The organism is Ensifer sp. GW101-20A05, from assembly GCF_059424735.1.
The window spans coordinates 497,658-948,599 of sequence record NZ_JBWKZT010000001.1 but is presented as its reverse complement, the minus strand read 5'-3'; the positions used below and the strand labels follow the sequence as shown (position 1 = coordinate 948,599).

Here is a 450,942-nt window from a genome sequence, read left to right as displayed (position 1 = left end):
GTTTGACCGGAAGGCAGCCTACGGCCGGCGTCTGGATATTCCCGCGGGCACCGCGGTGCGTTTCGAGCCCGGCCAGACGCGTCAGGTGACGCTGATCCCTCTTTCCGGCAAGCGCGAAGTCTATGGCTTCCGCCAGCAGGTGATGGGCAAGCTATGAAGCGCCTCGCTATACTTGCCATCGCTCTCGTTTTGCCGTTTGCACCGGCTCTGGCGCAGGAGGACAAGGTCGACTGCCAGAACGCGGTGACGCAGATGGACATGAACATCTGCGCCAACAAAGACTACGAGGCGGCCGACACGGAACTGAACAAGGTCTACAAGCTGGCACTGGCAGCGACAAAGCAGCAGGACAAGGAACTCGCCGAGATCGATGCGAACTACGTTGGTGCGGAAGAGGCACTGAAGAAGGCGCAGCGCGCCTGGATCGGTTACCGTGACGGCCAGTGCGAGCTTTCGGGCTTCGAAGCCCGCGGTGGCTCGATGGAGCCGATGCTCGTCTCCGGTTGCCTCACCGAATTGACCAGGGCCCGGACGAAGGAACTCCAGGCCATTGTCGAGCCTGACGGAAACTAGACCTTGAGCGGCGGCCGCATCATCATGATCGTGGGCAATGGCGAAGTGCCTGACGGAGCTGGCACGGTGATCGATGCCGCCGATATCGTCGTGCGTTTCAACGATTGCCGTTCCGTCGGCCCCGGTGGCCACAAGACCGATATCGTCGCCGTCTGCAACACCGGGCGCCCCGGTCTCTCCATGCTCGGCGGCGGTCGCTGGAAGACGAGTTCGGCGGTGCGGCAGGCGCGCGAAATCTGGTGCGTGCGGACAGGCGCGAAGTTCGCCGCGATGCGGGCCGGGCTCGCCGAAACACATCCGGATCTCGACGATTTCTGTGACGACTACACCGTCGGTTTCGAGAGTTTCAGCCGCTCGACCAACCGCGGTTTTCGCGTCGTTCCGGTGGCGGTGCATGACCAGCTGGATCACGATCTCGCCGGTTTCTCACCTGATCCGTACGTCGTCCCATCCAGCGGCCTGATCGTCATTGCCGATATCCTGTCCAATATCGCGAGAGCCGGTGACGACGTCGTTGTTGCCGGCTTCGGCCATGTCGGGTGGCAATGGCATCCCTTTGCCGCCGAGCGCCGCTATGTCGACGCGCTGGCGGCGAGCGATCGCCTCCGCCGCCTCCATCCACTTTCTTCTTCGTCCCAAGGAGCCTGAACCATGCCCTACAAGATGTCGCGCGCGGCCTATGCCAACATGTTCGGCCCGACGGTCGGCGACAAGGTGCGGCTCGCGGATACGGAACTCTTCATCGAGGTGGAGAAGGACTTCACCACCTATGGCGAGGAGGTGAAGTTCGGGGGTGGCAAGGTCATTCGCGACGGCATGGGGCAGAGCCAGGCAACGCGCGCCGAGGGCGCCGTCGATACGGTCATCACCAATGCGCTGATCGTCGACCACTGGGGTATCGTGAAAGCGGACATAGGCCTCAAGGACGGGCGGATTGCGGGGATCGGTAAGGCCGGCAATCCGGATACGCAGCCGGGTGTCACCATCGTCGTCGGTCCCGGGACCGAGGTGATCGCGGCTGAGGGCAAGATCGTCACCGCCGGCGGCATGGACAGCCACATCCACTTCATATGCCCGCAGCAGATCGAGGAAGCGCTGGTGAGCGGCCTCACCTGCATGCTGGGTGGCGGCGCCGGGCCGGGACATGGCACGCTTGCCACCACCTGCACCTCCGGCCCGTGGCATCTCGCCCGTATGATCGAGGCGGCCGACGGCTTCCCGATGAACATCGCTTTCGCCGGCAAGGGCAATGCCTCGCGCCCGGGCGCACTGGTCGAGATGGTGCTGGCCGGTGCCACGTCGCTCAAGTTGCACGAGGACTGGGGCTCGACGCCGGCGGCGATCGATTGCTGCCTCGGGGTCGCCGACGAATACGACGTGCAGGTGATGATCCACACCGATACGCTGAACGAGAGCGGATTCGTCGAAGATACGATCGCGGCGATCAAGGGCCGCACGATCCATGCCTTCCACACCGAAGGCGCCGGGGGCGGCCACGCGCCCGACATCATCAAGATCTGCGGCCAGCCGAACGTCATTCCGTCCTCGACCAATCCGACGCGGCCCTACACCAAGAATACGCTCGCCGAACACTTGGATATGCTGATGGTCTGCCATCACCTGTCGCCGTCGATGCCCGAAGATATCGCCTTTGCCGAAAGCCGGATCCGCAAGGAAACGATCGCCGCCGAAGACATCCTGCACGACATCGGCGCCTTCTCGATCATCTCCTCCGACAGCCAGGCCATGGGCCGCGTCGGTGAGGTGGCGATCCGCACCTGGCAGACCGCCGACAAGATGAAGCGCCAGCGTGGGCCCTTGCCGCAGGAAACCGGTGACAACGACAATTTCCGGGTGAAGCGCTACATCGCCAAATACACGATTAACCCGGCGATCGCCCATGGTCTCAGCCACGAGATCGGTTCGCTGGAGGTTGGCAAGCGCGCCGATCTCGTCATCTGGAATCCGGCCTTCTTTGGCGTGAAGCCGGACTTCGTGCTGCTCGGCGGCTCGATCGCCATGGCGCCGATGGGCGATCCGAATGCCTCCATCCCGACGCCGCAGCCGGTACATTACCGGCCGATGTTTACCGCCTACGGCAAGAACCGCACGAGTTCGTCAGTCACCTTCGTGTCGCAGGCCTCGCTCGATGCGGGTCTTGCCGCCAAGCTCGGCGTTGCAAAGCAGCTGGTGGCCGTCAGGAACACCCGCGGCGGTATCGGCAAGGCGTCGATGATCCACAACAGCCTGACGCCGCATATCGAGGTTGATCCGGAGACTTATGAGGTACGCGCCGACGGCGAGTTGCTGACCTGCGAGCCAGCGACGATCGTGCCGATGGCGCAGCGCTATTTCCTGTTTTGAGCAAGTAGAGACGGAGGATGAAGCGCGGCCTGAAATGGGCCTTCTTCGGCCTGCTGGCTGCGGTCCTGGCGGTCGTTCTCGGAACGCTGCTGCCGCGGCCGCTCTTGCCGGTTTCCGCCGCTGCGGCGGGGGCGGGCGCGACGCGCATCCTGGTGCTCTCGGGCCCCATCCACACCGATATCGCCGTGCCCTTGACGGAAGAAACGAGGGCGCGGTTCGGCTTCATCGAAGCGGCCGGCGTGCCGCTCAATCATCCGCAGGCACAATGGCTGATCTTCGGCTGGGGCGGGCGCTCCTTCTATCTGGAAACGCCGACCTGGTCGGAGCTGAAGGCCATGCCGGCATTCAGGGCGCTGACGCTCGACCGCTCGGTCATGCATGTGGATATCGCCGGCCGGATCGTCGAGCCGCAAGCCTCCGTTGCCAGCTTCGAACTGGACGCGGCCGGATATGAACGACTGCTTGGCTTCATTGCCGAGAGTTTCATAAGCGACGCCGGGACTGTCGTTCCGGTCGACGGCTTCTCCTACAATGGCAATGACCGCTTCTTCGAAGCCGAGGGCAGGTTCAACGCGCTCTTCGGCTGCAACACATGGACAGCGCGGGCGCTGCGTGAGGCGGGCTTGAGAACCGGCCTATGGAACCCGGTTCCGCCGAGCCTCGGACTATCCTTGCGCATCCACAATTGAGGTGTCACGCAGCCATGCGATCATCGCATGGCTGCCATGCCCGCATGTGAATCGAGGCCTTTCGTGCTGCGCCGCAGCGCAATATCCGATAGGAAAGCGGCTGATCGTTCTCGGTTGTCAGAAATCCTCCCAAGACCTGCCGACCGAGAGCCGAACGAGAGCGGGATGCGGAAACGTGTTTGCGGTTTTCCGCCGGCATCCCGCTCTAACTTGATGGATGTGATCACGTTCATGGTTTTGGGTCGAGCCGGTCCAAGTTCATCGTGATCCAAAGGAGATGACGATGCTTGGCAGAAAAGTACCCGCTGTAACGTTCCGCACCCGCGTTCGCGACGAGGCCGTTGGCGGCCCGAATCCGTTCCGCTGGGAGGACGTGTCCTCCGACAATTACTTCGCCGGCAAGCGCGTCGTGTTGTTCTCGCTGCCGGGCGCATTCACGCCGACCTGCTCGACCTACCAGTTGCCTGATTTCGAAAAGCTGACGGCCGACTTCCGCGCCGAAGGCATTGACGAAATCTACTGCATCTCGGTCAACGACGCCTTCGTCATGAATGCCTGGGGCAAGTCGCAGGGCCTCGAAAACGTCAAGCTGATCCCGGACGGTTCGGGCGAGTTCACCCGCAAGATGGGCATGCTCGTTGCCAAGGACAATCTCGGCTTCGGCATGCGCTCCTGGCGCTACGCCGCCGTCGTCAACAACGGCGTCGTGGAGCAGTGGTTCGAGGAAGAAGGCTACTCCGACAATTGCGACAGCGACCCATACGGCGTTTCCTCGCCGCAGAACATTCTGGAGACGCTGAAGTCTCAGAAGCTTGCTGCCTGATGCGGCCAGAACGCTTCTTTTTCTGAATTGAAAAAGCCCGAAGATCGGATCCGGTCTTCGGGCTTTTTGTTGTTCGGGAGCTGCATGCCAAATGGTTGAAAACCGGCTCTGCGACTGGCGCAGAAGCGAATTCTTGATACACTGGCAGGCACAAAAGATATCGAGGGTTCAATGGTTTACATTATCGCCTACCTGACCGCGCACAAGGGCAAGGGAGATGACGTCGTGTCGCTGGCAGCACCGCTGATCGAGGCCACGCGCCGCGAGGCCGGCTGCATCAGCTACGACCTCTACCGCAAGCCTGCCGATCCGGACGCGCTGGTGTTCGTCGAGACCTGGAAGGACAAGGCGGCTGTCGATGCGCATTTCGAAGAGCCGCATCTGAAAGCCTTCCAGGCAGCCATGGCCGATCTGCTCATCGAGGCGCGCATCGAGCTTGTGTCGCCGGAAAAGGTCGAGGTGCTCTGAAGATGCCGTACCGCTCCACCCAGGTGCTTTCGCCGGGCCCAGCCGGCACGACTCCGCTTCACAGCGTGACGCTTGCGCACGACGCCCGTCATCTTCGCCGCAAGTTGCTGCACCTCGAAAACGACGATGTGGTGATGCTCGACCTCAAGGAAGCGGTGATGCTCGCCGATGGCGACCTTCTGGTGCTCGAAGGCGGCGGCTATATCCGGATCGTTGCCGCACCAGAAATGCTCTTCGATATCCGTCCGCGTGATCCGCTGCATCTCATCGAACTCGCCTGGCATCTCGGCAATCGCCATCTGCCTGCGCAGATCGAGCCGAACCGCATTCTGATTGCCCGCGATCCGGTCATCCGCCAGATGCTCGAAGGCTTGGGCGCGCAGGTGAGCGAGGTTTCGGAACCCTTCCAGCCGCTGCGCGGCGCCTACCACGCCGGCGGTCACAACCATGGCGACAGCCATCACCATCATGGCTGAGCGGCTCGATACGCAAGCTCTGCTTCGCCTGGTCACCTGGATGTCGCCGGCCTTCCCGGTCGGTGCCTTCTCCTATTCCAGCGGACTTGAACAGGCGGTTCATGATCGCTTGGTCACGGACGCGATGGAGCTTCGCTCCTGGTTGGAGACAGTCCTCTGCCACGGCTCCGGCTGGAACGATGCGCTGCTTTTTGCCGAGAGCTATCGTGCCGTGAATGACAGCGTCCGGCTGGCCGCGGTCGCAGACCTTGCCGAAGCTCTGGCGGGAAGCCGCGAGCGGCATACGGAAACCATGCTGCAGGGCCAGGCGTTTCTGGCGGCCGCACGGTCGTGGCCGCACCCGGTTCTTGATGTGCTCCCGGAGACTGTCGCCTATCCGGTGGCCGCCGGTGCCGTTGCCGGCGCCCATGAGACCGGTCTTGAGCCGGCACTTGCCGCCTTCCTCAACGCCGCCGTTTCGAACGCCGTTTCGGTGGCGATCCGCTGCGGCGTCATCGGCCAGCGGGATGGCGTCGGCGTGATCGCGGCGCTCGAACCGATCATCGCGGCGACGGCAGGGAAAGCGGCCAACGCCTCGCTCGACGATCTGGGCTCGGCCACGATCATGGCGGATATTTCGGCTTTGAAGCACGAAACCCTGCATTCTCGGCTCTTCCGATCCTAGGAAGAGACCCCTTGAAAGGACATCCAGATGGCATCGAAGAACGGTCCCCTTCGCATCGGCATCGGCGGGCCGGTGGGCTCGGGCAAAACGGCGCTGACCGACAAGCTCTGCAAGGCGATGCGGGAGAAGTATTCCGTCGCCGTCGTCACCAACGACATCTATACCAAGGAAGATGCCGAAGCATTGGTGCGCATGCAGGCCCTGCCGTCCGATCGCATCGTCGGGGTGGAGACCGGCGGCTGCCCGCATACGGCGATCCGCGAGGACGCCACGATCAATCTGCAGGCAATCGCCGACCTTAACCGGCGTATCCCTGATCTCGACGTCGTCTTCATCGAATCCGGCGGCGACAATCTCGCGGCGACCTTTTCGCCCGACCTTGCCGATCTGACGATCTATGTCATTTCCGTCTGCCAGGGCGAGGAGATCCCGCGCAAGGGCGGGCCGGGCATCACCAAGTCCGATCTGCTTGTCATCAACAAGAAGGATCTTGCTCCCTATGTCGGGGCTGATCTCGACGTGATGCAGCGGGATGCGACGCGGATGCGGGCGGAAAAGCCCTTCGTGTTCACGGACATGAAACGCGGCGACGGCATCAACCGGATCGTCGATTTCCTGACGCTGCACGGCGGGCTGTGACGCTGCAGGCTTCTGACAGCCGAATCCTGGTCGGCGCGTCAGAAGCGTTCGAGCGCCTGCCGGTCGTGGATCTCGATCACGCGGCCCTTGACCGTGACGCCCGAGCGGCGAAGTGCCGAGAAAGCGCGCGAGAGTGCTTCCGGCGCCAGGCCGAGCTTGCCGGCCAGTACATTCTTCTGGAAGGGCAGGCGGAAGGAAAAGTTCGTGATGCCGTCCGGACAGTTCCCGAGAATATAGCTCGCGACCCGCTGCGGGGCCGTCAGCAGCCGGTCTTCCGCCAGGCAATCTTCCGCCATTTGCGCGTGCCGGCACAGTAGCTGCATCAACGCGTCGGCGACTTCAGGCGTTTGCTCGGCGAGTTTGCGCAGCTTGCGGCTGTCGATGCGGGCGAGCATCGTCGTCTCGATCGTCTGGGCGTTGGCCGTGGCGCGGTTGCCGAGGAACATGGCGCTTTCACCGAAAAGCTCACCTCGCGGAAAAACGGCGATATCCGCCTCGCGTCCGTCCTTGCCCAGCCGGTAGAGACGCACCAGGCCGGAAAGAACGAAGAAGACGTGATCGAGCGGCTCGCCCTGGCCAAAGAGGATGTCGTGCTCCTCGTGGGTTGAAACGACCACATCCTCCAGAATTGCGTTCGTTGCCGCCATCGGCAGCTTCCCGAAGAAGCAAGAACCGAGCAGCACCGCCCTATCGTTCGAGTTCAATCGCAACGTCTTCATCACACCCGTCCTGAGTAAGATCCAAGTGCAAGGTAATAAAGCTTGGCGGAAGGTGGTTTGACCTCGATCAAATAAGAATGACAAAAAGCCCGCGCTTGCAGGGCGCGGGCTCCTTCCTGGATCGTGACAGTTCCGGGCGAAGCGCCACTTCGGACCTGGCCTATTCGGCGGCGAGCGCCGGATGGTTGATGACCTTGCCGCCGGGTCGTCCCTTGCTCTGGTCCGATTCCAGCGTCTTCAGCCGGTCTTCCAGGCCTTCGATCGTCTTGCTCTGCTCATGCACCAGACCCGTCAGGGCTTCGCGGTCGAGCGGAAGGTTCTCTTCGTCCTTCTGGCCGACGAACCGCCCGAAGAGGCGGGCGAGCAGCCGCGAGAGGTCGTCCATGATCAGGAAGAACGACGGCACGATCACCAGGCTCAGCACCGTCGAAACGATGATGCCACCGATCACGGCGGTCGCCATCGGCGCGCGGAACGAGCCGCCTTCGCCGACGCCAAGCGCGGAGGGCAGCATGCCCGCCGACATGGCGATCGAGGTCATGATGATCGGACGGGCGCGTTTGCGGCCGGCCTCGATCATGGCCATCTGGCGGTCCATGCCGTGGTGCATCATCTCAATGCCGAAATCGACGAGCAGGATCGCGTTCTTGGTGACGATACCCATCAGCATCAGGATGCCGATCAGAACCGGCATCGACAGCGCGTTCTGCGTCAGGATCAGCGCCGCAGCAACGCCGCCGATCGCGAGTGGCAGCGAGAACAGGATGGTGAACGGCTGGATCACATCCTTGAACAGCAGGATCAGCACCACGAGCACCAGCATGAGGCCAAGCAGCATGGCGTTGCCGAAGCTCTGCTGCATCTCCGCCTGAACCTCAGCGTCACCGCTTTCGAGGAACTCGACGGACTTCGGCAAACCGGCCTGGCCGGCGATCTCTTTGAAGCGGTCCGAGGCGGTATTCAGTGCGACGCCGACCGGCAGGTCCGCACCAAGCGTCACGACGCGGTTGCGATCGTACCGCTTGATCGAGCTCGGACCTTCCGAATAGTTGATGTCGGCAACGCTCGACAACGGTACCGTTGCACCTGACGCCATAGTGATCTTCAGGTTGCGGATCGCGGCGATATCCGTGCGGAAGTCGCGGTTGATCTGCACGCGGATCGGGATCAGGCGGCCGTCGAGCGCGATCTTCGTCAGCGCCGCGTCGATATCGCCGATCGTAGCGACACGGATGACCTCGGAGATCTGCGCCGTGGTGATGCCGAGGCGCGACATCTGCTCGTCACGCGGACGGATCTGTAGCTCCGGGCGAGGCAGCGCACCGTCCGGGCTGACATTGGCCAGCAACGGATCGCTTCGCAGCTTGCCTTCGAGCGTCGCAACCGCCTGGTCGAGATCGGCCTCGTTGTTGGAGAGCAGGTTGAACGCGAGGTCGCGCTCGCCGCGGTCGTTGAGCTTGATGACCCGTACATCCGGTATGTCGCGGACGCGGGCAAAGATTTCCTTCTCGATCTGCGACTGCGGGATGATGCGACCAGCGGGGGCCATCTTCGGTAGGTAGGGGCCGATCAGTGGCGTGCGGCCGATGACGTCGTTGACGATCTTGTTTACGAGCGAATGGTCGAGCTTTTTCAGAAGTACCGTCACGGTCGCGCGGCGCAATTCCAGGTCGCCCTTCGGCGAAGCGCCGCCAAGGACGAATATGTTATCAACCCCTTCGATATTCTTGACCCGGTTGTAGATCTCCGTGGTCGTGCGGTCGGTGTCCTCGAGCATGGCGTCCGGCGGCAGCTCGATCGACAGGCTGACGCGCGAGGCGTCTTCCGGCGGCAGGAAACTGCCGGGCACATAGAGGATCAGCGCGAATACCGACCCAACGGAGAAGGCGATCGCGGCAAGCAGCGTCAGGTAGCGCGTGTACCAGTAGTGCGTCGTGGCGCGCACGAGACGCGTGTAGTTGCGCATCATGAAGCCGTCTTCGTCGTGGTGACCGCTGCCTGCGTCCGCGGGGCGCATCAGGTAGGCCGCCATGACCGGCGTGATCAGGCGGGCGACGAGCAGCGAGAAGAACACCGCAACGGCAACCGTCAGACCGAACTGGATGAAGTACTGGCCCGGAATGCCCGGCATGAAGGACACAGGCACGAAGACCGCGATGATCGTGAAGGTCGTCGCGATAACCGCCAGACCGATCTCATCCGCCGCCTCGATCGCGGCGCGATAGGGCGATTTGCCCATGTGGATGTGCCGCTCGATGTTCTCGATCTCGACGATCGCGTCGTCGACGAGGATACCGGTTGCGAGCGTCATCGCGAGGAAGCTGACGAGGTTCAGCGAGAAGCCGAGCAGGTCCATGATCCAGAAGGTCGGGATCGCCGAGAGCGGCAGCGCCACGGCCGAGATCAGCGTGGCGCGCCAATTGCGCAGGAACAGCATGACGACGATGACGGCGAGCAGTGCGCCCTCCATCAGCGTGTGCAGCGCTGCCTCGTAGTTGCCGTAGGTGAAGTAGACGGAATCGTCGACCATCTCGATGGTGACATCGGGATTGGCAGCACGGATCTTTTCGAGCGATTTGGCGACGGTCTCCGCGACGCTCACTTCGCTGGCACCCTTGGCGCGGAAGACCGCAAAGGTCACGCCGGGATTGCCGTTGAAGCGCGAGAAGGAGCGTGGCTCCTCATAGGTGTCGGTGACTGTGCCGAGATCAGAGAGGCGCACGAAGCGACCGCTCGGCACCGAGATCATCGTGTTGGCGAGCTGGTCGACGTTGCGGGTGTCGCCGAGGGTACGGATAGCCTGCTCGCTGCCGCCGACCTGGCCGCGGCCGGAGCCGAGGTCCATGTTCATGCGGCGGAGCTGGCCGTTGACGTCGGCGGCGGTGATGCCGAGCGAATTCAGCTTGTCTTCGTTGAGCTCGACGCGAACCTCGCGGTCGGCGCCACCATAGCGGTCGACGCGGCCGATGCCCTTCTTGCCCTGGATCTCGCGCTTGATGACGTCATCCACGAACCAGGAGAGTTCTTCCAGCGACATGCCGGGGGCGGAGACGGAGAAGGTCTGGATCGCCTGGCCCTCGACGTCGACCTTGGAGACGATCGGCTCCTCGATCGAGGTGGGGAGATCGCTGCGGATGCGGTCGATCGCGTCCTTGACGTCCTGCACCGCCTGGGTCGTCGGCACTTCCATGCGGAAGATGACGGCGGTCGTCGACGTGCCGTCATTGATCGTCGACTGGATATGGTCGACGCCGGTGACGCTCGCGACCGCGTCCTCGATTTCCTTGGTGACCTGCGTTTCAAGCTCGGCCGGCGATGCGCCGCTCTGCGTCACGTTGATCGAGACGATCGGCACATCGATGTTGGGGAAACGGGTGATCGGCAGCGATACGAAGGACTGATAGCCGAGCACCATCAGAACGACGAAGGCAAGGATCGGTGCGATCGGATTGCGTATGGACCAGGCTGAGAAGTTCATGGTCACGGTTCCTGTCAGTTGGTCGCTGGTTCAGCGGACTTGACGGGGTTGATGCGGTCGCCGTCGCGGACATAGGCTCCGGCCCTCGCCACCACTTCCTCGCCAGCCTTCAAGCCTTCGAGGACTTCGATGAACTTGCCGTCGGAAATCCCTGTCTTGACTGGCAGGATGCGGATGACGCCGTTTTCGACCTTGCGGACGATCGTGCGGCCATTCTCATTGGTAACGGCCGTTTGCGGCAGGACCACTGTCTGCTTCTGTTGGGCGGTGATCAGCGCGCTTGCATACATGCCGGCGCGTGCCTTCTCGGTATCCGCCAGGTTGATGAAGACGGTTCCGAGGCGGCTGACGGGATCGACGGTCGGGGCGATCAGGCGGATGGTGCCCTCGACCTTGGTGTTGCCGCCGGCGAGCGTCACGGTTGCCGGCTGGCCCACGGCGAGCTTGATGATGTCGGCTTCGGCAACATCTGCCTTCATCTCGATCGCGCCATCGCGGATCATGGCGAAGAGCGGTTCGCTATTGCCGGTGGCGATCGCGCCGACCTTGGCGTTCTTGGCGGAGATGACGCCGGCGACGGGCGCCTTTACCTCGGTACGAGCGAGGCGAAGGTCGATGTCGTCGATCTGCGCTTCGGCCACCTTGATGTCGGCATTGGCGACGGCGACGGCCTGCTCCGCCGAAAGGACGCGTGCCTGCGTCGCAATCGCGAGCGCCCGCACCCGGTCGGCCTCAGCCGTCGAAACCGTGCCGTTCTTCGAAAGTCCCGCAGCGCGGTCGCTGACGCGTTTGGCCTCGTCAGCGTTCGCCCTGGTTTCGCTGAGCTGTGCGTTCAGTTGAGCAAGCCCGGCCTCCGCCTTGGCAAGCGACGCTTGGAGTTCGCTTTTTTGCAGGCGAAGGGCGTCGTCGTTCAGGACCACGAGCACGCTGCCGGCTTCGACCTTGTCGCCGACATCGACATTGAGTGTCCGGATGGAAAGGCCCTCGACCATGGGGGCGACGTAGACCTGCTCGACCGCCTGGATGGTGCCGGTCGCAACGACGCGGTCGCTGATCGATTGGTCGACCGCTGTGGTGACAACGATGGAGGGGAGGTTTTGCGTCGGCTTCGGTTGCGTCGCTTCCTCCGCCCAGACGGACGAAAGCGAACCAAAGGTCATCGCAGCGCACACGCTGAGAACGGGCAGTACTTTTAGAGCCATCGGCTTCACAGTCCCGGCAATGGAAACAACATCGAGCGGATCACCGCTCGATGCAGGATCCACGGGCAATCAGGCGATTTTATCACGCCGACATCTCGCCCCGGCGGATTGCGCGGGGACAGGAGACTGCGCTTTCCTCATTTCGCGCTCCGCGTGCACGGTATCAGACCGTAGACGCGGGCGGAACTGGGACCGGTTACCGCAGGCAAAACATCGGGAAAAGGGTGCCCTCCACCATGCCTGCCTCCAACAAACATCGGGGCCTATGTAATCTCGGCCTTCGACGCTTACAAGTGCGCATGAAGCGATGGTGCCTCAATATTCGACCTGTTCTGCGGTTATGGTTGCGATCTTGACACGATCTTGACAATGGCAAGCAAGGGTAGCGCCGTTGCTTCCAGGGTTACCACCCCCACGCCTCGTACCCGGCAGCAATTTGGCGGATGCGAACGGCCGCCGAGAAAACGGAAGAGGGCCGCACGATCGTGCGACCCTCTTCTGACGATTTGGCGATGTCTACTTCAGTGCGGCATCGGTGATCTCGTGCGTCCAGGCGCCTTCCGGCTCCTTGGAGATCACGGGATCGGAGCCGCCCGCGAGCAGCGATTGCACCGTGCGCTTGTAGTCGGCCTCATCCAGCGCGCCGTTCGAGCCGGCCGTGAGCTTGGCCACTTCGCCCATCATGCGCTTCTGGTGTTTTTCCGTCTGGGCGCCGGTGGAGTCGTTTTCGAGCACGATGCCTGCGGCTTCATCCGGGTTCTCTTCCGCGAATTTCCAGCCTTTCATCGAGGCGCGCACGAACTTGACCATCTTTTCCTTGAAGGCGGCGTCCTTGAGCTTGTCTTCAAGCACGTAGAGGCCGTCTTCGAGCGTCGCCACGCCCTGGTCCTCGTATTTGAAGGTAACGAGGTCGTCCGGCTTGATGCCGGCGTCGATGACCTGCCAGTATTCGTTATAGGTCATGGTCGAGATGCAGGCGGCCTGCTTCTGGATCAGCGGGTCGACGTTGAAGCCCTGTTTCAGGACCGTGACGCCGTTCGGGCCGCCATCCGTCGGGATCTTCAGATGCGCCATCCAGGAGAGGAACGGATACTCGTTGCCGAAGAACCAGACGCCGAGGGTCTGGCCCTTGAACTTGTCGGGGCTGGTGACGCCGGTTTCCTTGAGGCAGGTCAGCATCATGCCCGATTTCTTGAAGGGCTGGGCGATGTTGACGAGCGCGACACCCTTTTCGCGGGTGGCAAGGGCAGAGGGCATCCAGTCGACGATCACATCGGCGCCGCCGCCGGCGATCACCTGTGCCGGTGCGATATCAGGACCGCCGGGCTTGATGTCGACGTCGAGACCTTCCTCCTCGTAATAGCCCTTGTCCTTGGCGACGTAGTAGCCGGCAAATTGCGCCTGGGTCACCCATTTCAGCTGCAGTGTCACCTTCTCGGCGGCCTCAGCCTGGAACGCTGCCAGCGAAAAGACGCCTGCGGCGAGAAGCGATGCAAGTCTTTTGTTCATGTCAGTTCCCTCTTGTTTTTGTTTCATTTTCTTTCAACTGCGCAATTCCGGACCGAAAACCGTTTCACACTTTTTCTGGAATTGCTCAGGCAGTATGCGTCAGGCGCGCCCTCCGCGGATGGAAGGATGCCAGAAGGTGACAGCGCGCTCGATGAGCGCGACCACCCCGTAGAAGGCGGAGCCTGCGACCGCCGCGACGGCGATCTCGGCCCAGACCATGTCGACATTCATGCGTCCCACTTCCGTGGAAATCCGGAACCCCATGCCGACGATGGGGGTTCCGAAGAACTCGGCGACGATGGCGCCGATCAGCGCCAGTGTCGAATTGATCTTCAGCGCGGTGAAGATGAACGGCCAGGCGGCCGGCAGGCGCAGCTTGACGAGCGTCTGCCACCAGGACGCCGCATAGGTGCGCATCAGGTCGCGCTCCATGTGGCTGGCGGCGGCAAGGCCGGCGACCGTGTTCACCAGCATCGGGAAGAAGGTCATGATGACGACGACCGCGACCTTCGACTGCCAGTCGAAGCCGAACCACATGACCATGATCGGCGCGACGCCGATGACGGGGAGGGCCGAGACGAAGTTGCCGAGCGGCAAGAGGCCCTTCTGCAGGAACGGCGAGCGGTCGATGAGGATCGCGACGGCAAAGCCGAGGCCGCAGCCGAGCGCGTAGCCAATCAGCACCGCCTTCAGGAAGGTCTGGCGGAAGTCGGCGCCAAGCGTCGGCAGCGAATTGATCAGCTTCTGCCAGATCATGGAGGGTGCCGGCAGTAGCACGGACGGCACGGAGAAGCCGCGAACGATGCCTTCCCAGAGAACCAGGATGGTGATGCCGAAGAGCAAGGGCACGGCAAATCGTGCGGCGCTGTTGGCGACGTCGCTTTGGAATTTTTGGCGCACCAGCCACTCGTTGAAGGCCCAGGCGGCGAGCCAGAAGATGATCGCTGCTGCAAGGACTGGCAGGTTCATGGCTTGGCTCCCATGCGCTTCAGGACGGCGGTGTGGGCAAAGCCGACGATCATGACGAGGACAGCGGCGAGTGCTGCCGCCATGAAGAGGGCCGCCCAGATCTGCACCGTCTGGCCGTAATAGGAACCGGCGAGCAGGCGGGCGCCGAGGCCGGCGACAGCACCGGTCGGCAGCTCGCCAACGATCGCGCCGACCAGCGAGATGGCAACGGCAACCTTCAGCGAGGTGAAGAGATAGGGCATGGACGACGGCCAGCGCAGCTTCCAGAAGGTCTGTGCCGATGAGGCGTAATAAGTGTGCATCAGATCGAGCTGGATCGTTTCCGGACTACGTAGCCCCTTCACCATGCCGACGACGACGGGGAAGAAGGAAAGGTAAGTGGAAATCAGCGCCTTCGGCAGCAGGCCCGAGATGCCGATGGCGTTCAAGACGACGATGATCATCGGCGCGATGGCGAGGATCGGGATCGTCTGGCTGGCGATCACCCACGGCATCAGCGAACGATCCATGGCGCGGTTGTGCACGATGCCGACCGCGAGCAGGATACCGAGTGCTGCACCGATGCCGAAGCCGAGCAGGGTCGCCGAAAGCGTGATCCAGGCGTGGTAGACGAGGCTGCGTTTCGACGTGATTGCCTTGTTGAATGTCGTGTCCCAGATCTCGGCGATCACCTGGTGCGGCGCCGGCAGCACCGGGCGTTCCTGCGCCATGGTGTTGCGCATGATCTCGGAGAAGGTGATTTCGGTGCCGGCACGCGCGGCCGTGTCGCGCTCGAAGGGCGCGTTCAGGAAGACGACTGCGACGTACCAGAGCGCGATCAGCAGCACGATGACGGTGCCGACCGGCAGCAACTTGTCCCTGAGGAAGCTTGGTTCCTGCATTGTCACGCCTTTCCGCTTGCGGGCAACAACATCAGACCCATGGCGACGATGCCGAGAAGGACACCGGCGGCCTGTGTGAGGCTCAACCGTTCACCAAAGACCGCAAAGGCGATGATGTTGACGAGCACGAGCTGTACGATCGCCGAAAGCGAAATTGCGAGGCCGAGGCCACCTTCGCGCATCAGCTTCACCATGATGATGTTGCCGATGACGTAGAGCCCAAGCGCGAGGACGAGCATACCGAGGTGATTATTCGAAACATAGGCGCGCGAGGCGGTCGCGCCGCCGAGAAAGATCGTCGTTGCCAAGAGCATCCAGAGGCCAAAGGCGAGGTTCATGCCTGCATCTCCTTGGCCTGCCAGCGATAGTGGATATCCGGCAGCTTCTCTTCGTTGTCGCCGTCCGTGCGCCGCACGACTTCGAAGCCCTGGTGCTGGTAGAAGCGCTGGGCGTCACGATTGTGTTCGAAGGTCCAGAGATTGAGTTCTTCCGGAGACAAGTCCTTGGCGGCCTGCACGAGCTGCGAGCCGATGCCGGTGCCGCGGTGAGGCGCGTCGATGTAGAGCGCCGTGACGTAGCGGTCGTCGGAAAGCGCAAGGAAGCCGGCGACGTCGTTCTTCCGCTCCGCCACGATCACCCTGCGTTCGGCAAACACCGTGTCGGCGTAGTAGCGCTCGACGTCGGCATGATCGTGCACGCGCGGCATCCACGGTGTTGCGTCGATCCAGCGGTTGAGGATGCCGGCGCAGGCGGCCATGTCGGTCCGTTCGGCCGGGCGGATCACGGCACTATTCGTCATAGCTGTGTCCCGCGCGCAGGCCCTCGCGAACGCGATGGGCAATCTCCAAGAATTCCGGCGTCTCGCGAATGCCGAGCGGGCGTTCGCGCGGCAGCGTCGATTCGATGACGTCGGTGACGCGGCCGGGACGCGGGCTCATCACCACGATCTTGGTTGAGAGGTAGACGGCCTCGGGGATCGAGTGGGTAACGAAACAGATCGTCTTGTTGGTGCGGGCCCAGAGCTTCAACAGCTGTTCGTTGAGGTGATCGCGGACGATCTCGTCGAGTGCGCCGAAGGGTTCGTCCATCAAAAGCAGATCGGCATCGAAGGCGAGTGCACGGGCGATCGAGGCGCGCTGCTGCATGCCGCCAGAGAGCTGCCAGGGATATTTCTTGCCGAAGCCCGTGAGGTTGACGAGGTCGAGCGTGCGCTCGATGCGCGCCTTCTTCTCTTCCCTCGAATAGCCCATGATCTCCAGCGGCAGGGCGATGTTGTTCTCGATCGTGCGCCAGGGATAAAGCGCTGCCGCCTGGAACACGTAGCCATAGGCGCGCTGCTTGCGCGCTTCCTCGGGCGTCATGCCGTTGACGCTGATCTTGCCGGAGCTCGCCTTTTCGAGATCGGCGATCACTCTGAGAAACGTCGTTTTGCCGCAGCCGGACGGGCCGATGAAGGAAACGAAGTCACCCTTGGCGACGTCCAGATTGACGCCGGTCAGCGCATGGACCGGTCCATCGGCGGTTTCGAAAGTCAGGCAGAGGTCCCGGGCCGAAACCACGGATGCGGTATTGGACGTCATCGGCGAATACTCATTCTGGCTGGTCTGTGTCAGACTGCTATCCGGACCGGCAACATGCAATCGCGGATTTGGGTGCGGAGCCGTTTGTTGCTGGTTTTTCAGGGAATTCTGGAGAACAGTCATGTCTCGATCATCCAATCCGGGCTGTCGCGTGGTTCGTCCTGAAGGCGTGCAGGCCGGCCAGCAGGGGCTCAACTATTTCGAGGGCATTGCGGCGGAGACCGTAGGTGCGACTGGCCTCAGCATGCATATCGTCACGATCCCGCCCGGCGCGCGCGCCAAGGCGCATCTGCACGAGAGCCACGAGACGGCGATCTATGTGCTTTCGGGCGAGGCCTGGACCTGGTTTGGCGAGAAGCTGGAGGAACACGTCGTCGCCCGGGCCGGTGACATGGTCTATATCCCCGCCGGCATGCCACACCTGCCGGAGAACCGTTCGAATGAGCCCTGTTCGGCCGTCATTGCGCGCACGGACCCGAAGCAATTGGAAAGCGTCATGCTTCTGCCCGAGCTCGACGCGCTCGTGCCTGCCTGACGCCACCCGCGCCGAAGTGCCCCGCCGATCTGGCAGGGCATGTCCGGTGGGACAGAGCGGCGCGAAGACGTGCAAGCCGCGAAACATGAGGCCTCAGACGCCGGTCGCCGGAATGCCGGTGCGCTGGACGGCGCGCGGTGCCGTGACTTCCTTCCAGGTAGAAAGAGCGGAGCTGACGGCCGGGAACGGATCGCGGCGGACGAATTCGCCGTGGCCTTCGCGGGTCTTGATCGTGCTTTCCTCGATCGCGACGACGCCGCGGGTCAGCGTGTAGCGTGGCAGGCCCTTCACCTCCTTGCCCTCGAAGACGTTGTAGTCGATCGCCGACTGCTGGTTCTTGGCCGAGATGGTCTTGGTGCGCTTCGGGTCCCAGACGATCAGGTCGGCATCGGCGCCGACGAGGATCGCGCCCTTCTTCGGGTAGATGTTGAGGATCTTGGCGATGTTGGTCGAGGTGACCGCCACGAACTCGTTCATGGTGATGCGGCCGGTGTTGACGCCATGGGTCCAGAGCATCGGCATGCGGTCTTCGAGACCGCCGGTGCCGTTGGGGATCTTGGTGAAGTCGCCGAGGCCGGAGCGTTTCTGTTCGCTTGTAAAGGCGCAATGGTCGGTCGCGACCACCTGCAGCGAGCCCGAGGCGAGACCGGCCCAGAGTGAGTCCTGATGCAGCTTGTTGCGGAAGGGTGGCGACATCACGCGGCGGGCCGCATGGTCCCAGTCCTTGTTGAAATATTCGGTTTCATCCAGCGTCAGATGCTGGATCAGCGGCTCGCCGAAGACGCGCATGCCCTTGGCGCGGGCCCGGCGGATCGCCTCATGCGCCTGCTCGCAGGAGGTGTGCACGATATAGACCGGGCAGCCGGCCATGTCGGCGATCATGATCGCGCGGTTGGTTGCTTCGCCCTCGACTTCGGCCGGCCGCGAATAGGCGTGTGCCTCCGGACCGTTGTTGCCTTCGGCAAGCAGCTTCGCCTGGAGCTGGGCGACGACATCGCCGTTTTCCGCGTGCACGAGCGGCAGCGCGCCGAGGGCTGCGCAGCGCTGGAAGGACGAGAACATCTCGTCGTCGTCGACCATCAGCGCGCCCTTATAGGCCATGAAGTGCTTGAAGGTGTTGATGCCCTTGTCCTTAACGATGGTCTCCATCTCGTTGAAGACCTGCTCGCTCCACCAGGTGATCGCCATGTGGAAGGAATAGTCGCAGTTGGCGCGGGTAGACTTGTTGTCCCACATGGTGAGCGCTTCGAGCAGCGACTGGTTGGGGGAGGGCAGCGCGAAATCGACCACCATGGTCGTGCCGCCGGCAAGTGCCGCACGCGTGCCGCTTTCGAAATCGTCCGAGGAATAGGTGCCCATGAAGGGCATTTCGAGATGGGTGTGCGGGTCGATGCCGCCCGGCATGATGAAACAGCCGCTCGCATCCAGCGTCTCGTCACCGGAAAGATTGGGGCCGATCTCGACGATCCTGCCGCCCTCGATCTTGACGTCCGCCTTGTAGGTCAGGTCGGCCGTGACGATGGTTCCACCCTTGATGACAGTGCTCATGGTACTTGATCCTCGCGATTGCGCTTCCGGCGCCCACACGGCCGCCACGAAAAAGGGCGGAACTTTCGTCCCGCCCGCAAACTCATTCGACGATTTCAGCCGTTTCGACGACGGCGTGGAAGAGGACGTCGGCGCCGGCGCTGGCCCACTCCTTGGAGATATCCTCCGCCTCGTTGTGGCTGAGGCCACCGACGCAAGGGCACATGATCATCGTCGTCGGCGCCACCTTGGCGGCCCAGCAGGCGTCGTGGCCGGCGCCCGAGATGATGTTCATGTGGCTGTAGCCGAGCCGTTCGGCGGCATCGCGCACGGCGGTAACCAGTTTCGGGTCGAAGGTCACCGGTTCGAAGTGGCCGATCGCCTCGATGGAACAGCCGACGCCGAGCGGCTCGGTGATCTTTGGCGCTTCGGCCTCGATCCTGGCGCGCATGCGATCGAGCTTCTCCTTGTCGGGCGAGCGGATATCAACGGTGAAGACCACCTTGCCCGGCAGAACGTTGCGGGAATTGGGGGAGAAGACCACCTGGCCGACGCCACCGACGGCACCCGGCTGGTTCACCATGGCAACACTCTGGACCATTTCCATGATGCGGGCCATGGCGAGGCCGGCATTGACGCGCATGTTCATCGGCGTCGAGCCGGTATGGGCTTCGCGTCCCGTCAGCGTGAACTCCAGCCACCAGAGGCCCTGACAGTGGGTGACGACGCCGATGTCCTTCCCCTCGGCTTCGAGGATCGGGCCCTGCTCGATATGATATTCGAAATAGGCATGCATCCTGCGGGCGCCTACCTCTTCGTCGCCGACCCAGCCGATGCGTTTCAATTCATCGCCGAAGGTCTTTCCTTCCGGATCCTTGCGGCCATAGGCGAAGTCCTGGCTGTGCACGCCGGCAAAGACGCCGGAGGCGAGCATGGCCGGCGCGAAGCGTGCGCCTTCCTCGTTCGTCCAGTTGGTAACGACGACCGGGTGCTTGGTCTTGATGCCGAGGTCGTTCATCGAGCGAATGACTTCGAGGCCGGAGAGCACGCCCAACACACCGTCGAACTTGCCGCCGGTCGGCTGGGTGTCGAGATGCGAACCGACATAGACGGGCAGAGCGTCCGGGTCGGTGCCGGCGCGTGTGAAGAACATGTTGCCCATACTATCGACGCCCATGGTGAGGCCGGCCGTCTCGCACCAGGACTCGAACAACCGGCGCCCTTCGGCGTCCGCGTCGGTCAATGTCTGCCGGTTATTGCCGCCAGCAACGCCAGGGCCGATCTTGGCCATTTCCATAAGTGAATCCCACAGGCGGTCGGCATTGACACGCATGTTCTCGCCAGGTGCAGCCACGGCGGTCTCCTCATCTTTTCAGGGCCTTGCCTCAATCGGCGCGCCCTTATGTTCCCTTGGTCAAATCCAGGCTTGGTTTTTTCTGGTGCCCTTCGATCAGCCGTTGCCTTTGGCGGTGAACTGGCTGATAATTTGACCGGTTGGTAAACATTACAACTTCCATTGCGGCACTCAAGCCGGAAAAGCAAAAAAACGAAGTTGTTGCCCAAGAAGATGGCGAGGCCGGAAATTGGGCAGATCGGTTCTTGCGCGGCGAGGCGCGCGGGGATCGCCAGGGGGACAGATGGTACTACCGAGAGCGGCCAGGACCCAGAGGCGGACACGCATCCAGGAAGAGAAAGAAGAGCGCATTCTGGAAGCGGCGCTTGAAGTCTTCTCCGCCAATGGTTTCCGCGGCGCGACCGTCGACCAGATCGCCGAAGTGGCGGGCATGTCGAAGCCCAATTTGCTTTATTATTTCCGCACGAAGGAAGCGATGCACCGGGCGCTGATCGACCGGGTGCTCGATACCTGGCTCGATCCCCTGCGCGAGTTCAATGCCGAGGGAAATCCGGTCGCCGAGATCCGCAGCTACATCCGGCGCAAGCTCGAAATGGCCCGCGACTATCCGCGCGAAAGCCGGCTCTTCGCCAACGAGGTGCTGCAGGGTGCTCCGCATATCGAGGACGAGCTCAAGGGGCCGTTGAAGGCGCTGGTCGACGAGAAGGCGGAGGTGATCCGCGCCTGGGCGAAAGCCGGCAAGATCGCCAAATGCGACCCCTACCACCTGATCTTTGCGATCTGGTCAACGACCCAGCATTATGCCGACTTCGACGTGCAGGTACGCGCCGTGCTTGGCCAGGGCAATGCCGGGGAGGGACGGTTCGAAGACGCAGCGCGCTTTTTGGAGCGGCTCTTTGTCGACGGGCTGCAGGTCAGCGAGCAGCCGGCGGCCTGAGCCGCCCGCACATCTTCAATCGGGCAGCAGCGCCATCAGGAGCAGGCCGCAGGCCGTGGTCAGCGCGCCGGCAAGAACCGGCAGGCTGGTCCAGCCGTGGCCGAGCAGCCCTTCGAGCAGAATGATGAAGCTCGGCGTCAAATAGCCATAGCCGAGCACCTTGGATGCCGGCAGCCGCATCGAAGCATATTGCAGCAGCAGGAAGGTGATGGCGGTGGTGACGACGGCGAGATAGAGGACGGCGACCCAGACGATCGCGGGAAGCGCTGTAAAGTCCGTGGTGATGAGACCGATGCCACCGGGCACCAGCAGCCAGGGCACGGTGAAGACCGCGACCCAGAAGCCGAAGGCGAAGGGGTTTTCCTGTCGGCCGAACTTGCGGATCAGCGGCACATAGATCGCGTGGCAGACGACGCCGACGAAGAAGATTAGCTCGCCCTGGCCGATATCGAAGGCAAGGATCGCCTGGATATTGGCGCGGAAGATCACCCAGACGGCGCCGAGGGCTGCGATGATGAGGCCCGCGAGCACGCCCGGGCGCGTGCGCTGGCCGAGCAGCAGATAGGCGAAACCGGCGCTGAGCAACGGCATCAGGGTGAAGACCGCGCCGGTGGAAACCGGGTTGGTGAATTCCAGCGCCTTGAACATCGTCAGCATGTAGACGGCGATCAGGCCGCCGAGGATCACGAAGCGCCACGATTGCTTGGGGAAGTGAAAAGGCACGCGCGCATAGCCGAAGGTCATCAGCCCCAGCACGATGACAGTCAGCAGATAGCGCCAGAGCGTCAGCGGTCCGGCGCCCATGTGCTGGGTTGCAAGACCACCGAAAGAGAAGGAACCGGCGATCAAAATGGCAAAGCTCATCATCGCCAGATGTGCCCTCAGCTTCTCGATGCCTTTGGCGTGAACCTGATGGGGCGTTTTCGGGGATACGTCCTGCTTCATTCACGATTCCGGGGAGTATGAGGGCGGGGATACCAACCTAAGCGTTTGACGGCGTTGGTTGCAAGGCCGCGGAGATTCGCGCGGCATCCTCGACGATCCAGGTTTCGAGTGTCGCCTGCCGGCCGCGCAGGCCGATGTCCAGCCGCTCGTGTCCTTCGATCACGAGACCCGCCCGATTGACGAGTTCGGCGGAGACGGCGAGCTGCACGTCGTGCTCTTTGGCGAGGCCCTCCAAGCGGCTGGCGGTGTTGATCGTGTCGCCGACCGCCGTCAGCGACGTCGCCTGGCCATAGCCGATCTCACCGATGATGGCGGGGCCGGAGTGCAGCCCCATCGCGATGCGCAGCGGTTCGTCGAGTTCGCCGCGGAAGGTCTGGTTGAGCGTCTCGATGCCCTTGGAGATCCGCACGGCGGCGGCGAGCGACTGCCGGCAGGCCTCGGTGTAGGAACTCTTGAGGCCGAAGATCGCGAGTGCGCCATCGCCGATGAACTTGTCGATGACGCCGCCGGAATCCTCGACCGCTTCGCCGACCATCTCGAAGTAGCGGTTGAGCAGGAAGACGGTGTCGAAGGGCAGCTTGTGTTCGGCAATGCTGGTAAAACCGCGCATGTCGCAGAAGAGCACGGCAATCCGTCGCTCCCGGCCTTCGCCGCCCTCGCGTCCGATCTGTTTCTTGATGCCGAGGCTGTCGCTGTCGAGGATCGGCACGACCGTCACGTTGTGCACAGGGCGGAACTGGCAGGCGAGACGGACATTGTCGGGCGCGCCGATACGGGTCAGCGTCGCAAGCTCGGCGTCCTCAGGGGCAGGCTGGTCTTCCAAGCCCTGGATGACGCGGACGCGGCAGGTCGAGCAACGCCCGCGGCCGCCGCAGACCGAGACATGCGGGATACCGGCGGCGCGGCTTGCTTCCAGAACGCTGAAGCCGAGATTGACGGTCGCGGTCCGGCCATCGGGATAACGGACGCGAATGCGGCCACCCTTCGGCATGGCCCGCAGCAGGAAGGTGCCACCGATCAGCCCACCGAAACCGAGATAGAGGCCGAGGCGGATGTCCTCGAGAAGCGTGAGATCGACCGCCGGCTTGGTGTAGGCCCTGTCGCCGTAGCCACCGTGTTCTTCATAATTGCTCTCGATCGAGCGGGCGCCGCTGACGAAGCCGAGCAACGCGAAGATCGGCAAGAGGATTGCGACTGTGTAAAGCAGGATTTCATAGCGCGGAAACCAGGCGCGGCCGCGCATCCAGAACCAGGCGCCAAGGCAACCATGGCCCCAGACGAGCAAGAGGGCGACCGATTGCCTGATGGCGTTGACCGAGTTCGACCAGAGTATCCGGAGCATGTCCGGGTAATCCGTATCGACGCCTGTGAAGAGCGGTTCGACGCGCGCGGCGGTGACATGGCCGATCAGCAAAAACGGCAGGCTGAGACCGAAGATGATCTTCAGCGCTTCGCGCGCCGGCATTCTGAGCGTCTGCCGGCGGTAGATGCTTTCGAGCGCCATGGCGAAATGCACCAGCAGGGCGCCGTAGAGCAGCACCGTGCCGGGGACGCTATGCCAGATGAGATTGAAGGCCTTACGGGCGGTTTCCATCGCTTCGATGGAAATGAGACCGAGCGAATGGTTGAAGAAATGGGCCAGCACGAACGAACCGAGTATCGCCCCGGAGACGAGGTGCATTCGCTTGCGTCGGTTGGCCGAAATGATCGTCAAGCAAAAGTCCGGCTCTGCCGGAGCTTTGTCCGGCCGTAGTTTCAAAACCGTCGGAAGATGCGTCGCCGATCCCTGATCGAACGTCACGCACCCCGTGTGAGTTCTCCCTTATTATCCAGATCGCGCGGGCCGACAACTTACCATTTTTACACAATCTGTTTCGTTTTCGTGTCCTGTTCGTTATCGGCGGGGAACGCTATTCAGCGGGGTTCGGTGCCAGAGTTCGATCGGGTTGGCCTGCATGTCGAACTCCCCATGCTTTTGGCTTGTGATGGCAGCACCGGAAACAGCGGCTACCGCTTGCTTCATTCCATCATGGCCGGCAGGCGCGCCGCAAGGGTATCGATGAGCAGGCGCAACTTTGGCGGCATGTATTGGGTTTTCGGCCAGACGACGTAGGTGCCATAGGAGAGCGCCGGCGCATCGGCGAGAATCCGCACGAGCGAGCCTGAGGCGATGCGATTGCCCCCGAGCCAGCATGGCAGCCAGGCGATGCCGAAGCCGTCGGCTGCCGCGTCGGCGATTGAGGTCAGATCGTCGAGCCGCAGCCGCGCCGGCGGCGTGATGGTTCGCACCTGACCCGTCTTTACTGGAAAGGACCAGGCGAGCGGCTGTCCGCTGCGCCGATAGAGGATCGCCTGATGTGACATCAGGTCATCGATCGTTTCAGGCGTGCCGTTTGTTTCAAGATAGGCCGGTGAGGCGCACACGGTCATCCGCTGGTCGGCGATCTTTCGCGTCATCAACTCGGGTTCGCTGCGCAGTGGTCCGGTGCGGATGGCAAGATCGAAGCCGTCCTCGACCAGGTCGACGTTGCGGTCGCTGAAGTTGAGATCGAATTCCAGGTGCGGATGCAGCCGCAGCAGTTCCGACAGCAGCGGCATGATGCATTGGCGGCCGAAATGCACCGGCATCGACAGGCGAAGACGGCCCTGGATCTCCTGTTTCCCTGACTCCAGCAGCGCCTCGCCGGCCCTGATTTCGCTGAGCCCCCTCAGGCAGTTTTCGTAGAACAGCTGGCCTTCGTCGGTCAGGCTCTGGGTGCGGGTAGTGCGATGGAAGAGGCGAACGCCCAGCCTCTGTTCCAGCTTGGCGACCGTTTTGCCGACTGCCGAGCGCGATAGGTTGAGCCTTTCGGCCGCTGCAGAAAAGCCGCCGGCGTCGGCCGCTTCCACGAACACCGAAACTCCGTTCAGGTAGCTCATATTTGTATCCTTGGTGGAACCAATATGGCGAAATCATATCGCAACTGGAGAGATAAATTCAACGCTATGGTTTCTTCATCAGCTCAAACCGATGAAAGGAAAGACCATGGCAAGACTGATGAAGGAATGGACGATCGATACGTTCGGCGCCTCGAACCTGAAGGTCACGGAGCGGCGTGTTCCTGAGCCGGGTGCGGGCGAGGTGCTCGTTCGCACGACCGCCGTGTCGCTCAATTTCCGCGACAAGCTGGTGCTGGAAAACGGCATGGGTATGCCGCTTGCCTTCCCTTTCGTGCCGGGTTCCGACATGGCCGGCGTGGTCGAAGCGGTCGGCCGCGGCGTCACGCGGTTTAAGCCGGGCGATCGTGTGATTTCCGTCTTCGATCCGACCTGGATTGATGGTCAGAAGCCGGGGACCGCCCGTCATCCGACGTCGTTTGCGCTTGGGGGCCTCAACCCGGGTGTTGCCTCCGAATATGTCGCCTTCCCAGAAGGCTGGTTCGTGAAGGCACCTGAGAGCCTCGACGATGGCGAGGCGAGTACCTTGCCCTGCGCCGGTCTGACCGCCTGGTTCGCTCTGGTCGAGAGGGGACATCCGAAAGCCGGCGACCGCGTCGTCGTGCAGGGGACCGGCGGTGTTTCACTGTTCGGGCTGCAGATCGCCAAGGCGCACGGGGCCGAAGTGATCGTGACATCAGCCAGTCAGGAAAAGCTCGAACGTGCGCGCGCGCTTGGAGCCGATCATGGCGTAAACCGGCTGTCGGAAGACTGGGCGGAGCGTGTTCTCGAGATTACCGGCGATGATGGCGCTGACCATATCCTCGAGCTCGCCGGTGGCGCCAATCTCGGCAAGTCGTTGCAAGCGGTGGCCGTGCAGGGGCGGATCTCTATCATCGGCGTGCTCGAAGGCGGCGAGATCTCGGCGCCGGCGCCGTTTGTCCTGTTGAAGTCGCCGGTCATCCAGGGCATCGGCGTCGGCCATCGCCGGGCGCTGGAAGATCTGGTCGGCGCCATCGATCGGACCGGGATCAGGCCGGTCATCGATGCCCGCTACCGGTTCGCAGAGTTGCCCGAGGCGCTGGCGCATCTCGATCGCGGGCCGTTCGGCAAAGTCGTCGTCGAATTCCAGGGTTGAAAGACAAAGCCGCCGGATGGGTTTTCCGGCGGCTTTGCGCGATGCGATCGCGGGCGAACCCGCTTGGCCGCCCTTACTCCGCGGCCTCGCGGGCCATCGGATTGTTCGGGTGCGTCGTCCAGTTGGCGTAGTTCGGGTCGACCGGCTTGCCGGTGCGCTGGTCGATCGTGCCGGCCGGCAGTTCTTCCATGGTGATGCAGTTCTCGACCGGACAGACGCTGACGCAGAGGTTGCAGCCGACGCACTCGTCTTCCATTACCTCGAAGTGGCGCACGCCGTTGACGAACTGGGTGATCGCCTGGTGCGAGGTGTCCTCGCAGACGATGTGACAGCGGCCGCACTTGATGCAGGAATCCTGATCGATCTTGGCCTTGGCGATATAGTTGAGGTTGAGGTACTGCCAGTCAGTGACATTCGGCACGGCGCGGCCGGTGATGTCGTCGAGGTCGCGGTGACCCTTGGCATCCATCCAGTCGGAAAGGCCGGAGATCATTTCCTGGACAATCTTGAAGCCGTAGGTCATCGCCGCGGTGCAGACCTGCACGTTGCCGGCGCCAAGCACCAGGAATTCGGCCGCGTCGCGCCAGGTGGTTATGCCACCGATGCCGGAGATCGGCAGGCCATAGGTTTCGGGATCGCGGGCGATTTCGGCGACCATGTTGAGTGCGATCGGCTTGACCGCCGGGCCGCAATAGCCGCCATGAGTGCCCTTGCCGCCGACCGTCGGGTTCGGGGCGAAGTTGTCGAGATCGACTGACACGATCGAGTTGATCGTGTTGATCAGCGACACGGCGTCGGTGCCGCCGGCCTTGGCGGCGCGGGCAGGCTTGCGGATGTCGGTGATATTCGGCGTCAGCTTGGTGATGACAGGCATGCGCGTGTACTGCTTGCACCAGCGCACGACCATCTCGATATATTCCGGCACCTGGCCGACCGCAGCGCCCATACCGCGCTCGGACATGCCGTGCGGACAGCCGAAGTTGAGCTCGATGCCGTCGGCGCCGGTTTCTTCCACCAACGGCAGGATCGCCTTCCACGCCTCTTCCTCGCAGGGCACCATGATCGAGGCGATCAGGGCCCGGTCCGGCCAGTTCATCTTGACCTGCTTCATTTCGCGCAGGTTCACATAAAGGTCGCGGTCGGTGATGAGCTCGATATTGTTGAAGCCCAGCAGCCGGCGGTCGGCACCCCAGATCGCGCCGTAGCGCGGTCCGTTGACGTTGACGACCGGCGGTCCTTCTTCGCCGAGCGTTTTCCAGACGACGCCGCCCCAGCCCGCCTTGAAGGCGCGCTCGACGTTATAGGCCTTGTCCGTCGGCGGGGCGGATGCCAGCCAGAACGGGTTCGGGGATTTGATGCCGACGAAGTTATTGCGAAGATCAGCCATTGGTTTCTCCTCCCGATCCTTTAGGCAACTGCGCTCGCATGCGGCGCTGCCGCGGCGAGGGCCTGGTTGATCGATTCAGCCGCATCGCGGCCCATGGCGACGGCCGAGACGGTGAGGTCTTCGCCGCCGAGCACGCAGTCGCCACCGGCCCAGACGTTGTCGATCGAGGTTCGCCCTTCGGCATCGGTGACGATACGGCCGCCTTCAAGCTGCAGGGCGCCAAGGCCGCTTCCGAGGAAGCTCTGGCCGATTGCCTTGAAGATCTGATCGGCGGCAATGATACCCGTTTCGCCGGTCGCCGTCAGCTTTCCGTCTTCAAGCGTGGTGTATTCCAGCTCGATGCCTGCGACCTTGCCGTCCTTTTCGGCAATGCGCTTCGGCTGCAGCCAATGGCGGATGGTGACGCCCTTGGAGGTGGCGAGATCCTGCTCGAACTCGGAGGCGTTCATGTGCTCTTTGCCGCGGCGATAACAGATCGTTACCTCTTCGGCGCCGAGCAGCTTTGCCTGGACGGCGGCGTCGATCGCGGTCATGCCGCCGCCGAGGACGACGACACGGCGCCCGACGGGGATGTCGGCCTTCGTCTTCGACTGACGCAGCGCTGCGATGAAGTCGACGGCATCTTCGACGCCCTCGGCGTTCTCGCCTTCCATGCGCAGGGCATTGACGCCGACGAGGCCGAGACCGAGGAAGACGGCGTCATACTGCTCGGAAAGCTCGGCAAGGCTGAACTCCCGCCCGAGTGCCTGGCCGTTGCGAACCTCGATGCCGCCGATCGACAGCACGTAGTCGACTTCCTTTTGGGCGAAGTCGTCGACCGACTTGTAGGCGGCAATGCCGTATTCGTTGAGGCCGCCCGACTTCGGACGGGCGTCGTAGATCACGACGTCGTGGCCCTTGACGGCGAGCCGATGGGCCGCCGCCAGTCCCGCCGGTCCGGCGCCGACGACGGCGACCTTACGGCCGGAGCTTTCTGCGCGGGTGTAGAACTGCTTGTTTTCCATCATCGCCACGTCGGTCGCATAGCGCTGCAGGCGGCCGATCTCGACGGGCCGTTCCTCGGCGGTGTTGCGAACGCAGGCCTGTTCGCAGAGCGTTTCGGTGGGACAGACGCGGGCACACATGCCGCCCAGGATGTTCTGGTCGAAGATCGTCTTGGCCGATCCGATCGGGTTTCCAGTCGATATCTGCCGAATGAACAGCGGGATATCGATGGAGGTGGGACAGGCTGTCATGCACGGCGCGTCATGACAGAAATAACAGCGGTCGGAAGCGACGAGGGCCTCGTGCTTGTCGAGCGGCGGATGGAGGTCGGAGAAATTGCTCTCGTACTCCCCGAGCGGCAGGCGGCCGCCGAGGATCCCAGATTGTGTCGTTCCCATTTTTGGCTCCCAATGTTTTCTCAGGATGATGGAACGGTAACACGCTTTATTTTTTTATCAAACGGTAAAAGTTTGCGGTCGAAATCACCGGAAAGCCTTGTGATCCCGGGCTTTTCTGCCGGCGCGCCAAGCCATTGTTCTTGGCCGATGTTTGACAGGACAGGACAAATAGTGGCAGCAAATTAGAGCGGGATGAGGAATGGTGTTTGCGGTTTTTCGGCCGCTCCCCGCTCTAACTTAAGAGAATCGATCACGATGTCTTTGGGGAGTTCGACCCAAAATCATCGTCATTCGGGGGAACGGAGAACAGGCATGGCGCGCAGGGGCGAGGCGAACAACAGGCTTGATGATGCCGCCCGGGCGGGCTGGCTATACTATGTCGCCGGCCGCACCCAGGACGAGATCGCGACCGTCATGGGGATTTCGCGCCAATCGGCGCAGCGGCTCGTTTCTCTCGCCATGTCCGAGCGGCTGATCAAGGTTCGGCTCGACCATCCGATCGCCGCATGTCTGGAGGCGGCGGCGGGCCTGCGCGACAGATACGGGCTGAAGCATGTGGAGGTCGTGCCGAGCGATCCGGGGTCGACCTCGACGACCGTCGGCATTGCCGAGGCGGGTGCTGCCGAAATCGAGCGCTGGCTGAAGTTGCCGGAGCCGCAGGTGTTGGCGATCGGTACCGGACGCACGCTGAAGGCGGCGGTCGACCAGCTGCCGCCGATGGAATGTCCGCAGCACCGCATCGTTTCGCTCACCGGCAATATCGGCCTCGACGGCTCGGCCGCCTATTACAACGTCATCTTCAGCATGGCCGATGCGGTCAAGGCGCGGCATTTTCCGATGCCGCTGCCCGTGCTCGCCGCCTCGCCGGAGGAGAGGGAAGTGCTGCACAGCCAGAGCCTGGTTCAGGTGGCCCTGAAGCTCGGCGCAGAAGCCAATGTCGCCTTCGTCGGCGTCGGCGAGCTCGGCCCGGACGCGCCGCTTTGCCAGGACGGGTTCCTGGCGCAGGACGAGATGGCCGGTCTTACCAGAGCTGGCGCGGCCGGCGAAATCTGCGGCTGGATGTTCGACCATGACGGCGTATTGCTCTCCGGCAGCTTCAACGAACGCGTCGCTTCGGTGCCGCTTCCCTCGCGGGACAAGGCGTCGGTGATCGGCCTTGCCAAGGGGCGGCGCAAGTACGAAGCGCTGTGGGCGGCCGTGAAGGGTGGAATCATCAACGGTCTTATCACCGATGAGGCGACGGCGCGCTATCTGCTCAACGCCTGATCGCAAAGAGCGCGTCCGTTAAAAGGCCGGCCCAGCGCCGGCCTTTCGCATTTGCGTAAAGAAAAAATCGGCAATCAAAACAATCTTCTAATGTTTCTGTGTGCGGCGCAGCAACGATTGCGCATTGACAATTTGTCATGAGAAGTGAGTAATTGCTCATGAGCGAGGCAAATGCTCAATTCTTCTGGGAGGAAGTCGATGAACTTGAGAACTTTCCTGCTGGGCACGTGCTCGGCAGTCGCGCTGTCGGGTCTGGCCCAAGCAGAAACCCTGACGATCGCGACCGTGAACAACGGCGACATGATCCGGATGCAGAAGCTGGCGGATGAATTCACGTCCAAGAATCCGGACATTACGCTCGAGTGGGTGACGCTCGAGGAAAACGTGCTGCGCCAGCGTGTGACGACGGATATCGCCACCAAGGGCGGCCAGTACGACATCATGACGATCGGCACCTATGAAGTGCCGATCTGGGCGAAGCAGGGCTGGCTGATGCCGCTCGACAATCTCGGCGCCGACTACGACGTCGACGACCTCCTGCCGGCGATCCGCTCGGGCCTCACCATCGACGACAAGCTCTATGCTGCGCCGTTCTACGGCGAGAGCTCGATGGTGATGTACCGCAAGGACCTGTTCGAGAAGGCGGGGCTCACCATGCCCGACGCGCCGACCTGGGACTTCATTGCCGACGCGGCGCGCAAGATCACCGACAAGAACAACGAAATCTATGGCATCTGCCTGCGCGGCAAGGCCGGCTGGGGCGAGAACATGGCCTTCCTGACGGCAACCGCGAACGCCTTCGGCGCTCGCTGGTTCGACGAGAACTGGAAGCCGCAGTTCGATCAGCCGGAATGGAAGAACGCGCTCGACTTCTACGTCAAGCTGATGAACGACGCCGGACCGCCCGGCGCTTCCTCGAACGGCTTCAACGAAAACCTGTCTCTGTTCCAGACCGGCAAGTGCGGCATGTGGATCGATGCGACGGTTGCGGCCTCCTTCGTCACCAACCCGAAGGAATCGACCGTTGCCGACAAGGTCGGCTTCGCGCTCGCTCCGGACACCGGCCTCGGCAAGCGCGGCAACTGGCTCTGGGCCTGGAACCTCGCGATCCCCGCCGGCTCGCAGAAGGTCGCTTCGGCCGAGAAGTTCATCGCCTGGGCAACCGGCAAGGACTATCTGAAGCTCGTGGCTGACAAGGAAGGCTGGGCGAACGTACCTCCGGGCACGCGAACCTCGCTCTACGCCAACCCCGAGTACCAGAAGGCGGCGCCGTTCGCGAAGATGACGCTCGACTCGATCAACGCGGCCGATCCGAAGAACCCGGCCGTCAAGCCGGTGCCCTATGTCGGCGTGCAGTTCGTGGCGATCCCTGAATTCCAGGGTCTCGGCACGGCGGTCGGCCAGCAGTTCTCGGCGGCCCTTGCCGGTCAGATGAGCGTCGACGATGCGCTTGCCAGCGCCCAGAAGCTGACCGAACGCGAAATGACCAAGGCCGGTTACATCAAATAGCGCTCCCAAGGGCCCGGGGTGCCGGCCGCAAATGGCTGGCGCCCCGGTAATTCCCGGAGGCGGCCACTGGGCTCGTGCGGACAAACGCGCCGGCCCGGCCCGATCTCGAAACAGCATTGAATTCCTTCATTGGGGGGACGCCATGGCGACCTTGCACACCCGCTCCGCCGCGCGGCTGATGATCGCGCCTTCGGTGCTTCTGCTTCTGGCCTGGATGATCGTTCCGCTGGCCATGACCATCTACTTCTCGTTCCTGCGCTACAATCTGTTGATGCCGGGGATGGAGGAGTTCGCCGGCTTTTCGAACTACAGCTACTTCCTCACCGATCCCGCCTTCTTCCAGGCGATCTTCAACACGCTCGCGATCGTGCTCGGTGTGCTGTTCATCACCGTCGTCGGCGGCATCGCACTGGCGCTGTTGCTCGACCAGCCGATGTTCGGGCAGGGGATCGTGCGCATCTTGGTGATCGCGCCGTTCCTGATCATGCCGACGGTCGCCGCACTCGTCTGGAAGAACATGTTCATGAACCCGGTCAACGGGCTCTTCGCCTGGGTGGCCAAGCTCTTCGGGCTGCAGCCCTTCGACTTTCTCGCCAATGCACCGTTGATGTCGGTGATTCTGATCGTCGCCTGGCAGTGGCTGCCCTTTGCGACGCTCATCCTGCTGACGGCGCTGCAGTCGCTCGATGAAGAGCAGAAGGAAGCCGCGCAGATGGACGGCGCCGGCGCCTGGAGCCGCTTCATCTATCTGGTGCTGCCGCATCTCTCGCGCGCCATCACCGTGGTGATCCTGATCCAGACGATCTTCCTGCTCTCGGTCTTCGCCGAGATCCTGGTGACGACCAATGGCGGGCCGGGTACGCAGAGCACGAACCTGACCTTCCTCGTCTATGCGCAGGCACTGCTGCAATTCGACGTGGGCGGCGCATCCGCCGGCGGCATCATCGCGGTCATCCTCGCCAACATCGTCGCATTCTTCCTGATGCGCATGATCGGCAAGACGCTGGAGGCTTGAGAACCATGGCGCGCAACGTCTCCACCCAAAGAAAGATCGTCGTTACCGTCGTCGCCTGGACGATCGGCATCCTGATCTTCTTCCCGATCCTCTGGACGTTCCTGACGAGCTTCAAGACCGAGGCAGAGGCGATCGCCTCGCCGCCGTCGCTGTTGTTCTTCGACTGGACGACGGAGAACTATCATGAAGTCCAGAGCCGATCGAACTATTTCCTGCACTTCATGAACTCGGTCGTCATCTCCTTCGGCTCGACGCTGATCGGCCTGATCATCGCCATTCCGTCCGCCTGGGCGATGGCGTTCTCGCCGACCAAGCGCACCAAGGACGTCCTGATGTGGATGCTCTCCACCAAGATGATGCCGTCGGTCGGCGTGCTGGTGCCGATGTATCTGATGTTCCGCAACACCGGCCTGCTCGACACCCGTACCGGCCTCGTGATCGTGCTGACGCTGATCAACCTGCCGATCATCATCTGGATGCTCTACACCTACTTCAAGGAGATCCCCGGCGAAATCCTGGAGGCCGCCCGCATGGACGGCGCCTCGCTCTCCAAGGAGATCATCTATGTGCTGACGCCGATGGCGATCCCCGGCATCGCCTCGACGCTTCTGCTCAACATCATCCTCGCCTGGAACGAGGCGTTCTGGACGCTGAACCTCAGTGCCGCGAAAGCCGCGCCGCTGACTGCCTTCATCGCCTCATATTCGAGCCCCGAAGGCCTGTTCTACGCCAAGCTCTCGGCCGCCTCGACCATGGCGATCGCCCCCATCCTCATACTCGGCTGGTTCTCGCAGAAACAGCTCGTACGCGGCCTCACCTTCGGCGCGGTCAAATAAGGGATACGACAATGGGAAGCATTACACTCAGCAAGGTTTCGAAGGTCTTCGGCGCCCATGCCGTCATCCCCTCGATCGACCTCGACATCAACAATGGCGAGTTCGTCGTCTTCGTCGGCCCGTCCGGTTGCGGAAAGTCGACGCTGCTCAGGCTGATCGCCGGCCTGGAAGATGTCAGCGACGGCGACATCGTCATCGATGGCAAGAACGCCACCGAACTGCCGCCGGCACAGCGCGGCCTGTCGATGGTGTTCCAGTCCTACGCGCTCTATCCGCACATGAGCGTGCGCTCGAACATCGCCTTTCCGCTGAAGATGGCGGGCGAGGACAAGGCCGTCATCGACAAGAAGGTGTCGGATGCGGCCCGCGTGCTGAACCTTACCGATTATCTCGACCGCAAGCCGCGGCAGCTTTCCGGCGGTCAGCGCCAGCGCGTCGCGATCGGCCGGGCGATCGTGCGCCAGCCGAAGGCCTTCCTGTTCGACGAGCCGCTGTCGAACCTCGATGCGGCGCTGCGCGTCAACATGCGGCTGGAGATCAGCCAGCTGCACCAGGACCTGAAGACGACGATGATTTACGTCACCCACGATCAGGTGGAGGCCATGACCATGGCCGACAAGATCGTGGTGCTCAATCGCGGGCGCATCGAGCAGGTCGGCTCGCCGCTCGACCTCTACCACAAGCCGGACAATCTGTTCGTCGCGGGCTTCATCGGTTCGCCGCGCATGAATATCGTCACTGGTCCTGCGGCTTCTGCCTATCAGGCGCATACGATGGGCATCCGCCCCGAGCATCTGGCGCTCTCCAAAGATAGTGGCAGCTGGCGGGGCACGGTCGGCGTCGCCGAACACCTCGGCTCCGACACCTTCCTGCACGTCAATGTCGACGACGGCATCGGCACGGTGACGGCGCGCGTCAGCGGCGACTTTGCCGTCACCCACGGCGATCGCGTGTTCCTGACGCCGGACCCACAGCGCGTCCACAGGTTCGACGACAAGGGGTTGGCAGTGCGATGAGAAGGCTCGAAGGTAAAAGCGCGCTGATCACCGGGTCTGCGCGGGGGATCGGCCGTGCCTTCGCAGAGGCTTATATCCGCGAAGGCGCCACGGTCGCGATCGCCGACATCAATATCGAACGGGCACGGCAGACGGCCTCCGAGATCGGTGCCGGCGCCTACGCGGTCGAGATGGACGTGACGCAGCAGGCATCGATCGATGCTGCGATCGCAGCGGTCGTCAGGCAAGCGGGCGGCCTCGATATCCTCGTCAACAATGCAGCACTCTTCGACCTTGCGCCGATCGTCGAAATCACCCGCGAAAGCTATGACCGGCTGTTTTCGATCAATGTTGCCGGCACGCTGTTCGCGCTGCAGGCGGCCGCAAAGCAGATGATCGCCCAGGGCAGGGGCGGCAAGATCATCAACATGGCGAGCCAGGCGGGCCGCCGCGGCGAAGCGTTGGTCGCGATCTATTGCGCCACCAAGGCGGCGGTCATCAGCCTTACCCAGTCGGCCGGCCTCAACCTCATCAAGCACGGCATCAACGTCAACGCGATCGCGCCCGGTGTGGTCGACGGCGAGCACTGGGACGGCGTCGACGCGCTGTTTGCCAAATACGAAAACCGCCCGCTCGGCGAAAAGAAGAAGCTGGTTGGCGCGGAGGTGCCCTATGGGCGCATGGGAACGGCCGAAGACCTGACCGGAATGGCGATCTTCCTCGCCTCAGCCGAGAGCGACTACGTCGTCTCGCAGACCTACAACGTCGACGGCGGCAACTGGATGAGCTGAGCCTGCGCAGCCGGTGAAGCCTCGAAAGGATACGGGATCATGACGACCAAACTCTCACTTGCCGCCCTCGACACGATCAAGGCCAAGGCCGGCGTGCCGAACTACGACCGGTCGCAATTGACGGCGGGGATCGTGCATTTTGGCGTCGGCAACTTCCATAGGGCGCACCAGGCCGTCTATCTCGACGATCTCTTCAATGCCGGCCACGACCGGGATTGGGCCATCATCGGTGCCGGCGTACTTGCCTCCGATGCAACGATGCGGGCGAAACTCGCGGCGCAGGATTTCCTGACGACGGTCGTCGAGCAGGACAACAACCGCACCGGCGCCCATATCACCGGCGCGATGATCGACTATCTGGAACCAGGCGACATCCCGGCGATCATCGCGAGGCTGACCGATCCGGCGATCCGCATCGTGTCGCTGACGATCACCGAAGGCGGTTATTTCATCGATCCGGCGTCGGGTGTATTCAACCCGACCCATCCGGCAATCGTCGCCGACGCGCAGAACCCGGCTGCTCCGAAGACCGTGTTCGGACTGATCGTCGCCGGCCTGAAAGCGCGCCGCGACAAGAACGTTCCGCCCTTCACCGTGATGTCCTGCGACAACATTCCCGGCAATGGCGAGGTCACGCATGCCGCTGTTTCCGGCCTTGCTCGGCTCGTCGATGCTGATTTCGCTGACTGGATCGATGCCAATGTCGCTTTCCCGAACGGCATGGTGGACCGGATCACGCCGGCAACCGGCACACGTGAAATCGGCATTGTCGCCGACGATTACGGCATAGAGGACGCCTGGCCGGTTTTCTGCGAGGAATTCAAGCAATGGGTGCTTGAAGACCATTTCCCGCTCGGCCGTCCGGCGCTGGAGAAGGTCGGCGTCCAGTTCGTGCCCGACGTCGCGCCGTACGAACACATGAAGATCCGCATCCTCAACGGCGGCCATGCGGCGATCGCCTATCCGGCGGCTCTGCTCGACATTCATTTCGTGCATGAGGCGATGGAAGAGCCGCTGATCCGTGCCTTTCTTGCCAAGCTTGAACATGACGAGATCATTCCGGTCATTCCGCCCGTGCCGAACACCGATCTCGGCGATTACTACAAGCTGATCGAGACGCGCTTTGCCAATCCGAAGATCGGCGACACGATCCCGCGTCTGGCGCAGGACGGTTCCAACCGCCAGCCGAAATTCATCCTGCCGTCGACGGCCGATCGCCTAGCGCGCGGCGAAGATGTCGTCGGTCTGTCGCTGGTTTCGGCACTGTGGTGCCGCTACTTCGCCGGCACGTCCGACAGCGGCAAGGCGATCGTCTTCAACGACCAGAGCGCCGACCGGCTGAACAAGGCGGCGCTTGCTGCCAAGAACGATCCGGTGGCCTTCCTGGAGCTCGGCGATATCTTCGGCGATGTCGCGCGCTCCGATCTCTTCCGCCGCCGTTTCAGCCATGCATTGAAAACCCTCTGGGAAAGGGGTACGCGCGCTACGCTCCAGCTTTATCTGGACGACAAGCTCACCGCATAATTCCCTGGATCACATCGAACCAGGGACGAGATTATGCGCCAATTCAAAGCGTTACAGCGACCTTGGCGCCTTCTATCGCGCGTAGCTGTAAGGGGTAGGGTGCGATGGCGGACACAGCGTCCAGGCTGGTGATTTTCGATTGCGACGGCGTGCTTGTCGATAGCGAGCCGATCTCGCTGGAAGTGCTGGTGGACGTGCTCTCGGCCGCCGGCGTTCCGATGACCGCCGAAGAAGCGACGGAACGATTTCTCGGGCGCAGCCTGAAAAGCATGTCGGCGATCCTCCACGACGAATATGGCCTTGCCACCGACGATGCCTTCCTCGAGGGCATGCGCCTTCGTCTGTATCAGCGCTTCCGCACCGAATTGCAGCCGATTGCAGGTATCCGCGAAGCGGTCGAAGGGCTCGAGGGTGCGTGTTGCGTCGCCTCGTCCAGCCAGCCGGAACGCATCCGCCTGTCGCTGACCGTCACCGGGCTCATCGACCTCTTCGAGCCCAATATCTTCTCCGCCACCATGGTGAAACACGGCAAGCCGGCGCCTGATCTCTTCCTGCATGCGAGCCGCGAAATGGGTTTCGCGCCCAGGGATTGCGTCGTCGTCGAGGACAGTCCGGCGGGTATCGAAGCGGCGAAGGCGGCGGGCATGCGGGTCTTCGCCTTTGCCGGCGGCAGCCATGCCCGATCCGACCGGCACCGCCAAAGTCTCGCGAATCTCGGTCCCGACGTGCTGTTTGACGACATGGGCGAATTGTTACAGTTTGTCCGCCGATAGCAGGGACAAGAGGGGCGGGACTTTCATTGATGCGTGAATTCGTCGTTGCGGTCGATGTCGGCACCGGCAGTGCGCGCGCCGGTATCTTTGACCGGAAGGGCACGCTGCTCGCGCGTGCCGACCTGCCGATTGCCATGAACCGGCCGGAAGAAAACCACGCGGAACATGATTCCGAAGATATCTGGCGCGCCGTCTGTGGCGCGGTCCAGGCGGCCAAGAACAAGGCCGGGATCGCCGCTGAAAGCGTTGCCGCGATCGGCTTCGACGCCACCTGCTCGTTGGTGGTGCGCGACCGCGAAGGCGAGCCGCTATCCGTCAACCGCAAGGGCGAGGCGCGCTGGGACACGATCGTCTGGCTCGACCATCGGGCGCTCGCCGAGGCAGATTTCTGCACGGCGACCGGCCATCCGGTGCTCGACTTCTCCGGCCGCGTGATGTCGCCGGAAATGGAAATGCCGAAGCTGATGTGGCTGAAGCGCAATCTGCCGCAACAATGGCAGAAGGCGGGTTTCTTCTTCGATCTGGCCGACTATCTTTCCTGGCGGGCGACGGGCAGCGCTGCGCGTTCGCGCTGCACGCTGACGGCGAAGTGGAATTATCTGGCGCATGAGAAGCGCGGCTGGCAGCCGGACTATCTCGAAAAGATCGGGCTTGAAGATCTCATCGAACGCGGCGGGCTGCCGGAAGAAACACTGCCGATCGGAAGCTCGGTCGGTCATTTGAGCGCTGCGGCCGCCGCAGAGCTTGGGCTCGACGAAGCCTGCCAGGTGGCGCCGGGTCTGATCGACGCCTATGCCGGTGCGCTCGGCGTCGTCGGCGAGTTTATCGGGAAGCCGGAGAAGCTCGAAAAACAACTCGCGTTGATCGCCGGTACATCGAGCTGCATTGTCGCCTTTTCCAAGGATATGAAGCCGGGCTTCGGCATGTGGGGCCCCTATTACGAAGCGGTTCTTCCGGGCGCCTGGCTGATCGAGGGCGGGCAATCGGCGACAGGTGCGCTGCTCGACCATATCGTGCGGCTGCATGGCGGCGGCATTGAACCGACGGCAGAGACCCACGGCCGGATCATCGCCCGGGTGCAGGAACTGCGCGCCGAGCAGGGCGCCGCTTTTGCCGATCGCCTGCATGTGCTTCCCGATTTCCACGGCAACCGCTCTCCGCTCGCCGATCCGCATGGGCTCGGGGTTATCAGCGGCCTGCCCCTCGATTCCTCCTTCGATGCGCTCTGCCGTCTCTATTGGCGCAGCTGCGTTGCGATCGCGCTCGGCATCCGTCACATCCTGGAGATGATGCGCGAGGTCGGCTACCAGCTCGACACCCTGCACGTCACCGGCGGCCACGTGCGCAACACGCTTCTGATGGAGCTCTACTGCGATGTGACCGGCTGCCGTGTGGTTGCCCCGCAGGCACCGGACGCGGTGCTGCTCGGTACGGCGATGGCGGCTGCGGTTGCCGGCGGCATCCACCGGGATCTCGCCGCCGCAGGGGCGGAAATGGCGTCGGAGGGGCACGAGCGCCTGCCGAATACAAGTGCTCGCGGCACCTATGACCGCGATTACCGCCGCTTCCTGGCGCTCTACCGCCATCGTGACGAACTCGACAAGATGCAGTGAAGCGGTAGGCCGAAACGGTCAGGGCGGGTGCTTGGAACCTTTTGCCCCGTCGCGCATTCTGTTTGCGACCGGACGGTGGCGCGCATAGCCCCCAATGCCGCGCCGGAGGCAGACCGCCGGCCTACAACTCACACTCCCCGAGTGAGTTGCACATACCAGCCAGTGCCTTCCCTCGGCACTGGCTGTCGTGTTTCCGGGGTAAGCCAAAGAGATGCTGCGGGAAATGTGAAACGGCGGGGTGAGGCCGGCTGACATGAAGTCGCGCCGGCGAGTGTGCCTCCGCGCGAATATCGGGAAGTGGCGCAAATATCAGGAACGGCTGATTTCGGGAAAACCGGCCATTATTTCGCCGCTTCGACGAAACGGTAGAATGGACTACGGCGTCGCGGCCCTTTGTGACGCGCGACGCTGTAGCCCTTTGAATGACCTCCATGTTCTTGCCTTTGACCGTCTGCGATCAAAGGAAACATGCAGGTTGCACTCAGGCCGCCGCCTTGGTCGATTCGTTGAAGAACAACGCCTGGCTGATCAGTGCCTTGACCATATCCGGGTTGAACGGCTTGGTGACCAGGAAGGTCGGTTCCGGCCGCTCGCCGGTCAGGAGCCGTTCCGGGAAAGCGGTGATGAAGATCACCGGAATGGCGCTCGTCTTCAGGATGTCGTTGACCGCGTCGATGCCCGAGCTGCCGTCGGCGAGCTGGATATCGGCCAGCACCATGCTTGGCCGCGTCCTCTTGTAGAGGGCGATCGCTTCGTCGCGCGTCCGGGCGATGCCGGTGACCCGATGGCCGAGGCTCTCGACCATCTGTTCGATATCGATGGCGATCAGCGGTTCGTCCTCGATGATCATGATATCGGTCGCGACCTGGCGCGAGATTTCCTGCGAGGCGCGGTCGAGCAGGCTGCCGACCTTATCGGTGGACACGTCGAGAACCTCGGCGGCCTCCTCGGGACGGAAACCTTCGACCGAGACCAGCAGGAAGGCCTGGCGGGCAAGGGGCGAAACGGTTGCGAGATTGATCGATGCGCGCTGTTCCCAGGCAAAAGGCGAGATCGGTTCTGGCACAAGCACGGACGAGGAACCGAAAAGTGAGGTGAAGAGCCGGAACAGGCCAACGCGATCATTGCTCGCTTCCGGGAAAATCGACGTGTCGGCGATCAGCGCTTCGAGAACGGCAGCGACATAGGCGTCGCCTGATGTCTGCGAGCCGGTCAGCGCGCGCGAATAGCGGCGCAGATACGGCAGAAGCGGTGCTATCCGCGTGGACAATGTCATAGGGGAACTCCCTCGGGTATCTTTCTACGGTGACGTTGCGAGAACGCCGGACGTAAAAAAAGGTTCCGCGAGGGAACATTTCAATTTTCTGCTGCGTTATGGCGGCTATGGACACTCGAAGGCGACAGTTTGACAATGAAATATAAAACAGGGGCAGGGCGGACTACCGGCACGACCTTATGGACAGAAGACCCAAATGCGCAGATCGCAGCAAAGCTGAAAGCGCTTTATCAGTCCGTGCAGGAAGAGGCGATACCCGCGCGTTTTCTCGATCTTCTGGAAAAGCTCGACGCAGCCGAGCAGCAATCGGCGCTGCAGGGCAGGGAGTAAGTGCCAGAATGTCGTCCGAAAAAAATGATTTCAAGCGAGAGATGCTTGCCGCCTTGCCGAGCCTGCGTGCCTTCGCCATGTCGTTGATCGGTCGCCACGACCGTGCCGACGATCTGGTGCAGGACACGATCATGAAGGCCTGGGCGAAGCAGGACCATTTCGAGATGGGCACCAATATGAAGGCCTGGCTCTTCACGATCCTGCGCAACGAGCTCTACAGCCAGATGCGCAAGCGCGGGCGCGAGGTGCAGGACACCGACGGTCACTTCACCGAGTCGCTGGCCCATCATCCCGAGCAATACGGCTCGCTCGACCTGCAGGATTTCCGGCGCGCGCTCGAGATGCTGCCGCCGGACCAGCGCGAAGCGATCATCCTGGTCGGAGCTTCCGGCTTCTCCTACGAGGAGGCGGCGACGATCTGCGGCTGTGCCCTTGGCACGATCAAGAGCCGGGTCAACCGCGCGCGTCAGCGGCTGCAGGATATCCTGCAGGTGAAGGGTGAAAACGACTACGGGCCGGATGAAACCTCGGCTCCGATCACGTCGCGGGCCTTCATCTCCTGAGGGAAGAATTTCGGGCAGGACACCGTTGCAAAAGTGGCGGTGTCCTGCTTTCACTGGCGGCTTGAGCCCAAGGGGGACACGCCGTGACGGCTGGCATCGACTGACGAATGCGCAGTGATGACGATTTTGGGGCGAGACGCTCCAGAATCGAGCGGGATGCGGGTGGATCGCCAGGGCTTCCTCATCTCGTTCAGATTGAGAATTGAGACCGTATGCACGTGAGGACAGAGAAAACGGACCCGCCCGTGACGAAGCTGCTCGACGCGCCCGAGCGTCTTGGCGTTCTGCATGCGACCGTGCCCGACATGGCCATCCCGGATCGGGATTTCGACGGGATCGTCGAAATTGCTGCCGGGCTTTTCGACGCTCAGATCGCACTGGTGACGCTGATCGACCGCGAATGGCAGTGGTTCAAGGCGGCTGTCGGCACCGATGAGACCCGTGCCCCATCCGAAGACGCGTTTTGCCCGCATGTGACCGCTGCGGCCGACTCCAGCCTCGTCGTGCTCGACGCTTCGACCGATCCGCGGTTCGCGCGTCACCGACAGGTCAAGGGGCCGCCATTTCTGCGCTTCTATGCCGGTGCGCCGATCGTGCTCGACGGGCAGGCAGTGGGCACGGTTTGTGTGTTCGACGACAAGCCGCGCGCTGAGGTGTCGCAACCGCTCATCCACCAATTATGCCGGCTTGCCGCGCTCGCAGCCTCGCTCTTCAAGGTCAAGGACGAAGCCCGTCGGCGCGCTCTAAAGGAGGCGGCGTTGTCGCGCGAGGAGCAGCGGCACGCGATGGCGCTCGAAGCGGCCAACATCGGCAGCTGGCTTTGGGATATCCGCTCAGGTGCGATCGCCGGCAACAGCGCATTGAAACGCATGTTCGGACTTTCGGCCGAGCGTTCGGTTGGCGTCCGGGACATCTTCGGCGCGATCCACGTCGACGACCGCGGCGCGACTTTCGCCAAGCTTCGCCAGGCGATGAAGGCTGACGACGAATATGACGGCATGTTCCGCATTGGCGATACCGGTCGCTGGCTGCTTGGCCGCGGCCGCGTGCACGACCGGGACGGCAAGGGCAATCCGCTTACCTTCATCGGCGTGACGATCGATGTCACCGACCAGCAGGCTTCGGCGCAGCGCACTCGGCTCCTGCTCAAGGAGCTCAATCATCGGGTCAAGAACACACTGGCCATGCTGCAATCGCTTGCGCGCCAGACGCTTCGCCAGACGAGCGACCCGGCCGAATTCATGACCGCGTTTGCCGGCCGCTTGCAGGCGATCTCCGAGGCGCATGGTCTGCTCTCTGATCACGAGTGGGGCACCATCCGGCTTGCCGACCTGATCGCCAAGCAACTGCTGCCGCATGTGAGCGCCTATGCGGACCAGATCGAACTGCACAAGGACGAAGTGTCGCTTGGTCCCGACCAGGCCGTCGGCCTCGGGCTGGTCCTGCACGAGCTTGCAACCAACGCCGTGAAATACGGATCGCTGTCGGTGCCGAAAGGCAAGGTGGTATTGACGGCGCGAAACGTCGTCGAAGACGGCGACACCGTTCTTCATCTCACCTGGACCGAGGTCGGCGGGCCGCCGGTGCGCGAGCCAAAGCGGCGCGGCTTCGGCTCCATCCTCATCGAGCGCAGCCTCGACAAGGTGCTGGGCAGTTCGGTGAAGGTGGAGTACCTCCCCGCCGGGGTCACGGCGCTGATCCGGTTGCCGCTCTAACCGGACCTCACCCGCCATTGAGACGACTGGCATCAGTCGTTGTGTTTGCGTCGGCGTCGCTTGCCGGTGCCGAGAAGCGCGCCGATCGCAACAGCCGTCGCGACGGCGAGAAGCGGCTGTTTACGCAGGATGCCGGCGGCAGCGAGCAGGGTCAGATTGGTCTGCATTTGCGTGCGACGGCGGCGTTCTTCCTGGCGTCGTCGGTCACGGTTCTGCAGAGAGACGAGGACGCCCGTCAGCACCAGCGCGGTGACGACCAGAGCGCCGGCGATTGCAGCCGCGGCCGCGACCGGGGAATAGCGCGCGCTGAGATAAAGAAAGGCTGCGGCTAGCGCGAAGACATAGGCGGTGACGAGCAACAGCCCTATGACGCTCCATAGGGCTGCGTTGCGCTTCACACGAGAGGCGGCGGCGCTGATATCGGCGGCCAAGAGGCTGGCCAGGGCGGCCGTCAATGGTCCCATGCGTTACTCCCCGTCGTGATAGGGCCTCTTAGGCTAGGTCGGGATACGGGCGGAAAACCTAGATGCTTTTTCTCATCTCGTTCGAAACCGCGAGCCGTTGCCCGCGGGTCCGGTTCGACCGACTGCAAGTCAGCGCCGAAGCAGCGCCGCCACCGCGAGCCCAATCAGGGCGGCGGCGCCGAGCGTGGCGAGGGGATGCTCGCGAACTGCGTGGCGAACCTGTTTTTCCGTGCCGGCATAACGGTCGCGAAGTTCGGCCAACAGGTCTTCGCCGCTTGCCAGCAATTCGCTGATGCCGGCTTCGGCTTGTTCACGGGCGTCCTGCGCCTTGCCGCGTGCCTGCTTTGAGGCGGCCGCTCCACGATCGGCGAGCAATGCGACGAGCGTTGCCACATCACTACGCAACTCGCCGAGTTGTTCCTCGATGGAAATATCGGCGAGCTTGCCGTTGCTTTTTTTCGATCGCGAACTCGAGCCGGAGAAGAGGCTAGGCGTCATGATGGGTACTCCCTTTCACGCATGCGCCGGCCGCGAACGGTCGGCGCTGTCTGATGGAACCGGCGAGCACAACTAGAGGCCCTTGCCGGCGCTTCGGGAGAACAACGCACAAGTGCGGAAATTGTTTCGATAAATCTTGGTGTTGAGGCTTGAGAAATCCGGACGCCCCAACAGGCATCTACCGGATCCGCGGGCGTGGCGTCAGAGCGATGCTGTCTGCGGCAGGACGAACGGAACGTGCGGCGCCGGTGCGACACCCACCTGCATGCGGCAGCCGAAGACGGCTTCCATCGTCTCGTCGGTCAGGACCTCGCGGGGTGCACCGCTGGCGCGGACCTTGCCGGCCTTCATCATCACCATTCGGTCAGCGAACATGGCCGTCAGGTTGAGGTCGTGCATCACCGCGACGACCCCGCCGCCGCGCTCGCAGAACTTGCGGGCGAGCTGCATGATCCCGAGCTGGTGGCGGATATCGAGGCTCGACACCGGTTCGTCGAGCAGCAGGTAGCGCGGCTCGCCGTCGATGACCGGATCGGTGATCTGGCAGAGGACGCGGGCAAGCTGCACGCGCTGCTGCTCGCCGCCCGACAGTTCCTGGTAGAAGCGTCCGGCAAAGCCGGCCAGGTCCACCGCTTCCAACGCCCCGGCCGTGACCCGGTCGTGCACGGCGGGATCCGCATTGGCACCGGCGGCAAGACCCAGTCTCACGACCTCGCGCACGGTGAAGGGGAAGGAGATGACCGTCGACTGGGGCAGCACGCCGCGCATCAGCGCGAGCTCCCATGGCTTCAGCCCGCGCAGGTCGCGGCCATTGATGCGGATCGTTCCGCTCGACGGCGAAAGCTCCCCGGAGATCGCCTTCAGCGTCGTGGTCTTGCCGGAGCCGTTCGGGCCGACGATGGCGGTCAGTGCGCCGGGCAGCGCCTCGAGCGAGACGCCGTGGATGACGGGTCGCCCGCCAAGGCGGACGGAGAGATTGGAAACGTTGATCATGGCTTCGCTCAGAGTCCCATGTTCGAACGGCCGCGCAGCAGGATCCAGAGGAAGAACGGCGCGCCGATAAAGGCGGTAACGATGCCGATCGGCAGTTCCGCCGGAGAGACGATGGTGCGGGCGATCATGTCGGCGAGGATCAACAGCGTGCCGCCGAGCAACGCCGAGGCGGGCAGCAGATAGCGATGATCGGGGCCGATGACGAGCCGCAGCAGGTGCGGGACGACGATGCCGACGAAGCCGATGCCGCCGCTGACGGCGACGGACGCGCCGGTCGCCGCCGCGACGCTGACGATTGCGATGTTCTTCAGCCGCTGGACGGGAATGCCCATATGGAAGGCGGCCGCTTCGCCGAGCGTGATGGCATTCAGCCCGCGCGCCAGGAAAGGGGTAACGGCGAGCGAAGTGAGAATGATCGGCGAAGCGGCCAGGATCTTCGTCCAGTTGGCCCCCGCCAGCGAGCCGAGCCCCCAGAAGGTCAGGTCGCGCAATTGCTTGTCGTCGGCCCTGAAGACGAGAACGCCGGTGACCGCACCGGTCAGCGCGCCGAGCGCAATGCCGGCGAGCAGCAGCGTGGCAATCGACGTCTGGCCGCCGCGGGTGGCGATACGGTAGAGCAGCAGCGTCGTGACGAGGCCGCCGACGAAGGCTGCCACCGGCAACGCATAGAAGCCGAACAGCGCGAAGAGCGGCCCGAAGGCGGCGGTTCCGAGCACGATCAGCAGCACGGCGCCTAGGCTCGCGCCTGAGGACACGCCGACGAGGCCGGGATCGGCCAAGGGATTGCGGAAAAGGCCCTGCATGACGACGCCGGAAACCGCGAGCGAAGCGCCGACGAGCATGCCGAGCACGGCGCGCGGCAAGCGGATATCGAGAATGATGATGCGGTCGCGGATGCTCAGGGCCTGGTCGGCCTCACCCATCAGCCAGCGCCAGACGTTGGCGAGCGACGCGTCGGCGGCACCGGTCATGATCGAGCCGATGAAGGTCGCAACCGCAAGCGCGATGAGGGCGGCGATGACGAGACGCGCCAGCCGCGAGCGGTTGCCCGAGCGCCATTCGTTGCGGATATCGCCGGCAAAAGCGGTCAGGCGCATGCCGCGGGCCAATGCCTCACTGCGAGGCATTGGCCTTCTTCCCGTAGATTGCGGCATTCAGTTCGCGGATGGCGCTTGCGGTGCGCGGGCCGAAGCCGAGCAGATGCAGGCCGTCCATGCGGATCAGTGCCTTGTTCTTGGCGGCAGGCGTAAGGCTCAGCGCCGGCAGGGCGAAGAGTTCGGCCGCCTTGGCGGAATGCTCGCCGCCGCGGTCCATCATCAGGACGACATCGGGCTTGGCCTCGATGATCGCCTCGTCGGTCAGCGCCTTGTAGCCGGGGAAGGTGTCGACCGCATTGATGGCGCCTGATAGCTCGATGATGCCGTTGGCGGCGGTTCCCTGACCCGATGCCATGACCTTTCCGCCCTGCGTGCTCAGGATGAAGAGCACACGCTTGCGTTCGGCTTCCGGACGGGCGGCAATCTCGGAGACTGCCGCATCGAGATCGGCCTCGACGCTCTTTGCCAGGGTTTCGGCCTTTTCCTCGACACCGAGGAAGGTGCCGACGGCGCGGATCTTGGCGGGGATGCCGGCCTTGTCAAAGGCCTCGGGCACGCTGGTAAAGGCGATGTTCGCTTCCTTCAGCACCGCCAACGCCTCCGGCGGACCGCTGCCTTCGACGGCGATGATCGCGCTCGGGTTGGCGGCGATGATGCCTTCCGGTGCGAGCTGGCGCATGTAGCCGACATCCGGCAGCGCCTTTGCCGCCTCCGGATAGGTGCTGGTGGAATCGCGACCGACGAGGCGACCTTCCTCGCCGAGCGCATAGATGATCTCGGTGATCGCTCCGCCGACCGAAACGACGCGCGAGACGTCGACCTTCTGCATGTCCTCGGCCATCGCCGGCCGGATGAAGGAGGGGGCACTGGGTGCCACCGCCGGCAACAGGAAGGGAGCCGAAAGGGCGAAGGCGGCAAGCGCCAGTTCCCAGCGGCGAAGGCGTCGGAAGTCGAGACCCTTGATCATCTGAGTGTCCTATCCTGTCCTCAGGCGGCGACAGTCGTGTCGAGACGCGGCAGGTCTTCGACGATGGAGCGCCATTCCGGCCGTTCCGCGAGACCCTCTTTCCGCTTGCCGAAGAACTGGATGATCATCTCGCCCTTGGCGTCGAGCGCCTCGATCGAAGTGACATGGCCGTCGGCCGTCGGCTTGCGCACGGCCCAGAGTTCGGCGATGTGGTCGGTGCGCAGATGCAGATGGAAAGTCGGGTCCATGACGTTCAGCCAAGGGCCCATCGGCGCGATCTTGGCAATCGGACCGGAATGGATCTGGATCATGCCGCGGTTGCCGACAAAGCACATGATCGGCAGTTCGACTTCGGCGCTCTCGCGCATCATGGCTTCGATGCTGGAGGGGTCGAGCTGCCAGGCGAAATCCTCGCCGATGTTGCTGAGCGCCTGGCGCCGGCCGATCTTCAGCTTGCGCAGCATGCCGTGGAACTGGTGCGTGTCCGTCATCTTCGTCCAGCGGTCGCGCAGTTCGACGACATCGACCACGGTTTCCGGCTTGTCGTCGGCTGCCGGCACGCTCACGTCGGCGCTGAAGTCCTGCGCCTGGTCGGCAAGGCGGAAGTCCGCGACGATCTTGTCATAGGCGGCAACATTCGATTCCGGGCGCAGATGCACCTTGTGCACGGCGTTGCCCCACTTGTCGAAGAACTGCAGGCTCTTGCGGGCTTCACCCTGGTCGTCTGTCTTCGTCACGGCGAAAGCGTGTGCCCAGGCGCTCGGGAAGACCCGGAGGTCGATCTGCTCGCCGAGCACGATGCTCGCCATCTCGCCGGTGGTGATCTTCTCGTAAACGCCGATCTTCTCGTGGACCGCGCTTTCGTTGCGGGTCAGCGCCATGACTTCGCCCAGTTCCTCGACGCGCGAGAGGAAGCGGTTGGCGTCGGCATCGATGCGCACGGCGGTCAGCCCACATTCGGCAGCAACGAGAGCGGCTTCGGAAACACCGAGCTGGGCTGCGATATCACGCTCGCGCATCTTCGGGTTCTCGGCGCGGTAGGCGCGGATTTCGGAAGCAGTGGGGCGGAGGCTCTCGGTCATTTTCATCTGCCTATTTGTTCAGGATCAGTTTGCCTTGGCGGGTGATCTTCATGCGGTAGATCGCGCCGTCGTGGGAAATGAGGATCTCGTTTTCGCTGCCGAAAAGTTCGCGACTTTCGATAATCCGCTGCGCGCGCCCGGCCTGGATCGGCGGCTCGGAGGGGCGTGCAAGGTCACTGTCGTTGGTCACTGCGTTTGGCCGTTTCGAGAGGGCAGGCCGCGCTGTTGTTCCAGCATTTCCTGCCGTGCAATTCGTTTACTATCTTGACTTCATTACTCATATTTATTTATGGACGCAATACCGGACTTATGCACTCAAGTTAGTTGTTGCCGGCTTGTGGACAAGGGCGTGCGGGTCTCGTTCGGTGGTTCGCTGCAACCTTTGGGGTGATGTCGATATGAAGTTTTCCAGCCTTCCAATTGTTTCCGTTGCGCTTGCGGCCTTCATTGCTGCGGGCAGTGTCAACGCTCAGGAGGCTGTGCCCGCCCTCGGGCTGACGATCGAGTTGAACGACGTCGCGCCGTCGCAGAAGGGCTGCAAGCTCACCTTTGTCGCCGGCAACGCGCTTGCGCAGTCGCTGAGCAAGGTTTCCTTCGAGTTCGTGATCTTCGACCAGAAGGGCCTCGTCGAGCGCATGGCCGTGCTCGACTTCCGCGATCTGCCCGCCGGCAAGACCAAGGTTCGCCAGTTTGATCTCCCCGGCACCAACTGCGATGCGGTGAAGAGCCTGTTGATCAATGATGCGACGGCCTGCGTCGGCAACGGCGTGCAGCCCGGCGCCTGCATGAGCGGTATCAAGACCGGCTCGAAATCGGCGGTGGAACTCAAGGGCTAAGTGAGGCCGCTCCTTCGGAGCGTGAAGTTTGCGCCGCCCGGTGCGGCGAAGGTAAGGCTGTAATGAAGCGTATCGTCATCTGGGCTGGGGCCGCCATCATCTCGCTTGCAACGCATGGCGTCGTGCTTGCTACCTTGTTTGGCCCAAGGCCGCCGGAAAAAGAGCATGCCCTCATGCTCGGCGGAGAGGCGACCGAGGTCGCGATCCTTGGCGATGCCTTTGAAGAGACACTACAATCCGGCGATCCTGCGGAGATCGTCGAGCCGACCGAGGACGTTCCGGATGAGGTCAAGCCGGAGGAGATATCGCCCGTCGAAGATCTCACGTCGACAACTCAGGAAATCGTTGCCGAACAGCCGCATGATCTGGCCGCGACCGAGGCTGACGTGATTTTGCCGGCTGAAGAGATGCCGACCCTTCAGGTCGCCGAGGCCGTGGTGACGGCGAGTGTTGCGCCGGTCGAAACCGTGATGCCTGAAGAAAAACCCGAGATCGAAGAGCCCAAGAAGGAGAAGGTTGAAAAGCCGGAACCGAAGAAGGAGCCGGTCAAGAAAAAGAAAGTGACCCGCAAGAAGACGGGTGACAAGGGCGAGCAGGCGCAGAACCAAGTCAAGGGCAAGCAGGACGGCCAGGAAAGCGGCAGTGCCGCAGCCGCGACCGGCAACAGCCGCGCATCCGAGGTCGGCAATGCCAATATGGAAAATTATGACGGCAAGGTCCGCAGGAAGATCATGCGGAGATTCAAGGTGCCGTCTTCGGCAAGGCGCGAAGGCGTTTCCGGCACGGCGACCGTCCGCTTCACATTGACCGCCAACGGTGAGCTGACCCGGGTAAACGTCGCCGGCAGCTCAGGTTCTCCCGCCATCGACGACGCAGCCGTCGATGCCGTGCGCAATGCGGCGCCGTTCCCGGCCTTTCCTGCCGGGGGGCCGAGCTCCAAATCCTTCATCGTTCCGATGGTTGCCAGCGTCCGCTGAGGCGGGCGCCGTTCCGTATGCTCATTTGTGCGGGCCGGGATTTGGTTGAAAAAATATGATGAAAAAACTCATGTTTATACTTTACTCCGTTGATCAAGTTTAATAGGTTGCGCTCGTCACGCAGCCTAAGGGTGTGTGTCGAGATGATGTCCCGATGCGACCGGCTGCCCCTTGAAGGCCCTTGTCGCACGATCAGGCGGAGAGGATTGCATGCGCGGCAAGCGTCACCAGAATGCGGCGAAGAATGGCAAGGGTCGTTCGGGTTCAGAACCGACCGAAGCCCGCCAGGAGGCCGGCAAGGCAACGCTCGAAGGGCGCAGTTTTCTCTATGTCGGCGGCCGCGATTGTCAGGTGGCGCACTTACGCGAAATCGCCAGCTCGTTTGGCGCCGAGCTGCTTCACCATGATGGCGGCCTGCGCGAAGCCGTTTCCCGTATCGACCGGGTGCTGCCGTCGGTCGACTGCGTCTTCTGCCCGATCGACTGCATCAGCCATGACGCGTGTCTTCGCGTGAAGACCGGCTGCAAGAAGTGGGGCAAGGCCTTCGTGCCGCTGCGCAACGGCTCGAAATCGAGCCTGGAGCGGGCACTTCAGGACCTCACCGCCAGCCGCGACGAGCGGTAACCCTCCCAAGACAAGACGAGAGTTTGCAATGAACGAAGAACGTCCTGACCTGTGCATGATGATCGGTCTGCACAAGCTGGCGGCGCAGCATGGCGATGGCCTGGTGCCTGAACTCTACGAGATCCTGACGCGCCGCGCGCGCATGCTGGACGACGCCAACGTCGCCGAGTTTCCAACCTGGCAGACGCGCCCGCCGGTTCGCGACCCTCTCGGTCTTGCAGAGCCGAAGGAAGGAACTATTCTCGCCTTTCCGCGGGCTGCAAACGATGCCGCCCGCAAGAAGGAAAGCGCATAAGAGCAATTCCAGGAAAAGTGCGAAGCGGTTTTCCGTCCGGAGTTGCGCCTTTTAGTAAGAGAGCAATTCCAGGAAAAGTGCGAAGCGGTTTTCCGTCCGGAGTTGCGCCTTTCAGTAAGAGAGCAATTCCAGGAAAAGTGCGAAGCGGTTTTCCGTTCGGAATTATGCAGTAGTTCAAGGTCGCGGTAGGAGACCAAGATGTACGTTGCCATGAACCGTTTCCGTATCGCCATCGGCCATGAAGAGGCCTTCGAGGCCGTGTGGAAAGGGCGCGATTCCAGTCTTTCGGAAATGCCCGGCTTCGTTTCCTTCCACCTGCTGCGCGGCGACAGCGTGCCGGAGGAGGGCTATACGCTCTTCGTTTCGAATTCAGTCTGGAAGGACAGGGATTCGTTTTCAGCCTGGACGAAGTCTGAGAATTTTCGTGCGGCGCACAGGAATGCCGGGGACAATAAGGCGATGTATCTCGGTCCGCCGAAGTTCGAAGGTTTTTCGGCCGTCGAAGGCGCCTGATCAGGCGGCCCCGCGCACGATCGGCCGCGTAAATTTTTGATTTTATATGCCATTCACCTCCCAAATGGGTCCATTCGGGAGGTGATTTTTTTCTCAGGCTGTCTTTCGCGGCAGGAAGGCGCCGAGGGAAACGGCAAGCCAGCCCGCCATGATCGTCGTGCCGCCGAGCGGAGCGGACATCGGGAACAGGCCGTGACCCGAGATGTGGCGCATGGCGAGATCCGCCGAGAACAGCGCCGTTCCAACTGCAATCAGCAAGGCCGCAGCGGCCGCCGTGCGAAAGCTCGGCCAGGCTGCGTAGAGCGCGACCAAGGCCGGGGCATGCGCCAGGCACATCGCGGAAATGCCGGCGAGCAATCTTGGATTGTCGCCGTGCGAAGCGGCGGCCGCGCTGACAACGCCGGTCAGGCCCATCAAACCGGCAACAAAAAGCGTCGTTGCGCGAAATCCGCTGTGCGACATCACCGCTATTCCTTGTTCTGCATATGAAGGGCGAGGCGGGTGATCGGGTCGAGAATGATCTGCCTCAGCTTCGGATGGGCGATCGCTTCTTCAAGCGCTCGGGTAAAGCAGAGCAGCCATTCGTCACGCTCCTCGGGGCCGATCTCGGCGACGAAATGGCGGCGGCGCAGCATCGGATGGCCGCGCTTCTCGACATAAATAGGCGGTCCACCAAGCCAGCCGGTCAGGTACTCGTAGAATTTCTCTTCACTGCCCGAAAGGTCGGGCGGATGCACGGCGCGGCATCGTGCCGCTTCCGGCAGCGTGTCCATCAGCTCGTAGAAGCGGCGGGTCAGCGCGCGAACCGTCGGGTCGCCGCCGATCGCTTCGTAGAGGGTCGTGGTTTCCGTTTCCGCCATGCTCGCGTCCTTCATTCCCTGCGGTCCTAGCGTGCGGCGACGAGGCGGACAACGATTTTCAGAGTACCGGTTTGCGGCGTTTCATCGCGGTCGATCAAGGTCCCTCTTGACAAACCGTCCAGACGGTATCTTTATGAGGCATGACCGAAGCTCATCGCCGTAAGAAACAACCGGAACAGGTGCGCCAGCAATTGCTGGAGGTTGCTGCACGCCTTTCGCATGAGCAGGGGGTGGCAGGCATCACCCTCGATGCCGTGTCGCAGGCGGCGGGCGTCAGCAAGGGTGGGCTGCTGCACCACTTCCCGAACAAGCTCGCTTTGCTCGACGGCCTGTTCGACGACCTGGTGACGCGGTTCGATCGTGAGATCGAGGCGGCGATGGCGCACGATCCGGTGGCGAAGGGGCGCTTTACCCGTGCCTATATCGACGTCTGCTTCGCGCTCGACCCGGCGACCGACGTACCGGGCTGGCGCATGCTGACGATCGCCCTCATTGCCGAGCCGCATCTGAAGAGCCGCTGGCGCGACTGGGTCCGCCGGCGATCAACGGAGTTCGCAGAAACGGACGCCTCGACCGGCTGCGTGCTTGCCCGCTTTGCCTGCGACGGCGTCTGGCTGGCGGATCTGATGCAGAGCCACGATCTCGATGCGGCGGCGCGGGTCGGCCTTGTTGAAAACCTCAAAGCGCTTTCGGCGCAGTAACCCGGATGGAGTCCGTCATGAACCCCGCCATGCTCTACACCGTCCTGGTTGCAGCGATCGTCTTTGAAGTGCTCGGCACCTCGGCGATGCAGGCGGCCCAGCACTTCACCCGGCTGGGGCCGACGGTGATCATGGTCGTCTGCTACGCGATCGCCTTTTTCTTCCTGTCCTATACGCTGCGCTTCATCCCTGTTGGCATCGCCTATGCGGTCTGGAGCGGGCTCGGCATCGTCTTGATTTCGCTCGTCGGTTACTTCGCCTTTGGGCAGAAACTCGACCTGGCGGCGATCCTGGGGCTGGGCCTCATCATATCCGGCGTGGTTGTGCTCAACCTGTTCTCCAAGTCCACCTTCCATTGAGGCGGTCGGCGGCCAGTCCTCAGGCGCCCTCTGGCGGGGGTGCGGTCGATTCCCGCAGGATCAGTTCCACCGGCCAGAGTTCGTGAACCTCTTCGGTCGGCCTGCCTGAGAGAAGCTGCAGCACGAGATCGGCCGAGCGTGCGCCGGCCGCGCGCATCGAAGAGCGCGTCGCCGAGAGCGACGGCACCATGTTTTCCGCCGTCAGGTAGGGGAACACGTCATCATGGGCGATGACCGAGACTTCGCGACCGATTTCCAGGCCTATGGACCGCGCCGCCCGATAGATGCCGAGGGCCGTCATCATCGAGCCTGCGACGAAGGCCGTCGGCCGCGGCGTTTGTTCCAGGAAGGAGCGTGCGAAGCGGAAGCCGAGTTCGTCGGTGAAGTTGCCGTGGGCAACGAGGCGCGGATCGAACGGGAGCCCGCGCGCCTGGAGCGCGTCGCGGTAGCCCTTGTCGCGGTGAAGCGAGAAGGTGCGTCCTTGCCTGCCGTTGATCATGGCGATGCGGCGATGGCCGAGATCGATGAGATGCGAGGTCGCGCGGCGGATGGCGCCCTCATTGTCGATATCGAGCCACGCATGCGGCACGTCGATATCGGATCGACCGTGGACGAGAAAGGGCATGCCGAGCTTGTGCAGGAGTGCGATGCGTTCGTCGTTCGGCTCGGGAGAATGCACGATCACGGCGTCGACGCGGCCGCTGACGGCGAGCCGGCTGTAAAGCTGGATTTCGCCCGTAGGGTTCTTGTCATCCATCGGGCTGACGAGGATGTCGATGTCCTCGGTGCCGAGCCGCTCGGCCAGGCCGCCCATGAATTCGGAGAAATGGAATTCGCCGGAGCGCCCCATGACGACGCCGATCGCACCGGCGCGACCGGTAGCGAGCCTCACGGCATTGATGTTCGGACGATAGCCAAGGCGAGTTGCCTCTTCGGCCACGCGCTTGCGCGTCTTTTCGCTGACCTCGGGATAGCCGCTCAGCGCTCGGCTGACGGTGGTCGGCGAAAGGCCCAGTTGTTGTGCGAACTCCCTCAGTTTCATTCGGTATGCGTTTCCTCAGCCTAGCCCGGTCCCAGAAGTATACACCTTCGTTGCCGGTAACAATCGGTTTGTCGCGTGCATGCAGCGCCTCGAACCACGATGGAATTTTACCAAACCGTTTTAAATTAATGCAGTTCCCCTTTGATTTTATGGGGTTGTTGTTAGGTGCGGGTGAAATTTCTCCTCATCCGTTATAATATTGAAATAAAATAATTATTTTAAATGATTCACGGCCGAACGACTTTTTCTGATGTATGGATTGACAGTTTTTCCGTCTTCTGCCAACTTTTTTCAATCCAAACCGCTTTCGAATTTGCTGAGGAGCTTTCGTGCGGTGGAGGGGGAACAGGAGGAGTCGACCCAATGACAACCATGCTCAATGCCCTGAGTTTTTGTGCCGCAGTCGTTGCAGCCGGAACGGCCAGCGCCGCCGAGCTCTCGCTCGCCGCCAACACGACCGGCAAGAACGTCAATTTCATCCGCGAGCAGCTCGCCATCTTCGAGAAGCAGACGGGGCACAAGGTGAGCCTGGTCACCATGCCGCCGTCGAGCAGCGAGCAGTTCAGCCAGTACCGTCTATGGCTCGCCGCCGGAAACAAGGATGTGGACGTCTACCAGACCGACGTCGTCTGGGCGCCGCAGCTTGCCGACCAGTTCGTCGACTTGACGGAGGCGGCGAAGGATGTCGCCGGACAGCACTTCCCGTCGATCATCGCCTCGCAGACGGTCAACGGCCGTCTCGTGGCCCTGCCTGCTTTCACCGATGCGCCGGCGCTCTTCTATCGCAAAGACCTCTTGGAAAAGTACGGCAAGGCGCCGCCGAAGACCTGGGATGAACTGGCGACGACCGCCAAGGAAATCCAGGAGAAGGAACGCGCCGGCGGCCAGGCCGACCTCTGGGGCTACGTCTTCCAGGGCAACGCCTATGAAGGGCTGACCTGCAATGCGCTCGAATGGATCAAATCGTCCGGCGGCGGCCAGATCGTCGAGCCTGATGGCACGATCTCGATCAACAACGAGAAGGCGGCCGCAGCGATCGACCGCATCAAGGGGTGGGTCGGCACGATTTCGCCGCAGGGCGTGCTCGCCTATCAGGAAGAGGAATCACGCGGCGTCTGGCAGACGGGCAATGCCGTCTTCATGCGCAATTGGCCCTATGCCTATGCGCTCGGCAATGGCGACGACAGCGCGGTGAAAGGCAAGTTTGCCGTGACGCCGCTGCCGACGGCGACCGATGGCGATCAGCCGTCCTCGACGCTCGGCGGCTGGAACGTCGCCGTCTCCAAATATTCCGACGACCAGGAAGCAGCGATCGCGCTTGCCAAATTCCTCTCCTCGGCAGAGGTGCAGAAGCGCAGGGCGATCGAGCTCTCCAATCTGCCGACGATTGCCGCACTCTACGACGACGCGGAGGTCGCCAAGGCCCAGCCGTTCATGCCGGCATGGAAGCCGATCTTCGAGAGCGCCGTGCCGCGCCCGTCGGCGGTCACCAAGGTCAAGTACAACGAGGTTTCGGCCAAGTTCTGGAATGCGGTCCATAACTCGCTCTCCGGCAACGGCACGGCTGCGGAAAACCTGGAACTGCTCGAAGTCGAGCTCACCGAGATGAAGGGCGATAGCTGGTAATCCTCCCGGGGGCGAGGGGAGCGCCTCCGGGCCTTCCCTCGCTCCACCGAGCAATCGCCGACGACGCCCAGCGCTCTGAACAAGTGCTTTGAAAGCAAGCAATTCTGGATGGGAAAACGCTTCACACTTTCCTGGAATTGCCTGGTGGCGTCGTTCCTCTCGGGCCAACCGCTCGGCCGCGCGCCGAATGGCAAGAGTGAGCCAAGACAATGACCGATCTTTCACTCGCAGATCCCCCTTCCGTCCTCGGACAACAGGCAGGGATCCGTTCCGACCTCAACGCCAGCCGCATTCGCTCCGCATGGATCTTTCTCGCGCCGACCTTGCTGGTGCTCGCGCTCGTCGCCGGGTGGCCGCTCATACGCACCGTCTATTTCAGCTTCACCAACGCGTCGCTGACCAATCTCGAAGGTGCCGAGTTCGTCGGCTTCAAGAATTATCTGAGCTGGATCACGCTGAAGAGCGGGCGAACGGTCTATAACGGGCTGCTTGCCGATCCGGCCTGGTGGAATGCCGTCTGGAACACGCTGAAGTTTTCCGCCGTCTCCGTCACCATCGAGACGGTGCTCGGCCTGATCGTTGCTCTGGTGCTGAACGCCCATTTCCCGGGCCGCGGGCTGGTGCGCGCCGCGATCCTCATTCCCTGGGCAATCCCGACCATCGTTTCCGCCAAGATGTGGGCCTGGATGCTCAACGACCAGTTCGGCATTCTCAACGATCTTTTGCTCGGCCTCGGCCTGATCAGCCAGAAGATCGCCTGGACGGCCAATCCGGAGACCGCGATGGTCGCGGTGCTGATCGTCGACGTCTGGAAGACGACGCCGTTTATGGCGCTGCTCATCCTTGCCGGCCTGCAGATGGTGCCAACGGATATTTACGAGGCGGCCAAGATCGACGGCGTGCATCCGCTGAAGGTCTTCTGGCGGCTGACGCTGCCGTTGATCCGGCCAGCGCTGATGGTCGCCGTGATCTTCCGCATGCTTGATGCGCTGCGCATCTTCGATCTCATTTACGTGCTGACGCCCAACAACGCCCAGACCAAGACGATGTCGGTGCTGGCGCGCGAGAACCTGTTCGACTTCGACAAGTTCGCCTATGGCGCCACCGCCTCGACGATGCTGTTTCTGATCATTGCGGCGATCACCGTCGCCTACATGTGGTTCGGCCGCGTCAATCTTGAGGGAGAGCGCTGATGGTTGCCACCCTTGCCAAGCGCACGGCGTTCTACGCCCTTGTCGCTGCCATCATCATCATGGCCGTGTTCCCGTTCTACTACGCGGTGCTGACGAGCTTCAAATCCGGAACGGCATTGTTCCGGGTCGATTACTGGCCGACGGAAATATCCTTCGACAACTATGCAGGTATCGTCACGAGCAGCGGCTTCCTGCGCAACCTTGCCAATTCGCTGATGGTTGCGACTGTTGTCGTCGCGGTGTCGCTGCTGCTTGCGGTTACAGCCGCCTATGCCTTGGCGCGGGTGCGGTTCCGCGGCCGCGGATTGCTGCTTCTGACGATCCTGTCGGTGTCGATGTTTCCGCAGATTGCGGTGCTTGCCGGCCTGTTCGAGTTGATCCGCGCCGTCGGCATCTTCAACACCCCCCTGGCGCTGATTTTTTCCTACATGATCTTTACGCTGCCCTTCACGGTGTGGGTGCTAACCACCTTCATGCGCGACCTGCCGGTCGAGATCGAGGAAGCGGCGATCGTCGATGGTGCGACGCCCTGGGTGATCATCACGCGCGTGTTCATGCCGCTGATGTGGCCGGCACTGGTGACGACGGGGCTACTCGCCTTCATCGCCGCTTGGAACGAGTTCCTGTTCGCGCTGACCTTCACGTCATCAGACAGCCAGCGGACGGTACCGGTCGCGATCGCGCTGTTGTCCGGCAGCAGTGAGTACGAAGTCCCTTGGGGCAACATCATGGCCGCATCGATCATCGTCACCGTGCCACTGGTTATCCTCGTGCTGATCTTTCAGCGGCGGATCATATCCGGGCTCACGGCCGGCGGCGTCAAAGGATAAGGGGAAAAAACATGGCAGAGCTTCAATTGCGCAACATCCGCAAGTCCTTCGGTGCCTTCGAGGTGATCAAGGGCGTCAGCATGGATATCCGGGCCGGCGAATTCATGGTCTTCGTGGCCCTCCGGCTGCGGCAAGTCCACGCTGCTGCGCCTGATCGCCGGGCTTGAAGACATCTCTTCGGGTACGCTTTCCTTCGACGGACAGGTGGTCAACCAGCTGACTCCGTCGAAACGCGGAATCGCGATGGTGTTCCAGTCCTATGCGCTTTACCCGCATATGACCGTCTTCGAGAACATGTCCTTCGGCATGCAGCTCGCCGGCAAGGATAAGGAGCAGTGCAGGAAACGCGTCGAGGCGGCAGCGGAGATGCTGCAACTGACCCCCTATCTCCAGCGGCTGCCGCGGCAGCTCTCGGGTGGCCAGCGCCAGCGCGTCGCCATCGGTCGTGCGATCGTACGCGATCCCAAGGTCTTTCTCTTCGACGAGCCGCTCTCCAATCTCGATGCAGCGCTTAGGGTTGCGACCCGGATCGAGATCGCGAAACTGCATCGCAGCATGCACAACACGACGATGATCTATGTCACCCACGACCAGGTCGAGGCGATGACACTGGCTGATCGCATTTGCGTGCTACGAGATGGCCGGGTCGAACAGATTGGCACGCCGCTCGAACTCTACGAGAGCCCGAACTCGGTCTTCGTCGCCGGCTTCATCGGTTCGCCGAAGATGAACTTTCTGACCGGCGCGCTCGCCGCGCCCTATGATGCCCATACGATCGGCATCCGAGCCGAACATCTGGAGATCAGGGCAGGCGACGGCCGATGGTCGGGAACGGTGGTGCATTCCGAAATGCTCGGTTCCGACAGTTACATCTATCTCGACATCGGCGCCGCGGAACCGGTCATCGTGCGGGAGGGCGGCACCTCGCTTCACCGGCCGGGCGAGACAGTGCAGATTTCGCCGGTCGGCGACAATATCCACCGCTTCGATGCAGCGGGGCTTGCTCTGGGCCGGACGCCCTTGAAGGGGGCGGCCTGACACATCCTGACGAACACCGAAACGGTCTTCAAGCTTCGGGGTCGCCAATTTGTGGCGACCCCATCAATCGTAAGTCGACATGCCCGCAACGGGCGAACATGTAAGGAGAATGACCGTGCCTATCAGAACAGTCGTTTGGGGCGAGAATATCCACGAGCAGACCAATGAGGTGGTCCGCAGCATCTATCCGAACGGGATGCACAACACGATCGCGGCGGCGCTGAACACCGAAAGCGCGATCGAGGCGACGACGGCGACGCTGCAGGAGCCGGAGCATGGTTTGAGCGTCGAGCGCCTTGCCAATACCGACGTGCTTCTGTGGTGGGGACACAAGGACCATGGCGCCGTCAGCGACGAGATCGTCGAGCGGGTCGCCAAGCGCGTCTGGGAGGGCATGGGCCTGATCGTGCTGCATTCCGGCCACTTCTCCAAAATCTTCAAGCGCCTGATGGGAACGCCCTGCGCACTGAAGTGGCGCGAGGCCGGCGAACGCGAGCGCGTCTGGGCGATCAACCCGCGGCACCCGATCGCCGAAGGGCTCGACGAGAACTTCGTGCTTGAAAATGAGGAGATGTATGGCGAGCAGTTCTCGGTTCCCGAGCCGCTCGAAACCGTGTTCATCTCCTGGTTTGCCGGCGGCGAAGTGTTCCGTTCGGGGCTTACCTGGCGCCGTGGCGCCGGCAACATCTTCTATTTCCGCCCCGGTCATGAGACCTACCCGACCTATCACGACGCCAATGTCCAGAAGGTGCTGCGCAATTCGGTGAAGTGGGCCTACAACGCCGACAACCGCTACACGGCGATCCACGATGCGCCGAACGTGCCGGTCGAAAAGGCGCTGGAGCCGATCGTCGAGCGTGGCCCCCGGCTGCACCAGGCCGGCGAAGCAGGATACAGGTGAGCATCATGCATCTTCTTGTAGTTGGAACCGGCGGCATGGCGAACAGCCATGCCCAGGCCTTTGCCAAAATCGAAGGCGTCGAGATGGTCGGCGCGGTCGATGTCGACCCCAAGCGTGCGCGTGCCTTTGCCGACAAGAACGGCATTGCCGAGACCTTCTCCTCGCTCGACGAGGCGATCGCCTGGGGCAAGTTCGACGCGGCGACGAACGTGACGCCGGACAAGGCGCACCACCCGACGACGCTGGCATTGCTTGCCGCCGGCAAGCACGTGTTGTGCGAAAAGCCGCTCGCGGAAAATTACGCCAAGGCGGCGGAGATGGCCGACGCCGCCGAGCGCTCCGGCCTGGTGACGATGGTGAACCTCACCTATCGCAATGTCGCGCCGCTGCAGAAGGCACGGGCGATGGTGCTCGCCGGTGATGTCGGCCAGTTGCGCCATCTGGAGGCGTCGTACCTGCAGAGCTGGCTCGTCTCCAAGGCCTGGGGCGACTGGGCAACGGAATCGCAATGGCTGTGGCGACTTTCGACCAAGCACGGCTCGAACGGCGTTCTTGGCGATGTCGGCATCCACATTCTCGACTTCGCCGGCTACGGCGCCGGCACCGACGCGTCGCGGGTTTTCGCCCGACTGAAGACGTTTGACAAGGCGCCTGATAACCGCATCGGCGAGTATGATCTCGATGCCAATGACAGCTTCGTCATGACCGCGGAGTTCGGCAACGGCGCCATGGGCGTCGTCCATGCCAGTCGCTGGGCGACCGGGCACTTGAATGAACTACGGCTCCGGTTGCACGGTGACAAGGGCGCGCTCGAAGTGGTGCACACGCCCGATGGCTCGACACTCCGGGCCTGCCTCGGCGCCGATGTCGAGACCGCAACCTGGCGGGATGTCGACGCGGGCACCGTCCCGACGAACTATGAGCGCTTTGTCGCGGCAGTCCGCGAGGGCAAGACCGAAGAGCCCGGGTTCCGCCATGCGGCGAACCTTCAGAAGGTCCTGGACCTCGCGATGGCGACGGAAGCCGAGCGGCGCGAGCTGCCCGTCTAACGAGAGTGGCGGTCGGGAGAGCTGCTTTTAGCAGCTCCCCCGCTTTCCGGCGGTACCCAAGGGGTCACCGCCGAGCCGACGGTGTTTTCCATCGATTGACCCAGACGGCGCAGCTGCGCGTCGTAGTTCTTGCGGGTGTTGGGATCGAAGATCATGATCGGCGTCGAGACCGCGAGACTTGCGGCACTGCCGACGGTCTGCGTTGCGCCGAGCGTGACGGCGCCCAGACGTTCGCCGAGCCCGACATCGGAATCGGTCACGGTCTGGCCGGCGATCAGCCGGTTGCCAAGCAGGCGCACGACTTCCGGGCTTTCGGCGAACTTGCCATGGTTCAGCTTGTCGCCGCCCTTCAGCGCCGTCAGATCGATGACGCTGATACCTGCCTGTTCGAGTTGTGTGCGATAGGGCTCGGCGGTCGGATCGATCTGGCCAAGACGGTCGACATTGCCGGAAATGCGCCTGGAGAGCGTCAGCGCCCGGTCGTCGCGCGACACGAACAGCGTGAATTTTGGGCGCTTGTCGCCCATGGCGCGGATCTGCTGGCCGAAGACGTCGACGTCGAGATCGGGCGAGGCCAGGATGACGTCGGTGATCTTGGGCGCGATGCGTCCGTCGCGGATCGCCATCTGGCGCAGAGCTTCGACCGTCACCCATGAGCCCATCGAATGGGCCATGACGGTGATTTCGCCGACCTGAGGATTGCTCGACGCACGCCGAAGCAGTTCCTCCAGCGCGTCACGCGAATAGTTGGTGCTTTCCTTGTCGTAATTGTAGTCGAAGATGCTGGCCCGCGAGGGCCAGGTGAAGATGACGGGGGCGACGTCCGTGCCGCTATCGTGGACGATCTGGGCAAAGCGGTAGACCGCGTCCTCGTAGCGGTTGTTGAAACCGTGAACGAAGATCAGCACGCGCCGGCTCTTCGGCAGGTTACCCTTCAGCCAGCTTTGGACGTCGTTGCCCTCACGCAATGGCGTGACGCTGACCGTGGAGAAGTCGCGCTCCGGATTGGCCGGAAGCTTCTTCGGCCATTGCACCTGGCCGACTTGCCGGTTTTTCTCCGGCGGAATTGAAACGACGATTTCCGTCAGGGAAAGCTGGTCCGACCGTTCGCCGCTGAAAAGCACGCCCGGTTCCGCCGTGGGCGCGCGCGTTGTCGCGACCATCAGGTCGACCTGGGAGGCGCCACCCGTCGTGCCCGAAGGAACGAGCACGCCGACCGGCCGGCCGGCACAGGCCGCAAGGGTTACGGCGAGGAGGAGCGTGGCGGCGATGCGGCTCCAATGCCCTTGCGAACCTGCGAGTGAAAACGGACGCAGCAACCAAACCCCCAGTACCGCATCATGCGGTGCGACATCCCTGCGAGCGGGACCGAGCCAATTCCTTGCATTAGAAACGCCAGATTTTCATCCCTTGATCGGCATTGCACACCTGTCGCCGCTGTGTTTGACGGCGAGATTGCGACAATCATGCAACATTTCGCTACAGGCAGCCCTGGGTAAAACCCCCTGATATTCATTGAAAAGGCTTTGGCCTTTCACTAGCATCGCCACAACCTTTCCCCGGACGCGGCCGTAGGTGCTCCGTTCGATCTCCCTGAAATGATGAAGGAATTCAGGAATGCAGGCGGTTTTCGATGGCCATAACGACGTGCTTCTGCGCCTGTGGCAGAACGCCCGAAAGGGGGCTGACCCGGTCCGCGAATTCGTCGACGGTATCGGCGAGGGCCACATCGACGCGCCGCGCGCCAAAGCGGGCGGCCTCATCGGCGGCATTTCGGCGATCTACGTGCCCTCGGGCGATCTGGTCCTGCAGCCGCCGGATGAAAACGGCCATTACGAAACGCCGCTCTCCGCGCCCCTCGAACACTTGCCGTCGCTGGCGATCGCCATCGAGCTCGCCGACATCGCCGTTCGCCTCGACCGGGCAGGGGCCTGGAAGCTTTGCCGCTCGACCGCCGAAATCCGCGGAGCGGTCGAGAAAGGTGTCTTCGCCTCGGTGCTCCACATGGAAGGCTGCGAGGCGATTGGTGCGGATCTGTCGGCGCTCGAAACCTTCTATGCCGCCGGCCTGCGCTCGCTTGGGCCGGTCTGGAGCCGCCACAACGTCTTCGGCCATGGCGTGCCGTTCTCCTATCCGAAGTCGCCGGACACAGCGCCGGGGCTGACGGATGCGGGTTTCGAACTCGTGCGTGCCTGCAACCGGCTGGGCATCCTGATCGACCTCGCCCACATCACAGAGCAGGGCTTCTGGGACGTCGCGAAAACCACGGACCAGCCGCTGGTTGCCAGCCATTCGAACGCGCATGCGCTGACGCCGGTTGCGCGCAACCTGACGGACAAGCAGCTGGACGCCATCCGCGAAAGCAAGGGGCTCGTCGGGCTCAACTATGCGACAACGATGCTGCGCGCCGACGGCCAGGAAAATGCCGCGACGCCGCTTTCCGACATGGTTCGCCATGTCGACTACATGGTCGAGCGCATGGGCATCGAATGCGTGGCGCTCGGATCGGATTTCGATGGCGCAACGATCCCCGTGGGGATCGCTGACGCAGCCGGTAACCATGCGCTCGTTACTGCGTTGAGAGGCGCCGGATATGGTGACGCCGAACTGGCAAAGATATGCCGGGAGAACTGGTGGAGAGTTCTGGGGCAGGCTTGGCACGAGGCCGCCTGAACCCATGAAGAAGGGCCCAAAAGGGCGCAAACGAGGGAACTGCAAAAAATGATGCACAAGCTCAATGGACGTCTTCGTCTTCTGACCGCTTCTGCGGCGCTTGCCATGGTGATGGCCGCGACCGCACCGGCCTTTGCCGAAACGCCGAAGGACACGCTGGTCGAAGCCTTTGCGATCGACGACGTCATCTCCATGGATCCGGGCGAAGCCTTCGAGCTGACCGCGGCCGAAATCACCGGCAACACCTACAGCATGCTGGTGCGCCTCGACATCAACGACACAACCAAGGTCGTCGGCGACCTCGCCGACAGCTGGACCGTGTCCGATGACGGCCTGACCTATACGTTCAAGCTGAAGTCCGGCCTTAAGTTCGCCTCCGGCAACCCGGTAACCGCCGAGGACGTCGCCTGGTCGTTCGAGCGCGCCGTCAAGCTCGACAAGAGCCCCGCCTTTATCCTCACCCAGTTTGGCCTCAACGGCGACAACGTGACGGAAAAGGCCAAGGCTACCGACGAGACGACCTTCGTCTTTACCGTCGACCAGCCCTATGCTCCGAGCTTTGTTCTGAATTGCCTGACGGCGACCGTGGGCGCAGTCCTCGACAAGAAACTCGTTCTCGAACACGTCAAAGCGGTCACGCCGAGCGACGACTTCAAGTACGACAACGACTTCGGCAACGAATGGCTGAAGACCGGCTACGCCGGCTCCGGTCCGTTCAAGCTGCGCGAGTGGCGCGCCAACGAGGTTATCGTGCTCGAGCGCAACGACAACTACTATGGCGAACAGGCGAAGCTCGCCCGCGTCATCTATCGCCACATGAAGGAAAGCTCGGGCCAGCGCCTGGCGCTCGAAGCGGGCGATATCGACGTCGCACGCAACCTCGAGCCGGGCGATTACGACGCCGTTTCGAAGAACGCCGACCTCGCCACGACGAATGCGCCGAAGGGCACGGTCTACTACATCAGCCTCAACCAGAAGAACGCCAACCTCGCCAAGCCTGAAGTGCGTGAAGCCTTCAAGTATCTGGTCGACTATGATGCGATCGGCTCGACGCTCATCAAGGGCATCGGCGAGATCCACCAGAGCTTCCTGCCGAAGGGCGTTCTGGGTGCCCTCGACGAGAACCCCTACAAGCTCGACGTCGCCAAGGCGAAGGAACTGCTGACGAAGGCCGGCCTTGCCGACGGCTTCACCGTCACCATGGACGTTCGCAACGGCCAGCCGGTCACCGGTATTGCCGAATCCTTCCAGCAGACGCTAGGCCAGGCCGGGGTGAAGCTCGAAATCATCCCGGGCGACGGGAAGCAGACGCTGACGAAGTATCGTGCTCGTAACCACGACATGTATATCGGCCAGTGGGGCATGGACTATTTCGATCCGAACTCCAACGCTGAAACCTTCACCAGCAACCCTGACAATTCCGACGAAGGCAAGAACAAGACGCTTGCCTGGCGCAATGCCTGGGACGTTCCGGAGCTGACGAAGAAGACCAAGGACGCCCTGCTTGAGCGCGACAGCGCCAAGCGTGCCGAGACCTACAAGGAACTGCAGAAGACCGTTCTGGGCGAAAGCCCGTTCGTCATCATCTTCCAGCAGACCGAAGTCGCCGGCTACCGCGGCAACGTCAAGGGCCTGAAGCTCGGTCCGAGCTTCGACACCAACTTCGTCGCCGGCATCACCAAAGAATAAGCCGTCTCGAAGGAATAAACCGAAAGGATCGTTCCCTTGAGCATGAGCGCAACAGGGACAGTGGGCGGGCGCAAACGCGCCCGTCCCGGTAAGATCGTGGCAGCGGTGCTGCGCTTTCTTGTCGTTGTCGTCACCACCTATCTCGGCCTTCTGGCCGTCACCTTCTTCATCGGCCGGGTGATCCCGATCGACCCGGTTCTGGCCGTTCTCGGCGACCGGGCGCCGACGCACGTCGTCGAAAGGACGCGCGAGGCGATGGGGCTGAACCTGCCCCTCTACCAACAATTCTTCATCTATGTCCGCCAGGCGCTGACCGGCGATTTCGGCGTTTCGGTGCTGACCACGAACCCCGTCATGACCGACATCCGCCGCGTCTTCCCGGCGACGATGGAGCTTGCGACGCTCGGCACCCTGATCGGCGCCATCTTCGGCGTGCCACTCGGCGTTCTCGCCGCCGTCAAGCGGGGCAGCATCGCCGACCAGATCGTCCGCGTCATCGGCCTCGTCGGCTATTCCGTGCCGATCTTCTGGCTGGCGCTGCTGTCGCTGCTGGTCTTTTACGCGCGGCTGAAATGGGTCGCCTATCCCGGCCGTATCGATATCGTCTTCGAATATACGTTCACGCCGATCACCGGCTTCTACCTGTTCGACGCGCTCTGGCAGCGGCAGTGGGACGTGCTGTGGGACGTTTTCCGCCACATCATCCTGCCGGCGTCGCTGCTCGGTTACTTTTCGCTCGCCTATATCAGCCGCATGACGCGCAGCTTCATGCTCAATGAGCTGCAGCAGGAATATATCGTCGCCGCGCGCGCCAAGGGCCTTTCCGAGACCCGTATCATCTGGGGTCATGCGCTGCGAAACGCGGCGGTGCCGCTCGTGACCGTGATTGCGCTTTCCTATGCCGGCCTGCTCGAAGGCTCTGTGCTGACAGAAACCGTGTTCGCCTGGCCGGGCCTCGGCCTCTACATCACCAACTCGCTGCAGAATGCCGACATGAACGCCGTCCTTGGTGGCACCATCGTCATCGGTTCGGTCTTCATCGGCATCAATCTTTTGTCCGACCTTCTCTACCGGACGCTCGACCCGAGGACGCGCCAGCGATGAGCACCGTTACCGAAACACGTCCCCCGACACGCCCGATGACGCGGCGCGAATGGCTGCTGTCCGATCGCCCGCAGTCGCGCACCCAGGCCCGTCTCGGCCGCGCCTACATGACCTGGCAGCGCTTTGCCGCCAACAAGCTCGCCGTTCTCGGCCTCATCATCCTGTTGGCGCTGGTCTTCGTTGCGGCCTTCGCCGATGTCCTGGCGCCGCACTCGCCCTATATCGGCGATCTTGCCAACGCCCGGCTGCAGCCACCAGGAAGCCCCGGCTACCTGCTCGGCACCGACGATCTCGGTCGCGACATCCTTTCGCGGCTGATCCATGGTTCGCGGCTGACGCTTGCCGTCGTGCTGCTGGTCGCTGTTATCGCCGCGCCGATCGGCCTGATCGTCGGCGCGGTCGCCGGCTATGCCGGTGGCTGGGTCGATGCGGTGCTGATGCGCATCACCGATATCTTCCTTGCCTTCCCGAAGCTGGTGCTGGCGCTCGCCTTCGTCGCGGCGCTCGGACCGGGGATCGAAAACGCTGTCATCGCGATCGCGATCACCTCCTGGCCGCCCTATGCACGCATTGCTCGCGCCGAGACGCTGACGGTTCGCAACTCGGACTATATCTCGGCGGTGCAGCTCATGGGCGCGTCGCCGATCCGCATCGTCTTCCGGCACGTGATGCCGATGTGCATGTCGTCGCTGATCGTGCGCGTCACGCTCGACATGGCCGGCATCATTCTGACGGCCGCTGGCCTCGGCTTCCTCGGCCTCGGCGCCCAGCCGCCCTTGCCGGAATGGGGTGCGATGATCGCCTCGGGCCGCCGCTTCATCCTTGATCAGTGGTGGGTTGCAACGATGCCCGGCATTGCGATCCTGATCGTCAGCCTCGGCTTCAATCTGCTCGGCGACGGCCTGCGCGACGCGCTCGATCCCCGGGAGAGCGGCCAATGAGTACGCTGCTGACGGTAGAAGACCTCAAGGTCTCGTTCCCGACCCGTACCGGCCTCATCGAGGCGGTACGTGGCGTCTCCTTCACGCTCGGCCGCGAACGCCTCGGCATCGTCGGCGAAAGCGGCTCCGGCAAGTCGCAGACGGGCCGGGCGATCATGGGGTTGACGCCGGGCCATGCGCAGGTGACGGCCAAGCAACTGTCCTTCGACGGTATCGATTTGCTCTCGGCATCGCCAAAGGTCCGTCGGGACCTCCGGGGCAAGCGCATCGCGATGATCCTGCAGGACCCGAAATATTCGCTGAACCCGGTCATGAGCATCGGCCGGCAGATCGTCGAGACGCTCAGGCAGCATGAGAGTGTCAGCCGCGGCGAAGCCCGGGAGCGGGCGCTCGACATGCTCGCGGCCGTGCAGATCCGCGATCCGAAGCGTGTCTACGATCTCTACCCGCACGAGGTTTCGGGCGGTATGGGCCAGCGCGCGATGATCGCGATGATGCTGGTTGCCGGACCGGAACTGCTGATCGCCGACGAACCGACCTCGGCGCTTGACGTCACCGTGCAGCTCGAAGTGCTTGGTATCCTCGACAAGCTGGTTGCCGAGCGCGGCATGGGCCTGATTTTCGTCTCGCACGATCTCAGGCTCGTCTCGTCCTTCTGCGACCGGGTGATTGTCATGTATGCCGGCAGGATCGTCGAGGAACTGGCTGCGTCCGAACTCGCCAACGCCAAGCATCCCTATACGCAAGGTTTGCTGAACTGCATGCCGGCGATCGGATCCGATCGCCATCCCCTGCCGGTTCTCGACCGCAAGCCGGAGTGGGCTCAATGACATCAGCCGTTTCCGTTTCGAATCTCTCCGTCACCTATGACGAATTCAAGGCGCTGAACGACGTTAGCGTCGAGATTGCGCCGGGCGAATCCTTTGGTCTCGTCGGCGAGTCCGGATCGGGCAAGTCGACCTTGCTCCGGGCAATCGCCGGTCTTGCGCCTGTTACGGGCGGTACCATCCGCGTCCATGATCGGGTGCTCAAGGGTGCCAAGCGCGACAAGGCCTTCTATCGCGCCGTGCAGATGGTGTTCCAGGATCCCTACGGCTCGCTGCACCCGCGCCAGACGATCGACCGGCAACTGCTTGAGCCTTTGGCTATCCACGGCGTGGCGGACGGCGAACGCCGCATCCTCAAGGCGCTCGACGAAGTCGGTCTCGGGTCGGGGTTCCGCTTCCGCTATCCGCATCAGCTTTCTGGTGGGCAGCGCCAGCGTATCGCCATTGCCCGGGCGCTGATCCTCGAGCCCTCGACCCTGCTTCTCGACGAACCGACGTCGGCGCTCGACGCTTCGGTGCAGGCAGAGGTCCTGAACCTACTGGAGCAGGTCAGGCGCGACCGCAAGCTCACCTTCATCATGGTCAGCCATGACCTCGGCGTCGTCACCCATATGTGCGACCGGCTGGCGGTCATGCAGGGCGGGCGCGTCGTCGAGTACCTGTCTTCCGGCGATCTCGTCGCCGGGCGGATCGGCGAGGACTATACGCGCAGCCTGATGGTGGCGAGCAAGGGGTTCCAGCGCAAGGACGCTGCCGCGACCGCGTGACGGTACCAGCGCAAGCGGGACGAGCATCCCGCTTGCGTAACCCTTGTTGGGGGGAACCGCGCCCTACAGCGCCGCGCGTCTTATCAGACGCGCAAAGGTCGCTGTAGCACTTTGAAGTGCTGCATGTTTTTGTCCTTTAATCGGGTACGATTGAAGGAAACATGCAGTAGAGCCGGCACGTTTACGCGCTTTGCCGCCAGATCGAGGCCGAGTCGGTGATCACCTTCCGGATGCGGCGCTGTTCGCGCCATTCCCGTCCGATGTCCTTGATGACCGGGCGGGCCTCAGGCGAGAAGATGTAGTTCCGGCACCGGGCGACGTAGGTTTCCATTGCCGGATTTACGCCGGAATAGAACTGCTTCTCGGGGTCACGAGAAAAATCCATCAGCCCGGCGCAATGGCGCGCAAAGCCGCCGCGAAGGATGGAGGGAGACGTTGTGAATTTCGGGAAGGTGCGAAACAGCGGGATCTTGATCCCGAGGAAACGCGCATACTCGTTTCGCCGGTGGAAGTGACCCTTGCGGCGGATATCCCAGTTCTGGTCCGCCGTATGGAATGACACCTGGGTGATCGCCGGATCGGCAAAGGGTGCCAGCAATTCCTCTCCCATGTCCCTCAGGGCAATCCAGTCGTCTTCCAGATGGAAGACCCAGTCGGCGCTGGTCGACGACCAGAGTCTCGCGACAGCCGCGCAGAAGCCGGGGTTCTCCGGTTGGAAGACGGTGCCGTCGGGGAAGTGGCTGCGGAAGATCTCCACGCAAGTGCTGTGATCCTCGGGCGATCCGAAGATCGGATCAAGGTTGAGATAGGCGCCGCGCAGCTCGAGCCTGAGAAAGATCCTGTCCCGGAAGCTGGCCAGCGTCTGGGCAAGCAGGTCCGGTCGCCGGGTGGCGACAAGGCATAGGTCAATAGTGGACATTGCACCTCCTTAGGGTGCTAATTTGCAACTGTTGGAACCCACGCCATCGCCGAATTTCAATCTGAACACGTCAAATTTGGGGCAGACCAACCCCAGGCGATATACATTATGGATTTTCGCTGCTTGGTGTGGGGTCCGGGCGGAAGTATGTCCACATTTTCTCCGCCCGGCGCCGGGAATCAGAAGATTTTCAGCTCCGGAATTGCAACGACGAACTGTCCGTCCCAGTCGCGGATTGCGGCATTGTCCGCAACGATTTCCGTGGTCAGGTTCCACGGCAGGATGACGAGATAATCGGGCTTCGCAACCTGCAGGTGGGCCGGTGCGTGCACCGGGATATGGGTGCCCGGCAACAGCTTGCCCTGCTTCAGATCGTTGCGGTCGACCGCGAAGGCAATGTCGCCCGGCTTTACGCCGCAGACATTGAGGAAAGTGTTTCCCTTGGCGGCGGCGCCATAGGCGGCCACCGTCTTGCCTTTGGCCTTGGCACGCGCCAGGAACTCTTGAAATCCTTTGCAGACGGCGGCGATCCGGTCGTCGAAGGCAGCGTAGGTTTCCATCCGCATCAGGCCGGCTGCGGCTTCCTTCTCGCGGACAGCTGCTAGCCTTTCGGTCGCTTCGCGCGCACCGGAGGCCAGTTGAGCAAAGACCCGCAGCGAACCGCCGTGGGTCGCGAGTTCCTCGACGTCGAAGACCTTCAGGCCGGCGTTTGCGAAGATCCGTTCGACGGCGGCCAGCGACAGGTAGGAATAGTGTTCGTGGTAGATCGTGTCGAACTGCACGCCTTCCATGAGACGCAACAGATGCGGAAACTCGAACGTCGCCACGCCATCGGGTTTCAGCAGGATGGCGAAGCCGCCGACGAAATCCGCGATATCGGGCACATGGGCCAGCACGTTGTTGGCGGCGGTCAGGTCGGCGCGGATGCCGCGATTGACGAGCGCCGTCGCGGTTTCGCGGCCGAAGAAGGCCACCTCGGTCGGAACGTTGCGGTCTTCGGCGATCCGTGCCGCATTGGCGGCGGGCTCGACGCCGAGCACGGGCACGCCCTTGGCGACGAAATATTGCAGCAGGTAGCCGTCATTCGAGGCGATCTCAACCACCTGTGACGCGTTGCCGAGTCCGAAGCGCTCGGTCATGGTCTCGGCGTAACGGCGGGCGTGCTCCAGCCAACTGGTCGAGAACGACGAGAGATAGGCGTAACCGTCGGTGAAGATCTCGTCGGCCGGCACGGTCTCCGTTGTCTGCACCAGCAGGCATTCGGAGCAGACCATGGCCTTCAGAGGAAACGAGCGTTCGCGCGCGATTGCTTCCTCTGTCGGCTCCAGGAACGAATTCGACCAGGGCGTCGATCCCAGGTCGGCGACGACGGTCGTGAGCGGCGTCGAACAGAAACGGCAGTTGTGGGGCATCGAAGTCGTTAGCCTCTCATGAAAGCGTCGATTTGGCCGAGCGTCAGGTCGCGGGCGGAGCCGCCGCGACGCCAGCCGTCATACCAGTGCGCGGTCCAGGCGATCGCCTGATCCTGCGAGAGCCGCGCGGTCCAGGACAAGGCCTTCAGCGCAAGGGCCGGATCGAGGCCGAGCGTCTGCATTTCGCGGGGCCGATCCTCAGACGAACTGTCGCGCCATCCTGTCTGCAGACCCATGGCGATCTGGATTGCGCCGGCGACATCGCGCACGGGGATCTGCCGTTCTGCGGGGGAGGGGCCGAAATTCAGTGCTGCAACATCGGTTTGGCCCTCGTGCAGCGCTTCGGCATAGACGAAGTAACCGTTGAGGCAATCGAGCACGTGCTGCCAGGGCCGGGTCGCCATGGGGCTGCGGATATCGAGCATCTCGCCCGATAGTGCAGCTCGGACGATATCGGGGACCAATCGGTCGACGGAGAAGTCGCCACCGCCCAGCACATTGCCGCCGCGGGCGGTCGCGACCCGGATGCCGCGCTCGCGCAGGAACGAATCCCGCCAGGTCGAAACGACCAGTTCGCAGGCAGCCTTCGAGCCGGAGTAGGGGTCATGGCCGCCGAGTGCGGCCTCTTCCGGAAAATGCCGGCCGCTTTCGTCGTTGCGGTAGACCTTGTCGGTGGTCACGACGACGATCGTTCTGAGCGCGGGCGCCGTGCAGGCCGCCTCCAGCAGGCGCACCGTGCCCATGACGTTGACATCGAAGGTCTCGGCCGGTGTCCGGTAGCTTTCGCGCACCAGCGGCTGGGCCGCCATGTGCAGGATGATTTCCGGGTCGAACTGGCGGATGGCCGTCGCAAGCGTATCGCCGTCGCGGATATCGCTCAGATGTTCGCCTGCGGTTTCGCCTGGCCCGAGCAGGGCGTGCAGAGACGGCTCAGCGGCAGGCGGCAAGGCGTAGCCGGCAACGCGGGCGCCCATCTGCGCCAGCCAGAGCCGCGCCCAGCTTCCCTTGAAGCCGGTATGGCCCGTCAGAAGCACGCGTTTGCCGGCCCAGAAGGCGGGGTTGGCAAGCCGGCTCATGACCAGACTTTCCAGGGCGCCGAACCGTGTTGCCAGAGTTCTTCGAGCTGGTTCTTGTCGCGTAACGTGTCCATCGGTCGCCAGAAACCGTCATGCGGGAAGGCCATCAACTGGCCATCGCTGGCCAGGCCTTCGAGCGGCGTGGTTTCGAACGAGGTGTGGTCGCCCTCGATGCGGTCGAGCACGGAGCGGTTGAGGACGAAAAAGCCGCCATTGATGCGGTTGTTGTCGCCGGCGGGCTTCTCGATGAAACTCTGAACCCGCCCGTCGCTGACGGCAAGCGCGCCGTAACGCCCTGGCGGAACGACGCTGGTCACGGTCGCTTCGCGGCCGTGGCTGCGATGGAAATCGGTCAGGGCCTTGATGTTCACGTCGGCAACGCCATCACCGTAGGTGAGGCAGAAGGTATCGCCCAGGTGATCGGCGACGCGCTTCAGGCGCCCGCCGGTCATGGAGTCCGTGCCGGTGTCGACGAGCGTCACGCGCCACGGCTCGGCCTTGTTGGAATGGAACAGCGTCTCGCCGGTCGCCATGTCATAGGTGACGTCGGAAGAGTGCAGGATGTAGTTGGAGAAGTATTCCTTGATCATGTAGCCGCGGTAGCCGAGGCAGATCACGAAATCCGAAAAGCCATAGTGGCTGTAGATCTTCATGATGTGCCAGAGGATCGGCCGCCCGCCGATTTCGATCATCGGCTTGGGTCTCAGATGGCTCTCTTCCGAGATGCGCGTGCCGTAACCACCGGCGAGTATGACGACTTTCATGCAGCTACCTCACAGTGACGCGCGTACAGCGCGCGACGCATTCCTCCCGTTGAGATAACCCATGCTACCTTGCGCGTGGATCGCTCGTGCGATGTTGACAATCCAGGCGATCGAATTATCACAGCCGGAAACGCGACTTTCGGGGCGGACGCGCACGGTTCATTGCACGATTTGCCGGCTCAATCAATTGCCGGGTAGGACACGGAAATGGCGCGGGTGGGTATCGGGCTGCCAACGTATAACGGCGCGGATTTCATCGCCGAGTGCCTCGCCTGCCTTCGAGACCAAACGTTCGAGGATTTTGAGGTCTTCATCTCGGACAACGGATCGACCGACGGCACCTCCGATATCTGCGCCGATTTCGTGAAGACCGACCCACGCTTTCGGCATGTGTTCTACCGGGAGACGGTTTCGGCGACTGAGAACTTCCACAGAGCGCACGCTATGAGCAGCGCTCCTTATTTCTGCTGGCGTGCCGACGATGACCTTGCCGACCCGAACCACATTGCCGGCCTGGTCGCGGCGTTGGACCGGGAGCCGCATGCCTCGCTTGCCGTTTCGCCGGTGTTGAGGATAGTGGAGCTGCCGGAGCGGATCGAGCGACTTTACGGCCTGCCGTCTCAGCTATCGGGGGAGCGAGCGCTGCGCATTCGCGACATTCTTCTCGGCTGCCACCCGAGCTGGTTCTACGGCCTATGGCGCCGAGAGGCCACAGGCGTGGCGCTGCGGCGTCTTCCCGACTACGGGTTCGCGTGGGCTGCGGACCATCTTGCGCTGCTGCCTGCGATTTTCGACAATGCGGTCGCCCTGTCACCGGAAGGGCGGTTCATTCAGCGCATCAAGCGCCAGGCCGACTACCACCTGCCGCCGCTAGACTTGCTGGAAGCGCGCAGGCGCTACAAACGAATTGCACTTGAGATGATTGCAGAACGACAATGGTCGGCCGCCGAGCTGAAGGCGATGAAGCGCGCGCTTGAGCTGCACATGGACCGCCGGGTCGCCCCCTGGTTCAAGACGCACAAACGGGCGCTCAGGCAGAAGTTCCGATCTGCCTTATCGCTTCGCTGAGTTCGGCCATCAATGTGCTGCGCAGTCGCGCAGGACCTGCACGACCCGGCCGATCTCGTCAGACGTCATGTCGTGATAGCTCGGCAAATTGATCGCCCGGCCGGGAAGGTCATAGGCAACGGTGTTTGCCGACACACCTTCGAAGGGCGGCAGCGAGCTCAGCGGCCAGAAGAAGACGCGGGCGTCGATGTTTTCGGCGGCGAAAGCACCCTGAAGCTTCTCGCGCGTGACGTCGGTTTCCGGCGCGAAGACGACCGTCGGCATCCAGAAGCCGTTCTTCGTGTCTTCCGGTTCCGGATTCATGGAGATGGAGTTCACGCCCGCGAGCTGTTCCCTGTAGGCGTAGAAGATCTCGCGCTTGCGCTCGACCAGTTCGTTAACGCGTTCGATCTGCGCCAGGCCGACGGCCGCCTGAAGGTTCGACATCTTGTACTTGAACCCGACTTCGTCCGGCCAGAACTGTTTCTTTTGTCCGCGTGCCCGGCCGTGATTGGAAAGGGTCAGCACCTTTTCATAGAGCTTGCTGTCGCTGGTGACGAACATGCCGCCTTCGCCCGTCGTCATGGTCTTGGTGCCGTGGAAGGAAAATGCGCCGAAGGCGCCGAGCGAACCGGCCTTGCGTCCGCGCCATTCCGATCCGAGTGCTTCGGCTGCGTCTTCGACAACGGGGATGTTGTGCCGCGTGCCGATTTCGAGCAGGCGGTCCATGTCGCAGAGATTGCCGTAGATATGCACGGCCATGATCGCCTTGGTCTTCGGCGTGATGGCCGCTTCGGCCTTGTCAGGGTCGATGCACCAGCTGTCGGCGAGCACATCGACGAAGACCGGTTTTGCTCCGAGGTGGACGATCGGGGCGGCGGATGCGGTCCAGTTCGTGTCAGCCAGGATGACTTCATCACCCGGCCCGACGCCGAGAGCGGCAAGGCCCATGTGCAGCGCGCCGGTGCAGCTCGATGTCGAAATCGCATGGGTGACATCGAGATGTGCGGCAAAGGCAGACTCGAAGCGATTGATGTAATCGTAGCAGCGCTCGCCCCAGCCGTTCGCCGCTGCATCGGTGGCATAGGCGACTTCGCGTTCGGTGATTGAGGGCTTGGTGTAGAGAATGCGAGGTTTCGTCATGTGGGTCGCCTGTGCTCAAGCCGATCGGTCGTTGGTTGCGTCTGCGGCAACGATCTTGTCAATCCGGCCGCCGATCTGCGCGCCGAGATAGAGGTTTTCGTAAAAGCGCTCCGGGAAGCCCGCCTGCCGCATGTGGTGGGCCGTCCTGTCGATGTCGTAGGCGACACGGTGGAGTTCGATGCCTGCCGGCGAGAGCGTCGCAAAGGCGGCGCGCGGGTCGCCGTCGCGCGGTTGCCCGACCGAGCCGGGATTGCAGAAGACCTTGCCGCCGATCTCCAGGCGCACCTGCACATGGGTGTGTCCGGCAAAAAGCCGTTCGCAGCCGTCGGGAAACTGCGCCTCCGAAACCTTGTAGAGATATTCGTCGATCGGATCCTGCCAGCTGCCGTGAACGAAATAGGTCGATCCATCGACGACGTAGGTTTGCGATCCGGCGAGCCAGGCGCGTTGATCGGCCGAAATGATGCCTCTCTGGTACTCGATGATGTCATTGACCATCTTCGATCGCGGGCAGCCTTCTCCGCTGACGATGTAATAATCGTGATTGCCCAGGATGTTTGCGATGCCGCGTGCTTTCAGCACGTCTACGCACTCGCCCGGCTGAGCGTAGTATCCGACGACGTCACCCAGCGACAGGATCGAGCTGCAGCCGAGTTCGTCGATGCGTGCGAGCACCGCCTCGAGTGCGGGAAGGTTGCCATGAATATCGGAAATGATGGCGATCATAGAACCACCAGGTCCTCGGAGTAGCGCCAGGCCCGGCCCGTCTTGATCTCCGGTGCTTCGGGTTTTCTCCCGTAAACGTAGTAGTCGAGCGCCATCGCCGCCTCGTTGTAGCCGAAGGCGGCACGCAGTGAGGTACTGCTCGAGAAGCGAGGATTGATTTCGAGCAGGTAGGGGATCGTGCCTTCCAGCCGGAACTGATAGTTCGTCGGTCCGAGCGGCTTGAAGTGTTGCGATAGCCTGCGCACGGCCTCGGTCAGGAGCGGCTCGTCGACGACTTCGGCATATTGGGTGTTGCCGGCGACGGACAGCTTGCGCTTGAAGACGATCGGCGGCAGCGTCGTGCCATCACCAAATCCGAACGCGCCGACCGTGTATTCCTGGTCGTTGCTGCCCACAAATTTCTGGATGAGGAAATCGTCCGCGCTCTTCAGGGTCCAATAATCGAAATCGGCCGCGTCCCGCAGGAGTGCTATTCCCCGGGAGCCGTTGCCGCGAAGGGGCTTCAGCAGCAGCGGCAAGGGGCCGAGCTCGCGGGTGCAAGCTTCCAGGCTGCGGCTAAGCGTGCTCGGAATGGCCGGAAGGTCCGCTTGCAGCAGTGCCTCGCCCATGTCCCATTTGTCCTGCGCCAGCGCGATCAGCGGCGAGCTGTTCAAGACGACGCGCGTCTCGGTCGCCTCGAAGCGTGCACGGTTGTCATTGAAGAACAGGACATCGAGTTCCAGGCCGGGTAGCACCAGTGCGACGTTTTCTCGCCGAAGCAGTTCCAGCCAGAACTCCAGATATACGGGAGAGGTCTCATCGCATGATGGCTTGGCGACGAAGTCGTCGCAGAAGTGTCGACCGATGCCATTGGCATCACGATCGATGCCGATGATACGGATCGGTGCTTCCAATCGGCGGAGCGACGCGACGATACCCTGGCCGATGATTGCGCCTACCGCAGTCACCACGACCGTAATCGGCTGTTTCGATTGCTTTGTGTCGTCGTGCATTACTTGACGTCCATCGGGCCGAATGCTTCGGCGGTTCCGGCTGATTTGATCATGGCAATCCCGTCTCGCATCGTGATCAGAGGCGGCATGCCCAACTCGGCCAGTGTTTCCGCACCATCAGGAAAATTCACCTTCCGAAAGGGAGCCTTCTCCGCCGCGATCACGACATTGCCCCCGAGCCCGAAGGTTTCATAGGCGATTTCAGCGATCCTGTCGCAGGTCATCGCCTCCGTGTGAACCGCATTGCAAACACCGGATATGCCCGTTTCGGCCGCGCGGATCATCATATCTGCCGCGTCCTGCACGTGCAGGAAGTTGCGCACACCATGGGAAGCAGGCATGCGAAGGTCGAGCCCACGGGACGCGTAGGCGATGATACGCCCCATCCACGGCTGGTGGGCGCAGCAGCGGCCCTCCACGTCATAAAGCTGCGAGAAGCGAAGGCTGCAGAAGCGAAAGCCCAGTTTCTGCGAGCTCCATTCCAGCATTTGCTCTGCCAGTTGCTTGGTGAGTCCGTAGGATGTCAGGGGTGCCGCATCCAGCGTCGCGTCCGAGGAAAGCGATCCGGCGTATATGACCGCCCTGGTCTGCAGCCGTTTGGCGAGCTCGGCGACGTGAAGCGCGCTTGCGGCATTTGCCGCAAAGTTTTGCTGTATCCCCGATGGACCGTCGTCGGCGAAGCTCGCTGCACAATGGAACAGCACGTCCGCGGTCAGGCCATCCGGTGCCTTTGCCGAGCCGCCTTCGATGTCGAAGACGATGTCATCTGTCTTCGCCCGGCCGACACTGATGGTCTCGACGCCCATGTTCCGCAGGCGCGCGACAAGCTGGCCCCCCAACATCGAGCGCGTGCCGATGATGGCGGCGGTCTTCATGCCAATTCTGCTTCCATCAACAGGCCGACGCAAAGATCGGGGAACTCAATGCCGACCTTGAGCATGGCATGCAGATTGGCCTCGAAATCGGGCAGCGTCTGCAACACGGGCAATGGCAAAGGCTTCAGATAGATGCCTTCCTCGTGCACCACGCGGAAGCCATGATTTTCGAGTTCGGCGCGGAAAGTGTCCCGGCAATATTGGCGCTTGTGGCCGAGCGCCAGATCGTTGGCGTTCAGGCTGTAGATGTCGTCGATCTTGCCGAGTTCCACGCCCAGTCGTCTGTTCAACGACTTGGCATTCGGCACCGCGGCGAACAGACGGCCATTGGGTTTCAGGAAGCGCCGGAACCGGTCGAGGACGAGGCCCGGATCGTCGACATGCTCGAGAACGAAACCCATGATGATGACGTCGAAGCGCTCATCCGTTTCGAAGTCTTCGAAATAGGAGAAGACGATCTCGCCGGAAAAGTCCGGGCTGTTCTTCTTGAAAAGATCAATGACGAACTGCGAGCCTTCCACGATTACGTGGCGGTCGCAGACCTTGTTGAAAAGGTGAGGGGTGTAGCCGTGGCCAATTCCAAGATCGAGCAGCGATTGGCATTTGCCAAAGCGTTCGACCATGCGCTGCGGATACCAGTTGAGAATGAGATTGTTCTCGATCGATGTGACTGCGTTTGGAAGATATTCCGACGCCACGTTATCCAGGTTCTCGGATTTCACTTGGTAAACTCCCTCCAATCGACAGTTCCGGAATGCACGACACTTGCGCCCTTGGTACCGCAATTGGCGACGAGGTCCAATGCCGTCACATAAGGGGTGAACTCTCCGTGCATCTGCGGGTAGGGTGTACGTTCGTAGTTCATGTACTGAACCGATATTCCGTTGCGATTGAAGAGATCGTGATCGAGATAGTTCCGTGCGCCGTGGCCGGTGATGTAAACCGTCCCTTCGAGATGCGCAGTGATGTCGTATACTCTCTCGCTGCTCGCACCGCCAATGGTCAGCGTGTCCGACGAGACGAACTTCGGTCTGTCCAGATTGAAGTAGGCAGCAAGCGCGAGCATGGAATTGCGTGCAACATCCGCAATCGTCGATGCGTCCTTTGCGAACACATCGTCGACCAGTTCCAGCATATCCTTGGCGAAGGGGGCCTTCATATAGGCCTGCCGGAGGATATCGCGGTGGCGGGCCCGCCAGTCGTCTCGATTGTCGATCAGCACTTCATCGATCCGCTGCCCCATGCGAAGGTCTTTCAAGGGCACGGTCAGCCAGCGGACGCCGTTCTGGGTCTTGATCTGTACGCGGTTTGTGAAGCTGCCGCGCGAGAACTGCACATCGTCGTAGTGGACGAACACGTCCGCCAGTTTGATCTGCTCCAGCATCCCAACCCAAGGAAAGTACATGGATTGTGAGATGACAATATTCCGAGTCATCCGGTACTTGCCTAGTGTTCGTGTTTTCGCGATCGAGAGTTGGCGAGCGGCACGAAGGCCTGGTCGAGCCGCTCTTTTCGTGCCCCTACTTTTCGATGCAGCGAAGATAGCCGCGCGGCGAACTTGAAAGGACAAGCTTGCCGTTCAGGGCCTCATCGGTCTCGAAGCGGGTCGATTCTTCCATATACGCCTTGAGCGCCGCATAGGGCTCGTCGCCGGCGCGCCAGATTTTCGAGCGTTTGGTGGGTGTTTGCGATGAATCGGCCCATCCAAGGACCGTATCCGCCACCACCATGTACTGGCCTTCGGTGACCAGCGGGCCATAGGTGCGCAGTTCATCCAGCACGTGGTCGCGGCTGTGGTCGCTGTCGAGCACGACCATGACCGAGGCGCCCTCAGGAATTTCCGCCTTCACCTTCGCCAGCGTCTCGGCCGCCGTCGAGGGGCCTTCGATCAGTGTGATGCGCGACGACATCGGATGCTTTTCGATCGAATCCCGATTGTGCGCACGGATGTCGATATCGACGCCGATGACCTTGCCCTTGCCGATCAGTTGCAGCATCGCGGCCATGAAGATCACCGAACCGCCGCGGGCGACGCCCGTTTCGATGATGACGTCCGGCTTGCTGTTCCAGATCACTTCCTGGGTTGCCATGACATCGGCCGGCATCTGGATGATCGGCACGCCCATGAACGACCAGAGATAGGCATAGTCGTATTTGTCGAGCGTCACCAATGTCTCGAGCGACTGGCGAAAGGCGTCCTCGTCCTTGCCGAGCGCGAGCGACATTTCCTTCTTGTGAGCCTCGAATGCGAGACGATCGTCTGCTGCTGCCATAACTGCTACCCTTTATTCGGATACGCCGCAGGTCACGATTCGCGATCTTGCAGCCTCGTCGATTCGTAACGCTTTCCTGTGAACGCTTTCATGTCGACAATTGCAAATACGGTCAAGGCCGGTTTCTTAAGGGGGGAAAGCGGGGGCGCCTCGCTCACTCGTGGAAGTTTCAATGTCGCGTTTTGACCGTATTCCTACACCCCTGTCGGGTCTCGTTGTTGTCGAACGCCAGCGCTTTGGCGACGATCGCGGCTTCTTTTCACGTTTCTTCTGCCGCGAGGAACTCGCCGATTTTGGCGCCGGCGGCTCTATTGCCCAGATCAATCATACGCTTACGCGGGTGGCAGGCACGGTTCGCGGCATGCATTTCCAGCGCGCGCCGCATGACGAGACGAAATTTGTCTCCTGTCTCGCGGGCACAATCTTCGATGTCGCCGTCGACATGCGGCCGGACTCCCTGACCTATCTTCAGTGGCATGGCGAGGTCCTGAGCGCTGAAAACGGCCGGTCGATGATGATCCCCGGCGGTTTCGCGCACGGGTTCCAGACGCTTTCCGCTGATTGTGAGCTGATTTATTTGCACGACAAGCCCCATGCGCCCGATGCCGAGGGCGGGCTCAATGCCCTGGATCCGAGGCTCGCGATCGCCTGGCCGTTGCCGGTGGCCCAGATGTCGGCGCGTGACCAGGCCTTCGCGATGCTGAAGGACGAGCGCTGATCGTCGGTCCCGTCCGTCGTTGACTTCGTGGTGGATGGGAGGACAATAACCTTTCCGCGCCACCACGGAAGAAGGGGTGTCGACGATGACGATCGCCAGAAAACTACAAGACTATATCGATGGTGCGGGTGTCGCCTATGACACCGTCGCCCATCACCGCACAGCCACCACCAGCCAGACGGCGAGAGCGGCACATGTGCCCGGCAGCAGGCTTGCCAAGTCCGTGGTCGTTCACCACGAGATGGGGTACGTGCTTGCCGTTGTGCCGAGCACGCACCGGGTTGAGCTCTCCACCTTGCAGGACGTGATGGACCGGCGCCTCGGTCTCGCTTCGGAAGAGGAAGTCTGCAACCTCTTCGCCGATTGCGATATCGGCGCGGTGCCGCCGATCGGCTCGGCCTATGACGTGCCGGTGTTACTCGACGAAAGTCTGGGCGACGTAAACGACGTCTACTTCGAGGGCGGCGACCACAGGACGCTGGTGCACATGAGCGGATCGAACTTCCGCAACCTGATGAAGGGTGCGCAGATCGCCCGCTTCAGCCACCCGGCCTGACGGCCGCTCAGAGAATATGCCAAGCCGGCGGTTCGCCGGCGGCCGCCTTCGCGCGCCGTTCTCTTGGGTCGGAGATGACAGCCCACCTGCGGTCGAACATTGCCGAGTTCGAATGCAGCCTGTCGGGCTTGTCAAAGCGGGGGCTTGGCGTCACCATCCTTTTCGACGGACACCTTATCTATACCGGGTTGGGGGGATCGATGGTGCGCATACGCTCTACGAATATGTCCAAGTCTCTGACACTGCTGCTGGTTGCGGCCAGCGCTCCAGCTTTCGGATCCGTTGCCCTCGCGGAGGGCAATCTGTTCGATCAGTTTCCGTTCGCTGTCGCCTGCGAATACAAGGGCACGCAGCATGCCTTTTACCTGTCGAAGGTAACGGCCGATGGCACGGCGACCTACTTGGCCTCGGACAACTTCGCCGGGACGATTACCCTGGGCGGAGGGGCAAAGGCCGTGGGCACCGAACAGGGCGGAAGCTGCCTCGGCAAGACGGTCGAAGAGCTGAGAGAATCGGGCCAGGCGCGGGACATCAGGGCCAACTAAAGCGCGTCGCGATCTTTCAGATTCGCTCCTTGCGCTTTAAGTTTTTGATATTTCGCGTGTCGTTATCGCAAAACCGCTGCGCACTTTTGCGCGACAGGCTTTAGGACCGCGCTCGCCAACGAGCCTGTTGCAGGTGACCTGATCGACAACCGCTGCCTTGGTTCCCAAGATGCCGCGAGGGTATGTTCGCCCAATTGTCGTCACCCAATGTTGTGAAATTCGACAATAACCAATGTGCCATTGTTGCGACTACTGAGAAGAGCCAATCGATTATGGCGCTTCGCAAGCGTCACTTGCCGGTGTTGCTCACGGGGACGATCGATCCGGCGATAGACCCTATCCCCTAGACCTGCAGAGCAGGCAAAATCGCGTGATAGTCTGCAACTATCGGCGAAACGCTTCTTGCAAAACAGTCATTGAAAGAATCGGTGCCTGATAATTTTCCGTTGTGGCAAATGAAAAATCTGATTTACTGCGGCTCGCTGCTTGGCTTTTCGGGGGATATTGCCGATGGAATGCACCCGCAGGGATATTATGCTTGGTGGTTTGGCGCTGCTTAGCGCAGGCGCAGCCCAGAAACCGGCCTTCGCTGCCGCGGCGTCCTATTTTTCCGACCCCGCAGTCGATAATGGCGTGACCTACCGAAGCACGAATTTCGCCAAGATCGACAGGAAATGGCAGCGTCAGGTCGTCAAGTATTTCAGCACCGAGCCGATCGGCACGGTCGTCGTCGATACCCGGCACCATTTTCTCTACCTGATCATGGAGAACAAGACAGCTATCCGCTATGGCGTCGGCGTCGGGCGCGAGGGCTTCAAATGGTATGGCCGCGCTACGATCGACCGCAAATCGCTCTGGCCGCGCTGGACGCCGCCGCCGGAAATGCGCGAGCGTCACCCCGAACTGCCTGAGTTCGTCGAGGGAGGCTCGCCGAAGAACCCGCTTGGCCCGCGCGCCATGTACCTGCTTCGTGATGGCGTCGATACCGGCTATCGCTTCCACGGTACGCTGGAGCCGGGCAGCATCGGCAAGGATGCTTCCAGCGGCTGCATCCGCATGTTCAACGAGGACGCGATCGATCTTTATCAGCGGTGCCCCATCGGCACCGCCGTGCAAGTCCTGCCGCACATTGCCGACAAGGCCCCCGAGGTCAGCCAAGCAACCCCGGTCGCAACCCAGGTCGAATGAGGAATACCACCCCGATGCCCGCTACGCCCGGATATACGAGGCTGCTTTCTGCTGCGGCCATTCTGCTGACGCTGACCGCCTGCAACACCACCGAGATTGCCGCGGTCGAAGAACCGACCGTGGTGCCGATGACCGGAAAAACCGACGATCCGGCGCCCGGCTTCGAGACTGTCTCGGCCGGCAGCGAAGAGGATTTCATCCTCAATGTCGGCCGCCGGACCTATTTCACCCAGGACTCGGCCACGCTCGATCCCGTCGCCAAGGCAACCTTGGACAAGCAGGCCATCTGGCTCAACAGCAACCCGCGCTGGCTCGTCAAGCTGCAGGGCTTTTCCGACGACAGCGGCTCCGCATCGAAGATGGCGACGTTGTCGCAGCAGCGCGCCGATGCAGCGATGGCCTATCTCGCCTCGAAGGGCGTGGACCCCAACCGCATGTGGGCCAAGGGGTATGGAAACGACCGCGAGGTGCGCGACTGCACGGAGCGCTCCTGCAAGGTACAGAACCGCCGCGTCGTCTCCAATCTGCGCACGGAACGCGACGCAATTTGATTGCACGTCGCCAACAGCGCCGTCATTCGACGGCGCCCGCTTGACTGGTCCAGAGCGTATCAATCGAACGGAACGGCAGGCAGACATTATCCGGCCGATTGCTGCACCCTGTCGGCGGCCTCGCGGATCACCTCGTAGACGCGGCGGGGTTGAGACAGCATCGGGACGTGGCTAGAGGCCAGTTCCGTCACCTTTGCATTCATGCGCTTGGCGAGGAAGCGTTGCAGGTCGGGCTGAACTGTCCGGTCTTCGGTACCGACGATGTAGTATGTCGGCTTTGTTTTCCACGCCGCACCCGGAACGGGTTGATCGAACAGGTCTGCCAGTGGCCCCATCTGCGTGGCCCAGACGAGCCTCTGTTCTGCTTCAGGCAGATCGCCGGCGAATTCCGGGATCCCCGAAGGACGAAGAAACAGCCGGCCGTCCGCCACCTCGATATGCTGGAAGACGGGGGCCTGGGGGAATTTTGTCTGGTCGGCCGCCGTCGTTTCACCGTTCTCCGGCGCCAGCGCGCAGATATAGACGAGCGCCTTGACGCGATCATCGGTGCCCGAAGCGGTGATGACGGTACCTCCATAGGAATGTCCGACCAGAACAACCGGACCGCGCACACGGCCCAGCGACGTGCGAACTGCCGCGGCGTCGTCGGCGACGGTATTCAAGTGGTTTTGCGTCGCGATCACTTCGTAGCCGTCGGCAACCAGCAGTTCGATGACCTTGCTGAAACAGGATCCGTCGGCCCAGAGGCCATGTGCGAAGACAATGCTGGGTTTGTTGGGCATGCCACACCTCCAGGGGAAGCAACTTTCCCGAACGACATCCGTATGTTCGGCCGGCGGGTCAGGAAAGGGCGGACGAACTTCCTGCTGGAAGCTCGGTCGCCGAGTTTAAGCCGCTGCCGGTGTTTTTCAAACTTGCTATGTCGGGCGAAGCGCGTCTTTCGCCTGCGGCGGGCCCTACAGCGCCACGCGTCTTACTGACGCGCAAAGGTCGCTGTAGCACCTGTTCTATTCAAGGGCCTACTGCATGTTTCCTTTAATCGTAGCCGATTGAAGGACAAAAACATGCAGCAATTCAAAGTCGCTCAGGAAGAGCAGAGTAACGCCCTTCGCCGCCGAACATCGCCTTTCATGCGACAACGAATTTTGTCAGATGGCCTGCGCGTAGCCGATCGCGAGAAGTCGTAAATTCGGCAAAAATGGCGCACCCGACAGGATTCGAACCTGTGACCTTTGGAATCGGAATCCAACACTCTATCCAGCTGAGCTACGGGTGCATCCGTTGGCGGCAGGGCCGCCGAAGTAGGCTGTGAGCGGTTCATAGCTTAGCTTGCGCGCCGCATCAATGGTGAAAAGGCGGAGTTCGCAGGGGAATTTGCGGTTGTTGCTGAAAATGCAACTGCTTGCCCTGCTTCCGCCGGTCGACGAAAAGTGCTCGGCGGCGGGCGTGAGGCGCGCCGCCGAGTATTGGTTCACGCTACCTGCATGGCGCCGGGGCCGGGGATCGCCTTTGGCGGCACCTTGCCCATGATGATCATGCCGAGCACCTCGTCCTTGGTCACGTCCTCGGTGCGGGCCTGGCCGACGACCTGGCCATTCTTCATCACCGATACACGGTCGGCGAGGTCGAAGACGTCGTGGATGTCGTGGCTGATCAGGAAGATGCCGATTCCTTCGCGCTTCAGTTGCTTGATGAGGTCACCGACCTGGGCGGTTTCCTGTGGCCCGAGCGCTGCCGTCGGCTCGTCCATGATCAGGATGCGGGCATCGAAGAGGATCGCCCGCGCGATCGCCACCGATTGCCGCTGGCCGCCCGAGAGCGCCTTCACTGGTTCCTTGAAGCGCTGGAAGTTGGGGTTGAGACGCCCCATGACCTCGCGGGCCTTGGCCTCCATCGCCACGTCGTCGAGCGTGCCCCAAGGGGTGCGCAGCTCGCGGCCGAGATAGAGATTGGCGGCGGCATCGACATTGTCGGCAACGGCGAGCGTCTGGTAGATCGTCTCGATACCGTATTTCTTGGCGTCGCGCGGGTTGTTGATGTCCGCAGCCTCGCCATTGATCAGGATCTCGCCGGCATCGCGCTTGTAGGCGCCGGAGAGGATCTTGATCAGCGTCGACTTGCCGGCGCCGTTGTGGCCGAGCAGCGCCACGACCTCGCCGGGGTAGAGATCGACGGAGGCGTTGTCCACCGCGTGGATGCCGCCGAAGGAGATGGAAATGTTCTTCATTTCCACGAGCGGAGTGCGTTGGTCTTTCATGGATCGTACTCCTTACTTGGCGCGGGCGCGGTAGATGGTGTCGAGCCAGACGGCGACGACGAGAACCACGCCGACGACGATGCGCTGGAACGGACTGTCGATCCCCAGGAGCACCATGCCCGACTGTAGTGATTGCATGACGAGCGCGCCGATCATGGCGCCGGCGATCGTGCCGACGCCGCCGGCAAGCGAGGTGCCGCCGATGACCGCGGCGGCGATCGTGTAGAGCTCGTCGAGTTCCCCTTGCGCATTGGTCGCCGCATTGAGGCGGGCGGTCGAGATTGCCGCGGCAATGGCGCACAGAATGCCCATCAGCGTGAAGATCTTGACGGTGATCCAGCGCGTCTTGATGCCGGCAAGTTCGGCTGCTTCCGGGTTGCCGCCGAGCGCGAAGACGTAGCGGCCGAAGCGCAGCCGCGTGGCGATGAAGGTCATGACGATGCCGACGGCGATGGCGACGAGAACCGGAATGGCGATGCCGTGCGAGATCTGCAGTCCGCCGTCCGGCCAGGCAATGCCGTTGGCGTCGGCATATTTGCGGGCGATGTTGGTCGGCCAATAGTAGCTGTTGGCGACGGTGATTGCGCCCAGCACCAGGATACAGCCGAGGATCGCCAGGAAGTACTCCGCCCAGACCGGGCGCAGCGGGAAGCGGAAGCGCTTGCGCTGCTTTCGCGAATTGAGGATGGCAGCGACGATGGCAATGCAGGCGAGGATGCCGACGATCCAGCTTGCCGTTGCGCCGATCGAGCCTTCCGTGCCGCCGCCCATCAGGCGGAAGGTGGCGTTCATCGGCGCAACCGTCTGGCCGCTGGTCACGAACCAGGTGGCGCCGCGCCAGACGAGCAGGCCGCCGAGCGTGACGATGAAGGCGGGCACGTTGAGGAAGGCGACGATCGAGCCCTGGAGCGCGCCGATGGCAGCACCGACGGCGATGCCGCTCAACAGCGTGATGATCCAGATGGCCGGATGTTCGAGGCCGAGATACTGCGGCAGGAATTTTACCTGCATGACGCCCATGACCATACCGCAGAAGCCCAGCACGGAGCCGACGGAGAGGTCGATGTTGCGGGTGACGATGATCAGCACCATGCCGGTCGCCATCACGGCGACGGAAGACGTCTGAACCGTCAGGTTCCACAGGTTGCGCGGCGTCAGGAACAGGCCGCCGGTCATGATCTGAAAGCCGATCCAGATGATGACGAGCGCGCCGACCATGCCGAGCAGCCGGGTGTCGATTTCGGTGGCGCGGAAGAAGCGCTTCACCGGGTTTTCGTCCGCTGTGCGGGCGCGGTTTGCTTGTGCGCCCTGCGTATTGCCTTGTGTGATGTCGGCCATGGACGTGCCTTCCCCCACTTTTTGTGTTGATGTCGTCGCGTCAGGTGGCACCAAGAGCCGGGATCGACGCGACAAGTCCGGTGCGACGGCAGAGATCGAGCGTTTTCGTTGAGCTGCGCTGGTTGTGCATCTGGCATTGTCCGCCCGGCACGCACCTTGCGCAAGCGCCGCAACGGGTTGCGTTGCGGCGCTTGTCTGAAGTCAGCGCTCAGTTCTGCTGATGCGGTTTATTTGCAAGCTGCGACGTCGCCCTTGACGCCCTGGCAGGCTTCTTCCTTGGAGATCCAGCCTGCGTCGATCACGACGTTCAGGTTGTCCTTGGTGATCGGCAGCGGTGCGAGGAAGACCGACTGCATGGCCACACCCTTCGGTCCGCCGTTGAAGGTGGTGACGCCGGCGACTTCTTCCATCTTCTTGCCGCCGGCAAGTTCGACGGCGACTTCTGCGGCGCGCTTGCCGAGTTCACGGCTATCCTTCCAGACCGAAACGGTCTGCGTGCCCAAGGCAACGCGGTTCAGCGCCGCCTTGTCGGCGTCCTGGCCGGAGACCGGAACCGAGCCTGCGAGGCCCTGCGCATCGAGGGCTGCGATGGCGCCGCCGGCGGTGCCGTCGTTGGAGGCGACGACCGCATCGACCTTGTTGTCGTTGGCGGTCAGGAACTGCTCCATGTTCTTCTGGGCGTTTTCAGGCTTCCAGCCATCCGTGTAGGCTTCGCCGACATTCTTGATCTTGCCGGCATCGACGGCTTCCTTCAGCACTTCCATCTGTCCGGAGAAGAGGAAGTCGGCGTTCGGGTCAGCCGAAGAACCCTTGATGAAGACGTAGTTGCCTTCCGGCTTCACCTTGAACACTTCGCGGGCCTGCATGCGGCCGACTTCCTTGTTGTCGAAGGTGATGTAGAAGGCGGCCGGGTTTTCGATCAGGCGGTCGTAGCCGACGACCGGGATGCCTTCGGCAGCGGCCTTTTCGATTGCCGGGCCGATGGCGTCGCTGTCCTGGGCAAGCACGATCAGTGCATTGGCGCCCTGGGCGATCAGCGACTCGATGTCGGTCAGCTGCTTGGCGGCCGACGACTGTGCGTCAGCGGAGATGTACTTGTCGCCGGAGGCTTCGAGTGCGGCCTTGATCGCGGCTTCGTCGGTTTTCCAGCGCTCTTCCTGGAAGTTGGACCAGGAAACGCCGACGACCAGGTCTTTTGCCTGGGCCACGGAATGCAGGGAAACGATGACGGCAACACCTGCCATCAGCTTCAAAACGGATTTCATTTCATCCTCCCGAGTGAGGGCCAGCCGAGCGTGCGAACCTCCCGCACCATCCTCCGCCAGCCTTGGAACGCTGTCGTAGATCGTGCCGCTACACCGTGCGGAATTATTTTCTCGACAGTCGAGAAAATGAATGTCATGGATTTTTGAGGCTGTCAACACGGCGTGAATGCGGTGGTTGCGGCATCAACAAGGTGCTTAGCGAGCGGTCGCGTCCGTTGTTTCTCGGCCGCCGATAAAATCCGTGCCACAAGGCTGTCGACAAGGCGTCCGGCGCCTTGTCTTGCCGTTCAACAGATGCTTTGGGAGGGGCATGTGTTCGAAGGATCCGCCACTGACAGGGACGTCTCATGCTGACCAAGTCCAGCACTGAGCTCGTGCGTCAGCAAAACAGCGCGCTGGTCCTTGCGGCGCTCAGGCGCGCCGGCAATCTCTCCCATACGGAAATTTCTGCTGATACGGGGCTTGCCTCGGCGACCGTTTCCGCGATCACGGCGGAGTTGGAAAAGGCGGGGGTGCTCGCCAAGGCCGAGCACCAGGTGCAGGGTGGGCGAGGGCGGCCGCGTGTCCTCTTCACGCCGCGGCGCGACTACGGCCATCTCGTGGTCGTCAGGATCTCCTCCGACATCGTGCAATATTCGCTGATCGATTACGGCGGCACGCTTCTCGACCGCTTCGACGAATCGCGAAACCACGACGAGCGCGGCACGATCCCTTTCGCTCGCGCATTCGTGGACGCGCTCGAACGTCTGCTGCAGCGCTCAAGGCTGGAGCGGGATCGCGTGCTCGCCGTTTCGATCAGCAGCAAGGGGCTGGTCGACAGCGACACGGCGCGGCTTTTGTGGTCGCCGGTCTTCGGTCGGGAAGAGCTGGATTTCGCTGCACTGCTTGCGCCGCAATGGCGCGCGAAAGTCATGCTCAGCAATGAGACTCTGCTGGTCGCGCAGGCGCTTGCAGCACAAGCCGAACGCAAACCGGAAGGTGGGTTCAGGGCGCTTGCGGCGATCTCTCTCGGCCACAGCATCGGCCTTGGCGTTGCCCGCAAGAGCCAGAGCGGCGAGATGGATGTCAGCGCGCCGAATTTCGGCCACATGCTGCACGCGCCGTCAGCGGGCCTCTGCCGTTGCGGCGCCTATGGCTGCATCGAGGCGGCAGCCGGTTTCTATGGGATTCTGCGTGCCGCCTTCGAGGTGCCGGCGGATACCATCCCCGCCAAGTTCGTTCCCGTCGCCGAGCTCGACAAGATCGCGGCCAGCGCGCGGCAGGGACATCGCATGGCCGGCTACGCGTTCCGCCAGGCGGGCATTGCGCTCGGCAACGGCATCTCGCGCATGCTGAGCCTCTACGAGCGCATGCCTGTCCACGTCACCGGGCCCGGCATCCGATACTTCGATCTCATGCTGCCGGGGATCGAAGAAGGACTTGCCCAGTCCATGCAGGTCCGCCTTCAGGGCGCTCCCGAAATATCGGTCGCGCCCGACGAGCAACGCCTCGTCTTCGAGGGACATCTGGAGCGGGCGCTGGGCGCGATCGACGCCGATATTACCGCCACCGGCGTTTCCTGATGCACGGTTGAAGTGCATCGCCTGACGCAACCTTTTTTGGGGTTGTATCGAAGGTGAGCACCTCTAGTAATGCAATTTACAGTTATTTAGCGACTCCTTGTCAATGTGGCTGTGACGCGGGAGACACTCATGTTTTCAGTGATTGCATGCATACGTGATGACCATGACTGGCGCCTTATCGTGGCCGCCGCGATCGTCTGCCTGGCGGGCAGTGTCGCAACGATGTTGCTGCTGCTGCGCGCCCGGCGAAGCGAAGGTAGCCAGCGCAGCCTCTGGATCGCGGCCAGCGGTTTTGCCTGCGGTGTCGGTGTCTGGTCGACGCATTTCATCGCCATGCTGGCCTATGATGGTGGTGTGCCGGTTGCTTACGGCCTCTGGGGCACCGCTCTGTCGGTGGTCGTCGCCATAGCCGCGTCGTGGGTCGCCTTTGCAATCGGCCTCGGTGGTGGTTCACGTCTCTCGATGTCCTGCGGTGGCTTCGTGCTTGGCGCCGGCGTCGCGGCGATGCATTTCACCGGCATGCAGGCGATCGAGATCCACGGGCACATAAGCTACGATCCGCAAGCGACTGTTTCGGCGCTCGTCGTGGGAACGCTGCTGGCGGGTGCCGCGCTTCATGCTTTTCATGCCTTGCGCAGCATGCGGCGGCTGGTCGTCTCCTCCTTGCTGCTGGTGCTGGCAATCTGCACCATGCACTTCACGTCGATGAGCGGCGTGACGCTCATGCCGGAGGCCACTGTGGCTGTCGCCGGCACCATTCATCCCGCCTGGCTCGCCGGCGGGGTCATCGCAGCCTCCACGACATTGATCGTGCTCGCCTTCGGCGCCCTCTTCGTCGATCGGCAGCTGACCGATCTCAGAGGGCTCGCCAACGCCTCGCTCGAAGGCATGGCGATCGTTTTCGATGGCGTCATCGTCGAAGCCAACGAGCGCTTCTCCGGCCTCACCGGTCGGACGTTTTCCGATCTGTCCGGGCGCCGCCCGTCGGAGATCTTCGTCTTCGGCGAGGAAGGGCTCGAGGGACACAGGCGCGGGGATGGTCCCGGCGAGATCGATCTTCTCAACGCCGATGGGCGCACCATTCCGGTGGAATTCATGTGCCGGACGATCGAGTATCGTGGCCGCGAATGCGAAGTGATCTTCGTGCGCGACTTGAGGGCACGGAAGGAAGCCGAGCGCACGATCGAGCATCTGGCCAATCATGATGCGCTCACCGATTTGCCGAACCGCGCCTTCTTCGACCGCAGGCTGGCCCAGACGCTGGCGGCGGCCTCTGCGCGGGGCGAAGAGTTGGCAATCCTCTGCCTCGACCTCGACCGCTTCAAGGCAGTCAACGATATCTTCGGCCACGGCGAAGGCGACCGCATCCTGAAGAAGGTTGCCGATATCCTGCGCCAGGCTGCCGGAGAGCACGACACGGTCGCCCGGCTCGGCGGTGACGAGTTCGCAATCATCCACGTGGGCGGCAAGCGGCCGGCGGCGGCGCGCCAATTGACGGACCGCATCCTGGCGCTGTTTGCCGCGGAAATGGATACCAATCGCGATCCGACCGCCGTCGGCGTCAGCATTGGTGCTGCGCTCTATCCGGTCGACGGGCAGACGGCAGATCAGTTGCGCAACAATGCCGACACGGCACTCTACCGCGCCAAGCAGAGCGGCAAGGGCATCGCCTGCTTCTTCGACCGGGGAATGGATGAGGCGGTTCGCACCCGCCGGCAGATCGAGAACGACCTGCGCCATGCGGTGCTTCGCCGCCAGTTCTTTCTAGAATACCAGCCGCTGGTCGAAGTCCAGAGCGACAGGATCATCGGCTACGAGGCATTGCTGCGCTGGAACCATCCGCAGCGCGGGCTGATCGGCCCTGACGTGTTCATCCCGATCGCGGAGGAAAGCGGCTCGATCATCCAGATCGGCGAGTGGGTGCTGGAACAGGCCTGCACGGAAGCGGCAAAATGGAACGAGCCGCTGCCGATTTCCGTCAATATCTCGCCGGTCCAGTTCCTTCTGCCCAATCTCTTCGATCAGGTCGCGAGCATATTGCGTCGGACTGGCCTTGATCCCTGGCGGCTGGAGCTCGAAATCACCGAGGCGGCGCTGATGCACAATCGCGAGGATGTGCTGGCGGTGCTGGTTCGCCTGCGCGTCCTCGGCGTCCGGATCGTCATGGACGACTTCGGCACCGGACATTCTTCGCTGAGCAACCTGCAGACTTTCCCCTTCGACAAGCTGAAGATTGATTGCAGCTTCACCGCTGCCCTCGAAAAGGACCCTTCCGCACAGGCGATCGTCCGCGCCATCATCGCGCTCGGCCACAGCCTCAGGCTCGCGGTCGTGACCGAAGGCGTCGAAACCGAACGGCAGAGGCAGATCCTGGCGGAGGAGGGCTGCCTGCAGATCCAAGGCTATCTCTCCGGCCGACCGGGCGCTGCGCCCAGCACCGGCCGGGAAGCGCCGCGATGGGAGAAGATGCCGGTGTGCGCCGAGGGCTGAGGCACCTGCGCGGATGCCGGTTTGCCAGAGTGGTGGCATGAAAAAAGCCGGGCGTGTGGCGCCCGGCCTTTCCATTTGATGTGTTACCGGCGGCCGTAGCCTTAGGCGACGCTGATCTGACGCTTCTCGACAACCGACTTCACGGCGGCGTCGGCGAGCGCCAGTGCGGCGAGACCATCCTTGCCCGACGGCGTGATTTCCGCACCCTTTTCGATCGCGGCGATGAAGCTCTCGATCTCGTTGGCATAGGCTTCAGTGTAGCGGGTCATGAAGAAGTCGTGCAGCGGCGGGCGGGTGTAGCCTTCGCCATTGGCGATCTCGATCGAGACCGGACGCTGGTTTTCAGCCGAGACGACGCCCTTCGAGCCGTGCACCTCGATGCGCTGGTCGTAGCCATAGGTGGCGCGGCGGGAGTTGGAGATGATCGCCTGCTTGCCGGAAGCCGTCTGCAGGATGACCGAGACGCTGTCATAGTCGCCGGCTTCGCCGATCGCCTTGTCGACGAGAACGGCGGCGGTTGCCGTCACGGAGACCGGCTCCTCGCCGAGCAGGAAGCGGGCCATGTCGAAGTCATGGATCGTCATGTCGCGGAAGATACCGCCCGAACGCTTGATGTAATCGACCGGCGGGGCGCCCGGATCGCGCGAGGTGATGGTCACCATTTCCACGTCGCCGATCTTGCCGGCGTCGATCGCCTTTTTGACGGCCATGAAATGCGGGTCGAAGCGGCGGTTGAAGCCGACCATCAGCTTGGCCTTGGTCTCGTTGACAACCTTGAGGCAGGCCTTGACGCGCTCGGCATCCAGATCGACAGGCTTTTCGCAGAAGATCGCCTTGCCGGCGCGCGCGAAACGCTCGATCAGGTCGGCGTGGGTGTCGGTCGGGGTGCAGATGACGACGGCGTCGATGTCGTCAGCCTTTTCGATCGCCTCGATGGTGCGCACATCGCAGCCATATTGCTTGGCGATGGTTTCGGCGGCGGCAGGGAAGGCGTCGGCAACGGCGACGAGCACGGCATCCGGATTGCCGCTGACGGCTTTCGCGTGAACCTTGCCGATGCGTCCGGCGCCCAGAAGACCAAATCTGACTGTCATCTCAGTTTCTCTCGAATTCCGGCTCGCGACCGGGAAGGGGCGTGATGATCGGCGCTCATCGCGCAAAGGCGCCGCGGAACATTGATTCCGCGAATCGATCGGAGAATTGCCACGAAAAATCGCGTGTTGGAACGCTGCGCCGGCGCCTCTCCCTTGGTACCTCCGCACCCAGTCGGCCCGTCCATTCATTTGGAATGAAGTAGCCGACGCGGGTCATTTCGGAATTTTTATTCCATTTTAGTTGCGTCCGTCAAGGGGCGTGAGGACCGCTGGACTTGCTGTCTTCAATGAACATCCCGTAAATGGGGCGCACATGATAAGGCCACCAGAGGACAGAATGCTCAAGTTCATCGACCCGGACCACCCCTTTTACCGCCCGCTATGGGTCCGCCTGCTGATCGTGGCCTTCTGCGCCGTCTGGACGGTGGTCGAGTTCCTGGGCGAACAGGCGATGTGGGGCATGATCTTCCTGGCCATGACGGCCTATGCCTCGGCAGCGCTGCTGGTCTTCTATAAGCCGAGCGAGAAGAGCGTGGATAAAGCCGCGGACGAAGAGCAGGGCAAGAGCGACGGGGATGGCGCCGCGGGCTGACGATCACGCCGCCGGGTTGATTGCGCGTATCTGCTGCGAGGCTTCGTCGATCAGCATGTTGGCGAGTTTCATGCGCACGGTCGCATTGGCGCGGAAGGCGGCCGGCAGGCGGTCCGGATGGTTCAGGGCGGCGAAGGCACGCCGCTTTGCCGCGAGCGTCATTTGTGTTTCGCCGTCGGCAAGCGCCAGCTCCGCAGCAACCTCGGCAAGGCTGGTGCGATCGAGATAGTCGGGCATGACGGGCGGGGCAGGCGGCTCGACGAAAGCCGCATCGAGATAGGCGCGTTCGACCGCGCCAAAAGACGCCAGGCCAGCGCTTTCGACAGCGAACGCGCCGGCGAAGATCGGCGCGCGCGGCGTCGCCAGTCTGGCCTCGACCTCTTCATCGAACTCGCTTTCCTCTTCCGTTTTCAGCCGTTCGAGCACCGACTGAAACACCGACATTCCGAACATGACGCCTCCAATTGGAAGGAAACCATGACAGCCGGAGGTTATCCCGGGCTGATCACTTGATCATGCCGGGCTGATCACGCACGGCCCTGCTTCAGGATGAGATCGTAGAGCAGCTTGGCACTCGGCGGCAGTGCGCGTCCCTCGGCGGTGATCAGCCCATAGGGCTTGATGCGGATCGGGATCTCGGTCTTGAGGATGCGGATCTCACCGGCCGGTGTGCCGTTGCCGGCAATCAGGTTGGCGACGTCGAGCGCCACCGGCGCGATCGCATTGGTGTGGCGCACGATCGACAGCGTCAGAATGATCGAAGAGGTGTTGATGACGGTCGCCGGCAATCTCACGCCGGCCGCCACGAAACTATCCTCGACGGCGCGCCTTAGCAGCGTGCCCGGCGGCTGGAACACCCAGTCATAGGAGGGCAGGTCCTCGGCGCCGACCACGGGTTTGTCGAGCAGCGGATGGCCGTCGCGCACGATCAGGCAGACTTCTTCAAACCCGATCTCCACCATGTTGAAGAGCCGCGGCGGCTGGTCGTCGGGGATGCGCCCGATGATGAAATCGTGGCGCGCGGCAAGCAACTCCCTTGCCAGCACGTTGCTGTTTTCGATCTGGACGTTGATCTCGATGCCGGGATAGGCGGTGATCACCTGGCGAATGGCGGGGACGGCGAGATTGAGCGCCGGGCCCGTGACGGAACCCAGAGAGACCGAGCCGCCGCTGCCCGTCTTGAGCTCGTTGATCTCGCGCGAGGCTTCTCGAAGCTCCAGAAAGATCGTGCGCGCCCGCCGTGCCAGCGCTTCGCCGTAAGGCGTCAGTTCGACGCCACGGGCAATGCGTTCGCAGACCGGCGCCTTCAGCATCGTCTCGATTTCCGACAGCATACGCGAGGCTGCCGGCTGCGAAATCCCGAGGGCTTCCGCGGCGGCGCTGATGCGCCTGTGGTCGTCAATTGCAAGAATCAGCCGGAGGTGGCTGATCTTCAAGCCGGAGCGAAAGAGTGCTGAATCGAAGAGTTCGCCGGCCGTCCCGGTGGCGCTTGCCTTCTGGTCGCGCATTTCCAACCCCTGTGGTTTTTTTGGTTTTCAAATATTTTCAAAAATCACACTGTTCGCACGTGCTATAACAATTTTGGTATGCGTTCAAAGTAATATTGTATTTGACAGTTATATGTTTTGATTCCAGTTTTTGCTCATGTGCCAGCGCATGTAGGAGCATGCGAGGCGGGGAGGCCTCTCCTTCACCTTGATCCGCGGCCGGAGACGAGATCCCGGTCCGCGGATTGCTGCGCATAGACGGAAAGGCTCTGCCTGCCGGCTTCAACTTTTTTGGGAGAGAACTGATGAAATTGATGACTTCGCTTCTCGCAGCCGCTGCGATTTCGATCGCGTCCTTCGCTGCGCCCGTATTTGCGCAGGACAAGGGCACGGTCGGCATTTCCATGCCGACGAAGACGTCGACCCGCTGGATTTCCGACGGCGAGACGATGGAGAAGCTGTTCAAGGAAGCCGGCTACACCCCGGACCTGCAGTTCGCTGACGACGACATCCCGAACCAGCTCGCCCAGATCGAGAACATGGTGACCAAGGGTGCCAAGGTTCTGGTCATCGGCGCCATCGACGGCACGACGCTCTCCGACATCCTGCAGAAGGCCCATGACGCCGGCGTCAAGGTTATCGCCTATGACCGTCTGATCCGTGACTCTGGCAATGTCGACTACTACGCCACCTTCGACAACTTCCAGGTTGGCGTGCAGCAGGCGACGTCGCTGGTGCAGGGCCTCAAGCTCGATGGCGCAACCGAGCCCAAGAACATCGAGCTCTTCGGTGGTTCGCCTGACGACAACAACGCCTTCTTCTTCTACGACGGCGCGATGTCGGTTCTGCAGCCGCTGATCGACAGCGGCAAGATCGTCGTCAAGTCCGGCCAGAAGGGCATGGACCAGGTCGGCACGCTGCGTTGGGACGGTGCTGTCGCTCAGGCCCGCATGGAAAACCTGCTGTCGTCGAACTACACCGACGCCAAGGTCGATGGCGTGCTTTCGCCCTATGACGGCCTCTCGATCGGTATCATCTCGGCGCTGAAGGGCGTCGGCTACGGCTCGGGCGACATGCCGATGCCGGTTGTCACCGGCCAGGACGCCGAGCTGCCGTCGGTCAAGTCGATCCTTGCCGGCGAACAGTATTCGTCGATCTTCAAGGACACGCGCGAACTCGCCAAGGTAACGGTCGGCATGGTCAACGCGATCATGGAAGGCAAGGAGCCTGAGGTGAACGACACCAAGACCTATGAAAATGGCGTCAAGGTCGTTCCGTCCTACCTGCTGAAGCCGGTTGCCGTCGACAAGTCCAACGTCAAGGACGTGCTCGTCAGCTCGGGCTACTACACCGAAGACCAGATCAACAACTGATCTTTTTCAACGGGAAGGGCCCGTGCAGCCGCGCGGGCCCTTTTATCCAGAAGACGGAGCCGGTACTCTCTCGAAGACTGCCGCTGGAATGACTGAACATGGACAATATCATTCTTGAAATGCGGGGCATCACCAAGACGTTCCCGGGCGTCAAGGCGCTGGACAATGTCAGCTTCAAGGTTCGCGAAGGCGAGATCCACGCGCTCGTCGGCGAAAACGGCGCCGGCAAGTCGACGCTGATGAAGGTGTTGAGCGGCGTCTATCCCGCCGGCACCTATGAAGGCGAGATCCACTACGGTGGCGAAGCGCGTCGCTTCTCGACGATCTCCGACAGCGAAGACCTTGGCATCATCATCATCCACCAGGAACTGGCGCTGGTGCCGCTGCTGTCGATCGCCGAGAACATCTTCCTCGGCAACGAGATCGCCAGCAACGGCGTGATCCACTGGCCGCAGACCTTTGCCCGCACCCAGGAGCTCCTGAAGAAGGTGGGCCTCAGCGAGAGCCCGGCAACGCTCATCACCGACATCGGCGTCGGCAAGCAGCAACTGGTCGAGATCGCCAAGGCGCTTTCGAAGAAGGTGCGGCTCTTGATCCTCGACGAGCCGACCGCCTCGCTCAACGAAACCGATTCCGATGCGCTTTTGAAGCTCCTGATGGAGTTTCGCACGCAGGGCATGACCTCGATCATCATCTCGCACAAGCTGAACGAGATCCGCAAAGTCGCCGACCAGATCACCATCCTGCGCGATGGCGGAACCGTCGAAACGCTCGACTGTCAGACCGAAGATGTCGGCGAGGACCGGATTATCAAAGGCATGGTCGGCCGCGCCATGGAAGACCGCTACCCGCCGCGCGAGCCCAAGATCGGCGAGACGCTGCTGGAGGTGAAAAACTGGAATGTCTTTCACCAGCACCACCGCGACCGGCAGTTCCTGCACGACGTCAATTTCACCGTGCGCGCCGGCGAAGTGGTCGGCATTGCCGGGCTGATGGGGGCAGGGCGCACCGAGACGGCGATGAGCATCTTCGGCAAGTCCTGGGGCCACAAGATCACCGGCGACGTGACGATGCGCGGCAAGCCCGTCGATGTCAGCACGATTCCGCGGGCGATCGATGCGGGTCTCGCTTACGTCACCGAAGACCGCAAGCAGCTCGGCCTCGTGCTGATCAACAACATCAAGGAGAACACGACACTCTCCAACCTGAAGGCGGTTGCCGCGAACGGCGTCATCGACGACCGCAAGGAAGCGAAGGTCGCCTCCGACTATCGCTCGAAGCTGCGCATCCGTTCGCACTCGATCTATCAGGAAACGGTCAACCTCTCGGGCGGCAACCAGCAGAAGGTCGTGCTGTCCAAATGGCTGTTCACCAATCCGGAAGTTCTCATTCTCGACGAGCCGACACGCGGCATCGATATCGGCGCGAAGTATGAGATCTACACCATCATCAACCAGCTTGCCGCCGAGGGTAAAGGCATCCTGATGATCTCATCGGAAATGCCGGAGCTGCTTGGAACCTGCGATCGCATCTACGTCATGAACGAGGGCCGCATCGTCGCCGAGCTCTCGAAGGCGGAAGCGAGCCAGGAATCCATCATGCGTGCCATCATGCGTTCAGGGGAGAAACACTAATGGTCGCCGATACGAGCACCCAAAACAACAAGCCCTCGATCGGGGACTATCTCAAGAACAACATCCGCGAATACGGCCTGCTCGTCGCGCTCGTGGTGATCATGCTGTTCTTCCAGTTCGTGACCAACGGCGTGCTGTTCAAGCCGGTCAACATCACCAACCTGGTGCTGCAGAACTCGTTCATCGTCATCATGGCGCTCGGCATGCTCCTGATCATCGTCGCCGGCCATATCGACCTATCGGTCGGCTCGATCGTCGCCTTCATCGGCGCGATCTCGGCGATCATGCTGGTCAAATGGGGGCTGCCCGCCTTTGTCGTTATCCCGGCCTGTCTGATCGTCGGCGGCATCATGGGGGCGGCCCAGGGCTATTGGGTTGCGTACCAGAAGATTCCGTCCTTCATCGTCACGCTTGCCGGCATGCTGGTGTTCCGCGGGCTCACCTATGTGGTGCTCGGCGGACGTCCGATCGGCCCGTTCCCGAAGGAGTTCCAGCTGCTTTCGACGGGCTTCGTTCCGGATTTCCTCTATTTCCTCAACCCGGCGCCCGAGACCATTCAGAACATGGTGGCGCTCGTCGCCGTCATCGCTCTGGTCGGCTACGCGATCTATGCGGGCATTCGCGACCGCAAGATCAACGAACAGCACGGCACGGAGAACGAGCCGTTCGTCTTCTTCGCCGTACAGATGGCGGTCATTGCCGTCGTTGCGTTGTTCATCGGCTTCCAGCTCGCGACCTATCGCGGCCTGCCGAACGTGCTGATCGCCATGGCCGTGCTGATCGCGCTCTATACCTTCATCACAACGCGCTCGACCATCGGTCGCCGCATCTACGCCATGGGCGGCAACGTCAAGGCGACCAAGCTCTCGGGCATCAACACCGAACGGCTCACCTTCTACACTTTCGTCAATATGGGCGTGCTTGCGGCACTCGCCGGCATGATCATCACCGCCCGCCTCAATTCGGCAACGCCGAAGGCCGGCGTCGGCTTCGAACTCGACGTGATTGCGGCCTGCTTCATCGGCGGCGCCTCGGCGTCCGGTGGCGTCGGCAAGATCATCGGCGCGGTGATCGGGGCCTTCATCATGGGCGTGATGAACAACGGCATGTCGATCATGGGCATCGGCATCGATTACCAACAGCTGATCAAGGGCCTCGTGCTCCTCGCAGCCGTGTTCTTCGATGTCTACAACAAGAACAAGGGTTGAGCTGAAAGCCATAAGACCCGACGCGAACCAGTAACATTCACCGGCAGCCGCGGCTGCCAGGATCGGCGGATTGGCCCGCTGGAATTGGATGGCGAAAGCCAGCCACGGGAACGCTTTTGCCTTGAAAAGGCGAGGACCGCGACCCGAACGACGACAGGAAGGACAGGATCGTGCTGATTTCGCAGATCAGGAACGAAGACGGATCGATAACGGTTGCGGTGCGTTTGCCCGGTGAAACCGCGCATGCGGTCAATGGTGCTGCAAGCGTCTACGCTCTGGCGATGGAAGCGGCCAATGCCGGGCGCAGCCTGAAGGAGACGATCGAGACCAAGGGTCTTGGCGCCGCCGTCGACCTCGACAAGGCCTATGCGGAGGGACGTTTCCTGCCGCCGATTACCCATCCGGATCCGGCGCACCTGCACCTGACCGGCACGGGTCTCACCCATCTCGGTTCGGCCGCAACCCGCGACGCCATGCACAAGAAGACGAGCGAGGCGGCCGAGGAGACCCTGACGGACTCGATGAAGATGTTCCGCATGGGGCTCGAAGGCGGCAAGCCGAAGGCCGGCGAAACCGGTGTGCAGCCGGAGTGGTTCTACAAGGGCAACGGCACGTCAGCCGTGGCGCCAGGTGCGGCACTCGTTTCGCCAGCCTTTGCCGAGGATGGCGGCGAGGAGCCGGAAATGGCCGGCATCTACGTCATCTCCGACACGGGCGTTCCGTTCCGTATTGGTTTCGCCGTCGCCAACGAGTTCTCCGACCACAAGACCGAGCGGGTCAATTATCTCTGGCTGGCCCATTCGAAACTGCGTCAGGCGAGCTTCGGTCCGGAAATCCGTATCGGTGTTGCGCCCGAGGATATCCGCGGCATGTCGCGCATCCTGCGCGGCGGCAAGGTGCTGTGGGAGAAGCCGTTCCTGTCGGGTGAGGCCAACATGTCGCACAGCTTCGCCAATCTCGAGCATCACCATTTCAAGTACGGCCTGTTCCGCCAGCCGGGCGATGTCCACGTGCACATGTTCGGCACGGCGACGCTGTCCTTCGGCGACGGCATTCGCACAGAAGAAGGCGACGTGTTCGAGATCGAGGCTAATGGTTTCGGCCTTCCGCTCCGCAACACGCTAGCGATCGCTGCGGAAGAACAGGTCGCCATTCGCCAGCTCTGACACATCTCCTAAGCGCACCGTTCACGAGGGACGGTCATGCGCGTTTATGAAGGAGGCTCGAAGCCTATGACATTGCACCAGAACCTGATTGCCGGCGAATGGGTCGGCGGAGACGGGGTTGCCAACATCAATCCCTCGAACACCAACGACGTGGTGGGCGAATATGCCCGTGCGTCTGCCGACGATGCCCGCGCTGCGATCGCTGCTGCCAAGGCGGCGTTCCCGGCCTGGTCGCGCTCCGGCATCCTCGAGCGCCACGCGATCCTGCGCAAGACCGCCGACGAGATCCTCGCCCGCAAGGACGAGCTCGGAAAGTTGTTGTCGCGGGAGGAAGGCAAGACGCTCGCCGAAGGCATCGGCGAAACGGTGCGTGCCGGCCAGATCTTCGACTTCTTCGCCGGCGAGTGCCTGCGACTGGCCGGCGAGGTGCTGCCGTCGGCCCGGCCCAACATCGGCGTCGAGATCACCCGCGAGCCGGTCGGCGTCGTCGGCATCATCACACCCTGGAACTTCCCGATCGCCATTCCCGCCTGGAAGATCGCGCCGGCGCTCTGTTACGGCAACACCGTCGTCTTCAAGCCGGCCGAACTGGTGCCCGGCAGCTCCTGGGCCATCGTCGACATCCTGCATCGCGCCGGCCTGCCGAAGGGTGTCCTGAACCTCGTCATGGGCAAGGGCTCGGTCGTCGGCCAGGCGATGCTCGACAGCCCCGATGTGCACGCCATCACCTTCACCGGCTCGACCGGCACGGGAAAACGCGTCGCGTTGGCCTCCGTCGAGCACAATCGCAAATACCAGCTGGAGATGGGCGGCAAGAACCCCTTCGTCGTGCTCGACGATGCCGATCTGTCGGTGGCGGTCGAGGCGGCGGTCAATTCCGCCTTCTTCTCCACCGGCCAGCGCTGCACCGCCTCCTCGCGCATCATCGTCACCGAGGGCATCCACGATCGCTTCGTGGCCGCGATGGGCGAACGGATGAAGGGGCTGACGATCGACGACGCCTTGAAGGCCGGCACCCATATCGGTCCGGTGGTCGATCAAAGCCAGCTCAACCAGGACACCGACTACATCGCCATCGGCAAACAGGAGGGCGCCAAGCTCGCCTTCGGCGGCGAACTCCTGAAGCGCGACACGCCCGGCTTCTACCTGCAGCCAGCGCTGTTCACCGAGGCGACGAACGCGATGCGCATTTCTCGGGAAGAAATCTTCGGCCCGGTCGCATCCGTCATCCGCGTCAGGGATTACGATGAGGCACTCGCTGTGGCCAACGACACCCCCTTCGGCCTGTCATCGGGTATCGCCACCACCAGCCTCAAGCACGCGACCCATTTCAAGCGCAATGCCGAGGCCGGCATGGTGATGGTCAACCTGCCGACGGCCGGCGTCGATTTCCACGTGCCGTTCGGCGGCCGCAAGGGCTCGTCCCATGGCTCGCGCGAGCAGGGCCGCTACGCCGCCGAGTTCTACACAACCGTCAAGACGGCCTACACGCTCGCTTAACGGGCGCCGTCACAGGCCCGCGTGACTGCGCGGGCCGCCTAAGGAAGGATAAGATGAAGAAGAAAGCTGAATGGCCGCGCAAGCTGCGTTCGCAGGATTGGTTCGGCGGCACCGGCAAAAATGCCATCATGCACCGCTCCTGGATGAAGAACCAGGGCCTGCCGGCGGACACGTTCGATGGTCGACCGATCATCGGCATCTGTAACACCTGGTCGGAACTGACGCCGTGCAACGCGCATCTGCGCGACCTTGCCGAGCGGGTGAAGCGCGGTGTGTACGAGGCCGGCGGCTTCCCGGTCGAATTCCCGGTGTTCTCCGTTGGCGAAAGCACGCTTCGTCCGACGGCAATGATGTTCCGCAACCTTGCAGCGATGGACGTCGAAGAGGCGATCCGCGGCAACCCGGTCGATGGCGTCGTTCTGCTCGGCGGCTGCGACAAGACCACGCCGAGCCTGCTGATGGGGGCCGCCAGCGTCGATATCCCGGTCATCCTCGTCTCCGGCGGTCCGATGCTGAACGGCAAATGGCGCGGCAAGGATGTCGGCTCGGGCACGGCGATCTGGCAGTTCTCCGAGATGGTGAAGTCCGGCGAGATGTCGCTGGCGGAATTCATGGATGCGGAGCAGGGCATGGCCCGTTCGGCCGGAAGCTGCATGACCATGGGCACGGCTTCCACCATGGCCTCGATGGCCGAAGCGCTCGGCATGACGCTGCCCGGTAATGCCGCGATCCCCGCGGTCGACGCACGCCGGCGAGTGATCTCGCAGCTCTCCGGCCGCCGCATCGTCGACATGGTCAAGGAAGATCTGAAGCCGTCCGACATCCTGACGAAGCAGGCCTTCGAGAATGCCATCCGCGTCAACGGCGCCGTCGGCGGCTCGACCAATGCGGTGCTGCACCTCTTGGCGCTCGCCGGCCGCATCGGCGTCGATCTCAGCCTCGACGACTGGGATCGCCTCGGCCGTGACGTCCCGACGATCGTCAATCTGCAGCCGTCGGGCAAATACCTGATGGAGGAGTTCTACTACGCCGGCGGTCTCCCGGTCGTGATCAAGGCGGTCGGCGAAATGGGTCTCCTGCACAAGGATGCCTTGACCGTCACCGGCGACACGATCTGGAACGACGTCAAGGACGTCACCAACTACAATGACGACGTCATCGTGCCGCGCGAAAAGGCCTTGACGCAGTCGGGCGGCATCGCCGTGCTGCGCGGCAATCTGGCGCCCAAGGGCTGCGTGTTGAAGCCATCGGCCGCCTCGCCGCATCTGATGCAGCACAAGGGCCGCGCCGTGGTCTTCGAGAGCATCGAGGACTATCACGCCCGCATCAACCGCGACGATCTCGACATCGACGAGACCTGCGTGATGGTGCTGAAATATTGTGGCCCGAAGGGTTATCCGGGCATGGCCGAGGTCGGCAATATGGGCCTGCCGCCGAAGGTGCTGAAGAAGGGCATCACCGACATGATCCGCATTTCGGACGCGCGTATGTCCGGCACGGCCTATGGCACGGTCATCCTGCACACGGCACCGGAAGCGGCCGATGGTGGCCCGCTGGCGCTGGTCGAGAACGGCGACATGATCGCCGTCGACGTGCCGGCCCGCACCATTCACCTCGACATTTCGGACGAGGAACTCGCCCGTCGTCGTGCGGCCTGGGTGTCGCCGGTCAAGCCGCTTGCCGGCGGCTATGGCGGTCTCTACGTCAAGACGGTCATGCAGGCCGATACGGGGGCGGATCTCGACTTCCTCGTCGGCCCGCGCGGCTCGGAAATCCCGATGAACCGCGACAGCCACTGACTTTTCTGTTTGCTGGCGTGCAATGCCGCACCGCTCGTCGGTGCGGCATTTCCATTCGCGCTCCGGCCAATCGTTTCAAAAAGAAGCGCAATCTTTGCACGTCTTCGGTTTGTATTATCTACAACCTCCGAAACGTTTGGCTTCCGGTAGAGTCAGCGCAACCAGACTTGATCTTCCGACGTCTCCTCTAGCCTGGGTCATTCCGGCCCTAAGCTTGAGAAGGAGGACGATCATGCGGAAGAATGTGCTTGCGTTGTCGCTGGGTCTTCTTGCGACGGTGGCGTTATCCGCGCCGGCATTTGGCCAAAGCGCGGAGCGCGATGGTCTCGGTGTCGGGCTGTCCGTCGGCGCAGCGAACGGGCTGAACACCAGTGTGGGGCTCAGAGGATCGGACGGCGTGAATGCCGACGTCGATGCGTCGCTGGGCGGTGCCAACGGCGTCAACGCCGACGCCAATGCCACGGTCGGCGGTTCGCGCGGCGTCAACGCCGATGCGCAGGCGAGCGTCGGTGGCAGCAATGGCATCAACGCGGATGCCGATATCGGTCTCGGCGGTGACAACGGGCTCAACTCTTCCGTTGACGCCAGTGTTGGTGGCCGACGTGGCCTGACTGCCGGCCTCGACGTCAATACCGGCGGTGGCGGTGCAGGTGTTGGTTCCGGTGGCGCAGTTTCTCCAGGCGCCCCGCTCACAGCGTTCAACAAGCTGTCGAGCGCCGAACGGGTCAAGCTCATCAAGCGTTGCCGCGACGTGGTCAGTGGCGGCTATGACGGCGGACTGGTTTCGCTCTGCCGCATCCTGCAGGCGAGCGCCTCGCGCTAGAAATACAAACGACCGGGCGGGTGTCTGCGGCTTTCATGCCGGGAGATCCAGCTTTCGATAGGGCGTCGATGGCGCCCCATCGAAGAGGTTACTGGCGCAGAGGCTACTGGCTTTGTGACTGGCTCTGACTCTGGCTTTGCTGCTTTTGCTCGACGGTGACCGAAACTTTCAGCGTCTCCTTGGCCTCGCCATGGATCAGGCCGGAGATCGGCGCGGCGTCGCGGTAGCAAAGGCCGGAAGCAATGCGAACGTAGCGATCGTCGGGGCAGATCTTGTTGGCGGCGTCGAAGCCGACCCAGCCGAGCCCGTTCAGATGCACTTCGGCCCAGGCGTGGCTCGCCGTCTGATCCGGCTGGCCTTCCATCATCAGATAGCCCGAGATGTAGCGCGCCGGCAGGTCGAGCGAGCGCGACGCTGCGATCAGGATGTGGGCGTGGTCCTGGCAGACGCCGCTGCCGCTTTCGAGCGCATCCTCGGCCGTCGTCTCCGCGTGGGTTTCGCCGGGTTTGTATTCCACCGCCTTGTGGATTGTCTCCATCAGCGCATGCATGCGCGCAAGGTCGGTGTCGCCTTCGGCGGATTTTGCGAGTTCGCGGATCAGCTTGCCGGCCTTGGTCAAAGGCGTTTCGCGGGCATAGAGCCAGAGCGGCACGTAGGACTGGTGCGGCCCGAAGACGCCGGCGCGGTCCTCCGTATGGACCTCGCCGGAGGCGGTGATGCGGATCGCGTCGCGGTCGCCGTCGACGCTGACGAGATGAACCCGGTTGCCGAAGTGGTCGTCGTAGCTCACTTCGATTGCCGCGCCATCGACAAGGGTATCCCAGCCGAGAACGGTCTGGCCGGCCTGGGTCAATGGCGTCAACCGCAGGCGCTGCAGCGCGTATTGCACGGGTTCGTCATAGTGGTATTCGGTCGTGTGGCTGATCTTCAGGTGCATGCCATCCTCCCGAACTCAGTTGAACCGGTAACCGTCGGAGATTTCCTGTCCCAGACGGTTGTTGTGGCTGATGAAGTCTTCGAGATATTCGTGCAGGCCCACATCCATGATGTCCTTGATCGACTGGCTGCGCAGCGACGCGAGCGTGCGGTCGGCCGTGTCGTGGGCGGCGTGGCGCTCGCCATATTCTCGTTCGAGGTAACCGAGATTACTGGCGATCTTCTCGTAGCAATAGGCAAGCGAGCGGGGCATGCGGCCGTTGGAAATCAGGAAGTCGGCGATGTTGGCCGGGCGGAGCTCGGCATCATAGACCCAGCCATAGGCGCGGTGGGCCGAGACCGAGCGCAGGATCGATTCCCACTGCACATTGTCCATCGACGAGCCGACGGCGGCGACTGCCGGCAGGAGCACGTAGTATTTCACGTCGAGGATGCGGGCGGTGTTGTCGGCCCTTTCGATGAAGGTGCCGATGCGCGAGAAGTTGAAGATCTCGTTCCGGAGCATCGTGCCGTGGAAGGCACCACGGATGAGGCCGGCGCGACGCTTGATCGTATCGATGATCTCGGGCATGTCGGTCGGACGGGCCTTCCTGGAGAGGATCGTCTTCATTTCGAGGTAGCATTCGTTCGTCGCTTCCCAGGTCTCGCGCGTCAGCGCCGTGCGGACCATGCGCGCATTGTGGCGTCCCGCCTCGATGCACGACATCACGCTCGACGGATTGGCGCGGTCGCGCAAAAGGAAATCGATCGCGTCGATGCTCGTCAGCGTCTCGTGCACCTCGTCGTAGAGTTCGCGCACGCCCGCACTTTGCAGCACGCCGTCCCAGTCGCCCTCCGTCGCTTCGCTGCGGGTCAGCGCCATGCGCAGACCGGCATCGATCAGTCGGGCGCTGTTTTCGGCGCGTTCGATGTAGCGGAACATCCAGTAGAGACCGTTTGCAGTTCTTCCCAACATGGTCTCAGTCCTCCAGTACCCAGGTGTCCTTGGTCCCGCCACCCTGGCTGGAGTTCACGACGAGCGAACCCGCCTTGAGTGCCACGCGCGTCAGGCCGCCGGGAATGATCTGCACCTTGTCGGAGACGAGGACATAGGGGCGAAGGTCGACGTGCCGGGGCGCGATACCCTTGTTGACGAGGATCGGCACGGTGGAAAGCGAAAGCGTCGGCTGGGCGATGTAGTTGGTCGGGCGGCTCTTCAGCTTTTCGGCAAAGAAGGCGCGCTCCTTCTTGCTGGCGGTCGGGCCGACCAGCATGCCGTAACCGCCGGATCCGTGCACCTCCTTGACCACCAGCTCTTCCAGATGTTCGAGCACGTATTTCAGGCTCTGTGGCTCGGAACAGCGCCAGGTCGGCACGTTTTCAAGCAGTGGCTTGCGGCCGGTATAGAACTCGACGATCTCGGGCATATAGGAATAGATCGCCTTGTCGTCGGAAATCCCGGTGCCGGGCGCATTGGCAATTGTGATGTTGCCGGCGCGGTAGACATCCATGATGCCGGGAATGCCAAGCGCCGAATCCGGACGGAAGGTGAGCGGATCGAGGAAGTCGTCGTCGACGCGGCGGTAAAGCACGTCGATCGCCTCGTAGCCGCGGGTGGTGCGCATCTTCACCTTGCCGTCGATGACGCGCAGATCCGAACCCTCGACCAGTTCGACGCCCATCATGTCGGCGAGGAAGGCATGTTCATAGTAGGCGGAGTTGTAGATACCGGGCGTGAGCACGGCGACGCGCGGCTTGCCGCTGCAGCCGGGGGGTGCCAGCGACGCCAGGCTCTGGCGCAAGAGATTCGGGTAGTTCTCCACCGGGCGCACGCGGTTCTGATGGAAGAGTTCGGGGAACATCTGCATCATCGTCTCCCGGTTTTCCAGCATGTAGCTGACACCGGATGGCGTGCGCGCATTGTCCTCGAGCACGTAGAACTGATCTTCACCTGTTCTCACGATGTCGGTGCCGACGATATGGGTGTAGACGCCGCCCGGCGGCCTGAAGCCGATCATCTGCGGCAGGAAGGCGACGTTCTTCTCGATCAGCTCTCGCGGCACGCGTCCGGCGCGGATGATTTCCTGCTTGTGGTAGATGTCGTCGAGAAAGGCGTTGAGCGCGATGACCCGCTGTTCGATGCCTTGGGCGAGCTTGCGCCATTCGCGGCCGGAAATGATGCGGGGGATGAGGTCGAAGGGGATGAGCTTTTCGGATGAGTCTGCGTGTCCGTAGACCGCGAAGGTGATGCCGGTTTTCCGGAAGATGTTCTCGGCTTCCCTGGATTTGGCTATGAGCCGATTTTTGTCCTGGCTGGCATACCATTCATGATAGGTCGAATATGGCTGGCGCGGACTGCTGTCCGCATTCATCATTTCGTCAAATGCCAAAGGCGTGGTCCCCTTATTTTTGACCATTTGAGTACAACGCTGGTTGCAATGCAAGAAGCGTGCTCAGTCGCCGGAAAAGAAAATTGGCATCGATCCTCTCGCCCATTCACGGGGAAAACTGCCCAACAACCCGGCAGCGGGATCCGACCGCCGAAAGGTGTGGCGGCCGAGCGGCTGCAAAATATGCATATGCTCTAAATTTGGGCGCCGGTTTTCGGTGCTAGCCGAGGCCAAGGCAAGCGATCGCGAGCGCCGACAGGATGCAGAGCACGAGAAGCGAGAGCAGGGCAGCGGCACTGGCGCGCGGGCCGGCATTGGCGAGCGTGCGGATGTCGACCTCGAGGCCGAGAGCAACCATGGCGATGACGGTCAGCCAGGTGGAGACCTTCACGGCGCCTGTCGCGACCGGGTCGGGGACTACGCCGCTGTTGCGGGCAATGGCGACGGCCAGGAAACCGAGGATGAACCAGGGGACGAAGTGGGCGACAGCGGCGAGGCGCGATCCCACTGTGCGGCGTTCGCCCGGTGCGAGTTCAGGTTCAGCATCGCGGCCGCCGATCAGCGAGAAACAGAAGACGACGGGGCCGAGCATCAGCACGCGCACGAGCTTGACGAGCGTGCCGACCTGAACCGAGAGCGAACTGAAAGGGCTGGCAGCGGCGAGAACCTGCGGCACGGCATAGACGGTCATGCCGGCAAAGACACCGTAGCCCTGTGGCGTCATGCCGAGCCAGCCGCCGACGAAGGGCAGAGACAGGACGACGGCGATGCCGAGAATGGCGGTAAAGGAGATGGCGGCGGCAACCTCTTCGCCGCGGGCGCCGATTGCCGGAGCGACGGCGGCAATCGCCGAGTTGCCGCAGATGGCGTTGCCGCAGGCGATCAAGGTCGCGAGCCGCTTCGGCAGGCCGAGCAGTCGTGCGATCAGGTAACCGGTGGCGATCGACATGACAACGGTGGCGACGATGGTGACAAGCAGGGTCGGCCCGCTTTCGGCGATCGCGTCGAAGCTCAGCATGGCGCCGATCAGGACGATTGCGGTCTCCAGCAGAACCTTGGCGGAGAAGTGGATGCCGGAGAGGAAGCGGGCGCTGGGCGTCCAGATCGTGCGGACGATGGCGCCAAGCAGAATGGCAAGAACGAGGGCCTCCAGCCATGCGCGACCTGTCCAGCGCCACTCAATCCATTCAAGGCCGATGGCCGCGAGCGCGACGAGGCAGCAGAGGAAAAGGCCCGGAAGAATGCACGTCAGGCGGGAGGAGGCGGAGGAAAATGCGGAGCGAAATGTGGGATGCGATCTGGACATGGCGCGCAACCTACGCCGATCCATGAATCAGTCTAACGGATTATTCTTGTCATTCTGATCGATTTTTGCGATTGATTTGCCATGACACTCGATCAGCTTAGAATCTTCGTCGCGGTCGCCGAGCGGCTGCACATGACGAAAGCCGCCGAGGCGATGAACGTCACCCAGTCGGCCGCGAGTGCCGCGATCGCCGCGCTTGAAACCCAGCACGACGTGCGGTTGTTCGATCGTGTCGGCCGCGGTCTTACGCTGACCGATGCCGGCAAGGTCTTCCTGCCGGAGGCAAAAGCGGTTCTCGCCCGGGCGGCCGCGGCCACCGCCTGCCTCAACGATCTATCCCAGCTTCGCCGCGGCGAACTGTCGATCGCCGCCAGCCAGACGGTTGCGAGCTACTGGCTGCCGGCGCGTTTGGCGCGCTTCACCCACGACTATCCGCAGGTCGACGTGAAACTCACCGTGCGCAACACCGCCGTCGTTGCCGAGGCGGTAGAGGAGGGGACGGTGCAGCTCGGCTTCGTTGAAGGGCGGGTCGATGGTGCCAAGCTCGACCACCGCCGCGTCGCGGTCGATCGCATCGCGGTCTATGCTTCGCCCGCGCATCCGCTTGTCGGCGCCCCGGTCAATCTGGAGATGCTGCTTGCCGCGCGCTGGGTGCTGCGTGAAGAGGGCTCCGGCACGCGGGCAATGTTCCTGCAATCGATGGGGGATTATGGAGCGGAGCTTGACGGGTTGAAGATCGAGCTCGAGCTGCCTTCGAACGAAGCGGTACTGACGGCCGTCGAAAGCGGTCCTTTCGTCACGGCCGTGTCCCGGCTCGCCGCCCAGCCCTTCGTTGATAGCGGCCGGCTGGTCGAGTTGCCGTTTGAACTGGCGGAGCGCAATTTCGAACTCTTGACCCATCGCGAGAGGCAGTTTAGCCACGCGGCCCGCGCCTTCGTGGAACTGCTTTGAGGCAAATTCCGTTCTACTCCTGCGATTGGCCTTCGTGTGACAGGCCAAAAATTGCAGGACCTTCGTTTGATGAGGTGGTCATGGCGTTCGAAATCGTTGAAAGACCGGCCCAGCGCATAGCCGGCTCGTTTTGGGAAGGTACCTTTGGCGAGGCGGCCGAAGGGGCCGTGCGCCGACTGATCGCCGAGATGCAGGGGCACCACCAACACCTTCATCCCGGGGACCATGCAGCTCTCGTCGGTATTTCCTGGAACGATCGCCCTGACGGCTTCCGCTATCTTGTCGGTTATGTCGCCGACAAGGCCGAGACCTCGGTTCACCCTGGACACGTCGACCTGCCGGCCATGCGTTTCGTCACCGCCTTGCATCATCCGGAAAGCGGCGACGCCTTTGCTCATTACCAGAAAATGTTCGATTGGATGGCGGCCGAAGGACATGCGGCCGATACCGCCTTGCTGCACTATCGCGAGGAGTACGAGCCCGGCTTCGTTTCGCTGTCGCTTTCCTCGCTCCGGCTGATGGTTCCGATTGGCTGATGCTTGCCATCAGAAAAATTGCTTTGACCATCAGTGTGGTCGCGTCTACTTGCCTCAATGCCTAAATCGCAATGATTAGGCTCGAAATCATCCGGTAGATCAGAGTATTCAGCGACTTGAGGCCGCCTTCCGTTGAGCGGGCTGTACGCCGCCGCTCTGCCGCCGTTATCCGATAGGCCCATCATGCTCGCCCGCCTGGCTCCCGCCATCTTCGTTCTGCTCTGGTCGACCGGCTGGGTCGTCGCGAAATATGCGGCTGCCTACGCGGATCCGCTGACCTTTCTGGTTTTGCGTTACACGCTGGCGATCGCGCTCTTCATCCTGTTTTGCATCGTCACCGGCGCCCGGTGGCCAAAGTCCTGGTCGGTGGCCGGCCATGCCGTGGTGTCAGGCATGTTTTTGCACGGGCTCTATCTCGGCGCCGTCTGGTGGGCGATCGGTGAGGGTGTTCCCGCCGGTATCTCCGGCATCATTGCCGGCCTGCAGCCGTTGATGACTGCCGTCGCGGCGGCCTTCGTGATCGACGAAAAGCTGACGACCCAACAGAAGCTCGGACTGGTGCTCGGTTTCTTCGGCATTGCGCTAGCCGTGCTGCCGAAGGTGCTGGCGATAGATACCGGCGCGACGCCGATCCACCTCCTGCCTGTCATCGTCAACGTGCTCGGCATGGCCGCCGTCACCTATGGCACGCTCTATCAGAAGCGCCATCTCCAGAGCGGCGACATCCGCAGCATCGCAGCACTGCAATATCTCGGCGCGCTGATCGTGACGATCCCGCTGGCGCTGCTGCTGGAAGATCTGCACGTCACCTGGAACCTCCAGGTCGTGCTCGCACTCGCCTGGTCGGTCCTAGGGCTTTCGATGGGGGCGATTGCGCTGCTGCTCTATCTCATCCGCCGCGGCCAGGTGTCCCGCGCGGCGTCGCTGATCTATCTGGTTCCGCCGCTTGCCGCAGTGCAGGCGTGGCTCTTCTTCGGCGAAGCGCTGACGCTGCCGATGGTCATCGGAACGGTGATCGCCGTCGCGGGCGTTTATCTTACCAACCGCAAGCAGCGGGCATAAAAAAACGGCGGGTCGCTTAGGCCCGCCGTTCATTTCAGCGATTTTTAGAAATCAGCCCTGGTGGCCGCGGTTGCCGCCGTTGCCACGACGCTGGCCCTGGCCGCCTTCGCGACGCTCGCCACCACCACGGTTTTCGGTGCGGCCGCCATGGTTGCGGTCGCGACGGTCGCCCTGCTTCTGGCCGGGACGTCCGTGGTGCTTCTTGCCTTCGTGATTGCGGTTGCCTTCGCCACGGCCGTCGTTTTGCGGATGGCCATGATCGCGGCGCTCCTGACGCTGCGGACGGCGCTCGTCGCGCAGCAGGTCGTCACCGGTAAAGCCGCTGGTGGCGGCAACCGGCTCTCCGGCCGGACGCTCACGGCGTGGAGGACGGCCGCCGTTCTGGTGCTGGCCGCCGCCATTGCCCTTGCGGTGGCCGGCGCCGTTATTGCCGCGGCCGCTGCGGCTCTTGGAGGGGCGGGCCTGGTCGGCCGGCGCTTCGCCGCTGGCAACAGCAATGTTGATGCCCATCAGCTTCTCGATGTCGCGAAGCAGGCGGATTTCGTCCGGAGCGCAGAAGGCAATCGCGATGCCGTCGCGGCCGGCGCGCGCGGTGCGGCCGATGCGGTGAACATAGGCATCAGGCACTTCCGGCAGGTCGTAGTTGTAGACGTGGGTGACGCCGGGGATGTCGATGCCGCGGGCGGCGACGTCGGTGGCGACAAGCACGCGGATCTCGCCGTCACGGAAGGCCTTCAGTGCCCGCTCGCGCTGGCCCTGGCTCTTGTTGCCGTGGATCGAGGCGGCCTTGAAGCCCACGTGGTCGAGGTGCTTCATCAGCTTCTCGGCACCATGCTTGGTGCGGCTGAAGATCAGCGACAGGCCGTCCGGATTGTCGGTCAGCGTCTTCTTGAGGATGGTCGTCTTCAGGTCCTTGCCGGGAACGAAGTGAACATACTGTTCGACCTTGTCGGCGGCCTTGCCCGGAGGTGTGACTTCAACCTTGATCGGGTTGGTCAGGTACTCGCCGGCAAGCTCGGCAATCTGCTTCGGCATGGTGGCCGAGAACAGCAGCGTCTGGCGGTTCTTCGGCACGAGCTTGGAGATCTTGCGCAGGTCGTGGATGAAGCCGAGGTCGAGCATCTGGTCGGCTTCGTCGAGCACGAGGTAGCGCCCTTGCGTCAGCGTCACGGCCTTGCGGTTGACGAGATCGAGCAGGCGGCCCGGCGTTGCGACCAGGATGTCGACGCCGCGGGCGAGCTGTTCGGTCTGCTTGTTGATCGAGACGCCACCGACGACAACGCCGATCTTCAGCGGAGACTTCTTGACGAAGAGCTTGAGGTTGGCAGCGATCTGGTTGACCAGTTCGCGAGTCGGGGCCAGTACGAGGGCGCGGATGTTGCGCGGATCGGGGCGCTTGCCTTCGGCAACGAGCTTTTCGATCATCGGCAGGCCGAAGGCGGCCGTCTTGCCGGTGCCGGTCTGGGCGAGACCGATGAGATCGTTGCCCTTCAGCACCTGAGGAATTGCCTGCGCCTGGATCGGCGTCGGTTTTTCGAAGCCGTTGGCGGACAGGGTCTCCAGAATGTGCTCGGAGAGGCCGAGATCTTTAAAGGTGGACAAATGCATATACCTTTTGGGGGCGCCAAACGCATTCGCCGGAACCGCATCCTTGCTGTTCCGGTGTCGTTTGGCGTCAAGAACCCCGCGTGAATTGGGAACTTGTGGGTTAAGAAAAAAGTCGTCAAGCGCCTGTGCTGTCGCCGCTTACGGCGTATGGGTGCGCTTTTCCTTCTTCACGGCTTTCTGTGTTGCCGAGGGCGCGCTCACGCGGCGGCCTGAAGGTGACGCTGGGCACCATGTCGTCGTTTTGGGCGAAAAAGTCAAGGTGCATCTTTTCGCAGATGCGAAATGAGATCTACTCCAGCGCGAGATCAAAGCCGGCTTCAGCCGCTTCCTGGCCGTTGACGAGAATGACGACGCGGTGCGCGCCCGGATAGTAACGCCGGGTGGTGATCGGTCGGATCGCATGCCGTTTTTCGATCTCGATCGAGCCGCCGGGCTCAAGCGTCGCCGAGGTCCATTTGAACACTTTCGGCGATGTCGCGCCGTTCGCCTTGCGGTGATGCACGGCGTAATCGATCATCACCTTCTGGCTCGTCTCGGCGTCATGACTGACGGCCAGGCGCAGGCCGACGCTTTCGCCGAGCACGATCTCGGAGCGGTCGAGCGTGAACCTGGCATTGATGCCAGCCGGGGGCGCGAAGCCGAAATTGCCAAGCGCGTCCGGGTGGCCCTGCTTCAGGAGCGTGCGCGAGGCATGGCGCAGCAACTGGCGGCGCTCCGGTGATGCGTCGCCGATATGCCCCGCGACGAAAGCCACCACCAGATCCGCATGGTCCTTGGCGATGTCGTTGAGGCTGTTGGCAACCGAGCGGCGCACATAGTCCTCGGGGTCATCGATCAGGGCCGTCAGCATCGGCAGGATTGGCTTCGGATCGCGGATGAGTTTCGGCAGCCGCATGGCCCAGGGTAGGCGCGGGCGCGTGCCTTCGCTCGCCAGCCGGCGGACGTGATGGTTGGCGTCTTGGGTCCAGGAGCGGATCGTCGCAAGAGCGCGCTCCTGATCGCGATCGATGAAGACGCGAATGCCGAACTCGGCGGTGAAATGCGGCGTCAGTGCACGCAGCAGCGACAGCGACAGGTCGAACTCCCCAAGGCCACGCAAGGCAACGTACTGGCTGAGGGGGAGCAATGCCCAGCCGCTGAGACCGGGCGCATCGTCTCGGGGCAGGCAGGCCGCAAGAATGGCGGCCGCTTCAGGGAACGGCTGCGGCAGTGTTTCGACCAGCGCATCACGGATCTTGAGCGAACGCTGCATCAGTTCCAGCGTTTCGAGGCCGTCGCTTGCGAGCCGCAGGAATTTCTCCCGATCGAAGGCGCTGGTGCTGCGGGCGATCCGGTCGGCGATATCGGTGACGACGCCGGGGTGCAGCAGGTTCTTCAGTGGTTCGGCCATCGCTAGGCAGTCCTTCGCTCGTTTCTCTGGCCGCTCAGATCTTCTGGCCGTCGGTAAAATGCTGCACCAGCATTACCGCGCTGATCGTCGCCGCGTAAGGCGCAAACTCCGGATCGACCCGAACGCGCTCACCGGCCGATTGGGCGGCCTCAAGCGTCTCCCATTCGACCAGGTCCGCAAACATGCCCGAGGTCTCGCAGGAATCGACGGCGCGCCAGGAGACGAACCCGGGATAGCGGGAAACGGCCTGCATCGCCCGGCGGCGCGTGGCTGTCGCCGCGGGTTTGTCGAGAACGATGCAAACGGCAAGCTCAAGGATGTGGTCGCTGGTCATGTTCATGCTCCATGTCTGTTGGAGCTTGATTTAGCATAGGGCAACTGACAGCCTTATGGCCATAGTCGACACCGGCATGCTTGTGCCTGCCGGACGGTCGCTATAGCCCTTTCAAACGTGGGAGAGAATGGCGAAGGGAGACCACGGATGAGACCCGCCGACCGGCTGTTTCGCATTATCCAGCTCCTGCGCGCGACCGGCCGGGCGATGACGGCGCGGGAGATCGCCGAGAAGATGGAGGTCGCGCAGCGGACGATCTATCGCGACATGGAGCATCTGATCGCTTCCGGTGCGCCAATCGATGGCGAGCGTGGTGTCGGCTATCTGCTGCGCGGGGCCTTCGATGCGCCGCCGCTCGCCTTCACCTTCGAGCAGCTCGAAGCGCTCGCCTTCGGTGCCAGGGCCGTGCAGATGCTGGGCGACGGGCGACTTGCTCGATCGGCGCGCGAGGCGATGGAGAAGATCGCCCACGGCTTGCCTCCCGAACACCGGCAGCGGCTGATGGCGGCGCCACTTCGCGCCTTCCGCTCGGCGCTCCAGCCGGAACCGCCGGCACTGCTGGGCGATCTGCGCCAGGCGATCGCGGAGCGGCGCAAGCTTCGCCTCAGCTATGACAGCCTCAAGAACGAGCACTCCGAGCGGATCATCTGGCCGCTCGGTCTCAGCGTCTTCGGCCACTTCTGGCTGCTGACGGGCTGGTGCGAGCTGAGGTCGGATTTCCGCGATTTTCGCGTCGACAGGATCAGCTCCGTTCACGTCGAGCGCGAGCGTTACGAGGTGACAGCGGAGCGCAGCTTCGAGGCCTATGTCGCGCGGATGTAACCGCCGTTACAGGCCGAAACAATTGCTGCTGAGCGGCGTTTTGATGGAACCGAACCGAGCCTCGCGCGTTTCCTTCCAGGGCCTTTTCGGCCCGCCACGATCAACACCTTTCACTGGGAGACAATCGTGCAGAACCGGACATGGATACTGGTCGCGGACGGCAACACCGCGCGCATCGTCAAGGGCGTGAACCTGTTGAAGGAGGAACGCCAGCGGCCGGACGAGGAAACCTTTCACACCGAACCGAAACGCGTTCAGGACATCATGGCGGATAAGCCGGGCAGAGCGCACTCGTCCGACGGGCACGGCCGCTCCGCCATGGAATACAAGAGCGATCCCGTTCGCGAGGAGCAGCAGCGCTTCGTCGCCGACGTTGCTGAAAGGCTGGAAAGTTACGCGGCCGACCACGCTTTCGACAGCCTGGTGATCTGCGCCGCCCCAAGGACGCTCGGCGATTTCAGAAAACAGCTCTCCGCGCATGTGAGGGAGCGGACGGTCGCTGAGATTGACCGCAATTGTGTCGCTGCAACGACGGAGCAATTGATCGCCACGGCGCGGGCTGCCGTCTTTCCCTGAGCCCGGCTTGTAGGGCTCGCCTCCATACTAGCGGCTGCTCGTGCAATCAGCCAACGCGGCGCTCCGTCAGAAGTCCGTCGGGACGCCGCCCTCTGCCTTGCGTCTGGCGACAAAGGCATCAAGTTCCTCTTCGATCGCCGGATCGAGCGGCGGGCGCTCATATTCGTTGAGCTTCTGCTTGAAGATCCGGTTGGCATGATCGTAGGTGGTCGGCCGTCCGGCTTCTGTCCAGGTCTCGAAGTTGCGCCAGTCGGACAGGATAGGCGAATAGAAGGCGGTCTCGTAGCGCTGCAGCGTGTGCAGCGTCCCGAAGTAATGGCCGCCGGGGCCGACGCCGCGCACGGCGTCGAGGCCGAGGGCATCCTCGCTGACATCGAGCGGCGTCAAATATTCCGCCACCATCTGCAGCATGTCGACGTCGAGAATGAACTTCTCGAAGGAGGCCGTGAGCCCGCCCTCGGTCCAGCCGGCCGCGTGCATGACGAAGTTGCCGCCGCCCTGCGTCAGCGCCCAGAGCGACATGGCGGACTCGTAGGCGGCTTGCGCGTCGAGCGTGTTGGCGGCATTGGTGTTCGAGGTGCGGTAGGGGATGTTGTAGCGGCGGGCGAGCTGGCCGCCGGCGACCACCGCCTTCATGTATTCCGGCGTGCCGAAGGCGGGTGCGCCGGTCTTCATGTCGACGTTCGAGGTGAAACCGCCATACATGACGGGTGCGCCGCGCCTGACCATCTGGGTGAAGGCGATGCCGCACAGTGCCTCGGCGTTCTGCTGAACCAGTGCGCCGGCGATCGTCACCGGTGCCATCGCGCCGGCCAATGTAAAGGGCGTGACCACCACCACCTGATTGCGCGAGGACATCTCGATGATGCCCTGCAGCATCGGTCCGTCGAGGCGGAGCGGAGAGGAGGTGTTGATGATGGTGAACAGCGAAGGCTCGCGTTCCATCTGCTCCATGGAGATGCCGCGGCCGATGCGGGCGATCTCGATGCCGTCGGTGTTGCGCTGCTGCCCAAGCGAATAGGCGTGGAACACCTTGTCGGTGAGCTTTACCATATCGGAGAGGCAGTCGAGGTGGCGGACTGAGGCATGCAGATCGACCGGCTCGACCGGATAGCCGCCGGTCGTGTGCACGATGTCGTAGGACTGTGCGAGTTTCACCAGCTTGCGGAAGTCTTCGTGGTTGCCGGTGCGGCGACCGCCGTCACGATCGGCGACGAAGGGCGCGCTGGCGATCTGGACGAAGACGAGATTGTTGCCGCCGATCGCGACGTTGCGCGCGGGGTTGCGGGCATGCATCGTGAAGGCCGGAGGCACGGAGGCGATCATGTCCATGATCAGCCCGCGGTCGAAGCGCACCCGGTCGGTGCCGGGCGTCACATCGGCGCCTGCGGCCTTCATCCGGTCGCGTGCTTCCGGCAGGATGATGTCCATGCCGATCTCTTCGAGGATGGTCAGCGACGCGTCATGGATCGCTTCGAGCGCATCTTCCGAAAGCACCGTGGACTTCGCCAGCGTATTGACAAGATTGAGGTATTTTCCGCCCGCGGACTTGCGGGACCGCTCGGCGCCGCGGCCGCCTGGCCTGCGTCGCCGCTCCAGCGGGGTCGAGGCCGCATCACCGGTTGCTGCATCGGGAAACTGATCGTCGTTCATGAAGGACCCACCGTGTTGCCGATGGGGTTGTGTCGCAGATCCGCAGGCGCGATGGCCCGCCATTTGCGACAGTTCAGTTCTCTTGTGGAGTAAATCGTTCCCGCTGACGCATTTTCGCAGTGCGATGGCGCAACCGTTCAAGACACGTTGAAATCGGGGGGAGCGCCTACAGCGCCGCGCGTCTTATCAGACGCGCAAAGGTCGCTGTAGCACTTTGATTTTCTGCATGTCTTTGTCTCCTTAAATCGAGGCCGATTTAAGGAGACATGCAGTAGGGGCGGTCGCCCCGCAGCATCTCGCGCTTACCGGCGAAACCCTTGCGTTTTTCGACGACGAAGCCGGCGGCCTGAAGATTGCGGCGGACGAAACCGGCGGCCGCATAGGTCGCGAAGCTACCGCTGGGCGCGGTTTTTTCGAAGACGTGCCGCATCAGCTCTTCCGACCACATGTCGGGATTGCGCGAGGGGGCGAAACCGTCGAGATACCAGGCGTCGAACGGATGTTCGGTGCGGGCGACACCTTCGAGCGCTGGACCGCAGACGACCGTGAGGGTGACGCCGTCGCCAAAGTCGATGCGGACGTCACCGTCGGGGTCTGCCGGCCAGCGGGAGACCAGGACCAGCCGTTCCGCATCGATTTCCGGCCAGTGGCTGAGCGCACGGGAAATCTCGTCGGCGGCCATGGGAAACCGCTCGAACGAGACGAACTGCAGGCGGTCGCCGGCTCCAGCGGTTGCCTTCCACTGGCACCATGTCTCGCAGAAATTGAGCCCAGTGCCGAAGCCCAGTTCGCCGATGCGGAAGGTGCCCGTACCGACCCAGCGATCCGGCAGGCCGTTGCCCGAAAGGAAGACGTGACCGCATTCCAGCCGCCCATCGGTGCGGCAATAAAAGTGATCGCCAAACTCCCGGGAATAGGGCATATCGCCCTCGTGCCAATCAAGGTTTTGGTGCGCTGGCGGGTCGATCGGGTCTGCTGGTCCTGTCATGGCAAAGGCGATAATCCGCCGGCCGGAGAAGGTCAATCGATGAGCGAGCTTTTGGTCGTCGGCGGCGGCATCATGGGGCTGTGGGCCGCCCTTTCCGCCGCGCGCAAGGGCATGATTGTGCGGCTCGTCGAGCAACAGGCCATCGGTGCCGGCGCGAGCGGCGGCCTGCTGGGCGCGCTCATGCCGCATATGCCCGACCGCTGGAACGCCAAGAAACAATTCCAGTTCGAAGCGCTGGTGTCGCTCGAACAGGAGATCGCGCAACTCGAAGCCGAGGCGGGGGTGTCGACCGGCTATCGCCGCACCGGGCGGCTGATGCCGCTCGCCAAGCCGCACTTACGCGACATTGCGCTCCGGCATGAGCAGGACGCGCGACAGCAATGGCGCGCGGGCGACCGGCAATTCTTCTGGCATGTCCAGGAGGGCGGCCCGGAGGGTTGGCCAGGCACGGAGGCAACGGCGCACGGCGTCGTTTTCGATACGCTGGCCGCGCGGGTGTCGCCGCGCCGCACGCTGTCAGCCCTGCGTGCCGCCTTGTTGCAGTGCCAGAATGTTCAGATCGATGAAGTCTCGGGCGTGCGCGCCATCCTTCCGGCGCACGGCAGGGCCGAGCGTGACGATGGCAACCGCCTCAGCTTCGACCATTGCATCATCGCTGCCGGCATCGGCAGTTTCCCGCTGATCGATGCCGTGTCGGGGCCGCTGAAAGCGACGAGCGGCACTGCGGTCAAGGGCCAGGCCGCGCTCTTGAAGGCGGATGTCGATCCGGACCTGCCGGTTATTTTCACCGATGGCGTCTACATCATCGCTCATGACGATGGCCATGTGGCGATCGGCAGTACCAGCGAGAACAGCTTTACCGATCCACTGTCCACGGATGAACAGCTTGACGATCTCCTTCGGCGCGCCACGTTGCTGGCGCCGTGTCTGGCGGATGCGGAGGTGGTCGAGCGCTGGGCCGGGCTCAGGCCAAAGTCGGCGGGGCGCGAACCCATGGTCGGGCGGTACCCTGATCATTCGAACATTTCCGTGCTGACCGGCGGCTTCAAGGTGAGCTTCGGGATTGCGCATCGGTTGGCGCGCTTCGTTGTCGACGAGATCGCCGGTCTCCCGACGCTCGATCTGCCGGATTCCTTCCTGTGCCGGAACCACATCGCGGCGCTTCGCGAGAAGCATCTCTAGGCTTGGGCATGGGAAGGGCCCCGCCGCAGGCGGAGCCTCACATATTCGGACATTCGAAAGTTCGACCTTACATCCAGTAGGGTGGCACGCCGTAGTAGTCGTAGACGCGACGGCCGTTTTCCTCGTTCCAGTCGTATTCCTCGTTGCCGCGATATTTCGGCGCGCGCTCGACCTGATCGCGCGTAACGTCGGTGCGATAGCCGCCGAGGTTTTCGTCATAGGTCAACTTCGCCCAGGGCAGCGGATAGTGGTCTTCGCCAAGGCCAAGGAAGCCGCCGAAACCGAGCACGGCGTAGGCAACGCGACCGCTGCGTTTTTCGATGATCACGCGCTCGATCGAGCCGATGTGCTTGTTGTCGGAGCCATAGACCTTCGTGCCTTCAACCTTGTCGCTCGCGATCAGGTCATGGGTTTCCTTGATCCGGGCATCCTGCAGGTTTGCGTTGTGATAGCTCACGCTTCTTCTCCATCCTTGATTGTTACCTTGAGTGAACGGCCGTTGGGCCGGATGGTTCCGAAAATCTGGTGCGCAAACCGGTGGGATCGCGTGGTTTTGCACGATCCACTTCGTCAATCTGTCACGCAAATCACCTAAGACGCGGCCAATAGATCACGAAGATCCCGGGTCGGATCGATACTCATAAGCGTGATCGATCTCATTGGAGCGGGGCGGAAAACCGCAGGCACTTTTCCTCGTCCCGCTCGACACGGATAACCGGAGCCAGACATGCGCTACGCCATTTGTTTTACGCCGCCGATGGCCGACCCGCTTTCCGCGGTCGCCGCAAGCTGGCTTGGGCGCAACGTCTATTCCGGCGAACCGACGGAACTGCCTTCGGTTGCGGGCCTGAGTTCTGCCGACATCGCCTACCATACGGCCGTACCGCGCCGCTTCGGTTTCCATGCGGTGATGATGTCGCCGTTTCGTCTGCATCCGGATATGACGGAATCACAACTCCTGAAGGCGCTCATGCATTTTGCCGGCGCGCAGACACCGTTCGAAATCGATCGCCTGGAGGTCGCCCGCATCGGCCGGTGCTTCGGTCTGATGCCGCAGGTCCCGAGCACCGCGATGCATCTGCTGGCAGCCAATATCGTTCAGGAGTTCGATGCTTTTCGTGCGCCGCTCAGCGAAGACGAGATCGAGCGCTCCGATCCGGATCGGCTGACCGCACCGCAGTTTTCCAATTTGCACCGCTGGGGCGATCCTCATGTGATGGACGAGTACCGCTTCCACATGATGTTGACTGGCCCGCTCGCGTCGGACGCGATACGCCAGGTCGAGGCGCCGCTTCGCGAGCTGTTCGAGCCGTACCTGGCGACGCCGCTTGCCATCGGCAGTCTTGCCCTCTTCGTCGAGCAGGAGACCGGCGCGCCCCTGCGTGTGCATTCGCAGCACCCGCTCGGCAAGATCTCTACGAATGCGCGCGCCGAACGCGCCAAACGCGTTGCCGCCGATCCCTCTGTTGGTTCGGGATCGATCCGGCCCTTGCCGCTCATCGTCGCGGCATTGATGGCGCATCGCTAACGAGAGCGCAGAATTCAGCCTTCGTCTCATTCCGAGCTTGCCGCCCAGCGACCCTTCGCGGGCAGATTTCGGTATCGACAATCCGGTCGGCGGTGATACCGTTCTGGAAAAATCGAAGGGTGATTTGATGTCTGAGACTAAGTATCCGCGCGACCTCGTTGGCTACGGCCGCAATCCGCCGAAGGCAAACTGGCCGGGCGATGCGCGCATTGCCGTGCAGTTCGTGCTGAACTACGAGGAGGGCGGCGAGAGCTGCATTCTCGATGGCGACGCGGCGTCCGAATGTCTGCTGTCCGAGATCGTCGGCGCGCAGCCCTGGCAGGGTCAGCGCAATCTCAACATGGAATCGATCTACGAATATGGCGCGCGCTCCGGTTTCTGGCGGCTGTGGCGCATGTTCACGAGCCGTAACGTTCCGCTGACGGTCTACGGCGTGACGCTCGCCATGGCGCGCAATCCGGAAGCGGTTGCGGCCATGAAGGAAGCCGGATGGGAAATAGCCAGCCACGGGTTGCGCTGGCTGGAATACAAGGACTTCCCGGAGGAGGTCGAGCGCGAGCATATCCGCGAAGTCGTCCGTCTGCATACGGAGCTGACCGGCGAGCGCCCGCTCGGCATCTACCAGGGCAAGCCTTCGGCCAACACGCTGAAGCTGGTGCTGGAGGAGGGCGGCTTCCTCTATTCCTGCGACAGCTACGCCGACGAACTGCCCTATTGGGTGCCGGGGCTGCCGGCCGACAAGCCGCATCTCATCATCCCCTATACGCTCGATGCCAACGACATGCGTTTTGCCACCAACCAGGGCTTCAACTCCGGCGACCAGTTCTTCACCTATCTCAAGGACAGCTTCGACGTGCTCTATGAGGAAGGCCGCCAGGGCGATGCCAAGATGATGAATATCGGCCTGCACTGCCGGCTTGTCGGCCGCCCTGGCCGCGCCGCAGCCCTTGCCCGGTTCATCGATTACGTGATGTCGCACGATAAGGTCTGGGTGCCCAGGCGCATCGACATCGCCAACCACTGGTACCAGCACCACAAGCCGGAAGGGGCGCACTGATGTCCGACCGCGACGCCTTCGTCGCCCGTTTCGGCGGCGTGTTCGAGCATTCGCCCTGGGTGGCCGAACGCGCCTTCGATCGCGCCGCGGCGGCGGGTCTGATGGCGGGCAACGTGCATTCGGCACTCTGCCAGGCTTTTCGTGCGGCATTGCCGCGCGAAAAGCTGCAAGTGCTGCGCGCCCATCCCGATCTTGCCGGCAAGCTGGCGATTGCGGGCAAGCTCACGGCAGACTCGACCGCCGAGCAGGCGTCTGCCGGCCTCGATCGGTTGACGCCCGATGAGCATCAACGCTTCACGGCGCTGAACGATGCCTACACGAAGAAATTCGGCTTCCCCTTCATCATCGCCGTGAAGGGGCTCACCAAGGGCCAGATTCGCGCCTCCTTCGAAAGCCGCATTGACAATTCGCCCGAAGAGGAATTTGAAACCGCTTGCGCGCAGGTGGAAAAAATCGCCCGCCTGCGGCTGCAGTCGATGCTTCCTGGAGACGAAAATGCCTGACAAAACCGTTCGATACGCGTCCTCGCACAGGGGGGAGGCCATCGAACCGGACTTCGCAAGCGTACCGATGCATGGGGTCCACGCCTGATGTCGCGCCTGCTTAAGATCGAACCGCTGACGCGCGACGCCTTTGCACCCTTCGGAACCATCATCGAAGCCGATCCGGCGACGATGCGCTACATCAACGGCGGCAACACGGAACGTTTCCACGGACTGGCGCGTGCCGATGTGGTCGGCGACGGCGCCAATGTCATCATCAACATCTTCCGCGGTCAGCCGCGCGCGTTTCCCTATGCGGTGACGATGATGGAGCGCCACCCTCTCGGCAGCCAGAGCTTTTCACCGCTCGACGATCGCCCCTGGCTCGTCGTCGTTGCCGAAGACCGGGATGGCCGGCCGGGCACGCCTCGGGTATTCCAGGCGAGCGGCAAGCAAGGGGTCAATTACGGCCGCAACGTCTGGCATCACCCGTTGATGTCGATCGGCGCCGTCAGCGATTTCCTGATCGTCGATCGCGATGGGCCGGGCAACAACCTCGAAGAGTATTTCTACGACGAGTCCTTCGTCATTTCGAGCCCGGTCTAGCGGCATGATGAGAAGTGCGTGCGGTTCGCCGCGCGCATGTCGCCCTACAGCGCCGCGCGTCTTATCAGACGCGCAAAGGTCGCTGTAGCACTTTGATTCACTGCATGTTTTTGTCCTTTAATCGGCTACGATTAAAGGAAACATGCAGTAGCAGAAAAGAGGATACCATGAGCAGCACCGGCCGCCTGACGACCCATGTACTCGACACCGCGCTCGGCAAGCCGGCCGAAGGCCTGCGCATCGATCTCTATTGGCTGGAGGGCGAAGAGCGACAGCTGATCCGGACCGTCCACACCAACAGCGACGGCCGTGTCGACGGGCCGATGGTCGAAGGCGTCGGCTTCATGGCCGGCAATTACGAGCTGGTCTTCCACGCCGGCGACTACCTGCGCCGGTCAGGCACGACGCTGCCGGAACCGGCCTTCCTCGACCGAATCCCCTTGCGCTTCGGCATTGCCGATCCGGCGAGCCACTATCACGTGCCGCTGCTGCTTTCGCCCTATGGGTATTCGACCTATCGGGGGAGCTGAGCGCGCAGGGGTCTTGCGCTCGCTTCGCGTTTTGCCGGAAGGGCCACTCCAAGCTCCCTCATCCTCGCCCTTGTGGCGGGGATCCAGCGACCCGAAGTCTGTCGGGTCAAAAGACCTTTCAGCCCAAGGACTTGGGCTGGTCCCGCAGTTCCATCGGAACTGCTAGAGATTCCTGTGACAAGCACAGGAATGAGGGCGGGAGTGGCTGATGCCGTGGCCTATTCCGCCAGGATGCTGCGGTCGACGTCGTTGATGTTGCGTTTGCCGCAGAGCGCCATGGTGATGTCCATCTCCTTGCGGATGATTTCCAACGCCTTGGTCACCCCGTCCTTGCCCATGGCGCCGAGGCCATAGAGGAAGGGGCGGCCGATATAGGTGCCCTTGGCGCCCATGGCGACGGCCTTCAGCACATCCTGGCCGGAGCGGATGCCGCCGTCGAGATGCACTTCGATCTGGTGGCCAACCGCATCGACGATGCGCGGCAGCATGCTGATGGAGGAGTGGGCGCCGTCGAGCTGGCGGCCGCCATGGTTGGAGACGATAATCGCATCGGCACCGGTCGCCGCCGCCATCTTGGCGTCTTCGGGATCAAGAATGCCCTTGAGGATCAGCGGTCCGCCCCAACGCTCCTTGATCCACTCGACGTCCTTCCACGAAAGCTGCGGGTCGAACTGTTCCGCCGTCCAGGCGCCGAGCGAAGAAAGATCGGTAACGCTCTTTGCGTGGCCGACGATGTTGCGGAAGGTGCGGCGCTTGGTGCCGAGCATCTTCATGCACCAGCCGGGGCGCGTCGCCATCTGCCAGAGATGCTTCGGCGTCATCTTCGGCGGCGCGGAGAGGCCGTTGCGCAGGTCCTTGTGACGCTGGCCGAGGATCTGCAGGTCGAGCGTCAGCACCAGCGCCGAGCACTTCGCCGCCTTGGCGCGGTCGATAAGGTTCAGCACGAATTCGCGCTCGCGCATGACGTAAAGCTGGAACCAGAAGGGCTTGGTAGTGACCGAGGCGACGTCCTCGATCGAGCAGATGCTCATGGTCGAGAGCGTGAAGGGGACACCAAAGGCTTCGGCGGCCTGGGCCGCCAGCATCTCGCCGTCGGCGTGCTGCATGCCGGTGAGGCCGGTCGGGGCGAGCGCCACCGGCATCGACACCTTCTGGCCGATCATCGTCGTTTCCAGCGAGCGATCGGTCATGTCGACCAGCACCCGCTGGCGCAGCTTGACCTTGGCGAAATCCTCCTCGTTGGCGCGATAGGTGCCTTCGGTCCAGGCGCCGCTGTCGGCGTAGTCGAAGAAGAGCTTCGGCACGCGACGTTTGGCGAGCGCCTTGAGATCGCTGATTTCGAGGATTTGCGTCATGAAAACGGCCTTCGTCCAACGGAGATTGAACGAGCCATTACCATGTTTGCCGGAGGCTTGTTAATAGCCAGAACGCAGAGAGGTCAATTTTCTTGACCTCTCTGGATTTGCGCGGTCACGCGGCGGCGAGTGCCGATTTCGCCGGCTTGCCGGCGACATAGGTTTCGACGATCGCGCGGTCGTCGCCCATGGTCTGCAGCAGGAAAAGCTCGTCGGCGAGCGAATTGACCACTTCGGCCCGAAGCGCCATCGCCGGCGTCGCCGCCATGTCGAGCACGATGAAGTCGGCATCGGTTCCGGCTTCGAGCGTGCCGATCCTGTCGACGAGCGACAGCGCCTCGGCATTGCCGCGCGTCATCATGAAGAAGCTGTCGAAGGGGTTCAGCCGCTCGCCCTGCAGTTGCAGGATCTTGTAGGCCTCGTCGAGCGTTTTCAGCATCGAGTAGCTGGTGCCGCCGCCGATGTCGGAGGCGACCGAAGTGCGCACCGGCTTGTCGCGGCGGGTAAGCGCGCGCAGCGGAAAGAGACCGGAGCCGAGGAAGAGGTTGGAGGTCGGGCAGAAGACGGCGACCGAGCCGGTCTCGCTCATCGCATCCGCCTCGCGATCCGAAAGATGGATGCAGTGACCGAAGAGGCTTTTCGGTCCAAGCAACCCGTAGCGGGCGTAGACGTCGGTATAGTCCTTGGCTTCCGGATAGAGCTCGCAGGTAAAGGCGATCTCGTCGCGGTTTTCCGAAAGATGTGTCTGCACGTGTAAATCGGGGAACTCGTGCACCAGCGATTTGGCGACGTCCATCTGTTCCGGCGTCGAGGTGATGGCGAAGCGCGGGGTAATGGCCACATGGTTGCGGCCCTTGCCGTGCCAGTCGCGGATGACGGCGCGGGTTTCGTCATAGCCCATCTGCGGCGTGTCGAGCAGGCCTTGAGGGGCGTTGCGGTCCATCATCACCTTGCCGGCGACCATGCGCATGTCACGGCGCAGCGCTTCGGCGAAGAAAGCGTCGGCGGACGCCTTGTGCACCGAGCAATAGGCCGTCGCCGTCGTCGTGCCATGGCGGACCATCTCGTCGAAGAAGCGCTTCGCGATCCGCTCGGCATGGGCGGTTTCGACGAAGCGGCATTCCTCGGGGAAAGTGTAGGTGTTCAGCCATTCCAAGAGATTGGCGGCATAGGAGGCCATCACCTGCATCTGCGGGAAATGCAGGTGCGTGTCGATGAAGCCGGGCACGATCAGGTGCGGGCGATGATCGACTTCCGCGACATCTTCAGGCGCGCTTGTCTTCACCGCGGCGTAAGCGCCACTCGCAAGGATCTGGCCACCCTCGACCAGAAGCGCGCCATCGCTCTCGTAGCTATAGGCGGCGCTGTCGTCGATCGACGTGGGCGCGCGGTTATAGCTCAGCAGTCGGCCGCGGATGAGGGTGGTGGTCATTGTGTCTTGCCTTCCTCGACGGCGCTTTCGAACCAGGCTGTCAGCAACTGGCGCTCGTCCGTCGTCATGTCCGTTACATTTCCGGGCGGCATCGCATGGCTGCGCCCGGCCTGGATATAGATTTCGCGGGCATGTGCGGCAATCTCCGCGTCGCTTTCCAGCACAACGCCCTTCGGCGCCTGGGTGATGCCCTCATAAACCGGCTCGGCCGCATGGCACATGGAACAACGGGTCGAGACCGTGTCCTTGACGGCGGGGAAGTGCGCGTTCGCGGCGAAGCGCGAAAAGACCGGTGCGACCTCGGCCTTCTCGCCGCCGGTCAGCACCTTCGGCACGGTCGAAAGCCACATGATCAGGATGAAGAGAAGCGCAGTCACAAGCCAGGTCCAGGTTGGCTTGCCCTTGCGGGCATGGGTGGTGTTGAACCAGTGGCGAATAGTGACGCCCATCAGGAAGACGAGTGCGGCGATGATCCAGTTGAACGCCGTCGCGAAGGCCAGCGGATAGTGGTTCGATAGCATGAAGAAGATGACCGGCAGGGTCAGGTAGTTGTTGTGGAGCGAGCGCTGTTTCGCCTGGGCGCCGAGCTTCGGGTCCGGCGTGCGCCCGGCTATGAGGTCAGCGACGACGATCTTCTGGTTCGGAATGATGATAAAGAAGACGTTGGCCGACATGATCGTCGCGGTAAACGCGCCAAGATGCAGGAAGGCGGCGCGGCCGGTGAAGACCTGCGTGTAGCCCCAGGCCATGACGACCAGCGCCACATAGAGCAGCGCCATCAGCCCCCAGGTGTTGCCGCCGATCGGCGACTTGCAGAGCAGATCGTAGAAGATCCAGCCGATACCGAGCGAGGCGAGTGAGATCAGGATCGCTGTGGTTGCGGAGATATCGAGCACATGGCGGTCGATCAGGAAAAGATCGGCGCCGCCGTAATAGACGAGACAGAGCATGGCGAAGCCCGAGAGCCACGTCATGTAGGATTCCCATTTGAACCAGGTGAGATGCTCAGGCATCGAGGCCGGCGCCACCAGGTACTTCTGGATGTGATAGAAGCCGCCGCCATGCACCTGCCACTCCTCGCCATAGGCGCCGACCGGCAGGTGGTCGCGCTTCGTGAGGCCGAGGTCGAGGGCGATGAAATAGAAGGATGAGCCGATCCAGGCGATGGCCGTGATCACGTGCAGCCAGCGCACGGCAAAGGCCAGCCATTCCCAGGCAATGGCGAACTCGTACATTCAGATCCCCTTTTGTCTCTATCGCTGCACCTTGCGCAAAAACGACGGAGGGGAAAAGGGGCTTGTGAGTTCCTCAAGCCCTATTTGCTTGCAGGAACACCGGCGGGCAGAGTTCGCCGAGAATCCAGTCGCGGAAAATCCGGATCTTGGGCGTGTTGCGGCGTGCGTGCGGATAGGCAAGCCAGTAGTCGCAACCGTCGCTGCAGCGCAGATCGAACGGCTGGTAGAGCCGGCCGAGCGCCACGTCGTCGGGGTAAAATTCCGGCGTCAGAATGGCGACGCCCTGGCCGGCGACGGCGGCGCGCGCCTCGAAGGTCTGTGCGCCAAGCCGGCTGTGTGGCCGCCCTTCGAGATCGGGATCATCGACCCCGGCGGCCTTGAACCACATCGGCCACCAGGGATCGCCGGCATCGATGATGCGAAGCTTCAAGAGGTCGCGTGGTTCGTGTACGCCGCCGATGGTCTCGGCGAGCGCCGGGCTCAGCATCGGGCTGAACTCGACGCGCATCAGCGGATGGGTGTCGAGGCCGGGCCAGACGCCCCCGCCGGAGCGGATCGCGAGGTCAGCGGGCTCGCGGCTAAAATCGGTGAGCGAGTCGCTCGTCGTCAGCCGCACGGCAATGTTCGGATGGGCAAGCTGGAAGCTGCCGATGTTGCGGGCGAGCCATTGCGAGGCGAAGGTCGGGGTCGAACTGATGAGGAGCGCGCTGTCGATATCGCCGCGGGCATTGGAGACAGCTTCCTGCAGCATCTCGAAGGCTTCCGTCACACGCGGCGCCATGCGGTGGCCGACTTCCGTCAGCGAGATCTGGCGCGGCCGGCGCAGGAACAGTGGCTCGCCGACATTCTCCTCGATCAACTTCACCTGGTAGCTGACGGCTGTCTGGGTCATGCCCAGTTCTTCACCGGCCTTTGTAAAGCTGCCAAGCCTGGCGACCGCTTCGAAGACCCGCAGCGCATTCAGCGGAAACTGCTTCGACATCTTCATGGATAAGTTCTCTTGATGCATGCAGACGGATGTTCGATTGGATTTCGATCCTCCTCCACGGCATTCTCCAAGTCAACTTCCCAAGACGAACAGGTGCTGAAATGAGTTGCGACACATTCGAACGTACTGAAAGAAAACCATTTCTTTCAATCGAGCCGGTCATACGGCTCACGGCTGCCCTGTTCGGCGGCCTCGTTGCCCCCAAGCCGATGCTGGATGTCAACGCTCTCTCCGACCACATGAAGAGAGATATGGGTTTCATGGATGTCCATAGCCCGCATAGCGACGACGAGGAGGCGATGGCCAACGCCCGTCGCCTGCTCAGCATCAATGAGTTGCCGCGGATTTGAGGCAAATCTTGATGGCCGTCAGCGATCTCGCAGACGCTCGACGGCCATCAGCACACGCTCCGGTGTTGCCGGGGCATCGAGCCGCGGGCACTCGCGATAATCCGCGACACTGGCGACCGCCATGGAAAGCGCCTCCAGAACCGAGATCGGCAGCATGAAGGGCGGCTCTCCTACCGCCTTGGAGCGGCCGATGGTCTTCTCGGTATTGCTCGACCATTCGGCGAGCTTCACATTGAAGATCTTCGGCCGGTCGGAAGCGAGCGGGATCTTGTAGGTGGAGGGGGCGTGGGTGCGAAGCCGGCCCTTGTCGTCCCACCACAGTTCCTCCGTCGTTAGCCAGCCCATCCCTTGCACGAAGCCGCCCTCGATCTGGCCGATGTCGATCGCCGGGTTCAACGAACGGCCGACATCGTGCAGCACGTCGACACAGTCGACCATGTATTCGCCGGTCAGCGTATCGACAGACACTTCCGAAACCGAAGCGCCATAGGCGAAATAGTAGAAGGGTGTGCCGCGGCCGCTGGCACGGTCCCAGTGGATCTTCGGCGTCTTGTAATAGCCGGCCGCCGACAGCTGGATGCGGCCCATATAGGCCTGCTTGATGAATTCGGGGAAAGGCACCAGCTCTTCACCGATCTTCACGTGGTTGGGCACGAAGCTGACATGATCAGGCGTCGTCTGCCAGCGCTCGCAGGCGAAGGCGACCAGCCGTTCCTTGATCTGGCGCGCGGCGTCATGAGCCGCCATGCCGTTCAAGTCAGAGCCTGAGGAGGCGGCGGTCGCAGAGGTGTTCGGCACCTTGCCGGTGGTCGTCGCGGTGATGCGCACCCGGTCGAGGTCGACCTGGAAACTGTCGGCAATCACCTGCGCAACCTTGATGTAAAGGCCCTGGCCCATCTCGGTGCCGCCATGGTTCAGGTGGATCGAGCCGTCCTGGTAGATGTGCACCAGAGCACCCGCCTGGTTGAAGGCGGTCATGGTGAAGGAGATGCCGAATTTCACCGGCGTCAGCGCGATGCCCTTGCGGATGATGCGGCTCGTTTTGTTGAAGTCGAGGATCGCCTGGCGACGCGCCTGATAGTCGGCGCTCTCCTCAAGCTCGGCGACGATGCGGGCAATGATGTTGTCTTCGACCTTCTGGTGGTAGGGCGTGAGGTCCCGGCCCGAGCCGTTCTCGCCATAGAAGTTCAGCTTGCGGATCTCGAGCGGATCCTTGCCGAGCTGGTAGGCGATCTCCTCGATGATGCGCTCGCCGCCGACCATGCCCTGTGGACCGCCGAAGCCGCGATAGGCGGTGTTGGATACCGTGTTGGTCTTCAGCGGCTGCGAGGTCAGCTTCACATGTGGGTAGAAATAGGAGCTGTCGGCATGGAAGAGTGCCCGGTCGGTCACCGGGCCGGAGAGATCCGACGAAAAGCCGCAGCGCGCCGCATAGTTGGCGTGGACCGCGTGGATGCGGCCCTCGTCGTCGTAGCCGACGTCGTAGTCGACGAGGAAGTCATGGCGCTTGCCGGTTGCCGTCATATCCTCGTCCCGGTCGGGGCGGAATTTGACGGCGCGGTTGAGCTTCTTTGCCGCAACCGCGGCAAGGGCGGCGAACTGGTTGCCCTGCGTTTCCTTGCCGCCGAAGCCGCCGCCCATGCGGCGGACGTTCACCGTCACCGCATTGGAGGGCACGCCGAGCACATGCGAGACCATGTGCTGGATCTCGCTCGGATGCTGGGTCGAGGACCAGACGGTGACCTCGTCGTCCTCGCCGGGAATGGCGAGCGCGATATGGCCTTCGAGGTAGAAGTGCTCCTGGCCGCCGATGCGCATTTGCCCTTTGAGCCGGCGTGGGGCCTTTTCCAGCTCCGCCTCGGCGTCGCCGCGCTGCAGGGTCAGCGGCTGGGTGACCAGCTCGCCGCCATGGGCGACCGAGTCGAGGATGTCGGTGAAATGCGGAAGGTCGCGATAGGTGATATTCGCCAGCCGTGCGGCCCGGCGGGCGATGTCGCGGGTCTCGGCGATCACCGCAAAGGCGGGTTGCCCATGAAACTGCACGAGACCATCGGCAAGCACTGGCTCGTCATGCAGGTGGCTCGGGCTGATGTCGTTGGAATGCGGCATGTCCCTGGCGGTGAGCACGCAGACGACTCCGGGTACGGCGGCGACGGCCGAGAGGTCCATCGCGGTGATCTCCGCATGCGCCCGGTCCGTCATGCCAAGTGCGCCATGCAACGTGCCCACGGGTTCCGGCATGTCGTCGATATAGTCGGCGGTGCCGGCGACATGCTTGTGGGCGCTGTCGTGGCGCTGCGCCGCGTGCATCTCGCCCCGGATTGCCTTGCGTTCCTCGAAGGTGGACTTGTCCATGATCATCTGTCTCCCGCGGCGTAGCGCACCAGTTGCGCGGGCTCGCCACCGCTTTCCAGGAAGAAACGCATCAAGAGGTTTTTCGCCGCTAGCATGCGGTAGTCGCTTGTCGCCCGCCAGTCGGTGAGCGGCTGGTAGTCGGTCTCGAAGGCGACTTGTGCTGCGCGAACCGTCTCCTCGGTCCAGGGCTTGCCGATCAGCGCCGTTTCCACATTCGTGGCGCGCTTCGGCGTGCCGGCCATGCCGCCGAAGGCGATGCGGGCGGAGCGGACCACTCCGCCGTCTACCGACAGGCGGAAGGCGCCGAGCAGGGCGGAAATGTCCTCGTCGCGGCGTTTTGAGATCTTGTAGGCGGCAAAGAGATCGCCGGCCGGAAGACTTGGCACGAAGATGCTTTCGACGAATTCGCCCGGCTTACGGTCCTGTTTGCCATAGGCGATGAAGAATTCTTCGAGCGGCAGCGTCCGGCGACCCTCCGTCGAGCGCAGCGTCACGGTGGCGTCGAGCACGATCAAGGGCGGCGGGCTGTCGCCGATCGGCGAGCCGTTGGCGATGTTGCCGCCGATCGTGCCCATGTTGCGCACCTGCTCGCCGCCGATCCGGTCGATCAGCGGGCCGAGGCCGGGAAAGGCTTTGCCGAGCGCGGCATAGGCCATCGTGTAGCTAACGCCGGCACCGATCGTCAGACCCGGCTCCGTCTCCTCGATGCGCTGCAGCTCGGCAATGCCGTTGATGAAGATGGCCGGGTTGATCGGCCGCATCTGCTTGGTCACCCAGAGGCCGACATCGGTGGAACCGCCAACCACGGTCGCCCCCGGATTGTCGGCAAGCGCTGTCGCCAGGCCGTCGCCGTCCGCAGGCACGATCAGACAGGTGTCGCCCTGGCGAATGGTGATCGTCTCGGTCGGTGCCAGCGCCTTCAGCCGGGCGGTGATCGTTTCGCGTTCTCGCGTGATCGGGTCGAAGATTTCGGAGGGGCGCGCCTTTGCCGCCGCTTCCGCGGCGCGCACGATCGGCTCATAGCCGGTGCAACGACAGAGGTTGCCTTGCAGCGCCTTTTCGATATCGGCGCGGCTGGGATCGTCATTTGCTAGCCACAGACCATAAAGCGACATGACGAAGCCGGGCGTGCAGAAGCCGCATTGCGAGCCGTGGAAATCGACCATCGCCTGCTGCACCGGATGCAGCGTCCCGTCCTGGCCGGCAAGATGCTCGACGGTGACGACATGGGTTGCCTGCAGCGAGCCGAGGAAACGGATGCACGCGTTGACGGCTTCATAGACGAGCCTGTCGCCGGCAAGCCTTCCGACGAGCACGGTGCAAGCGCCGCAGTCGCCCTCAGCACAGCCTTCCTTGGTGCCGGTCAGCCGACGCTCCAACCTCAGGTAATCGAGCAGGGTCGCGGCCGGTGCGACGTCGGAAAGCGCGACCTCGCGATCGTTGAGGATGAAGCTGATGCTTCCGTTCGGCTGGGGCATGCCACTCGTTCCCTGCTGCTGCATATTACCTGAAATCACTTTGATCTTAGGTGGTTATGCAGAAAAGCAAAGGGCCGTGGAAATTTTTGGCTGTGTCCGTGCGTGTGGCTACTGTGCCGTCCAGCCGCCGTCCATCGACACATGCGTGCCGGTGATCTGGGCGGCATCGTCGCCGGCGAGATAGATGGCGAGCGAAGCCACCTGTTCGACGGTGATGAACTTCTTGGTCGGCTGGCCCTTCAGCATCACGTCGTTGATGACCTGCTGTTCGGTGATGCCGCGGGTGCGTGCCTGATCGGGGATCTGCTTTTCGACGAGCGGCGTCAGCACGTAGCCTGGGCAGATCGAGTTCGCGGTGATGCCGTTTTCGGCGACTTCGAGAGCGACGGTCTTGGTCAGGCCGAGGACGCCGTGCTTGGCGGCGACATAGGCCGCCTTGAATGGCGAAGCGACGAGGCCATGGGCGGAAGCGATGTTGATGATGCGGCCCCAGCCTTTCGCCTTCATGCCGGGAATGGCGGCGCGGATCGTGTGGAAGGAGGAGGAAAGGTTGATCGCGATAATACGATCCCATTGCTCGATCGGAAAATCCTCGACCTTCTCGACATATTGGATGCCGGCATTGTTGACGAGGATATCGACGCTGCCGAAGTGCTCGGTTGCTGTCGCGATCAGATCAGCGATCTCGGCGGGCTTCGTCATGTCGGCGCCGTGATAAAGCACCGTTCCGCTCGTCAGCGCGCTGACGTCGTCCGTCGCTTGTCTGATCTCATCCGGGCTGCCGAAGCCGTTCAGCACGATGTTGGCACCGCCCTTGGCGAAAGCCTTGGCGATCGCAAGCCCGATTCCGCTCGTCGAACCGGTGATGACCGCTGTTTTCGTCATTGTTGCTCTCTCCCTTCGTGGCGCTACGGGCTGCTTTGTTGCGGCGCAACAGCGCCAGCCTACGCGTAAAACGGGCGCACTGACAATTGTGTTTTTGAGATCCGAGCCGCAGAGTTGCTGCGGGGGCCAGCGAAGCCGATCGGTTGCGTTTTGTTTTCGTTTGACATTCGTTTTGCCATCGTATTGAAGTTTTCGAAATGAGATCCCGCCCTTGAGGACGGGTGAATAAACATGCGTGTGGCCGGGGAGGGGCATATGGGCGGATACATTCTCGCGATCGATCAGGGTACGACCTCAAGCCGGGCGATCGTCTTCGACGGTCAGCAGCAGATCGCCGGCGCCGGCCAGAAGGAATTCAAGCAGCACTTCCCCAAATCCGGCTGGGTCGAGCACGATCCCGAGGAAATCTGGCAGACGGTCCTTTCGACGGTCCAGGAAGCGATCGCCAAGGCGGGCATCACCGCCGGCGACCTTGACGGCATAGGCATCACCAATCAGCGCGAGACGGTCGTCGTATGGGATCGCGAAACCGGCAATCCGATCCACAATGCCATCGTCTGGCAGGACCGCCGCACCGCGTCCTATTGCGACAGGCTGAAGAAGCAGGGGCTGGAAAAGACCTTCACCAGGAAGACCGGCCTGCTGCTCGATCCCTATTTCTCCGGCACCAAGCTCAACTGGCTGCTCACCAACGTCGACAGGGCCCAGGCGCGCGCTTCCAAGGGTGAGCTCTGCTTCGGCACGATCGACACCTTTCTCATCTGGCGGCTGACCGGCGGCAAGTCCTTCGTGACCGATGCCACCAACGCCTCGCGCACGCTCCTCTACAACATCTCGGAGAATGCCTGGGACGACGAACTGCTGAAGATCCTGAAAGTGCCGCGCGCCATGCTGCCGGAGGTCAAGGACTGCGCCGCCGATTTCGGCGTCACCGACCCGGCAATCTTCGGCGCCGCCATCCCGATCCTTGGCGTTGCCGGCGACCAGCAGGCGGCGACGATCGGCCAGGCCTGCTTCAAGCCGGGCATGCTGAAATCCACCTATGGCACCGGCTGCTTCGCGCTGCTCAACACGGGGAAGGACATGGTGCGGTCGAAGAACCGGCTGCTCACCACCATTGCCTATAGGCTCGACGGCGAAACGACCTATGCGCTCGAAGGTTCGATCTTCGTTGCCGGTGCTGCCGTGCAATGGCTGCGCGACGGCCTGAAGGTGATCAAGGCGGCACCCGATACCGGGACGCTCGCCGAGAGCGCCGATCCGACGCAGGAAGTCTACCTGGTGCCGGCCTTCACAGGGCTTGGCGCGCCGCACTGGGATCCGGATGCGCGCGGCGCGATCTTCGGCATGACCCGCAACACCGGCCCGGCCGAGTTTGCCCGCGCCGCGCTCGAAGCCGTCTGCTACCAGACGCGCGACCTGCTCGAGGCGATGCACAAGGACTGGCGCAACAACGGCAAGGAAACGGTGCTGCGCGTCGATGGCGGCATGGTCGCCTCCGACTGGACGATGCAGCGGCTGTCCGATCTGCTCGACGCGCCGGTCGACCGGCCCGTCATTCTCGAGACCACCGCGCTCGGCGTCGCCTGGCTTGCCGGCAGCCGTGCTGGCGTCTGGCCGAAGCAGGAGGCGTTCGCCCAGTCCTGGGCGCGTGACCATCGCTTCGAGCCGGCCATGGACGAGAAGACGCGCAAGGCCAAGCTCAGGGGCTGGCGCAACGCCGTCAAGCGCACGCTGAGCTGAGAACCAGGACGGGGCGGTTTTCGCCCGCATCATCCGGTTCCTGCCAATTATCCGACACAGGCTCCATTCATGCTCATCCGGGAAACACAGCGTTTCCCGGATGAGCATTTGCTGCCCACGCGCGCGGCAACTATCTGTTGTCACAACAGAAATAGGACGGGCATCATGGAACTCGGGCTTTATACATTTGCGGATGTCGATCCGAATGCGGCAGACAAGGGCAAAGAGGGGCAGCGGCGCCTCAAGAACCTTCTCGAAGAGATCGAGCTTGCCGATCAGGTCGGCCTCGACGTTTTCGGTCTTGGCGAACATCACCGCCCTGACTATGCGGCCTCGGTACCCTCGGTCATTCTGGCCGCTGCCGCCGCCAAGACGAAAACCATCCGGCTGACCAGCGCCGTGACGGTGCTGAGCTCGGACGATCCGGTGCGCGTCTTCCAGCAGTTTTCGACGCTGGATCTGATCTCCAATGGCCGCGCCGAGATCATGGCCGGTCGCGGCTCCTTCATCGAATCCTTCCCGCTCTTCGGTCAGTCTCTCGACGATTACGACCAGCTCTTTGCCGAGAAGCTCGATCTGCTGATGGCGCTGCGCGACAGCGAGAAGGTCACCTGGTCGGGCGAGATGCGGCCGGCGATCCATGATCGCGGCGTCTATCCGCGGCCGCTGCAGGGGGTGCTGCCGCTCTGGATCGCCGTTGGCGGCACGCCGCAATCGGTGGCGCGGGCAGGAGCGCTCGGCCTGCCGGTGGCGCTCGCCATCATCGGCGGCGAGCCGCGCCGGTTTGCGCCGCTGTTCGATCTCTACCGCGAGGCCGCGCGCCGGGCCGGCCAGGATGCGGCCAAGCTCAAGACCAGCATCAACGTGCACGGCTTCATCGCCGACTCGACCGATATCGCCGCCGACCAGTTTTACGGGCCGCAGGCCGAGGTGATGAACCGGATCGGCCGCGAGCGCGGCTGGGGGCCGACGAACCGGGCGCATTTCGACCAGGCACGCAGCCCGAACGGGAACCTCTTCCTTGGCGACCCGGAGACGGTGGCGGAAAAGATCGTCGAGAACTGGAAGCTGTTCCGCAACGATCGTTTCCTGCTGCAGATGGCGATCGGGCCGATGCCGCATGACCAGATCATGCGCGGCATCGAGCTCTACGGCACCAGGGTGGCGCCGCTGGTGCGCACGGCGCTGGCGGAAGAGAAGGCGGCGGCGCGGGCCGCCGTCTGACCTCAAACGCCGGGTTCAGTGTTCGATTGCCGACCGTCCCGTTCGGTGCTGGCATAACGTATAGCGACACGCTACATGTGAGCGCGAAAGCGAGACACGGATGACCCTCAACAACGAAGAAGATCTGCTGCGGCTGAAGGAAATCGGCCGCATCTGCGCCAACGCGCTGCAGGCGATGGGCGAGGCGCTGGAGCCCGGCATCACCACGGCGGAACTGGACTCGATCGGTCGCAAGGTGCTGGAAGAGGCCGGCGCGCGCTCGGCGCCCGAGCTCTGCTACAAGTTTCCCGGCGCCACCTGCATCAGCGTCAACGAGGAAATCGCCCACGGCATTCCCGGCAGCCGGGTGATCCAGGCGGGCGACCTCGTCAACATCGACGTCTCGGCCGAGAAGGACGGCATCTTCGCCGATACCGGCGCCTCCTTCCCGGTGCCGCCGGTCACGGCCGCGATCGACCGGCTTTGCCGCGACGGCAAGCGGGCGATGTGGGTGGGCCTCAAGCAGGTGCGTCCCGACCAGCCACTGGCGGCCATCGGCAACGCGATCGGCGACTTCGCCCGCAAGAACCGCTATTCGCTCGTCACCAATCTCGCCAGCCACGGCATCGGCCGTTCGCTGCACGAGGAGCCGACCGAGATCGCCACCTGGCCTGATCCACGCGAACGGCGCCGGATGACGGACGGCATGGTCTTCACCGTCGAACCCTTCCTGTCGATGGGCGCGCAATGGGCCGAAGGCGGCAACGACGATTGGACGCTCTACAGCGATCCAAGGGCGCCAACGGTGCAATACGAGCACACCGTCGTCGTCACGCGCGGCGGGCCGTTGGTCGTGACGCTGCCCGGCTAGATCAGGGATGCGATTGCGGGCCGCGGCCGTCATCGCTCCTCTAACCCATTGAAATCGGCGATCGTTCGATTTCTTCAATAGGTCCTTCAATTATTGTCGTTTGTGGCGCGTCGTGTTGCGGTGCAATAAACTGACATGACCACGCTCGACAGACCGCTTCAGGCCAATATCTCCGCCACGGCAACCGCCGGCGCCATTGCCATGGCCGTCGCCATGGGGTTCGGCCGATTCTCGTACACGCCGATCCTGCCGGCGATGATGGCCGATCTGGGCTTGTCGCCCGGCGATGCCGGCCTCATCGCCTCGGCAAATTTCGTCGGATATCTCGCAGGCGCGATCCTTGCAGCCTATGGCTGGGCGCACGGACATGAACGGCGTATCGGCCTTATGGCGCTCGTCGCCACGACGGTGCTGCTTGCGGCCATGGGGCTCTCGTCCTCTGTCGCCGCGCTGGCGCTCATCCGGTTCCTGGCCGGCCTTGCCAGCGCCTTTGCGATGATCTTCATCTCCGGCATCGTGCTTGGCCATGGCCTGCTTGCACGATCGGAGCATGTGCCGGCCGTCCATTTCGGCGGCGTCGGCCTCGGCATCGCATTTTCGTCGCTCTGCGTCTGGGCAAACCCGCTTGCGGGCCATGCCGGCCTGACGACCTCCATGGGCGACTGGTTCACCGGGGCTCTGGTTGGATTGATCGGGACCATTGTCGTCGCCGCACTTCTGCCAGGCGTTCCGTCGACCGGTGCGGGCACGGTGCGCGAGAAGCCGCTTCGCTGGACGCGACCGCTGACGGTGGTGACGTTCACCTACGCACTCTTCGGTTTCGGTTACGTGATCACGGCCACCTTCCTCGTCGCCATGGCGCGTGACCCGACCGGCGGCCACGGCATCGAGTTTCTCGCCTGGTTGCTGACAGGTCTTGCCGCCGCACTGTCCGTCTATCTCTGGCGCTTTGCCGTGCCGCGCTTCGGCCTTGCCGGCGTCTACGCAATCGGCCTTCTGGTCGAGGCGGTCGGCCTGGTTCTGACGGTCAGCCTGCCCTTGCCCTATGCGCCGCTTGCCGGCGGGCTGATGCTTGGGGCTACCTTCATGATGATCACGGCTTACGGCCTGCAGATCGGCCGGCAACTTGCGCCGGACAGTCCGCGCAAGGCGCTGGCGCTGATGACCGCCGCCTTCGGCATCGGTCAGATTATCGGTCCTCTGGTCGCCGGTTGGCTGGCGGACCGCACCGGCAGCTTCTCCGCGCCAACCTTGATTGCGGCAGCCGTGCTCTTCCTCTGCGGCGGCGTTATCCTCGTCGAGTTGAAGCGGATTTCGGCAGCGTTGAGGGCGTGACAGGCACCGGACGGGTTCCTTCGGTGCCGTCCTCCGCCCGGATGAAATAACAGTAACGTTTACATTACCCGATTGTTGATAGCGGCGCTTTGCCCTAGTTTCGGCGCTTCGGGGGGCGTATCTCGCGTCATCCAAAGAGAGTCGAACGTGACGGTCTTCAAGAAACGTCACGATCAATAAAACGAAAGCGCCGCACCTTGCTCGAATCGTTCTTTCCCAAGCCGAAGCTGTTTTTCCTTTCCGTCGCTCTCTGGTCGCTCGTCGTCGTCGCCTTTTGGTATGCTACCGGCGAACAGCTCGGTGCGGCCCTCGGCCTGCCGCCCGTGGGCGAAGCGCCCATCGGCCTCGGGCATTTTGCAACGACGGCGTCGATCTGGTTCTACATCTATTTCATCCTCAGCATGGTGCTGTTCTGCCTGTTCTGGCAGCTTTACGCGGTCGATTGCCCGTGGCGGAAATGGTCCGTCTGGGGGTCGGCGTTCATCGTATTCACCGTTTATTTTTCTGTCGACATCAGCGTTGCGCTTAACAATTGGCGCCGCCCTACGTTCGATAGGATCGTTGAGGCGCTGAAGGCACCGAACACCGTCCAGGCCTCGGAAATATACGGGTACGCCCTGATATTCTTCGAACTGGCGTCGGTTTACATCGTTTCGGCCGTTCTCATCAGCTTCTTCACCAGCCACTATCTGTTCCGCTGGCGAAACGCGATGAACGACTACTACTATGCGAAGTGGTCGAAGGTCCGTCACATCGAGGGTGCCTCCCAGCGTATCCAGGAAGACACCATGCGGTTTGCAACGACGGTGGAAGGATTGGGGGTCCGCCTAATCGATTCGCTGATGACGCTGATCGCCTTCCTGCCGGTGTTGCACGCACTTTCAGCCAACGTGAAAGAACTGCCGATCGTCGGATCGATACCCTATCCGTTGGTCCTGGCGGCGATTTTCTGGTCGCTTTTCGGTACGGTGCTACTTGCTGTCGTCGGCGTGAAGCTGCCGGGCCTCGAATTCCGTAACCAGCGCGTCGAGGCGGCATACCGCAAGGAACTCGTCTATGGCGAGGACCACGCCGACCGTGCTTTGCCCCCGACCGTTACGGAGCTGTTCAGCAATGTGCGCAAGAACTATTTCCGCCTGTACTTCCACTACATGTATTTCAATGTTGCCCGGTACTTTTACCTGCAAACGGATAACATCTTCGCCCTTTTCCTGATGGTTCCGTCGATCGTCGGGGCAACGATCACCTACGGGCTCTTCCAGCAGATCCAGGGCGCGTTCTCGCAGGTGACGAGTTCGTTCCAGTATCTGGTTAATTCCTGGCCGACGGTGATCGAGCTCATTTCCATCTACAAGCGCCTGCGTGCGTTCGAAGCGGCAATCGAAGAGCAACCATTGCCGAACATCGATCAGCAGTTCATCGAAGCGGGCGGAAGGGAAGAGTTGGCGCTATGATAGAGCTTGCCACGCGTCGCGCACATCTGCTGCGCGACGCGCCAGGAAATGATCTAACTCTCTGAAATGACGCAATTCCGCACGGAAGACCCTTTCACGCTTTTCTAGGAATGCGCTACCCGTCCTGGGCTGTGGACGGTTGAATTCAGAAGGCGGAGCGACCCGCCTTCTTTTTTGCCTGCTCGATGACAGGCAAGGCCTGGGCATAGCTGACACAGGCAACGTCGGGTTTTCCGCAGACTTCCGAGAGCAGTCGATCGAGCGCACGCCAGTAGGCGCCGCCGTTCATTTCGACGAAGTGGAAGCCGAGCTGCAGGGGAATGCGGTCGCCGCCATATTCGCGGTCGAAGGCTTTCCGGTAGGCCTCGTAGGTGCGCTCCTCGAAGCGGGCGCTGTCCTTCTTGTTCTCGACACCCATCGAGTGGCGGACGAAGAGATTGTAGTCCATGCCGATGACAGGGCGCTGCGACGGTCCCTCGGGGATCAACGGCAAGCCGAAGCGCGGCAGACCGTCCTTCGTCGTCGGCCAGCCCGGTCCTTTGGTGACCAGGCTTGCGTCATAGGTGAAGTTGTCCGCCTTCAGCGCCGGCAGCAGGCCGTCGCTCAGCGATAGATAGGGGGCACGGAAGCCTTTGACGCCGGTCTTGGCGAACTCAGCCCAGCCCTGGGGCTCCGCTTCTGGCTTGCCCGCCTTCTTCCAGGCGTCGGCGAGCGCGGTATTGAAGGTCGAGAATTCGCTCTGCCAGTCGGCCTTGCTCCAGCCCTTGCCGTCGAAATGACCGCAGGCGTGGCTGGCGATGTCGTGACCATCAAGATGGGCCTGCCAGATATGGCCGGCACGTGCTGCAATCTCCTCGCGGCTCTGGGCGAAGCCGACATTGGAGCGGCCGGGCTTCTGGCCCGGCGGCCTGTAGATCTCCTTGCCGTCGGCCCTGGTCATCAGGAAGGTGCAGGACAGGAAATAGGTGAAATGCGCGCCGGTGCGCTTGGCCATCGCCAGGCTCTTTTCCCAAAGCGCGTTGTCATGCGCACCGTCGAAGGAGACGATGACCAGCTGCCGGTCAGCGGCGGGGACGGTGGCCGGCGTCGCCGGTTCGGCCAGCGCAAGCGCCGGAACCAGGGCAAGGGAAAAGGCGAGAAATGTTCGGATCATGATCAACTGCAGCGATGAATTTTTGTCGCAAATGGTTCGAAATTGCGGCAATCCTTTGATCGGGCTGGAAAAAAGACGCCATCAAGGCTACTCCATAGCAACCTGGACTGGAATCAGTCCAAGGGCGAATGGCATAGAAAATCAAAGAGCTACAGCGACTCAAGCGCGCCAGATTCGGCACGCGACGCTATCTCCGATATCTCGAACAAAGCGGTGGCCCCATGGCGATACTCGTTCTCGGCATCATCATCTTTCTCGGCATGCATCTCATCCGCGTGGTTGCGCCCGGCTTTCGCGCCGGCATCATCGAGAGTCGCGGTAAGGGCACCTGGATGGGGATCTATGCGATCCTCAGCCTCATCGGCCTCTGTCTGATCATCTATGGTTTCGGCCAGGCGCGCGGCGAAACGGGCATGCTCTACAATCCGCCGGTGTTCCTGCGCCACATAGCGCTGCTCCTGATGCTCTTCGCCTTCGTCTTCCTTGCTGCAGGCTTCCTGCCGGCGGGCCGCATTGCGGTGGCGGTCAAGCATCCGCAGATCCTGTCGATCAAGACCTGGGCTTTGGCGCACCTGCTGGCGAACGGCGAGACATCCTCGGTCCTGCTTTTCGGATCGTTTCTCGCCTGGGCGGTGATCCTGCGCATCTCGCTGAAGCGTCGCGAGCGGGCAGGGGAGCGCGTGCTGCCGGTGTTCAAGTCATCGACGAACGACGTGCTGGCCATCGTCATCGGTCTCGTCGCCTACGGGCTCTTCGTCTGGAAGCTTCACGAGTGGTTGATCGGGGTTGCCCCGGTGGTGATGGGCTAAGGCAATTCCAGCAAAAGTGCGCAGCGGTTTTGCGTCCCGACTTGCGTGTAACAAAAAATTTAGAGCGACGGAGGTGACTTCGTGTCGACCCTAGGCGCTCTAAATAACGTCGGCCCCCTTACAAGCGCCGCAAAATCGGGTAGAAGGCGCAAAATCCATGAGAGCGCGATGCGTGCGCTAGAACGCGTCGTGCATGCTCGAACAGTTTGAGATTGTGCGCTGTTCCCGTCGATGACGGTCGGAATGGCGTACCAGTGGGCAGGCAAGGCCGGGGCAGTAGATGGCGAACCAAGACGACAGCTTTATCCGCGAGGTCAATGAGGAACTGCGTTCCGACCAGATGAAGAGCATCTGGGCTCGTTTCGGCGGTCTCATCGCGGCGATCGCCGTGCTTATCGTTCTCGGCACTATCGGCAAGGTCGGGTTCGAGTACTGGCAGGAGGGGGCCTCCTCGAAGTCGGGCGACGCCTTCCTGCAGGCGCTCAATCTGGCGAAGGAAAACAAGACGGACGAGGCGCTCGCTGCCTTGAACGCGCTTGAGAAAGACGGCTACGGCGCCTATCCGGTGCTGGCTCGTCTGCGCGCGGCGACGCTTCAGGCCCAGAAGGGCGACACCGATGCGGCGGTGAAGGCATTCTCCGCCATCGGCAAGGACGGCAGCGTTCCGGCTGCCATTCAGGAAGCGGCGCGACTGCGTGCGGCCTATCTGCTCGTCGATACCGGCAGCTACGATCAGGTTTCGGCTGAAGTCGAGCAGCTTGCGACGCCGCAGAACAACATGCGCCACTCGGCGCGCGAAGCGCTTGGTCTCTCGGCCTACAAGGCCGGCGACTACGCCAAGGCGAAGACCTGGTTCCAGCAGATCGTCGACGACACGCAGAGCCCGCGCAACATCACCGGTCGCGCCCAGATGCTGCTCGACGTGATCACGGCCAGCGGCAAGGCCTAAGGTTTCCACCCATTCCACGTGGATGGGCACAGGGTGCACGACCCTTTCGAATCAGCGCATGATCCCAAAATCGATCTCGATCTTGGGGTTGTGCGCTAAAGCATTTAAAGCAGTTCCAGCAAAAGTGCGTAGCGGTTTTGCGTCCGGGACTGCGAAAGACAGACAGGCAGTTCCAGCAAAAGTGCGCAGCGGTTTTGCGTTCGGGGACAGCGTGAACAAGAGCAGTTCCCCAGAGGAAACGCTCGCGAGCCGCCTGAATGCGGCAGAGAACGAAATTACGAGCGCGGCCCGCCCATCGGCTGCCGCGCTCCAAGCGGAAACGGATAGATCCATGAGCTTCACCGTCGCCATCGTCGGGCGTCCCAATGTCGGCAAGTCCACCTTGTTCAATCGTCTGGTCGGCAAGAAGCTGGCACTCGTCGACGATACGCCGGGTGTCACCCGCGACCGTCGTCCGGGCGATGCCAAGCTCATCGACCTGCGCTTCCGCATCATCGACACGGCCGGCCTCGAGCAATCGGGTCCGGACACACTGCAAGGCCGCATGTGGGCGCAGACGGAGGCCGCGATCGACGAGGCGGATCTTTCGCTGTTCCTGGTCGACGCCAAGGGCGGCCTGACGCCGGCCGACGAGACCTTGGCCGAAATGCTGCGCCGTCGCGGCAAGCCGGTGGTGCTGGTCGCCAACAAGTCCGAGGCGCGCGGCTCCGACGGCGGCTTCTACGATGCCTTCACGCTCGGCCTCGGCGAACCTTGCCCGATCTCGGCCGAACACGGCCAGGGCATGCTGGACCTGCGCGACGCGATCGTCGCTGCGATCGGCGAAGAGCGGGCCTATCCGCCGGAAGACGACGTGGCCGAGACCGATATCGATCTGCGCCCGACGTTCAAAGACGAAGAGGGCGAAGAGGAAGAGGCGGAGACAGCCTATGACGAGACCAAGCCATTGCGCGTGGCGATCGTCGGCCGCCCGAACGCCGGCAAGTCGACGCTGATCAACCGCTTCCTCGGCGAAGATCGCCTGCTGACCGGCCCGGAAGCCGGCATCACCCGCGATTCCATCTCGGTCGAATGGGACTGGCGCGGCCGTACCATCAAGATGTTCGACACCGCCGGCATGCGCCGCAAGGCGAAGGTGCAGGAGAAGCTGGAAAAGCTCTCGGTCGCCGACGCGCTGCGCGCCATTCGCTTTGCCGAAACGGTTGTCATCGTCTTCGACGCGACCATTCCGTTCGAGAAGCAGGACCTGCAGATCGTCGATCTCGTCTTGCGTGAGGGCCGCGCGGCGGTGCTCGCCTTCAACAAGTGGGATCTGGTCGAAGACTGGCAGGCGGTGCTCGCCGACCTCCGCGAAAAGACCGAGCGGCTCCTGCCGCAGGCCCGCGGCATCCGCGCCGTGCCGATTTCCGGCCACACCGGCTACGGCCTCGATCGGCTGATGCAGGCGATCATCGAAACGGACAAGACCTGGAACCGCCGCATCTCGACCGCGCGGCTCAACCGCTGGCTGGAATCGCAGACGGTGCAGCATCCGCCACCGGCCGTGTCCGGTCGCCGCCTGAAGCTCAAGTACATGACGCAGGTGAAGGCTCGCCCGCCGGGCTTCATGATCTCCTGCACGCGTCCCGACGCGCTGCCGGAATCCTACGTGCGCTACCTGATCAACGGCCTGCGCAACGATTTCGACCTGCCGGGCGTGCCGATCCGCATGCATTTCCGCGCGGGCGATAATCCCTACGAGTCCAAGGCGAAGAAGCGCCGCTAGGCGCTTCCCAGACTGCTACAAACCTTGAAGATGGTTTTCTGGCGATAGCGCGACCCCAATCTCCCCTCATCCTCGCCCCCCGTGGCGGGGATCCAGCGACCCGACGTTCGTCGGCTCAGAGATCCTTCAGCCCAAGGACTTGGGATGGTCCCGCAGTTCCAGCGGAACCGCTAGAGGTTCCTGTGACAAGCACAGGAATGACGGAGATTTTGGCTGGCGCAAAGGTTTTTCCGGCAAGCTTACAACTATCAGAAATATCTTAATCAGCAGCCTGAGAAGCGTCGTTAGGCCCTTTCTTCTGCCACCTACGCCGCAGGTAGCCTCTCCCTGGCGACCAGCGCACCGTGATGGCCGATGACGCCGGCAGCGACGCTTGCCGCAAAGGCTGCGGCCTTAGCCGGTTGATCACCGGCGACAAGGCGGGCGACGAAAGCGCCATTGAAGCTGTCGCCGGCGCTGGTGGTGTCGACGACGCGTTCGACTGGTGTTGCCGGTACGTGCTCAATCGGCGCATCGCCGAAGGCGAGCGTCACGCCCTTCTCGCCATCTTTGACGACGACATTGGTGGCGCCAAGGCCCCTGTAACGCGCGATCGTCGCCTCGATGGAGGCGTCGCCGAAATGCGTGACCTCGTCGTCGAAGCTCGGCATGACGAGGGTTGCGGCGCGGGCGCCATCGGTCAGCGTCCGGCGCATGCGCTCGGCGTCGTCCCAAAGGCGCGGGCGGATGTTCGGGTCGAAGACCACTTGGCTGCCGGCTGCTTTCGCGCGGCGCAGTTCCGACAGCAGCGTTTCGACCGCGACGGGTGCAAGGATCGCCAGCGTGATGCCGGAATAGAGGATCAGGTCGGAGCCCTCGATCGCGCGCCTGAGATGATCGGCATCGTCGGCGAGCAGCTTGGCTGCCGAGTGCGAGCGCCAGTAGGAGAAGCTGCGCTCGCCGTCCTTCAAATGGATCATGTAGAGCCCGGCCGAGCGGCTCTCTATCCGGCGCACGGCTGACGTGTCGATCGCTTTTTCCGTCATGAAGGCCAGCATCTCGTCGGAGACCGTGTCTGTGCCGACCGCGGAGCAATAGCCGACGGTCCAGTCATCAGGCATGAACAGCCGCGCGTAGTAGGCGGCGTTGAAGGTGTCGCCGGCATAGCCCTTGCGCAGCAGTCCGCCTTCCGCCTGCATGAGCTCGACCATGCACTCCCCGATCGCAAGCATCTTCCCGGCCAACGACTTTCCTCCTCACAAGATTTCGCCTGAGACGGGATAAGGGGCTCAGCCGATCTCGGCAAGAGATTGTTTCTGGTGAAGGGCTTGCGGTGGACCGAGAGGAAGGAACGGCGTTTACTCCCGCGCCGGGCAGCGATACACCTTGGCTCCTCATCATCCCGCTCTGGCGTGGAGCATCGTCTTCAAGGGGCATTTCATGACGTCTCGGCAGGTATCGAGTGACGATTGGTGGCGCGGCGCGGTGATCTACCAGGTCTATCCGCGCTCCTTCCAGGACACCGACGGCGACGGCATCGGCGATCTCAAGGGCGTTACCCGGCGGCTGTCGCATATCGCCTCGCTTGGCGTCGACGCGATCTGGCTGTCGCCGTTCTTCACCTCGCCGCAGGCCGACATGGGCTATGACGTATCGGACTATTGCGACGTCGACCCGATGTTCGGCACGCTCGCGGATTTCGACGAGATGCTTGGTGAGGCCCACCGTCTCGGCCTCAAGGTGATCATCGACCAGGTGATTTCGCACACGTCGGATCGCCATCCCTGGTTCGCCGAGAGCCGCTCAAGCCGGACGAACGGGAAGGCCGACTGGTATGTCTGGGCCGATCCGAAGCCGGATGGCACTGCGCCCAACAACTGGCTGTCGATCTTCGGCGGCCCCGCCTGGGAGTGGGACGGGGTGCGCAAGCAGTACTACATGCACAATTTCCTCGGCTCGCAGCCGGACCTCAACTTCCACAATCCGGCGGTACAGGACGCGGTGCTCGATGCCGCCCGCTTCTGGCTCGATCGCGGCGTCGACGGGTTCCGCCTCGACACGGTGAACTTCTATTTTCACGACCGGTATCTGCGCGACAACCCGCCGCTCGTTCCCGATCCGGACGCCACCAGCAACGACGCTCCCGACGTCAACCCCTATGGCATGCAGGACCATCTCTACGACAAGAGCCAGCCGGAAAACATCGCTTTCCTGAGGCGGTTCCGGGCGCTGCTCGACCGCTACGAGGGCCGCATGACGGTCGGCGAGGTGGGCGACGGCGCCCGCTCGTTGAAGACCGTGGCTACCTATACCGGCGGCGGCGACAAGCTCAACATGTGCTACACCTTCGACCTGCTCGGTCCGGACTTCACCGCGGCCCATATCCGCCGCTGCGTCGAGAATTTCCAGAAGGCCGTCACCGACGGCTGGGTCTGCTGGGCTTTCTCCAACCACGACGTGACGCGCCACGTCAGCCGCTTCGCTCGGAACGAAGTAGAGCGGGAGAGGGTGGCGCGGCTCGCCATCACGCTGCTTTCGAGCCTACGCGGGTCGATCTGTCTCTATCAGGGCGAGGAGCTAGGACTTCCGGAGGCGGAACTCGCCTTCGAGGACCTGCGCGACCCCTATGGCATCCGCTTCTGGCCCTCGTTCAAGGGGCGGGACGGTTGCCGGACGCCGATGGTCTGGGAAGAGGCGGCGGCCAATGCCGGCTTTACCGGCGGCAAGCCTTGGCTGCCGGTGCCGGCTGAACACCGCCGCCTGGCCGTGGATGCCATGGCCGAAGGCGCGGGGACGGTGCTTGACCACTATCGGGCGACGCTCGCCTTCCGCAATGCGCAACCGGTATTGCGCGATGGCGCGATGCGTTTCCTCGACAGCAACAGCGACCTCCTGGCCTTTGTTCGCGAAAAGGATGGCGAGCGCTTGCTCTTCGTCTTCAATCTCACCCGCGAACCGCAGGCGTTTCTGGCCCCCGCTCTCGTCGAGCCCCTGGATTTGCCCGGATATCCGGCGCGCCTTGAAGCGGGTAGCATCCAGGTTGACGGATTGTCGGCCTTCTGCGGGAAGCTTTGATGCGCGTATTGTTGATGAATGGCGAAACCATCGGCCGCTGGGTCGAGATGCGTCTGGCGCTCTGGCCGGATACGCCGGAAGCGGAGCATCGCGCCGAGGTCGAAACCTCTCTTGCCGAGACTGATCGCTATGCGTCGTTCCTCTGCGAGGACGAGGCTGGTGTTGCCGCTGGTTTTGCCGAGGCGTCGATCCGCCGCGACTATGTCAACGGCTGCGAAACCTCGCCCGTGGCCTTTCTCGAAGGGATTTATGTGTTGCCCGGATATCGTCGTCGCGGCGTCGCGCGTGCGCTGATCACGGCGGTGGAACGCTGGGCAACATCGCAAGGATGCCAGGAACTCGCCTCCGACACGGCGACCGACAATCTCAGGAGCCAGAGCCTGCACATGGCGCTTGGTTTCGAGGAGACGGAGCGCGTCGTCTATTTCCGCAAGGAACTGTCGCCGGCCGTGGCAGACAATTGAGGATCCCGCGGGCAGGGATGGAACTCACCCGATCAGCATGAACTTGTCGACATCGACCAGTCCGCGGTCGGAGATTTTCAGGTGCGGGATGACCGGCAGCGGCAGGAAGGCGAGTTGCAGGAAGGGTTCCTCCAGCGTCGAGCCAAGGGCGAAAGCGGCGTGGCGCAGGTGATGCAGCGTATCGCGGACGGACTCGTAAGGTTCGAGGCTCATCAGACCCGCGACCGGAAGCGCGATCTCTCCGGTCACCTTGCCGTCCTCGACCACCACGAAGCCGCCCTTGATCTCGCCGAGCCGGTTGGCGGCGATCGCCATGTCCTCGTCATTGACGCCGACGACGCAGATGTTGTGGCTGTCATGACCGACGGTCGAGGCGATCGCGCCCTTCTTCAGCCCAAAACCCTGGACGAAACCGTTGGCGTGGTTGCCGTTGACGCCGTGGCGCTCGATCACCGCGACCTTGATGATATCGCGGCCGAGGTCGAGGCCGGTCTGGTTGCCGACGGCCGGCAGGCGGTAGCGGCGGTGTTCGGTGATGATCTTGCCGGGGAGCACGCCGATGACCGACGTATCGCCATCCGAGACGGGGATGCCGAAGGCACTGGCATGGACATGGCCGGCTTTGACGCTGTCGAGGCCGACGGGCTCAACCGGGTTTCGGGTCGCAAACAGCGCATCGGTCACCCGGCGGCCGCCGGAAAACACCGTCTCGGCCTTGCAGTTCTTCAATGTGTCGATCACCACGAGGTCGGCGCGCCAGCCGGGCGCGACCAGCCCGCGGTCGCGCAGCCCGAAAGCGCGGGCGGCCGAGATCGAGGCGGCGCGGTAGATCGCCAACGGCTCGACGCCGGCGGCGATCGCCGTGCGGATCATGTGGTCGAGATGGCCCTGTTCGGCGATATCAAGGGGATTGCGGTCGTCGGTGCAGAGCGCCAGATAGGGCGACAGGCGCTCGGTGATGATGGGCATGAGCGCATGCAGGTCCTTCGAGACCGAGCCTTCGCGCACCAGAATATGCATGCCCTTACGGATCTTCTCCATTGCCTCTTCGGCGCTCGTGCATTCGTGATCGGTGCGGATGCCGGCGGCGAGGTAGCCGTTCAGGTCCTTGCCTGACAGCAGCGGCGCGTGGCCGTCGATATGCGCGCCCTGAAAGGCGTCGAGCTTGGCGAGGCAGACCGGGTCCTTGTGCACGACGCCGGGGAAATTCATGAACTCGGCGAGGCCGATGACCTTCGGATGATGGCGGAAAGGCAGAAGCCTTTCGATCGGCAGATCGGCGCCCGACGTCTCCAGATGCGTCGCCGGCACGCAGGACGAGAGCTGGACGCGGATGTCCATGATCGTTTCGAGCGCCGAATCCAGGAAGAACTGGATGCCTTCGGTACCGAGCACGTTGGCGATCTCGTGTGGGTCGCAGACGACGGTCGTGATGCCGAGCGGCAGGACGCAGCGGTCGAATTCATGCGGTGTCACGAGCGAAGATTCGATGTGCAGATGTGTGTCGATGAAGCCGGGCACGACGATGCGGCCGGAAATGTCGACTTCCTCGCGTCCCTCGTAGTCGCCGAAGGTGCCGACGATGCGGTCGCCCGAGATCGCGATGTCGGAGGCGACGAGTTCGCCGGTCACGAGGTCGAAGAAGCGCCCGCCCTTCAACACGATGTCGGCGGGTTCGCGTCCGACGCCCTGATCGATGTAACGTTCCAGCGCTTCGGACATGAGGCAACTCCAGTTTTCTTTGGCACCCGGTGCGGTCGGTGTGATTGCGCCCAGGTTCGATGTGGCAGATAAGAGTAACCCTTCCCCCGTCGCCGGGGAAAGGGTCAAGATCGTTGGCGGTTGGCCTGCTCAGATGTTGCTGTTGAGAACGGCGCGCAGCTTGCCGAAGAGTTCGTCGATCTGCGCCTTGGTGATGATCAGCGGCGGCGACAGCGCGATGATGTCGCCGGTGGTGCGGATCAAGAGGCCGCTTTCATAGGCCTTGAGGAAAGCCGAGAAGGCGCGCTTGGTCGGTTCGCCGGCGATCGGCTGCAGTTCGATCGCGCCGATCAGGCCGAGATTGCGAATGTCGATGACATTCGGGCAGTCCTTCAGAGAGTGCAGGCCCTCTTCCCAGTACGGGGCGAGTTCGGCGGCGCGGGTGAGCAGGCCTTCTTCCTTGTAGGTGTCGAGCGTGCCAAGCGCGGCGGCGCAGGCGATCGGGTTGCCGGAGTAGGTGTAGCCGTGGAAGAACTCGATCATGTGCTCCGGGCCATTCATGAAGGCATCATGGATCTCGGAGGTGACGAAGACGGCGCCCATCGGGATGACGCCGTTGGTGAGGCCCTTGGCCGTGGTGATGATGTCGGGCTTGACGTCGAAATACTGCGCGGCAAACGGCGTGCCGAGGCGGCCGAACCCGGTGATGACTTCATCGAAGATCAACAGGATGCCGTGTTTGGTGCAGATGTCGCGGAGTTTCTGCAGGTAGCCCTTCGGCGGGATCAGCACGCCGGTGGAGCCGGCCACCGGTTCGACGATGACGGCGGCGATGGTCGAGGCGTCGTGCAGCGTGACGATGCGTTCGAGCTCGGTCGCGAGATCGCCGCCATGTTCCGGTTCGCCGCGGGTAAAGGCGTTCTGCGCCGGCAGGTGCGTGTGCGGCATGTGGTCGACGCCGGTCAGAAGCGTGCCGAACATCTTGCGGTTGGAGACGATGCCGCCGACCGAGATGCCGCCGAAGTTGACGCCGTGATAGCCGCGCTCGCGGCCGATCAGGCGGAAGCGCGAGCCGTCGCCCTTGGCGCGGTGGTAGGCGAGCGCGACCTTCAGCGCCGTATCGACCGATTCCGAACCGGAGTTGGTATAGAGAACATGGTTCATGCCTTCGGGCGCGATATCCACCAGGCGGTTTGCGAGCTCGAAGGCCTTGGGGTGGCCGAGCTGGAAGGCCGGCGCATAGTCGAGCTCGCCCGCCTGCTCGCGGATCGCCTCGGTGATCTTCGGGCGACAATGGCCGGCGTTGACGCACCACAGACCTGCCGTTCCGTCCAGAACTGTCCGACCGTCATGTGTCGTGTAGTACATGTCCTTGGCGCCGACGAACAGGCGCGGTTCCTTCTTGAACTGCCGGTTGGCGGTGAACGGCATCCAGAAGGCGCGCAGATCATTCGGAGTGTTGAGACGGTTCGACATTGCAGTTCTCCTCGGTCAGTTCTTCGTCAGGCGCTCGCCGCCCGCATTTTTTACCCTTTGGTCAAACTATCAGCGCCCCGGGACGCGTCAAGCCTCGGAAGCCCCGCACAGGGAGCCTGTGGGGTGGCGAATTTTTGTCTTCTGACTCGAAATTTTCTCTAGCTTAACTTGTTTGCGGCAACGCTGCGTTGCCATGCCTTGCCGGGTCCATGGCCGCCTGTGAATGGGCACCCGCGCCCCGCGGCCCGGCCTGACCAATCGGGAGCTGGGACGTGTCGAGGTTCGGGATAGTACACGCGGCAATTGCTGCGCTCTTCCTGCCAGGTCCGGCAGTCGCTACCGAACTGATCGCCGACGGTCGCTTTGAAAAGGGGCAGGACACGTTCTGGGCGAGCGACGGGCTGACCCTCGAGCGGGAAAACGGGCGGCTCTGCGTGGAGGTCCACGGCGGTGGAGAAGTCTGGAGCCAGATCGTCGGCGTCAATGGTTTGACGCTGGTGCCCGGGCGCATCTATCGCCTGTCGCTGAGGATTGCCGCCAAGCCGGCGCGCTCGATCGCTGTCAGGGTGCAGCGGGCCGCAGATCCCTGGACCGCCATTGCCGAGTTTACGACGGTGGGGTCGCCGGGCGGCAGTCCGTTCTCCGTGGAGTTTGAGGCAACCGAACCGGATGAGGCGCAACTGGTGCTGCCGCTCGGGGGTGCGGAGGCCGGTCGCATCTGTCTTGACGATGTATCGCTGGTCGCGACCGGTGCGGTGTCGCAGGCGGCGAAGCGGGCCACCGAGGGGCCCGTCATTCGAGCAAACCAGCTCGGCTACTTCACCGACGGTCCGAAGCGCGCGACCTTCATTGCCGATGTGAAGCGCCCCATCGATTTCCAGCTGCTCGACGCCAAGGACAAGGTCGTCGGCAAGGGCAAGACGCAACCAAGCGGTTTCGATCCGACGGCGGGCGTCGAAACGCAGGTCGCGGATTTCTCATCCTTCGCGACGGCCGGCGATGGCTATCGCCTTGTGTCCGTCGATTGGGCGAGTGACCGCTTCTCGATCGGCGACAATCTCTATGACCGTCTGCGTGTCGATGCGCTTTCCTGGTTCTATCCCCAGCGCAGCGGCATCGAGATCAAGGCAGCGATCGCCGGCAAGGCCTACGCCCGGTCCGCAGGCCATGTCGGCGTGGCGCCGAACCAGGGCGATACGGCAGTCCCATGCCTCGACAGCAAGCAGGCCGTGGCGCTTTACGGTGGCTGGTCCTGTTCCTATCGACTGGACGTTTCCGGCGGCTGGTACGACGCAGGCGACCACGGCAAATACGCGGTGACCGGCGCCCTGTCCGCCGCGCAACTGCTTGCCGCCTACGAACGCGGGCGTGTCTACGCCGCGGGTTCGCCGGTGACGCGCGACGGTCTCTCTCGCATTCCCGAAAACGGCAACGGCATGCCCGACATTCTCGACGAGGCGCGGTGGGAGCTCGAGTTCCTGTTGCGCATGATGGTTCCGGATGGCGAGCCGCTCGCCGGCATGGTGCACCACAAGGTCCACGACACCACCTGGACCGCGCCGCCGATGCTGCCGAGCGACGATCCGCAGCCGCGGGCGCTTTACCGTCCGTCGACTGCCGCAACGCTCGATGTCGCAGCCGTCGCGGCTCAAGGCGCCCGGCTTTTCGCCGATCAGAATCCGACGTTCTCGGCACGTCTGCTCGCGGCTGCGCGCAAGGCCTGGATGGCCGCCAATGCCAATCCCGCACTCCTTGCGCCGAAGTCGGACGGACTTGGCGGTGGTGGCGACTACGACGACGACAGCATTTCGGACGAACTCTTCTGGGCGGCGACCGAGCTCTATCTGACGACCGGTGACGAGGCCTATCTCGACGTGCTGCGGGCGTCGCCGCTCTGGGCGGCGGATACGCTGTCTCCCGCCGGCGCCTTCGATTGGCGCAACGTCGCAGGCTTCGCGCGGCTGCAACTGGCCCTTTATGGTACGGGCTTGCCGGACGACGAGCGTGAACTGATCCGAAACGCGGTGCTTGCGGCAGCGCGGCATTTCCTGTCGGTGCAGCAAACAGAGCCCTTCGGGCTCGTCTACCGACCCGAGGGCAGACGCTACGACTGGGGATCGAACCAGCTGATGCTGCAGAACATCATCGTGTTGTCGGCCGCTTTCGATCTCTCCGGCGAGAAGAGCTTTCTCGATGGTGCGCGCGAGGGCATGGATTACATTCTCGGCCGCAATGCCATGGCGCTGTCCTATGTCACCGGCTATGGCACCCGCGCGCCCAAGAACCAGCACAGTCGCTGGTATGCGCACCAGCGGGACCCGCAACTGCCGAACCCGCCGGTTGGCTCTCTTGCCGGCGGTCCGAATTCCACCTTCGTCGACGACGTCGCACGGCAACACCTGAAGGGATGTGCGCCGCAGACGTGTTATGCCGACGACATCGAAGCCTATGGATCCAATGAAATCGCCATCAACTGGAATGCGCCGCTCGTCTATGTCGCCTCGTTCCTTGCCGATGCGCGCTAGAGTATTTCACTGTTTGAAATTACGCGATTCCGGACGGAAAACCGTTTCACACTTTTCCTGGAATTGCGCTAGGAGACTGAAAGCGTGACCGGAATAGCCTTTGTCGGAACCGGCTTCGTCGCCGACTATTACATGACGACGCTTGCCAACCATCCGCAGCTCCGGCTCGCCGGCGTCTGGGATCGCGACGCGGAGCGTCTCGACGCCTTTGCGCGCTACTGGAAGGTTTCGCCCTATGCCTCGCTGGATGCGGTGCTCGCCGATCCTACCGTCTCGATCGTCGTCAATCTGACGACGCCGGAAAGCCATTACGCGGTCAACCGCGCCGCTCTCACCGTCGGCAAGCACGTCTATTGCGAGAAGCCGCTGGCGATGACGGTGGAGGAGGCGAGCGAACTGGTGGCGCTTGCCCGCGAGCGTGCTCTGGTGCTTGCCGGCGCGCCGGCCAATGGCCTTAGCGATGCGCAGGCGCTTTGTGCGAGCCTGCTTGCGGCTGGGACTATCGGCACGCCACGTCTGGTTTATGCCGAGATGGAGGATGGCCCGGTCTTCAAGGCGAACTGGCGCGCCTGGCGCAGCCGCTCGGGCGCCCGCTGGCCGGGCGTGCACGAGTTCGAGGTTGGCTGCACGCTCGAGCACGCGGGCTATGCCGCAAGCTGGCTCGTCTCGCTCTTCGGGCCGGTCGCCGAGGTCAGCGCCATTTCAGCCTTGACCTTTCCGGACAAGGGCCCGGGAACCGAGACGCTAACGCTCGGCCCTGATTTCTCGGTGGGTTGCCTGACGTTCCGCTCGGGCGTGACGGCGCGCGTCACCTGTGGTCTGGCCGCGCCGCGCGACCGGTCGCTGACTGTTATCGGCGACAGAGGAACGATCGTCGTTCGCGATCTCTGGGACAATCGCTCGCCCATTCATGTCGAAGCGTTCGGCGCCAAGCGATCGTTGACACATCGCGGTCTCGACTGGCTGGAATGGAAGATGGGGCGCAAGCTGCCCATCCGGCTCTATCCCGGAACGAAGGCACGTTATCCCAAGGTCTCGTCCGGGCCTGCCCTTCCGGCCTTTCCGTCGCAGATCGATTTCGTGCGTGGCATTGCCATTCAGGCCGATGCGATCAACCGCGGCGAAACGCCATTCTTCTCCGGCGCGACGGCGCGGCATCTGACCGAGATCGTGCTCGCGCTCAACAGTGGCTGGCGAGACTATCGTCCGCTTGATCTCTAGGAGTTTCCGAAGGCGCTGCCCGCGTAGGGGCAGGCGTTCAGGCCACTGGTGCCTTGGCGCGGATCGCCTCGATAATTTCCAGAGCTTCGATGCTGCGCGACAGCGGCATCAGCGCATGCTCGCGCCGGCCGTCCAGGATGGCCGCGCTGGCGGCCTCGATCTCGAATTGCAGGCCGTTGCCGGGAAACGCATGGTCGAAGCGTTTGAGACCGGGCAGGGGGATCCGCCGCGCAGCCCTGAAAAACGCTTCCCCCGTCGATGTCAGCAGGTTGCGTGCCGGGGCGCTGGTGGCGACGAACAGGCGGCTTGCCTTCAGGAACGGCGCGTCGATGACGAGCGTACCGCGATCGCCGTCGATGACGAAGCGATTGTGGCCGTTTCGATCGAAACCGCACCTCAGGTCAGCATCAAAGCCGTCATAGGCCAGCCTGGCGTCTGCCGAGACATCGACGCCGGTGGGGGCGCTTCTCCAAGTGCCGCCAATGGACTTCGGCTGGCCGAAGAGGTTCAGGCAAAGTGCGATCGGATAGATGCCGAGATCGAGCAGGGAACCGCCGCCCAGGGCCGGATCGAAGAAGCGGCTGTTCGCGTCGAACGGTTTCTCATAGGCAAGTTCCGCCCGGACATGGCGGATGGTTCCGAGCCTCCCTGCACGCAGGAGTGCGCGAACCTCGGCGATTGCCGGCAGGAAGCAGGTCCACAGCGCTTCCATCGCGAAGGTGCCGCTGATGGCGGCTGCGTCTTCAAGGGCGCGCGCGTCGGCGACCGATGTCGTCAGCGGCTTCTCGACCAGCACCGCCTTGCCGGCCGCGAGGAAGAGGGCGGCATGGTCGCGATGGAGCGCATTGGGCGAGGCGATGTAGACCGCGTCGATGTCGGGGGCGGCGGCGAGCGCGCCGATATCGTGAGAGCTGCGGATTCCGCCGAAGCGTGTGGCGAAAGCAGCGGCGTTCGAAGCGCTGCGGGATGAGACCGCGACAAGCGTCGCATTACCCGCGAAGCGGAAATCCGATGCAAAACTGTTTGCGATTGTGCCGGTTCCGGCAATACCCCAACGGACCTTGTCACGCATTCCCTTGTGTCCGTTGCTCCGGCCGACCCTGCTGCGGCGCATGGTGCCGCCGAAGTCTCAAGGCCCGGTAAACGGCCGAGGCGCGGCTGACGCCTTTGCTTGTTGCCGATGCCCCGGAAAAGAATAAGCCCCGCGCGATTTCTCGTGTGGGGCTGTTCGAACGGGTCCGCAGAGCGAACCGAATATCAGGCCGACTTGCGGACCGGAGTCTTTTCTGCGGTGACGATCTGTTCGTCGCCGTAGATTTGGTTGAGCGTGCCTAGAATCCGCATGACTGCGTCGGATGAGCTCGAATAATAGATCGTCTGCGCATCGCGGCGGGTGCTGACGAGATTCTGGGCACGGAGCTTCGAAAGATGCTGGGAGAGAGCCGACTGGCTCAGCCCAACCTTGTTGGCCAATGCGCCGACTGCCATCTCTTCCTTGACGAGGGAATCGAGGATGAGAAGGCGCTTAGGGTTTGCCATGGCCGAGAGGAAACCGGCTGCTACCTCGGCTTCATCGTGTTTTTCAGGCGAAAGTGGCTGCATTGCGTGCTCCATGCGAAAAGTACATCACACGTAGTTATGGTTGACGAAGCACGATAATTAGTCGTGATGCATAAAAGGGCAACCACCCACTGCAAGAAATGGGGGTAGCTATCCCGCGATTAACCGTAAAGTTCACGCAAAATTGCCCGTAAATTGGAACTGTCTTCGATAGGTGCCGGGAATTCAAGGCGCTTCAGCCGATCGCCATCTGCAAGATCGAGGCCGGCGGCGTCGATCCCGACGATCTTCCAATTGCCTTCCGGCGCATTGCAAAGCTTGACCGCATAGTGCTGCACGGCGTCCGAATGATCCGCGTTCATGTGCTCGATTGCGCTGGCTTCCGTGGCGGCGAGCGAAGCGATGGCGGGCGTGTCGATCAGGAGATCTTCCGCGGTCAAGACATAGGCGCGACCGAAACCGCCGTTGAGGCTGGCGCGCAAGGGCTTCAGCCGGAAGAAGCCGAAATCGGGGAAATCGACGTAGAGTTTCGACTTGGGGTGACGGCGAACGAATCGCTCGCGGATGCGCACATGGGTTTCACTGTCGCGAGCGACCTGTTCGGCGGTGCATTGCACCGTGAGGCGGGGATGGGCGAGCGGATCGCCCTTGCCGGGCTCGCCGGTCAGCAACGAGGCCCTGACATCGGCAAGCAGCGCCTGGGTGTGAGTCGAGAGCCTGGAGATCAGGATAACAGGCACGCCGTCGACATCCATGCCGACGAGGACGCGGCTGACGAAGGGAAAGCCGCCACTGTCAGGCTCGATCGCGGCGAGCGAGCCGCTGCGCGCGCCGCGCAGCAGCGTGCGGGCTAGCGTGCGGGCTTCGTCATCGGTGTCGCGCAATACGCTCGGCTTGTCGCTCATGTCTTTGAACCTTTCCTGCCATGCCATCAATGCCTACAGCGCCGCGTCTTATCAGACGCGCAAAGGTCGCCGTAGCACTTTGAATGGCTGCATGTTTTTATCCTGAAATCGGCTACGTTTTAAGGAAACATGCTGTGACGAAAAAAGCCCGGAACGACGCTCCGGGCTTTTATTGGCTTGATGAGCGGCTTCGTCAACTTTTGTTGCGGTGCCGCGTCAATCCCTGAACGATGTCCTGGGCGTCGATGGTGCCGACGACGGAGCCGTTGTCGACGACCCCGATGCTGCCCGGCTGGCGAGACATGGCGTCGAGAATGTCGACGAGCGGTGTCGTCGGCTTGGCCGTGGCGGTAACGCCGGCAACGGTCGCGCCGCGCTGCACGCCGGTCTGCATCACGTCCTTCGCCATCAGCATGGTGATCGGGTTCATGTGCTGAACGAAATCCGCGACATACTGGTTGGCTGGATTCTTGACGATATCCTGCGGCGTGCCGCACTGGATGATGCGTCCGCCTTCCATGATGGCAATGCGGTTGCCGATGCGGAACGCCTCGTCGAGGTCGTGGCTGACGAAGATGATGGTCTTCTTCAGTCGCCGCTGGAACTCGAGCAGTTCGTCCTGCAGTCGCGTGCGGATCAGCGGGTCGAGCGCCGAGAACGGCTCGTCCATCAACAGGATCGGTGCGCCGGTGGCAAAGGCGCGGGCGAGGCCGACGCGCTGTTGCATGCCGCCCGAAAGCTCATTGACCTTGCGCCCCGCCCATTTCGTCAGGTTGACGAGGTCGAGCTGTTCGCCGACACGCGCCTTGCGCTCGGCGTCCGGCATGCCGGCAAGCTCGAGGCCGAAGCCGACATTGTCGGCAACGGTGCGCCAGGGAAGGAGCGCAAACTGCTGGAACACCATCGAGACCGTGTGCATGCGGAAGTCGCGCAGCGATTTCGCATTGGTCCGGTAGGGATTGAGCGGCCCGTTCGAGGTCTTCACCTCGACGTCGCCGCGCACCACCGGCGCAAGGCCGTTGACGGCGCGAAGCAAGGTCGACTTGCCGGAGCCCGAAAGCCCCATCAGCACCAGGATCTCGCCCTCGGTGATTTCGAGCGAGGCGCCTGCGACGCCGAGCACGAGGCCGGTTTCGGCACCGATCTCGTCGCGGGTCTTGCCCTGGTCGACCATCTGCAGCGCGATCTGCGGGTTGTTGCCGAAGATGATATCGACGTTCTTGAATACGACGGCGGTGGTCATGCGCCTTCTCCTTCGTCGGACGAGCGGAAAAGGCGGTCGAGGATGATCGCCAGGATGACGATGCAGAGGCCGGCTTCGAAGCCCTTGGCGACATTCACCGAGTTCAGGGCTCGCAAGACCGGAACGCCAAGGCCGTTGGCGCCGACGAGGGCGGCAATCACCACCATCGACAGCGACAGCATGATCGTCTGGGTCAGGCCGGCCATGATCTGAGGCATGGCGAAGGGCAGTTCCACCTTGCGCAGCACCTGGCCGGGCGTTGCGCCGAAGGCCTGGGCGGCCTCGACCAGCGACGGCGGCGTCGAGATGATGCCGAGGCGGGTCAGGCGGATCGGCGCAGGGATCGCGAAGATCACGGTGGCGATAAGGCCGGGAACCATGCCGAGACCGAAGAGGATCAGCGCAGGGATCAGATAAACGAAGGTCGGGATCGTCTGCATCAGGTCGAGGATCGGCCGCATGATGGCATAGATCCAGGCGCGACGGGCGGCGGCAATGCCGAGCGGAACGCCGACGGCCATGCTGACGAAGCTGGCGGCGAGCACCAGAGCCAACGTTTCCGTCGTTTCCTTCCAGTAGCCCTGGTTGATGATCAGCAGCAGGCCAAGGCCGGTGAACAGCGTTACGCCGATCGAGCGACGGAACCACCAGGCAGCCGCCGTGATCACGGCAACGACGATCAGCGGGTGCGGGGTCTGGAGAATCCAGAGCAGCACGGCGACAACGCCGGAGAGGAAGCGAGCGAGCTGGTCGAAGAACAGCTCGAAATTCGTCGTCAGCCAGTCGACGAATGCCTTGGCCCAGCCGCCAATGGGGATGCGGTTATCGGTCAGATATTCCACGAAGGTAAATCCGTCTCGTCAGGTCAAAAGGAGCGCATGACGCGGTGAAAAAAGGCGGGGTTTTTCCCCGCCTCGATGCCGATCAGAGGCCAAGAGCGGCCTTGACCGCGGCCAGGCCATCGCCGCCGTCCTTGGCGGTCACACCGGCAAGCCACGGATCGACGACCGTCGGATTGGCCTTCAGCCATTCCTCGGCAGCCTTGTCAGGCTCCTGCCCGTCGTTCAGGATCTTGCCCATGATCTCGTTTTCCATCTGGAGCGAGAACTTGAGGTTGGTGAGCAGCTTGCCGACGTTCGGGCACTCGGTAGTGTAGCCGGCGCGCACGTTGGTGAAGACTTCCGCGCCGCCAAAGTTGGCGCCGAAGATGTCGTCGCCGCCCGAAAGATAGGTCAGCTTGAAGTTGGCGTTCATCGGATGCGGTTCCCATCCGAGGAAGACGATCGGCGCGCCATCCTTTTCGGCGCGGGACACCTGCGCCAGCATGCCCTGTTCGGAGGATTCGACCACCTCGAAGCCCTTGAGGCCGAAGGTGTCCTTGTCGACCATGTCGATGATCAGGCGGTTGCCGTCATTGCCGGGCTCGATGCCGTAGATCTTGCCTTCAAGCGCGTCCTTCTTGGTGGCGATATCCTTGAAATCCTTGATGCCGAGCTCAGCGCCCTTGGCGTTGGTCGCCAGCGTGTACTTGGCGCCGACCAGGTTCGGCCCGAAGGATTCGACCGACTTGTCGTCGAGATAGGGGCGAACGTCGTTTTCCTGGGTCGGCATCCAGTTGCCGAGGAAGACGTCGATGTCCTTGTTCTTGAGCGAGGTGTAGGTGACCGGAACCGAGAGAACCTTGATGTCGGTCTGGTAGCCGAGGCCCTTGAGGACGGTGGAAACGGTCGCGGTGGTTGCAGTGATGTCCGTCCAACCGACGTCGGAGAAACGGACGGTACCACAGCTTTCCGGCTCGGCAGCTGCAGCCTGTCCAGCGGCGAGGGCGACGACCGAAACGGCGCCCGCCAGCATCAGTTTGAGAGAGAGTCGTTTTTTCATCGTTGTCGTTCCCCTGCCTCTATTATTGTTTTAGCCAAACACCATTGGATAGCGAATTCAAGCGCTTTGATGTCGAAGGAAGTGTATTGCGTCAATATGCTGAGGGGGTGCACGATGCGACGCTGAATGTCGCATTGTCCACGAAATGGTCTAGTCCGGCGAAAAACTGTGGGTGCCGCAAACACGCTCTGGCCTTCCGGGACAAGGCTCGTCATTACCCGGGAGACGGAAACCGGACGCGGTGAAGATGGCCAAACTCTATTTCAGCTATGCGACGATGAACGCGGGCAAGAGCACGATGCTGTTGCAGGCCTCCTACAACTACCAGGAGCGCGGCATGCGTGTGGTGATGCTGATCGCTGCGCATGACGACCGGGCAGGGGTAGGCCGCATCTCCTCGCGCATCGGTCTTGCCTCCGACGCCATTCCGTTCCATGGCGATGACGACATCTATACGCTGATCGAAACGCTTCATTCCGATGGTGCCGGCGAGATCGCCTGCGTCTTCGTCGACGAGGCGCAGTTCCTCAACGAGGCGCAGGTCTGGCAACTCGCGCGCGTCGCCGACCGGATCGGCATTCCGGTCATGGCCTATGGCCTACGTACGGATTTTCAGGGCAAGTTGTTTCCGGGCTCGATGGCGCTGCTGGCGCTCGCCGACGAGTTGCGCGAGGTGCGCACCATCTGCCATTGCGGCCGCAAGGCGACGATGGTCGTGCGTCTCGATGGTACGGGCAAGGTGGTGCGCGAGGGTGCCCAGGTCGATGTCGGCGGCAACGAGAAATACGTCTCCTATTGCCGGCGCCATTGGGACGACCTGATGCGTTGCGAGTGAGTGCGACCGACTGGCCGCTTGCGGCCGCCTTGGTCGCGGTGCCATTCTCGTCGGGTCCTGTCAGCAAGAGGTTTTCGATGCGGCGCCTGCTTTCCAGTCTTTTCCTCTGTCTTGGTGTCGCAGCTCCGGCTGCCCACGCCGGCGGCGACGCGACGGCGGGTGCCGCGGTGTTCCGCAAGTGCGCGGCCTGTCACACCACCAGCGAGCCGGTCAATCGCGTCGGCCCGAGCCTGATGGGCGTGGTCGGCCGGCCGGTGGCGTCGGTTGCCGACTACAACTATTCCGAGGCGATGAAGACCTTCGGCGCCGAGGGGCACGTTTGGGACGAGGCGACGCTGAGCGAATATCTCTTGAGCCCCAAGGCGATGGTCGGCGGCACCAAGATGACTTTTCCCGGTCTCAAGAAACCTCAGGACATTGCCGACGTGATCGCCTATCTCAAGGCGCCGCCGGCCGCCAAATAGGCAATGCCTTCGATATCTCAAGCACTTCGCTGCAACGCTTGATCGAAAAAAGCCGCTGCGGCAGGCTTGTTCTCTTTCCATAAACACCCTTTATATAACTGCAATCGAAGGCTGAATAATTCGGCTGGGCTGGCGGATCGCGCCACGGTGGATCGAGGGGCAGGACATGGCGACTCTTCAGAATTTTGACGCGGAGATCGAGAAGACCAAAGGCGTCGTCGAACAGATGCGCGGCAAGCTCGAGCAATCCGGTGTGGTGCTGGAGCAATTCGCCAAGGCCGAGACCAAGCTCGGCGACGTCAACTTCGACATCGAGAACGCCCGCATCCAGGACGTGATCAACCAGCAGAAAGTGATGGAAGCCAACATTGCCGACCTGATCATCGGCCTCGAGGATGCGACCAATGTCTTCGGCTCCGAATTCGAGAGCATGAAGAACTATACCGGCTATGAGAAGTTCATCGGCATCTTCTCCAAGCAGAAGATGCAGCGCATGCGCACCGACCGCGTGCGCAACATGTCGCTTGCCGGCAACCTGCAGGAGCTGCTGTCGAAGTCCGACATGATCGTCGGCATCCTCAAGGAGCAGAAGTCGGTCCTCGACCAGCGCTACAAGACCTCGGAGCAGAGCCTGATCCAGGTGATCGAGCGCCGCAAGGGTACGATGGCGAACCTCGAAGAGGTGCAGAAGCGCATCGAGGAACTGAACCCCCTGCTGCTCGACATCGAAAACCGCATTGCCGCCTCCACGGAGCAGAAGGTCCGCACCGAGCTCGAAGGCGAACGCTCGGCGCTTGCCACCGAATACAACGAGAAGCAGGCCAAGGAACAGGAGCTGCTCGCCGAGAGCCAGACGCTCGAACGCTACACCGCGATGTTCCAGACCTTCGTCGATTCGCTCAACAACCAGATCGCCGCGCAGAACACGCTGATCAACAAGCTGACGATCGATACCGAACAGCGCATCGTGCTCTACAAGGCGCTGGAAGACTCCTTGAAGACGGCTGCCCAGCAGGATGTCGCCCACAAGATCAACACGCTCGGCAGCCAGGTCGACACCGCCGCCGAAGAGACGATGGCCGGCATCGGTGCCGCTGCGCAGCGCCATATCGGCGATCTCCTCGAAATGCATGAAAAGAACATGCTTTCGACGCAGGATATCCAGCGCCGCAAGAAGCTGGCGGACGACGCCTTTGCCCGTCGCTTCCAGGCTGTCATGGACAAGCACAACACTGCCAACTACGTGAAGCAGTGATCGGCAGGCGAATGATCGGAACCGAGTTTGCCGTCTGGCACGCGCCACGGGGATTTGCATGAAAGTCGCGGCTTCATCCGCTGTCGCACAATATTTCGCGTCGATCCACGCCGCACTCGCCGGGCTCGAACTCTTTCTCGGCGACCGCAACTCGCCGCTCTATCGCAACACCGTCGTCGGCGAAGTGATCGTCCCCTATCTCGGCCGGTTGAAGGCGTCGATCGACTGCTGGGAGAACCGCATCGGCTTCGTCGATCAGTTCCGGATCTCGCGCGCCGAAAGCGGTTTTCCGGTGTTCCAGAACGTGCTGGAACTGGAGAACGATCGCCAGACGGCGGCAAAGCGCCTCGCCGACATTCCCACGGCCGATGCGCTGAGGGACGAGATGGTCGATTTCATCCTCCGTCAGAAGGCCTTTCCCGAGGCGTTGCAGACGCGCATGGCCGAGCGGCTCTATCTGGAGCAGATCGGCAAGGGTGAGATCTTCTCGCCCTTTATCTTGCCGGAGACCATCCGCGTCGCCGTCAATTCCAAGACGATGCGTCCCTATTACATCGTGAGCTGGGGCGCCTTCGACGGCGCCAATACCCTGCCGATGGTCTACATGGCGACGATCGAGGATTCCTCCGAGAAGATCGTCGAGATGCTGGTGACCGAGGACGGCAAGCTCAATCCGCAGGTCGAGATCCCGTTGCCGGTTGGTGGTCTGCTCAATCCGGAGCTCGCCAGCCGCTTCGACGATTTCGCCTCCAAGAACAGCAGCTATTCGCTGACCCCGGTGACGATCGCCACCAATCTCGACAAGGATTTTGACGAGCTGCACCCGAAGCAGCTGCGCCGCATCGTGCTCGGCCCGTTCTATTCTGCAGGGATCACCGAGAACAATGCGCGCATCAACGACATCCTCTCCAAGGTGCGAAAGACCGAGAATGCCTGGCTTCTGACTTGGACCGTGCAGGAGGTCTTCTCCAAGGCCGAAAGGCCCGCCAAACGCGGCTTCTGGTCATCGACGCCGGCGCAGGAGGAGTTCCACATCGATACCGCCAATCTGGAGGCGGCGCGCATGGGTGTCTCCTCCTACGAGAAGCACGCGCTGGTGCCGCACGACGCCTATCAGGCACTCTATGCCGCCGGCGAGGCCGAACAGGTGTTCGGCGACTACAAGGTCCACGTCATTTCCGGCAACCAGGTCGTGAGCGAGGTTTGACGATGACACTCAATACGGGGCTGACGACGCTGCACGAGGACGACATCGCCAAGCATCAGGCGGTGGCGCAGGGGCTGGTGACGAAGCTCATCATTCTGGAGCGCGAGGATGCATCCGCCGGGACGACGCTTGCCGGCACCGGCCGCCGCTTCGTCTCGACGGTTTCGACCGGTGGCCAGCGGCGCACACGCGAAGTCGAGCTGACCAAGACCATTCAGTCAGTGCGCCAAGGCGATCCGATGTTGTCGCCGGCCCAGCACGCCGTGCTTTATCGCACACGCCGCGGTATTCAGGTGGCGCTCGCCGTGGCCGACGTCTTTGCGCGGCAGACAAACCTCGAGCAACTGCAGGCGAAAAACGCCACATCGCCGCTCGGAGGAGATGAGGCCAACCAGTTCAAGGCGCTGCTTTCGGCGTCTGCCTATGTCGCCGCGTTTACGCTTGCCGCCTATCTCGGCTCGACGCTTTCAGGTGAGGGCGAGCCGGTGGACGATGCGGTCGAGCCCGACTTTCTGTTCGACACGCCGCAGGACGCATTGAAGAGCCTCATCTCGGCGCTCGACCGCGGCATTGCCGGGGCGCCTGACGATCTGGCGCTGACCGCCCGGGCGCGCGCCTTTTCGCGCGTGGCAGTCGAGGGGTTGATCGCGCGCAAGGCGCGGTTCACTGGACTGCAGAGCTTCGAGACCGTGCATATCCGGCTCGACCAGGACGATTTCACGCTGAACGGCTTCGATGTCGCACCGGGCCAGAAGCGCAAGCCGCTGGTGATGACCTTCAAGAAGCCCGAGGAGATCATCGGCAACCACATTGCCAAGTACCAGGCGTTGAAGCTTGCCAAGATGCTGATGGCCTATGACTTCGACCGGCAGATGAACCCCTTCGTCGAGCTTGGCGGCTTCCTCTTCACCTTCATCGGCGACGGCATGCCGGGCACCGGCAAGACGATCCTGATCCAGATGCTCGCCGGCATGCTCAACGAATATTGCGAGATTGCCGGCTACGCCTTCCATTACGAGAATTTCGGCGTTGACCAGATCTCCTCCTATCAGGGCAAATCGGGCCAGAACTGCAAGGAGTTCGTCAACAACGTCATCAACCCGCGCGCGATCGGCTTCGGCACGATCGACGATGTCGACCAGGTGGCGGCGAAGCGCTCCGATGATCGCGCTTCCGCCGGCCAGCATGAGGTGACGGCGGTGCTGATGGAGAGCTTCGCCGGAGCTTCGACGGTGGTGCGCGGCAACTGCACCTTCGGCATGTTCTCCAACTATCCCGAGAATGTCGACGATGCGCTGCGCCAGCGCGCCGGCGCCCGTTGGCTGGTCGACGGGCCGCAGACGGAAGACGACTATGTCGACATCTTCGCGCTGCTCGTTGGCAAGAACCACAAGATCCCGCTCGGCGAACACCAATTGTTCGAGGGGCAGGAGATCAAGCGGGCCGTGTCGCAATCCTATGCCGAGCACGCGCGGCCGAAGGAGGATGGCCTCATCGCCGTCTGGGAGCGTTACCAGAAGGAACGGGGCGCGCTCGCCTCGCTCGCCGATGTCGGCGCCTATCTGCACATGATCAAGGAGGCCGAGCCGCGCTTTACCGGCCGCGCGATCAAGAACATCACCGACGCGATCAAGCTGCGCGCCATGGATGTCGAGCTGCCGGATGACTGGTTCAGGGATGCCGGCTCGTTCATGCACAAGAGCTACGACGAGAAGAAAGCGATGATCGAGGCGCTACGCGGCCCGATCACCATCGACATGGTGCTGCAGGAGATCAACCGCTACGCCGACAGCGAATTCCGCTACACCGACAAATCCGACGATGCCGCCGTCACCGACATCATCCGCCGCGAGCGCCAGCGCGAAAAGGCGATCCGCGAGATCGAGGCGATGAAGCGCGACGGCCGGTGGCAGGGGTTATGATGGGAAGAGCTGACCGATGAAACGCTTGCTCGAAGCCGAGCTCATCTATGGACGGCTGCTCGATGTCTCCGAGCCGCACCTGATCGCGCGTTACAACAAGGCACTCGAAGGCTTCGGCCTGCGCCCGACGGCGTTGACGGCGTTCAGCATCGACATGACCGGGTTTTCGCCCGAAATCGCTGACGAACTGGGTGACCGTGATTATCTCGATCCGAACCGGGTCAACCGCCGGTTCATCATCATGACACCGGATCAGGCGGAGCTGCCGGTCGTGCATACGAGCTTCTCCAATACGGCGGCGCTGATGCACGAATTCTTCAACGCCAACGGCCGCGCGATCAATGCGATCACGATCAAGGACGCGCTCTACGGCGAGATCGAGGATTCGGTTTCGGTCGTCGACGACATCGACGACCTGCTGTCGATCAACGAGGTGCGTTTCCGGGTGCTGTCGGCCGAGGACATGCTCGGCAAGGCCGCCGAACTCAGGGGCCTCGTCGACCGGCTGAAGAAAGTGCCGACGGCCTGGGCCGACGACGAGATGCTGAACCGCATGGTCGAGCTTGCCAAGCTCACCGGCGATATCCGCCAGAATGCGCTGGTGCCGGACCAGCTCGTCTTCCGCCACGAAGCCTTCTGGGCCAATCATTTCGGGGGCGTCTATGTCTTTCTCGACGACAAGACGACGACCGTGATCTGCGACCCCTCGGTCCCCGGCTTCCGCCGCTCGCGGCCATGGCAGGTCAGCTATATCGCCATCAACGATCATGCCCGGATCTACGACTTCCTCGCCTCGACCAAGCGGCTGCAATTGCCACAGGCGTCCTGGGTGGAGGAGTCGGGGCTCTATCAGCACCGGGCCGACATGATCGTGCGCGGGCTGATCGACGAAATTGACCCGACGGCCGATCTCGCCAATGCCGACCGGATCTGGCTGCAGACCTGGATGCACCGCAATGCGGCTGTCGTCGCGAGGGACGGGGCCTATCCGTTCCTGCAGGAGATGATCCGCATGGTTGCCGCGACCGGCACGATCAAGATGCAGGACGTTGCGCCGGCGAACCGCTTCATGCTGGTGCGCGCAGCACCCACCCATCCCGACCAGTGGCTGGTCAACCGACTGATTTCCCAGCTCGTGCCCCGCGATTTCGTCTCGCGCTTCGTCTTCGACAAGCAGGGTTTCTACGACGCCTACGAGCGCTATGGCGAAAGCTTCAAGGCCTATGTTGTGGCGACGCTGACGGGTTCATATCTCAAGGACAAGGCGGCCTTCCGCCACAAGCTTTACGGCCTCAGAGAGGAATAGGACATGTTCGATCCGATCGTAGCGTTTTTCCAGCGGGTCTTTACCGCGATCGGCCGCGGCATAGGTCTCGCCGTTGCCTGGCTGCTCTGGCCGTTCGTCGCGGCCGGTAACTGGTATCGGCAGCGGAGCTGGATCATCAAAGGACCAATCGGCATCGTTCTGCTCGGCCTCATCTTCCTCTACGGCTATTTCATCTGGCAGACGCAGGCCTGGACGAACTTCGATCCTGACTATGTCGAGCGTTACAAGCTGGCCGAGCACAAGGTGCCGGCGGGCTCGCCGAAGAGCGGCCCGGGCGCGACGACCGGCCAATCGACGACCGGTGCGGCGGCAACCAACCTTGCGGCGGCGGCTGCACCGCAGACCGAATCGACACCGGAGGCGCTGGCGGTGGTGCAATTGCCTGCCGGTACCGTGTGCCAGACCTCGGCAATCGTCGATGTCGCCGCCGACCTTATCGATTACAATGTCAACGAGAATGCGTGGATATCGTCGATGCTGCTCTACAAGCTCGGTTTCTTCGGGCTTGACTGGGACGACACGCCCTGGCTCGACAACAAGGCGTCGTTCCAGCGCGGCATCAACCAGGCGGTGCGCCGCACCTCGGTCGAACTGGTCGATTCGCTTGGTCGCGTGCGCGGCACGTCCGGCATCAACAGCGACCTGCAGAGTGCGCGCGGCAATATCCAGTTCGATGAGGAGACCTGGTATTTCGGCCTGAACCCGTTTGGCCCGAAGACGCCGACGCCGAGCTTCTACCGGGCGGCGATGAAGGACCTCAGGGCCTTCAACATCTCGCTCGGCAAATGCGAAGCGATCTTCGACGGCCGCTCCGACAACCTCGTCGAATTCCTCGACCGTGTTGCCAACGATCTCGGCAACACCTCGGCGATCATTCGCGAACGGTCGGAAAACCACAATGGCGGCTGGTTCGACACGCGCGCCGACGACCGCTTCTGGTTCGCCTATGGCCAGCTCTACGGTTATTACGGCATTCTGTCGGCCGCCGGCGCCGACTTCGACAACGTCGTTGCCCAGCGCGGCCTGACGCCGATCTGGACGGAAACGATCAAGCAACTGCGCGCCGCATTGCGCATCCAGCCGCTGATCATCTCCAACGGCGAGGAGGCCGGCTGGATCATGCCGACGCATCTGGCGACGATGGGCTTCTATACGCTGAGGGTACGCTCGAACATCGTCGAAATGCGCGATATCCTCGCCCGATAGGGCGGAACGGCAAGGTGGCGCCTGAACTTCCGGGCGCTGCCGCAGACCTTACTTGAGTTAAAGCGGGATGCGGGCCGAAAGCCGCAGACACGTTTCCTCATTCCGCTCCGGCATCGCGAACTGCGCCTTGAAAGGCGTGGATGAAAACGAGACCCTGGGGAGGGGACATGTCATGACCGAGGTTAAGTCCGATATCGAGATTGCGCGTGCGGCGAAGAAAAAGCCGATCCAGGAGATCGGGGCGGCACTCGGCATTCCAGCGGAAGATCTGCTGCCCTACGGCCACGACAAGGCGAAGATCGGTGCCGATTTCATCGCCCGGCAGCGCGAAAAGAAGAACGGCCACCTGATCCTGGTGACGGCGATCAATCCGACGCCGGCCGGCGAAGGCAAGACGACGACGACGGTCGGCCTCGGCGACGGGCTCAACCGCATCGGCAAGAAGGCGATCGTCTGCATCCGCGAAGCGTCGCTCGGCCCCTGCTTCGGTATCAAGGGCGGAGCCGCCGGCGGCGGTTACGCACAGGTGGTGCCCATGGAGGACATGAACCTCCATTTCACCGGCGATTTCCACGCCATTACTTCAGCGCACAATCTGCTCGCGGCGCTGCTCGACAATCACATCTACTGGGGCAACGAGCAGAACGTCGACATCCGCCGCATCGCCTGGCGTCGCGTTATGGACATGAACGACCGGGCACTGCGCAGCATAGTCGGGCCGCTCGGTGGTGTCGCGAATGGTTATCCGCGCGAGACCGGTTTCGACATCACCGTTGCCTCCGAGGTCATGGCCATCCTCTGCCTGGCAACCGATCTGAAGGATCTCGAGAAGCGCCTCGGCAATATCATCGTCGGCAACCGACGCGACAAGAGCCCGGTGTTTGCGCGCGACATCAAGGCCGATGGCGCGATGGCGGTGCTGCTCAAGGACGCGATGCAGCCGAACCTGGTGCAGACATTGGAAAACAATCCGGCCTTCGTGCATGGCGGTCCCTTCGCCAATATCGCCCATGGCTGCAATTCGGTGATCGCGACGACGACGGCGCTGAAGCTCGCCGACTATGTCGTGACGGAAGCCGGCTTCGGCGCCGATCTCGGTGCAGAAAAATTCTTCGACATCAAGTGCCGCAAGGCGGGGCTGAAGCCCGATGCCGCGGTGATCGTCGCCACCGTCCGAGCGATCAAGATGAATGGCGGCGTGAAGAAGGACGATCTCGGCAAGGAAAACCTGGAGGCCCTGCGCAAGGGCTGTGCCAACCTCGGGCGCCATGTGCAGAACGTTAAGAAGTTCGGCGTTCCCGCGATCGTCGCGATCAACCACTTCACCTCCGACACCGAGGCCGAGATTCAGGCGATCAAGGACTATGTGGCGACACTCGGTGCCGACGCCGTGCTCTGCCGGCATTGGGCCGAGGGGTCGGCGGGAATCGAAGAACTGGCGCGCAAGGTGGCGGATCTGGCCGAGGGCGGCCATTCGCAGTTCTCGCCGCTCTATCCGGATGACATGCCGCTCTTCCACAAGATCGAGACAATCGCCAAGGACATCTATCATGCGAGCGAAGTGATCGCCGACAAGTCGGTGCGCGATCAACTGCACACCTGGGAGAACCAGGGCTATGGCCACCTGCCGATCTGCATGGCCAAGACACAATATTCCTTCTCGACCGACCCGAACCTGCGCGGCGCGCCGAGCGGCCATGCGGTGCCGATCCGCGAGGTGCGACTTGCGGCCGGCGCCGGTTTTATCGTGGTCATCACCGGCGAGATCATGACCATGCCCGGCCTTCCCAAAGTGCCGTCGTCGGAGAAGATCTTCCTGAACGAGCGGGGTTACATCGAGGGGCTGTTCTAGAGCGACCGACTGGCCTGATCGAAACAACGCCGCGCGTCCTTCGGGATGCGCGGCGTTGTCGTGTTTTGCATTCCTTTATCTTCGCTTCCAGAATGGAAGTTAGGCAGTGAGGCTGAGGAAGTCGGCCTTGCCGATCGAGACGCCCTTGTGACGCAGGATGTCGTAGGCCGTCGTCAGGTGGAAATAGAAGTTTGGCAGAACGAATCTCAGCAGATACTCTTCGCCCGTGAGCGTCACTTTCAGGGTCGGGAAGTTGAGGACGACCTCGCGGCTGCCGCTATCCTCCAGGTCGACGGGGCGCACAATTTCAAGAAAAGCAACCGTGTTGGCGATGCGCTGACGCAGTTCGTCCAGGGTCTTTTCCTCGTCCGGAAAACGGGGAACCTCGATCGAAGTCAGGCGCCCGACCAGACCCTTGCTCGTGTCGCTCACTCGCTGCACCTGGCCGGCAAGCGTCAGCATGTCCGGCGTCAGCCGGGCAATGACGAGATCATCAGGGGAGATGCCGTTGTCGCGCGCATGAGCCTCGGCCTTGTCGAGCAGTTTGGTGAGCACACCAAGACCGCGAATGAATGCGGGAATGGAGAGCTGGTAGATCGTCAATGCCATGACACATTTCCTTGAGACTGGGCGCAAAACGGGTGGATTTTCCTCATGCCTGTATTTGGGAGCCGGGGTGCGGTCCTGCAAGGCGCGCCGACCGGTATCTTTGTGGTTATGAGGCTGGCGAGAGGCGACTGAACGCGGGCCTGCGGCACTGGCCAGGACATGGGGTCTCGTGCATTGATCGGGGGCGACCTTGCGCGACACGCAAGGCGTACGCCGCTGTAGCAGACACATGGACACCGCAATGACGCCCCAGGATTTGCAGACCTATCTTCACGCCCATATCCCGCTTTCGGCGGCGATGCAGGTTCAGGTAGAGGACATAGCGGAAGATCATGTCCTGCTTTCCGCGCCTCTGGCACCCAACATCAATCATCGCGAGACGGTGTTCGGCGGCAGCGCCTCGGCGCTATCGATCCTGTCGGCCTGGTCGCTCCTGCATGTGCGGTTGCGCAAAAGCGGCGTGGCTGCGCGCCTGGTGATCCAGAGCAACCGCATGGACTATCTAAAGCCGGTGGCCGGCGCCTTTTCGGCTCGCTCGTCGTTCGCGAATGCCGGGCAGTGGCCGAGCTTTCTGCGATTGCTCGAACGGCGGGGCAGGGCGCGGGCCGTGGTCGTTGCCGACCTGCTTGACGGCGACGCGGTGGCCGGGCGTTTCGAGGGCGAGTTTGTCGCCCTCGGCTATAGCAATGACTGAGTTGCGGCGACCGGGCCAGGTGATCCCCGCCTAGCGGCAATAGCGATAGTCATTGCGCCGATCGATCACGTCGAGATGCAGGTGGGTTTCGTGGGCGGCGTCGCTGCCGGGATCGAGCACAGTCTTGAAATACAGGCAGGCGGAGGCGGTGACCGCGCGCTGGAAGGCGCCGTCTATCGTGCCGTCCTCGTCGCGCGGCTGGATGGCGATCGTCGTTCCGTCGCTCAAGCGGAAGGACGCGATGTCGACGGCGTTGCCGTGGGCATGTTCGGAGATCTTGCCTGACGTTGCATTGTTGCGCAGGCGGCAGATATAGGTCGACGCCTGGTTCAGCGCCTTGATCTTGATGTTCTTGTCGAAGGCGACCTCGGCAGCCGGCTGGGCGGCTTCCTTTGTCCAGCGTGCCAGCGCCAGCGCCGTTTCGCACCGCATCACTCCCTTGGGCGCGAGCGTAACGTCGGGCAGAATGCTGGTGACCTCCAGTGGCTTGTCGATGCCGCAGCCCTTGCCGTCGTCGATGCGCTTGGCTTCGACAAACGTCGCGCCAACCGCTTTCAGGTCGGTAAGGCACTTGGCATATTCGGCAGCATTCTCCGTCTCGACCGGTGGATAGACGATTGGCGCCGGCGCTGGCTCGGCATCCTTCTTCTCGTCCGCGCGCTGGTCCTTTTCGTCCGCCGGCGGCTTCTTGTCCTTTGTCGATTGCTCGTCTCCATCCGCCTGCTTCGGCTGCGGAACGGGCTGTTCGCCGTTGGCTGCCGTCGGCCCTTTCTCCGTCGCGCCCTTGCCGTCGTCCGCCGGTGCCGCCGGCTTCTTGTCGGGTGTGGGAACAGCCTCTTCCGCTCCTGCATCCGTCGGCGGCTTTTCTATCGGGATGGGGCCGTGTTTCGGCAGGCTGGCGCCCGTCAGGATCAGGAGTGACAGCAGGATCAAGGGGAAAGAGCGACGCATCCAGTACCTTTCTCACTGCCCGCGCGGCGGGCTTTGAGCGGAGGGAACGCGCAGAACCGGATCTGGTTTCATGAGATCGCGATGTTTTGGTTGGAATCGACCAAATCATAAACGTGACCGATTCCAATAAATTAGAGCGGGATGCGGGCGGAAGGCCGCATGCACTTTTCCTCGTCCGCTCCAACTCTCCGGCAAAAGCGTTGCAGTTCGGCAACGCCTCGAATTGGCACGACCCCACAAATTGTGGGGAGTATCTTTATATGTTGACAAATAGACTCATGTTTTTTATGCGGCATAAATGAGGCGACGACATGTCGCAACGCCCAGAACGCGCCCAGCCAGCCCCTTGAGTTTGCCGCTCAACAGCAAGCCCGGCCTCGAACCTCAAAGGATTGGTCCATGCTCACCCGGCATCGTCGCCAGGCCCTGTTGGCTTGCACGACAACTCTTGCAATTTCAGTCGCCACCGTCGCATTCGCCCAGAGCCCGACAACCCAGGCAAAGCCGGAAGAGAAAAAGGCTGAGGAGACCAAGAAGGGCGAAACCTATCTGTCGCCGATCGTTGCCAAGGGCTCGCGCACCGCTGACCCCTATGCCAAGGCCGGCCCGGTCAGCGTCGTCACGTCCGACCAGATCGACCTGCAATCCGGTCTCGAGACCGACGACCTGCTGCGCGGCGTTCCCGGCACGTCGACCGCCAACAACCCGCAGAACCCGGGCGTCGCTGTCAACATCCGCGGCTTCGAGGGTTCCGGCCGCGTCAACATGATGATCGACGGTGTGCGCCAGAACTTCCGCTTCACCGGCCATGAAGCCCAGGGCTTTGCCTATTTCGATCCGGCATTCCTGTCCGAGATCGATGTCACCCGCGGTGCCGTCACCGGTGTCGGCGGCGGCGCGCTGGCCGGTTCGGTCAACTTCAAGACCTACGACGTCGAAGACCTGATCCAGGACGGCAAGAACTACGGCGGCATCGCTTCTGCCACCTACGGCAGCAACGAGGCCGGCTGGTCGGAATCTTTGATCGGTGCCTATCGTTTCAACGACGTCTTCTCGGTGCTCGGCGGCATCAGCAAGGCTGATCCCGGCAACTACGACAACGGCAACGGCGTAACGGTGCCTTACACCGAGGAAGACCTGCTTTCCGGCCTGTTGAAGTTCGAGGTGACTCCGGATCAGGACCACACCTTCAAGCTCACCGGCATCACCTATGACAACGACTTCTTCGCGAACTCCTACTTCCAGAACGTGAAGAACCAGACCGTTTCGGCCAGCTATTCCTATACGCCGGACAACGAACTCATCGATTTCCGGGCGAACGCCTATTGGAACCGGCTGAAGATGAAGTATGACACCGATATTCGCGGTGGCGGCACGGCGGCCGGTCGTCGCATCACCGACACGGGCAAGGGCTTCGATATCTCGAACACCTCGCTGTTCGATCTCGGTGAGGTTGCCGTCCGGGCGAACTACGGCGTCGAATACTTCCGCGACGACTATGACGTCATCAACAGCACGGCGCGCCCGTCTGGCGGCGTCAACGGCAGCGGCACTAATGCCACGACCGGCGTCTTCAGCAACACGACCTTCACCTATGGCATCGTCGACCTGACGGCCGGCCTGCGGTGGGATCACTTCAGCCTCGATGGCTCCGGCGCCGTGGTGCGAGGCAACCCGATCGGCCTGCCGGCGGGTCCCTACACGGTCGACAAGTCCGACGGCCGTCTCAATCCGAGCGTCACGGTCGCGCTCAACCCGACGGACTGGATCCAGCCCTACGTGACCTACGCCGAGACCTCGCGCTCGCCGACTGTCAACGAAACCTTTGCAGGTGGCACGCACCCCGGTACGAGCGGCCAGTCGTTCTTCCCCAATCCGTTCCTCGAGCCTGAAATCTCGAAGGGCTGGGAAATCGGTGCGAACTTCACCTTCGACGGGCTGCTCGATCCCAGCGACAGCCTGCGTGTGAAGGCGAACTACTTTCACAACCGCATCGACAACTACATCACCGCAGCGCTGCTGGGTGGCGGTCGCCAGATCTTCTTCGTCAACAATCCCGGCACGTCGACGGTGCAGGGCTTCGAACTCCAGGCGGCCTATGATGCCGGCTATGTCTTCGGTGATCTCGCCTACACCTACACCGACAGCAATTTGCCTTCGCAGGTCAATGGATTCGGTGTCCAGAGCTATCTGCCCGACAACATCATCAGCGCAACGCTCGGTGCGCGCTTCCTCGAAGACCAGCGCCTGACGGTCGGCACGCGGCTCTATGCCGTGTCGAACGCATTCGTCGGCGAGATCAACCGCACGCCGCCGAACGTTCCGGGCTATGGCCTCGTCGACCTCTTCGCGAACTACAAGTTCGAGAACGGCTTCGAGGTGACGGCGACGGTGACGAACCTGTTCGACAAGACCTACACGCCGTCGTCGAGCACGATTGCAGGCAGCACGATCGATACGGGCCGCGGTCGCACCTTCCTGGTTACGGCGAAGGCGAAGTTCTGATAGGATCAGATCAACTCCAGTCGGGCGGCTCGCAAGAGCCGCCTCTTTTTTTGATCGATCCGTGATATCCGGCGCGGCTTTCCCGCTTGCGCAAGGCATCAACCCACGCTAACACTTTCGCCCATGGAAAATGCACGCAACATTTCGACCTGGTGGTGGGCTCGCTGAAGCGGCCTTGACCAGTCATGCGTGATTGAGAGATGAAGCCGCCCGGAGATTTCGAGGCGGCTTTTTTCATGTTGGGCCGCTCAAGGACCGGGCTTTTACGGAGCGAGGCGAATGGCAACGGTAATTCTCGAGGGCGGAGCGGAGAGCTACACCACCAAAGGCGGCATCGTGGTGACGCGCAGGCGACGCGAAGCCTCCTATACGCAGGCGATCGCGAGCTATGTGGACAAGCTCGATGAACGCCGCGGCGCGGTGTTTTCCTCCAACTATGAATATCCCGGCCGCTACACCCGTTGGGACACGGCCGTCGTCGATCCGCCGCTCGGCATTTCCTCGTTCGGCCGCGCGCTCTGGATCGAAGCCTATAACGACCGTGGCGAAGTGCTGCTGTCGATCATCGCCGAGCACCTGAAGACAGTAGCGGACATCACCCTCGGCGCCTCGACCAGCCGCCGCCTCGATCTGACGATCAATCAGCCTGACCGCGTCTTCACCGAGGAAGAGCGCTCGAAGATGCCGACGGTGTTCAGCGTGCTGCGCGCCGTCACCAATCTCTTCCATTCGGCCGAGGACGCGAGCCTCGGCCTTTATGGCGCCTTCGGCTACGATCTCGCCTTCCAGTTCGACGCGATCGACCTGAAGCTCAAGCGTCCCGACGACCAGCGCGACATGGTGCTGTTCCTGCCGGACGAGATCCTCGTCGTCGACCACTATGCCGCCAAGGCCTGGATCGACCGCTACGATTTCGCCAAGGATGGCAAGACGACCGAAGGCAAGGCGGACGAGATCGCGAGCGAACCATTCCAGACAGTCGACAGCATCCCGCCGCATGGCGACCATCGCCCCGGCGAATATGCCGAGCTCGTCGTCAAGGCGAAGGAGAGCTTCCGCCGTGGCGATCTGTTCGAAGTGGTGCCCGGCCAGAAGTTCTTCGAGCGCTGCGAGAGCAAGCCTTCGGAAATCTCCAATCGGCTGAAGGCGATCAATCCGTCGCCCTATTCCTTCTTCATCAATCTCGGAAACCAGGAATATCTCGTCGGCGCTTCGCCGGAAATGTTCGTTCGCGTTTCCGGCCGCCGCATCGAGACCTGCCCGATCTCGGGTACGATCAAGCGCGGCGACGACCCGATCGCCGACAGCGAGCAGATTCTGAAGCTCTTGAATTCCAAGAAGGACGAATCCGAGCTCACCATGTGCTCGGACGTCGACCGCAACGACAAGAGCCGCGTCTGCGTGCCCGGCTCGGTCAAGGTCATCGGCCGCCGCCAGATCGAGATGTATTCGCGGCTGATCCACACGGTCGACCATATCGAAGGACGCCTGCGCGACGACATGGATGCCTTCGACGGCTTCCTGAGCCATGCCTGGGCGGTGACGGTCACCGGTGCGCCGAAGCTCTGGGCCATGCGCTTCATCGAAAGCCATGAGAAGAGCCCGCGCGCATGGTATGGTGGCGCGATCGGCATGGTCGGCTTCAACGGCGACATGAACACGGGCCTGACGCTGCGCACGATCCGCATCAAGGACGGCATCGCCGAGGTCAGGGCAGGGGCGACGCTGCTCTACGATTCAAACCCGGAAGAAGAAGAAGCCGAAACCGAACTGAAGGCCTCCGCCATGATCGCTGCCATTCGCGACGCGAAATCCGCCAACGCCGGCAAGGCAAGCCGCGACGTTGCGGCGGTCGGCGCCGGCGTCAACATCCTGCTCGTCGATCACGAAGACAGCTTCGTTCATACGCTGGCGAACTATTTCCGCCAGACGGGGGCAACCGTCACGACGGTGCGCACGCCGGTGGCGGAAGAGATCTTCGATCGCGTCAGGCCGGATCTCGTCGTGCTTTCACCCGGGCCTGGCAATCCGAAAGATTTCGACTGCAGGGCAACGATCAAGAAGGCGCGGGCCCGCGACCTGCCGATCTTCGGCGTCTGCCTTGGCCTGCAGGCGCTTGCCGAAGCCTATGGCGGGGACCTGCGCCAACTCGCGATCCCGATGCACGGCAAGCCGTCGCGCATCCGCGTGCTGGAACCGGGCATCGTCTTCTCCGGTCTCGGCAAGGAAGTGACCGTCGGGCGCTACCACTCGATCTTCGCCGATCCGTCGAGCTTGCCTAACGACTTCATGATTACAGCTGAAAGCGAAGACGGCACGATCATGGGTATCGAGCACACCAAGGAACCGGTGGCTGCAGTGCAGTTCCATCCGGAATCGATCATGACGCTTGGCGGCGACGCCGGCATGCGTATGATCGAGAACGTCGTGGCGCATCTTGCCAAGCGCGCCAAGATCAAGGCCGCCTGAGCATTCCCGCATTCGGGCGATGCTGACGTTGGGAAGATCTTGACGATATTGAAGAACCAAGGGGCCGCTTCCGTCATGGAGGTGGCCCTTTTTATTCCTACCGTGTCGCCTGAATGGCTGGCGCGCGCTCGCAGCGATCGGCAAAAAGCCGTTCGCTCAGGAAATCGACGAACACACGCACCTTTGGCGATAGATGGCGGTTTGACGGCCAGAGGAGGTGAAACTGTCCGGGAGCGTCAAGATAAGCGTCAAGCACCGTGCGGAGCCGGCCGTCACTGAGCGGCTGGCGCGCGAGGAAATCCGGCAGGCAGCCGACGCCAAGCCCGCTGAGGACGGCGCCGCTGAGCGCCTCCATGTTGTTGCTGTAGAGCACGGTCTTGATTTGCGGTCCGGGTCCGTCTGAGGGCATGGCGATCGGCCATTCCTGCAGCTTCCGGCTGTTGGGAAAACGGAAGCGGATCGCATGGTGCCCGTCGAGGTCACGCGGGCATTCGGGTGTGCCGTGCCGATCGAGATAGGCGGGGGCGGCGCAGAGCAGAAGCTGGAACGGTCGCAGCGCCCGGGTCATCAGCCGGGAATCCGGCAGGACGCCGCTGCGGATGGCGACGTCGACTTCCTCGTCGATCAGATCGACGATGCGGTCGTTGAAGTCGAGGTCGAGCTCGATTTCGGGATGGCGCCGCACGAACTCCGGCAGCACCGGTAACAGCAGATGGTAGCTGACGATCGGCACGCTGACACGCAGCCGTCCGCGCGGAACGGCCACCGCCTCGGCCAATGAGGCTTCTGCATCGTCGAGGTCGTCGAGAATGCGGCGGCAGCGCTCGTGAAAGAGGCGTCCCTCCTCGGTCAGCCGGATACTACGGGTCGAGCGCTGCAGCAGGCGCACTCCGAGCTGCTTTTCGAGAGCAGTGACTGCCTTGCCGACCGCGGAGGCGGACAGGCCGAGCACGCGCCCGGCGGCGACGAAGCTGCCGAGATCGGCGGTGCGCACGAAGGCGGTCAATCCACTCAGGCGATCCATTGCTGACTTCCTATTCGAGCGTTCTGTTCCGGTATGCCTGTCCTCTCGGCGCAATACTCAACAGATTATGGCGAAACTATCCTGCATTCGTCAATCGATACCCAAGCGGCGGACGTCCAGCTGCAGGTTTCCAGGAAGTCTGTGTGGGTATCTCCTTTGCTCCAACGGATGGACGATATGAGAGAAAAGTTCAAAGACGGGCGCGGACGCCGGTTCGTGCTCCTCGCGGTTTGCTGCGCGGCGGCCGCGATGCCGCTCACCTTCACGGGACCAGCCGTGGCGTTGCCTTCGATCAGCCGCAGCCTCGGCGCCGATCCGATCGCGCTCAATTGGGTCACCAATGCCTTCATGCTGACCTTCGGCAGCTCGCTGATGGCGGCAGGGGCCGTTGCCGACAGTTTCGGTCGCAAGCGCGTCTTCCTCGGCGGTCTTGCTGCCTTCCTGCTGTTCTCGGCTGCTCTGGCATTCGCCGGCAACATCGTCTGGTTCGACGTGTTGCGAGCGCTTCAAGGGATCGGGGCAGCCGCCGCCTTCTCCGGCGGCATGGCCTCGCTCGCCCAGGAATTCGAAGGAAACGAGCGGCTGAGAGCCTTCAGTCTCGTTGGCGCCAGCTTCGGCGTCGGCCTCGCCTTCGGGCCAATCGCCTCCGGCCTCATGGTCGAGGCCTTCGGGTGGCCCGCGATCTTCCTGCTCGTCGTTGCTCTCGCTGGCCTGGCGCTGGCGCTCGGAGCGGTTTTCATGCGGGAGACGCGGGATCCGGATGCCACGGGCCTCGACTGGAAGGGAGCTGCGAGTTTCACCGCGGCGCTGACTGCGCTCACCTTCGGCATTTTGCAGGCACCGGAAAGCGGCTGGAGCCACCCGCTCGTGGTCGCCATGTTCGCGGCCTCCGTACTTTTCTTTCTGGCCTTCTGGCGGATCGAGCGGTCGGTCGCGCGGCCCATGCTCGATCTGACGCTTTTTCGCTATCCACGCTTCGTCGGCGTGCAATTGCTTGCGGCAGCTCCCGCCTATGGCTTCGTCGTCCTACTCATCCTGCTTCCCGTGCGTTTCATCGGTATCGAGGGCATGAGCGCGGTCTCAGGTGGCCAGATGATGATCGCGATGTCTGCGCCGCTTCTGATCCTGCCAATTGCCGCAGGCCCGTTGACGCGCTGGTTCACGCCGGCAGCGATCTGTGGAGCGGGCTTGCTGTTCTCGGCGGCAGGGCTCTTCTGGCTAAGCAGGTTTCCGGTGGGTTCCGAGCCGACCGTGCTGCTCGCACCTCTGCTGTTGATAGGACTTGGCATCAGCCTGCCCTGGGGGCTGATGGACGGGCTTGCCGTCAGCGTCGTGCCGAAGGAGCGCGCGGGCATGGCGACGGGGATCTTCAGCACCACGCGTGTTGCAGGCGAGGGGGTGGCGCTCGCAATCGTGACCGCAGTTCTCTCGGCGCTCACCGCCTCGAAGCTGGGGCCGGTGGCCGGCGCAAATGCGGCCGCGATGGCGCAGCGCATCGTGACTGGCAACCTCGCGGAAGCAGCGTTGCTCGCACCGGGGACACCTCAGGCCACGCTGCTGCAGGCCTATGGCGATGCGTTCAATGCCCTGCTTTGGCTGCTGACTGGCATCACGGTTGCGACCGCAGCCGTCGTGTTCTTCTTCATTGGCCGGGGTAGCAAGGTTGCCGACGGCGACGAAATCGAAGCCAAGCTGTTGGCCCTCGAGGTCATTGCCTGCGGAGAAACCGGAGCCAGCCGAACCAAGCTTTGACAAGCGGGGCCCAATCGCTCATATGCTTAGCGATAGACCGCCTGCGCGAAATTCGCGCGGGCGGTTTTGCGTTTCAATGGGCTTGCGTTTGCAACTCGTTTGCATCTGCATAGGGAATGATAAAAATGTCTGCGTCCGACAACAGAACCGTCCTGCGGCTTGCCTTTTGGGGCATTCCGCTGTCTCTGGCCGTGCTGGGGCTGAAGCTTCTTGCCTGGTGGCTCACCGGCTCGGTGGCCCTTTTGTCCGATGGTCTCGAATCCACGGTCAACGTGATCGCTGCAGTGATCGCCTATCTGATGATCGGTTATGCTTCCAAGCCGGCGGATGCCGGCCATCCCTTTGGCCACCATAAGGCGGAGTATTTTTCAGCCGTCATCGAAGGCGTGCTGATCGTCGTTGCAGCTCTTTTGATCGTCTGGGAAGCGGTGCCGGCGATCATGGCGCCGGTGGTGATGGAAGCGCCGGCTCTGGGCCTGGCGATCAACTTCGCCGCGGGTGTCGTCAACGCCATCTGGGCCTATGTGCTGATCACAGCCGGCCGCAACCATCGCTCACCGGCGCTGAGTGCCGATGGTCACCATATCCTGTCGGATGTCGTCACCTCGATCGGCGTTCTCGTCGGCCTCGTGCTTGCCATCGCGACCGGCTACGCGATCCTCGACCCCCTGCTCGCCGTCGTCGTCGCCTGCAACATCCTCTTCCAGGGCTGGATGGTGATCTCGCGTTCGATCGATGGATTGATGGACCGGGCGGTTTCGGGGGAAGAGGAAGAGGCGATCAAGCAGGCGATCGCCGCCAATGCCGCGGGGTCGCTCGGCGTGCACGATCTCAAGACCCGTCAGGCCGGTCCGGCCATCTTTGTGGACTTCCACATGGTCGTGCCGGAAGCGATGCCGGTCGGCGAGGCGCACGATATCTGCGACCGGATCGAGGATGCGATCCGTGTGGTGCATCCGGGCGCCAGGATAGCGATCCATGTGGAGCCGGAGGGCGAGAAGGCGCACGGCGTGCGCGTCAAGACGACGTCAGCGCGCCATTGAAAACACAAACGGCCGATATCGCTTGAACTGCGAGAAGATTTCCTTCTTAAGGCAGTTCTGATTTAAGGGCCGCAAACGGGGCGGGTCGGCGAGGGCGCAAGCCGGTATCGACCGAACCCACGCGCGGATGTTCTCACGGAGCAACAGGCAAATGAGCAAGACTGACGTATCTGGCCTCTCGCAATTGGGCGCGAAGGTCGACCTGCCGCAAAGCCCGGAAGAGGCGGTGCTGGAGCGGGTGCCGAGCGGCAACAAGGGCAAGGACTATCTGGTGCGCTTCACCGCGCCGGAGTTCACCTCGCTCTGCCCGATGACCGGGCAGCCGGATTTCGCCCATATCGTCATCGACTATGTGCCGGATGAGTGGCTGGTGGAATCGAAGTCGCTGAAACTGTTCCTGCATTCCTTCCGCAACCACGGCGCCTTCCACGAGGATTGCACGATCGAGATCGCCCAGCGGCTCGTCTCGCTGCTTTCGCCGCGCTGGTTGCGTATCGGCGCCTATTGGTACCCGCGTGGCGGCATCCCGATCGATGTCTTCTGGCAGACCGGCAAGCCGCCGGAGGGTCTGTGGCTGCCCGATCAGGGCGTGCCGACCTATCGCGGTCGCGGGTAAGGGAAAAAGCGGGGTCTCCGCTACGGCTTGAAAGCCCGGCGTTGGCGCCAGGCATCAGCGATGCGCGCGGCAACCTGATCGGTTGGTTCGTGCGTATCCACTTCGAGGTCGTAGTTGCAGTGGGCATGCGTCTTGAGGTGAAAACGGGCTTCACCGATCGTGCGATCGCCGCGCTCGCGACGCTCAAGGTCTTCGATAGGCGCATGAACGCCGATCCAGAAGACGCCCAGATGTGCTGTCAGTTTTCTGATCTCGTCGGACCAGCTTTTCTCCTCGACGATATGCTCGACGATCAGATCGTTGCCGGCCTCGGCGAAAGCCGCAATCGAGCGGTGAAATCCGTCGAAGAACCTGTTGCGTTCGCCGCGCATCCCATGGTGCATGCCACGCTTGAGCACCCCAAAGCCGGCGTCGGCAAGCTGATCTGACGCATAGTAGCAGAAGGGCTCCGGGAGGATTTCCCGGAGCGCCTTTGCCAGCGTGGATTTTCCGGAACTGGACGTGCCGTTCAGAAAGATAATACGTCCGTGCTGCACGTTTCCTGATCTCAGCCGAAGATCAGGGCTGCACCCGCAACTGCCGTCAGCCCGCCGAGGATACGTGCCAGCACGTTGCCGCCGGAAAGGCGCTGAAGGGCGATGCCGAGACCGATGCCGGCTACATGAAGCGCTGCGGTCGCGCCAATGAAGCCGACCGAGAAGGCGAGCGCCCCGGCGCTGCCAAGCTCACCGCCATGGGCGTGGCCGTGGAAGAGGGCAAAGACGCCGACGATGGCCGCCGATGCAGCGGTGTCGAGGCGCACCGCCATGGCGACGAGCAGGCCGAGTGCGACCACAGAGGCCAAGATCGCCGGCTCGACGAAGGGCAGTCCGACGCCGGCCGTGGCGAGCGCGAAGCCCGCCGCCATCATGGAGACGAAGGCCGTCGGCACGATCCACAGTGCCCGGCCGCCAATCTGGGCGGCCCAGAGGCCGACGGCAACCATGACGAGGATATGGTCGAGGCCGAAGAGCGGATGCGAGAAGCCGGCCGCAAACGAGCCGTTTTCTTCCGGGTTGAGGTGGGCGAAGGCCGGGGCGGCGGAAGCGATCAGTGCCGCGGCAGCAATCAGGATGCGTCTGTTCATGCGTGTCCCCATGGATCGGCGAGGCCTGGGAGGATGGCCCCGTTCTGAATGTTTGGCGCGGTTGATTTTATTGGCCTTTGTCCACCTGTCTATACGGCATTTGGCGGTAGGTGTTTTTACCATAAGCGAAGTGCGCCTTGCCGCTTTGTCGCCGCTTCGGTTTGTTGCATTGTCTTCGGCGTCGAGTCGCATTATCTGACTTTGACTGAAGACTTCATGAGACGCCGGAGAAACACGGATGTACGACAACGACGACGAGGACGACAAGAAGACCGAATTGCCGCTCGGCAAGGAAACGGAGGCGAACCTTTTCAAGTCGCGTTCGATTTTCATCTACGGCACGATCACCCAGGAACTGGCGCAGAAAGTGTGCTCGCAGCTCGTGGCGCTTGCGTCGGCCAGCGATGAGGACATCCGTCTCTTCGTCAGTTCGCCGGGCGGCCACGTTGAATCCGGCGACAGCATTCACGACATGATCAAGTTCGTGAAGCCGAAGGTCTGGACGATCGGCACCGGCTGGGTCGCATCCGCCGGCGCGCTGATTTATGTCGGCGTTCCCAAGGAGCGTCGCCTTTGCCTGCCGAACACCCGCTTCCTGCTTCACCAACCGTCGGGCGGCACCCGCGGCATGGCTTCGGACATCGAGATCCAGGCACGCGAAATCATCAAGATGAACGAGCGCCTCAACAAGATCTTCTCCGAAGCGACCGGCCAGACGGTCGAAAAGATCGCCAAGGACACCGAGCGCGATTACTGGCTGTCGGCTGAAGAGGCCAAGAGCTATGGTCTCGTGTCGCGCATCATCACCTCGGCTGCGGACATCTGAGTTCGCTTCAGCCGAACGGATATGAAGGGCACCGGCATCGCGGCGGTGCCCTTTTCTTTTGCAGCGACCTGCGCGCATTGTGCCGCTTGCTCCGGTTCGGCAAGCCGTGTATAGGCTTTGACCATGACCAAGGCTGACGCATATCGGATCGCCTCGATCCCCGCCGGACACGATGACAATCGTGCGCCGTCGCGCGCCTTCGCATCGCTTCTTCTTCTCGGCCTTACTCGCGGTTGCCGGGTTCGCTGAGGAGCGCCCGGCGGCCGAAAAGCCACGCCGGCGGATGCTCCTCGACCCCCATAGAGTTTTAGGACAAAGGCGCGCCCGCCGCGGCATTTGCCATCGCAATCCGGTCCCCGATCGGTTATGGCAATGCTGCCAGAGCGCTCAGTGATGAAGAGAAGCTGCAATGATCCAGAAGTCCCATTCCATCAAGAACGGCATGCCGGAAGCGTCGGTGAAGTATCAGCCTTACCCGCAGATCGCACTCACCGACCGCACCTGGCCGTCGAAGACGATCACCAAGGCGCCGATCTGGTGCTCGGTTGACCTGCGCGACGGTAACCAGTCGCTGATCGACCCGATGGGTCACGATCGCAAGGCCCGCATGTTCCAGCTGCTGCTCGACATGGGCTTCAAGGAAATCGAGATCGGCTTCCCCTCGGCCTCGCAGACCGACTTCGACTTTGCCCGCTGGTGCATCGAGGAGGGCAACGTCGCCAAGGACGTGTCGCTGCAGGTGCTGGTGCAGTGCCGGCCCGAGTTGATCACCCGCACCTTCGAAGCGCTCGAGGGCGCCCACCAGCCGATCGTGCATTTCTACAATTCCACCAGTGAATTGCAGCGCCGCGTGGTGTTTGCCAAGGATGTCGCCGGCATCAAGCAGATTGCCACCGACGCTGCCAAGATGATCACCGACATGGCGGCCAAGGCCGGTGGCGGCTACCGCTTCGAGTATTCGCCCGAGAGCTTTACCGGCACCGAACTCGAAGTGGCGCTGGAGATCTGCAATGCGGTCACCGAAATCGTCAAGCCGACTCCCGAAAACAAGCTGATCCTGAACCTGCCCTCGACCGTCGAGATGGCGACGCCGAACATCTATGCCGACCAGATCGAATGGATGTGCCGCAACCTCGACAACCGCGAAAACCTGATCATCTCGCTGCACCCGCACAACGACCGCGGCACCGGCATTGCCGCCACCGAGCTCGGCCTGATGGCTGGCGCCGACCGCGTCGAAGGCACGCTGTTCGGCAATGGCGAGCGCACCGGCAACGTCGACGTCGTCACCCTGGCGCTGAACATGTTCACGCAAGGCGTCGACCCGCAGCTCGACTGCTCGGACATCGAGCGGATCAAGGAAGTCTACGAATACTCCAACCAGATGGTCATTCCGGAGCGCCATCCATACGTCGGCGAGCTGGTCTATACGGCCTTCTCTGGTTCGCACCAGGACGCGATCAACAAAGGCATGAAGGCGATCAAGACGGCCAACAAGCCGCTCTGGGAAGTGCCGTATCTGCCAATTGATCCGCGCGACGTCGGCCGTTCCTACGAGGCGATCATCCGCATCAACTCGCAGTCGGGCAAGGGCGGCATCGCCTACATCCTGCAGGAGGATTACGGCATCAACCTGCCGCGCAACCTCCAGGTCGAGTTCCGCGAAGACATCCAGCGCATTACCGACGAGGAAGGCAAGGAGGTGCCCTCCAGGCGCATCCACGAGCGCTTCATCGAGCGCTATGTCGAGCAGCCGGGCGCGCGCATCAAGTTCGTCGATCACCACACCTATCCGGTCGGCGAGCACAAGGGCGTGCGCGTGGTGGCCGCCGAGATCACCGACAATGGCGAGGTGAAGCGCATCGAAGGCAAGGGCACCGGCCCGATCGACGGCTTCATCAACGCGCTGTCGATCTACCTCGGCATCGATCTTTCGGTCGCTGACTATTCCGAGCACTCACTGCAGCACGGCTCCAACGCGGCGGCCATTGCCTATGTCGAGATGGAGCATCCGGGCGGAAAACTGTTCGGTGCCGGTATCAACACCAATATCGTGGCCGCTTCGCTCGAAGCGATCGTTTCGGCTGCCAACCGCGTTCTGGAAATGAAGCGCGGCTGATCATAAAAAAACGCCGCGCGCCCTCAACGGACGCGCGGCGTTTTCGATCAATCTTTGAGGCAGCGCCCAGTTGCAGCCTGGCATGGCGGCGCCATGCCGGCGCGCTGGCCGTAAGTTGCCTTTATGCCTGTCGCGCCTTGCGGTTGGCGTAGCGCCGGTCGCGTTCGGCCTTGCGCGCAGCCTCGTCCTCGATCACGCGCGAAATGCGGTTCTTCTCAGCGGCCTCGCGTGCTTCGATTTCGGCTCTGGCAGCGGCTGTAACTGCGGCCTCGCGCTCTGCCGCCTCGGCTTCCAAACGCTCGCGCTCCTCGGCCTTCGCCCGTTCGCGACCAGCGCGCCGTTCCTCGCGGGCGGCAGCGACTGCCTGACGCTCGGCCTGGCGGGCGAGCTGGGTCGGTTCTGCGGCTTCCTTTGCCGCGCGGTAGGCTTCAAGAAGCGCTTTCTTCGCATCGGCAGCGGCGCTGCGACGGTCGGTGAGTTCACTGTTTCTGATGTTTCTCAAGTCTCTCTTCCAGTTGAGGTGTCACCCTGACTGAAGGTCAGGTTTTTCTGACGCGTTTCGAAATGGGGGCGGCAGCACCCGCCAGACGATCTTGCAATTCCTTCGCCAGGCGTGCTTCGCGCAGGCGCGAGGTCTTCTCTTCGCGTGCCTGGACGATGGCGTCGAGTTCCTCGACTGCGCTGCCTCGAGCAAAGAATTGCGATTGCTCCTTGGCAAAGGCAATCTCGGCCCGCTGGCGCGATTTGGTGTGGGTCTCTGTCATGGGGGATCCCGATCTTACAGGCGCGTCGACGGCAGTCACGTCATTCCCGATGTGCAACGCAGTCGCGGGAACGTGCATTCGATGCGCGGAAATAAAAAAGGCCAGGCATATTGCCTGACCTTGATGGGTATCATGCTCTCGGCAGTGCCAGTACATCCGTGGTCAAGGGAGAGCCGATACCGATTCAGGCCGCCTGAAGATTGCAGGCCGACATCTTGCCCGACTTGTTGTCGCGCTCCATGTCGTAGGAGACCTTCTGGCCTTCGACGATTTCGCGCATGCCAGCGCGTTCGACGGCGGAGATGTGGACGAAGGCGTCCGGGCCGCCGTTGTCAGGCTGAATGAAGCCGAAGCCCTTGGTGGAATTAAACCATTTAACTGTGCCGGTGGTCATGATGAACCCTCTCATAGCATATTGAACGACCGCGACGCGGGAGCGCTGCGGATGGTGATAGCGATTTTTGAAAGGAAGGTTCGTTCAGGGCGCAGTTGCTAGATGCGCGGTAACCAAAGCTTAGCAAGCAAATATCGATTTGCCAGAGATAGAGGTAAAGTATTGCAATGTCAACCTTTGGTTTTTTCTTGCTGATTTTTGCCAATTTTGCGGGAGCTGTGACGCTGCAATTCGGACTCAATATTTGGCCATCGCGGTAGTGTATTTTGCGACGTGGTCGCAGGTGTAACCGTTTGGTTGCCTACACAAATTTCTGCTTGCTCCAAATATGGGCGCAGGAATTATGCTTTCTGCCGACCGCGGCCGATGTCTGCTTTTCATGGCAGCGAAATCCCCCTTGGCAACTGGTGTTGCCAAGGGGGCGGCTCCAGAATTTTCGTGTTGGTTGCGGCAAAGCCAAGCTTTGAAGGCGTGAACTCAGATCGTCGCGGCGGCGGCCTCGGCGATATCCTGCATCCCGACATGGGCGGAAGGGCCGACGAGCACGAAGGAGGCGCCACCTCTCTGCCAGGAGACCATGCCGAGATCATCGCGGATGCTCTCGTCAAAATCGTTCGACTGCGGGCCGGTGGTATTCTTGAGGAAGCAGATCGCGAAGATCTCGCCCTCAGTGCTGCGGTAAACGAGCTGTGCCACGGGTTTGCCGTTCGCCACCAGCAGGCGGGCGCCTGCGAAGGTCAGGCCCTTGCCGCCAAGCTGCGGAATCTTGAAGGGAACGCCGACGCTGGACGCAAGCCAGGTCTCGATCTTGGGAGCCTCGGAGGCGGGAACCTCGACGAGATGCTCTTTCTGGCGCGAATAGATGCGGTGGTAGTCGGCGATATCGTCCAGCCAGCCGCGCGCCGCTGCCACTTCGGCCGGTTCGCCCACATTGTTTGCCGTGCCGATGACGAAGCCGGCCGAACCGCCGAGCAGCATCAGTGCAACCGATGCGGCAAGCACGCGCGGCCAGATGCGCACGTTTCTGACGTTGGCGGCTGTCGCCGTCACGCGTTCGGTTTTGGGGCTGACACCGGGACCCTGCTTGATCTGTCGCACCAGGGCCAGCGGCACGGGATCGTGCAGAAAATCCTCAAAAGCCGTATCGCCGAAGCTGCTGCCGGCTTTCAGCTTTTCGAACAAAGCCTTGGCGTCGTCGTCGCGGGCGAGAAGCGCGTCGAGTTCATTTCGTTCCGCTTCGCCGATCTCGCCGTCGATATAGGCGGATAGGCGAACTTCGAGTGCGTGACCCTTTGTCTGTTGCAACGGTCAGGCCCTCCTTTCGGTATTCTCGGAGATCATGGCGGCAAGCCTGAGGCGCGCCGTCGACAGCCTGCTCATGACAGTGCCGATCGGAATGCCGAGGATGTCGGCCGTCTCGCGGTAGCTATGGCCTTCGACGTTGACCAGCAGGAACACGCTCGCCAGGCCTTCGGGCATCGACAGGATCATCTTCTGCAATTGGTTGGCGTAGACGGCCTTTTCGGCCGAAGCCTCGATGCTGAGCTCGTCCTGGCCGAGCGCATCGACCGTGCCGCTGCCGGCGCGGACCTTGCGCTTGCGAATCTCGTCGACCCAGAGGTTGCGCGTCATCGCATAGACCCAGCTTTCCAGCCGGCCTTCTCCGTTCCACAGGTGGCTGCGCGTGATCGCGCGCTCGCAGGCTTCCTGGACCAGGTCGTCGGCATCATTGGCGTTGCGCGTCAGCGTCATCGCGAACCGACGCAATTTGGGCAGGAGACTGACCAAGTCGCGTCTGAAGTCCTTCGTTTCTGCCGCTGGACGCATTGCTCTTCCAAATGAAACGTGCCGGATCGTGCATTTATTCGCGGTGCGAGGCACGAGCCGGATGATATGAAACATTTGCCCCTTAGTCTGCAAGGGAAGTGCCGGAACGGGAAGCAAATTCTGCTGCTTCATAGCGTCTTTTCCCAAAAAGCTTTTGCTTGCTGGCGGCCGTTAACCGAGGACTTCGTTACCGTAAACTGCACCCGTGCCCCGAGATCGCGTCAAAGTTCGGCCCGAATCTGGCCGGACCTCATCGCACAACTGCAAGTCGATGTCGGGGACACGCCAATGAACACACAGCATCGTAGCAAGAGAATGAATGCCGCCCGGATCGGGGGCGGCCGATGGGGCCGAGCCCAGCTTCGACGAGGAGCCATGGCTATGCGCATTGGTGCGGTGGTTCCGCTGCTTGCGGGGCTTGCCGCATGCCAGAGCGCTCAGGTCATGGAAACCGGATCGCTATCGTCCTACAAGGATTTCGTCGCCAGCGACGGGATGGTGACCAAGACGAAGTATCGGGTGGATGCCGCCTCGACCAAGAACGTGAAGACGGTGCACGTGATCCCGACGACCTTCGCTTCCAATGCCGATCTCGACAAGCTTGGAGATCCGCAGAAGAAACTGGTGGCGACGGCGATCGACCGGTCGCTCTGCGAAGCACTGAGTGCGCAATTCGATATCGTGCCGATATCGAAGCCGGCGGATATGGCCGTGCGCTCCGTGATCAGCAAGGTCAAATCGACAAATGCCGTTGTTGCGGGCGTGTCGACCGTCACCTCGGCGGTCGCTCCCGTTCCGGTTCCGCGCATTCCGATCGGTCTCGGAAGTCTCGCAGTCGAGGCGGAGGCTTTCGACGCGCGGGGCAAGCAGATCGCCGGGCTGACATGGGCGCGCGGTGCCAACATCCTCACCAATGGTTCCCGCGCATCGACGGCTGCCGACGCCTTTGAGCTTGCCGGAGATTTTTCAGGCGATTTCAGTGCGTTGCTGGAAAAATCGGGTGACCCGATGAAATCCGACTTCGAACTGCCTTCGATGAAGAACGTCAAGAACAGCGTCGCCTATGCGGTGACCGGCAAACCCTCCGATCCCGATTGTGCTGTTTTCGGCAAAGGATCCGGTCTCGGCGGCATCGCTGGCGGCGCGCTCGGTCTGCCGCCGGAATGGTCGGAGAAGAAGAACGAGAGCGCGCCCATTGCAAGCGGCAGCAGCGGGGGCGCAAAGAAGGGCTAGATGCTGGCGCGTCTCTTGCGCGCTCGGCGCTCTGTCGTTTGGCGCTGCGATCGAGGCGGCGCCGGGCGCCGTCCGTGCTCCCGTCGGGTCAGTACTGGCGGACGCCGCCAAGCGACTGCAACAGTGCGCGGTAGGCCCAGGTGTTTTCGCCGCCGCGATCGCGGATCTCGACGAGCTGCACGCGTGCTTCCTCGACGTGTCCCTGTTCGATCAGCGCCTGGCCCATGTAGGAGCGCGCGAGAATGTAGTTCTCGTCGGCCTGGAGCGCGCGCTTGTAGTACTGCATGCCGAGTTCCATGCGGCCGGCCTTGCGGTTGGCATAGCCGAGATAGTTGAGAACGCGGGCGCTCTTCTGGTCCTTGACCGCGCCCAGCACCTTGATGGAATTTTCATACTGGCCGGCATAGGCGAGCTCGCGGGCAGCCTGGAACAGGATATCGTCGCTGAGGTCGCTTTTCTTGGCGTTGACGCAGGCATTCTTCTTTGCGTCCCACACCTTGCCATCCGTGCATTCGCTGGTCGTCTTGGTCTTCTTGGGCGGTTCGCTGGTGTCTTCGCCGGCTGCCATCACGGCCTGCGCCATGAAGCTGGTTGCGCCGGCCACAATCAGGGCGCCAAGCAGGCTCTTCCGGTACATCATGCCATCTCCCGTTCCTTGCGCATGCCCTCGAAAGCCCGCGCGTCGTTTCAAAATGATCGCGTGTCCTTGACGCTCCGAAAGGAGGTGAGCCGCCGTCGGGCGGCTTCAGCGGCGAAGCATGCCAGAAGACAGTGCACACCACCAGCAGGCGGCGCACGACTGGGGTATGACGCATGAATGCGGGAAATTATTCGCCGGGCGATGAATATTCTGCGAAGTGGGCCCGCCTGACGACTTCAGAAACGCGTCGTTTCGGCGAGTGTCACCGTCGTTGCGTCACCGTTCAGCGCATAGCGTTCGCGCGTCAGCTGCCAATTGCCCGGCTCGCCGGTGATGGTGAAGAGGTTATACGCTGCTGGCGGCTTGTGGCCGCCCGGGCCTTGCGAGGCCGAGGCGATGCCAACGACCGGGACCGGTGCATTCTGGCCCTTCAGCCAGTAGACGGTGTTGAGATGGGTGTGGCCATGGATCACGAGCTCCGCACCGCCCGAGGAAATCGTCGCGGCGAAACGGCGGATGCCGATCATGCGCTTGTGCATCGAGGCCGCGCCGCGGATCGGCGGGTGGTGGATCATGACGATGCGAAAGAGGCCCGCTTCGCCGGCGGCCCGCAGCATGTTGACGGTCGCGCGTGCCTGCCGCTGGCCGAAATAGCCGCTTGCGGCAAAGGGGGGCGTTGCGACAGCGGTCGAGCAGCCGATCAGCGCGACCGGTCCGCGCACCCGCATATAGGGAAAGCAACGGTGCCGGTCGTGCCAATGAGCCGGCGCATCGTCGCCCCGCATGTAGGGATACCAGGCACGGGTGGTCTTTTCGTAGGCGCCCGGCACATAGGCGTCATGGTTGCCCGGAACGATGGAAATGTTCTCCGGCTTGCCGGCATCCGTCAGCCATTCGGTCACTGCCTTGATCTCAAGCGAAGACGCGAGGTTCACGAGATCGCCTGTCATCGCCAGATGGTCAGGATCCTTCTTCTCGATATCCGCCAGCAGGGTGTCGAGCGTGCCGGTAAAGAGATGCCGGCTGCGGTTGCGGTGCCAGTTGACGAAACCGGTGATGCGCTTCGACGCGAGCTCCCTTAAGGACAATTCGGGCAGGGGCCCGAGATGGACATCGGAGATATGGGCAAGTTTGAACATCGCCCCCGTCTAGCGCATATTCCGGCCGAGGGGAATCAGGTCGCCCGATGAATCGCGTGCGGCCGAAAACATGGGAAGGACGGGACGACTGAACGAGCAACGGCCACCGGAGATGCGGCGCTGGTATCTCCGGCTCCTGATGTGGCTCGCGCATGGCTATTACGCCCTTGCGCGCGGCATGACGATCGGCGTGCGCGCTGCCTGTTTCGATGACGAGGGCCGGGTTTTTCTCGTGCGCCATTCCTATCTGCCGGGCTGGCACCTGCCGGGTGGGGGGCTCGATCGCGACGAAGCCTCGATCAACGGGTTGCTCAGGGAGCTGCGCGAAGAGGGAAACCTGGAGGCAACGGCGCCGCCGGTGCTCATCCAGGTCTACTACAACAGGCGCACGAGCCGCCGCGACCATGTCGTCTTCTACCGCTGCGACGGTGTCAGGCAGACCGCGCCGAAGACGCCGGATCTGGAGATCGCCGCAAGCGGCTTCTTCGCGCTCGATGCGCTGCCGGAGGATACCACGCCGGCGACGCGTCGCCGGCTTGCGGAACTCGCCGGCAGCGCTGCCTTCGACATTCACTGGTAGAGGCGGTCCAGCCGCTCGAACAATCGGTCTACAGCCTCTCGCGTCCGTGCGGGGAGGTGAGGTCGAGCACCGGACCCACTGGCACGACGCCGGTCGGGTTGATGGTCGTGTGGCTGCGGTAGTAGTGCTCCTTGATGTGGCGCATATCGACGGTCTCGGCCACGCCCGGGACCTGGTAAAGCTCCCGGAGGTAACCTTGCAGGTTCGGATAGTCGGCGATCCGGCGGATGTTGCACTTGAAGTGGCCGACATAGACCGGATCGAAACGCACCAGCGTGGTGAACAGGCGCCAGTCGGCCTCGGTGAGGCGGCTGCCGGTCAGATAGCGATGCGACACGAGGCGTTCTTCCAGCTTGTCGAGCCGGGAAAAGAGCGCGGTGACGCTCTCCTCGTAGGCGGCCTGCGTGGTGGCAAAGCCCGCCTTGTAAACCCCGTTGTTGACGTCGTTGTAGACGTCGGCATTCAACCCATCGATTTCGGCGCGCAGTTCTTCCGGGTAGAAGTCGGTCGTCGAGCCGGTCAGCCCGTCGAAGGCGGAATTGAACATGCGGATGATCTCGGAGGATTCGTTCGAGACGATGGTGTTTTGCTGCTTGTCCCAGAGGACGGGCACGGTCACGCGGCCGGAATAGTGGGCATCGGCGCGGGTGTAGATCTGCCACAGCGCCTTCGATCCGAAGAGATGGTCGCCGGTACCGATGCCGCCATCCTTGAACTCCCAGCCCTGGGCAAGCATCAGCGGATCGACGACTGAAACCGAGATGAGGTCCTCCAGCTTCTTCAGCTTGCGGAAGATCAGCGTGCGGTGCGCCCAGGGGCAGGCGAGCGAGACATAGAGATGATAGCGGCCGGCCTCCGCCTTGAAGCCGCCGTCGCCGCTCGGGCCCGCGGACCCGTCTGCCGTCACCCAGTTGCGAAACTGCGAAGCGCTGCGCTTGAAATGGCCGTTCGTTGCCACGGTATCGTACCAGACGTCCTGCCAGACGCCGTCCACCAACCTGCCCATATTGAAATCTCCTTCGTGATCCTTGCGCTCATAGATAGCGCTTCCAGCGGCGTCCGATAGATGGCGAAATCCGAACAGTGCGTTTTAGACTTTGACAGCGGGCATTTTTCTGATATCGGCGATCTCACAACTTTTTTCGTGTTGGAAGAAACCGCACTGATGATGTTCTCGGGAAACCTGCGACGACGCTGATGCTGCCAACGCCCGGTTTGGGCGAAGCCATCCCTATGTCTGTTCGCATGCCTGGTTTCTCGATCCCATGAAAAAGCACGATCTCGTCTACCTGACCGAAGACGCGTCCCATGACGCAGCCATCGAAATCATCAATGAAGAAGCCTTCGGCCCCGGCCGGTTTGCCCGGGCGGCCGCGCGCATCCGCGAGCAAGGGCCGCATGATCGGTCGCTGTCCTTCATCTGTGCCGACAACGGCGAGACCATCGCTTCGGTCAGGATGACGCCTGTGTTTGCGGGCACTGTCAGAGGCCATCTGCTCGGGCCGCTCGCTGTCCGGCCGTCGCACAAGAACATGGGTATCGGCCGGGAGCTGGTGCGCATCGCGGTCGAGGCGGCGCGGCGGCAGGGTTCGGAGGCGGTGATCCTCGTCGGTGACCCGCCCTATTATCAGCCGCTCGGTTTCGAGAAGGTGCGCTACGGTGCGCTCGAATTTCCGGGACCGGTCGATCCCGCCCGGGTGCTCGTCGTGCCGATGGCCGAGGGCGTGCATGCCGGCCTTGCCGGTATCATCGGCTGGCGGGACGATGCGGCGGCGTCCGCCGTGCCGCTCGAGCTGCAGCTCGCGGTCTGAGGCTAGAGCGTCCTTTGTGCGTTCAATTGAACGCACCGCGCTCTAGCCGGAGACGAGCGATTTCTTCAGGAAGACCCGGGTGCGGCCGATCGGGAAATCCGGCAATTCGCCGAAGGCCCGGTAACCCTGGCGTTCGTAGGCGCGCCGGGCCTGCGGGTTGAAGGTGTCGATCCAGGCACTGTGGCAGCCGCGGCGTCGCGCTTCGTCTTCCGCCGCCTGAAGCAGCTTGCCGGCAAGGCCCCGCCCACGAAGATCCTCCGGCAGCCACAGCCATTGCACGAAGAGCCAGCCCCAGCCGGTGTAGCCGTTCAAGCCGCCGCGTTGCCCCTTCGCCTCGGGACCGCCGACGAGCACGGCGAGCGGTCGCCGCTCCGACGGGCCGACATCGGCAGCATTGAAGGCTGTGAGGCCATTGCCGATCGCTTCCAGCGCCTCGGTCGGAGGCGCGTCCGTTACCTCGAACATCGAAAACCTTTCAGGTGCGGCGCATGCTGAAGACGTCGAGGCGATCCTCGCCCACGTCCTGTTCATCGAGCCGCCAGCCGAGGCGCTCGTAGAAGGCGCGCTTGCCAGGAAGGGCGCAGAGATGCACGGCCTCCGCGCCGGAATCGAGCGCCGCACGGGCGGCCTTCAGCACGATGTCGCCGCCGATGCCGGTGCCGCGGAACGGCGGGTCGACCCAGACGGCCGCCACCCAGGGGGTGAGATCCGGTCGCTCCTCGAGGTCCGAAGCAATTACCGAGGCGGTGCCGACGAAGCGATCCCCGTCATGCGCCACCAGGCAAAGGGATTCTGCGTCTTCGGCGAGGCTCGCCTGGAGCAGGCCGGTAATATGGCTCAGAGGAAACCCCTGCTGTTCCCACCAGGCGCGCCAGATGCGATCGGCCACGGCATCGAAGAAATGCGGTGTGTCGCGAAGGTTGCTGACGACGACGGTCCGTTCGGTCATCGTCCCTCGCGATACCAGGTGGCGGAGATCAGGAAGAGCAGTGCCGCAAGCCCGAGGAGGCCCGTAAACAGCGGCAGCGAGTTGATGCCCTTCAGCACGGTTTCGTCGGTCATGCGGATCGAGAGGCGCTGGTCGTCGGCCGAACGTATCGAGCCCCTGACCGGCAGGACCGTGGGCAGATCGAGCGGCCCGTCGGCGCTTGCGAGACGCCGCACCAGTCCCTTGGTCTTCTCCGCCCACGGGCGCAACTTGTCCTCGGTCGAGATCGCCGCCTTGAACTCGGGCGCATTGGGATCGCCGACATGGGCAAGGGCCGTGAGTTCACCATTGGCCATCTCGAACAGACCGGTCTCGGTCGTGGCGAGTTCTGCCGAATAGAGACCCGGCTGGCGCTCCGTCAACTTCACGTCCTGCTTTTGACCCGAGGGTGAGACGAGCGAAACGGGACCCGGGTCGCCGTCGATCGTCTGACGGGTGATTTCCAGCGTGCGGCCCCGGGCGCGTGCCGTCAGCGCCTCTTCCTCGAGCGAGGGCTCCTGCATCAACCAATGGGCGGTGCGGCGATAGAGCGAGACATGCGGACCGCCGCCTTCAAAGCCGCGGGCCCAAAGCCAACCCTGGTCGGAGAGCAGCATGGCGACGCGGCCCTTGCCGACGCGGTTGAGCACGAGCAGCGGCTTGCCGTCGGCCGCTTCCATCACCGTATTGCCCTCAGGCCTGTCGACATCGACCGTGCGGAACCAACGGCCCCAGTGCGGCGGCTCGCTGTCGGAGCCTTCGAGGCCGCGGGTTACCGGATGTTTCTTCCCTTCCTCCGACAGGCGGGGGAAGAAGGCCTTCTCGTTCATCACACCCGTGGGTGCGGCCGGCAGCACGGCCGAGAGCGGCGTTGCGGCGATCGAATCGTCGCCGGCGTGTTCCGGCCCGGCGGCAATCAGAAGCGCGCCGCCGTTCTCCACATATTGCGCGATGTTGTCGTAGTAGAGGATCGGCAGCAGGCCACGATGCTGGTAGCGATCGAGGATGATCAGGTCGAACTCGTTGATCTTGTCGACGAACAGTTCACGCGTCGGGAACGCGATCAGCGACAGTTCGTTGATCGGCGTACCATCCTGCTTTTCCTGCGGGCGCAGAATGGTGAAGTGCACGAGATCGACCGCGGCGTCGGATTTCAGGAGATTACGCCAGGCACGCTCACCGGCATGAGGCTCGCCGGACACAAGCAGCACGCGCAGATTTTCGCGAATGCCGTCGAGCACGTGAACCGCACGGTTGTTGGTCGTGGTCACTTCGCCCGGAACCGCATCCACCGCAAATTCGAGCACGTTGTTGCCGCCGCGCGTAACCTTGAAGCTGAAGGGAACGTCGGTGCCCGGCTCGGCCCGTTCCCGGGCGATTTCGTTGCCGTTGAGGCGGATGCTGACTTCCGCGGTCCCGCCGGGCGCGGCGCCGTCGTCGACAACCCGGAACGAGAGCTTCTGCTCTTCGCCGACGATGCCGAAACGCGGCGGGTTGATGAGCTCGACGCGCCGGTCGAACTCATCAGGCTTGCCGGTGATCAGGCCATGAACCGGGGCGTCGAAACCCAGTTTGCGGCTGACGTCGGGCACGTCGTGGATCTGGCCATCGGTCACAAAGATGGCGCCGCCGATGCGCGCTGGCGGAACATCGGAGAGCGCTGTCGTAAGTGTGGTGAAGAGGTTGGTCGCCGGCGAGACGCTCGCCGGATCGGACCTGGCCTCGACGATGCGCGGCTCGATGAGCGGTATCGCCGCCAGCCGCGCCTTCAGGCCCTCGACCGCACGATCGGTCTGCTCGGTGCGGTCGCCATTCTGCTGGCTCTGGCTGCGGTCAACCACGATCGCGACGATCGTCGAGAGCGGGTCACGCAGTTCGACGAAGATGGAAGGATTGGCGATCGCCAGGGCGAGTGCGGCCAAGGCGAGGGCGCGCAGCCAGGCGCCGCGTATCTTTCGCCATAGGCCGTAGCCGATGAACAGCGCCGCGACGACCAGAAGCGGCACGAAGAACATCAGTGGAAGCAGCGGAGCAAAACCATAAGTCATCGATCAGCCCTCACTGCCCAAGCCTCTGGAGGAGGTCCGGCACATGAACCTGATCGGACTTGTAGTTGCCGGTCAGCATGTACATCATGATGTTGACGCCCGCCCGATAGGCATATTCGCGCTGCATTTCGTCCGGCGGTACCGTCGGCAGAAGCGGCGCGCCGTTGGCGTCGACAGCCCAGGCGCCGGCAAAGTCGTTGCCGGTGATCATGATCGGCGTGACGCCATCGCCGCCGCGCACCGGTCGGTTGCTCTGCTCCTCGGCGTCATGGGGGGCGGCTTCCACCCACAACTGGCTCTCGGTGTAACGCCCGGGAAAATTCGAAAGCAGGTAGAAGGCCTTTGTGAGCACGTGGTCGGAGGGCACCGGTTCCAGCGGCGGAATGTCGAGGCCGTTCAGCATCTCCTGCAGGCGCTGCACATTGGGGCTGTCGCCCGCCGCCGAAGGCGTGAGCGAGGAGAACTGGTCGCGCGTGTCGAAGAGCACGGTCCCGCCATTGCGCATATAGGCGTCGATCCGGCTCATCACTCTGCTGCTCGGCATCGGCGCCGTGGCGGATACCGGCCAATAGATGATCGGGTAGAACGCCAGCTCGTCCTGTTCCAGATCGACGCCAACGGGGGCGCCCGGTTCCAGAGCCGTGCGATAGGTCAGGTAGTTGCTGAGGCCGAGCAGGCCCTGTTCCGACAATCGATCGACCTCGGCCTCGCCGGTGATGACATAGGCGAGGTGGGTCGTGTCGAGGCGTTGCAGTGTCTGCGCGTCGCTTGGCTGGCTATCTTGCGCGTGAACAATCGTGGGTGCCAGGGCAGCAAGACCAAGGGTGGCAAGGCCAAGGGTTGCAAGCACGGCTGCCGTGGCGGCGCCACCGGCAGCGCGGCGGCGCAATCCTGAGAGGCCGCCCACCATATAAAGCACGATCAACGTGTCGATCAGGAAAAGCATCAGCGCGAGCCCGAAGAGATAGGGCCGGATCGAGAATGGGCGCACGCCTTCCAGCCCTTCCGCGCGTTCGCTGACGAGGTTGCCTCTGATCGGAGCGATGCTGCCGCCGTCGGGGAGAAGATTGTTGGCAACGAAACCCTCTTCCGAGCCGTAGAGGCCGGGCGGTGTGTCTGCGGAAACAATCGGCGCAACTCCGGGGGCGATCTCAAGCGGCCGGGCGCTGCCCGTCTCGGTGGTCAGTTCGCCCCTAGCGTTTACCAGGCGATAGGGCGGCAGGGTCTGCGCCTTGCTTGTCTGGTCACCGGCAATGCCGCCGGCACGTGAAAGCTGGATGGACCGGCGCAGCATGTCGACGAAGGAGCCTGAAATCGGCAGGTTCGACCAGCCTGGGTCGGCGCTCACGTGGAAGAGCACGATGCGTCCACGTCCGCGTTCGGCTGTGGTGACCAGCGGCGTGCCATCGGCGAGGTTGGCCCAGGTCCGTTCGGCAAGGTCCGGTGTCGGCTGCGCCAGAACCTGGCGTTTGACAAGGACATCGCGCGGATGCTCGAGACCGGCAAAGGGGCTGGAAGATGGGTAGTCGGCAAGCGGCTGCGGCTCTGACCAGGAGAGCGCGCCGTCGAGGGACCGTTCGCCCTGCCTGAGCATGACGGGGACGAGCGGGTCGTCGGCAGGCGCACCGGCCAGCCTCGGGCCGGCAAAGCGAACGAGCATGCCGCCATTCTCCAGCCAGCGCGTCACCAGTGGATAGCTTTCGTCCGGCAGCCGGCCGACGTCGGCCATGACCAGGATCGACGGATTTTGAGCGAGAAGTTCGGCAATCGCCTTGCCGATCGCTTCCTCTCGCGGCTCGATCAGGTCGGCGTGCGGTTCGAGCGCCCGCTTGATGTAATAGAGCGGTGAAAGCAGCGGCTGCGACTGATGCACCTCGCCGCTCAGCAAGGCCACGCGACGACGGCGATTGCCATCGTCGAGCAGGTGGATGCCGCCGGCTGTCGCCTGGCCCTCGATCGTCAGACGTGCGAAATCGTTGCGCAGCTCGAAGGGGGCCCTCAACAGGGCATTCGCTGCCGTGGCGCCAGAAGCGAAGCGGAGTTCTCCTTCGGCAATGGCGGTGCCGCGCGCGTCGCGGGCAAAGACGTAATAGGCGCGTGGCTCGCCAAGCGGCAGCCGCGATGCCGTGACCCGCATGCCTTCGTTTTCGTTGGTCGCGGACGTCAACGCGATGGCGCTTTCCGCATTGCCTTCGATCCGGCGGACGTTGGCCGCGCCGATCTCCGCGACTTGGCGCATCGTCTGACCGTCCCCAGCCTCGATCCCGTCACTGAGGAACGCAAGCGTGCCAGGCGGCGAGTTCGCGAGGGCGGCTTTCATGGCGGCAAGCGCCCGATCGCGCGCGGCCGGCAGCGGTTGCGGCTGCGCCGCGGCCAGCCGGTCTCGCGCGGTGGTGGCGGAAGCCGGGGTCGCATCGTGCTGTCGATCGGTCGTGAAGACGATCGAAACCGGCAGATCCTTCGCCTCCGCATCGTCGATGAGCGCATTGGCGGCCTCGACCCGCCGATCCCAATCGGAGACCGTCGCCCAGCTGTTGTCGATGACGAGCGCCAGCGGGCCAGCGGAGGAAAGCGTGTTCTGCCGCGGGTTGAACACCGGATCGGCGATCGCCAGGATCACCGCCGCGGCCATCAGCATGCGCAGCAGCGTCAGCCACCAGGGGCTTTGCGCCGGGGTTTCCTCGCGCTTCATCACGGACGCCAGGATGCGCAGCGGCGGGAAGACTTCGGCCGCGGGCCTTGGCGGCGTCATGCGCAGCAGCCACCAGATGACGGGCAGGGCAACGAGGGCGGCGAGGATGGCGGGATTGGTGAACAGGAAGGGCAAGCTGCTCATAGCTGGCCCCCGTGCGTCGCGCGTCCCGGCATGCCGGAGAGATAGGTATGCACGGCGACGAGCGCCTCCGAGGCGGGCCGGTCGGTTCTGTGCGGGGTGAAGGTCCAGCCGAGGTGGCGGAGCGTCACGCCCAGGCTGTCGCGGCGGCCGACATAGGCGCGCTGATAGTCCTCGCGCAGCACTTCGGCGCGGCCGGCCGTCAACTTCTCGCCGGTCTCCGGGTCGGTGAATTCGGTGCGGCCGCTATAGGGAAACACCTCTTCCGCAGGGTCGGCGATCTCGACCACATGGCCGCGCAAACCCCGGCGTGCCAGCGGGCCGAGGCGGTCCATGATCTTTTCCGCCGGATCGAGAAAATCGCCGATCAGCACGAGATCGCTGGCGCTGCGGATCATCCCGGTATTGGGGAGGCCTTCCGCAAGCGGGCTCAGCATGATTGCGGTCGCCAGCCGTTCGGCGGCATTGCGGGCCGAGATCGGCTCCATGATGCCGGGGCAGCCGATGCGTTCGCCAGAGCGCGCGAGGATCTCGGCGAGCGCCAGCATCAGCACGAGCGCGCGGCTCTCCTTGGAGACGGCGCCGAGCCTCGACTTGTACATCATCGACGGGGAAAGATCCGCCCACAGCCAGATGGTGTGCGCGGCCTCCCATTCGCGGTCGCGGACATAGGTGTGGTCGTCGCGCGCCGAGCGGCGCCAGTCGATGCGCGACAGGCTCTCGCCGTCGCTGTAGGGCCGGAACTGCCAGAAATTCTCGCCAATGCCGCGCTTGCGCCGGCCATGCCAGCCGGAAATCACGGTATTGGCGATCCGCCGTGCTTCGACCAGGCAATCGGGAACGAGCATGGCGCGCTGTTGCGCGCGGGAAAGTACTTCACCAGCAGGAGTACGCGAGACTATGTGCCCGACGGTGGCCATTCGTCAGCCTCTGGCCTGTTTCACCAGATCGGCGATGACGTCGCGCACGGTCATGCCTTCGGCGCGGGCAGCGAAAGTGAGCGCCATGCGGTGCTGAAGCACGGGCTCGGCAAGCGCCAGGATGTCGTCGATCGACGGCGCCAGGCGCCCGTCGTAAAGCGCGCGGGCGCGGGCGCAGAGCATCAGCGCCTGGCCGGCACGGGGCCCGGGACCCCAAGCAACGTTCTTGTCGGTCGCGGCATTGCCGTTGCCCGGACGGGCGGAGCGCACGAGCGACAGGATCGCGTCGACCACCTTTTCCCCGATCGGCATCTGTCGGATCAGGGCCTGGATCTGCTGCAGCCGCGCTGCATCGATGACCGGGTGAGCGGTTGCTTCGCTGACACCTGTGGTCTCGAGCAGAATCTGCCGCTCGGCCGCAAGGTCGGGATAGCCGACATCGACCTGCATCAGAAAGCGGTCGAGCTGCGCCTCGGGCAGGGGATAGGTGCCCTCCTGCTCCAGCGGGTTCTGGGTGGCAAGCACGTGGAAGGGCGCCGGCAGGTCCTTGCGGGCGCCGGCCACGGTGATGTGATACTCCTGCATCGCCTGCAGCAGCGCCGATTGCGTGCGCGGCGAGGCGCGGTTGATTTCGTCGGCCATCAGCAATTGCGTGAAGATCGGGCCGGGAATGAAGCGGAACGAGCGATGGCCGGCCGCATCCTGGTCCATGACTTCCGAGCCGAGGATGTCGGAGGGCATCAGGTCGGGCGTGAACTGCACGCGGCTGGAATCAAGGCCGAGGACCGTGCCGAGCGTGGCGACGAGCTTCGTCTTGGCAAGACCGGGAACGCCGACGAGCAGGGCATGGCCGCCGGAGAGAACGGCGAGCAGGGTCTGCTCGACAACGCTTTCCTGGCCGAAAATAACCTTGCCGACTTCCGCACGCACCCGGGCGATTTCGCCGAGTGCGCTTTCGGCCGCGGCGACAATCGTCTTCTCGTCGATCGCGTCGGCCGCGCCCTTCATGACAGTCATGGTCGTACTCCCCGGTCGCCCGTTGTTAAACCGAATCGCCCTATACCGGGATTTCAGTTGCCAAATTCCAATTTAGACCCTGCCGGACGGCTGACAAGTCGGCGCCGACGCACTATCTCGTGACATATCAAAGGTCTCGATCTGAAAATCGGGGTCAAACGGGACGGAACAATGGCAGAAGCCGAAATTCAGCAAACCGGCGATGCCGCCGGACTGGCGGCACTGATTGCGCGTGCTGCGGGGCAGACCGGCGAAAAGGCGCGCGGCCTGCCGCCGGTGGACCGCTGGAATCCGCCGTTCTGCGGCGACATCGACATGGAGATCCGCGCCGACGGCACCTGGTTCTATCTCGGCACACCGATCGGCCGGCAGCCCTTGGTCAGGCTGTTTTCCACCGTTTTGCGCAAGGACGAGGATGGGCGCACCTATCTCGTGACCCCTGTGGAAAAGGTCGGCATCCGCATCGTCGATGCGCCGTTCGTGGCCGTCGAAATGAGCATGACCGAGGGAGAACAGGGCCAGGTCCTGACCTTCCGCACCAATGTCGGCGATGTGGTCGAAGCCGGGCCGGAGCATCCGCTGCGCTTCGTCATCCACGGCGAGAACCGGGAGCTGAAACCATATCTGCATGTGCGCGGGCGCCTGGAGGCGCTGGTCTCCCGGCCCGTCATGTACGACATCGTCGAACTCGGTGAGACGCAGCAAGTCGATGGCACCGAGATGTTCTGCGTGCGCTCGGGCGGCGCCGTCTTCCCGATCATGCCGGCGGCAGAGCTGGAAGCGCTGTCGCGATGAACCGGCATCTCTTCTCCGCTGACGAATTCCGTCGACGTGCGCTGACCCAGATGGGCGGACCGGTGGAAACCTCCTGGCGCGACCATGGCGATTTCCTGCTCAATCCGGGCATCGTGCCCTATCTGGAGACGCTGCATCTGAAGGATGCCGCAGTCCTCGTGCCCGTCGTCGACGATGGCGACGATGCCAGCGTCATCCTGACCCAGCGTACGGCGAGCCTGCGCAAGCATTCCGGCCAGGTCGCCTTTCCCGGTGGGGCCGTCGATCCCGAGGACCGGTCCGTCGAAGTGGCGGCACTGCGCGAAGCGCAGGAGGAGATCGGTCTCGATCCGCGCTTCGTCGAGACCATCGGCCGGCTGCCGCATTACATGGCCATGTCCGGTTTTCGCATCACCCCGGTGCTGGCGGTGGTGAAGCCCGGCTTCGAGCTGATCGCCAATCCGGACGAGGTCGAAAGCGTCTTCGAGGTGCCGCTGTCCTTCCTGATGAACCCCAGCAATCACACCCGCGGTCGCGGGCATTGGCAGGGTGAGGAACGGCATTTCTATCGAATGCCCTATGGCGACCACAACATCTGGGGTATCACCGCCGGCATCCTCCGCATGCTTTATGAAAGGCTTTACGCATGACTTCCGTTGCCGGCGAAGGCTGGTTTTCATCGCCCTCTCTCCGCCGTGTTTTCGAGGTCCTGAACGTCGAGGGCGGCGAGGTCCGGGTCGTCGGCGGCGCGGTGCGCAACAGCCTGATGGGTCTGCCGGCCGGCGACATCGACATGGCGACCACCTGGCGTCCGGACGAAGTGTCCGAGCGGGCGAAGGCGGCAGGCATCAAGGTGGTGCCGACAGGCATCGATCATGGCACCGTAACGCTCGTCATCGACGGAACGCCCTATGAAGTCACGACGCTCCGGCGTGACGTTTCGACCGATGGCCGCCGCGCGGAAGTCGCTTTCGGCACCGACTGGAAGGCGGATGCCGAACGGCGGGATTTCACCATCAACGCACTTTACGCGAACGACCGCGGCGACGTGTTCGACGATGTCGGCGGGCTCTCGGACATCGAGACGCGCACGCTGCGTTTCATCGGCGATGCTTCAGAGCGGGTTGCCGAGGACTATCTGCGCATTCTGCGTTTCTTCCGCTTCTTCGCCCACTACGGCAGCGGCAGGCCGGATGCCGAGGGCCTGCGCGCCTGTGCCAGGGCGCGCTCGAAGCTTGCAACGCTTTCGGCCGAGCGGGTCTGGGCCGAAACAAAGAAGTTGCTTTCCGCCGCCGATCCCGGCCGCGCGCTGCTGTGGATGCGCCAAGCCGGTGTGCTCACCGAAATTCTGCCGGAAACGGAAAAATGGGGCATCGACGCGATCCCGGATATCGTTGCCGCCGAGCGCGCCTTTGGCTGGGCACCGGATCCGCTTCTGCGCCTGGCCGCGATCGTACCGCCGGACGAAGAGCGCCTGGAGGCAATGGCGGAGCGTCTGCGTCTGTCGAAAGCGGAAGCTGCCTATTTCAACCGCTGGGCCAAGGCGCCGGCGGTCCCCGCGACCACCGTCGATACGGCCTTCGATCGGTTGCTCTATCGTCATGGCGTGGAGGGGATTGTCATAGGGCTGCGGCTGGCGCTGGCGACGGCACGGCGCAAGTCGGAAGGCGACCCGGCGCTTTTGTCCGAGACCGCGTCACTGCGCCGGCTGCTGGCACGCGCCGAGGCCTGGAAGCGGCCGAGCTTCCCGCTGAATGGCGGCGACGTGCTGAAGGCCGGCGTTGCGGCCGGCCCGCGCGTGGGCGAAATCCTCGGGGAGCTCGAAAATCTCTGGATCGAGCGCAACTTCAGTCTCGACCGGGCAAACCTCATCGCCCGGCTCGAAGCCATGGTGAAGCCGGACTAATCGGACGGCTAGCGCCGCCTTGAGGACGGCTACCCCGCCTTGGCCGGACGGCTTTACGCCGCCTTGGCCGGACGGCTACGCCGCCTTGGATTCGTCGGTGATCCGGGCCTTGATGTTGTCGATCATGTTTTCGCGAATAACCGTCTCGCCGTGCGTTTCGCGCATGTGCTCGACGGCGCGGCGCACGATTTCGGCATCGTTGTCGGCGCGCGTGTGCCATTCGCAACCCGGGACGAGGGAACCGCATTCAAACAGGCGCATGGTGCTTCCTTCCCTGTCTAAAGTTTGATGCGAGAGCGCGGCGCGCCGGTCGGGCGACCGCACGATTAGAGTAGCATCAACCCCCAAGGGCGGCCAATTGTTCCCGCCGACGACGCGAGAAGAAACCGTTATAGACAAAGAGGCCGATGGTGTTATGGGTTTGCGGTAACAAGAGACGCAAAGGCCCTTTTGCCCATGACCACCGTTCAATCGGAACTGATCTCCGCCATCCGGAACATTCCTGATTATCCGAAGCCGGGCGTGATGTTTCGCGATATCACCACGCTGCTCGGCAATCCGCGCGCATTCCGCCGCGCGATCGATGAACTGGTTCATCCCTACGCCGGTACCAAGATCGACAAGATCGCCGGCATCGAAGCGCGCGGTTTCATCCTCGGTGGCGCGATTGCACACCAGCTTTCTTCCGGCTTCGTGCCGATCCGCAAGAAGGGCAAGTTGCCGCACGACACCGTGCGCATCGCCTACAGCCTGGAATACGGCGTCGACGAAATGGAAATGCACAAGGACGCGATCAAGCCGGGCGAGAAGGTGATCCTCGTCGACGATCTGATTGCGACCGGCGGGACGGCGGAAGCGGCCACCAAGCTTCTGAAGCAGATGGGCGCCGATATCGTCGCCGCCTGCTTCGTCATCGATCTCCCCGATCTCGGTGGGCGCAAGAAGCTCGAAGCGCTTGGCGTCAATGTCCGCACGCTGATCGAATTCGAAGGTCACTGATCCTGATGGGCGATAGCGGATCGCGGATCGAAATCCGCGCTGCCGTTCCGCACCGGATCATTTTCGATCGCTTCAGAGGCGATTGATCGTCCGCAACATCAGCTGAACTTCACGCTGTGTGGCGGGTGGCAGTGTCTCTACTTCCTTTTGCCAAAACTGTTCGGCTTCCGGAGGCTCGTCTTCCCAACTTCTGACGGATGTCTCGTTATCGTCGATCACGACACGGCGATGGCCGCCAAGACGCAGATAGGCGTCCGCAAGTTCACAGACATGGGTTTTTTCCATGGCCAACACTCCCGTTTCCTTGATGCAAGGCGGGCATCCCGCACGGGGTAAGTGACAGGCGGCACCGCGCTTTGTCTGGTGCTGATTTTACGCGCAAACCGCGCTGGAATTAAGATGTCTCTGGAGGTGCGTCGCCCGAAGGCGGCGCTCGTTGTTACACGAACTCGATCACCTTGCTCTCGAAGCGGATCACCGCCTCGCCGTGCTGGTTGTCGCCTTCGCACAGGATCGTGTTGATCCGCCAGCCGGGTTTCGAGGTGAGCGAGCGGCTTTCGAGGAAGGTCACGAAATAGGTGACCGTGTCTCCGGCATAGACCGGCTTCAACCATTTGAGATCGCGAAAGCCGGGCGAGGGGCCGAGGTTCGGCGCACGCAGACCCTCTGCGGCAAGCCGGCGCTGCTCGTTTCTCCAGAAGCGGACGAAGCATTGCATCCATCCGGCGCTGGTATGCCAGCCCGATGCGCAAAGCCCGCCGAACAGCGAATGCCGCGCCGCTTCCTCATCGAGATGAAAAGGCTGCGGGTCGAAGTCGCGGGCGAAGCGGATGATGTCTTCGGCCGTGAAGGTCAGGCTGCCGATGGTGGTCCTGGCCCTGGCGGCGTAAAATTCTTCCATCGTCATCATCAGGCTTGCCCCTTCTCGCGGCAGCGAAAGAGAACGGTGCATTCGGAGACCGCCACGGGCTCACCCGCCTGGTTGGTGATTTCGTTGCGGAATTTGACGATGCCGAGATCGGGCTTCGAATTCGACCGCCGCGCCTCGAGCACGAGGCTGAAGCCGTTGAGGATATCGCCGGCAATGACCGGCTTCCTCCAGTCCATGAAGTCGATGCCGGGCGAGCCTTGAGACGTCGAATTGCCCATGAAGGCGTCGAGCATCATGCGCATGCCGACGGCGCTGGTGTGCCAACCGGACGCGGCAAGGCCGCCAAGAATGCTGCGTTTTCCCGCTTCCTCATCGAGATGCATCGGCTGCTGGTCGAACTCACTGGCGAAGGCGATCATCTCCGCCGGCTTCATCTCGACCGGCGTGTAGTCGAAACGGCGCCCTTCGGAAAAATCCTCGAAATACAGCATGCTTGAGTTGTCCCGTCTGATTTGCTGCCGTCTACCTACTGCATAATTTATCGAAGCGGAATCCATTTGAGCGGATCTGTTGCGAGGCAGCGCGGGCTGATTTTCCAGGTTGCGCATGCCGGACGTTCATGCAACCACCTGTCTGGCTGCCGCATCCGCCGGCGCTTGATCGAGGAGCATTCGTGACCGAACTGAACAGAGCGCTCGCAGGCGCTGCCGAAAAAGGGATCATCTCAGCAAACCAGGTGAGAGATCTGGAAGCCTATCTTGCCGACCGCGGCATGATCTTCGGGCCGACGGCGCCGGATGCCGCCGCGGAGCGACATGACGCTGCGCTTGATGCGCGTGCAGCCGAAGACAGCGAGCAGCCGCGGTTCGTGCGGGGATTTCACGATATCCTGATCACTATCGGCGTCATTGTCGTGCTGATCGGCCTTTGGGGTCTGGGTGGTCCGTTCGCAACGCTGCCGGTCATTCTCATCCTTGCCGAAATCCTGGTGCGGCGCCAGCGGCTGGCACTGCCGTCGGTGGCGCTGACGGTCGCGCTCGTGCACTGGGTCGGGACGACGTCACTGTTGTTCGTGAGCGAGCATGACGATGCCTGGAAGCCGCTTGTCTTTGCACTCGCCTACCTATCGGCGTTCCCGATCCCGCTGGGCCTGTTCTACTGGCGCTATCGTGTACCACTGGCGCTGGCCGGGTTGATGGTATCGATCGCACTCATCTGCGTGGTCGCGATCCTTCTTGCCCTCGAGAAGATCTTGGGGATCGACCTTGCCAGCGAAGACCATTTCATGCTTCTCGCGCTCACCGTTCTTGTTGGAGCCCTGGGCCTTTTTGCGGCCGCTATGCGCTACGACGTTTCCGATCCACAGCGTGAGACCGCGCGCTCGGATACGGCATTCTGGCTGCACCTGGCCGCAGCACCTGCATTGCTCTACGCACTGATGGGCCTGGTTTTTCTGTCGAACGGTGGCAGCACCTGGTGGGACGGTCAGGCCGGCTTCGGCCAGGCGGTTGCCGCGATCCTGATCGTCGCCCTGTTCATGCTGGTCGGGCTCATTATCGACCGCCGCGCCTTCGTCACATCCGGGCTGGTGTCGCTGGGTGGCGCGATCTGGACGATGCTGAGCCAGACCGGCGCTTCGCTCGACAGCTACGTCTTCGTCGCCTTCGCGGTTGTCGGCGTGACCGTGCTCTTCATCGGCATCTTCTGGCAGCGGTTGCGCCGCATGGTCATGGACCTGCTACCGCAAACGATAACGGCGCGGTTGCATACCGCGCCGTGATACCGAGTTCTCTGCGTGCGCTGCACCGTTGCAGCACGCCTTGTCTCTTTGATCTTGCGCCTGCCACGCAAGATTGCCGCGCCACGTCTTACGTGTTGAAGCGGAAGTGGATGACGTCGCCGTCCTGGACGACGTATTCCTTGCCTTCGTCGCGCGCCTTGCCGGCTTCCTTGGCGCCCACTTCGCCGCCGAGCGTGATGTAATCCTCGTAGGCGATCGTGTTGGCGCGGATGAAGCCGCGCTCGAAGTCGGTGTGGATGACGCCGGCGGCCTGCGGCGCCTTGGTGCCGCGCTGGATCGTCCAGGCGCGGGTTTCCTTGGGGCCGACGGTGAAGTAGGTGATGAGGTCGAGCAGCTTGTAGCCGGCGCGGATCAGACGGTCGAGACCGGCTTCTTCGAGGCCGAGCGCGCTCAGGAACTCCTTGGATTCTTCTTCCGGCAGCTGTGCCACTTCGGATTCGATCGCCGCCGAGATCACGACGCTTTCGGCCCCCTGCGCCTTGGCCATTTCGGCAACCGCGCGGGTGTGTTCGTTGCCGTCGACCGCATCGCTTTCCGCGACGTTGCAGACGTAGAGCACCGGATGGGCGGTCAGGAGGTTGAGGCTCTGCAGAATGCGCAGTTCTTCGGCATCGAGCTTGGCAAGCAGCGTGCGTACCGGCTTGCCGTCCTGCAGCAGCTTCAGCGAGGCTTCCATGATCGGAAGCTGCGCCATGGAGTCCTTGTCCTTGCCGCCGGCGCGCTTGCGGGTCTGCTCGGTGCGGCGCTCAAGGCTGTCGAGGTCGGCGAGCATCAGCTCGGTCTCGATCGTCTCGGCATCTGCGACCGGGTGGATGCGGCCTTCGACGTGGGTGATGTCATCATCCTCGAAGCAGCGCAGCACATGCACGACCGCATCCACTTCGCGGATGTTGGCGAGGAACTGATTGCCGAGGCCTTCGCCCTTCGACGCGCCACGCACGAGGCCGGCGATGTCGACGAAGGAGATGCGCGTCGGGATGATTTCCTTCGACTTGGCAATGTCGGCAAGCTTGCGCATGCGCGGGTCCGGCACCGCCACTTCGCCGGTGTTCGGCTCGATGGTGCAGAAGGGATAGTTGGCCGCCTGGGCGGCCGCCGTCTTGGTGAGTGCGTTGAAGAGCGTGGACTTGCCGACGTTCGGCAGCCCGACAATACCGCATTTGAAGCCCATGGGGTCTCGTCCGTATCCTTAAATTCCGTTGGCGTGGCTATGCGGGAAGGGCGCTTGCTGGTCAAGGGTGGACACCCCGTTCACGGTAAATAAGGGGCCTGCGCCGTTGAACGCGCGGTATTTGGGCCGCATATGCCCTCAGAAATCCGCCGGTCCCGTCGCGGCGAAAAATCTGAGGAGCCCACATTGATCGATCAGAAATTCATGTTCCCGCGCGTGCCGGTGGCCGTCGTCGATATCGGCGACACGCTCGAAGCCCTGCTGATCCGTTCCATGCTGGAGAGCCTTGGCGCCGTCGTCACGCTGCATCTGCCGGGACACCCGGGGACTTCCTGACCTTGATCGCCGGCGGCGAGTTCGTGCATCAGCATCTGGTCATCTGCGGTCACGGCGACAAAAATGGTTTCGTCTTCGGCGAGTATTGCGAAGGCATCGACACATCGAGGCTGGTCGACGGTAGCCTGCCGCCTTCAGTTGTTGCCGAGCATGCCAGGCTCGACGGCAAGATCGTTCTCAGCACCTGCTGCGAGACCGGCGGAAAGGCATATGGCGATGCCTTTGTCGGGACGGGTGGCGCAGCCCTCTACGTCGCCCCAGATGGTTCGCCCGAAGGGGCCGATGCGCCGCTCTTCGTACATTGCTTCTATCACGCGCTTCTTGCTAGGCAGCAGCCGCCCGAGGCGGCACTGGAGCACGCCCGCTCCTACGACGAGGCGGCGTCGATGTTCGTCGGCCACTGGCCGGCCAGCTGACCGACGGTGACCGCCGCCCCTGCTTTTGCTTGATCGGTGCGCCCGCCCGTAGGATAGTGCGTGCGCATACGGCGCCGCACGTCTCTTGAGACGCACTAAGGTCGCTGTAACATTTAGATCTGTTTCACGATTTTGTCCCTAAATCGGTTCTGGTTTAAGGAATTTCCGTTCTTTCTGTCATCAACGGGGTGGTTCCGATGAGTGACAACGAGGTTGCCAGAAAAGTCAAAGTGAAGGTCAGGCCGAAGCTCGAACGGCCGAAGCTTTACAAGGTCATGTTGCTCAATGACGATTACACGCCGCGCGAGTTCGTCGTCGGCGTGCTCAAGGCCGTGTTCCATATGAGCGAGGAGGCCGGCTACCGCGTGATGATGACGGCGCACAAGATGGGCACTTCGGTGGTCGTCGTCTGTGTGCGCGACATTGCGGAAACCAAGGCCAAAGCGGCGACCGATCTTGCCAAGGAAGCGGGTTTTCCGCTGCTCTTCACCACCGAACCCGAGGAATAGCGGTCGGCACGAAGGATGGCGGGGGTCGCCGGTTCGCTTTATGCTTTCTTATGTAGACGAAGCGGCTTGCTTGCTTCCCGCTTGATCGTACCCTTGGCTTCGAGATCGAGCTGAACCGCCTTCAGCCACCAGCCGGCCTTTGCACCCTCGGGGAAAAGGTCCTGCGGCAACAACGGCAATAGCCGCTCCTTCGCTTCCGCGACGGTCAGCCCCGGTGCGGCCGGCGGAAGGACCGCGAGCAGGGCTTCGCGCATTGCCTCGTATTTTACCCGGTCGACACGGTATTTATGGCCGGGAGAGACGATGTTTTCGATCTCGATCTTCTCAGCCTGAGATGCCATTGGCCTCACCTTTCACATAGTCGATCCTGGGCGCCTTGAATCCCATGGCCGCCCAGGCGGTCAAAAGCCGCCACATGAAGCGGCCCGAATGCGTCTTGTAGCTCGGCAGTGTGTCGTTGAACTCGACGCCTGCCTTGCGATCTTTCGTCATGGTCCGCATTTCGAGCGGCGGCTGTTCGTCCGGGGCGAAACGCTGATTGTAGACGCTCAGCCAGTGGCCGCCTTTGAATTCGAGGAACATGGCGGCGTTGCAGCAACTCGCAATCACCCTTCGCGTCGGCGCCTCGGGCGTCAACCGATGCTCGCGCAAAAGCTCGCTGCCCCGGATGCAGCGGATCCTGTCCTTCCGGTAGAGCGCGAAGCGCGTCGAGCCGTCGGCTTCCAGCACAGGCGACGCTTCGGGCAGGGCCTCGAAGCGCTCGCCGGCGGTGCGGCAACTGGTGCAATAGCAGGCGGCGCCGACAATCGGCTCGCCGACGGCTTCAAAGGCAACCTGACCGCAGCGACAGGCGGCAATCCGAATTCTTGCTTGTGGTTTCACCATGGCCCTCTCCCGATATCGTCTCACTAACTAGACTGTACCGTCCAGTTTGATTTGTCAATCCGACTGGCCTATTGTGTGGGGCAGATGATTTGTGACGTGCAGCAAGGCGGAGGGGCAGAATTGAGCAACGGCGCAAAGACGCGCATGGAGCGTACCCGCAAGGGGATCGTGGCGGCGGCAAGCGATCTCTTCCTGAAACACGGCTTTCTCGGCACGAACATGGATGAGATCGCGGCGACCGCGGAAGTATCGAAGCAAACCGTCTATTCCCATTTCCAGAGCAAGGAGGCGTTGTTTCTGGAGGTCGTGCGCAGCATGACGGGCGGCGCCGGCGATGAGTTCCAGGAGCAGGTCGCCGACCCGGATGGCGATGAGCCGATCGAAGAATTTCTGCTCGACTATGCCACCCAGCTGCTGGCGATCGTGATGACGCCGCGGCTGATGCAGGTGCGGCGCCTGGTGATTGCCGAGGTCGAGCGCTTTCCGCAGCTTGGCGAAGCCCTGCACGAGCGCGGGCCGATGCGCTCGATCAGGCGGCTTGCCGTCGCCTTCAAGCGCTATAGCGAGAAGGGCGACATCCGGGTGAGGGATGTGCAGGTCGCTGGCGGCTTCTTCAACTGGCTCGTCATGGGTGGACCGGTAAATGATGCCATGCTGCTCGGCGACGGCGCCATTCCGGCGCCGGAGGTTCTGCAGGCCCATGCGGCCGAGGCGGTGCGGATTTTTCTGGCAGCGCATAGGGCCGCCTAGGCGTTCGGGTCTCTTTCTGGTTCGCGGCTATCCGTTTGATGCGGAAGACGTCGGTGCGCCTTGCTCACCGGTGAGGACGCATTCCACCATTTGAGCACGCGCATCGCCTTGAGTGTCACCCACCGCGACGGTACGTCGGCTCCGTCGTCGACATCGAACCACACCCGTCCGGCGGGGCTCCAGTCGAGCGGCCAGGTGCCGTTGTCCAGGCGTCGCGCAGAAAGGTGATCGATCGCTTCGCCGAGGCGCGGGTCGGGCGCGGCGGCGGTCCGGAGCACCGATTGCCGGAAATAGTCGAGTGCGCGCAGGATGTCGTAGTGCCAGCGGTTCGGGTGGCAGAGGCAAAGAAACCGATTGCTCGCCGGTTCGCCGGTGCTCAGGCGGCGGAAGAGGTGGCGCTTGAGGAGATAGTCCTCACCACCCTCCCGCGCCGCCTTGGACTGCGGTGTGCCGCCGGTCGCCCTTTCGAACTCCAGCAATCCTTCGAGCACATTGATGGTGCTTGCAAAGGAAGAGCAAACTGAACCGTTCGCCCGCTCGCAGTTCCAGCCACCATCGGGCTGCCGTTCGCCAACGAGCCTTTCGACGATGGGTGCGATGTCGACGCCGAAATAGGCGCCGTCAGCCACGGTTCGCCCGTTGATGCACTCCTCGACCTCGCCTTGCCAATAGGGCTGGCCGCCTTCGTCCCAGCGGGCGTTGGCGCCGATCAGTTCAACGGTTCGCCTGGCCCGATCCGATGATGGGTCGAGGCCGAATTCCCGGAGCTGCGACAGCGAAAAGCACGTGGCCGTCCAGGGCTGACCGCGCTCGGACCACTCGCGCGCGTCAAAACCAGCCGGAATAAAGGCGCCGCCCGCCCATTGGCCGTCGTCGTCCTGATGCGAAAGCAGTCTGGCGCCCCAGCCTTCGGTCTCCACCTTGGCTCGCTCGGCCCTCCACACAGGTTCCGGGGCATCCAGCAGGTCACGCATCACTTGCCAGCGGATCGAAGGATCCGAAGCGAGAAGCCAGTCAATCACCCGGTGGCTCATAGGGCGTGCTCCAGGCCGGTCTTCAAAGCCGACCTGAGCGAAAACTAGCGCTCGCTCCGGAAACGGGAAGCTAGTCGCCCTTCGAACCGAACATCTTCTTCAGCATGTCGGCCATCGGGCCGGTTGCCGGCAGCTTCTTTGGCTGGGCGGAATTGCGCGCCTGGTGGATGTGCGATTGCGCGCCCTGCTTCTTTGGGGTTTCGGGCTTGTCCGCTTCCGGCTTGCCGCCGGTCGCGAGCGCGATCTTGTTCAGAAGCTGGGAATCCTCGCCGCGCACCAGCATGTCGGCATTGTCGGCGATGGCGTCGAGCAGCGGTATCAGCCAGGCTTGGTCGGCCTTGGCGAAATCGCCGAGAACGTGGGCGTGAACGAGGTCCTTGACGCCGGGATGGCCGATGCCCAGGCGCAGGCGGCGATACTCCTTGCCGCAATGGGCATCGATCGACTTGATGCCGTTGTGGCCGCCATGGCCGCCGCCGACCTTGAGCCGCGCCTTGGCGGCCGGCAGGTCGAGTTCGTCATAGATGACGGTGATGTCCTTTGGCTGCAGCTTGTAGAAGCGCATGGCCTCGCCGACCGCTTCGCCTGAGAGGTTCATGAAGGTCTGCGGCTTCATCAGGAGCACGCGTTCGCCGGCAATCTCGCCTTCGGCGATCTCGGCCTTGAACTTCTTCGACCAGGAAGAAAAGCCGTGCCGGCGGTGAATGACGTCGACCGCCATGAAGCCGATATTGTGCCGGTTGGTGGCGTATTTCGAACCTGGATTGCCAAGCCCTACGATGATCAGCATGTCGTCACGCGTCGATGATTTCGGGGTGGGGCCATCCAAAATCATCGTGCCCGGGGGAAGTCAACGCTTATTTCTCGGCGCGCAGGCTGGCATTCGGCGTGAGGCCGTAGTGCTTGAAGATTTCGTCCTGGGTGCCGTTGCCGACCAACCGGTCCAGTTCGCGCTGCATCGCGGCGACGGTTGCCCGCGATACATCGCGGTGGCAGGCGACGCCGTAGAGCTTGCCTTCAAGCACCAGCGCCGCCTCGACCGGTTTGCCCTCGGCCCGCATGCTCTGGAAGGTTTTCTCTGACGTCATCAGCAGATCGACGCGTCCGGCGATCAGCTTCTTCACGCTCGAATCGAGGTTTGCGGCATAGTCGATCTTCGGAAAGTCGTGGTCCCTGAGATAGGTTGCGGAAAAATCCTCGCGCTGGGTGCCTACGGTGTACTGACGTGCTGCTTCCAGCGAAGCCGGTGCTATGTTTGAGCCGGCGTGGCGAACCATAACCATATGATCGACCAGCAGAGGTTCGACCCATAGAAACTTCTTGTCGCGTTCGGCGTCGTGGCCGGTGGTGAAAACGCAATAGGCAGGATCGGTTTCGGCCAGCATGAAGGCCCGCGCCCAGGGCAGAACCTCCATCGTGTAAGGCTGTTTCAGCCGCTCCATGATCCGCTTGACCTGGTCTACCGCAGCACCGCTCGGACCGTTCTCGGTCGAAAAATTGTAAGGGGGGTACTCCTCGGTGACGAACTTGATCGTCTGTGCCTCAGCGGTCGTGAAGAGACCGAGGAAAAATATTGGAACCAGCGCCTTCACGTGCTTTCCTCCTTTTGCTGCATGCCTTGCGGTATCCGTGCGGTGCTGCCGCGTCCCGAACCTCCATGGGAGAGCGCGACCGCTGGCAGCGAACATCATGCCCGCCTGTCTGCCACCGCCGCCGTCTTTGCCTCCGAGTCGCTTTCCAGCATCTTCAGCATGCTGTCGATCTGCATCGGCCGGCTGAAGAGATAGCCCTGGCCGCAATCGACACCCAGCTTGCGCAGCAGCTGCCACTGCTCCTTCGTCTCGATGCCTTCGGCAACGACGGTGCAGCCCATCTGGTGCGAGATCGTGCGGATGCCCTTGATCAGCATGCGGCTCTTGCGCCGGATGTCGGCGGTGCCGGAACTCAGCGAACGGGTGAAGGACTGGTCGACCTTGACGATATCGACCGGGAAACGGTTGAGGTAGCTCAGCGATGAATAGCCGGTGCCGAAATCGTCGAGCGCGATGCGGCAGCCGAATTCGTTGAGTTGCTTCAGCACCGCGTGCACTTCCGGATTGTCGAGCATGAGGACGGCTTCGGTGATCTCGACGACGATCCGGCTTGGCGAAATATGGTGCTTCAGGAGCAGGGCGGCGAGCTTGTGCGGTAGCGTCAGCTCGAATTGCAGCGGCGAGAAATTGACGGCCAGATAGGTGTTCTGCGTGCCGTCCAGCTCGGAGATCGCAGCCAGATGGCGGATCGCCTTTTCGAGGATGTGGTCGCCGATGCGGGCGATCGTGCCGGTTTCCTCGGCAATGCCGATGATCTTGCCGGGCGGCATCAGGCCCTTTTCCGGGTGGTTGAGGCGCATCAGCGCCTCGAAGCCGGCGATCTGCCCGTCGGCAAGGCTGACGATCGGCTGCAGCCAGGCCTCGAAGTGGTCGTCCTTCAGCCCAGCCTCGATGCACTGTTCGATCTCATGGCGCTCGCGGGAAGCGTCGAGCATGCTGGCATCAAAGAGCTGCAGGCCGTTCTTGCCATCGTGCTTGCGCGCATACATGGCCATATCCGCCTTGAGCAAGAGGTCGGAGGCGTTTTCCGCATGGGCCGGGTAGACCGAGATGCCGACACTGGCACTGACGAGGAGTTCGTTGCCGGCAATCGGCATCGGCTCGCGCAGGGCCGAAACGATGCGTTCGCCGATCTCGCTTGCGAGCGCAGCCGCATCCCGGTCGGAAATCAGGATGGCGAATTCGTCGCCGCCGAGGCGGGCCATGATGTCGCCGGGGCGCAGCGCGTCATGGATGAGCTCGACCGTGTGGCGCAATACTTCGTCGCCGGCCGCGTGGCCGAAATTGTCGTTGATCCACTTGAAGCGGTCGAGATCGATGAACAGGCAGCCAAGCTGCATGCCGCATTCGTCGGCCTGCCGGATCGCGTCATCGAGTGCCCCTTCGAACCCCTGGCGGTTGAGCAGGCCGGTGAGGTGGTCGGTGATCGCCTGGGTGTGGTTGCGGCTTTCCGCCTGCTTCAGCGCCGTGACATCGGTCATGACGGAGAGCGACAGGCTGCCTTCACCGGTCGCCTTCGTCTCCTGGATCAGCACCGTCATCAGCTCGCTATCCGTCTTGCGGAAAGGAACGGTGACCTCCCGGATCTCATGGTCGCCGACCGCGATCGTTTTGGCATGGCTGCGATAGGTTTCGTGCCAGTGCTGATCGATGAAATCGACGAAGTCGCGGCCGATGACGTCGTCCCGATCGTAACCGGTCGCCAGCAGCCAGTAGTCGCTGACGGCGAGCAGGCGTCCGTCGACGTCGAGCGAGAACAGCATCGCGGGCGTCAGGTTGTAGATATCGGTGACGCGTTCGTGCGCATTCTTCAGTTCGGTCTCTTCGCGCTCGAGCCGGTCCTGCATCTCGTTGAAATTGGCGGCAAGCGCGCCCATTTCGTCGTCGGAGGTCCAGTCGACCCGGTGGCGTGAGCCGAGCCGGCGCGTCGCCTCGATCGCCGCTGTCAGGCGCATCAGCGGGCGCATCACCGTGAAGCGATTGCCGACGAGGGCTGCGGCGAAGACGATTGCGACGGCGAAGAGCAGGATGGCGAGGATCGCCAGCTCGTCCTTGCTGAATTGCGACAGAAGGCCGGGCGTCGGCACTCTCACCTCGATGCGACCGATCTCCTTCATCCCATCCATGGACTGATAGGAAATGGGCAGGCTGAGGATCCGGTCCTTGGTGCCGGGCACAGCGCCGCCGAGCGGCATCTGGGCGAGGATCGAGCCGGTCTGGTCGCGGACGGTGACAGAGAGGATATCGGTGCCGTTTATCAGCGATCGGGCGATGTGCTTTATGCCGTCGCTGTCGAAGTCCCAGATGGGTTTGCCCAGCGCCTCGGCGCTTGCGGCCATCAGCAGTTCGATGTTGTGAATCCGCTCGCGTGCGATGCGGTCGCTGGATATACTCAGGAAGAGAACGAGCAGAGGGGCAATGAAAACGAGCATTGCGCCACAGACAATCGCAATAAATCGGTTCTCCACGGAATGCATCATCGGATGCACGCCTTGGAAGGTGCTGCCACGCATTTCATTTCGGATTCTCTTCAGTCTGAGCCCCAGTTTCCCCGACAGAAGAACATCATCAAAACCTTAAATGTTGCTGAAATCGCTTCGTGATAAATGATGAGACGCGATGCCGGCGCTGTGTGGCGAGAGGCCTGTGGACCAATGCAAAAAGCCCGCCCCAAACGAATGGGACGGGCTCTCGATGAAGTGCAGCGGGACTGGCTTTTCGCCAGTCACCCAAAAGCCAATCAGGCTTCTGCTTCGCCTTCGGCTTCTTCCTTCACGCCACCGGCCGGAGCAACGATCGTTGCAATGGTGAAGTCGCGGTCGGTGATAACCGGGGTCGCGCCCTTCGGCAGCTTGATGTTGGAAATGTGAACGGCGTCGCCGACCTTGAGGCCGGAGAGATCGACGCTCAGGAATTCCGGAATGTCGTTGGCCGAAACGTTGAGTTCGACTTCGTGGCGAACGATGTTCAGAACGCCGCCAGCCTTCAGGCCCGGGGACTTCTCTTCGTTTTCGAAGTGAACCGGAACTTCAACGGTAACCTGGCTGTCCTTGGAGACGCGCAGGAAGTCGACATGCATGGTGAAGTCACGGACCGGATCCAGCTGGTAGTCCTTCGGCAGGACGCGGATCTTTTCGCCGTTGACGTCGATGACCGCGACGGTGGTCATGAAACCGCCGGCGTGGATCTTCATCGTCACTTCCTTGGTGGAGAGTGCGATGGAAACGGGGGCCTGCTTGTCACCGTAGATGACAGCCGGGATAAGACCGTTGCGACGAAGTTCACGGGAGGACCCCTTACCAACCCGTTCGCGCGTCTCGGCCTTGAGCTCGTAAGTTGCGTGGCTCATGGGTAGACCTTTCTATGTCTAAATCTGGAGAGCTCATCCGACATGGCGGATGAACCGAAGCCACATGGGCTTCATCCGCGTTGCCTCCAAGGGTGTCTACGCGGACGGGGCGGTGCATAGACGAGATCGGCTTGAAATGCAAGCTTTGCCGCGGGTTCAGGCCTTTTTCTGGGTAAGACGCGCAAGCGCCAGCATCAGCCCACCGGCAATCAGACCCCAGAAGGCCCCGGAAACACCGGCGAAACTGACGCCCGATGCCGTCACCAGAAAGGTGATGGCGGCCGCCTCGCGTGTCTTTGCCTCGGTGAAGGCGGCCATGGCGGAACTGGCGAAGGCGCCGACGAGCGCGAGGCCGGCCACCGCCTCGATCAGGATGGAAGGCGCAAGGCTGACGAAGGTGGTGACGGCGCCGGCAAGCAGCCCGAAGAGAATGTAGAAGGCGCCGGCATTGATCGCCGACCAGTAGCGTCGGTTGCGATCGGGATGAGAATCGCTGCCGGCGCACATGGCGGCGGTGATCGCCGCCAGATTGACCGCGTGGCCGCCGAACGGCGCGCTCAGCATGGAAAAGAGGCCGGTGGTCGCAAACAGCGGCCCGGGGGCGGGGTGATAGTCGTTGACCTTCAACACCGCGATGCCGGGGATGTTCTGCGAGGCCATGGTGACGATGAAGAGCGGCAGCGCAATGCTGACCATGGCTGCGACATTGAACTGTGGGGTCACGAACTCGACGGTCGGCACCAGCGCCGAGGACAGGGTAGAGAAGGCGCCCGCCGGGACTTCGACGCCGAAGGCGATGACGAGTACGAAAGCGACGAGCGCGGCCGGCACCGCATAGAGCTTGTTGACGCTGCCGACGACCGCCCAGGCGATGAGGATCGGCAAGCCGAGAAGCGGATTGAAGGCGATCGCCTTGACCGGCGCGAAGCAGAGGCTGAGCAACACCCCCGCGAGCATGGCATTGGCGAGCGGGGCAGGAATGCCCGAAACCAGGCGGCCGAGCGGTTTCCAGAGGCCGGCGACGACGACGAGCAGCCCACAGACGAGGAAGGCGCCGACGGCAGCGTTGAAGCCGCCTTCGACGACGCCGGCGCTCGCGAGCAGTGCGGCACCCGGCGTCGACCAGGCGATGCTGACCGGCAGCCGCGTAATGGCGCTGATGACAATCGCGCAGACGCCCATGGAGATCGACAACGCCATCAGCCCGGAGGCAGCCTGTGCTTCGCTGGCGCCGACTCCGGTCAGGCCGTGCAACACGACGGCGAAGGAACTGGCGAAGCCGACGAAGGCGATCAGCAGGCCCATGAAGAGGCTCTGGGGCGAGAAGTCACGAAACATGGCGGCAACCGGCTGTTGTGGGGGTGAGTCGCGGCGATCTGATCCTTTCGCGTATCACATTCGGGCGCGCTGTCGATATCGGCCGCGTGATGCACCGATCAAACTCGCTGAGGGGGGCTGACCCTCGAACCTTCGTCTGGCTGGACCTTTGCGGAGATCGTTGGCTATAGTGCCGCCCAAGCAGGTGCGCCGTTTGGGAGATCGGTCGCATCCGCCTTCCGCCGGTCGACGCTTTCAGGGAGGAAGCCGATGCCTGCCGTCAGGGATCATTCGGAACTTGTCTATCGGGTCGCGCACCAGTCTTCGGCGGCGGCGAGCTCATCGGTGGCCGCGTCGTGGCGGCGCTGCATGACCCTGCATAAGCTTGCTCCGGAGGAAGCCCGTACGCCGCTTCGGCTGTCGGACAGCGAGTTTCGCTCCGTCCGCGAGCGCTCCGGTGAGCTGCTGGCGGAGGCCGGCATCGAACTCGACCGGTTGTTTGCGACCGTCGGCAGGGCTGGCTGCTGCCTGCTCCTCACCGACAATGACGGCGTGGCGCTCGAGCGGCGCGGAGCGGTCGGCGACGACGCTGAATTTCGCGGCGTCGGGCTCTGGTCGGGAACGGTCTGGAGCGAGGCGAATGTGGGCACCAACGGCATCGGCACGGCGATCGCCGATGAGCGCGCCGTCGTCATCCAGCGCGATCAGCATTTCCTGAGCAGCAATATCGGCTTGAGCTGCGCGACCGCGCCGATCCGCGATCATCGCGGGCGATTGGCGGCGGCCATCGACATTTCAACCTGCCGTGACGATGCCTCCGAGATCACCATGTCGATCCTGTCGCAGGCGGTTCGTGACGCCGCCGCGCGCATCGAGGCCGGCCTCTTCCGTCGTGCCTTCGCCGGTGCGCGCATCGTGCTGGTGCCAGTGGATCGAGCCGGGCCGGCGCTCCTTGCTGTCGACCGCGACGACCTCGTGCTCGGCGCGACGCGTGCCGCACGGCAATGGCTCGACCTCGACGACCGGCGCATCGCCGCCGGGGTTCCGGCCTCCGACCTTCTTGGAGAGGACACGTCAGGCGATGCCGCCGAGCTTCCCGATGCGGAGCGCGCGGCGCTCCGGCGTGTTCTTTCCCGTGCCAGCGGCAACGTCTCCATGGCGGCCGAGCTGCTCGGCATCAGCCGCGCCACCCTTTACCGCAAGATGAAGCGGCTCCAGGTCAACTGATCTTTCATAGGGAAAGATGCCCCGCGGGCGGGGAGAGGGGACGTGGCCCCGCGCGGTCGTTACGATTGTAGTGGCCCTGATCCTTGGGGAAGGGGGAGCATACCGCTTGCTTCCTTCTCCCCGTTATTACGGGGAGAAGGTCCCGGCAGGGGGATGAGGGGCAGACACTGATGCCTACTTTCTTTTGATTGCTGCGTTGCAGCACGATGACCCGAGCCAAGCTGTCTCAAATGTGAAACAGATCACCTTGCAGGCGATCTCGCCTCACTATCGAAGACGCACATTCAGTCGCACCTTCCTTCTCACAGCCCCGTTGCTGGTTCTCAGGGAGGAAAGACCATGTTGCATCAGAAGATCGTCGAAAGCCCGTTCAAGCAGAAATACGGCAACTTCATCGGCGGCGAATGGCGCGAGCCGGTGGCCGGACGCTATTTCGACAATACGACGCCGGTGACCGGGGGCGTGCTTTGCCAGGTGGCGCGCTCGGACGCCGCCGATATCGAACTGGCGCTCGACGCCGCCCACGCCGTCCGAGAGAAATGGGGCCGGACGTCTGCCGCCGAGCGCTCCAACATCCTGATGAAGATCGCGGGCCGCATGGAGGACAATCTCGAACTGCTCGCGCGCGCCGAGACCTTCGACAACGGCAAGCCGATCCGCGAGACCATGGCGGCCGACATTCCGCTTGCCATCGACCATTTCCGCTACTTCGCCGCCTGCATTCGTGCCCAGGAAGGCACGATCGGCGAGATCGACCACGACACGGTCGCCTATCATTTCCATGAGCCGCTCGGCGTCGTCGGGCAGATCATTCCCTGGAATTTCCCGATCCTGATGGCCGCGTGGAAACTGGCACCGGCGCTGGCCGCCGGCAATTGCGTCGTCCTCAAGCCGGCCGAACAGACGCCGGCCTCGATCCTCGTCTGGGCGGAGCTGATCGGCGATCTTCTGCCGGCGGGCGTGCTCAACATCGTCAACGGCTTCGGTCTTGAAGCCGGCAAGCCGCTCGCCACCAGCCCGCGCATCGCCAAGATCGCCTTTACCGGCGAAACGACGACCGGCCGGCTGATCATGCAATATGCCAGCCAGAACCTCATTCCGGTGACGCTGGAACTCGGCGGCAAGTCGCCGAACATCTTCTTTGCCGACGTTTTGGCCGAGGATGACGATTACTTCGACAAGGCGCTCGAAGGCTTTGCCATGTTCGCGCTGAACCAGGGCGAGGTCTGCACCTGCCCGAGCCGTGCGCTGGTTCAGGAGAGCATCTATGACCGCTTCATGGAGCGGGCGGTGAAACGTGTCGAGGCGATCCGGCAGGGCAACCCGCTCGACAGCGCCACGATGATCGGCGCACAGGCTTCGAGCGAGCAGCTCGAGAAGATCCTCTCCTATATCGATATCGGCAAACAGGAAGGCGCGGAGGTCTTGACAGGCGGCGGCCGCAACGTGCTCGAAGGTGAGCTCTCGGAAGGCTTCTACGTCAAGCCGACGGTTTTCCGCGGGCACAACAAGATGCGGGTCTTCCAGGAGGAGATCTTCGGGCCCGTGGTTTCGGTCACCACCTTCAAGACCGAGGCGGAAGCGCTGGAGATCGCCAACGATACGCTCTATGGCCTCGGTGCCGGCGTCTGGAGCCGTGATGCCAACCGTTGCTATCGCTTTGGCCGCGAGATCCAGGCCGGTCGCGTCTGGACCAATTGCTATCACGCCTATCCGGCGCATGCGGCCTTCGGCGGCTACAAGCAGTCCGGCATCGGCCGCGAGACGCACAAGATGATGCTCGATCATTATCAGCAGACGAAGAACATGCTGGTGAGCTACAGCCCGAAGGCGCTCGGTTTCTTCTGATCGGAACCTGCCTTCCCGCCGCCGGGGAAGGCAACAGGAGCCGGAGGGAAGGCAATCTCCACCTTTCCTCTGGCTTGTGCGGCGGCTGAGGTGTGCTCTCCACCCACGCCTCAGCCGACCAATGCCCGTTGGAGCAGGGAGGCTCGTGATGTCCATTGAAATGACCGGGACCACCGAAACCAACGAACCGCGCGTGCTTGCGACGGACGCAGCGCTCGATTTCATTGCCGAAATCCGGCGCGACCATCCGGATATCCTGTTTCACCAGTCCGGCGGCTGCTGCGATGGCTCGTCGCCGATGTGCTACCCGGCGGATGATTACATCGTCGGCGACAACGACGTGAAGCTCGGCGAGATCGGCGGCGTGCCCGTCTATATCAGCGCCAGCCAGTTTGAGGTCTGGAAGCACACGCAACTGATCATCGACGTGGTGCCGGGGCGGGGCGGCATGTTCTCGCTCGATAACGGGCGGGAAAAGCGATTTCTCACGCGGTCACGGCTGTTCAGCGGCGGCGAGGCTTGCGTCGTGGTCTTTCGCGGGCGCTGACGCGACCTACTTCCGCTCCCGCACGATCTTTGCCGCCAGATCGAGAAGCGCCCGCAATTTCGGCTGGGTCTGGGCCTTGGCGGGGAAATAGATGAAGAGGCCCGGCGACCTCGGCAGGTAGGCTTCGAGTACCCGTTCAAGGCGCCCGGTTGCGACAGCGTCGCGCACCGAAAGGTCCGGCAGGTAGGCGAGCCCGGTGCCGGCTTCCGCCATCTCCACGAGCATCTGGAAGTCGTTGACGGTCAGCCCGCCGGGTACGTCGACGGAGAAGTCGCGTCCCTCCCGCTCGAACTCCCAGCGGTAGATCGTGCCGGATGCCGGGTAGCGATAGCGGATCGCCTCGTCCGTGTCAGCTCTTCGGGCGTTTGCGGCCGCCCTCGTTTCACGAAGTAGGACGGCGAGCCGACCACCGTCCAGGTGATGTCTGGCGTCAGCCGGACCGCAATCATATCCCGTTCGACCGCTTCGCCGATGCGAATGCCGGCATCGAAGCCGCGCTCGGTGATATCGACGGCGGCATCGTCGATCGAGATTTCCACCGAAACGTCCGGATAGGCCTGGCGGAAGCGCGGCAAAAGCGGCGTCAGCACCAGCGGGATCGCCATGCGCGGCACGGTCAGCCGCAGGTTGCCCATGGGCCGGTCGCGAAAGTCTCCGAGCAGCTCATAGGCATCGGCGATCTCGGAGGCGGCGGGGCGCACGCGCTTCAGGAAGGCGCTACCGGCCTCGGTCAGAGCGACGCGCCGCGTGGTGCGGACGAAGAGCTGGAGGCCGAGACGGGCTTCGAGCGCCCTGATCGTCTGGCTGACGGCATTGGGCGTAACGCCGAGCGTCGCTGACGCCGCGGTGAAGCTGCTGCTCTCGGCAACCGCCAGGAATTCTCTTAGCCCGTTGAATGGATCGCGTGTCATCGCCATTATGAAGTTCTGCTTCCGAAGCCTTAAAGATAACAGCTATTTTTCATCGCAATCAACTTTGGCATGGTCTCCTCACACCACTTCCTTCGAGCAATGGAGAACGACATGCAATACACGACGCTTGGAAACACCGGTCTCGTGGTCTCGCGCCTTGCCTTCGGCGCGATGACCTTCACCGCCGGCGATCGCAGCCTCGGCGCCGTCTACAAGACCGATGCCGAAGCGGCCGATGCCCTTGTGGGACAGGCGCTGGATGCCGGCATCAACTTCTTCGATACGGCCGACGCTTATGCCTCCGGGCAGTCGGAACGGATCCTCGGCGAAACCTTACGCGCCCGCCGTGATGAAGTCGTGATCGCCACGAAAGTGGGCTTTCGCACCGGAGCGCCACTGAGCCAGGCCGGCCTTTCGCGCCGCCACATCCTCTGGTCGGTTGATCAGAGCCTGAAGCGTCTCGGCACCGACTGGATCGACGCCTACATCGTTCACAAGGAAGATCCGCACACGCCGCTCGAGGAAACGCTTCTCGCGCTCGATGCGGTCGTTCGCTCCGGCAAGGTGCGCTACATTGGCTTTTCCAACTGGTCGGCCTGGAAGGTGGCGGCCGCGCTTGAGATCCAGAAGGCCAACGGACTAGCGCCTTTCACCCATGGCCAGATGCATTATTCCTTGCTCGGCCGCGACGTGGAGCGTGACGTCATCCCGATGATGCAGCGCTACGGGCTGGGGCTGACTGTCTGGAGCCCCCTCGCGTCGGGCTTTCTTTCGGGCAAGTACACGCGCGAAAATCTTGGCGACCCCGACAACCGCTATTCCGGTTTCGACATCCTGCCCTTCGACAAGGAACAGGGCTTCAAGCTGGTCGAGCGCATGCGCGGGATCGCCGATCATCACGGGGCGAGCGTGGCGCAGGTGGCGATCGCCTGGCTGCTTTCGAAGAAGGCGGTGACGAGCGTGCTGCTCGGAGCCTCCAAGCCGCACCAGCTCAAGGACAATCTCGGTTCAGCCAATCTCGTTCTGACGCAGGCGGAAATCTCAGCGCTCGATGCCGAGACGGTGCCGGCGCCGGTTTATCCGAACTGGTTCATCGACAATCTCGTTGACGAGCCGATGACGCAGGCTCTCGGGAAATAGCTGTGTCTCCGCAACGAAAAACGCCGGCGCTTCGGCGCCGGCGTTGTTTTCAGAAATTCGCGTGCTCGCAACGATCTCAGTCGAAGAGGCTCGAAACCGATTCTTCCTGGCTGGTGCGGCTGATGGCTTCGCCAAGCAGGCCAGCGGTGGTGATCACGCGGATGTTGTGGGCGGACTGGACGGCCGTGGTCGGCTGGATCGAGTCGGTGATGACCAGTTCCTTCAGCATCGACGAAGTGACGCGGGCGACCGCGCCGCCGGAGAGAACGCCGTGGGTGATGTAGGCCGTGACGCTGGTTGCGCCGTTCTTTAGGAGCGCTTCGGCCGCGTTGCAGAGCGTGCCACCCGAGTCGACGATGTCGTCGATCAGCAGGCAGTCCTTGCCCTTCACGTCGCCGATGACGTTCATGACTTCGGATTCACCCGGACGGTCGCGGCGCTTGTCGACGATTGCCAGCAGACAGTCGAGACGCTTAGCAAGCGCGCGGGCGCGCACCACGCCGCCGACGTCGGGCGAAACGACCATGACGTTCTTGAGGTCGTAGTTTTCCTTGACGTCGCGCGCCAGGATCGGGATCGCATAAAGGTTATCGGTCGGGATGTCGAAGAAGCCCTGGATCTGCCCGGCGTGAAGATCAAGCGTCAGCACGCGGTCGGCGCCGGCTTCGGTGATGAGGTTGGCGACGAGTTTGGCAGAGATCGGCGTGCGCGGACCGGCTTTGCGATCCTGGCGGGCATAGCCGAAATAGGGAAGCACTGCGGTGATGCGGCGAGCGGAAGAGCGGCGCACCGCGTCGATCATGATGAGCAGTTCCATCAGGTGATCGTTGGTGGGGAAAGAGGTCGACTGGATGATGAACACATCCTCGCCGCGCACGTTTTCGCCGATCTCGACGAAGATTTCCTGATCGGCGAACCGGCGTACCGCCGCTTTGCCGAGAGGCAGGTTGAGATAGTTGCAGATCGCTTCGGCCAGCAGCCGGTTCGAATTGCCTGCGAAAACCTTCATTGACGGACCGCCTTGAGCTGGCGCGGTCACCGTCCGGTACTTTTCCGGGAGCGGTGTGTTCCGCGCAGATTCCGAGAGCCATTCCAATCGCGGACATTCTTTGCGGATGGCCGCCGTTCAGAGCTGATCGGCCGCTTTTTAGCGAGACTGAACTTGAATGCAAGGGGAATGCTGCGCCGCGAAGGCCAATATCCTAAAAACTTTGCATCAACCGGCCTGAGATTGCCGCCATTCGAGGTAGGCGTTGATGGTTTTGGTCGCGATTCCCTGCATGGTTGCCGCCGGCACGCCGCTCCACAAGTCGGCGCCGCCGCCGGGAACCGAGTCCTGTCCCTGGATGCGGTGCAGGCGGTTGCCGCTGCCATCGAGTACATCCCAGACATAGACGACGGTGGTCTTGTCGCCGTCCTTCAGCGTCGAGAAGTAGCCCTTGAGGATATGTTCGCTGCTGGCATCGCCAGAGCCCTTGATCGTCAGGCCGTGTGCGCGCGCTTCGGCTCCAAGCTGCTTGGAGAGCGGCGTGACCGCCTGGACCGGCGCGCCGATGATCGGCAGGAAGCGGATCGTGCCGCTGGCGGCGGCACTTGCCTTCGGCAGCGAAGCGACGCTCGGCTGGTCCTGGATCTCTTCGGCAGCGGCCGCCGTCTGTTGCACCGGCGTCTGTTGTACCGGGGCCGGCTGGTTCTGGATCGTGTTCTGGACGGGTGCGGAACCGGCGGCAAGCCGGCTTGCCTGGGCCTCGAACGTGCCGGCCGGATCGGTATAGGTCGCATCGCCGCTGGCATAGGCCGTCGGCGTGTTCGAAGCGACGGGCTGAGGAGAGTAGGCGGTGGTCTGGCTGACGGGTTCGCGCTGCACCGGGGCGACTGCGGTCTGGTTCGACATGGCGTCGAGGTCGGATTGCGTCACCGGCGGCGAGCGAAAGGTTCCGGCGCCGACGTCGACCTGCGGCGTCAGCATGTCGGTGCTGTTGCAGCCGGCCAGGGCGACGAGGAGTCCGAGGCCAACGATAGGCGTGGTGAGCTTTCGCATGTTCAAACCGTCCGTTTTCTTCGCGGCAGTTTTTGAAACGTCTCCTGTCGTCTGCCAGTTCAAAGCAATTCTAGGCGGATTTCCCTAAGCAGAAATGAAGTCCAGGCCATAGCGCGACAGCGGGCGCGGAGTATCCGTGGTGGTGAGGTAGGTCTGGCCGAGGGTCATGGCGGTGCCGCTGTCGGAATCCATGATGATCATGTGCACGAACAGCGACATGTTCGGCTCGATCTCCTGCGGGTTGCCGAGATGGAACATCTGGTGCTCCATCCAGGAGGGCGAGAAGCGGGCGCCGAGCGAATAGCCGCAGGCGTTGAGGCGGTGACGGGCGAGGCCGCGCTCGTCCATGATCTTGGCATGCATGTCGAAGACGGTGCCGAAGGTGTTGCCGGGACGAAGGACCATCTCGATCGCCTGGATGGTTTCGCGGCAGGCGCTGTAGAGTTCGCGGTGACGGTTGGTCGGTTCGCCGATGACGACGGTGCGCATCATCGCCGCATGATAGTGGGCGCTGACGCCGGCCCATTCGAGGGTGAGCTGGTCCTGGCTGTCAAGCACGCGGCGCCCGGACTTGTAGCGGCAGAGCAGCGCGTCGGCGCCGGAGCCGATGATGAATTCGTTGGCCGGATAGTCGCCGCCGCCGGCCAGAATCTTGCCCTGCATCGCGGCGAGGATGTCGGCTTCGTTGCCGCCGGGACGGATCAGCGGCAGCGCGGCATCGAGCGCATCGTCGGCCAGGCTTGCCGCCTTCTCGACATAGGCGATCTCGGCGTCGCTCTTGATAAGCCGCAGACGGCTGACGAGGTACGAGGCGTCGATTATCTCGCCGAAGGTCTGGATCTGGCGGTCGAGCAGGCGGGCGACGCGGCCGGTCATGCCGTGCGTATCGTATTCGACGCCGATGCGGCAGCCGAGCAGGTCGAGTTCGCTCAAGAGGTTCTTGAGATCCAGGGTCGGATCGGCATTGGCCCGGTCCACCCAGATCTCGATGCGTTCGATATTGGAGGTGTGGCGTGCCTGGCGCAGGTCGGCCGAGCGCGTCAGCAAGACCATCGAGCCGTCTTTCTTCACAACCAGCGTCTGGAAGAAGCAGTAGCCGAAGGTGTCGTAGCCCGTCAGCCAGTACATGCTCTCCTGGGCGAAGAGCAGCACGGCATCGAGCTTCTCCTCGCGCATCTTCTCCGTCAGCCGATCGAGGCGGCTTGCATATTCTTCCTGGGCAAATTGAAGCGCCATGTCAGGTCCCCCGTATGCAAATGGCGGAAATCTGCCGGCCGTAGTCCGGTTCCTGCCTGTGTGTCGTCCGACGGTAGGAGAAGAAGCGCTCCTCGTCGGCATAGGTGCAGATATCGAGATTTTCGGCTGCTACGCCTGCTTCGGTCAACCGCTTGATCGTGAGACCCGGCAGGTCGAACATTGCGTGGCCGTCGCGGTCTGACGGCCTGAAATAGGTTGCGTAGCTGTCGTTCGCCGAGACGAAGCGCTCGACGAATTCGGCACCGACTTCGTAGTTGCGATGGCTGATCGACGGGCCGAGGCAGGCGACGATGCGATCGCGCCGGGCGCCGAGCGAGACCATCGCGTCGATGGTGCTCTCGAGCACGCCGCCAAGCGCGCCCTTCCAGCCGGCATGGGCGGCGCCGATGATATTGGTTTCTGCGTCGGCAAAGAGGATCGGGCCGCAATCGGCCGATAGCACGCCGAGCACGATACCGGGCGTCGCCGTCACCAGCGCATCAGCCTCAGGGCGGCTACCGTCATAGCTTTCGTCGACCACGATGGCGTTGGGGGAATGGACCTGATGAACCGTCGCCAGCCGTTCCAGCGGCGCGCCGAACCAGCCCGCGACGCGGGTGCGGTTCTCGTTGACATGGGCTCTTTCGTCCTTCGAACCGAGGCCGACATTGAGGCCGCGATAGAGCCCTTCGGAAACGCCGCCCTGGCGGGTGAAATAACCGTGGGCGATTGCCGGCCCGGCCTTCTCGCCGAAAAGCGAGCTCTGCACGGGAGAAAGCGCGGCGTCATGCTGCATCGGTATATTTGCCTTTGCTTTATGAATAAATTCAATGGGTTTGGGGGCGCGCTCCGGCCCGGCGACTGGCGGCTGATTTGCCGGCGCGATGTTGACCCGCGATGGCTGGGCTGTCAATTCCCGAACGATAGGGGGAGCCAGCGGCCTGTGATTTCGAGGGGCAGTCATCGCTCGGCCACCGCCGCTACGCGCTGACGAAAACGCCTTCCTTCGACGCCCGCATCTGCACGAGGCCCGTGGAAAAACAAGAGGTCGGGATGGCGCCTTACCTGCAGGCTTTTGAGCGACGCTGCGTGCAATCTTTGCGTGGGGCTCTGCATAAGAGTATTATCTAATATAGCAAGAAATGCTTGTGCCTTCGGGAGGAGCATATGAAGCGAAGAACCCATATCGAGGGACGGATTTCGCGTCGCAAATTCCTGGGCGGTGCGGCAATAGCGGGGGTCGCAACGGTCGCCGCGCCTAGCGTTGTCAAGGCGCAGGGGCCGATCAGCATGCGCTGGCAAAGCACCTGGCCATCCAAGGACATCTTTCACGAATTCGCGCTCGACTTCGCCAGGAAGGTCAATGATATGACCGGTGGCGATTTGAAGATAGAAGTGCTGCCCGCTGGTGCCGTGGTGCCGGCCTTCGGCCTGCTCGACGCCGTATCGCAAGGAACGTTGGACGGCGGTCACGGCGTCCTCGTCTACCATTACGGCAAGCAGGCGGCGCTCGCGCTATGGGGCTCTGGCCCGGGTTTCGCCATGGATGCCAACATGCTGCTCGCCTGGCACAAATACGGCGGCGGCAAGGAACTACTCGCAAAACTGTATGAATCCATTGGCGCCAACGTGGTCTCGTTCCCCTATGGGCCGATGCCGACCCAGCCGCTTGGCTGGTTCAAGAAGCCAGTCGCAAAGCCCGAGGATCTTCAGGGCCTGAAGTTCCGTACCGTGGGCATCTCGATCGATGTCTTCACCGGCCTCGGCGCGGCGGTCAACGCGCTGCCGGCCGGCGAAATCGTTGCGGCGCTCGATCGAGGCCTGATCGACGCGGCCGAGTTCAACAACGCCTCGTCCGACCGGGTGCTCGGTTTCCCGGATGTATCGAAGATTTGCATGCTGCAGAGCTACCACCAGAATGGCGAGCAGTTCGAAGTGATGTTCAACAAGCCGAAGTACGACGGTCTACCTGATCAGATGAAGGCGATCATCACCAACGCCGTCGAGGCGGCATCTCAGGATATGGCCTGGAAGGCGATCGATCGCTATTCCACGGACTACCGGGAGATGCAGACCGTCGACAAGGTCAAGTTCTACAGGACCCCGGAGGCAATTCTCAAGAAGCAACTGGAGGTCTACGACGAGGTGGTGAAGAAGAAGGCAGCGGAAAACCCGCTGTTCAAGGAAGTGCTCCAGTCCCAGCTCGTTTTTGCCGAGCGGGCCACGCGCTGGGAACAGGACACCGTCGTCAGTCGGCGGCTGGCATTCGACCACTACTTCGGACAGGAAGGCGTGGCGAAGGATCTCTAAGGCACGGCCGCTTCGCGTCAATCAGACGGGATTCAGGCGGAAGACCGGCTCATCTCATTTCGCACATCGGAGACAGTCGAAGGATCACACTATTCGATAAATCAAAGCGTTACAGCGAACTCTGTGCGTTCTTGAAAGGCGCGCCGCTGTAGCGCCCCTCTTGCAGCGGGGGGCATGCGTGAACGTTCAGCATTTTCTGCTCAGGGTCGATGCGACCAGCGTGTGGATCGGCAAAGCCGCAGCCTGGCTGATTATCGGGCTGATGACGATGGTCTGCGTAGAGGTCGTCAAACGCTACATCCTGAACATGCCGACGGCCTGGATATTCGATGCCAGCAACATGTTCTATGGCTCGCTGTTCATGCTCGCGGGGGCATACGCCTTGGCGCAGAATGCTCATGTACGCGGCGACTTCCTCTACAGCTCCATGAGGCCGCGCACGCAAGCCGCCCTCGATCTGGTCCTCTACGTCCTCTTCTTCCTGCCCGGCGTCGCCGCGCTCGTTTACGCCGGCTACGATTATGCAGCACTTTCCTGGCGGATCGGCGAGCATTCGACCGTGACGGCGGAGGGGCCGCCTATCTACTATTTCAAAACCGTCATTCCGGTCGCTGGCGGCTTCGTCCTGCTTCAGGGGCTGGCCGAGATCACGCGCTGCATCGTTTGCCTGCGGACCGGCGAATGGCCAAGTCGGCTCAAGGATGTGGAGGAGCTCGACGTCGTCGCCGAGCAACTCGAGCACAGCGAGCATGTCGACGCGGAAACGCGCGAGGCTGCGATCGAGCGTGCGCAGGCGATCGACAGGGCGGCGCGGCAACGGGGAATGGGGGGAGACGGCGAGACGTGAGCGATCCACTCCTCGGACTGACGATGCTGATGCTCATCGTGGTGGTCATCATGATGGGGTTTCCGACGGCGTTTACCCTGATGGGGCTTGGCATGCTCTTCGGCTTCTACGCCTTCTACAATCCGGCCGAGCACTGGATCGACAATCGCGTCTTCGACCTGATGGTGCAGCGTACCTATGGGGCGATGACCAATGACGTTCTCATCTCGATCCCGTTGTTCGTGCTCATGGGCTACGTGATGGAGCGGGGTGCGCTGGTCGACAAAATGTTCTACAGCATTCAGCTCGCATTCAAGCGGGTGCCTGCGTCGCTCGCCGTCGCTACCCTCATCGTCTGTACCTTCTGGGGCATCGCCAGCGGCCTCGTCGGTGCGGTGGTCGTGCTGATGGGCGTGATTGCGTTCAATCCGATGTTACGCGCCGGCTATGACGTGAAGCTTGCCTCGGGTGTGATCACGGCGGGCGGTACCCTCGGCATTCTGATCCCGCCCTCGGTGATGATCATCGTCTATGCCGCAGTCGCGGGACAATCCGTTGTCAAGCTCTACGCCGCTGCCATGTTCCCCGGGTTTTTCCTCGCGCTGCTCTACCTCGCCTATATTCTCGGCTGGGCGCTCATCAGCCCCAAGATCGCTCCGCCGCTGCCTGCGGAGCAGACCAAAGTGCCCGTCAGCGCGTGGATGCGGGGCCTGCAAGCGTCGTACTCGCACAACATGCTGGCCGGGCTCTCTCGCGCACTAGTCTCACCGGCAAGGGCGCTGGCTCTCGAAACCGAGGAGGGGTCTCTCACCTATTGGGCTCTCGTCAAGAATTTCTGCGCTGCCTTGGTCCCGCTAGCACTGACGGCTTTTACGATGGCGCTCGTATGGTGGTATGTCGTCATCCATCCGCAGGCATCGGCGGAGGCGGAGGCGCCGGAAGGGCTGGAACAGCTCGGGGCACCGGCGGCGGATGCCGCGCCGACCGCGATCAACGGGCCGGCGACAAGCTTCTACGTGTCCTTCTGGTTGATTGCCACGATCGCTGCGGTGGTGCTCGTCCGCTACTACCGCAATATGAGTGCGGAGCGGCTGCAGGTGGTGAAGCTTTTGATCTCCTCCGTCATGCCGCTCGCCATCCTCACCATAGTCGTGCTCGGCGTAATCCTCTTCGGGATCACCACGGCGACCGAGTCTGCGGCCGTCGGCGCGGCGGGGGCTTTCCTGCTCGCATTCCAGGCCCGGACGCTCAACTGGAAGCGCACAAAGGAAGCGGTGTTCCTGACGGCGAAGACAACGGCCATGGTGTGCTGGCTCTTCGTGGGCTCGGCCTTGTTTTCTGCCGTCTTCGCCATACTTGGCGGCCAGGCGCTGATCGAGCAATGGGTGCTATCGCTCGATCTGACGCCGGTACAATTCATGATTCTTTCGCAGGCGATCATCTTCCTGCTCGGCTGGCCGCTCGAGTGGACCGAGATCATCATCATCTTTGTGCCGATTTTTCTGCCGCTGCTAAAGCACTTCGACATCGATCCGGTGATTTGGGGCGTTCTCGTCTTCGTCAACCTGCAGGCGGCATTTCTGTCGCCCCCAGTCGCGATGTCAGCTTTTTATCTGAAGGGTGTCGCGCCGCCGCATGTGACGATCAACCAGATCTTCGCCGGCATGATGCCCTATATGCTGATCGTCGTGCTCTGCATGGTCATCATGTATCTCTGGCCCGGGATAACTCTCTGGCTCCCGAACTATCTTTACGGCTGAACCGTGCGCTACTGCATATTTCCTTAAATCCTAGCCGATTTAAGGATAAAAACATGCAACAACTCAAAGTGCTACAGCGACCTTTGCGCGTCCGATAAGACGCGCGGCGCTGTAGGCTGTGCGCTCAGGGCTTCGGCTTGCGGAAGGGCGACAGCGGCACCGGAGGGCTGCTCACGGCGAGAACCTTGAACAATTCCCCCATTTTTCCGACACCGGCGCCGGCGAGCCTTTCCACGTCCTGGCGAATGCCCTCTTGGGTGAGCGCATCCTTGTCGCGACCGAGTGCCGCGGCGCGGTCCAGCAGACCGAGACCGACCAGGAAATCGCCCTGGTGCGCAAGGCCGTTGATCTGCACGTCGTCGGTCTCGGCGCGGCGGGCGAGCTGCTCGAAATCGACATGGCTGGTGAGATCGGCCCGGCCCGGATTGGCGAGTGGCGGATCATATTCGTGATCGCGAACGGCCTGCAGCGTATCGCCATAGCCGGTGGCAAGATGGCCGTAATCGATGATCACGGCGGTGCCGCCGCTGATCTTCAGCCGCTCGCAAAGGGCGGACATGACAGCATCGCGGGCAGGGGCGATCTCGAAGATCGTGCCTTCGGCCAAACCCTGCGCCGGCGTCGGCAAGAGGCCCGGATCGATGCCGGCGACGCCGGCAGCAAAGGTCAGTTGGTCATCGGCATCAAGCCCGACCATGCGCTCGCGGAACCCTTGCGCGGTGCGCACGAATTGCCGGATCGGAATGGCATCGAACAGCTCGTTGGCGGCAAGCAGCAGGAAGCCATCGGGCAAAGTCTCGAAGCTTGCATGCCACTCGACCTTGTTGCCATGGGCGACCAGGGTTTCGGACTGGATCTTGCGCAGGCGCTCGCTGGTCTCGACGAGATGCACGCTGGCGGAGGCATAGAGCTCGGGTGCGAGGCGACGCACCACGCGCAGCATGTCGGCCATCATCGTGCCGCGGCCGGGGCCGATCTCGGCGATCACCGCGCCTTCGGGCTTGCCGTGTTGCTGCCAGGCGTGGACGAGAAAGACGCCGATCATCTCTCCGAAGAGCTGGCTGATCTCCGGCGCCGTGGTGAAATCGCCCTCTTTGCCGAAGGGTTCATGAACCCGGTAGTAGCCGTGTTCAGGATCCGCGAGGCAAAGCGAGAAGTAATCGGTGACGCTGATCGGCCCGTGAGCCTTGATCAGCGCCTTGATCTTGTCCGCAAGTGGTGTCGTCATGCCTTCGTCCAGTTAGCGGGAGGCGGCCGGAAGCCGCACGCCCTTGCCTTATCCGCTCTCAGGCGGCTGCGCGCCGCGCCCGGGTTATCGCCCAGATGCCGGCGAGCGCCATCGGCAGCGAAAGCACCATGCCCATCGTCAGCCAGCCACCGACAAGATAGCCGATCTGCGCGTCCGGTTCGCGGAAGAATTCGACGAAAATGCGGCTCAAGGCATAGCCAAGCACGAAGATGCCGGTGACGAGGCCCGGGGATTTCAACGCCTGGCGACGGTAGATGAACCAGGAAAGCAGGCCGAGCAGCACGAGGCCCTCGAGGGCTGCTTCATAAAGCTGGCTCGGGTGACGGGCAAAGGGCCCGCCGGTCGGGAAGACGATTGCCCAGGGCATCGAAGAGAGACGGCCCCAGAGTTCGCCATTGATGAAATTGGCAATGCGGCCGAAAAACAGGCCGATCGGGACGACGGCCGCGACGATGTCGAACAGGCTCCAGAGAACGATGCCGTTGCGCCGCGCGAAGATGATCATGGCGAGCGTCGTGCCGAGAAAGCCGCCATGGAACGACATACCGCCGTTCCAGATCTCAATGGCGCGGATCGGATTGGCGAGAACGGAGCCGAGGTCGTAGAAGAGGATGTAGCCGATGCGGCCGCCGAGCACGATACCGCCGGCGGCCCAGAGCAGGAAGTCGTCGAGTTGCTGCAGCGTGACCGCCGGCGTCTCGTTGCGCCAGAGCGCGTTGTTCATCGCCAGGCGGCGCGCATAGAACCAGCCGATCAGGATGCCCGCGACATAGGCGAGCCCGTACCAGTGGACGGCGAGAGGCCCGATCTGGAAGATGACGGGGTCGATTTCGGGGAAGGGAAGGATGGCGAGACGGGTCGCTAGAGTTTCCAAGATATGTTCTCGTGCCTATTTCTCGTGCAGGGGCCGGTCGTTTCGGCGGAACATGGCGAGCGATTTCCGCCGGGTCAAGGCGCCGATGGGGGCGCTTCGGACACAGCGGCGTGATTTGGCACGTGATTTTCCTTGCATCCGCTCGCCGCTGACCCTACCTGAAATTCATGACCGCATCGCAATGCGAGGCGATGGCTGAAATGGAGATCGCGACGATGAGCACAGGCGCTAACCGCATTCTGGATGACTTTGCCAAGATCATGACCGATGCCGCAGGTGCCGCCCAGGGCGTGCGCCGCGAGGTCGAGACCGCCTTCCGCGCACAGGCCGAACGCGCACTGAACTCGCTCGACGTGGTCAAGCGCGAGGAGTTCGAGATGGTCAAGGAAATGGCGATCAAGGCGCGCGAGGAAAACGATGCGCTGCTCGCCCGCATTGAGGCTTTGGAAGCGCGTCTCGCCGAGGCCGGCAAGTAACGCGATTCCGCCGAAATAACGGTATTTTGGCGTTTTTACTTCGCCCGCGAACTGGTTTCGCGGGCGTTTTGCTGTCGTTAATCCTGAATCGATTGAAACGGCGTTAAGGCTGGTTAATAAAACCTGAAAAGTTTTCCACCTGTGGACACTGCCAAAAAACCCTTATGGCAGAGTCAGTTAAGCTCTCGCGCTTCATCCAAATGACAACGTGGACGCGATTCATCCCGGCTATTTTTCGGCCCGGGGGCTGGCAGCCTGACTCCGCCATTATACACTGATTTTAAATGATGATTCGAAACGAACCACGCAAGCTCCGGGCAGGGTAAGTCAGCCAGGATGGATGTGAGTTCAGCAATCATAGTGTGTTTGTAATCGGTGTTGGGTTTGCAGCGTTGCGTCTTGTGAGCGTGATGATGCACGTCTGCGCCACACCTATACAGGGTGATGCATGAGCCTTTTGGAAATGGAAGTCGAGCGCCAATCCAACCCGGTCGATATGATCGAGTTCGTGGCCGCAAATAACGACTGGTCGTTCGAGCGATCCGGCGAAGACGAAATCGCCATGACGGTCGAAGGCAAGTGGGCAGACTACCACGTTTCCTTCTCCTGGATGGAGGAGTTCGAGGCTCTGCACCTTGCCTGCGCCTTCGACATCAAGGTTCCGGAAAGCCGGGTCAACGAAGTCATCCGCCTGCTCTCCCATATCAACGGGCAGGTGCTGATGGGCCACTTCGACCTGTGGCGCCAGGAGGAAGTGGTGATCTTCCGCCAGTCGCTGCTGCTTGCCGGCGGTGCCGAGCCGACCAATCAACAGGTCGAAGTTCTGCTTTCGAGCGCACTCGACGCTTGCGAATCCTATTATCAGGCGTTTCAATTCGTCGTCTGGTCCGGCATGGACGCGCAGCGCGCCGTCGATGCGGTCCTGTTCGAAACGGTTGGAGAGGCTTGATCATGGCGAATGCCGCTTCCGGTCCCATCGTCCTCGTCGGCGCCGGCAATATGGGCGGCGCCATGCTTTCCGGCTGGTTGAAGAGCGGCGTTAGGGGTGCCGACGTGCTCGTCGTCGATCCCGGCCCGCCACCGGCCATGGCCAAACTCATTGCCGACAACGGCGTGACACATGCGACCTCGGCGCCATCCGGTGTTCAGGCCGGCGTGATCTTCCTCGCGGTCAAGCCGCAGGTGATGGACCCCGTGCTGCCGCCGTTGAAGCCGCTCGTCGGTGCGGATACCGTCATTGTCTCGGTTGCCGCCGGCAAGACGCTCGCCTTCATCGAGACGCACCTGGGTGCTGCCGCCACGGTTCGCGCCATGCCGAACACGCCGGCGATGATCGGCCGCGGCGTTACCGGTGCTTTTGCCAATGCGCGCGTCAGCGAGGCGCAGCGCAGCCAGGTTCACGATCTGCTGAAGGTCAGCGGGCCCGTCGAATGGGTCCGGACCGAAGCCGAAATCGATGCGGTAACCGCGGTTTCGGGCAGCGGTCCGGCCTACGTCTTCTACCTCGTCGAGTGCATGGCGGAGGCGGGCCGCAAGGCCGGCCTCGAGGCGGACCTCGCCATGCGGCTCGCGCGGGAAACCGTCGCGGGGGCTGGCGAATTGTTGCATCAGTCCCCCGACGAGGCGGCACGGCTGCGCCAGAACGTGACCTCGCCCGGCGGTACGACAGCGGCAGCGCTCTCCGTGCTGATGGCCGACGACGGCATGCAGCCGCTTTTCGACAAGGCGATCGCCGCAGCACGCAAACGGGCGGAAGAGCTGGCGGGCTGAGCTCACGAAACGCTGGTGCCGTAATGGCGCCGGCGTGAGGGTTGCTCTACGGCGCGCGGGGGGCAGCGCCTGCGCCTTGTCCAGGGCCTGTACGCCGGTCGAACAGGCACCTCCAGATCGCGCCCATTGCCCGGCGACACATGTCGCGGATCGCGGCGTTGCGCTGACGTCGCGCCCAGGAATGTAGCTGGTAGCTCGCCGGCATATCCTTTCGCTGCTCATCCATTTCCGTCACCCCGCGGGCTCCGCTGTCTGAGTTCCAGGTCCAAGCTACAGCCTATCGTCGGCCGCGATAATCCATGTTAAGTTCCGTTCATCTGTGACGAAATGGAATAGATGCAATGGACCGGCAGGGAGCCATGGCGGTGTTTCTCGCCGTCGTCGAGGAGGGGGATTTCTCGGCGGCGGCGCGGCGGCTGCGCATGACACCATCGGCCGTCAGCAAGATCATCGGCCGACTGGAGGCGCGCCTCGGCGTGCGGCTGCTGCAGCGATCGACGCGCAGCATCAGCCTCACCAGCGAAGGCAGCGCCTATGCGGAGTCGGCCCGTCGCATCCTCGGCGATATCGAGGATGCTGAGTTTGCGATCCAGCCGGGCGCCGAGCCGCGCGGCCGCCTGCGGGTCAGCCTGCCGAGCGCCTTCGGTCATCGCCTGATCGTGCCCATGCTGCCGGCCTTCATCGAGCGGTTCCCGGCGATCGATCTGGAGCTCGATTTCAGCGACGCGATCGTCGATCTCATGAACGGTGACGCGGATGTCGCCATACGGGTTGCGGCGCAAAGCGACAGTACGCTGGTGACGCGGCGCCTGGCATCGAACCGTCGTGTCATCTGTGCGGCGCCGGGATACCTCGAAAGGCACGGTGTTCCCAAGACGCCTGATGACCTGCAACGGCACGTCTGCCTTGCCATTACCGCCCATGGCCGCCTCAACGTCTGGGAGTTCCAGGATGGCAACGGCCGGCATGCGATCCGTGTTCGTGGTTCCGTCGAAGCCAACAGCACGGAAGCGCTGAGGCACCTCGCGCTCGCCGGCATCGGGATCGTGCGGCTCTCCGAAATTCTTGTCGGTGGAGATATCCGGGCGGGCTTGCTGGTGCCGCTTCTGACCGATTGCAATTACGCCGAGGCGGAACCGATCACCGTGGTCTACCCGCACCGGCGTTTCCTGCCGCCGCGTGTGCGCGTCTTCGTCGATTTCCTTGCCGAGCAGTTCGCGCGCCGCCCCTGGGAAGAGGCAAGATTTCACGGGGAGCCTGCCGATACCGGTGCGCTTCCGGAATCTCGCCCGATGCTTTAAGCCCGGCGACTGAGTACTTTTCACAAAGGGAATTGCCGTGACTGAAACGATTGAATTTGCTGATTTCGAGCGTGTCGACATTCGCGTGGGCACGATCGTCGAAGCCGAACCCTTTCCGGAAGCGCGCAAGCCGGCCTTCAAGCTGAAAATCGATTTCGGGCCAGAGATCGGCATTAAAAAGTCATCGGCGCAAATCACGGTGCATTATCGTCCGGAAGATCTCGTCGGGCGGCAGGTGCTGGGCGTGGTCAATTTTCCGCCGCGCCAGATCGGGCCGGTTCGCTCCGAAGTGCTGACGCTGGGTTTTGCCGATGAGGCCGGCGCGATCGTGCTGGCTGCCACCGAACGGCCGGTTCCCAACGGCAAAAAATTGATGTGATCCCAATGACCATTGCCTTCGAAGTGATCCCCGAGCGCGTCAAGGTATCCTGCCTGTGGCGCGCTGCCGATGCCGCGCGCGACTGGCGCGCAAGCCATGTGCTGTCGTTGCTCGACCCGGAACTGCCCGACGCCAACGTGCCCGTCATTGCCGATGCGAACCACCGGGTGGTGCGCATGCGCGACCAGGAAAACCCGACCGCCACGCAGCACTTCCCGGATCTGGTCCTCGAGGTGTTCGAGGCGATGCGGCCGGCGGCGGAGGATGCTTCGAGCCGCATTCTCGTGCATTGCCACGCCGGCGTCAGCCGCTCCACGGCTTTTGCCTATGGGCTGATTGCCCATCAACTTGGCGCGGGCCGCGAGGATGAAGCCTTCCGGGCGCTACTGACGATCACGCGCAAGCCCTGGCCGATCCGGCGGATCATCGAGATCCTCGACAAAGCCCTCGGTCGTAAGGGCCGACTGCTCGCGCCGCTCGATGTCATGCGCGCCCGCCATCCGCGCCGCATCGACGCCTGGCATCGCTTCAACGAACGCCGTGGCCTGACGTCGATCTATCAGCGCTAGCGCTTACGCGTCTGCCAGCAACGCGTCAGCGTAGCGTTTGAGCGACCGGTTGTAGCGGGGGAGGTGGCGCGAGAGGCTGCCAAGCGCAAGCGCTGCTGCTTCTTTCGCATGCCCCGCGTCGACCAGACACAGGGCCAGGAATGCGGCGACCGCATCGTCGAGCTCGTCTGACGGCTTGGTCTGCTCCGCGGTGAGCAGGGCGACGCCTTCGCCAGCGCGGCCGAGATTGCGGAGCGTGCTGGCGAGCTGGATGGTGGCGCGGCGCCGGCGAATTCCCGTGAGACCGTTTTCCAATGCCTGCCGATAGAGAGGTTCGGCTTCCGTCTCATGGCCGGTCGAATCCTGCGCTGACGCTTGTTCGAACAGGCCTATGGCGTGTCCCGCCGGCAATTCGGCTGCAAGCGCCTCGATACGCGCGATGAAGGTTTTGGCGTCCACGGTGTCGAAGGCAGCCCATAGTTCGGCCAGCCGTCGTTCCCAGTCGTTCCAATCGACAACGTTCGACACAGCTCTCTCCCTCGGTCCCAATTCCCGGGCGAGCAGTGGCCCGTCAATACGTGAAGGTCAAGCCGGTACGCGCACCGTTGCCCTCAGGCCGCCGAGCGGGCTGTCGCCAAGGGTGACGTTGCCGCCGTGGCTGCGGGCGATGTCGCGGGCGATCGCAAGGCCAAGGCCGGTGCCGGAGCTGTCGAGATTGCGCGCCTCGTCGAGACGGAAGAACGGCTTGAACACGTCCTCGCGCGATCGCTCAGGGATGCCCGGACCGTCATCGTCGACGGTGATGGTGACCCATTTGGCGCTGTGGCGCGCATCGATGTTGACCGTGTTGGCGTAGCGATAGGCGTTCGAAGCGAGATTGGCGACGAGGCGGGTAAAGGCGTTTGGCCTGACCCGAACCTCATCTTCGCCCTCGACCGAGGTGGTCAGTGTCTTCCCGAGCAGTTCGGCCTCCGCCGCAAGCCGAGTCATCAGGTCGCTGAGTTTCAGCTGGCCGACATCTTCCTCGGCTTCGCTGCGGGCGAAGGCGAGGTAGCCCTCCAGCATGTTCTGCATGTCCTCGACATCCTGGTTCAGGCTTTCGAGATCCGGATTGTTGCCGGCGAGCGCCAGCTGCAGCTTGAAGCGGGTGAGGATGGTTCTGAGGTCGTGGCTGACACCGGTCAGCATCGCGGTGCGCTGTTCGATCTGGCGCTCGATGCGTTCGCGCATCAGGATGAAGGCAAGGCCGGCGCGGCGGATCTCGTCGGCCCCGCGCGGCGCGAAGTCGTCGATCTTCTGGCCCTTGCCGAAGCTTTCGGCCGCCTTGGTCAGCGCCAGGATCGGCCGGATCTGGCCGCGCAGGAACAGGATTGCGATCGCCAGCAGCACCAGCGATGCGGCCACCATCCAGACGAGGAAGATGTGGGTGTTGGAGGCATAGGCCTGGTTTCGCCGAGCATAGACCCGCAGGATGCGGCCGTCATCGAGCTTGATGCGGATCTCGACGAGCTTGGAGTTGCCGACCGTATCGATCCAGAAGGGGCGGCGGACCTGGTTGGAAATCTCCTCGCCGAGGATCTGGTCGAGGATTTCGAAGAAGGGACTAGGCCTGGGTGGTGGCAGCTCGCCGGGCGGGTCGACGGAGATGCTGAGATCAAGCTGATCCCGCGCGATGCGGATGATCTCGCTGATGTCGCGGTCAGCGGGGAAGGTGTCGATGAGGTCGACGATTGCGGCGATATCGCTGGTGACGGCGGCTGACAGGCGCTGCGTCACCAGCTGCCAGTGGCGCTCCATGAAGATGAAGGCGACGACCGACTGCAAGAGCACCATCGGAATGATGACGATCAGCAGCGAACGGGCGTATAGCCCCATCGGCAGGCGGCGGCGCAACCAACGGGTAAAGCGCCTCCAGGCGTTGTCGCTCGATCCGGTTGCCCCGTGCTCTATGCCGTCAAAGCTTGCCATGGTTTGCCGCGCTCATCGGAAGGCCCGCCATTTCAGTCCACGCTCAACCGGTAGCCGATGCCGCGCACCGTCTGCAGCCAGACCGGATTGGACGGATCATCCTCGATCTTGCGCCGGAGGCGATTGATCTGCACGTCGATCGTGCGCTCGCCGACCTCTGCATCGTCGCCGATCAGTTCGTGGCGCGGGATGGTCTCGCCGGCGCGCTGCGAAAACAGCGTCATGATCTCCTGCTCGCGATCGGTGAGCCGGATGTGATCGGCGCCGCGCCTCAGTTCCTTGCGCACCACCGAGAAGGTGTAGGGGCCGAAGATCACCTGGTCGACCTTGGGCGCTTGGGCCGGCTGGTTGCGGCGCAGGATATTGTTGATGCGCAGCACCAGTTCGCGCGGTTCGAAGGGCTTCGACAGATAGTCGTCGGCGCCGGCCTCGAGGCCCTCGATGCGGGAGTTCGATTCCGCCAGCGCCGTCAGCATCAGGATCGGCACGGTCTTGATCTGGCGCAGGCTATTCGTCAGCGAGATGCCGCTTTCGCCCGGCATCATCACATCGACGATCAGAAGATCGAAGTCGAGGCCGACCAGCTTGCGCCGTGCTTCGTCCGCGTCGGACGCGGTCGTCACGCGAAATCCCTGCTCGACCAGATAGCGGTTGAGGAGATCGCGGATGCGCCGGTCGTCGTCGACGACCAGAAGGTGAGCCGCATCGTCCGAGACAGTCGCTTTTGTCGTCATTCCACGCTTCCCTGGTTCCAGGCTCCCGAGCCGTCTGCCGGCGGCGAGCCTCGTGTCAGTCTGCGGCGTTCTTCATTCCGGCGAGAAAGCGTTTGACCGTCTCCCGCGCGCCCGGACCCGTCCTTGCCAATGCATCGGCTATGCGGCGGGACTGTGGCTCGGCCAGCGCACGCGCCAGCGCCTTGCCTTCCTCTGTCGTATAGAGCATGCGCTGGCGTCGGTCTTCAGGGCCGGTCTCCTGGCGGATATAGCCGGAATCGATCAGTTGCTTGAGCACGCGGGCGAGGCTCTGCTTGGTGATCTTCAGCGTGTCCAAGAGGTCGGCGACGGTCATGCCGGGCTCGCGGTCGACGAAGTGGACGACCCGGTGATGCGCCCGCCCGAAGCCGCTCTTCTCGAGGATCGCATCCGGGTCGGAGGTGAAGTCGCGATAGGCAAAGAAGAGCAACTCGATGATCTCGAAATCGATCGTGTCATCATCGGCGGCGGCATCGGTGAGATACCGGGTGTTCTCTTTGGATTGGCCGGCCACGCGGTCATTTCCTTTCAGCCAGATTGCAACTTGCGAAACATTCGGAAAAATACGTCAGCTTTATTGACATATTTTTACCGCATCGTTAGCGTCCTTGCTCGGTAAGCGAGACATTTGGCGTTGGCAACACCTCGCTGCATGTTCCCTTAAATCGTAGCCGATTTAAGGGAACATGCAGCAATTCAAAGTGCTACAGCGACCTTTGCGCGTCTCGTAAGACGCGCGGCGCTGTAGGAGGATATGCCGCGCCGTTCCGATCGCAAATCCAAAATCACGAAATTGAATTTTCCCTCAATCAGTTTGCCGATAAACTGAAAGCAGGACGATAATCAACTAAGAATGGCGCATATGCGCCGGAGGATGACACCATGGCAGCGGTTCCTTTTGATCAGTTGGACGGAGAGATCTGGTTCAACGGCGAATTCGTCGCATGGAAGGACGCCAAGGTACATGTGCTGACCCACGGCCTGCACTATGCCAGCGCGGTCTTCGAGGGCGAGCGCGCCTATGGCGGACGTATCTTCAAGCTGAGCGAGCACAACCAGCGCCTTCATAACTCGGCTGACATTCTTGGCTTCAAGATTCCCTATTCGGTGGAAGAGCTGGACGCCGCAAGCGTGGAGCTTCTGAAGCGCCAAGGCTTCTCCGAGGCCTATGTGCGGCCGATCGCCTGGCGCGGCAGCGAAAGCATGGGCGTTTCGGCCCAGAACAACCGCATCAACGTCGCCATCGCCATCTGGCAGTGGGGCAGCTACTTCAACCCGGCGGAGAAACTGAAGGGCATTCGCCTCGACATCGCCGAGTATCGCCGCCCGGATCCACAGACGGCACCTTCCAAGTCCAAGGCGGCCGGTCTCTATATGATCTGCACCATCTCCAAGCATGCGGCGGAAGCCAAGGGCTATGCGGATGCGATGATGCTCGACTATCGCGGCCGGGTGGCCGAAGCGACGGGCGCCAACATCTTTTTCGTCAAGGACGGTGTCATCCACACGCCGGTGCCGGATTGCTTCCTCGACGGCATCACCCGCCGCACGGTCATCGAGCTTGCCAAGCGCCGCGGCTACGAGGTCGTCGAGCGGGCGATCATGCCGGAGGAACTGTCCAGCTTCAGCGAGTGCTTCCTCACGGGGTCCGCTGCCGAAGTGACGCCGGTTTCCGAAATCGGTCCCCATCGCTTCACGCCGGCGACGATCTGCGAAACGCTGATGAACGACTACATGAAGGAAGTCTACCCGGTTGCCGCGGCCGCCGAGTAACGGCATCCGCAATCGGTTCGAATGCAGAAAAGGCGGCCATTGGCCGCCTTTTGTCTTACTACGGAGATAATCGCAGTTCAGGCCGTCTTGCCGGGGAATTGCCCGACTATACCACTGAGCACGCCGCCGCCGACGAGGCCGCCGATGGCCTGCATGGCAAGGCCTGTCGCGGCTGCTTCGCCGCCGAGCATCTGAATGAGGAAACCTCCGCCCAGGCCGCCGATCGCGCCGACGATGGTCCGTGCGACGACACCGAATGCCTGCTGCTTCAACACTGCGCTGGCCGCGTTGCCGCCGGCCGCCCCCGCGATCAATTGGGTAATGATAGGCATTAATGCTTCCATTGATCCCTCCGTGTCGTGGCTCGTCGTGGACGGGCCACTAAAGCCGATGATCCGGCACCGATAGGTTGAAGCCGAATCTGGATTATTGTCAATTTGAATGAAATGACCGCCCCGGTGGCCGGATCCTAGCCCATTGAAATGGTTTGATTTCAGCTGGAAGCGGCGTTTCGTGGCGCCAGACAGAGAAGCTTGCGCCGGCGTCGAGAAGGATCGGTTTCAGTCTTCGCACAATGAAGCGGATGATTCGTGCATGCGCCGTAGGCTCCGGCGACCGCTCGGTCGCCGGAGAAACAAATGCCTATCGATAGACGTAGACGATGCGTCGCGTCGCCGGCTCGACCAGCACGGGCTGGCCGTTGATGCTGACATAGTCGTAGTTATAGTCAGGCACGCGGCGGACCGCGACGGTCTGCGGCAGCGCGGCGCCGACCACGACTTCGCCGTCGAGATAGACGGTCTCGCCAGGGTTCGCCGTGACGTAGGTGCGTACGGTGTCCGGTGGCACGATCGGATCGATCTCTTCGACCGGGCCGATCAACTCATCGCCGCTGCTGACGATCACCGGATCGTTCGGCTGCGCCTCATAGGTGACGGCGGGAATGGCGAGGTCGGCGCGACGTTCCTGAACCACGACGGCCGAACCGCCAAAGTCAGTCGTCAGATATTGCGCATAGACCCAGCCGCGCACGCCATTGATGTCGATGCGGCACCATTTGCTGCCTTCGATGCAGCCGTCGATGACCGCGGTGCTACCGCGGGCCGCAAGCCCGACTGTCGGATACTGAGGGCCCGGACCCGTGCGGATGTTGAGGTCCGTGACTGTCGTTGCTGTCATGGCGGCAAAGGCGGCCGGTATGCCGAGCGTCAGCACAAAACCCGCGGCCGCAGTGGCTCGCAGCAGGGGGCGGGTAAGTTTCAACATTATCTTTCTCCTTTAGTGGTGAGGGCGAAACGCCTCCGCGCGCGCGGATGTTCCCCCGGGAACGTCACGAAATGTGACGCCGTGACATTCTTCCTCTGCGGCCCAAGGCCCGAAGAAACAAGCAGCGGGAGAGGCGACGAAGATGCAGGACATTCAGCCGGATCAGAACAATTTCACTGCCCGCAGCCTCAAGCCGGTGGTCAGGATCGTCGTCGCCGCGGAACTGGCAATTTCGGCGCTGCTGATGACCACAGTGCAATGGCCCGCACCGCAACCGGCCACCAGCCAGGTCGCCGTTCTGCGCTGATTGGCGCTGTCACCGGCGCCAATTGCCGCTATAGGAGAGTTACGACAGCGTCGCGCGTCCTGCCGGGCGCGCTAAGATCGCTGTAGAACTTTGAAGTGCTGCATGGGTTGTCCCTCAATCGGCGACGATGCAAGGAAACATGCAGCAGATCCCATAGAGGCAGGCGCACATGTTACAGGCGGGCATCATTCCGGTTACCCATTTCGAGCAGAATTGTACGGTGCTGTTCGACAGCGAGACCAAGGAAGGCGTGATCGTCGATCCCGGTGGCGATGTCGACCTCATCCTGCAGACGGTCCGCGAGAACGGCATCACGCTGAAGGCGATCTGGATCACCCATGGCCATATCGACCACGCCGGCGGCGCCAAGGAATTGAAGGATGCGCTCGGGCTTGAAATCATCGGCCCGCACAAGGACGATCTGCCGCTGCTCGAAAGGCTCGAGAGCCAGGCCGAGCGTTTTGGGCTGGCGATGAAGGTCCAGAACGTCATTCCGGATCGTTGGCTCGAAGAGGGCGATACCGTTTCGTTCGGCGACCATGTTTTCGAGGTCCTGCATTGCCCCGGCCACGCACCCGGCCATGTCGTCTATTTCAACCGGGCACAGAACTTCGCCCATGTCGGCGACGTCCTCTTCCACGGTTCGATCGGGCGCACCGACCTGCCGGGCGGCAATCACCAGCAATTGCTCGATTCCATCCGCGACAAGATTCTGCCGCTCGGTGACACTGTCGGCTTCATCTGCGGCCACGGTCCAGGCGGGCAGATCGGCGAGGAGCGCCGCACCAATCCCTATCTGCGCGGGCTCTGAAGAAGGACGGCTTGCCGTTGTAATCACGAAAAAAGCCCATGCCTTGATCGAGGCATGGGCTTTTTGATTCCGTATGCTCTGCGCCGATCAGCCGGCGGTGCAGAAGTAGCTGCGGCCGTCGTAACCGCGGAAGGTGCCGTTGTCCGGGTTGAACGAACGGTAGCGCTGCGAGCAGTAACGGTACCAGGACGGCGTCCAGGGCTCGAGCGAGCGGTAACCGCCGCCATAGCTGCCGCCGCCGTAGTTATCGACGACAACGGGACGGGCCTGATAGACGGGGCGAGGGCGATAGACCGGGCGCGGCTCGTAGTAATCGTATTCCGGTTCCGGATCGATATAGACGCGCTCGCCGTAGCCGCTGTTGTAACGCGGCTGCGAGGCGATCGCGCCGCCGATCAGCGCGCCAGCGGCGAGGCCCGCTGCGCCTGCCACCCATGCATCGTCATTGTTGTGGTGATGGCGATGGTCTGCCAGCGCGGCGCCGGAGGTCGGGACGATCATGGCGATTGCGGCGACCGAAAGAACGGCGGCTTTGATGAACGTGTTCATGGGCTTCAAATCCTATCGCATGGACCGGATCAATCCGGATTTCATGAGAGGACGTTAATGCCGCCACTGTGAACCGAGCCTGAACAAAAAAAACCCGGCAAGCCTGCCGGGCTTCAACTTTGAATCTGTCAGCGGATGTCGGCGTTAGCCGGCGATCTGCAGGTTGACCGCCTTCGGGCCTTTGCCGCGGCGATCCGGTTCGGTGTCGAAGCTCACCTTCTGGTTTTCCGTCAGACCGTTCAGGCCGGAGGCCTGGACTGCGGAAATGTGTACGAAGATATCTGCACCACCGTTGTCAGGCTTGATGAAACCAAAGCCCTTGTCGGTGTTGAAGAATTTTACAGTGCCAGTTTCGGCCATGCGTCAGGTCCTTTTCTCTCCACCCGTTTGACGGACGGGCAGCATTGCAGTTTTGCCCGAATGGGCGTTGGCAGGCAGTTCTCGACGTTTGAGGAAAGGGTCCTGTTACCGCAGCCAGCCATTGGAGAAGTTGCATTTTCATGCGTCTTCCCGGTCTGGCCGCCCGGAGTTTTGCGTCTCCGGCCCGCTTTTATTTCAAGATCTTCCCGTGTTCGCAGATTGCCCGAACAGAGTAAGAGTGATGGGTTTATTTTGAATTGGCAAGCAAAACTTTTCGAGCGTGGTATTGCGTCTTGTCATTGCTCAAAAATCGGTCATTTCCGCAGCTGTTGCCCCTTCTTCAAGATATATCGCAAGCTGTTGAAATCACAGCTTTTTGAAAATGAACGCCGCAAAATTGAGTGGGTTTTTGCTGTTTTTCGATGCAGCCGCAAGGAGGCCAGTCGAATGCCGGCGCCGTCCGGTATTCGCAACTCTCTGATATGTTTGATGCTTCTCGCGTCGTACGTTTCTTACGTACGATTCTTGCAGAAAACCTACAGGTATTGAATTGGACCGGTCGATTGCGCCCGCTTCGCGCCTGGCGGCGAAGCAACGATTTGATGGCCCGGTACAATAGCAAGTAAAGCGCCAGTCCGGCGTTTGGACCGGTCGCTGATATAGTTCATGGCGCAGTGTCGGTTGCGCTCGCAGAGGCCAGTTCAGGCCGCAGCTTCCGCGCGCCGATTTTTGGTCAGTTCGGGAATGATCTCGACGGCAAGCATTGCCGCGAAGATGATCGCGCAGCCGGCATAGCCGATCGGGGTGATGATCTCGCCGAGCAACAGGACACCGAAGAGGGCAGCAAAGAGCGCCTCGCTCGACAGGAAGATGGCGGCCTGCGGCGCCGTGGTATAGCGCTGGCCCACCACCTGCAGGATGAAGGCGAGGCCGCTCGAGAAGATGCCGGCATAGAGGATTTCGAAGAGAGCGCCTTCGACAGCCGCAAAGCTCAGCGGCTCCATCTTCACTGCGAAAAGCAAGCCGAGCACTGCGCAGACGGCGAACTGCGTCATCGACAGCAACATCGGCCGGCCGCTGCTGGGCGCGAAAAGGCCAACGAGCAGCATTTGCACCGCCCAGAACAGGGCGCACAGGATCGTCAGGTAGTCACCGCCGGTCAGCGCCGACAAGGTGCCGCCGCTCAAAAGGAAGATGCCGAAGAGAGCCATCAGCGCACCGGGCCAGATGACCCAATGCGGCTTGCGGCGCAGGAAGATGACCGTCAGCACGGGCACGAAGACGACATAGAGCCCGGTGAGGAAGCCGGAATTGGTGACGCTGGTGTCGAGCAGGCCGAACTGCTGGGTCGCTGCGCCGGCAAAGAGTGCCAGGCCGATGAAGATGAAATTACGCACGGTCGTCAGCTTGAGCGGTTCGGCCGCCCGCTTCGTTTCCATGATGGCCAAGGGCATGGCAACCAGCGTCGCGATCGCAAATCTGAGCGTGATGAACCACAGCGGGCTGATCGCATCCATGGCCGTCGACTGTGCAACGAAGCCGGCGCCCCAGATCGCGCCTGAAATCAACAGCAGCAGATTGGCCTGAATGCGGGGCATGTCGGTTCTCCTCGGACAGGCGCCGTCTAGCAGTTGCGTTCTGGGCGGGCAAGGCTCATCGTCAGCGTCTCGGCGCTCGGAGATGGTGATGAATGACAGCGGATATTCCGGCACGCCGCTTGCCCGCAAGCTGGGTTTGAAGGACGGGCAGGCGGCGCTGCTTCTCGGCGTTCCGCCCAGCCTCAGCGAAATCACGGACTTTTCCGGCTTCTCGACTTGCGAAATCGTGCTCGGTCCGGCCGGCGGGCGCAGCTACGACTATGTCCATGTGTTCGAGACGCAGAGGTCCGTATTGGACGGGCTCGCGCCGGAGGTTGCCGCCCGGCTCAGGCCTGACGGCATGCTCTGGATTTCCTGGCCGAAGAAGGCGTCGAAGGTGGCGACGACGCTGAGCGAGGACGTGCTGCGCGATATCTTCCTGCCGCTTGGCCTCGTCGACGTGAAGGTTTGCGCCGTCGATGCCGTCTGGTCGGGACTGAAGTTCATGTTCCGCAAGGAGTTCCGCGGCCAGCTGTCGTGAGGCGGCAGCGACGGGCTCAATTGCTATTGCGTCGCGCCCTTGGAGACGCGGAGAACGGCGCCGTTTTCCTCGTCGGTCACCATCAGCAATGCGCCATCTGGCGCGACGACGACGTCGCGGATGCGGCCGAACTCGCCATCGAACAGCCGTTCTTCGGCGCCGATGGCACCGTTGTCGTCACGCTCCAACCGCGCGAGAAGCTGGTACTTCAACGCGGCGACCAGCAGGTCTCCGTCCCACTCGGGAAACATCTTGCCGCGATAGATGGCGAGCGCGCCGGGGGCGATCGACGGATCCCAATAGAAGAGGGGCTGATCGAGGCCGTCCTTTGCCGTGCCTTCGCCGATCTCGGCGCCGGAATAGTCCTTGCCGTAGGTGATGACCGGCCAACCGTAGTTGTGGCCGGCCTGCGGATTGTTGACCTCGTCGCCGCCGCGCGCGCCGTGCTCGACCGTCAAAAGCGTGCCGTCCTTCGGGTCGAAGGCGATCCCTTGCGGATTGCGGTGACCCTTCGACCAGATCTCCGCCAGGCCGCCGGTGCCGCCGCGATAGGGGTTCGATCCGGGAGCGCTGCCATCGGCGTTGATGTGCAGGATGGCGCCGGCATGATCGCGCGGGTCCTGGGCCCGATCGCGTTCACCGCGGTCGCCGATGCCGAAGAACAGGCTGCCGTCGGGCGCGATCGCAATGCGCGAACCGAAATGCTGTCCCTTGCCGGTGAACTTGCTCATCCGGAAGAGTTCCTTGACCTCGGCAAGACCGCTCTCGTTTTCGGCAAGTTTCGCGCGCACGACGGCGGTGCCGTAGCCGCCTTTGCCATTGGCGGCCAATGTCAGATAGAGCGTCCTGTTCTTTGCGAAACCAGGGTCAAGTGCGATGTCGAGCAGGCCGCCCTGGCCACGTTCAGCGACCTTGGGCACCCCCTTCAGCGGCTTCGACACCTTGCCGTCGCGCACGATCCTCAGCCGGCCGGGACGTTCACTGACGATCAGCCCTCCATCGGGTAGCGCTTCGACGGACCAGGGGTGTTCGAGGCCGGCCGCCAGGGTTTCGACGCGCAGGGTGCCGTGCTGGCTCGGGAATTCGCGCGTCTCTTCGGCGTGAGCGCCCAAGGGGGCGGCCATCGTGGCCAAAGCGACGAGCACCGCGAGCGATCGGGTGTGCCGCCGCGTGCCTACCTGTTTCGACACTGCTGCATCCGCTCGCGGCATTGCGCTTCTCCGGCCGATTCGTTCAACTGGCAAGCTGGAGCGGGAGACGGAGCGGTTCAAGTCACATCCGATCAAAAGCGGTTTATTTCGAGATCGATCCTGTCGTCAGCGGCACTGGCCGTTGTTCGCCGATGAGTTCGGCATTGACGATATAGCGCATCGGCCCCTGTTCGATCGCATCGAAGGGCCAGCAGGTGGCAAGCGCCAGATGGTGGCCGGTGGCCGATGCGTTGATGCCGCTTTCGTCCCAGCGGGCGACGCGGCTTTCGCCGGCCCGGAACAGGAAGCGGCGACCGTCCTTGCGCGTCAGCACCAGGAGGTCGCCGGGATTGACGTCCTTCAGCCAACGGAAATGCGTGTCGCGGTGCGCGGCGATGACGGAGGTGCCTTCGTCGCCGGGCAAGGGCGTCGTCGTCAGCCAGGCGGGGCCGAAGGCGAGCGCTTCGCCGCTCGCGCCTTCGAGCACGACCGCAGAGCGATTGATCCGGGGCGCCGAGATTTCTGCCGCCGTCTGGAAGTCAGCCCAGGGCCAGGGCCTGCCATCCGGGTTGCCGTGCAATTGCGCCTCGAAAGTGCGTTTCAGAAGCACCTGCGAGACCTCGGCCTTGGCCTTCATGTAGAAACCCTTGCCAATCAGCAGGAGACCGGCAAGGGCAATGAGCGCGATGATCGCGAGCACGATCGTCTCGACCGCCGAGAGGCGGGCGAGAAAGCCCGGGCCTGGCTCGGGCCTTTCGTTGTCAGCGGCCACGGCGGCGCACTCCCGCAAGCACGACGGCGGCGATCGGCGCGCGCCAGAAGACGAAGGTCGTGCCTGCGAGCAGGGCGAAGGCGAGGAGCATCAGGCCGACCAGGATCTGCTTGTCCGCTTCCGTTGCCGTCTGCGGCAGGGTCACTTGGTTGTTGGCCTCGGCGATCATGCCTGCCGCCCGTGCGGTTGGTGCCGCCAGCATGCGGTCCGCCGTCACCATGGCAAGCTTGGTCCGGCTCTCGACCGCAGCGTCGCGTTCGTCGACCTTCCCGGGGGCGCTCTCAGCGGGCGTTTCACCAAAGACCTTGCCGAAGTCCCAGCCGGCCGGAAGGTTGAGCGGCAGCTTCGTTTCGGCCTGTGGCTCGCCGGCCGGACGCGACGGCGTCGCGTCGACGGCGACGAGGCTGGTGACGCGGGAGACGAGGTGATGGGCGAGCGCCACGGTCTCGATCCGCTTGTCGAGCGTGGCGGGATCGGCAATTGCAGCGGCACTTGCCTCGAGATCATCGATCTTGCGCCGCGCCCAGAGCTTGGCGATACCCTGGCCGGTGGAGGCCTTGGCGATGTCCATCTCGACCCGCCAGGGCTGGTCGCCGGCTTTGCCGAGGATCTGCAGCTTGCCTTTGGGTGCGGTGCCATCGAGTTCGGCGGTCAGCACCACCGGCTCGCCGCGATAGAGATCGGGCATGGGGTTTGGGGTGATGTCGCTTGCCGATGCGGCCTCGAAGCTCGCGGAGATATCGGTCATCGCGGGGCTTTCGAGCTTGGTGAAGAGCTCGCCCATGCGTGTCGCCACCTGGCTCTCGGAGCCGATCAGCGTGAAGGTGCCGCGGCCGTATTCGGCAGCCTTGGTCATGAAATGGCTGTTGGGGGCGGAGCCGATGCCGACGGTGAAGACGCGGGCGTCGCCGCGGTTTTTCTGGATCTCGTCGAAGAGCTGCGCCTCATTGCCGATCGCGCCATCGGTCAGGAAGACCACCTGGCGAAGCGCGCCGGCCTGAACTGGACCCTGCGTGCGCAATGCAGCTTCCAGCGCGGGCAGCATTTCCGTGCCGCCATCGGCCGTCAGGCCGCGGACATAGGCGATCGCATCCTCGCGCTTGTCCGGCGTTGCCTCGACGAGATCAGGAAAATGCACCGACATGGTGTCGTCGAAGCGGATGACGTTGAAGCGGTCTTCGGGCTTCAGCCTGGAGATCGCCAGCGCCAGGCTCTCCTTCGCCTGTTCCATCGAGGGGCCGGCCATGGAACCGGAATTGTCGATGACAAAGACGATCTCGCGTCTGACCGGCTTGGCATCGGTCTCGCTTGCGGCAGCCGGTGGCGTGACGAAGGAGAGCAGGTAGGTCTTGTTCCCGACTGTCTCCCGGAAGAGGCCGGCATAGGGGCTCTTCCCCTCGATCGCGTTCCAGGTGAGCTCGAAGTCGCGGTCGGCCGGCACGCTGTCGCCCTTCAGCGTCACGCGGCGGCTGAGATCGTCGAGGTTGGCGATATCGACGTCATGGTAGCCGGATTTCACCTCGCCGAGCGGGAAGCCTGCCTTCAGGTTCACCGTCAGCGTGACGGGGTTGACCTTAGCGTTTTGCTTGGGGTCGAGAATCGGCGCTTCGACTTTTTCACGGTCGGGAACCGGATCGTTGACGGCATAGCCGGTGCGGCTGTCGAGGTCGACGGTCTGAACGATCGGCTGCGGATTATAGCGGGGCGCGACCACCATCGGGAAACGGAGAGAATAAAGGCCGTTCGATTGGCGGACCGCGCTCTGATACTCGATCTGTATGACGACCGTTTCGCCGGGGCCGATATTGGCGACCTGGTTGGTGAAGATGTTCGGGCGCTGTTGCTCGAGCAGTGCCGCCTTCTTGCCCTCGGCCTTCGCCTGCTCGTAGATCTCCTTGGCTTCCTGGCGCGGCTTTATCTGGCCCTCGATGAAGCGGTCGCCGATCTGCATCTTCAGCGTATCGACCGCCGAATCCTCGGGCAGGGGGAAGACATAGGTGCCTTCGACCCAGCCCTTGCTGGGGTTCTCGAAACGCTGGGTCACGCGGGTGCGCATGATCGGGCCGTTGACGTCGATCGTTACGTCCGTCGCCAGCCGCGGCGCCTCGACGAAATAGCCGGGTTCCTTCGACGGGAAGAGCAGGGCGCCCGCGCCGATATCGTTGGGGCGAACATAACCTGCCATCTGCTGAGGCTTGGCGGCCACCGTTTCGGCGGCAGCCTGGGTCATCAGGCCGATGATCATCAGGATGCAGGCGGCGAGCGCTGCGATCGCCAGATACATGCCCCAGCGCGCTTCGTTCTGCCCGGTTTTCAATGAGGCGATTTCGTCGTCGAGAAACATTGCATAACCCCCGTAATGCGAATGTGTTCGGATGATCGAAGAAAAGGCCCGGAAACCGGCTGTTGCAGGACGGAATTGCGGCGGACCGCGACAGTTGTGATGGCCAAATTATGGCATTTCAAAAAATGCCGAACGCCGCTGATTTTTTTGAATAAATCGCGATCAAGAACCGTTTCCGACTGATACGTTTCGTGGCCGTTCAAACGACCGCCATAATTCCTTTTTTCGGCGCTGGACTTGTGGGCGAGGATCGCCTCGGGATCGCGACTGGCGATCGACAACGCTGATCGCACTCATGAAACTTTGTCATGGTGACGCTTTTTGCCCGCGTTTCCGGCGTTTTTGCCGTTCCGGCGCTTGCAAGACCGGGCGTCTTTCGACATAGACCTAACCGCTATGGAGCCTGGCTTTTTACGTTCCGTAGCGATCACCTCGTCTCGAAACGATCAGGACCTTCACCCATGGCCTTCCTTGCCGATGCCCTCTCCCGTGTAAAGCCTTCCGCCACTATCGCCGTTTCGCAGAAAGCCCGTGAGCTGAAAGCGAAAGGTCGTGATGTGATCGGCCTCGGCGCCGGGGAGCCGGACTTCGATACGCCCGACAATATCAAGAAGGCGGCGATCGACGCCATCAACCGCGGCGAGACGAAGTACACGCCGGTCTCCGGCATTCCGGAACTGCGCGAAGCGATCGCCAAGAAGTTCAAGCGCGAGAACAACCTTGATTACACCGCCGCCCAGACGATCGTCGGCACCGGCGGAAAGCAGATTCTTTTCAACGCGTTCATGGCGACCCTGAACGCGGGCGATGAAGTCGTCATCCCGGCGCCCTACTGGGTCTCCTATCCGGAAATGGTGGCGCTGTGCGGCGGCACGCCGGTATTCGTCTCGGCCACGCAGGAAAACAACTTCAAGCTTACCGCCGAAGACCTGGACAAGGCGATCACGCCGAAGACCAAGTGGTTCGTCTTCAACTCGCCGTCCAACCCGTCGGGCGCTGCCTATAGCCATGCCGAACTGAAGGCGCTGACGGACGTGCTGATGAAGCATCCGCATGTCTGGGTGCTGACCGACGACATGTACGAGCACCTGACCTATGGCGACTTCAAGTTCGCGACCCCGGTCGAAGTCGAGCCCGGCCTTTATGACCGCACGCTGACGATGAACGGCGTCTCCAAGGCCTATGCCATGACCGGCTGGCGCATCGGCTACGCTGCCGGTCCGCTGCAACTCATCAAGGCCATGGACATGATCCAGGGTCAGCAGACCTCGGGCGCCACCTCGATCGCGCAGTGGGCTGCCGTCGAGGCGCTGAACGGCACGCAGGACTTCATCCCCGAGAACAAGAAGATCTTCGAAGGCCGCCGCGATCTGGTGGTGTCGATGCTGAACCAGGCCAAGGGCATTGCGTGCCCGACGCCGGAAGGCGCCTTCTACGTCTATCCGTCCTGCGCCGGCCTGATCGGCAAGACCGCGCCATCGGGCAAGGTCATCGAGACGGACGAAGACTTCGTGTCCGAGCTGCTCGAAACCGAAGGCGTTGCCGTCGTGCACGGTTCGGCCTTCGGTCTCGGCCCGAACTTCCGCATTTCTTACGCAACCTCGGAGGCTCAGCTTGAAGAGGCTTGCCGCCGCATCCAGCGTTTCTGCGCCGCCTGCAAGTAAGCGCTGGCAATCGCATCACAAAAAGCCCGCCGGCAACGGCGGGCTTTTTTGTTCGCAGATCGATTCAAGCAGGGGCCAATCTTATTCAGGCAGATCGGCCAAGGCGTTGAAATATTGTCAGAAATTCACGCGCCGGGAACCTCGTCGTCGCCGACGACGCCACCCTCGCTTTCCAGGATCGAGAGGCGCCGAGCCTCGGAGCGCGTGAACTTCAGCTGCACGCCGATGCCGCGTTCGCCTTCCGGCAGAAACACCGCGCCGGCATTTTCGAGCGCGTGCTTCAGCGACAGGATCACCTCGTCGCCGGGCGTCTCGAGCTTGCGTTCGAACCTGAGGATCGTGTCTTCGTCGACACCTGAAAAGGTTGCCAGCATCTCGCGCGAGATTTCGATCAGCGCCCGGGCGGCGCGGCACTGTGGACCTGTAATCATCGTCACCTCCAGTTGCAGGGGAGGATGCGCGAAGCCCGGCGAAGGGTCAACCGCAAGTCACGTCCGTGACCTCATCCGTGCCGGCAGCGGGTCAGGATTGCGAAGGGGGCTCGGCCTCTCCCTGGATGTTCGGTTTCAATGCGGGGAGATGAATTTGTGGACGGTCTTTTGAAAATTGGCCAAATACGGACATGTCATCCATAGGCGTGGACATCGGGAGCCGCGATGCGCAATCTCAACGACTTCATCATCTTCGCCCATGTGGTCGACCATAGGGGGTTTGCGCCGGCCGCGCGCGTGCTCAACGTGCCGAAATCGACGCTCAGCAAGCGCGTGGCGGAGCTTGAGAAGACGCTTGGCGTCCGGCTCATCAATCGGACGTCCCGCCGCTTCATGGTGACCGAGATCGGCGAGGACTTCTATCGCCATGCGGCCGCGATGCTGATCGAGGCGGAAGCCGCGGAGGCGGTGGTCATGGGCAGGCTCGCAGAGCCGAGCGGAACCGTGCGCATCACCGCTTCGGTGCCGACGGCGCAGATGACGCTTTCGGGGCTGCTGCCTCAACTGGCGCTAGCCTATCCGAAGATGCGGGTGGTGCTGCATGCGACCGACCGCTTCGTCGATCTGATCCAGGAAGGCTTCGATATCGCCGTGCGCGATCATTTCGCGCCCTTGCCCGATTCCGGTCTCGTCCAGCGGCGGGTCGCCTCCGAAGTGATCTGGCTGGTGGCAGCACCCGGCTACCTCGCGCGGCGCGGCACGCCTGCCGAGCCGGATGAACTCAAGGACCACGATGGCCTGCTCACGTCGCTCGCAAGCGATGGCTGGACGCTTCGCCGGGAGGACGACGTTCCGGTCTCTGTGCGCCCCGAGCCGCGCTTTGTCGCGGACGAGTCCCGCGTTCTCCTCGAGGCGGCGCTTTCCGGGCTCGGCATCACCGCGCTGCCGCGCAAGCTCTGCCATGCCGAGATCGACAATGGCAGCCTCGTGCGGGTGCTGCCCGACTGGCAGGCGGGGTTGGTCACGACGACGCTTTTGATGCCGCATCGCCGCGGCCAGCTCCCGTCGGTCCGGGCGGTTGTCGACTTCATCGCCGAGCGTCTCGCCATCGGCTGACAGACAAAAACGACGAGCTGTACTCCCACTTGGGCGGGCAAGTCGGCGCTAGCGGCCGATGCCCTGTCGCCAAAGAAAAGGCCCGCGCGAGGCGGGCCTTTTGTCCGAATGTTTGTTGCGCTTAGCGCTCGGCCAATGCCGGCTCGCCCTTCTTCTCGCGCACCAGGTTCATGAAGCGGCGGAAGAGGTAGTGGCTGTCCTGCGGGCCGGGCGAGGCTTCCGGGTGGTGCTGGACCGAGAACACCGGCTTGCCGGCGACGCGCAGGCCGCAGTTCGTGCCGTCGAAGAGCGAAATGTGAGTCTCTTCAACGCCTTCCGGCAGCGACTTCGAATCGACCGCGAAGCCGTGGTTCATCGAGACGATCTCGACCTTGCCTGTCGTGTGATCCTTGACCGGGTGGTTGGCGCCGTGGTGGCCCTGGTGCATCTTCTCGGTCTTGCCGCCGAGGGCAAGCGCCAGCATCTGGTGGCCGAGGCAGATGCCGAAGACCGGGATATCGCTCTTCAGCAGGTTCTGGATGACCGGCACGGCATATTCGCCGGTTGCCGCCGGGTCGCCCGGGCCGTTGGACAGGAAGATGCCATCCGGCTTCTGCGCCAGAACTTCGTCGGCGCTGGTCGAAGCCGGCATGATGGTGACGCGGGCGTTGAGGCCGGCGAAGAGGCGCAGAATGTTGCGCTTCACGCCATAGTCGAGCGCGACGATATGGTAGGCGGCATCGGTTTCGCCGAGCGTCGAATAGCCCTCGTCCCAGACCCAGGGCTTCTCGTCCCAGCGCGAGGACTGGCCCGAGGTCGCGACCTTGGCGAGGTCGAGGCCTTCAAGCCCGCTCCAGGCCTTGGCTTCGGCCTTCAGCGTGTCGATGTCGAAGACGCCCTGGGGGTCATGGGCGATGACGGCGTTCGGCATGCCGTTCTCACGGATCCAGGCGGTGAGCGCGCGGGTGTCGATGCCGCAGAGGCCGATGATGCCGCGGGCCTTCAGCCAGGCGTCGAGGTGCTTGACGGCGCGGTAGTTCGACGGCTCGGTGATGTCGGCCTTGAAGATGACGCCGACCGCGCCGTGGCGTGCTGCCGGCGTCAGGTCTTCGATGTCTTCGTCATTGGCGCCGATATTGCCGATGTGCGGGAAGGTGAAGGTGACGATCTGGCCGAGATAGGAGGGGTCCGTCAGGATTTCCTGATAGCCCGTCAGCGCCGTGTTGAAGCAGACTTCCGCCTGCACCTTGCCGGTCGCGCCGATGCCCTTGCCTTCGATCACGGTGCCGTCGGCCAGAACGAGCAGTGCGGTTGGTTTTTCAGTGGTCCATGCGGGTGTCGCGGTCATCGTTCCTATCCCGTTGCGGCGTGAAGCGGGGCTTGAAAGCCCGGCGGTCGATCGCCATTTCATGTGCTCAGGCATGGACGCGCGGAATCCCCGCGGAAAGTGCTCTCATGCCGATGTCGTGCAGGTGCGGGAAAATAGCCAAAGCGCTGATCCGGGTCAACCGGCCGCTGCGAATTGTCAGGAAATAAAATTCCTTTTAATTCAAGCGGTTGCGTATTCCGTTTGATTGCGCCTGTCACACTGGTTTAAGACGACGACAACAATGATGGTTTCGAGCCGGTTCCGGGCAGAGCACCGCGGGCCGGTTTCGACATGGAGTATGGACATGCGCGACCAGTTCGCTGACGCACTGAAGGAAGCCCTGAAAGCCAAGGACACACGGCGTACCTCGACCGTGCGGCTGATCCAGGCGGCGATCAAGGACCGGGACATCGCCAATCGCGGCCTGGGCAAGGACCCGGTCAGCGACGACGACATCCTGCAGATCCTCGCCAAGATGATCAAGCAGCGCGAAGAGTCGGCCCGCATCTATGACGAGGGCGGCCGGCCGGAGCTTGCCGAGCAGGAGCGCCAGGAAATCGTGATCATCAACCAGTTCCTTCCGGCCCAGCTTCCGGAAGAGACGGTGCGTGAACTCTGCGCCTCGGTGATCCAGGAAACCGGCGCGCAAGGCTTGCGCGACATGGGCAAGTGCATGAACGTGCTCAAGGAGCGCTATCCGGGCCAGATGGACTTCGCCAAGGCGTCCGGTCTCGTGAAGGAACTGCTCAAGTAAGAGCTCGTTCAAGTAACTGCGCACGCCCGGCCATAGGTGACGGGCGTCGCCTCCTCGGCGTTCGCAAGGATTTCGTTTTCGAACGCGCGATCGATCCGCGGTGTTGCGGCTGGCGATATCGTTGGCGACGACATAGTTGATGAAACGACCGCTATAGAGGCCGCTCGACAGATCTTGGGGATCGCGGTCGTGATGGAGGGCAGGGCCGGATTGGGCCATCAGCCAGCGTTGCTGCGAGGCAAAGATCGAAGCGAGGCGCGGGTTGTCCCCATACATGGAGACCATGCCGCGGGCGTAATCCAGCACGGTGCTGAAGAAGACGGGACTGGACGCGAGCGCTTCGACGGCGATGGCCATGATGGGTGTTCCAGTTCGGGACGCCGAATTGATGCCATTCACCTTCGGCGAGTCAAGCTCTACTTTTGGTCCTTGGAAGATCTCAATTGCGTCTTTTGGTTGTGGAAGCGGGCGTGAATCCCGTTTCCGTCCTGTGAATAGCGGGCAAGCCGGATCACTGTTGTGGCGTCCAGCGGCCTTGCCGCCTATATGGAAGATCGACCAGAGGTTTTCATGCGCTTTTCACCATCCTTTCTCGACGAGATACGCGATCGCGTGCCGATTTCGGACGTGATCGCCAAACGCGTCACCTGGGATCGGCGCAAGACCAATGTCTCGCGCGGCGACTATTGGGCCTGCTGCCCCTTCCATGGGGAGAAGTCGCCGAGCTTCCACTGCGAGGATCGCAAGGGCCGGTACCATTGTTTCGGCTGCGGCGTCTCCGGCGACCATTTTCGCTTCCTGACCGATCTCGAAGGCTTGAGCTTCCCGGAGGCCGTGCAGCAGATCGCCGACATGGCGGGCGTTGCCATGCCGCAGCCCGACCCGCAGGCCGAGCGGCGCGAGAAAGAGCGCACCAGCCTTCTCGACGTCATGGAGCTGGCGACCGCGTTTTTTGAGGATCAGCTCCAGACCGCGGGCGGCGCCAAGGCCCGCGCCTATCTGCGCGAACGCGGCCTGACAGGCCGCACGATCGAGACCTTCCGCCTAGGCTTTGCGCCCGACAGCCGCAACGCGCTCAAGGAATTTCTCGCTGGCAAGGGTATCGGCAAGGAGCAGATCGAAGCCTGCGGTCTCGTCGTGCACGGGCCCGATGTGCCGGTTTCCTACGACCGTTTCCGCGACCGCATCATGTTCCCGATCCTGTCGTCACGCGAAAAGGTCATCGCCTTCGGCGGTCGCGCGATGTCTCCGGATGCGCCGGCGAAATATCTGAACTCCAACGAGACCGAGCTCTTCCACAAGGGCAACGTGCTCTACAATTTCGCCCGCGCCCGCCGGGCCTCGCAAGGGGCCGCCCGCCTGGGTGACGCCGGGCCGGACGATGCCGCCGGAACGATCATCGCCGTCGAAGGCTACATGGACGTGATCGCGCTGCACCAGGCGGGCGTCGAGAACGCGGTTGCGCCGCTCGGCACGGCATTGACCGAAAACCAGCTCGACCTTCTCTGGAAGATGACGTCGCAGCCGGTGCTCTGCTTCGACGGCGATGGCGCCGGCATCCGTGCCGCCAATCGTGGCGTCGACCTGGCGTTGCCGCACCTGAAGCCTGGCCGCTCGGTGCGTTTCGCGATGCTGCCTGACGGCAAGGATCCGGACGATCTGGTGCGCCACGAGGGTCGCGCGCCCTTCGACAAGGTGCTCGCCAATGCGCGATCCCTTGCCGACATGGTCTGGCAGCGCGAGATCCAGGGTGGATCGTTCGACACGCCTGAGAAACGCGCCGAGCTCGAAGCGCGGCTGAAGCAGGTCACTTCCGTCATCGCCGACGAAAGCGTGCGCCGCCACTACGGCCAGGACATGCGCGACCGGCTGAACGCCTTCCTGCAATCGTCGGGATCGGGGCGGGGGGGCGAGCGTCGCCCATTCGAGCGTGGCGGCGGCCGCGTAGGGGGCAAACGGTCGATGCAGCCCGCGGACGCGTTGAAGGGCGCTATTGTCGAGGCGGGGACTGCTGCCAGTTCGAAGCTTAATCAGTTGTTGAAAGCTGACCGCTCAACGAGGCCGCCAGAGTTACGCGAAAGCGTGCTGGCGTTCACCATCGTCAACCACCCGCAGCTGCTGTTCGACGAGTATGACGAAATCTCGACGATCGAGTTCGACCATCGCGACCTGCAGCGCTGCTGGGCGGCGGTGCTGAATGCTGCTGCCGCGCAGGGGCCGCGCCTGACGCGCGAAGGCCTGATCGAGCAACTGGATGGGGAAGGCTTCGGCGCACTGCTCGCCGCGATCGACCAGCAGATCCGCTATGCGCGGCTCTGGACCGCGACGACGGCTGCAGCCCCCGAGGATGCGCGCGAAGGTTATCTGCAGGCTCTGGCTTTGCACCAGCGGTCCAAGGCGCTGCACTGGCAGCGGCGTGAACTCGAGCGCGAGCTTGCGCATGCGACGGAGGAAGGCGACCTCGAAGCGGTGCCGCATCTGCTGCGCACGCTTCAGGAAGTGCAGCTCGAAGTGACTCGTCTTGAGAACCAGGAGGCGATCATCGAGGGTTTCGGGGTGCTTTCCGGTCGCGTGAAGGGGCCGGCGGCGCGTTAATCTAAAAACTTACGCTGCCACGCTGAAATCCTGCCCGATCTTAACAGAACGCCGACTATTCGCGCCAATGTTCGGCCACCCATGGAGCAGGGCGGATATAGTGGCGCAGGTAGCGGAACGGGTTCTTCTCACGGCGGTCGCCGTTGAACAGGCGTCGAATATGTCCAAGCGGCGTGTCGACGCGTCCGCGATAGCCATATTGCCCGTCGATCGCATGTTGCGGCAGCAGGCTGCGCGGGAAAAGCACCACACGCGCATCGGCCGGCAGGCGCGGTGTGAAGAAATAGTTGAGCGGGAAGGTCCAATGGCAGTCCTGCCGGTAATGTAGGACCCAGCGCCTTGGGAAGAGCTTCACGCCACCGGGCGCATTGCGCGTGACGAAACGCTGCTCGAAACGGTATTCATCCGCGATCGCCTGAGGATTGGCGCCAAATTTTTGCTGCAGGGGCACGAGCTTGCCCACCGGGAAGCGGAACAGCGAGGTCTGGCCGAGGCGCTCGAAGGGCGTTGTCTGATTTCTGGCGAGGATCACGTCGTCGGGTTCGCCGACCTCGAAGAAGGAATCGAGCGACCCGACGATGACGATGTCGAGGTCGAGAAAGAGGACCGGGCCCTGGAGATTAGCGAGCTTCGGTCCCCAGAGCCGCGACTTCTGCCAGATGCCCGGCGTGTTCGTGGGCATGTCCGCGATGTTGAGCGGCGGCAGGTCCTCGCAGAGAATTTCCGGACGCAGTCCTTCGAAATTGTCGGTGAAGCAGGTGAAGGTGAAGGGCGGGGTGATGTTGCGCGCCACCATGGCATAAAGCCGGTTGATGAACGGAGCGCCGTACTTCGTACCCCAGTTGATGCAGATGATCTGCTTGACGCCGCCGCTCGCCGCTAAAATGTTCGCCATGATGACTTCCTGATTTTTGGGAGCCACTAAAGTACTGCTGCGTTGGCAAGGTCAAGCTGGCAAAAGCTCAATCCCCGACCTTGAAAAGCCTGCTGATCACGCGGGATTATCTCTGCGTTCTCTTCATTTGCCCTGACGGCTATGGCATTGCGGTCGCATCTTGCGATGATTGCAGGCAGTGATTCCCGTGAAGGAGACGTGATGGAGTTTGTCGAAAGGGCGAAGCGCGGCGCAAGCGCTGCCAGCCATCTCTTCGACGACGCCGGCCCGGCGCCGCTCGATGTGCTGAAGCGCGTCTATGGCTATTCCGCCTTTCGCGGCAGACAACAGGAAGTGGTCGAGCACGTGACCGGTGGCGGCGATGCCGTCGTTCTCTTTCCGACCGGCGCCGGGAAATCGCTCTGCTTCCAGATCCCGGCGCTCTGCCGTCCCGGGCTTGGCGTGGTCGTGTCGCCTCTGATTGCGCTGATGCGCGACCAGGTGGAGGCGTTGAAGCAGCTCGGCGTCAATGCCGCGGCCCTCAACTCGTCGCTGACCCGCGAGGAAGCGATCGCCGTGCGGCGACAGATCTATGACGGCACGCTCGACCTTCTCTATGTGACGCCGGAGCGGATCGTCACGGATGGTTTCGCCGATCTCCTCGGCGATGCCCGCATCGCGCTCTTCGCCATCGACGAGGCGCATTGCGTTTCGCAATGGGGCCATGATTTTCGCCCGGAGTACCGCGCGCTCGGGTTGCTGGCGGAGCGTTATCCAGGCGTGCCGCGCATCGCGCTGACAGCCACTGCCGATCCGCATACACGCGACGATATCGTCGAGCGGCTGGCGCTGACCAATGCCAAGGTCTTCACGACCAGCTTCGATAGGCCGAACATCGCCTATGAAATCGTCGAGCGCGACCAGCCGCGCCAGCAATTGCTGCGCTTCCTTTCGCGCTTCAAGGGTTCGTCCGGTATCGTCTATTGCCTGTCGCGTGCGAAGGTCGAGGATACGGCCGAATGGCTGAACGCGCAGGGGATCCGGGCGCTGCCCTATCACGCGGGCATGGACCGGACGCTCAGAGACAAGCATCAGGACGCGTTTCTTAAGGAAGAGAGCCTCTGCCTTGTCGCGACCGTCGCCTTCGGCATGGGCATCGACAAGCCCGACGTGCGCTACGTCGCCCATCTCGATCTGCCGGGATCGGTGGAGGCCTATTACCAGGAAACCGGGCGTGCCGGCCGTGACGGCCAACCGTCGGAGGTCTGGATGGCCTATGGCATGGCCGACGTGCTGCAGCGCCGCCGGATGATCGACGAGGGCGGGGCGGCGGACGACATCAAGCGCATCGAGCGCGGCAAGCTCAACGCGCTCTTGGCGATCTGCGAGACCGCCGGCTGCCGCCGCCAGGCGATCCTCGCGCATTTCGGCGAAGTCCATCCCGGGCGCTGCGGCCATTGCGACACCTGCCTGAAACCGGTCGAAACCTGGGATGGCACGGAAGCGGCGATCAAGGCGCTTGCCGCCGTTTATCGCACCGGCGAGCGCTTCGGCACCGGCCATGTGGTCGATGTGCTGATGGGGACGGTCAACGAAAAGACCGAGCGTTTCGGCCATGTCGAGATGCCCGTCTTCGGCGCCGGCAAGGATCTTCCTGCCCGTACCTGGCAATCGGTGTTTCGGCAGTTGCTGGCGGCGGGGCTGATCAGCGTCGATCATGCTGCCTTCGGGGCGATGAAGCTGGAGCCGGACGCGCGCGCCGTCTTCAAGCGCGAACGCCAGGTGTTCTTCCGCAAGGATCGTCCGACGTCGGGCAAGGCCGCGCGCGGCGCAAAGTCGGGCTCGCAGCGCGAGCGCGCCGATCTCGCCGGCTCGGACCTCGAACTGTTCGAGCTCTTGCGCGCAGAGCGTTTCTCGATCGCCAAGGACCTGAACGTCCCGCCCTATGTCGTCTTCCCCGACGCGACCCTGATCGCGCTCGCCAAGGAGCGCCCGCGGGACTTCGACAAACTGCTCGACATCCCCGGCATCGGAGAAAGCAAACGCGAGCGCTACGGCGAAGCGTTCCTGGCGGTGATTGATGGATATGTGGAAGGGTGAGTTCGCGCACGGCGGGTGCTGACGCGGCGAAGGAATATGTCCGTGAGCGCGCCTGCGGCGACACAATATATCCCTCACGCCATCTCGCCGTGAAATGCCCTGTCGTTTTTGCGCCGGCCTCCTCGGCGCGCTGGAATTTGCTGCAAGTCGAAAGCCGTCATGATACTCGTCAGGAACGCGATGTTTTCTGTGAGCGAGAGCGCCATGACTTCAGCCTTTCTGTCCCATCTTCGTTCTGAACTCGAGGGCCTGAAGACGGCCGGGCTGTACAAGTCGGAGCGTGTCATCACCTCGAAGCAGGCGGGCGCGATCGAGGTCGCCTCGGGCGACCGCGTGCTCAACTTCTGCGCCAACAACTATCTCGGCCTTGCCGACAACGAAGAACTGGCCGAGGCCGGCAAGCAGGCGCTCGACCGCTACGGCTACGGCATGGCCTCGGTGCGCTTCATCTGCGGCACGCAGGAGGAGCACAAGGCCCTCGAGGCGCGCATCTCGTCGTTCCTCGGCCTGGAAGACACCATCCTCTATTCCTCCTGCTTCGATGCCAATGGCGGCCTGTTCGAAACGCTGCTTGGCGAAGAGGACGCGATCATCTCCGACGCGCTCAACCACGCCTCGATCATCGACGGCGTGCGCCTCTCCAAGGCCAAGCGCTTCCGCTACGCCAACAACGACATGGCGGCGCTGGAGGAGGAACTGAAGAAGGCCGAGGGCAGCCGCTTCAAGCTGATCGCCACCGACGGCGTGTTCTCGATGGACGGCATCATCGCCAACCTGCAAGGCGTCTGCGACCTCGCCGACAAATACGGCGCCATGGTGATGGTCGACGACAGCCATGCGGTCGGCTTCGTCGGCAAGAATGGCCGCGGTTCGGCCGAACATTGCGGCGTCGAGGGCCGCATCGACATCATCACCGGCACGCTCGGCAAGGCGCTCGGCGGCGCCTCCGGCGGTTACACCTCGGCCAAGGCCGAGGTCGTCGAGTGGCTGCGCCAGCGCTCGCGGCCCTATCTGTTTTCCAACACGCTGGCGCCGGTCATTGCCGCCGCCTCGCTCACGGTCTTCGACCTGATCGAGAACGGCGATGCGCTGCGCGAACGGCTCTATGCCAACGCCGCACTTTTCCGCACCGAGATGTCGAAGCTCGGCTTCACGCTTGCCGGCGAGGGCCACCCGATCATCCCGGTGATGCTCGGCGATGCGGCGCTCGCGCAGGAGATGGCGGCGCGCATGCTGCAGAAGGGCGTCTATGTCATCGGCTTCTCGTTCCCGGTGGTGCCGAAGGGCCAGGCGCGCATCCGCACGCAGATGTCGGCAGCCCACAGCGAGAACGACGTACGCCGGGCGATCGCCGCCTTCGAAACGGTCGGCCGCGAGCTTGGCGTGATCTGAGGGAGAGACTGATGACGAACATGATGAAGGCGCTGGTGAAATCGAAGCCGGAAGAAGGCCTCTGGATGGAGCGCGTGCCGGTGCCGGAGATCGGCCCGAACGACGTGCTGATCAAGGTGAAGAAATCGGCGATCTGCGGCACCGACGTGCACATCTGGAACTGGGACCAGTGGGCCCAAAAGACCATCCCGGTGCCGATGGTCGTCGGCCATGAGTTCATGGGCGAGATCGCCGAGGTCGGCTCGGCCGTCACCAAGTACCATGTCGGCGAACGGGTGTCGGGCGAGGGCCATATCGTCTGCGGCAAGTGCCGCAATTGCCGCGCCGGCCGCGGGCATTTGTGCCGCAACACGCTCGGCGTCGGCGTCAACCGCCCGGGTTCCTTCGGCGAGTTCGTCTGCCTGCCGGAATATAACGTCGTGCCGATCCCGCACGACGTGCCCGACGAGGTCGCGGCGATCTTCGACCCGTTCGGCAATGCCGTGCACACCGCCCTTTCCTTCGATCTCGTCGGCGAGGACGTGCTCGTCACCGGCGCCGGGCCGATCGGCATCATGGGCGCGCTGGTTGCCAAGCGCTCGGGCGCCCGCAAGGTGGTGATCACCGACATCAACCCGACGCGGCTGGCGCTCGCCAAGAGCGTCGGCATCGATTACGTCGTCGACGCCTCGAAGGAGAACCTTGCCGACGTGATGAAGGCGATCGGCATGACCGAGGGCTTTGATGTCGGGCTGGAGATGTCGGGGGCGGCACCGGCCTTCCGCGACATGATCGACAAGATGAACAATGGCGGCAAGATCGCTATCCTCGGCATTGCGCCGGCCGGCTTTGAGATCGACTGGAACAAGGTGATCTTCAAGATGCTCAACCTCAAGGGCATCTATGGCCGCGAGATGTTCGAGACCTGGTACAAGATGATCGCCTTCGTGCAAGGCGGCCTCGATCTTTCTCCCGTCATCACCCACCGCATCAGGATCGACGAATTCCGCGACGGCTTCGAGGCCATGCGCTCCGGCAACTCCGGCAAGGTCGTGATGGACTGGTAAAGCGCTGGGGCGGCTCAGTTGGCGAGGCCGAACTGGATCTCGATCTCGTGGTAGCGGGCGCCTTGGCCCGCCCAGCGATGATAGATTTCGCGGCTCTCGCCGGAGAAATTGTGCCTGCTCATCTTGATCTGCCCGACGAGCGGTGCGTAGCCCTCGGTAAAGAGGCTGCGCATCGGCCCCTGATGCCGGGCGGACGCCACCATGATCGGTTCCAGATCGATCAGCTCAAGGTCGCCGTGATAATCCTCGCCGCCGGTGACCCGGCGGCAGATGCGCCAGTCGAACAGGGTCTTGGCATTTTTCGGCAGGTTCTGCGCGATGAAGATCCAGGGCCCCGCGGGCGCCAGGCGAGAGCGTTCCATCTCCGCCTCGATGACAGGCGCCAGCGCGGCGCTTTCACTTTTGACGTCGGGAATGGTGAGGCGCTGCGCGATCGATAGCACGCGCATGGCGTCGGTTTCCTTGATGAGCATTTGAGCCTCCATGAGATCGGCGGCGAAGGTCGTCCGCGATCGGGTCGGGCGCAAGCGAGAAACCGGAATAATCTTGCGAATTTCCGTCTGAAATGGGCGTTTCGGGGAATGGCTTTGCGCGGATATCACCGCTCGCAAACCCGCTTGCTTGGACGCGCCGTCGCTATATCTTGGCCGGAGACCGAAGGGGTTGTTGGCGGAAAAGGGGAGATCGGTGCATGCGTTATGAGGGAAGCTGCCATTGCGGCAAGATCGCCTTCGAGGTGGAAGGGGACTTCGCCGAGGCGGTCGATTGCAATTGTTCGCTATGCCGCCGCCGCGGCGGGCTGCTCGCCTTCGTGGCCCGAGACAGGCTGACGATGAAGACGCCGGAAACGGACCTCTCGACCTATCTCTTCAACAATCATGTCATCCAGCATCATTTTTGCGATACCTGTGGCATCGCCCCTTTCGGCGAAGGTGATGGGCCGCATGGGAAGATGGCGGCGATCAACCTGCGCTGCCTGCCGGAGTTCGATCTGGAGGCGGTCAGGATCGTCAAATACGACGGTCGTTCGGTTTAGGAGCAGGGAAAAGATGAAGCCCTGGTTGCGATGCGGATATGGCACAACGGGACCTTGCCGATTAAATCGGGGGCACCCTTGTCTTTTGGCGGGCAGCGCCTACATCTTCAGCGGAAGCTGATAAACCCCAAAAAGCGATAGGAACGGTGATTTTTGCCGAATCAGCCGGTTTTTCAGCGGAAATGCTTGACGGGATCGAAAATTCTGGGAATCACCATTTCCGAATAAGAAATGGCGAAATGACACGGCGGTTAGGGAATCATGCCAGAGGCGTTTCAGTGGCAGGACTGTCGAAGCTTGCCCGCTTTGCCACGATCGCATTCGTGGTTAAACAGGAATTAAACATCATCCCGTTACGTCAGGGGAAATGATTCGGTGGCGGGTACGCGGCGTGCCCGAACCTTCGAGCGGCATTTGCACCGGGCTCACGCCGGTTGCGACAAGGAAAGCGACGAACTAAATGGCAACCAAAGTCAAAGAAAACGAAGAAGCTGACGTAGAACGCGAAGGTGCTCCGGACGGTCCGCTTCTCGATCTTTCCGACGACGCTGTCAAGAAGATGATCAAGGCCGCCAAGAAGCGCGGCTACGTGACGATGGACGAGCTCAACTCCGTCCTTCCGTCCGAGGAAGTCACCTCCGAACAGATCGAAGACACGATGGCGATGCTGTCCGACATGGGCATCAACGTGATCGAGGACGAGGAAGCCGAAGAGGCTGCCGGCGGCGGTGACGACGAGGCGAGCGACGACGACGGCGAGAGCGAAGGCGGCGAACTCGCCCCTTCCAGCGGCACGGCGCTTGCGACCAGCAAGAAGAAGGAACCGACCGATCGTACCGACGATCCGGTCCGCATGTACCTGCGCGAGATGGGCTCGGTCGAGCTCCTGTCCCGCGAAGGCGAAATCGCGATTGCCAAGCGCATCGAGGCTGGCCGCGAGACGATGATCGCCGGTCTCTGTGAGAGCCCGCTGACCTTCCAGGCGCTGATCATCTGGCGCGACGAACTGAACGAAGGCCAGACGCTGCTGCGCGAGATCATCGATCTCGAAACCACCTATTCCGGTCCTGAGGCCAAGGCTGCTCCGCAGTTCCAGAGCCCGGAAAAGATCGAGGCTGACCGCAAGGCTGCCGAGGAGAAGGAAAAGACCCGCAAGGTGCGCACGGCCGCCAACGACGACGACATCACCAATGTCGGCGGCGATGTCATGCCGACCGAGGAGGAAGAGGAAGACGACGACGAGTCGAACCTCTCGCTCGCCGCCATGGAAGCGGAACTGCGCCCGCAGGTCATGGAAACCCTCGACATCATCGCCGAGACCTACAAGAAGCTGCGCAAGCTGCAGGACCAGCAGGTGGAAGCCCGTCTTGCCGCCACCGGCACGCTGTCGCCCGCCCAGGAGCGCCGCTACAAGGAGCTCAAGGACGAGCTGATCAAGGCGGTCAAGTCGCTGTCGCTCAACCAGAACCGCGTCGACAGCCTGGTCGAACAGCTCTACGACATTTCCAAGCGGCTGATGCAGAACGAAGGCCGCCTGCTGCGGCTTGCCGAATCCTACGGCGTCAAGCGCGACTCGTTCCTCGAGCAGTATTCGGGCGCCGAACTCGACCCGAACTGGATGAAGTCGATCAGCAATCTGGCCGGCAAGGGCTGGAAGGAATTCGCCAAGAGCGAAAACCAGACGATCCGCGACATCCGCCAGGAGATCCAGAATCTCGCCACCGAAACCGGTATCTCGATCGCCGAGTTCCGCCGCATCGTCTCCATGGTGCAAAAGGGCGAGCGCGAAGCGCGCATCGCCAAGAAGGAGATGGTCGAAGCGAACCTGCGCCTCGTCATCTCCATCGCCAAGAAATACACCAACCGCGGCCTGCAGTTCCTCGATCTGATCCAGGAAGGCAATATCGGCCTGATGAAGGCGGTCGACAAGTTCGAGTACCGCCGCGGTTACAAGTTCTCGACCTACGCCACCTGGTGGATCCGTCAGGCGATCACCCGGTCGATCGCCGACCAGGCCCGCACGATCCGTATTCCGGTGCACATGATCGAGACGATCAACAAGATCGTCCGTACCTCGCGCCAGATGCTGCACGAGATCGGCCGCGAGCCGACGCCGGAAGAACTGGCCGAAAAGCTCGCCATGCCGCTCGAAAAGGTGCGCAAGGTCCTGAAGATCGCCAAGGAGCCGATCTCGCTCGAAACGCCTGTCGGTGACGAAGAAGACTCGCACCTCGGCGACTTCATCGAGGACAAGAACGCGCTGCTGCCGATCGACGCCGCCATCCAGGCGAACCTGCGCGAGACGACCACCCGCGTTCTCGCCTCGCTGACGCCGCGCGAAGAGCGCGTGCTGCGCATGCGCTTCGGCATCGGCATGAACACCGACCACACGCTCGAAGAAGTCGGCCAGCAGTTCTCGGTCACCCGCGAACGTATCCGCCAGATCGAGGCGAAGGCGCTCCGGAAGCTGAAGCATCCGAGCCGCTCCAGGAAGCTGAGAAGCTTCCTGGACAGCTAAGCAATCCGCAAGCTGCGCTCGTTCCTCGACAGCTAAAGTCGGGTACATCGAAAATGAGAAGAGCCGGGCAGATCGCCCGGCTTTTTCGTTTCTGCCTCACCCAAGCGATTTATTGTGAGGCTCTGCGCCCAGGAGTATAGTCGCGCTTTCGCAGCAATCTGGGGCACCCCGTCTAAGACGCGGAAGCAATCGCACCGCGGGCGTGAAGCGTGCCCCCGTGGAGGTGTAGGATGACCACTTATGTCATGCTCCTCAACTGGACCGAGCAGGGCGTCAAGAATGTGCGCGAGTCTCCGAAACGGCTCGACGCGGCAAGGCAAGTGCTCGGCGAGATGGGCGGCTCCTTCAAGCATTTCTTCCTGACTATGGGCGACTACGACATGGTGGCCGTCGTCGAGGCACCCGATGACGCGATCGCCGCACGCTTCGCCCTCACGCTCGGCATGGCCGGCAATGTGCGCTCGACCACGCTCAAGGCATTTCCAGAGGCCGCCTATCGCGAACTGATTGCCTCGCTCGGATAGGCTGAACGGCCAGCGATACTGGATCTGCTCAGGGCGACCCGTTTCCGGAGAGGATGCGGGCCGCTCCGCGTAGCGCATTGCGGAAAGCGTCGTCGAAGCTGACGCCGCTGACCTGCCATTCATAGCTTTTACCGGCGGACAGCATCCGCCAATTGGCGATCCAGCCGCGCGCTTGATCGGACCAGACCAGTGTGCCCGCAAGCGTCACGTCCCCCTCGCTCGGCATTGCGAGCCTGGCGAAGCTCTCCGGGCTCGCTTGGGATATCGTGGCAAAGTCCAGCTTTCCACCGGCGACGGTCGCCCTGTCCGGCAGGGTGACCGAGAGCGCCAGCGGTGTCGCGGCCGCGCGGAGCGAGTCGGCCATATAGGGGCTTTCGTCGCCGTCGCGCGCCAGCACGAAACGGCGCCTCTGATCCTCGACCGCCAGCAGTACGGCGATCACCGGGCGGGGCGCAAGCCATGGCTTTCGACCGAGCTTTGCAAGCAGCGGGTCAATCGTCGCCGGCGCGTAGCGGCAGGTGAGATCGTGCGGCCGATCGTGAGTGCCCTGTTCGTCGTGGATCGGGATACCTTCGAGCCGGTCGCGGTAGGAAAACGACGAGGCGAAGCTGCCGGCCTCGGCCCCGAGCGCGGCGAAGCCGGGCGCGTCGAGGATCGTCGGATCGCCCGACAGTTTGACCAAAACTTCACCGAGGCATTCGCGAAAGCCGATCTGCCGGTTGATCTCGCCGGTGCCGGTGACGATCGCGTCGCTCTGATAAAGCCGGCCGATGTCGCCGGCGTTTGCGGGACCGCCAAGGCCCGCGGCGAAGAGAAGCGGCAGCAGCATTCGTGACATCGCCATGCCGTTCTCCCGATCGTTCGCCTTTGAATCAAAAGAGATCCTTAACGTTTACACTTTATCAATCTCTCGGAAACCCGAGGTTCTGCGATGCGTTGCGTATTTGTCGTCGTCCTCCTGTTGCTGGCCGGCTGCGGAACGGTGCCGAGAGACACCCGGAATGCCTGTGCGGTTTTCGAGCAGCGAGATGGCCTGTTCCACAATTGGCGCCGTGCCGCCTATGGCGCCGAGCGCGAATACGGCGTGCCCGTGCCGATCCTGTTGGCGACTGTTTATACCGAGTCCGGCTTCCGCCATAATGCGCGGCCGCCGCGCACCAAGCTCTTCGGCTTCATCCCCTGGACGCGCGTTTCGACCGCCTACGGCTATTCCCAGGCGCTCGACGGCACCTGGGCGCGCTACCAGAGCGAGACCGGCCGCTGGGCGGCGCGGCGCTCGGACTTCGGCGACGCCATCCGCTTCATTGCCTGGTATCACCGCGAGAGCGCACAGCAGAACGGCATCGCGCTCAACGACGCCTACCGGCTCTACGTCGCCTATTACCACGGCCACGCCGGCTATGCGCGGGGCAACTGGAGCGATACGGCCAAGACCGGCGCCAAGCGGGCGGCCGGCATGGCTTCGATCTACAATCGGCAATTGCGCGGCTGCGGCAGCTAGAGAAACGGGCCCGCGGAAACTCTCCAGCTGTTTTTTACGCAATTCCGGACGCAAAACCGTTTCACACTTTAGCTGGAATTGCTCGAGCGCCGTGCGTTCAGAGAACGCACCAAGGTCGCTCTAGTACTTTGATTCTAGAGCATCTTTCCGCCTTCAAGTGATTCCACTTGAAAGCGGGATGCTCTAGCCGGCCGCCGCGCGCTCGAGTTCGGCGACCTCGATCTTGATCATGCCCATCATCGCCTGCTGGGCGCGGGCGGCGCGGGCCGGATCGGGATCGCTGAGGTGTCGCATCAGCGCGTCGGGAATGATCTGCCAGGCAAGGCCGAACTTGTCCTTCAGCCAGCCGCAATGCTGCGGCGTGCCGCCTTCGAGCAACCGGTCCCAATAGTAGTCGACCTCCGCCTGGTCGGCGCAGCGCACGAAAAACGATACCGCCTCGTTGAACTTGAAATGCGGGCCGCCGTTCAGCCCCATGAAGTGTTGCCCCTCGAGTTCGAAGCTCGCGGTGAAGGCTCTGCCATCGGGTCCCCTATTGATGTCGGTAACGCGGGCGTTGCGGAAGATGGAGGTGTAGAAGCCGATGGCTTCCTCCAGTTGATCGTCGAACCAGAGAAAAGGCGTGATCTTCTGCATGGATATGTCTCCCGTGGTGATTGGTACCAACTAAGGACGAACGGGTGATGCCCGCTCCGACAGGCGCCGCTCGAAAAAAATTGGAACTGGTGTCGGAACCTTTATGCCCCGAGCGTCCTATGCTGGTCGAAAGAACCAAGGAGGATTTCTCAATGAACTATGTGGATGGTTTTGTCGTTGCCGTGCCGAAGGCGAATATCGAGGCGTACAAGGCGATGGCCAAGGCGGCCGGCGATGTCTGGATGGAGTATGGCGCGCTCTCCTACAACGAATGCCTGGCAGATGACGTGCCCTATGGCGAGGTGACGTCCTTCCCCCGCTCGGTGCAGGCCAAGGACGACGAGACCGTGGTCTTCTCGTGGATCGCCTACAAGTCCCGCGCCGACCGCGACACGATCGTTGCCAAGGTGATGGCCGATCCGCGGCTGCAGGGCGATGCCTGGAAGGAAGTCTTCGACGGCAAGCGCATGATCTATGGCGGCTTCCAGACGTTCCTCGAGATGTAGCGGCGCGTTGCCTTTCCTGCGGTCACTGCCTTGGACCGGGAACGGTCCAGGGGTAGAAGCGTTGGGCACATCAACGCGTTGCACCTGCCTTGCAGCCGGTGCAATTGCCGGCTGGAGATCGACATGCCGCAGACGAGCATCACCATTTCCACCCGCGGCCAGGGGCTCTACGAGTTCACGGTCGAGGCGGCCGCCTTCGTGCGGGCCAATACGGACGGCGAGGGGCTTTTGACCGTCTTCGTCCGGCACACGTCCTGCTCGCTTCTCATCCAGGAAAACGCCGACCCGGATGTGAGGCGCGACCTCGACGCCTTTTTCCGTCGCCTGGTGCCGCCATCTTCCGATCCCTCGATGAGCTGGGTCGTGCACACCCAGGAAGGACCGGATGATATGCCGGCGCATATCAAGGCGGCGCTGACGCCGGTTTCGCTCGGCATTCCCGTTGCCGGTGGTCGTATGCTGCTTGGCACCTGGCAGGGGATCTACCTCTTCGAACATCGCGACCGGCCGCACCGCCGCGAGATCGTGCTGCACCTTGGCGCTTGATCGCCGCCCGATCGATGCGACAGGGCGCAATTGACCGGCACGGGATCCGTTCTAGTTAGAGCATGGAGACCAAAGGGCTACAGCGCGGCGCGGGAGAGGAACAGGATGACGGATGCACAGACCATTGCCAATCGCTTCATCGAAGCGCTGAACCAGCGTGATTTCGAGGCGCTGGCTCGGCTCGTCCATGAGGATGTCGAGCTCGATTCGCTGACCGGCCAGCGCACCGTCGGCGTTGGCCCCTTGCGCGCCTGGCTGATGAATTATCTGCGCCGTTTCGACGAACAGTTCGGCGATGTGGTGTTGATGCGCGATGCCTTCGGCCAGCGGGTGGCGGCGGACCTGACGGCGCGCGGCACCTATCGCGAAACGATGGAGGGCTTCCCCGCCGCGTCCGGCCAGAGCTATTCCATTCCAAGCGTGCTGATCTTCGAGATCGAAGACGGCGCCATCACCCGCCTCAGCCACTATCGCAACATCCGCGTTTTCGAACGGGCGCTCGCCGGCTGACGAGAGCTCGGATTGACAGAAACGCGCGATGGCGGAAATTTACGATGGCAGGCGCGCGCGGGCCGCCTATCCTAGGGCACCGGTTGCCGACCGGATTGTTGTTTTGCGTTGACCGGGAGAAGATCCATGAAAGCCATGTTTCGTAATTCGGTTCTGGCGGTTGCGCTCGCCGTGACGAGCTTCGCGAGCCTGCCGGCCGAGGCTGCGGCCCCGATGCCGCTGCCGACGATGGAGCGTGGCGACGTCGATCTCGTTCGCCATCGCGGCTACTGCTCGCCGCGCGAAGCACTGGGCAGGGCCTGGCGCCGGGGCTTCCATCGCGCCCGGGTCGAGCGGGTCACCCATTCCCGTGTCGTCGTGGTCGGTTGGCGCCGCGGATATTTGAGCCGGGTCGTCTTCGCCAATGCCTATGGCTGCCCGCGAATCGGCTGACCACCACCTTCGACGGCAGAAAATGCCTCAGCGTTCCTTGGGCGCGGCCGTCCCGGCGACGCCTGATTTGCCTTTGCTGCGATGATCGAGCGGCCGATTTGCTCCTTGCGTTCCGAGCCGCTTCGTTGCGCGTCTTGATCGCAAGAAGTCATTTTGGATCAGTAGCTTATCATTCACAAGCGCTCCGTGTGACCGCCTTCCTTGCAAGGCGAATCTCGCGCCAAAGAGGGGCGGATCGCGCTCCGGCATTCTGAACCTCCCATGAACACCAGGTTCCGCTGTCGTTCAGCTTGGGAAACCTATCCTTTGCTCAATCGCTTGGGACGGTGATTGCCCCATTGAACCCTTCAAGCCTGGAGAGATGTCATGAAGAACCGCTTTTTTAACGCCGCAGCCGCAGCCGTCATTGGATTGACTGGCCTGCTTGGTGCAGCCTCCACCGCTTCGGCGGACTCGATCGAGTTCGGCTTCGGCCCGGGCGTCGACGTGCAGTACCGCGACGACGTGCAGTACCGCGACTATAACGGCGGCTACGGTGACGAAGGCGACTGGGGTCGCGGTCGCGGCCGTGACCGCCACTGGGATCGTGATCGCCGCGGCCGCTGCGCACCGTGGATGGCCGTCGACAAGGCCCGCGATCGCGGCCTGCGCCGCGCTTATGTCGCCGACGTCACGCCGCGCCGCGTCGTCGTCGAAGGCCGCCGCCACGGCTACCGCCAGACGATCGTCTTCGCAAACGCCCGCGGCTGCCCGACGATCGGTCGCTGGTAACAAATCTTCCCGCCTTGTCTCCCCCGGCCGGCGGAAGAATGGCCCCTCATGCTTCGGCATGGGGGGCCTTTTTCGTTTTTGCCAACGGGTGGTCATGCCCAGGCACGCGCTCCGAGGCGGCCCCTCTGCCAGCTATTTTGGGAAAACGCCTCTCCTCGAGCACCATCCTCGAGCCTGACCCGCGCCGACGCGCACATCGATGACGGTCTTGATCCTCGCCTCAAGGGCGAGGATGACCGTGCGTGGGGCGAGCCGGTTTCGACCCAAAGGCTTCCTTTGGCGGTCGGACTGTCGGTAGCCGCAACCGCGGCAATACCTGCTTCGCACCTCCACACACATCCGCAGGCGCACACTCGGCGTGCCGCCCAAAAACACTTCGCCCCCGGCGCCGATCTCCGGCACCAGGGGCGAGGATTAGGTGAAAGCCCACGCGGTTGCGGCGGGCCTTGCAAGCTTACTGCTTGATTTCGAAGGTCACGTTGACCGTGACGTTGTAGCTGTTCTCGCCGGTTGCGACCGGCACGGCATCGGCGGCATATTCCTTGGCCATGCCGGCGCGCATCATCGGGACCGGCTCGGGACGGAAGCCCTGTTCTGAGATGTTGAGGATCTTGCCGATCGAGACGCCTGCAGCTTCGGCGAGAACCTTCGCCTTGACGATGGCGTCGGCGACCGCCGCCTTGCGCGCCTCGGTGATGACCCCTTCCGGCTTGTCGTTGGTGAATTGCACGCCGCCGCCCTGGTTCACGCCGAGCGTCACCGACTTGTCGACGATTTCGCCGAGCTTGGCGAGGTCACGCACGCGGACGCTGACGCCGTTTACCACCTGGTAGCCGATCAGCTCCGGCGGGCGATTGCCGCCGTCGGTATTGGTCGGATAGTTGTATTGCGGGTTCACCGAAAAGCCGCTCGTCTGCAGGTCGCGATCGGCAATGCCGTCGGCCCTCAACGCCTTTAGCACTTCGGCCATGGCCTTGTTGTTGGCGTCCAGCGCTTCGCGGGCGGTCTTGGCGTCCTTGACGACGCTGAGCTGCAGGACCGCCATGTCGGGCGCGACCGTCGCGCGGCCTTCGCCGGCAACGACGATGGTTGCCTTGTCCTTGTCGGTCTCCTGCGCCTGAGCGGCGGCTACACCGGCAAAAGCGGCGGCAAAAGCGGCGATCGAAAGCGTGCGGGCAGTGCGTGTGGAAATCATGGTCTATGTCTCTCCGGTTGTTCCGTCCCTGGCGTCTTCATGCTCGGCGATTGTGTGAGCATTGCGGCAATGGCTTGTCGGCAAAAAGGTTTTCGGCTAGAGCCATTGCCACCGCGAACTGCCATTGGTTCGCGCACCTGGATCACTACGGTGCCACGCGTTTTTATCAGAGGCGCAAAGGTTGCTGTAGTACTTAGAGTTGCTGCATGTCTTATCCTCGAATCGGTACGTTTTGAGGACGCCTGCAGATCCAGCGTGGGCCTGTAGCTCAATGGTTAGAGCCGGCGGCTCATAACCGCTTGGTTGGGGGTTCGAGTCCCTCCGGGCCCACCATTCATCTCTCTCCAAATCGGCTGCCTGAAATGTGGAGAACGAAACATGTTGGGGTTGTTGCGCCAGGTTATCGGCAGCCAGTAATTGTGCCTGTTCCAGAAGCCACATTACGGTTGAAGGTTGAAGGCCGGATGGCGAGCATCGCGCCGGCTCTCTTTGAGCCCTGACCGGTACAGCAAAAAAAATGCCCGCAGGACGCGGGCAGTTTTGGAGTGGGCGCATACGCTCAAACATGTTGCGCCTGGCACCAAAGTGGCTGCCAGAGGTCAACGAACTGTAAATGCGCGGTGGCTAAAAATGAGGAATGGGGCGCTGTTTTCGTTCCATGGCGTGCCACTTGACCGATAAGCGTGGCGTTTGCGGCGTCTTTGCCGCCAATTTTCCGCTGTCGTGCGAGATTTTTCCTTGCGAACCATCCGGCGTTACCGTTGCCGCATCTACCACCGGGCGTGGTGGCCAGTGGAGTGGGTAGTGTCGCCGGTGGTGGGCGCGTTCGCCTTCGCGTCTCCTGTCGGGCAAGCATCTGGTTTTCCTGCTTTGTCTTCCCGATCCTGATGTCGCCTTCCGAGTCCAGTGTGCGATCGATCTGCGGCCGCGTTGGCGCATGGGCCAGTGCCTTCAGCTGCAACCGCTGGAAGAAAAGCCTAAGAAAGAATTTGTTAATTTAAGCAATTTATAATGGAAAGGGGGTTGAACAATGCCGCCATATCCCCCAAAGGAGGCACCGGGCGGCCATAGCCGCCAATTCGAAAGGATGCTTATGCGAGATAAGACCGCATGTGCCGGCGAGAGCCGAACCACCATTTCGGGTTTCAAGTATCTCGTACCGACCGCTTCCATTCTTGGCCTTCTGCTCCTGTCCGCCGGCTGCTCGTCGACGGTCATCGGTGAAACGCCGCTGTTTTCGTCGAGCCATTCCAGCGCCTATGCAAGTCCTTCGGTCAAGATCCGCAAGGAAGAGAAGCAGTTGCGGGTCGCCGAGGCTGATGAGGATGTGGCCGCGCCGCAGCCGATGAAAAAGAGCGCAACCAGCTATCTGGGCCGCGCGCCCTATATCTGTTCGCCGAGCGGCTTCGGCCGCACGTCGCACTGCTTCCTGAGAGCTTCGCTCTAACGGGACTGTCTCTGTTCGAGTTTGCTCTGTTCGAGTTTGCGTAACTCCGGTGCGGTGAAGCCGCCTCGGATCGTTGGGGATCGGGGCGATCCCCTCTTTGGCGGTGACCTTCTGACCGCCGCACGCGTGATGTGTCCGGTTTCATTCGCGGCGTCGAGAGACGATCCGCCGGAGAATGTTCGTTGTCTGCCAGACTTTTGAGAGCAGCCCTTGCCGCGGGAACACTGGCGCTTTTTGCCGTCACCGGAACACCGGCGGCGCGCGCGGATGATCCGGCCGATGGCATCGACCGGGCGCTGACGACTGCGGCGATCGCGCCGCCGGCAAAGGGCGCGACGGAGCGGGCGGTCGCCATCGGCGTCTACGATCCGCATGATGCCGTTGCCGACAGCGATGCGCTCGAGCTCGAACATGTCTTCGTCTACTGGCAGAAGCCGGACCGGGCGCTGTTGAAGCGCAAGATCGCGATCGCGGCGCGGCAGGGGCGGGCGCTGATGCTCTCGGTCGAGCCCTATACCCATGCCGCCGACTGGCGCGCCGGCGGCGAAAGGCTGTTCGCCGATATCGGCAAAGGCCGCTTCGATCGCGAGATTGGCGACGTTTGTGCCCGTTCGGCCGCTTTCCACGGTCCGGTCTATGTGCGCTGGGGCCACGAGATGGAGGACCCCGACGGCCGCTATCCCTGGGCGCGCCGCGACAAGGAAGGCTACAAGAAGGCGTTTCGTTATTTCGTCGGCAAATGCCGGGAGCTGGCGCCGGAAGCGCGGTTCGTTTGGTCGCCGAAGGGCCATCGCAATCTCGCCGGTTACTATCCGGGTGACGATGTCGTCGACGTCGTCGGGATCCCCGTCTGGGGCCTGCAGAAGATGGATGTCGACTACTGGGGCCGTGAGCGCCGCTTCGGCGAGGCGCTGAACGAAAAATACCAGCGCGTCGCGGGCTTCGGCAAACCGGTCATGATCGCCGAACTCGGCGTTTCGGGCTCGGCGGACTACAGGCGCGCCTGGTACAAGGAAATCCTCGACCAACAGACCTATCGCCGGGCCTTTCCGCTCCTGACCACCGTCGTGTTCTTCAACGACAAGGAGCCTTACAAATGGCCGCTTGGCTATGGCTCGCCGGACTGGCGTCTCGACAAGGAAGCACTGAAGGCGCTTGCCGACCGTCAGACGAAGGAAGCGGCCGAACTCGCCGACTGATCGTCTCTTTCGTCAAAGGTGAAGCCGCGCTTGTTCCGCGCGCCCTTGGGGGGGCGATGCGCCGATCGTCCTTCGGCGCATCGTGAGAGACCCGATCTACGGACCTTGGGGACTTCCACGTCAGGCCAGAAGCAGGCCCGATTCGCGGGCAGCGGCAGCAAAGCAGCGGCTGGCCCGGTCCGTACTCGTCAATCCATCCAGCGCGTCCAGGCAGCGCCTGAGAGCCGCGCGGTACTCCCGTCCGCGACGCCCCGGCCATTGCCGCAGCAACTCGACGGCTTCGAAGACCGTTCTGACGACGGTCTGCCGTTTTGCAGATAACCGGAGGGGGATGGGAGTGGCGAAGAACTTCTCGCTCATTTGCTTTCCTCGTTCTCAGTCTTTTTCGAGCGCGAGGCCAACGCTGTGGCGCGGGAATGGTTCCGCCGGATCAGCGACTTTTTTCGGCCCGTGAACTTTTCGTGATTCCTGAAGTCTGAGGGCGGGCCCTAAAGCTCGAGTGCTGCCTTGAGGTCGGTCGATTTGTGGACGCGCAGGTCGAGATCGGCTTCGATATGGTCGATATGGTGGACCATCAGTTTGGCTGCGGTATCGACGTCGCCGCGTTCCAGCGCGTTGACGATCTCGTCGTGTTCGTTGTGGCCGCAGCTCGAAACGGTCGACTGGCCGTAAAGCGCGATCACCAGCGAGGAGCGGGCAATGAGTTCGTCCATGAAGCGGCGAAGAATGGCGTTGCGGCTGAGATCGGCGAGCGCCAGGTGAAAATCGCCTGATGCCTTGATCTCGGCGCGGCGGGCCGAGTGGCCGCGCTGTTCGGTGAGCTGCCGTTCGGCCGCCAGCATGCGCCGGAGCTCGGCGAGCTCGGCCTTGCCGATATGGGGCGCCGCGGCACGAACGACGCCGGGTTCGATCAGCCGGCGGGTCGCGAAGATCTGGCGGGCTTCGTCGATCGAGGGATGGGCGACAAAGGCGCCGCGGTTCTTCTCGACGCTGACGAGCCCTTCATAGGAGAGCGCCTGCAGGGCGGCGCGCACCAGCGTGCGGCTGACATTGAAGAGTTCGCCGACATCGCTTTCGGAAAGCTTGGTGCCGGGGGCGAGTCGCCGCTCGACGATCGCATCGCGCAACGTGTCGCGGATATGCTGACTGCCAGTGTCGGCGGCGGTGTCTGTGGCCATGTCGGCCAGTGGAGGCGTGGTGGTCAAGGACATGAATCGATCCGCGAAATAACGGCTCATCTTATCGCCGGGCGAAGCGAAGGGAAACGACAATCTGACGCGCATGGGTTGCGCGCCGACAACTGCATGTTTCCTTAAATCGTACCCGATTTAAGGACGAAACATGCAGCGCTTCAAAGTGCTAGGGCGACCATTGCGCGTCTGATAAGACGCGCGGCGCTGTAGGGGCGGCGAGGGGCTATTTGTCGAGTTCGGGATAGACGCGGTCGAGGAAGCCGGGCCTGAGCTTCTCGCCGATCAGGCAGTCGGATGCCGGAAGGGCATCGGCCAGGCGGACGGTGGGCGGCGGCGGCAGGCCGCTGACCTCGAGCACCAGCTTCTGGCGAATTGCGATCGAAAAATCCTCCGGCTCGTGCACCGGCAGCACGAAGGACCCGGGACCGCCGATGACGCATTCGGCGTAATACTGGTCGAGCGGGCCGGTCGAGACCGAGGGGCGGATGAGGATCGCAAGCCCGTTGATGGTGATGCCGCGGGCGACTGCCGTCTCGCGGGCGGGAATGACCGGCGGGCCGATATTGTTCGGGCCGTCGCCGGAAACGTCGATGACCCGGCGTATGCCGTTGAAGGCGTTCGAATCGATCAGCACCGTACCGTAGGTGATCGCGTTCGAGATCGACGTGCCGCGGCGGGTGCCGACCGGTCGCGCCTCGATCAGCTTGGCAAAGGCATCGGCGTCGGCGGCGGTGGAGATCACTTGCCAGGCGACGACGGAGGATTCGTTAACCGTTCCGGCCCATTCGAAATAGCCGATGGCGATCTTGCCCAGTTGCCCGCTTGCGACCGCATCGAGGAAATCGCGGTGCCGGAGCGCCTCCACGTAACCGGCGCGCTGGATGCGCGCCTCGTCCAGATCCATCGAGCCGGACATGTCGACGGCCAGGATCAGTTCGACATCGACATCCGTCGACGCGGCGGTCGATGGGCTCGGGCCACCACTCAATGAGAGGATCAACGCCAACACGCTCAACATCGCTTCAACCAGTCATTGCGCGCGGTCAGATTAGAAGAATGTAACACAGGATTGGATTTCGGCGACCATTTGGGTGTAGCTGGCCTTCAACAAAGAGTGATTTGCCGGCGTTAGCCCAGAAGTACTGATGACTGGGGCCAGGGTCCGGAAGGGCTGAATGCTGAAACAGACGGAAAATGCCGAGCTATTTCAAACCGATGGCCTGCAGAAGGCGGCGTTCGGATACTTCCTCGATCACGCCGATCCGGCTACCGGATTGATCGCGGACACGTCGCTGCCGGGCGCGCCGTCGAGTATTGCGGCGACCGGTTTCGGCCTTTCCTGTTATCCCATCGGCGTCGAGCGCGGGTGGATTTCGCGCCGCGAGGCGATCGGGCGGGTGTTGACCACGCTACGCTTCCTGGCCGAGAGCCCGCAGTCGCGCGACCAGCGGGCGAGCGGCTATCGCGGCTTCTACTATCACTTTCTCGATATGCGGACCGGCGAGCGCACCTGGAGCAGCGAGCTCTCGACCGTCGATACGGCGCTGCTGATCGCCGGATGCCTGACCACCTCCGCTTATTTCTCCGGCGAGGACACGGGGGAATGCGAGATCCGCACGCTCGCCGAAAGGCTCTATGCTCGCGTGGATTGGCGCTGGGCGTTGAACCGCAGTGACACACTGACGATGGGCTGGCGCCCGCCCGGCCGGTTCCTGAAGCATCGCTGGCGTGGGTACAGCGAGGCGCTGCTGCTCTATGTGCTGGCGCTCGGGGCGCCCGATCATGCGATCGAGCCGGAGCACTACGCCGCCTTTACGGAGGGTTACGACTGGATCGCGGCTGACGGCGGGCCCCATCTCCATGCGGCGCCGCTGTTCATCCACCTGTTCCCGCAGGCCTGGCTTGACCTTCGCGGTCTCGGCGATCGGCCGATGCGCGAAAGGGGGACGGATTACTTCGAGAATACCCGGCGCGCCATCGCGCTGCAGCGCGACCATGCGTGGCGAAATCCCGGTGGCTTCGCCGGCTATGGCGAACGCCTCTGGGGGATCAGTGCCTGCCATGCGCCACGCGGCCGGCTGCGCCTCAAGGACGGACGCTGGCAGCGGCTTTTGGGCTACGTCAACCGCGGCGCACCCTTCGGTCCGGATGACGGCACGCTCGTGCCCTGGGCTGCAGCGGCCTGTCTGCCTTTCGATCCGGATGCGTCCCTATCGGCCCTCGGCCATGTCGCGGCCGGCTATCCCGGGCTGCTGAGAGAGGGGCGCTTTCCGGGCGGCTTCAATCCGAGCCTTCCAGGCCAGGGGCCCGCGGGTTGGATCGACGAGCGTGTCGTCGGCCTTGACCAGGGGCTCGTCGTGATGATGATCGAGAATTGGCGGAGCGGCTTCGTCTGGGAGCTGACACGCAGCCTGCCGGCGATCCGGCGCGGTCTTGAGCGCGCGGGATATGAGGGCGGCTGGCTGGCGACGGAGACGGCATGAATTCGAGAGATCACCAGCGGATGGCGCAGACGGTCGAGGGATATTCACCGCAGGCGCAGGCGGTGGTCGAGCGGTTGCACGCCCAGTTCCCCGACGCCGGTGTCTCGCTCGGGCCGGCGGACAGTGCCTTCAGCGCACCGGCCGCCTTCTGGGCCGCTGGCGGGGCCGGGATCGAGGAGAGCCTTGCCTATCAGGACTTTTTCGCAATCGGCATGACGGACCGGATCCGGGCGGCACATCTGATCGCCTTCTACAGCCGCCAGCTGAGCGTGGTTCTCGGCGCGCTCTATCTTGGCGCAGGTCTTCAGGCGCAGATCGCCGGCATTCGCTTCGAAGACTGGACCCGCCTCCACCAAGACCGGGAAGTTGCCGGCAAGCGTTATCATTTCCGCCTCGGTCTGGCGGAAGGGCCGCAGCATGCCGAAGGCATCAGCGCTTTCGAGCGCGGCTTCACGGCCCATCTGGCGCCGGTCATCGCGGTCCTGAAAAAGCGCACCGGGCTTTCTTCCGGGGCGCAGTGGCGGCTGGCAGCGGATTCCCTTGCCGGAGCGTTCCTGGAGATCGGTCGCGCGATCGGTGACGAGGCGCGCGGCATGGCCGAGGCGCTTGCGATCGTCAAGCGGCGGGGCTCGCGGTTGTTCTCGGAAGAGCTCTGCTACGAGGAGATCTCCGCGGTCGATCCGGCAAGCGGCGCGCAACTGTCGCGCCAGTATCGGATCCGTTGCGGCTGTTGTCTTTATTTCCGAACGGAGGGTGGCAGCTTCTGCGATACTTGCGTCCTGCTCGAGCCGGACGATCGCCGCGCGCGGCTGGCCGCGCATCTCATGCAAAACGGCGGGGCCTGAACCCCGCCGTCGTTTGTTCAGGTGCCCACGGGGGGGGCGTGATCGGCCGGATCAGTTTGCTCTCGCGAAACGCTCGTTGATGAAGCCGGAGACGACGCCGAGCACGATCCAGAAGGCGAGCGTGGTGGCGAGTGCGGCAACCGCAAACTCGGCGCCGAGCACGGCCGGGACGTTGCTGGAAATGTCTAATGGCTGCGGCGCGCCGTAGACGTGCGGCGCGGCGATCAACGCGAGGCCGACGACCTTGGACACGATTTCTTCGCGCAGCACCACCAGATAGAGGCCGACGGCCGAAAGGGCGACGGTTGCCAGCCACCAGGTCTGGCGGTCGCCAAGTTCGGCGGCCGGGAAACCCGGCAGTTCCGGCGGCAGGCCGATCGCCGGCAGCATGTGCACGGCAAGCCAGCCGCAGGCGCCCCAGAGCGCGCCGTTCCTGAGCGTGATCGGATAGCCGATCACCAGGCTGACACCGGCCAAGAGCAGGCCGAAGCCGGAGCCGGTGACGAGATTGGCGATGAGCGTGCCGGAGAACCGGCTCATGCCGAACATGATGCCGCCTTCCTCGTGTTCGCCCTCATGCGCATAGGCCGGCGTGATCGGCGAAAGCGTGTCGAGCAGGGCGCCAAGCGGCGAGACCGCCTTCAGCGACGAATGCTGGTCGTGACCCTCGGCGGCGGGTTGCGTCGTTCCAGGCTGTGCAGCGGGCTGTTCGGTTGCGGCCGGAGCCTCGCCTTCGAATTCCTCCGCATGCAGGATCAGCGGGGTTACCCTAAGTTCCTGGGCGCCGGTCATGAAGACACCGGCAATCAGTCCGGCCACGATCGCGGCCAGAAGCGTTCTGACAATCATCTTGAATTCCCTCGATAACGGCAAAACCCACGCGCTGCGGCGTGGTTTGCAAGCCTTCCCGTTCTGTCATGCGGACGGCCGTTGCGCGCCGGACGAACCGGCATGCACAAACACCGACATCCGGCACAGGCCGGATGCGTTCATGTCCGCAGACACTTCGATGCGGAACGTGAGTTACGTTCCGGAACATCGTCTTAGTGGCAGGGGAAGCCGTAGGAGTGGCGGGTGTCGTGCGCGGTGTCGTGCAGCACTGCCGAGTTGGCAAGGCCGGCGCCGAAGACGAGGAATGCGCCGATGAAGAGCGCGATGACGCCAGCGGTCAGACGATCGCTGAGGGAGAGCGGAATGCTCGAAACAGTAGACGTAGCCATGACAACCTCCGTGATGGCATCGGGAAATTCCCGGTGTGGGCCCTATGCCCGTATCGAGTGGCAGGTTTCCTGGCTCACGGCGCTGGGCGGGAAGCCCTGGATCAGCCTCGCCTTCCCAGATCGACCACCCTCTCGTGGTCTCTTCCAGTGGCTTCTTCCGGATCGCTCCGGAATGGCAGATCGACGTCGCTCTACAGTCGCGGGGTCGGCCGTGATGTGAATGCCCAGCATGGGTCCATCCGTCACGTTCCCGTTTACTCCCGAAACACGTTCGTGTCCCGGGAACCAATCGATCTCTGATGATTAGGATCGCACCCCTAATATGTCAATTGGACTTGCGCCGCCGCCCGGTCCATCCGCGACAAAATCGCGGATGATCATGCGTTTATAGGCCTCGACGATGCGGTCGCCCTCGGCGCGATCGACCGACACCGCAAGCCGCATGGTGCAATCGCCGAGATGCATGATCAGGAAAGCGGCACTGTCGATGGTTTCGCGCGGGGTTTCGGGCACAAGCCGGGCCCAGACATCGGCAAGCAGTTTTCCGCCGGCGCGGCTTTGCAGAAGATCGATCTCGCGCAGCGCCTTGTCGGCCTGCATTGCCGACCAGATGTCGCGCATGACGGGCTCGGCCAGAAACATGTCGTAGTAGATGTCGAACAGCACCGAGAAAGCGTCGCGCAGTTCTGCGAGCGATGTGACCTTGGCAAGCTCGGCCGCGATGCACTCGTTGCACACGGCATTGTAGCGCTCGGCCAGCGTGCGCACGATCGCCGCCTTGTCGGGGAAGTACTGGTAGAGCGATCCGATCGAAATTCCAGCCTTTTCAGCAACTTCGCTCATGCGCATGGCGTCGCTGCCCTTTTCCTGAATGAGCGCCGTCGCGCAGGCTAGGATCTGTTCGACGCGCTCGCGGCTGCGTTTCTGGCTGGGTGTCCGGCGCAGGGCGGTTTCGTCTTCGGCGGGAACCGCGGATGGGCTTGTTTCTGTAATCATGAGTGATGCTCACATTTTGGCTTGACTCTTAAAATACGAGGATTTATCACATTTGCAAATGTGAGAGATGCTCATGTTTGTTGATGAACCTTAGGAGGAAACGATGTCTCAGAAAGTCACACTGGTTTTGGGCGGTACCGGCAAGACGGGGCGGCGGGTGGCTGAGCGCCTTCAAGAGCGGGGTGTTGCGGTGCGCATCGGCGCACGCTCGGCATCACCGTCCTTTGACTGGACGGACGAGGCGACCTGGGCGAATGTGCTCGAAAATGTCGATCGCATCTATGTCTGCTACCAGCCCGATCTGGCGGTGCCCGGCTCTGTTGAGACCATCCGCAAGTTCGCAAGCCTTGCCGTGGGCGCCGGCATCAGGCGGCTGGTGCTCTTGTCGGGGCGCGGCGAGGACGAGGCGGAAGCGGCCGAGCGCGAATTGCAGGCCTCCGGCGCTGACTGGACGATCGTTCGGGGGAGCTGGTTCTTCGAAAACTTCAACGAAGGCTTCCTGGCCGAGGGGGTCTCAAGCGGTTCGGTCTTCCTGCCCGTGGATACAGTCACCGAGCCTTTCGTCAGCTGCGACGACATCGCTGACGTCGCGGTTGAAGCGCTTCTCGACGATGATCATGTCGGCAAGGTCTATTCTCTGACCGGCCCGCGGCTGATGACCTTTGCTGAAGCCGTGGCCGAGATCGCTGCCGCGGCCAAACGCCCGATCTCCTATCAGGCCGTGCCGGTTGGCGACTTCGCCGCGCAATTGCAGGCTGACGGTGTGCCTGATGACTATGTCGAACTCATCCGCTATCTCTTCACCTCGGTGCTCGACGGGCGCAATTCGAGTGTGACGTCTGACGTCGAGCGCGTGCTTGGGCGGCGGCCGCGCGACTTTGCAACCTACGCCCGCGAGACCGCAGCAACTGGTGTCTGGAGTATTGCCGCATGATCCCGCTGATCCCCGCTCTGGCGTTTGCCGCCGCGATCGGTTCCGGCCTGATGGCCGGGTTGTTCTTCATCTTTTCGGTCTGCATCATGCAAGCCTTGTCGCGGCTGCCGCCGGAGCAGGGGATCGCCGCGATGAACGCCATCAACGTCGTCATCCAGAACCCGATCTTCCTCAGCGCCTTCATGGGCACGGCGCTGCTTGGCCTGGCGCTGATTGTCGTCGCGTTCATTTCGGGCGGCGAGGGCCGATGGCTGCTGGCCGCGGGCGGCCTGGTCTATGTCGTCGGCGTGCTTCTGGTGACGATCGTCTTCAACGTGCCGATGAACGACGCGCTTGCGGCCGCTGCACCCGGGCAGGCCGCGACCGATCTGTGGCTTGGGCGCTATCTCACCGATTGGGTCTGGTGGAACCACGTGCGCACCTTCGCCTCGATCGGTTCGCTGGCGCTCTTCATCCTCGGTTTCGCCCGCACGTGACAAAAAGCACCGGCAAGGCGGTCAATCCTTGCCGGTGCACCCTTCTGAGGTCTCGTCACCTCGGGCGGTCAGCGCTTGGGGATGCGCGCGTCGTACTGCTGTTCAAGCTCAGCAAACTTGCTCCAGAAGGCTGCAGGCTGCTCTCCTTCCAAAAGGTCGCGCAACAGGTCGAGATGCACGTGCCAGCCGGCGGAGAAGCTCGTCATGATGCCGCGGTTGGCGATCCGGGTATGGGTGACGATCAGCAGCACCTTGTCGCCGCGCGGGCTGAGTTCGAAGCGGACCTCGGAGGGCGTATCCGTGCCTTCGTCCCAGCTATAGGCGAGCAGGCGCGGTGGCTCCCAGGCGAGCACATGCCCGTGCTTGCGAACCTCGCCGGCGTGATCGGCCTATTTTTTCGGCGGTCGATCATCCTCTGTCGTCAGTCCCGAATGGCGGAAGACGTGTTCGACCGCTGCACCCTCGGAAGAGCCGATCGTTCCCGATGCCATCCAGAGCCGGCGCTTGTTTTCCTCTGTCAGATAGGACCAGACCCGCTCGATCGGGCCGGGAAGCAGGCGTTCGATGCGCACCGCATCGGGGGCGATGACGCGGCCGTAGTCGGCGCTGGCAAAGGCTGTGGCAGGCGATGTCATGGCTTTTCCTCCGTATCGTTTTGAACAGTTGCGTCGTCGGCGAGCAGCAGCGCCTCAAGTGCGTCAATGCGCGTTCGCCAGAAGGCTTCGTAGTGGCGCATCCACTCCATACCTGCATGCATCGGCGCTGCATCGAGGCGGCATACATGCGTGCGACCTTTCACTTCGCGGCGCACGAGACCTGCTCCTTCCAGCACCTTGATGTGCTTCGATGCCGCGGCCAGCGAGATCGAGAAGGGGGCCGCAAGCTCGCCGACCAGTCTCTCGCCTTGCGAAAGGTTCTGGAGCATGGCGCGGCGCGTCGGATCCGAAAGCGCGTGGAACACGGCATCGAGATGTTCGTTCTGATATTCAACCATGTTATTGAATATCACTTCGATTGCGAAGATTGTCAACCGTTTGGTTGAATTTAGTAGTGGCGCGAGAAGGAACCGTCGCGCGGCGGGTCGTCGTGGACGTGCCGTCGCTTCCAGGCGGCGAGCGCATCGGAGAGATCGTCGGTCGGCACCATCTGGGCGAACTGTTCGCTTTCCACCAGCAGCCCCTCTGCGATCGACATGTTGAGGCCGCGGGTGACGGCGGTGATGATCGAGCGGACGGCAAGCGGGGAATAGCCCATGATGCGGCTGGCCAGGTCGCGGGCGGCGGGCATCAGCTCCTCATGGGCGACGACGTGATTGACGAGCCCGATATCCCTAGCGCGTTCCGGCGAAAAATCCTCACCCGTCAACAGCAATTCGAGTGCGCGCTTGCGGCCGGCAAGCCGCGGCAGGCGCTGGGTGCCGCCGAAGGTCGGCGGCATGCCGAGCTTGATCTCCGGCTTGGCGAAGCGCGCCCGGTCACTGGCGATCGCCAGATGCACAGCCTCGGTGATCTCGCAGCCGCCGCCCAAGGCGATGCCGTTGACCGCGGCGATGACCGGCTTCGGAAAGGCTTCGAGCCGCGCCGTCAGAAGCTGGCCGCGGCGGACGAAATCGCGCACAGCCGGGTTTACGCCCGCAGCCACGCTTTCGGAGAACTCGTTGATATCGCCGCCGGCGGAGAAGGCGCGGTCGCCGGCGCCGGTGATGATCACCGCGCCGACAGCGTCGTTCACTTCGATCGTGTCGAGAAGGACCATGAGCCAGTCGATCAGCTCATAGTTCAGCGCGTTGAGTTTCTCCGGGCGGTTGAGGGTGAAGAGGGCGATCCCCTCGGAAATCTGCATCAGTACGGTCTTGGACATGGTCGCTCTCCGGCTAGGGTTGACGGGGAGAGGCTAGGTGAGTGAAGATGCCATGTATATTCACTAGTCGGTATACTTGAGCGATGGCGAAGGCAGAGAAATCGACCCGGGATGTGATCGTCGAAGCGGCGGAAAAGCTCTTCTATGCGGAGGGTATCCGCGCCGTCAGCGTCGATGCCGTGGCCGAAGCGGCGGGCGTGACCAAACGCACCCTTTACTACCACTTCGAAAGCAAGGACGAGCTGATCGCCGCCTATCTCGAAGGCCGCGACCAGCCCAATCTCAAGCTTTTCCGGAAGTGGTTCGACACGGCCGAAGGGGAACTGGCCGCTAAGGTCGAGGCGATCTTCGTCAACCTGGCGCGGGCGGCACGTCACCCGAAGTGGAAGGGCTGCGGTTTCCTGCGCACTTCGGCGGAACTGGCCAACATGCCGGGCCATCCGGCAATCCGCATCGGTGCAGCCCACAAGAAGAAGTTTGAGGCGTGGATGGCCGAGACCTTTATCGAAGCCGGCATTGCCGAGCCGATCATGCTGGCGAAGCAGATCCTGCTTCTGCTCGACGGCAGCTTCGCCGTGGTGCTGCTGCACCGGGATGCCAGCTATATGGAAACGGCAGGCAAGGCGGCGGCGACACTGGTGCGCGTGGCGCTTGCCGGTGCGGGCCTGCGACCTCAGGCGGCGGTTGCTACACCCTGAGGCTGTCCGACGATTCCCTCTTCAATCAGGCACGTTTGGAAGGCAGTATGGCCGCATCGCCGTGAAAACCGACACCTGTGAGCGCAGAGCGCGCTCCGTTGCTCGCCGGATAAGGAAGAACCCATGACTGTCTTGCGTATCGTCTCCAATCTCCACGCCCCGGACCCACAGATGGCACAAGCCTTTTACGGCGACTTGTTGGAGCTCGACGTGGTGATGGATCATGGATGGATCCGGACCTTTGCGGCCAAGGGTGCTGCGGCGATGCCGCAACTGAGCGTCGCCAGCGAAGGCGGCAACAATACACCCGTGCCGGTGCTTTCGATCGAAGTGGACGACGTCGATCGAATTTACGCGCGCGCCAAGGCGGCAGGCGTGGAGATTGTCTACGACATCACCAACGAGCCCTGGGGCGTGCGCCGTTTCTTCATGCGCGACCCCTTCGGCAACATCATCAACATTCTCTCGCACTAGAGCAATTCCAGGAAAAGTGTGAAACGGTTTTCCGTCCGGAATTGCGTTATTTCAAAGACTTAGATCTTTTCACTGTTTCGGCGAAACAATGAAATGATCTAGGAGGCCGCCGGCTCGACCGGCGGCCGCGATATCGTGTCAGGCGACCGACAGGGCGTTTGAAAGATCGGCGACGAGATCATCCGGATGCTCGATACCGATCGACAGGCGGATGGTCGATTCCAGCACGCCGATGCGGTGGCGCACCTCGATCGGCACGCCGGAATGGGTCATGGCCGCCGGGTGGCTGGCGAGCGATTCCGTGCCGCCGAGGCTGACGGCGAGCTTGAAGATCTGCAGCGCATTGAGGAAGCGGAATGCCGCGTCCTGGCCACCCGTGATGTCGAAGGAGAAGGTTGATCCGGCGCCGGTGCACTGCGCCCTGAAGGTGCGGCCAACCGGCGAATCCTCGTCATGGAAGGGCAGGTAGTGGATGCGCTCGACCTTCGGGTGCTCGCGCAGGAACTCGGCGACGACGCGGGCATTGTCGTCGGCCTTCTGCATGCGCACCGACAGCGTTTCCAGCGAACGGCCGAGCATCCAGCAGGAATGCGGATCGAGTTGGGTGCCGATCGCGCCGCGCAGCGCCTTTACCTGCTTCATGACAGCCTTCGAACCGAGAGCCGCACCGGCGATGAGGTCGGAATGGCCGCCGACATATTTGGTCAGTGAATAGAGCGAGATGTCGGCGCCGTGTTCGATCGGCCGCTGGAAGACCGGGCCGAGCAGCGTGTTGTCGCAGGCGACCACAGGGGTATGACCCTGCTTCTTGCCGATCTGATCGGCGACGCGGCGGATCATGGCAACATCGACGAGGCTGTTCGTCGGGTTTGCTGGTGTTTCTACGAGAATCACCGAGACGCGGCCCTTCGCCATCGCCTCTTCGGCGGCGGCGCTGACGGCTGCTTCATTGACTCCATCGGCAAAGCCGACGGCCGCAACACCAAGATTGAGGAAGGTTCTGGCAAGCAGCGTCTCGGTGCCGCCATAGAGCGGCTGGCTGTGCAGCACCGCGTCTCCGGGCTTGACGAAAGCGAGCAGGGTGGTGGCGATCGCCGACATGCCCGACGAGAACAGCGCGCAGCTCTCGGTGCGCTCGTAGACGGCGAGGCGGTCCTCGACGATCTCGCTGTTCGGATGGTTGAAGCGCGAATAGACGAGACCGGCGCCGACACCCGCTGGCGGTTCCTTCCGACCGGAAACGAAATCGAAGAAATCGCGGCCTTCTTCGGCTGAGCGGAAGACGAAGGTCGAGGTCAGGAACACCGGCGGCTTGACGGCGCCCTCGGACAGTTCCGGATCGTAGCCATAGTTCAGCATCTGCGTTTCGGGATGCAGCTTGTGGTTTCCGATGTGGGTCTTGGAGGGATGCGGTGCGGTCATGACTTGTCTCCTGAAGGGAAGCGGACTCGACTAACTGGCAAATTATATCAGATGCTTGGACCGATCCTTGCTATTTCCGGCCCGATGTCTTTGAGTTGCGCAAAGAATTGGCTGAGTTGGAAAGATATGGCGCAGAAAATTGCCGACGAGACGGATCGCAGGATTTTGAAGGAGCTGGTGGCGGACGCGCGCCTCACCAACAACGAACTTGCCGAGCGCGTGGGGCTCTCGGCTTCGCCCTGTCTCCGCCGCCTGCGGCGGCTGGAGGAGACCGGTGTGATCCGCGGCTATACGGCGCTGATCGATCCGTCGATCGACGGCTGGACGATGACCGCAATCGCCACCGTCAGGCTCAGCCGCCAGCACGAGGACGAGATCGTGATGTTCGAGGAGGCGGTGCGCGGCTGGGACGAGGTGCTCGAATGCCATCTGGTGACCGGCTCGCGCGACTATGTGCTGAAGGTGATGAGCGCCGGGCTCGAGCACTACGAGCGCTTCATCAAGGAAAAGATTGCGCGGCTAAAATGCGTCGCCTCGATCGAAACGAGCTTCGTCATGAACACGATCAAGGAGCGGCGGATCTAGCGTCCACCCGGCAATAATCCTTTGAAGACGCTCGATTTTCTCCGGTCCTGCCACGATTTTGTAGGTGCGGCGGATCTTGCGAGGCATCCGAATTCAAGGGGGATCGACGCACCGGCTTCGGGTGGCGGCATTGAAAGTGTCAAGGATGCCCTAGATTCAAAGGATTAGGGCGTCCCCCCCCAAAAAAAACGCTCGGTCGGACGCCTGGTTCTCTCGGAGAGAGACGATGGATTTCGCAGAAGCGTTCGACGCCGTCGCTTCCTCGTCGCGGACGGTCCTTTTGAACGAGTGGACGTATTATCAGATCGCCATCATCGTTGCCGGCTACCTGATCTGCGGCGCGCTGGCAAAGCGGATAGAGCCGCTGGTCGAAGCCCGCGCCCGCCTGATCAAGGGCAATCCGGACCTGCTGCGCGTCATCATCGCCTTCATGCGGCGGCTGCGCTGGCTTTTCCTGATCGTGTGGCTCTGGATCGCCGATGGGATGATATTGCGTTTCGGTTGGCCGTCGTATCGCTGGCTGGTGGCGACTGCGCTGACCCTGACGGCCGCCTGGTTCGTGATTTCCGTGCTCACCCGCATCATCCGCAACCAGACGCTGGCGCGCGTCACCGCCGTCGTGGGCTGGATCTATTTTGCGCTTTATGCGGTCGGGCTGGACCGGGTGATCCTGACGACCCTTGATGGCGTTGCCGTCAACCTCGGTGCCGTTCGTCTGTCGCTGCTGCTCGTCCTGAAGGCTGTCGTGCTTTCGTCCGCGCTGATCTGGCTTGCCGTGCTGTTGGGCAACGTCTCGGCGCACTGGATCCAGCGGTCGGCAGAACTCACGCCGTCCTTCAAGGTGCTGATAAGCAAATTGGTCAAGATCGTGCTGATCGGCTTTGCCGGTGCGATCGCGCTGTCCGCGACCGGTATCGACCTGACCGCGCTGACGGTCTTTTCCGGGGCGGTCGGCGTCGGCATCGGCTTTGGTTTGCAGAAGGTGGTCTCCAACTTCATTTCCGGCATCATCATCCTGCTCGACAAATCCATCAAACCGGGCGACACGATCACGCTTGGGGATACCTTCGGTTCCGTGCGCGACCTGCGTTCCCGCTTCGTCTCCGTCATCACCAGGGACGGCAAGGAATACCTCATTCCGAACGAGGACTTCATTTCGCAGCAGGTCGTGAACTGGTCGTTCTCCAGCGACTTCGTCCGCATCGAGGTCAGTTTCGGCACTTCCTATGACAGCGATCCGCACGAGGTGGCGCGCATTGCCATCGCGGCTGCCAAATCGATCCCACGGGTTGCGAGCGGCCACGCGGAGCCGGTCTGCTGGATGACCGGCTTCGGCGCATCGTCACTCGATTTCAAGCTCAGGTTCTGGATCTCCGATCCGAGCAACGGGCTGACCAACATTCGCGGCCAGGTGATGATGGCGCTGTGGGACGCCTTCAAGGTGGCCGGTATTTCGATCCCGTTCCCGCACCGCGAAATCATCATGAAGACACCGATCGAGGTGACCCGGGCGTGAGGGGTGCGACCGTCAGAGTCCAGCTTGCGTCCGTGCGTCTTCCGGTTGCGGCAATTGACTGGACACGTCGGGGAAGCGACATTGCCGGCGGCGGAACGGCCTATGGTCTTCCGGTGACAGTGTCAGCATGAGTGGGGCCCGACGCCATGGAACATCTTCAACAGACGCCGCTGTCGAGGTTGCCGGTGCCACGGTTTCTCTTGACGCTGCTCGCATCGTTTTCGACCACCGGGCTGATCGTCGGCGTCTTCTTCTTTGCCATGTCGCTGACGCCGAGCCTCATCCCGCGTCCCTATGTGGTGCAGGCGGTCATCTCCGGCCTGTCGCTTGGCGCCGGCTACGCGATCGGCGTGCTGCTGCGTTGGGTCTGGTCCTTGCTTGACCTGCCGGAGATACGCGGACGCACCGGCTTCATCGTGAAGATGGCCGCCGCCCTCGGCTGCATCGCCGTTGCGCTCACCTTCCTCTGGCGCACCGCCTACTGGCAGAACACGGTGCGTGAGATCATGGGGCTCGCTCCGGTCGAGAGCGCCGAACCCTTCAAGCTCGGGCTGATCGCGGCGCTTGTCTTCGTCGCCATCGTGCTTTTGGCGCGGCTGTTCCGGCTGACCTTCCGGTTTCTCACCCGTCGTTTCGAGCATGTGCTGACGCGGCCGCTGGCGAAGGTCGCCGGCGTGATTGCGGCGCTGGCCCTCTTTTGGTCGGCCGCCGATGGCGTCATCTTCCGCTTCGCGCTGCATGCGGCCGACAGCTCGTTCCAGCGGCTCGACGCGTTGATCGACCCCGACTTAGCCCCACCCACCGATCCCTTGAAGACGGGCAGCAGGGCGTCGCTGATGACCTGGGACGAGCTCGGCCGCCAGGGACGCCAGTTCATCGCCTCCGGACCGGCGGCAAAGGACATCGGCGCCTTCTTCGGCGGCGAGGCGAAGGAGCCCTTGCGCGTCTATGCCGGCCTCAATTCGGCTGAAACCGCCAAGGAACGTGCGAAGCTGGCGCTGGAGGAACTGAAACGCGTCGGCGGTTTCGAACGCGCCAATCTTCTGATCGTGGTGCCGACCGGCACCGGCTGGATCGACCCGCCCGGTCTCGATTCGCTCGAATATCTCCTGAAGGGCGATGTCGCCAGCGTCGCGGTGCAGTACTCCTACCTCACGAGCTGGCTGTCGCTGCTGGTCGAGCCGGAATACGGCGCCGAGACTGCGGATGCGCTGTTCGATGCGGTCTATGGCTACTGGACGACGCTGCCGAAGGACAAGCGGCCGAGGCTCTATCTCTATGGCCTAAGCCTCGGTTCGATGAACTCGCAAGGCTCGGTCGATCCCTTCGACATCATCAGCGATCCGTTCGAGGGCGCGCTCTGGGTCGGCTCGCCGTTCCCGACCAAGACCTGGCTGCAGATAACGAGAAATCGCAATCCCGGCTCACCCGAATGGCGGCCGCTCTATCGCGACGGTTCGGTGATCCGCTTCACCAACCAGGAAAACGCGCTTGAAATTCCGGGGGCTCGCTGGGGCAATGTCCGCATCGTCTACCTGCAATATGCTAGCGACCCGATCACCTTCTTCGATCCCCATTCCTTCTACCGCGAGCCGGACTGGATGAAGGCGCCGCGCGGTGCGGACGTCTCGCCGGCGCTCCGGTGGTTCCCGGTCGTCACCATGTTCCAGCTGCTCGCCGACATGGCGCTCGCGACGACTTCGCCGATCGGCTACGGCCATGTCTACGCACCCGAGCACTATATCGACGCCTGGATGCAGGTGGTGGCGCCGCCAGGCGTGACCGAGGCGGATGCCGAGCGGCTGAAGGGGCAACTCAAGGGCCGTTACTAGGTCTTTGAAACGACGCACCTCCGGCCGGAAAACCGCTTCACACTTTTCCTGGAATTGCTTTAAGGCCCGCTCGGAACAGGCAACGTCGAGAGCAGCGCGCCCATGGCGCCGATGATCTTGCGGTGCTGGTGCGCGTGGCGTGTTCGAAGGCTCGTTGCGGCATAGACGGTCTGGGCGATGGCCGGCGCATCCTGCACCCGATCGGCAAATCCGTCCGCGGCGAGCCGCTCCGCAGTTGCCGCCGTCACATAGGCCGCGCCGCCAAGGGCGGCGAGCAGCCGGGTGATCGCCATGTTCTGGCCGGCCGAAAGCAGGGCTGCGGAAAGGTGCGGCAGGGCCAGCCGGTGGGCACGGTCGAAGGTCGGCGAATAGCTTGCGCGGATATAGTTCTCGGAGCGGACCTCGGCCAGTTCGCGCGCCTCGGTGCTGACCAGCACGTAATGCAGATCGCCGATCCGTTCGTAATAGAGATCGGGCAGGTAGTGGGGCGTGTAGAGGATCGCAAGATCGAGGTCGCCGGCGCCGAGGTCTCGGTTCATCTGGTTGGAATAATCGGCCTCCATATAGACCTCGGTGGCGGGCAAGTCCTGCCGAATTGCCGCCATCCATTCGCCGGCGAAGGCCTCGGCCAGGTCGTGCTGGATGCCGAGGCGCATGGAGCGCTCCAGCGCACCGGCGCTGGTGACCGCGCGTGTTGCCTCATGCCACTGGTTTTGCAGCGCTTTTGCATAGTCGAGGAAGCGCAGGCCGGCGGCGGTCGGCACCGTTCCGCCCTTGTTGCGGGTAAAGAGCTTGCGGTTGAACTGGGCTTCGAGCGCCTTGACCCTATGAGAGACGGTCGACTGGGTGATGTTCAGCCGCTCGGCGGTGCGGTTGAAGGAGCGGCTTTCCATCAGGTCGAGAAAGGTTTCGATCAGTTCCACCTGCATGCCATGCGCTCCCTTTGCAATCGCTTCAATCTAATCGAATTTGTCGATCAATAAAGCCTGTTTCCGTCGCTTGATGGCGCACTGCTTCCCCGGCAAGAATTCCGCCAAAACGAGGGAACAGTTGATGTCGAATTTGCCGTCGCACGCACGGGTCGTGATCATCGGTGGGGGAGCGATCGGCGCTTCCTCGCTCTACCATCTTGCCAAGGCCGGCTGGACCGATTGCGTGCTTCTGGAAAAGAACGAGCTGACGGCGGGCTCGACCTGGCATGCGGCCGGCAACGTGCCGACGTTTTCGTCCTCCTGGTCGATCATGAACATGCAGCGCTACTCGGCATCGCTCTATCGCGACCTCGGCGCACTCGTCGATTATCCGATGAACTATCACGTCACTGGCTCAATCCGGCTCGGCCACTCCAAGGAGCGCCTCCAGGAGTTCAAGCGCGTCGTCGGCATGGGTCGCTACCAGGGCATGGATCTCGATATCCTGTCGCCCGACGAGATGCGCGCCCGCTACCTTTTCCTCGAAACGCACGAGCTGACCGGCGCGCTCTACGATCCCTATGACGGTGACATCGACCCGGCGCAGCTGACGCAGGCGCTCGCCAAGGGCGCGCGCGACATGGGCGCAAAAATCATCCGCTTCTGTCCCGTCACGGCGGCGCGCCGAGAGAACGACGAATGGGTGATCACCACACCGCAGGGCGAAATCCGCTGCGAATACGTCGTCAACGCCGCCGGCTACTATGCCCGCGAGGTCGGCAAGATGTTCGGCCGCGACGTGCCGATGATGGTGATGAGCCATCAGTATATCCTGTTCGACGAGATCCCGGAGCTTGCCGCCTGGTCGAAGGAGGCGGGCCACAAGCTGCCGCTTCTTCGCGACGTCGACAGCTCCTACTATCTCCGCCAGGAGAAGAACGGCATGAACCTCGGGCCCTATGAGCGCAACTGCCGCGCCCATTGGATAACGCCTGACGATCCGATGCCAGAGGATTTCTCCTTCCAGCTCTTCCCCGACGATCTCGATCGGCTGGAATGGTACCTGAACGACGCCGTCGAACGCGTACCGATCCTCGGCACGGCCGGGCTGTCGCGGATCATCAACGGCCCGATCCCCTATGCACCCGACGGCAACCCGCTGATCGGCCCAATGCCGGGCGTGCCCAATGCGTTTGAGGCTTGCGTCTTTACCTTCGGCATCTGTCAGGCCGGCGGCGCCGGCAAGGTACTGGCCGAATGGATCACCGAGGGCCAGACGGAGTGGGACATGTGGTCCTGCGACCCACGCCGTTACACCGACTATACCGACCAGGACTATTGTATCGCCAAGGGCATGGAGATCTACGGCCACGAGTACGCGATGCATTTCCCGAAACACTATTGGGCGGCGGGCCGCGGCAAGAAGTTGTCACCGATCCACGACCGGATCCAGGCACTCGGTGCGCAGTTCAAGCCCTATAACGGCTGGGAGCGCGCCATGTGGTACGCCAAACCCGGCGACGACACCTCTGAAGGTGCGACGCAGACCTGGGGTCGCGCGGGGCCGTGGGCGAAGCGCATCGAGGAGGAGTGTCTGGCCGTACGCGATGCCGCCGGCATTCTCGATTTGCCGGGCTTCTCGCGCTTCCGGGTGAAGGGCGAGGGGGCGACCGCGTGGCTTTCGGGCCTCATCACCGGGCGCGTGCCGAAGCCGGGTCGTATCGGCCTTGCCTATTTCGCGGACGACAAGGGCCGGATCGTCACCGAAATGTCGGTCATGATGATTGACGAGGACTTCTTCTTCCTGATCACCGCCGCAACGGCGCAGTGGCACGATTTCGAGTGGCTGACGAAGCACCGGCCGGCCAATGCCGCCTTCACCATCGACGATGTCACCAAGTCCTTCTCCTGCCAGATCCTGACCGGGCCGAAGTCGCGCGCGATCCTCGCCGAGGTCAGCGATGCTGATCTCGCCAAGGGCTGGCTGACGCACCAGACCGCTCAGATCGCCGGCCGCTATTGCCAGCTGGTGCGTGTCTCCTTCGCCGGCGAGCTCGGCTGGGAAATCCACACCAAGGTGGAGGATACGGCCGTCATCTTCGACGCCGTCTGGGCGGCCGGTCAGAAGCATGGCCTCAAACCCTTCGGCATGGAGGCGCTCGACAGCCTGCGCATCGAGAAGGGCTATCGCGCCTGGAAGGGCGATCTTTCGACCGACTACACCATCCTGCAGGGCGGGCTCGAGCGCTTCGTCGACTGGGGCAAGCCCGGCTTCAAGGGCAAGGCGGCGTTGGAGCGCGAAAAGCAGCAGGGCGTGAGCAAGCGCTTCGTCACCCTGACGGTCGCCGCCGACGGCTGCGACGCGCCTTACATGTCGACGCTCTGGTCCGATGGTCAGGTGGTCGGCGAGACGACCTCGGGCAATTGGGGCTACCGGGTCGGCAAGTCGATCGCGCTTGGCATGCTGCGCGCTGATCTTGCCGTGCCCGGCAAGGAAATCGAGGTCGAGATCTTCGGCGACCGCTTCAAGGCGACGGTCGAGGCGGACCAGCCGCTCTGGGATCCCTCCAATGAAAGACTGCGCGCATGACCAAGCCCATTCCCTCGAAAGCCCGTGCGGTCATCATCGGCGGCGGCGTTTCCGGCTGTTCCGTCGCCTATCATCTCGCCAAGCTCGGCTGGACCGACGTGGTGCTGCTCGAGCGCAAGCAGCTGACCTCGGGCACGACCTGGCATGCGGCCGGCCTTATCGGCCAGCTGCGCGCGTCGCAAAACATGACGCGGCTGGCGAAATATTCCGCCGATCTTTACGTCAAGCTCGAGGCCGAGACCGGCATTTCCACCGGCATGCGCCAGAACGGCTCGATCACGGTGGCGTTGACGGAGGAACGCAAGGAGGAAATCTATCGCCAGGCGTCATTGGCGCGCGCCTTCAATGTCGACGTGCGCGAGATCACGCCTGATGAAGTGAAGGCGATGTATCCGCACCTCAACACTTCGGACGTGAAGGCGGCGGTGCATCTGCCGCTCGATGGCCAATGCGATCCGGCCAACATCGCCATGGCGCTGGCCAAGGGGGCGCGGCAGAACGGCGCGACGATCATCGAGGGCGTCAAGGTGACGGCCGTGCTGAAGAAGGACGGCCGGGTCACCGGCGTCACTTGCGAGCAGAACGGCGAGACCTACACAATCGAGACGGATCATGTCGTCAACTGCGCCGGCATGTGGGGCCGGGAGTTCGCGCGGCAATCCGGCGTCACCGTGCCGCTGCACGCCTGCGAGCATTTCTACATCGTCACCGAGGCGATCCCGGAGCTCAAGCGCCTGCCAGTGCTGCGCGTGCCGGACGAGTGCACCTATTACAAGGAGGATGCCGGCAAGATGCTGATCGGCGCCTTCGAGCTCAAGGCCAAGCCCTGGGGCATGGACGGCATCCGCGAGGATTTCTGCTTCGACCAGCTGCCTGACGATTTCGACCACTTCGCGCCGATCCTGGAGATGGCGGTCAACCGCATGCCGATGCTGGAAACGGCGGGCATCCACACCTTCTTCAACGGCCCCGAAAGCTTCACGCCCGACGACCGCTACTATCTCGGCGAAGCGCCCGAAGTGAAGGGCTATTGGGTGGCAGCCGGCTACAATTCGATCGGCATCGTCTCCTCCGGCGGCGCCGGCATGGCGCTCGCCCAATGGATGAACGACGGCGAGCCGCCCTTCGATCTCTGGGAAGTGGATATCCGCCGGGCGCAGCCGTTCCAGAAGAACCGCGCCTATCTCAAGGATCGCGTCTCGGAGACGCTCGGCCTGCTCTATGCCGATCACTTCCCCTATCGCCAGATGGCGACGGCGCGCGGCGTGCGGCGTTCGCCGCTGCACGAACACCTGAAAGCGCGCGGCGCCGTGTTCGGCGAAGTCGCGGGATGGGAGCGCGCCAATTGGTTTGCAAATGACGGTCAGGAGCGCGAATACCGCTATTCCTGGAAGCGGCAGAATTGGTTCGAGAACCAGAAGGCCGAGCATCTCGCCGTGCGCAACGGCGTCGGCCTGTTCGACATGACCTCGTTCGGCAAGATCCGGGTGGAGGGGCGCGATGCGCTTTCCTTCCTGCAGCGGCTCTGCGCCAACGAGATGAACGTCGAGCCCGGCCGCATCGTTTACACCCAGATGCTGAACGCCCGCGGCGGCATCGAAAGCGATCTGACGGTGACGCGTCTTTCGGAAACCGCCTTCCTGCTGGTCGTGCCGGGCGCCACGCTGCAGCGCGACCTTGCCTGGCTGCGCAAACATCTCGCCGATGAATTTGTCGTCATCACCGATGTCGGCGCCGGCGAAAGCGTGCTCTGCGTCATGGGGCCGAAGGCGCGCGAGCTGATGCAGAAGGTGAGCCCCAACGATTTTTCGAATGCCGCCCATCCCTTCGGCACGGCACGCGAGATCGAGGTCGGCATGGGCCTCGCCCGTGCGCACCGCGTTACCTATGTCGGCGAGCTCGGCTGGGAGCTCTATGTCTCGACCGACCAGACGGCGCACGTGTTTGAGGCGCTGGAGGAGGCGGGGCAGGATCTGGGGCTCAAGCTCTGCGGCATCCATACGCTCGACAGCTGCCGGATTGAGAAGGCGTTCCGCCATTTCGGCCACGACATCACCGACGAGGACCATGTGCTCGAAGCCGGTCTCGGCTTTGCGGTCAAAGCCGACAAGGGCGAATTCATCGGTCGGGAAGCGGTGCTTGCCAAGCACAATCGCGGTCTTTCACGCCGACTGGTGCAGTTCCGTCTCGCCGATCCGGAGCCGCTGCTCTTCCACAACGAGGCGATCGTTCGCGATGGCAAGATCGTCGGAACGATCACATCAGGCAATTACGGCCACCACCTCGGCGGCGCCATCGGCCTCGGCTACGTGCCCTCGGAAGGCGAGAGCGCAGACGACGTGCTCGGCTCGCGCTTCGAGATCGAGATCGCCGGGACGCGGGTCGCGGCCGAGGCGTCGCTGAAGCCGATGTACGACCCGCGGGCGGAGCGGGTGCGGATGTAGGTGAGGCGTTTGGGCGTCGGGCATCGTGTTCGGTGCTTGAGGACTGCCCCTCATCCGCCTGCCGGCACCTTCTCCCGTTCTGACGGGGAGAAGGGACGCGTGGCGCCGGACTCGTTCCCTCTCTCCGCAGGCGGGGAAAGGGGCAGGGGACGGACGAGGCGGGCGCAGAAGACAGATAATCCTCTTCCTCATGAACGGTGAGGAGGGGAACGAGCGGGATCAGCATGTCCCTTCTCCCTGTCAAAACGGGGAGAAGGTGCCGGCAGGCGGATGAGGGGCTTTAATCTCACCGCGCGAATGAGGGGGCAAGCTGCCCCATTGGGAGATGATGATGGCTGACGATTGTGCAGTTGCGGCTTCGAGACGGTCCGGCGGGCGGGCGGCGCGGGTGGCGCTGCGTTCGGCGCCGCTGGCCGAAAACATCCGGCCGGTGCGGCCCGGCCTTTCCGGCGGGCAATACAAGCCGCTGACCGATGCCGGCGTGAAGCGCATCCATGAGGCGGCGCTCGATGCGCTCGAACAGATCGGGCTCGCCAACGCGCCGAAATCGGGCATCGAGATCATGACCGCCGCAGGCGCCATTCTCGGCGACGATGGGCGCATCCGCTTCCCGCGTGCCCTGGTCGAGGACATGCTGGCGATCGCCGCGCGCGACATCACGCTTCATGCCCGCGATCCGAAGCAGGATCTCGAACTCAGCGGCACCCGCGTCTATTACGGCACGGCCGGTGCTGCGGTGCATATCGTCGACGTCGAGAAACGCGAATATCGCGAGTCCACCGCCAAGGACCTATTGAACGCCGCACAGCTCGTCCATCACCTCGACAACGTGCACTTCTTCCAGCGCGCCATGGTCTGTCGCGATGTAGCCGACAACTTCCTGATGGACGTCAACACGCTCTATGCCTGCTGCGCCGGCACTACCAAGCACGTAGGCACCAGCTTTTCCGATCCTTCGCATGTCGATGGTTGCTTCGATCTCATCCACATGATCGCCGGCGGCGAGGACAAGTGGCGGGCGCGGCCCTTCGTTTCCAACTCGAACTGCTTCGTCGTGCCGCCGATGAAGTTTGCCGAGGAAAGCTGCATCACCATGGAAAAGTGCATCCGCGCCGGGATGCCGATCCTCTTACTTTCGGCCGGCCAGGCGGGTGCGACCGCACCGGCGCCGCTGGCAACCGCGATTGTCCAGGCGGTCGCCGAATGCCTGGCGGGCGTCGTCTATGTCAACGCCATGTCGCCCGGCCATCCCGCAGTCTTCGGCACCTGGCCGTTCGTCTCGGATCTACGCACCGGGGCGATGTCCGGCGGCTCCGGCGAGCAGGCGCTGCTGACGGCCGGCTGCGCGCAGATGCACCAGTTCTACCGCCTGCCCGGTGGGGCCGCTGCCGGCATTGCCGACGCCAAGCTACCGGATATGCAGGCCGGCTGGGAGCAGGCGATCTCCAATGTCATGGCCGGGCTTTCCGGCCTCAACATGGTCTATGAGGCCGTCGGCATGCATGCCTCGCTGCTCGGCTTCTGCCTGGAGTCGCTGGTGCTCGGCGACGATCTGCTCGGCCAGGTGCAGCGCTGCATCCGCGGCATCGACGTGACGGAGGATTCGGTCTCGCTCGAGACCATGCGCTCGGTCTGCCTCGATGGCCCCGGTCACTATCTCGGCCATCCGCAGACGCTTGGGCTGATGCAGACGGAATACATCTATCCGGCGGTCGCCGATCGCACGAGCCCGAAGGAATGGGTCGAGATCGGCCGCCCCGATCTGGTGGCGCGGGCGATCGAGAGGAAAAACCGCATTCTGGCCGAAGCAGCCCCTTCGGTGATCGCGCCGGATATCGATCGGGCGATCAGGGAGAGGTTCCAGATCTTCTGCTGAGTTTAGCTCTCCGCCCCGGTCGCGGGGCGGGGGCAGCGGGGGCCAGGTCTGGCCGATCCGTCATCTACAGATTGCAAGGACTACGTCGAGCTGAGGTGTCGCCGAAGTTCGCGAGCGATGGCGTTTGCATTGGGGACGGAGGCGTAGGTGCTTGAAGCTGCCCCTCGTTCGCGTGGTGGGGGAAGGCGCCCCTCATCCGGCCTGCCGGCCACCTTCTCCCCGTTCTGACGGGGAGAAGGAGACGCCTGGCCAGCCCCAAGCCTCAGGCGGCGAGGCGAGAGGAGGCGGCGCCTTTCGACGTCGCGCTCCAAGAGAGCAGACGAGGGAAGGGAAACGCGCCGCGATGCTGGCGCGGACCTGGGTGGGGCGGATGTCCTGGCGCAAACGGCTACTTTCCCCTCTCCCCGCGCGCGGGGAGAGGGTCAGGGTGAGGGGCGGATCTCGCACCAACGGCAGAGGGCGCGCCATCCGGTGCCCGATGAAATTTACACGCGCGCCGGAACGCGGTCCTTCCGGTCCAATTGTTGGAGTTCAACCCCATGCTCGTTTCGGAGCTCAAGACTACGACTGTCACCGGCGACCGCATCGACCAGTTGATTGCCGCCCATCGTCCCGGCCATGGGTTGGCGCGCGCCTTCTATCTCGACCCGGAGATTTATGAACGCGATCTTGAGCGCCTCTTCCGCCGCCATTGGCACTGCGTGGCGCACGAGAGCGCGATCCCGAACGTCAATGACTTCGAGGTGTTCCGCATGGCCTCCGAGCAGGTGATCGTCACCCGCACGGCCAGTGGCGAGATCCACGCGATGCTCAATGTCTGCCGCCATCGCGGCGCCGAGGTCTGCGCCAAGAAGAAGGGCAATGCCCGCGCCTTCGTCTGCCCTTACCATGCCTGGACCTATGGCAATGACGGCGCGCTGAAGGCGGCGCGGTTGATGCCGAAGGATTTCCGGCGCGAAGACCATGGGCTGAAGAAGCTCCATGTGCGTGTCATCGAAGGGCTGATCTTCATCTCATTCGCCGACCAGCCGCTCGATTTCAGCGATGTCGAGCATCTCCTGCACGCGACCTGCGGGCAATATGGCTGGGGGTCGGCCAAGATCGCCCATCGCCAGACCTATCCGGTCGATGCCAACTGGAAGCTCGCGGTCGAGAACTATGTCGAGTGCTATCACTGCGGTCCGGCGCATCCGGAATATTCCGAAACGCATGCGCTGGAACAGCCGCTGCACATGATCGAGGAACTGAACGCCCGGATGGAGGCGCGCACCTGCGAACTCGGCATCGAGGTCGGCTCCGGCAACCATTGGCAGACATCTGTCACGGGGAAGGAGGCGGTGCACGCCTTCCGCTATCCGCTCTATGACGGCGCCAAGACCGGCAGCAAGGACGGCCAGGCGCTGAGCCGGCTCATGGGGCGTTTCAGCGATTTCGACGGCGGCGTCACCTCGATCCACTTGGGCGGCACCACTTTCCTCGTCTGCTATCCCGATCATGGCATGATCTACCGTTTCATCCCGAAGACGGCGGAGACGTCGGAGATGGAGCTGATCTGGCTGGTCGACGGCAAGGCCGAGGAAGGGTGCGACTACGATCTCGACAGGTTGACCTGGCTGTGGAAGGTGACGACCGAGGAGGACAAGGCGATCATCGAGCACACGTCGCGCGGCGTGCGCTCGCACTATTTCGTGCCGGGTCCGATCGCGCCGATGGAGCATAACGAGCTTCGTTACATCAACTGGTATCTCGACGAGATCAGCCGACCGGTCTGATCCATCTCATCAACCGAGTGGGATCGGCCGAGGCCGTCCCACCTAATCTCTGCGATCGAAATGGGTCCGGAGCGCCACATGCGTCTGCACAGTGGCGATACCCGGGATCAGGGAAATCTGCCGGCGGATCGTGTCGAGGTCGCCGTTCGTAGCGCATTCGACGAGCACCATCAGATCGGTGGAGCCGGCGAGCGACCAGCATGTGACGACCGGCGACATGGCGGAAAGGTGCGGCACGATGTGGTCGCAATTCTTGCTGGACTGGAACGTGATGGCGACCAAGGCCCTGACCGTCGGGTTCTTGTCCTCGACGCCGAGACGGATGGTGTAGCCGGCGACGACGCCCTTGGCTTCGAGGCGCCGCAGACGCTCGTGCACGCCGCTGCGCGAGAGGCCGGCATGTCGGGCGAGCGCCACCAGGCTCTGGCGTGAATCCTGGCGAAGCGCTGCCAGCAGCAGCCGATCCTTGTCGTCGAGTTCCGTCAAATTGTATCTCCTTTTGCGCGAAGTCCGGACGTTTGTCCGGTTTGGCGCCATATTGTCCAGTGAAACCGGACGATAGGACAGATAGCTTCCTTCTCGCAACGAAGGAGCTTTGCCATGAAAATACCAGTCGTGCCCGACAATGCCGTGCTGCTGCCGATCGACATGCAGCAGGCTTTCGACAGCGCCCCCTGGCCGCGCCGATGGAATGCCGATATCGACCGGAACGGTCTCACTCTGCTTGCCGCCTGGCGCGCGGCCGGCCGGCCGGTGATCCATGTCCGCCATGACAGCGTCATGCCGGGCTCGACGCTTGGAGCCGGTGCACCCGGCAATGCCTTCCGGCCCGGCTTCGAGCCGCAGGCCGGCGAACCACTCGTCACCAAGAGCGTCAACGCGGCCTTCATCGGTACCGATCTCGACCTCAGGCTTCGGCGTCTCGGCGTCGATACAGTCGTTACCTTCGGCATCTCGACCGACATGTGTGTCTCCACCTCGGTGCGCGTTGGCGCCAATCTCGGCTACCGCATGATCCTCGTCGAGGATGCGTGCGATTGCTTCGACCAGCCGGATGGAGATGGAACGGTAATCGCGGCCCGGGATGTCCACCGGGCCCATGTCGCGACCTTGCGCGCCGAGTTCGCCGAGGTGACGACGACGGTTGCCTTCGTCGAAGCCCTACGCCGTCCGGACGCCGCCTAGAGTGTCCCACTCTCCTGTCGAATCGCTGAGCGCGCGCTGTTCACAAGCGATTCCTGATAAACTTTGAAGCGGGTTTCCGCCGGAATTGTGTCGCATTCCGGGCATTGCACCCGCTGTTCACCGGTTTGTGCCGCGGACCTCGACGATGTCGGCCGTCCATTTCGGCGCCGTCAGGCTCTGGCCTTCGCGGTTCGGAAAGGTGAGGAAAGTCTCGAACGGCCGGCTCTGGCCGGCCGGCACCCGGGCGAGAATGAGGGCCGCGTCGTCGCCGATCGTCTGGCAGACGTCGTCCGGGCAATCTTCCAGCGTGACGGAGAGGCGGAAATATTCGAGCAGCGTCTGGCCCTTGTTCGTCACCGTGCCACGCAGGCGGAAGCTTCGTCCCGGTTGGCTTTGCTCGAAGGTCAGGCCATCAATCGCAATGTCGGCGGCGGTCAGGCCCGCGGGCTGCGTCGTCTGGACCGGTTCAGGTGCTGCGGGCTTGCGACCGTCGCGATCGCTGAACCAGATGATGAAGGCGACGAGCAGGCCGACCGCTACGGCAACTGAGAGGATCGGTTCCGCCCATTGGCGAAAACGGCTGAAGCGCGTTGCCAGATACACAACGACAAGACCCAGCGGTAACGCAATCAACCAAAGCATCCGGATCCTCCTCACCGCATCATTCCTTGAATCGGATTCGATGCAAGAGGGAAACCATGCAGCCGATCAAAGCTTTAGACGGTCCTTGCCCTCAAGAGGCAAGGCCGTGACCGCACTTATATAGGGTGCTCGGCGGCTGACAACACGCGACCATAAGCAGCAGCCGATGGTTCTCGGCCAAGGACGGACTCTATTGCTGGTGAGGACAAAGCGGATGCTAGTCCGCCGGTTTCAGGTCCACCCAGTAGGTGCCTTCGAACGGGACCGCGGCGAAGCGGGTGTTGATCTCGGCAAGGCTTTTCTTCGGGTCGAGATCGGAAAAGAGATCCGGCCGGATCCAGGCGGCGAAGGCCTCTGCCGCGACGATGTTGAGCGGGATGGCGTTGAAGAAGTTCCAAAGCCCATGGACGCGCTTTTCCTGTACGGCGCGGATGCTCGAAAGGGCGGGCGCCTCGATCGTGCGGGCGAGCGTCTGTTGCGCTTCGTCTTCGCTGATACCCGGGCCGATCGAGAGCGTGCCGTACTTGCCGCCGGGCGAGGAGGTAGCGATGTAGATGTCGGGATTGGCGGCCATGACCGCCTCGGCGTTGACCGTGCCGCCCGGCCGCGGCAGCGTGCCTTCGGCGATGTTGCGGCCGCCGGCAATCGTCAGGAACTCGCCGAGGCCGCCGGTGCCATAGGCCCAGCAGCAGCGGTCGGCCTGGGGGAAGGCGTCCATCAGCACCAGAGGGCGTGGCTCCGGCCTGGCGGCGAGGCGCGCCCGGATCAAGGCCAGCTTGTCCTCGTAGAACTGAGCGAAGGCGTCTGCCTGTTCGTCCCGTTCGAGGATCTTGCCGAGCAGGCGCATCATGCGCGGCGTGCTCGTCAGCGGATCATTGTTGAAGTCGACGACGATGACAGGAACACCGATGCCGGTCAGATAGTCGATGGCGCGCTTGCCGGGTTCGGTGTCGGCCTGCCAATTGGCGAGGATCGCAAGGTCGGCCTTCAGCGTCAGCAGCGTCTCGAAGGAAAGGCCCGGGCCGGTTCCGTCGTCGATCTGCGGGACGTCTGCGATCGCGGGAAACTTCCGCCGGAAGCTTTCGTAGATCTCGGGATTGTCGCCCTTCATGTCGCCGGACCAGCCGGCAAGCAGGCTGACGGGATCGGGATGGATCAGCGACAGCGCGACGAGATTGAAACCGCTGCCGAGCAGGATCGCCTTGGGCTTTGCCGGGAGCGTCACCTCGCGGCCGATCGCATCGGTGACGGTCATCGGCCATTGGCCTTCCGCATGGGCGGCGGTTGCGAGCGTCAGAGCAGCAAGGATGACGAGGAAGAACCGCCGGGCGGTCTGGAAAATGCAGCGATGAGGCAAGCCTATTGGTTCCTTTGGCTAGGAAGGGCGCAGAGGCTGCCGCAGCTCGGCACGCCGGGCAGCAGGTAGCGCAGGCAGCAGATCTTGCGGCGGCAGACGCGAGCGCCGTCTTCTTCCTCGTGGCGGAGGCAATCGAAGAAGGGATTGGGCGTGCCGTCCGGCAGGGACTTGCTGCCGATGAGGGCATCGGCCTGGGCGTTCAGCGGCTCGATGCCCGAGGCCCGCAGCGCATAGTCGATGTAGACGAGCGCATTGTTCCAGGCGAGTTTCGGGGCGATGCCGCCGACGGACTTGAGGTAACCGACGACCTCGCGCAGATGCCCTTGCATCAGCGGTGCGAGCGTCGCGAAGACGTCGGTGTCATCGCCCGCCTGCCAGTCGCCCGATGTGGCGACGCCGAAGGTTCGGGGCAGGCCGTCTTCGGCAAGCGCCACTTTCATCTGATCGAAGGTGACGGGGAGCACCTGATGGTCGAGCACGCGCGCCACCAGATAGGGGATGGTGAGGCTCGAGAAATAATAGAGCGACCACATGGAGGCGACGGCGCGCCGATCGCTGGCTCCGGATTTTTCCGTGTAGACGTCGAGCGCCCGGTCGAAGGCGCCAGAGGCGAAGAAGTCCGGCAGCGCAACGCCGTCGGAGAGTTCGTCCGAGAGCACCATCTTCTCGTTGCACCAGGCATGGGTGCCGGCAAAGGCGGCCGACAGCGCCTTGGGGCCGCCTGTCGCGACGACTGGTTCGGAAACGGCAACCGTCATGGCGTCACCCGCATCCGGGCAAGCCCGATCGGAAACTCAGCCGTGAAAGAACGCTGTCCTGCAAGCATGCAACACCTTCTGAGCGCGGTCAGAAACTCATAAGGTGATCGTGTTACTCAAGATTTCGTGCGGCGCAAGTCATTTATGAGTTTTACAATCATGATTTGCGGACAAAAGGAGAGCGCAGCCACAAGCCGGAGCTTGCGGCTGCCAATGCGCAAGGCTAAGCGCCGCCCGTTACATCAGACCGAGCTGCTTGTAGAAGCCGAGGGCGTCGTAATAGTCGTTCTGGGCGGCGATCTTGCCGTCCTTGATGGTGAAGACCGAAGCGCCGGTGAACTTGAAGCTCTTGTTGGTCGCGGCCGTGCCATCCGCCCAGGCGCCTGAGTTGGTGCCGGAGAACTCCCATTCGAAGGAGACCTTGTCGCCGGCTGCGATTGGGTCGCCCTTCATGGTCCAGACCGCATCGGGAACCGCGTTCAGGAAGTTGTCGATGACGCCGGTCTTGGCGGCATCTTTCCCGGTGACCGGCTTGCCGACGGACGCGTCGTAATAGGTCACGTCGTCGGCGAAGTAGGATGCGGCCTTGGCCGAGTCATGGGCGTTCCAGGCCGCGACATAGGCCGCGACCACATCCGGCGCGGCGTCGGCGGCGAAGGCCGCCGGCGAGAGCACCAGGGCGCTGAGGCTCAGAGCGCCTGCAGCAACAAGCAATTGACGACGGTACATGGCAAACTTCTCCCGTTTGTTTTCGTTTGCATGCGATATGCGAGCCGAGCTCAGGCGCGTGTGCGCCTCAGCCGTGGTTGATCATGATGTGGCGAACGGCGGTGTAGTCCTCGAGCGCATAGACCGACATGTCCTTGCCGTAGCCCGATTGCTTGACGCCGCCATGCGGCATCTCGTTGGTCAGCATGAAATGGGTGTTGATCCAGGTGCAGCCGTATTGCAGCCGCGAGGCTGCCTTCATCGCCCGGGAGATGTCCTTGGTCCAGACGGAGGAGGCGAGGCCGTAGTCGCTGTCATTGGCCCAGGCGATCGCATCGTCCTTGCCGGTGAAGCGGGTGACCGAGACAACCGGGCCGAAGACTTCGCGGCGGACGATCTCGTCCTCCTGGGTGGCACCGGCGACCACGGTCGGCTGGAAGAAGAAGCCATCGCTGCTGCCGGCGCTGCCGCCGGTGGTGATCTCGATGTGCTTCTGGTCGGCGGCACGCTCGACGAAGCTTGCAACGCGATCGCGCTGGCGGCGCGAAATCAGCGGGCCGATCTCGTTTTCGGTGTCGTCGGCAAGATTGTAGCGGATGGTCGAGACGGCGGAGGTAAGGTCGGCGACCAGCTTCTCGTAGATGCCGGCTTCGGCATAGATGCGGCAGGCGGCGGTGCAGTCCTGGCCGGCATTGTAGTAGCCGAAGGTGCGGATGCCATTGACCACCGCTTCGAGATCGGCGTCGTCATAGACGATAACAGGGGCCTTGCCGCCGAGCTCCAGATGCGTGCGCTTGACGGTCTTGGCGGCGGCCGCCAGCACCTTCTTGCCGGTGGCGATGTCGCCGGTGATCGAGACCATAGAGATCTTCGGATGGTTGATCAGCGCATTGCCGACGGTTTCGCCACGGCCGGAAATGACGTTGACGACGCCTTCCGGCAGGATGTCGGCGAGCACGCGGGCAAGCTTCAGCGCCGTTAGCGGCGTCTGCTCGGAGGGCTTGAAGACGACGGTATTGCCGCCGGCGATTGCCGGCGCCAGCTTCCAGGCCATCATCATCAGCGGATAGTTCCAGGGGGCGATCGAGCCGACGATGCCGATCGGGTCGCGGCGGATCATCGAGGTGTGGCCGGGCAGGTATTCGCCAGCTGTCGGCGCATGCAGGTTGCGCACGGCGCCGGCGAAGAAGCGCCAGCAGTCGACGATGGCCGGCAGTTCGTCGTTCTTCACCGCGTTGATCGGCTTGCCGCAGTTCAGCGCCTCAAGGGCTGCAAAGCCGTCCGCATCCTTCTCGATCGCATCGGCGATCTTGAGCAGATAGTTGGAGCGCTCGGCCGGCGTGGTCTGCGACCAGCTGGTGAAGGCCTGCTCGGCGGCGTCGACAGCCGCCTCGACCTGGGTATGCGAGGCTTCCGGCAGGTCGACGATCTTGCCGCCCGTCCGCGGGTTCAGGATGTGTTCGTCGGCCTCGGTGCCGGCTTCGAAGCGCGATCCGATCAGCAGTTGGGTGTCCATGTCTGTTCTCCCTTGATAGTCGAGTTATTTGCCGGCACCGGCGATCTGGTCGCCGTCGCGGGTGAGGTAGTAGGCGCCGAGGATCGGCAGGAAGGTGACGAGCACCACGACCATGGCGACGACATTGGTCACCGGGCGCTGGCGCGGGCGGATCAGCTCTTCGAGCATCCAGATCGGCAGGGTCGATTGCTGGCCGGCGGTAAAGGTGGTGACGATCACCTCGTCGAAGGACAGCGCGAAGGCGAGCATGCCGCCGGCGAGCAACGCCGTGCCGATGTTCGGCAGGATGATGTGGCGGAAGGTCTGGAAGCCGTCGGCGCCGAGATCCATCGAGGCTTCGATCAGCGAGCCTGATATCCGCCGGAAGCGGGCGACCGCATTGTTGTAGACGACGACGATGCAGAAGGTCGCGTGGCCGAGAACGATGGTCCAGAAGGAAAAGGGGATATCGGCCATCGAGAAGGCGGAGCGCAGCGCAATGCCGGTGATGATGCCGGGAAGCGCGATCGGCAGGATGACAAGCAGCGAGATCGTCTCGCGGCCGAAGAAGCGCGTCTGGCTGACGGCGGCCGCACAGAGCGTGCCGAGCACCAGCGCCACCGACGTGGCTATCGCGGCGACCTTGACCGAGAGCGTCAGCGCCGCCCAGACGTCGGGCCGGTTCCAGGCAACGGCGAACCATTGCGCGGTCAGCCCCGGCGGCGGGAACTGGTAGCTCTTTTCCTCCGTCGTAAAGGCGTAGAGGAAGATCAATAGGATCGGCAGGTGCAGGAAGGCAAGGCCGGCGGCGGCCGCGATCTTCAAGCCCATCGGCGAGCGGTTCAAGCGATCAGAGCGCATCGAAAGCCCCCATGCGTTTGGCCACAAACAGGTAGGCGCCCATGATGACGATCGGCACCACCGTGAAGGCGGCGGCGAGCGGGATGTTGCCGGCGGTGCCCTGCTGAGCATAGACCGCCTGGCCGATGAACAGCCGGGACGAGCCGACGATCTGCGGGATGATGTAGTCGCCGAGCGTCAGCGAGAAGGTGAAGATCGAGCCGGCGACGATGCCCGGCAGCGCTAAGGGAAAGAGCACGTGACGGAAGGTCTGCGCCGGCGTGCCGCCGAGATCCGAGGAAGCCTCAATCAGGTTGCCCGGTACGCGCTCGAGCGCTGCCTGGATCGGCAGGATCATGAAGGGCAGCCAGACATAGACGAAGACGATGAAGGTGCCGGTATAGCTGACCGAGAGCGAGTTGCCGCCGACGACGGGAAGCGACAGCCAACCGTCGAGCAGCCAGAGCAGGTGCAGCTTTTCGAAGATCCAGGTGAGGATGCCTTCCTTGGCGAGGATCAGCTTCCAGGCGTAGATCTTGACCAGATAGCTCGACCAGAGCGGCAGCATGACGCCGAGATAGAAGAGCACCTTCCATTTTCCCTGCGCGTAGCGCGCCGCGTAATAGGCGATCGGGAAGGCGATGACGGCGGAAGCGAGCGTGACGGTTGCCGCCATCGTCACCGTGCGCAGGATGATGTCGAGATTGGTTTCGCTCAAAAGCTGGCGATAGGTCGCCAGCGTGAACTCGTAATTGATCAGGCCGGAGAAATCGTCGATCGAGAAGAAGCTCTGCAGCAACAGCGCAAAGAGCGAGCCCAGATAGACGACGCCGAGCCAGAGCAGCGGCGGCGCAAGCATCACCGTCAGCAGCAGATGCGGGTGCTTCCAGAAAAAGTCCGACAGGCGGCCGGCGGGGCCGCGGCGCTCGGGCAGAACGAGGGGTTCGGCAAAGGCGGTCATGCGTCCTCCATCGGGTGCAGCTCGTCGGCGGCGAAGCTGATGGTGACGGGGCTGCCGACCGCAGGCACGGTGAGCGCTGCGGGGCTGGCGACGGCGACACGGGCCCCATCGACATCGACGACGACGCGGTTGACGGCGCCGAGGAAACTATGGGCCGAGACGGTGCCCGAAAGGCTGAGCGCGCCGGTCCACGGGGTGGAGATGGAGATCGCCTCCGGGCGCAGGCTGGCGGAGGGTGCCTTCAAACCGAGCCGCTGGCAGATTTTTTCCGGCAGCACGTTGGACGAACCGACGAAATCGGCAACGAACCGCGTCTTCGGCTGCTTGTAGACGTCTTCGGGGCTGCCGAGCTGCTGGATGCGGCCATCGTTGAAGACGGCGATGCGGTCGGCCATGGACAGCGCCTCGCCCTGGTCGTGGGTCACGAAGACGAAGGTGATGCCGAGCGATTTCTGCAGGCTCTTCAGCTCCTCCTGCATCTGCTCGCGCAGCTTCAGATCAAGCGCGCCGAGCGGTTCGTCGAGCAAAAGCACCTTGGGCTTGTTGACGAGCGCCCGGGCGAGCGCCACGCGCTGACGCTGGCCGCCGGAGAGTTGTCCGGGGCGGCGAGTGCCGTAGCCCGGCAACTTGACCATGGCGAGCGCGTCCTCGGCTGCCTTGCGGCGTTCCTCGCGGCCGACGCCCTTGACCATCAGCCCGTAGGCGACGTTGTCGAGGATCGAGAGATGCGGGAAGAGGGCGTAGTCCTGAAACACCGTGTTGACGCTACGCCGATAGGGCGGCACGCCCTCGGCCGTCTCGCCGAAGATCTCGATATGGCCGCCGGTCGGCTGCTCGAAGCCGGCCATCAGGCGGAGACACGTGGTCTTGCCCGAGCCGGAGGGACCGAGCATGGCGAAGAATTCGCCCTCGGCGATTTCGAGGTTCACGCCATCGACGGCGCGCACGGCGCCGAAGTGGCGGGAAACATTGTCGAAGAGAACGGCGGTGGTCATTGAAGTACTCCGGAAAGTGTGGCCCCTCATCCCCGCGGTGAGGGGAAGCGCCCCTCATCCGCCCTGCCGGGCACCTTCTCCCCGCAGGCGGGGCGAAGGGGACTCGTGGCGGGCGTCTTGCCTCAAAGGTCACGCCCGAGGCTTGGCCGGGGGCGTTCCCTCTCCCCGCGTGCGGGGAGAGGGCTAGGGTGAGGGGCGATGCTTGCGATGTGGTCGCGACGGCTCAGCGGCCGCCGATCACGCCGATGTAGTCGGAGACCCAGCGGTGATAGGGCACGCATTCGCCCTGGCTTTCGCACTTCGTAACCGGCGTCTTCCAGAACTTGACCTTGTCGAAGTCCTCATAGCCATTGTTCTTGCAGCCGGCGTCGGTCAAAAGGTCGTTGCCCTTGCAGGCGGCACCGACGGACGGGTTGGCGCCGAACCAGGCGGAGACGTCGCCCTGCACCTTCGGCGACAGCGAGTGCTCCATCCACATATAGGCGCAGTTCGGATGGGCGCTTTCGGCATGCAGCATGGTCGTATCCGCCCATCCGGTGACGCCTTCTTCCGGAATGGTCGAAGAGATCGGCAGCTTTTCGGCTTCCATCAGGTTGACCTGGAACGGCCAGGAGCCGGAGGCGACGACGCCTTCGTTCTTGAAGTCGTCGATCTGGATCATCGCGTCGTGCCAGTAGCGGCCGACCAGCTTGCGCTGGCCGCGAAGCAGATCGAGGGCCGCCTTGTACTGGTCTTCGTTGAGTTCGTAGGGATTCTTGATGCCGAGCTCGGGTTTGTGGGCCATCAGGTAGTTGGCGGCGTCGGCCACATGGATCGGACCGTCATAGGCTTGGACGCGGCCCTTGTTGGACTTGCCGTCGGGCAGGTTCATTTCCTCGAAGACGACATTCCAGCTCTTCGGCGTTTCGCCCTTGAAGGCGTCCTTGTTGTACATCAGCACGTTCGGGCCCCAGACATAGGGTACGCCGTAATGAACGCCGTTGACCGTGAACCACGGCGCGTTCTGCATGCGCTCGTCGATCGTCTTCCAGCTCGGGATCAGATCGGTGTTAACAGGCTGGACGCGCTTGCCGGCAACGAGGCGCAGTGAGGCGTCGCCGGAGGCGGTGACGAGGTCGAAGCCGCCTTCATTCATCAGCGCGACCATTTCGTCCGAGGTGGCGGCCGTCTTGACCGAGACCTTGCATCCGGTCTGCTTTTCGAAATCCGTGACCCAGTCGTAGTTCTTGTCGGTGTCGCCGCGCTCGATGTAGCCGGCCCAGGCGACGATGGAGAGTTCGCCTTCACCCTTGCCGAGTTCCTTCAGCGGCTCCTGCGCGAATGCCGGGGCAACAAGGCCAAGCGACAGGGTCAATGCCGTGCAGGATTTAAGCATCTGCTTCATCTGAATTCTCCCAGTTTTGAGCCGCATTTTACGGCTTCGTTCCCAGAATGAAGCGTGCCTTGATTTCTCCGCATTCGCAAATTCATTAAACAGAATGTCGCTTTCGGTTTTTCCGATATCAACGCTCAGAAGCGGCCTGAAAGCAAACAAATCCAGTGGGTTAACGCGGGCGGGCGCTTCGAAGCGCCTCGGCGATGCCGACGAAATCGCGCGCCGATTGCGGCAGGCCGGAGCCTTTGCGCCAGACCATGCCGACCTGCACGACGGGAAGCGCGCCGGAGACGTCGCGGCTTTCGATCCGGTCACCTTCAAGCGACCACGGGCGGTAGACGAGATCGGGCAGGAGCGCGATGCCGGCGCCGGTTGCGACCAGGCTGCGCACCGCTTCCACCGAGCGGGTGCGGAAGGCCACATGCGGGCGGGCGCCGAGTGCCGACAGCAATTTGCCGGTGTTCTCCTCGATTTCATCCACCGTCAGCATGATCAGCGGTTCCTTGGCGATATCGCTGACGGAGATGATGTCGGCGCTGACCAGAGGGTGGCCGATCGGCAGCCAGAGACGATAGGGCGATGTCTCGAGGATTTCGGCCTGCAGCGCCATGCGATCGCGCAGGTTGGAGATGACCATGACGGCGACGTCGAGCTCGCCGCCGATCAAGAGATGTTCGAGATAGGAGCCGTTGTCCTCGATGGCGCTGACCTCGACGCCGGGGCAGGCGCGGCGATAGCGGGCCAAGAGATCGGAGAGCACGTAGCCGGCAACAAGCGAGGTGACCCCAAGATTGAGCTTGCCGCCGGTTTCCTCGCGGCTGTCGGAAAAGCTGCGTCGGGCGTCGGAGACATTGGAGAGGATCTTGGTGGCGTGGCGCAGGAACTGGTGGCCGTTATGGGTGATCGACAGGCCGCGCGGATGGCGGTCGAAGAGCTCGACGCCGAGATCGCCTTCGAGCTCCTTGATCGCCTCGGTGATCGAGGATTGCGAGATCGAAAGGTTCTGCGCCGCACGGGTGATCGAACCCTGCTCGGCGACGGCGACGAAATACTGCAACTGTCGAAATGTGAAGGCCATGGCGCGAGTTAATAGGTGCGGGGCAGGGCTGGCAAGCGCCGAAACGCAAGCGGATCGGTCGGTGATTTTTTCCTGTCATGTCGGTTTTCGAACAGGGAGCGGGCGTGCCGATGCTAAGCTGGCGCGAAAGCGGGATGAGAGGAGGACGATGTGGACCAGATGACGAAGCGGCCGATGCCGACGGAGGAGGGGATCCTCGCCTTTCACCGCCGCTGCGAGGCGTTCTATCCGGCCGATGCGGTCGATGCCTCGATCGAGCAGCAGCGCCAATGGTACGACGCGCTTTGCGCCGAATTCGATGCGCCGAGCCCGGCCGGTCTCAGCCGCGAGGATAGGCTCGTCGATGGCCGCATTCCGATCCGGCGCTACCGGCCCGCAACGGTTTCGACTGACACCCGCATCTACTACATCCATGGCGGCGGCTTCGTCGTCGGTTCGCTCAACAGCCATGATGCGATCTGCGCCGAGCTGGCGGATTTTGCTGGGGCAGAGCTGGTGTCGGTCGATTACCGGCTGGCGCCGGAGCATGTCTGGCCCGCGGCCTTCGAGGATTGTTATGCGGTGCTGCAGGAGCTGCTCGCCGATGGTCGCCCGGTCGTCGTTGCCGGCGACAGCGCCGGCGGCAACCTCACGGCGGGCATCGTGCTCAAGGCTCGGGCGGAGGGGCTGAAGGGCGTCGTGGGCCAGGTGCTGATCTATCCGGGTCTCGGTGGTGATCTCGTGTCCGGCTCCTATGTGGAGATGGCCGAGGCGCCAGGGCTAACGACCGCCGATACCAGTTATTATCGCAAGATCCTGCAGGCGCCTGCCGACAATCCCTTCGCAGCGCCCTTGGCGGAAAAGGATCTCTCGGGCTTGCCGCCGACCTACATCACCGGCGCCTTCTTCGATCCCTTGCGCGATGACGCCCGCATCTATGCCGCGCGCCTTGCCGCGGTCGGCGTCAACGTCACCTTCCGCGAAGAGCCGCAGATGATCCATGCCTGGCTGCGGGCACGGCATATGAGCGAGGGCGCGCGGGAAGGGTTTCGGCGGCTGGCCGAGGGCGTGGCGGTACTTGCAGGAACCCGCTGACAATTGGTGACTTGCCGTTCCGGGCGGAAAGCTGCGTCACGCTATTTCTATCGGTGCTAGCTTTTCGCCTTGAACACCAGCACCGGATTTGCCCGGAAGGCCTGCGGGAAGAGCGCCCGCAAGTTCTCGATCTTCGGCATGTCGTTGTAGACGATATAGGGGTGCGTCGGATTTCGCGTCAGGAAATCCTGATGATAGTCCTCGGCGGCGTAGAATCCCCTAAAGGGTGAGACTTCCGTAACGATCGCCGCGGGGAAGGCGCGTGACTTGCCGAGTTCGGCGATATAGGCGTCGGCGATGCGCTTCTGCTCATCCGTGACGGCAAAGAGCGCCGACCGGTATTGGGTGCCATGGTCAGGGCCCTGGTAATTGAGCTGTGTCGGGTTGTGGGCGACGGAGAAGAAGACCTGCAGCAGTCCTCCATAGGTCACCTCGCGCGGATCGTAGATGACCTCCACTGATTCCGCGTGGCCGGTCTTGCCGCCGCTGACCGTCTCGTAGTCGGCGGTCGCGGCGCTGCCGCCGGAGTAGCCCGAAACGGCTTTTTTCACGCCTTTGACATGCTGGAAAACGCCCTGAACGCCCCAGAAGCAGCCGCCGGCAAAGACGGCGATCTCCGTCGTGCCGGACACTTTCTCGTCGAGCGAGGGCGGTGGGATGACGACGGCCGGTTCCTGGGCGGCGGCGAGCGGTACCGCCGCCAGCAGCGCGGCGAAGGTAGCCGTCAGCATCCCGAGGGGTCTGTAAGAGGCATGTGCCGACTTGCTGCTCAACGCCATCATTTCCTCCACCACCCGGTTTCCACTCCGGGCGCTTGATGACTTCATGTTTTCACGGGAATGACAATGGTCAAATCGCGTTCGCGTGCTTCACGCCAACGTGACGATCCGCTACCACTTCAGCCGATCAGATGCGCAAACGGGGAAGATGTCATGGCTGGCGAAACGGACCTCGCAAAACTCCTGGCGACGATGAACCCGGTGCTGTTTCCGCAGACCTATGTCTACTGCACCGTCGCCTATCGGGATGCGGCGCGCTACGAAATGCTGGAGCCGCTTGCCACCTATCGCGAGGACGAGGGGCTGACGCTGGTCCTTGCCCGTAGTGCTGCGGACGAGGCGGGGCTCGATTACGGTCCGCTGCTTCGGCGCATCACGCTCAATGTGCATTCGGCGCTGGAAGCCATTGGTCTGACTGCGGCTGTCTCGGCGGCGCTGACGCGCGAGGGCATCAGCGCCAATGTGATCGCGGCCTATTATCACGACCACATCTTCGTGCCGGAAGCGGATGCCGAACGGGCGCTGGACGCGCTGCGGGCCTTGACCGTCGCCTGACGCGGTACAACTCCCGGCGGACCGCGCCTCACATGAAGCGCGTGTCTTCCGGTGGGTTGAAATGGTCGTCAGCGCGGCCGTTTTCGTAGATGATGGGCGCTTCGCCCAGTTCCGCGTCGCTGACGCCATCGAGGCAGGCGGCGTTGACTGCGTAGAAGTGGCCAAGAAAATCCTTGTGGTAGCCGCGCGAGAAGGGGCGGACGCCGCAGCGGCTGCAGAAATAGTGGTCGACGTCGCCCTCGATCCAGCTCGAGTTATCGGCCCGATAGCTCGTGAGCTTGTCTTTGCCGGTGGTGATCCCGAACTCCTCGCGAAGGGCAAAGGCCTTCTGCATCCGTGTCTTTGCGCAGAAGGAACAGTTGCAGCGGCGAACGCCCTGGGCGAGATCGAGCTGGCATTCGAAGGTGACGGCACGGCAGTGGCAGCTACCGCGATAGAGCTTTTTCATCGGTTTCCTCCCTTCGGGCGCATGTCACCGTTCGCCGGCCGATGGCCCACGTTGCTGGGTGCAGCGTTGATTGCGTTCTGATGCCGCGGCGACTTGCGCCGCGGGTGTTATCCGACGTTGCCCGAGGGCGCTGCCTCGTCGACCAGCGCCGTGGCCTTGCCGTCGCCGTCATCGCTCGCCTTGCGCAGGAGCAGGAAGGCCATGAGCGCGGTGGCGAGCGACAGGAATACGCAGATCGAGGCGGTGAAGGCGAAGGACTGGGTGAAGACGTCACGTGCCGCCGTCAATAGACGCTCGGCTTCAGCCGACGGTAGATCGGCGGCGACGGCCACCGCGCCGCCGAGCGTCTGCCGGGCCGCGGCGATCGTCTCTTCCGGCAGGCCGGTTACCACCAGCCCGTCCATGCGGCCGCGATAGGCCGAGGTCAGCAGGCTGCCGAGCACGGCAATGCCGAGCGCGCCGCCGAATTCGAAGCTGGTCTCGGAGATCGCCGAGGCTGCGCCGGCACGTTCCGGCGGCGCCGAGCCGACGATCATGTCCGTCGTCAGCGTCCCGACCGAGGCAAAGCCGAGGCAGAGCACGACGAGACCCGTCGTGACGAGCAGCGGGCTGCTCGACGTGCCCACCTGGGTGCAGATCGCAAAACCGATGGCCGCCAGCACGAAACCTGCGGCAATCAGGTTGGAGGCGGCGACGCGTGTGGCAAGCATCGGAACCCCCATCGAAGCGAGGATCATCGCGACGCCCGTTGGCATCGACCAGAGTCCGGCGACGAAAGGCGAAAGCCCGAGGACGAGCTGCAGATACTGCGCCACGAACAGGAACGCGCCGAAGCCTACGAACATGCCGAGGATGTTGACGCCGAGCGCCGCGCTGAAGGTCGGTGTCTTGAACAGCCTCAGATCGATCAAGGGATCGGCAAGCCGGAGCTGGCGCCGTGCAAACAGGATTGCGACGGCGATGCCGAGAAGGATGAAGAAGATCGCCGTCGTGTCGAGCCCGGCCTCGGCGATATGCTTCACGCCGTAGATTGCCGAAAGCACTGATATCAGCGACTGGGCAGCGCTGACCAGATCGATCCGACCGGCCTCGGGATCACGGAACTCCGGCAGCAGGATCGGTCCGAGAACCAGGATCAGCACCATGACGGGAACGGCGAGAAGGAAGACCGAGCCCCACCAGAATTGCGACAGCATGAGGCCGCCGACAACGGGCCCGATGGCACCGCCGGCGGAGAAGCTGGCAAGCCAGACGCCGATTGCGAAAGTGCGCTGCCTGTCGTCCAGGAACATGTTGCGGATCAAGGAGAGGGTGGAGGGTGCAAGCGTCGCCGCCGCGACGCCGAGCACGGCACGTGCGAGGATCAAGGTTTCGGCGTTCCAGGCAAATGCGGCGAAGATCGAGGCGAGGCCGAAGGCGATCGAACCGATCATCAGCAGCCGCCGGCGGCCGATGCGGTCGCCGAGCGTTCCCATTGTTATCAGTGAACCGGCGACCATGAAGCCGTAGATGTCGATGATCCAGAGAAGCTGGGCGGCGGAGGGCTTCAGCTCCTCGGTCAGCTGCGGGACCGCGAGGTTCAGCACGGTCAGGTCCATGGAATAGAGCATGCAGGGCAGGGCCAGCACGGCGAGCCCGATCCATTCGCGCCGGGTCGCCCTAGGGCCGGGCGTCACAGGGCTTTGCAGGTTTGCGATCTCAGACATGTTCGAGGTAATCCTTGAGCCGCTCGAGGCACTCGCCCCAGCCTTCCTGGTGCGAGTCGCGCTCTTCGACAGTCTCGAATGGTGTTTGCTGGAAGGTCAGCCGCGTCCGGCCGCCGATATCGGCAAAGGAAACGGTGACCAGCGTGTCGGCGCCGGGCTCGCCGTCTTCATCCCAGGCGAAGGTGAAGACGAGCTTTTCGGGCTCGCGCACTTCGCGATAGACGCCGCTCATCCAGTAGTCCTGGCCTTCGGGCGAGCGGATGCAGGCGCGCCAAGCGCCGCCCGGACGGAAGTCCATGGTCACCGAATGCGGCGTGAAATCCCGCGGTCCCCACCAGCGCAGCATGTGCTCGGGCGTCGACCAGACCTTGAAGACGAGGCTCACCGGCGCTTCGAAGTCGCGCACGATTTCCAGTCCGATATCCTTGCGCGTTGCGTTCGCGGTCGCCGCTGTCATGAAGCCTCCTCGCTCGGCGCCCCAACGCGCCCAGTCTTTAACCGTAGAGTTATTTAACTCGTCGGTTAATATCTGCGTGCGGAGGCGCTTGTCAAGGCAGGCTCAAGCGGTGATCTGATTTATGTCAATTTGGCGGGGGGGGGGGGACAGGTAGCGCGGCGGCGTCCTTGCCGTCCCTCGCATTTCACGATGATGCGGGCAGGCACCGCGTCTTCAGCCGGGCGAGCACCCGGCCGAAGGCGCCGGGGTCGTCAAGGCTGCGGGCGAGGATCAATGCCCCCTGAATACCGCCGACGATTTCCTCGGCGAGCGCGTTGCATTCCGCCTTTGGCGTGCCGGCGCGTTCAAGCGTCGCAGCGAGATCGGCGCGCCAGTCGGAGAAGTAACCGTTGAGTTCGCGGGCGAAACGGTCGTGGGCGCCGCTTGCGGCGATCACCCCCATCAGGCAGAGCCTGCGGCCCTGGCGGAAATAGCTGTCGACGCCGGCAAACATCGTCTCTAACGCTTGCTCAGAATTTTCCGTGTTGCGCAGCGCGTCGAAGATGTGCGTGCGGAACCACGCGGCGATATCGCCGAGCACGGCCTCGGCCATCTCCTCCTTACCGCCGGGGAAGAAATGGTAGAGGCTGCCTTTGCCAAGGCCGGTCTTTTCGGTGATCAGGCTGAGGCTGGTGCCGTCATAGCCATGCTCGCGGAAGATTTCCGCCAGCGTGGCGATGACGTCCTGACGTTCGGCGACGATGCGGCTCATGCCGGTTTCCTCACAAGCGGATACTCGACCCGGGCAAAACGGTGGAACAGCGCGCCGACGGCGACGAGGATGAGCGAACCGGTCAGCACCGGGAAGAGCAGGAACTCGAAACCGGGATCGGCGGCAAAGACGACGAGCGGATTGGCGCCCGCCGGCGGATGGGTGATGCGCAGCGCCGCCATCAGCGCGATCGCTGCACCGACGGCGATCGCCACCGCCCACCATTCGTTGGGGAAAAAGGCTCTCAGGATCAGGCCGACGAGCGTGGCGACGACATGGCCGCCGACGACATTGGCCGGCTGCGACAATGGGCTTGATGCGACCGAGAAGATCAGCACGCAGCTGGCGCCGAAGGGCGCCATCAGCATGGGATGGCCGACAAGATTGGTGAGCGCGCCTACGGCAGCAATGGCGACAAGGCCACCGATGCCGGCGATGAGGCCGCGGTTGATATGAACGGGAGGCTGGTGACGCGAGAAGAAGTGGCGCATTTGTGTACCAATCGGTCAAGTGTTTACCGATTGGTACAATGACTTGCCGATGAAGTCAAGAGAGTGCTGCCGAACCGGGCGTGGCGGCGGCCAACGGCCCGCCCGTTCCTGGCGCGCACCTCACATGAAATCGCGAGGGATGCGCTTCTTGAAGTGCTTCTCGAAGATCTGCCTGTCACCCTCATAGGCGACGACTTCAGCCTCGGTGATCCACTCGCTTTCGGTGCAGTGGAGCGTCGAGGTCGAGACCGTGCGCACCGACCAGCCGTCGCGCTTGGCGACACAGGTCCAGGTCGAGGTTCCGATCATCGAGAGCGGATCGTCGGGCGCGATCGACCAGGTTTCGTCGCGGATGTCCTGGGTGGCAAGGCCGGTCTCAGGATGTTCGGAGAGGCCGGTGTCCTCGTAGATCCGGTAGTGGGTCATGCCGTGGGTCATGTCGCGCTCGACGGTGCGGCTCGATGTACCGCGTGTCAGTTCGCGGTATTTCGGCAGCGGATCGGGGTTTTCCGGCTCGGGCACGGCGATTTCGCGGTGAGCGCCAAGCAGCGGAAGCGCCAGCGACAGGCTTGATGTATCGATCGTGAGGCCCGGCTCCGTCGGCGATGGCAGGATCAGCGGCCAGTAGGAGGTGGAGAGCGACACGCGAATGCGGTTGCCCGCGCGGAAGCGATAGCCACAGGCGTCGAGCACGAGTGTCACCCGCGTCTTGCGACCCGGTTCCATTGGCCGCGGCTGGGCGTTGCCGTCGCGATGCGCAAGGTTCAGGACGCCGAAGGCGACGCGGGTCGCGGTGCCATCCGGATGCACGTCGACGAGGCGCACGGCGAGGTTGGTGGTTGCCGCCTGGCAGTTGACATCGACGGTCAGCGTCGGCTGGCCGAGATAGTCGGCGGCGGCAAGCAGCGGCGCCGTCTCGAACACAAGCGAGCCGGCGTCGTCGATGCGCTGGTCACCGGCCATTTCGGCGTCGGGCTTCAGGGTGAAATACTCGCCGGATGCCGTTCCGGTATCGAGCGGCGATTTCAGGTAGATCTCGCCGATGCCGGTACCGCCGGCCGAAGGCGTCAGCCGCCCGTCATGGGAAACGCCGAAAAGCTGCATCTCCGGCGATGCCCAGGCGTCCTTCGCCACCCAGCGGCCGGGATCGCTGTCGCGCCGGAGCGACGGGCGCGGGCCATCGAGAATGTAGGCGCGCACCTGCGGCCCGTCCTCGGCGCCGTTCTTCTCGTCGCGCAGCCAGCGGTTCCACCAGCGGATTGCCTCGCCGTGAAAATCGGCGCGCGGCTTCGGGAAGGCGAAATGCGGGTACTTGTGCACCCAGGGGCCGATCAGCGCCTTCGCCTGGTCGCCGAGACCCTCGACTGCCTTCAAGGGCGTGTTGCGGTAACCGTCGGCCCAGCCGGCGATGACGAGTGCCGGCACCTCGACGCTTCCGAAATCCTCCGCGATCGAGCCGTGCTGCCAGAAGGCGTCGCGGCGCTGGTGCTTCAGCCATTCCTCCATGAAATAGGGCTCGTTCTCCAGCCGCTCCATCCACATTTCCTTCCAGCGGTCGCCGACGATTGCGGGGTCGGGCGAGCGCGACTGGTAGCCGAGCATGGTCGCCGCCCAGGAAAGCTGGGCGGATAGGTGGCAGCCGTTCTTGTAGTGGATGTCGTCGTTGTAGCGGTCGACCGTCGAGGCGATGGAGATGACGGCTTTCAGCGCCGGCGGCTTCAGGGCTGCGACCTGCAGGCAGTTGAAGCCGCCCCAGGAAATGCCCATCATGCCGACCTTGCCATTGGACCAGGGCTGCGCGGCGATCCATTCGACGATCTCGCAGCCGTCCGAAAGCTCGCGCGGCGTGTACTCGCCATCGATGACGCCATCGCTTTCGCCGGAGCCTCTGATGTCAACGCGCACGCCGGCAATGCCGGCGGCGGCAAAGACGGGATAGGTGGACTCGTCGCGGACACTCGTGCCGCCCTGCTTGCGGTAGGGCAGGTATTCGAGCACGGCCGGAACCGGCGCGGCTTCCGCGCCGGCGGGCATCCAGATGCGGGCGGCGAGCCGGGTGCCGTCTTTCAGCCGGATCCATTCGTTTTCGATCACAGTGAATTCACGTTCTGACATGTCGTTCTAGCACTCTATCTCTTTGTTCTTTCGGGCACTTCCGAACGTGGAATTGCTTAGCTGTCGAACCAGACGCGGCTTGCGACATAGCCGTTGGAAAGATCGTTGCCGATGTCGTCGACGAAGCCCTTGAGCGAAGCCGAGGCAGCGTTCACGTAATCGTTGAAAACGGGCAGGATCAAGCCGCCTTCGTCACGCACCGTCATCGCCATGCTGTGGTACATTTCCTTGCGCTTGGCATCGTCGAGCTCGGAGCGGGCCTGAAGCAGGAGCTTGTCGAAGTCCTCGCGCTTGAAGCGCGTGTCGTTCCATTCGGCGGTCGAGAGATAGGAGGTCGAGTAGCGCGAATCCTGCGTCGGACGGCCGCCCCAATAGGAAGCGCAGAAGGGTTGCACGTTCCAGACATTGGTCCAGTAGCCGTCCTCGGGCTCGCGCCGCACTTCGAGCTCGATGCCAGCCTTCTTGGCGCTTTCCTGGAAGAGCACGGCAGCGTCCGCCGCACCCGGGAAGGCGGCGTCGGAGGTGCGCAAGAGGATCGGCCGGTCGTGGCCGGACTTCTTGAAGTGGAAGGAGGCCTTGTCGGGGTCATAGGCCCGCTGCTCGATGCCCTCAGGCGCCAGTGCGTAGTTGCCGTTGACCGGATAGTCGTTGCCGAGCGTGCCGAAGCCGCCGAGCACCCGGTCGAGGATCGCCTGGCGGTCGACCGCATATTTCAGCGCCAGCCGGAGATCGTTGTTGTCGAAGGGCGCGGTGTCGCAATGCATCAGGAAACTATAGAAACCCTTGCCCGCGGTCCGGAGGATCTCGACGCGCGGCGCCCGCTTCAAGAGCGGCACGGTCTTCGGGTCGATGTTGTTGATGAAGTGAACCTGGCCGGAAGAAAGGGCGGCGATGCGCGCCGTCGTGTCGTTCATCACGATGATCTCGACCGAGTCGACGAAACCGCGGTCGGAGCGCCAGTCAGCGGCGTTCTTCTCGAAGGTGGCGCGCAGGCCTGCCTCGTAGCTTGCAAGCTTGTAGGGGCCGGTGCCGATGGGCGAGGCCGGGTTGTCGACGCCGCCCTTCGGCTGGATGATCAGGTGATAGTCGGTCAGAAGCAGCGGCAGGTCGGCATTGCCCTCGCTCAAGGACAGCACCAGCGCGCCGCCCTTTTCCTCGATGGTCTTGATGGAGCGCATCAGCCCGAGGGCGCCGGACTTGGAGCCTTCGTCGGCATGGCGCTTCAAGGTCGCAACGACATCGGCGACCGTCAGCTTGCTGCCGTCATGGAAACTAACGTCGCTGCGGATCTTGAAGGTCCACTGCGACGCATCCGCCGAAGGCTCCCAGGATTCGGCAAGGGCCGGCAGCGGCGCGCCGGTCTTCGGGTCGGATTCGACCAGCGTATCGCCCCAGAGGTGACCGATGACGAAGGAGACGGAACCGCTATAGGCGGCGGGGTCGAGCGAATCGGTGGTGGCGCCGCCCTTGAGGCCGAGCTTCAGATGGCCGCCGCGCTTTGGCTCCTGCGCGCGCGCGTCGCCTGCCGCCAGCGTTGCGCCGAGGCCGGCCGCAAGTCCGAGCGCTGCGGTACCCGCCAGGAAGCCGCGCCGGCTGATGCCGGTCGAAGCCATGCTCGCGGGGACGAGAAGGCCGTCGGGTCGCTTCGTGAATTCGGTCATTTCAAGGTTCCCTTTGGTATAATGTTTATCGAGGAAACCTAATGGCTGCAGGCGCGTGCACAATTTCGCGACTTGACGCTTTTTTACGCTCTTTTACGCTATCCCTTCGCCGCCGGCTTCTATCAAGGTGGTTGGCGCCAAGGTGAGGGCGGGTAGCGCAGTGCAGGACATCGACATCTTCTCGGCCAATCTTCGCTTTGCCTGTTCGACGCGGCGCTCGATCTCGCAGATCTGCCGTGAGATCGGCATCAACCGGCAGCAGTTCAATCGCTACATCGGTGGCGAAGCGCGGCCGTCACCGCACAATGTCACGCGCATCGCCCGCTTCTTCGGACTGGCGGCCGAGGACTTCGCGCTGCCGGCAAAACAGTTCGAGGCGCGCATGACGCGACCGGACCGCGATCGCTCGGACGCCGGTCTGCTGCTCGAAGGCTTTCCCGGCGACATCGCGGGCTTGAGGCGCCATATCGGCTACTATCAGACTTACCATGTTTCGCTCTCCTGGCCGGGGCTGGTTGTGTGCTCCTGCGCCCGGATCTACGAGGAGGCCGGCTCGATCCGGGTGAAATCGATCGAGCGCATCCGCGACCCGAAAAACGAGATCCAGCAGTTCTCGAAATATGTCGGTCTCGTCACCTTCTGGCGAAACCGCATCTTCGTCGCCGAGCGCAGCATCGGGCGCGAGCCGATGCTGGCGCAGACGATCCTTCTGCCTTTCGAAGTGCACCAGCGCGTCTATCTGCGTGGCACCACCATGGGGGTCTCCTGGCGCAAGGAGAACCTGCCCTATGCGTCTCGGATGATCTGGCGATCTCTTGGGGCTCAGCCGGATCTGCGCCAGATGCTCTCGCGCTGCGGCGTGCTTTCCTTCGGTTCGCGACACATGCCGCAGACGGTCCGCGCCTTCCTCGATACGCCCGATGCCGAGCCTTTGACCGTGCCGACCGAATATTGAGGCGGGGGCGCGGCCGTGTCATAGCTTGCACCGGCAAGGGGACAATTGGAGGAGAGATCATGAAAGCTGTAGCGGCCGTCACCGCCTGCCTTTGGTTCGCCGTGCCGGCTCCGTCTGCAATGGCCGAGGAGGCGCGGGCGCCGATCCCGTCCTGCGCGCTTTCGGGCGCCTCCAGCGTGATGATCGGCGGCCAGCCGGCGCTCAGGCTCTCCGACGTCGCCAATTGCCCGCCGGAACTCTACGAGGTGGTGCCGAGCATCATGATCGAGGGTCAGCCGGTCGTGCATTTCCGCGCGGGTGCTGGCGCCAAGGGCGATTGCGCCGCGAAGGCAGAACCGTCTGTGACGTTTGAAGGCGAAGCCGCCCAGCGCGTGGGCGACGTCGATTGCCGGCAGAAGTGAGATTGCGCCGTCAGTCGAGCATCGCCAGCCGGGCTCCTTCCTGAACGGCTTTGAGCGCCGGCGGGTTGGTGACCGGGTAACCGGCGATGAAGCGCTCGACGGAGAAGTCCGGGAACTCGGTGCGTAACCGTGATGCGGCGCTTGCCGCTTCTTCGGTCTCTCCGATACGGGCGTGTCCCATGGCCTGAAACATCAGCGTATTGGGCGATTCCTGTGAACTGCGTCCCAGCGCCGAAAGGCTCTCCGCATGACGGCCGATGACGAAGAGCACGCGACCGAGCATGCCGTAGTACCAGGGCGGTGCCAAGGGATTGAGGGACAACGCTTTCTCGATTAGCGGCATCGCTTCGGCCGGATTTCCGGCCACCAGAGCCTTGCTGCCGGCCAAGAGCGCCAGGGTATCGGCATTGTGCTTGCCGTGCTCGAACGCGTGCGCCTGGGCGTCGGCGGCACCTTTGAGGTCGCCGAGGCACGCCTTGAGATCGCCAAGGCAGGTATGGGCGAACGGGTTTGCCGGATCGAGGCGCAAGGCCTCCTCGATAGCCGATCGCCAGTTCCCGATGGTCGTATCAAAGTCGATGCCATAGCCGTTGCAGGCCTGGACGGAGTAGGCATAGGCCAGTTCGGTCCAGGCCCTTACCCGTGCGGGGTCCAATTCGAGCGACCGCGTGAGGAGGTAAATTGCCGCGGCGTTTCCTTCCGCGCTGAACCGGTTGAGCTCTTCGACGCCGAGAAGATAGTAATCGTAGGAATGCAGGTTCGAGGGGGCCTTCTTGCGGCTGGCATTGCGCCTGAGGGCGGCCAGCTTGCCGAAGCAGCCTGCCAGCGCGTTGACGACGCTCTCCGTCAAATCGTCCTGAAGCGCGAGTATGTCTCCGATCGGCCGGTCGTAGCGTTCGCTCCAGAGCGTCATACCGGAGCGCGTTTCCGAGAGCTGGATCGTCAGCCGCACCTGCCGGTCGTCGGCGCGCACTTGGCCGGTCACCGCATAGGTCGCGCCGATGGCCTGGACATGGTCGTCGTAGCTCTCCGCACGATTGCCGAGCAGCTTCATGGTGTGAAAGGCGACAACGGGCAGATCCGCGTAGCGCGCGAGATCGACGCAGATATCCGACGAAAGGCCGTCGGCAAACCGGCGCCAGCGCCGCTCTTCGTTCAGGCTTTCGATCGGGAACAGGGCGAGGACCGGTGGCCCTTGCTCTGCCGGTGCCGCGGTCGTTAACTCCCTTGGTCCGGCTATCTCTGACGCCAGCGCGATCTTGTTGCGAACGCCAAGCTTGCCATAGATCGTCGCGAGATGGCTGCGCACGGTCGATGGCGCGATGCAGAGCGCTTCGCCGATCTGGCGGTAGGTCAGGCCGGCAGCAAAGCGTTCGGCGACTGCACGCTCGCGATCCGACAGGATCGCAGGCACAAAGCGACGCCTCAGGATGCGGGTCATACCTGCCTCCTTGTCGTTTCACCGGTTCGGTTCTGCTGCGGCTCCAGCAAAATACTACAAATGCTGGAAGCAAAACACTGCACATGTGCGATTGCCGCATAGTCCTATGAGGCTAGAGTTTGCGCTGAACATCACGCGGGAGGACGACCATGAGCAAGCTTCTGTCAGGCATGTCCGACTTCTACCACTCCGTATCCGAGGACGTTGAGCAGACATCCGAGCCCGGCGATGGCCGCATCACCAAGTGGTTTCACCCGAAGCGTCTCTTTGCCATGTGGGACGATCGTCAGCACTACCGCGATCAGCTTGCCCATATGGCGGCCGACTCGCCGGAGTTGATCGATGATATCGGCCTGACCGAAAAGCAGGTCGATACCGAGGTCAAGAAGCATTTCTGGGAGCATTGACGCGAGCTCATGCGAAGCGTGACTGCGCCCGTCGGGTCGTGACACGGCGGATCCCGGAAACCGAGCATTGGGGGCAGGGAAGCCGCTCGCCTCTGTGCAGCCGGCTTCCCTTCAGATTGCGTCCCACAACAGGCAACGCGCATTTTCCGCGATGGCCCTAGAGCAATTCACTGTTTCATTGAAACAGCGAATTGCTCCAACTGTTTGAAATTGCGCAATTCCGGACGGAAAACCGTTTCACACTTTTCCTGGAATTGCCTTAGTTTCCGGCGCTTTCCATCCTTCGCGTCTTCAGCACGCGCTCCAGCCAGCCGATCTCCATTTCCGGAACCGATTTCAAAAGCAGGTCGGTATAGTCGTCGAAGGGTGGCGACAGCACCTTCGATTTCGGCCCGAAGCGCACGAGGCGGCCGCGATGCATGACCGCGACGCTGTCGGCGATCGCCCGGACGATGGCGATGTCGTGGGTGATAAAGACATAGGAAACAGCGGTTTCCTCCTGAAGCTTCAAAAGCAGATTCAGGATGCCTTCGGCCACCAGCGGGTCGAGCGCCGAGGTCGGCTCGTCGCAGAGGATCAGCTCCGGCTTGGCGGCCAAGGCGCGTGCGATCGCCACGCGCTGTTTCTGCCCGCCGGACAGCTCGGCCGGATACCGATCGAGGAAGCGGCTGCCCATCTCGATCTGGTCCAAGAGTTCCTTGACCCGCTCCGACTTCTTCTGGCCGTGCATGCCGAAATAGAAGGAGAGCGGCCGGCCGACGATGTCGCGCACCGTCTGGCGCGGGTTCATCGCCGTGTCGGCCATCTGGTAGATCATCTGGATGCGGCGAAGCTCGTCATTGCTGCGGCCCTTCAAGGCCCGCGGCAGTTCCTTGCCCTCGAAGCTGATGCGGCCCTCGGTCGGCGGCAAGAGGCCGGTGATGACCCGGGCGAGCGTCGATTTGCCCGAGCCGCTTTCGCCGACGATCGCCAGCGTCTGGCCCTTGGGCAGATGCATCGAGACGTCGTGCAGCACCTTGAAGCCGTTGGCGTAGCCGGCGCTGACATGCTCGATCTTCAACTGCGCCCCGGTCTGGTCGGCCGCCTCGTCGCGCTTGGTCTGGCGGACGCTGACGAGCGCGCGGGTATAGTCCTCCCGCGGTGCCTCGATCACCTGCTTGGTAGTGCCGTATTCCACGGTCTTGCCGTGGCGCAGCACCATGATGTCGTCGGAGATCTGGGCGACCACCGCGAGATCATGGGTGATGTAGAGCGCTGCCGTATGCGTCTCCTCGATCGCGTGTTTGATCGCGGCGAGCACGTCGATCTGGGTTGTCACGTCGAGCGCCGTCGTCGGCTCGTCGAAGACGATCAGCTCCGGATTGGGGCAAAGCGCCATGGCGGTCATTGCGCGCTGGAGCTGGCCGCCGGAGACCTGGTGCGGATAGCGGTCGCCGAAGGTTTCCGGATTGGGGAGGCCCAGCACCCGGAACAGATAGAGCGCCCTTTTCTTCGCCTCCTCACGGCTCATGATGCCGTGGCGAACCGAAGCCTCGATCACCTGGTCACCAAGCCGGTGGGCCGGGTTGAAAGCCGCCGCCGCGGATTGCGCGACGTAGCAGACGCGGGCGCCGCGGATCGAGCGGATACCGTTCTTGTCGAGCGTCAGGATGTCCTTGCCGTCGAGCAGGACCTGGCCGCCGGTGATGCGCACGCCACCGCGACCATAGGCGAGCGCCGAAAGCCCGATGGTCGACTTGCCGGCGCCGGATTCGCCGATGAGGCCGAGCACCTTGCCCTTCTCAACGTCGAAGGAGACGCCCTCGACGAGGGTCACGACCTTGGGCGGTTCGCCCGGCGGATAGCTGGTCGCTTCGATCTTGAGGTTCTTGACGGAAAGCATCTCAGGCATCGCCGCGTCCTCCCTTGAGGCTCGAGGTTCTTTTCATCAGCCAGTCGACCACGAGGTTGACGCAGATCGCCAGCGTGGCGATTGCCGCGCCCGGGATCAGGGCCGCCGAAATGCCGAAGATGATGCCATCCTTGTTGTCCTTGACCATGCCGCCCCAGTCGGCGGACGGCGGCTGGATGCCGAGGCCGAGGAAGGAGAGGGTGGAGAGGAACAGGATCGAGAAGGCGAAGCGCAGGCCGAATTCGGCGAGCAGCGGCGACAGCGTGTTCGGCAGGATCTCGCGGAAGATGATCCAGAGCGAACCTTCGCCGCGCAGCCTTGCGGCTTCGACGAATTCCATGACCGCGACGTCGAGTGCCACGGCGCGGCCGATGCGGAAGACGCGGGTGCTGTCGAGCACTGCCATGACCAGGATCAGGATCCACAGATGTTGCGGCAGCACGGCGAGAACGACGAGGGCGAAGATCAGCGTCGGGATCGCCATCATCAGGTCGTTGAAGCGGGAGAAGAACTGGTCGGTGAAGCCGCCGACGACGGCCGCCGTGAAGCTCAGGAGCATGCCCAGCGAGAAGGAGAGCACGGTCGCCGCCAGCGCCACGAAGATCGTGGTGCGGGCGCCATAGACCAGACGCGACAGCAGATCGCGGCCGAGATTGTCGGTGCCGAGCAGGAAGTCGCCGCCGGCCGGAAGCCAGATGTCGCCGACGACGTCGCGTTCGCCGAAGGGGGCGATGACGGGCGCGAAGACGGCACAGAAGATCGCAAGGGCGATGCCGGCGATGCCGACCCAGGCGCTGAAGGGAATGGATCTCAGGTTCATCGCGGATGCCTCAGTCTCGGGTTGGCGATGATCGCGAGAATGTCGGCCGCCATGTTGAGGAAGATGTAGAAGGCGGCGAAGATCAGGCCGCAGGCCTGAACGACCGGCATGTCGCGCACGGTCACCGCATCCACCATGTATTGCCCCATGCCGGGATAGACGAAGACCACCTCGACCACCACGACGCCGACGACGAGATAGGCGAGGTTGAGGGCGATGACGTTGATGACAGGCGCAACGGCATTGGGAGCAGCGTGCTTGGCGATGATGCGAAAGGCACTGAGCCCCTTCAGTTCCGCCGTCTCGACATAGGCCGACGACATGACGTTCAAGATCGCGGCTCGGGTCATGCGCATCATGTGGGCGAGCACGACGAGAACCAGGGTCGCGACCGGAAGTGCTATCGCCGAGAGACGTTCGGTGAAGCTCATGCTGTCATAGACGGTCGCGGGGAAGGTCGCGATGCCGTATTTGACGGCGAAGAACATGATCAGGAGATAGCCGACGAAGAACTCGGGCAGCGAGATGGCCGCGAGCGACACGACGTTGATGATCTTGTCCGGCAGCCTGTTGCGGAACTGGACCGCCAGCATGCCGAGGCCGACGGCGAGCGGCACGGATATGAGCGCTGCGAAGAAGGCGAGGAACAGCGAATTGCCGAGGCGCTTGCCGATCTGCTCGCCGACCGAATTTTTGCTGGCCCAGGAGGTGCCGAAATCGCCTTTGACGGCACCGCCGAGCCAGGACAGGTAGCGTTCGGTCCAGGGCTTGTCGAGGCCGAGATCCTTGCGGATGTTTTCAACCGCCTGCGGCGTTGCGGACTGGCCGAGATAGGTGGTGGCGAAGTCGCCGGGAAGCGCCTCGATGCCGCCTGATATCATCAGCGACACGGCAAAGAGCAGGCCGACACTCAGGCCCAGGCGCTGCAGGATCAGCGCCGCGAGCGGGCGGCGGAAGGTGAAGCGGCGCCAGAAGGTGCCGCCGATTTCACCATCCGCAGGGTTGGGTTTTGCTGGTACTCCGGAAAGTTCGGCAGGGCGCGGATGGGTTCCATCCGCGCTCCCGTCCGTCGGAACCGGACCAGTGAGCGGTCCGCTTTCCATCATCATGCGTCCAGCCACACCCGGGTTGCGACATAGCCGTTCGACATGTCGTTGCCGATGTCATGCACGTAGCCCTTCACCTGCTTGCCGGCGGCATTCACGAAGTCGTTGAACATCGGCAGGATCAGGCCGCCTTCGTCACGCACCATCATCGCCATGGTCCGGTACATCTCCTTACGCTTCGCTTCGTCCAGCTCGGAGCGGGCCTCGAGCAGGATCTTGTCGAAATCGGCGCGCTGGAAGCGGGTATCGTTCCAGTCGGCGTTCGAGAGATAGGCGGTGGAATACATCTGGTCCTGGGTCGGGCGGCCGCCCCAGTAGGACGTCGAGAAGGGCTGGACGTTCCAGACGTTTGTCCAGTAGCCGTCGCCCGGTTCGCGCTTGACCTCGATTTCGATGCCGGCCTTCTTGGCGCTTTCCTGGTAGAGCACCGCCGCGTCGACCGCGCCTGGGAAGGCGACGTCGGAGGTGCGCAGCAGCACCGAGCCGCTATGGCCGGACTTCTTGTAGTGGAAGGCCGCCTTGTCCGGGTCATAGGCGCGCTGCTCGATGCCCTCAGGGAAGAGGGCATAGGTGTCGTTGATCGGGAAGTCGTTGCCGACCTTGCCATAGCCGCCGAGGATGCGCTCGACCATGGTTTCGCGATCCATCGCGTATTTCAGCGCCAGCCGCAGGTCGTTGTTGTCGAACGGCGCCGTGTTGCAATGCATGATGAACACGTAGTGGCCGCGGCCCGACGTGTTCAGGATCTCGACAGTGGGCGCCCTCTTCAACAGGTTGACCGTCTTCGGATCGACTCGGTTGATGAAGTGCACCTGGCCGGAGGAGAGGGCGGCGATGCGGGCCGTCGCATCGTTCATGGCGATCAGTTCGACGGAATCGACATAGCCACGATCCGTGCGCCAGTCGTCGGCATTCTTTTCGAAGGTGGCGCGAACGCCGGGTTCGAAGCTCGTCACCTTGTAGGGGCCGGTGCCGATCATCGCGTCGGGACTGTCGAGACCGCCGTTCGGCTGGATGATAAGGTGGTAGTCGGACAGCAGCAGCGGCAGGTCGGCATTGCCTTCCGTGAGTGTCAGCACGAGCTTGCCGCCGTCGGCCTTGATTTCCTTGATCGACTTCATCACGCCGAGTGCGCCCGATTCCGACTTGTCATCGGTGTGGCGCTGCAACGTCTTGATGACGTCGTCGAGCGTCAACTCCTTGCCGTCGTGGAACTTCACGCCCTTGCGGATGTTGAAGGTCCAGGTCGATGCGTCGGCCGAGGGCTCCCAGGATTCGGCAAGTGCCGGCACCGGTGCGCCTGTCGTCGGATGGCTTTCGACCAGCATGTCGCCCCAGTTGCGTCCGACGACGAACATGAATTGCGAAAGCGCCTTGGCCGGGTCCTTCGAGTCGGTGGCGGCGGCACCTTCGAGGCCGAGCTTCAGATGGCCGCCGCGCTTCGGCTCCTGCGCCGCCGCGCTGGTCGCAAACAGCGTGCCGGCCGTCGAGGCGAGAATGCCGGCAGCGGCTGCGCGGCCGAGAAACTCGCGCCGGTTCATCTTGCCGAGCATGACCTGTTGTGTGAGGTAATCCTTGTAATCGCTCATTCCCCTGTTCCCTTCTTTGTCGGCATTCGCCGTTCGTTGTGGTTGTTAGAGATTGCTGCGTACAGCCATTGTATCGATGGCATTTCGGATCGGCCCGGGCGGCCGCTTCTTGTTTCGTCGGGTTTCGTTCTCCTTTCGTCGACCGGGCGCATTAGCTTCAGATCGATAAGCGTAGTCGCTGGAACCGATCTTGTAACGCCCTAAATTACAATTTATTTCCATAAGCTTGGCTTATGGACGCGTGGTTTATGGCGCGCGGCTTTGCCCGCGCGTCTCGTCACGTCTCAATGCCGGTCGCCCGGCTCGGTTCCCTGCGCCACCAAGGATGGCGGGGTCTGTCAGCGGCCCTTCCAGACGGGGTCGCGCTTCTCGGCGAAGGCGCGTGCGCCCTCCAGCTGGTCTTCGCTAGAATAGAGAATGTCGACCGTCTCGAACTGCCGTTGGGTGATCTTGTTCATGGTCGTCTGGAAGGCCTCGCCTTCGGCGGCGCGCACCACTTCCTTGATCGCGGCATAGACGAGCGGCGGTCCGCTTTCGAGCAGGCGGGCGAGTTCCCAGGCGCGCTCCATCAGCTTGTTTGCCGGCAGGATCTCGTTGACGAAGCCCCAGCGGTGGGCTTCCGCCACGTCGAGCCAGCGACCGGTCAGGAGCATGTCCATGGCGATGTGATAGGGGATGCGCTTCGGAAGCTTGATCGAGGCGGCGTCCGCAACTGTGCCGGAGCGGATTTCAGGTAGCGCGAAGGTCGCGTGTTCGGCGGCAAGGATCAGATCGGTCGACAGCGCGATTTCGAGACCGCCACCGCAGCAGATGCCGTTGATCGCCGCGATGATCGGCTTGTTGAGGTCGCGCAGCTCCTGCATGCCGCCGAAACCGCCGACGCCATAGTCGCCGTCGACCGCGTCGCCATCGGCGGCCGCCTTCAGGTCCCATCCCGGACAGAAGAATTTTTCACCGGCGCCGGTGATGATCGCGACGCGTAAGCTGTCGTCGTCGCGGAAATCACGGAAGATCTCGCCCATCACCCGGCTGGTCTTCAGGTCGATGGCATTGGCCTTCGGCCGGTCGATCGTGACTTCGAGAATACCGCCTTCGCGGCGCGTGAGGATCGGTCCGGTCATCAGGGTCAGTTCCTCCGGCGGATGAGGGCGTCGGCCGCAACGGCACCCTGGCCGTTCGGCAACACCATCAAAGGATTGATATCGAGTTCTTCGAGCTTCGAAGCGTTTGAAACGACATAGGATGCCGCTGCGGCGACAGCCTCGACCAATGCCGCGAAATCGCCTGCAGGGCCGCCGCGATAGCCGTCGATGAGCTTGCGGATCTTCAGTCCGGCGATCGCCTCGTTTATCGCTTCCGGCGTCGTCGGCAGCGTCAGGATGGCGGAATCGTCGAGCAGTTCCACCAGGATGCCGCCGGCGCCGATCGTCAGTACGGGGCCCGCGACCGGATCGCGCATGGCGCCGATGATCAGTTCGGCGACGGGTTTTGCCACCATCTTCTCGACCAGGTAACCCGAGGCGACGGCGGCCATGGTCTTTGCTGCCGCATAGACGTCATCGCGGCTTGCAAGGTTGAGCTTCACGGCGCCCGCTTCGGTCTTGTGGGCGACGCCCAGACCCTTGAGCACGACGGGGAAACCGAGGGCCTCGGCAGCGTTTGCGGCCTCTTCGGCGGTCGCCGCCGTTCTGCCTTCAGGCACCTTGAGGCCCGAAGCGGCAAGCTCCACCTTCGCCTCATGTTCGCTGAGCGTGATCGCCTCGCCAGCTGCGCTGCCGCTGCCGTCGAGCAGGCGGGGCGGGACCGGTTTCGCCCAGGCGGCGCCAATGTCGGCGGCCGTCTCGATCGCGGCCAGCGCCTCCTCGATGCCGAAGAAGGGGACGACACCCGCCTTCATCAGGAAGAGCGCCGTCGCCTCCGGCATGTTCTCGCCAAGGCTGGCGACAATGCCGGCGCGGGCGCCCGTTGCCCGTGCCGCGTCGATCACCGCGTGGCAGGTCGTCTCCCAGTCGGTCGGGTCGCAGCGGTCAAGCCGGGGGAAGTCGAGCACGAGGAGATTGATTGCATAGCCGCCCTTCATCATGGCGGTAAAGGCGGTCGTCTGCTTCTCCCGGTTGCCCCAGACGAAGGTGTGGTAGTCGAGCGGGTTGGCGATCGTCACCATCTCGCCGAGCGCGTCCTTCAGCGGCTTCTTCTGCTCGTCGCGTAAGGGTCGGTAGTTCACCCGGTAGCGCTCGCCGGCATCGGCCATCAACGAGGCCTCGCCGCCCGAGCAACTCATCGAGGAGATGTCGTTGCTCTCGAGTGGGCCTGCCACATGCAGCAGCTTCAGCGTTTCCAAGAGCGCTGGCAGCGTGTCGACGCGGCCGATGCCGAGGCGGGCAAGAAGCGCCGAGGAGACACGGTCGTTGCCGGCAAGCGAGGCGGTGTGCGACACCGTCGCAAGCTGGGCCGCTTCCGACTTGCCGACCTTCAGCGTCACGACCGGTTTGCCGAGTTCGCGCGCACGCGTTGCCAGCCGCTCGAGGGCAGCAACGCTGTCGAAACCCTCGATATGCAGGCCGACGGCGGTGACGCGCGGATCTTCGAGCACGGCGCAGGCGATGTCGGACAGACCCGTCTGCGCCTGGTTGCCGGCGGTCATGACATAGGCAAGCGGCAGGCCGCGTGTCTGCATCGAGATGTTGCAGGCGATGTTGGAAGATTGCGTCAGGATCGCGACGCCCTTTTCGACGCGTTGCATGCCGTGCTGGTCCGGCCAGAGCAGGGCGCCATCGAGCATGTTGATGAAGCCGTAGCAATTCGGCCCGACGATCGGCATGTCGCCGGCAGCCGCCACCAGCGCCTCCTGCATCTCGTTGCCGTCGTGGAGCTCGCTTGCCGCCTCGCGAAAGCCGGAGGCGTAGCAGACGGCGCCGCCGGCGCCGCGGCTCGCAAGATCGGGGATGATATCGATCGTCAGCTGCCGGTTGACGCCGACGAAGGAGGCATCCGGTGCGCCTGGCAGTTCCGCCACCGAGCGATAGCACTTGCGGCCGAGGATTTCGGCTTCGCGCGGGTGCACCGGCCAGATCTCACCGGTAAAGCCCATCTTGTCGCATTGCTCGATGACACGCCGCGCTTCCTTGCCGCCGAAGACGGCGATGGTGCGCGGGCGGATGAGGCGGTCGAGGGAGCGTATCATCGGCCGATCACGCTCCCAGCGGCCGGAGCAGGTCGCGGCTGATGATGTGGCGCTGGATTTCAGACGTGCCGTCCCAGATGCGTTCGACGCGGGCGTCGCGCCAGAAGCGGGCGAGCGGCAGGTCGTCCATCAGGCCCATGCCGCCGAAGATCTGGATCGCCTCGTCGGTGACGCGGGCGAGCATTTCGGTGGCAAACACCTTGGCCGACGCGATCTCGCGGTTCGACGGCAGGCCATTATCGAGCCGCCAGGCGGCAGACAGCGTCAGGAGATCGGCGGCGTCGATCTCGGTGATCATGTCGGCGAGCTTGAAGGAAACGCCCTGGTTGGCGCCGATCGGCTTGCCGAACTGCTTGCGGTCGGCGGCGTAGTTCAGCGCGTAGTCGAAGGCGCGGCGCGCCCGGCCGACCGAGGTCGTAGCCACCGTCAGGCGGGTGGCGAACAGCCAGTCGTTGGCGACGTCGAAACCCTTGTGCACTTCGCCGAGGATCTGGGACGAGGGCAGGCGGCAATCGTCGAAGGTGAGGATGCAGTTGTTGTAGCCGCGATGGGAGACGGAGTTGTAGCCCTTGCGGATCTCGAAGCCGGGCGTGCCGCGGTCGACGAGGAAACAGGTGATCTTCTTCTTCGGGCCACGTGGCGTGTCCTCTTCGCCGGTGGCGATGAAGACGATGACGAAATCGGCGATGTCGGCATGGCTGATGAAGTGCTTGGTGCCATTGACGATCCAGTCGTCGCCATCCTTGCGGGCGAAACACTTCATGCCGCGCACGTCGGAGCCGGCGTCCGGCTCGGTCATGGCAAGCGCGTCGAACTTGTCGCCCTTGACTGCCGGCAGCAGGTATTTCTCGCGCTGCTCGGCATTGCAGGCCATCAGGATGCCCGAGGGGCGGCCGAAGAAGACGGTCAGGCCCATCGAGCCGCGGCCAAGCTCGCGCTCGACCAGCGTGAAGGAGGTGTGGTCGAGGCCGGCGCCGCCGACCTCTTCGGGAAAATTGCAGCCGAAGAAACCGATTTCCTTGCACTTGCGGGCGATCTCCTGCCCGAGTTCGCGCGGCACCACCCCCGTGCGCTCGACCTCGTCCTCATGCGGATAGATTTCCGTTTCGACGAAGCTCCTGACCGTATCGACGATCATCTGCTGTTCTTCGGTCAGTGCGAAATTCATTGTTCTCTACCCCTCGTTTTCGCGCCGCTGACGTCCATTCCGCAAACGAGAGATGCCTCCTCAAGCCTCCCTCTTTTGCGGTTCGCCGCCCCGCCGCCGGTGCGGCGAAGCTGCCTTGTCGTGACCTGCCGCTGTTGCGGTCAGGCGCGCTTCTGGCCGACGAAGCGTCCCACACCTTCCGGTGCCGGCAGCTGCGCATGCGCTTCGGCAATGGCTGCAAGCTTGCTCAATACGTGTTCCGGTGCCGGCACGGACTTGCCGGCCTTGCTGTCGACATGGAGCGCCATCTGCTCGGCGGTCGCCACTGCCTCGTTGGTCGCAGCGTTGTAGATCGTCGAGAAGATGTGCAGGCGCTTCTCGTCGGACGACAGCACCTGGCAGGTCGAGTAGAGCGCGTCGCCGAGCCTGGCTTCGCCGAGGTTCCGGATGTGGGTCTCGACGGTGTAGTAGCTGTGGCCGTCGCGCACATAGTCGAGATCGACGCCGATCAGACGCAGCAGGCCATCGGTCGTATCGCCGAAGACCTGGAGATAGCGATGCTCGGTCATGTGGCCGTTGTAGTCGACCCAGGCAGCACTGACCTTGGTGTCGACGATGCGCAGCGGCTTGACGTCGCCGAGGTTTGCTTCCGGCTTCTTGGCATTGGCCCAGAGCTTGGCCTCGAAATCGGCGAGCAGCTTGCCGGCACCCCAGCCTTCGCCACCATTGCCCGATTTCAGCGCATGCATGATGCCGACGAGGTTTTCGTCGCGGATGCGCTCGAGTTCGCGGATCGAGCGGCCGGCGGCCTGCGCGTCCGACTGGGCGCCGATCTTTTCGACCAGCGCGTCGTCGAGATCGACGACGTCGGTGAACTTCGTCCAGGGCCATTTCAGGCAGGGGCCGAACTGGGCGAGGAAGTGGCGCATGCCGGCTTCGCCGCCGGCAATGCGATAGGTCTCGAACAGGCCCATCTGCGCCCAGCGCATGCCGAAGGAATAACGCATGACGTTGTCGAGCGTTTCGGTATCGCAGATGTCGTCCTGGATCAGCCAGAGCGCCTCGCGCCACAGCGCTTCGAGCAGGCGGTCGCCGACGAAGGCTTCGATCTCCTTGGCGATGACGACGCCCTTCATGCCGATCTGCTCGACGCCCAGCATGGCGCGCTCGATCGTCGCCTTCGTCGTCTTCTTGCCGCCGACGAGTTCGACGAGCGGCAGCAGGTAGACCGGGTTATATGGGTGCGCCACGAACATGCGCTCGGGATGGTGCATCTCGGCTTGTAGATCGGAGGGCAAAAGACCCGAGGTGGACGAGCCGATCAGCGCATCGGCCTTTGCGGCCGCATCGATCTTGGTGATGACGCCGCGCTTCAGTTCGAGCCGCTCCGGCACGCTTTCCTGAATCCAGTCAGCACCTTCGACCGCTTCCTCGATGCTCTTGCAGAAGGTGAGTTTTCCCTTCGGCGGCAGCGGGGCCATGGTCAGCATCGCATAGGCACGCTCGGCATTGGCCATGACTTCGCCGATGATGCGTTCGGCTTCCGGATGCGGGTCGAAGATCTTCACGTCGATTCCGGCGAGCGCGAAACGCGCAACCCAGGCGCCGCCGATAACGCCGCCGCCGACACAGGCTGCTTTGGTGATAAAGCTCATGGTGTTCTGCCCTTGCTCAGCGCTTCGTCAGCTTCAGTTTCTCGCGGACCTCTTTCGGTCCGATGATCTTGGCGCCCATGCCTTCGATGACGCCGACGGCTTTCTCGACGAGCTGGCCGTTGGTGGCGAGCTGGCCCTTGCCGATATAGAGGTTGTCTTCGAGGCCGACGCGGACGTTGCCGCCGGCAAGGATCGCCGCTGCCGGATAGGCGAGCGCATTGCGGCCGATGGAGAAGGCCGAGAAGGTCCAGTTATCAGGCACGTTGTTGACCATCGCCATGAAGGTGTTGAGGTCATCCGGCGCGCCCCACGGAATGCCCATGCAGAGCTGGATCAGTACCGGATCCTCGATCAGGCCTTCCTCGGCGAGCTGCTTGGCGAACCAGAGGTGGCCGGTGTCGAAGGCTTCGATCTCGGGGCGCACGCCGAGTGCCGTCATCTGGCGGGCCATTTCCCGCAGCATCGATGGCGTGTTGGTCATGACATAATCGCCGAGCGAGAAGTTCATGGTGCCGCAGTCGAGCGTGCAGATTTCCGGCAGGCACTCGGCCACATGGGCGACACGCTCGGTGGCGCCGGCCATGTCGGTGCCCTTCTCGTTGACGGGCAAGGGGCTTTCGACATTGCCGAACACCAGGTCGCCGCCCATGCCGGCCGTCAGGTTCAACACGATATCGATATCGGCGGAGCGGATGCGGTCGGTCACTTCCCGGTAGAGATCGAGCCTGCGGGAGGGCGCGCCGGTTTCCGGATCGCGAACGTGGCAGTGGATCACGGCGGCCCCGGCCTTGGCTGCCTCGACCGCCGCTTCGGCGATCTGTTTCGGCGTGATCGGAACATGGCTGGACTTCGAAACGGTGTCTCCCGAGCCGGTGACGGCACAGGTGATGAATACCTCGCGGTTCATGCTGAGCGGCATTGCTGTCTCCCTTTTATTGAGACCATTACGAGCCAAGAAGGGCGCCGCTGCTTTTCATTATCGGCTGCATCCTATACATTATCGGCGACAGAGCGGAGAAGTTTGGGCATGGATCAGAACGTTTCGCAGGTGCAGCACGTCGATATCCTGGTGCTGCCGGAGACCAATTTGATCCTCGTTGCCTCCGTCATCGAGCCGATGCGCGCGGCCAACCGCATCGCCGGGCGGCCGCTCTACGACTGGACGATCTACAGCCCGGACGGCGCGCCGATCGAGACAAAGAGCGGCATACCCATCCCCGTCTCGGGCATCTTCCGGCCGCAGCGCGAAACGTCGCCGCTCTTCATCCTCTCGAGCTACAACTGGCAGCGTAGCGCCACCTCGCAACTGAAGATGCTGCTTTCGCAGACTGCCCGGCATCGCGAGCTGATGGCCGGCATTGAATCCGGCTCATGGCTGCTCGCTGAAACCAGCCTGCTTGACAATTTCAGCGCCACCACCCACTGGGAGGATTTCGAGGATTTCACCACCAGCTATCCGCAGGTGACCATGGTGCGCGAGCGATTCGTCATCGACGGCAAGCGCATCACGACCGGCGGCTCGCTGCCGACGCTCGATCTGATGCTGGAACTGATCCGCCGTGCGCACGGCTACTCGCTGGCGCTCGAAGTGTCGCGCCTCTTCATCTACGAGCAGGAGCGCACCCGCGGCGACCTCCTGCAGATGCCGGCGATCGGCAACATGCGCATCCTCGATCCGCGCGTCGGCGCCGCCGTCAAGCTGATGGAGGAAACCGTGGAAGCGCCGTTGACGCTGGCGCGGCTTGCCCGCCGCATCGGTGTCGGCACGCGCCACCTGCAGGATCTCTTTCGCGACACGATGGGCGTCGCGCCGCACGAGCATTACCTTGCGCTTCGCCTCAATGCGGCGCGGCGCAAGGTGATCGAGACACGTCTGGAATTTGCCGACATCGCGGCGATCTCCGGCTTCAACTCGTCGTCGTCCTTCTCGCGAAGCTACCGGGCGCATTATCGCGAGAGCCCGAGCGAGACCCGGCGACGACTGAAGCTCAAGACTTGAACACCCACTTCATGTGTTGATTTAGAAGGAAGTTTTCCGAGTCGTTTCAGGCGGTTGGCCGCAGGGGATCAAAGTTTGATTCCGCCGGCGGCACCGTTGCCATCAGGCCTGTGGGCTCGCCCGCATCATCGAAATCATCAACTCGCCGATCTCGCCGGCGAAAGCGCCGCGCGGCCAGACAAGTGTGAGGGATTGCCGATAAGCAGGGCCAAGCCGGATCATCGCCGGAGGCCGGTGCATCCTTGCGAGCGAGGATTCCGGCAGCACCGAGAGGTAGCCGTGTTGAGCGACGAGGTTGATGATAACAGGAATGGAATCGACTTCGACGAGGGCGATGCGGCGACGCTCGGTCTCATCAAGCGTGTCGTCGAGGAAGCGGGCGGTCTCGCGGCGCAATCCGCTCCTGACGCTTGGCACTGCGATCGGGCAGGCGGCGAGCAACCTTGGCAGGTCGCCTGCGAATGCGGAAAGGACGGAGGCGGGGCCTGCCAGCGCCAGCGGCATCTGCGACACCAGCCGGCCGTCGCAATCCAAGGGGATCTCGGCGACATCGAGAAGGGCGGCGTCGAACCGCCTGCTTCTGAGGCCAGCCAAAAGTTCATCCGCCGTGGTGCTGGATATGTATAGCGGCTGGCGCGGGCGGGTGCGTTGCCAGTTCGCCGTCAGCGCCGCCAGCATGCGGGCGATCTCGCTTTCGGGACCGAGCGGCATGACGGCGCCTAGGCGCCAGGTCGCGGCGTCGCGGCGGAAGCGATCGGCCGATGCGTGTGTCAACCGCGCCCAGATGTCGAGCAGGGCCTCGACCAATGGAATGATCCGCTCAGCGGTTGCCGTGCCGAGGACACCGCCATGAGAGCGCTCGAACAGGCGGCTGCCGAGATGGCGTTCAAGGTCGGCCATCTGCCGTGTCAGCTGCGGCTGACCGAGGCCGAGCGCCTTGGCGGTGGCGCGGATGCTGCCGGAGCGGGCGATCCGGACGAAGCGATCGAGCGCGACGAGGCCGATCGGCGGCGTGGGATCGATCGCCTCCTTACCTGCCGCCTCCATGATGGCAGCAATCTTGGTCGTTGCCTCCCTGATTTCAGTCGCGCGGGCACGCGCTTCGAGCGTCAGGACGAGTGCGGTTTCTTCTCGCCGGAACAGCGACATGGAGATCGCCTGTTCAAAGCGCTTGATGGCGGCGCTGACGCTTGAAGGCGCGCGTCCGCTGAGCTTGGCGGCGCGGCGGATGCCGCCTTCGCGGAGCACCGCATCGACGATCACGATCGTTGCCAAGTCCATTCGGCGATCCTTCTGCCAGACGAGCGGTACCATGCGCCGATGGCATGTCCATGATTACGCATTGCCCGTTCCAGATTTGGGATATAGCACGAGCGGGCGATAAGCGCATAGCATGCATAAAGCAACCAAGGCCTTGCGAGCGGCGGTTGCGAGACATCAGAGCATCCGCGCACCGTTTCGAAACCGAAGCGAGTCCGGCGCGGAAAGGTATCCATCGGCATGCTGCACCAGGTCAAAACCATCGTTCTCTGCGGGAAACCGCTGGACTTCGCGACGCTCGAGGACATCGGGACGGGAAGGGTTCGGCCGGTGGCCGATGACGGCGGCATGGAACGGGTGGCCGCCGCCCACAAGGTGGTTGCCGAGCGTGTCGCGATGGGGCTTCCCGTCTATGGTTCCAACACCGGCGTCGGCTCGATGAAGGACCGTCTCTGGACGGCCGACGATCTGGCTGAATTCAACAATTCGCTGGTCAGAGCCCATCACTTCGGCACCGGCGAGTTCTTCGCGCCGGCGATCGTGCGCATGGCGATCGCCATCCGCGTCAACACCGCCATGCGCGGCCACACCGGCTGCAGCCCGGATCTGATCCGGGCGTTTCTGTCCCTTCTTGCGTCCGACATCATTCCGGCCGTGCGCCGGCACGGCTCGATGGGCTGCGCCGATATCGGGCTGATGGGGCAGATCGCCTCGGTGCTGACAGGCGTCGGCGAGGCCTACTATCAAGGGCGCCTCGTTTCGGCCGAGACGGCGCTTGCCGAAGCGGGCCTGAAGCCATTCGTCATGCAGCCGCGCGACGCGCTGGCGGCGCTCAGCGTCAATGCCATTTCCTTCGCCGCGGCGGCCAACGTGCTGCGCGAGGCGGCGGCCGCGATCCGCGTGCTGCTCGTCACCGGCGTTATGTCATCCTTAGCGCTTGGCGCGTCGGCCGATCCGTGGCGGGTGGCGGCAACGCTCTCGACCCGCGGCGAGGCGCTGGTCGGCTCCTGGCTCTACGGTCAATCCGGTGTTGCAGACTGGCCGGTGCCGACGGCCATCCACGATCCGCTCAGCCTGCGCATGACCGCCCAGGTCTTCGGGGCCGTAGTCGACACGCTGATGGTTGCCGCTGGGCGGCTGGTGGAGGCGACCTATCTCTCCGACGACAACCCGGTGGTGCTTGGCGGGCAGGTCCATTCTTCCGGCGCGTCGCTGCCGCTGACCACAACGCTCTATATCGAGGCGGCACAGATCGCCTTTTCCCATGCGGCGCGCAACGTGCTGAACCGCTGCATTCTTCTATCGAACGGCGGACGTCGCAATCTCTCGGTCAATCTCGTGGCGCCGGGAGAGGTGGCGACCGGGCTCGGCCCGCTGATGAAGCTCGCCGTCGAACTTTACATGCGGGTGCAGTCGCTGGCCGTGCCGCTCTCGGCGCAATCGATCGTCGTTGCCGGCGGTCTCGAAGAAGAAGCGACCTTCCTGCCGCTGATCGTCGAGCGCATGGAAACGCAGGTGCGGGACCTGCGCCAGCTTGCCGCCATCGAGGCGATGCTGTCGTCGCAGGCGATCGATCTCGTCGGTGACCAGCCGCAGGGCGTCGTCAAGCGCGCCTACGACCAGACCCGTTCCGTCAGCCCTATGTATCTCAAGGACCGGCCGCTCTCGAAGGAGATCGAGGCGCTGCAGGATGCCTTCACCTGCCACGATCTGCTGCGCTCCTTCGTCGCCACCGCACCGATGCCGGAGTTCGACGACTTCTTCGCGCTCGGCAAGTGACCCACACCTGACCCATCGGGAGTACAGCATGTCCGATTTCGATCTCGTTCTGAAAGGCACCGTTGTTCTCCCTCACCGGATCGTCGAGGGCGGGCACGTGGCGGTTCGCGACGGCAAGGTGGTGCATGTCGGCCAGGGAGCGGGACCGGCGGCACGCGAGCGGCATGATCTCGGGAATGCGCTGATCCTGCCCGGCGCCGTGGATTCGCAGGTGCATTCGCTGTCGCAGAAGAACCAGGAGGATTTCATCTGGTCGACGCGTTCGGCGGCTGCCGGCGGCGTCACCACCATCGTCGACATGCCCTATGACGAGGGCAATCTCGTCTGCTCGGCTGAAGCCCTTCGCCGCAAGATCGACCATGCCGGTCCGCAGGCGCGTGTCGACTTCGCGCTTTATGGCACCGTCGACCCAGAGGAGGGGCCGGCACGCATCGGCGAAATGGTGGAGGCGGGTGTCGCCGCCTTCAAGTTCTCGACCTTCGGCACCGATCCCAAGCGCTTTCCGCGCATTCCGGCGGCGCTCCTTGAAGATTGCTTCCGCGCGATCGCGCCAACCGGGCTTGCCGCCGGCGTCCACAACGAGGACGACGAGGCGGTGCGCGCCGCGATCGATAAGGTCAAGGCGGCGGGCATCACCGACTACCGCGCCCACGGGCTGTCGCGCCCGCCGCTGACGGAACTGCTTGCCACCAACCAGATTTATGAGACCGGCGCTGCTACGGGCTGCCCCGCGCATGTGGTGCACTGCTCGCTCGGCCGTGGCTACGAGATTGCCGCCGCCTACCGCGCGCAAGGACATGCGGCGACGATCGAGTGCTGCATCCACTATCTGACGCTCGACGAGGAAAACGACGTCCGGCGCCTCGGCGGCAAGGCCAAGATCAATCCGCCGATCCGCCCGCGCGCCGAGGTGGAAAAGCTCTGGCGGCATGTGGCCGACGGTACGGTGACGATGGTCTCGACCGATCATGTGAGCTGGTCGGAGGATCGCAAGACCAATCCGGACATGCTGGCCAATGCCTCCGGCGTGCCGGGGCTCGAAGCCATGGTGCCGCTCTTCGTCAAGGGCGCGCTGGAGCGCGGAATTCCGCTGACTCGGGCAGCCGAACTGATGACGCTGAACCCGGCGCGGCATTTCCGCCTCGACCATCAGAAGGGCGCACTCGAAGCCGGCAAGGATGCCGATATCATCGTCATGACGCCCGAGCCCTTTGTCTATGATGCGGCGGCAAGCGGTCACAACGTCGTCGGCTGGTCGCCCTATAACGGCATCAGGTTGCCCTGGCGGGTAAGTGCCACGTATCTGCGCGGCAGGCTCGCCTTCGACGGTCGGCAGGTTCTGGCCGAACCCGGTGTCGGGCAGTTCGTGCGCCCGTTGCCGACGCTTGCGCTGCAGGAGGCGTAATGATCAAGACGGCCCATAACAAAGTCCCAGCCAACCTGCCGGTCAATGCCAGCCGCATCGCCGGCATCGTCAACGGTTTGGCCGGCATCACCGAGCTCGACCGGCCCTACACACGCCGCGCTTTCACGCCGCTGTTCCTCGAGGGCCGCGCCTTCCTCGACCGGCGCTTCCGCGCAGCCGGTCTCGAAACCCGGATCGACGCCGCCGGAAATCTGATCGGCCGGCGCAAGGGGCGCAAATCGGTGCTCGGCACGATCATGCTCGGCTCCCATTCCGACACGGTGCCGGATGGCGGACGTTTCGACGGTATCGCCGGCGTTGCGGCGGCGCTGGAAGTGGCGCGGGCGCTGACGGACAACGGCATCGAACTCGACCATGATCTGGAGATCGTCGATTTCCTGGCGGAGGAAGTGTCGATCTTCGGCGTCTCCTGTGCCGGCAGCCGTGGCATGGCGGGCGTTCTTCCGGATGGCTGGTTGAGCCGTACCCAGGGCGAACTCAGTTTGCGGCAGGGCATCGTCGAGGTCGGCGGCGACCCGTCGCGGCTTTCGGGTTCGAAGCGCTCCGACATCAAGGCTTTCCTTGAACTGCATATCGAGCAGGGGCCGGTGCTGGAAACCGGGCGGCTCGATGTTGGGGTCGTTACCGCCATCTCCGGCATCACCCGCATCGAGATCGTCGTCGAGGGGCAGGCGGATCACGCCGGCACGACGCCGATGGGGCATCGGCGCGATGCGCTGGTTGCCGCCTCGCGGCTCGTGCTGGAGATCGAGCGGCTGGCAACGGAGTTTTCGAAGGGCGAGGGCCATTTCACCGCAACGGTCGGCGAGTTCTCGATCGAGCCGAACGCCGCCAATGTGGTGCCCTCCAGGGTGCGGCTGCTGATCGATGCGCGCGCCGAGCTGCGGCCGCAAATGGAGCGGTTCCTGACCGAACTCGGCCCTCTTTGCCAGAGCGTTGCCGAAGCGTCGGGCGTGACGATCGCGCCTGCCAATGTGATTTCCGATAACCATCCGACGCCGGGCGACGCGCTGCTGCTTTCGACGCTCGAAGAAAGCTGCGATGCGATCGGCGCGAAGCATCGACGCATGGCGTCCGGGGCCGGGCATGACACCGCCTGGATGGGCCGGATCACCCGCTCGGCGATGATCTTCATACCGTGCCTCGGTGGGCGCTCGCATGCGCCGGAGGAATGGGCTGAGAACGACGACATCGCGCTTGGCGCCGCCGTGCTCTTCGATGCGGTGAAGAGGCTCGACAAGAGATTGCAGGAGAAGGTGTGAGATGGGCCGGATACTGAAGGAAAAGGACGTCGAGGCGGCGGTCAAGGGCGGTTCCGTCTATGCGGCGGGCGGTGGCGGCTGGGCCGACCATGGGCGCATGCTTGGCTACGCCGCGGTCTCGATCGGCAAGCCGGAGCTGGTCTCGATTGACGAGCTCGACGCCAATGACTGGGTGGCGACGGCAGCCGCCATCGGGGCGCCTGCCTCCACCACGCCCTGGGAGATGCGCGGCGTCGATTACGTCAAGGCCGTGCAGCTTTTGCAGGAGGCGCTCGGCGAGAAGCTCTCGGGCCTGATCATCGGCCAGAACGGCAAGTCCTCGACGCTGAACGGCTGGCTGCCTTCGGCGATCCTCGGCACCAAGGTGGTCGATGCCGTCGGCGACCTCCGCGCGCATCCGACCGGCGACATGGGGTCGATCGGCCTTGCCGGCTCGCCCGAACCAATGATCCAGACGGCCGTCGGCGGTAATCGCGACGAGAACCGCTATATCGAACTGGTGGTGCGCGGCGCCACCGCCAAGGTCTCGCCGATCCTGCGCACGGCCTCCGACATGTCCGGCGGCTTCATCGCCTCGTGCCGCAATCCGGTGCGTGCTTCCTATGTCCGGGACAATGCGGCGCTCGGCGGCATCTCGCTGGCGCTTGCGCTCGGCGAAGCGATCATTGCGGCCGAAGCCAAGGGCGGCAGCGCCATCATCGACGCGATCGTCAAAGCAACCAATGGCGCGATCCTCGCCGAAGGTACGATTACCGACAAATCGGTCGTCTATACCAAGGAAGCCTTCGATATCGGCACGGTCACGCTGGGGAAGGGCGCTGACTCGACGGTACTGCACGTGATGAACGAGTATATGGCGGTTGACTCTGCGGAAGGTCGGCGGCTTGCGACCTTCCCCGACGTCATCACCACGCTGTCACCGGAGGGCGAGCCCTTGAGCGTAGGCCAGCTTCAGGTGGGCATGAGGATCTTCGTGCTGCATGTGGCAAAGACGGTGATCCCGCTTTCGTCCAGCGTGCTCGACCCGACGGTTTATCCGTCTGTCGAAAAGGCGATGGGCATCGAGCTTGCCCGCTACGCGCTTTCGGGTCGGAGCTGACGGGAGAGAGCCATGGCACGCGATGCCGGGTTGGAAGAGCTGATCCGCGAGGAGCTCGGCGATCGCGCCGGGCTCTCGGAGAAGGCGATGTTCGGTGGCTGGGCCTATCTGCTGCATGGCAACCTGCTCCTTGGCGCACGCGAGGGTTCGCTGCTGGTGCGGCTCGGCAAGGGCAATGACGGCTGGGCGCTTGCGCTGCCCGATATCGAGCTGATGGTGATGAACGGACGCGCGATGCATGGCTGGGTGCGCGCGGGTGCGGATGCCTATGGCGACGATGCCTTGCGCCGGCGGCTGCTCGATGGGGCGATTGCCTTCGTCGAGACGCTGCCGCCGAAGTGAAGGTTGGTGGTCTGCCCGCCAATAAGTGTTGGCGGGGTTGCCCCTCACCCTAACCCTCTCCCCGCAGGCGGGGAGAGGGGACGTGGCCGCCATTCTCCGCAGTGCGTGTGGCACGCGGTGCGCCATTCACCGGCCGATCGTGGAAGGGGAAACGGCCGCGGTTCGCATTCGGCAACCGAGGCAAACGCAACGCCATCCCCTCTCCCCGCAAGCGGGGAGAGGGCTAGGGTGAGGGGCAGCGACTCCCGCCGACGTAAATGGGGGCAGCGACCTTCTGCCGACATGAATGAGAGGGGCAATCACCCCGCCGAGACAACAATGAGGAACAGGACAATGCCCAAGGCCAACCCCCGTCACCCTGGTTTCCCGATCCCTGGCGGGCCGGAGCTGCGCGCCAAGGGCTGGCGGCAGGAGGCGCTGCTGCGGCTGCTCGAAAATGTGCTCTCCGTCGGCGAGGATCCGGACAATCTCATCGTCTATGCCGCCCTCGGCAAGGCGGCGCGCAACTGGCCGGCGCATCGCGCCATCGTCAAGGCGCTCACCGAGATGGACGAAGACCAGACGCTCATCATCCAGTCGGGCAAGCCGGTGGGGCTGTTGAAGACCCATGCCAAGGCGCCGCTCGTCATCATGGCCAACTGCAACATCGTCGGCCAATGGGCGAAGGCCGAGGTGTTCTACGAATTGCAGCGCAAGGGGCTGATCTGCTGGGGCGGGCTGACGGCCGGCGCCTGGCAATATATCGGCAGCCAGGGGGTGATCCAGGGCACCTACGAGATTTTCATGCGCATCGCCGAGCGCCGATTCGGCGGCGATCTCTTCGGTCGTTTCGTGCTGACGGCGGGGCTCGGCGGCATGGGCGGGGCGCAGCCGCTAGCCGGCCGCATGGCGGGGGCTGCGATCCTCTGCGTTGACATTGATGCGGAGCGGGCGAAGAAGCGCCGGGAGATCGGCTATCTCCAGGAGATCGCGCCGGATCTCGATGCGGCGCTGGCGATGATCGACGCGGCCGTGAAGGAGAAGCGCGCGCTTTCCGTCGGCCTCGTCGGCAATGCGGCGGAAATCTACCCGGAAATCGCACGGCGCGGCATCGTGCCCGACGTGGTGACCGACCAGACCTCGGCGCATGATCTCGTCTACGGCTACGTGCCGAAGGGCATGAGCCTCGACCAGGTGAAGTCGCTGCGCGATGACGGCCAGGGGCAATTGATGGCGGCAAGCCGTGCCTCGATCGTCGAACACGTCAAGGCGATGCTCGACTTCCAGAAAAAGGGCTCGGAAGTCTTCGACAACGGCAACCTGATCCGCACCCAGGCCCGCGAGGGCGGCGTTGCCAATGCCTTCGACATTCCGATCTTCACCGAAGCCTATCTCAGGCCGCTTTTTGCCCGCGCCATCGGGCCGTTCCGCTGGATGGCGCTGTCAGGCGAGGAGAGCGACATCGCCCGCATCGACGACCTTTTGCTGGAGATGTTCCCGGACAACAAGATCATCACCAACTGGATCAAGCTCGCACGTCAGCATATCCCCTTCGAGGGCCTGCCGGCCCGCATCGCCTGGCTCGGCCATGGCGAGCGCACGGCACTGGCGCGGCGCGTCAACGAGCTGGTCGCATCCGGCGAACTCAAGGGACCGATCGCGTTCTCGCGCGACCATCTCGATGCCGGCGCCATGGCGCACCCGAACATCATGACCGAGCGGATGAAGGACGGATCGGACGCGATCGCCGACTGGCCCTTGCTCGACGCCATGCTGCTCTGCTCGTCGATGGCCGATCTCGTCGTCGTGCATTCCGGCGGCGGCGGCTATGCCGGCTATATGACCAGCTGCGGCGTGACCGTCGTTGCCGACGGCACGGCTGAGGCCGACGAGCGGCTCGACCATGCGCTCACCAATGATACCGCTCTCGGTGTCATCCGCTATGCCGATGCCGGCTACGACGAGAGTTTCGAGGAGATTGCTGCCAAGGGCATCGGGCATGTGAAGGTGTGAGACGAGGCGTGAGAGGTTTCCCGAGTGGAGCCTCAATAAATCCTTGATTCGAGCCGTTTTAATCTGTGCGCCTGGTGATTGCGAGTGCATGAAGCAAAAACATGAAATGTAGAAATAGTGCGGAAAAAGTAGATGTAGCGATATTTGAAACTGTCTTGTGAAGGCCGAGCATAGTAAACTGGCCTTTGTCAACAAGAATTCCGTCAGAGTCTGCAATAGATACCGCCGGCGATCCGGATCCAAAATAATATATATTATAGAAAACAAATGCTATAATAGAATTTACGAATATCATGTCTGAGATCATCAATGATCTAAAAAGAGTATAATTAGATATTGAACCAGAGATGTTGTTAATAAGTTCAACTATGGCAAATATTATCGCTAGCCAAGCGGTGAGAAGTGCGGACCTCAAGAATATTCCAAATATAATTGGCATTGCCATGTGTTGAGAAAAATAAACAATACCAGCGTCAATGATAAATGCCATAAATAGTACAAATATTATGCATAGAAATCTGATGAATAAGATAGTTGAGGTGCGCTGCATATTCCATCCAGGTGGAAACTACGCTCATAATGCGAGTTTTTTCACTTTATTTCAGGGGTGCCCGAGCCTCAGAAATACCGCCTGCCATTCGCCAGTCACCATCTGCAGAAGTACAGTCGTGTCCGACTTAAATGATTATCGCGAGAATGGAGACGGCTCCAATTATCAGAAAGGACGTTAAGAGGCGCTTATTTCCCCTTTTCTTGATGTTCCTAATGAGCACTTCAAAATTAGTTCCGTCAATGGTCTGGCTGACGGATTTATGGCGAGACGCGTTGAGCCCCGCACTAAACGGCCATCTCGCCTCCATCCATCATCAGGAACCGGACGGGCACGTACTATCTACGCCTTGGTGCAAGGCGTGGCGCGCGGTACAATGCGCTCCCTGCGGCTCTGGGGGGCACCGATGACATCGAGCTTCAATGTGCAGAGTGCGACCGGCTATGAACAGTTGATGGGGCGGTGGAGCCGGCAGCTGGCGCCGCCCTTCATCGATTTTGCCGGCATTGCCGACGGCGAACGGGTGCTGGACGTCGGCTGCGGCACCGGGAGCCTGACCTTTGCGCTGCCGCACGCGGCCGATCTCAGCGAGATTACCGCGATCGATTTTTCCCCCGTCTTCGTCGAAGCGGCGATTAAGGCCAACACCGATCCGAGGATCAAGATTCAGCAGGCCGATGCCTGCGCGCTTCCCTTTGCCGATGCTTCTTTCGACCGGGCGCTGGCGCTGCTGGTGCTGCATTTCGTTCCAGAGGCGGGAAAGGCGGTTGCCGAGATGCGCCGGGTCACGCGGCCGGGCGGCGTGGTCGCCGCCGTGGTCTGGGATCACCTTGGCGGCATGCCGGGCATGCGCATGGTGCTCGATACGGCGGCGATGCTCGATGAGAATGCGGAACAAATACGCAGCCGATATTGCTTCCAGCCGATGATGCGGCCGGGTGAGATGATGCAGAGCTTTGCCGCGCATGGCCTTGAAAAGGTCGAGCAGACGTCGCTGATGATCCGCATGGACTATCAGTCGTTCGAGGATTTCTGGCAGCCGATCGCGGCGGGCGAGGGACCCTTGGGCAAATATGTTGGCTCGCTGGATCAGGGACTGCGGGCAAAGGTCGACGCGGCAGTACGCGCGGCCTATGAGGCCGGCCAGCCTGACGGCCCACGGTCCTTTGCGGCGGTGGCTTGGGCATGCCGGGGGACGGTTCCGGAGGCTTGATAAGGTCGCCAACCTCATCCCTGTGCTCGTCACAGGGATCCAGCAGCGGCGCGTCGGTGGCGCGAAAGGCACCTTCGATCCGGCGTTCTCAAAAGTCATTCACGGCGCGGACGCGCCGTGGCTGGATTTCTGTGACAAGCACAGAAATGAGGGAGGATAGGAGACGCGCCTAACCAGCCCAGTTGTCCGTGGCTTTGTTGCGCCAGAAATGAAGGAAGTGCGGTGTCGCCGCCGCACTTCGAAACCTAAAGGGGACGCGACGTCAACGTCCGGTCTTCACACCACCGTCTCGCCGCCATCCACCACCAGGATCTGGCCGGTCATGTAGGAGGAGCGGTCGGAGACGAGGAAGAGGATCGACTCGGCGATCTCGTCGACACTTGCCCAGCGGCCGAGCGGCACCTTTTCGCGGATATAGGATTCGATCGCGCCGCGCCCGCCCATCTGGGCGATGAAGGGCTCGTTGAAGGGCGTGTCGACCCAGCCGGGGCAGAGCGCGTTGACCCGGATGCCGTGGCGTGCGTAGTCGCCGGCCATCTGCTTGGTCATGGCGATGACGGCGTGTTTGGTGGTGGTGTAGGCGATCATCTCGCGATCATAGAGCACGCCTGAGGAGGACGAGGTATTGACGATGACGCCGCGGCCGGCCGCCCTCATCGACGGCACGACGAGGCGTGCGGCCATGAAATGGGCGCGGACGTTGAGGTTCCAGGAACGGTCGAAGCCCGAAATCTCGACCTCTTCGAGATCGCCCGCCACTTGAGCGCCGGCATGGTTGTGCAGAATGTCGATGCTGCCGTGGCGATAGAGGATATCGGCGATACCATCGCTGAGCGCTGCGTCGTCGGTGACGTCGATCGCCAGCGCCTCGGCGCTGCCGCCCTTGGCGGCGATCGCCGCGACGGCGGTGCTGGCAGCCGCAAGGCTGCGGTCGACGACGACGACATGGGCGCCCTCGCGCGCCATGATGGCAGCACCCGCCTGACCGATCCCGGAGCCGGCTCCGGTCACGATCGCGACCCGGTCTTTCAGGATCATGGTTTCACTCCCCGGATTTTGTTTTCTTCTCTCGCATCAGGATGCGGGCGGTCAGGATCAGAAGCAGCGAGGCGACAAGCACCAGCGTCGCGATCGCGTTGATCTCGGGCGTCACGCCGCGGCGGATCGAGGCGAAGACGTAGATCGGTAGCGTGGTTTTCGAGCCCGCGACGAAGAAGGCGATGATGAAATCGTCGAAGGAGAAGGTGAAGGCCAGAAGAAAGCCGGCGAGGATCGACGGCAGGATCTGCGGCAGCACGATCAGCCGGAAGGTCGTGAGCGGTGTCGCGTAAAGGTCGCTCGAAGCCTCGACGATATCGCGGCCGAGGCTGGCGATGCGGGCCTTCACGATCATCGTCACCAGCGCCATCGAGAACAGGCCGTGGGCGGCGATGATCGAGCCGTAGCCGAGGCCGAGCTGCGGCGGCTGATCGCCCGGCCAGATGGTGGCGAGCGCCGGATTGATGAAGGAGAAGACGGCGACCAACGCCACCAGCGTCGCGATGCCGATGACGACGCCGGGCACGACGATTGCCGCTGCAAAGAGCGCATCGAAGATCGCCCGGTTGCGCGGCGCCAGCCGCTCCATGCCAAGGGCCGCCATGGTGCCGAAGATCGCCGCAAGCGTGGCGCTGGTGAAGGCGATTAGCAGGCTGTTCTGCAAGGCCGAGACCAGGAAGGTGTTGCCCAGCGCCTTGCCGTACCAGGCGGTCGAAAACCCGGTGAACTCGCTGGCGTTACGCCCGGCGTTGAAGGAGAACAAGACGACGAGCGCGATCGGCGCGTAGAGGAAGAGATAGACGGAAGAGATAAAGGCGCGCATCAGACGAGATCCACCTGTCTTGTGCCGGCAACGCGGAAGGCAATGCGCATCGCCACCATCAGGATCACCACGACAACGGCAACGAGGGTGACGGCGATCGCCGAGCCGAAGGGCCAGTTGCGCGATTGCAGGAAGAGATCGACCAGTGCATTGCCGATGAAGAACACTTTGCCGCCGCCCAAGAGCTGCGGGATCAGGTATTCGCCAAGAAGCAGGATGGTCACCAGCGCGACACCGGTCATCACCCCTGGTAGCGACAAAGGCAGGGTGACGCCGAAGAAGGTCGAGACCGGCTTGGCGCCGAGATCGGCGGAGGCTTCGAGCAGCCGGCGGTCGAGTTTTTCGAGGCTCACATAAATCGGCATGATCATTAGCGGCAGGTAGCCGTAGACGATGCCGAGCAGCACGGCCCCGGGCGTGTTGAGCATCCTCACGTCCTCGATGCCGATCATCGACAAAAGGTTCGGGATGCCGCGCGAGCCAAGGATGTACATCCAGGCATAGGTGCGCACGAGCAGGCTGGTCCAGAAGGGTACGACCACCAGCGATACGAGGATCAGCCGGTAGCGCGGGTTCGCCTTGACCGCGAGATAATAGGCGACCGGATAGGCGATCAGCAGGCAGGCGAGCGCGCCGATCGGCGCGAGAACGAGCGTGTTCCAGAAGGCCGCCGCACGTGTCGGCAGGTTGGCGAACTGGGCAAAGGTGAAGGCCGCCTGATAGCCGCCTTCCGGTGCGCGTTCGCCGAAAGCGAAGACCAGCATGGCGATGAATGGCAGCACGAGGAAGATCATCAGCCAAGCCGCCGCCGGCGCCACCAGCGCCGCCGTCACCAGGTTTCTCTTCGTGTTCGTTGCCGCGGGCATAAAGTTCATCCGTTCGAGTTTCAGTCGTGTTTCGGTCTGCTTGGCGCGGTGAGGGAAAATGCCCCTCTTCTGCACACAGTGGGTAAGCGCCCCTCATCCGGCCTGCCGGCCACCTTCTCCCCGCTTTCGGGGCGAAGGACACTCGTGGCCCTCGCTTGGTCCCTCTCTTCCGACAGAAGCAAGAGGGCAGGGAGCTCGCCGCTTGTTCCTTCTCCCAGCAAGCGGGCAGGCGGATGAGGGGCAATTTCCAGGTTCAAGCCGACTTGAAGCGCGCCATCAGCTCTGCGCGGCCGGGGTCGGTCAGCGTCACGGCGGCGCCGAATTCGAGCGGGGTCAGCGATGCCTCGTCCGGATAGACGATCTTGTTGCCGGTCACGTCGGCCGGCAGCAGCTTCAGCACGCGGCTGTCGGTGGTTGGTGCGCCGTTGGCGATGTGCTCCTTCATGGCGTTTTCCGGCGCCATCAGATAGTTCAGCAGGGCATAGCCAGCGGCCTTGTTGGCGGCACTCTTCGGGATCGCGTAGAAATCCGACCAGATTTCACCACCGTCCTTGCCGAGCACGAACTGGATTTCCGGCATGTCGCGGTTGAGCTGGGCGCCGTCATTGGTCCAGCACATGGTCATCCAGGCATCGGTCGCGCGCATCGACGGCTGGTAGTCGCTGTTGATGGCGTAGAGATGCGGCTTCACCTTGATCAGCAGCTCCTCGGCCTTGGCTAGTTCGTCCGGCTTGATCGAGTTGAAGGAAAACCCAAGCGATACCAGCGCATTGCCGATGGTGGTGAGCTGGTAGTCGTGGACCATGGCGCGGCCGTCGGCCTCGGTCATGGCGATCTCGAAGAAGTCCTTCCAGCTGGTCACCGGCGTCTTGATCTTTCCGGAGTTGAGCGCGATGCCGGTTGTGCCCCAGTTCTTCGGCACGGCATAGGTCTTGCCGTCGACGACGCCTTCGTTTGTGAAGCGCGCCGTCTCGGTCGAGGCGTCGTAATTCGGCAGCTTCGACAGATCGAGCTCGTCGATGAGGCCGAGCTTCACATAGGTGGAGATCGTGTAGTTGGTGGGAACGAAGAGGTCCCAACCGGTGCCGCCGGCCTGGAGCTTCGCCAGCATTTCCTCGTTGGAGCCGAAGACATTGACCTCGACGGCAACGCCGGTTGCCGCCTGGAAGGCCTCGAACGTCGCGGGGTCATGGTAGTTCGGCCAGGTGGCGATCGACATCTGCGTGCCGAGATCGCCGGCGAAGGCGGTGGAATTGAAGAGGCCCGGCTGGCGCGCGAGAACTGCGGTCGCAAGCCCGAGGCCGGTGACGCCGAGGAAGTGGCGGCGCGTAACCGAGCCGCGCTTCAGGCGCATCAGTTCGTCCGAGAGCTGATCGGCGGTGATAGGGGCATTTTCTCTGTACCATTTGCTCATGACGCTGTTCCCTTTATCGTTTGACGTTCATGCGTAGGCGGCAGAACCGGCTTGGTGAGGCCGGGAGAGTTCAGGCTGGAAAGACGTGCAGCGCGTTCGGATCGAAGGCGAGGCCGACCTTTTCGCCGGGCTCCACCAGTTCGCTGTCGCCGAGCGTGCGACGGTCGGCCGTCACCAGGAAATCGCCGAGCCCGTCGACCGCGACGGAGTATTCGACGGCTGAGCCCAAAAAGATCCGGTGAGTGACGGTGCCGGCAAGCGCGTCTGCGCTGGCGGCGCCGTTGCGCGTCAGGCGGATCGCTTCGGGCCTGAGCGCCACCGTTGCCGCACCCTTCGTTCCATTGACGGCAGGGGTGGCGAAGCGGGCGCCGTTGGCAAGGACAAGCGACGAGGCGCCGTCGACGGTCGCATCGATGCGGTTGGTCTTGCCGACGAAATCGGCGACGAAGAGGCTTGCGGGACGATCGTAGATCTCCTGCGGCGGGCCGACCTGGACGATGCGGCCGGCATTCATGACGCAGACAAAATCGCTCATCGACAGCGCTTCTTCCTGATCGTGGGTGACGAGCACGAAGGTGATGCCGAGCTCGCGCTGCAGCGTCTGCAGCTCGATCTGCATGGCGGTGCGCAACTTCTTGTCGAGGGCCGCCAGCGGCTCGTCGAGCAAAAGCACCTTCGGCTTGTTGACGATGGCGCGGGCAAGCGCCACGCGCTGCTGCTGGCCGCCGGACATTTCATGGATGCGGCGTTTGCCGAAGCCGCCGAGCCGCACCATTTCCAGCGCCTCCTGGGCGCGGCGCGAAATCTCGGCGCCGGCGATGCGCGGCCGCATCTGCCTCAGGCCGTAAGAGACGTTCTGCTCGACGTCGAGATGGGGAAACAGCGCATAGTGCTGGAACACCATGTTGACCGGGCGCCTGTAGGCGGCAACGCCGTTCATCGGCTCGCCGCTGATGAAGACCGTGCCCTCGCTCGGCTGCTCGAAGCCGCCGATCATGCGCAGGCAGGTGGTCTTGCCGCAGCCGGAAGGCCCGAGAAGCGCCATGAAGGCGCCACGCGGCACCTCGAGATTAATGTCCGATACGGCCGTCACGGCGCCATAACGTTTGGCAACCGAACGGAATTCGATGTCGTTCGTCGAAGCGGATGTCACGTCTGTTCCCTGCGGTTGTTTTCGGATGCAGCCAGGAATCTCCCGTCCTGGCACTCCACCGTCATTGATATGCAGCCTAGTCAGCGCGCACCCTGCCGGTATATACCCCGAGAGAGGTATTTCAACGCGGAATGCTCTGTGTGAGGAGTATACCCCGGAGCAGGAAATATCGGCCGGGAGGGCGGTTTGAGCGTCGATCTCGAGGGGCTTTTTCAGGTCATGGCACCGTTGGTGGCAGGTCCTGCGCTAGACGACGAGGCGGTCGGCACCGCCTATCGGCGGCTGATGTCGACGCTGATGACCTTCGACTATGTGGTCGTCTTTGCCTATCGCGCCAAGGAACGGCCGATCGATCTCTTCAGCACCTTCAACGCTAGGGATCACGTCCTCTTCGTCAGCCTCTACCAGGCGGGGCCCTATCTGCTCGACCCGTTCTACCATGCGGCGTCACAGGGCAAGCCGGGCATCTGGCGGATGCGGGAACTGGCGCCTGACCGGTTTTTCTCCTCGGAATATTATCGCACCTACTATGTGCAGACCGGGCTTGCGGAGGAAGTCGGCTTCTTCGTGCCGGTCGACGAGCAGATCACCGTCGTGCTGTCGCTGATGCGGCGCGAGGCGACGGGGCCGTTCAGCGCCGCGGAATTCGCCCTGTTGAAGAAGGTCGAGCCGCTGGTGTCGGCGCTGGTGCGCCATCATTGGGCGGGTCTCGGCCGCCGCTTCGATGCGGCGCTGGCGAAAACCGGCCGCAGCCGCCGCAAGGCGACCCACCCGCCGGCCGATGGCGTCTGGCAGCATCTCAATCTGACGGACCGCGAAGCCTCGATCATCGAGCTGGTGCTGCAGGGCCATTCGTCGGAATCGATCGGCCTCAGGCTCGGCATCTCCACCGGTACGGTCAAGGTTCACCGCCGGAACGTCTACCGCAAGCTCGGCATTTCCTCGCAGACGCAATTGCTGTCGCTGTATCTGAGAAACCTCGGGCAGTAAGCCGTGTAGGCGCCGCCCATCACTGCATGCCCGCCCGTAGCGGCGCCCCGACGGCGCGCCGCGCCGGTCGATGCCGGCTCTCCCAATCCCATTCCTCCACAAACGTGATCGATCGCGCGGCTGATCGCTATTGACATTTTTTGCACGCCATGAAATTTCTTTCATTAACGGATAAAAATATCACGCGGTGCAAAATTTATCATGCAACGCAACAAGGACCGGGTGGAGACAATGACGATTGGCGGGACAGGTATTCGTGACGACGAGACCAGCATGGCGACGCGGGCGGCCTGGCTGCACTATGCCGGCGGACTGACGCAGGCGGAGGTCGCCAAGCGACTCGGCCTTACATCGCTCAAAGCCCACCGGCTGATCATGAAGGCCAACCAGGAAGGGCTGGTGAAGGTCTATATCGACGGCGAAGTCTCCGAATGCGTCGAACTCGAGCAGGCGCTTTCGGCCCGCTTTGGCCTCGACTATTGCGAGGTGGTGCCGGACTTCGATTCCGACGATCTGCCCCTGAAGGCGCTCGGCATTTCCGGCGCGCAGTTCCTGAAGCGCGAGATCGAGCGCGGCGAGACGGCACTGGTCGGCGTCGGCCACGGCCGCACGCTTGCCGCGTGCGTCGAATATCTGCCGCGCATGGCAAGCGGCAACACCCGCTTCGTGTCGCTGCTCGGCGGGCTCACCCGCAAGTTCTCGGCCAACCCGCATGACGTGATCCACCGGCTCGCCGAGCGCACCGGTGCGGAGGCCTATGTCATGCCGGTGCCGTTCTTCGCCAACACGGTCGAGGATCGCGACGTGCTCTTCAGCCAGCGCGGCGTGCGTGAGGTCTTCGATCTCGCCAAGACCGCGGATCTCTTGATGGTCGGCATCGGCACCGTCGAGCGCGAGGCATCGCTGGTCTCGACCGGCATGATCGAGATGAGCGAGATCGAGGAAATCCAGAAGGGCGGGGCCATGGGCGAATTGCTCGGCCACTTCTTCGACAAGGACGGCGCACCAGTCGAAACAGCGTTGTCCGACCGGACCTTCACGCTCAGCCGCGAGGACCTGAAGAACCGCCGCACGGTTGCTGTGGCCGGCGGCAAGATCAAGGAGCCGGCCATTCGCGCCGTGCTCGCAAGTGGACACTTAAGCGGCCTTATCACCGACGAGCGGACGGCACGGGCGCTTGCGGCCGAAAGCGCATGAGGCGCTGAGACATTCGAGGCCATGCGGAGGGCAGGGAGGATCTGCCGTTCGGGTCTCAAAGGGAGGAATACCGGTGGGGTAGCCGGCAGTCGCAATCATACCCGCAACGGAGGAGAAGACGGATGTACGAGAAGGAGAAGGACCTCATCAGCGCATTCCTGCGTGGGGAGGTGGATCGCCGCGGCATGCTCAAGGGATTGGGGGCTGCAGGCCTGACCGCCGGCACGGCCGGCACGTTGTTCAACATGATGTCGACCCGGGCGCTTGCCGCCGATTTCGACTGGAAGGCGCATTCCGGCAAGAAGCTGAAGCTGCTTTTGAACAAGCACCCGTATGCCGATGCGATGATCGCCAACCTGCAGGCCTTCAAGGACCTGACGGGCATCGAGGTCACCTATGACGTGTTCCCGGAAGATGTCTATTTCGACAAGGTGACGGCGGCGCTTTCGTCGGGCTCGGCCGAATACGACGCCTTCATGACCGGCGCCTACATGACCTGGACCTATGGCCCGGCCGGCTGGATCGCCGACCTCAACGAATGGATCAAGGATCCGACCAAGACCAATCCCAACTACAATTGGGACGATTTCCTCGCAGGCGTGAAGAACTCCTGCGCCTGGAACGGCCAGCCGGGTGGAGCGCTTGGGTCGGAAGACGCCAAGCAATGGTGCATTCCGTGGGCGTTCGAACAGAACAACATCACCTATAACCGCGAGATGTTCGACAAGGCCGGCGTCGAATTACCGAAGAACCTCGACGACATGATCGCGGTCGCGGCCAAGCTGCAGAAGGACATCGGCGGCATTTACGGCATCGGTGTGCGTGGTTCGCGCTCCTGGGCGACGATCCACCCGGGCTTCCTGTCGGGATATGCCAACTTCAACCAGAAGGACCTGAACGTCGGCGCGGACGGCAAGCTGTCGGCGGCGATGAACACCGCGGAATCGAAGGCCTATCACGCCAAGTTCGTGCAGATGATCCAGGAAAGCGGCCCGAAGGACTGGTCGACCTATACCTGGTATCAGGTCGGCACCGACCTTGGCGCCGGCGCATCGGCGATGATCTTCGACGCCGATTGCCTGGGCTACTTCATGAACGGCGGCGACAACAAGATGGCTGGCAAGCTCGGCTATGCCGCCTTTGCCGCAAACCCGGAAGCGACAGCCTCGACGCCGAACATCTGGATCTGGTCGCTCGCCATGTCCAACTTCTCCAAGGATAAGGACGCCACCTGGTACTTCCTGCAATGGGCCTCCGGTCCGGAGCATGCGCTGTTCGGCGCCACCAAGATGGACTTCGTCGATCCGGTTCGCCAGTCGATCTGGAAGGACGAGATCTTTCGCGAGAAGCTGAACGGCAAGTATCCGGGCTACGTCGAAATGTTCGACGCTTCGGCCGCCGGCGCCTCCATCAAGTTCACGCCGCAGCCGCTGTTCTTCGACGTCACCACCGAATGGGCGGCGACGCTGCAGAAGATGGTCGCCAAGCAGGTGCCTGTCGATGAAGGTCTCGACCAGCTTGCAGAAAGCATCAACCGCCAGCTCCAAGAGGCGGGTCTCGGCTGATAGGCCTCCCAAGCGATGCCCGGCGCTTGGATGCGCCGGGCATCCCGAGATGCCGGTTGAGCCGGCCTGTTGCGACCGGTTTGAGGTTGCACCGAAATCAACCCGAGATGCCGAGGGACTGGCGCGGCGCCTATAGGCTCCCGCGTGCCGCGTGCTCTTTAAAGACTTCAGGAACGGAGCTCGACATGGCTTCAACAGAAATCCTCCGCAGACCGGCCTCCGGTTTCAGGATCAGCAGGAAGATGCTTCCCTACGTGCTGAGCCTGCCGGCGTTGCTCGTGTGCATCGGCATCCTCATCCCGTTCTTCACGGCGGTAATCTATTCCTTCCAGCGCTATCGGCTGAGCCAGCCCTGGGCGCGCCAGTTCAACTGGGGCGAAAACTATCTCAACTTCGTCACCGACCCGGCCTTCTGGAACACGCTCAAGGTGTCGCTGCTCTATGCCGGGCTCACCGTGACGCTGGAACTCTTGCTCGGTCTCGGCATCGCGCTGCTTTTGCAGCGGCGCTCGACGGTCAACAACTTCATCTCGATTATGCTGCTTCTGCCGCTGATGATCGCGCCGGCGCTCGCCGCCTTGATGTGGAAGCTGATGACCAATCCGAGCTTCGGCATCCTCAGCTATCTCGCAAGCCTCATCGGCCTGCATGATTTCCGCTGGGCGTCCTCGCCGGACACCGCGCTTCTGACCGTCGTTCTCGTCGATATCTGGGTCTACACGCCCTTCATCATGATCCTGCTTCTGGCGGGCCTGCGCTCGCTGCCGACGCAGCCCTTCGAGGCGGCGGCCCTCGACGGCGTGCCGCGCAGCTTCGTCTTCTTCCGCATCACGCTGCCGATGCTGACGCCCTATATCCTGACGGCGACGCTCTTCCGGCTGCTCGACAGCATCCAGCAGTTCGACATCATCTACGCGATGACGCAAGGCGGGCCCGGCAACACGCTCACCGTCTTCCAGGTCGAGGCCTATCTCAACTTCTTCCAGTCGACCAATGTCGGCCGTTCGGCAGCGCTGCTGATCATCCTGTGGGCGATCACCTACACGCTGTCCAACGTCTTCATCAAGAACTGGCTGCGGCTGCGCGAGCGCGCTCGCGGCGAAGCGTAAAGGAGGGACCAATGGAAACCATGTCTCCGCTCGAACGGGTCTTGCGCGGTCTCGCCCTCACGCTCGTCGTCGTCTTCTTCATGTTCCCGATTTTCTGGATCTTCCTGATGTCGTTCCAGACGAACGAGACGATCCTCGCAATCCCGCCGTCGATCGTGTTCTCGCCGACACTGTCGAACTACGCGGCGCTGATCACCGGCAAGCTGCAGACGGCGGCCGGTACGCTCGACATTGCCTTCATGCGCAATCTCGGCAACTCGATCTTCCTGTCGGTCGCCTCCGTTGCCGTAGCGCTGGTGCTCGGCGTGCCCGCGGCCTATGCGTTTGCCCGCCACAAGTTCAAAGGTTCGGAGGACATCGCGTTTACGCTGCTGTCCTTCCGCTTCGCGCCGCCTCTCCTGGTGCTACTGCCGCTGACGCAGTATTTCCAGTGGCTCGGCCTCTCCAACACCTATTTCGGCCTGATCTGGGTCTACCAGCTCATCTGCCTGCCACTCATCCTCTGGATCGTGCGCGGCTACTTCGAGGATATCTCGGCCGACGTCGAATATGCCTATCGCATCGCCGGCCATTCTTGGTTTGCGACGTTCCGCAAGATTGCTCTGCCGCTTGCCGGACCGGGCATTGCCGCTGCCGGCCTGCTCGCCTTCATCTTCGCCTGGAACAATTTCGTCTTCGCGCTGGTGTTGGCATCTGCCGACAAGCAGCCGGTGACGGTCGGTGCGCTTGCCTTCGTCACCTCCTCGGGCATCCAATACGGACAGATCGCCGCGGCCATCGTGCTTTCGGTCACGCCGACGCTCGCACTTGCACTCTACGCCCAGCGCTACCTCGTCGAAGGCCTGTCGCTCGGCGCGGTGAAAGGGTAACTCATGACCACGCTGCAACTGAAGAATATCGTCAAGCGCTACAAGAGCCAGACGGTTCTCGACGACTTGACTCTCGACGTCGCCGATGGCGAGCGGCTGGTGCTTTTCGGCCCCTCCGGCGCCGGCAAGACGGTGCTGCTCCGGCTGGTGGCCGGGGTCATCGAGCCCGACGAGGGCCGGGTGCTGATCGGTGGCGAGGACATGACCGACGTCGATGCCGAGCATCGCGGCGTCGGCATGGCCTTCCAGAACTTCGCGCTCTTCCCGCACATGAGCGCTTTCGACAACATCGCAAGCCCGCTGACGGCGACGAGATCGTCGAAGGACAGGATCGCCGCCGGCGTGCAGAAGGTCGCGAAGCTCCTCAAGATCGACCATGTGCTGAGCCATCATCCGAAGGCGCTTTCCAACGGCCAGAAGCAGCGCACCGCGCTTGCCCGCGCGCTCGTCGGCTCGCCGCCGCTTCTGCTGCTGGATGATCCCTTGCGCAACGTCGATGCAAAGCTCCGCTTCGAGATGCGGCTGGAACTGCCGCGGCTGCTCGCGGCGCAAGGCGCCACCGTCGTCTACGTCACCCAGGACTACAAGGAGGCGATGGCGCTCGGTGACCGCATCGCCGTCATGGCCGCTGGCCGCATCCGCCAGGTGGGCACGCCGCAGGAAATCTACAATGCGCCGGCCGATATCGAGATCGCGCGGCTCTTCGGCGATCCCACCATCAACCTGCTCGACGTGGTGCCGCAGCGCAGCGGCGACGGCGTGTTCGTCGAGCTCTCCAATGTCCGGGTGCGGCTTGCCGACTATGATGCCGATGTCGCGGGTAAGGAATGCGTCCTCGGCCTGCGTCCGGAGGCGATCAGCTTTGCCGACGCCGGAGCGCCCGGTGCGATCCCTGTGACGGTGGAGGCGGAGACGCCGCTCAACGAAAAGACCGTGACGCTGGCACTGACCGCCCGCGGCCGCGAAATCCTGGTGTCGCGTCCAGCTGGTACGCCTGGTCCGGTCGCCGGCCCGGCCCATATTGCCGTCAATGGCTCCCAGGCCTTCCTCTTCGACAAGACGAGCGGCGCCCTGCTGCCGCGCGCCGACCTCGCAGCCAAGCGCAATGGAGAAGCGGCATGACCGACACCGCTCTTTTGATCAAGGACGTCGACAAATTCTACGGCCCCGTCGACTACGGCGTGCACGCCGTGAAGAAGCTGAACATGGATGTTCAGAAGGGCGAGATCATCGCGCTGCTGGGCTCGTCCGGCTGCGGCAAGACCTCGACATTGCGCATGATCGCCGGCTTCGAGGCGGTCTCGCGTGGCACGATCTCGCTTGCCGGCCGGCCGGTGCAGACCTTGCCGCCGGTGCGCCGCAACGTCGCCATGGCGTTTGAGGGCTATTCGCTCTACCCGCCGCTCACGGTGCGCGAGAACATCGCCTTCGCGCTCAAGGCTTCGAAGCTTTCGCAGGGTGTCGTCGACGAGAAGGTCGCTGGTATCGCCAAGCTTTTGGAGATCGAAGACATTCTCGGGCGCTATCCAAGCTCGATCTCCGGCGGCCAGCAGCAGCGCGCCTCGCTTGGGCGGGCTCTCATCCGCGATGCCAGCCTGCATCTGCTCGACGAGCCGATGGGACAACTGGAGCCGCAGCTTCGCGCGCTGCTTCGCGGCCGCATCAAGCACTACATCAAGGAGCGCGGGCTGACGGCGATCCTCGTCACCCACGACCAGACCGAGGCCAACGCGCTCGCCGACCGCATCGCCGTCATGGAAGGCGGGGTGCTGCAGCAGTTCGACACCCCGCAGAAGATCAAGGAGCGGCCGGCCAATCTCTTCACCGGCACCTTCGTCGGCGAGCCGCCGATGAACGTCTTCGAGGCCAGCGTTTTGGGATCGGAGAGCAAAGTTGCCTTCGGCCTCAAGGATGGCGTGCGGCTCGAATATCCAGCCTCGGACTTCTCGCATGCGGTGCGTGATGCGCTGGTTCAGCGGCAGAAGGTGGTGCTCGGCATCCGGCCCTATTCGGTGCGCCGCAGCGCCGACGGCGTCACCGGCCGCGTGGCCGTCAACCAATGGCTGGGTGACCAGACCCATATCGCCGCGGATTTTGCCGGCGGCACCATGGTGCTGGTCGAGCACGACCGGACGGAGCTTGATGTCGGCCAGCCGATCGGTATCCATCTCGACCCGTCGAGCCTGCATGTCTTCGACGGCGAAAGCGGCCGGGCGATCAGCCATGGACAGGAGCTCGCCTGATGCGGGATATCCTCATCGGCATAGATGCGGGTACGTCGGTCATCAAATCGGTGGCCTTCGACCTGCGCGGTCGGCAGATCGCCATGGCGGCCCTGCCGAACGCCTATGAGGCCGTGGGCCGCGCCGGCAGCGTGCAGGATCTCGACCGCACCTGGGCCGATGCGGCCGCGACGCTCAAGCAGCTCTCCGACAAGATCGAAAACCTCCCTGGCCGTGTTGCCGCGATCGCGGTGACCGGTCAGGGGGATGGCACCTGGATGATCGACAGGGCAGGCGAGCCCGTTGGCAAGGGCTGGCTCTGGCTTGATGCGCGCGCCGGCGAGACGGTGGAGCGGCTACGCGCCGACAGCGGTGATATCGCCCGCTTTCTAAGCACCGGCGTGGGGCTCGCCGCCTGCCAGCAGGGCCCGCAGCTTCGCTGGATGCACGACCATGCGCCCGACATGTTGAACGGCGTCGCAACGACGTTCCATTGCAAGGACTGGCTCTATTTCAGGCTGACCGGCAAGCGCGCCACCGACCCGTCCGAGGCCAATTTCAGCTTCGGCAATTTCCGCACCCGCAGCTACAATGACGACGTCATCGCCTTCCTCGGCCTCGAAAAGCTGAAACATGTGCTGCCGGAGATCGTCGATGGTGCCTCGACCCATCACCCGCTCTCAGGCGACGCGGCGAAGGCCACGGGCCTCATCGAGGGCACACCCATCGTGCTCGGTTACGTCGATGTCGTTTGCACCGCGCTGGGCGCTGGCCTCTATGATCCCGGCACCGATACCGGCTGCTCGATCATCGGTTCGACCGGCATGCATATGCGACTGGCCAACGGTGCCGACGATGTGCGCCTCAACCGCGATTTGACCGGCTACACCATGTGCATGCCGATCCCGGGCACCTATGCGCAGATGCAGTCGAATATGGCAGCGACGCTCAACATCGACTGGATCCTGTCGGTGGCATCCGGCCTGCTCAAGGGCATGGGCGTCGAGAAATCCAAGAACGAACTGCTTTCCCATGTCGACGGCTGGCTTGCGGACGCCAAGGACACGCCGCTGATCTTCCAGCCCTATATCTCGGAGGCGGGCGAGCGCGGGCCTTTCGTCGACGCCTCGGCCCGCGCCTCCTTCGTCGGCCTCTCGATCACCCACGGTTTCGGCGACATGGTGAAGGCGGTCTTTGACGGGCTCGCCATGGCGGCGCGCGATTGCTACGCGGAGATGGGGCCGCTGCCGGCGCGCATCCGGCTGACGGGTGGTGCTGCCCGCAGCGCCTCGCTCCGCCGCATCCTCGGTGCGGCGCTCGGCGCCAGCGTCCAGACGAGCGAACGGGAAGAGGCGGGTGCTGCCGGTGCTGCGATGATCGCCGCTGTATCGCTCGGCATCTATCCCTCGATGGCCGATTGCCTCGGCGATTGGGTCACCCCCTACCAACGACCGGCGGAAGCCGCCGATCCGGTGCTTAGCTGTCGCTTTGACGAACTCTTCCCCGCCTACCAGCAGTCGCGAACAGCGCTCAGACCCGTCTGGCACGCACTCTCCCAAAGTGCTGACGCCGGAAATCAACAGGAAACACCGAAATGAAGAAGATAGCCATTATCGGCGACCGGTTCATGCTGCCGGATGTGTTCCGCGACAAGATCGTCGAGGCGACCGGCAACGGCCATGACATCCGCACGCTCGAACTGCCCTGGCCCGATGTGCCGATGGAGCACGGCTATGCCGTCGAAGGCATGGACGGGCTGAAGGAATACCTCGGCAAGCCCGAGGACATCGTCGAATTCATCGGTGACGCGGAAATCCTGGTGACGCAGCTGGCGCCGCTGTCGCGAGGGATGCTTGCGGCACTGCCCGGCCTCAAGCTCGTCGCGGTCTCGCGCGGCGGACCTGTGAATATCGACATGGGTGCGGCGCGCGACGCAGGTGTGCGCGTCGTCAACACGCCCGGCCGCAATGCGAGCGCCGTTGCCGAATTCACGCTCGGCGCGATCCTCGCCGAGACGCGGCTGATCCGCACCGGGCATGAGGCGCTGCGCAAGGGCGAATGGCGCGGCGATCTCTATCGCGCCGACCGCACCGGCCGCGAACTCTGCGAAATGACCGTTGGCGTCATCGGTTACGGCAATATCGGCACGAAGGTCGTGCGTCTGCTGCGCGCCTTCGGCACCAAGGTGCTGGTGCACGACCCCTATGTGCAGCTTTCGGCGGACGACCTCAATGCTGGCGTCGAGCAGGTCTCGCTCGACGATCTTCTGTCCCGCTCGGACCTCGTGACGCTGCATCCCCGCGTCACGGAGGAGACGCGCAATATGATGAACGCCGAGACCTTCGCCAAGATGAAGCCGGGCACGATCTTCGTGAACACGGCGCGTGGCCCGCTCTGCGACTACGACGCGCTCTATGAAAACCTGCTGAGCGGCCATCTCTCGGCGGCGATGCTGGAGACCTTCGCCGTGGAGCCGGTACCGGAGGATTGGCCGCTGCTGCAACTCCCCAATGTGACGCTGACGCCGCATATCGCCGGCGCCTCGGTGCGCACCGTGACCTTTGCCGCCGAAATGGCGGCCGAGGAAGTCCGCCGCTACATCGCCGGCCTGCCGCCGGTTCATCCCTGCTGAGGTGACAGTTATGAGCGAACGCGAACTGCGCCAGTCGATCGTCGACCATTGCCGCCACATGAACGCCATCGGGCTCAACCAGGGCACGTCGGGCAATATCAGTCTGCGCCACGGCGAGACCATGCTGGTGACGCCCTCGGGCATTCCCTATGACGAGATGACGGCCGAGATGATCGTCGCCATGCCGATCGAGGGCGAATACGGAAGCTGGTCAGGGCCGAAGAAGCCGTCGGTCGAATGGCCGTTTCACCTGGATATCCTGCGCGCTCGGCCGGAGGTCGGTGCCGTCGTCCACACCCATGCGATGTATTCGACCATTCTGGCGATCGCCCGCAAGCCGATCCCGGCCTGCCACTACATGATCGCGGCCTTCGGCGGCAGTGATGTGCGCGTCGCGGACTACGAGCGCTATGGCACCAAGGCGCTCTCCGACAGCGTCTTGCGCGCCCTCGAAGGCCGCAGTGCCTGCCTGATGGCGAACCACGGCATGATCGCGACCGGCGCGAGCCTGGAGAAGGCGATGTGGGCGGCGGTCGAGCTCGAGACGATCGCCAAGCAGTACTACCACACGCTGCTGATCGGCGGCCCGGTGCTCCTGTCGGAGGCCGAGATATCAGGCGTGATCGAGGGCTTCTCCACCTATGGCCTGCAGGACAAGACGAAGGCGGCGTGAGGCATGGCCGCGATGGCGACAGGAGTAACGACGGTGGGTTCCGAGACCAGAGTGTATGATCTGTTTGTCATCGGCGGCGGCGTCAATGGCGCGGGCATTGCGCGCGACGCCGCCGGGCGAGGGCTTTCGGTTCTCTTGTGCGAGAAGGACGATCTGGCGCAGGGCACGAGCTCGCGTTCGGGCAAGCTGGTGCATGGCGGTCTGCGCTATCTCGAATATTACGAGTTTCGTCTGGTGCGCGAGGCGCTGATCGAACGCGAGGTGCTGCTTCAGTCCGCGCCGCACATCATCTGGCCGATGCGTTTCGTGCTGCCGCACAACCCGGAGGATCGGCCGGCCTGGCTCGTGCGGCTCGGGCTCTTCCTCTATGACCATCTCGGCGGACGCAAACGGCTGCCGGGGACGCGGAGCCTCAATCTTTCGACCGCGCCGGAGGGCGCGCCGATCAAGCGCGAATACCGCAAGGCGTTCGAGTATTCCGACTGTTGGGTGGATGACGCCCGCCTCGTCGTCCTGAACGCGCTCGATGCCCGCTCCCGTGGCGCCCGGGTCTTGACGCGCACCGCCTGCAGCGCGATCCGCCGGCGCGACGGGCTCTGGTTTATCGAGATGACCGATACGCGAACCGGCGCCAAGACCGAGGCGAGGGCACGGTGTGTGGTCAACACGGCCGGCCCCTGGGTCAACGACGTGATCGGCCGGATCGGCGGGCTGAACTCCAGCCGCAGCGTGCGCCTCGTCAAGGGTAGCCACATCGTCGTGCCGAAGTTCTGGGAGGGGCGGCAGGCCTATCTGGTCCAGAACCCGGACAAGCGGGTGATCTTCATCAACCCCTATCAGAACGATCTGGCGCTGATCGGCACGACGGACATCCCCTATGAAGGCCGGCCGGAGGACGTATCGGCCGACGGCAACGAGATTAGCTATCTGCTGAAGTCGGTAAACCGCTACTTCAAGCAACAACTGACCTCTGACGATATCGTCTATAGCTTCTCCGGCGTGCGCCCGCTCTATGACGACAACGCCGAGAACCCCTCCGCCGTCACCCGCGACTATATTTTCGAGGTCGATGCGGCCGATGGCCAGGCGCCTCTGCTCTCGGTCTTCGGCGGCAAGATCACCACGTTCCGCAAGCTTTCCGAACATGCATTGGAACGGCTGAAACCCTTCTTCCCCAAGATGGGACCGGCCTGGACGGCACGCGCCCATCTGCCGGGCGGCGACATGGCGGATGCCGATTTCGAGCAGTTCCTGGGAGATCTCAAGGCACGCTACCGCTTTCTGCCCGCCGATCTCGCCAAGCATTATGCGCGGCTCTATGGCACCAGGACGCATGCGCTGCTTGCCGGTGCCACCGCGGTCGAGGATCTCGGGCCGGCCTTCGGCTCGCTCCTTCGCGAGCGCGAGGCGCGCTTCCTCATCGACAACGAATGGGCGCTGACGGCGGACGACATTCTTGACCGTCGGACCAAACACGGCCTGCACATGACACTGGCCGAGCGGCAGGCCTTCACCCATTGGCTGGAACGTCAGCAGGCGGCGGCTTGAAGGAGACCGAGATGCGAAGTCTGGAATTCGAAGCGCTTCTCGATCTTTCGGCCCGTATCGGGTCGGATCCGCTGCTGGTGCAGGGGGCGGGCGGCAACACCTCGATCAAGGAGGGTGGGGCGCTCTGGATCAAGGCCTCGGGGCTCTGGCTGGCGCATGCCCGCCAGCGCGACGTCATGGTGCCAGTGGCGCTCGATCCGTTGCTCGATGCGCTGGAGCGCAATGATCCGGCGACGGAGAAGGCCCAGGACTTCGTGATTGCCGAGCGCAACCCCTCTGGCCTGCGCCCTTCGATCGAAACGACGATGCATGCGCTGATGCCGCAGAGGGTGGTGGTGCATGTGCATTGCGTCGAGACGATCGCGACGGCGGTGCAGACGATCGGTGCCGCGATCGCCGCCGAGCGGCTCGCCGGTTTCCCGCATGTCTTTGTGCCCTATGCCCGGCCGGGGTTGCCACTTGCCAGAGCTATAGCCGAACGGGTGCAGGACAACACCTCGGCGCTGGTTCTCGGCAACCATGGCCTTGTCGTCGCTGCCGAGAGCGTGGTCGATGCGACCATCCTGCTGACCGACATCACGCGCTGCCTGACCGGGCAGAGGCGGGAGGCGCCGACGGCGGATGTGGCGGCCCTTTCGCGGCTTGCCGTCGACAGCGACTACCGGCTGCCGGAGGATCCGTACCTGCACGCGGTGGCGGCCGACCTCGACAGCTGCCGGCTTGCCGCCGGCGGCAGCCTCTATCCCGACCACGTGATTTTCCTCGGCAAGGGCGTCGTAGTAGCCGCTCCCGGCGAGACCGCGCTTGCGATCGAGGCGAAGCGGCGTGCTGCCGGCGAGAGCCTGCCGCCGTTGCTGCTTTTCCCCGGCAAGGGCGTGCTGGTGCAGAAGGAGATGTCCGCCGGCGCCTTCGCCATGGCGCGGTGCCTCGCTGACGTGACGGCACGCATTCCGGCGGATGCTCGCCTGCGCTACCTGACGGAAGCGGAAAACGCGGAACTTCTCGGATGGGATGCTGAGAAATACCGCCAGCAGCTCAACCGCGCCGGACAGGTGCTGCAATGAGCGGTGACAAGCTGGTCCTCGGCATCGATATTGGCACCTCGGGCGCGCGGGCAGTGGCCATGGCCGCGGATGGCGTCGTCGTCGCATCGGGTGCGGCGAGACTCGCGTCCTTCTCCGGGGATCATCGCGATCCCATCGGCTGGTGGAAGGCGGTGCAGGCGGCGCTCGGCGAAACGCTCGGAAGTATCGACAGGCGACAGGTTACAGCGCTCGCGATCGACGGCACGTCCGGAACGATGCTGCCGGTCGATCAAAGCGGTGCGCCGCTGGCGACGCCGATGATGTACAACGATCCGGTTGCCGACCGGGCTCTTCTCGATGCGGTTTCCGCCCATGCGCCGCGGGAGAGTGCTGCCCATGGCGCCACATCCGGCCTTGCCAAGCTTCTCGCCTTCCAGTCGGTGCCGGATGTTTTCCGGGTGATCCATCAAGCCGATTGGCTCGCCGGGCACTTCACCGGGCTCTATGATGTCTCCGACGAAAACAATGCCCTCAAGACTGGCTACGACCCGGTATCACGCTCGTGGCCGGAGTGGATCGGAAGGACGGGGGCGCGTGTCGAGCTTTTGCCAGACGTGCTGCCAGCCGGCGCGCCGATCGCGACCATCGCGCCGGCGGCGGCCGAAGCCTTTGATCTACCGGCCGGCGTGGTGATCGTTGCCGGCACCACGGACGGGTGCGCCTCGTTCCTGGCAACGGGCGCCGATCAGCCGGGGGACGGCGTCAGCGCGCTTGGCACGACTTTGACGGTGAAGATGCTCTCCGAACGGCCGCTGTTTGCGCCGGAATATGGGCTCTACAGCCACCGCATCGGCGAGATGTGGCTTGCGGGTGGGGCATCCAATACCGGCGGGGTGGTGCTCGCCGAGCATTTCTCGCCGGAAAGGATCGCCGTGCTTTCTGAGGAGATCAACCCGGTCGTCGATACCGGGCTCGACTACTATCCGCTCGTCAAACCCGGCGAGCGTTTTCCGGTCGCCGATTCGGATTTTCTGCCGCGGATGAGCCCACGGCCGGCCGACGATGCGACCTTTCTGAAGGCAATCTTCGAAGGCATTGCCGGGGTCGAGAGCCTCGCCTACCAGCGGTTGGCCGCGCTCGGCGGGCCGACGCTTCGTTCGCTCCGCAGCGTTGGCGGCGGCGCGAAGAATGCGGCCTGGACCGCAATCCGCGCGCGCAAGTTCGGCGTGCCATTCCTGCCGGTTCTCTCGGAGGAGGCCGCCGCCGGCACGGCGCGGCTTGCGCTGGCCGGCGCCAGGAAGGCAGGTGTGCTGTGACGGTCGTGCAAACCATCGAGAGGCTGAGTGCGATTGCCGATCGCTACGATGCGTTCTTGATCGACCAGTTCGGCGTGCTGCGCGACGGGCGCGGATCCTACCCGGGGGCGGCCGAAACGTTGGTGCGGCTGAAGCAGGCCGGCAAGCGCATCGTCATCCTCTCTAATTCGGGCAAACGCTCCGCGGAAAACGACCGCCGTCTGGTCGATCTTGGTTTCGTTGCCGGCAGCTGGGACTGGTTCCTGACCTCGGGCGAGGTCGCCTGGCAGATCCTGAAACGGGAACGTGAAGGCGTAAGCGGCGGGGCGCGCAAATGCCTGCTCATCAGCCGCGACGGCGACGTCTCGCCAATGACGGGCCTCGATCTCGAGCGCAGCGAAAACGGCGCGGATGCCGATATCGTGCTTCTTGCGGGGAGCGAAGGCGACGTCTATCCGCTCTCTCACTATGAGGCGTTGCTGGCGCCGGCGGCCGCGCGTGGCGTTCCGTGCCTCTGCACCAATCCCGACAAGGTGATGCTGACGAAGACCGGAAATGCCTTCGCCGCTGGGCGTATCGCCGAGCTTTACGAAGAGCTCGGCGGTAGCGTGCGCTGGATCGGCAAGCCCTTTGCCGACATCTACGCCTCTGCGCTCGATTTCCTTGGGCATCCCGACCCGACGCGGGTCGCAGCCATCGGCGACAGCATCGAGCACGACATTGCGGGGGCAGCGAGTGCGGGGCTTCATTCTGTCTTGGTCACAACGGGGGTTCTGGAGCAGGCCTCCGACGAGGAACGCCGCCGGCTCTTTGCCGAACATGGCGCGTCCCCCGATTTCATCCTTCCGAAATTTCTCTGGTAGCCGGGAGTAAGGTCGTGGCCTTCACGCTGTCGCTCAACACCAATCCGCTAGTCAACCGTTTCGCCGAAGCCGACGACCTGATCGACACGATCGCCGAGAAGATCGGCATCGGCTACGTGCAGCTGACGCATGAATTCGTCAATCCGGGCTGGCCGGCGGCGACGATCGCCAAGACCGTCAGGCAGTTTCGCAAAGCGCTGGACCGCACCGGGGTGAAGATCACCTCGGGCATGACCGGCCCCTATGGCCGGCTCAACCATTTCGGCCATCCGGATCCGGATGTGAGGCGCTACTATGTCGACTGGTTCAAGACCTTTGCCGATATCTCCGCCGAGCTCGGCGCCTCCGGCATGGGCACGCAGTTCGCGATCTTCACGCTGAGGGATTACGACGATCCGGCGCGGCGCGAGGAGATGATGCGGATCGCCATCGAATGCTGGCGCGAAGTGGCAGAGCACGGCAAGGCGGCGGGGCTCTCCTACGTCTTCTGGGAGCCGATGTCGGTCGGCCGCGAATTCGGCCACACGATCGAGGAATGCCGATCGCTCGACCGGCGGCTGGCCGAGGCCGATCTGCCGATTCCAATGAAGATGATGGTCGACATCGACCATGGCGACGTCACCTCGGACAATCCCGATGATATCGATCCCTATGCCTGGGCCGGGGCGTTTCCCGAGCGTTCGCCGATCATCCACATCAAGCAGTCATCAATGAACAAGGGCGGCCATTGGCCGTTTACCGCTGCCTACAACCGGGACGGCCGCATCACGCCGGAGAAGCTGATCGGCGCGGTCAAGGCTGGCGGCGGCACCGACAACGAGATCTGTCTCGAGCTTTCCTTCCGCGAGCGCGAGCCGACCGACCACACCGTCGTGGAGATGATCCGGGAGTCGGTGGAGTTCTGGGAACCCCACATCGATACCGGTTTCAATCGCCCACAGAAATCACATTGAAAGATCACAAAATCACACCATAGAAATTGAAATATCACAAATAGGTGTTATCTTCTCACGGTGAGCGCGGCCATGGCTGCGCGTGATCGGGACCGAGATGATGAAGCCGGAAGACAGGCGACAGGCGATCATGGATGTGCTGATGGAGGCCGGAGCGGCGTCCGTCGAAGACCTGTCCTTGCGCTTCGGCGTCAGCAAGATGACGGTGCATCGCGACCTCGACGACCTCGAACAGGCGGGCCTGCTGCGCAAGGTGCATGGTGGCGCCTCGATCCAGTCGAGCCCACAATTCGAAAGCGACTTCCGTTACCGTGAGAAGATCGCCACCGCCGAAAAGCGGCGGATCGCCGAATATGCGGCGGGGCTGATCGAGCCCGGGCAGAGCATCCTGATCGACGACAGCTCGACGACGGGCGCGATCGCTGAGTGCATCCGCGACATCCGCCCGCTGACGGTCATCACCAACAATCTTGGCGTGATCACCAGCCTTTCGGGTACTGCCGGCATCAACGTCATCGCGCTCGGCGGCCAGTACAGCAAGAAGTTCAACGGCTTCTTCGGCATCGTCACCGACGAGGCGCTGCGGTCGCTGCGCGTCGACATCGCCTTTCTGTCGAGCTCGGCAATCGAAGGGACGACGGCCTTCCACCAGGACCAGGAGGTGGTGCAGGCCAAGCGCCTGATGGTGAAGGCGGCCAAGCGCAAATACCTGCTGGTGGACCACGACAAATTCGGGCGCTCGGCGCTCCATTTCCTGACCGGCCTCGATGCCTTCGATGCGGTGCTGACCGGCGCCGAAGTGGCTGCCGAGCATGCAGCACCACTCGAAGAGGCAGGCATTCGGCTGGTCAGGGTCGGCAATAGCAAGGCATCGGAGAAAGCATGAACAAGTCCGGGCTCTGGGTCGGCACCAGCTGGAAGATGAACAAGACGCTGGCCGAGGCGATGGTCTTTGCCGATGGCCTGGCCGCTACCGATGCGACGCGCGACGATCGTGTCCAGCGCTTCGTCATCCCGCCGTTCACGGCGGTGCGCGAGGTCAAGGCGCGGCTTGCCGCAACCAGTGTCAAGGTCGGCGCGCAGAACATGCATTGGGACGATGCCGGCGCCTGGACCGGCGAGGTGTCGCCGCTGATGCTTGCGGATTGCAACGTCGACGTGGTCGAGCTTGGCCACAGCGAGCGGCGCGAGCATTTCGGCGAGACCGACCGCACCGTCGGCCTGAAGACGGCAGCCGCCGTGCGCCATGGTCTGGTGCCGCTGATCTGCATCGGCGAGACGCTTTCCGAGCGTGAAGCGGGCGAGGCGGATCAGGTGCTGAGGCGTCAGGTCGAAGGCGCACTGGCGCTTCTCGAAGGCGAGGCGAAGCAGGCGACCATCCTGCTTGCCTACGAGCCGGTCTGGGCGATCGGCGTCAACGGCATTCCCGCGACATCGGACTATGCGGACGAGCGCCACAAGCGCATCGCCGACGTCGCCGAAGCGGCGCTCGGCCGGCGCGTGCCGGTGCTCTATGGCGGCAGCGTCAATCCCGGCAACTGCGAAGAATTGATCGCGCAGGTGCATATCGACGGCCTCTTCATCGGCCGCTCCGCCTGGGACGTCGCCGGCTATCTCGACATTCTGCAGCGTGTCGTAAAGGCGATCTGAGCCTTCGGCCGCGGCAGTTCCTGAAGAATGGAAAGGAACAATCATGAAGATTGCAATCGGGGCAGACAGCGCCGGCAAGCCCCTGCTGGACGTCATTGCCGCCCATCTCGCGGGCCGGGCCGACGTCGAGGTCGTAGACCTCAGCCAGTCCGGCTTTTACGCGGATCTCGCGCAGAAGCTGGCGCAGCAGGTCGTCGAGGGCAAGCACGACCGCGGCATCCTGTTCTGCGGCACGGGCATCGGCGTCTGCATCTCCGCCAACAAGGTGCCGGGCATCCGTGCAGCACTGACGCACGACACCTATTCGGCCGAGCGTGCGGCGAAGTCGAACAACGCCCAGATCATCACCATGGGTGCGCGGGTCATCGGGCCGGAGTTGGCGAAATCGATCGTCGATACCTGGCTTGCGTCCGAATTCGATCCGCAGGGCGCTTCGGCCGGCAACGTGCAAGCGATCGACCGTCTCGATGCTGCCAAGGCATAAAGAACATCGCGACGCCCGTTGATCCTCCCTCAGGCATCGTGACGAGACGCCCGGCAGAGATGCCGGGCGTTTTCGTATCTGGCGCGCACCACGCCTTGACGACGCTTCCGCAAATATTTGAATATGCTTGCAGATCGTCAGCAGGGACCTTACCGCATGAGCGAAGCAACCTCGACTGAACCGCATCCGAGCGCTCACCACCACGTGGCGCGCATGAGTGGACGTGATACGCACGAACATCACAGGACTGCGACGACACTCGAACTCCTGTTCGACCTCACTTTCGTCATCGCCTTCAGCCTGGCCGCCTCGCAGCTCGCGCATCTCTTCGCCGAGGGCCACTTCACCGCAGGGCTGATCGGCTTCGGCTTTGCCACCTTCGCCATCTGCTGGGCCTGGATCAACTTCAGCTGGTTCGCTTCGGCCTACGACACCGACGACTGGATCTTTCGCAGCGTCACCATGGTGCAGATGGTCGGCGTGCTGATCCTGGCGATCGGCCTGCCGCCGATGTTCGAATCGATCGACAAGGGCGAACACCTCAACAACGGCGTCATGGTGCTCGGCTATGTCGTCATGCGCGTCGCGATGGTCTTCCAGTGGCTGCGCGCCAGCCGGCAGGATCCGGCGCGGCGGGAAGCCTGCATGGCCTATGTGAAGGCGATCAGCGTCGCCCAGCTTGGCTGGATCGTTTTGATCTTCTTCGACTTCTCGCTGGCGGTGACCTTTGCCATGGTCGTCGCGCTGACGGCGATCGAGATGCTCGGCCCCTACATTGCCGAGATGCACTATGGCGGCACGCCCTGGCATGCGCATCACATCGCCGAGCGTTACGGGCTGCTGGCGATCATCGCGCTCGGGGAAGGGGTGGTCGGAACGGTCGCCTCGATCTCTGCCGTGGTCGAGGGCGAGGGCTGGAACCTCGACGTTGCGCTCGTCTGCCTCGCCGGCACCGGGCTCACTTTCGGCATGTGGTGGATCTATTTCCTTTTGCCGAGCGCCGAGGTGCTGCACCACCACCGCCTCAAGCGGTCCTTCGTCTGGGGTTATGGCCACATACCGATCTTCGCCGCGATAGTCGCCACCGGCGCCGGGCTGCACGTGGCGGCCTATTATATCGAGCACAAGGCCCATATCAGCTCGGTCGCAACTGTGCTGACAGTCGCGGTTCCAGTCGGACTATACATCGGCCTGCTCTACGCGATGTACGCGTATCTGCTGCGGCAGACGAACCGGCTGCATCTCTGGCTGCTTTGCGGCACGGCGCTGGTGCTGATCGCGTCCGTCGTCGTGGCGATGCTTGGGCTCGATATGGCGATGTGCCTGATCATCCTGACGCTCGCGCCCGTCGTCACCATCGTCGGCTACGAGGCCGGCGGACACCGCCACCGGATGGCGGCGCTGGAGCGCAGCCTGCAGGACGGCGAGGCGGCGCGGTAGGCGCGAATTTGAGAGTCGAGACAGGGGCTTATCGGCTGGGGCTGCCGGCTTGAATCAGGTGGCTCACAAGTGGATTCAACGGGAGTGCTTGTGGCGTTCCGGGGGGCTGCGAGTTCGGCATGATCTGAGAGCAATTCTGCCCCTCACCCTAACCCTCTCCCCGCAGGCGGGGAGAGGGGACGAGAGCTCTCGCTGGCGGGATGGCTCTGATTGACCTCAGGGGGGCCGGCCGTTCTCGAGAGAGGATGAGTTTGGGTGACAAGGAGCCACGCGTGTCCTTCTCCCCGCAAGCGGGGAGAAGGTGGCCGGCAGGCCGGATGAGGGGCAGCGCGCTTACGGCGCACCCGCCAGGCAGGCTCACTTCGGAGCCGCAGACGATCAGGCGTTGACAAGCGCCAGCTTGGCGCGGGCATCCAAAATCTGCGAGCAGGCGTTGGCCGCTTCCGTGCCCTTGGTGACGAAGTGCTCGCGGAAGAAGGCGATGAGCGGCTCGCTTTCCTGGAAATTGTGCGGCGTCAGCACGGCCGAAAGCACCGGCACGCCGGTGTCGAGCTGGACGCGCATCATGCCGTCGAGCACGGTGCCGGCGACGAAGTCGTGGCGGTAGATGCCGCCATCCACGACGAAGGCGGTGCCGAGGATCGCCGCATAGCGGCCGGTCTTGGCCAGCGTCTGCGCATGCAGCGGGATTTCGAGTGCGCCCGGCACGTCGAAGATCTCGACGTCGGCCGCCGAGCCGCCGAGCTTCGTCCACTGCGCGACGAAGGCGTCGACGCAGCGGTCGACGATGTCGGCGTGCCAGCGGGCACGAACGATCGCGATCTTGGCGGTGGGGTGGGAAAGAATAGTCATGGTCTCAAGCCTTCCAGGGTTTGGCGTTTCCAATGATCCCGTCGGGCGAACATGCATGCGCGTGAGGTCCCGTCGCGGGGCCCACGTTCCTGCTTGCTCTCTTCCATCCGGACTGTGACCGTCGGCTCCGGAATTCGACCGGATCTGCTGACCCCTGGAGCGTAAGCTCCAGAGCGCTCGCGGGCTTCGAGGTTTCTCTCGCTACCGCCGGTGGGGAATTTCGCCCCGCCCTGAGAACACCGCGACTATATAGGCCGGGATTGCCCGGTCAAACGCACGCCGCGACGAAAAGAGCGGAAATCACGACAGATTTTTGCTTGTGGGGTGCTGGTGAGGACAAATTCGTTCCCGCCAGGACATTAATCCGGATGGTCAGGTTGCCATGCAGTCATGGCGGCAACATTCCGACCGCGTGGCACTTATCCGCGCAGATCGTCGTCTTCCGCGGTAACCGCGCGTCCGGCCCAGTGGAGGAGGGCGTCGCGATCGTCGAGGCAGTCGACAGGCGCTTCGTAGAAGCGATGCACGACCACGGTCTTGCCGCCCTTCTCATAGGTGAACGGCTGGCAACCCTCTGTGATAAGCGCGTCTTTCAGCGCCTGATCAACCCTGAAATAGAGGCGGTCCTTGATGCTGACGGCAAAGCGCTTGTCTGCGACGACGTAGGCCCAGCCGCCGAAGAAGCGGTCAATCTGAACAGGCCCGAGATCGGAGAGTTCATCCTGGATATGCCTGACGAAGGCACTTGGTTCAGCCTTGGCCATGATTGCAACCTCGCGGGTCTCCGGCAATGGCGCAACGAACCGCTGCATACTCGCTGGCGCCCTGCGCGCCAGCGTTCATCGGTCTTCTGCAAGGCCTACTCGCGAATAACGAGCAGGTCCTTGGCGGCGAAGCGCAGGGTGACGTTGTCGCCCGAGACCGGCGGGGTTACGCCCGGATTGTTGAACATGTCGAAGGAGATGACATCGTCGCCGACGCGAAGCCGCGTGCGGATGACCGAGCCGAGGAAGCTCGTCGAGACGACCTCGCCGGCAAGCGCCGTATCGCCTTGCGCCCCTTCGGCAATCGAGCCCGCTTCAGGGCGCAACGCCAGCGAGATGCTGTCGCCACCCTTCATGCCGGCAATCGGGTCTTTCAGAGCCACCTGCTGGTTGCCGATCGTTACGGCGCCCGAGGCCGGATCCGCGACCTTGCCCTCGATGATGTTCAGCGTGCCGACGAAGGAAGCGACGAAGCGCGTTGACGGCGTGTTGTAGATCTCGAAGGGGGTGCCGATCTGGTCGGCACGTCCGGCATTCATGACGACGATACGATCGGAGATCGACAGCGCCTCTTCCTGGTCGTGGGTGACGAAGACCGTGGTGATGCCGAGCTGCTGCTGGATCTGCCGGATTTCTTCGCGCAGCGACACGCGGATCTTGGCGTCGAGCGCCGAAAGCGGCTCGTCGAGCAGCAGCACCTGCGGCTTGACCGCAATGGCGCGGGCAAGCGCCACGCGCTGCTGCTGGCCGCCGGAGAGCTGGTAGGGGAAGCGGTCCGCCAGGTGCTCGAGCTTGATCAGCCCGAGCATCTGCTTCACCCGTGCGTCGATCTCCGACTTGTCAGTGCCTGCGACCTTGAGGCCGAAGGCAACGTTGTCATGCACGTTCATGTTCGGAAACAGCGCATAGGCCTGAAACACCATGCCGATGTTGCGCTGGTTGGGTTTCAACGACCCTTGGTCCTTGCCGTTGATCACGATAGAGCCGGCGGAGGGTGTCTCGAAGCCGGCGATCATGCGCAGGACGGTCGTCTTGCCGCAGCCGGACGGACCCAGGAAGGAGACGAATTCGCCCTTCTCGATGTCCATGTCGAAATCGTGCACGACGTGAACAGGGCCGAAGGACTTCTTGATGCTGGTGAGTGACAGAAAACTCATGGGTGCGGTCCTCAGGCCTTGGGAGGCGCGCTTTTTTGGAAGCGCGAGACGAGCTGGATGAGGCCGAGGCAGCCCCAGGTGATGCCGAATGCGATAACGGCGAGTGCGGCAGGCTCATAGGCGCGGTTGGCGCCCAAGAGCTGCATGTACGGGCCGAAGGCCGGGCGGTTCAGAAGTGCCGCCATGGTGAACTCGCCGATGACGATGGCAAAGGTCAGGAAGGCGCCTGAAAGCACCGCGACGAGCACGTTCGGCAGAATGATCTTGGCGAGGATCGTGGCCCATCCGGCGCCGAGGCTCTGGGCGGCTTCGGTCAGGGTGGCGACGTCGATGGTGCGAAGGCCGGTGTCGACCGCGCGGTACATGTAGGGCAGAGCGAGCGTCGCGTAGCCGAACATCAGGAGGATGTTGGTCCCCGTCAGCGAGCCCGTCAGCGGCAGCCAGCTCGAGGTGTTGTAGAGCCGGATATAGCCGAAGACGATGACGATCGCCGGGATAACGAGCGGCAGAAGCGTGATGAACTCGATATAGGGGCGCAGCCGCGGCAGCTTCAGCCGGACCCAATAGGCGGTAGGTACGACGAGCAGCACGCCGAAGACGATGGTGAACAGCGCCTGCAGCACCGAATAGCTGAAGGTTTCCTGGAAGCGCGGATCGGCGAAAACCTTCTGATAGGCGTCGAAGGAATATTCGCCGCGGCGCATCTTCAAGGAGAAGTTGGTCATGCCGATGAGCGGCAGGGTGAAATAGAGGAGGCCGAAAACGAGGGCCCCCCAGGCCCAGATCTTCTTCATTTCAGCCACCTTTCGCTGCGGCCGCGCAGCCAGATGTAGATCGCGTTGGCAATGCCGGTGACGACGATCATGCCGAAGGCGAGCGCATAGCCGAGATGCGGATTGCCGAGCACGTCGCCGCGGATCTGGGCGAACAGCAGGATCGGCACGATCGACAGCGACGAGCCGGTGAGCGCGATCGCGGTCGCAACGGCGCCGAAGGCATTGGCGAAGAGCAGCGCCAGCGTGCCGAGCAGCGAGGGAAGCAGGATCGGGAAGGCGACCATGCGCCAGTACTGCAGGCCGGTGGCACCGAGGATTTCGGCGGCCTCGCGCCATTCGCGCTTCAGGCCGTCGAGCGCCGGCGTGATGATGAGGATCATCAGCGGGATCTGGAAAAAGAGGTAGGTGACTGTCAGCCCCCAGAAGGACAGGAGATTGAAGCCGAGCATTCTGAGGTCGAGACCGAAGTTCGAGCGCAGGAACACCGTAACGATGCCGACCGGGCCGAGGGTAGCGAGAAAGGCGAAGGCGAGCGGCACGCCGGCAAAGTTGGAGGCAACGCCGGAAAAGGTCAGAAGCGGCCCGCGGATGCCCTTCGGCAAGCCGCCGAAGACAATGGCCGAGGCCATGGCAAAGCCAATCAGGCAGCCGAGGAGCGCCGAGGCTATGCTGATCTTGATCGAGATCCAGTAGGCCGCAAGGATCGAGGGCGTGAACAGGCCACGGATGTTCTCGAACGTGAAGCTGCCATCCGGTGTCTGAAAGGCGCCGACCACGATCTTTGCCGTCGGCAATATCAGAAACAGCGTCACAAAGGCGGCAAAGGGCAGAATGCCCAGCCAGTGAAGCGGTAGGCGACGCGCCGGCGGGCTGGCGTCGGGTTTAGCAGATGACATTCCGTTCGCGCCCCTGAAACCGCGTTATCGACGCGGGCGTTATTGATACTTGCAAGTTAGAGCGGGGTGCGGGCTGAAACCCGCGCACATTTTTCCTCATTCCGCTCCAAAGACTTGAATTCCTTACGAATAACTTATGTCGCCCCGGCCGGAAAACCGGCCGAGGCGACATGTCTGTGGAAAGACTTACTGAACGTTCGCGCCGACGACGGAATCCCAGCCGCCGGTGACGGCAGCCTTGTTGGCATCGACTTCTTCGAGCGTCGGGAAGTAGGCCTTTTCATAAGACGCTGCCGGCGGCAGGGCGTCGATCAGTGCCTGCGGAACCTTGCCGGCCTTGACCATCGCGTTGAAGCGGGTCGGGTGGCAGAAGCCCTTGAGCCAGCCGAGCTGACCTTCGTCGGAATAGAGGTGCTCCATCCACAGCTTCGCTGCGTTCGGGTGCGGCGCGTAGGCCGAGATGCCCTGAACGTAGACGCCGGCGAGAACTCCGCTGGCCGGAACGACGACTTCGGTCGGCGGGTTGCCGTTGAGGGTCTTGGCCCAGCCGAGCGCGTTGTAGTCCCAGGCAACGATGATCGGGGTCGAGCCCTGGGCGAGCGTACCGGACTTGCCGATGACCGGAACGAAGTTGCCGGCCTTGTTGAGTTCGGCGAAGTAGCCGAGGCCAGCTTCACCGGCTTCCTTGCCCGACTTCGCACCCTTGGCGAGACCGGCGGCGAGAACGCCGAGGATCGCCTGGTTCGACGCGCGCGGATCGCCGGCGAGAGCGACCTGACCGGCATATTCCGGCTTCAGGAGATCAGCCCAGTCCTTCGGAGCGGTCTGGACAAGGTCCTTGTTCACGAGGAACGACATCACGCCGTAATAGTCGCCGTACCAGTAGCCTTCGGCGTCCTTGACGCTGTCCGGGATCTCGTCCCAGGTGGAAACCTTGTAGGGCTGCAGCAGGCCTTCGGCCTTCATCTGCGGGCCGAAGGCGAGACCGACGTCGACGACGTCAGGGGCCTGCGGACCCTTGTTGTCCTTGTTGGCCTTGACGGCTTCGACTTCGTCAGCCGAGCCCGCGTCCGGGTTCAGTTCGTTGACCTGGATTTCCGGATACTTGGCCTTGAAGGAGGCGATGACGTCGCCATAGCCGCACCAGTCGTGGGGCAGGGCGACGGTGGTCAGCATGCCTTCCTTCTTGGCGGCTTCGATGAGTTCGGCGCTCGGCTCGGCGGCGGCGATTGCGGTCGTCGCCAGGAAAACGGCGGTGGAAAGCGAAAGCAGGCGATGGGTTCTTGAAATCACTGGTGTTCTCCTTATGGGTTTAGTCAAATTCGTGGGGTATTCAGTCGATTTCGGCTAGGCTGTTAAAGAGATGCCATGAAAGTAATGTGACAGCGGTTTATCCGTTCGCGCCGCCTATGTCGTTGGAAGAACATTTCTTTTTCTGGCGGGGTGGCTCACTGTCGCACAACTGTATGAAATTCCGTGAACGGGTCGGCGAGCACTCCTAGACGGGTTTGCGAAAGATGCGGGTGGAATCGAAAAGGCCTTCGAGCGTTTTCATTCGATCCCGGGTTTCCTCCCAGTTCGAACTTTGCACCGCCTCGATCAGAGCCTCGATCAAGAACAGGATCACCACCGAGCTGTCCCAGGCCGACGGTACTTCGATCTGCGAGCGGAACACGCGGGAGGCGGATTTGGCGACCGGCGAAGTCCAGCGATCGGTGAAGAGGATGATCTCGACGCCACGCTCGCGGGCGGATGTGGCGAGCGTCGCCATCTCCTGCTCGTAGCGGCGAATGTCGAACAGAATCAAGACGTCGCCCTGGCGCATATCGAGCACGTAGTGCGGCCAGGCGCTGGCGTTGGAGGCGATCTCGGTGACACCCGGACGAATGACCTGAAGATGGGTGAAGAGATAGTCGGCAAGCGCATGGGTGATGCGGCCTCCGAGCAGATAGATGCTGCGCTTGCGGTCGGCGATGAGGGCGGCGGCCTCGTCGAATTCCCGTGGATCGATCTGGGTCAGCGTCTCGCGCAGATTGCTGGTGATCGCGTCGGCGAAGCGGTTGAGCGTGTGGGTTCCCGGCGCATTGGCGGCCCAGCGGTCGTGCTTGGTGATCGGATTGGAGATCGTCGCTTCCAGTTCCTGGTGCAGCCGCGCCTGGAAATCCGGAAAGCCGCGGAAGCCGAGCTTCTGCACCATGCGCGCGACGGTCGGAGTCGATACGCCGGCGTTCTCGGCGACCGTGGTGATCGAGCCGAGTCCCGATACGGGATAATTGTCGAGAAGTGTCTCCGCCAGTTGCTTCTCCGCGCGGGTCAGCGCGGTGAAGTGGGCATTGATCACATCCGACACCGTCGTCGATGTCGCCTTGCTGCTCAAAATGTCTCCCCTGAACCGATCTAGAGCCGGTTTGTGACAGATTAAACATCGCTGTCACAATTGGAGTCAATCGCAATTTTGAAGAGATCGTTTCAGATTTTGATTGACACTCGCCAATCTCTGAAGAATTCTTTTCATTAACGAACGTCTAACGGGCAAAAGGGGATGCCGGTGTTGACGCGACTTTTGACCGAAGCAGATGGCGATCCGGTTGCGATCGAAAACGCCACAGGGAAGGGCGATATCGTGCTCGTCTGCGAGCACGCCTCGCGTCGGGTTCCGGAGCGCCTCGGTACGCTCGGCCTTACGGAGCAAGCGCTCGAAAGTCATATCGCCTGGGACCCGGGCGCGCTCGCCGTCGCCAAGCTTCTCGCCGCCAAGCTCGATGCGGCGTTGATCTACCAGCGCTTCTCGCGGCTTGCCTATGATTGCAACCGCCCGCCCGAGGCAGAGGCGGCGATGCCGGTTCTGAGCGAAGTTTACGAGATCCCGGGAAACCGGACGATGACCGACGACGAGCGGCAGGCGCGGGTCGAGGAGATCTATCGCCCGTTTCACGATTCGGTCGCGCGCTTCGTTTCCGCCCGCAAGGCCGCCGGCAGGCCGCCGATCCTGGTGACGATGCATAGCTTCACGCCCGTCTATTTCGGCAAGCCGCGGGCCGTCGAGGTCGGTATCCTGCACGATGCGGACAGCCGCCTTGCCGACCACATGCTGGCGGTCGCGACGAAGGGGCAGGTCGCCTACGACATCCGCCGCAACGAGCCCTATGGCCCGGCCGACGGCGTTACTCACAGTCTGATTGAATACGGCGTCCTCAACGGACTGCCGAATGTGATGATCGAGATCCGCAACGATCTCATTCGCAATGACATCGGCCAAAGGGTCATGGCCGACTATCTGGAAGGATTGCTCCGCAAAGGCGCAGTGGCACTTTCAGCACAATAAAAGACCCTGGGGAGCGGCTTGCCGCGGTCCTGTTCCGGCCAGCCGGGGCAGGTGGTTGATGGGACCCTGCCGCAATGGGGCGGTGTGGTCTGAATAAATCAGGGGAAGAAAAATGTCAGACTACAGCGATTTGGACAAAAAGCAGGACATGAGTGTCTTGCACTCGATGGGCTATGCCCAGGAGCTCGAGCGGCGCATGAGCCAGTTCTCGAACTTCGCGGTGTCGTTCTCGATCATCTGCATTCTCTCCGGCGGCATCAATTCGCTCGCCCAGGCGACAGCCGGCGCAGGGGGCGCCGCGATCGGCATCGGCTGGCCGCTTGGCTGCTTCATTTCCTTGGTCTTTGCGGTCGCCATGGCGCAGATCAGCTCGGCCTATCCGACGGCCGGCGGCCTCTACCACTGGGGTTCGATCCTTGGTAACCGCTTTACCGGCTGGGTGACCGCCTGGTTCAACCTGCTCGGTCTCGTCACCGTTCTCGGCGCGATCAACGTCGGCACCTATTACTTCTTCATGGGTTCCTTCGGCACGCCCTATTTCGCGCTGGAGGACACAACCACTACCCGCATCGTCTTCCTGGCGATCATCACCGGCGCACAGGCGCTCGTGAACCACATGGGCATCGGGCTCACCGCCAAGCTCACCGATTTCTCCGGCTACCTGATCTTCGCAACTGCGATCCTGCTTGCCGTCGTTTGCCTCGCGGCCGCCGACAGCTACGACATCGCAAGGCTCTTCACCTTCTCCAACTATTCCGGTGAAGCCGGCGGCAACGTCTGGCCGCAGACGTCGGGCACCTGGGTGTTCCTGCTCGGCCTTCTGCTGCCGATCTACACGATCACCGGCTACGACGCTTCTGCCCACACCTCGGAAGAAACCGTCAAGGCGGCGGAATCCGTGCCGCGCGGTATGGTTTCTTCCGTGCTCTGGTCGGCGCTCTTCGGCTACATCATGCTGTGCGCCTTCGTGCTGATGATCCCGAACATGGACGAAGCTGCCAAGCAGGGCTGGAACGTGTTCTTCTGGGCGATGGACGCCCAAGTCAACCCGGTCATAAAGGACATCCTCTATCTCGCCATCCTCGTCAGCCAGTGGCTGTGCGGCCTGGCGACGGTGACCTCGGTATCACGCATGATCTTCGCCTTCTCGCGTGACGGCGGTCTGCCGGCCTCCAGGGCGCTCGCCAAGGTCAGCCCGACCCACCGGTCGCCGGTTGCGGCGATCTGGACCGGCTCGATCCTCTCGGTCCTGTTCGTCTGGGGCTCGTCGCTCGTGTCGATCGGCGAAACGCCGGTTTATACGATCGTCGTCTCGTGCACGGTCATCTTCCTGTTCTTCTCCTTCGCGATCCCGATCACGCTCGGCCTTTTCGCCTGGGGAACCTCGAAGTGGGATAAAATGGGCCCGTGGAACCTGGGCGAGGCGATGTTCAAGCTCTTCGCGGTTCTGTCGATCATCGCCATGGTGCTGATCTTCGTTCTCGGTATCCAACCGCCGAACGACTGGGCGCTCTACATCACCGTGGGCTTCCTGGTGCTGACGGCTCTGATCTGGTTCGGCTTCGAAACCCGCCGCTTCCGCGGCCCGCCGATCGGCGACGAAGTGGCGCGCCGCCAGGCCGAGATTGCCGCTGCCGAAAAGGCCGTCGGCGAAGTCTGAACACCAACAAAATGGGCGGGAGCGCGACCGCGACTTCCGCCTTTTCTTTTCCGGAGCTTGTCCGGTTACTTGAACGGATCACGTCCACGCGGCCCAAAAATATCGTGACCCAAGGGAACGGCCGCGTGACCAAACATGGGATGGAAGTTGATGAGCTATACGTTTGATGAGTTGAAGGAAGACGTCGCCGCCGGGCGCATCGATACGGTTCTCGCCTGCCAGGTCGACATGCAGGGCCGGCTGATGGGCAAGCGCTTCCACGCGCAGTTCTTCGTCGACGGCGCCTGGAAGGAAACGCATAGCTGCAACTATCTGCTTGCGACCGACATGGAGATGGAGACCGTTCCCGGCTACAAGGCGACGAGCTGGGAGAAGGGCTACGGCGACTATACGATGAAGCCGGACCTTTCGACACTTCGCCGCATTCCCTGGCTCGAAGGCACGGCGCTCGTGCTTTGCGACATGCTCGACCATCACACCCACGAGGAAGTGCCGCACTCGCCGCGCGCGATCCTGAAGAAGCAGGTGGCGCGGCTCGAGAAGATGGGGCTCAAGGCCTACATGGCGAGCGAGCTCGAATTCTTCCTGTTCGACCAGTCCTACGACGATGCCCGCCAATCCGGCTATCGCGACCTGCAACTCGTCAGCGGCTACAACGAGGACTACCACATCTTCCAGACCACCAAGGAAGAAGATGTGATGCGGGCGATCCGCAACGGCCTGCAGGGCGCCGACATCCCGGTCGAGAATTCGAAGGGGGAGGCATCGGCCGGGCAGGAAGAGATCAACGTGCGTTATGCCGACGCGCTGACGATGGCCGACCGGCACGCGATCATCAAGAACGGCTGCAAGGAAATCGCCTGGTCGCGCGGCAAGGCGATCACCTTCCTCGCCAAATGGAATTATTCGGCCGCCGGCTCCTCCTCGCATATTCATCAGTCGCTCTGGAGCGCTGACGGAAAATCGTCGAAATTCTACGACGAGAGCGGCAAATACGGCATGTCGGAGATGATGCGCCACTATGTGGCGGGTCTGCTGACCCACGCGAGCGAGATCACCTATTTCCTTGCGCCCTACATCAACTCCTACAAGCGCTTCATGGCCGGCACCTTCGCGCCGACCAAGGCGGTCTGGAGCAAGGACAACCGCACCGCCGGCTATCGCCTGTGCGGCGAGGACACCAAGGCGATCCGCATCGAATGCCGCGTCGGCGGCTCCGATCTCAATCCCTATCTCGCCTTCGCGGCTTTGATCGCCGCCGGCATTTCCGGTATTGAAAACAAGATGGAACTGGAAGCGCCCTTCGTCGGCGACGCCTATGGCGGCAAGGACGTGCGCGAGATCCCGCGCACGCTCAGAGACGCGACGGCAGCGCTTGAGGAATCCAAGATGCTGCGCGCCGCCTTTGGCGATGAGGTCATCGAGCATTACGCGCGGGCCGGGCACTGGGAACAGGAAGAATATGACCGCCGCGTCACCGATTGGGAGGTCGCACGCGGTTTCGAGCGGGCCTGATCCTGGTCCCTATCTCTCACACGGTGGCCGATCCTGGCAGGGTCGGCCACCGCATCATTCGCAATGAAAGCAGGAAAACGATCATGAGCATGATCAAGTGCATTTCGCCCGTGAACGGCGAAGTCTACGCGGAACGCCCGGCGATGCCGCTGGAGCTGGCAAAACAGGTGGTTTCCCGCGCCCGCCAGGCGCAGAAGGCCTGGGCGCGCCGTCCGCTCGACGAGCGCGTCAACCTGGTGCTATCAGGTGTCGCCCGCCTCAATGAAATGGTCGACGAGGTGGTGCCGGAGCTTGCCTGGCAGATGGGCCGGCCGGTGCGCTACGGCGGCGAGTTCAAAGGCTTCAACGAGCGCTCGAACTATGTCGCGACGATCGCCGCCGATGCGCTGAAGCCGCTGGTGATCGAGGAAAGCGACCGCTTCGAGCGCCGCATCGCCCGCGAGCCGCATGGCGTCGTCTTCGTCGTCGCGCCGTGGAACTATCCTTACATGACCGCGATCAACACGGTCGCCCCGGCGCTGATGGCCGGCAATACCGTCATCATCAAACATGCGAGCCAGACGATCCTCGTCGGCGAGCGCATGGTGCGCGCCTTCGTCGAGGCCGGCGTTCCCGCCGACGTCTTCCAGAACATCTTCCTCGACCATGAGACATCAGCGGCGCTGATTGCTGCCAAGAGCTTCGATTTCGTCAACTTCACCGGCTCGGTCGAGGGCGGACGGTCGATCGAGCGCGCGGCTGCCGGCACCTTCACCGGTCTCGGCCTCGAACTCGGCGGCAAGGATCCGGGCTACGTCATGGAAGACGCCGACCTCGATGCGGCCGTCGACACGCTGATGGATGGCGCCACTTACAATTCCGGCCAGTGCTGCTGCGGCATCGAGCGCATCTACGTGCATGAAAAGCTCTATGACGCCTTCGTCGAGAAGTCGGTCGCCTGGGTTTCCAATTACAAGCTCGGCAATCCGCTCGATCCGGAAACGACGCTCGGGCCGATGGCAAACAAGCGCTTTGCCGCGACCGTGCGCGAGCAGATCGCCGATGCGGTTGCCAAGGGCGCCAAGGCTCTCATCGACCCGAAGCTGTTCCCGCAGGATGACGGTGGCGCCTATCTCGCGCCGCAGATCCTTACCAATGTCGATCACTCCATGGCCTTCATGCGCGAAGAGACCTTCGGTCCGGCCGTCGGCATCATGAAGGTGAAGAGCGACAGCCAGGCGATCGAGCTGATGAACGACTCGCAATATGGCCTCACCGCATCGCTCTGGACCAAGGATGCCGAGCGCGCCGCGCGCATCGGCGCCGACATCGAGACCGGCACGGTGTTCATGAACCGCGCCGACTATCTCGACCCGGCGCTTTGCTGGACCGGCGTCAAGGAAACGGGCCGTGGCGGCTCGCTCTCGGTCATCGGCTTCCAGAACCTTACCCGTCCGAAATCCTACCATCTGAAGAAAGTCACCGCATGACCATCACCGCCAACTGGAGCTATCCGACCGCCATCAAGTTTGGTGCCGGCCGGATCAAGGAGCTTGCCGACCATTGCAAGGCGGCGGGCATGAAGAAACCGCTGCTGATCACCGACCGGGGCCTCGCGCCGATGGCGATCACCCAGAACGCGCTCGATATCCTGAGCGCCGCCGGTCTCGGCCGGGCGATCTTCGCCGATGTCGATCCGAACCCGAATGACGTCAACCTTGAAGCCGGCGTCAAGGCCTTCAAGGATGGCGGTCATGATGGCGTCGTCGCCTTCGGCGGCGGCTCGGGCCTCGATCTCGGCAAGTGCGTCGCCTTCATGGCCGGGCAGAGCCGCCCGGTCTGGGACTTTGAGGACATCGGCGACTGGTGGACACGCGCGAGCGTCGAAGGCATTGCGCCGATCGTCGCCGTGCCGACCACGGCCGGCACCGGGTCGGAAGTCGGCCGCGCCAGCGTCATCACCAATTCGGCAAGCCACGTAAAGAAGGTGATCTTCCACCCGAAGTTCCTGCCGGCAGTGACAATCTGCGACCCGGAACTGACGGTCGGCATGCCGAAGGTGATCACCGCCGGCACCGGCATGGACGCCTTCGCCCATTGCCTGGAAGCCTATTCCTCGCCCTTCTACCATCCGATGTCGGCCGGCATCGCGCTCGAAGGCATGCGGTTGGTGAAAGAGTATCTGCCGCGCGCCTACAAGGACGGCACGGACATTGAGGCCCGCGCCAACATGATGAGTGCGGCTGCCATGGGTGCCGTCGCCTTCCAGAAGGGCCTCGGCGCCATTCACTCGCTGTCGCATCCGGTCGGCGCGATCTACAACACCCACCACGGCATGACCAATGCGGTGGTGATGCCGCCGGTGCTGCGCTTCAACCGCCCGGCGATTGAGGACAAGATCGTGCGCGCCGCCGCCTATCTCGGCATTTCCGGCGGTTTCGACGGTTTCTACGACTACGTGCTGAAGCTGCGCGAGGAACTCGGCGTTCCGGATAAGCTGTCGGCACTCGGCGTCGGTACGGACCGCATCGACGAGATGTCGGAGATGGCGATCGTCGACCCGACGGCGGGCGGCAACCCGGTCGAGCTCACGCTGGATGCCGCGAAGAAACTCTTCCGCGAGTGCATCTGACATAGTGTTGCTGGCGCCTCGCCCGGGTGAGGCGCCAGATCTCCCTTAGTTTAGAGGGGTCGAAAATACCACTTGCCATTGCAGCCGATTTGTCACCTAATTGTCACGGAACTGTCACGATTTGGTTCCCAGGAAGCGCGCCCTTTACAGTTCGTTTACCGCGATCTGAAACGCTTCCATTAGGGTGTGCGTATGTTTCGGCCCGGAACCAGAGGGCCGTGGGTGAGTTAGGGTCGAGCAATGGCGATTGTGTCCCTCGCGAATGCGAAGGGGGGAGCTGGCAAGACGACGGCGGCGTTGCTGCTCGCCAGCGAGCTTGCCCGGCGCGGCGACCGGGTTGCGGTTCTCGATTGCGACCAGCTCGCCTGCATGACCGACTGGTTTAGGCACGGTCGAAGCGACAGCAATCTCTCCGTCATCTCCGGTGTCACCACGACGACCCTTAGCGACCACCTCAGACGGCTGCGAGGTTGCGTCGAGCATGTGGTCATCGACCTCTCGGGAGCGGCCGACGTGCTGGTTGCGCTTGCGATCGGTCTTTCGGACCTGACGCTGATCCCGGTTCAGGGCTGCGTCATGGATGCGCGCGGTGCCACGCAGGTGCTCGAGCTGATCCGCTATATCGAGAACAATGTGCACGCCAATATCAACCATGCGGTACTGTTGACGCGGGTCAATGCCATCGTGACGACGCGGGCGATGCGCAAGGTCAAGCTGATGCTGGCCGAATGCAAGATTCGCCTCGTCGATACGCCGCTCGTAGAACGCACGGCTTTCCGCGAACTCTTCGAGCAGGGCGATACGCTCTATTCGCTCGATGCTGCCAGGGTCAGCAACCTGGCAAAGGCCCAGGCCAATGCCCGCGCCTTTGCCGATGACGTGCTGAGGCTGGTCAACCCGGCCGGAGAAGCGATGCGGCACGGTCCGTTCTCATCGATGTGCTACCGCTCGGAGCGGGCGGCGGACCCGGTCGCACTGCCGGCCTGAGAGCCGGAACCTCTGCTCTTTTTCATCTTCATTGCGGCGTACCGCCGGTCTTCCGGCCGCGTGACTGTCAGGTTTCACGTAGCCGCGTTACCAATTCGTTAACCATGATCTGAAAGGTTTCGTTAAGAGGCGAACCACCGGCCATGGCCGGGTTCAGCGCGGAACACGCACAGAATGAGGAATATCATGGCGGTCATCACTTTCGCCAATGCAAAGGGCGGCGCGGGCAAGACGACGGCGGCGCTGATCCTGTCGACGGAGTTGGCAAGGCAAGGACATCGTGTCGTGGTTCTCGATGCCGATCCGCAGCGCTGGATCACGAGCTGGGCCGAAGTTTCCGGCCACATCGCCAACCTCACGGTCATCTCGCATATCACGCCCGGCTCGCTCGAATGTCATATTCGCGAGATGAAGGATGAGGCGGATTACATCGTCATCGATCTCGCGGGCGCGAAAGACCAGATTGTCGCACTGGCACTGGCCATTTCCGATCAGGTGCTGATCCCGGTGCAGGGCTGCGCCATGGATGCGCGCGGCGCTGCGCAGATCCTCGAACTCATCCGCCAGATCGAGGATCGGTCCAAGCAACGCATCAACCATTCGGTCGTGCTCACCCGCGTCAATTCGCTTGTCACCACGCGCGCGCTGCAGACGATCAAGGCCATGCTCGCCGAGCGCGGCGTCTCGGTGCTCGACACGCCGATCGTCGAGCGCGCCGCCTATCGCGAGATTTTCGACTGCGGCGGCACGCTGCAGACGATGGATCCGGCCCGTGTCAGCAACCTCGACAAGGCGCGCGAAAACGCCTTCGCATTGGCAAAAGAAGTGCAGGCGCTGTTGCCGGTCAAGGCGCGCCGTTCCTGGGCCGCACGCATGCCGTCCTGGGCGTCGCGCAACGCCGCCTGATCTTTTCCTCGAATTGTTCCCTTTCAACCGGAATTGACGTTCGTCAGTTCCGGTTGAATCCTGTTTCAGCACTCGCGAAATAGCTGTCGCCCGTAAGGCTTCCTTTACCCTAGGCTTCTAACAGTGGCCAAGGACACAGCTTGCCCCTCGCGATATCAGCAAGCGGGCAATCGGCCGCCATGACTGCGGCCATGATCTCAGACGCCTACAGCGCCGCGCGTCTTATCAGACGCGCAAAGGTCGCTGTAGCACTTTGAAGTGCTGCATGTTTTTGTCCTTTAATCGAATACGATTAAAGGAAACATGCAGTGCGCCGTCGATCCTGTCTCCATGATCCACAACAGCGCCGCGCCCAACCAAAGGTGCCAAGGTCGTTGTATCACTTCGAACTGCTGCGTGTTTTCGTCCCCAGATCGAAAAAACATGCGGCAGAGCATGCAGGGAAGTTCGCGCATGAAAACGGAACACACCGCTGCCGGCACGCAGGATGTTGCCGGTCGTCTGAATTTCATGGCGCTCGACGATGCCGCCAGAACGAGCCTCAAGGCGCTGAAGCCGATCCTCGAAAAGGAGCTGAAGCCGGCGCTCGACAAGTTCTATGGCAAGGTGAAGGCGACGCCTGAGACGAAGCGCTTCTTTTCGTCCGACAGCCATATTGATCGTGCCAAGGGCGCGCAGGTCGGCCACTGGGCAAACATCGCCGACGCCAACTTCAATGAAGACTACAGCGCCAAGGTCCGCACCATCGGCCAGGTCCACGCGCGCATCGGCCTCGAGCCCCGTTGGTACATCGGCGGCTATGCGCTGATCGCCGAACATCTGATTACCGAAATCGTTAGGGCGTACTGGCCGAAGGCCGGTCTGTTTTCGCGCCAGACCACCTCGGCCGAAGACATGGGCGCGATGCTGTCGAGCCTCGTCAAGGGCGTCTTCCTCGATATGGATCTGTCGATCTCCGTCTACATGGATGCGTCCGATGTCACCAAGCAGCGCGCCGTCCAGGAAGAAGTGCTGGCGGCCGAGCGCGCGCTGATCAGCAAGACATTCGGCGCCGCCTTGAAGAAGATCGCCGACGGCGATCTGACAGCGCGCATCGGCGCCGATCTGCCGGTCGCCTATCAGGAGCTTGGCGAAAACTTCAACCACGCGATCGGCGAACTCTCTCGTGCCATCGGCGGCATCGAGGCCGGCGCCAGCCAGATCCATACGAGTGCCAAGGAAATCGCCGCGGCCGCCGACGATCTGGCCAAGCGCACGGAGCGGCAGGCCGCCAATCTCGAGGAGACGGCGGCAGCCGTCGAGCAGGTGACGCGCACCGTCAAGCAGACGGCCGAAGGCGCCAACCAGGCGAACTCGACCGTCATTGCCGCGCGCGCCAATGCCGAACAGAGCGGCGAGATCGTCAGCCACGCGATTGAGGTGATGCAGGAGATCCAGACGTCGTCGGCCAGCATCGCCCGGATCGTCGACGTGATCGACGAGATCGCCTTCCAGACCAACCTCCTGGCGCTGAATGCCGGCATTGAGGCGGCGCGGGCCGGCGAGGCGGGCAGGGGCTTTGCCGTTGTCGCGTCCGAAGTCCGCGCGCTTGCTCAGCGTTGCGCTGACGCTGCGAAGGATATTCAGGGACTGATCGCCAAGTCGCGCGACCAAGTGGATGACGGGGTGAACTCGGTCAACCAGGTGGCCCAGTCACTGCAGCAGATCGTGGCGCAGGTGGTGGAAGTCAGCTCCGTCTTCGGCGCGATCCGCGCCAGCACCGCCGAACAGGCAACCGGCCTGCAGGAGGTCAACACTGCGATCACCCAGATGGACCAGATCACCCAGCAGAATGCCGCCATGGTCGAGCAGGCCAATGCCGCAAGCCAGGCGCTGACGGGCGAGGCCGAGCACATCGCCATGCGCCTGCGCGCCTTCCGGACCTCTGGGCAGGTACAGGTCAGTGCCGGTTCGGGCTACCGCGCGGCGGCGTGATCGTATTGAGAGACGACGCCTCGGGTCAGGGATGATCCGGGGCGTTTTGGTTTGTCGGACTGGCAGACTAGCAAATTAAGCAGGAACGTAGGTCAACCTCACCACGTCCTCGCCAATCCGATCATGAGACACCAGACGGAGCGGCGGTCGGGGGCCGGCGAAATAGGGGTTCCCGTGACCCAGCACGACCGGGTGCAGGTAGATCCGGTATTCGTCGATCAGGCCAAGTTCGGTGAGGCTGTCCGCCAAGACCGGGCCAGCCACTTCGATCTCGCCGTCGTGCTCAGCCTTCAACGTGCGGATTGCGCCTTCGAGATCACCCTCGACAAGCCGGGCATTGGAGCCGACAGCCTTCAGCGAACGCGAAACGACATATTTCGGCTGCTTCCGCCACGCCGCCGCGAAAGCACGCTCGTCCGCACCCCATTCCGAATGCTCGTCGTCCCAGTAACGCATGATCTCATAGATGCGGCGACCGTACAGGCTGCCCGCCTGCTGTTCGGCCTCCTCGATGAAGTGGCGGAAGAGCGTGGGGCTTGGCGCAAACGCCATGTGATCGACGTAGCCGTCCAGGGACTGGTTCATTCCGAACACGAGTTTTGCCATAGCCGCTTCCTTTCCCTAGATGGCATCCGCGCAGGTCTGATTGTGATATGCAATCGGTGTAGGATAGGTCGACTGCTTTTATAACGCAATCGGTTTTTGGAGGGCGCATGAAGGTGCGGTTAGCCGCAACCATTCTGGCCGGCCGGCTGGTGGCCCGGAGAAGGCCGGTCTGCCGGGACCGACCCAGAATGGTCGCGGAGCTTTCTTTCGGGATGACAGAGAAAGAAAGCTGTCATCGAGGTAACGGACCGGCACGACCGGTCCGATGCATCCTCTGGGAGCTGCTCAGAAGCGCCGATCGATGAAGTGCTTGGCCTGGGCGCCGGCGTGGTAGAAGGCCGACTTTACGCCGCGCCAGGTGTCCGGGGTTACCGGTGTTTCAGCAAGCGGGATCGCCGAGGTCTCGCCGGTGACGTGGTTCGCCAGAGCCCGGCCGAAGACGGTGCCCGGCGCAATGCCGCGGCCGTTGTAGCCGCTGACGGAAACCACGTTGGGGGCGAGCGTGTGCATGGCCGGCAGGTTGTTGGTGGTCATGCCGATGCGGCCGTCCCACCAGTATTCAAAGCGGAAGTCGCCGATGAAGGGGAAGAGCTTGCGCAGCGAGCGGGCGGCAAAGGCGCGGTGCGTGCCTTCGGCGATCGCGTCGAGCCTGCCGATCGAGCCGAAGATCAGCCGGTCCTGCTGGTCCATGCGGAACGACGTCATGACGAGGCCGGTGTCCCAGGTGCCCTGGCGCTCCGGCAGGATACGGCTTGCAACCGCATCGGGCAGCGGATTGGTGGCGAATTGGAAATAGGGCAGGATCGTCAGTTCCTGCGTATGCGCCTGCCACGGGCTTTCGGCGAAGAGGCCGCCATAGGCGTTGGTAGCAAGGATCACCTGCTTGGCGCGGATGACGCTGTTGCCGGCTTTCAGCACCCAGGTCTCGCCCTGGCGTTCGGCGCCTGTCAGCGGCGTGTCGGTGTAGATCTCGGCACCGGCAGCAAGGGCTGCGCGTGCCAGGCCGCGGGCATAGGCGAGCGGCTGGATCGTGCCGGCGCGGCGATCGAGCAGGGCGCCGGAAAAGCCTTCGGCGCCGGTGAGCGCATGCGCCCGCTCGGCCGAAAGTGCCTCGACCGGGGCGCCGCGCTTCTGCCATTGCGCTTCGCGGTCTTTGATTTCCGTGACACCGTCGCTACCGACGGCCATGTGCAGCGTGCCGTTGCGCACCGCCTCGCAGGCGATGCCGTATTTTTCGACCAGAGCATAGACCATCGACGGGCCGTCACCGAGTTCGGTGAGCAGGCGGTTGCCGGCGGCCGGGCCGAGGGTCGAGATGAGATCGTCGGGCTTGACCCACATGCCGGCATTGACGAGGCCAACATTGCGGCCGGAGCCGCCGAAGCCGATCATCTTCGCCTCGATCACCGTTGCCTTGATCCCTTTTTCGGCGAGGTGCAGGGCTGCCGATAGGCCGGTGAAGCCGCCGCCGATGATCGCGACATCGGTCGTCAGGTCGCGGCTGAGCGGCCTGGTTTCGGGCGCGGCCGGTGCCGTCGCATGCCAGAGGTTGGGCAGGGTGCGCTCCGTCGCCATCGCGGCAATCCTTCAAGTGCTGCCGGACGTCCGGCTATAGGTCAGGGTTCTCTCGGTGATAGCCGATTGCGGGGAAAATTCTCATGACAATGTTTCATGAAGTCATGATGCAAGGCCGGCCGGAGGCATCGGGGCGCTGCGCGGTGGGGCAATGGAGAAAAACCGCAGCTGGGTCGTCGGCAGCTGCGGTCTTGTAAATGTATACGTCTGAAAAATCTTTGCCGAAACGTCGTCAAGCTTCGGCGATACATCTTTAAAAACGTGCCTGTCGTGGATGGTCAATCAGGCAATGCCATCTTCTATGCCGTTTGGCCGAAGTCACTCACCCAATTGGGGGAAATGGTGCAAAAAAGCTTTCGGCAACGCAATGGCGTCAATCGACGAACTCGACGGTCACGCCGGGGCTGACCATCTTGGCGAGCTCGGTCGCATCCCAATTGGTCAGGCGCACGCAGCCGTGGCTCTGGGTCTTGCCGATCTTGGAGGGTTCCGGCGTGCCGTGAATGCCGTAGGTCGGCTTCGAGAGCGCGATCCAGACGGTGCCGACCGGGCCGTTCGGGCCGGGCTGCAACGTGAGGATCTTGTCGTTGTTGCCCTGCCTGAAGTTGATCTTCGGGTTGTAGGTGTAGCCCGGATTGAGCGCGATGCGCTCGACATTGACGGTGCCCGAAGGCGATGGTGTGTCGGACGAGCCGATCGTTGCCGGATAGGCGGCGATCAGCTTGCCGGTGTCGTCATAGGCGAGCACCTGCTTGCGCGCCTTGTCGGCGAGAATGCGGGCAACCTTGCCGGCCTTGTTCGCACCCGGATTGATCACCTTGATGATGGTGCCCGGGATGGTGAAGTCGACGCCCGGGTTCAGCTCGCGCAGATAGGCTTCGTCCATGTGGAACTTTTCGCCGAGCATTTCCGTGGTGGAGGTGAAGGACATATGCGGCAGCATCGCCTTGTGCGCGTAGTCCTCCGGGATCGACGCGACATAGGGGCCGGCAGCGTCGGCAGCCGTGATCGTATAGCTGGTGATCGGCATGCCGCCGCTCATGCGCAGCCGCTCGAGGATGTCCTCGGTGTTGTTGGGGTCGAGCGTCTCGCCGGTCGACTGCTGCCAGGCCTCGATCGCCTTGGTCACGTTCGAGCCCATCTTGCCGTCGATCACGCCGGGCGAAAAACCTTCTCGGTCGAGGAAGACCTGCAGTGCGGTGATCTCGGCGCGCGACTTGCTCTTGACCGTCATTGCCGGCGGCACCGACTGGCGCATGGGCTGGCTGTCGTTCGGATCGATCGCGGCCTCTTCAGTGCCGTCGATCAGGCCCGGAAGGCTGTTCGGCAGCTCGTTGCCATCGGTGGATGGCGGCACCACGTCGCGGTAGTCGGGGATGGAACCGGTGACTTCGCCAGGCTCGGAATAGCCGTAGCCGCGCTCGGTGTCGCGGTTGCGGCGGTTCGAATAGATGTCGACGTCGCCCTCGCGGCGATAGCCGCCATAGCCATCCTGGCGGCCGCGATTGGGCACGACGGTCGCCACCACATTGCCCCAGCTATCGATCAGCAGCGTGCGCCCGCGGCTGTCGCGCATGGTCTGCACCTCATCGGCGCGCGGCACGTAGTCGAGTATTTCGCCATCGGGCGTGACCAGCATGACGTCGTCGCCATAGCGATTTCTGCCGCGATAGTCCTGCGCGAAAGCGGCCGTCAAATCCACGGCGAGAAAGCCGGCTGCGGCGAGAAGCGAGAGGCCGATGCGGGTCGCTGACGTCACGTGAGAACCTGTCTTCATTGTAGCGAATGTGGCGCGGTACATTTGGATTTCGACGTTAATGTGAAAAAAATGAATTCATCATGAACAAGCGGTTAAATTCTATCTAGGCGGAGCAGACTTCGGCTTCAACCAATGAAATGTGGCTCTCCTCAGATATCATCGCTTTGTGATTGCAGTGATTCTACGGCCGATTTGAGGAAGAGGACATGCTGAGAACGCTCGAAGAACCTGCGGACGGCCAAGAGAATCATGTGCTGTTCGATCGTCTTTCCGCGCTCGACATCGCCGCCTTCGTCGTCGATGGCGTCGACCTGTCGCCGGGTGCCGCGATCCCCTCTGACGGCGATATCAGGATCGACCGGGCGCTTGCCGGATTTCTCTTCACCTGCGGCCCCGAGCATATCCGCCATCCTGAGCCGATCGAGGGCGGCGCGGACGGCGCGCGCTACCCGCTGCATGGGTCGCTTGCCGGGTCTGCGGTCAGCCACACGCAGATGGCGAGCGATGGAGCCGAGTGCACGGCGACGATCGAGGTGGCGCTAGCCGATGGCGGGCAGGCGCGGATCGAGCGGCGATGGCGGATCGATGCGGGGCGGCACGAAGTTGTGCTCGAGGATCGCGTCGTCAACGTGGGGACCTCGGCCTTTCCGCCGATGATGATGTATCACGTCAACATCGCTGGCAGGCTGCTCGGGCCGGTCACCCGTATCCTCAGCGCTTCGCTTGCAGGCGGGGAGAGCGCCTGGCGCTTCGGCAATGGCGAGAGCGCGCATTTTTGCCTGCCAGCGGCCATCGGTTCCGACGGCTGGTCGGACGTCACGCTTGTGGGCCTTGCCGGACTCGGTGGGCGCAATCTCCAGGTGCGGTTCCGCATCGACACGCTGCCCTTCCTGCAGATGTGGCGCTGTCAGCGCGGCGAGGCGGATGTGATCAGCATCGAGCCGGTATCGCACCGGATTGCCAAGCGGCCGGAGCTGGCGGCCGCCGGTGAACTGACGCCACTCCTGCCGGGCGAGGCGCGGAGCTATGCGATTGCCTTTGCCGTCGTCTGATCTGGCATCTGGAACACGCGGCTTTTGAATTGACGCGGGGAAGGGCTGCGCCTACATCAGAGGCCACCACATTTCCTGAGGAAGACGACCATGGACATCCGCCAGATCAACGACGAATACTCGGTCTCCGGCCAGATCACCGTCGAGGATCTCGACCAGATCAAGGCGCTCGGCTTCAAGTCCATCGTCTGCCACCGCCCGGATTTCGAGGCGCCGGATCAGCCGACCTTCGATTCGATCGCTGCCCGCGCCGAAGAGCTCGGCATCGAAACCAAGCACATCCCCGTCGGCCCGATGGGCGTGACGGCAGACGCGGTAACGAGCATGGTCGACGCGCTCGACGAGTTCCAGCGCCCGATGCTCGGCTATTGCCGCTCCGGCGCGCGCTCGACGGCCGTCTACCAGCAGACCCAGCATATCCGCGGCTGAGCCAGGCTCCAGTTTTGTAGATCGCGCTCGGCCGCGTTCGTGTGATCGAACGACGGAGGATCGGCATGGCCGAAGCGCATCTGATTTCGCGTGAGCAATGGGCGGATGAGCCCGAGGTCTGGAAGGGCGAGTTTGAAGGCGGGGCCTTTGGCGCTGGACTCTCGGTGATCTTCGTTTCCACGGACGAGATCGGCTACGGGCCGAAGCTGCACCGCCATCCCTATCCGGAAACCTTCATCGTGCGCGTCGGCCGCGCCCGCTTTACCGTCGGCAATCGCACGATCGACGCCGAAGCCGGCCAGATCGTCGTGGCGCCAGCCAACGTGCCGCACAAGTTCGAGAATCTCGGACCCGGCCGGCTGGAGACGACCGACCTGCATGCGGCCGGCGCGTTTTCGACGGAGTGGCTGGAAGAATAGGCGACAATCGCTTGCGACCGCCGCAGTTCGCAGCGGTCGCCATCACTTCCCAATCGATCAGCCGTTCCTGATATCCGTCAACGTGCGCGTCGGCGTGATCGCTTCGGGATCGAGCTTGATCTCGATGATCGACGGCTTGCCGCTGGCGCGCGCCCTGAGGAACGCGTCGGCAAATTCTTCCGTCTTCTCGACCGTTTCGCCGTGGCCGCCATAGGCGCGGGCGAGCGCCGCAAAATCCGGATTGGTGAGGTCGGTGGCGCTGACGCGGCCGGGATATTCACGCTCCTGGTGCATGCGGATCGTGCCGTAGATGCCGTTGTTGACGACGACGGTGATGATCGGCAGGCGGTAGCGAACGGCGGTCGCGAATTCCTGGCCGTGCATCAGGAAGCAGCCATCGCCGGCAAAGCAGATGACTTCGCGATCCGGATGCAGCTGCTTGGCGGCAACGGCGGCCGGCAGGCCGTAACCCATCGAACCGGAGGCAGGTGCGGCCTGCGTCGCAAAGCGGCGGAAGCGGTGGAAGCGATGCACCCAGGTGGCATAGTTGCCGGCACCGTTGGTGAAGACCGTATCCTGAGGCACGTTCGCCTCGATCCAGTTCATGATCGGGCCCATCTGCACCGCACCTGGACCGGTCTCCGGCGGAGTCGACCATTTGAGATAGGCCGCGTGCATGATTTCCGTGCGCTCGGACCAGACGGGTTCGCCTGCGGGCGCAAGGCCCTCGAGGGCGGCGACGAAGTCGTTCGGGCTTGCGGCGATCGCCAGCTCCGGCCGGTAGACGCGGCCGAGCTCGGAACTATCGGGATACACATGCACCAGCGTCTGGCGCGGGTAGGGGCTATCCATGAGCGTGTAGCCGGAGGACGGCATTTCCGAGAAGCGGCCGCCGAGAAGCAGCACGAGATCGGCCTCCTTGATCTCCTTGGCGAGTGCCGGGTTGATGCCGATGCCGACATCGCCGGCATACATTGGATGCAGGTGATCGAAGAGCATCTGGCGGCGGAAGGAGCAACCGACGGGCAGCTTCCAGCGCTCGGCGAAGCGCTGGAAATCCGCGACGCTTTCCGCGGTCCAGCGGGTGCCGCCGATAATGGCGATCGGCCGCTTGGCGGCGGCAAGCATTTCGCCGAGCCGCTTTACCTGCGCCGGGCCCGGATGGCCTTCGACCGGCTGGTAGGCCTTGGCGGCCGGCGCCTCGGCGCTGCGGGTCAGCATGTCTTCGGGCAGCGTCAGCACGACCGGGCCGGGGCGGCCGGACGTGGCGACGGCGAAGGCGCGGGTGACGAATTCCGGAATGCGGGCAGGATCGTCGATCTCGCCGACCCACTTGGCCACTTCGGTGAAGGCGCGGCGGTATTCGATCTCCTGGAAGGCTTCGCGCTCGCGGGCCTCGCTCTGCACCTGGCCGATGAAGAGGATCATCGGGATCGAGTCCTGCCGTGCGACATGGAGACCCGCCGACGCGTTGGTCGCGCCGGGGCCGCGGGTCACCATGCAGATGCCGGGCTCACCCGTCAGCCGGCCCCAGGCATCCGCCATCATTGCGGCGCCGCCTTCCTGGCGGCAGACGAGCACGTCGATGTCGGTGTCGTAAAGCGCGTCCAGCACAGCCAGGTAGCTCTCCCCCGGCACGCAAGCGATGCGTTTCACGCCATTGGCGACGAGTGCGTCGACGACGAGCTGGCCTCCAGTTTTCATGATCTTCCTCCCGATGGTCTTTCTTTTGTAGTCTGATTGTTGTTGTCAGATGGCTGGCGACACCGGAGCGACGCTCGTGTCCTTGTGTATGCGGCGCTCGCGCCAGATGATGTAGAGGCCGGAGCCGATGATGATGGCGATGCCGAGCCACTTCAGTGCATCAGGCAGATCGCCGAAGACGAGCCAGCCGAAGATCGTCGCCGAGACGATTTCCAGATATTGCAGCGGTGCCAGCACCGACGCCGGGGCCGCACGATAGGCGTAGACGCCGAGCACGCCGGAGATGGTGGCGGTGACGCCGACGCCGAGCAGATAGTACCAGGTGTAGCCCTGCGGCCAGACCGGATCGAAGATGCCGGAACCGGTGCCTTCGCCGAAATAGAGAAGCACGAGGCAGAAGAGCCCGCCCCAGATGCCGGCATGAAATTGCATCGACCAGGGGTCCTCGTTCTGCGCGACCATGCGGGTGACGAGCAGGAACACGGCAAGGCCGAAGGCGGCGACAACAGGCAGAAGCGCGATCCAACCGACCTCCTGCATGCTCGGCTGGATGACGAGCAGCGCGCCGAAGAAGCCGACGCCGCAGGCGGTGTAACGCCGCCAGCCGATGGTCTCTTTCAGGAAGATGCTGCCGAGGATCGTCAGGATGATCGGCTCGACGAAGAAGATCGCAATTGCGTCGGCAACCTCCATCACCTTCAGCGTGGTGATGAAGGAGAGCATCGTCACGACCAGGAGGCCGCCGCGCAACGCATGGAGCCCGGTCTTGCGCCAGGTGAGATCAAAGAGGCTGCCGCGGAAGAGCACGATCGGCAGGATGAAGACGACCTGAAGCAGGAACCGGACGGCGGTGATTTCGGCCGAGGGGACGGTCGCGATCGCCAGCTTGGCGAAGATGTCGATCAGCGGCGACAGGAGCACCGAGATCACCATCAGCGTCAGCCCGAAGGAGATGCGGTTGTGGTCCGTGGCGATCTTTTGAAGAGACATGTCGGCCATGATATTTCCGGTCAGCGCCTGCCTGCGATGGCGCCCAAGCACCAGGCGGCGAAGTCCGCCGTCGCCTGTTCCCGGCCGAGTTCGTTGAGGGTCTCGTGGCGCATGCCGTCATAAACGGTGACGGTGACGTTGGTCAGACCGGCCGCTTTCATCTTGGCGCCGAGCCAGCGAATGGCATTGCCCATCTCGGTTGACGGGTCGGCGCTGCCGCCGACGAGATGAATGGGCAGGTCCTTGCGGAGCCGCGTCAGCCGGTCGGGCCGGGCGCCGCCGAAGGATAGCCGGAAAAGGTCGAGCCAGAGCGAGACGGTCGCATCGAAACCGCAGAGCGGGTCGGCCGCGTATTTCGCGACCTCGGCATCGTCGCGCGAGAGCCAGTCGAGATCGGTCTTGCGATCCTTGATCGCGCCGCCCCACATGCCGAAGGTAAGCTTGGTCAGGAGCGGGCTCGGCACATCCGAACCCTTCAGCGCCTTCTCGATTTTCAGGATCATCTGGCCGCCGCGGCCGGCGAGGCCGGGACGGAAATTGGAGTTCCAGACGGCGAGCGCATCATAGAGGCCGGGATCAGCCTCGGCTGCGTTCAGCGCAATCAGCCCGCCCATGGAATGGCCGAAGAGGATGACGGGAAGACCCGGATGGGCGGCGGTCGCGATTTCGCGCACAGCCCGGATATCGGCGAAGATCTTGTCGAGGCCGTCGCGGCTCGAAAACATGCCGAGCGGGGCGTCGGGCGCGCGCGTCTCGCCATGGCCGCGATGGTCGTGGGCATAGACCTGGAAGCCATGCGCGGCCATCGCTTCGGCAAAGCGGGCGTAGCGGCCGGAATGTTCGGCAAGGCCGTGGCTGATGAGGAGGATGCCGCGCGCATGAGCGGTCGCGGGGAAATGGCGCCAGCTCAAGGTGGCTCCGGTCGGGCTCTGATGTGTCTTCACCTGCCCGAACACGATTTCCCCCGGCAACAACGACAGACCAATTCGATATCAAATCGATTTGCAAGGCAAAGGCAATCGCCGCTTGTTGCTCGTTGCGCATGAGGTCACACGCGAATGTGCGCTCATCTTAATTAAGAGTTGCAATTTTCCCGTTTTGAGCGATATTCGTTCCTGTTTTGTTTCCGCAGGAGGATATCATGGTTAGTTTCTGTAAGGCGATATCGGGTCCGATGGCAGGACTGCTGGCGGCGTTGGCGCTGTTCCTTGCGCCGGCCGCCTTTGCTGCCGGCGAGGAAATGTCGGATCAAGGGGGTTCCGAAGGCGCGACCAGCCGCACGGAATATGTGCTGGCGGTGAGCTGGCAGCCGGGCTTCTGCGAAACGCGGCCGCAACGCAAGGAATGCGAAAGCCAGACCGCAGAGCGTTTCGACGCCACCAATCTCTCGCTGCATGGCCTCTGGCCCCTGCGCAAAAGCTATTGCGGGGTAACGGCCGAGGTGCGTGCGCAGGATCGCAAGGGCAGCTGGCTTGAACTGCCGAAACTCGCCATGGCAGACGACACGGCGGCGCGGCTGCTGATCGCCATGCCCGGCGTGCAATCCGGCCTCGACCGGCACCAGTGGCTGCGCAGCGGCACCTGCCAGAGCGGCTCGATCGACGACTATTTCTTGGCGCAGCTGCGCATGCTGGAGGAGCTCAACCGCTCGGCGGTCGGCGCGCTGTTCCGTCAGCGCATCGGCTCCGAACTCGACGAGGCGACGATCAAGCAGGCCTTCGACCAGAGTTTTGGTACTGGCGCCGGCGACCGGGTGCGCATGCGCTGCCAGACGGTTCAGGGGCGCAGCATCATCACCGGGTTGACGATCGGGCTGACCGGCGACGTCATGAAGGCGTCCAGCCTCGCACCGCTGATCCAGGCGGCGGGGCCGACCGAGTTCAAATGCGCCAAGGGTATTGCCGATACGGCCGGGCGAAGCTGAGCCGCTTTGCAGGCACTGTTCTTCGGCAGCGGATGTGCTGGAGGCGCAGGGTTGCCGCATGGGATAGGTGGGGGGACAAGCCGGGGCGAATGCCTTTGCTCATTGCCCCCTTCCTATAATTCGCCTACATAGCGGGCAAATTTCCTTTCCCTGCGGAGCATTCCCTTATGGCACGTCAGTTCATCTATCATATGGCCGGACTTAATAAGTCCTACGGCGCGAAGAAGGTTCTCGAGAACGTTCATCTGTCGTTCTACCCGGACGCCAAGATCGGTATCCTCGGCCCGAACGGCGCCGGTAAGTCGACGGTTCTGCGCATCATGGCCGGCCTCGACAAGGAATTCACCGGCGAAGCCTGGGTCGCCGAGGGTGCCACCGTCGGCTATCTGCCGCAGGAGCCGCAGCTTGATCCGACGAAGACGGTGCTTGAGAACGCAATGGAAGGCGTTGCCAAGAAGACCGCGATCGTCGAGCGCTACAACGAACTGATGATGAACTATTCCGACGAGACGGCGGAAGAGGGGGCGAAGCTCCAGGACATCATCGACAGCCAGAACCTCTGGGATCTCGAAAGCCAGGTCGAGATGGCCATGGAAGCGCTGCGCTGCCCGCCGGGTGATGCCGACGTCACCAGCCTTTCCGGCGGTGAAAAGCGCCGTGTGGCTCTCTGCAAGCTGCTGCTCTCGCAGCCGGACCTCTTGCTGCTCGACGAACCGACCAACCATCTCGACGCCGAGACCATCGCCTGGCTCGAAAAGCACCTGCGCGAATATCCCGGCGCCGTGCTGATGATCACCCACGACCGCTACTTCCTCGACAACGTCACCGGCTGGATCCTCGAGCTCGACCGTGGCCGCAGCATTCCCTACGAAGGCAACTACTCGGCCTACCTCGTCGCCAAGGCCAAGCGCATGCAGCAGGAAGGCCGTGAAGAGGCCTCCCGCCAGAAGGCGATCGCCCGCGAACAGGAGTGGATCGCATCGAGCCCCAAGGCCCGCCAGGCCAAGTCCAAGGCGCGTATCCGCTCCTATGACGAACTGGTCAACGCGGCGGAAAACCAGCGCCCGGGCGACGCGCAGATCATCATCCCGGTCGGCGAACGTCTCGGCCAGGTGGTCATCGAGATGGAGGGCGTCACCAAGGGCTACGGCGATCGCCTGCTGATCGACGGCCTGTCGCTCAAGCTGCCGCCGGGCGGCATCGTCGGCATCATCGGCGCGAACGGCGCCGGCAAGACGACGCTCTTCCGCATGATCACCGGCCAGGAGCAGGTCGACAGCGGCTCGATCCGCATCGGCGACACCGTGCATCTCGGTTATGTCGACCAGAGCCGCGATGCGCTCGACGGCAACAAGACCGTGTGGGAAGAAATCTCCGGCGGTGCCGAAGTCATCAAGCTCGGCAAGTACGAGATGAACTCGCGCGCCTATTGCTCGACCTTCAACTTCAAGGGCGGCGACCAGCAGCAGAAGGTCGGCAACCTCTCGGGTGGTCAGCGCAACCGCGTTCACCTCGCCAAGATGCTGAAGGCCGGCGGCAACGTGCTGCTGCTCGACGAACCGACCAACGACCTCGACACCGAGACGCTCGCAGCACTCGAAGTCGCGCTCGAAAACTTCGCCGGCTGCGCCGTTATCATCAGCCACGACCGCATGTTCCTCGACCGCCTGGCAACGCACATCCTCGCCTTTGAAGGCGACAGTCAGGTCGAATGGTTCGAAGGCAACTTCGAAGACTACGAGAAGGACAAGATCCGCCGCCTCGGCCCGGACTCGGTCAACCCGAAGCGCGTCACCTACAAGCGCCTGACGCGCTGATCAGAGCCAAGGCGCCGCATTTCCTTGCGGCGCCCAGTGCATCGCGGCAGCGCCGCGAACGCTGGAACTGAAAGTCTATTGTTACGGGAACGGGCGAAGCGCAGGCTCCGCCCGTTTTCCTTTGCATGCCCTGTTCCGCAAGCGCCATTGTTTGGCCTCTCCGCGCAAATCCGCTTGCGCCGACATCGCAAATCACATAAACATATCTTTATGTGTTGATGGGGATCGCGATGGCTGTTCAGAGAGAACTGGGTCTGGATGCGCTGGTGGACGTGCTGAAGGCGGCAGGAGAGCCGACCCGCATGCGTCTCGTCGCCTTGCTTGCCGCCGGCGACCTCACCGTTACCGATCTTACCGAAATTCTCGGGCAATCGCAGCCGCGTATTTCGCGGCACCTGAAGCTGCTTGCCGAAGTCGAACTCATTGATCGTTATCAGGAAGGCGCCTGGGCCTATTTCCGTCTCAGGCAGGATGGCGCCCGCGTCGGGCTCGTGCGGGCCATGCTGGCGTCGGCGTCTGCTGACGACGCGGTGCTTTCGCGCGATGCGGCGCGGCTGACCACGCTGAAGAAGGCGAGGGCCGAGAAGGCGCAGGCCTATTTCAGCCGCAACGCTGCTGGCTGGGACGAGCTTCGCCGCCTGCATGTCAGCGAGCGCGACGTCGAGGCGAAGCTGCGCGAGATGGTCGGCGACGAACCGGTCGAGAGCCTGCTCGATCTCGGAACCGGCACCGGGCGCATCCTGCAGCTCTTCGAAGGGCTCTACCGTCGCGGCGTCGGCGTCGATGCCAGCCGCGACATGCTGGCCGTTGCGCGCTCCAATCTCGAACGCGCCGGCATCACCAAGGCGTCGATCCGGCATGGCGATATCTTCAACCTGCCGCTCGACGGGCACGCCTTCGATCTCGTCACCATTCACCAGGTGCTGCATTTCCTCGACGAGCCGGAGGCGGCGATTGCGGAAGCTGCACGCATGCTGATGCCGGGCGGTCGTCTTGTCATCATCGACTTTGCGCCGCACGGGCTCGAGCATCTGCGCGACGAACACGCCCATGCGCGCCTTGGCTTCTCGCATCAGGTAATCTCCGATTGGCTCGCCAAGGCCGGCCTGGTGCTCGAAAAGACCACGGACCTTTCGCCGGAAGGGGCCGAGGAAGAAAAGCTGACGGTGACGATCTGGCTGGCGCGCGACCGGCGCGCCGTGAATGAGAATGAAACGCCGCGGCCGCGCGTCCATGCAGGGGGAGTTTGAGAATGACGGCACAGACGCTTTATCCGGCCGAGCGTGGCAATCTGAGGCTCTCCTTCGAGTACTTCCCCCCCAAGACCGACGAAATGGAAGTGCAACTCTTCCAGACGGCGGGAGATCTTTCCATCTTCGGTCCTGCCTTCGTGACGGTTACCTACGGCGCAGGCGGCTCGACCAAGGCGCGCTCGCTGACGACCGTGCGGCGGATGGTCGAGGAGAAGGGCTTTGCCAATACGGCCGCGCACCTGACCTGCGTCGGCGCACCGAAGGCGGAAGTCGATGCGGTCATCGATGAGTACATCGATTATGGCGTCCGCCATTTCGTGGCGCTGCGCGGCGACCCGCAGGGCGGCATCGGCAGCGCCTATCAGCCGCATCCGGACGGCTATGCGAGCAGCACCGACCTGGTGCGGGCGATCCGCGCGCGGGGCGACGATATCGAGATTTCCGTCTCCTCCTATCCGGAGAAGCATCCGGAGAGCCCTGACGTGGCCGCCGATATCGACATGCTGAAGCGCAAGGTCGATGCCGGAGCCAACCGGGCACTGACCCAGTTCTTTTTCGACAACAACGATTTCGAGCGCTATCTCGAACGGGTGCGCCGCGCCGGTATCAACATTCCGATCGTGCCGGGCATCCTGCCGATCAACAATCTGGCGCAGGTGCAGAAGTTTGCCGGCCTCTGTGGCGCGAGCGTGCCGGAGGCGATCGTCACCCGGCTCGTGCATCTGGAAGACCAGCCGGTCGAGCGTTTCAAGGAGGCGACCCATATCGCTGCCGAGCAGATCGTCGATCTCGCCCGACGCGGTGTTCGCGACTTCCACCTCTACACAATGAACCGTTCGCCGCTGGTGACCGCGGTCCTGGATCTCGTCGGTTTCGAGCAGGTGGCGCTCGAGGCGAACAATGCTCTCGACGAAGCGCCACGGACGAGGGCGGCGGGCGCTGCCGCCTGAACCCTGGATCCGAACCCGATTTCCCGGGCGGATATGCCATCAAAAGAAAGCGCCTGAAGATCGATCTTCAGGCGCTTTCTTGTTTGTCGCAGCGATTAGACCCTTTGCTCTCTTGGCGGTCTAGCTTGCTTGGTGCTGCAAAATGGATTTCCGGAAATTTAAGTCCCTATTCGGTTTGGACTCTCAGCAGCCGCTCATCAGATGAAGAGCATCGTGGCCACGAATACGAACGCTGCACTGATCATGAGGACATTCAGCGAATGTGTAAGGCCCATGGATGACCCTCCCTGCGTTAACGCGTTAAAACATAGGGCGAAATCACGATGTGTTAAAGCGAAACTTGTGCTGCAGTGCGAAATCCGTGACGGGGAGCGGCCTTATTCACAGGGCTATAATATTGAGATATTTATCTTTTTCAGGCTGCCACATTTTTTTCACAATCGCTTCCGCAAGGTTAATATAAACGCTTGTAACCGTGCGTGAGCGCTTCAGAAGGGCACGAATTCGGCGGTTCGATTCCCCGTTCAGGCGGCGCGTTTGAGCCGTAGAATGCGGCCGTCAAGCACGGCGAGCCCAAGGGCAATCAGCGCCATTCCGCCGACATCGGCCGCCGGCAGGGTTTCGCCGAGGAAGAGATAGCCGAGCAGGATCGCGCTTGGCGGCACCAGCAGGGTGACGAGCGAAGCGTTGGTGGCGCCGGCCTCCGCCATGATCCGGAAAAAGAGGATATATCCATAGGCGGTCGAGACGAGCGCGAGGCCGAGGATGGCAAGCGTCGCTTCCATTGGCGGCATCGGCAAGTTCCAGGGCGCATCCGTGAAGGCAGCAACGGGCAGCATCATCAGCGTCGAAGCGGTGAGCTGGCCGGCGGCCGTCACCGGTGGTGCAAGATTTCGGAAGCGCTTGCCGTAGGTTGCCGCAAGGCCATAGCTGACGGCGGCCAGCACCGGAAGGACGAGCGCCCACAGCGGAACGCCGCTCGTCGTACCGAACAGGCCGGCAACCGCACTCGGCCCGATCAGCACCACGGTACCGGCAAGGCCGAGCAGGCAGCCGGCGATCTTGGCAGAACTCAGCTTCTCGTCCTCGGTCGCCATGTTGGCGATAATGACGGTCCAGACCGGCGTCGTGGCGTTGAGGATCGCCGCCAGGCCGGCGCCGATCTGGGTCTGGCCGAGGAAAATGAAGGCGTGCGGAATGGCGTTGTTGATCAGTCCCATCAGCGCAAATTCGCGCCAGCGTCCGGAAAGTGCCTGATACATGCCGAAGCGGCCGCGGATATAGAGATGCAGGGCAAGTGCCGCCATGCCCAGACGCAGCACCACCAGCGTGAATGGCGGCACATGGGCAACGGCCACGCGGGCGAAGAAGAAGGATCCGCCCCATATGAGACCGAGCAGGGCGAGCAGCGCCCAGGTTCTGACGCTCATCTGATGGCCGTCGACTGTGGTTCGCGCATTCATGGGTGTGCCTGTCCGTGCTGATTGCATCGTCCGTCAGCCTCGCCCAGGCGGAGAATGGTGATCTGGGCGCAAAAGCTGCGCCCGACATTCCCGGACCGGTTGCGATCTGACGATTATTTCATAGCCCGGCGCCTTCGCTCGGACCACCCGGTTCTTGTCGTATTCGCGAGCAAGAGGGCGTTCGGGCATGGGCGGTCCCACCGGGGTCGTGGCGCCTGGACCGCAGATACAAGAAACCCCGGAGATCGCTTCCGATCCCCGGGGAGATGCATCCTGCGTACGAGCCACATCGGTGGCCCGAGGTTCACTTGAAGCGCGTCGCGATCTTTCAGATTCGCTCCTTGCGCTTTAAGTTCTTGATATTTCGCATGTCGTTGTCGCAAAACCGCTGCGCACTTTTGCGCGACAGGCTTTAGAGCATTTCACTGTTTCATTGAAACAGCGAATTGCTCCAACTGTTTGAAATTGCGCAACTCCGGACGGAAAACCGTTTCACACTTTTCCTGGAATTGCTCTAGAGCGCGTTCAAGAGTTCCAGCGTGGCCCAGCCGTCGGCGGGGCGTCCGAGACGGAGCTGCTCCTTCTGGAGTGCGGCGCGGGTGCCGGAGCCGAGGATGCCGTCGACCTTGCCGACGTCGTGGCCGAGCGTCTGGAGCTTGGTCTGCAGCGCCTTCATGGCGACATCGTCGAGGCCCGGTTCCGGGTTGCCGCCTTCATAGGTCGGCGCGCCGGCGAGGCGGGTTGCGAAGTAGGCGGCCGAGGTCGTGTAGATGAACGACTGGTTCCACTCGAGATAGACATTGAAGTTCGGGTAGGTCAGGAAGGCAACACCCTTGCGGCCCTGCGGCAGCACCAGCGAGGCTTCGAGATTGCCGTTGGCGGTGTTGCCATCGCGCGGCTTGACGCCGAGCGCGAACCAGTCCGAAGCCTTCATGCCCGTCTGCAGGCCGGTCTTTTCCCAGGGGAGTTCTTCGGGAACGCTGACTTCCTGGATCCAGGGCTGGCCAGCCTTGAAGCCGAGGCTCTGGATGAACTTGGCCGCGGTCAGGATCGCGTCAGGCGAGCTCTTCTTCAGGTTGACGTGGCCATCGCCGTCGCCATCGACGCCATAGGCGATAATGTCTTCCGGCAGCATCTGCACCTGGCCGATCTCGCCGGCCCAGGCGCCGGTGGTCGTTGCCGGGTCAAGATCGCCGTGCTGGACCATCTCGATGGCGGCGATCAGCTGCGGTCGGAACATTTCCGGGCGGCGGCAGTCGTGCGAGAGCGTCACCAAAGCATTGCGGGTGTTGAAGTCGCCCTGTACGGCGCCAAAGTCGGTTTCCATTGCCCAGAAGGCGGTGATGACGGGGGCCGGCACGCCGAATTCCTTCTCGGCGCGGGCGAAGACGTCGGCATATTCCTTCATCTTTTGCTGGCCGATATCGAGGCGCGACTTGCTGACCGTGCGCTTGGAGAACTCGGTGAAGGTCTGCTTGAAGACGCCCTGGGTGCGGTCACGGCTGAGAACCTTCTGGTCGATCACGGCGCCTGCGAGCGCACGATCGGCGACATCGGCCGGAACACCCTTGGCGACAGCTTCGGCCTTCACGCCCTGAAGAAACGCGCCGAGGTCGCCGCCGCAGGCAGCAGCCGGAGCGGCGCTCTGCGTGGCCGTCTGGGTCGCGGTCTGGGCGTAGGCGGTGGAAGCGGTAAGCGCCAGGAGGGCGACGGAGGCCAGGGCGTGCCGGGTAGTCCGGATCATCATAATTCCTTTCTTTGGCCGCGGGTGCGGGAGACACCACCACGGGCAGCAAATTGCTGGATGACCTGCATAACGCCTTAAATCGTCACCGATTTAGGGACAAATCATGCAGCGGTTCAAAAATGTTACAGCGACCTTTGCGCATCCTTGGAGATGTGCGGGCGCTGTAAATCTGCCTTTGCTCTTCCAGAGCATTATGACCGAAAGAAGAAAATGGGGTGCCTTGCCGCAGTTGCCGGCAAGAATGCCGGTCTTACTTCGGCTGTGAGACCGCTGCGACCCAGTTCTTCCAGTTTTTCGCCGAGCCGGCGAAGGCATTGATATCGGTACTGCCGTCGATGCCCGGTATAACGCCGGTGCTGGTGTACTGCCAGAAGGCCCAGCGGCGCTCGACATAGACGTCTTTCGGGTGCTTGGCGGTCGAGCGCACCCAGAAGTGATAGTCCTTGAACTGGTCGACGAGATTGTCCCGGTGGAAGTCGACCGAGGTGTAGATGATCGGGCGTTTGCCGTAATGGGCTTCGAGGCGATCCATGAAGTGCTTCATCTCGGCGCGGACTTCGCCTGGCGTCGGGCGGTGGCGGCAGGTCTTCGATTCGCCGTTCCATTCGACGTCGAGCACCGGAGGCAGATAGACCGCGCTTTTCGGCACATTGGCGATGAACCAGTCGGCCTGATCGTCGGCGGTCGAGCAGAAATAGTAGAAGTGATAGGGCGCGTAGGGGATGCCGGCGGCACGCGCCCGCTGCCAATATTCGTTGAAGCGCGTGTCGACCCTGTCCTTGCCTTCCGTCGCCTTGATGAAGGCGAAGGAGACGCCCGAATTCTTCACCTTCATCCAGTCGATATCACCATTCCATTTGGAGACGTCGATGCCGTGGATGTTGTGGTGCTGCGGGGTGCGGTCGCCGAAGTTCTGCGGGTCCGTATCCTGGAAGCGCGGCGGGATCGATGCCGTCTGCATCAGGTCGTGATCGGTCGACGAACAGGCGGAAAGGAGGGTGGCAATGGGCAGTAGAGCCAGAAGAAGCCGGCGCATGAGGTACCTGTCTAGAGACGAGCGACGATCCTGCCTCACACGATGGCTTTCATATCGGTGATTTCCCCCGCGAGGCGTGAACCTCATCTTCACCATATCATCGTAAAAATTGGGTTAGCTCAAGCGGGAATTGCAGGTGGGCGGGAGTTCGCCGATTTCTACTCCAACGCGAAATCCCCTTGGTGATTTCGGTGCTCTCGGGCGACGTGAGATAGGGGCGATCCCTGCCGACCGCGCGACGGGTTCCCGGTTTCAGGCGGCGATTGCGACGGCCGGGCGGTGATAGACCGCAAGCCAGGCGTAGCCGCGACCGATCGCGCGGCGTTCGAGATCGGCGCCGTTTACTCTCGCCTTCTCGCGCAGAACCTCGAAGAGGTTTGCGCGTGGCGTGACATGGAAGCGATCGAGCCAGCCGTGCAGCGCGCGGCGGAAGCTCGCCGGCAGGCGCTCCTGCTGGCCGAAATCGGCGATGTGCAGCGAGCCGCCTGGATTGAGCGCGGCGATGGCCGCTTCGATCGCCTTCTGCCAATCGGGGATCATCGACAGCGAATAGGAGATGACGATGCGATCGAAGCCGCGCTCGCCGAAGATGGCGGGGTCGAAATCCGTGGCGTCGGCGACCTGAAGTTCGGCACGGCGCTTGCCGCTACGGTTGAGCTTTGCATCGGCGGAGGTCAGCATTTCCGAGGAAATGTCCAGGCCGAAGAGACGGGCCGAAGGGAAGCAGCGGCCGATCAGCGCCAGATTGCGCCCGGTGCCGCAGCCGACTTCGAGCACAGAGGCACCGGGGGCCGGGTTCATCTCCCGGATCAGCGTGTCGCGGCCGAAGAGATAGTACTTCCGCGTCAGATCGTAGAAATGCCGCTGGTAGCGGTACATGTGGTCCATGCGCCGCGCGTGCGAAATCCCGGCCTCACGCATCGGCTCAAGCCTTCTTCCGATAGATGTGGAAACCACCATAGATGGCGGAGCGGTCTTCGGCGCCGAGCTTGACCGATGCTTCGGCATCGTAGTGCCACTGGTCGAGCAGGGCCGAGGAGACACGGCCGGGCAGGATGCTGTCTTCTGCCGCCGTGCGGAAGATGACGATCGCGCCGGTATCGGCCGTGCGGGTGATCTCGGTCCAGAGATCGTTGAGCTGCTGGTCGGTCATCCAGTCCTGGGCATCGAGCAGGATGTAGCGGTCGACGGAAGCCGCCGGCTTGCTCGCCAGGAGCTCGGTGTAGCTTGCGTGGTGGACCTCGACACGCTCGGCATTGTTGCGGATCGCCTCGTAGGCGCGGGCATTGAGGTAGGGCGGTAGCTCGCCTTCGTGCGGCAGCGGATAGCGGCGCCCAAAGGCCTGCCAGGCGAAGTAGTTTTCCCGCAGCGGAAAGTGACAGGTGAGCTTTTCAAGCCGATGGCGCAGCACGGCGGCGAGCGACTTCTCGCTGCTGAGGCTTGCCAGCTCGTCGAACTGCTGCGGCGGGATGCCAAGCCCGAATAGCGAGCTCTTGCGGCCGGTAATCCAGCGGATGACGGGGCGATCGAAAAGCGGTGCCAGGCGCTCGTCGAAGAATTGCCGCTGCTCGCGCATCGAGCCGGCCTGGACGAATTCTTCCGGGTTGACGCCGTGTAGACGGGCGAGCAGGTGGCTTGCGGCAATGAAGCGGCCGAGCAGGCCGGTGCGATAGATGTTGCGGCCGAAGACGCCGATGCGGCGGCGGCCGGTCAGGTCGCGGCCGTTCCAGTAGCTGCGCGTCGCGGTGTCGAGCTTCGGCGCAATGAAGAGGTCGAAGGCCTGGACGTTGGTGGCCGTGCCCTGGGTCGCCAGGAAACGCGTGACATCCTTGTGGCTCGGCAGATGGCGGAAGGCCGCGAGCTTGAGGCGGTTCAGCGCGATGTGGTGCGGGTTGAGGTCGACGACGTCGATCTTGCGCGGGCCGGCCGACAGATAGGTCAGCATATTGCAGCCGCCGGAGCCGATAGTGACGATCCGGTGCTCCGGGCCGAGCTGCATCGCTTCCATGTCGACGATCGGATCTTCCCAGATCTGCGGGTAGACAAGACCGGAAAAAAGCAGGCCGAAGAGACGCTCCGAGAGGCCGGCAAGGGAAAAGGTCTTGTGCTGGAGCAGGGCGTTTTTCAGCTTCGGATTTTTTCTGCCAAAGCCGACGTCGGGGGCTAGTTCGGTCATCTCTGCCGGTCATCCAGTTGAAACTTAGCCGCTTCTAAAGTGACTCCGCTACACTTTGATGACGAGGTTTCCACAGCCCCCAGAGCGCGCTCGAACGGCCGCCATACTATTTTTCACCCATAAGAAATCATTAAACCCTGGCGTGCTAGCACCGGCTCATATTCGGGGGCGTCGACATGATGTTAAGAACGTTTCTGCCGAAGCCCGAGCAGCGATTTGCGGTTGCCGGCGCGGCATTGGGGGCTCTGGTTTCCGCGGCGTGGCTGGCGACGGAAACCGTGCTCGCAAAACAATCGAATTGGGATGTTCCGACAATGCTTGCGGCTGGCGCCATGCCGTTCCTCGGCGGGTCCTTCTATCGCTGGCGTTACTCGCGCCGCCTCGAACACGAGTTGCATGCAGCGCGCCGCGCCGAGCGGCGCTTGCGCCACGAGGTCCACCGCGACAAGCTCACGGGTCTCGCAAATCGCGCGGCGCTGGAAGCGGACATTCGTCAGGCGCTTTGTGCCGAAGGGCCGGCCTTCGAGCGCAATGCCCTGCTCCTACTTGATCTCGACCGGTTCAAGGCGATCAACGATACGATGGGTCACGATGCCGGCGACCGGCTGCTTGCACTCTTCGGTGCCCGGCTGAGGCGCGCCTTTTCCGGGGAGGCAACCGTCTACCGGCTCGGCGGAGATGAGTTCGTGCTTGCAGCGGCCGATGCCGCGTCACAGGTCGAAGCGGAAATACTCGCAATGCGGGTAAAGGCATTGTTCGAAGCGCCGTTCGATCTTGGCGATGCACGGGTCGCATCCGGCTGCAGCATAGGCATCGCCTTCGTCGAGCGAAGCGATACGGCAACGGGCGACGTGCTGAAGCGTGCGGACCTGGCGCTCTACGAGGCGAAGGCGATGAGCGGCAATAGCCACGCCTTCCACTCGGAAACGCTGACCCACGCCGCCCGGCAGCGGGCGGAGGCCGAGCGCGATGTGGCACGCGGGCTCGAGAACGACGAATTCTTCCTCGAATTCCTGCCGATTGCCGGGACGGCAAGCGGAGCCATCCGCGCTTTCGAGGCGCTGCTGCGCTGGCGGCACCCGCTTCGCGGCGTCATCGGCGCGGAAGCCTTCATAGAGCCGTCTGAGCAGAGCACGAGTGCGCTTTCGCTTGGCTATTGGACACTTCAGACGGCCTGCACGGAGGCTGCCCGCTGGGCTTCGCCGACCGGACTGACGGTCGCCCCCTTCGCCCCGCAACTCAAGGATCGAGACTTTGTTGCGCAGGTCAGGCAATGCCTCGCCGAGGCGAGCTTGCCGCCGGGACGCCTGACGATCGAGATCACCGGGGACTTTTCGACCGAAGATCTCGCCCTGATTTCCGAAAATCTCCAGGGGTTGCGCGCGCTTGGTGTGCGGATTGTGCTTGGCGGCGGCGCCGGTTCATCCTTGCCCTTGAACCTGATTGCCGAACTGCAGCCCGACCAGGTGACCATCGATCTTACCGCCATCCGGGCGACCCACGGCAGCGAGCGCAGCGTTGCGCTGCTCGCCTGCCTCATCAAGACCGGCCAGGTACTGCGCCTGCCGATCGCCGTGCGCGGCATCGAAAAGCAAAGCGAGATGGATTGCGCGCAGGCAAGCGGCGCCGCGGAAGTCCGCGGTCCGTGGATATCGCCGGCGCTCACGGATGTGGCGGCATTGCCTGAGACAGGCGAAGCGGCGGATTTGCGACGCTCGGCCTAACGCCGCGGGACCAGCACTCCAGGGTCCCCATTCCCCAGAAATTGGAAACTTGCAGTCTGCGGGCTTTTCCTGTCGGCGAAATGCTGGTTCTCTCTGCAACTCGACAGCGACCGCGCGTCCCATCGGACCAGTACCACCGCTGTTTGAATTGCTGCATCTTTCTGTCCTTGGTCGGCAAGACTCCAAGGATATTTGAGACGGCCGGAGGGAACGCATGAGACGCATGTTGAGGATATCAGGTGCGGCGCTGGTGTTGGGTGTCGTCGCGCTGTTCGGTTGGCTCGCGCTCGCGCCGCCGGAATTGCTCAAGGTCGGCGATGGGTACGCCGCGAAGATCGTCTGCTCCAATGTCTTCATTGCGCGACGCGATGCCCAGTCGGTGCTGGCCGATGATGTCCAGGCGCCGGGACACCCCTTGCTGAAGCTGGTGAAGGTTGCCGTCGAACCGGAAAAACAGATGGTGACCGCACGGATCCTCGGCTTTGCAGCGGCGGGCTACGCCGCCTACCGGCCGGGCGCAGGATGCACGAGCCTGCCGGATGGCGGCGGAACGAGCCTGCCGCCGATCACGACCGCGGCGGCTGTGGCGGCGCCGGCTTCCGAAGCGCCTTGGCCGGAAGGCGAGGGAGCCGCGATCGATCCCGCCCTGCAGAGACTTATCGAAGATGCCGATCTCGCCGGTCCGGGCGCGCGGGCGATTGCCGTCATTCGCGATGGCCGCCTGGTCGCCGAGAGCTATGGTCGGGGCTTTGACCGCTCGACGCCGTTGCTCGGCTGGTCGATGACGAAATCGGTCACGGCGGCGCTGATCGGACTGCGTGTGGCCGAGGGCCGAATGGAAGTGGCGCGTGCCGGGCTCCTGCCGGAGTGGGCGAGCGACGAACGGGCCAGCATCACGCTTGCCGATCTGATGGGCATGCAGAGCGGTCTCGAATTCAACGAGAACTATGGCGACGTCACCGACGTGACGCGCATGCTCTATCTTGAGAAGGACATGGCGGGTTATGCGGCCACCAAGCCGCTGACGTCCGATCCCGGCGCGACGTTCAGCTATTCCAGCGGCACGAGCACGTTGCTGTCGCGCATCTGGATGCGGACCTTCGAGGATCCGGCGGCGGCACTTGCCTTCCCGCATGACGCCCTGTTTGCGCCCTTGGGCATGAGCAGCGCCGTGCTCGAAACCGATGCGAGCGGCACCTTCGTCGGCTCGTCCTATATGTATGCCACCGCGCAGGACTGGGCGCGCTTCGCGCAGTTCCTGCTGCAGGATGGCGTCTGGAAGGGGAGGGCGATGCTGCCGAAGGACTACGTCGCCTTCATGCGCGCACCGGCCAAGGCTTCAGGCGGCAAATACGGCCAGGGCCAGGTGTGGCTGGAAGAAAACGGCGTGCGCGCCGGTTCCGGCAGTTTCCCGGCGGACGCCTTCTGGATGCTCGGCCATGACGGCCAGGCGATCATGCTGGTGCCTTCGCTGAAGCTCGCGGTGGTCCGGCTGGGGCTCACGCCTTCGAGGCTCGGCTACGACGTACAGAAGCTCAATGCCAAAATAATAGAGGCGCTCGATTGAGCGCCTCATAAAACGGTTCGAATATCAGTAAGCGGGCTTCGCTCACTTCATGCCGAGTTCTTCGAGCAGGCCCTTGCGCTTGGCGTGGTAGTAGTAGCCGCTGGCATAGAGCTTGACCGCGCCGTCGTGCTTGTTGTCGGCCACCATCCAGGCGCCGTGCAGATACTTCGTCGCGTATTTGAGGTTGGTTTCGGCGTCGAACAGGCCTTCCGCCGGACCGTCATAGCCGAGGCCCTTGGCGGTGTTGTAGCGGATCTGCATCAGGCCGTAATTGCCCTTGCTGTAGGCGCGCGGATTGTAGTTGCTCTCGCGCTTGACGACGCGGTGAACCAGCTCGACCGGAATGTCGTTCAGATCGGCATAATACTTGATCAGCTTGTCGAGGTCGGGACGCGAGCTGGTCGGCGCCTTGGTGAGCTTCATCGAATCCGGAATGACGCTGGCAACGGCTGCGACCGTCGAGCCGATGACACCGGTCTTCGGACGCTCGGTCGGCACGATCATGCGGTTGGCGACCAGCGTTTCGAGACCGACGGGCTCGCCGGTGTCGAAGTCCGATTCCATCGCGGCGGCAACTGCGAGCGTCGAAACCGGAAGATCCTGGACGCGGGCCGTCTTGGTCGCGGCGGGCGAAGCGGCTGCTTCCGCCAGCTGCGTCGCGTCGCCCGACAGCGGGGTTCCGGCGGCGGCTATGGCAGCGGTCGCATTCGTTTGCGTTGTCGGAGCGACCATGGCAAGCGCCATGGAGTCGCCCGGCTTGGCGGCGGGGACCGCGACCATCGAGGGGGCGGCTTCGGCGCCTTGTGCCAGGTCAGCCGCGACCGGATAGGTGACCGCGATGCCCGATGCCTGGGCTGCCGTCTGTGCCATAAGCGCAGCGCTCGTTGCGGTGGCCACACCATCAGGCGTGGGCAGCGCGTAGGCCGTCATTTCAGTTCCGGGCTTTGCAAGGGGGGTGACCGTCTGCACGGCCGTCAGTTCTTCGAGCGACGTGTGCTCTACCGTTGAGCATCCCGAGACGATGGTCGCCGACAGTATAGCTGCCACGCCAAACGTCTGTTTGGTAAGGGAAATACGGTACTTCGCCATTCTGTCACTTTCGTGCTTCTGGGCCCCGTAGCCCCTGCAAATCAGCGGTTGCCAGCCGCCAAGAGTGAATCTCCATTAACCTATGAGGCTGGCGGCGGCAAGCACGGGCGACGATTTCACGCCGAGGCGCGCTTCATCGTTGCCGTCAGAAGCCCCGCGCCGATGAGCATGGAGCCGCCGGCGCGGTTGACGATGCGGCGAATATTAGGCCGCGAGATCGTGCTGCGCGCCGCGGTCGCAAGGGCCGCGTAGAGGCTGGCATTGACGATCGCGAGCGTCAGGAAAGTGAGCTCGAAAATCGCCATCTGGGTAAAGAGCGGCTGACCAAGGTCGAGGAACTGCGGCAGGAAGGCGACGAAGAAGACGATGCTCTTCGGATTGAGCGCGGTGACCGCATAGGTGTGAAAGAAGATACGCAGCGGGCGCTCGGTGGGGGTGGTTTCGACGTCGGCATCGCCGCCGGCTGCGACCGGCGCGCGCCAGAGTTTGATGCCGAGCCAGATGAGATAGGCCGCCCCTACCCATTTCAGCACGGTGAAGATCGCCGCTGAGGTCGCCAGCAGCGCACCGAGGCCGAGCATGGACGCGGTCATGGCGGTGAAATCGCCGAGCGCCACACCGGCGACGGTGGCACCTGCGGTCTTGCGGCCGTGGCCGAGCGCATAGGAGATCACGAGAAGAATGGTGGGGCCGGGGATGGCGAGCAGCACGGCAGAGGCTGCGGCAAAGGCAAACCAATGTTCAAAGGACATGAAAAAGCTCCGCGTTTAACTAAATCTCGGCAATGAATTGGCCGAGCCAGCCATGGAAACGCGGAGCCGTCAATCTTTTAAATCAGGCGTTGTCGGCGGGCGGCATACGCACCCGCCGGGGTTCGCATGGTCAGTGCTTCTGCGCCTGCCACTTCTGGCCGATGACGTCCATCACGTCGCCGAACCACTTGACCGAGGTGTCGAACTGCTTGCCGCCCTTGATGCGCGGGAACTCGATCGTGCGCAGCTTGCCGCCCTGGTCCTCGTCGTGACCGGTGACGCCGGAGACCTTGTTGAGCGCGCTTTCGACGGCGAGGTCGACCATGCTCTGGATCAGGCGCAGGTCGTCGCCGTTGGCAGGGGCCGAGCGGGCGTAGTAACCGGACTTCTGCACCATCGCGCGCTCGGCGCCGAGCAGTGCTGCAAACTGCTTCGAGAACCAGTTGCCGACATTGATCGTGTCGATCTTCACGTGGCCGAAGGCATCGCGCTTGATCGTTTCGCCGGCCGCTTCCCGCTCAGTGACGATCGCGTCGAGGCAGGCGCCTTCGCTGACGAACAGCGTCACGAAGCCCGTGCGGTCCATGATCTTACGCAGGCGATCGGCTTCGCCCTGCAGATCGAACTTCATCTCCGGCAGGTAGAGACCGTCGATGTTCTTCATCTGGCGGTTCATCATGAAGCCGTCGACGAACTCCTTGTCGTCGATCGTCTGGATATAGGAGCGGGCGGTGGCCGCGGTCAGCCAGCCGCAATGGCGGCCCATGACCTCATGGACGACCAGCGTGCGTGGTGCGGCGCTCTGCTCGTTGCTGACATTGTCAAAGAAGCGGGCACCGTATTCGGCGGCCGTCCAGGCGCCGAGCGTCTGGCGGATCGGCACGACGTCGTTGTCGACGGTCTTCGGCAGGCCAACCACGGTCAGGTTGTAGCCGTTGGCGCCGAGATAGGCGGCAAGGTCGGCCGCGGTCGTATTGGTGTCGTCGCCACCGATCGTGTGGAGGATCGAGATGCCGTCATTGGCAAGCCGCTCTGCGGCGATGCGCAGCGGGTTCTCGCCATCCTTGACGAGGCCGCGCTTGACGCAGTCGGCCGCGTTGGTGAGCTTGACGCGGCTGTTGCCGATCGGCGAGCCGCCATGGCGGTGCAGGAGATGCGCCTTCTCGCGCATGTCGCGGGTGATCTCGATGCGGTCGCCTAAGAGCACGCCCTGGTAGCCGGAGCGATAGGCGACCAGCTCATATTCGGGCGCGACGTCGGTGTAGCGCTCGATCAGCCCCCCAACGGCAGATGACAGACAGGGCGCGAGCCCGCCGGCCGTCAGCATTGCGACTTTTTTCTTGGCCATGTTTCCTCCTCGGGACTTTGGCATGCGATGGGTGGGGCCTCCATAACGCAAATCGGATGGAAATTAAATGACGGGTCTGTGGATGTTGTGTCGAGCTGCTGCCGCAAGGAGCCATTGAGCGCCGGAATTGCGGGCAGGGCAGGTGCGCGCGGATTGTCGCAGGGTGCGCTGCCCGCGGGCGCGCAGGCTGGCTGTTGCGAACGGTGGAATTGCTGCCTTTTCGGGCCGCGATGACATCTCTTTTTTATTTGATGGCTGTTCCCGCGGGAACAGCTTTCCATCGGCTGACTGTCGCAAGTTCCAATCGATGGATTGACAATAGTGAGGGGCCATCACAAATTCGTCATCCTCGTGGTCTGGGCCGTCCACCGCTTGCAATTTGCCACCACATCGGTCCATGCTATAGAGTGGAGAGACAGGGAACCTCGCATGTCATTTTGGGACAGCCTCCTCAAGATCGTTATCGCCACCGGCAATGCGCTTGCCGGCGTGGTCGAGGCCGTGCGCACCCTGTTCGAGGGCGATCCGGAAACACGGCGCAAGGTGGCCTTCTCCGTCGCCATGATCGCGCTTTCGGCCAAGATGGCCAAGGCCGACGGCATCGTGACCGAGGCCGAGGTCGACGCCTTCCGCGACATCTTCCAGTTTCCGCCGGATCAGGCGCAGAACGTCGCGCGTCTCTATAACCTGGCGCGCCAGGACGTCGCCGGTTACGAGGCCTATGCGGAGAAGATGGCGTCGCTGTGTTCGTCCTGCGAAAGGAATTGCCCGATCCTCGAGGATATCGTCGACGGCCTGTTCCACATCGCCAAGTCGGATGGCGCCGTGCATGAGCGCGAGCTCGCCTTCCTGTTGCGCGTGGCAGACATCTTCGGCATGGACGAGGGACATTTCGAGCGCATCATGGCCCGTCATGTCCATGGTGACGGCCGCGACCCCTATCAGGTGCTCGGTGTTTCGCGTAAGGATGACTTCGCCGATATCCGCAGGCGCTACCGGGTACTCGTTTCGGAGAACCATCCGGACATGCTGGTTGCGCGCGGCGTACCGCACGAATTCCACGCGATCGCCAATGATCGCATGGCGGCACTGAATGCCGCCTACGAGGCGATCGAGAAAGAACGCCGAGCCGCATGACCTCCAAATACTGCGACTATCCGGGTGCACGCTTCATGCCGTCGCCCAATTTCGGCGACCGCGTCGACCAGCGCGCCCCGGATATGATCGTTCTGCATTATACCGGCATGCCGACGGGCGCTTCGGCGCTCGAATGGCTTTGCCGCGAGGAAAGCCAGGTCTCCAGCCATTACTTCGTCCACGAGGATGGGCGCGTCGATCAACTCGTGCCGGAGGCGCGCCGCGCCTGGCATGCCGGCAAGAGCTATTGGAAGGGCGAGACCGATATCAATTCCTGTTCGATCGGAATAGAGATCGCCAACCCGGGTCACCCGGGCGGTCTGCCGGACTTTCCGGAAAAACAGATCGCGGCAGTTGTGGAATTGTGTCGGGACTGCGGCGACCGCTGGTCGATCGCGCCCGAGAGAGTGCTCGCACACAGCGATATCGCCCCCATTCGCAAGGTCGATCCGGGAGAAAAATTTCCCTGGCACATTCTTCATCGCGAAGGGGTCGGGCACTGGGTGGAACCGGCCCCGATCGGCGGCGGACGCTTTTTCCAGCGCGGTGACCAGGGCCAGCCGGTGGAGGCCATCCAGTCGATGCTGTCGCTCTACGGTTATGGCATTGATGTAACTGGCGAATTCTGTGAAAAGACCGAGGGCTCGGTCGCGGCGTTCCAGCGGCACTTCCGACAACAAAGGGTCGATGGCATCGCCGACATCTCAACCCTCGATACGCTCCACCGGCTGCTTTCCAGCCTGCCGCAATTCATCGCCTGACGCGGAAGATTTTTTCGTCAAAACGGCACTTCTGCAGATATTCTTGGCATGTTTTTTTAGCTTTGCCACATGTTTACCATGATGCGGCATTCATTTCCGGCCCCATTGGAACTGCAGGGGTATCAGGGCGCAACGCTCACTTCCTGTGAATGAAACGATCGGGAAGTGAGGTTCGAAGCGGGGTGCGCTTCGGTCCATTCCCCAGGCCGGAGAATTCAAACTAAATGAGAATATCGTCTGTTGCTGCGGTGGCGGCATGCCTTGGCATGTTCTTCGCCGGGATGGGTACGTCGTATGCGGGGAATGTCGATAAGACCATCAAGACCTCATCCATCCAGTCCGTCACCCGGACCACAGGCTATCCCAAGCCGGATCTCGTCTCGAACGTCCAGTACACGGGTCTGATCAAGTCCTACGCCAAGCAATACGGCGTTCCGGTCGATCTGGCGCATGCGATCGTCAAGGTCGAAAGCAATTTCAATCCCAAGGCACGCGGCAGCGCCGGCGAAATCGGCCTGATGCAGATCAAGCCTGCTACCGCTCGCATGATGGGCTATTCCGGTTCCTCCAAGGGTCTCTACGATCCGGAAACCAACATCAAGTTCGGCATGAAGTACCTCGCCATGGCGCATGAGCTGTCCGGCGGTACGACGTGCGGCACGGTTCTCAAGTACAATGCCGGCCACGGCGCCAAGCGCATGAACCCGGTTTCCAAGCGCTACTGCGGCAAGGTGCAGAACATCATCGACTGATCGATTGCATGACGAGCGCCGGCGCGTTCTTTCGCTTGGCGAAAGCGCCGCGCGTCTTATCAGACGCGCAAAGGTCGCTGTAGCACTTTGATTTTCTGCATGTTTTTGTCCGTTAACCGGCTACGATCAATGGAAACATGCAGTCAACGAAGAGCTTCATCCGCCAGCCATATCCGGCGATGGCGGATGCTCTAGCCGGACAGGTCTCGCGTTCCGGCGCACAGGGAAAAACCCTACAACCATCGTGTCATACAGGCGCCGGCATGCTATCTCCCTTGAGCAAAAGGGACGAGGACCGGCATGTCGGAAAGCTTTGATTTCATTGTCGTCGGCAAGGGCATGATGGGTGCTGCGGCCGCCCGCCACCTGGCGCTTTCGGGAGCCAAGGTCGCGCTGATCGGACCTGATGAGCCGACGGACTGGGCCAATCATACCGGCGTCTTTTCGAGCCACTACGACAATGCCCGCATCACCCGCACGATCGATGACGATCCAGTGTGGGCGCGGCTCGCCAGACGCTCGATCGAGCGTTACGGCGAAATCGAAGACGAAAGCGGCATCGGCTTCTACCACGAAGTCGGCTGCCTGATCGCCGGGCCGGCGCCCGGATCTTCCTACGACTATATCGAACAGGTCGAGAAGGCGCGCGACGCGCTTGGCGTCGAGGCGCCGCTCTACGATGGCGAGGCGCTGTCGCAGCGTTTTCCCTGGTTCCGTTTCCCCGATGGCACCGCTGGCGTTCACGAGAGGCGCGGGGCCGGCTACATCAACCCGCGGGCGCTGGTCGCGGCGCAGACGGTATGCGCCGAGAAGGCGGGAGCCCGGATCGTGCGCAGCGAGGTTGTGACCGTGGCGGAGGAGCGCGACCGTGTGGTTGTCGCGACCGTCGACGGAAAGCGTTTCGTGGCAGGCCGGGTGATCGTTGCCGCCGGCGGGTTCTCGATTTCCGCAGCACTCCTGCCGCGGCCGATCGATCTCACCGTTAAGGCGCGAACCGTATTCTTTGCCGAGGTGGCAAGCAGCGATCTGTCTGGTTTCGAGCGCATGCCGTCGCTGATCGGCGCGGCGCCGGAGCAGGAGAAAAGCTACTACCTGCTGCCACCGGTCGGCTATGCGGACGGCAAGCATCACATCAAGATCGGCGGCGATCCGACCGACAGGATCCTCGAGGGCGAAGCGGCGGTGCGGCAATGGTTCCGCGGGCCGGGCAGCGCGACAACGGCGGAGCATCTGCGCGGGCTGCTGGCCGAGGTGATGCCCGGCTTCCAGCCGGTCTCCACCCACTTTTCGCCCTGCGTCACCTCGTTCACCCGCCACGGGCTGCCCTATATCGGCTTTGCCGAGGGGAGCCGTATCGCCGTCGTCACCGGCGGCAACGGCCAGGCGGCGAAGAGCTCCGACGAGATCGGTCGGCTCGGCGCGGTCCTCGTGCTCAACGGCCGGATCGACGAGCCCGAATACGATGCGGATTTCTCCGTCGCGTTTCGCTAGATCGGGTGCGCCAGGACCGCCTTGCTCCGATCTGCCCTGTTGGCAGCTGAAAAACCCTGCCGTTTTTTCTGGCGCGCTGCGGCGGGCTGGTTTAAGGAGCGCGTGCCAGTTGGCCGGGCAGCCGCTCTCCGCAAGTGCCGAAAGGCCGCGGGGGGAGGAAAGTCCGGGCTCCACGGAAATACGGTGCCGGATAACGTCCGGCGAGGGCGACCTCAGGGAAAGTGCCACAGAAAGCAAACCGCTCCGCTTGGCGGAGTAAGGGTGAAAGGGTGGGGTAAGAGCCCACCGCGGACATGGCGACATGGACGGCACGGCAAACCCCACCGGGAGCAAGACCGAATAGGGATGACGCGGGCGCGCAAGCGTCCAGCCTGTTTCCGGGCCAGTCATCCGGGTGGGTTGCAAGAGGCTGCGTGCAAGCGCAGTCCCAGATGAATGGCTGCCACGTTCCGTTGCCTTCGGGCTGCGGGGCCATACAGAACCCGGCTTACAGGCCAACTGGCGATTTCTCCTTTGTTTTGTCCGGCACAGAGCCGTCTCGAATTCTCTTTCGAAGCGGACCCGAGGGTCGACGTCTGCCGGGGTAAGGCGTCGACGTTGCCGACGCCCGCAACATCAGGTCGGCCGACAGGCAAATCATGCGTTTCGGCTGCTTCGCGCCGGCTTGATCTGGCCCGCATTTTCCATGCGTGTCCGTTTGGAAATGAACCGGCCCGTCTCGGTGAGCTGTTTTTTCGCCCCGTGCCGGAGGCATAACTGCGCTCTTTCTCACATTCTGATTTTCCAACGATTTGAAGCCGTTCCGCTGTCGCATTCCCGGACGGTGGGGTCTCTTCGTAACCCTTCGTTAAACTTAACAACCTATCAATATTTGATCAGCCCGACGGCTGTTTACGAGCTCATTCCCATTGACGCCCATATGGTCCCATGATATCCCATAATGGCACTGCGCAGGGGCTGCTTCGCGGCCCAACATCGCAAGAATCCAGTGCCTTCCGGCTTCGGAGGGTAGGCGGACATTCCGGTGTCCGGCAGGGGTGTCTTGTGTGTGCGGTTACGTGTTCTCGCGGGTCGATGATTGTGGCCCGTCAGTCTTGGGCGGCCGTTTCGCGTTATGAACCGCTTCTTGTCACATGCTGCCAATCGGATCGATGCGAAGGGGCGGGTTTCCGTTCCCTCGGCGTTTCGTTCCGTGCTGTCGGATGGGGGCGTCCGGGAGCTATACTGTTTTCAGGATTTCGTCTTCCCGGCGATCAGCGTCGGCGGGCCGGAGCTCCTGGATCGGTTCGAGAAGCAGATGGCGGCCGAGGATCCGTTTTCCTCGGAGGCCAACGAGATGTCGCTGCTCGTTCATGGGGGTGGCGTCTTCGTGAAGCTCGATCCGGAAGGCCGGTTGATGGTGACGGATTTCATCCGCGACTTCACCGGAATCTCGACCGACGTGATGTTCGTCGGGCGGGGCGATTATTTTCAGCTCTGGGAGCCGCAGGCCTTTGTCAAGGCGCAGGCGGTGGCCCGGGAAGGGCGCAAATCACGGGGGTTGCGTCCAGACTAGAATGGAGAGGCGGAATGGTGACGGAACAAGGCGGAGGTATTCCTGAAGCCGAAGGCGGACCGGTTCGTCACATTCCCGTCCTCCTGTCGGAGGTTCTCGCGGCGCTCGAGCCTGCGCCCGGCAAGGTCATCCTCGATGGCACCTTCGGTGCGGGCGGCTACAGCTCCGCAATCCTCAAGGCCGGCGCCGACGTCATCGCGCTCGACCGCGACCCGACGGCGATTGCCGCCGGCGAGAAGCAGGTCGCCGAGTGGGGCGGACGGCTGAAGCTTATTCATTCGCAGTTCTCCGAACTTGCCGCCTATGCGCCGGCCGAGGGGCTGGACGGCGTCGTGCTCGATATCGGCGTTTCCTCGATGCAGATCGATGAGGCAGAGCGCGGCTTCTCCTTCCAGAAGAAGGGGCCGCTCGACATGCGCATGTCGGCCTCGGGCGTTTCGGCCGCCGATGTCGTCAACCGTGCCAAGGTCTCCGATCTCATCCGCATCTTCGGTTTTCTCGGCGAAGAGAAGCAGGCGGGCCGCATTGCCCGCGCAATCGAGAAGCGCCGGGCCGAGCAGCCCTTCGAGACGACCCGCGACCTTGCGGGCCTGATCGAGGTGGTGACGCCGCGCAAGGCAAAAGACAAGATCCATCCGGCGACCCGCGTCTTCCAGGCGCTGCGCGTTTTCGTCAACGACGAACTCGGCGAGCTCGCTCAAGCGCTGTTTGCCGCCGAAAAGGCGCTGAAGCCAGGCGGCCGTCTTGTCGTTGTCACCTTCCATTCGCTCGAAGACCGCATCGTCAAGGCCTTCTTCCAGGATCGCTCCGGCAAGGCGAGCGGTTCGCGCCATCTGCCGATGGTTTCGGCGCGCGCGGCAACCTTCACGCCGGTTGGCAAGCCCATGGTGGCAGCCAGCGAGGAAGAAGCGTCCCTCAATCCGCGTGCCCGCTCTGCGAAGCTGCGCGCCGGCATCCGCACGCAAGCCGCGTCGCCGGGAAACGATCTATCCATTTTCAATCTGCCGGAACTGGCAAGCCTTGCACGGTTGGGGGGCTGACAAGACATGCTTCGAACGCTCGATATCGTTCTGATCGTCGTCATGACGGCCGCCGCGACGGTGACCTATACGATCAAGCATCGCGCCGAAAACAAGCTTGAGGAAGTCCGCAAGCTCGACGTGGCGATCAAGCTTGAAGAGGACACGATCGATCTGCTTCGCGCCGACTGGGCGCTCTTGACGCAGCCGAACCGGCTGGAGCGTCTGGTCGGTACCTTCGGTGCCGACCTGCAGCTTGCGCCGACGCCTTCCACACAGCTCGCCCAGCCGCAGGAACTGCCGATGCTGAAGGCGGATCTGCCGGTGCCGGAAGACAAGTCGGCGAAGGACGGTATCGCCTCGATCATCAACAAGACCGATAACATGGCAACTGGCTCGGTGGCGCGCTGATGTCGTTTCTCTCCCGCATCATGGTATTGAAGAGCAAGGCGCATTTCTCGGCAGGCGGCAACAACCGGCCGGCCGAAAGCGGCCTCAACGTCACCTTTCAAGGGACGCGCAAGAAGACCACCAATCAGGCGAAGAACCGCGTCGCCATCGTGATCGCGAGCTTCGGCATCGTCTATGCCGTCATCGGCGGGCGCCTGGTGCAATACGGCATGGCGCAGCCGGAAACGGTTTCCAGCATCGGCCGGGCCGACAACCTGATGGCCTCGCGTCCAGACATTCTCGACCGCAACGGCGAGATCCTCGCGACCGACATCCGCACCGTTTCGCTCTATGCCGAGCCGCACAAGATCGTCGATGCCGACGAGGCAGTCGAGCGCCTGTCGACGGTTCTGCCTGATATCAATGCGCGCGAAATCTACAACAAGCTGAAGTCGAAATCGCGCTTCCAGTGGCTGCGCCGCCAGTTGACCCCGAAGCAGCAGAGCGAGATCCTGGCGCTCGGCATTCCCGGCGTCGGCTTCCGTCCGGAAAAGCGCCGCTTCTATCCCGGCGGCCACACCGCCGCGCATATTCTTGGCCACGTCAACATCGACAACCGCGGCGTTGCCGGCATGGAGCGCTACATCGACAGCCAGGGGCTCGCCGACCTTGCCGCGATCGGCATGACCAGCGACGCCAAGCTCGAGCCGGTGAAGCTCTCGATCGACGTGCGCGTGCAGAACATCGTGCGCGACGTCATCGACGCCGGCATGAAGAACTACCAGGCGCTGGCAGCCGGTGCCGTCGTGCTCGACGTCAACACCGGCGAAGTGCTGGCGATGGCGTCCGTTCCCGACTACGACCCCAACAAGCCGGCCGAAGGTGCGGAAGAAGGCTGGATGAACCGCATGTCGAACGGCACGTTCGAAATGGGCTCCACCTTCAAGACCTTCACCATCGCCATGGGGCTGGATTCGGGCAAGGTCACGCTCAACGACAGCTTCGACGCTTCGGCGCCGATCCGCATCGGCGGCTTCACCATCAAGGACTTCCACGGCAAGCGCCGCGTGCTGACCGTGCCTGAAATCTTCCAGTATTCGTCGAACATCGGCACGGCCAAGATCGCTGACCTCATCGGCATTCCCGGCCACAAGGAATTCCTGACGCGCATCGGTCTGCTTTCGAAGCTGCCGACCGAGCTGCCGGAGGTGAAAACCCCGACGCAGCCGCACGAATGGAAGAAGATCAACTCGGTCACGATCTCCTTCGGCCACGGCGTCTCGACGACGCCGCTGCAGACGGCGGTTGCGGGTGCTGCACTCGTCAACGGCGGCAAGCTGATCGAGCCGACCTTCCTGCCGCGCACCGAGGAGCAGGCCAACGCAGTCGCCACGCCGGTGGTCAAGAAGAGCACTAGCGACGACATGCGCTTCCTCTTGCGCTGGAACGGCATTGCCGGCTCGGGCAAGCGTGCGCTGGTGCCGGGCTTCAACGTCGGTGGCAAGACCGGTACGGCCGACAAGGTGGTCAATGGCCGCTATGCCAGCGACCAGAACTTCAACGCCTTCCTCGCGGCCTTCCCGATCGACAACCCGAAATACATCGTGCTGACCTTCATCGACGCGCCGAAGACCGGCGAGGGTGGCGGGCGCACGGCAGGCTCGAACGCTGCTCCCATGGTTCGCGACATCATCAGCCGCTCCGCGCCGCTGCTCGGTGTCGAACCAAAGTTTGGAGAAGACGGTTCTGCCTTGCTTGTGTCTTATTAGACATGAAATGAGAAAGCGGACGATTCGCGATTCTTGCGGATCGAAATCGATGCGAGACGTGCGTTCATGAAGATCAAAGACCTGGCGGGATCGAACTTCCCGGAACTTTCGGCGCAACTGGGCGGCGCTGCCGCCGATATCGACGTTGCCGGACTGACGGCCGATAGTCGGCAGGTTCAGCCAGGGGATCTCTTCGTCGCAGTTACCGGCAGCAAGGCCAATGGCAGCACCTATATTGCCGACGCGCTGAAGCGCGGCGCGGTCGCCGTCGTCACCGAAGCGGGCTCGGACGCCGATGCCTCGTCGGCGCCGGTCCTGAAGCTCTCTGAGCCCCGCGCTTTCCTGGCGCGCGCCGCTGCCGCCTTCTATGGCCGCCAGCCGGAAACCATGGTCGCCGTGACCGGCACCGCCGGCAAGACCTCGGTCGCCTCCTTCACCCGCCAGATCTGGGCGCATTCGGGCTTCGCGGCCGCGATGATCGGCACGACCGGTGTCGTCGCTCCAGGCCGCAACGATTACGGCTCGCTGACGACGCCCGACCCGGTGTCGCTGCACAAGCTCTTGGCCGAGCTTGCCGATGCCGGCGTCACCCATGCGGCGATGGAAGCCTCCAGCCATGGCCTCGACCAGAGCCGTCTCGACGGCGTTCGCCTTTCGGCCGCCGCCTTCACCAATCTCGGTCGCGACCACATGGACTATCATCCGACGGTCGAGCACTACATGGCCTCCAAGATGCGGCTGTTCAATGCCCTGCTGCCGAAGGGTGCGCCGGCGGTGATCTTTGCCGACGACCAATGGTCGGACCAGGCGATCGCCGCTGCCCGCAAGGCGAAGCTCGATGTGCGCACCGTCGGCCGCAAGGGCGATTTCATCTCGCTGAAGCGCGTCGAGCACTTCCGCCACAAGCAATCGGCCGAAGTGCATGTCGGCGACGACATCTTCGAAGTCCACATTCCGCTCGCCGGCGATTTCCAGGTGGCCAACGCTTTGGTCGCGGCGGGTCTCGCCATGTCGACCGGCATCAGCGCCAAGGCGGCCTTCTCGGCGCTTGAAAAGCTGCAGGGCGCCTCCGGTCGCCTCGAGCTGGTCGGCCAGACCAAGGATGGCGCGCTCGCCTATGTCGACTACGCCCACAAGCCGGATGCGCTCGAAAACGTGCTGGCCTCGGTGCGTCCGTTCACCACCGGCCGCGTCGTCGTGGTCTTCGGCTGCGGCGGCGACCGCGACAAGGGCAAGCGCCCGATCATGGGCGAGATCGCGACAAGGCTTGCCGATGTGACGATCGTGACCGACGACAATCCGCGTTCGGAAGTTCCCGAGGGGATCCGCGCCGAAATCATGACTGCTGCCAAGGGCGCAATCGAGATCGGCGACCGCGCCCAGGCGATCCGCACGGCGGTCGGCATGCTGAAGACCGGCGACACGCTGATCGTTGCCGGGAAGGGACACGAGGAGGGCCAGACGGTCGGCTCCGTGACGCTGCCCTTCTCGGATCATGCGGAGGTCCGCAAGGCATTGGGAGGCTTGTGATTTGAACTGGCTCTGGACAAGCAGCGATCTCCTGGCCGCGATGAACGGCCGGCCGGTTGGCAACCTGCCCGAGGGCATCTCGGGTATTTCGATCGATAGCCGTTCGATCGGCAAGGGCGAAGCTTTCTTCGCGATCAAGGGCGATCGCGTCGATGGCCACGACTATGCCGGCATTGCGCTCGCCAATGGCGCGGCGGTGCTGGTCGTCAGCGAAGGCAAGTTGCCGGCGCTCGGACGCCTCAACGCGCCGATGATCGTCGTCGACGACGTGCTCGAAGCGATGATCCGGCTGGGTTGCGCGGCGCGCGACCGCAGCGCCGCCAAGATCATCGCCGTCACCGGTTCGGTGGGCAAGACGACGACCAAGGAGATGCTGCGCCATGTGCTCAAGCCCCAGGGCCGCGTGCATGCTTCGGTCGCATCCTTCAACAACCACTGGGGCGTGCCGCTGACGCTCGCGCGCATGCCCGAGGCAACCGACTTCGGCATCTTCGAGATCGGCATGAACCATCCGGGCGAGATCCGGCCGTTGACTGCCATGGTCCGTCCGCATGTGGCCATGGTGACGAGCATCGCCGCCGCCCACCTCGGCAACTTCAAGAGCCTCGATGAGATCGCCGAGGCCAAGGCCGAGATCTTCGAAGGTGTCGTCAATGGCGGCCATGCGCTGATCATTCACGACAGCCCTCAATACAAGCTTCTGGAAAATGCCGCGGCTACGGCCGGCGTCAGCCACATCCATTCCTTCGGCGCCAATCCCAAGGCCGAATTCCGCCTGGTCGAATTCAGTGGCGGTCCGGAAGGCTCCATTCTCTGGGCCGGCATCGGTGGTCGGACGCTGGAGGTGGCGATCGGCGCGCCCGGACGGCACATTGCCGAGAACGCGGTGGCCGTTCTGGCAGCGGTGAAGCTTGCCGGCGGCGATCTCGACTATGCGGCTTCGGCCCTTGCGACCATGCAGGCGGAAACGGGCAGGGGGCGACGCCATACGCTAGTGATCGGCACCGGCACGCTGAAGGTGATCGACGAGAGCTACAATGCCAATCCGAGCTCGATGCGGGCGGCGATCGCGCTCCTGCGCGACAGCGAACCGCCGGTCGGCGGCCGCCGCATCGCCGTGCTCGGCGACATGCTGGAAATGGGCGAACACGCCGTCGAGGTGCATGCCGCACTCGCCCGTCCGCTCGTCGAAGCCGGTATCACCGATGTCTGGCTTGCCGGACCTTTGATGGCGCATCTGCGTGATGCGCTGCCGCCCGAGGTCTCCGTGATCTATCGCGAGAGCGTCGAGGACCTGAAGACGTATGCGCTGGCCGCCGTCGCGCCCGGCGATGTCATCATGATCAAGTCGTCGAAGGGGACCGGCTGCGCCAAGATCGTGCAGGCGCTGATCGAGACCTATCCGGCAGCGGATACCGAGGGACCTGAAGCCGAGGAATAAGCCGGCGACACCACCCATGATGGGCGCGGTGGATACAGCCTGGGGTTAGGTGGGCGCGCCCGAACACTTCGCATGCTGCTGCATACCTCCTTAAATCGGAATCGATTTAGGGGAAAAATTATGCAGCGGATCAAATTGTTACAGCGACCTTTGCGCGTCTAGTTAGACGCGCGGCGCTGTAATGCGTATCGTTTTTCAGATGATTCTGTTGGACGACGTCTATTGCTAAACCTTTGGGGAAAGGTCCCTTATGCTCATTTGGCTCGTGGAACTGGCGGACCACTTTCAGTTTTTCAATCTTTTTCGCTACATCACCTTCCGCACCGGCGCGGCGCTCTTCACCTCGGCCATGATCGTCTTCCTGTTCGGCCCTGCGATGATCGCTTCGCTGCGCATCCGCCAGGGCAAGGGCCAGCCGATCCGTGCCGACGGGCCGCAGACGCATTTCAAGAAGGCCGGCACGCCGACCATGGGCGGCCTGATGATTCTGGCCGGCATCGTCGTCTCGTCGCTGCTCTGGGCCGATCTTTCCAGCGTCTATGTGGTCTCGACCCTGCTCGTCACCCTCGGTTTCGGCGCCATCGGCTTCTATGACGACTACCTCAAGGTCACCAAGCAGTCGGACAAGGGCTTTTCCGGCAAGGCGCGCCTCGGCTTCGAATTCATCATCGCAGCGATTGCGGTGTTCTTCATGATGCAGGCTTCGCTTTCGAGCGGTACCGCCGGCTCGACCTTCGGCTCCTCGGTCACGTTCCCCTTCTTCAAGGACCTGGTGATCAATCTCGGCTATTTCTTCGTGCTGTTCGGTGGCTTCGTTATCGTCGGCGCCGGCAATGCCGTGAACCTGACCGACGGTCTCGACGGCCTTGCGATCGTGCCGGTCATGATCGCCGCCGCTGCCTTTGGCCTGATCGCCTATCTCGCCGGCAACGCGGTCTTTGCCAACTACCTGCAGATCCATTTCGTGCCTGGCACCGGCGAGCTTGCCGTCATCCTCGGCGCCGTCATCGGCGCCGGCCTCGGCTTCCTCTGGTTCAACGCGCCGCCGGCGGCAATCTTCATGGGCGATACCGGGTCGCTCGCACTTGGCGGCCTGATTGGCACCGTTGCCGTTGCCGTTAAGCACGAGATCGTCATGGTCATCATCGGCGGCCTCTTCGTGATGGAAACCCTGTCGGTCATCATCCAGGTGTTCTGGTTCAAGCGCACCGGCCGTCGTGTCTTCCTGATGGCGCCGATCCACCACCACTTCGAAAAGAAGGGCTGGACCGAAAGCCAGGTTGTGATCCGTTTCTGGATCATCGCCGTCATCCTGGCGATGGTCGGCCTCTCCACCCTCAAGCTGCGGTGAGCGGACGATGATCCCGGTCTCCACATTCAGCGGCAGGAAGGTCGCTCTTTTCGGGCTCGGCGGCTCGGGGCTCGCAACGGCGCAGGCGCTGGTCGCGGGTGGCGTGGACGTCACCGCCTGGGACGATAACCCGGACAGCGTCGCCAAGGCTTCCGCCGCCGGCGTGCCGACGGCGGACCTGCGCACGGTCGAGTGGTCCGGCTTTGCCGCCTTCGTGCTTTCGCCGGGCGTGCCGCTCACCCATCCGAAGCCGCACTGGACGGTGGATCTCGCCCATGCTTCGGGCGTCGAGATCATCGGCGACGTCGAGCTCTTCGTGCGCGAACGCCGCGCGCATGCGCCCGATTGCCCGTTCATCGCGATTACCGGCACCAACGGCAAGTCGACGACAACGGCGCTGATCGCGCATATCCTGAAGGAAAGCGGTCGCGACACCCAGCTCGGCGGCAATATCGGCACGGCGGTTCTGACGCTCGATCCGCCCAAGGCCGGCCGCTTCTACGTGGTCGAGTGCTCGTCCTACCAGATCGATCTGGCGCCGACTCTCAACCCGAGCGCCGGCATTCTCCTGAACCTCACGCCCGACCACCTCGATCGCCACGGCACGATGCAGCACTACGCCGACATCAAGGAGCGGCTGGTCGCCGGCAGCGGCACGGCCATCGTCGGCGTCGACGACACCTTCTCGGCCCTGATCGCCGACCGGGTGGAGCGCGCGGGCACGAAGACGGTCCGGATCTCGCGCCGCCATGTGCTTGCCAATGGTCTTTATGCCGAAGGCTCGCGCATCCTGAAGGCAGAAGGCGGCACGTCCCGCCTGTTCGTCGATCTCGACGGTATTCAGACTTTGCGCGGCGGCCACAACGCCCAGAACGCGGCGGCTGCCATTGCCGCCTGCCTCGCAGTTGGCGTCAGCGCGGTGGAGATCCGCGACGGGCTGAAGAGCTTCCCCGGTCTCAAGCACCGCATGCAGCCGGTCGGGCGTAAGGGCGCGGTCGTGTTCGTCAACGACAGCAAGGCGACCAATGCCGACGCGGCAGCGCCGGCGCTTTCGAGCTATGAGCGCATCTACTGGATTGCCGGCGGTCTACCGAAGGAAGGGGGCATCACGACGCTTGCGCCCTTCTTCCCGAAGATCGTCAAGGCCTATCTGATCGGCGAGGCGGCGCCTGCCTTTGCGGCGACGCTCGGCGAGGCGGTTCCTTACGAAATTTCGGGCACGCTGGAGCAGGCGGTGGCGCATGCGGCCGCAGAGGCAGGCAAGGACGAAGCCGGCCCTTCGGCGGTGATGTTATCCCCGGCTTGCGCAAGCTTCGACCAGTATAAGAACTTCGAGGTGCGCGGCGATGCGTTTGTCGGCCATGTGCGCGCGATCGATGGCGTGACGATGCTGATTTAGTCCGTCACCGTCAGGCTGGTGCTGAAGGCACCGGTCGAAACGGAAGCGGGTGCAGGTATTCGGACGTGGGGCGCAAGAGGCGCCGGAGAAGGGGACTGACAAGATGGTAAGCCGAGCCGAACGTGGCCCCGTGGCCGACTGGTTCTGGACGATCGACAGGTTCTTTCTGGCGACCTTCATCCTGTTGATGGGCGTCGGCTTCATGCTGTCCTTCGCCGCAAGCCCCGCCGTCGCCGAGCGCATCGGCCTCGACAGCTTCCACTTCGTCAAGCGTCACGCGCTCTTCCTCTTGCCGTCACTGGTGGTGATGGTCGGTATCTCCTTCCTCTCGCCGCGCCAGGTCAGGCGCGCTGCGATCCTGCTTCTCGGCGGCTCGCTCGCGATGATGGTGCTGGTGCTCTTCATCGGCGAGGAGGTGAAGGGCTCGATGCGCTGGCTTTCCATCGCCGGCATCTCGATCCAGCCCTCGGAATTCATGAAGCCGGCCTTTGTCGTCGTCTGCGCCTGGCTCTTCTCCGAACATGCGCGCCAACCGGAAATCCCCGGCAATCTCTTTGCCATCCTGCTCTTCGGCATCGTCGCAGCGCTTCTCGTCGCCCAGCCCGACCTTGGCCAGACGATCCTGACGACCGCGGTCTGGGGCGGCATGTTCTTCATGGCCGGCATGCCCTGGCTGTGGATCATCCTGCTCGGCGGTGCTGCGCTCGGCGGTTTCTTCGTCGCCTATACGATGCTGCCGCACGTGGCGGCCCGTATCGACAAGTTCCTGACCGGCGAGGGCGACACCTTCCAGATGGATACCGCACGCGAGGCGATCATTCGCGGCGACTGGTTCGGCCGGGGTCCTGGCGAAGGCATCGTCAAGCGCATCATCCCGGACAGCCATACCGACTTCGTCTTTTCCGTTGCGGCCGAGGAATTCGGCATCGTCTTTTGCATGGTCATCGTGCTGATCTTCGCCTTCCTGGTGATGCGCGGCCTCAACCATGCCTTCCGCGAACGCAACGACTTCAACCGGTTCGCCGTTGCCGGCCTGGTTCTCCAGATCGGCATCCAGTCGATGATCAACATCGGCGTGAACCTCGAACTGCTCCCGGCCAAGGGCATGACCCTGCCGCTGATCTCCTATGGTGGCTCGTCCATGGTGGCGATCTGCGTCACTGCCGGCTTCATCCTGGCTTTGACTCGTCACCGTCCGGAGAAGCGCGCCGTGGAGCGCAGCCTGTTTCGGTCCGGCATTGGTGTGCCGGCGGAGTAAAACATGACTAAAGGCATCATCCTGCTCGCCGCCGGCGGTACCGGCGGCCACCTGTTTCCGGCGGAGGCGCTGGCCCACGAACTGAAGGCCAATGGCTATTCGGTCCATCTCGTCACCGACAGCCGCGCAGAGCGTTATGCCGGCAAGTTCCCGGCCGACGAGGTGCATGTCGTGCCCTCGGCGACGATCGGCTCGAAGAACCCAATCAGTGTTGCGAAGTCGCTCTGGACGCTGTGGACCGGCATGCGCGCCGCGCGCAAGCTGATCGCGCGGCTTAAGCCCAAGGCCGTCGTCGGCTTCGGCGGCTATCCGACCGTTCCGCCGCTGCTTGCCGCAACCGGCATGGGCGTGCCGTCGATCATCCATGAGCAGAATGCCGTCATGGGCCGGGCCAACAAGGCGCTGGCTTCGCGCGTCAAGGCGATCGCCGGCGGCTTCCTGCCGGAAGGTACGGGCGCCTTTGCCGCGAAGACCGTGACAACCGGCAATCCGGTGCGCCCGGCCGTGCTGGCCGCCGCCAATTCGCCCTATGCCGCCGCCAGCGGCGACGCGCCGTTCCATCTTGTCGTCTTCGGCGGCAGCCAGGGCGCGCAATACTTCTCCAAGGCGGTCCCGCAGGCGATCTGCCGGCTCGAGGACGACGTTCGCCAGCGGTTCAAGGTCACCCAGCAGGCGCGCCCGGAAGACAGGGACGGCGTGATCGCCACTTACGAGAAGCTTGGCGTACCGGCCGAGGTCTCGCCGTTCTTCACGGACATGGCCGAGCGCATCGCCGGTGCCCAACTCGTCATCTGCCGCTCCGGCGCCTCGACGGTTTCCGAGCTTGCGGTCATCGGTCGCCCGGCGATCCTGGTGCCCTATCCCTATGCGCTCGACCACGATCAGGCGGCCAATGCCGCAGCACTCGCCGCCAAGGGTGGCGCGCGGGTGATCGCTCAAGGTGAACTCACGGCCGACCGCCTTGCAGGCATCCTCAAGGATGCGATCGGCAACCCGCAATCGCTCGCCCAGATGGCGGCAAACGCCCGGGAAACCGGCAAGCCGGACGCAGCAAGCTTGCTTGCATCCCTCGTAGAGGCTATTGCCAGCGGTTTGACAGTCGAGAAATTCAGGGAAACACGCTCATGAAAATGCCGAAAACCATCGGGCTGGTCCATTTCATCGGTATCGGCGGCATCGGCATGAGCGGCATCGCCGAGGTCCTTCACAATCTCGGCCACCGCGTGCAGGGTTCCGACCAGGCCGACAGCGCCAATGTGCAGCGCTTGCGCGCCAAGGGCATCGAGGTCTTCGTCGGCCACAAGGCCGAAAATCTCGGCGACGCCGAAGTGATCGTCGTTTCGACCGCAATCAAGAAGGACAATCCGGAACTGATCGTCGCCCGCGAGAAATTCCTTCCCGTCGTGCGTCGCGCCGAAATGCTCGCCGAGCTCATGCGCTTCCGCAACGCGATCGCGATCGGCGGTACGCATGGCAAGACGACGACGACTTCCATGGTTGCGGCGCTGCTCGAAGCCGGCAATCTCGACCCGACGGTCATCAACGGCGGCATCATCAATGCCTATGGCACCAATGCCCGCATGGGCGAGGGCGAGTGGATGGTGGTGGAGGCCGACGAATCCGATGGCACTTTCCTGAAGCTGCCGGCCGATGTGGCCGTCGTCACCAATATCGACCCCGAACATCTCGACCACTACGGCAATTTCGACGCGGTGCGCGCCGCCTTCCGACAGTTCGTCGAGAACGTGCCGTTCTACGGTTTCGGCGTGCTCTGCCTCGATCATCCGGAAGTGCAGACCATGGTCGGCAATATCGAGGACCGCAAGGTCGTGACCTACGGCGAGAACCCGCAGGCCGACGTGCGTTTCCACAACATCCGCATGGAGAACGGCACCTCGATCTTCGACATCGAGATCCGCCGTCGCCGCACCGGTCAGGTGATCCCGATGAAGGATCTGCGCCTGCCGATGCCCGGGCGCCACAACGTATCGAACGCGACTGCGGCGATTGCGGTTGCGCAGCGCCTCGGCATCAGCCCGGAAGCGATCGCCAGGGGGCTTGCCTCTTTCAGCGGCGTCAAGCGCCGCTTCACGCTGACCGGCGAATGGAACGGCGTGCGCGTCTATGACGACTACGGCCACCATCCGGTCGAGATCAAGGCGGTCTTAAGGGCCGCGCGCGAGGCCTGCCAGGGGCGAATCATCGCCGTGCACCAGCCGCATCGCTACTCGCGCCTTTCGAGCCTGTTCCAGGAATTCTCCGCCTGCTTCAACGATGCCGACACGATCCTGATCGCGCCGGTCTATGCGGCCGGCGAAGAAGCGATACCGGGCGCGACGGCCGAGGAGCTGGTGGATCGCATCAAGGCCGGCGGCCATCGCGACGCCCGTTACGTCTCCGGTCCGGAAGCGATTGCCCCGGTTGTCAGCAAGATTGCACAGCCCGGCGATTTTGTGGTTCTCTTGGGGGCTGGCAGCATCACCTACTGGGCGGCTGCCCTGCCTAAGGAACTCGCGGATATTTCAGGAATTTGAGCATGAAACAGGTCAACGGTCAGAAACTACTGGAATCGCTCGGAAGCGGTGTCAGCGCTGTGCGCGGCCGCATCACGCCCGACGCGCCGATGGATCGCGTCACCTGGTTCCGCGCCGGCGGCCTTGCCGAGCTGATGTTCCAGCCGCACGACACGGATGATCTCGTCACCTTCCTGAAGCTGGTTCCGGCCGAAGTGCCGGTCATGGTGGTCGGTGTCGGCTCGAACCTGCTCGTGCGCGACGGCGGCATTCCCGGCGTTGTCATCCGCCTCTCGGCCAAGGGCTTCGGCGATCTCGAGCTCGTCGGCGAAAATCGCATCAAGGCCGGCGCCATCTGCCCGGACAAGAACATCGCAGCCATGGCGCTCGATCACGGCATCGGGGGATTCTACTTCTTCTACGGCATCCCCGGCTCGCTCGGCGGCGCACTGCGCATGAACGCCGGCGCCAACGGCACGGAGACCCGTGAGCGTGTCGTCGAAGTCCATGCCGTCGACCGCCAGGGCAACCAGCATGTGCTGTCGAATGCCGATATGGGCTACGCCTATCGCCATTCGTCGGCACCAAAGGATCTGATCTTCACCCACGCGGTCTTCGAAGGTTACGCCGAGGACAAGAACAAGATCCGCACCGACATGGATGCGGTGCGTCAACATCGCGAAACGGTCCAACCGATCCGCGAAAAGACCGGCGGTTCGACCTTCAAGAACCCGGAGGGCCACTCGGCCTGGAAGTTGATCGACGAAGCCGGGTGCCGGGGGCTCATGGTCGGCAGCGCGCAGATGTCGCCGCTGCACTGCAATTTCATGATCAATACCGGCCAGGCGACCGGCTACGAGCTCGAATATCTCGGCGAAACCGTGCGCCAGCAGGTGCTCGAACATTCGGGTGTACGGCTCGAATGGGAAATCAAGCGCATCGGCACCTTCATGCCGGGCTACGAGATCAAGGAATTCCTCGGCCGCGGCATCGCCTGAACGGTTGGGTTGCGAGAGATGAATGGGAAGGGCCGCGGCGGAAGCGCTGCGGCCCTTTTGCTTTCAGGCGAATGCGCGTTCCTCACTCTCCGTCATGCTCGGGCTTGACCCGAGCATTCATGCTCCGCCCAACATACGGGTGGCCCGGGCGTGGATCCTCGGGTCAAGCCCGAGATGACGGCAGGTGGGTGGGGCAACGGGAGAGGACATTCCTCCTCGGCCCCATCCCCAATCACAAAGAGCCGCAGCGTTGCCGCTGCGGCTCTTCTTGTTTGTGGTCAGCCGCGCGCTGCGCAGCCAAACAGATCTCAGGCCGAAACCTCGTCTTCCGTCGACAGCACGAGGCAAAGCAGCGTGATGGCGGCGGCGGCCAGCAGGTAGTAGCCGACGTAATCCAGGCTGTAGTTGGTGGCGAGCCAGGTGGCGATGTAGGGCGCCAGAGACGCGCCGAAGATGCCGGCGAGATTAAAGGTCATGGACGCGCCGGTGTAGCGCACCGAGGTCGGGAAGGGGGCGGCAAGCGCTGCGCCGATCGGGCCGTAGGTGAGGCCCATGAGGCCGAGGCCGATGATCGAGAACAGGAAGGCGCCACCGATGCCGCCGGCCAGCAGCGGTGCCATGAAGAGGCCGAAGACGCCGATGCCGATGGTGGTGACGATCAGGATCAGGCGGCGGCCGAACCGGTCCGAAAGGATGCCGGCGACCGGGATCATCAGGCCGAAGAAGACGACGCCGGTCATCTGTACGACGAGGAACTGCTCGCGCGAGTAGCCGAGCTTTGCCGTGCCCCAGGAGAGCGAGAACACCGTCATCAGATAGAACAGCACGAAGGTCGCGAGCGCCACGAAGGTGCCGAGCACGAGGCTGCGCTTGTGGAAGCGGAAGATCTCGGCGATCGGAACCTGCACGCGCTCGTGCTTGTCTACCGCCTTCTGGAACTCCGGCGTCTCGGTGATCTTCAGCCGGACATAGAGGCCGACGGCGACCAGCAGGATGCTGGCGATGAAGGGCACGCGCCAGCCCCAGGCGAGGAAGGCTTCATTGCTCATGACTTCGCCGAGGATCAGGAAGGTGCCGGCCGACAGGATGAAACCGATCGGGGCGCCGAGCTGCGGGAACATGGCGTACCAGCTGCGCTTGCCCTCGGGCGCGTTTTCGGTGGCGAGCAGCACAGCGCCACCCCATTCGCCGCCGAGGCCGAGGCCCTGGCCGAAACGGCAAAGGGCCAAGAGCAGGGGCGCTGCGACGCCGATCGTCGCATAGGTCGGCAAAAGGCCGATCACGACGGTAGATATGCCCATGGTCATCAGTGCCGCCACGAGCGTCGCCTTGCGGCCGACCTTGTCGCCGAAATGGCCGAAGATGACGGCGCCGAAGGGGCGGGCGAAGAAGGCAATCGAGAAGGTCGCGAAGGACTGCAGCATTGCCGAGGTCGGGTCGGCGGTCGGGAAGAACAGGTGCGGAAAGACCAGCACTGCGGCGGTGGCGTAAACGTAGAAGTCGAAGAATTCGATGGTCGTGCCGACGAGGCTTGCGAACAGCACCCGGGCAGGGGAGTTCACTGCCGCGTGCTTCGACGCATTGTCCTTCGGCGACAGGGAGGTTGTCGCGTCTGTCATTATGATGGTTCCTGATATGGATTTCATACCGTCTTGGGAGGCGGTTGAGGGCTATTAACGCAAGTTTCGGCATGACGAAACCCTGAAACCGTAAGAAATGCGAACGATATCGGCGTCATGCGCAGCATTATTCCGCTGGTGCATGGCTCTCTGCGGCAGAGGTTGGGGCTGCCTGTTCCTTGGGCAATATATTGAGCTGCGCTTGGTCGATTTCACCTTTTGCGCGCGTTTGACATCGCCTCACAACCCATCTTGACCGGAATCAAATTGTGGCAAACTCTGGGCACTTGAAGCGATCGGCTTCGTTTTTCAGGAGCGAATGCATGTTCAAAAGGCTTTCTGCGGAATTTCTGGGTACATTCTGGCTCGTTTTCGGCGGTTGCGGCAGCGCGGTGCTGGCGGCTGCCTTTCCTGAGGTCGGCATCGGCCTGCTCGGCGTTTCTTTTGCTTTTGGTCTCACCGTACTCACCATGGCCTATGCGGTCGGCGGCATCTCCGGTGGACACTTCAATCCGGCCGTTTCGGTTGGGCTGATGGTCGCCGGCAAGTTTCCGTCCCACAAGCTCGTCGGCTACGTTGTCTCCCAGGTGCTGGGCGCGATCGCCGCTGCCGGCGTGCTCTATCTGATCGCCAGCGGCAAGGCCGGTTTCCAGCTCGGCGGTTTTGCCGCCAATGGCTATGGCGAACATTCGCCGGGCGGCTATTCGCTGACATCAGCGCTCGTCGCCGAGGTGATGCTGACCTTCTTCTTCCTGTTCATCATTCTCGGCTCCACCCATGGCCGCGTGCCGGCCGGCTTCGCGCCG

429 protein-coding genes, 2 tRNA genes, 1 other RNA gene, 2 pseudogenes and 2 riboswitches (2 of these 436 running past the window's edge) are annotated in these 450,942 nt (G+C 63.0%); of the genes and pseudogenes, 230 read left to right on the top strand and 204 right to left on the bottom strand.

The genetic code is table 11. The annotated features are described in order from the left end of the window. The 10 genes from AC070A_RS04780 to ureG all read left to right on the top strand — a co-directional run. Window positions 1–157, top strand: the 3' portion of a protein-coding gene (locus AC070A_RS04780; protein WP_058326461.1) for an urease subunit beta. The gene continues 149 nt to the left of window position 1, outside the view; the window shows 157 of its 306 coding nt (coding positions 150–306); the start codon falls outside the window, past its left edge; its stop codon occupies window positions 155–157. After that, a complete protein-coding gene (locus AC070A_RS04775; RefSeq protein WP_218373499.1) occupies window positions 154–573 on the top strand; it encodes a lysozyme inhibitor LprI family protein in 420 nt (139 codons plus the stop codon). The genes AC070A_RS04780 and AC070A_RS04775 overlap by 4 nt, the downstream gene beginning before the upstream one ends. Window positions 574–576: 3 nt before the next feature. After that, a complete protein-coding gene (locus AC070A_RS04770; RefSeq protein ID WP_113479277.1) occupies window positions 577–1,221 on the top strand; it encodes a Urease operon accessory protein in 645 nt (214 codons plus the stop codon). A 3-nt stretch (window positions 1,222–1,224) separates the two neighbouring features. Further along, window positions 1,225–2,937: an urease subunit alpha gene (gene ureC / locus AC070A_RS04765; RefSeq protein ID WP_113479276.1), complete on the top strand. Its 1,713-nt coding sequence runs from the start codon at window positions 1,225–1,227 to the stop codon at window positions 2,935–2,937. A 17-nt stretch (window positions 2,938–2,954) separates the two neighbouring features. Beyond that, a complete protein-coding gene (locus AC070A_RS04760; protein WP_113479275.1) occupies window positions 2,955–3,626 on the top strand; it encodes a TIGR02117 family protein in 672 nt (223 codons plus the stop codon). Window positions 3,627–3,909: 283 nt separating this feature from the next. Continuing rightward, the gene (locus AC070A_RS04755; RefSeq protein ID WP_057249037.1) at window positions 3,910–4,449 is read left to right on the top strand and encodes a peroxiredoxin; all 540 of its coding nucleotides are present in this window, start codon (window positions 3,910–3,912) and stop codon (window positions 4,447–4,449) included. 171 nt (window positions 4,450–4,620) lie between these two features. Next, window positions 4,621–4,917 carry a putative quinol monooxygenase gene (locus AC070A_RS04750; RefSeq protein WP_082615759.1) on the top strand — a complete coding sequence of 99 codons (297 nt, stop codon included), beginning with the start codon at window positions 4,621–4,623 and terminating at the stop codon, window positions 4,915–4,917. 2 nt (window positions 4,918–4,919) lie between these two features. Next, window positions 4,920–5,393, top strand: a complete 474-nt coding sequence (gene ureE, locus AC070A_RS04745) for an urease accessory protein UreE (RefSeq protein ID WP_112994636.1) — start codon at window positions 4,920–4,922, stop codon at window positions 5,391–5,393. After that, window positions 5,386–6,057 carry an urease accessory protein UreF gene (locus AC070A_RS04740; RefSeq protein WP_112994675.1) on the top strand — a complete coding sequence of 224 codons (672 nt, stop codon included), beginning with the start codon at window positions 5,386–5,388 and terminating at the stop codon, window positions 6,055–6,057. The genes ureE and AC070A_RS04740 overlap by 8 nt, the downstream gene beginning before the upstream one ends. A 27-nt stretch (window positions 6,058–6,084) precedes the next feature. Beyond that, complete coding sequence (ureG, locus tag AC070A_RS04735) at window positions 6,085–6,696, top strand: urease accessory protein UreG (protein ID WP_057249040.1); 612 nt, start codon at window positions 6,085–6,087, stop codon at window positions 6,694–6,696. Between the two features lie 38 nt (window positions 6,697–6,734). On the opposite strand, the gene AC070A_RS04730 is transcribed toward ureG, so the two are convergent. From AC070A_RS04730 to AC070A_RS04690, 9 genes are all read right to left on the bottom strand, one after another. Further along, a complete protein-coding gene (locus AC070A_RS04730) occupies window positions 6,735–7,415 on the bottom strand; it encodes a Crp/Fnr family transcriptional regulator (protein ID WP_058320764.1) in 681 nt (226 codons plus the stop codon). Between the two features lie 160 nt (window positions 7,416–7,575). Further along, window positions 7,576–10,893, bottom strand: coding sequence for an efflux RND transporter permease subunit (locus AC070A_RS04725; RefSeq protein ID WP_112994635.1), 3,318 nt, complete (start codon window positions 10,891–10,893; stop codon window positions 7,576–7,578). A 14-nt stretch (window positions 10,894–10,907) separates the two neighbouring features. After that, window positions 10,908–12,095, bottom strand: a complete 1,188-nt coding sequence (locus tag AC070A_RS04720; RefSeq protein ID WP_057249127.1) for an efflux RND transporter periplasmic adaptor subunit — start codon at window positions 12,093–12,095, stop codon at window positions 10,908–10,910. A 516-nt stretch (window positions 12,096–12,611) separates the two neighbouring features. Further along, a complete protein-coding gene (locus AC070A_RS04715; RefSeq protein ID WP_057249043.1) occupies window positions 12,612–13,604 on the bottom strand; it encodes an ABC transporter substrate-binding protein in 993 nt (330 codons plus the stop codon). Window positions 13,605–13,703: 99 nt separating this feature from the next. Continuing rightward, window positions 13,704–14,573, bottom strand: coding sequence for an ABC transporter permease (locus tag AC070A_RS04710; protein WP_057249044.1), 870 nt, complete (start codon window positions 14,571–14,573; stop codon window positions 13,704–13,706). Then, entirely contained in the window at window positions 14,570–15,454 is an 885-nt protein-coding gene (locus AC070A_RS04705; protein ID WP_112994634.1) for an ABC transporter permease, read from the bottom strand. The genes AC070A_RS04710 and AC070A_RS04705 overlap by 4 nt, the downstream gene beginning before the upstream one ends. 2 nt (window positions 15,455–15,456) lie before the next feature. After that, window positions 15,457–15,792, bottom strand: a complete 336-nt coding sequence (locus AC070A_RS04700; RefSeq protein ID WP_058326455.1) for a hypothetical protein — start codon at window positions 15,790–15,792, stop codon at window positions 15,457–15,459. Continuing rightward, complete coding sequence (locus AC070A_RS04695; RefSeq protein WP_057249047.1) at window positions 15,789–16,253, bottom strand: GNAT family N-acetyltransferase; 465 nt, start codon at window positions 16,251–16,253, stop codon at window positions 15,789–15,791. Before AC070A_RS04695 ends, AC070A_RS04700 begins: the two co-directional genes overlap by 4 nt. Then, complete coding sequence (locus tag AC070A_RS04690; RefSeq protein ID WP_057249048.1) at window positions 16,243–17,034, bottom strand: ABC transporter ATP-binding protein; 792 nt, start codon at window positions 17,032–17,034, stop codon at window positions 16,243–16,245. The genes AC070A_RS04695 and AC070A_RS04690 overlap by 11 nt, the downstream gene beginning before the upstream one ends. A gap of 121 nt (window positions 17,035–17,155) precedes the next feature. Between AC070A_RS04690 and AC070A_RS04685 the strand changes: the two genes are divergently transcribed. Beyond that, window positions 17,156–17,569, top strand: a complete 414-nt coding sequence (locus AC070A_RS04685) for a cupin domain-containing protein (protein WP_058326453.1) — start codon at window positions 17,156–17,158, stop codon at window positions 17,567–17,569. 93 nt (window positions 17,570–17,662) lie between these two features. Here the strand turns inward: AC070A_RS04685 and hydA are convergent, their stop codons facing one another. Next, a complete protein-coding gene (hydA, locus tag AC070A_RS04680; protein WP_112994633.1) occupies window positions 17,663–19,117 on the bottom strand; it encodes a dihydropyrimidinase in 1,455 nt (484 codons plus the stop codon). An 82-nt stretch (window positions 19,118–19,199) separates the two neighbouring features. Beyond that, window positions 19,200–20,450 carry a Zn-dependent hydrolase gene (locus AC070A_RS04675; protein WP_093234882.1) on the bottom strand — a complete coding sequence of 417 codons (1,251 nt, stop codon included), beginning with the start codon at window positions 20,448–20,450 and terminating at the stop codon, window positions 19,200–19,202. Between the two features lie 283 nt (window positions 20,451–20,733). On the opposite strand from AC070A_RS04675, the gene rutR reads away from it, so the two are divergent. Then, on the top strand, window positions 20,734–21,387 hold the full coding sequence (rutR, locus tag AC070A_RS04670) for an HTH-type transcriptional regulator RutR (RefSeq protein ID WP_057249052.1): 654 nt from the start codon (window positions 20,734–20,736) through the stop codon (window positions 21,385–21,387). Between the two features lie 15 nt (window positions 21,388–21,402). Here the strand turns inward: rutR and AC070A_RS04665 are convergent, their stop codons facing one another. The 3 genes from AC070A_RS04665 to AC070A_RS04655 all read right to left on the bottom strand — a co-directional run bounded on the left by AC070A_RS04665 (window position 21,403) and on the right by AC070A_RS04655 (window position 25,251). Next, the gene (locus AC070A_RS04665) at window positions 21,403–22,332 is read right to left on the bottom strand and encodes a DMT family transporter (RefSeq protein WP_058320774.1); all 930 of its coding nucleotides are present in this window, start codon (window positions 22,330–22,332) and stop codon (window positions 21,403–21,405) included. A gap of 37 nt (window positions 22,333–22,369) precedes the next feature. Further along, the gene (locus tag AC070A_RS04660; protein WP_057249128.1) at window positions 22,370–24,046 is read right to left on the bottom strand and encodes an adenylate/guanylate cyclase domain-containing protein; all 1,677 of its coding nucleotides are present in this window, start codon (window positions 24,044–24,046) and stop codon (window positions 22,370–22,372) included. A gap of 305 nt (window positions 24,047–24,351) precedes the next feature. After that, the gene (locus tag AC070A_RS04655) at window positions 24,352–25,251 is read right to left on the bottom strand and encodes a LysR family transcriptional regulator (protein ID WP_112994632.1); all 900 of its coding nucleotides are present in this window, start codon (window positions 25,249–25,251) and stop codon (window positions 24,352–24,354) included. A 106-nt stretch (window positions 25,252–25,357) separates the two neighbouring features. On the opposite strand from AC070A_RS04655, the gene AC070A_RS04650 reads away from it, so the two are divergent. Beyond that, window positions 25,358–26,386 carry a zinc-dependent alcohol dehydrogenase family protein gene (locus AC070A_RS04650; RefSeq protein WP_112994631.1) on the top strand — a complete coding sequence of 343 codons (1,029 nt, stop codon included), beginning with the start codon at window positions 25,358–25,360 and terminating at the stop codon, window positions 26,384–26,386. A 73-nt stretch (window positions 26,387–26,459) separates the two neighbouring features. Here the strand turns inward: AC070A_RS04650 and preA are convergent, their stop codons facing one another. Both preA and AC070A_RS04640 read right to left on the bottom strand, forming a co-directional pair. Beyond that, window positions 26,460–27,773, bottom strand: a complete 1,314-nt coding sequence (gene preA, locus AC070A_RS04645; RefSeq protein WP_057249056.1) for an NAD-dependent dihydropyrimidine dehydrogenase subunit PreA — start codon at window positions 27,771–27,773, stop codon at window positions 26,460–26,462. Window positions 27,774–27,793: 20 nt separating this feature from the next. Then, window positions 27,794–29,155 carry an NAD(P)-dependent oxidoreductase gene (locus AC070A_RS04640; RefSeq protein ID WP_093234886.1) on the bottom strand — a complete coding sequence of 454 codons (1,362 nt, stop codon included), beginning with the start codon at window positions 29,153–29,155 and terminating at the stop codon, window positions 27,794–27,796. Between the two features lie 312 nt (window positions 29,156–29,467). Between AC070A_RS04640 and AC070A_RS04635 the strand changes: the two genes are divergently transcribed. The 9 genes from AC070A_RS04635 (at window position 29,468) to AC070A_RS04595 (ending at window position 39,477) form a co-directional block, all read left to right on the top strand. Beyond that, window positions 29,468–30,421 carry a sugar-binding transcriptional regulator gene (locus AC070A_RS04635; protein WP_057249058.1) on the top strand — a complete coding sequence of 318 codons (954 nt, stop codon included), beginning with the start codon at window positions 29,468–29,470 and terminating at the stop codon, window positions 30,419–30,421. Window positions 30,422–30,619: 198 nt separating this feature from the next. Continuing rightward, window positions 30,620–31,930: an ABC transporter substrate-binding protein gene (locus tag AC070A_RS04630; RefSeq protein ID WP_112994630.1), complete on the top strand. Its 1,311-nt coding sequence runs from the start codon at window positions 30,620–30,622 to the stop codon at window positions 31,928–31,930. A gap of 142 nt (window positions 31,931–32,072) precedes the next feature. Then, on the top strand, window positions 32,073–32,945 hold the full coding sequence (locus AC070A_RS04625) for a carbohydrate ABC transporter permease (protein ID WP_057249060.1): 873 nt from the start codon (window positions 32,073–32,075) through the stop codon (window positions 32,943–32,945). A 5-nt stretch (window positions 32,946–32,950) separates the two neighbouring features. After that, a complete protein-coding gene (locus AC070A_RS04620) occupies window positions 32,951–33,781 on the top strand; it encodes a carbohydrate ABC transporter permease (RefSeq protein ID WP_112994629.1) in 831 nt (276 codons plus the stop codon). A gap of 11 nt (window positions 33,782–33,792) precedes the next feature. Then, window positions 33,793–34,797 (top strand): ABC transporter ATP-binding protein, encoded by a 1,005-nt coding sequence (locus AC070A_RS04615; RefSeq protein ID WP_112994628.1) that lies wholly within the window; start codon window positions 33,793–33,795, stop codon window positions 34,795–34,797. Beyond that, entirely contained in the window at window positions 34,794–35,567 is a 774-nt protein-coding gene (locus AC070A_RS04610; protein ID WP_057249063.1) for an L-iditol 2-dehydrogenase, read from the top strand. The genes AC070A_RS04615 and AC070A_RS04610 overlap by 4 nt, the downstream gene beginning before the upstream one ends. A gap of 39 nt (window positions 35,568–35,606) precedes the next feature. Beyond that, a complete protein-coding gene (locus tag AC070A_RS04605) occupies window positions 35,607–37,091 on the top strand; it encodes a mannitol dehydrogenase family protein (RefSeq protein WP_093234888.1) in 1,485 nt (494 codons plus the stop codon). Window positions 37,092–37,195: 104 nt separating this feature from the next. Beyond that, on the top strand, window positions 37,196–37,864 hold the full coding sequence (locus tag AC070A_RS04600; protein WP_058326447.1) for an HAD family hydrolase: 669 nt from the start codon (window positions 37,196–37,198) through the stop codon (window positions 37,862–37,864). Between the two features lie 29 nt (window positions 37,865–37,893). Next, entirely contained in the window at window positions 37,894–39,477 is a 1,584-nt protein-coding gene (locus AC070A_RS04595; RefSeq protein WP_112994626.1) for an FGGY-family carbohydrate kinase, read from the top strand. A gap of 481 nt (window positions 39,478–39,958) precedes the next feature. On the opposite strand, the gene AC070A_RS04590 is transcribed toward AC070A_RS04595, so the two are convergent. Beyond that, window positions 39,959–40,753: a response regulator gene (locus AC070A_RS04590; protein ID WP_057249067.1), complete on the bottom strand. Its 795-nt coding sequence runs from the start codon at window positions 40,751–40,753 to the stop codon at window positions 39,959–39,961. A 135-nt stretch (window positions 40,754–40,888) separates the two neighbouring features. Here AC070A_RS04590 and AC070A_RS04585 point away from each other — a divergent pair, with 135 nt between their 5' ends. The 3 genes from AC070A_RS04585 (at window position 40,889) to AC070A_RS04575 (ending at window position 43,361) form a co-directional block, all read left to right on the top strand. Continuing rightward, on the top strand, window positions 40,889–41,083 hold the full coding sequence (locus AC070A_RS04585; RefSeq protein WP_058320782.1) for a NepR family anti-sigma factor: 195 nt from the start codon (window positions 40,889–40,891) through the stop codon (window positions 41,081–41,083). A gap of 8 nt (window positions 41,084–41,091) precedes the next feature. After that, window positions 41,092–41,646 (top strand): RNA polymerase sigma factor, encoded by a 555-nt coding sequence (locus tag AC070A_RS04580; protein WP_057249069.1) that lies wholly within the window; start codon window positions 41,092–41,094, stop codon window positions 41,644–41,646. Between the two features lie 212 nt (window positions 41,647–41,858). Further along, a complete protein-coding gene (locus AC070A_RS04575) occupies window positions 41,859–43,361 on the top strand; it encodes a sensor histidine kinase (protein ID WP_058320783.1) in 1,503 nt (500 codons plus the stop codon). Between the two features lie 32 nt (window positions 43,362–43,393). Here the strand turns inward: AC070A_RS04575 and AC070A_RS04570 are convergent, their stop codons facing one another. From AC070A_RS04570 to hemP, 7 genes are all read right to left on the bottom strand, one after another. Next, window positions 43,394–43,825: a hypothetical protein gene (locus AC070A_RS04570; protein WP_113479272.1), complete on the bottom strand. Its 432-nt coding sequence runs from the start codon at window positions 43,823–43,825 to the stop codon at window positions 43,394–43,396. Between the two features lie 129 nt (window positions 43,826–43,954). Further along, on the bottom strand, window positions 43,955–44,323 hold the full coding sequence (locus AC070A_RS04565; RefSeq protein ID WP_112994624.1) for an ElaB/YgaM/YqjD family protein: 369 nt from the start codon (window positions 44,321–44,323) through the stop codon (window positions 43,955–43,957). Between the two features lie 201 nt (window positions 44,324–44,524). Beyond that, a complete protein-coding gene (locus AC070A_RS04560) occupies window positions 44,525–45,316 on the bottom strand; it encodes a heme ABC transporter ATP-binding protein (protein WP_112994623.1) in 792 nt (263 codons plus the stop codon). Window positions 45,317–45,324: 8 nt separating this feature from the next. Further along, the gene (locus tag AC070A_RS04555) at window positions 45,325–46,443 is read right to left on the bottom strand and encodes a FecCD family ABC transporter permease (RefSeq protein WP_112994622.1); all 1,119 of its coding nucleotides are present in this window, start codon (window positions 46,441–46,443) and stop codon (window positions 45,325–45,327) included. Beyond that, window positions 46,430–47,380 (bottom strand): heme/hemin ABC transporter substrate-binding protein, encoded by a 951-nt coding sequence (locus AC070A_RS04550; RefSeq protein WP_113479271.1) that lies wholly within the window; start codon window positions 47,378–47,380, stop codon window positions 46,430–46,432. The genes AC070A_RS04555 and AC070A_RS04550 overlap by 14 nt, the downstream gene beginning before the upstream one ends. A 20-nt stretch (window positions 47,381–47,400) precedes the next feature. Further along, window positions 47,401–48,462 (bottom strand): hemin-degrading factor, encoded by a 1,062-nt coding sequence (locus AC070A_RS04545; protein ID WP_162727989.1) that lies wholly within the window; start codon window positions 48,460–48,462, stop codon window positions 47,401–47,403. A gap of 10 nt (window positions 48,463–48,472) precedes the next feature. After that, window positions 48,473–48,652 (bottom strand): hemin uptake protein HemP, encoded by a 180-nt coding sequence (hemP, locus tag AC070A_RS04540; protein ID WP_176907420.1) that lies wholly within the window; start codon window positions 48,650–48,652, stop codon window positions 48,473–48,475. A 208-nt stretch (window positions 48,653–48,860) separates the two neighbouring features. Here hemP and AC070A_RS04535 point away from each other — a divergent pair, with 208 nt between their 5' ends. From AC070A_RS04535 to hmuQ, 5 genes are all read left to right on the top strand, one after another. Further along, on the top strand, window positions 48,861–49,298 hold the full coding sequence (locus AC070A_RS04535) for a hypothetical protein (RefSeq protein WP_112994619.1): 438 nt from the start codon (window positions 48,861–48,863) through the stop codon (window positions 49,296–49,298). A gap of 62 nt (window positions 49,299–49,360) precedes the next feature. After that, a complete protein-coding gene (gene tolA / locus AC070A_RS04530) occupies window positions 49,361–50,275 on the top strand; it encodes a cell envelope integrity protein TolA (RefSeq protein ID WP_112994618.1) in 915 nt (304 codons plus the stop codon). A 210-nt stretch (window positions 50,276–50,485) separates the two neighbouring features. Further along, entirely contained in the window at window positions 50,486–50,899 is a 414-nt protein-coding gene (locus AC070A_RS04525; RefSeq protein WP_057249078.1) for a DUF2325 domain-containing protein, read from the top strand. A gap of 28 nt (window positions 50,900–50,927) precedes the next feature. Next, window positions 50,928–51,194 (top strand): hypothetical protein, encoded by a 267-nt coding sequence (locus AC070A_RS04520; protein WP_093234897.1) that lies wholly within the window; start codon window positions 50,928–50,930, stop codon window positions 51,192–51,194. 198 nt (window positions 51,195–51,392) lie between these two features. Continuing rightward, window positions 51,393–51,707 carry a heme-degrading protein HmuQ gene (gene hmuQ, locus AC070A_RS04515; RefSeq protein WP_112994617.1) on the top strand — a complete coding sequence of 105 codons (315 nt, stop codon included), beginning with the start codon at window positions 51,393–51,395 and terminating at the stop codon, window positions 51,705–51,707. Between the two features lie 93 nt (window positions 51,708–51,800). Here hmuQ and AC070A_RS04510 read toward each other — a convergent pair whose 3' ends face one another. Further along, on the bottom strand, window positions 51,801–52,169 hold the full coding sequence (locus AC070A_RS04510; protein WP_112994616.1) for a DUF423 domain-containing protein: 369 nt from the start codon (window positions 52,167–52,169) through the stop codon (window positions 51,801–51,803). A gap of 5 nt (window positions 52,170–52,174) precedes the next feature. Then, window positions 52,175–52,567: a globin domain-containing protein gene (locus tag AC070A_RS04505; RefSeq protein ID WP_057249082.1), complete on the bottom strand. Its 393-nt coding sequence runs from the start codon at window positions 52,565–52,567 to the stop codon at window positions 52,175–52,177. Between the two features lie 140 nt (window positions 52,568–52,707). On the opposite strand from AC070A_RS04505, the gene AC070A_RS04500 reads away from it, so the two are divergent. Both AC070A_RS04500 and AC070A_RS04495 read left to right on the top strand, forming a co-directional pair. Continuing rightward, window positions 52,708–53,268, top strand: coding sequence for a TetR/AcrR family transcriptional regulator (locus AC070A_RS04500; protein WP_058320793.1), 561 nt, complete (start codon window positions 52,708–52,710; stop codon window positions 53,266–53,268). Between the two features lie 17 nt (window positions 53,269–53,285). Beyond that, complete coding sequence (locus AC070A_RS04495) at window positions 53,286–53,627, top strand: DMT family transporter (protein WP_058320832.1); 342 nt, start codon at window positions 53,286–53,288, stop codon at window positions 53,625–53,627. A gap of 19 nt (window positions 53,628–53,646) precedes the next feature. On the opposite strand, the gene AC070A_RS04490 is transcribed toward AC070A_RS04495, so the two are convergent. Continuing rightward, on the bottom strand, window positions 53,647–54,669 hold the full coding sequence (locus tag AC070A_RS04490; protein WP_058320794.1) for a substrate-binding domain-containing protein: 1,023 nt from the start codon (window positions 54,667–54,669) through the stop codon (window positions 53,647–53,649). A gap of 363 nt (window positions 54,670–55,032) precedes the next feature. Here AC070A_RS04490 and AC070A_RS04485 point away from each other — a divergent pair, with 363 nt between their 5' ends. The 6 genes and pseudogenes from AC070A_RS04485 to AC070A_RS04460 all read left to right on the top strand — a co-directional run bounded on the left by AC070A_RS04485 (window position 55,033) and on the right by AC070A_RS04460 (window position 61,306). Next, a complete protein-coding gene (locus tag AC070A_RS04485; RefSeq protein ID WP_113479269.1) occupies window positions 55,033–56,295 on the top strand; it encodes an ABC transporter substrate-binding protein in 1,263 nt (420 codons plus the stop codon). Window positions 56,296–56,504: 209 nt separating this feature from the next. Next, on the top strand, window positions 56,505–57,488 hold the full coding sequence (locus AC070A_RS04480; protein WP_058320796.1) for a carbohydrate ABC transporter permease: 984 nt from the start codon (window positions 56,505–56,507) through the stop codon (window positions 57,486–57,488). Then, the gene (locus tag AC070A_RS04475) at window positions 57,488–58,318 is read left to right on the top strand and encodes a carbohydrate ABC transporter permease (RefSeq protein ID WP_058320797.1); all 831 of its coding nucleotides are present in this window, start codon (window positions 57,488–57,490) and stop codon (window positions 58,316–58,318) included. The genes AC070A_RS04480 and AC070A_RS04475 overlap by 1 nt, the downstream gene beginning before the upstream one ends. Window positions 58,319–58,329: 11 nt before the next feature. After that, window positions 58,330–59,356 (top strand): annotated as a pseudogene (locus tag AC070A_RS04470) (ABC transporter ATP-binding protein). Between the two features lie 109 nt (window positions 59,357–59,465). Beyond that, window positions 59,466–60,257 carry a ThuA domain-containing protein gene (locus AC070A_RS04465; protein ID WP_375374130.1) on the top strand — a complete coding sequence of 264 codons (792 nt, stop codon included), beginning with the start codon at window positions 59,466–59,468 and terminating at the stop codon, window positions 60,255–60,257. Window positions 60,258–60,262: 5 nt separating this feature from the next. Continuing rightward, window positions 60,263–61,306, top strand: coding sequence for a Gfo/Idh/MocA family protein (locus tag AC070A_RS04460; protein WP_112994673.1), 1,044 nt, complete (start codon window positions 60,263–60,265; stop codon window positions 61,304–61,306). Here the strand turns inward: AC070A_RS04460 and AC070A_RS04455 are convergent. Beyond that, on the bottom strand, window positions 61,303–62,577 hold the full coding sequence (locus AC070A_RS04455; protein ID WP_375374131.1) for an alpha/beta hydrolase: 1,275 nt from the start codon (window positions 62,575–62,577) through the stop codon (window positions 61,303–61,305). The two genes, AC070A_RS04460 and AC070A_RS04455, sit on opposite strands and share 4 nt — an antisense overlap. Window positions 62,578–62,923: 346 nt before the next feature. Here AC070A_RS04455 and AC070A_RS04450 point away from each other — a divergent pair, with 346 nt between their 5' ends. The 6 genes from AC070A_RS04450 to AC070A_RS04425 are packed head-to-tail and all read left to right on the top strand — an operon-like array spanning window position 62,924 to window position 69,307. Further along, window positions 62,924–63,979, top strand: a complete 1,056-nt coding sequence (locus tag AC070A_RS04450) for a dipeptidase (protein WP_057249089.1) — start codon at window positions 62,924–62,926, stop codon at window positions 63,977–63,979. Between the two features lie 48 nt (window positions 63,980–64,027). Then, on the top strand, window positions 64,028–65,668 hold the full coding sequence (locus AC070A_RS04445; RefSeq protein ID WP_058320799.1) for an ABC transporter substrate-binding protein: 1,641 nt from the start codon (window positions 64,028–64,030) through the stop codon (window positions 65,666–65,668). 42 nt (window positions 65,669–65,710) lie between these two features. Next, a complete protein-coding gene (locus tag AC070A_RS04440; protein ID WP_112994612.1) occupies window positions 65,711–66,772 on the top strand; it encodes an ABC transporter permease in 1,062 nt (353 codons plus the stop codon). Then, window positions 66,769–67,713 (top strand): nickel transporter permease, encoded by a 945-nt coding sequence (gene nikC, locus AC070A_RS04435; protein ID WP_112994611.1) that lies wholly within the window; start codon window positions 66,769–66,771, stop codon window positions 67,711–67,713. The genes AC070A_RS04440 and nikC overlap by 4 nt, the downstream gene beginning before the upstream one ends. Next, complete coding sequence (locus tag AC070A_RS04430) at window positions 67,710–68,543, top strand: ABC transporter ATP-binding protein (protein WP_057249093.1); 834 nt, start codon at window positions 67,710–67,712, stop codon at window positions 68,541–68,543. The genes nikC and AC070A_RS04430 overlap by 4 nt, the downstream gene beginning before the upstream one ends. After that, window positions 68,540–69,307 (top strand): ABC transporter ATP-binding protein, encoded by a 768-nt coding sequence (locus tag AC070A_RS04425; protein WP_057249094.1) that lies wholly within the window; start codon window positions 68,540–68,542, stop codon window positions 69,305–69,307. Before AC070A_RS04430 ends, AC070A_RS04425 begins: the two co-directional genes overlap by 4 nt. A gap of 181 nt (window positions 69,308–69,488) precedes the next feature. Here AC070A_RS04425 and AC070A_RS04420 read toward each other — a convergent pair whose 3' ends face one another. The 4 genes from AC070A_RS04420 to rfbF form a co-directional block, all read right to left on the bottom strand. Further along, the gene (locus tag AC070A_RS04420; protein WP_255571330.1) at window positions 69,489–70,226 is read right to left on the bottom strand and encodes a glycosyltransferase family 2 protein; all 738 of its coding nucleotides are present in this window, start codon (window positions 70,224–70,226) and stop codon (window positions 69,489–69,491) included. Window positions 70,227–70,405: 179 nt separating this feature from the next. Then, window positions 70,406–71,638, bottom strand: coding sequence for a class I SAM-dependent methyltransferase (locus tag AC070A_RS04415; RefSeq protein WP_112994610.1), 1,233 nt, complete (start codon window positions 71,636–71,638; stop codon window positions 70,406–70,408). An 8-nt stretch (window positions 71,639–71,646) separates the two neighbouring features. After that, complete coding sequence (rfbG, locus tag AC070A_RS04410; protein ID WP_112994609.1) at window positions 71,647–72,714, bottom strand: CDP-glucose 4,6-dehydratase; 1,068 nt, start codon at window positions 72,712–72,714, stop codon at window positions 71,647–71,649. Next, window positions 72,711–73,478 carry a glucose-1-phosphate cytidylyltransferase gene (gene rfbF / locus AC070A_RS04405; RefSeq protein WP_057249097.1) on the bottom strand — a complete coding sequence of 256 codons (768 nt, stop codon included), beginning with the start codon at window positions 73,476–73,478 and terminating at the stop codon, window positions 72,711–72,713. The genes rfbG and rfbF overlap by 4 nt, the downstream gene beginning before the upstream one ends. Before the next feature lie 207 nt (window positions 73,479–73,685). Between rfbF and AC070A_RS04400 the strand changes: the two genes are divergently transcribed. Beyond that, a complete protein-coding gene (locus AC070A_RS04400) occupies window positions 73,686–74,546 on the top strand; it encodes a glycosyltransferase family 2 protein (RefSeq protein WP_113479268.1) in 861 nt (286 codons plus the stop codon). A 9-nt stretch (window positions 74,547–74,555) separates the two neighbouring features. Here the strand turns inward: AC070A_RS04400 and AC070A_RS04395 are convergent, their stop codons facing one another. The 7 genes from AC070A_RS04395 to AC070A_RS04365 all read right to left on the bottom strand — a co-directional run bounded on the left by AC070A_RS04395 (window position 74,556) and on the right by AC070A_RS04365 (window position 80,534). Next, window positions 74,556–75,668 (bottom strand): DegT/DnrJ/EryC1/StrS family aminotransferase, encoded by a 1,113-nt coding sequence (locus tag AC070A_RS04395; protein WP_057249099.1) that lies wholly within the window; start codon window positions 75,666–75,668, stop codon window positions 74,556–74,558. Window positions 75,669–75,683: 15 nt separating this feature from the next. Continuing rightward, window positions 75,684–76,394 (bottom strand): metallophosphoesterase family protein, encoded by a 711-nt coding sequence (locus AC070A_RS04390; protein ID WP_058326431.1) that lies wholly within the window; start codon window positions 76,392–76,394, stop codon window positions 75,684–75,686. Next, a complete protein-coding gene (locus AC070A_RS04385; RefSeq protein ID WP_113479267.1) occupies window positions 76,391–77,386 on the bottom strand; it encodes an ATP-grasp domain-containing protein in 996 nt (331 codons plus the stop codon). The genes AC070A_RS04390 and AC070A_RS04385 overlap by 4 nt, the downstream gene beginning before the upstream one ends. Continuing rightward, on the bottom strand, window positions 77,386–78,261 hold the full coding sequence (locus tag AC070A_RS04380; RefSeq protein WP_093234910.1) for an NAD-dependent epimerase/dehydratase family protein: 876 nt from the start codon (window positions 78,259–78,261) through the stop codon (window positions 77,386–77,388). The genes AC070A_RS04385 and AC070A_RS04380 overlap by 1 nt, the downstream gene beginning before the upstream one ends. Continuing rightward, window positions 78,258–78,983, bottom strand: coding sequence for a class I SAM-dependent methyltransferase (locus tag AC070A_RS04375; RefSeq protein ID WP_199536444.1), 726 nt, complete (start codon window positions 78,981–78,983; stop codon window positions 78,258–78,260). The genes AC070A_RS04380 and AC070A_RS04375 overlap by 4 nt, the downstream gene beginning before the upstream one ends. After that, on the bottom strand, window positions 78,980–79,696 hold the full coding sequence (locus AC070A_RS04370) for a WbqC family protein (RefSeq protein ID WP_057249104.1): 717 nt from the start codon (window positions 79,694–79,696) through the stop codon (window positions 78,980–78,982). Before AC070A_RS04370 ends, AC070A_RS04375 begins: the two co-directional genes overlap by 4 nt. An 85-nt stretch (window positions 79,697–79,781) precedes the next feature. After that, window positions 79,782–80,534 carry a cephalosporin hydroxylase family protein gene (locus tag AC070A_RS04365; RefSeq protein ID WP_057249105.1) on the bottom strand — a complete coding sequence of 251 codons (753 nt, stop codon included), beginning with the start codon at window positions 80,532–80,534 and terminating at the stop codon, window positions 79,782–79,784. A 172-nt stretch (window positions 80,535–80,706) separates the two neighbouring features. Between AC070A_RS04365 and AC070A_RS04360 the strand changes: the two genes are divergently transcribed. From AC070A_RS04360 to AC070A_RS04340, 5 genes are all read left to right on the top strand, one after another. Further along, entirely contained in the window at window positions 80,707–81,252 is a 546-nt protein-coding gene (locus tag AC070A_RS04360; RefSeq protein WP_057249106.1) for a dTDP-4-dehydrorhamnose 3,5-epimerase family protein, read from the top strand. An 85-nt stretch (window positions 81,253–81,337) separates the two neighbouring features. Beyond that, window positions 81,338–81,808, top strand: a complete 471-nt coding sequence (locus AC070A_RS04355; protein WP_057249136.1) for an aminoacyl-tRNA deacylase — start codon at window positions 81,338–81,340, stop codon at window positions 81,806–81,808. 74 nt (window positions 81,809–81,882) lie between these two features. Then, window positions 81,883–82,353 carry a hypothetical protein gene (locus AC070A_RS04350; protein WP_306341285.1) on the top strand — a complete coding sequence of 157 codons (471 nt, stop codon included), beginning with the start codon at window positions 81,883–81,885 and terminating at the stop codon, window positions 82,351–82,353. A 510-nt stretch (window positions 82,354–82,863) separates the two neighbouring features. Next, window positions 82,864–83,541, top strand: a complete 678-nt coding sequence (locus AC070A_RS04345; protein ID WP_057249107.1) for a L,D-transpeptidase — start codon at window positions 82,864–82,866, stop codon at window positions 83,539–83,541. Then, window positions 83,538–84,092, top strand: a complete 555-nt coding sequence (locus AC070A_RS04340; protein WP_057249108.1) for an OmpA family protein — start codon at window positions 83,538–83,540, stop codon at window positions 84,090–84,092. Before AC070A_RS04345 ends, AC070A_RS04340 begins: the two co-directional genes overlap by 4 nt. Before the next feature lie 86 nt (window positions 84,093–84,178). Here the strand turns inward: AC070A_RS04340 and AC070A_RS04335 are convergent, their stop codons facing one another. From AC070A_RS04335 to xylF, 5 genes are all read right to left on the bottom strand, one after another. Next, window positions 84,179–84,874: an alpha/beta fold hydrolase gene (locus AC070A_RS04335; protein ID WP_058326424.1), complete on the bottom strand. Its 696-nt coding sequence runs from the start codon at window positions 84,872–84,874 to the stop codon at window positions 84,179–84,181. Between the two features lie 417 nt (window positions 84,875–85,291). After that, window positions 85,292–85,368: transfer RNA gene (locus tag AC070A_RS04330), tRNA-Arg, on the bottom strand. 195 nt (window positions 85,369–85,563) lie between these two features. Further along, complete coding sequence (locus AC070A_RS04325) at window positions 85,564–86,349, bottom strand: ATP-binding cassette domain-containing protein (protein WP_034793927.1); 786 nt, start codon at window positions 86,347–86,349, stop codon at window positions 85,564–85,566. Between the two features lie 12 nt (window positions 86,350–86,361). Further along, the gene (locus AC070A_RS04320; protein WP_113479266.1) at window positions 86,362–87,687 is read right to left on the bottom strand and encodes a sugar ABC transporter permease; all 1,326 of its coding nucleotides are present in this window, start codon (window positions 87,685–87,687) and stop codon (window positions 86,362–86,364) included. 227 nt (window positions 87,688–87,914) lie between these two features. After that, window positions 87,915–88,952, bottom strand: coding sequence for a D-xylose ABC transporter substrate-binding protein (gene xylF / locus AC070A_RS04315; protein WP_057249110.1), 1,038 nt, complete (start codon window positions 88,950–88,952; stop codon window positions 87,915–87,917). Between the two features lie 347 nt (window positions 88,953–89,299). On the opposite strand from xylF, the gene AC070A_RS04310 reads away from it, so the two are divergent. Beyond that, window positions 89,300–90,514 (top strand): ROK family transcriptional regulator, encoded by a 1,215-nt coding sequence (locus tag AC070A_RS04310; protein WP_057249111.1) that lies wholly within the window; start codon window positions 89,300–89,302, stop codon window positions 90,512–90,514. Between the two features lie 129 nt (window positions 90,515–90,643). Beyond that, on the top strand, window positions 90,644–93,004 hold the full coding sequence (locus tag AC070A_RS04305; protein WP_113479265.1) for a bifunctional diguanylate cyclase/phosphodiesterase: 2,361 nt from the start codon (window positions 90,644–90,646) through the stop codon (window positions 93,002–93,004). A gap of 101 nt (window positions 93,005–93,105) precedes the next feature. On the opposite strand, the gene iolG is transcribed toward AC070A_RS04305, so the two are convergent. Next, on the bottom strand, window positions 93,106–94,098 hold the full coding sequence (iolG, locus tag AC070A_RS04300) for an inositol 2-dehydrogenase (RefSeq protein WP_057249113.1): 993 nt from the start codon (window positions 94,096–94,098) through the stop codon (window positions 93,106–93,108). Window positions 94,099–94,435: 337 nt separating this feature from the next. Here iolG and AC070A_RS04295 point away from each other — a divergent pair, with 337 nt between their 5' ends. Then, window positions 94,436–94,690, top strand: coding sequence for a hypothetical protein (locus AC070A_RS04295; protein ID WP_057249114.1), 255 nt, complete (start codon window positions 94,436–94,438; stop codon window positions 94,688–94,690). 3 nt (window positions 94,691–94,693) lie between these two features. Here the strand turns inward: AC070A_RS04295 and AC070A_RS04290 are convergent, their stop codons facing one another. Then, a complete protein-coding gene (locus AC070A_RS04290; RefSeq protein WP_093234920.1) occupies window positions 94,694–95,143 on the bottom strand; it encodes a hypothetical protein in 450 nt (149 codons plus the stop codon). Window positions 95,144–95,217: 74 nt separating this feature from the next. Beyond that, complete coding sequence (locus tag AC070A_RS04285; protein WP_057249116.1) at window positions 95,218–96,198, bottom strand: LysR family transcriptional regulator; 981 nt, start codon at window positions 96,196–96,198, stop codon at window positions 95,218–95,220. A 284-nt stretch (window positions 96,199–96,482) separates the two neighbouring features. Here AC070A_RS04285 and chvE point away from each other — a divergent pair, with 284 nt between their 5' ends. The 7 genes from chvE (at window position 96,483) to AC070A_RS04250 (ending at window position 105,680) form a co-directional block, all read left to right on the top strand. Next, window positions 96,483–97,550, top strand: a complete 1,068-nt coding sequence (chvE, locus tag AC070A_RS04280) for a multiple monosaccharide ABC transporter substrate-binding protein (protein ID WP_057249117.1) — start codon at window positions 96,483–96,485, stop codon at window positions 97,548–97,550. Between the two features lie 98 nt (window positions 97,551–97,648). Continuing rightward, window positions 97,649–99,184, top strand: a complete 1,536-nt coding sequence (gene mmsA / locus AC070A_RS04275; RefSeq protein WP_057249118.1) for a multiple monosaccharide ABC transporter ATP-binding protein — start codon at window positions 97,649–97,651, stop codon at window positions 99,182–99,184. Then, window positions 99,184–100,392 carry a multiple monosaccharide ABC transporter permease gene (gene mmsB, locus AC070A_RS04270; protein ID WP_058326419.1) on the top strand — a complete coding sequence of 403 codons (1,209 nt, stop codon included), beginning with the start codon at window positions 99,184–99,186 and terminating at the stop codon, window positions 100,390–100,392. The genes mmsA and mmsB overlap by 1 nt, the downstream gene beginning before the upstream one ends. 170 nt (window positions 100,393–100,562) lie before the next feature. Continuing rightward, complete coding sequence (gene araD1, locus AC070A_RS04265; protein WP_112994604.1) at window positions 100,563–101,558, top strand: AraD1 family protein; 996 nt, start codon at window positions 100,563–100,565, stop codon at window positions 101,556–101,558. 66 nt (window positions 101,559–101,624) lie between these two features. Beyond that, window positions 101,625–103,058 carry an aldehyde dehydrogenase family protein gene (locus AC070A_RS04260; RefSeq protein WP_492384725.1) on the top strand — a complete coding sequence of 478 codons (1,434 nt, stop codon included), beginning with the start codon at window positions 101,625–101,627 and terminating at the stop codon, window positions 103,056–103,058. A gap of 53 nt (window positions 103,059–103,111) precedes the next feature. Beyond that, window positions 103,112–104,857: an L-arabinonate dehydratase gene (araD, locus tag AC070A_RS04255; RefSeq protein WP_112994308.1), complete on the top strand. Its 1,746-nt coding sequence runs from the start codon at window positions 103,112–103,114 to the stop codon at window positions 104,855–104,857. Window positions 104,858–105,089: 232 nt separating this feature from the next. Continuing rightward, on the top strand, window positions 105,090–105,680 hold the full coding sequence (locus AC070A_RS04250) for a hypothetical protein (protein WP_112994309.1): 591 nt from the start codon (window positions 105,090–105,092) through the stop codon (window positions 105,678–105,680). A 103-nt stretch (window positions 105,681–105,783) separates the two neighbouring features. On the opposite strand, the gene AC070A_RS04245 is transcribed toward AC070A_RS04250, so the two are convergent. The 4 genes from AC070A_RS04245 to AC070A_RS04230 form a co-directional block, all read right to left on the bottom strand. Then, complete coding sequence (locus tag AC070A_RS04245) at window positions 105,784–106,617, bottom strand: transglutaminase family protein (RefSeq protein ID WP_112994310.1); 834 nt, start codon at window positions 106,615–106,617, stop codon at window positions 105,784–105,786. A 15-nt stretch (window positions 106,618–106,632) separates the two neighbouring features. After that, window positions 106,633–107,571, bottom strand: coding sequence for an alpha-E domain-containing protein (locus tag AC070A_RS04240; protein WP_057252951.1), 939 nt, complete (start codon window positions 107,569–107,571; stop codon window positions 106,633–106,635). Between the two features lie 4 nt (window positions 107,572–107,575). Then, window positions 107,576–108,970, bottom strand: coding sequence for a circularly permuted type 2 ATP-grasp protein (locus AC070A_RS04235; RefSeq protein ID WP_058326564.1), 1,395 nt, complete (start codon window positions 108,968–108,970; stop codon window positions 107,576–107,578). Between the two features lie 235 nt (window positions 108,971–109,205). Further along, window positions 109,206–110,291 (bottom strand): YeiH family protein, encoded by a 1,086-nt coding sequence (locus AC070A_RS04230; RefSeq protein WP_218373502.1) that lies wholly within the window; start codon window positions 110,289–110,291, stop codon window positions 109,206–109,208. A gap of 81 nt (window positions 110,292–110,372) precedes the next feature. Between AC070A_RS04230 and AC070A_RS04225 the strand changes: the two genes are divergently transcribed. The 3 genes from AC070A_RS04225 (at window position 110,373) to AC070A_RS04215 (ending at window position 112,840) form a co-directional block, all read left to right on the top strand. After that, entirely contained in the window at window positions 110,373–111,242 is an 870-nt protein-coding gene (locus AC070A_RS04225) for a LysR family transcriptional regulator (protein ID WP_112994312.1), read from the top strand. A gap of 80 nt (window positions 111,243–111,322) precedes the next feature. Continuing rightward, entirely contained in the window at window positions 111,323–111,778 is a 456-nt protein-coding gene (locus AC070A_RS04220) for a GyrI-like domain-containing protein (RefSeq protein ID WP_057252957.1), read from the top strand. Window positions 111,779–111,961: 183 nt separating this feature from the next. Next, entirely contained in the window at window positions 111,962–112,840 is an 879-nt protein-coding gene (locus tag AC070A_RS04215; protein ID WP_058321187.1) for a DMT family transporter, read from the top strand. 51 nt (window positions 112,841–112,891) lie between these two features. Here AC070A_RS04215 and AC070A_RS04210 read toward each other — a convergent pair whose 3' ends face one another. From AC070A_RS04210 to AC070A_RS04200, 3 genes are all read right to left on the bottom strand, one after another. Further along, on the bottom strand, window positions 112,892–114,442 hold the full coding sequence (locus AC070A_RS04210; protein WP_093234037.1) for a DEAD/DEAH box helicase: 1,551 nt from the start codon (window positions 114,440–114,442) through the stop codon (window positions 112,892–112,894). 295 nt (window positions 114,443–114,737) lie between these two features. Further along, window positions 114,738–115,838 (bottom strand): DNA alkylation repair protein, encoded by a 1,101-nt coding sequence (locus AC070A_RS04205; protein WP_113737870.1) that lies wholly within the window; start codon window positions 115,836–115,838, stop codon window positions 114,738–114,740. 34 nt (window positions 115,839–115,872) lie between these two features. Further along, window positions 115,873–116,172 carry a hypothetical protein gene (locus tag AC070A_RS04200; protein WP_057252963.1) on the bottom strand — a complete coding sequence of 100 codons (300 nt, stop codon included), beginning with the start codon at window positions 116,170–116,172 and terminating at the stop codon, window positions 115,873–115,875. A gap of 147 nt (window positions 116,173–116,319) precedes the next feature. On the opposite strand from AC070A_RS04200, the gene AC070A_RS04195 reads away from it, so the two are divergent. Both AC070A_RS04195 and AC070A_RS04190 read left to right on the top strand, forming a co-directional pair. Then, window positions 116,320–116,994 (top strand): helix-turn-helix transcriptional regulator, encoded by a 675-nt coding sequence (locus tag AC070A_RS04195; protein WP_058321186.1) that lies wholly within the window; start codon window positions 116,320–116,322, stop codon window positions 116,992–116,994. Between the two features lie 126 nt (window positions 116,995–117,120). Beyond that, window positions 117,121–117,570: a host attachment protein gene (locus AC070A_RS04190; protein ID WP_057252966.1), complete on the top strand. Its 450-nt coding sequence runs from the start codon at window positions 117,121–117,123 to the stop codon at window positions 117,568–117,570. A gap of 66 nt (window positions 117,571–117,636) precedes the next feature. On the opposite strand, the gene AC070A_RS04185 is transcribed toward AC070A_RS04190, so the two are convergent. Continuing rightward, window positions 117,637–119,223, bottom strand: coding sequence for a trimethylamine methyltransferase family protein (locus AC070A_RS04185; protein ID WP_492384723.1), 1,587 nt, complete (start codon window positions 119,221–119,223; stop codon window positions 117,637–117,639). 256 nt (window positions 119,224–119,479) lie between these two features. Then, on the bottom strand, window positions 119,480–120,211 hold the full coding sequence (gene mnmC2 / locus AC070A_RS04180) for a tRNA (5-methylaminomethyl-2-thiouridine)(34)-methyltransferase MnmC2 (protein WP_113737877.1): 732 nt from the start codon (window positions 120,209–120,211) through the stop codon (window positions 119,480–119,482). A gap of 39 nt (window positions 120,212–120,250) precedes the next feature. Here mnmC2 and AC070A_RS04175 point away from each other — a divergent pair, with 39 nt between their 5' ends. Further along, window positions 120,251–121,393 (top strand): NAD(P)/FAD-dependent oxidoreductase, encoded by a 1,143-nt coding sequence (locus AC070A_RS04175; RefSeq protein WP_492384722.1) that lies wholly within the window; start codon window positions 120,251–120,253, stop codon window positions 121,391–121,393. Window positions 121,394–121,460: 67 nt separating this feature from the next. Here the strand turns inward: AC070A_RS04175 and AC070A_RS04170 are convergent, their stop codons facing one another. Further along, window positions 121,461–121,850 (bottom strand): PRC-barrel domain-containing protein, encoded by a 390-nt coding sequence (locus AC070A_RS04170; RefSeq protein ID WP_058326512.1) that lies wholly within the window; start codon window positions 121,848–121,850, stop codon window positions 121,461–121,463. 270 nt (window positions 121,851–122,120) lie between these two features. On the opposite strand from AC070A_RS04170, the gene AC070A_RS04165 reads away from it, so the two are divergent. From AC070A_RS04165 to uraH, 5 genes are all read left to right on the top strand, one after another. After that, on the top strand, window positions 122,121–122,921 hold the full coding sequence (locus AC070A_RS04165) for a DUF1045 domain-containing protein (RefSeq protein WP_113737873.1): 801 nt from the start codon (window positions 122,121–122,123) through the stop codon (window positions 122,919–122,921). A 127-nt stretch (window positions 122,922–123,048) separates the two neighbouring features. Further along, window positions 123,049–123,978 (top strand): allantoinase PuuE, encoded by a 930-nt coding sequence (gene puuE, locus AC070A_RS04160; protein WP_113737878.1) that lies wholly within the window; start codon window positions 123,049–123,051, stop codon window positions 123,976–123,978. Next, on the top strand, window positions 123,978–124,481 hold the full coding sequence (gene uraD / locus AC070A_RS04155; protein WP_113737874.1) for a 2-oxo-4-hydroxy-4-carboxy-5-ureidoimidazoline decarboxylase: 504 nt from the start codon (window positions 123,978–123,980) through the stop codon (window positions 124,479–124,481). The genes puuE and uraD overlap by 1 nt, the downstream gene beginning before the upstream one ends. Before the next feature lie 87 nt (window positions 124,482–124,568). After that, window positions 124,569–125,066, top strand: coding sequence for an ureidoglycolate lyase (locus AC070A_RS04150; protein WP_113737875.1), 498 nt, complete (start codon window positions 124,569–124,571; stop codon window positions 125,064–125,066). A 167-nt stretch (window positions 125,067–125,233) separates the two neighbouring features. Continuing rightward, entirely contained in the window at window positions 125,234–125,596 is a 363-nt protein-coding gene (uraH, locus tag AC070A_RS04145; RefSeq protein WP_057252980.1) for a hydroxyisourate hydrolase, read from the top strand. A gap of 218 nt (window positions 125,597–125,814) precedes the next feature. Here the strand turns inward: uraH and AC070A_RS04140 are convergent, their stop codons facing one another. From AC070A_RS04140 to AC070A_RS04125, 4 genes are all read right to left on the bottom strand, one after another. After that, a complete protein-coding gene (locus AC070A_RS04140; RefSeq protein WP_057252982.1) occupies window positions 125,815–126,951 on the bottom strand; it encodes an alpha-hydroxy acid oxidase in 1,137 nt (378 codons plus the stop codon). A 115-nt stretch (window positions 126,952–127,066) separates the two neighbouring features. After that, the gene (guaD, locus tag AC070A_RS04135; RefSeq protein WP_218373504.1) at window positions 127,067–128,383 is read right to left on the bottom strand and encodes a guanine deaminase; all 1,317 of its coding nucleotides are present in this window, start codon (window positions 128,381–128,383) and stop codon (window positions 127,067–127,069) included. Then, window positions 128,380–129,618 carry a urate hydroxylase PuuD gene (gene puuD, locus AC070A_RS04130; protein WP_057252985.1) on the bottom strand — a complete coding sequence of 413 codons (1,239 nt, stop codon included), beginning with the start codon at window positions 129,616–129,618 and terminating at the stop codon, window positions 128,380–128,382. The genes guaD and puuD overlap by 4 nt, the downstream gene beginning before the upstream one ends. A 73-nt stretch (window positions 129,619–129,691) precedes the next feature. Continuing rightward, window positions 129,692–130,606 (bottom strand): LysR substrate-binding domain-containing protein, encoded by a 915-nt coding sequence (locus AC070A_RS04125; RefSeq protein WP_162771067.1) that lies wholly within the window; start codon window positions 130,604–130,606, stop codon window positions 129,692–129,694. 29 nt (window positions 130,607–130,635) lie between these two features. Between AC070A_RS04125 and AC070A_RS04120 the strand changes: the two genes are divergently transcribed. After that, the gene (locus AC070A_RS04120) at window positions 130,636–130,956 is read left to right on the top strand and encodes a hypothetical protein (RefSeq protein ID WP_058321176.1); all 321 of its coding nucleotides are present in this window, start codon (window positions 130,636–130,638) and stop codon (window positions 130,954–130,956) included. Window positions 130,957–130,974: 18 nt separating this feature from the next. Here the strand turns inward: AC070A_RS04120 and xdhB are convergent, their stop codons facing one another. The 3 genes from xdhB to AC070A_RS04105 all read right to left on the bottom strand — a co-directional run bounded on the left by xdhB (window position 130,975) and on the right by AC070A_RS04105 (window position 135,674). After that, window positions 130,975–133,311: a xanthine dehydrogenase molybdopterin binding subunit gene (gene xdhB, locus AC070A_RS04115; protein WP_218373505.1), complete on the bottom strand. Its 2,337-nt coding sequence runs from the start codon at window positions 133,309–133,311 to the stop codon at window positions 130,975–130,977. A gap of 2 nt (window positions 133,312–133,313) precedes the next feature. Continuing rightward, entirely contained in the window at window positions 133,314–134,789 is a 1,476-nt protein-coding gene (gene xdhA / locus AC070A_RS04110; protein WP_218373506.1) for a xanthine dehydrogenase small subunit, read from the bottom strand. 108 nt (window positions 134,790–134,897) lie between these two features. Then, the gene (locus tag AC070A_RS04105; protein ID WP_218373507.1) at window positions 134,898–135,674 is read right to left on the bottom strand and encodes a 3-hydroxybutyrate dehydrogenase; all 777 of its coding nucleotides are present in this window, start codon (window positions 135,672–135,674) and stop codon (window positions 134,898–134,900) included. Between the two features lie 255 nt (window positions 135,675–135,929). On the opposite strand from AC070A_RS04105, the gene glpK reads away from it, so the two are divergent. From glpK to sbmA, 5 genes are all read left to right on the top strand, one after another. After that, window positions 135,930–137,417: a glycerol kinase GlpK gene (gene glpK, locus AC070A_RS04100; RefSeq protein ID WP_113737042.1), complete on the top strand. Its 1,488-nt coding sequence runs from the start codon at window positions 135,930–135,932 to the stop codon at window positions 137,415–137,417. Window positions 137,418–137,582: 165 nt separating this feature from the next. Next, window positions 137,583–138,641 (top strand): LLM class flavin-dependent oxidoreductase, encoded by a 1,059-nt coding sequence (locus AC070A_RS04095; RefSeq protein ID WP_113737043.1) that lies wholly within the window; start codon window positions 137,583–137,585, stop codon window positions 138,639–138,641. Window positions 138,642–138,741: 100 nt separating this feature from the next. Then, on the top strand, window positions 138,742–139,491 hold the full coding sequence (gene map / locus AC070A_RS04090) for a type I methionyl aminopeptidase (protein ID WP_113737044.1): 750 nt from the start codon (window positions 138,742–138,744) through the stop codon (window positions 139,489–139,491). 135 nt (window positions 139,492–139,626) lie between these two features. Next, window positions 139,627–140,826: an MFS transporter gene (locus AC070A_RS04085; protein ID WP_218373508.1), complete on the top strand. Its 1,200-nt coding sequence runs from the start codon at window positions 139,627–139,629 to the stop codon at window positions 140,824–140,826. Between the two features lie 197 nt (window positions 140,827–141,023). Continuing rightward, entirely contained in the window at window positions 141,024–142,280 is a 1,257-nt protein-coding gene (gene sbmA, locus AC070A_RS04080) for a peptide antibiotic transporter SbmA (RefSeq protein ID WP_057252998.1), read from the top strand. A 145-nt stretch (window positions 142,281–142,425) separates the two neighbouring features. On the opposite strand, the gene AC070A_RS04075 is transcribed toward sbmA, so the two are convergent. Continuing rightward, on the bottom strand, window positions 142,426–143,433 hold the full coding sequence (locus AC070A_RS04075; protein WP_113737045.1) for a polysaccharide deacetylase family protein: 1,008 nt from the start codon (window positions 143,431–143,433) through the stop codon (window positions 142,426–142,428). Between the two features lie 221 nt (window positions 143,434–143,654). Here AC070A_RS04075 and AC070A_RS04070 point away from each other — a divergent pair, with 221 nt between their 5' ends. Next, window positions 143,655–144,242 (top strand): NnrU family protein, encoded by a 588-nt coding sequence (locus tag AC070A_RS04070; RefSeq protein WP_058321172.1) that lies wholly within the window; start codon window positions 143,655–143,657, stop codon window positions 144,240–144,242. Between the two features lie 280 nt (window positions 144,243–144,522). Then, window positions 144,523–145,191, top strand: a complete 669-nt coding sequence (locus AC070A_RS04065; RefSeq protein WP_057253003.1) for a tetratricopeptide repeat protein — start codon at window positions 144,523–144,525, stop codon at window positions 145,189–145,191. A 51-nt stretch (window positions 145,192–145,242) separates the two neighbouring features. Here the strand turns inward: AC070A_RS04065 and AC070A_RS04060 are convergent, their stop codons facing one another. Further along, on the bottom strand, window positions 145,243–145,542 hold the full coding sequence (locus AC070A_RS04060; RefSeq protein WP_162770938.1) for a hypothetical protein: 300 nt from the start codon (window positions 145,540–145,542) through the stop codon (window positions 145,243–145,245). Here AC070A_RS04060 and der point away from each other — a divergent pair. Next, a complete protein-coding gene (der, locus tag AC070A_RS04055; protein WP_113737047.1) occupies window positions 145,523–146,956 on the top strand; it encodes a ribosome biogenesis GTPase Der in 1,434 nt (477 codons plus the stop codon). The two genes, AC070A_RS04060 and der, sit on opposite strands and share 20 nt — an antisense overlap. A gap of 305 nt (window positions 146,957–147,261) precedes the next feature. On the opposite strand, the gene AC070A_RS04050 is transcribed toward der, so the two are convergent. Beyond that, window positions 147,262–148,179 (bottom strand): sugar kinase, encoded by a 918-nt coding sequence (locus AC070A_RS04050; RefSeq protein ID WP_113737048.1) that lies wholly within the window; start codon window positions 148,177–148,179, stop codon window positions 147,262–147,264. A gap of 196 nt (window positions 148,180–148,375) precedes the next feature. Here AC070A_RS04050 and bglA point away from each other — a divergent pair, with 196 nt between their 5' ends. Both bglA and aac(6') read left to right on the top strand, forming a co-directional pair. After that, on the top strand, window positions 148,376–150,010 hold the full coding sequence (gene bglA / locus AC070A_RS04045; RefSeq protein ID WP_113737049.1) for a beta-galactosidase BglA: 1,635 nt from the start codon (window positions 148,376–148,378) through the stop codon (window positions 150,008–150,010). After that, window positions 150,010–150,474, top strand: a complete 465-nt coding sequence (aac(6'), locus tag AC070A_RS04040; RefSeq protein ID WP_113737050.1) for an aminoglycoside 6'-N-acetyltransferase — start codon at window positions 150,010–150,012, stop codon at window positions 150,472–150,474. Before bglA ends, aac(6') begins: the two co-directional genes overlap by 1 nt. 24 nt (window positions 150,475–150,498) lie before the next feature. Here aac(6') and ade read toward each other — a convergent pair whose 3' ends face one another. Both ade and aptA read right to left on the bottom strand, forming a co-directional pair. Further along, window positions 150,499–152,196 (bottom strand): adenine deaminase, encoded by a 1,698-nt coding sequence (gene ade / locus AC070A_RS04035; RefSeq protein WP_113737051.1) that lies wholly within the window; start codon window positions 152,194–152,196, stop codon window positions 150,499–150,501. A 129-nt stretch (window positions 152,197–152,325) separates the two neighbouring features. Next, window positions 152,326–153,651, bottom strand: a complete 1,326-nt coding sequence (gene aptA, locus AC070A_RS04030; RefSeq protein ID WP_113511335.1) for an omega-aminotransferase AptA — start codon at window positions 153,649–153,651, stop codon at window positions 152,326–152,328. 272 nt (window positions 153,652–153,923) lie between these two features. Between aptA and AC070A_RS04025 the strand changes: the two genes are divergently transcribed. After that, window positions 153,924–156,176 carry a glycoside hydrolase family 9 protein gene (locus AC070A_RS04025; RefSeq protein WP_492384717.1) on the top strand — a complete coding sequence of 751 codons (2,253 nt, stop codon included), beginning with the start codon at window positions 153,924–153,926 and terminating at the stop codon, window positions 156,174–156,176. A gap of 132 nt (window positions 156,177–156,308) precedes the next feature. Continuing rightward, window positions 156,309–157,397 carry a Gfo/Idh/MocA family protein gene (locus AC070A_RS04020; protein ID WP_255571342.1) on the top strand — a complete coding sequence of 363 codons (1,089 nt, stop codon included), beginning with the start codon at window positions 156,309–156,311 and terminating at the stop codon, window positions 157,395–157,397. 37 nt (window positions 157,398–157,434) lie between these two features. Here AC070A_RS04020 and AC070A_RS04015 read toward each other — a convergent pair whose 3' ends face one another. The 6 genes from AC070A_RS04015 to AC070A_RS03990 all read right to left on the bottom strand — a co-directional run bounded on the left by AC070A_RS04015 (window position 157,435) and on the right by AC070A_RS03990 (window position 162,986). Further along, window positions 157,435–158,469 (bottom strand): Gfo/Idh/MocA family protein, encoded by a 1,035-nt coding sequence (locus AC070A_RS04015; RefSeq protein WP_162770940.1) that lies wholly within the window; start codon window positions 158,467–158,469, stop codon window positions 157,435–157,437. Between the two features lie 185 nt (window positions 158,470–158,654). Next, the gene (locus AC070A_RS04010) at window positions 158,655–158,999 is read right to left on the bottom strand and encodes an ArsR/SmtB family transcription factor (protein WP_058321165.1); all 345 of its coding nucleotides are present in this window, start codon (window positions 158,997–158,999) and stop codon (window positions 158,655–158,657) included. Between the two features lie 119 nt (window positions 159,000–159,118). Then, entirely contained in the window at window positions 159,119–159,862 is a 744-nt protein-coding gene (locus AC070A_RS04005) for a HugZ family pyridoxamine 5'-phosphate oxidase (RefSeq protein WP_113511333.1), read from the bottom strand. Window positions 159,863–160,055: 193 nt separating this feature from the next. Next, window positions 160,056–161,105: a choline ABC transporter ATP-binding protein gene (gene choV / locus AC070A_RS04000; RefSeq protein WP_057253027.1), complete on the bottom strand. Its 1,050-nt coding sequence runs from the start codon at window positions 161,103–161,105 to the stop codon at window positions 160,056–160,058. Then, window positions 161,102–161,947 carry a choline ABC transporter permease subunit gene (gene choW / locus AC070A_RS03995; RefSeq protein WP_057253029.1) on the bottom strand — a complete coding sequence of 282 codons (846 nt, stop codon included), beginning with the start codon at window positions 161,945–161,947 and terminating at the stop codon, window positions 161,102–161,104. Before choW ends, choV begins: the two co-directional genes overlap by 4 nt. 82 nt (window positions 161,948–162,029) lie before the next feature. Next, a complete protein-coding gene (locus AC070A_RS03990; protein WP_113737055.1) occupies window positions 162,030–162,986 on the bottom strand; it encodes a choline ABC transporter substrate-binding protein in 957 nt (318 codons plus the stop codon). A 247-nt stretch (window positions 162,987–163,233) separates the two neighbouring features. On the opposite strand from AC070A_RS03990, the gene AC070A_RS03985 reads away from it, so the two are divergent. The 8 genes from AC070A_RS03985 to AC070A_RS03950 all read left to right on the top strand — a co-directional run bounded on the left by AC070A_RS03985 (window position 163,234) and on the right by AC070A_RS03950 (window position 173,054). Further along, window positions 163,234–163,821, top strand: a complete 588-nt coding sequence (locus AC070A_RS03985) for a thymidine kinase (protein ID WP_058321163.1) — start codon at window positions 163,234–163,236, stop codon at window positions 163,819–163,821. Between the two features lie 77 nt (window positions 163,822–163,898). Next, on the top strand, window positions 163,899–164,285 hold the full coding sequence (locus AC070A_RS03980; protein ID WP_113737086.1) for a c-type cytochrome: 387 nt from the start codon (window positions 163,899–163,901) through the stop codon (window positions 164,283–164,285). A 166-nt stretch (window positions 164,286–164,451) separates the two neighbouring features. Continuing rightward, window positions 164,452–165,540 (top strand): coiled-coil domain-containing protein, encoded by a 1,089-nt coding sequence (locus AC070A_RS03975; RefSeq protein ID WP_110879312.1) that lies wholly within the window; start codon window positions 164,452–164,454, stop codon window positions 165,538–165,540. 58 nt (window positions 165,541–165,598) lie between these two features. Continuing rightward, complete coding sequence (locus tag AC070A_RS03970) at window positions 165,599–166,747, top strand: hypothetical protein (protein ID WP_113737056.1); 1,149 nt, start codon at window positions 165,599–165,601, stop codon at window positions 166,745–166,747. Between the two features lie 2 nt (window positions 166,748–166,749). Then, complete coding sequence (locus tag AC070A_RS03965; protein WP_058321160.1) at window positions 166,750–168,669, top strand: AAA family ATPase; 1,920 nt, start codon at window positions 166,750–166,752, stop codon at window positions 168,667–168,669. 16 nt (window positions 168,670–168,685) lie between these two features. Further along, the gene (locus AC070A_RS03960) at window positions 168,686–169,975 is read left to right on the top strand and encodes a DUF6638 family protein (protein WP_057253039.1); all 1,290 of its coding nucleotides are present in this window, start codon (window positions 168,686–168,688) and stop codon (window positions 169,973–169,975) included. A gap of 3 nt (window positions 169,976–169,978) precedes the next feature. Next, complete coding sequence (locus AC070A_RS03955) at window positions 169,979–171,202, top strand: DUF2333 family protein (protein ID WP_057253042.1); 1,224 nt, start codon at window positions 169,979–169,981, stop codon at window positions 171,200–171,202. A 172-nt stretch (window positions 171,203–171,374) separates the two neighbouring features. Further along, entirely contained in the window at window positions 171,375–173,054 is a 1,680-nt protein-coding gene (locus AC070A_RS03950) for a formate--tetrahydrofolate ligase (RefSeq protein WP_113737057.1), read from the top strand. A gap of 99 nt (window positions 173,055–173,153) precedes the next feature. On the opposite strand, the gene AC070A_RS03945 is transcribed toward AC070A_RS03950, so the two are convergent. Then, window positions 173,154–173,663 carry a DUF1993 domain-containing protein gene (locus tag AC070A_RS03945; RefSeq protein ID WP_113737058.1) on the bottom strand — a complete coding sequence of 170 codons (510 nt, stop codon included), beginning with the start codon at window positions 173,661–173,663 and terminating at the stop codon, window positions 173,154–173,156. A gap of 241 nt (window positions 173,664–173,904) precedes the next feature. Here AC070A_RS03945 and AC070A_RS03940 point away from each other — a divergent pair, with 241 nt between their 5' ends. Next, a complete protein-coding gene (locus AC070A_RS03940) occupies window positions 173,905–174,357 on the top strand; it encodes a YiiD C-terminal domain-containing protein (RefSeq protein WP_058326570.1) in 453 nt (150 codons plus the stop codon). Between the two features lie 30 nt (window positions 174,358–174,387). Here AC070A_RS03940 and AC070A_RS03935 read toward each other — a convergent pair whose 3' ends face one another. Beyond that, the gene (locus AC070A_RS03935) at window positions 174,388–175,308 is read right to left on the bottom strand and encodes an extensin-like domain-containing protein (RefSeq protein WP_113737059.1); all 921 of its coding nucleotides are present in this window, start codon (window positions 175,306–175,308) and stop codon (window positions 174,388–174,390) included. Between the two features lie 399 nt (window positions 175,309–175,707). Between AC070A_RS03935 and AC070A_RS03930 the strand changes: the two genes are divergently transcribed. The 3 genes from AC070A_RS03930 to AC070A_RS03920 all read left to right on the top strand — a co-directional run bounded on the left by AC070A_RS03930 (window position 175,708) and on the right by AC070A_RS03920 (window position 180,282). Continuing rightward, the gene (locus AC070A_RS03930) at window positions 175,708–177,813 is read left to right on the top strand and encodes a TonB-dependent receptor domain-containing protein (protein WP_162770941.1); all 2,106 of its coding nucleotides are present in this window, start codon (window positions 175,708–175,710) and stop codon (window positions 177,811–177,813) included. 123 nt (window positions 177,814–177,936) lie between these two features. Continuing rightward, window positions 177,937–177,981, top strand: a complete 45-nt coding sequence (gene trpLE, locus AC070A_RS03925; protein WP_192494823.1) for a trpE operon leader peptide TrpLE — start codon at window positions 177,937–177,939, stop codon at window positions 177,979–177,981. Window positions 177,982–178,092: 111 nt separating this feature from the next. Further along, on the top strand, window positions 178,093–180,282 hold the full coding sequence (locus AC070A_RS03920) for an anthranilate synthase (protein WP_113737061.1): 2,190 nt from the start codon (window positions 178,093–178,095) through the stop codon (window positions 180,280–180,282). Window positions 180,283–180,379: 97 nt separating this feature from the next. Here the strand turns inward: AC070A_RS03920 and AC070A_RS03915 are convergent, their stop codons facing one another. Further along, window positions 180,380–181,306: a LysR family transcriptional regulator gene (locus tag AC070A_RS03915; RefSeq protein WP_093233997.1), complete on the bottom strand. Its 927-nt coding sequence runs from the start codon at window positions 181,304–181,306 to the stop codon at window positions 180,380–180,382. 177 nt (window positions 181,307–181,483) lie between these two features. Here AC070A_RS03915 and AC070A_RS03910 point away from each other — a divergent pair, with 177 nt between their 5' ends. The 3 genes from AC070A_RS03910 to queF all read left to right on the top strand — a co-directional run bounded on the left by AC070A_RS03910 (window position 181,484) and on the right by queF (window position 184,717). After that, window positions 181,484–183,058 carry an MFS transporter gene (locus AC070A_RS03910; protein ID WP_218373512.1) on the top strand — a complete coding sequence of 525 codons (1,575 nt, stop codon included), beginning with the start codon at window positions 181,484–181,486 and terminating at the stop codon, window positions 183,056–183,058. Window positions 183,059–183,183: 125 nt separating this feature from the next. Next, window positions 183,184–184,101 (top strand): cation diffusion facilitator family transporter, encoded by a 918-nt coding sequence (locus AC070A_RS03905; protein ID WP_058326530.1) that lies wholly within the window; start codon window positions 183,184–183,186, stop codon window positions 184,099–184,101. Between the two features lie 151 nt (window positions 184,102–184,252). Next, complete coding sequence (gene queF / locus AC070A_RS03900; protein ID WP_057253061.1) at window positions 184,253–184,717, top strand: preQ(1) synthase; 465 nt, start codon at window positions 184,253–184,255, stop codon at window positions 184,715–184,717. Between the two features lie 20 nt (window positions 184,718–184,737). Here the strand turns inward: queF and AC070A_RS03895 are convergent, their stop codons facing one another. Further along, the gene (locus tag AC070A_RS03895; RefSeq protein WP_162770942.1) at window positions 184,738–185,253 is read right to left on the bottom strand and encodes a chloramphenicol phosphotransferase CPT family protein; all 516 of its coding nucleotides are present in this window, start codon (window positions 185,251–185,253) and stop codon (window positions 184,738–184,740) included. 11 nt (window positions 185,254–185,264) lie between these two features. After that, complete coding sequence (locus AC070A_RS03890; protein ID WP_113737087.1) at window positions 185,265–185,843, bottom strand: HupE/UreJ family protein; 579 nt, start codon at window positions 185,841–185,843, stop codon at window positions 185,265–185,267. Between the two features lie 238 nt (window positions 185,844–186,081). On the opposite strand from AC070A_RS03890, the gene AC070A_RS03885 reads away from it, so the two are divergent. Together AC070A_RS03885 and leuA are read left to right on the top strand one after the other, a co-directional pair. Continuing rightward, window positions 186,082–186,669, top strand: a complete 588-nt coding sequence (locus tag AC070A_RS03885) for an ATP-dependent Clp protease proteolytic subunit (RefSeq protein WP_057253064.1) — start codon at window positions 186,082–186,084, stop codon at window positions 186,667–186,669. A 409-nt stretch (window positions 186,670–187,078) separates the two neighbouring features. Then, entirely contained in the window at window positions 187,079–188,788 is a 1,710-nt protein-coding gene (leuA, locus tag AC070A_RS03880; protein WP_057253066.1) for a 2-isopropylmalate synthase, read from the top strand. Between the two features lie 121 nt (window positions 188,789–188,909). Here the strand turns inward: leuA and AC070A_RS03875 are convergent, their stop codons facing one another. From AC070A_RS03875 to AC070A_RS03855, 5 genes are all read right to left on the bottom strand, one after another. Next, window positions 188,910–189,290 (bottom strand): DUF6481 family protein, encoded by a 381-nt coding sequence (locus tag AC070A_RS03875; protein ID WP_113737064.1) that lies wholly within the window; start codon window positions 189,288–189,290, stop codon window positions 188,910–188,912. Window positions 189,291–189,327: 37 nt separating this feature from the next. Beyond that, window positions 189,328–189,552 (bottom strand): hypothetical protein, encoded by a 225-nt coding sequence (locus AC070A_RS03870; RefSeq protein ID WP_057253071.1) that lies wholly within the window; start codon window positions 189,550–189,552, stop codon window positions 189,328–189,330. 184 nt (window positions 189,553–189,736) lie between these two features. Then, entirely contained in the window at window positions 189,737–189,946 is a 210-nt protein-coding gene (locus AC070A_RS03865; protein ID WP_053248201.1) for a cold-shock protein, read from the bottom strand. A gap of 477 nt (window positions 189,947–190,423) precedes the next feature. Beyond that, a complete protein-coding gene (locus AC070A_RS03860; protein ID WP_058326531.1) occupies window positions 190,424–191,251 on the bottom strand; it encodes an anti-sigma factor family protein in 828 nt (275 codons plus the stop codon). Between the two features lie 3 nt (window positions 191,252–191,254). Then, window positions 191,255–191,773, bottom strand: coding sequence for an RNA polymerase sigma factor (locus AC070A_RS03855; protein ID WP_057253076.1), 519 nt, complete (start codon window positions 191,771–191,773; stop codon window positions 191,255–191,257). A gap of 375 nt (window positions 191,774–192,148) precedes the next feature. On the opposite strand from AC070A_RS03855, the gene AC070A_RS03850 reads away from it, so the two are divergent. Beyond that, window positions 192,149–193,006 (top strand): DUF3313 domain-containing protein, encoded by an 858-nt coding sequence (locus tag AC070A_RS03850; protein ID WP_162261317.1) that lies wholly within the window; start codon window positions 192,149–192,151, stop codon window positions 193,004–193,006. Between the two features lie 88 nt (window positions 193,007–193,094). Here the strand turns inward: AC070A_RS03850 and AC070A_RS03845 are convergent, their stop codons facing one another. Together AC070A_RS03845 and AC070A_RS03840 are read right to left on the bottom strand one after the other, a co-directional pair. Continuing rightward, on the bottom strand, window positions 193,095–193,646 hold the full coding sequence (locus AC070A_RS03845) for a tetratricopeptide repeat protein (RefSeq protein ID WP_162770943.1): 552 nt from the start codon (window positions 193,644–193,646) through the stop codon (window positions 193,095–193,097). A 236-nt stretch (window positions 193,647–193,882) separates the two neighbouring features. After that, window positions 193,883–194,785: a metallophosphoesterase family protein gene (locus tag AC070A_RS03840; protein WP_057253082.1), complete on the bottom strand. Its 903-nt coding sequence runs from the start codon at window positions 194,783–194,785 to the stop codon at window positions 193,883–193,885. Window positions 194,786–194,855: 70 nt separating this feature from the next. Here AC070A_RS03840 and AC070A_RS03835 point away from each other — a divergent pair, with 70 nt between their 5' ends. Continuing rightward, window positions 194,856–195,365, top strand: a complete 510-nt coding sequence (locus AC070A_RS03835; RefSeq protein WP_113737066.1) for an NUDIX domain-containing protein — start codon at window positions 194,856–194,858, stop codon at window positions 195,363–195,365. A gap of 28 nt (window positions 195,366–195,393) precedes the next feature. Here the strand turns inward: AC070A_RS03835 and AC070A_RS03830 are convergent, their stop codons facing one another. After that, window positions 195,394–196,371, bottom strand: a complete 978-nt coding sequence (locus tag AC070A_RS03830; protein WP_113737067.1) for a glutathione S-transferase family protein — start codon at window positions 196,369–196,371, stop codon at window positions 195,394–195,396. 259 nt (window positions 196,372–196,630) lie between these two features. Between AC070A_RS03830 and AC070A_RS03825 the strand changes: the two genes are divergently transcribed. Continuing rightward, window positions 196,631–197,176 carry a GNAT family N-acetyltransferase gene (locus AC070A_RS03825; protein ID WP_058326534.1) on the top strand — a complete coding sequence of 182 codons (546 nt, stop codon included), beginning with the start codon at window positions 196,631–196,633 and terminating at the stop codon, window positions 197,174–197,176. A gap of 42 nt (window positions 197,177–197,218) precedes the next feature. Here AC070A_RS03825 and AC070A_RS03820 read toward each other — a convergent pair whose 3' ends face one another. The 6 genes from AC070A_RS03820 to AC070A_RS03795 are packed head-to-tail and all read right to left on the bottom strand — an operon-like array spanning window position 197,219 to window position 204,961. Beyond that, window positions 197,219–197,641, bottom strand: a complete 423-nt coding sequence (locus tag AC070A_RS03820) for a GNAT family N-acetyltransferase (protein ID WP_058326535.1) — start codon at window positions 197,639–197,641, stop codon at window positions 197,219–197,221. Window positions 197,642–197,651: 10 nt separating this feature from the next. Next, window positions 197,652–198,125, bottom strand: coding sequence for a GNAT family N-acetyltransferase (locus AC070A_RS03815; protein WP_162770944.1), 474 nt, complete (start codon window positions 198,123–198,125; stop codon window positions 197,652–197,654). Continuing rightward, complete coding sequence (locus AC070A_RS03810; RefSeq protein WP_113737068.1) at window positions 198,122–200,191, bottom strand: hypothetical protein; 2,070 nt, start codon at window positions 200,189–200,191, stop codon at window positions 198,122–198,124. The genes AC070A_RS03815 and AC070A_RS03810 overlap by 4 nt, the downstream gene beginning before the upstream one ends. A gap of 10 nt (window positions 200,192–200,201) precedes the next feature. Further along, a complete protein-coding gene (locus AC070A_RS03805) occupies window positions 200,202–203,027 on the bottom strand; it encodes a DUF4159 domain-containing protein (RefSeq protein ID WP_113737069.1) in 2,826 nt (941 codons plus the stop codon). Further along, entirely contained in the window at window positions 203,024–203,944 is a 921-nt protein-coding gene (locus tag AC070A_RS03800; RefSeq protein WP_058326538.1) for a DUF58 domain-containing protein, read from the bottom strand. The genes AC070A_RS03805 and AC070A_RS03800 overlap by 4 nt, the downstream gene beginning before the upstream one ends. 3 nt (window positions 203,945–203,947) lie before the next feature. Beyond that, window positions 203,948–204,961, bottom strand: coding sequence for an AAA family ATPase (locus AC070A_RS03795; RefSeq protein ID WP_057253096.1), 1,014 nt, complete (start codon window positions 204,959–204,961; stop codon window positions 203,948–203,950). Window positions 204,962–205,132: 171 nt separating this feature from the next. Between AC070A_RS03795 and AC070A_RS03790 the strand changes: the two genes are divergently transcribed. The 3 genes from AC070A_RS03790 to AC070A_RS03780 are packed head-to-tail and all read left to right on the top strand — an operon-like array spanning window position 205,133 to window position 207,641. Beyond that, a complete protein-coding gene (locus tag AC070A_RS03790; protein ID WP_113511309.1) occupies window positions 205,133–205,756 on the top strand; it encodes a DUF1285 domain-containing protein in 624 nt (207 codons plus the stop codon). Beyond that, on the top strand, window positions 205,753–206,385 hold the full coding sequence (locus AC070A_RS03785; RefSeq protein WP_058321137.1) for a CoA pyrophosphatase: 633 nt from the start codon (window positions 205,753–205,755) through the stop codon (window positions 206,383–206,385). The genes AC070A_RS03790 and AC070A_RS03785 overlap by 4 nt, the downstream gene beginning before the upstream one ends. Then, window positions 206,382–207,641: a CCA tRNA nucleotidyltransferase gene (locus AC070A_RS03780; RefSeq protein ID WP_058321136.1), complete on the top strand. Its 1,260-nt coding sequence runs from the start codon at window positions 206,382–206,384 to the stop codon at window positions 207,639–207,641. The genes AC070A_RS03785 and AC070A_RS03780 overlap by 4 nt, the downstream gene beginning before the upstream one ends. A 75-nt stretch (window positions 207,642–207,716) precedes the next feature. Here the strand turns inward: AC070A_RS03780 and AC070A_RS03775 are convergent, their stop codons facing one another. Then, window positions 207,717–207,902 (bottom strand): DUF1059 domain-containing protein, encoded by a 186-nt coding sequence (locus tag AC070A_RS03775; protein WP_057253104.1) that lies wholly within the window; start codon window positions 207,900–207,902, stop codon window positions 207,717–207,719. 195 nt (window positions 207,903–208,097) lie between these two features. Between AC070A_RS03775 and AC070A_RS03770 the strand changes: the two genes are divergently transcribed. Next, a complete protein-coding gene (locus AC070A_RS03770) occupies window positions 208,098–208,640 on the top strand; it encodes an adenine phosphoribosyltransferase (RefSeq protein ID WP_057253106.1) in 543 nt (180 codons plus the stop codon). 72 nt (window positions 208,641–208,712) lie between these two features. Here the strand turns inward: AC070A_RS03770 and AC070A_RS03765 are convergent, their stop codons facing one another. The 3 genes from AC070A_RS03765 to AC070A_RS03755 all read right to left on the bottom strand — a co-directional run bounded on the left by AC070A_RS03765 (window position 208,713) and on the right by AC070A_RS03755 (window position 210,002). Then, on the bottom strand, window positions 208,713–208,925 hold the full coding sequence (locus tag AC070A_RS03765) for a hypothetical protein (RefSeq protein ID WP_057253108.1): 213 nt from the start codon (window positions 208,923–208,925) through the stop codon (window positions 208,713–208,715). A 154-nt stretch (window positions 208,926–209,079) separates the two neighbouring features. Continuing rightward, window positions 209,080–209,550, bottom strand: coding sequence for a MaoC family dehydratase (locus AC070A_RS03760; RefSeq protein ID WP_492384716.1), 471 nt, complete (start codon window positions 209,548–209,550; stop codon window positions 209,080–209,082). After that, window positions 209,550–210,002, bottom strand: coding sequence for a MaoC family dehydratase (locus AC070A_RS03755; protein ID WP_057253110.1), 453 nt, complete (start codon window positions 210,000–210,002; stop codon window positions 209,550–209,552). The genes AC070A_RS03760 and AC070A_RS03755 overlap by 1 nt, the downstream gene beginning before the upstream one ends. Window positions 210,003–210,184: 182 nt before the next feature. Here AC070A_RS03755 and AC070A_RS03750 point away from each other — a divergent pair, with 182 nt between their 5' ends. Then, window positions 210,185–211,291, top strand: coding sequence for a hypothetical protein (locus tag AC070A_RS03750; RefSeq protein ID WP_309239056.1), 1,107 nt, complete (start codon window positions 210,185–210,187; stop codon window positions 211,289–211,291). Between the two features lie 88 nt (window positions 211,292–211,379). Here the strand turns inward: AC070A_RS03750 and ychF are convergent, their stop codons facing one another. Further along, a complete protein-coding gene (gene ychF, locus AC070A_RS03745) occupies window positions 211,380–212,483 on the bottom strand; it encodes a redox-regulated ATPase YchF (RefSeq protein ID WP_057253112.1) in 1,104 nt (367 codons plus the stop codon). A gap of 186 nt (window positions 212,484–212,669) precedes the next feature. On the opposite strand from ychF, the gene AC070A_RS03740 reads away from it, so the two are divergent. The 3 genes from AC070A_RS03740 (at window position 212,670) to clpS (ending at window position 213,744) form a co-directional block, all read left to right on the top strand. After that, a complete protein-coding gene (locus AC070A_RS03740) occupies window positions 212,670–212,819 on the top strand; it encodes a hypothetical protein (RefSeq protein WP_218373513.1) in 150 nt (49 codons plus the stop codon). A 2-nt stretch (window positions 212,820–212,821) separates the two neighbouring features. Next, the gene (locus AC070A_RS03735; protein WP_492384715.1) at window positions 212,822–213,235 is read left to right on the top strand and encodes a hypothetical protein; all 414 of its coding nucleotides are present in this window, start codon (window positions 212,822–212,824) and stop codon (window positions 213,233–213,235) included. Between the two features lie 197 nt (window positions 213,236–213,432). Then, window positions 213,433–213,744 (top strand): ATP-dependent Clp protease adapter ClpS, encoded by a 312-nt coding sequence (gene clpS / locus AC070A_RS03730; protein WP_058321193.1) that lies wholly within the window; start codon window positions 213,433–213,435, stop codon window positions 213,742–213,744. A gap of 38 nt (window positions 213,745–213,782) precedes the next feature. Here clpS and AC070A_RS03725 read toward each other — a convergent pair whose 3' ends face one another. Next, on the bottom strand, window positions 213,783–214,085 hold the full coding sequence (locus tag AC070A_RS03725; protein ID WP_058321133.1) for a DUF6958 family protein: 303 nt from the start codon (window positions 214,083–214,085) through the stop codon (window positions 213,783–213,785). Continuing rightward, window positions 214,069–214,629 (bottom strand): GFA family protein, encoded by a 561-nt coding sequence (locus tag AC070A_RS03720; RefSeq protein ID WP_113737070.1) that lies wholly within the window; start codon window positions 214,627–214,629, stop codon window positions 214,069–214,071. Before AC070A_RS03720 ends, AC070A_RS03725 begins: the two co-directional genes overlap by 17 nt. Before the next feature lie 120 nt (window positions 214,630–214,749). Between AC070A_RS03720 and AC070A_RS03715 the strand changes: the two genes are divergently transcribed. Then, complete coding sequence (locus AC070A_RS03715; protein WP_234793134.1) at window positions 214,750–215,379, top strand: TetR/AcrR family transcriptional regulator; 630 nt, start codon at window positions 214,750–214,752, stop codon at window positions 215,377–215,379. Here the strand turns inward: AC070A_RS03715 and AC070A_RS03710 are convergent. The 6 genes from AC070A_RS03710 to AC070A_RS03685 all read right to left on the bottom strand — a co-directional run bounded on the left by AC070A_RS03710 (window position 215,376) and on the right by AC070A_RS03685 (window position 222,692). Next, on the bottom strand, window positions 215,376–216,413 hold the full coding sequence (locus tag AC070A_RS03710) for a squalene cyclase (protein WP_255571336.1): 1,038 nt from the start codon (window positions 216,411–216,413) through the stop codon (window positions 215,376–215,378). The two genes, AC070A_RS03715 and AC070A_RS03710, sit on opposite strands and share 4 nt — an antisense overlap. A gap of 70 nt (window positions 216,414–216,483) precedes the next feature. Continuing rightward, window positions 216,484–217,203 carry an aminoacyl-tRNA hydrolase gene (gene pth, locus AC070A_RS03705; RefSeq protein ID WP_058326574.1) on the bottom strand — a complete coding sequence of 240 codons (720 nt, stop codon included), beginning with the start codon at window positions 217,201–217,203 and terminating at the stop codon, window positions 216,484–216,486. 67 nt (window positions 217,204–217,270) lie between these two features. Next, complete coding sequence (locus AC070A_RS03700; protein ID WP_113737071.1) at window positions 217,271–218,005, bottom strand: substrate-binding periplasmic protein; 735 nt, start codon at window positions 218,003–218,005, stop codon at window positions 217,271–217,273. A 95-nt stretch (window positions 218,006–218,100) separates the two neighbouring features. Next, window positions 218,101–220,485, bottom strand: a complete 2,385-nt coding sequence (locus tag AC070A_RS03695; protein WP_113737091.1) for a putative bifunctional diguanylate cyclase/phosphodiesterase — start codon at window positions 220,483–220,485, stop codon at window positions 218,101–218,103. Window positions 220,486–220,745: 260 nt separating this feature from the next. Further along, window positions 220,746–221,354 (bottom strand): 50S ribosomal protein L25/general stress protein Ctc, encoded by a 609-nt coding sequence (locus tag AC070A_RS03690; RefSeq protein WP_058321130.1) that lies wholly within the window; start codon window positions 221,352–221,354, stop codon window positions 220,746–220,748. A gap of 156 nt (window positions 221,355–221,510) precedes the next feature. Beyond that, on the bottom strand, window positions 221,511–222,692 hold the full coding sequence (locus AC070A_RS03685) for a benzoate/H(+) symporter BenE family transporter (protein ID WP_057253126.1): 1,182 nt from the start codon (window positions 222,690–222,692) through the stop codon (window positions 221,511–221,513). A gap of 249 nt (window positions 222,693–222,941) precedes the next feature. On the opposite strand from AC070A_RS03685, the gene AC070A_RS03680 reads away from it, so the two are divergent. From AC070A_RS03680 to AC070A_RS03670, 3 genes are all read left to right on the top strand, one after another. After that, window positions 222,942–223,898 (top strand): helix-turn-helix domain-containing protein, encoded by a 957-nt coding sequence (locus AC070A_RS03680; RefSeq protein ID WP_058326546.1) that lies wholly within the window; start codon window positions 222,942–222,944, stop codon window positions 223,896–223,898. A gap of 339 nt (window positions 223,899–224,237) precedes the next feature. Then, the gene (gene adh, locus AC070A_RS03675; RefSeq protein ID WP_113737072.1) at window positions 224,238–225,746 is read left to right on the top strand and encodes an aldehyde dehydrogenase; all 1,509 of its coding nucleotides are present in this window, start codon (window positions 224,238–224,240) and stop codon (window positions 225,744–225,746) included. Between the two features lie 148 nt (window positions 225,747–225,894). Further along, on the top strand, window positions 225,895–226,293 hold the full coding sequence (locus AC070A_RS03670; protein ID WP_255571337.1) for a DUF779 domain-containing protein: 399 nt from the start codon (window positions 225,895–225,897) through the stop codon (window positions 226,291–226,293). A gap of 6 nt (window positions 226,294–226,299) precedes the next feature. Here AC070A_RS03670 and AC070A_RS03665 read toward each other — a convergent pair whose 3' ends face one another. Both AC070A_RS03665 and AC070A_RS03660 read right to left on the bottom strand, forming a co-directional pair. Beyond that, on the bottom strand, window positions 226,300–226,599 hold the full coding sequence (locus tag AC070A_RS03665; RefSeq protein ID WP_492384779.1) for a LysR substrate-binding domain-containing protein: 300 nt from the start codon (window positions 226,597–226,599) through the stop codon (window positions 226,300–226,302). Further along, window positions 226,536–227,210, bottom strand: a complete 675-nt coding sequence (locus tag AC070A_RS03660) for a LysR family transcriptional regulator (protein WP_492384714.1) — start codon at window positions 227,208–227,210, stop codon at window positions 226,536–226,538. The genes AC070A_RS03665 and AC070A_RS03660 overlap by 64 nt, the downstream gene beginning before the upstream one ends. Before the next feature lie 105 nt (window positions 227,211–227,315). Between AC070A_RS03660 and AC070A_RS03655 the strand changes: the two genes are divergently transcribed. Further along, complete coding sequence (locus tag AC070A_RS03655) at window positions 227,316–228,344, top strand: aldo/keto reductase (RefSeq protein ID WP_113737073.1); 1,029 nt, start codon at window positions 227,316–227,318, stop codon at window positions 228,342–228,344. A gap of 76 nt (window positions 228,345–228,420) precedes the next feature. On the opposite strand, the gene AC070A_RS03650 is transcribed toward AC070A_RS03655, so the two are convergent. The 4 genes from AC070A_RS03650 to pgeF all read right to left on the bottom strand — a co-directional run bounded on the left by AC070A_RS03650 (window position 228,421) and on the right by pgeF (window position 232,417). Then, window positions 228,421–229,353, bottom strand: a complete 933-nt coding sequence (locus tag AC070A_RS03650; protein ID WP_057253136.1) for a ribose-phosphate pyrophosphokinase — start codon at window positions 229,351–229,353, stop codon at window positions 228,421–228,423. Between the two features lie 207 nt (window positions 229,354–229,560). Then, window positions 229,561–230,385, bottom strand: coding sequence for a hypothetical protein (locus AC070A_RS03645; RefSeq protein ID WP_113737093.1), 825 nt, complete (start codon window positions 230,383–230,385; stop codon window positions 229,561–229,563). A gap of 84 nt (window positions 230,386–230,469) precedes the next feature. After that, window positions 230,470–231,621, bottom strand: a complete 1,152-nt coding sequence (locus tag AC070A_RS03640; RefSeq protein WP_057253138.1) for a M24 family metallopeptidase — start codon at window positions 231,619–231,621, stop codon at window positions 230,470–230,472. A gap of 1 nt (window position 231,622) precedes the next feature. Further along, entirely contained in the window at window positions 231,623–232,417 is a 795-nt protein-coding gene (pgeF, locus tag AC070A_RS03635; protein WP_113737074.1) for a peptidoglycan editing factor PgeF, read from the bottom strand. A 371-nt stretch (window positions 232,418–232,788) separates the two neighbouring features. On the opposite strand from pgeF, the gene AC070A_RS03630 reads away from it, so the two are divergent. The 3 genes from AC070A_RS03630 to AC070A_RS03620 all read left to right on the top strand — a co-directional run bounded on the left by AC070A_RS03630 (window position 232,789) and on the right by AC070A_RS03620 (window position 236,517). Further along, on the top strand, window positions 232,789–233,931 hold the full coding sequence (locus AC070A_RS03630; RefSeq protein WP_058321121.1) for a TRAP transporter substrate-binding protein: 1,143 nt from the start codon (window positions 232,789–232,791) through the stop codon (window positions 233,929–233,931). Between the two features lie 178 nt (window positions 233,932–234,109). Then, window positions 234,110–234,778 carry a TRAP transporter small permease subunit gene (locus AC070A_RS03625; RefSeq protein ID WP_057253142.1) on the top strand — a complete coding sequence of 223 codons (669 nt, stop codon included), beginning with the start codon at window positions 234,110–234,112 and terminating at the stop codon, window positions 234,776–234,778. Beyond that, entirely contained in the window at window positions 234,775–236,517 is a 1,743-nt protein-coding gene (locus tag AC070A_RS03620) for a TRAP transporter large permease (protein ID WP_057253144.1), read from the top strand. Before AC070A_RS03625 ends, AC070A_RS03620 begins: the two co-directional genes overlap by 4 nt. A gap of 124 nt (window positions 236,518–236,641) precedes the next feature. Here AC070A_RS03620 and AC070A_RS03615 read toward each other — a convergent pair whose 3' ends face one another. Together AC070A_RS03615 and lgt are read right to left on the bottom strand one after the other, a co-directional pair. Beyond that, window positions 236,642–237,745, bottom strand: a complete 1,104-nt coding sequence (locus AC070A_RS03615) for a class I SAM-dependent methyltransferase (RefSeq protein ID WP_113737075.1) — start codon at window positions 237,743–237,745, stop codon at window positions 236,642–236,644. A 58-nt stretch (window positions 237,746–237,803) separates the two neighbouring features. Beyond that, window positions 237,804–238,640, bottom strand: a complete 837-nt coding sequence (gene lgt, locus AC070A_RS03610; RefSeq protein WP_113737076.1) for a prolipoprotein diacylglyceryl transferase — start codon at window positions 238,638–238,640, stop codon at window positions 237,804–237,806. Window positions 238,641–238,855: 215 nt separating this feature from the next. Between lgt and AC070A_RS03605 the strand changes: the two genes are divergently transcribed. The 6 genes from AC070A_RS03605 to AC070A_RS03580 all read left to right on the top strand — a co-directional run bounded on the left by AC070A_RS03605 (window position 238,856) and on the right by AC070A_RS03580 (window position 243,135). Further along, window positions 238,856–239,116, top strand: a complete 261-nt coding sequence (locus AC070A_RS03605) for an accessory factor UbiK family protein (RefSeq protein ID WP_057254338.1) — start codon at window positions 238,856–238,858, stop codon at window positions 239,114–239,116. A 448-nt stretch (window positions 239,117–239,564) separates the two neighbouring features. Beyond that, complete coding sequence (locus tag AC070A_RS03600; RefSeq protein WP_043618087.1) at window positions 239,565–240,065, top strand: type III secretion system chaperone family protein; 501 nt, start codon at window positions 239,565–239,567, stop codon at window positions 240,063–240,065. Window positions 240,066–240,067: 2 nt separating this feature from the next. After that, the gene (gene proC, locus AC070A_RS03595) at window positions 240,068–240,886 is read left to right on the top strand and encodes a pyrroline-5-carboxylate reductase (protein ID WP_113737077.1); all 819 of its coding nucleotides are present in this window, start codon (window positions 240,068–240,070) and stop codon (window positions 240,884–240,886) included. A 341-nt stretch (window positions 240,887–241,227) separates the two neighbouring features. Then, window positions 241,228–242,187, top strand: a complete 960-nt coding sequence (locus AC070A_RS03590; protein ID WP_063891431.1) for a LysR family transcriptional regulator — start codon at window positions 241,228–241,230, stop codon at window positions 242,185–242,187. A 37-nt stretch (window positions 242,188–242,224) separates the two neighbouring features. Further along, window positions 242,225–242,566, top strand: coding sequence for a tRNA-binding protein (locus AC070A_RS03585; protein WP_113511296.1), 342 nt, complete (start codon window positions 242,225–242,227; stop codon window positions 242,564–242,566). A gap of 5 nt (window positions 242,567–242,571) precedes the next feature. Continuing rightward, window positions 242,572–243,135, top strand: a complete 564-nt coding sequence (locus AC070A_RS03580) for a protein-tyrosine phosphatase family protein (RefSeq protein ID WP_492384712.1) — start codon at window positions 242,572–242,574, stop codon at window positions 243,133–243,135. A 3-nt stretch (window positions 243,136–243,138) separates the two neighbouring features. Here the strand turns inward: AC070A_RS03580 and AC070A_RS03575 are convergent, their stop codons facing one another. From AC070A_RS03575 to AC070A_RS03560, 4 genes are read right to left on the bottom strand one after another with little or no spacing between them, the layout of a single operon-like run. Then, window positions 243,139–243,642 carry a tetratricopeptide repeat protein gene (locus AC070A_RS03575; RefSeq protein WP_113737079.1) on the bottom strand — a complete coding sequence of 168 codons (504 nt, stop codon included), beginning with the start codon at window positions 243,640–243,642 and terminating at the stop codon, window positions 243,139–243,141. Between the two features lie 57 nt (window positions 243,643–243,699). Then, on the bottom strand, window positions 243,700–245,082 hold the full coding sequence (locus tag AC070A_RS03570; RefSeq protein WP_057253155.1) for an ATP-binding protein: 1,383 nt from the start codon (window positions 245,080–245,082) through the stop codon (window positions 243,700–243,702). A gap of 32 nt (window positions 245,083–245,114) precedes the next feature. Further along, window positions 245,115–245,816: a response regulator gene (locus AC070A_RS03565; protein ID WP_057253157.1), complete on the bottom strand. Its 702-nt coding sequence runs from the start codon at window positions 245,814–245,816 to the stop codon at window positions 245,115–245,117. Window positions 245,817–245,871: 55 nt separating this feature from the next. After that, complete coding sequence (locus tag AC070A_RS03560; protein WP_057253158.1) at window positions 245,872–246,348, bottom strand: MarR family winged helix-turn-helix transcriptional regulator; 477 nt, start codon at window positions 246,346–246,348, stop codon at window positions 245,872–245,874. Between the two features lie 368 nt (window positions 246,349–246,716). On the opposite strand from AC070A_RS03560, the gene AC070A_RS03555 reads away from it, so the two are divergent. Next, window positions 246,717–247,607 (top strand): branched-chain amino acid aminotransferase, encoded by an 891-nt coding sequence (locus AC070A_RS03555; RefSeq protein WP_057253160.1) that lies wholly within the window; start codon window positions 246,717–246,719, stop codon window positions 247,605–247,607. 77 nt (window positions 247,608–247,684) lie between these two features. On the opposite strand, the gene AC070A_RS03550 is transcribed toward AC070A_RS03555, so the two are convergent. Continuing rightward, window positions 247,685–247,951 (bottom strand): hypothetical protein, encoded by a 267-nt coding sequence (locus tag AC070A_RS03550; protein ID WP_113737080.1) that lies wholly within the window; start codon window positions 247,949–247,951, stop codon window positions 247,685–247,687. A gap of 298 nt (window positions 247,952–248,249) precedes the next feature. Further along, window positions 248,250–248,873: a DUF1236 domain-containing protein gene (locus AC070A_RS03545; RefSeq protein WP_093233965.1), complete on the bottom strand. Its 624-nt coding sequence runs from the start codon at window positions 248,871–248,873 to the stop codon at window positions 248,250–248,252. A 142-nt stretch (window positions 248,874–249,015) separates the two neighbouring features. On the opposite strand from AC070A_RS03545, the gene AC070A_RS03540 reads away from it, so the two are divergent. Further along, window positions 249,016–249,180 (top strand): hypothetical protein, encoded by a 165-nt coding sequence (locus tag AC070A_RS03540; protein ID WP_176707586.1) that lies wholly within the window; start codon window positions 249,016–249,018, stop codon window positions 249,178–249,180. 169 nt (window positions 249,181–249,349) lie between these two features. Beyond that, window positions 249,350–249,991, top strand: a complete 642-nt coding sequence (locus AC070A_RS03535) for an MBL fold metallo-hydrolase (protein ID WP_057253164.1) — start codon at window positions 249,350–249,352, stop codon at window positions 249,989–249,991. A gap of 87 nt (window positions 249,992–250,078) precedes the next feature. On the opposite strand, the gene AC070A_RS03530 is transcribed toward AC070A_RS03535, so the two are convergent. From AC070A_RS03530 to AC070A_RS03520, 3 genes are all read right to left on the bottom strand, one after another. Further along, window positions 250,079–250,540, bottom strand: a complete 462-nt coding sequence (locus AC070A_RS03530) for a BA14K family protein (protein WP_057253166.1) — start codon at window positions 250,538–250,540, stop codon at window positions 250,079–250,081. 144 nt (window positions 250,541–250,684) lie between these two features. Next, a complete protein-coding gene (locus AC070A_RS03525; RefSeq protein ID WP_057253168.1) occupies window positions 250,685–250,900 on the bottom strand; it encodes a cold-shock protein in 216 nt (71 codons plus the stop codon). A gap of 701 nt (window positions 250,901–251,601) precedes the next feature. Further along, a complete protein-coding gene (locus tag AC070A_RS03520) occupies window positions 251,602–252,498 on the bottom strand; it encodes a DMT family transporter (protein WP_058321113.1) in 897 nt (298 codons plus the stop codon). Window positions 252,499–252,586: 88 nt separating this feature from the next. Between AC070A_RS03520 and AC070A_RS03515 the strand changes: the two genes are divergently transcribed. Further along, on the top strand, window positions 252,587–253,018 hold the full coding sequence (locus AC070A_RS03515) for a hypothetical protein (RefSeq protein WP_058321112.1): 432 nt from the start codon (window positions 252,587–252,589) through the stop codon (window positions 253,016–253,018). Window positions 253,019–253,041: 23 nt separating this feature from the next. On the opposite strand, the gene AC070A_RS03510 is transcribed toward AC070A_RS03515, so the two are convergent. From AC070A_RS03510 to AC070A_RS03495, 4 genes are all read right to left on the bottom strand, one after another. After that, entirely contained in the window at window positions 253,042–254,142 is a 1,101-nt protein-coding gene (locus tag AC070A_RS03510; protein WP_255571346.1) for a PQQ-dependent sugar dehydrogenase, read from the bottom strand. Window positions 254,143–254,311: 169 nt separating this feature from the next. After that, complete coding sequence (locus tag AC070A_RS03505) at window positions 254,312–254,998, bottom strand: class GN sortase (protein WP_093233960.1); 687 nt, start codon at window positions 254,996–254,998, stop codon at window positions 254,312–254,314. Then, entirely contained in the window at window positions 254,970–257,324 is a 2,355-nt protein-coding gene (locus tag AC070A_RS03500) for a marine proteobacterial sortase target protein (RefSeq protein ID WP_113737082.1), read from the bottom strand. The genes AC070A_RS03505 and AC070A_RS03500 overlap by 29 nt, the downstream gene beginning before the upstream one ends. Beyond that, complete coding sequence (locus AC070A_RS03495) at window positions 257,294–257,605, bottom strand: hypothetical protein (protein ID WP_143032948.1); 312 nt, start codon at window positions 257,603–257,605, stop codon at window positions 257,294–257,296. Before AC070A_RS03495 ends, AC070A_RS03500 begins: the two co-directional genes overlap by 31 nt. A 180-nt stretch (window positions 257,606–257,785) precedes the next feature. On the opposite strand from AC070A_RS03495, the gene AC070A_RS03490 reads away from it, so the two are divergent. After that, the gene (locus AC070A_RS03490; protein WP_113737083.1) at window positions 257,786–258,988 is read left to right on the top strand and encodes a pyridoxal phosphate-dependent aminotransferase; all 1,203 of its coding nucleotides are present in this window, start codon (window positions 257,786–257,788) and stop codon (window positions 258,986–258,988) included. A gap of 125 nt (window positions 258,989–259,113) precedes the next feature. Here the strand turns inward: AC070A_RS03490 and AC070A_RS03485 are convergent, their stop codons facing one another. Further along, window positions 259,114–259,419, bottom strand: coding sequence for a helix-turn-helix domain-containing protein (locus AC070A_RS03485; RefSeq protein ID WP_113737084.1), 306 nt, complete (start codon window positions 259,417–259,419; stop codon window positions 259,114–259,116). 225 nt (window positions 259,420–259,644) lie between these two features. Here AC070A_RS03485 and AC070A_RS03480 point away from each other — a divergent pair, with 225 nt between their 5' ends. Continuing rightward, a complete protein-coding gene (locus AC070A_RS03480) occupies window positions 259,645–260,535 on the top strand; it encodes a LysR substrate-binding domain-containing protein (protein WP_058326561.1) in 891 nt (296 codons plus the stop codon). Between the two features lie 121 nt (window positions 260,536–260,656). Here the strand turns inward: AC070A_RS03480 and carA are convergent, their stop codons facing one another. Then, a complete protein-coding gene (gene carA, locus AC070A_RS03475) occupies window positions 260,657–261,862 on the bottom strand; it encodes a glutamine-hydrolyzing carbamoyl-phosphate synthase small subunit (protein WP_113511293.1) in 1,206 nt (401 codons plus the stop codon). 325 nt (window positions 261,863–262,187) lie between these two features. Between carA and AC070A_RS03470 the strand changes: the two genes are divergently transcribed. Beyond that, on the top strand, window positions 262,188–262,637 hold the full coding sequence (locus AC070A_RS03470; protein ID WP_057254340.1) for a GatB/YqeY domain-containing protein: 450 nt from the start codon (window positions 262,188–262,190) through the stop codon (window positions 262,635–262,637). Window positions 262,638–263,207: 570 nt separating this feature from the next. Then, a complete protein-coding gene (gene dnaG, locus AC070A_RS03465; protein ID WP_218373518.1) occupies window positions 263,208–265,232 on the top strand; it encodes a DNA primase in 2,025 nt (674 codons plus the stop codon). Window positions 265,233–265,287: 55 nt separating this feature from the next. Here dnaG and AC070A_RS03460 read toward each other — a convergent pair whose 3' ends face one another. Next, complete coding sequence (locus AC070A_RS03460) at window positions 265,288–266,127, bottom strand: glycosyl transferase (protein ID WP_113133461.1); 840 nt, start codon at window positions 266,125–266,127, stop codon at window positions 265,288–265,290. Window positions 266,128–266,328: 201 nt separating this feature from the next. Here AC070A_RS03460 and recQ point away from each other — a divergent pair, with 201 nt between their 5' ends. From recQ to tdh, 3 genes are all read left to right on the top strand, one after another. Next, entirely contained in the window at window positions 266,329–268,206 is a 1,878-nt protein-coding gene (gene recQ / locus AC070A_RS03455) for a DNA helicase RecQ (protein WP_492384710.1), read from the top strand. A 204-nt stretch (window positions 268,207–268,410) separates the two neighbouring features. Then, the gene (locus tag AC070A_RS03450) at window positions 268,411–269,598 is read left to right on the top strand and encodes a glycine C-acetyltransferase (RefSeq protein ID WP_492384709.1); all 1,188 of its coding nucleotides are present in this window, start codon (window positions 268,411–268,413) and stop codon (window positions 269,596–269,598) included. Window positions 269,599–269,609: 11 nt separating this feature from the next. After that, complete coding sequence (gene tdh / locus AC070A_RS03445; RefSeq protein WP_113737588.1) at window positions 269,610–270,644, top strand: L-threonine 3-dehydrogenase; 1,035 nt, start codon at window positions 269,610–269,612, stop codon at window positions 270,642–270,644. 14 nt (window positions 270,645–270,658) lie between these two features. On the opposite strand, the gene AC070A_RS03440 is transcribed toward tdh, so the two are convergent. Then, window positions 270,659–271,117 (bottom strand): hypothetical protein, encoded by a 459-nt coding sequence (locus AC070A_RS03440; protein ID WP_113737601.1) that lies wholly within the window; start codon window positions 271,115–271,117, stop codon window positions 270,659–270,661. A 218-nt stretch (window positions 271,118–271,335) separates the two neighbouring features. On the opposite strand from AC070A_RS03440, the gene AC070A_RS03435 reads away from it, so the two are divergent. From AC070A_RS03435 to AC070A_RS03425, 3 genes are all read left to right on the top strand, one after another. Then, window positions 271,336–271,680, top strand: a complete 345-nt coding sequence (locus tag AC070A_RS03435) for a GFA family protein (protein WP_113737589.1) — start codon at window positions 271,336–271,338, stop codon at window positions 271,678–271,680. A 460-nt stretch (window positions 271,681–272,140) separates the two neighbouring features. Then, entirely contained in the window at window positions 272,141–274,198 is a 2,058-nt protein-coding gene (rpoD, locus tag AC070A_RS03430; protein WP_057253188.1) for an RNA polymerase sigma factor RpoD, read from the top strand. 230 nt (window positions 274,199–274,428) lie between these two features. Next, window positions 274,429–274,722, top strand: a complete 294-nt coding sequence (locus AC070A_RS03425; RefSeq protein ID WP_057253192.1) for a GYD domain-containing protein — start codon at window positions 274,429–274,431, stop codon at window positions 274,720–274,722. A gap of 28 nt (window positions 274,723–274,750) precedes the next feature. Here AC070A_RS03425 and AC070A_RS03420 read toward each other — a convergent pair whose 3' ends face one another. Further along, window positions 274,751–275,566, bottom strand: coding sequence for a DUF2066 domain-containing protein (locus AC070A_RS03420; RefSeq protein WP_113737590.1), 816 nt, complete (start codon window positions 275,564–275,566; stop codon window positions 274,751–274,753). Window positions 275,567–275,653: 87 nt separating this feature from the next. Here AC070A_RS03420 and AC070A_RS03415 point away from each other — a divergent pair, with 87 nt between their 5' ends. Continuing rightward, window positions 275,654–276,223: a transglycosylase SLT domain-containing protein gene (locus AC070A_RS03415; RefSeq protein WP_058324740.1), complete on the top strand. Its 570-nt coding sequence runs from the start codon at window positions 275,654–275,656 to the stop codon at window positions 276,221–276,223. Between the two features lie 183 nt (window positions 276,224–276,406). Here the strand turns inward: AC070A_RS03415 and AC070A_RS03410 are convergent, their stop codons facing one another. Beyond that, a complete protein-coding gene (locus AC070A_RS03410) occupies window positions 276,407–276,859 on the bottom strand; it encodes a VOC family protein (protein WP_113737591.1) in 453 nt (150 codons plus the stop codon). A gap of 152 nt (window positions 276,860–277,011) precedes the next feature. On the opposite strand from AC070A_RS03410, the gene AC070A_RS03405 reads away from it, so the two are divergent. The 5 genes from AC070A_RS03405 to AC070A_RS03385 all read left to right on the top strand — a co-directional run bounded on the left by AC070A_RS03405 (window position 277,012) and on the right by AC070A_RS03385 (window position 279,624). Next, entirely contained in the window at window positions 277,012–277,365 is a 354-nt protein-coding gene (locus AC070A_RS03405) for a DUF1428 domain-containing protein (protein WP_057254348.1), read from the top strand. Between the two features lie 123 nt (window positions 277,366–277,488). Further along, window positions 277,489–277,911 (top strand): secondary thiamine-phosphate synthase enzyme YjbQ, encoded by a 423-nt coding sequence (locus AC070A_RS03400; RefSeq protein WP_058324742.1) that lies wholly within the window; start codon window positions 277,489–277,491, stop codon window positions 277,909–277,911. Window positions 277,912–278,016: 105 nt separating this feature from the next. After that, on the top strand, window positions 278,017–278,421 hold the full coding sequence (locus tag AC070A_RS03395) for a ketosteroid isomerase-related protein (protein WP_057253198.1): 405 nt from the start codon (window positions 278,017–278,019) through the stop codon (window positions 278,419–278,421). A 126-nt stretch (window positions 278,422–278,547) separates the two neighbouring features. Then, window positions 278,548–278,853 carry a hypothetical protein gene (locus AC070A_RS03390; protein WP_113737592.1) on the top strand — a complete coding sequence of 102 codons (306 nt, stop codon included), beginning with the start codon at window positions 278,548–278,550 and terminating at the stop codon, window positions 278,851–278,853. A gap of 366 nt (window positions 278,854–279,219) precedes the next feature. Beyond that, window positions 279,220–279,624 carry a hypothetical protein gene (locus AC070A_RS03385; RefSeq protein ID WP_113133024.1) on the top strand — a complete coding sequence of 135 codons (405 nt, stop codon included), beginning with the start codon at window positions 279,220–279,222 and terminating at the stop codon, window positions 279,622–279,624. 454 nt (window positions 279,625–280,078) lie between these two features. Here the strand turns inward: AC070A_RS03385 and AC070A_RS03380 are convergent, their stop codons facing one another. Then, on the bottom strand, window positions 280,079–280,819 hold the full coding sequence (locus tag AC070A_RS03380; RefSeq protein ID WP_057253203.1) for an SIMPL domain-containing protein: 741 nt from the start codon (window positions 280,817–280,819) through the stop codon (window positions 280,079–280,081). 257 nt (window positions 280,820–281,076) lie between these two features. Here AC070A_RS03380 and AC070A_RS03375 point away from each other — a divergent pair. From AC070A_RS03375 to AC070A_RS03365, 3 genes are all read left to right on the top strand, one after another. Then, window positions 281,077–281,152 (top strand) — tRNA-Ile (locus tag AC070A_RS03375). A 760-nt stretch (window positions 281,153–281,912) separates the two neighbouring features. After that, complete coding sequence (locus AC070A_RS03370; RefSeq protein ID WP_255571048.1) at window positions 281,913–282,266, top strand: hypothetical protein; 354 nt, start codon at window positions 281,913–281,915, stop codon at window positions 282,264–282,266. Between the two features lie 182 nt (window positions 282,267–282,448). Beyond that, a complete protein-coding gene (locus AC070A_RS03365) occupies window positions 282,449–283,465 on the top strand; it encodes a glycoside hydrolase family 26 protein (protein ID WP_162771001.1) in 1,017 nt (338 codons plus the stop codon). A 120-nt stretch (window positions 283,466–283,585) separates the two neighbouring features. Here AC070A_RS03365 and AC070A_RS03360 read toward each other — a convergent pair whose 3' ends face one another. From AC070A_RS03360 to AC070A_RS03350, 3 genes are all read right to left on the bottom strand, one after another. Continuing rightward, a complete protein-coding gene (locus AC070A_RS03360; RefSeq protein WP_057253209.1) occupies window positions 283,586–283,825 on the bottom strand; it encodes a DUF982 domain-containing protein in 240 nt (79 codons plus the stop codon). A 128-nt stretch (window positions 283,826–283,953) separates the two neighbouring features. Beyond that, window positions 283,954–284,676 carry a GntR family transcriptional regulator gene (locus AC070A_RS03355; protein ID WP_082616102.1) on the bottom strand — a complete coding sequence of 241 codons (723 nt, stop codon included), beginning with the start codon at window positions 284,674–284,676 and terminating at the stop codon, window positions 283,954–283,956. Between the two features lie 205 nt (window positions 284,677–284,881). Then, entirely contained in the window at window positions 284,882–285,676 is a 795-nt protein-coding gene (locus tag AC070A_RS03350) for a DUF1194 domain-containing protein (RefSeq protein ID WP_057253211.1), read from the bottom strand. Window positions 285,677–285,833: 157 nt separating this feature from the next. Between AC070A_RS03350 and AC070A_RS03345 the strand changes: the two genes are divergently transcribed. Both AC070A_RS03345 and AC070A_RS03340 read left to right on the top strand, forming a co-directional pair. Then, on the top strand, window positions 285,834–287,141 hold the full coding sequence (locus AC070A_RS03345) for a glucoamylase family protein (RefSeq protein ID WP_113737594.1): 1,308 nt from the start codon (window positions 285,834–285,836) through the stop codon (window positions 287,139–287,141). After that, window positions 287,138–287,986 carry a (2Fe-2S)-binding protein gene (locus tag AC070A_RS03340; protein ID WP_255571047.1) on the top strand — a complete coding sequence of 283 codons (849 nt, stop codon included), beginning with the start codon at window positions 287,138–287,140 and terminating at the stop codon, window positions 287,984–287,986. The genes AC070A_RS03345 and AC070A_RS03340 overlap by 4 nt, the downstream gene beginning before the upstream one ends. A gap of 51 nt (window positions 287,987–288,037) precedes the next feature. On the opposite strand, the gene AC070A_RS03335 is transcribed toward AC070A_RS03340, so the two are convergent. The 3 genes from AC070A_RS03335 to AC070A_RS03325 all read right to left on the bottom strand — a co-directional run bounded on the left by AC070A_RS03335 (window position 288,038) and on the right by AC070A_RS03325 (window position 290,202). Continuing rightward, complete coding sequence (locus tag AC070A_RS03335) at window positions 288,038–288,835, bottom strand: CbtA family protein (RefSeq protein WP_113737596.1); 798 nt, start codon at window positions 288,833–288,835, stop codon at window positions 288,038–288,040. A gap of 194 nt (window positions 288,836–289,029) precedes the next feature. After that, the gene (locus AC070A_RS03330; RefSeq protein WP_057253219.1) at window positions 289,030–289,206 is read right to left on the bottom strand and encodes a CbtB domain-containing protein; all 177 of its coding nucleotides are present in this window, start codon (window positions 289,204–289,206) and stop codon (window positions 289,030–289,032) included. Between the two features lie 42 nt (window positions 289,207–289,248). Next, a riboswitch (cobalamin riboswitch) is annotated at window positions 289,249–289,511 on the bottom strand. Continuing rightward, window positions 289,510–290,202 (bottom strand): TetR/AcrR family transcriptional regulator, encoded by a 693-nt coding sequence (locus AC070A_RS03325; protein WP_113737597.1) that lies wholly within the window; start codon window positions 290,200–290,202, stop codon window positions 289,510–289,512. (Overlaps the previous riboswitch by 2 nt.) A 103-nt stretch (window positions 290,203–290,305) precedes the next feature. On the opposite strand from AC070A_RS03325, the gene AC070A_RS03320 reads away from it, so the two are divergent. After that, window positions 290,306–291,136 carry an NAD(P)H-binding protein gene (locus AC070A_RS03320; RefSeq protein WP_113737598.1) on the top strand — a complete coding sequence of 277 codons (831 nt, stop codon included), beginning with the start codon at window positions 290,306–290,308 and terminating at the stop codon, window positions 291,134–291,136. Continuing rightward, window positions 291,133–291,612: an anthrone oxygenase family protein gene (locus AC070A_RS03315; protein ID WP_057253225.1), complete on the top strand. Its 480-nt coding sequence runs from the start codon at window positions 291,133–291,135 to the stop codon at window positions 291,610–291,612. Before AC070A_RS03320 ends, AC070A_RS03315 begins: the two co-directional genes overlap by 4 nt. 68 nt (window positions 291,613–291,680) lie before the next feature. On the opposite strand, the pseudogene AC070A_RS03310 reads toward AC070A_RS03315, so the two are convergent. From AC070A_RS03310 to AC070A_RS03295, 4 genes and pseudogenes are all read right to left on the bottom strand, one after another. After that, window positions 291,681–291,977 (bottom strand): annotated as a pseudogene (locus AC070A_RS03310) (SRPBCC domain-containing protein); the annotation flags it as partial. Between the two features lie 24 nt (window positions 291,978–292,001). Beyond that, window positions 292,002–292,247: an SRPBCC family protein gene (locus AC070A_RS03305; protein ID WP_255571046.1), complete on the bottom strand. Its 246-nt coding sequence runs from the start codon at window positions 292,245–292,247 to the stop codon at window positions 292,002–292,004. After that, entirely contained in the window at window positions 292,244–292,606 is a 363-nt protein-coding gene (locus tag AC070A_RS03300; protein WP_057254352.1) for an ArsR/SmtB family transcription factor, read from the bottom strand. Before AC070A_RS03300 ends, AC070A_RS03305 begins: the two co-directional genes overlap by 4 nt. 50 nt (window positions 292,607–292,656) lie before the next feature. Beyond that, on the bottom strand, window positions 292,657–293,472 hold the full coding sequence (locus AC070A_RS03295) for a crotonase/enoyl-CoA hydratase family protein (RefSeq protein ID WP_057253234.1): 816 nt from the start codon (window positions 293,470–293,472) through the stop codon (window positions 292,657–292,659). An 83-nt stretch (window positions 293,473–293,555) separates the two neighbouring features. On the opposite strand from AC070A_RS03295, the gene AC070A_RS03290 reads away from it, so the two are divergent. Both AC070A_RS03290 and AC070A_RS03285 read left to right on the top strand, forming a co-directional pair. Then, a complete protein-coding gene (locus tag AC070A_RS03290) occupies window positions 293,556–294,170 on the top strand; it encodes a TetR/AcrR family transcriptional regulator (RefSeq protein ID WP_112996853.1) in 615 nt (204 codons plus the stop codon). Window positions 294,171–294,293: 123 nt separating this feature from the next. Next, on the top strand, window positions 294,294–294,644 hold the full coding sequence (locus AC070A_RS03285; RefSeq protein ID WP_057253238.1) for a VOC family protein: 351 nt from the start codon (window positions 294,294–294,296) through the stop codon (window positions 294,642–294,644). A 138-nt stretch (window positions 294,645–294,782) separates the two neighbouring features. On the opposite strand, the gene AC070A_RS03280 is transcribed toward AC070A_RS03285, so the two are convergent. Further along, the gene (locus tag AC070A_RS03280; RefSeq protein WP_057253241.1) at window positions 294,783–296,066 is read right to left on the bottom strand and encodes a cystathionine gamma-synthase family protein; all 1,284 of its coding nucleotides are present in this window, start codon (window positions 296,064–296,066) and stop codon (window positions 294,783–294,785) included. Between the two features lie 126 nt (window positions 296,067–296,192). On the opposite strand from AC070A_RS03280, the gene AC070A_RS03275 reads away from it, so the two are divergent. The 3 genes from AC070A_RS03275 (at window position 296,193) to AC070A_RS03265 (ending at window position 299,999) form a co-directional block, all read left to right on the top strand. Continuing rightward, window positions 296,193–296,651, top strand: a complete 459-nt coding sequence (locus AC070A_RS03275; protein ID WP_057253242.1) for an Lrp/AsnC family transcriptional regulator — start codon at window positions 296,193–296,195, stop codon at window positions 296,649–296,651. Between the two features lie 226 nt (window positions 296,652–296,877). Continuing rightward, window positions 296,878–298,167, top strand: coding sequence for a mechanosensitive ion channel family protein (locus AC070A_RS03270; RefSeq protein ID WP_057253244.1), 1,290 nt, complete (start codon window positions 296,878–296,880; stop codon window positions 298,165–298,167). Between the two features lie 146 nt (window positions 298,168–298,313). Next, window positions 298,314–299,999 (top strand): alpha/beta hydrolase, encoded by a 1,686-nt coding sequence (locus AC070A_RS03265; RefSeq protein ID WP_113737599.1) that lies wholly within the window; start codon window positions 298,314–298,316, stop codon window positions 299,997–299,999. A gap of 59 nt (window positions 300,000–300,058) precedes the next feature. Here the strand turns inward: AC070A_RS03265 and AC070A_RS03260 are convergent, their stop codons facing one another. Further along, complete coding sequence (locus AC070A_RS03260) at window positions 300,059–300,928, bottom strand: LysR family transcriptional regulator (protein ID WP_057253248.1); 870 nt, start codon at window positions 300,926–300,928, stop codon at window positions 300,059–300,061. 124 nt (window positions 300,929–301,052) lie between these two features. Between AC070A_RS03260 and AC070A_RS03255 the strand changes: the two genes are divergently transcribed. From AC070A_RS03255 to AC070A_RS03240, 4 genes are all read left to right on the top strand, one after another. Then, window positions 301,053–303,500, top strand: coding sequence for a GcvT family protein (locus AC070A_RS03255; RefSeq protein ID WP_113737600.1), 2,448 nt, complete (start codon window positions 301,053–301,055; stop codon window positions 303,498–303,500). Further along, entirely contained in the window at window positions 303,497–305,944 is a 2,448-nt protein-coding gene (locus AC070A_RS03250) for a GcvT family protein (RefSeq protein ID WP_112996852.1), read from the top strand. The genes AC070A_RS03255 and AC070A_RS03250 overlap by 4 nt, the downstream gene beginning before the upstream one ends. A gap of 331 nt (window positions 305,945–306,275) precedes the next feature. Beyond that, on the top strand, window positions 306,276–307,820 hold the full coding sequence (locus tag AC070A_RS03245) for a trimethylamine methyltransferase family protein (protein WP_057253255.1): 1,545 nt from the start codon (window positions 306,276–306,278) through the stop codon (window positions 307,818–307,820). A 539-nt stretch (window positions 307,821–308,359) separates the two neighbouring features. Next, the gene (locus AC070A_RS03240) at window positions 308,360–309,592 is read left to right on the top strand and encodes an aromatic ring-hydroxylating oxygenase subunit alpha (RefSeq protein ID WP_057253257.1); all 1,233 of its coding nucleotides are present in this window, start codon (window positions 308,360–308,362) and stop codon (window positions 309,590–309,592) included. A gap of 42 nt (window positions 309,593–309,634) precedes the next feature. On the opposite strand, the gene AC070A_RS03235 is transcribed toward AC070A_RS03240, so the two are convergent. Continuing rightward, window positions 309,635–310,078 (bottom strand): Lrp/AsnC family transcriptional regulator, encoded by a 444-nt coding sequence (locus AC070A_RS03235; RefSeq protein ID WP_093234395.1) that lies wholly within the window; start codon window positions 310,076–310,078, stop codon window positions 309,635–309,637. Between the two features lie 114 nt (window positions 310,079–310,192). Between AC070A_RS03235 and AC070A_RS03230 the strand changes: the two genes are divergently transcribed. Further along, window positions 310,193–310,777 (top strand): cysteine hydrolase family protein, encoded by a 585-nt coding sequence (locus AC070A_RS03230; RefSeq protein ID WP_058321558.1) that lies wholly within the window; start codon window positions 310,193–310,195, stop codon window positions 310,775–310,777. 117 nt (window positions 310,778–310,894) lie between these two features. Here the strand turns inward: AC070A_RS03230 and AC070A_RS03225 are convergent, their stop codons facing one another. The 10 genes from AC070A_RS03225 to AC070A_RS03180 form a co-directional block, all read right to left on the bottom strand. Further along, window positions 310,895–311,419 (bottom strand): DUF3426 domain-containing protein, encoded by a 525-nt coding sequence (locus AC070A_RS03225; RefSeq protein ID WP_113737739.1) that lies wholly within the window; start codon window positions 311,417–311,419, stop codon window positions 310,895–310,897. Window positions 311,420–311,636: 217 nt separating this feature from the next. Then, the gene (locus tag AC070A_RS03220; protein WP_057254356.1) at window positions 311,637–312,761 is read right to left on the bottom strand and encodes an ABC transporter substrate-binding protein; all 1,125 of its coding nucleotides are present in this window, start codon (window positions 312,759–312,761) and stop codon (window positions 311,637–311,639) included. A 17-nt stretch (window positions 312,762–312,778) separates the two neighbouring features. Beyond that, a complete protein-coding gene (gene fhuF / locus AC070A_RS03215) occupies window positions 312,779–313,534 on the bottom strand; it encodes a siderophore-iron reductase FhuF (RefSeq protein ID WP_057253264.1) in 756 nt (251 codons plus the stop codon). A 237-nt stretch (window positions 313,535–313,771) separates the two neighbouring features. Continuing rightward, window positions 313,772–314,263: an ester cyclase gene (locus AC070A_RS03210; RefSeq protein ID WP_057253266.1), complete on the bottom strand. Its 492-nt coding sequence runs from the start codon at window positions 314,261–314,263 to the stop codon at window positions 313,772–313,774. Between the two features lie 67 nt (window positions 314,264–314,330). Next, entirely contained in the window at window positions 314,331–315,758 is a 1,428-nt protein-coding gene (locus tag AC070A_RS03205) for a gamma-aminobutyraldehyde dehydrogenase (RefSeq protein WP_057253268.1), read from the bottom strand. 24 nt (window positions 315,759–315,782) lie between these two features. Further along, a complete protein-coding gene (locus tag AC070A_RS03200; protein ID WP_057253270.1) occupies window positions 315,783–316,598 on the bottom strand; it encodes an ABC transporter permease in 816 nt (271 codons plus the stop codon). Then, complete coding sequence (locus AC070A_RS03195) at window positions 316,588–317,538, bottom strand: ABC transporter permease (RefSeq protein ID WP_057253272.1); 951 nt, start codon at window positions 317,536–317,538, stop codon at window positions 316,588–316,590. Before AC070A_RS03195 ends, AC070A_RS03200 begins: the two co-directional genes overlap by 11 nt. Beyond that, window positions 317,535–318,533, bottom strand: a complete 999-nt coding sequence (locus AC070A_RS03190) for an ABC transporter ATP-binding protein (protein ID WP_057253275.1) — start codon at window positions 318,531–318,533, stop codon at window positions 317,535–317,537. Before AC070A_RS03190 ends, AC070A_RS03195 begins: the two co-directional genes overlap by 4 nt. Before the next feature lie 223 nt (window positions 318,534–318,756). Then, on the bottom strand, window positions 318,757–319,917 hold the full coding sequence (locus AC070A_RS03185; RefSeq protein ID WP_113737740.1) for an ABC transporter substrate-binding protein: 1,161 nt from the start codon (window positions 319,915–319,917) through the stop codon (window positions 318,757–318,759). 160 nt (window positions 319,918–320,077) lie between these two features. Beyond that, window positions 320,078–320,986: a LysR family transcriptional regulator gene (locus AC070A_RS03180; protein ID WP_029742595.1), complete on the bottom strand. Its 909-nt coding sequence runs from the start codon at window positions 320,984–320,986 to the stop codon at window positions 320,078–320,080. A 159-nt stretch (window positions 320,987–321,145) separates the two neighbouring features. On the opposite strand from AC070A_RS03180, the gene AC070A_RS03175 reads away from it, so the two are divergent. Then, window positions 321,146–322,060 carry an alpha/beta hydrolase gene (locus AC070A_RS03175; protein ID WP_162771020.1) on the top strand — a complete coding sequence of 305 codons (915 nt, stop codon included), beginning with the start codon at window positions 321,146–321,148 and terminating at the stop codon, window positions 322,058–322,060. 56 nt (window positions 322,061–322,116) lie between these two features. Here the strand turns inward: AC070A_RS03175 and msrA are convergent, their stop codons facing one another. Then, window positions 322,117–322,839, bottom strand: a complete 723-nt coding sequence (msrA, locus tag AC070A_RS03170) for a peptide-methionine (S)-S-oxide reductase MsrA (protein ID WP_082616012.1) — start codon at window positions 322,837–322,839, stop codon at window positions 322,117–322,119. Window positions 322,840–322,992: 153 nt separating this feature from the next. On the opposite strand from msrA, the gene AC070A_RS03165 reads away from it, so the two are divergent. After that, window positions 322,993–323,394: an ACT domain-containing protein gene (locus AC070A_RS03165; protein ID WP_057253279.1), complete on the top strand. Its 402-nt coding sequence runs from the start codon at window positions 322,993–322,995 to the stop codon at window positions 323,392–323,394. A 28-nt stretch (window positions 323,395–323,422) separates the two neighbouring features. Here the strand turns inward: AC070A_RS03165 and AC070A_RS03160 are convergent, their stop codons facing one another. From AC070A_RS03160 to AC070A_RS03130, 7 genes are all read right to left on the bottom strand, one after another. After that, window positions 323,423–323,842, bottom strand: a complete 420-nt coding sequence (locus AC070A_RS03160; RefSeq protein ID WP_113133014.1) for a GFA family protein — start codon at window positions 323,840–323,842, stop codon at window positions 323,423–323,425. A 107-nt stretch (window positions 323,843–323,949) separates the two neighbouring features. Continuing rightward, a complete protein-coding gene (locus tag AC070A_RS03155; RefSeq protein WP_113737741.1) occupies window positions 323,950–325,548 on the bottom strand; it encodes an MFS transporter in 1,599 nt (532 codons plus the stop codon). After that, window positions 325,541–326,005, bottom strand: coding sequence for an SRPBCC domain-containing protein (locus AC070A_RS03150; RefSeq protein WP_113737742.1), 465 nt, complete (start codon window positions 326,003–326,005; stop codon window positions 325,541–325,543). Before AC070A_RS03150 ends, AC070A_RS03155 begins: the two co-directional genes overlap by 8 nt. A 184-nt stretch (window positions 326,006–326,189) precedes the next feature. Further along, window positions 326,190–326,756, bottom strand: coding sequence for a TetR/AcrR family transcriptional regulator (locus AC070A_RS03145; protein ID WP_113515170.1), 567 nt, complete (start codon window positions 326,754–326,756; stop codon window positions 326,190–326,192). Next, window positions 326,753–327,247: an HPP family protein gene (locus AC070A_RS03140; RefSeq protein WP_113515172.1), complete on the bottom strand. Its 495-nt coding sequence runs from the start codon at window positions 327,245–327,247 to the stop codon at window positions 326,753–326,755. Before AC070A_RS03140 ends, AC070A_RS03145 begins: the two co-directional genes overlap by 4 nt. Before the next feature lie 120 nt (window positions 327,248–327,367). Continuing rightward, the gene (locus AC070A_RS03135) at window positions 327,368–329,362 is read right to left on the bottom strand and encodes a CocE/NonD family hydrolase (protein ID WP_113737743.1); all 1,995 of its coding nucleotides are present in this window, start codon (window positions 329,360–329,362) and stop codon (window positions 327,368–327,370) included. Between the two features lie 56 nt (window positions 329,363–329,418). Beyond that, window positions 329,419–330,975, bottom strand: a complete 1,557-nt coding sequence (locus AC070A_RS03130; RefSeq protein ID WP_057254362.1) for an ABC transporter substrate-binding protein — start codon at window positions 330,973–330,975, stop codon at window positions 329,419–329,421. Window positions 330,976–331,183: 208 nt separating this feature from the next. Here AC070A_RS03130 and AC070A_RS03125 point away from each other — a divergent pair, with 208 nt between their 5' ends. Further along, window positions 331,184–331,978: a helix-turn-helix domain-containing protein gene (locus tag AC070A_RS03125; protein ID WP_057253291.1), complete on the top strand. Its 795-nt coding sequence runs from the start codon at window positions 331,184–331,186 to the stop codon at window positions 331,976–331,978. A gap of 59 nt (window positions 331,979–332,037) precedes the next feature. Further along, the gene (locus tag AC070A_RS03120) at window positions 332,038–332,379 is read left to right on the top strand and encodes a PAAR domain-containing protein (protein ID WP_057253294.1); all 342 of its coding nucleotides are present in this window, start codon (window positions 332,038–332,040) and stop codon (window positions 332,377–332,379) included. Window positions 332,380–332,389: 10 nt separating this feature from the next. On the opposite strand, the gene AC070A_RS03115 is transcribed toward AC070A_RS03120, so the two are convergent. Next, on the bottom strand, window positions 332,390–333,820 hold the full coding sequence (locus AC070A_RS03115; protein WP_218373001.1) for a LuxR C-terminal-related transcriptional regulator: 1,431 nt from the start codon (window positions 333,818–333,820) through the stop codon (window positions 332,390–332,392). Window positions 333,821–333,969: 149 nt separating this feature from the next. Between AC070A_RS03115 and AC070A_RS03110 the strand changes: the two genes are divergently transcribed. Further along, window positions 333,970–334,227, top strand: a complete 258-nt coding sequence (locus tag AC070A_RS03110; RefSeq protein ID WP_057253298.1) for a DUF1127 domain-containing protein — start codon at window positions 333,970–333,972, stop codon at window positions 334,225–334,227. Between the two features lie 259 nt (window positions 334,228–334,486). Here AC070A_RS03110 and AC070A_RS03105 read toward each other — a convergent pair whose 3' ends face one another. From AC070A_RS03105 to bcoG, 9 genes are all read right to left on the bottom strand, one after another. Further along, entirely contained in the window at window positions 334,487–336,118 is a 1,632-nt protein-coding gene (locus AC070A_RS03105; protein WP_057253301.1) for an ABC transporter ATP-binding protein, read from the bottom strand. Next, entirely contained in the window at window positions 336,111–336,938 is an 828-nt protein-coding gene (locus AC070A_RS03100) for an ABC transporter permease (protein ID WP_057253303.1), read from the bottom strand. The genes AC070A_RS03105 and AC070A_RS03100 overlap by 8 nt, the downstream gene beginning before the upstream one ends. Next, window positions 336,935–338,044, bottom strand: coding sequence for an ABC transporter permease (locus tag AC070A_RS03095; protein WP_113737750.1), 1,110 nt, complete (start codon window positions 338,042–338,044; stop codon window positions 336,935–336,937). The genes AC070A_RS03100 and AC070A_RS03095 overlap by 4 nt, the downstream gene beginning before the upstream one ends. Further along, window positions 338,044–339,633: an ABC transporter substrate-binding protein gene (locus tag AC070A_RS03090; RefSeq protein WP_058326793.1), complete on the bottom strand. Its 1,590-nt coding sequence runs from the start codon at window positions 339,631–339,633 to the stop codon at window positions 338,044–338,046. The genes AC070A_RS03095 and AC070A_RS03090 overlap by 1 nt, the downstream gene beginning before the upstream one ends. Before the next feature lie 338 nt (window positions 339,634–339,971). Then, entirely contained in the window at window positions 339,972–340,754 is a 783-nt protein-coding gene (locus tag AC070A_RS03085; RefSeq protein WP_113737744.1) for a carnitinyl-CoA dehydratase, read from the bottom strand. A 5-nt stretch (window positions 340,755–340,759) separates the two neighbouring features. Beyond that, window positions 340,760–342,817, bottom strand: a complete 2,058-nt coding sequence (locus AC070A_RS03080; protein WP_113737745.1) for an acetate--CoA ligase family protein — start codon at window positions 342,815–342,817, stop codon at window positions 340,760–340,762. A 7-nt stretch (window positions 342,818–342,824) separates the two neighbouring features. Continuing rightward, the gene (locus AC070A_RS03075; RefSeq protein ID WP_113737746.1) at window positions 342,825–343,985 is read right to left on the bottom strand and encodes an acyl-CoA dehydrogenase family protein; all 1,161 of its coding nucleotides are present in this window, start codon (window positions 343,983–343,985) and stop codon (window positions 342,825–342,827) included. Window positions 343,986–344,125: 140 nt separating this feature from the next. Further along, window positions 344,126–345,619 carry a carnitine 3-dehydrogenase gene (locus AC070A_RS03070; RefSeq protein ID WP_112996848.1) on the bottom strand — a complete coding sequence of 498 codons (1,494 nt, stop codon included), beginning with the start codon at window positions 345,617–345,619 and terminating at the stop codon, window positions 344,126–344,128. 16 nt (window positions 345,620–345,635) lie between these two features. Beyond that, window positions 345,636–346,538, bottom strand: coding sequence for a 3-dehydrocarnitine:acetyl-CoA trimethylamine transferase BcoG (bcoG, locus tag AC070A_RS03065; RefSeq protein ID WP_110878435.1), 903 nt, complete (start codon window positions 346,536–346,538; stop codon window positions 345,636–345,638). A gap of 108 nt (window positions 346,539–346,646) precedes the next feature. Between bcoG and AC070A_RS03060 the strand changes: the two genes are divergently transcribed. After that, the gene (locus AC070A_RS03060; protein WP_113737747.1) at window positions 346,647–347,618 is read left to right on the top strand and encodes a GlxA family transcriptional regulator; all 972 of its coding nucleotides are present in this window, start codon (window positions 346,647–346,649) and stop codon (window positions 347,616–347,618) included. Window positions 347,619–347,720: 102 nt separating this feature from the next. On the opposite strand, the gene AC070A_RS03055 is transcribed toward AC070A_RS03060, so the two are convergent. Beyond that, window positions 347,721–348,899, bottom strand: a complete 1,179-nt coding sequence (locus AC070A_RS03055; protein WP_162733645.1) for a LysR family transcriptional regulator — start codon at window positions 348,897–348,899, stop codon at window positions 347,721–347,723. Window positions 348,900–349,118: 219 nt separating this feature from the next. On the opposite strand from AC070A_RS03055, the gene AC070A_RS03050 reads away from it, so the two are divergent. The 7 genes from AC070A_RS03050 (at window position 349,119) to AC070A_RS03020 (ending at window position 358,541) form a co-directional block, all read left to right on the top strand. Beyond that, window positions 349,119–350,657, top strand: coding sequence for an aromatic amino acid lyase (locus AC070A_RS03050; protein ID WP_058321826.1), 1,539 nt, complete (start codon window positions 349,119–349,121; stop codon window positions 350,655–350,657). A gap of 28 nt (window positions 350,658–350,685) precedes the next feature. Then, the gene (ertD, locus tag AC070A_RS03045) at window positions 350,686–352,062 is read left to right on the top strand and encodes a hydantoin-5-propionate amidohydrolase (protein ID WP_492384685.1); all 1,377 of its coding nucleotides are present in this window, start codon (window positions 350,686–350,688) and stop codon (window positions 352,060–352,062) included. Next, complete coding sequence (locus tag AC070A_RS03040) at window positions 352,062–353,345, top strand: Zn-dependent hydrolase (protein WP_492384684.1); 1,284 nt, start codon at window positions 352,062–352,064, stop codon at window positions 353,343–353,345. Before ertD ends, AC070A_RS03040 begins: the two co-directional genes overlap by 1 nt. Before the next feature lies 1 nt (window position 353,346). Continuing rightward, window positions 353,347–354,444, top strand: a complete 1,098-nt coding sequence (gene ertC, locus AC070A_RS03035) for a thiohydantoin desulfurase (RefSeq protein ID WP_113737748.1) — start codon at window positions 353,347–353,349, stop codon at window positions 354,442–354,444. A gap of 12 nt (window positions 354,445–354,456) precedes the next feature. Then, window positions 354,457–354,786: a TfoX/Sxy family protein gene (locus tag AC070A_RS03030; protein ID WP_058321830.1), complete on the top strand. Its 330-nt coding sequence runs from the start codon at window positions 354,457–354,459 to the stop codon at window positions 354,784–354,786. Window positions 354,787–355,119: 333 nt separating this feature from the next. Beyond that, window positions 355,120–356,778 (top strand): thiourocanate hydratase, encoded by a 1,659-nt coding sequence (gene ertB, locus AC070A_RS03025; protein ID WP_112994756.1) that lies wholly within the window; start codon window positions 355,120–355,122, stop codon window positions 356,776–356,778. 956 nt (window positions 356,779–357,734) lie between these two features. Next, window positions 357,735–358,541 (top strand): class I SAM-dependent methyltransferase, encoded by an 807-nt coding sequence (locus AC070A_RS03020; protein WP_093234423.1) that lies wholly within the window; start codon window positions 357,735–357,737, stop codon window positions 358,539–358,541. A gap of 276 nt (window positions 358,542–358,817) precedes the next feature. Here AC070A_RS03020 and AC070A_RS03015 read toward each other — a convergent pair whose 3' ends face one another. From AC070A_RS03015 to AC070A_RS02995, 5 genes are all read right to left on the bottom strand, one after another. Further along, window positions 358,818–359,579 (bottom strand): SDR family NAD(P)-dependent oxidoreductase, encoded by a 762-nt coding sequence (locus tag AC070A_RS03015; RefSeq protein WP_112994758.1) that lies wholly within the window; start codon window positions 359,577–359,579, stop codon window positions 358,818–358,820. 4 nt (window positions 359,580–359,583) lie between these two features. Then, window positions 359,584–360,402 (bottom strand): ABC transporter permease, encoded by an 819-nt coding sequence (locus tag AC070A_RS03010; RefSeq protein ID WP_057253338.1) that lies wholly within the window; start codon window positions 360,400–360,402, stop codon window positions 359,584–359,586. Then, the gene (locus AC070A_RS03005) at window positions 360,402–361,268 is read right to left on the bottom strand and encodes an ABC transporter permease (protein WP_058321833.1); all 867 of its coding nucleotides are present in this window, start codon (window positions 361,266–361,268) and stop codon (window positions 360,402–360,404) included. The genes AC070A_RS03010 and AC070A_RS03005 overlap by 1 nt, the downstream gene beginning before the upstream one ends. A gap of 253 nt (window positions 361,269–361,521) precedes the next feature. Beyond that, a complete protein-coding gene (locus AC070A_RS03000; protein ID WP_058326781.1) occupies window positions 361,522–362,682 on the bottom strand; it encodes a polyamine ABC transporter substrate-binding protein in 1,161 nt (386 codons plus the stop codon). 70 nt (window positions 362,683–362,752) lie between these two features. Then, the gene (locus tag AC070A_RS02995; protein ID WP_112994759.1) at window positions 362,753–363,835 is read right to left on the bottom strand and encodes an ABC transporter ATP-binding protein; all 1,083 of its coding nucleotides are present in this window, start codon (window positions 363,833–363,835) and stop codon (window positions 362,753–362,755) included. A gap of 219 nt (window positions 363,836–364,054) precedes the next feature. Here AC070A_RS02995 and AC070A_RS02990 point away from each other — a divergent pair, with 219 nt between their 5' ends. The 19 genes from AC070A_RS02990 (at window position 364,055) to AC070A_RS02900 (ending at window position 384,350) form a co-directional block, all read left to right on the top strand. Continuing rightward, the gene (locus AC070A_RS02990) at window positions 364,055–364,825 is read left to right on the top strand and encodes a helix-turn-helix transcriptional regulator (RefSeq protein WP_375374107.1); all 771 of its coding nucleotides are present in this window, start codon (window positions 364,055–364,057) and stop codon (window positions 364,823–364,825) included. Between the two features lie 231 nt (window positions 364,826–365,056). Next, on the top strand, window positions 365,057–366,022 hold the full coding sequence (locus AC070A_RS02985; RefSeq protein ID WP_162733647.1) for a sugar-binding transcriptional regulator: 966 nt from the start codon (window positions 365,057–365,059) through the stop codon (window positions 366,020–366,022). Between the two features lie 122 nt (window positions 366,023–366,144). Next, window positions 366,145–367,587: an extracellular solute-binding protein gene (locus tag AC070A_RS02980; protein WP_113133000.1), complete on the top strand. Its 1,443-nt coding sequence runs from the start codon at window positions 366,145–366,147 to the stop codon at window positions 367,585–367,587. A 185-nt stretch (window positions 367,588–367,772) separates the two neighbouring features. Further along, window positions 367,773–368,696 carry a carbohydrate ABC transporter permease gene (locus tag AC070A_RS02975; protein ID WP_058321837.1) on the top strand — a complete coding sequence of 308 codons (924 nt, stop codon included), beginning with the start codon at window positions 367,773–367,775 and terminating at the stop codon, window positions 368,694–368,696. Window positions 368,697–368,707: 11 nt separating this feature from the next. Then, window positions 368,708–369,565, top strand: coding sequence for a carbohydrate ABC transporter permease (locus AC070A_RS02970; RefSeq protein ID WP_057253349.1), 858 nt, complete (start codon window positions 368,708–368,710; stop codon window positions 369,563–369,565). Window positions 369,566–369,568: 3 nt separating this feature from the next. Continuing rightward, window positions 369,569–370,687, top strand: coding sequence for an ABC transporter ATP-binding protein (locus AC070A_RS02965; protein ID WP_113132999.1), 1,119 nt, complete (start codon window positions 369,569–369,571; stop codon window positions 370,685–370,687). Continuing rightward, a complete protein-coding gene (locus AC070A_RS02960) occupies window positions 370,684–371,808 on the top strand; it encodes an ABC transporter ATP-binding protein (protein WP_113132998.1) in 1,125 nt (374 codons plus the stop codon). Before AC070A_RS02965 ends, AC070A_RS02960 begins: the two co-directional genes overlap by 4 nt. Then, window positions 371,808–373,385, top strand: coding sequence for an FGGY-family carbohydrate kinase (locus AC070A_RS02955; RefSeq protein WP_113132997.1), 1,578 nt, complete (start codon window positions 371,808–371,810; stop codon window positions 373,383–373,385). Before AC070A_RS02960 ends, AC070A_RS02955 begins: the two co-directional genes overlap by 1 nt. Then, window positions 373,382–374,419 (top strand): 2-hydroxyacid dehydrogenase, encoded by a 1,038-nt coding sequence (locus AC070A_RS02950; protein WP_112994763.1) that lies wholly within the window; start codon window positions 373,382–373,384, stop codon window positions 374,417–374,419. The genes AC070A_RS02955 and AC070A_RS02950 overlap by 4 nt, the downstream gene beginning before the upstream one ends. A gap of 10 nt (window positions 374,420–374,429) precedes the next feature. Beyond that, complete coding sequence (locus AC070A_RS02945; RefSeq protein WP_093234432.1) at window positions 374,430–375,092, top strand: class II aldolase/adducin family protein; 663 nt, start codon at window positions 374,430–374,432, stop codon at window positions 375,090–375,092. Window positions 375,093–375,104: 12 nt separating this feature from the next. Beyond that, window positions 375,105–376,640: a glycerol-3-phosphate dehydrogenase gene (locus AC070A_RS02940; RefSeq protein WP_112994825.1), complete on the top strand. Its 1,536-nt coding sequence runs from the start codon at window positions 375,105–375,107 to the stop codon at window positions 376,638–376,640. A gap of 11 nt (window positions 376,641–376,651) precedes the next feature. Continuing rightward, window positions 376,652–377,704, top strand: coding sequence for a class II aldolase/adducin family protein (locus AC070A_RS02935; protein ID WP_492384678.1), 1,053 nt, complete (start codon window positions 376,652–376,654; stop codon window positions 377,702–377,704). Then, the gene (locus AC070A_RS02930) at window positions 377,701–378,981 is read left to right on the top strand and encodes an FGGY-family carbohydrate kinase (RefSeq protein ID WP_113132995.1); all 1,281 of its coding nucleotides are present in this window, start codon (window positions 377,701–377,703) and stop codon (window positions 378,979–378,981) included. The genes AC070A_RS02935 and AC070A_RS02930 overlap by 4 nt, the downstream gene beginning before the upstream one ends. Further along, a complete protein-coding gene (locus AC070A_RS02925; RefSeq protein ID WP_113132994.1) occupies window positions 378,978–379,823 on the top strand; it encodes a TIGR01459 family HAD-type hydrolase in 846 nt (281 codons plus the stop codon). The genes AC070A_RS02930 and AC070A_RS02925 overlap by 4 nt, the downstream gene beginning before the upstream one ends. 14 nt (window positions 379,824–379,837) lie before the next feature. Beyond that, on the top strand, window positions 379,838–380,776 hold the full coding sequence (locus AC070A_RS02920) for a sugar phosphate isomerase/epimerase family protein (protein WP_057253369.1): 939 nt from the start codon (window positions 379,838–379,840) through the stop codon (window positions 380,774–380,776). A 100-nt stretch (window positions 380,777–380,876) separates the two neighbouring features. Beyond that, window positions 380,877–381,662: a DeoR/GlpR family DNA-binding transcription regulator gene (locus tag AC070A_RS02915; RefSeq protein WP_112994826.1), complete on the top strand. Its 786-nt coding sequence runs from the start codon at window positions 380,877–380,879 to the stop codon at window positions 381,660–381,662. Next, window positions 381,659–382,426 (top strand): triose-phosphate isomerase, encoded by a 768-nt coding sequence (locus AC070A_RS02910; protein ID WP_112994766.1) that lies wholly within the window; start codon window positions 381,659–381,661, stop codon window positions 382,424–382,426. Before AC070A_RS02915 ends, AC070A_RS02910 begins: the two co-directional genes overlap by 4 nt. A gap of 43 nt (window positions 382,427–382,469) precedes the next feature. Further along, window positions 382,470–382,910 (top strand): D-erythrulose-4-phosphate isomerase, encoded by a 441-nt coding sequence (derI, locus tag AC070A_RS02905; protein WP_057253372.1) that lies wholly within the window; start codon window positions 382,470–382,472, stop codon window positions 382,908–382,910. 156 nt (window positions 382,911–383,066) lie between these two features. Further along, entirely contained in the window at window positions 383,067–384,350 is a 1,284-nt protein-coding gene (locus AC070A_RS02900; protein WP_058326838.1) for a low temperature requirement protein A, read from the top strand. A 378-nt stretch (window positions 384,351–384,728) separates the two neighbouring features. Here the strand turns inward: AC070A_RS02900 and AC070A_RS02895 are convergent, their stop codons facing one another. The 7 genes from AC070A_RS02895 to AC070A_RS02865 form a co-directional block, all read right to left on the bottom strand. Continuing rightward, window positions 384,729–385,202, bottom strand: coding sequence for a 6,7-dimethyl-8-ribityllumazine synthase (locus AC070A_RS02895; RefSeq protein WP_057253375.1), 474 nt, complete (start codon window positions 385,200–385,202; stop codon window positions 384,729–384,731). 91 nt (window positions 385,203–385,293) lie between these two features. After that, window positions 385,294–385,444: riboswitch (FMN riboswitch) on the bottom strand. 177 nt (window positions 385,445–385,621) lie between these two features. Beyond that, entirely contained in the window at window positions 385,622–386,014 is a 393-nt protein-coding gene (locus AC070A_RS02890) for a TfoX/Sxy family protein (protein WP_112994768.1), read from the bottom strand. A 47-nt stretch (window positions 386,015–386,061) separates the two neighbouring features. Further along, the gene (locus AC070A_RS02885) at window positions 386,062–387,123 is read right to left on the bottom strand and encodes an ABC transporter ATP-binding protein (RefSeq protein ID WP_112994769.1); all 1,062 of its coding nucleotides are present in this window, start codon (window positions 387,121–387,123) and stop codon (window positions 386,062–386,064) included. Window positions 387,124–387,134: 11 nt separating this feature from the next. Then, complete coding sequence (locus tag AC070A_RS02880; RefSeq protein ID WP_057253380.1) at window positions 387,135–387,917, bottom strand: ABC transporter permease; 783 nt, start codon at window positions 387,915–387,917, stop codon at window positions 387,135–387,137. After that, complete coding sequence (locus tag AC070A_RS02875; protein ID WP_057253381.1) at window positions 387,914–388,795, bottom strand: ABC transporter permease; 882 nt, start codon at window positions 388,793–388,795, stop codon at window positions 387,914–387,916. Before AC070A_RS02875 ends, AC070A_RS02880 begins: the two co-directional genes overlap by 4 nt. Before the next feature lie 186 nt (window positions 388,796–388,981). Then, entirely contained in the window at window positions 388,982–390,088 is a 1,107-nt protein-coding gene (locus tag AC070A_RS02870) for an ABC transporter substrate-binding protein (RefSeq protein WP_057253383.1), read from the bottom strand. A gap of 205 nt (window positions 390,089–390,293) precedes the next feature. After that, window positions 390,294–391,172 carry a MurR/RpiR family transcriptional regulator gene (locus AC070A_RS02865; RefSeq protein ID WP_057253386.1) on the bottom strand — a complete coding sequence of 293 codons (879 nt, stop codon included), beginning with the start codon at window positions 391,170–391,172 and terminating at the stop codon, window positions 390,294–390,296. A gap of 174 nt (window positions 391,173–391,346) precedes the next feature. Between AC070A_RS02865 and AC070A_RS02860 the strand changes: the two genes are divergently transcribed. From AC070A_RS02860 to AC070A_RS02825, 8 genes are all read left to right on the top strand, one after another. After that, window positions 391,347–392,120, top strand: a complete 774-nt coding sequence (locus AC070A_RS02860) for an N-formylglutamate amidohydrolase (RefSeq protein WP_082616106.1) — start codon at window positions 391,347–391,349, stop codon at window positions 392,118–392,120. 112 nt (window positions 392,121–392,232) lie between these two features. Next, entirely contained in the window at window positions 392,233–393,780 is a 1,548-nt protein-coding gene (locus AC070A_RS02855) for an amino acid permease (RefSeq protein ID WP_057253390.1), read from the top strand. Window positions 393,781–393,930: 150 nt separating this feature from the next. Further along, window positions 393,931–395,295, top strand: coding sequence for a glutamine synthetase family protein (locus tag AC070A_RS02850; RefSeq protein ID WP_112994770.1), 1,365 nt, complete (start codon window positions 393,931–393,933; stop codon window positions 395,293–395,295). 83 nt (window positions 395,296–395,378) lie between these two features. Continuing rightward, window positions 395,379–396,764: an aldehyde dehydrogenase family protein gene (locus tag AC070A_RS02845; protein WP_112994771.1), complete on the top strand. Its 1,386-nt coding sequence runs from the start codon at window positions 395,379–395,381 to the stop codon at window positions 396,762–396,764. Further along, window positions 396,761–397,906, top strand: coding sequence for an iron-containing alcohol dehydrogenase (locus tag AC070A_RS02840; RefSeq protein ID WP_057253396.1), 1,146 nt, complete (start codon window positions 396,761–396,763; stop codon window positions 397,904–397,906). The genes AC070A_RS02845 and AC070A_RS02840 overlap by 4 nt, the downstream gene beginning before the upstream one ends. A 240-nt stretch (window positions 397,907–398,146) precedes the next feature. Continuing rightward, complete coding sequence (locus AC070A_RS02835; protein ID WP_112994772.1) at window positions 398,147–398,893, top strand: AAA family ATPase; 747 nt, start codon at window positions 398,147–398,149, stop codon at window positions 398,891–398,893. 186 nt (window positions 398,894–399,079) lie between these two features. After that, a complete protein-coding gene (locus tag AC070A_RS02830) occupies window positions 399,080–399,799 on the top strand; it encodes an AAA family ATPase (protein ID WP_112994773.1) in 720 nt (239 codons plus the stop codon). A gap of 453 nt (window positions 399,800–400,252) precedes the next feature. After that, window positions 400,253–401,773 (top strand): globin-coupled sensor protein, encoded by a 1,521-nt coding sequence (locus AC070A_RS02825; protein ID WP_162727996.1) that lies wholly within the window; start codon window positions 400,253–400,255, stop codon window positions 401,771–401,773. A gap of 75 nt (window positions 401,774–401,848) precedes the next feature. Here the strand turns inward: AC070A_RS02825 and AC070A_RS02820 are convergent, their stop codons facing one another. The 3 genes from AC070A_RS02820 to AC070A_RS02810 form a co-directional block, all read right to left on the bottom strand. Then, window positions 401,849–402,379, bottom strand: coding sequence for a dihydrofolate reductase family protein (locus AC070A_RS02820; protein ID WP_113736487.1), 531 nt, complete (start codon window positions 402,377–402,379; stop codon window positions 401,849–401,851). 285 nt (window positions 402,380–402,664) lie between these two features. Continuing rightward, the gene (locus AC070A_RS02815) at window positions 402,665–403,954 is read right to left on the bottom strand and encodes an NAD(P)/FAD-dependent oxidoreductase (RefSeq protein ID WP_112994776.1); all 1,290 of its coding nucleotides are present in this window, start codon (window positions 403,952–403,954) and stop codon (window positions 402,665–402,667) included. Between the two features lie 373 nt (window positions 403,955–404,327). Then, window positions 404,328–405,755, bottom strand: coding sequence for a L,D-transpeptidase family protein (locus AC070A_RS02810; RefSeq protein WP_113736486.1), 1,428 nt, complete (start codon window positions 405,753–405,755; stop codon window positions 404,328–404,330). A gap of 164 nt (window positions 405,756–405,919) precedes the next feature. On the opposite strand from AC070A_RS02810, the gene AC070A_RS02805 reads away from it, so the two are divergent. The 3 genes from AC070A_RS02805 (at window position 405,920) to AC070A_RS02795 (ending at window position 407,613) form a co-directional block, all read left to right on the top strand. After that, window positions 405,920–406,765: a DUF4432 family protein gene (locus AC070A_RS02805; protein ID WP_218372998.1), complete on the top strand. Its 846-nt coding sequence runs from the start codon at window positions 405,920–405,922 to the stop codon at window positions 406,763–406,765. 90 nt (window positions 406,766–406,855) lie between these two features. Beyond that, complete coding sequence (locus AC070A_RS02800) at window positions 406,856–407,194, top strand: protein tyrosine phosphatase family protein (RefSeq protein WP_057253408.1); 339 nt, start codon at window positions 406,856–406,858, stop codon at window positions 407,192–407,194. A gap of 65 nt (window positions 407,195–407,259) precedes the next feature. After that, window positions 407,260–407,613 carry a cupin domain-containing protein gene (locus AC070A_RS02795; RefSeq protein ID WP_058326766.1) on the top strand — a complete coding sequence of 118 codons (354 nt, stop codon included), beginning with the start codon at window positions 407,260–407,262 and terminating at the stop codon, window positions 407,611–407,613. Window positions 407,614–407,670: 57 nt separating this feature from the next. Here the strand turns inward: AC070A_RS02795 and AC070A_RS02790 are convergent, their stop codons facing one another. Genes AC070A_RS02790 through AC070A_RS02780 form a run of 3 tightly spaced genes read right to left on the bottom strand, consistent with a single transcriptional unit; the run spans window position 407,671 to window position 411,263 of the window. Further along, window positions 407,671–409,317 carry a thiamine pyrophosphate-binding protein gene (locus AC070A_RS02790; RefSeq protein WP_112994778.1) on the bottom strand — a complete coding sequence of 549 codons (1,647 nt, stop codon included), beginning with the start codon at window positions 409,315–409,317 and terminating at the stop codon, window positions 407,671–407,673. 45 nt (window positions 409,318–409,362) lie between these two features. Then, on the bottom strand, window positions 409,363–410,316 hold the full coding sequence (locus AC070A_RS02785) for a DMT family transporter (RefSeq protein WP_057253414.1): 954 nt from the start codon (window positions 410,314–410,316) through the stop codon (window positions 409,363–409,365). Window positions 410,317–410,327: 11 nt separating this feature from the next. Then, on the bottom strand, window positions 410,328–411,263 hold the full coding sequence (locus AC070A_RS02780) for an alpha/beta fold hydrolase (RefSeq protein WP_058326764.1): 936 nt from the start codon (window positions 411,261–411,263) through the stop codon (window positions 410,328–410,330). 185 nt (window positions 411,264–411,448) lie between these two features. Between AC070A_RS02780 and AC070A_RS02775 the strand changes: the two genes are divergently transcribed. From AC070A_RS02775 to metF, 4 genes are all read left to right on the top strand, one after another. Further along, complete coding sequence (locus AC070A_RS02775; RefSeq protein ID WP_255571044.1) at window positions 411,449–412,231, top strand: ribonuclease T2; 783 nt, start codon at window positions 411,449–411,451, stop codon at window positions 412,229–412,231. Window positions 412,232–412,398: 167 nt separating this feature from the next. Next, entirely contained in the window at window positions 412,399–414,048 is a 1,650-nt protein-coding gene (gene ettA / locus AC070A_RS02770; protein WP_057253423.1) for an energy-dependent translational throttle protein EttA, read from the top strand. 230 nt (window positions 414,049–414,278) lie between these two features. Continuing rightward, window positions 414,279–415,298: an ArsR/SmtB family transcription factor gene (locus tag AC070A_RS02765; protein ID WP_112994827.1), complete on the top strand. Its 1,020-nt coding sequence runs from the start codon at window positions 414,279–414,281 to the stop codon at window positions 415,296–415,298. Window positions 415,299–415,300: 2 nt separating this feature from the next. Continuing rightward, complete coding sequence (gene metF, locus AC070A_RS02760; RefSeq protein ID WP_057253425.1) at window positions 415,301–416,251, top strand: methylenetetrahydrofolate reductase [NAD(P)H]; 951 nt, start codon at window positions 415,301–415,303, stop codon at window positions 416,249–416,251. Between the two features lie 524 nt (window positions 416,252–416,775). Here the strand turns inward: metF and AC070A_RS02755 are convergent. The 5 genes from AC070A_RS02755 to AC070A_RS02735 all read right to left on the bottom strand — a co-directional run bounded on the left by AC070A_RS02755 (window position 416,776) and on the right by AC070A_RS02735 (window position 422,673). After that, on the bottom strand, window positions 416,776–417,714 hold the full coding sequence (locus tag AC070A_RS02755) for a DMT family transporter (RefSeq protein WP_112994780.1): 939 nt from the start codon (window positions 417,712–417,714) through the stop codon (window positions 416,776–416,778). A gap of 514 nt (window positions 417,715–418,228) precedes the next feature. Further along, entirely contained in the window at window positions 418,229–419,458 is a 1,230-nt protein-coding gene (locus AC070A_RS02750) for a lytic murein transglycosylase (RefSeq protein WP_113737555.1), read from the bottom strand. Between the two features lie 253 nt (window positions 419,459–419,711). Further along, on the bottom strand, window positions 419,712–420,497 hold the full coding sequence (locus AC070A_RS02745) for a glycoside hydrolase family 25 protein (protein ID WP_492384671.1): 786 nt from the start codon (window positions 420,495–420,497) through the stop codon (window positions 419,712–419,714). Window positions 420,498–420,749: 252 nt separating this feature from the next. Continuing rightward, window positions 420,750–421,418 (bottom strand): class I SAM-dependent methyltransferase, encoded by a 669-nt coding sequence (locus AC070A_RS02740; protein ID WP_058321233.1) that lies wholly within the window; start codon window positions 421,416–421,418, stop codon window positions 420,750–420,752. Between the two features lie 4 nt (window positions 421,419–421,422). Further along, window positions 421,423–422,673, bottom strand: a complete 1,251-nt coding sequence (locus tag AC070A_RS02735; protein WP_057253435.1) for a BtaA family protein — start codon at window positions 422,671–422,673, stop codon at window positions 421,423–421,425. A gap of 176 nt (window positions 422,674–422,849) precedes the next feature. Here AC070A_RS02735 and AC070A_RS02730 point away from each other — a divergent pair, with 176 nt between their 5' ends. Together AC070A_RS02730 and AC070A_RS02725 are read left to right on the top strand one after the other, a co-directional pair. Further along, window positions 422,850–424,397, top strand: coding sequence for a putative bifunctional diguanylate cyclase/phosphodiesterase (locus AC070A_RS02730; protein WP_113737556.1), 1,548 nt, complete (start codon window positions 422,850–422,852; stop codon window positions 424,395–424,397). A gap of 214 nt (window positions 424,398–424,611) precedes the next feature. Further along, window positions 424,612–425,964 (top strand): serine hydrolase domain-containing protein, encoded by a 1,353-nt coding sequence (locus tag AC070A_RS02725; protein ID WP_058321235.1) that lies wholly within the window; start codon window positions 424,612–424,614, stop codon window positions 425,962–425,964. A gap of 42 nt (window positions 425,965–426,006) precedes the next feature. Here the strand turns inward: AC070A_RS02725 and AC070A_RS02720 are convergent, their stop codons facing one another. From AC070A_RS02720 to AC070A_RS02710, 3 genes are all read right to left on the bottom strand, one after another. Further along, window positions 426,007–427,053, bottom strand: a complete 1,047-nt coding sequence (locus AC070A_RS02720; RefSeq protein ID WP_058321236.1) for a lytic transglycosylase domain-containing protein — start codon at window positions 427,051–427,053, stop codon at window positions 426,007–426,009. Between the two features lie 116 nt (window positions 427,054–427,169). After that, window positions 427,170–427,805 (bottom strand): LysE family translocator, encoded by a 636-nt coding sequence (locus AC070A_RS02715; protein WP_113738031.1) that lies wholly within the window; start codon window positions 427,803–427,805, stop codon window positions 427,170–427,172. Between the two features lie 130 nt (window positions 427,806–427,935). Next, entirely contained in the window at window positions 427,936–429,153 is a 1,218-nt protein-coding gene (locus tag AC070A_RS02710; protein WP_057253446.1) for a pyrophosphate--fructose-6-phosphate 1-phosphotransferase, read from the bottom strand. Window positions 429,154–429,582: 429 nt separating this feature from the next. On the opposite strand from AC070A_RS02710, the gene AC070A_RS02705 reads away from it, so the two are divergent. From AC070A_RS02705 to murB, 17 genes are all read left to right on the top strand, one after another. After that, a complete protein-coding gene (locus tag AC070A_RS02705; protein WP_057253448.1) occupies window positions 429,583–430,290 on the top strand; it encodes a J domain-containing protein in 708 nt (235 codons plus the stop codon). Next, entirely contained in the window at window positions 430,287–431,051 is a 765-nt protein-coding gene (locus tag AC070A_RS02700; protein ID WP_057253450.1) for an N-acetylmuramoyl-L-alanine amidase, read from the top strand. The genes AC070A_RS02705 and AC070A_RS02700 overlap by 4 nt, the downstream gene beginning before the upstream one ends. Window positions 431,052–431,275: 224 nt before the next feature. Then, the gene (locus AC070A_RS02695; RefSeq protein ID WP_057253452.1) at window positions 431,276–431,803 is read left to right on the top strand and encodes a lytic transglycosylase domain-containing protein; all 528 of its coding nucleotides are present in this window, start codon (window positions 431,276–431,278) and stop codon (window positions 431,801–431,803) included. Between the two features lie 300 nt (window positions 431,804–432,103). After that, window positions 432,104–433,294: an NAD(P)/FAD-dependent oxidoreductase gene (locus AC070A_RS02690; protein ID WP_112994787.1), complete on the top strand. Its 1,191-nt coding sequence runs from the start codon at window positions 432,104–432,106 to the stop codon at window positions 433,292–433,294. Window positions 433,295–433,399: 105 nt separating this feature from the next. Further along, window positions 433,400–433,800, top strand: an RNA gene (gene rnpB / locus AC070A_RS02685) — RNase P RNA component class A. 608 nt (window positions 433,801–434,408) lie between these two features. Next, the gene (mraZ, locus tag AC070A_RS02680) at window positions 434,409–434,849 is read left to right on the top strand and encodes a division/cell wall cluster transcriptional repressor MraZ (protein WP_057253455.1); all 441 of its coding nucleotides are present in this window, start codon (window positions 434,409–434,411) and stop codon (window positions 434,847–434,849) included. Window positions 434,850–434,863: 14 nt separating this feature from the next. Next, the gene (gene rsmH / locus AC070A_RS02675; protein ID WP_057253457.1) at window positions 434,864–435,889 is read left to right on the top strand and encodes a 16S rRNA (cytosine(1402)-N(4))-methyltransferase RsmH; all 1,026 of its coding nucleotides are present in this window, start codon (window positions 434,864–434,866) and stop codon (window positions 435,887–435,889) included. 6 nt (window positions 435,890–435,895) lie between these two features. Continuing rightward, a complete protein-coding gene (gene ftsL, locus AC070A_RS02670) occupies window positions 435,896–436,279 on the top strand; it encodes a cell division protein FtsL (RefSeq protein WP_057253459.1) in 384 nt (127 codons plus the stop codon). Next, entirely contained in the window at window positions 436,279–438,027 is a 1,749-nt protein-coding gene (locus AC070A_RS02665; RefSeq protein WP_113737689.1) for a peptidoglycan D,D-transpeptidase FtsI family protein, read from the top strand. Before ftsL ends, AC070A_RS02665 begins: the two co-directional genes overlap by 1 nt. 66 nt (window positions 438,028–438,093) lie before the next feature. Beyond that, the gene (locus AC070A_RS02660) at window positions 438,094–439,557 is read left to right on the top strand and encodes a UDP-N-acetylmuramoyl-L-alanyl-D-glutamate--2,6-diaminopimelate ligase (protein ID WP_057254378.1); all 1,464 of its coding nucleotides are present in this window, start codon (window positions 438,094–438,096) and stop codon (window positions 439,555–439,557) included. A gap of 1 nt (window position 439,558) precedes the next feature. Then, window positions 439,559–440,998 (top strand): UDP-N-acetylmuramoylalanyl-D-glutamyl-2,6-diaminopimelate--D-alanyl-D-alanine ligase, encoded by a 1,440-nt coding sequence (locus AC070A_RS02655; RefSeq protein WP_057253464.1) that lies wholly within the window; start codon window positions 439,559–439,561, stop codon window positions 440,996–440,998. 250 nt (window positions 440,999–441,248) lie between these two features. After that, on the top strand, window positions 441,249–442,349 hold the full coding sequence (mraY, locus tag AC070A_RS02650) for a phospho-N-acetylmuramoyl-pentapeptide-transferase (protein ID WP_057253465.1): 1,101 nt from the start codon (window positions 441,249–441,251) through the stop codon (window positions 442,347–442,349). A 7-nt stretch (window positions 442,350–442,356) separates the two neighbouring features. Then, window positions 442,357–443,748 (top strand): UDP-N-acetylmuramoyl-L-alanine--D-glutamate ligase, encoded by a 1,392-nt coding sequence (murD, locus tag AC070A_RS02645; protein ID WP_113737690.1) that lies wholly within the window; start codon window positions 442,357–442,359, stop codon window positions 443,746–443,748. Window positions 443,749–443,851: 103 nt separating this feature from the next. After that, the gene (ftsW, locus tag AC070A_RS02640; RefSeq protein WP_057253468.1) at window positions 443,852–445,006 is read left to right on the top strand and encodes a putative lipid II flippase FtsW; all 1,155 of its coding nucleotides are present in this window, start codon (window positions 443,852–443,854) and stop codon (window positions 445,004–445,006) included. Window positions 445,007–445,009: 3 nt separating this feature from the next. Continuing rightward, the gene (gene murG, locus AC070A_RS02635) at window positions 445,010–446,134 is read left to right on the top strand and encodes an undecaprenyldiphospho-muramoylpentapeptide beta-N-acetylglucosaminyltransferase (RefSeq protein ID WP_057253470.1); all 1,125 of its coding nucleotides are present in this window, start codon (window positions 445,010–445,012) and stop codon (window positions 446,132–446,134) included. Further along, complete coding sequence (murC, locus tag AC070A_RS02630) at window positions 446,131–447,540, top strand: UDP-N-acetylmuramate--L-alanine ligase (RefSeq protein ID WP_057253472.1); 1,410 nt, start codon at window positions 446,131–446,133, stop codon at window positions 447,538–447,540. Before murG ends, murC begins: the two co-directional genes overlap by 4 nt. 2 nt (window positions 447,541–447,542) lie before the next feature. Then, window positions 447,543–448,517, top strand: a complete 975-nt coding sequence (gene murB / locus AC070A_RS02625) for a UDP-N-acetylmuramate dehydrogenase (protein ID WP_058321243.1) — start codon at window positions 447,543–447,545, stop codon at window positions 448,515–448,517. A gap of 308 nt (window positions 448,518–448,825) precedes the next feature. Here the strand turns inward: murB and AC070A_RS02620 are convergent, their stop codons facing one another. Beyond that, window positions 448,826–450,136 (bottom strand): MFS transporter, encoded by a 1,311-nt coding sequence (locus tag AC070A_RS02620; RefSeq protein ID WP_057253476.1) that lies wholly within the window; start codon window positions 450,134–450,136, stop codon window positions 448,826–448,828. A gap of 323 nt (window positions 450,137–450,459) precedes the next feature. Here AC070A_RS02620 and aqpZ point away from each other — a divergent pair, with 323 nt between their 5' ends. After that, window positions 450,460–450,942, top strand: partial view of an aquaporin Z gene (aqpZ, locus tag AC070A_RS02615; RefSeq protein ID WP_057253478.1) — the 5' portion only. It continues 204 nt past the right edge of the window; 483 of the gene's 687 nt are visible here — the first part of the coding sequence; the start codon lies at window positions 450,460–450,462; the stop codon falls past the right edge of the window.

Coding starts and splice junctions, on each gene's coding strand:
- AC070A_RS02830 (WP_112994773.1), top strand. CDS start 399,080: ATGGCGGTCATCACTTTCGCCAATGCAAAGGGCGGCGCGGGCAAGACG.
- AC070A_RS03655 (WP_113737073.1), top strand. CDS start 227,316: ATGCAATACACGACGCTTGGAAACACCGGTCTCGTGGTCTCGCGCCTT.
- AC070A_RS04350 (WP_306341285.1), top strand. CDS start 81,883: ATGACAGCCCACCTGCGGTCGAACATTGCCGAGTTCGAATGCAGCCTG.
- ftsL (WP_057253459.1), top strand. CDS start 435,896: ATGCTTCGAACGCTCGATATCGTTCTGATCGTCGTCATGACGGCCGCC.
- AC070A_RS03775 (WP_057253104.1), bottom strand. CDS start 207,902: ATGCGCCTGTTTGAATGCGGTTCCCTCGTCCCGGGTTGCGAATGGCAC.
- AC070A_RS02800 (WP_057253408.1), top strand. CDS start 406,856: ATGGACATCCGCCAGATCAACGACGAATACTCGGTCTCCGGCCAGATC.
- AC070A_RS03195 (WP_057253272.1), bottom strand. CDS start 317,538: ATGACCGCCTTTGCCGAACCCCTCGTTCTGCCCGAGCGCCGCGGCCCC.
- mraY (WP_057253465.1), top strand. CDS start 441,249: ATGCTCATTTGGCTCGTGGAACTGGCGGACCACTTTCAGTTTTTCAAT.
- AC070A_RS02695 (WP_057253452.1), top strand. CDS start 431,276: ATGAGAATATCGTCTGTTGCTGCGGTGGCGGCATGCCTTGGCATGTTC.
- AC070A_RS02915 (WP_112994826.1), top strand. CDS start 380,877: ATGAAGCCGGAAGACAGGCGACAGGCGATCATGGATGTGCTGATGGAG.
- AC070A_RS04775 (WP_218373499.1), top strand. CDS start 154: ATGAAGCGCCTCGCTATACTTGCCATCGCTCTCGTTTTGCCGTTTGCA.
- AC070A_RS03355 (WP_082616102.1), bottom strand. CDS start 284,676: ATGTCCTTGACCACCACGCCTCCACTGGCCGACATGGCCACAGACACC.
- AC070A_RS03540 (WP_176707586.1), top strand. CDS start 249,016: ATGCAGGACATTCAGCCGGATCAGAACAATTTCACTGCCCGCAGCCTC.
- AC070A_RS02820 (WP_113736487.1), bottom strand. CDS start 402,379: ATGGCAAAACTCGTGTTCGGAATGAACCAGTCCCTGGACGGCTACGTC.
- bglA (WP_113737049.1), top strand. CDS start 148,376: ATGACGTCTCGGCAGGTATCGAGTGACGATTGGTGGCGCGGCGCGGTG.
- AC070A_RS04685 (WP_058326453.1), top strand. CDS start 17,156: ATGTCTCGATCATCCAATCCGGGCTGTCGCGTGGTTCGTCCTGAAGGC.
- AC070A_RS02700 (WP_057253450.1), top strand. CDS start 430,287: ATGACCTCCAAATACTGCGACTATCCGGGTGCACGCTTCATGCCGTCG.
- AC070A_RS03285 (WP_057253238.1), top strand. CDS start 294,294: ATGACTGTCTTGCGTATCGTCTCCAATCTCCACGCCCCGGACCCACAG.
- ureG (WP_057249040.1), top strand. CDS start 6,085: ATGGCATCGAAGAACGGTCCCCTTCGCATCGGCATCGGCGGGCCGGTG.
- carA (WP_113511293.1), bottom strand. CDS start 261,862: ATGACCGCGACACCCGCATGGACCACTGAAAAACCAACCGCACTGCTC.
- AC070A_RS03240 (WP_057253257.1), top strand. CDS start 308,360: ATGCTCGTTTCGGAGCTCAAGACTACGACTGTCACCGGCGACCGCATC.
- iolG (WP_057249113.1), bottom strand. CDS start 94,098: ATGACAGTCAGATTTGGTCTTCTGGGCGCCGGACGCATCGGCAAGGTT.
- AC070A_RS02725 (WP_058321235.1), top strand. CDS start 424,612: ATGAGACGCATGTTGAGGATATCAGGTGCGGCGCTGGTGTTGGGTGTC.
- AC070A_RS03140 (WP_113515172.1), bottom strand. CDS start 327,247: ATGCGCCACTTCTTCTCGCGTCACCAGCCTCCCGTTCATATCAACCGC.
- AC070A_RS04075 (WP_113737045.1), bottom strand. CDS start 143,433: ATGATCCGAACATTTCTCGCCTTTTCCCTTGCCCTGGTTCCGGCGCTT.
- AC070A_RS04590 (WP_057249067.1), bottom strand. CDS start 40,753: ATGACATTGTCCACGCGGATAGCACCGCTTCTGCCGTATCTGCGCCGC.
- AC070A_RS03260 (WP_057253248.1), bottom strand. CDS start 300,928: ATGCAGGTGGAACTGATCGAAACCTTTCTCGACCTGATGGAAAGCCGC.
- tolA (WP_112994618.1), top strand. CDS start 49,361: ATGAAGCGTATCGTCATCTGGGCTGGGGCCGCCATCATCTCGCTTGCA.
- AC070A_RS03360 (WP_057253209.1), bottom strand. CDS start 283,825: ATGAGCGAGAAGTTCTTCGCCACTCCCATCCCCCTCCGGTTATCTGCA.
- AC070A_RS04750 (WP_082615759.1), top strand. CDS start 4,621: ATGGTTTACATTATCGCCTACCTGACCGCGCACAAGGGCAAGGGAGAT.
- uraD (WP_113737874.1), top strand. CDS start 123,978: ATGTCCGACCGCGACGCCTTCGTCGCCCGTTTCGGCGGCGTGTTCGAG.
- AC070A_RS03920 (WP_113737061.1), top strand. CDS start 178,093: ATGGCAACGGTAATTCTCGAGGGCGGAGCGGAGAGCTACACCACCAAA.
- AC070A_RS02775 (WP_255571044.1), top strand. CDS start 411,449: ATGGTTAGTTTCTGTAAGGCGATATCGGGTCCGATGGCAGGACTGCTG.
- AC070A_RS04185 (WP_492384723.1), bottom strand. CDS start 119,223: ATGAACGACGATCAGTTTCCCGATGCAGCAACCGGTGATGCGGCCTCG.
- AC070A_RS02875 (WP_057253381.1), bottom strand. CDS start 388,795: ATGTCATCTGCTAAACCCGACGCCAGCCCGCCGGCGCGTCGCCTACCG.
- AC070A_RS03855 (WP_057253076.1), bottom strand. CDS start 191,773: ATGCGTCCAGCGGCAGAAACGAAGGACTTCAGACGCGACTTGGTCAGT.
- AC070A_RS04425 (WP_057249094.1), top strand. CDS start 68,540: ATGACATCAGCCGTTTCCGTTTCGAATCTCTCCGTCACCTATGACGAA.
- AC070A_RS03545 (WP_093233965.1), bottom strand. CDS start 248,873: ATGTTGAAACTTACCCGCCCCCTGCTGCGAGCCACTGCGGCCGCGGGT.
- AC070A_RS02765 (WP_112994827.1), top strand. CDS start 414,279: ATGGCTGTTCAGAGAGAACTGGGTCTGGATGCGCTGGTGGACGTGCTG.
- AC070A_RS03765 (WP_057253108.1), bottom strand. CDS start 208,925: ATGGAAAAAACCCATGTCTGTGAACTTGCGGACGCCTATCTGCGTCTT.
- AC070A_RS04730 (WP_058320764.1), bottom strand. CDS start 7,415: ATGAAGACGTTGCGATTGAACTCGAACGATAGGGCGGTGCTGCTCGGT.
- AC070A_RS04585 (WP_058320782.1), top strand. CDS start 40,889: ATGAAATATAAAACAGGGGCAGGGCGGACTACCGGCACGACCTTATGG.
- AC070A_RS04615 (WP_112994628.1), top strand. CDS start 33,793: ATGGGAAGCATTACACTCAGCAAGGTTTCGAAGGTCTTCGGCGCCCAT.
- AC070A_RS04695 (WP_057249047.1), bottom strand. CDS start 16,253: ATGACGAATAGTGCCGTGATCCGCCCGGCCGAACGGACCGACATGGCC.
- AC070A_RS03305 (WP_255571046.1), bottom strand. CDS start 292,247: ATGACATCGCCTGCCACAGCCTTTGCCAGCGCCGACTACGGCCGCGTC.
- AC070A_RS03555 (WP_057253160.1), top strand. CDS start 246,717: ATGGCAGCGGTTCCTTTTGATCAGTTGGACGGAGAGATCTGGTTCAAC.
- AC070A_RS04320 (WP_113479266.1), bottom strand. CDS start 87,687: ATGGCCGACATCACACAAGGCAATACGCAGGGCGCACAAGCAAACCGC.
- AC070A_RS03835 (WP_113737066.1), top strand. CDS start 194,856: ATGGGAAGGACGGGACGACTGAACGAGCAACGGCCACCGGAGATGCGG.
- AC070A_RS03145 (WP_113515170.1), bottom strand. CDS start 326,756: ATGAGCCGCATCGTCGCCGAACGTCAGGACGTCATCGCCACGCTGGCG.
- AC070A_RS04550 (WP_113479271.1), bottom strand. CDS start 47,380: ATGATCAAGGGTCTCGACTTCCGACGCCTTCGCCGCTGGGAACTGGCG.
- AC070A_RS04360 (WP_057249106.1), top strand. CDS start 80,707: ATGTCGCGTTTTGACCGTATTCCTACACCCCTGTCGGGTCTCGTTGTT.
- ade (WP_113737051.1), bottom strand. CDS start 152,196: ATGTCCGAAGCGCTGGAACGTTACATCGATCAGGGCGTCGGACGCGAA.
- AC070A_RS04245 (WP_112994310.1), bottom strand. CDS start 106,617: ATGCACCTGAAGATCAGCCACACGACCGAATACCACTATGACGAACCC.
- AC070A_RS02840 (WP_057253396.1), top strand. CDS start 396,761: ATGACCATCACCGCCAACTGGAGCTATCCGACCGCCATCAAGTTTGGT.
- AC070A_RS03460 (WP_113133461.1), bottom strand. CDS start 266,127: ATGGCGAACATTTTAGCGGCGAGCGGCGGCGTCAAGCAGATCATCTGC.
- AC070A_RS04535 (WP_112994619.1), top strand. CDS start 48,861: ATGAAGTTTTCCAGCCTTCCAATTGTTTCCGTTGCGCTTGCGGCCTTC.
- AC070A_RS04565 (WP_112994624.1), bottom strand. CDS start 44,323: ATGACGCCTAGCCTCTTCTCCGGCTCGAGTTCGCGATCGAAAAAAAGC.
- AC070A_RS04345 (WP_057249107.1), top strand. CDS start 82,864: ATGGAATGCACCCGCAGGGATATTATGCTTGGTGGTTTGGCGCTGCTT.
- AC070A_RS02900 (WP_058326838.1), top strand. CDS start 383,067: ATGAGCGAAGCAACCTCGACTGAACCGCATCCGAGCGCTCACCACCAC.
- AC070A_RS04325 (WP_034793927.1), bottom strand. CDS start 86,349: ATGAAAGACCAACGCACTCCGCTCGTGGAAATGAAGAACATTTCCATC.
- AC070A_RS03830 (WP_113737067.1), bottom strand. CDS start 196,371: ATGGGCAGGTTGGTGGACGGCGTCTGGCAGGACGTCTGGTACGATACC.
- AC070A_RS04060 (WP_162770938.1), bottom strand. CDS start 145,542: ATGGCGACGGTGAAGCTCATGGATCTATCCGTTTCCGCTTGGAGCGCG.
- ertB (WP_112994756.1), top strand. CDS start 355,120: ATGCCCAAGGCCAACCCCCGTCACCCTGGTTTCCCGATCCCTGGCGGG.
- aptA (WP_113511335.1), bottom strand. CDS start 153,651: ATGTCGAACCGTCTCAACACTCCGAATGATCTGCGCGCCTTCTGGATG.
- AC070A_RS03885 (WP_057253064.1), top strand. CDS start 186,082: ATGTACGACAACGACGACGAGGACGACAAGAAGACCGAATTGCCGCTC.
- AC070A_RS03485 (WP_113737084.1), bottom strand. CDS start 259,419: ATGATTACAGGTCCACAGTGCCGCGCCGCCCGGGCGCTGATCGAAATC.
- metF (WP_057253425.1), top strand. CDS start 415,301: ATGACGGCACAGACGCTTTATCCGGCCGAGCGTGGCAATCTGAGGCTC.
- AC070A_RS03650 (WP_057253136.1), bottom strand. CDS start 229,353: ATGAAGGTTTTCGCAGGCAATTCGAACCGGCTGCTGGCCGAAGCGATC.
- AC070A_RS04485 (WP_113479269.1), top strand. CDS start 55,033: ATGACAACCATGCTCAATGCCCTGAGTTTTTGTGCCGCAGTCGTTGCA.
- AC070A_RS04385 (WP_113479267.1), bottom strand. CDS start 77,386: ATGCACGACGACACAAAGCAATCGAAACAGCCGATTACGGTCGTGGTG.
- AC070A_RS03020 (WP_093234423.1), top strand. CDS start 357,735: ATGACATCGAGCTTCAATGTGCAGAGTGCGACCGGCTATGAACAGTTG.
- der (WP_113737047.1), top strand. CDS start 145,523: ATGAGCTTCACCGTCGCCATCGTCGGGCGTCCCAATGTCGGCAAGTCC.
- leuA (WP_057253066.1), top strand. CDS start 187,079: ATGATCCAGAAGTCCCATTCCATCAAGAACGGCATGCCGGAAGCGTCG.
- AC070A_RS02690 (WP_112994787.1), top strand. CDS start 432,104: ATGTCGGAAAGCTTTGATTTCATTGTCGTCGGCAAGGGCATGATGGGT.
- araD (WP_112994308.1), top strand. CDS start 103,112: ATGAAGAAGAAAGCTGAATGGCCGCGCAAGCTGCGTTCGCAGGATTGG.
- AC070A_RS02750 (WP_113737555.1), bottom strand. CDS start 419,458: ATGATCCGGACTACCCGGCACGCCCTGGCCTCCGTCGCCCTCCTGGCG.
- AC070A_RS03605 (WP_057254338.1), top strand. CDS start 238,856: ATGAGCACAGGCGCTAACCGCATTCTGGATGACTTTGCCAAGATCATG.
- AC070A_RS04370 (WP_057249104.1), bottom strand. CDS start 79,696: ATGACTCGGAATATTGTCATCTCACAATCCATGTACTTTCCTTGGGTT.
- AC070A_RS03970 (WP_113737056.1), top strand. CDS start 165,599: ATGAAAGTCGCGGCTTCATCCGCTGTCGCACAATATTTCGCGTCGATC.
- AC070A_RS03570 (WP_057253155.1), bottom strand. CDS start 245,082: ATGGCAAGCTTTGACGGCATAGAGCACGGGGCAACCGGATCGAGCGAC.
- AC070A_RS03915 (WP_093233997.1), bottom strand. CDS start 181,306: ATGGATCGCCTGAGTGGATTGACCGCCTTCGTGCGCACCGCCGATCTC.
- ftsW (WP_057253468.1), top strand. CDS start 443,852: ATGGTAAGCCGAGCCGAACGTGGCCCCGTGGCCGACTGGTTCTGGACG.
- AC070A_RS02850 (WP_112994770.1), top strand. CDS start 393,931: ATGAGCTATACGTTTGATGAGTTGAAGGAAGACGTCGCCGCCGGGCGC.
- AC070A_RS04690 (WP_057249048.1), bottom strand. CDS start 17,034: ATGACGTCCAATACCGCATCCGTGGTTTCGGCCCGGGACCTCTGCCTG.
- AC070A_RS03685 (WP_057253126.1), bottom strand. CDS start 222,692: ATGTTTCGTGACTTCTCGCCCCAGAGCCTCTTCATGGGCCTGCTGATC.
- AC070A_RS03755 (WP_057253110.1), bottom strand. CDS start 210,002: ATGCTGTATTTCGAGGATTTTTCCGAAGGGCGCCGTTTCGACTACACG.
- AC070A_RS03420 (WP_113737590.1), bottom strand. CDS start 275,566: ATGGCGATGTCACGAATGCTGCTGCCGCTTCTCTTCGCCGCGGGCCTT.
- AC070A_RS03850 (WP_162261317.1), top strand. CDS start 192,149: ATGGCTATGCGCATTGGTGCGGTGGTTCCGCTGCTTGCGGGGCTTGCC.
- AC070A_RS02745 (WP_492384671.1), bottom strand. CDS start 420,497: ATGCGCCGGCTTCTTCTGGCTCTACTGCCCATTGCCACCCTCCTTTCC.
- AC070A_RS04630 (WP_112994630.1), top strand. CDS start 30,620: ATGAACTTGAGAACTTTCCTGCTGGGCACGTGCTCGGCAGTCGCGCTG.
- AC070A_RS02665 (WP_113737689.1), top strand. CDS start 436,279: ATGTCGTTTCTCTCCCGCATCATGGTATTGAAGAGCAAGGCGCATTTC.
- AC070A_RS04650 (WP_112994631.1), top strand. CDS start 25,358: ATGGCAAGACTGATGAAGGAATGGACGATCGATACGTTCGGCGCCTCG.
- AC070A_RS03550 (WP_113737080.1), bottom strand. CDS start 247,951: ATGGAAGCATTAATGCCTATCATTACCCAATTGATCGCGGGGGCGGCC.
- AC070A_RS04415 (WP_112994610.1), bottom strand. CDS start 71,638: ATGCCCCACAACTGCCGTTTCTGTTCGACGCCGCTCACGACCGTCGTC.
- AC070A_RS03890 (WP_113737087.1), bottom strand. CDS start 185,843: ATGAACAGACGCATCCTGATTGCTGCCGCGGCACTGATCGCTTCCGCC.
- AC070A_RS04480 (WP_058320796.1), top strand. CDS start 56,505: ATGACCGATCTTTCACTCGCAGATCCCCCTTCCGTCCTCGGACAACAG.
- AC070A_RS03670 (WP_255571337.1), top strand. CDS start 225,895: ATGTCCATTGAAATGACCGGGACCACCGAAACCAACGAACCGCGCGTG.
- AC070A_RS03710 (WP_255571336.1), bottom strand. CDS start 216,413: ATGAGCCACCGGGTGATTGACTGGCTTCTCGCTTCGGATCCTTCGATC.
- AC070A_RS03095 (WP_113737750.1), bottom strand. CDS start 338,044: ATGATGGAAAGCGGACCGCTCACTGGTCCGGTTCCGACGGACGGGAGC.
- AC070A_RS03815 (WP_162770944.1), bottom strand. CDS start 198,125: ATGACCGAACGGACCGTCGTCGTCAGCAACCTTCGCGACACACCGCAT.
- AC070A_RS03295 (WP_057253234.1), bottom strand. CDS start 293,472: ATGTCCAAGACCGTACTGATGCAGATTTCCGAGGGGATCGCCCTCTTC.
- xdhB (WP_218373505.1), bottom strand. CDS start 133,311: ATGGACAAGTCCACCTTCGAGGAACGCAAGGCAATCCGGGGCGAGATG.
- AC070A_RS03280 (WP_057253241.1), bottom strand. CDS start 296,066: ATGACCGCACCGCATCCCTCCAAGACCCACATCGGAAACCACAAGCTG.
- AC070A_RS03490 (WP_113737083.1), top strand. CDS start 257,786: ATGGCCTTCCTTGCCGATGCCCTCTCCCGTGTAAAGCCTTCCGCCACT.
- AC070A_RS02715 (WP_113738031.1), bottom strand. CDS start 427,805: ATGTCCTTTGAACATTGGTTTGCCTTTGCCGCAGCCTCTGCCGTGCTG.
- AC070A_RS03780 (WP_058321136.1), top strand. CDS start 206,382: ATGACTTCCGTTGCCGGCGAAGGCTGGTTTTCATCGCCCTCTCTCCGC.
- AC070A_RS04310 (WP_057249111.1), top strand. CDS start 89,300: ATGCTGACCAAGTCCAGCACTGAGCTCGTGCGTCAGCAAAACAGCGCG.
- AC070A_RS03130 (WP_057254362.1), bottom strand. CDS start 330,975: ATGGCTTCGACCGGCATCAGCCGGCGCGGCTTCCTGGCGGGTACCGCA.
- AC070A_RS04010 (WP_058321165.1), bottom strand. CDS start 158,999: ATGCAGCCACTTTCGCCTGAAAAACACGATGAAGCCGAGGTAGCAGCC.
- AC070A_RS03390 (WP_113737592.1), top strand. CDS start 278,548: ATGAAAGCCATGTTTCGTAATTCGGTTCTGGCGGTTGCGCTCGCCGTG.
- AC070A_RS04070 (WP_058321172.1), top strand. CDS start 143,655: ATGGCGATACTCGTTCTCGGCATCATCATCTTTCTCGGCATGCATCTC.
- AC070A_RS04020 (WP_255571342.1), top strand. CDS start 156,309: ATGACGACGCTTGCCAACCATCCGCAGCTCCGGCTCGCCGGCGTCTGG.
- AC070A_RS03115 (WP_218373001.1), bottom strand. CDS start 333,820: ATGACCCGCATCCTGAGGCGTCGCTTTGTGCCTGCGATCCTGTCGGAT.
- hydA (WP_112994633.1), bottom strand. CDS start 19,117: ATGAGCACTGTCATCAAGGGTGGAACCATCGTCACGGCCGACCTGACC.
- AC070A_RS03335 (WP_113737596.1), bottom strand. CDS start 288,835: ATGATTGTCAGAACGCTTCTGGCCGCGATCGTGGCCGGACTGATTGCC.
- AC070A_RS03820 (WP_058326535.1), bottom strand. CDS start 197,641: ATGTTCGAGGTAACGGACGCGCCTCCGACCGAGGCGCTGGAAGCGATC.
- AC070A_RS03100 (WP_057253303.1), bottom strand. CDS start 336,938: ATGAACCTGAGATCCATTCCCTTCAGCGCCTGGGTCGGCATCGCCGGC.
- AC070A_RS03270 (WP_057253244.1), top strand. CDS start 296,878: ATGGATTTCGCAGAAGCGTTCGACGCCGTCGCTTCCTCGTCGCGGACG.
- AC070A_RS03530 (WP_057253166.1), bottom strand. CDS start 250,540: ATGAACACGTTCATCAAAGCCGCCGTTCTTTCGGTCGCCGCAATCGCC.
- AC070A_RS04505 (WP_057249082.1), bottom strand. CDS start 52,567: ATGGCGGAAACGGAAACCACGACCCTCTACGAAGCGATCGGCGGCGAC.
- AC070A_RS03660 (WP_492384714.1), bottom strand. CDS start 227,210: ATGGCGATGACACGCGATCCATTCAACGGGCTAAGAGAATTCCTGGCG.
- AC070A_RS03935 (WP_113737059.1), bottom strand. CDS start 175,308: ATGCGTCGCTCTTTCCCCTTGATCCTGCTGTCACTCCTGATCCTGACG.
- guaD (WP_218373504.1), bottom strand. CDS start 128,383: ATGACCACCACCCTCATCCGCGGCCGACTGCTGAGCTATAACCGCGCG.
- AC070A_RS02855 (WP_057253390.1), top strand. CDS start 392,233: ATGTCAGACTACAGCGATTTGGACAAAAAGCAGGACATGAGTGTCTTG.
- AC070A_RS04610 (WP_057249063.1), top strand. CDS start 34,794: ATGAGAAGGCTCGAAGGTAAAAGCGCGCTGATCACCGGGTCTGCGCGG.
- murD (WP_113737690.1), top strand. CDS start 442,357: ATGATCCCGGTCTCCACATTCAGCGGCAGGAAGGTCGCTCTTTTCGGG.
- AC070A_RS03330 (WP_057253219.1), bottom strand. CDS start 289,206: ATGGCTACGTCTACTGTTTCGAGCATTCCGCTCTCCCTCAGCGATCGT.
- mmsB (WP_058326419.1), top strand. CDS start 99,184: ATGGTCGCCGATACGAGCACCCAAAACAACAAGCCCTCGATCGGGGAC.
- AC070A_RS03165 (WP_057253279.1), top strand. CDS start 322,993: ATGGCTGGCGAAACGGACCTCGCAAAACTCCTGGCGACGATGAACCCG.
- AC070A_RS03105 (WP_057253301.1), bottom strand. CDS start 336,118: ATGCCTGAGATGCTTTCCGTCAAGAACCTCAAGATCGAAGCGACCAGC.
- AC070A_RS04760 (WP_113479275.1), top strand. CDS start 2,955: ATGAAGCGCGGCCTGAAATGGGCCTTCTTCGGCCTGCTGGCTGCGGTC.
- AC070A_RS04580 (WP_057249069.1), top strand. CDS start 41,092: ATGTCGTCCGAAAAAAATGATTTCAAGCGAGAGATGCTTGCCGCCTTG.
- AC070A_RS04195 (WP_058321186.1), top strand. CDS start 116,320: ATGAGACCCGCCGACCGGCTGTTTCGCATTATCCAGCTCCTGCGCGCG.
- AC070A_RS04655 (WP_112994632.1), bottom strand. CDS start 25,251: ATGAGCTACCTGAACGGAGTTTCGGTGTTCGTGGAAGCGGCCGACGCC.
- AC070A_RS04365 (WP_057249105.1), bottom strand. CDS start 80,534: ATGGCAGCAGCAGACGATCGTCTCGCATTCGAGGCTCACAAGAAGGAA.
- puuE (WP_113737878.1), top strand. CDS start 123,049: ATGTCTGAGACTAAGTATCCGCGCGACCTCGTTGGCTACGGCCGCAAT.
- AC070A_RS03085 (WP_113737744.1), bottom strand. CDS start 340,754: ATGACCGGACCGATCCTCACGCGCCGCGAAGGCGGTATTCTCGAAGTC.
- AC070A_RS04635 (WP_057249058.1), top strand. CDS start 29,468: ATGGCGCGCAGGGGCGAGGCGAACAACAGGCTTGATGATGCCGCCCGG.
- AC070A_RS03565 (WP_057253157.1), bottom strand. CDS start 245,816: ATGACGACAAAAGCGACTGTCTCGGACGATGCGGCTCACCTTCTGGTC.
- AC070A_RS02895 (WP_057253375.1), bottom strand. CDS start 385,202: ATGACTATTCTTTCCCACCCCACCGCCAAGATCGCGATCGTTCGTGCC.
- AC070A_RS04595 (WP_112994626.1), top strand. CDS start 37,894: ATGCGTGAATTCGTCGTTGCGGTCGATGTCGGCACCGGCAGTGCGCGC.
- AC070A_RS04085 (WP_218373508.1), top strand. CDS start 139,627: ATGACCACGCTCGACAGACCGCTTCAGGCCAATATCTCCGCCACGGCA.
- AC070A_RS04290 (WP_093234920.1), bottom strand. CDS start 95,143: ATGTTCGGAATGTCGGTGTTTCAGTCGGTGCTCGAACGGCTGAAAACG.
- AC070A_RS02885 (WP_112994769.1), bottom strand. CDS start 387,123: ATGAGTTTTCTGTCACTCACCAGCATCAAGAAGTCCTTCGGCCCTGTT.
- AC070A_RS02620 (WP_057253476.1), bottom strand. CDS start 450,136: ATGACAGACGCGACAACCTCCCTGTCGCCGAAGGACAATGCGTCGAAG.
- AC070A_RS03090 (WP_058326793.1), bottom strand. CDS start 339,633: ATGAGCGATTACAAGGATTACCTCACACAACAGGTCATGCTCGGCAAG.
- AC070A_RS04430 (WP_057249093.1), top strand. CDS start 67,710: ATGAGTACGCTGCTGACGGTAGAAGACCTCAAGGTCTCGTTCCCGACC.
- AC070A_RS03450 (WP_492384709.1), top strand. CDS start 268,411: ATGACTTCAGCCTTTCTGTCCCATCTTCGTTCTGAACTCGAGGGCCTG.
- AC070A_RS03640 (WP_057253138.1), bottom strand. CDS start 231,621: ATGGCGCTTCAATTTGCCCAGGAAGAATATGCAAGCCGCCTCGATCGG.
- AC070A_RS03910 (WP_218373512.1), top strand. CDS start 181,484: ATGAGAGAAAAGTTCAAAGACGGGCGCGGACGCCGGTTCGTGCTCCTC.
- AC070A_RS04445 (WP_058320799.1), top strand. CDS start 64,028: ATGATGCACAAGCTCAATGGACGTCTTCGTCTTCTGACCGCTTCTGCG.
- AC070A_RS02910 (WP_112994766.1), top strand. CDS start 381,659: ATGAACAAGTCCGGGCTCTGGGTCGGCACCAGCTGGAAGATGAACAAG.
- AC070A_RS02890 (WP_112994768.1), bottom strand. CDS start 386,014: ATGCAGCGGTTCGTTGCGCCATTGCCGGAGACCCGCGAGGTTGCAATC.
- AC070A_RS04725 (WP_112994635.1), bottom strand. CDS start 10,893: ATGAACTTCTCAGCCTGGTCCATACGCAATCCGATCGCACCGATCCTT.
- AC070A_RS04555 (WP_112994622.1), bottom strand. CDS start 46,443: ATGCCTCGCAGTGAGGCATTGGCCCGCGGCATGCGCCTGACCGCTTTT.
- AC070A_RS03975 (WP_110879312.1), top strand. CDS start 164,452: ATGGCGACTCTTCAGAATTTTGACGCGGAGATCGAGAAGACCAAAGGC.
- AC070A_RS03255 (WP_113737600.1), top strand. CDS start 301,053: ATGTCGAATTTGCCGTCGCACGCACGGGTCGTGATCATCGGTGGGGGA.
- AC070A_RS02950 (WP_112994763.1), top strand. CDS start 373,382: ATGAAGAAGATAGCCATTATCGGCGACCGGTTCATGCTGCCGGATGTG.
- AC070A_RS02755 (WP_112994780.1), bottom strand. CDS start 417,714: ATGAATGCGCGAACCACAGTCGACGGCCATCAGATGAGCGTCAGAACC.
- ettA (WP_057253423.1), top strand. CDS start 412,399: ATGGCACGTCAGTTCATCTATCATATGGCCGGACTTAATAAGTCCTAC.
- AC070A_RS03225 (WP_113737739.1), bottom strand. CDS start 311,419: ATGCTTTGGTTGATTGCGTTACCGCTGGGTCTTGTCGTTGTGTATCTG.
- AC070A_RS02825 (WP_162727996.1), top strand. CDS start 400,253: ATGAAAACGGAACACACCGCTGCCGGCACGCAGGATGTTGCCGGTCGT.
- AC070A_RS03615 (WP_113737075.1), bottom strand. CDS start 237,745: ATGACGACACCACTTGCGGACAAGATCAAGGCGCTGATCAAGGCTCAC.
- AC070A_RS02795 (WP_058326766.1), top strand. CDS start 407,260: ATGGCCGAAGCGCATCTGATTTCGCGTGAGCAATGGGCGGATGAGCCC.
- AC070A_RS04755 (WP_057249037.1), top strand. CDS start 3,910: ATGCTTGGCAGAAAAGTACCCGCTGTAACGTTCCGCACCCGCGTTCGC.
- AC070A_RS03030 (WP_058321830.1), top strand. CDS start 354,457: ATGGCACGCGATGCCGGGTTGGAAGAGCTGATCCGCGAGGAGCTCGGC.
- AC070A_RS04340 (WP_057249108.1), top strand. CDS start 83,538: ATGAGGAATACCACCCCGATGCCCGCTACGCCCGGATATACGAGGCTG.
- AC070A_RS02845 (WP_112994771.1), top strand. CDS start 395,379: ATGAGCATGATCAAGTGCATTTCGCCCGTGAACGGCGAAGTCTACGCG.
- uraH (WP_057252980.1), top strand. CDS start 125,234: ATGAGCAGCACCGGCCGCCTGACGACCCATGTACTCGACACCGCGCTC.
- AC070A_RS04575 (WP_058320783.1), top strand. CDS start 41,859: ATGCACGTGAGGACAGAGAAAACGGACCCGCCCGTGACGAAGCTGCTC.
- AC070A_RS03405 (WP_057254348.1), top strand. CDS start 277,012: ATGAACTATGTGGATGGTTTTGTCGTTGCCGTGCCGAAGGCGAATATC.
- AC070A_RS03015 (WP_112994758.1), bottom strand. CDS start 359,579: ATGATCCTGAAAGACCGGGTCGCGATCGTGACCGGAGCCGGCTCCGGG.
- AC070A_RS04570 (WP_113479272.1), bottom strand. CDS start 43,825: ATGGGACCATTGACGGCCGCCCTGGCCAGCCTCTTGGCCGCCGATATC.
- pgeF (WP_113737074.1), bottom strand. CDS start 232,417: ATGCAGCATGACGCCGCGCTTTCTCCCGTGCAGAGCTCGCTTTTCGGC.
- AC070A_RS04260 (WP_492384725.1), top strand. CDS start 101,625: ATGACATTGCACCAGAACCTGATTGCCGGCGAATGGGTCGGCGGAGAC.
- AC070A_RS03785 (WP_058321137.1), top strand. CDS start 205,753: ATGAACCGGCATCTCTTCTCCGCTGACGAATTCCGTCGACGTGCGCTG.
- AC070A_RS03185 (WP_113737740.1), bottom strand. CDS start 319,917: ATGAAGCAGATGCTTAAATCCTGCACGGCATTGACCCTGTCGCTTGGC.
- AC070A_RS03630 (WP_058321121.1), top strand. CDS start 232,789: ATGAAGCGAAGAACCCATATCGAGGGACGGATTTCGCGTCGCAAATTC.
- AC070A_RS04600 (WP_058326447.1), top strand. CDS start 37,196: ATGGCGGACACAGCGTCCAGGCTGGTGATTTTCGATTGCGACGGCGTG.
- AC070A_RS03400 (WP_058324742.1), top strand. CDS start 277,489: ATGCCGCAGACGAGCATCACCATTTCCACCCGCGGCCAGGGGCTCTAC.
- AC070A_RS04095 (WP_113737043.1), top strand. CDS start 137,583: ATGGAACTCGGGCTTTATACATTTGCGGATGTCGATCCGAATGCGGCA.
- AC070A_RS03290 (WP_112996853.1), top strand. CDS start 293,556: ATGGCGAAGGCAGAGAAATCGACCCGGGATGTGATCGTCGAAGCGGCG.
- mnmC2 (WP_113737877.1), bottom strand. CDS start 120,211: ATGACAGGACCAGCAGACCCGATCGACCCGCCAGCGCACCAAAACCTT.
- AC070A_RS04105 (WP_218373507.1), bottom strand. CDS start 135,674: ATGACGAAAACAGCGGTCATCACCGGTTCGACGAGCGGAATCGGGCTT.
- AC070A_RS02835 (WP_112994772.1), top strand. CDS start 398,147: ATGGCGATTGTGTCCCTCGCGAATGCGAAGGGGGGAGCTGGCAAGACG.
- AC070A_RS04065 (WP_057253003.1), top strand. CDS start 144,523: ATGGCGAACCAAGACGACAGCTTTATCCGCGAGGTCAATGAGGAACTG.
- queF (WP_057253061.1), top strand. CDS start 184,253: ATGAGCAAGACTGACGTATCTGGCCTCTCGCAATTGGGCGCGAAGGTC.
- AC070A_RS03770 (WP_057253106.1), top strand. CDS start 208,098: ATGACCACCGTTCAATCGGAACTGATCTCCGCCATCCGGAACATTCCT.
- ureC (WP_113479276.1), top strand. CDS start 1,225: ATGCCCTACAAGATGTCGCGCGCGGCCTATGCCAACATGTTCGGCCCG.
- AC070A_RS03395 (WP_057253198.1), top strand. CDS start 278,017: ATGACGGATGCACAGACCATTGCCAATCGCTTCATCGAAGCGCTGAAC.
- AC070A_RS04165 (WP_113737873.1), top strand. CDS start 122,121: ATGCGCTACGCCATTTGTTTTACGCCGCCGATGGCCGACCCGCTTTCC.
- AC070A_RS02945 (WP_093234432.1), top strand. CDS start 374,430: ATGAGCGAACGCGAACTGCGCCAGTCGATCGTCGACCATTGCCGCCAC.
- AC070A_RS03055 (WP_162733645.1), bottom strand. CDS start 348,899: ATGGACTTGGCAACGATCGTGATCGTCGATGCGGTGCTCCGCGAAGGC.
- AC070A_RS03810 (WP_113737068.1), bottom strand. CDS start 200,191: ATGACTTATGGTTTTGCTCCGCTGCTTCCACTGATGTTCTTCGTGCCG.
- AC070A_RS02955 (WP_113132997.1), top strand. CDS start 371,808: ATGCGGGATATCCTCATCGGCATAGATGCGGGTACGTCGGTCATCAAA.
- AC070A_RS03945 (WP_113737058.1), bottom strand. CDS start 173,663: ATGGCATTGACGATCTACCAGCTCTCCATTCCCGCATTCATTCGCGGT.
- AC070A_RS02935 (WP_492384678.1), top strand. CDS start 376,652: ATGCGAAGTCTGGAATTCGAAGCGCTTCTCGATCTTTCGGCCCGTATC.
- AC070A_RS03980 (WP_113737086.1), top strand. CDS start 163,899: ATGCGGCGCCTGCTTTCCAGTCTTTTCCTCTGTCTTGGTGTCGCAGCT.
- AC070A_RS04005 (WP_113511333.1), bottom strand. CDS start 159,862: ATGAGCGACAAGCCGAGCGTATTGCGCGACACCGATGACGAAGCCCGC.
- recQ (WP_492384710.1), top strand. CDS start 266,329: ATGGAGTTTGTCGAAAGGGCGAAGCGCGGCGCAAGCGCTGCCAGCCAT.
- AC070A_RS02970 (WP_057253349.1), top strand. CDS start 368,708: ATGGAAACCATGTCTCCGCTCGAACGGGTCTTGCGCGGTCTCGCCCTC.
- rsmH (WP_057253457.1), top strand. CDS start 434,864: ATGGTGACGGAACAAGGCGGAGGTATTCCTGAAGCCGAAGGCGGACCG.
- AC070A_RS04500 (WP_058320793.1), top strand. CDS start 52,708: ATGACCGAAGCTCATCGCCGTAAGAAACAACCGGAACAGGTGCGCCAG.
- fhuF (WP_057253264.1), bottom strand. CDS start 313,534: ATGACGGTTGCCGTTTCCGAACCAGTCGTCGCGACAGGCGGCCCCAAG.
- AC070A_RS03865 (WP_053248201.1), bottom strand. CDS start 189,946: ATGACCACCGGCACAGTTAAATGGTTTAATTCCACCAAGGGCTTCGGC.
- AC070A_RS03345 (WP_113737594.1), top strand. CDS start 285,834: ATGCTGAAACAGACGGAAAATGCCGAGCTATTTCAAACCGATGGCCTG.
- AC070A_RS03005 (WP_058321833.1), bottom strand. CDS start 361,268: ATGCCCGCGGCAACGAACACGAAGAGAAACCTGGTGACGGCGGCGCTG.
- AC070A_RS04460 (WP_112994673.1), top strand. CDS start 60,263: ATGCATCTTCTTGTAGTTGGAACCGGCGGCATGGCGAACAGCCATGCC.
- ureE (WP_112994636.1), top strand. CDS start 4,920: ATGCCGTACCGCTCCACCCAGGTGCTTTCGCCGGGCCCAGCCGGCACG.
- AC070A_RS02985 (WP_162733647.1), top strand. CDS start 365,057: ATGACGATTGGCGGGACAGGTATTCGTGACGACGAGACCAGCATGGCG.
- AC070A_RS04545 (WP_162727989.1), bottom strand. CDS start 48,462: ATGACCGAGAGCCTCCGCCCCACTGCTTCCGAAATCCGCGCCTACCGC.
- AC070A_RS03320 (WP_113737598.1), top strand. CDS start 290,306: ATGTCTCAGAAAGTCACACTGGTTTTGGGCGGTACCGGCAAGACGGGG.
- hmuQ (WP_112994617.1), top strand. CDS start 51,393: ATGTACGTTGCCATGAACCGTTTCCGTATCGCCATCGGCCATGAAGAG.
- AC070A_RS03265 (WP_113737599.1), top strand. CDS start 298,314: ATGGAACATCTTCAACAGACGCCGCTGTCGAGGTTGCCGGTGCCACGG.
- AC070A_RS04215 (WP_058321187.1), top strand. CDS start 111,962: ATGCTCGCCCGCCTGGCTCCCGCCATCTTCGTTCTGCTCTGGTCGACC.
- AC070A_RS02980 (WP_113133000.1), top strand. CDS start 366,145: ATGTACGAGAAGGAGAAGGACCTCATCAGCGCATTCCTGCGTGGGGAG.
- adh (WP_113737072.1), top strand. CDS start 224,238: ATGTTGCATCAGAAGATCGTCGAAAGCCCGTTCAAGCAGAAATACGGC.
- AC070A_RS02705 (WP_057253448.1), top strand. CDS start 429,583: ATGTCATTTTGGGACAGCCTCCTCAAGATCGTTATCGCCACCGGCAAT.
- AC070A_RS04390 (WP_058326431.1), bottom strand. CDS start 76,394: ATGATCGCCATCATTTCCGATATTCATGGCAACCTTCCCGCACTCGAG.
- AC070A_RS02790 (WP_112994778.1), bottom strand. CDS start 409,317: ATGAAAACTGGAGGCCAGCTCGTCGTCGACGCACTCGTCGCCAATGGC.
- AC070A_RS04520 (WP_093234897.1), top strand. CDS start 50,928: ATGAACGAAGAACGTCCTGACCTGTGCATGATGATCGGTCTGCACAAG.
- msrA (WP_082616012.1), bottom strand. CDS start 322,839: ATGGCGTTGAGCAGCAAGTCGGCACATGCCTCTTACAGACCCCTCGGG.
- AC070A_RS04605 (WP_093234888.1), top strand. CDS start 35,607: ATGACGACCAAACTCTCACTTGCCGCCCTCGACACGATCAAGGCCAAG.
- AC070A_RS03315 (WP_057253225.1), top strand. CDS start 291,133: ATGATCCCGCTGATCCCCGCTCTGGCGTTTGCCGCCGCGATCGGTTCC.
- AC070A_RS03075 (WP_113737746.1), bottom strand. CDS start 343,985: ATGAATTTCGCACTGACCGAAGAACAGCAGATGATCGTCGATACGGTC.
- pth (WP_058326574.1), bottom strand. CDS start 217,203: ATGCTGATCATCGTAGGGCTTGGCAATCCAGGTTCGAAATACGCCACC.
- AC070A_RS02880 (WP_057253380.1), bottom strand. CDS start 387,917: ATGAAGAAGATCTGGGCCTGGGGGGCCCTCGTTTTCGGCCTCCTCTAT.
- AC070A_RS03845 (WP_162770943.1), bottom strand. CDS start 193,646: ATGATGTACCGGAAGAGCCTGCTTGGCGCCCTGATTGTGGCCGGCGCA.
- AC070A_RS02805 (WP_218372998.1), top strand. CDS start 405,920: ATGCTGAGAACGCTCGAAGAACCTGCGGACGGCCAAGAGAATCATGTG.
- AC070A_RS04475 (WP_058320797.1), top strand. CDS start 57,488: ATGGTTGCCACCCTTGCCAAGCGCACGGCGTTCTACGCCCTTGTCGCT.
- AC070A_RS04440 (WP_112994612.1), top strand. CDS start 65,711: ATGAGCGCAACAGGGACAGTGGGCGGGCGCAAACGCGCCCGTCCCGGT.
- AC070A_RS04420 (WP_255571330.1), bottom strand. CDS start 70,226: ATGTCCACTATTGACCTATGCCTTGTCGCCACCCGGCGACCGGACCTG.
- AC070A_RS04740 (WP_112994675.1), top strand. CDS start 5,386: ATGGCTGAGCGGCTCGATACGCAAGCTCTGCTTCGCCTGGTCACCTGG.
- clpS (WP_058321193.1), top strand. CDS start 213,433: ATGAGTGACAACGAGGTTGCCAGAAAAGTCAAAGTGAAGGTCAGGCCG.
- AC070A_RS04015 (WP_162770940.1), bottom strand. CDS start 158,469: ATGCGTGACAAGGTCCGTTGGGGTATTGCCGGAACCGGCACAATCGCA.
- AC070A_RS02735 (WP_057253435.1), bottom strand. CDS start 422,673: ATGACCGAACTAGCCCCCGACGTCGGCTTTGGCAGAAAAAATCCGAAG.
- choV (WP_057253027.1), bottom strand. CDS start 161,105: ATGACCACCGCCGTCGTATTCAAGAACGTCGATATCATCTTCGGCAAC.
- AC070A_RS02660 (WP_057254378.1), top strand. CDS start 438,094: ATGAAGATCAAAGACCTGGCGGGATCGAACTTCCCGGAACTTTCGGCG.
- AC070A_RS03840 (WP_057253082.1), bottom strand. CDS start 194,785: ATGTTCAAACTTGCCCATATCTCCGATGTCCATCTCGGGCCCCTGCCC.
- bcoG (WP_110878435.1), bottom strand. CDS start 346,538: ATGCCGCTCAGCATGAACCGCGAGGTATTCATCACCTGTGCCGTCACC.
- AC070A_RS03060 (WP_113737747.1), top strand. CDS start 346,647: ATGGATCAGAACGTTTCGCAGGTGCAGCACGTCGATATCCTGGTGCTG.
- AC070A_RS03120 (WP_057253294.1), top strand. CDS start 332,038: ATGAAAGCTGTAGCGGCCGTCACCGCCTGCCTTTGGTTCGCCGTGCCG.
- tdh (WP_113737588.1), top strand. CDS start 269,610: ATGACGAACATGATGAAGGCGCTGGTGAAATCGAAGCCGGAAGAAGGC.
- murB (WP_058321243.1), top strand. CDS start 447,543: ATGAAACAGGTCAACGGTCAGAAACTACTGGAATCGCTCGGAAGCGGT.
- AC070A_RS03180 (WP_029742595.1), bottom strand. CDS start 320,986: ATGGCCTTCACATTTCGACAGTTGCAGTATTTCGTCGCCGTCGCCGAG.
- murC (WP_057253472.1), top strand. CDS start 446,131: ATGAAAATGCCGAAAACCATCGGGCTGGTCCATTTCATCGGTATCGGC.
- rfbF (WP_057249097.1), bottom strand. CDS start 73,478: ATGAAAGTCGTCATACTCGCCGGTGGTTACGGCACGCGCATCTCGGAA.
- AC070A_RS04705 (WP_112994634.1), bottom strand. CDS start 15,454: ATGCAGGAACCAAGCTTCCTCAGGGACAAGTTGCTGCCGGTCGGCACC.
- AC070A_RS03160 (WP_113133014.1), bottom strand. CDS start 323,842: ATGAAAAAGCTCTATCGCGGTAGCTGCCACTGCCGTGCCGTCACCTTC.
- AC070A_RS04525 (WP_057249078.1), top strand. CDS start 50,486: ATGCGCGGCAAGCGTCACCAGAATGCGGCGAAGAATGGCAAGGGTCGT.
- AC070A_RS02720 (WP_058321236.1), bottom strand. CDS start 427,053: ATGGCGAAGTACCGTATTTCCCTTACCAAACAGACGTTTGGCGTGGCA.
- AC070A_RS04285 (WP_057249116.1), bottom strand. CDS start 96,198: ATGCGCGACCAGAAGGCAAGCGCCACCGGGACGGCCGGCGAACTCTTC.
- AC070A_RS02960 (WP_113132998.1), top strand. CDS start 370,684: ATGACCGACACCGCTCTTTTGATCAAGGACGTCGACAAATTCTACGGC.
- AC070A_RS03795 (WP_057253096.1), bottom strand. CDS start 204,961: ATGACTGTCATGAAGGGCGCGGCCGACGCGATCGACGAGAAGACGATT.
- AC070A_RS04230 (WP_218373502.1), bottom strand. CDS start 110,291: ATGTCCAGATCGCATCCCACATTTCGCTCCGCATTTTCCTCCGCCTCC.
- AC070A_RS03470 (WP_057254340.1), top strand. CDS start 262,188: ATGCGCGACCAGTTCGCTGACGCACTGAAGGAAGCCCTGAAAGCCAAG.
- AC070A_RS03190 (WP_057253275.1), bottom strand. CDS start 318,533: ATGACCACCGCCGTTCTCTTCGACAATGTTTCCCGCCACTTCGGCGCC.
- puuD (WP_057252985.1), bottom strand. CDS start 129,618: ATGTACGAGTTCGCCATTGCCTGGGAATGGCTGGCCTTTGCCGTGCGC.
- AC070A_RS03940 (WP_058326570.1), top strand. CDS start 173,905: ATGACGCCCCAGGATTTGCAGACCTATCTTCACGCCCATATCCCGCTT.
- AC070A_RS03380 (WP_057253203.1), bottom strand. CDS start 280,819: ATGATTTCCACACGCACTGCCCGCACGCTTTCGATCGCCGCTTTTGCC.
- AC070A_RS03175 (WP_162771020.1), top strand. CDS start 321,146: ATGACGAAGCGGCCGATGCCGACGGAGGAGGGGATCCTCGCCTTTCAC.
- AC070A_RS04140 (WP_057252982.1), bottom strand. CDS start 126,951: ATGACGCAAATCCTCGAAATCAGCGATCTCAAGGCGCTCGCCAAACGT.
- AC070A_RS03070 (WP_112996848.1), bottom strand. CDS start 345,619: ATGAGCTTTATCACCAAAGCAGCCTGTGTCGGCGGCGGCGTTATCGGC.
- AC070A_RS02710 (WP_057253446.1), bottom strand. CDS start 429,153: ATGGCCAAGAAAAAAGTCGCAATGCTGACGGCCGGCGGGCTCGCGCCC.
- dnaG (WP_218373518.1), top strand. CDS start 263,208: ATGCGCTTTTCACCATCCTTTCTCGACGAGATACGCGATCGCGTGCCG.
- AC070A_RS04510 (WP_112994616.1), bottom strand. CDS start 52,169: ATGTCGCACAGCGGATTTCGCGCAACGACGCTTTTTGTTGCCGGTTTG.
- AC070A_RS03535 (WP_057253164.1), top strand. CDS start 249,350: ATGTTACAGGCGGGCATCATTCCGGTTACCCATTTCGAGCAGAATTGT.
- AC070A_RS03230 (WP_058321558.1), top strand. CDS start 310,193: ATGAAAATACCAGTCGTGCCCGACAATGCCGTGCTGCTGCCGATCGAC.
- AC070A_RS03300 (WP_057254352.1), bottom strand. CDS start 292,606: ATGGTTGAATATCAGAACGAACATCTCGATGCCGTGTTCCACGCGCTT.
- AC070A_RS03500 (WP_113737082.1), bottom strand. CDS start 257,324: ATGTTTCTCGACGACGAAATCGCCTCATTGAAAACCGGGCAGAACGAA.
- AC070A_RS04335 (WP_058326424.1), bottom strand. CDS start 84,874: ATGCCCAACAAACCCAGCATTGTCTTCGCACATGGCCTCTGGGCCGAC.
- AC070A_RS04125 (WP_162771067.1), bottom strand. CDS start 130,606: ATGAAGATGTCGAAGCAGTTTCCGCTGAATGCGCTGCGGGTCTTCGAA.
- AC070A_RS04220 (WP_057252957.1), top strand. CDS start 111,323: ATGGCGTTCGAAATCGTTGAAAGACCGGCCCAGCGCATAGCCGGCTCG.
- AC070A_RS03110 (WP_057253298.1), top strand. CDS start 333,970: ATGAGCAAGCTTCTGTCAGGCATGTCCGACTTCTACCACTCCGTATCC.
- AC070A_RS03080 (WP_113737745.1), bottom strand. CDS start 342,817: ATGATACGCTCCCTCGACCGCCTCATCCGCCCGCGCACCATCGCCGTC.
- AC070A_RS03930 (WP_162770941.1), top strand. CDS start 175,708: ATGCTCACCCGGCATCGTCGCCAGGCCCTGTTGGCTTGCACGACAACT.
- AC070A_RS02810 (WP_113736486.1), bottom strand. CDS start 405,755: ATGTACCGCGCCACATTCGCTACAATGAAGACAGGTTCTCACGTGACG.
- AC070A_RS03870 (WP_057253071.1), bottom strand. CDS start 189,552: ATGACAGAGACCCACACCAAATCGCGCCAGCGGGCCGAGATTGCCTTT.
- AC070A_RS04495 (WP_058320832.1), top strand. CDS start 53,286: ATGAACCCCGCCATGCTCTACACCGTCCTGGTTGCAGCGATCGTCTTT.
- AC070A_RS03000 (WP_058326781.1), bottom strand. CDS start 362,682: ATGAGCAAATGGTACAGAGAAAATGCCCCTATCACCGCCGATCAGCTC.
- AC070A_RS04715 (WP_057249043.1), bottom strand. CDS start 13,604: ATGAACAAAAGACTTGCATCGCTTCTCGCCGCAGGCGTCTTTTCGCTG.
- AC070A_RS03990 (WP_113737055.1), bottom strand. CDS start 162,986: ATGAAAAAACGACTCTCTCTCAAACTGATGCTGGCGGGCGCCGTTTCG.
- AC070A_RS04240 (WP_057252951.1), bottom strand. CDS start 107,571: ATGTTGGGAAGAACTGCAAACGGTCTCTACTGGATGTTCCGCTACATC.
- AC070A_RS03825 (WP_058326534.1), top strand. CDS start 196,631: ATGAAAAAGCACGATCTCGTCTACCTGACCGAAGACGCGTCCCATGAC.
- AC070A_RS03440 (WP_113737601.1), bottom strand. CDS start 271,117: ATGCTCATCAAGGAAACCGACGCCATGCGCGTGCTATCGATCGCGCAG.
- AC070A_RS03965 (WP_058321160.1), top strand. CDS start 166,750: ATGACACTCAATACGGGGCTGACGACGCTGCACGAGGACGACATCGCC.
- nikC (WP_112994611.1), top strand. CDS start 66,769: ATGAGCACCGTTACCGAAACACGTCCCCCGACACGCCCGATGACGCGG.
- AC070A_RS03435 (WP_113737589.1), top strand. CDS start 271,336: ATGCGTTATGAGGGAAGCTGCCATTGCGGCAAGATCGCCTTCGAGGTG.
- AC070A_RS03350 (WP_057253211.1), bottom strand. CDS start 285,676: ATGTTGAGCGTGTTGGCGTTGATCCTCTCATTGAGTGGTGGCCCGAGC.
- AC070A_RS03010 (WP_057253338.1), bottom strand. CDS start 360,402: ATGCGCGCCTTTATCTCTTCCGTCTATCTCTTCCTCTACGCGCCGATC.
- AC070A_RS04665 (WP_058320774.1), bottom strand. CDS start 22,332: ATGAAGCAGGACGTATCCCCGAAAACGCCCCATCAGGTTCACGCCAAA.
- AC070A_RS03050 (WP_058321826.1), top strand. CDS start 349,119: ATGCTGCACCAGGTCAAAACCATCGTTCTCTGCGGGAAACCGCTGGAC.
- AC070A_RS03210 (WP_057253266.1), bottom strand. CDS start 314,263: ATGTACCGTCGTCAATTGCTTGTTGCTGCAGGCGCTCTGAGCCTCAGC.
- AC070A_RS04120 (WP_058321176.1), top strand. CDS start 130,636: ATGTTCGATTGGATTTCGATCCTCCTCCACGGCATTCTCCAAGTCAAC.
- mmsA (WP_057249118.1), top strand. CDS start 97,649: ATGGACAATATCATTCTTGAAATGCGGGGCATCACCAAGACGTTCCCG.
- AC070A_RS04295 (WP_057249114.1), top strand. CDS start 94,436: ATGCTCAAGTTCATCGACCCGGACCACCCCTTTTACCGCCCGCTATGG.
- AC070A_RS03410 (WP_113737591.1), bottom strand. CDS start 276,859: ATGCAGAAGATCACGCCTTTTCTCTGGTTCGACGATCAACTGGAGGAA.
- AC070A_RS03200 (WP_057253270.1), bottom strand. CDS start 316,598: ATGCGCTCTGATCGCTTGAACCGCTCGCCGATGGGCTTGAAGATCGCG.
- AC070A_RS02815 (WP_112994776.1), bottom strand. CDS start 403,954: ATGGCGACGGAGCGCACCCTGCCCAACCTCTGGCATGCGACGGCACCG.
- map (WP_113737044.1), top strand. CDS start 138,742: ATGACCCTCAACAACGAAGAAGATCTGCTGCGGCTGAAGGAAATCGGC.
- murG (WP_057253470.1), top strand. CDS start 445,010: ATGACTAAAGGCATCATCCTGCTCGCCGCCGGCGGTACCGGCGGCCAC.
- AC070A_RS03600 (WP_043618087.1), top strand. CDS start 239,565: ATGAGCCTTTTGGAAATGGAAGTCGAGCGCCAATCCAACCCGGTCGAT.
- AC070A_RS03680 (WP_058326546.1), top strand. CDS start 222,942: ATGCCTGCCGTCAGGGATCATTCGGAACTTGTCTATCGGGTCGCGCAC.
- AC070A_RS03510 (WP_255571346.1), bottom strand. CDS start 254,142: ATGGCCGCCCCCTTGGGCGCTCACGCCGAAGAGACGCGCGAATTCCCG.
- AC070A_RS04490 (WP_058320794.1), bottom strand. CDS start 54,669: ATGAAACTGAGGGAGTTCGCACAACAACTGGGCCTTTCGCCGACCACC.
- xdhA (WP_218373506.1), bottom strand. CDS start 134,789: ATGCCCCAGCCGAACGGAAGCATCAGCTTCATCCTCAACGATCGCGAG.
- AC070A_RS03950 (WP_113737057.1), top strand. CDS start 171,375: ATGACCGAGGTTAAGTCCGATATCGAGATTGCGCGTGCGGCGAAGAAA.
- AC070A_RS03135 (WP_113737743.1), bottom strand. CDS start 329,362: ATGTCAGAACGTGAATTCACTGTGATCGAAAACGAATGGATCCGGCTG.
- AC070A_RS03385 (WP_113133024.1), top strand. CDS start 279,220: ATGAAGAACCGCTTTTTTAACGCCGCAGCCGCAGCCGTCATTGGATTG.
- AC070A_RS04235 (WP_058326564.1), bottom strand. CDS start 108,970: ATGATGAATGCGGACAGCAGTCCGCGCCAGCCATATTCGACCTATCAT.
- AC070A_RS02740 (WP_058321233.1), bottom strand. CDS start 421,418: ATGCGTGAGGCCGGGATTTCGCACGCGCGGCGCATGGACCACATGTAC.
- AC070A_RS04200 (WP_057252963.1), bottom strand. CDS start 116,172: ATGACCAGCGACCACATCCTTGAGCTTGCCGTTTGCATCGTTCTCGAC.
- AC070A_RS03155 (WP_113737741.1), bottom strand. CDS start 325,548: ATGTCTGAGATCGCAAACCTGCAAAGCCCTGTGACGCCCGGCCCTAGG.
- chvE (WP_057249117.1), top strand. CDS start 96,483: ATGAAATTGATGACTTCGCTTCTCGCAGCCGCTGCGATTTCGATCGCG.
- AC070A_RS02990 (WP_375374107.1), top strand. CDS start 364,055: ATGGCACCGTTGGTGGCAGGTCCTGCGCTAGACGACGAGGCGGTCGGC.
- AC070A_RS04225 (WP_112994312.1), top strand. CDS start 110,373: ATGACACTCGATCAGCTTAGAATCTTCGTCGCGGTCGCCGAGCGGCTG.
- AC070A_RS03370 (WP_255571048.1), top strand. CDS start 281,913: ATGCGAGATAAGACCGCATGTGCCGGCGAGAGCCGAACCACCATTTCG.
- AC070A_RS04620 (WP_112994629.1), top strand. CDS start 32,951: ATGGCGCGCAACGTCTCCACCCAAAGAAAGATCGTCGTTACCGTCGTC.
- AC070A_RS03955 (WP_057253042.1), top strand. CDS start 169,979: ATGTTCGATCCGATCGTAGCGTTTTTCCAGCGGGTCTTTACCGCGATC.
- AC070A_RS03645 (WP_113737093.1), bottom strand. CDS start 230,385: ATGCGAAAGCTCACCACGCCTATCGTTGGCCTCGGACTCCTCGTCGCC.
- AC070A_RS04355 (WP_057249136.1), top strand. CDS start 81,338: ATGACGATCGCCAGAAAACTACAAGACTATATCGATGGTGCGGGTGTC.
- AC070A_RS04250 (WP_112994309.1), top strand. CDS start 105,090: ATGCGGAAGAATGTGCTTGCGTTGTCGCTGGGTCTTCTTGCGACGGTG.
- ertC (WP_113737748.1), top strand. CDS start 353,347: ATGGGCCGGATACTGAAGGAAAAGGACGTCGAGGCGGCGGTCAAGGGC.
- AC070A_RS03580 (WP_492384712.1), top strand. CDS start 242,572: ATGACCATTGCCTTCGAAGTGATCCCCGAGCGCGTCAAGGTATCCTGC.
- AC070A_RS04205 (WP_113737870.1), bottom strand. CDS start 115,838: ATGGCCGAACCACTGAAGAACCTGCTGCACCCCGGCGTCGTCACCGAT.
- AC070A_RS04700 (WP_058326455.1), bottom strand. CDS start 15,792: ATGAACCTCGCCTTTGGCCTCTGGATGCTCTTGGCAACGACGATCTTT.
- AC070A_RS03805 (WP_113737069.1), bottom strand. CDS start 203,027: ATGAGCAGCTTGCCCTTCCTGTTCACCAATCCCGCCATCCTCGCCGCC.
- AC070A_RS04465 (WP_375374130.1), top strand. CDS start 59,466: ATGACCGTGCCTATCAGAACAGTCGTTTGGGGCGAGAATATCCACGAG.
- AC070A_RS03150 (WP_113737742.1), bottom strand. CDS start 326,005: ATGACAGCGGCGACCGCGAACGCAACGCGCAAGGATATCGGACTGGAA.
- glpK (WP_113737042.1), top strand. CDS start 135,930: ATGGGCGGATACATTCTCGCGATCGATCAGGGTACGACCTCAAGCCGG.
- AC070A_RS03325 (WP_113737597.1), bottom strand. CDS start 290,202: ATGATTACAGAAACAAGCCCATCCGCGGTTCCCGCCGAAGACGAAACC.
- AC070A_RS03800 (WP_058326538.1), bottom strand. CDS start 203,944: ATGGCCACCGTCGGGCACATAGTCTCGCGTACTCCTGCTGGTGAAGTA.
- AC070A_RS03515 (WP_058321112.1), top strand. CDS start 252,587: ATGAATGACAGCGGATATTCCGGCACGCCGCTTGCCCGCAAGCTGGGT.
- AC070A_RS02930 (WP_113132995.1), top strand. CDS start 377,701: ATGAGCGGTGACAAGCTGGTCCTCGGCATCGATATTGGCACCTCGGGC.
- proC (WP_113737077.1), top strand. CDS start 240,068: ATGGCGAATGCCGCTTCCGGTCCCATCGTCCTCGTCGGCGCCGGCAAT.
- AC070A_RS04175 (WP_492384722.1), top strand. CDS start 120,251: ATGAGCGAGCTTTTGGTCGTCGGCGGCGGCATCATGGGGCTGTGGGCC.
- AC070A_RS03415 (WP_058324740.1), top strand. CDS start 275,654: ATGCGTTGCGTATTTGTCGTCGTCCTCCTGTTGCTGGCCGGCTGCGGA.
- AC070A_RS03790 (WP_113511309.1), top strand. CDS start 205,133: ATGGCAGAAGCCGAAATTCAGCAAACCGGCGATGCCGCCGGACTGGCG.
- mraZ (WP_057253455.1), top strand. CDS start 434,409: ATGAACCGCTTCTTGTCACATGCTGCCAATCGGATCGATGCGAAGGGG.
- ertD (WP_492384685.1), top strand. CDS start 350,686: ATGTCCGATTTCGATCTCGTTCTGAAAGGCACCGTTGTTCTCCCTCAC.
- AC070A_RS03425 (WP_057253192.1), top strand. CDS start 274,429: ATGACCACTTATGTCATGCTCCTCAACTGGACCGAGCAGGGCGTCAAG.
- AC070A_RS03245 (WP_057253255.1), top strand. CDS start 306,276: ATGGCTGACGATTGTGCAGTTGCGGCTTCGAGACGGTCCGGCGGGCGG.
- AC070A_RS04625 (WP_057249060.1), top strand. CDS start 32,073: ATGGCGACCTTGCACACCCGCTCCGCCGCGCGGCTGATGATCGCGCCT.
- rutR (WP_057249052.1), top strand. CDS start 20,734: ATGGTACTACCGAGAGCGGCCAGGACCCAGAGGCGGACACGCATCCAG.
- rfbG (WP_112994609.1), bottom strand. CDS start 72,714: ATGAGCCGGCTTGCCAACCCCGCCTTCTGGGCCGGCAAACGCGTGCTT.
- preA (WP_057249056.1), bottom strand. CDS start 27,773: ATGGCTGATCTTCGCAATAACTTCGTCGGCATCAAATCCCCGAACCCG.
- AC070A_RS02940 (WP_112994825.1), top strand. CDS start 375,105: ATGGCGACAGGAGTAACGACGGTGGGTTCCGAGACCAGAGTGTATGAT.
- AC070A_RS04640 (WP_093234886.1), bottom strand. CDS start 29,155: ATGGGAACGACACAATCTGGGATCCTCGGCGGCCGCCTGCCGCTCGGG.
- AC070A_RS04720 (WP_057249127.1), bottom strand. CDS start 12,095: ATGGCTCTAAAAGTACTGCCCGTTCTCAGCGTGTGCGCTGCGATGACC.
- ychF (WP_057253112.1), bottom strand. CDS start 212,483: ATGGGCTTCAAATGCGGTATTGTCGGGCTGCCGAACGTCGGCAAGTCC.
- AC070A_RS03720 (WP_113737070.1), bottom strand. CDS start 214,629: ATGGTGAAACCACAAGCAAGAATTCGGATTGCCGCCTGTCGCTGCGGT.
- AC070A_RS03340 (WP_255571047.1), top strand. CDS start 287,138: ATGAATTCGAGAGATCACCAGCGGATGGCGCAGACGGTCGAGGGATAT.
- AC070A_RS03520 (WP_058321113.1), bottom strand. CDS start 252,498: ATGCCCCGCATTCAGGCCAATCTGCTGCTGTTGATTTCAGGCGCGATC.
- AC070A_RS04305 (WP_113479265.1), top strand. CDS start 90,644: ATGTTTTCAGTGATTGCATGCATACGTGATGACCATGACTGGCGCCTT.
- AC070A_RS04395 (WP_057249099.1), bottom strand. CDS start 75,668: ATGACGAAACCTCGCATTCTCTACACCAAGCCCTCAATCACCGAACGC.
- AC070A_RS03690 (WP_058321130.1), bottom strand. CDS start 221,354: ATGAGCCACGCAACTTACGAGCTCAAGGCCGAGACGCGCGAACGGGTT.
- AC070A_RS04450 (WP_057249089.1), top strand. CDS start 62,924: ATGCAGGCGGTTTTCGATGGCCATAACGACGTGCTTCTGCGCCTGTGG.
- AC070A_RS04150 (WP_113737875.1), top strand. CDS start 124,569: ATGTCGCGCCTGCTTAAGATCGAACCGCTGACGCGCGACGCCTTTGCA.
- AC070A_RS03695 (WP_113737091.1), bottom strand. CDS start 220,485: ATGATGCATTCCGTGGAGAACCGATTTATTGCGATTGTCTGTGGCGCA.
- AC070A_RS03725 (WP_058321133.1), bottom strand. CDS start 214,085: ATGGCATCTCAGGCTGAGAAGATCGAGATCGAAAACATCGTCTCTCCC.
- AC070A_RS03960 (WP_057253039.1), top strand. CDS start 168,686: ATGAAACGCTTGCTCGAAGCCGAGCTCATCTATGGACGGCTGCTCGAT.
- AC070A_RS02975 (WP_058321837.1), top strand. CDS start 367,773: ATGGCTTCAACAGAAATCCTCCGCAGACCGGCCTCCGGTTTCAGGATC.
- AC070A_RS03275 (WP_057253242.1), top strand. CDS start 296,193: ATGGCGCAGAAAATTGCCGACGAGACGGATCGCAGGATTTTGAAGGAG.
- derI (WP_057253372.1), top strand. CDS start 382,470: ATGAAGATTGCAATCGGGGCAGACAGCGCCGGCAAGCCCCTGCTGGAC.
- xylF (WP_057249110.1), bottom strand. CDS start 88,952: ATGAAATCCGTTTTGAAGCTGATGGCAGGTGTTGCCGTCATCGTTTCC.
- AC070A_RS04400 (WP_113479268.1), top strand. CDS start 73,686: ATGGCGCGGGTGGGTATCGGGCTGCCAACGTATAACGGCGCGGATTTC.
- AC070A_RS02785 (WP_057253414.1), bottom strand. CDS start 410,316: ATGGCCGACATGTCTCTTCAAAAGATCGCCACGGACCACAACCGCATC.
- AC070A_RS03480 (WP_058326561.1), top strand. CDS start 259,645: ATGCGCAATCTCAACGACTTCATCATCTTCGCCCATGTGGTCGACCAT.
- AC070A_RS03985 (WP_058321163.1), top strand. CDS start 163,234: ATGGCCAAACTCTATTTCAGCTATGCGACGATGAACGCGGGCAAGAGC.
- AC070A_RS03905 (WP_058326530.1), top strand. CDS start 183,184: ATGTCTGCGTCCGACAACAGAACCGTCCTGCGGCTTGCCTTTTGGGGC.
- rpoD (WP_057253188.1), top strand. CDS start 272,141: ATGGCAACCAAAGTCAAAGAAAACGAAGAAGCTGACGTAGAACGCGAA.
- AC070A_RS04560 (WP_112994623.1), bottom strand. CDS start 45,316: ATGATCAACGTTTCCAATCTCTCCGTCCGCCTTGGCGGGCGACCCGTC.
- AC070A_RS04380 (WP_093234910.1), bottom strand. CDS start 78,261: ATGAAGACCGCCGCCATCATCGGCACGCGCTCGATGTTGGGGGGCCAG.
- AC070A_RS04710 (WP_057249044.1), bottom strand. CDS start 14,573: ATGAACCTGCCAGTCCTTGCAGCAGCGATCATCTTCTGGCTCGCCGCC.
- AC070A_RS03040 (WP_492384684.1), top strand. CDS start 352,062: ATGATCAAGACGGCCCATAACAAAGTCCCAGCCAACCTGCCGGTCAAT.
- AC070A_RS03250 (WP_112996852.1), top strand. CDS start 303,497: ATGACCAAGCCCATTCCCTCGAAAGCCCGTGCGGTCATCATCGGCGGC.
- AC070A_RS03205 (WP_057253268.1), bottom strand. CDS start 315,758: ATGGACACCCAACTGCTGATCGGATCGCGCTTCGAAGCCGGCACCGAG.
- AC070A_RS03760 (WP_492384716.1), bottom strand. CDS start 209,550: ATGATGACGATGGAAGAATTTTACGCCGCCAGGGCCAGGACCACCATC.
- AC070A_RS02730 (WP_113737556.1), top strand. CDS start 422,850: ATGATGTTAAGAACGTTTCTGCCGAAGCCCGAGCAGCGATTTGCGGTT.
- AC070A_RS02965 (WP_113132999.1), top strand. CDS start 369,569: ATGACCACGCTGCAACTGAAGAATATCGTCAAGCGCTACAAGAGCCAG.
- AC070A_RS03590 (WP_063891431.1), top strand. CDS start 241,228: ATGGACCGGCAGGGAGCCATGGCGGTGTTTCTCGCCGTCGTCGAGGAG.
- AC070A_RS03525 (WP_057253168.1), bottom strand. CDS start 250,900: ATGGCCGAAACTGGCACTGTAAAATTCTTCAACACCGACAAGGGCTTT.